Below are 453,956 nucleotides of genomic sequence, written 5' to 3' on the forward strand. Positions count from 1 at the left end.
GAGCCCGGCTCCTGCACGGCGAGCACGGCCCGGTCGTAGATCGCCGCGGCGAGCAGCCGGATCTCGCTGCCCGCGGTGTGCGCGCCGCCGATCGCGACGATCCGGGTGTGCGGTGCCGCAAGGATGCGCAGGCAGGCGCTCAAGTCGGGGTCGGCGCCGAGTGGCAGCCGTTCGTCGAGGGTGGCGCGCAGCCGATCGGCCTCGTCCTCGGTGCGCGGGGTTTCCAGAATGCGGAGCGGATACGGGTGCCGATCGAGGTCGGTTTCGCGCCAGACGTGGGCGAACTCGTCCGGACTGAAGGTCCAACTCACCGCCCGAATCACATCCTCACCGAACCCACCGGAACTGCTTCGTAGCTTAACGGCAGCCGCGGGCGACGGCGGTCGCCGCACCGAGCACCTAGGATTGTGGGCTAACACTGCGGTGAATTCTCGGATATATCCAAACAACCCCTTTAGTTTGCTCGGCCCACCCGTGCCGGAGCACTGTGCTCCGGACGACGACCAGGGGTGAATGGGAGCATGCCGTGCAGGTGCTTGGACCGTGGACCGATATCGCGACGATCGCCGCCGTTGGCGGCGGTAAAGCGCGCGGCTTGCACCGTTTGGGGCAGTGCGGGTTTCGGGTTCCGGACTGGACCGTTCTCGGCACCGATGTCTTCGCGCGTTTCACCGCCGAAGGCGATCTCGAGCGGGCAGTGACAGAGGTCACAGCGCCGGACGAGCTCGACGCGGCGCTCGTAGCGGGCGCTGAAGTGCGCGCCCGGATCGGTGCGACACCGTTGCCGCAGGAGATTCGCGAGCTGATCGCCGACGCCTACGAGCGGCTCGGCGGCGGGCCTATCGCGGTGCGTTCGTCCGTCGTCGCGGAGGACGGGCCGGAGCACTCGTATGCGGGCCAGTTCGATTCCTTCCTGAACGTCAACGGCGTCGACGCGGTGCTGGACCGGGTGCGCGACTGCTGGGCGTCGGCATTCTCCGAGCGATCGCTCCGCTACGCCTTCGCGAACAAGCGGCCGAGGGCGACCGCGGTCGCCGTTGTGCTGCAACGCCTGATCGTGGCGCGGGCCAGCGGTGTCATGTTCACCGCGAATCCGATCAGCGGCGCGCGCGACGAACTGGTCATCAGCGCGGTCTACGGGCTCGGTGAGGGCCTGGTGTCCGGCGCGGTGGACGCGGATTCGGTGGTGGTGGACAAATCCTCCGGTGCGGTGCTGGAAACCGTGGTGGGCGACAAGGACCGCTCGTATGTGCTCGCGGGCGATCAGGGCTGTGCCATCAGCGTGATCGACCCGGCGCGGCGGGAACTGCCCGTGCTGACCGACGCCGAGATCGCCGAGGTGGCCGAACTCGGGCGCAAGGTGGAGGCGGAATTCGATGCGCCGCAGGACGTGGAGTGGGCGATCGACGACGACGGGCTCTGGTTCCTGCAATCGCGGCCGATCACCACGGCGCTCGGTGTCCGGCCCGGCGCGCTGATCCGTGGTGCGGGCGAGGTCGTTCCGGATGGCGAACAACGAATCTGGGACAACTCCAACATCATCGAGAGCTTCAACGGTCTCACCTCGCCGCTGACCTACACGACCGCCGCCGACATCTACGGCCGTGTGTACCACGGCTACGCGAAATCACTGCGGGTACCCGACGAGCAGTTGCGGCAGACCGAGCAGTGGACTCCGGTGCTGCTCGGCTACTTTCACGGCCGCGTCTACTACAACCTGCTGCACTGGTACCGGATGGTGGGCATCGCGCCGGGCTATCCGCTGAATCGCAAGGTGCTGGAGGCCGCGCTCGGCGTGGACGAGCCGCTGCCCGACGACATCGCGAAGACATTGCGCCCGTTCACCTTCGACAACCCGGTGCGCCGGTTGCGGTCGCGGTCGGTGACCACCCTGACCTATCTGCGGCGCCTGTTCGGCATAGATGACATCGTCGAACAGTTCATGACCGACTTCTATCGCGTCTACGACGAATACGAGGCCATCGACTACACCACCCTGACCGGCGCGCAAGCGTACGCGGCATACCGAAAGGTGGACCGCGACCTGGTCGAGCGCTGGGGCCCGCTGATGGTGCTCGACGCTATCCTGCTGACCTGCACCGGATTGATGTTCCTGCTAACCAAACTGCTGTTGCCGAAGGCGCCGGAGTGGTTCCTGTACGCGGTGGTCGGCCCCGGCGCCGATGTCGAATCCGCCGAACCCGCCCGTGCGATGAAGGCACTCGCCGACAAGGTGCGTGCCGACCCGGAACTGACCGCACTGGTGAATTCGACCGCGCCGGAACAGATCTACCCGGCGCTGGCGGACCGCCCGGACTTCCGTGCCGAGGTCGACGCCTACGTCGATCGCTACGGCTACCGCAGCCTGGACGAGCTCAAGCTGGAAACACCGGACCTGCGCGAAGATCCGGCGAGCCTGTTCGTCATGTTGCGCAGCGCCCTGCCGGACGCGCCGCTCGGGCACCGCGACGAAGCCGAGGAATATCTCGACGCGCACCTGCACGGCTTCCGGCGGCGGATCTATGAACGGCTGCGCGGCAAGGTTTCCCGGTGCGCCGCACACCGCGAACGGCTGCGGTTCTGCCGGACCAGGGCCTTCGGCATGGTCAAACGGATGATCCGGGTGATGGGTCGCGACCTGGCCGAGCGCGGCGTCATCGACGAGTTCGCCGATGTCTTCTACCTGACCGTGCAGGAGCTGCGCGGCTGCTACGAAGATGCCGACACCGCCGTGCTGCGCGAGCTCGTCGCCGCACGAAAGGCTCAGCGCGCCAAGGACGCCGAGTTGGTGGCTCCGGCCCGGTTCGTCACCATCGGGTCGACGTTCGGCCGCGCCGAACTGGCGAGCCAGGGCTGGGTGCCGATCACCGACACCCCGGCCGCCGAGGCGGGGACCGTGCTCGCGGGTACGCCGTCGGCGTCCGGGCTCGTCGAGGGGACAGCCGTCGTCGTGGACGAGCCACGCGACGTCGCAGGTGGCATCCTGGTGGCTTACCGGACCGATCCCGGCTGGGTGGCCGCACTGCCCTCCGCGTCGGCCCTGGTCATCGAGCGCGGCAGTCCGCTCACCCACGTCGCCATCGTGGCGCGGGAACTCGGGGTGCCGACGGTGGTGCAGGTGAAAGACGTGACCAAACGGGTCCGGACCGGTATGCGGATTCGGGTCGATGGCACCCATGGGACCGTTACCGTGCTGGCCGAAGGAGATGTCCGCGATGGATCATGACAAAGACGTTGCGGCCGTCCGTGATTGGCTAGCCAACCCGGCCGGACAGGCCGGGATCCATCTGGCCGACGAGGCCGACGGCTGGGAGTACCGGAGCTACGCCGAACTGGCCGAGCAGACCTGGTCCATCGCCGCACTGATGCGGCAGCACGGGATGGGCAGCGGCGACGGCGCCTGCGTCATCATGCCGACCGGCTTTCCCTGTGTTGCCGCGTTCTACGCGGTGTGGGCGTGCGGCGGGGTGTTCACGCCGGTCGCACCGCCGATGTTCGGTGACCTGGATCAGATCATCGCGCACATCGCCGCGATCCTGACCCAGGCGAATCCCCGGCTGGTGGTCACCTCGACCGAATTCGAGCAATTGGTGCGGCAGGCGGCGACGGCGGCCGGACGCACCGACGAACCGCTGGTGATCGACGCGGCGACGCTGAATCCGTGCCCGCCCGCCGAGCGGGTATTCGGCGCGCCCGACGAGTGCGCGCTACTGCAATTCACCTCCGGGTCCACCGCCGCCCCGCGCGGCGTGCGGGTGAGCTGGCACAACCTGGCGAACAACATCGCGATGATCTCCGCGCTGGTCGAGTGGCGCCGCGGCGAGGCGATGGTGTCCTGGCTGCCGCTCTATCACGACATGGGTTTGGTCGGTGCGTTCCTCACCACCGTCACCAACCAGGGAGACCTGTACCTGATGCGCCCGGACCAGTTCGTCCGCGAACCCGTGCGCTGGCTGCGGGCGATGGCGCAGGCCCAGCACGCACCGTCGCCGTCGTTCGCGCTCGGCTATGTGGCGCATCGGGTTTCGCCCGAGGAGATCGCCGACCTCGACCTGTCCGGCTGGCGCACGCTCGCCGTCGGATCCGAGCCGGTGGAGGTGGCCGATCTCCAGTCGTTCGCGAAACTCACCGGCCCGCGCGGATTTTCGATGGACGCCTACACGCTGGCCTACGGGTTGGCGGAGGCGACGCTGATGGTGACCTCCTCGGCGCGGCATCGCCCCATCACCGCGTTGCGCCTCGACACCGCGACGCTGCGGTTCGGCGAACCCGTCACGGTCCTGGAAGAGCAGTTGCTCGATGACTCGCACCGCGTCGACGGCGCGGGGTGGATCACCGGGCTCGGCTACTCGACTCCGGAATCGACCGTCACGGTGGTCGACGAGGAAGGTCGGGTGCTGGCGGACGGCACACTCGGCGAGATGGTGGTGGTCGGGGACTCGGTGGCGCTGGGCTATTCCGACGAGTCCGATACCGCGTCCACCCGGATCGTGGACGGCGCGCTGTACTCCGGTGATGCCGGATTCCTGCATCGCGGCGAGGTTTTCGTGCTCGGCCGGATGGGCTCGAGCCTGAAGGTGCGCGGCCGGTCGGTGTTCATGGAGGACATCGAATCGCGGGTTGCCCAGGAAACCGGGCTCACCAAGGGCAAACTCGCCGCCGTGGCGATCACCGAACCGGGCGAGCAGGGGATCGCGCTGTTCGCCGAATCCAAGCCGGGCGATTGGATTTCCGAGGCGCGCAAGATCATTCGCAGCGAACTGGGCCCCGCGCAGACAGTCACTATCGTCACCGGCCCGCGCGGCATCATCCGACGTACCTCCAGCGGTAAGCCGCGCAGGCGGCATATGTGGGAGCAGTTCCGCGGCGGCGCGCTGGCGGATGCGGTCGTCCACGAACCTCCCGGCCGTTCCGGCGAGAGCCCGAATCGAGTGGTTGCCGACGGGCCCGAGCCGACACTGGCGGCCGAACGGGTTCGCCAGCTGCTCGACCATGCACTGGAAAGCGTGGCGGTGCCCGCGGATTCGACGGTGTTGTTCGAGGGATCGCTGGCCGAGGGATTCGGCAACGAGGGGTCCGACGTGGACTTCCTCGTGCTCGCACCCGGCGACGAGGAACTGCCGACGTTGCCCACGGTGCTGTTCATCGACGGCCGCCGGGTGGAGGTGCGCACCCGCTCCGAGGCGCAGCTGCGTCGGCAGCTCGAACAGGTGGCGAAAGCCGCGAAGGTGTCGGAGCTGGCGGAAGACCTGCTCAACCGGTGTCAGCGTTTCCTGCGGGCGACGGTGGTCCGTCGCGGCGGACCCGACGTCGATGCCTTGCGTGCGCTGCTGCCGCACGCCACTTTTACGACACTGATCGCCGACTGGTGGTTCGCCAGGGCTGTGCATGCGCTGCGGTACGCGGGCGCGCTGCGCGCGCTGCGGGCGCGCGACGAAGCGATCGGCTGGGTGCGCGACGGCTTGCTCCAAGCCATGAAGGGCTGGGCCGCGCGCCGTGGCGAAAGCTATCTGGAGACCAAATGGCTGCCGCAGCAGCTGGATCGGATCGGCGGCGACGAACTCATCGACCGCTACCGCGATCTCAGCGATCCCGGTGCGTGGGCGGGCGACGATACGACGCGGACCCACGGTGACGCGCTGCCGGGTGTGCTCGGCGATGCGCGGGCGCGGGCGCTGTCCGAGCAGGCGACCTGGGCGCAGCTTCTCGAACTCGCCGAGGCGCTGGGGGTCGCGGACGTCGTCGATGATCCTGACCAGCTCCTGTTCGCCAGGGTGCCCGAGGTGACGACTTGGACGATCGGCAAGCGGGTGCATGTCATCCGTGGTGACAGTGAGGTGTTCGCGCTTTCGGACAGCGGTGCTCGCGCTTGGCGCTCGGTGGTATTCCGCCATTCGCTCGCCGCAGTGCTCGCCCGCGCAACGCACGACATCACCGCCGAACTGGCCGAGTTCCTTCGGCTCGGTTTCGTCGGATTGCAGTGGCGGCGTGGCGAAGTGCTCATGCCCGCGCTCGCCATGTGCAAACCGGTGCGGCCGTACACCCCGGTGGCGTCCGCGCTGGCGCCCGCTCTCGGCGTGTCCGGCGCGGCGCGCGAGGATGCGATCGCGACGTTGTCGCCACTGCCGGCCCGCCGTTTCACCGAGTGCGCGCTGAACCTGGTGTGGTCGAACATCGTGCTGGAGAACGCCCGTGAGGACCTGGCGGGCGCCGTCAAGGATGGGCAGGGGGCGGTCGCCGATATCGCGGCGCACCGGATGGTCGCCATGGGCGTGCGGGTGGTGTTGTCCGCCTTCGGTATTCACCCGCTACCGGCCGATGTCGCGCCGATAGCGACTTTGCGCCGCATCCTGCCACCGCACGCCAAAGGCCGTGACGATCTGCTCGCGCGGCTGGAAACCGCCGGACGGATGCGGTTCTCGGAGATTATCGCCAACGGCGGTGACACGCTGGCAGGCGTCGCGGTCCTGGACGATTTCGTGACGCTGGTGCGCTCCGTCGCCGCGGACCCGGACGCAACCGGATTCCCGGCCTCGTTCGACTCGCGCGAACAGTGGCGGCGCACCCTGGCCATCGGCTACGACTGGCTGCGCGTCGCAGGCTATCTCGACACCGAGCTGCCCCTGGACGAGGCCCGAGACCTGCTGGCCTCCGGCGGGCAGCAACCACATCTGCGCGACGAAGGGGTCCGGTCATGACCGCCGTAGCCGACGCCGCAGTCGCCGAGCGGGTGCGCACCCTGGTCACCGCCATGGCGCCGAACCCGCAGGCAGCAACCGACGATGGTCAACGGCTCATCGAGGACCTGGGCTTCGACTCGCTGCGGTTGATGGAGCTCACCGTCGTACTGGAGCGGGCGTTCGACCTGCCGCGCTACAAGCCGGAGCAACTCGTCGGTGTGCGGCGGGTCGGTGAGGTCATCGGTTTGATTTCGGGTTCCCTGGCCGAGGGCGGCCGGTCATGAGTGGGCGCGACACCGTGTTGGTCACCGGTGCGACAGGATTGGTCGGTGCGGAAGTCGTAGCCCGCCTGGCCGCCGCCAGCCGACCGGTCGCCGCTGTGCTGCACAGCAATTCGCGCATCGTTCGCAATGACGGCACCGTCCTCGGCGCGGGCAGCCAGGTCGCCGGTGACATTCGCAGCCCGGGATTCCGACTGTCCGAGCGTGATCGCGTGGACCTGTCCGAACGCGTCGGCATGATCGTGCACTGCGCTGCCACCACGGCGTTCGATGCCACGGCGACGGACTACGAAGAACTCAATGTGCGCGGCACCGCCAACGCCATCGCGCTCGCGCAGGCGTGGGATGTGCCGCTCGTGCATGTCAGCACCGCCTACGTGTGCGGACGGCGCGGTGGCACCATCACCGAGGATGACCTCGACGCGGGCCAGACCTTCGGAAACGGCTACGAGGAGAGCAAGTTCCGGGCCGAACAGCTGGTGCGTGCGGCCGGGGCACAGGGCTTGCGCTGGGCGATCGTGCGGCCGGGCATCGTGACCGGCGCGACCGGAACCGGCGTGATCCGCGAGTACAAGAACCTCTACACCGTCGTCAAACTGATGGTCGAGGGCAAGTTGCGGTCGCTGCCCGGACGGTACGACGCGACGCTCTCGCTGGCGCCGGTCGATCATGTCGCCGATGTGATCGCCGCGGCCGTACTGGATTTCGACTCGGCGCATCACCGCACCTTCCACGCGGTCGGCCAGGACACGCTGTCGCTGCGTGAGGTATCGGATGTCCTCGCCGAATATCCCTCCTTCGAAGTCGCCACCTTCGTGCCCGCGGCGACCTTCGACGTCAACGATCTCGACGCCATCGAGCGGGAGTACTACCTGCGCATCGGCTCGCTCTACACCAGTTACTTCGAGCGCCGTCTGGTCTTCGGCACGGCGAATGTCGAAGTGCTGCTCGGTAAACCGTCTCCCTCGACCGGCAAGGAGTATCTGCGGGTGCTGCTGGACTACTGTCTCGAATCCGGCTATCTCGGCGTGCCGCTGCCGTCGATCGAAGAAGTGCTGGCCGGCAACGACTTCGGCGGGGTGGACCGATGATTCCGCCGCTGCGCGAGCTGCTCGCCGCGCTGACGCCGCAGCCGGAGAAGGTGGCGGCCTATGTCGACGACACCTATGTGCAGGAGACTGTCGAGCATCTGGACCGCCTCGGCGTCGACGCCGCGAAATTCGCCAGGGAGCACTCACTGCTGCTGCTCAAGCCGGATGCCATTGTTGCCAGATCGGTCGAGCCGACGCTGAAATGGCTGGCGGACAATAACTTCCGGGTCGTGGCTGCCTTCCGGGTCGCGGTCGATCGGCATTTCGCCCGCGCGCTGTGGTACTTCGCCTGGAATATCGCCTCGCCCGAACGCAGGCGGTTGGCCGACCTGCTGGTGGGCATCTCGGACGTGCTGGTGCTGGTGGTCCGCGGCGTGGACGCGGAACTGCCGGTCCCGGTGCGCCTCACCGAGGCCAAGGGCGCGACCGATCCGCGCAAACGCAAGCCCGGCGAGCTGCGCTATCTGCTCGGCCGCCACAACTATCTGCTGAATCTGGTGCATTCGCCCGACGATCCCGCCGATGTGCTGCGGGAGCTCGCCATCTATCTGGACGAGCGGAGCCGGGCGACGGTGGTCGCACAGGCGGGGACGGGCGACGATCGCTCCGCCGACGCCCTGGTGATCGCGGACGACCTCTACGCGCAGGCACCCGCTCGCAGCTTCGACCGCGCCACCGCGGTCGAACGGATCCTGCGCGACCTCGAGCGGACCGGTTCGACGGCCCCACCCGGTTTCGACCCGCAGGACGACGCGGAGTGCGCCCGCCTGCTGTATTCCGCGTGGGCCGACGGCCGGGAACTCGATCCCTGGTCGGTCATCGTGCTCGGGTCCTATGTACTCCCGATGCGGGTCGGTACGCAGCCGCAAACGCTGCGACCGGTATCCGCGCAAGACTGGCTGGAGGAACGACCGTGACGGCGAACGTGGAAACGGTGAAGACAGCAACCCATCTCCGCACCATCTCGCGCGAGCTGGCGCACCGGTGCGCGGTGTCCGAGGTGTTCGTCACCTCGCTGGACACGGTGGCCGAGGACGAGTTCGTGGTCGGCGCCCAATTACCGAGAATGCACGCCTATTACGGCGACCACACCGGGTCGCTTGCCCTGCGCCACGATCCGCTGCTGGTGATGGAGGCCGCCCGGCAGGCCGCGATCGCGCTGAGCCACGAGTTCTACGGGGTGCCCGCCGATATGGCGTTCATCGTGCGCACCTTCAACGGCACCGGCGCGGATACGCCCGCGTGGGAAGTCGGCACCGCGCCCGCCGATCTCGTGATGCGGGTGCGGGTACCGCGGCGGCACGTGCGCGGCGAGACCGTGCACGGGCTGGACATGGTGCTGGAAATCGACTGCGGCGACGAGTCGATGATGACCGTGGACGGTTCGTTCTCGTGGATGACCCAGCGGCAGTGGTCCTCGCTGCGCGGCGCCTTCCGGAAAAGCCTTGGGCTCGGGCCGTATCGGGGTGCGTCCGCGCTCACCGACCGCGCCGCCTCGGCCGACGTCGGGCGGGAGAACTGGCGCAATGTCGTGATCGCCCCGCCGCAACTGTCCGGGACCACCGCTCGCGCGCTGCTCGTCCCCGATCTCGGCCACCCGTTCCTGTTCGATCACCAGCTCGACCACGTGCCGGGCAGCCTGCTGATCGAGGCGTGCCGGCAGACCGCGTTGGCCATGGTGCTGCACCGCGCGCCCCGATTGGAATGCGTCGGTAGCGCTTTCGAGCGCTTCGTGGAGTTGGACCGTCCAGCGGAATGCGTTGCCGAGATCACCGGCCAGCAGGCCGACCGGACGGTGATCCACTGCGAGATCCGACAGGCCGACGCGGTAGCGGCCGAGGTCGATCTCGAATTCGCCGACGACGAACTGGGTTTCGGCGCCGAGGGACCGGAGGCAGGCCGTTGACGGGCACCGAACTGCTCACCACCACCCGATCGATCCGCCGCCGCCTCGACCTGTCCCGCCCGGTCGAGCGGCGGGATCTGCTGGAGTGCCTGGATATCGCGGTCCAGGCGCCCAGCGGCAGCAATCGGCAGCCGTGGCGATTCCTCATCGTGCAGGACGGCGATACCAAGGAACGGATCGCGGGCTACTACCGGAAAGGGTTCGCCGCCAACCTTTCCGGCCGCACACCGCGACCCGACCAACTCGGCGACCTCGCCTCCGGGCAGTATCTCGCGGAGCATCTGGCCGAGGTGCCCGCTCTGGTGATCGTCTGCTCGCTGGGCCGACTGCCGGAGCCCGCGTCGGCGCTGCGGCTGGCGAGCTTCTACGGTTCGGTCTATCCGGCGGTATGGAACTTCATGCTCGCGCTGCGCGCGCGTGGTCTCGGATCGTGCCTGACAACGGCGCACCTGGCCTACGAACGGGAGATCGCGGAGCTGTTGGGCATCCCGTTCGACGAGGTGACCCAGGTGGCCATGGTCCCGGTCGCGCATCTGTTGCCCGGTAGCGACGCGCCCGGTCGGCGGACCCCGGCCGCCGAGGTGACCATGTGGGATCGATGGGTGTGACCCGGCCGCTGGTGTCCGTCACGCGGATCGCCCGGTTCACCGCGGTGATGTACAAGCCGCACTACCTGCTGTACGGCGTGCTGTGGGTGCTCGCCCTGGAGGGCACGGCTTCGCTTGTGACGCAGCCGGATTCGCCGTGGCGTCCGACCTCGGCGACCGTCGTCCGGATCGCGGTCGTCGCGTTCGTCCTGCTGTACCTTCGGATGGTCGACGAGCAGAAGGACCTCGAATACGACCGGGTGCACAATCCGGACCGTCCGCTGGTGACCGGTGCGGTGAGTGCCGTCGAGTTGCGTGCCGCCATGGCTCTCATCGCGATCGGCGCTGTCGCGGGCAGTCTCGCCCTGTCCGTGGGTTCGGCCGTAATGATCGCTGTCGCAATGGCTTACGGTCTGGCGCTGTGGGGCTTCGAACGGCTGTTCGCCACCGTGCGGACCAACATACTGGTGAATCTGGTCGTCACCTATCCGGTGCAGCTGCTCGTCACCGGTTACGTCGTGGTGTCGGCGATCGACACCGGCGAGGTGCGCGCGCACTGGCAGGCAGCGGCGGTGGCCGTCATCTTCGCCGGTGCGTTCCTTCAGTTCGAGTTCGCCAGGAAGACGTCCCGCGAACGTCGGCCCGACGAGCTGCTCTACTCGAATGCGCTGGGTGACAAGGGCAGCACCGCGGCGGCCGTGCTGTGCGCGGGTGCCGCCGTGCTGTGTGCTCTCGTGCTCGTCCGGCCGTGGGAGTATTCACTGCCGTCGTCGCTCCTCGGCTGGCTGCCTGTGCCGTTGCTGCTGATTCCGGCGTTCGGGGCGGTGAGATTCCTGCGCAGTGACCGCGTCGACTACCCGGTGCTACCCGCGGTGGTCTTCATCCTCGCCCTCTATCTCGCGCTGATCGGCCAGGCCCTGGCCCTGCCGTAGCCGGACGGGAAAACGTCCAGGTGCGCCACCGTCGTGTCCTCCTCGGGTCAGGCTCGGTTCTGGTGAAATACGGCAGAGGACGATAGGCGATAGGCATTGATGCCGATGCGGTGGTCCGGGCCGGTGCCGGACGAAGGGTTGTATATGCGCTGAGGAAGGGATTCATGTGAGTACCGCGCTACAGCGAATCGTCGGAGGTGGCGGCCTGGTCCTGCTCGCCTGCGGCCTCGTGATCGGGCGAGCCGATACCGTCGCGGCCGACCCGGGGGCCTGCTTCATCGATCGCGGCGTGACCGATGCCGTCGCGCGCTGTCACGAGGGCGACGGCACGTCCGTCCTGGAGGTCGAGTGCCTCGGCATCACCCTCCCGGCCACGCCGGACGCCCAGATAGTGGGGCCGTACTCGGGCACCGATTCGGCGCCCTCCTCGGTCGGTCAGCCGATGCGGGCCTCCTGCATATCGAGCACCGCGCTCGGCATAAATACCCGCGCTTTCGTGTCGCCGAGGTAGTCGTTGGTCCTGCTGGCTGCCAACCGGTAGTTTCGGCCAGAGCACTGCACGGACCAGGCGAAGGACGTCAGCTTCCTGTGTCACCGCTGGCCACGGTAGGGGAATCGCGCGACTGCTCGTCGGCGGTTCGTACCGCCGTAACGATCGCCGCGGTGTACTGCGTTGTAAAGGTGCCGCCTACCGCATCGATCGCGGCGCCGAGGCCGGTCAGTACTTCGTTCAGCACTGCATGCGGGAGCCGGGTGGTGATGCCGGTAGTGGCCGACAGTTCCAGCCATTCGTCGCGGGTGTAGGACTGGTGCCAATCGAATCGGCGCAGCTCCGGCTCGCCGAAAGCGCTTGTGCGGCGGATACCTTCGGATGCTGTGTCGCCCATCGTCGCATATACGTCGGGGACGGGAGTCGCGGCCAAGCGGGCGACGGGTGAGTCCGGCAGCACCCGTCGGTAGACCTCGGCGAATGCCTCCGCCAGCTCGGGTGGCGGCTGATTCACGTTCCAGAACACGGCCAACTGGCCGCCGGGCCGCAGGACCTCGGCCGCCTTCGTCGCGCCCGCGACGGGGTCCACCCAGTGCCAGGCCTGCCCGGAGACGACGGTGTCGAAGGTCCGGCCCCTGGGATCCCAGGCTTCGAAGGTGGCCACCTCGACCTCGGTGCCGCTGCGACGGGCGAATTCGGCCATGCGGTCGTCGGGTTCGACGCCGAGGACCGTGCAACCGGCGGCTTGGAACTGGCGAGCGACGATGCCGGTGCCGATGCCGACGTCGAGGAAATCGCGGCCTGGGCTGGCGGCGACGATCGCCGCCACCATGGCGTCGGGGTAGCGCGGTCTGGACCGGTCGTAGCGGTCGGGGTCCACACCGAACGACTCCGCCACTTCGCGCAGTCGATGAGACTCTTGCTGGGGGAGGGGCGATGCCCCCGGCGGTATAGTGGGCATGTGCCCACTATAAGTGGGCACATGCCCACTTTCAACCGTTCGGGCTGGCGAAGCGAGGAGAAGTACACGGTGCCAACAGGTGTGGCGATGCGCGATGTGCGCGAGCAGTTGTTCGATGCCGCCGAGCGAATTCTGGTGCAGGACGGGCCGAGTGCGCTGACCAGCCGGGCGGTCACCGCGACCGCGGGCTGTGCCAAGGGGGTGCTGCACCGGCACTTCGCCGACTTCGACGCCTTCCTGGCCGAGCTCGTGCTGGACCGTATCGCGCGGATCGACCAGCAGGCGGCTGCCCTGCGCGAGTCCGCCGGAACCGGCACTGTCGTAGGCAACCTCACCGCTGCGCTGACTACCGTGTTCGGATCGGTCGCCGTGGCCATCGTCAGCCTCGTCACGTTCCGGGATGAGTTGCGCGCCAGGCTCCGTCAGGCCAGGCCGACCGGTGTGCCGCTACTGGCGGAAGCGACAGCGATGATCGCCGCCTACCTCGCCGCCGAGCGAGCGCAGGGGCGTATCGCGGCGGACGCCGACGTAGCTGTGCTCGCTCCCACCCTGATCGGGGCGGGACATCTGCTGTTCGCCGATCGGAAAGGCACACCACCGGAGGCCGAGGCCGTCAGCAAGGTCGTCACCACGGTCGTTGCCGGGGTGTTGACGCGTTAAGCAGGCTCGGCCTCGAGAATGTTGTCCGGGGACGCGGTCGGTATCACGTTGGTGAGCGTGAAACCGCAGCGTGCCAGTAACCTTCGGTATTCGGCTGCAGTGCGTTCGCGGCCACCGGTGTTGATGAGCATTTCCAGGTCGACGAACTTTCCCGGATGCGGGCGGGTGTTCTCCGGCACGACCAGTTCGATGATCAGCAGGCGGGCAGCGGGTTTCATCGCGGCGCGGACGGCGGCCAGGATCCGGCCCGCGTCGTCTTCCGGCCAGTCGTGCAGGACGTGTTTGAGGAGGTAGGCGTCGCCGCCCTGCGGGACCGAGTCGAAGAAGGATCCGCGTTCGATCGTGCAGCGGTCGATCAGGCCGAGATCGGCCAGGCGAGTTGTCGCCGACTCGACCACCCCGGGTAGCTCCAGCAGGACGCCCTGGGATTGTGGTGCGCGGCGCAGGATTTCGGCGAGCAGCGTGCCGTCGCCGCCGCCCACATCGACCACGGTGCCGAAGCGAGTGAAGTCGTAGGCCGCGAGTACGGGTTCCAGCCCGAGGCTGCCGATGCTGGTCATCGCGTTGTCGAACAGCGTGCCGAATTTCCGGTCGGCCCGCACGTGGTCGAAGAACGACATGCCGTGCAGCGCTTCGCCCACCGGCTTACCGGTGCGCACCGCGTCGACGAGATGCGACCAGTTGTCCCGGTGGATCGGGGAGCCGAAGAACAGGGCGGCGTCGCGTAGCGAGACGTCGGCGTCGCGCCGCAGCGCTCGCGCCATCGGCGTGAGCGCGTACCTACCGTCCCGGCGCTCGGTGAAGATCCCGTGACTGATGAGCAGTCGGAGCAGCCGACGCAGCGCCTGCTCGTCGGCCCCGACCCGCGCCGCCAGTTCGGCGCCGGTCCGCGGCCGGTCGGCGAGGGCATCGGCGACACCGAGTTCGGCGGCGGCATGGATCGCCTGGGTCAGCCAACCGGCGGCGAGCAGCTCCATCGTCGCGACGTGACCCGGCACCAGTTTGCGATAAGCGAGCGCTAAACCGTTGCGTACCAGCTCTACCGCGCGGATCACCGCTTGCGGCGGCATTCTCGGTTCACGGGAAGCCATGCGACTCCTCCCTGGCCGACGAACGAGACTTGGCCAGCCTAGTCGGAGCGCTGTTGTCCATGCCGGTGCCGACGAGGTGGCGGTACCGAATTCATCGGGCATGCAGGACCACCGGAAGTCGGGACGGGGAAGCGACAAAATCGCGGTTCGACGGCTTTACCTGATAGTCCGGATCGGCGACCGGCTGCCAGCGGGCGAACAGGGCCGCGGTGGCGAGGGTGATGGTCATCAGCGCGAAGTTGTTGCCTGGACAGTGCCGGATGCCGACCCCGAACGGCAGGATGGCCTTCTTGTCGATCTCCTCGACACGGCCGGGGAACCAGCGATCGGGGTCGAAGGACTCCGGGTTCGGGTAGTAGTGCGGATTGTGGTGAATCATGTAGGGGCTGAAAACGACCATGGCGCCGTCGGGCAGCGTGGTGCCGCCCAAGGTCACCGGGCCGTCGGCGGTGTGCGTGCTGACCCACGGCCCCCAGAAACGCAGTGTTTCCAGCACGACCAGTCGCAGATAGGGCAGCCGCGCGACATGGTCGGGGGTCACCGGGGCAGCGCCGACGAAATCGGCCAGCTCGCGGTGTAATTCGTCGGCGATGTCCGGATTACGCATGACCTCGTGCCATACCCAGCCGAGGATGGACGCGGTCGAGCCGACTCCGGCGGCGAGCATCAGCAGCAGCTCATCGATGATCTCCTCGTCGGAGAGGCGGGTGCCGGTCTCCGGGTCGCTGTGCTGGACCAGCGCGGAGAGCACATCGTGGAAATCCCGGTCGGCACGGCGGTATTCGGCGACCACGGCGCCGATCTCGGCCCGCAGCCGACGGGACTTGGTGGTGAACCGGCGGTTGGCGATCAACCGCAGGCGGCGCACCGGTGGCGGCAGCGCGGCGCGCTGGATCACCTGCCCGAGCAGCCACGGGATGTTCTGCTGGACTTCACGTTTCGCATCCGCGCCGAAGTCGGCGGTGAACAGGGTCGAGGAGATGGTGTCGAGGACGAGCCGGTGGGCCTCGTCCACCAGATTCACCTGCTGGCCCGGGCGTAGCGAATTCGACCAGGCGTTCGCGAGACCGGCGGCCACCACGGCGTATTCGTTCAACCGGCGCTGGCGCAGCGCGGGCGCGATCATGCGGCGGCGCAGCTCGTGCGGTTTGCCGCTGAGCACGTTGGACGCGCCGCGAATGACCTCCTGGATCGCGTCGCGCAACTCCTCGCGATGGAATTCGCCTGCCTCACCGAAGCTCACCTCGCGGATGAGCTCCGGTGTGGTGAGGACGTAGGCCGGTCGCGGGCCGAGATAGATCCGGACGATCGGGCCGACCTCGGCCAGCGATGTCACGAACTTCAGTCCGTCCCGCAGCGCCAGCACGCTGTGGCCGAGCAGGGGCAGGCGTCCGGGAGCGGTGGGGACATTCGGAACAGGATGCGGCATGGCGGGTTCGGCACCTCCGACCAGGTCGGTGTAGATCGAGAGGATCGCTTCGGTGAGGCGTGACTGCCGTGCGGCATCGGCGCGCTCGGTGAGGATCTTGCGCATCGGCGCCAATTGTTCCGGCTCATCGGCGAGTTCGCGCAGCGTACCGGCGATCGCGGCCACCGAAGGATTCGGCGTACACACGCCACCGCCGTCCGGCACCGTCTCCGCCAGATCCGGATCGCAGTAGACGACCGGCAGCCGCATCGCCACTGCCTCCAGTAGCGCCATGCCCTGAGTATCGAAACCCGAAGAAGGGAACAGCAATACGTCGTGCGTCGCCATCGCGGCCAGGCAGTCCGCCTGACTCACCGCGCCGTGCAGCCGTACCCGCTCGCCCAGACCGGCCGTGTCGATCATCGCCCGTGCCCGGTCCCACAGATCGCCGGTGCCGTAGATGTCGAAGGTGCAGTTCTCGACCAGCCGCACCGCTTCGATGGCTTCGAGCAGCCGCTTCTCACCGGATAGCCTGGCGCACCAGAGGACTCGCAGCGGACCGTTGCGTACCGAACTGTCTTCGGGCAGCGCCGAAGCCTGCGCATTGTCGAGGAGTTCGTCGTCGATGCCATTGGAGATCACCTGCGTCGGCCGGTCCAGCCCGTGCGCCAGGATGCGCTCGGCGAAGTGCCGGGTCGGCACGATCACCCGGTCGGCGGCTCGGGCTTGGGCGACCATGGTGCGCCAGGCGTGCCGGGCCGCTCGGGACTCGTTGTTGCGCGGCATATGTCCGCGATGGGAGACGAAACGGCCGTGCAGGGCGCGCATGGTGAGCGCGGAGAGGTACGGCACGGGGGAGGTATTGGCGATGAAGACGTCGTCGCGGCTGTGCACGGTGTGCACCACGGGGATGCCGTGGCGGCGGGCGGCCCGGAGTCCGGCGATGGCGACGCCGTAGGTGGTCTGGGTGTGCACGACGTCGATCGGGCCGCGCTCGGCGAAGGCCGCATCGATCAACCGGGTGTTCGCCGGTGTCGGCAGCACCATGGCGAAACCGTTCACCACGACGCCCCCGAGCGCGGAAAGGACCACCACGTTCGGGTCCGGTTCGGTAGATTCCGGCGTGGGCGCGGTGAACACGGTGACGCGATGGCCGAGCCGTTCGAGCCCACGACGCTGGGCATGTACCGAGGTCTGGATCCCGCCGAGGGTCGCGGGATGGAAGTCCGTGAACAACGCGACGTGCATGGGACCACGGTACGGACATGTGCGACGCGTGCATGCTGGAAGAACGATGAGTCGCCGACGCGGCGCTCATTCGCGCAACGATCGCGGGGTTGCCCGCCGAGTACAGGAGCTGGCATGAAAGTGGCGATTCCGCTGACGGGCACCCGCGGCGACGTGCAACCCGCGGTGGCGCTCGGACTCGAACTGCGCAGGCGCGGCCACGACGTGCTCCTCGGCGCGCCGCCCAACCTGGTCGACTTCGCCACCCGAACCGGCCTCGCCGCCGTGACCTGCGGCCCGGACGTGCAGCAGCTCTACTCCTCCGACGAAGGCCAGAAGGCACTGGCCGCGGGCAGCAGCTTCCGGCTGATGCAGCTGGTGGGCAAGCAGATGGCCGACTACGCCGAACAGATGAACCGCGAGGTGATCGGCGTCTGCGAGGGCGCGGACGTCATCGTGTCGACAATGCTCACCGAGGACCGGGCCGCCTCGGTCGCCGAGGCGATGCGGGTGCCACTGGTGTCGCTGCACGGATTCCCCTGCCGGAAGAACTCCGCGTATCCGTTCCCCGGCGCGCTGCCCGCGAACTGGCGCCCGCCCGCCGCGGTGAACCGGGCCACCTGGCTGCTCGCCGAGAATCTGCGCCGCGTCGTCTTCATGCGGTACCTCAACCAACTCCGGCGCGAACTCGGCTTACCGCGCTCGGCCGCCAGCCCGGCCGCCGTCCTCGAACGCCGGGGTGTGCCCGAGGTACAGATCTACGACCCCGCCCTGGTGCCCGGCCTGGCCGAGGAGTGGGGCGCGCGCAGGCCGCTCGTCGGCTTCCTGCCGCTGGAACGGACCGCGCGAGAGGCGCTGGGCGAGCTGGCCGCCGACCATGGTGAGGTGATCGCCTGGATCGGCGAGGGCGAGCCGCCGGTGTATTTCGGCTTCGGCAGCATGCCCATCCGGGACACCCACGCGGTGCTCGCGATGGTCGAGGAGGTGTGCGGCCGCCTCGGCATCCGCGGCTTGGTGAGCGCGGGCTGGAGTGATCTGGCCGCCGCCGACGCGCAGACCAGCTCGCGGATCAAGGTCGTCGGCCCGGTGGCGCACGACATCGTCTTCCCGGTCTGCGCGGCCGCCGTCCACCACGGCGGCATCGGCACCACCTTCGAGAGCTTGCGCGCCGGACTGCCGACAATGGTGTGTTCGGTGTCGTTCGATCAGCCCATGTGGGGCGGGCAGGTCGAGCGCCTCGGCGTCGGGGCGCACCTGGACTTCCGCAAGCTCGACAGCGACCGGCTGGCGGCCGGGGTGCGGACGCTGCTCGACCCGGCGACCGCGCAACGGGCGAAAAACCTTGCGGGAGAGCTGCAATCGCACTCGGACGCGACGACCCGGACGGCCGACATCGTCGAGGCGGCGGCGGGATGAGCTACCGAGTCCGGAGCCGGACCGCGGCGGTGGCATGAGCCGGCCGGCGACGGCTTTCACTGATTCCGCTGTCATGTTCCGGCGTGCGGTGCGGCACACGGTGCGCAGCCGGGACACGCTGTTGATCTCGCTGTTGCTGCCGGTGCTGATCATGCTGCTGTTCGTGTATGTCTTCGGTGGTGCGATCCAGGTGCACGGCCCGTACATCGACTATGTGATTCCGGGGATCATCTTGTTGTGCACGGGCTTCGGGGCGTCGATCACCGCCACGGCGGTGGCCACGGATCTGCGGACCGGTGCGGTGGACCGGTTTCGGACGTTGCCGATTTTCCGGCAGGCGCTGTTGGCGGGGCATGTGGGGGAGGGTGTGGCGCGCAACATTATCGCCGTGGCCATTGTGCTGGTGGTCGGTGTGATCCTCGGATTCCGTTCGAGTGCTGGGCTTTTCGCGTGGGTCGCGGCCGTCGCGGTGATCGTGTTGTTCGTGCACGCGATTACCTGGGTGGCGGTCGCGTTGGGGCTACTGGCGCAAAACCCCGAGGCGGCAGGGGGATTCACCTACGCGATCATGTTCATCCCGTACATCAGCAGCGCGTTCGTGCCGACCGACACCATGCCGTCGTGGCTGCGCGGTTTCGCTGAGCATCAGCCCGCGACGCCGGTGATCGATACGCTCCGCAGTCTGCTCGTCGGTGCCGAATCGCGGAACAGCGTGGGGCTCGCGGTGGCGTGGTCGGTCGGCCTCGCCATCGTCGGATACGTCTGCGCCGCAGGGCTCTTCGCTCGTCGGACGCGCGTTTGATCCGCCTCTTACGCGGGCACCCGCCGCGAGGCGACGGGTGCTATCGCGTGTTCGGAATCAGTTGAACGCCACCTGCGCGGTGACGGCGAGGTTCGACAGGCCGTTGGTGGCGCAGCCCTGGTTGGGTTGCGCACTCCGTGGGACCACGGTGATCGTGTCACCGTTCAGCTGGCCGCCGGTTACGTTGGCGCTGAACGACATTCCGGTGATCGGGTCGGGGGTGATCCGCCAGGCGAAGGTGCTGTCGCTACCCGAGGACCAGTCGATCGTGCCGTTTCCGTTCGCGGTGACAAGCAACCTGCACGGATTGAAGCCCCCGGCGGTGGCGGTGGCCGAGCCCGTGCCGGTCAGTGTGCCCGAGCGGATGCTGGTGTATCGGCCGTTGGGTGATGTGCAGTTGTCGAGGTTGCCGCTGATCGAGACACTCGCGGTGCCACCGGCCCGCAGCGGCGGATCGAGGGTGAGATCGAAGGTTGCCGAGCAGGTCAGGTCTCCTTGGGCGGCTTGAGCGGGGGCAGCCGGAAGGGCTACCAGGGCCGCGGCCAGTGGTGTCGCCGCCGCGATCATGGTCATTGCTCGGATGCGTCGTCGTGCCATTTTCGCACCTCCTACTACTGTGCTGTGCGTACTGTGCTGTGCGCACGCTGATTCAGGGGACGAGCAAGCGACTCGGCGGCATGTTCGTCCGCCGAGGGGCGAGACAACGATACGATTTCTGCGGGCCGATGATGAGACCCGTTGTTCCCCACTGTGTGACGTGCGGCAATGCGCGACTGGGGAATTCGCTTTCGGGGTAGTCGTTGACGGGCCGTCGGCGCCGCTAGGAGTCGGTCTCCGGACGGGAATCCGCCCTGGCGCGTTCGCGTTCGGCGGCGGTGGCGAGGTAGTCGCCGAGCTCCCGGCGCAGCGTGACATCCAGCGAGCGGGCGAGGGTGGAGTGCACCGAGGCGACCGCCAGCTCCCGCATCTTGCTCAACATCGTTGTGGTGTCGGCGATTTCGCTGCTGGTATCGGGCAGCCAGCCGGGGCCGTGCTCGTCGACGATGTGCTGTTTGGCGGCCGTGATCATGATGTGGGTGATGTCATCGATCCGGTCGGCCACCTTGGCGTAGATCTCGATGAGCGTGCGCAGTTCGAGGCCGTACTCGTGCAACTCGGCGAACGAGGTGAGCAGCTGGGTCTCGGTGAACACCACGGTGTCACCTTCCAGCCGGACCAGGTTCATCTCGCGCAGCCGGTCCACCAGTTCGTCGGCCTCGGCGCCGAGGATGGTGCCGATCAGCTCGCGCGGCACCTCGAACGTTTCGTCCTTGGCCCAGGACGCCGTCACCGCGTGCTGCAGGCCGAGCACCTCGGTGAGGTCCTTGCCGGTTTCCCAGCTGGTGATGAAGTCGCCGATGTGCGAGGTGGTGAACCCGCGCTGCAACAGCGCGTCGATCAGCCGCAGCCGTTCCAGGTGCGAATTGTCGTAGATGCTGGCCCGGCCGTCCTTGCCGACGGGCGGGGGCAGCAGGCCGCGCTCCTGGTAGGCCCGCACATTGCGGGTGGTGGTGCCCGCGGCGCGCGCGAGGTCATCGATCCGGTATTCCATCGTTTCCACCTCCTCGCCCACGACGGAGCCGGGTTGCCGGCGGCCGAACAGCACGGTCATTGATCGACCGAGTCTATCGCCAAGGCCGCCGGCGCCGGTCATCTAGGAAACCGCCGCGATCCGGGGCTGCCGGGCGGTCGCGTCCGACGGCACGACCGTGTAGTCGGCCAGATCTACGGTGCGTAGCTGGTTGACGTACTGCGTGGCGAACCCCGGGTACATGGTCGCGTTGAAGCCGTCCTCGGTGAGGTACCAGCTGCGGCAGCCGGAGTTCCAGGTGGTGCTGGTCAGCCTGCGCTGCATGCCCGCGTTGTAGCGGTCCTGCCGGTCCTTCTTGACGTCGAGGACCCGCAGATCCTGCTCCAGAATGGTGCCGATCGCACTCACCAGGTAGTCGATCTGCGCCTCCATGTACACCAGTGCCGAGTTGTGGCCGGGCCCGGAATTCGGTCCGAAGGTGAGGAACATGTTCGGGTACCCCGACACCGCGACGCTCTTGAAGGCGTACGCGCCGCGCGACCATTCGTCGGCGAGCACCCGCCCGTCGCGGCCGACGACCGGGATCGGGGTACCGGTCTTGGAGACATCGAAGCCGGTGGCGAAAACGATGCAATCGGCTTGGTGCTCAATGCCTTCCGCGGTGCGGATGCCGTGCTCGGACAGCCGGGCGATGGGCCAGGTGATCAGCTTGCAGTTGTCGCGTTGCAGCGCCGGGTAGTAGTCGTCGGTCATCAGCAGCCGCTTGCAGCCTGCCCGGAAGTCCGGCGTCAGCTGCCGCCGCAGCCAGGGATCCTTGACCTGCCTGCGCAATTGGGCCCGCCCGACCAGCTCGACCACTCTGGTGAGCGGCGTGTTCCAGACGACGCCGAGGGCGACCGACTCGTGCCCGTAGAACCAAGCTTGCCGAGCCAGCTGTTCAGCGGCGGGCACCCGGCGGTAGAGCTCCTTCGTCACCGGGTTGGTGCGCCGGTTGACCCGGGGCAGCACCCAGCCGGGCGTGCGCTGAAAGACCTTGACCGAGGCGGCCTTATCGACCAGCTCGGGGATGATCTGCACCGCGCTCGCACCGGTGCCGACGACCGCGACCTTCTTGCCGGTGAAGTCGTAGTCGTGATCCCAACGGGCACTGTGGATCTTGTGCCCGGCGTAGTCCTCGATGCCGCGGATATTCGGGAAGCTGACATTGGCGAGGGGACCCGAGGCGAGCACCACGGTGCGTGCCCGCACGGTGCCGGGCCGGCCTTCGATGGTGATGTCCCACTGCCCGGCCGCCTCGTCGAAGACGATGCCGGTCACGTTGTGGCCGAACCGGAAGTGTGGTCCGAGTCCGAATTCGGCGGCCATCGTCTGGATATAGCCGAGGATTTCGTTGCTGCCGGAGTAGGTGTGCGACCAGTTCGGGTTCGGCGCGAAACTGTAGGAGTACAGCCGCGACGGAATATCGCACGCCGCACCGGGATAGGTGTTGTCGCGCCAGGTGCCGCCGATCGCGTCGCCGCGCTCGAAGATGGCGAAACCGTCGATTCCCTTTTGTTTCAGGCGAATCGCGGTGCCGATGCCCGCGAAGCCGCCGCCGATGACGGCGACGTCGAGTGTCTTGTCGCTCATGCTCACGCCGCCGGCTCGTAGGTGACTTCCTTGACCCAGGTCGGGTCCTTGCGCAGCAGTGCCTTCGGCACCCTGGCGGTGATCTTCACCAGTGCGTCGGCGACGAGGTGATAGGGGTTGCCGCGGTCGATCACCCAGCCGCCGTGCATCTTCACGAGCTGATACATCGGCAGCCTGCGGGCGAATTCGCTGCGCTCGCCGACATTGGCGTAGCGCTTGAGCGCCGAATACAGCTTCTCCTCGTCGACGCCCATCTCGACGATGTTGTCGCGCATCTTGTTCAGCAGCGGCACGTAGCTCAGTACGCCGATGATCAGCGACGGTTTGGTCCAGCCACCGACCAGGTCGATCAGCAGCTTTCGAGCTGTCGCGTGCCCCAGCAGATCCATCACCGCGAAATCGACGGCGAGATGCCGGGATTCGTCGCTGTTGATCTTCTTGAACGCTTCCTGGCAGATCGGGTCGTCGATCTCGTCCATGATGAACTTGATCAGCGCGCCGTCCAGCGCGACCTCGAGCATCGGGATCACGGTGCCAAGGAACGACAGCGACATCTGGTCGGAGTACTTGTCCAGGAAGTCGATCACCAGCTTGACGTTCACGTTCGGCTGCGGGATCTCGTCACCGTCGAGCATGCCCCAGCGCCGCATCAGTGCCAGTTCGGCATTGGCGTGCTTCTGCTCCTCGGCGTGGAAGTAGCGGTAGATCTCGCGCAGCGTCTCGGTGGGCGCCTTCTTCGCCATGGCGGCGAAGCCGCGCGCGCCGACGTTCTCGATCCACATCAGATCGGCCATGAACGGCTTGAGCTTGGCATGCAGTTCGGGCGTGATCCGCTCGGCACCCGGTGCGTCCCAATCGATGTCGGCCAATGCCCACTGGCGGTCCTTGATCTTGGCGAGCATGTCGTCGAAGTCCATCGCGATGGCCATGTCAGACTCCTGTCTTGTCGGTGACCGACGTGCGGTCGGTGGCGGGGGAGTTGTCCTGGGGCAGAACCCGATCCAGGAGGCCGAGGACATAGGTGTACTGGGCGGGGAAGTAGCGCTTGAGCCGCCAGACGACGTGGGCGTCCAGTTGCGGCAGCACATACAGCTGCCCGCGGTCGTGTGCGTCGAGGGTGTTGCGGGCCACGTGTTCCGGCGTGAAACCGGTCCAGCGCATGAGGGTGTCGGCCAGGCGCGCGGACTGCTGGGTGATCCGGCCGTCCCGTGCCACATTGGTTTTCACGAAGGTGGGGCACAGCACGGTGACGGCGACACCGGTGCCGCTCAGCTCGGCTGCCATCGTTTCCGACAGCGACATCACGGCCGCCTTGGAGACGTTGTACACGGCCATCGATGGGGCGGCGGCGAATCCGGCGGCGGAGGCGACATTGATGATCCCGCCGCGGCGTGCGGCGCGCAGTTGCGGAGTGAATACCTCGCACCCGTGCACCACGCCCCACAGGTTGATGCCGAGCGCCCACTCCCAGTCCTCGAAACCGACCTGGCCGACTCGTTTTCCGCCGATGCCGACGCCCGCGTTGTTGATCACCAGACTGATCGGGCGTTCGAACAGCGATTCGGCAAAGCTGGCAAGGACTTCCACGTCCTCGCGGCGGGCGACGTCGCACCGGAACGCGTGTGCCTTACCGGGATGCTTGCGTTCGATCAGCGCGACGGTCTCGTCGGCGCGCGTCTCGTCGATATCGGCGCAGATCACCTGACCGCCGCGATCGGCGAGCTCGACCGCGAAGGCCCGGCCGATGCCGCTGCCCGCGCCGGTGACCACGGCTCGCGCTCCGTAGCTGCGCCGTGGCCGATTGCCGAGCGGCAGCAGCTTTTCCAGTCCGAACATTGTCAGCTCACCTTCTCGGAGACGGTGCGGGCGGCCAGTGCCGCGCGCAAGAAGTCGGCCGCGCGGGTGAGAGCCTGGTCGGCTTCGGGCACCAGCGTCGGCAACGCCTGGAAGACGTGCACCTGGCCCGGCCACACCTCCAGTTCGCAGCTGCCGCCCGCGGCCCGCACCATCTCGCATAGCGCTCGCGCGTCCGCGCTGAGCATTTCGGTGCCGCCGACCTGGACCAGCATCGGTGGCAAGTCGAGCCCGTCCGGCACGGTCAGGCGCAGCCGCGGCGTGTCATCGGGCAGGCCGCGGGTGTAGGCGCGCGGCATTCGGCTGGCCGCCTTCGCGGAAATGAGCGGATCGCGTTGGCGCCGTTCCTGTTCGGCGGCCAGCCGCAGGGTCAGGTCGAACAGTGGCGAGAACATCACCACGCCCGCGGGTTGCGGCAGCCGACGGCGTTCGTTCTCGATGAGCAGGTCGAGCGCGAGATGTCCGCCCGCCGAGTCACCGGCGATCACCAGGTCGTTCGCCGCGTAGCCGCGGTCGAGCAGCCAGCGGTAGCCTGCCTCGACATCGTCGGCGGCCGCCGGGAAACGGTGCTCCGGGGCGAGCCGGTAGTCGGTCAGGAAGACCGGGAGTCCGGTCTTGCGCGACAGTTGAGCGGCCAGCCCGCGGTGGGTGCGGGCGGAGCAGATGACGTAACCGCTGCCATGGATGTAATAGATCGCGCGGGCGCCGAAGGAGACGCCGGGCGCTCGGACCCATTCGCCACGGACCGCCCCCGATCGAACCGGAGTGACGGCGGTGCCGCGTAGAACAGGACCGCCGACGGCCATGAAGGTGGCGACGAGCTTGCGGGCGAACCAGACTCCCGGGGCATTCATCGGCACCACATTGTTCAGCGGCCGCAACCCGAACTGGGTGGCCGCCGCGGCCAGCGTGGCCCGGGTGGAGGGTGCCGTGGGCACCCCGGGGATCGAGGTCCTCGTTGACCTTGTCATGTGCCCAGAATCATTCATCAATGTGCCAGTTGTCAATGGCTCATTTGTTGCAGGCTTATTGCGATGGGGTCTGACCTGCGGTGACGACCGCGGCATCAGCTGTGTGCTGGTGCCGCGGTCGTGGTGTGTTTGGTTGTGGGTGTGGTCATTGGGTTTTGCGCAGGCCCAGGTATTGCAGGGCGGCGAATCCACCGACGGTGCCTGCTTGGATGACTGCCCAGGTGGAGCCGATCAGGTTCAAATCCAGCGTGTCGGTGACGAAGACGGTGGCGAGGCTGAACAGGACCCAGGCGGTGTTGGCTGCGATCACTATGCGGGTGGCGGTGGGGTTGATCGCGGGTCGGGTGCCGATGATGGCCACGGCGAGTCCGTAGAGGGTCAAGAAGATCCCGATCGGGATGGCGAGGCTGGTGTCGAGGCCCAGTAGCGACTCGAGGGGTCCGGCCAGGGCGAGGTAGGCCAGGCCGTTGACGGTGGTGATGACGGCATCCAGGCGCAGCGACAGGCGAAGCAGTGCGGGGCCGGGGGCTGTGAGGGAGGACAGGTAGGACGGGGCGGTGGTGTGCATGACAGTGGGTTCCTTCGGTCGATCAGGTTGTGGGGTAACGGGTTCGGGTCAGATCGGTAGCGCAGTGCGGGTTCTGGTTGGGCGGTGGTGGAACGGAGTTCGGGTCAGGCGGTGGTGTGGGTTTTGGTCGGGCGGTGGTGTGGGGTGGGTTCTGGTTAGGCGGTGCTGGAACGGAGTTCTGGTCAGACGGTGGCGGAACGACGTTCTGGTTAGGCGGTGGCGGAACGATGTTCTGGTTAGGCGGTAGTGGGGCGGGTTTTGGTTAGGCGGTGGTGGGGGGCGGGTTTTGGTTAGGCGGTGGTGGGGGGCGGGTTTTGGTTAGGCGGTGGTGGGGGGCGGTGTTCTGGTTGGGCGGTGCTGGAACGGAGTTCGGGTCAGACGGTGGCGGAACGGCGTTCTGGTTAGGCGGTGGTGGGTTGGTTAGGCGGTGGTGGGGTGGGTTGGGTTACGCGGTGGTGGGGCGGTTTTGGTAGGTGGTAGTGGGGTTTGGGTTAGGTGGTGGTGGGGACTTTGTCGAGGAATCCGTAGACGTTGGCGATGCGGCCGTTTTCGATGACGGCGACGTCGAAGCCGATCACGACCGCGGGTGCGTCGGCGGGTCCGAGTTCCCAGGTGAAGCGGACTTGGTCGTGGTGGGCGTCGACGGGTCCGGCCAGGCGGAAGACCCAGCCGGGGAATTGTGCTTGAGCGGCGGCGATTCCGGCGTCGATGGCGTGGTGTCCGGTCACGGCCATCAGTGGGTCGGTGTAGGTGGCGGTGTCGGTGAAGACCCGGGCGATCGCGGCTTGGCGCGCGGTGGTGTCGGTGGTGTTCCAGGCTTCGAGGTACTGGGCGACAAGAGTGTTCATAATCTGCTCCTCGAGGGTGTGTGATCTGCGGTTTCGCTGTCGTCGTGCTGACAGCAACTACGTTATGGCCGCACCGGTATGCCCCGAATCAGTCACCTATAGGTAGTTTCGGCACCGGCATACGTATCCCGCCTACGCCACGGGAGCCACGCCCTCGGGATCCACCCTCGGAGCCCCCCGGAGCCCACCCCCCGGAGTCCGCGGCCTCCGGGAGACCGCGCCCGCGCCCGCGCGCGCCCGCGCCCGCGCCCGCGGGAGCTCTGGCCTGCGGGAGTCCGCGGCCACCGGGTCCCGCTGCCCCGTGGTGGACCGGGGACCCTCGCGCGCCTGGCGCGCGGTTTCGTGGTGATGCTGGCCGATGAGGCCGCAGGTTCATGATCAACGGGACGTGGTGGAGGGGCTACTCGCACATTGGCGCAGCCAGGTCCCGTTGATCATGGTCGGGTGTGGGGTGTGGCTGGTGGTCGTGCGAATGGGGCAGCTGCACACAGGGTTTGCGTAGGTCTGCGGCCGCAGCGCCTTGAGTCCGCGGTCTGCCGGTGGTGACCGGCGACCCCTCGCGCGCCTGGCGCACGGTTTCGTGGTGACGCTGGCCGATGAGGTCGCGGGTTCATGATCAACGGGACATGATGGAGGCGCTACTCGCACAATGGCGCAGCCAGGTCCCGTTGATCATGGGCGGGAGCGGGAGCGGGAGCGGATGGTCGCCGCACGAATAGGGCGGCCGCATAATGGGTTTGCGTAGGTCCGCGGCAGCGGCGCTTGGAGCCCGCGGCCACCGGATGGTCACCGGCGACCCTCGCGCGCATGTCACGTGCCCGCTGCGCGGCTGTTGTGTGGCGCTGGGCGATGAGGCCGTGCGCTCATGATCAACGGGACATGGTGGAGGCTCTACTCGCACAATGGCGCAGCCAGGTCCCGTTGATCATGGTCGGGTGTGGGGGTGTGGCTGGTAGTCGTGCGAATGGGGCAGCCGCACACAGGGTTTGCGTAGGTCTGCGGCCGCCGGGCCATGAGCCCGCGGCCCCTGGGTGGTCACCGCGCGCCTGTCGCGCCTGCTGCGTGCCCGCTGGGCGGCTGTTGTGTGGCGCTGGGCGATGAGGTCGTGCGCTCATGATCAACGGGACATGGTGGAGGCTTTACTCGCACAATGGCGCAGCCAGGTCCCGTTGATCATGAGCGGGTGTGCGTGGTAGTCGTGCGAAGGGGCAGCGGCACACTGGGTTTGCGCGAGGCAGCTTGCGGCCGCGTCCGACATGGCGCGGGCTCGTCCCGCTGAGGGTGGTCGGGCGTGCGCGATGCGGTCAGTAGCCTCGGGCCGGGTCGATCGGGGCCAAGAGGTCTTTGCCTTCGACGAAGCGCTGGACGTTCGCGCCTACATGGTCGGCGAAGGCGGCGAAACGTAGTTGGGGCGGGTTTGAATCATGCGGTGTGACAATGGCATTCGGTAGTACCCAGAGGGGGTGACCGTCGGGGAGGGGTTCGGGTTCGGTGACGTCGAGGCCGGCGCCGGCGATCGTGCCGGAGGCGAGTGCGGCCACCAGGGCATCGGTATCGATGAGGCTGCCGCGGGCCACGTTGATCACCCATGAGGACGGCTTCAGGCGGGCCAGTACGTCCGCGCCGATCAGGTGATTGGTGGCGGCGGTGGCGGGAGCGGCGACGACCACGTGATCGGTGCGCGGCCACACGCGGGAGAGATGGTCGGTGGAGATAGTCTCGATCGTGTCGGGGATGCCGGGACCGGTTACCGGGCGGCCGGAACGATTGACCGCGATCACGTGCGCGCCGAGCGGAATGAGCATCGGGATCAGCCTGCGGCCGATACCGCCCGCGCCGACAATGGTGACGGTCTTGCCACGCAGCGAACCGACGTGCGGGAAGAAGTCCTGTTGCCGCCAGCTGGCCGCGCGCAGGTGCTCGGGCAGATACCGCACCCCGGCCAGCAGCAGCGCCAGCGCGTGCTCGGCCACGCTGGCGGCGAAAGCGCCTGCCGCGGAAGTGAATTGCACCTTCGGGTGCCTGGCGAAGATGCCCGCGGTGAACCAGTCCTCCACGCCGGCCGCGGGCAACTGCACCCACTCGATCGTGTCCGGCAGCTCATCCGGAAACTCCCCGGGCCCACCCGCCCAGATCAACCCCCGCGCCTCACCCAGGTCGGCCAGCGCCGCCCCGCCCTCCGCGACCGCCTTCGCCAACAGCGCAGGCGCCGGCTCACCCGGCCCGATCGCTACCCCTACTGCCGGTCGGTTCATGAATGGACCTCCTTCGAAGCAGCACAGCGAACTCGCAAGGCACAACCAAAGCGCCCCAGCGACGTTATCACCGCCCCTGACCCCACCCCGCCGCACCATCCACCCGCCGCCCAGCGCACTGTTCAGCCCCGCGCCCGAATTCGCCAGCGATTCCACGCGCAGCGCGATATCTAGTGCGCGCCAGCCCTCCCACAGGCCCGCCGGACGGCAGCCGCTGCGCGCAGGAGCGTTGCCGCGCACTGTCTCGCCCGACGCGCACGGATTCGCTAGCGATTCCACGTGCGGCGCGATTTTTGGTGCGCGCGGGTGGCTCGCAGGTCGGTCGTGCGGCCGCCGTGGCGCGCAGGAGTGTTGCCGCCGCCGTTGCCGCGAATTGTCGTGTCTGGCGCGCCCGGATTCGGTAGCGATTCCACGTGCGGCGCGATGTTTGGTGCGCGCTGGTGGTCTCGCGGGCCGGTCGTGCGGCTGCCGTGGCGCGCAGGAGTGTTGCCGCAGCTATCGCCGCGCATTGTCTTGCCTGGCATGCACGGATTCGCTCGTGGTTCCGCGCGCAGCGGGGCATTCGGTGCGCGACAGCCCTCCCCCAGGCCCGCCAGGCGGCAGCCGCTGCGGGCAGGAGCGTTGCCGCGCACTGTCTCGCCCGACGCGCACGGATTCGCTAGCGATTCCACGTGCGGCGCGATGTTTGGTGCGCGGCGGCTGGTCGATCTGAGCGGCTAGTCCTCGTCGAGGTCGGGTTGGTCGTCGAGGTCGGTGTCTACCTTGTCGCGGTCGGCCCATTCCAGGAGTTGATCGAGGGCGAAGACGGCGTCGTCTATGCCTTCGTGCAGGTCGCCGAGTTCGGTGAAGCGGGCGGGGACGGTTTTGATGGTGAAGTCGCGGGGGTCGATGTCGGGGATCTCGTCCCAGCGGACGGGGGTGGAGACGGTGGCCGAGGGGACGCCACGGACCGAGTAGGCGGCGGCGATGGTGTGGTCGCGGGCGTTCTGGTTGTAGTCGACGAAGAGCAGCTCGGGATCGCGGTCGCGGCGCCACCAGGTGGTGGTGACGTCGTCGGGGGCGCGGCGTTCGACTTCGCGGGCGAACGCGAGGGCGGCGCGGCGCACCTCTTTGAATCCCCATTGCGGTGCGATGCGGACGTAGACGTGTAAACCGTTGCCGCCGGACGTCTTCGGCCAGCCGACCGCGCCGAGTTCATCGAGCACCTCGTGCACCACGCCCGCAACCCGCTGCACCCGCGACCACGGGCAGTCCGGCATCGGATCCAGGTCGATGCGCCACTCGTCGGGACTTTCGGTGTCGGCCGCGCGGGAGTTCCACGGATGGAACTCCACCGTCGACATTTGCACGGCCCAGATGACGTCGGCCAATTCGTGGACGCAGAGCTCGTCGGCGTGCCTGCCGTAGCGCGGGAAGAAGACGCGCACCGTCGGAATCCAGTCCGGCGCACCCGCGGGCAACCGCTTCTGATGCACCTTGTCCCCGGCCAGGCCCTTCGGAAAGCGATGCAGCATGCACGGCCGATCGTGCAGTGCGCGGACGATGCCGTCGCCGACGCTCAGGTAGTACTGCACCAGGTCGAGCTTGGTCGCCCCGGTCTCCGGGAAATACACCCGGTCCGGGTTGGAGATGCGGATCGTGCGGTCGCCGACATCCAGTTCGATGGCCGACGACGCAGACTTGCTGGCCACGCGTCCGACGATAGTCGATGTGACGCCGTGCTCGTCGTCGGAAAACGAGCTCCGTGATATGCATCGTTCTGGTATGCATGAAGGTATGAGCAAGGCGACGCGTGTGACCGTGACGCTGGATCCGCAGGTGGCCGAGTGGGCGAAACAGGCGGCCGACCAGCAGAACCGCAGCCTGTCCTCGGTGATCAACGCCTCGCTGCGCACCGCACTCGTGCACGAAAGTCTGGCCAAGCTGACCGTGGACGAGGACGCGGAACGTGCGGCGGCCTATGACGACCTGACTATCACCGAGGCGGCCGAAACCGACGCCCGCCGCAACCGCGGCGCGGCATGAGGCGCGGCGAGGTCTGGCGTTATTCTCCCGCCCTCAGTGATGGCACCCCGCTGCCCCGACGCATGTCGGTCGTGCTGGTTTCCGACTCGGCGGTGATCACCTCCCCGTACCGCTGGCTGCACGTCGTCCCGCTGCGCGACGCCGACCCCGGCCACGTGCTGGCCACGCACACCGAACACGGCTGGGCCGACACCCTCGAACTGCACCGTGCCTACCGCCCTTGGCTCACCGAGCAACTCGGCGAACTGACCTTCAGCGAATCCGAATCCCTGGACGCCCGCTTACGCGCCACCCTCAGCCTGTAGTCCGTACGCTGCCCGTGAACATCGGCTGCGCCGGTGCATTCGGCGCGCACACTTGATCGCATGATGCGAAAACTATTGCGAGCCATACGAAGACTCTTGGGCGGCAAGGTGGCCGGGGGCGGTCCACCCGGTAGTGCGGGCGGCGGCACAGCGGGCGTTCGTGAACCCCGGCGACCCTTACCTCCGGACAGTCAGCTGACCGCGGCCCGGCCGATCGAACCGGACCCGCGAACCATCAACCTGCCGGACGCCCGCCAGTGATCTCAGCCGCGGCTTTCGCCTAGGTGACGGACGCGAGCGCGAACGGCAGTACCGCGTCGGCGCCCGCGGTGCGCAGGGCGTGGGCGGCGAGGGTGAGGGTCCAGCCGGTGTCGGAAAGGGCGTCCACCAACAGGATCGGGCCCTCGACATCGGTGAGGTCGGGGACCTCCCACGAGTCGAAGAGGCCCGCGACGCGGTGTGCGGAGTTGGCGGCGGAAACCGGCGGGCGGTCCGGCCGCGTCTGTAGCGTGCCCAAGTCGGTGAGCCGACCGACCTCGGCGAGGCGGGCGGCCAAGGTGGCGGTCAGCACCGGGTAGCGCGGGGATTCGAGAGCCATGACCGACGTCGGACGGGTGGCCCAATCCCAGTCGCGCAGCACGGCGATGCACGCATCGAAGACCGCATCGGGGATCGGATCGTCGGGCCCGTCGAGCAGGGTGCGCAGGCGTTGGCCCCAGCCAAGATCGGTGAGCCTGCCGAGGACGCGCCCGGTCTCGGCGCCATTGGTGATCTTGCCGGACAGCGGAACGCCGAGCTTCGCCATGCCGGTGGGCCACTGCTTGCGCGGACTCAGGTCGAGGCCGGGACGGTCGAGACGGGCTCGGGTGGCGGCGATGGCCTCGGCATCGACCGTGACGTCCGGGCGAGTGCCGGTGCAGTTGTCGCAGCGGCCGCAGCCGGGCGAATCCGATTGTTCCGCAGTCAATCCCGGGTCGTCGAGCTGACGGCGCAGGAACTCCATCCGGCAGCTGGTGGTCGACTGGTAATCGACCATCGCCTGCTGTTCGACCTCGCGGGCGGCGGACAGCCGTTCGTAGCGTTCGGTGTCGTAGCTCCACGGCTGGCCGGTGGAGAGCCAGCCGCCGCGCACCCGGCGCACCGCTCCGTCCACGTCGAGCACCTTGAGCACCATCTCCAACCGGGAGCGGTTCAGTTCGACAAGCGGTTCCAGTGCGGCCGTGGACAGTGCCCGGTCGGTGTCCAGCGCGTCGAGGACCGAGCGCACGATATGTTCGCGCGGAAAGGCAACGGAGGCAAAGTAACTCCAGATCCGCGCGTCCTCCGGGCCGGGCAGCAGCACCACCTCGGCGCGTTCGGTGCCACGGCCCGCGCGACCGACCTGCTGGTAGTAGGCGATGGGCGAGGACGGCGCGCCGACGTGTACGACGAAGCCGAGATCGGGCTTGTCGAAACCCATGCCCAGCGCCGAGGTGGCGATGAGCGCCTTCACCTCGTTGTTCAACAGCGCCGACTCCAGCGCCTCGCGTTCGGCCGGGTCGGTTTGACCGGTGTAGGCGGCGACGGTGTGCCCATGCGAATTGAGCACGTCGGCCAAGTCGTGCGCGGCCGCGACGGTGAGCGTGTAGACGATGCCGGAGCCGGTCAGCGTGTTCAGGTGCTTGCTGAGCCAGGCGGTGCGTTCCACCGCGTCGTCGAAGCGCACCACCGACAGGTGCAGCGACTCGCGATCCAGCGTGCCGCGCAAGACGAGGGTGTCGGTGCCGATCTGGGTGGCGACGTCGGTGACCACCCGGTCGTTGGCGGTCGCCGTGGTCGCCAGCACCGGCACGTCCGAGCCGAGATCGGCGATCAGCGTACGGATGCGCCGGTAGTCGGGCCGGAAGTCATGGCCCCAGTCGGAGACGCAGTGCGCCTCATCGATCACCACGAGGCCCGCGTCGGCGGCCAGTTTCGGCAGCACCTGGTCGCGGAAGTCCGGATTGTTCAGCCGCTCCGGGCTGACCAGCAGCACGTCGACCTCACCCGACGCGACCTGGGTGTGGATCTCGTCCCATTCGGTCATATTGCCCGAATTGATGGTCGCGGCAACCACTCCCGCACGTTGCGCGGCGGCGACCTGGTTACGCATCAGCGCGAGCAGCGGCGACACGATCACCGTCGGCCCCCGCCCGGCCCCGCGCAGCAACTTGGCGGCGATGAAGTAGACCGCCGACTTACCCCAGCCGGTGCGCTGCACGACCAGCGCTCGGCGCCGTTGCACCACCAGCGCCTCGATCGCCGTCCACTGATCCTCCCGTAGCCGGGCATCGGGTCCGGCCAGGTCGCGCAGCAAATGTTCAGCGCGCTCGCGAAGGTCGGGTGCGGTGAGGTCGATCGCCGGGACATCGGTCGCCGTGGTCATGCGCTCCATCGTGCCCGACGGTACCGACACGAACCGCGCTCGTCGCGCCCGCCCGCCCCGGCCGTGCATGTCGCGGCCGCAACCGGACGATTTCCGCACGGCTATCGGGGTCAACCAGGCCAACCGGTCGGTGACGTGGCTTACACTGCCTGAATCGCAGCGGCATCGCCGAAAACCCCCGGCTGCCGCGGCGGCGTTCACCACAGTGAGTGCGGGTTCGAGACGATACGAGGCCTCCGTCGACGCCGAGGACGAGTCGAATGAGCGAGCGCAGCGAGCGAAGCATGAACGGTTACCTTCAGTTGCTTCGGGATTGGTGGCGCGACGGCGTCGACTATCGCTGGGTGGTGGACGCGCTCGCATCCCGTTCGGCGCTCGGCGTAGTGAAATTCGCCATCGGACTGTGCGGATTGGCGACGCCGTTCATCAGTGTGCTGACGGTGACGTCATCGGTGGGTCCGGAAAGCGTGCTCGGCCGAACGGTGTTGTGGTGCATTGTCGCGATGGCGGCGGTGTGGGTCGTGCGCTGGTGGTCGCTGCCGTGGCCGAGCCGAGTGGAATCGCTGACCTTGATCGCGATCGGCGATGTCTGCATCACGGTGGTCTGCGTGCTGAGCCCCGGTTATGTGGTCCGGTCGGTCGGAATGATGCTGTTGTTGATCGTCGGCATCTACGTCAGCGCCTTCCACAGCCCGCAGGTCCTCGCCGCCCATACCGCGTGGTCGCTGGTGTCGGCCGTCGTGCTGGCGGTTCCACTGTTCGGGGTCGGTGACACGGCATCGGCGGCGATCATGATTCTGGGCATGGTCGCGGCGACGGTGGTGCCGCCGGGGCTGCAGTTCTGCTATTGGGTGCTACGGAGCGACATGCTCTCCGATCCGTTGACGACGCTGTTGAGCAGGCGCGGCTTCGAATATCACGCCGCGATGCTGGTCGGTTGCTCCGCCGCGGATCCGGTCTGCGTCATGATGGTCGATCTGGATCGCTTCAAAGTCGTCAACGACACCTTCGGGCACCATGCGGGCGACAAGGTGCTGGTGCGTACCGCCCAGCGGTTGCAGCACTCCGCGCCCGCGGGCAGCATCGTCTCCCGCCTCGGCGGCGAGGAGTTCGCAATCGTCGCTCGACTGCCCGTGCGCACCGCGGTCGATGCCGCCGAGCGGTTGCGCAATGCGGTCGCCGAGCCAGCGGGGGCGATTTCGGTTACCGCCAGCATCGGCATCGCTGTCGCCGATGCGGGCGCCATCGGTTATCACCGCAGCCGTCAGCTGATGCAGGACTTGATCCGGTGTGCGGACAGCGCGATGTACCAGGCCAAACAACGCGGCGGCAACACCGTCGTTGTCGAGAACATCACCGTGCTGCAGGGCATCAACAACCACTGATCCGGATCAGGCGGCGGCGGTTTCGGCCGCGAGGGCGATCAGCCGGGCGCGGACCAGATCGGGGCGTTCCTCGGTGATGAAGTGGCCGCAGTTCGCCACCCGCTCCAGCGTGTAGTCGTCGGCCAGCGCGGTTTCGGCGGCGGCGAGCGAGTGGTGGATGGCGCCGTCGTCCACACCGAACAGGGCGCGGATCGGGATGGTCGCGCGCCTGGTCTCGCCGTGGCGGCCCGCGCGGGGCAGTTCGCGGAGCAGGAAGGTGCGATAGGTGTCGGTCGCGGCGCGGGCGCAGACCGGGTCGCGGAAGCGATCGGTGTACGCGCGCACCACTTCCGGACTGAATTCCGCTGGGTTCTCGACGGCCTTGGCGAAGACCAGGTCGAGCAGACGAGTGTGCTGATGCAGGTATTTCCCGAACGCGGCGACCGGCGGTTGATAGACCATGAACCGCCACAGATGCGGCAGGACGGTGCGCGGTGTCTGCCACGGGTGCGCGATGTTCAACGCCAGGTAGCCGTCGAACCGCTCGGGTTCCCGCAGTACCAGCAGGTGGCCGATATAGCCGCCCCAGTCGTGGCCGACCAGCAGCGCCCGGTCCAGTCCGAGTTCATCGAGCAGCGCGAGGACATCGGAGGCCACATCATCTTTGGCCCAGCGATGCGGCGGCGGACCGGACCAGCCGTAGCCCGGCAGATCGGGCGCGATGATCCGCAGCCCCGGCGGCGGATCGGCCAGCAGATGACGGAAGGCGTAGTGGTGTTGCGGCCACCCGTGCAGCGCGAGCACTGGTCGTCCGTCCGCGGGCCCGGCCTCGGTCACGTGGAAGCGGACGCCACGCGCGGTGACGAAGGATCGCCGAACGCCCGCAATCGCGGGCGGATCGGCCGTTTCCGTTGCTGTCGAGGTAGCTGAGCCGGAATCTTGGTGCCGCTGGCGCATACTCGATGGTAACCAGACAGGCCGAACCCGCGTCCGGAACGCCCTCGGCCCGATCGCGAGCAACGGCGCGGCATTGGCCGCGAAATGACCATGAACGACGGAGAATAGGCGGACAGGATTCCCGGTACCGGGAACCGTGCAGGAGGGCCAACCATGTCGAGCCAATATCAGCCGCCCGCGGGCTGGTCGCCGCCGGGCGCCCAGTTCCAGAGTCGCAGCGGCGTCGGCCGCACGCTGACCGGCACGCTGATCGCACTGGTGATCACGCCGATCGGGATCGGGCTCGCCGCGCATGGCGCGCTGGACACCAGGCAGTGGGTCATTCTCGGCACCTCGGCCGACCGGTGGGGTTCGAATTTCCAGATCATCGGCGGTGCGGTGCTGCTGTTCCTGGTCGCGGCGCTGGCCGCGTTCTCCCCGGTGGGCACGGCGATCGCGGGCCTAGTGTGGGGATTGATCCCTGGTGTGCTGCACATCCTGTTCCCGGAAGACACCTACCGGCAGATCGAGAATCTGCCCGAGCTGTCCGACGATTTCCATCTCGCACTACACAATTGGGTGCTGAACGGCTTCGCGCTGCTCACCGGCGTGTTCCTGATCGGCGCGGGTATCGCGGCCACCTTGCGGCGCAAATGAACCAGGACCGCGCCCACATCCCGTGGGCGCGGCCCGAATTCAGCCCTTGACGCAGAGCACCTGCCGCAGTGTCGCGACCACATCGACCAGATCGCGCTGTGCGGCGATGACCTCGTCGATGTCCTTGTAGGCCGCCGGGATCTCGTCCACCACGCCCGCGTCCTTGCGCGATTCGACGCCCTCGGTCTGGGCGACGAGGTCGGCCACGGTGAACTGCTTCTTCGCCGCATTGCGGCTCATCCGCCGTCCCGCTCCGTGCGAGGCCGACTGGAACGAGGCCGGATTTCCCTTGCCCCGCACCACATAGGAGCGGGTGCCCATCGAACCCGGAATCAGCGCGAGGTCACCCGCGCCCGCCCGGACCGCGCCCTTGCGGGTCACCAGCATCGGGATGCCGTCGATGAGCTCCTCGGCCACATAGTTGTGGTGGCAGGAGATCGGCTGCTCGAAACGTACCTCGCGCTCGGCGAATTCGTCGCGGACCGCGCGGCACACCAGGGCGAGCATTACCGCGCGGTTGCGTGCGGCGTACTCCTGCGCCCAGCTGAGGTCGCGCCGGTAGGCATCCATTTCCGGTGTGCCGGAAAGGAATACGGCGAGATCGCGATCGGGCAGGTCGACGTTGTGCGGCAGTTTCCTGGCCACGGCCATGTGCCGCTCGGCGAGTTCCTTGCCGATATTGCGGCTGCCGGAATGCAACAGGATCCACACCGCGTCGTCCTGATCGAGGCAGACCTCGATGAAGTGGTTGCCGCCGCCGAGCGTGCCCATCTGCTTGTGCGCCTTGGTCTCTCGAGCGCGCACGCCCTCGTCGAGTGAGGCGAACGAACCCCAGAAACGATCCCATCCCGCCCGCAGGGTTGCGGTGCTCGCGCCGAGCGAGGCCACCTCCGAGCCGAGCTCGGCGACGTCGACCGCGTCGTCGTGCGCGTGGAAGCCGACCGGCACCGCGGCCTCGATCCGGGACCGCAGCGAGCGCAGGTCGTCCGGCAGATCCGCGGCGGTGAGATCGGTCTTGACGCTCTCCATCCCGCAGCCGATGTCCACTCCGACCGCGGCCGGGGACACCGCGTCCTTCATCGCGATCACCGAGCCGACCGTGGCACCCTTGCCGAGGTGCACGTCCGGCATGACGCGGACGCCATGGACCCATTTCAGCGCGGCGATATTCCGCAGCTGCTGCAGCGCGGCCTGCTCGACCGCGTGCTCGTCGGCCCACATAAGCGTCTGCGCCCGGGTACCGCGCAGCTCGACGGGAAACATTGTTTCGATCCTTTCGTTGTCCTACTGATCAACGGTAGGGATCGCCGGGGTGCGGTGCACTCGAATAAATACGTGCGTGGACGAGTAGTTCTACCGGAGTTACCGGGCAGTGCTGCTCGGGTACGAGTCCTCGGCGTTGATGTGGGCGATGCCTGCGGCCAAGCGTTCGGCGTCCGCGCTGGTGATCAGGTCCTCGGCGATCCATTCGTCGAGCAGTCGGCCGAGACCGCGGCGCCACCAGAGGGCACCGAGAAAATGCAGTTCCGGCAGGCCATAGCCGTCCGACGAATAACACAGCGAGCGGAAAGGCGCGAGCTCGAGCGCTTCGGCCAGCACGGCTTGGGCCCGATGTCCCACATAGGGAATGGTGAGTCCGACATCCATCCGGACATGCCCGAAGGCGTGCGCCAGGTAGGCGGCATTGCGATGGAACGGCCAGCAGTGCAGCAGCATCACGAGAAGACCGGTGTCTGCTGTCTTGCGGAGAAAGTCGGTGAGCAGCAACGGATCCGCGCGATGCAGCCGCAGGTCGGTGTCACCGAAGCCGGTGTGGAATTGCAGGGGCAGGCCGAATTCGGCGCCGATGCGGGCGCCGAGACCGACCAGCCAGCCCAGCAGGTCCGGGTCGGTGAGGCGGCGCTCGGGCATCACCGCGCGCGGCGGTCGATCGCGCAGCGGGAAGTCCAGGCCGCACCGGTATCCGACGATGGTCTTGAGCCCGACGGCAGTTCGGGCCCGCTCGCGCAGCCTGGCCTCGATCTGATCGAACACCGTCTTGCCCGCGCCCACTTCGGCGATCACCTGCTCGGCGACGTGTTCGAGCCGCACCACCTCGCGCACCTCGCCATCGGTCAGCGAGCCGAAATCCGCTGTCCCACCGCCGAACCCGGTGTCGAGGAACCAGCTGGTGGTACCGGTGGCACGCAGCAGCCGCACGGCGACTTCGCGCCAGCCGAGTTCGGCGCGATGGGTCAGGTACGCATCGGGGCCGACATGCGGCGGCAGGTCGAGTGCCGGTGCGCACCATCGGCGAACGGCGAGCCCGATCGTGGAATCGAAGCTGCCGGTGGGTCCCTCGCTGAGCAGTCGCTCGAACCCGGGCCGGTCCAGATCGTGCGGGACGACACCGTGGCAATGGTGGTCGGTGAGCGTGAGGCCGTCGGTCAGCACGTCAGAACCGCCAACGGGTCAGTGCGACAAGCTTTTCCGGGCTGGTGTCCGAATAGCGTCCGGCCTCCGCGCGGCGCACGGTGAGCAGCGCGTCGTGCAGTTCGGGCCCCATCGCCTCGGCCAATATCGTGGAATCCGCCAGCCGGTCGGCCGCCTCGGCGGGGTCGGTCGGCAGCCTGCGCACGCCGGAGACCAGCAGCTGTTCGGCATCGAAGGTGACCGGGTCGCCGCTGATCTCGGCGGGCAGCCGCAGCTCCTCGGCGACACCGGCCAGCCCGGCGGCAATGACCGAACCCACGATGAGATAGGGATTGCCGGTCGCGTCGAAGCATTTGACCTCGGCATTGGCGGCCCACTCTTCGGTGCCGCGCACGCCGGTGACGAAACGCAGTGCCGCCTCCCGGGTTTCCCGGCCCCAGCATTGCCAGATGCCCGCCCAGCGGGACGGCACCAGCCGCAGGAAGCTCGCTGGATTACCGGCACCCACGGCGACCAGTGCGGGCAGTTCGCGCAGCACGCCGGCCAGGAATGCCTCGCCGGTCCGCCGCATGCCGTAGGGGCCGTCGCCGGTGGCGAACAGCGGACCTTCGTCGTCTTGGACGGAAAAGTGCAGGTGCGCACCGGATCCGGTGCCGCCGGGCTCGAGGCAGGGAGCCAGCAGCGCACGCCAGCCATACTGCAGGCTGACCTGGCGGATGGTGTGCCGCACCAGTATCGCGTCGTCGGCGGCGCCGACCGGATCGGACGGTTGGACGGACAGTTCCAGCTGGCCGGGCGCGTATTCCGGATGGAATTGGTCGACGAGGATGCCTTGCCGATCCAGCACCGCGACCAGTTCCCGGGCGTAGTCGGCAACCTGACCGAGTCGCACCATGCCATAGGCGGGTCCGTAGGCCGCCGGGGTGAAGTCCGGGGTGTCGTCCCGACCAACAGACCATTCGGTCTCGAATGCCATGGACAGTCGAAGCCCCGCCCGCCGCGCGGTCTCGGCCTGGCGGGCCGCGAATCCGCGCTGGCAGGCGGCGAAGCGGGTGCCGTCCTGGGTGTATTTGTCGGTGGGCGCCCAGGCCCAACCCGGCTGACAGGCGAGTTCGGTCAGCATCGACAGGTCAGGGACCAGCCGCAGGTCGCCATCGGGGCCGCCGAGGTACTTCCCGACCGCCATCACATCGTCGAAGCCGAACGTCTCGAAGCACGGCGACACCCCGATCCCGTGCCGCGCCGCCTGCGCGAGCCGCCGCATCGGCACCGTCTTCACCCGGGTGATCCCGGCGTTGTCGACGAACGTCAACGCGACCATGTCGGCATCCAGCCTGCCGATCAGTGCCGAGTTGTCGTCATCGGACGGTATGCGCTCCGGCGTGGTTGCCATGAAAATCAACGATAGCCCGCGAGGTCGTCCGCCGAAGTCGACTGCCCACCCGAACCCGCTGCGCGCCACCGAGTTCACGGTGACGTCAGGATCAACCTGGGTCTACTCGGCGCACCCCACGGTGTCAGCCGCGGCCACCCCGTGCCACGGAAAGCAGGGTCCGGCCATGCCGTTGATCATGATCGGCGACGCTACTGCGCAGCTAGTGCGGCGGTGATCTCTTCGCTGGTGGGAATCGAGGTGCTTGCGCCGAGCTTGGTGGTGGCCAGTGCGCCAGCGGTGCCTGCCCAGGTCAGCGCCCATTCCGGGCCGCGATGCCAGGCGGCGGCCAAGGCGCCGGTGAAGGTGTCGCCCGCGCCGGTGGTGTCGACGACGTCGACCCGGGGGCTCGGCTGGGACAGCTGCGCACCGCCTGGACCGCGGTAGGCGGCGCCGTCCGCGCCGCGCGTGACGACCACATGGGCGACCGGATCGAGGGCGGCCCCGAGCTGCTCGGCCTCGCCCGAATTCACCACCGCGACATCGATATTCGCCCACAGTTCGGCGGGCAGCTGTTGGGCCGGGGACGGATTGAGCAGCACCGTGGTGCCGTGCGCGCGGGCGTGTCGCGCGGCCGCCGTCACCGTGTCGATCGGAATCTCCAACTGGCACAACAGAAGGTCGGCGGCGGCGATCACGTCGAGGTCTTCCTCGGTGAGCTCGGTCAGCCGGGCGTTCGCACCACCGACCACGATGATGCTGTTCTCACCGCCGCTGTCCACCACGATCGCGGCCACGCCGCTCGGCCCGTCGACGGTCCGCAGTCGCTCGACACCGACCGCCGAATCCGTCAGCGCGCGCCGTAGTTCGGCGGCGAACACGTCGTCGCCGACCGCGCCGAGGAACTGCACGGCGCCACCGGCCCGCTGCGCGGCGATCGCCTGATTCGACCCCTTGCCGCCGGGCACCGTCGCGAAGCCCGTGCCGAGCACCGTCTCGCCGGGCACCGGACGTCGTTCGGTGGTGGTCACCAGATCCATGTTGATACTGCCGAGCACAGCGATCGAGGGAGTGTCCGTCTTTTCGGCCATGCCGTCAGAGGCTAGTAGAGGCGTCGCGGTCTCCCACAGCGGTGGTTTTTGCCCTGGACCGGATCAGTAGGCTGTACCCATGACGGTAGGAACGACGACCGGGCCCGATGTCCGCGAGGTGGTGCACGATGCCGCGCGCAAGGCTCGCGTCGCGTCGCGGGTGCTCGCCCAGCTGACCACCGCGCAGAAGAACGCCGCACTGCACGCTGCCGCCGACGCGCTGCTCGCCGAGGCGGCCACGGTGCTCGAGGCCAACGCCGAGGATCTCGCCGAGGCGCAGGCCGCGGGTACCGAGGAGTCGCTGTTGGATCGCCTGCGGCTGACCGAGGCGCGCATCGACGGCATCGCCTCCGGCCTGCGTCAGGTGGCCGCGCTGCCCGATCCGGTCGGTGACGTGGTGCGTGGCTCGACGCTGCCGAACGGCCTGGAAATCCGCCAGGTCCGGGTGCCGCTCGGCGTGGTCGGCATGGTCTACGAGGCCCGGCCGAACGTCACGGCGGACGCATTCGGACTGGCGCTCAAATCCGGCAACGCGGCGCTGCTGCGCGGTTCCTCCTCGGCCGCGCACTCGAATGCGGCGTTGGTCGCGGTGCTGCGGGAATCGCTTGCCGCACAGGACATCCCGGCCGACGCCGTGCAGCTGCTGCCGAGTGCGGACCGCTCCAGCGTCACCCACCTGATCCAGGCCCGCGGTCTGGTCGACGTGGTCATCCCGCGCGGTGGCGCCGGTTTGATCAGCGCCGTCGTCCGTGACGCCACCGTGCCGACCATCGAGACCGGCACCGGCAACTGCCACGTCTACGTGCACGCCGCCGCCGACCTGGACATGGCCGAGCAGATCCTGCTCAATGCCAAGACCCGCCGTCCCAGCGTCTGCAATGCCGCCGAGACGGTGCTCATCGACGACGCGATCGCCACCACCGCGGTGCCCCGGCTGATCGAGGCGCTGGAACGCCACGGCGTCACCGTGCACGGCGATCTGCCCGGCCTGGTGCCCGCGAACAGCAAGGACTGGGGCGAGGAGTACCTCACCCTCGATATCGCGCTCAAGGTGGTCGACGGCCTGGACGCGGCCATCGAGCACATCAACACCTGGGGCACCGGGCACACCGAGGCCATCGTCACCGCCGAACTGGCCGCCGCCCGCGAATTCACCAGCCGGGTCGACGCCGCGGCGGTCATGGTGAATGCTTCTACCGCGTTCACCGACGGCGAGCAGTTCGGGTTCGGTGCCGAGATCGGCATCTCCACCCAGAAGCTGCACGCCCGCGGCCCCATGGCGCTACCGGAACTGACCTCCACCAAGTGGATCGTGTGGGGCGACGGCCAGATTCGGCCCGTATAGGCATATAGGGAGCGAGCGGCGCGTATGCCATTCGTTTCCGAGGAAGGACTGCACGTGGCCCCCATTCCCGAGGCGCCCCAGGAGCCGATCTTCGCATCGGTCGACGATGTGATCGATCAGCTGGCCGACACGGGCTATCTCGCCGACAAGGCCACGGCCACCTCGGTGTTCCTCGCCGACCGGCTCGGCAAGCCGCTGCTCGTCGAGGGTCCGGCCGGCGTCGGCAAGACCGAGCTGGCGCGCGCGGTCGCGCAGACCTCCGGCGCCGAACTGGTCCGCCTGCAGTGCTACGAAGGTGTCGACGAGGCTCGCGCGCTGTACGAGTGGAACCACGCCAAGCAGATCCTGCGGATCCAGGCGTCCAGTCGGGCGAACGAAGCGACGGGGAACTCAGCGCAGCACGGCTGGGAAGAAACCAAGGCCGACGTCTTCACCGAGGAGTTTCTGCTGTCGCGGCCGCTGCTCACCGCGATCCGGCGCAGCGATCCGACGGTGCTGCTGATCGACGAGACCGACAAGGCCGACGTCGAAATCGAGGGCCTGCTGCTCGAGGTGCTCAGCGATTTCGCGGTGACCGTCCCGGAGCTGGGCACCATCACCGCGAGCCGCAAGCCGTTCGTCGTGCTGACCTCCAACGCCACCCGCGAACTGTCCGAGGCGCTCAAGCGCCGCTGCCTCTACCTGCACCTGGACTTTCCGGACGAGGAGTTGGAGCGGCGCATCCTGGCCAGCCGGGTGCCGGAGCTATCCGCCGCTGTCGCCGCCCAGCTGGTGCGGATCGTGCACGTGCTGCGCGGCATGCAGTTGAAGAAGCTGCCCTCGGTGGCCGAGTCGATCGACTGGGGTCGCACGCTGCTCGCGCTCGGCATGCACGACCTGGACGACAGCGCGGTGCGCGCCACGCTCGGCGTCGTGCTCAAGCATCAGAGCGATCACCAGCGCGCACTGGCCGAGCTGAAGCTGGCCTGAGCCGATGGCAGCGCGATCGCTGCCCGCGCCCGGCGTGGAACTGACCGCGCCGCACGGGCTGCCCGGGCATCTCGTCGGATTCGTCGAAGCGCTGCGTGAGCGCGGCATTCCGGTGGGTCCGTCGGAAACCGTGGACGCGGGCCGGGTGGTGACCGTGCTCGACCTGCTGGACCGCGAGGCGCTGCGCGAAGGACTGGCGTGTGCGCTGCTGCGCCGGACCACCCATCGCGCCACGTTCGACGGACTGTTCGATCTGTGGTTCCCGATCACGGTGGGGGAGCGCACCGCCGGACGTGACGAAGTAGAGATACCCCGGACACCCACGGGCGAAGTGGACATCGCGGCGCTGCGGGAATTGCTCGCGGAACTGTTGACCGAGGAAGCCTCCGACGCGCGGTTGGAAGCGTTGGCTGCCCAGCTGGTCGAGCAACTCGGCCAGTATCAGTCGGCGAGCGGGCCGTCGTTCTCGGCCTATCAGGCGTTGAAAGATGTTCAGCCGCAGACGTTGCTGGCCAAGATCCTGGCCGGGTTGGCCGCCGGGCCGGATGCCAGCGCGTTCGACACCGAGGTCGCCCGGCGGACCGCGCGCGGGCGGATCGACGGATTCCGGGCGGCCGTGGAAGCGGAAACGCGGCGACGGGTGGCCGAACGAATCGGACGCGAACGCGTCGCCAGCTATGGTGTCCCGCGGCAATCCGAGGACGTCGATTTCCTGCGGGCCTCGGAGTCCGAGCTGGCCGCGATGCGGCGCAGTACCCAGCAGCTGGCGCGCATCCTGGCCTCGCGGCTTGCCGTGCGGCGCAGGCATTCCCGTCGTGGCGAGATCGATCTGCGCAAGACCCTGCGCAAGTCGATGTCGACCGGTGGCGTGCCCATCGACCTGGTGAACCGCAAGCCTCGGCCCGGACGTCCGGAGCTGGTCCTGCTGTGCGACGTGTCCGGCTCGGTGGCCGGTTTCAGCAACTTCACCCTGCTGCTGGTCAACGCGCTGCGCGAACAGTTCTCGCGGGTGCGGATTTTCGCCTTCGTCGACCAGACCGACGAGGTGACCCAGTTCTTCGATCCGCGCACGCAGTTGGACAAGGCGATGGCCCGGATCTTCACCGAGGCACGCGTTGTCGGCATGGACGGGCATTCCGATTACGGCAACGCGCTGGCCGGATTCGCCAGAGACTTTCCAGATGCCGTCACCGCCCGCAGCTCACTGCTGATTCTCGGCGACGCGCGCACCAATTACCGTGACCCCGAACTGGAGACGCTGCGATCGCTGGTACGCACCGCCAAGCACGCGCACTGGCTCAATCCGGAGATGCGCACCAACTGGGGTTCGGGCGATTCCGCCGCCGACAAGTACCGGCAGGTGATCGAGATGCACGAATGCCGCTCGGCCAGTCAGCTGACGGCCGTGGTGTCGCGCCTGCTTCCGGTATGAGGATCGGCGTCATCAGCGTTCGTTAAGAGAACCATTGGGCCTTGCCGCGAGGATGCCCACCATGGTGGAGAGAGCGCCCAATGGTGTGGCGGCGGTGCGGGACAGCTATACGTTCCAGGTGGATCTGCGCGGGATCGTCGATTTGCTGTCTCACCACCTGTATTCCAGTCCTCGGGTGTATCTGCGTGAGTTGCTGCAGAACGCGGTGGATGCAGTCACGGCGCGGGCTGGGCGAGATCGTTTGGCGCCTACCGCGATTCGGATCGTCGTCGAGGCGACAGGGTTGCGGATCACCGACCCGGGGGTGGGTCTGACCGAGGCGGATGTGCATCGATTCCTGGCGACGATCGGGCGATCGTCGAAGCGCGACGACATCGAGGGCGCTCGGCGAGAATTTCTCGGGCAGTTCGGCATCGGGCTGCTGGCGTGCTTCACCGTGGCCGAGACGATCCGGGTGGTCACCCGCTCCGCCGACGATCCGGCTGCCGCACCGGTCGAATGGCTGGCCGCCGCGGACGGCACCTACTCGGTACGGTTGCTGGAGCCAGCGGAGTACCCCGAGCCCGGTACCACGGTGCAGCTGACGCCGCGGGCGGGCGCGGAGTCGTGGTTCGCGCCGCGCCGGGTCATCGAACTCGCCCGCGAATACGGCTCATTGCTGCCCTATGCGGTGACCGTCGAGTCCGATGGCGTTATCGTGCCGGTCACCGACGGCCCGGCTGTATGGCATCGCGACTATCCCTCCGCCGCGGAACGGCGGGCCGCGCTGCTCGAATTCGGCGAGCGCACACTCGGTTTCGCGCCCCTCGACGTCATCGATCTGGATGCGGAACTGGCCGGGGTGAGCGGCGTCGCGTATGTGCTCGCGCAGCCGGGCAATCCGGCCGAGAGCAGCGCGCACCGGGTGTATCTGAAGGGCATGCTGCTCGGCGACGCGGTACGCGGACTGCTGCCGGACTGGGCGTTCTTCGTGCGCTGCGTGATCGACACCGACTCGTTGCGCCCCACCGCATCCCGTGAGGGACTGTACGAGGACGAACGGCTGGCCATCATTCGGGAGGTACTCGGCGACCGGGTGCGCGACTGGCTCACCGAGATCGCGGCCGAGCAGCCGCAGCGGCTGGCCGCGTTCCTGTCGGTGCACGCACTCGGCGTCAAGGCGATGGCCCGGCATTCGGCCGAACTGTTCCGGATCATGCTGCCGCACTTGACCTTCGAGACCAGCGACGGACGGGTTCCGCTGACCGAGTTCGCCCGCAACCACCGGGTCATCCGGGTGACGGCGACGGTGGAGGAGTTCCGTCAAGTGGCGTCGACCGCGGCGGCGCAGGGCATCGGCATCGTCAACGGCGGCTACGCCTACGACCGGGAACTGCTGGTGGCGCTGCCGCGGTTGCTGCCCGGTGTCGAGGTGATCGACCTCGACACCGACGCCATCACGGCCGCGCTGGACCTGGTCGACCCGGCCGACGAACTGGCGCTGACGCCGGTGTTGACCATTGCCCGCGCGGTGCTCGACCCACTGTCCTGCGACGTGATCGTGCGTGCCTTTCACCCGGTTTCGGTGCCCGCGTTGTACCTGGACGGACGGAGTGCGCGCAACGAACGCACCAGAGCGGAGACCGCGCTCGGCGCGGACGAGCTGTGGAGCGAGATCCTCGGTGCGCTGGACGCCGCCGCGCCGCGAGCCCAGCTCGTGCTGAACCACCACAGTCCGGTGGTGCGCAGGCTCACCCGCATCGGCGATCCGGCCTTCCTGAAGACGGCGGTGGAATCGCTGTACGGGCAGGCCCTGCTGATGACGCACCGGCCGCTGCGGCCTGCCGATACGGCGCTGCTCAATCGTGCCTTCGGTGAATTCCTCAGCTGGGCAACGCAACGTGCCGCGGGCACCGCCGACGAGACGGAGTGAAGATGGACACCGTCGAGATCAACGAGGCACTGGCGCAGGTCTATGCGCTGCCGCAAGGACGAGTACGCGTCGAACGGCTGGAAATTCTTGCGGCGGCCGCGAAGTCGGGTCCAGACCGGCACCTCGAAGGTCGCGTGCTGCTGGAGCTGGCCGAATCCTATGCCTACGCGAGCGAACGTGACCTGGCGCCGGTCGCCTACGCCAGGCTGCTGCGGATCTATGACGAGTACCCGGCCGAGCTGGGGCCACTGACGTATTCGGTGCATTGGTACCTCAAGTGGATGACGTGGGGGCTCATCGACAATCCGGCGGTACCATTGCCGACCGTCTACCGCTGGTTCGATGAGCTCGAAAACCGTTATGGTCAGCGCGGTTACAGCCTGCGGCCGGTGTTCGCGCTGCGTGCCCAACTGGCCCGGCAGCTGGGCGACCAGGAGGATACCGCCCGGTGGCATGAGCAGGCGATGGCGGCACCGCGTGACAGCATGTCCGACTGCGAGGCCTGCGAGCGCAATGAATGGGGTAGCGGCAGTGTGGCTTCGGGGGATGACGCGGGCGCGCTCGCGCACTGGCAGCCGGTGATCGATGGGGAGCTCGGCTGCGCCGAAGAGCCGCATCGCGTGCTGGCACAGGCGCTGCTGCCGCTGTTGCGTACGGGTCGCGTCGCGGCGGCGCGCGGGGCGCACTTGACGGGATATCCGCTGGTTCGGCACAGCGAGAGCTTGCGGCCGTCGGTGGCGGCGCATATCGAGTTCTGTGCGCTGACCGGGAACGAAGGGCGGGGACTGGAGATTCTGGCCGAGCACAGTCGTTGGATCGGTGATCCCGGGGCGGATGTCGGTGCGCGTCTCGCGTTCATCACCGGGGTTTGTGTGCTGTTGCGCAGGCTGGTTACGCTCGGACTGGGGTATGTGCGGGTCGCGGACGGGACTGTGGATTCGGTACTGGCGGAACTCGATACGGAGATCGCGGGGTTGTGCGCCCGGTACGACCTTCGTAACCGGAATGGAGCGGTCAGTACCCGGGTGGCCGCGCGGCTGGCGGGACAACCACTGGTGGAACGGCTTCCGCTCGGCTTGCGCAGCAAGCTGCCGAGGGTCGTACGCACCTCGGCAGCCGTTGCGGTCGAGTCCGAAGGATTTCCGGACGCTGTCAGCTCCGACGACGACCGGCTGGCCGAGGTGCTGCGGCTGGCGGAATTCGGTGCCGCCCGGCTGGCCGACGCCCCGGAAGTCGCGGAAGCACGCCTGCGCGAAGCGTTGGCGATCGGTGGCTCGGTACTGCCCGCGGAACACCTGGCCCGGCTCAGCTCACAGCTGGTCATCGCGATCGCCGGACAACCGGACCGCGAGCTGGACCTGGCGGACGCGGCGGTCCGCGCCGCCGCTCGCTGGGAGGGGCTATCCGAGCCGGATCTGCTGCACCACACCGTGATTGCCGCCCGCGCCTGCCATCGCGGTCGGCGGCACGGTGAGGCCGTCGCCTTGTTCGAGGAGGCCATGGCGGCCGACGGACTGCCCTATCCGCCCGCCGAAATCGCCACGGTTCGTGCGCAATTCGGCGAATCGCTGAACGCACTGCACCGCTACCACGAGGCCGCCCGGCAATTCGCCGAAGCTGCCCGGCTCATCGAGCGTGACCCGGACCGCCGCGAGTTGCACGCCGGACTCGCCTGGTCGGCCGCCACCGCGCTGGAATACTGCGATCAGGACGAAGCGGCGCGGGCCGCCTATCAGCGGGCCGCCGCATTGTTCGGTGATCTCGGGCAGCTGGTGTCGCGGGCGCGCTGTCTGCGGTCGGCGGCGTGGTTGCAGGTATGGGGGTCCACCGGGCCGGGCCGACCGTGGTTGAGCGCGATGCAGGCATTGATCGCCGAGCTGGCAGGGGTCGATAGCGACTCGTCGACCGCGGCGGTGGCCGCCGAACTCGCACAGACCCGCCGGGAGCTCGGGGAAATGCTGGACGCGGCAGACGGGGACCGGGTGGCGGGCGAGTAGCGTGCTGGCGGTCGCCAGCAGTTGACCGCGCCGCGGCTTGCCGCCCAGGGTTGCCCGGAGCCGACCGATTAAGCTCGGCACTCATGCAAGAGACAGGTCGGCGCGGCCGCAAACTGGGCGTGATGGGCGGCACCTTCGACCCCATCCATCACGGTCACCTGGTCGCCGCCAGCGAGGTCGCCAATCGGTTCGAGCTCGACGAAGTGATCTTCGTGCCCACCGGGCAGCCCTGGCAGAAGGCGGACAAACAGGTCAGTCCCGCCGAGGACCGCTACCTGATGACCGTGATCGCGACCGCCTCGAACCCGAGTTTCTCGGTCAGTCGCGCGGACATCGACCGGGAAAAGGTCACCTACACCGTCGACACGCTGCGCGAGATGCGCAGCAAGCATCCGGACGCCGAGCTGTACTTCATCACCGGAGCGGATGCGCTGGCCAACATCCTGACATGGCAGGATTGGGCCGAACTGTTCGAACTGGCGAGGTTTGTCGGGGTGAGCCGTCCGGGGTACGAGCTGAATACCGATCATCTCGAGGAGCATCTGCGCGATCTTCCGGCCGATGCGGTGACCATGGTCGAAATCCCGGCACTGGCGATCTCGTCGAGCGAATGCCGTCGCCGCGCCGCCGAGAACCGGCCGGTGTGGTACCTCGTCCCCGATGGCGTGGTGCAGTACATATCGAAGCGGCACCTCTATGTGCCCGCAGGAGCGGAAGGTAGCTGAGTGAGCGAGCGTAGCGGGGGGCAGGCTGTGACCGAGCGTTGCGAGGGAACCGATAGGGCAGCTGCCGAGGCAGTCATGCCGGAGCCGAGCGTCAGCGAGGTGCAGGCATGACTGCCTCTGTGGAGTCGGTTGAGATGGCGCAGGTCGCCGCGCGGGCGGCGGATGAGAAGTTGGCCTCCGACGTGGTGGTGCTCGACGTGTCCGAGCAGCTGGTGATCACCGACTGCTTCGTCATCGCGTCCGCGCCGAACGAGCGTCAGGTGAACGCCATCGTCGACAACATCGAGGACAAGCTGCGCGAGGCCGGGCACAAGCCGGTCCGGCGGGAGGGCACCCGCGAGGGACGCTGGGCGCTGCTCGATTACGTCGACGTCGTGGTGCACGTGCAGCACAACGACGAGCGCAACTTCTATGCGCTGGAACGGTTGTGGAAGGACTGCCCGGTGGTGCCGGTGGACGGCATCGGTGCGCCGGAGGCGCGGGCCGCGGCGGTGAACGGTGATGCGGAGAGCGACGCCGAGTGAATGAACGAGTCATCGGTACGGCAGTCTTGTTAGCGGCAGAGTCGAGCGTCAGAAAGGCGCGACCGTGAGTAAGTACGCCGGCGTGCGCACACTGATCTTGTTGCGGCACGGGCAGACCGAATGGAATGCCGCCGATCGGATGCAGGGCCAGATCGATACCGATCTCACCGAGCTCGGTCGCCGTCAGGCGAAAGAGGCCGCGCGCGAGCTGGTTTCGCGCAATGCGATCGCCATCATCTCCTCCGACCTGCGCCGGGCCTTCGAGACCGCGACCGCGCTCGCCGATCACACTTCACTCGACGTGGTGCCCGATCCACGACTGCGGGAAACCGATCTCGGTGACTGGGAGGGGCTGACGCACCTGGAGGTGGACGCCGACTTCCCCGGCGCGCGCCAGGCTTGGCGGCTCGACGCCACCTATCGGCCGCCCAATGGGGAGAGCAAACTCGAGGTCGGCGCGCGATCGCTGCCGGTTGTCCAGGAATTGCTTGTCGAGCGGCAGGACTGGCCGGGCCGGACTATCATCCTGGTGGCGCACGGCGGGCTGATCGCCGGCCTCACGGCCGCGCTGCTCGATCTGCCGCCAGCGAATTGGCCCGTCCTCGGCGGACTGGCCAATACCAGCTGGGTGCAGCTGAGCAGTCACGGTCCGAGCATCGACCAGCCCGGTTGGCGCCTTGACGTGTGGAACGCATCGGCGAAGGTGGCCTCGGATGTCCTCTGAAGATCCGATTCGGCAGGTGCCGGACGAACTGTTCCGGAAGGCCTCGGCGAAACCGGAACGCTCGATCCCGGACGCGTTGTTCGGTCCGCCGCCGGTGCCGCCGGTGGAGCCCGAAGCTGCTGAGCCGGGAGGCGAGGAGGGGGAGTCGGTTGAACCCGAAGGTTCCGCTCCGGCCAGTTCGGTAGATCCACCTCCTGAGCGGTCGACCGTGGACGCCGCGTCGGTTGATGCGGCTGGTTCCGAGTCAGGGCGGACGGTCGAAGCGATCGGTGCTGCTGACGAGTCTGCCGCGCCCGCCGGAGTGCCCGCCGAGTCCGGCGCTAGTGAATTGGCTGCCGCTGTTGCCGTCGCTGGCGGCTCTCCGGTATCGGCGGACGCGTCGGCTGCTGCGGCCGCCAGTTCGAGCGTGTCGGCTGAAGCGGCGCAGGGTGCGTCGGCTGAGGTAGCGCAGGGTGAGTCGGCCGCTGTGGCCGCCGGGTCGAGTGTGTCGGCTGAGGTAGCCCAGGGCGTGTCGGCTGAAGTGGCGCAGGGTGCGTCGGCCAGCGGGCGACCGGTGTTGCTGGTCATCGCGGATTCGCTGTCGTACTTCGGGCCCAAAGGTGGACTCCCCGCCGATCACCCGCAGATTTGGCCGAACCTGGTCGGCGCTGAGCTGGATTGGGACGTCGAGGTGGTCGGGCGGATCGGCTGGACCTGCCGGGACGCGTACTGGGCGTTGATCGGTGATCCTCGAGTGTGGGCCGCGGTGCCGCGCGCCGGTGCCGTGGTGTTCGCCGTCGGCGGCATGGACACCTTGCCGTCGCCGCTGCCGACCGCGCTGCGTGAACTGATCCGGTACGTGCGCCCGCCCGCGCTGCGCCGTAGCGTCCGCGCCACTTATACCTGGCTGCAGCCGAAACTGTCGAAACTCGGTCGCCCTGTCGCGCTGCCACCGAAGGTGAGCGTGGACTACCTGGAGCAGTCGCGAGAAGCGTTGGCGCAGTTGCGGCCCGAGCTGCCGGTGGTCGCGGTGCTGCCGTCCGTGCACAACTGTGCCGCCTACGGGCGAGTGCATTCCGGGCGTGAGCGTGCCGTCAAGGCGTTGCGGGCGTGGTCGGCGCGCACCTCGGTGCCGCTGGTCGATCTCGGCGAAGCGGTGCGCGACAATATCTTCTCCGGTGAGGCGAACCCGGACGGTATCCACTGGGGTTGGGCGGGGCACACGGCCGTGGCCAACGCGATGGTGAAGACCCTGCAGGAGGTTCGGTAGTCCGTGGCCGTCGTGGTCGTGACAGATTCGTCCGCCAGCCTTCCTGCCGAACTCGCCGCCGAGCTCGATATCGCCGTCGTCCCACTGCATGTGCTGATCGGGGACCGCGCGATCCGCGAGGGTGTCGACCCCGTCGACATCGACTATGCCTCCGACACGGTGACCACCTCGGCGGCGTCGCCGGGTGAGCTGCGCGCCGTATACGAGCAGGCGTGGGAGCGCAGCGGCGGCGATGGTGTTGTCGCCGTGCATATTTCGCGCCAACTTTCCGGGACCTGGGAGGCGGGCCGGCAAGCCGTCCGCGATATGGACGCCGCCGACCGGGTGCGTCTCGTCGATTCGCTCGGCGCGGGCCTGGCCACCGGGCTGCCGGTGCTGGCCGCGGCGCGCCGGGCACACGCCGGAGCGTCGCTGGATGTCGTCTACGACACCGCGGTCGCCGCGTCGAGCCGCGCTCGCACGTTCATCCTGGTGAACCGCACCGAACAGCTGCGCCGCGGCGGCAGGCTGAGCTCCGCTGCCGCCTTCTTCGGCAGCGAACTGGTCACCAAGCCGCTGCTGCAGATCGTCGAAGGTCGTCTCGAACTCCGCGAGAAGGTTCGGACGCGCTCCAAGGCCTTCGCGAAACTTGTCGCGGCAGCGGTGGATGCGGCAGGCGAGGACGGCGCGGCCGTGGCCGTCCAGCACCTCGGTGCCGAAGACGCCGCCAATACCGTCGCCGCCCAACTGCGCGACCTGGTCCCCGGCATCCGCGAACTCATCGTCGCCGAATTCGGTCCCGCACTCGGCATCCACCTCGGCATCGGGGCCGTCGGCGTCCTGGTCCTCCCCGGCGGCTGCACCTAGCCCTCGCTGTTTCGCCGAGCGGGACATAGCTGTGTCGAAACGCGAGTAGAGGCTCCGTCAGGTCCCGTTCGCCGCTTGGGTGGGGTTTCGGTTGTGGGGCGGGTGGCTGGCACCTCGGCGTGCGCCGCGCGCTGACAGATGTGCGGCTTCGGCGAGTTGTCCACATCCCCGTAGTTGTCAACAGGGCGGCTGAATCGCCTGGTCGGGCAAAACCTTTCGGCTTCGGGCCGGAATACGGTCGCCTCATGTCACGACAGGACGAACGCGAGCGGATCCGGCGGCGGCTGGGTGCGCTGACTACCCGCGTCAGTGCCAGTAGGACTGGAATCGCAGAGGCGGCTGAAGCTGCGCGTCCCCTCGAGGGTCGCTCGCGGGATTTGTCGAGGGGGCCGATGGCTGGGGCGGGGGTTGCCAGTCAGGGATGGGGCGAGGTCGGTACGAAACCGATGCCTGCTGGCCGTGCGGGGCGTTGGGATCTTGCGGGACTGCCGTCCGAGGCGGGCAGTGCCGGTCGGCGACGGGGTGAGGTCGGTGCGAAACCGGTGGGCGCCGGTCGTAGCGGGCGCTGGGATCTTGCGGAGCTGCCGTCCGAGGCGGGTTCGGCGGGTGACGAAGGGGATGACGAGGTGGGGGAGGTGCGTGCGCCCAAGTGGCTGGCGGAACCCGCGGCTGGTTCCGGGTGGCGGGATCGGTTTGTGCCGGAGCGGTTTCGGGGGATTCGGTTCGATCCTGGGCGGCGCGGCGTCGGCACGCTGCTGGTGATCGGGGTGGTGGCGATGGTGGTTGCGGCGGTCGTCGTATTCCGTGAGCGGCCCGTTGCGCAACCGGTGCCCCCGCTGCCCGCGGTGCGGACCAGCACCACGACTCCGGCTGTGGCGCGGTCGAATTCGACCGCTTCAGCGAGCGCGGCCGCATCGCCCGGTGCGGCACCGCAGCCTGCCGAATCGGGCGCGGCACCGGGTGCCGACGAATTAGTGGTCAGCGTGGTCGGGTTGGTGCAGCACACCGGTCTGGTGCGGCTGCCCGCCGGATCCCGTGTTGCCGACGCCCTCGCGGCGGCGGGCGGTCCACGGGATGGCGCTGACCTCGCTGGCCTCAACCTGGCGCAGCGACTGCTCGACGGAGATCAGGTGCTGGTCGGTCCGGCGGGTCCGAACCCGGGTCCGCCGCAGCTCGGCAGCACCACGATCAACGCGGGTGGCCGTACCGCCACCGCGCCGTCCGGATCGGCCGGTCCGCCATCGCCGTCCGGTCGGGTCGACCTCAACACCGCGACCGAATCCGATCTCGACGCCCTTCCCGGCGTCGGCCCCGTGACAGCCAAAGCCATCATCGCCTGGCGCACCGCCAACGGGCGTTTCACCGCCATCGATCAACTCGGCCAAGTAGATGGCATCGGGCCCGCCCGCTTGGCCCGCCTGCGCGAGCTGGTGAAGGTATGAACGCTGATGGAGCGCGGCGGGGTGGTCCGAGGGAGAGTGGTCCATCGGACGGCAACGATGCGGAAAGTGCCGGCTCGGGGTCGGATGACGAGCCGCAGGTGCTCGATGCCCGGCTGTTGCCTGCGGCGCTGTGTTGTTGGGGTGCAACGATTGTGGCGTTGACGGCGGGGTGGGCGGCCGGGTTGTGGCTTGCGGTGGCGCTGGTTGTGTCGGCGATCGGGTTGTGGGTGTTGCTGCTGTGGGCGATGGCGCATCGGGGTGAGCGGTGGCGGGCGGTGGCAGTGGTGGCGCTGGCGGCGGTGTTGCTCGCTGCCGGGTTCGCGGTGGCGGCGGCTTGGCGGGAGTATCGGGCGGCGACGCATCCGATGCGGTCGGTGGCGGGGCTTTCGCTGCGGGTGGTGGTGACGCCGAGCGGGAATCCGAAGCCTGTGCGCGGCAACTCATTCGGTGGTCGGCAGTGGGTTGTTCGGGCGAGCCTGCACGAGTATCGGTTGGGTGAGTCGGCGGTGCGGGCGGGTGGCGCGGTGGTGATTCTGGCGTCCGGAGACGGATGGGCTGAACTGTCACCCGGCCAGGCGGTGGAATTCCGGGCAAGGGTGGCTCCACCGCGGCACCGTGATCTCACGGTGGCGACACTGCGGGCACAGGGATCACCCGAGTTGGTCGGAGCTTTGCCGTGGTGGCAGCGGGTAGCTCGGTCGGTGCGTACCGATTTCGCCGACGCGACATCGCGAGCGCTGCCGATGGAACCGGCTGGGGTGCTACCCGCGCTGGTCGTCGGGGACACCGGCGGGTTGCCCGATCATCTCCGCGAGGAATTCGAAATCGCAGGCCTGGCGCACCTTTGCGTGGTCAGCGGTGCCAATTTCACTATCCTGCTGACGGTCGTGCTGTTCGCGGTGCGGGTGCTGACCCTTGGTCCGCGCGCCGGGGCGCTGGTCGCGGGAGCGGCGTTGGTGATGTTCGTGGTTGTCGCACGGCCTGATCCCAGTGTGCTGCGGGCCGGGGCAATGGGCGCGATCACCTTGTTGGCTTTGCTGACCGGGCGGCGGAAGCAGGCGTTGCCCGCACTCTGTGCCGCGGTCATCGGTCTGCTCGCCGTGTGGCCCGCGCTCGCGGTGTCCGCGGGCTTCGCCCTGTCGGTGTTCGCGACCGCCGGACTGATCCTGCTGGCCCCGAGTTGGGCCGACTGGCTGCGGGCCCGGGGCTGGTGGCGCCTTCCAGCCGAGTTGTTCGCGGTGGCGGCGGGTGCCTTCGTTGTCACCACGCCGCTGATGGTCGCATTGACTGGGCAGCTCAGCTTGGTAGCTATTCTCGCGAATGTTCTTGTGGCGCCGGTTATTGCGCCGATCACCGTGATCGGCGCGACCGGTGCGATCCTCGCCGCTATCTGGTCGCCACTGGCCGAATTCGTTGTGCGTTGCGCCGCACCGCCGTTGTGGTGGTTGCTGTTCGTCGCCGAGCAGGCGGCCGGTGTGCCCGGCGCGTCCGTCCGTGTGCCCGATGGAATGCTCGGTGGGCTGATCGCTTTCGTGGTTGTCATCGTGGGTGTTGTCGCCTTGCGCTTCGCCGCGATCCGCCGGGTGATCTTGGCTGTGGCCTTCGGCGTGGCGGTGGTGCTGATCCCGGTGCGGATCTGGCAGCCCGGCTGGCCGCAGGCGGGCTGGGTGCTGGCCGCCTGCGATGTCGGGCAAGGGGACGGACTTGCCCTCTCGGTCGGTGACGGCACGGCGGTGGTGATCGATGTCGGTCCGGACCCACGTCTGATCCGAAACTGCCTGGACCGCTTGCATATCTCGCGCATCGAGTTGCTGGTCCTGACGCATCCTCATGCGGACCACATCGGTGGTATCAGCGGTGCGCTGGACGGCCGTTCGGTAGCCGCCGTAGCGGTCGGCTTGCATGAGCTCGCTGGGATAGCGCCGATCACCGGCGACGTTTCGGTGGCCGGGAAGGACCCGTCGAGTGAGCGGCAGCGGGACATAGCCCAGCACGGTGGGCGAGCGGACGGGTTGGCTCAGGTTGTAGCCGTTGCGGATCGAGCGGGAATCCCGCTGCTGGAGCTATCAGCGGGCCAGGTATTCCGTTTCGGGACAGTCGATTTGCAGGTGCTCGCCCCCGAGGAGAGTGGCGCGCGACCCACCCCCGGCGCCGAAGGCGACGAAGCCAACGATCGCTCGATCGTCCTGGCAGCAACCACAGCCGCCGGTCGCATCCTCCTCACCGGCGACATCGAGGCCCCCGCACAACGCGCACTGCTACAGGCCGGAATCCCCCTACAAGCAGACATCCTCAAGCTCCCACACCACGGATCACGAACCACAACAGAAGAATTCCTCGCCGCCGTACGCCCCCGCCTAACCATTATCAGCGTCGGCACCGAAAACACCTTCGGCCACCCGAACCCCGGAGTACTCACCGAGTTATCCACTCTCGGCACCACGGTGACCCGCACCGACCAACACGGCGATGTGCTGGTCCTGGCTGATGAGGGGTCGCCGCGTGTAGTGACCTCCCGGTGAGGTCGGTGAACACGCGGAACCTGCGGCGCGGGTCTGTCGGTGGGGGACCGTAGGATCGCTGCCGTGACCGAGCGGAGCGAGCGTCAGCGAGTGGACCATCGACACCGCGTGCCTTCGCGCGTGGCGCGGGCGAGCGTCGGCGAGGTGACGTTGTGACCGAGCGACCCGCGCTGCATCTGGTGCTGGGGGATGAAGAGCTGTTGGTCGAGCGGGCGGTGGCGGAGGTGACCGCGCAGGTGCGTGCGCTGGCGCCGGATGCCGATGCGGTGCCGGTGGATCGGATGCGGGCCGGGGACGCGAGCACCGCCGAACTGGCCGAGCTGCTGAGTCCGTCGCTGTTCGCAGAGGACCGGGTGATCATCCTGGAGTCCGCGGCCGAGGCGGGCAAGGACGCGGTCGCGGTGATCACCGCCGCCGCGGGCGACCCGCCGGAAGGTGTGGTCCTGGTGGTGCTGCATTCGGGCGGCGGGCGAGCCAAAGCATTGGTGCCTGCGCTGCAGAAGGCCGGTGCGGTCGTACACGACTGCGCCAAGTTGACCAAGGCAGCCGAGCGAGTGGAGTTCGTCCGCGGCGAGTTCCGTACCGCCGGGGTACGGGTCGCGGGCGATGTCGTGCAGGCGATGCTGGAGTCCGTCGGGTCCGACCTGCGTGAACTCGCCGCGGCCTGCTCGCAGCTGGCCTCCGACACGGGCGGAAAGATCGACGTCGCGGCCGTCCACCGCTACTACTCCGGTAAGGCCGAAGTCTCCGGGTTCGACGTGGCCGAACTCGCCGTCGCAGGCGACCGCCCCGGCGCGATGGAAGCGCTGCGCTGGGCGAACGACCGCGGCGTCCCGCACGTGCTGCTCGCCGACGCCCTCGCCGATTCCGTGCACACCATCGCCCGCGTCGGCTCCGCAGGCCGCGGCGACCCCTTCAAACTCGCCCAGCAACTCGGCATGCCGCCCTGGAAAGTCAAGAAAGCCCAAGCCCAAGCCCGCAACTGGACCCCCGCCACCATCGGCTCCGCCCTCCAGGTCGTCGCCGCACTGAACGCCGACGTCAAAGGCGGCGCCGCCGACCCCAACTACGCCCTGGAACACGCCCTGACCCAAATCCTGGACCTCCACTCCATGAGCTGAGCCCGCCGCCCGCCTCAGCTCCTGGGTTCCGGTGGAGATCCTCGTTTCGCGAAGCGCGCAGCTACGACGGAGGGCACGCCTGCCGTCCTGACCATGATCAACGGGACATGGGGGAGGGTTTACTCGGGCGATGCCGCGACCATGTCCCGTTGATCATGGTTCGGCCGTAGGTGTGGGCGGTGGGGTCGAGTGCTGACGGGTTCGTCTACTAGCTGCTCACCGGACAACAGTTGTGCGGGGGCGTACACCGAAATCGGCTGGCCATCCGCCGGTCAACGGTTGTGCCGGACGTGTGCTGGAGCACATAAGCGTGGACGCCATCACGACCGGATTGCTCGATTCAGTTGACGTCGTCCAGTTGGGTCGAGGCGAGAGATCGCGAGGTCAGGTGACGTTTGTCCGGTCTGCGTCAGCGGTGGAGGGCGGCTGCGGAGCCTACTCGCAGCGGCCTGGCCAGCATGTTCTCGACGATTATCGCAAATTGCCAGCTATCCATTTCGTGTCAAACTGGATTTGGTTATGGATAAGCGAACTGCACCGGTATTTCCGGTTGATGAATCCCGGCGGGCCCGTGCGCGGCACGCTCGACGGCGGCGGGGTGGCGCGCATCGGCGGCCGTCGCGGCGGGTGGGGCGGACCATGTTGAAAGTGGTGGCCGGGGGGTTGTCGACGGCGGTGTTGGCTGGGACCGCGGTCGGGTGGGCGACGGAGGGGCGGTTCGACAAGGGGTTCACCAGGTCGGCGGCGTTGGGGGTGGATGCGCCGCGGTCGCTGTCGGGGGACATGAATGTCCTGTTGATCGGTCTGGATACCCGCAAGGACCAGGACGGGAACGATCTGCCGCGGGAGGTCCTCGACCAGTTGCATGCGGGTGACGGAGAAGAGGGTGGGTACAACGCGAACACGCTGATCCTTGTGCACATCCCGGCGGACATGAAAAAGATTGTGGCGGTGTCGATTCCGCGCGACGACTACGTCAAGGTGTCGGGTATCCCGGGCTACGGCAACGTGAAGATCAAGGAAGCGTACGGGCTGAAGAAGGCGGCGGTTCAGGACCAGCTGATCAATCAGGGCGTCACCGACACCAAGGCGCTGGAACGCGCGGGACGTGAGGCAGGGCGGGCGTCGATCGTGCAGGCGGTGCGCGACCTGACCGGGGTGCCGATCGATCGGTTCGGTGAGGTCACCCTCGCCGGTTTCTATGATCTGGCGAAAGCGCTCGGCGGTGTCGAGGTGTGCCTCAACAAGCCGGTGAACGACAGCTACTACTCCGGCGCCGATTTCCCGGCGGGCAGGCAACGACTCGACCCGGCCCAGTCGCTGGCCTTCGTCCGCCAGCGCCACGGCTTGGAGAACGGCGACCTCGACCGCACCCACCGGCAGCAGGCGTTCCTCACCTCGGTGGCCCTGGACTTGCGCAAGTCCGGCACCTTCACCGATGTCGGCAAGCTGTCCGCCCTGATGGACGTCGCCCACCGCAATATCGTGCTGTCCGACGGCTGGAACGTCACCGACTTCCTGCGCACCCTCGGCACATCCGGCAACCCGGCCGTCGAATTCCGCACCCTCCCGGTGCTTCGCTACGACACCATCAACGGCCAGGACGTCAACATCATCGACCCGGCGGCCATCCGCCGCGAGGTCCGCGCCGCCTTCGGTGAGCCGGAGCCCACCGCGGCTTTGTTCAACCAGGCCCCGCCGACCATGGCCGCCGCCGACTCGCCCACTGGAACCCCAACGCCCACACCGGATGTGGGTAAACCGGTCGACACAACCATTACCGGCGACACCATCCCCTGCGTCAACTGACCTGCCGGGCAACAACTCTCGAAGCTCACAGGGCGGCGGTGATCCGCTGCACCCCCGGCCCGTGCAGGGTCGCGAGCCCCGCCATACGTCCTGTCGCGACCAGAAGCAGATCGCTCAGCGGTCCACACACCTCATCCGGCCCCGCACCCGAGGACCATGCCGCGTCCGTGGCCCTCAACCGCACCCCGGCCAACCGCTGGTGCGCCCCGTAGAACCGGCTGCGCAGTACATGGTCTAGCACAGCGATCGCCGGTTCGGTGGGCATCTCCAGCGTCCGGCCGAGTGGCCGAGCGATGTCTTGGCCGTGAATCATGATGTCTACCAACGGATCGATCACACCCGCCCCGGGTGCTCGCCGGGTCGCGCCCGCAGATTCGCGGAGTTGGGCGATCAGTTCGTCCGGTGTGAATCGGGTGGCGCGGTCGCGGGCCAGTCGGGCGGTCATGCGGTCCCAGTCGCCACGGGCGCGGAGGACGCCGAAGATCGTCTCCCACAACCTGACCCGGGAGGACAGCGTCACGTGCGCGAGCACTTCGTGGATGGTCCAGCCGGAGCACAGCGAATCGACTGCCCACTCGGGCTCGGTCAGGTCGTCGAGAAAGTCGGCGAGGGCGAGCCTTTGGGTGCGTATCCATGTGCGTGTCCGGTCGTGATCCATTGTGTCCTCCGCGGTCGGTGTCGATCACCCGTGCAGACGGGGCGGGACGCCGAAATTCATCGTCCCGCCCCGCGCAGCCCGGTTATGCCGTCCGGACCAGCACCGAGGTGGCCCGGCGAACCACCGGCAGCACCAGCAGCAGGGTCGGAAAAGCGATGGGCCAGGACACGGCCCACGACCGCAACCAGACGCCGACGGCGAGACCGTCGCTCATCAGTGTGCTGATGAAGGAAACGATGCACGTCATCAGAATCGACAGCAGCATCGGCGTGACCACGGCCGAATACCGGGCAGGCAGCTTGCCGAAAGTGTTGCGGGAGTTGGTGTTCGCGGAATTCATCGATTCGCTCCATAAGTGTCCGTCAGGCAGCGGCTCCGCCGGATGGCGTGAGCCGGTGCGTTGGTTGACGTGAACGCTTACGGCGACGCGATGTCGCGGGGCCGAGCATAGGACAGCCTGACGCGGCGGCGCAAGCTGCTCGCACCGCCGCGTCACTCAGGCGCGCGCTTCGATCTTCAGGTCCCCGGAGAAGACCTCGCGGGTCATCGGCCGCGTCAGCATGTCGTGCGGGAAGCCCAGTTCGATGGCGCTGACCTGCTCCAACCGGGCCAGTTGGGCGGCGTCGAATGCGACGTCGAGCGCGCCGAGATTGTCCGTCAACTGGGCGGCGGTGCGCGCGCCGATGATGGGCGCGGTCACCCCGGGATTCCGCAACGTCCAGGCCAGCGCGACCTGCGCGGGAGTCTTGCCGAGCTCTACCGCCACCTCCTTGACGACGTCGGCGATGGTCAGCGCGCGCTCGGTGAGCGCGCCATTGGCGGCGGCCACGTTTTTCCTCGTGCCCTCGGGCGAGCCCGCCGCCTCGTGGTCGAGGTCGGACCGGCTGTACTTGCCGGTGAGCACGCCGCTGGCGAGCGGCGACCACGGGATCACCCCGAGACCCATCTCCCGCGCCATCGGAATGAGGTCGCGTTCGACGGTCCGCTCGGCCAGGTTGTATTCGATCTGTAAAGCGACCAGCGGTGACCAGCCACGCAGGTCGGCGATCGCTTGCATGCGGGAGACCTGCCAGGCCGGTGCATCGGAGATGCCGACGTACAGCACCTTGCCCGAACGCACGAGATCGTCCATGTCACGCAGGATTTCGTCGACGGGGGTGAGGAAATCCCAGGCGTGCAGGTACAACAGGTCGAGGTAGTCGGTGTTGAGCTTGCGCAGGCTCGCCTCGACCGAGGCGAACATGCTCTTGCGATGGTTCCCACCGGAATTGGGGTCGCCGGGGCGGCGCAGCATGGTGTATTTCGTTGCCAGCACCAGGCTTTCGCGGTTGTTCACGGTGAATTCGCCGAGAAGTTGCTCGGAGGTGCCGTTGGTGTACTGGCTCGCGGTGTCGATGAAGTTTCCGCCGCGATCGAGGTAGGTGTCGAAGATCTTGCGCGACTCGTCTCGGTCGGCGCCCCAACCCCAATCGGCGCCGAAGGTCATCGTGCCGAGAGACAGCGGAGACACCCGAAGACCCGAGCGGCTGGCGTCGGGGGGCCTGCCACCGCGCAGGCAGGCGCGGCGCACGCCGGGGCTGCGGCGCGAAGAGGTCGCGAAGCTGGCGGGCGTGAGCACCGACTACGTCGTCCGGCTGGAACAGGGGCGTGGACTGCGGCCGTCCGCGGACGTGTTGGAGGCTTTGTCCCGGGCGCTGCGATTGACCGCCGACGAGCGCGCCTACCTGTTCGACCTGGCCCAGCAGCGGCAGCCGAACCCCGGGAAACCGAGCACGGTGCCCGCGCCCGCGCTGGCCATGCTGGTGCGTGATCTGTCGCCGCTACCGGCGATGCTGGTCAACCATCGCTACGACATCCTGGCCTGGAACCAGGAGATGGCGCGGTTGATCGTCGACTTCGACACGCTGCCGCCGCGGCAGCGCAACACCATGTGGCTGTGCCTGATGGAGCCGAGCATGCGCGACTTCTACGTCGAGCGGGAACGCATCATCCGGGAGGGTATCGCGGATCTGCGGGCAGCCTGGGCGGCGCATCCGGACGATCAGGCGCTCGGCGACCTGATCGCGGAGTTCACGGCCCACAGCGCGGAGTTCGCGCAGGGTTGGGCTCGACACGATGTCAGGGTGCAGGGCCGCGGCGCCAAACCGCGGCGGCACCCGGTAGTCGGTCGGCTGGTGGTCGATTACGAGGTGCTGATGCCGGTGCAGGATCCCGATCAGCGCGTCATCATCTATCGCGCGGCCGATGCGGAGTCCCAGACGGCGCTGGACCGGCTGGCCGCCGATCCGGCACCGTCGTCTTGGCTTATTCCACCGAGCTGAGTACCAGCTCCTCGTCCTCTTCGGCCTCGTCGTACCGGCCGTCCCACTCGTCGTAGACGGGTACTTCTTCGTCCCTCGTGACAACCCACTCCAACGAGTACGTGCCCTCATCGTCGATGGGAACCATCACGTTCTCGATCTTCACCCCGATGCCCAGGACCTCGGCGGCCCGGATCACGTCGGGCAGATCCTCGCCACGGACCACGGTCTGATTGGCGTAAACGGTAACCATGCGCCGAATGGTAGCTGGAACCACCGACAGGCTGTGGGCCGATCCAGAATCCCCGGAGATGAACACTCGGCGCGGGCCGGTCGGAGCGCGGGCACGACAAAAGCCGCCGTGGTCGTCGAGGCCACGGCGGCTGCGTCAAAGCATGCGGTACCGGATCGGTACCGGAAATCAGATCTTGTTCAGAGCCAGCGCGAGCGCGGACTTCTTGTTGGCGGCCTGGTTGGCGTGGATGACGCCCTTCGAGGCAGCCTTGTCGAGCTTGCGGCTCGCGAACTGGAGCTGCGCGGCGGCCTTCTCTTTGTCGCCGGCCGCGGCGGCTTCCCGGAAGCTGCGGATCGCGGTGCGCAGCGCGGACTTGACCGACTGGTTACGCTTACGCGCTTCCTCGTTGGTACGGATCCGCTTCAACTGGGACTTGATGTTGGCCACGCCTGTTTCCTCGTGTTCCTGTCGCTGAGTGGTATGTGCTGGAAAAGTTCCTACGCGTGCGTCGCACCCTGAGTGAACGGGTAACGCAACGCCGAAGGTCGAGGATACCAGCCGCCGCTCGGCGCACGAAATCAGCACCTGGCCGCCGCGCCTGGAGACACGCTGCGGAGATCGTTGTCGGCGGTAGTTCGGGCGCGTAGCGTTCGAACGGCAGCACCCTGTGACCAAGTCTTGCGGCAGTGACGGGTAAACACGCGGAGAGGCGGGCTGGCAGATGTCTCCAACGGCTCAAGAAGTTGTCGAAGAGGTCGCCGAGTACGGGCCGATCTCCGACGCCAAGAGATGGGGTGCGGAGGCGCTCGGCACGTTCGTCCTGGTGATCGGCGGCGTCGGTACGGCGGTACTGGCGGGGGAACGGGTCGGTGCGCTGGGGGTTGCGCTCGCCTTCGGGCTCACGCTGTTGTTCCTCGTCTATGCGATCGGGCCGATCTCGGGCTGTCATGTCAATCCGGCGGTGACGGTCGGGCATCTGCTGCTCGGCCGGATCGGGGCAGTTACCGCGGTCGGGTATTGGATCGCGCAGCTGATCGGTGGGTTCCTGGCCGGGCTGGTGTTGTTCGCGCTGGCGAAGAATCTGCCGTCCTACGATCGCGCGGTCGACGGGCTCGGCGCGAACGGCTGGGGACAGCACAGTCCGTCGGCGCAGCGTGGGCCGCTGGGGGAGGTCGTGCTGCAGAACGGGTACGGAATGGCGGCGATGATCATCATCGAGGTCATGCTGACCGCGCTGCTGGTGTTCGTGGTGCTCGCCTCGACCGATCAGCTCTCCGATGTCCCGCTGGCCGGTTTGTCGATCGGTGTGACGCTGGCGGTCATCCATCTCGTCTCGATTCCGGTGGACAACACCTCGGTCAACCCGGCGCGCAGCCTCGGTGTCGCGCCCTATCAGGACGGTGCGATGGCCCAGGTCTGGGCATTCGTAGTCTTCCCGCTGGTCGGCGGCGCGCTCGGTGCGCTGGTGTATGGGCTGCTGTTCGGCCGGTCCCGCAACATGCTCTCTTGAGTTGACCAGGACAGGCCCACCGGCGCCATGGCGATGTCGGTGGGCCTGTCGCTATTCGGCCGGGTTCGGAATCGCGTTGCAGGTCAACGCGATCAGCGCGGGGAGCGGGAACAGCAGCAGGAACAGATTGGGGATCCACCAAGTGAGACTGAAATCGCCGCGCAGCGCCCAGAAAGCGAGCGCCTGGAGTCCCGTTGGTGCGGCACAGGCTGGCCAGGCCGGTGGCGCTGGCCGCGAGGTCGAGCACGACGAACGAGAAGTTCCAGTCGCTCAGAATCGGATTCGCGTAGTCCTTGTAGGCCAGCTCCGGCGGGATGATCTGGGCGAAGGCAATCGCCCAATACACCAGGAAGCCGATATCGGTGACGAGCATGGCGAGCTTGGTCGGCCCCAGGACGCGATTCAACACAGGTAGAACCGTATTCGACTCAGTGCCAGGCGTATTCGGCACACAAGCGGTGGGCGACAAGGTCGAATGTCTTGCGCGCCAGGATGGCTCCTTCGCGCCGGATCCCGGCTTCCGGCACATCCAGGACACGGTCCAGCCGAACCCAGCTCGGCCTGCCCTCGGGATCCCAACTGCCGCTACCGATGCCGACCCAGTTCGGGTCGTACGCCCGCTCCGCCTTCGACGACAGCATCAACCCGAGCAGCGTCCGGCGATCCCGCCCGACCACCAGCACCGGCCGATCCTTGCCATTGCTCGGATCGTCCTCGTACGGCACCCAGGTCCATACGATCTCCCCCGGATCGGCTCGCCCGTCCAACTGCGGCGAGTACACGATCTGGCGGGCCCGCTCGGCCGTCGGCACCGGCGTCGACGCCGTCGGCCGCACCTTCACCGCCGGCGTCCGCCGCTGCGCCAACGACCCGACCAGCCGTTCCACCAACTTCGGTCCCTGCTGCTTGACAATCCTGGGACCCTGCTCCTTAGCGATAAGTCCGAGCTGCTTGCCGAGAGAGTTCCAACTTCGGGCCATGTTCGAAATATAACGGCGCCCCGCCCTCTTCTCACCCGCGCCGCGAGTGGCAACCGTCGCTTTGCGGTCAGGCCAGCGAGGTAGGTCGGGTGATCACGCCAAGCGGCTGTGCAACGTGTCGAGCCAAGAATTGAAGTGCGGGCACTGGTTGCGTAGTTCCTCGACACCGAGGTCGGCTATGGCCAGCGGGCCATCGTTTGTCTTCGAGTACTGCGGGCAGTAGTGGAGGATCCGCTTGGACGGCGAAGTATCCGGACCGTCATTGACAAGCTCGGGGCCGCCGGCCACCCGGACATCCTTGACCAATTGTTCGGTGAGCCCTGGCAACAAGCAGCCGACTTGCTCGGCGGCAGCGAACACCCAGCTCTCCAGTTCGTGCAGGATGAGGTGCGGCACAAACCGGCTATCAGCCGCTGCGGCAGCGAGGGAATGTTCAACGTGTATCACCCGGTCAAGGGGTGTCAGACCGGCTGGGATGTCGGCCATCCCGGGAGCGTCCGGCGGGAACGCGTAGAAGTCGAACAGCGTCGTCAGAACGTGGATGCTCGAATCTCGTAACAGCAGCTTGATCTCTCGATCGACCTTGGTCCAGCTGCTGACACCGCCTCGGTGATTGGGGCCACCGGCAGGGCGCTTCGTCGTCACGATCGATTGACTCACGGTCCAGCCACGGTCGGCGAGATAGGGCCCGAGCACATTGTTGACGACGATTTCCTCGCTCTGTCCTTCCACCAGGAAGTGCAGGCGGTGATAGCTGGCCGTCATGCCTGGCTGGAGTCCTCCCTGGCGGGCCGTCCGCCGAGCAGGTTCTTTTCCCACAACTCGCCGAGCGAGTACTCCGTCAACCATGCTTCCAATGCGGTGGCATCGGGGCGGGAGAAGGTGGATCCGCCGGCTCTGCGCTCCACGACGATCAGATCGTCGAGCTCGAACTGGTTCATCAAGGTGACCGATTGAGTGGCGATCAGGACTTGGCTACGGGTCGAGGCCTGGCGAAGCAGGTTCGCGAGTTGCACGATGGCAAAGGGGTGCAGGCCGAGTTCGGGTTCGTCGAGCACGACGAGCGCGGGCAATTCCGGTTGCAGCAAAAGCGTTGCCAGACAGACGAATCGAAGTGTGCCGTCCGACATCTGATTGGCTGAGAAGACGGCGTCCGAGCCTTGCTGCTGCCACCGGAGTCTGATCCGATCGCTGGCCTCGGGCTGGAGCACGAAATCTCGGAAGAACGGGGCCACCAACTGGATCGCGCCGACAATGCGGCGATAGGCCGCCTGGTCGGCGGCTTCGTCGCTGGTCTGCAATCGATACAAATACGCAGCGAGGTTGCCGGCATCCGGTCGCAGATTCAGGTTGTCTGCGGTGGGAATCATTCGCTTGACCGGAGCATCGGCGCTGGTGTCGTGGAAGTGGAAGACCTTGCAGCCTTCGAGCAGTGCGAAGACATACTTGGCGATACCACCCCTGGGGCCACCGGTTTCGGTGGCCAGACGTGTTTCGCGGTGCCCGCGCCCGAGCGACTTGCTGTACGGCCGATCATATTTCGGCTCTTGGTAGTAGACGACCTCGGTTTCGAAGATCAATTCGTCGTTCGCCGCGGGGACGAGGACCGCCTCGTACGAGTTCGGGTCGGCGTCGAGTTCGAGACGAATCCGGGAGGCGCCGTCCCCGTCGGTGAGCAACGCCGCCGCGCCGCCGTTGAGACCGACGAACAGACCGAGCTCTCCGTCGACGATTCGTCCGAGCAGCGCGAGCGCTTGGACGAAGTTGCTCTTACCAGCCCCATTCGCGCCGACCAGAACATTCAGTTGCTTGAGCTCGACCGTCGCCGATCTGATCGAGGTGAATCCCTCGATCTGGATGGTTTTCAGCGGTTGGCCTGGCATGGCCTCACTCTACGATGAGCCACCGACGTTCCCGGGATTGCTCGCGATCGGGCACGCGGGCGTCAGTGCCCGTCGCTGTACCCGACGGTGAAATTGGCAGCGTGCCGGGCTTGGGTGGCACCGCTGGGGAAAGCTTCGTACTGCTCATGGGACGATAGACGGCAGTTTGCCGATACCCATGAGGAGTGGAGTGCCCGCCAGCTTCGCCGACACCACGTTCACCGATCCGTCACGGATCCGGAACTTCTGCATCATCGCGCACATCGATCACGGCAAGTCGACGCTGGCCGATCGGATGCTGCAACTGACCGGCGTGGTCGAAGAGCGGCAGATGCGCGCCCAATATCTGGACCGGATGGATATCGAGCGCGAGCGCGGCATCACCATCAAGGCGCAGAACGTGCGGCTGCCGTGGCAGGTCGACGGCACGGACTACGTGCTGCACCTGATCGATACGCCGGGTCACGTCGACTTCACCTACGAGGTGTCGCGCGCACTGGAAGCCTGTGAGGGCGCGGTGCTGCTCGTCGACGCGGCGCAGGGCATCGAAGCGCAGACGCTGGCGAACCTGTACTTGGCGTTGGACAAGGATCTGACGATCATCCCGGTGCTCAACAAGATCGACCTGCCGGCCGCCGACCCGGACCGCTACGCGGGCGAGATCGCGCACATCATCGGTTGCGAACCCGACGACGTGCTGCGCGTCTCCGGCAAGACCGGTGTCGGCGTGAGCGAGCTGCTCGACGAGGTGATCAAGACGGTGCCCGCCCCCGTCGGTGACCCCGATGCGCCGGCCCGCGCGATGATCTTCGACTCGGTCTACGACACCTACCGTGGCGTGGTCACCTATGTCCGCGTGGTGGACGGCAAGCTCACCCCGCGCGAGAAGATCAAGATGATGTCCACCGGCGCCACCCACGAGATGCTGGAGATCGGCATCGTCTCGCCCGAACCCAAACCCACCCAGGGTCTCGGCGTCGGCGAGGTCGGTTACCTGATCACCGGCGTGAAAGACGTGCGCCAGTCGAAGGTCGGTGACACGGTGACCGCCGCGCGCAACGGCGCCACCGAACCGCTCACCGGTTACCGCGAGCCGCGCCCGATGGTGTACTCCGGCCTCTACCCGGTCGACGGCTCCGACTATCCAGACCTGCGCGACGCACTGGAAAAGCTTCAGCTCAACGATGCCGCGCTGACCTACGAGCCGGAAACCTCGGTGGCCCTGGGCTTCGGCTTCCGCTGCGGCTTCCTCGGTCTGCTGCACATGGAGATCACCCGTGAGCGGCTGCAACGCGAGTTCGACCTCGACCTGATCTCCACCGCACCCAACGTCGTCTACACCGTAGAGATGGAAGACGGCAGCAAGCACGTCGTCACCAATCCCTCGTACTGGCCGGAGGGCAAGGTCCGGCACGTGTACGAGCCGGTGGTGAAGTGCACCGTCATCTCGCCGAGCGAGTTCATCGGCTCGATCATGGAGCTGTGTCAGGGTCGTCGCGGTGAGCTCGGCGGCATGGACTACCTGTCCGAGACCCGCGTCGAACTGCGCTACACCATGCCGATGGCGGAGATCATCTTCGACTTCTTCGACTCGCTGAAGTCGCGCACCCGCGGCTACGCCAGCCTCGACTACGAAGAGTCCGGCGTGCAGGACTCGGCGCTGGTGAAGGTGGACATCCTGCTGCAGGGCGAGGCGGTGGACGCGTTCAGCGCGATCGTGCACAAGGACGCCGCCCAGGCCTACGGCAACAAAATGACCACCAAGCTGCGCGAGCTCATCCCGCGGCAGCAGTTCGAGGTGCCCATCCAGGCCGCCATCGGCTCGAAAATCATTGCCCGCGAGAACATTCGCGCCATCCGCAAGGACGTGCTCGCCAAGTGCTACGGCGGCGACATCAGCCGTAAGCGCAAACTGCTGGAGAAGCAGAAGGAAGGCAAGAAGCGGATGAAGACCATCGGTCGGGTGGATGTTCCGCAGGAAGCCTTCGTCGCGGCGCTGTCGTCGGACGCGGCGTCGGACAAGCCGAAGGGGAAGTAGCGGCGCTGATCCGACGCGGGGCGGCAAACGGCGCGATAATGCTTCATAGGTCACGGCGCATCCGGCAGGATGCGTTGTCATGAGGAGCGCAACCGAGGAGGCGGAAATGGCTATGTTGCCGCACCACGGCGGGTTGCCGCACCACGGCGGGTTGCCGCAGCACGGCGGCTACGCTCCTGACGGGCTGACCGTCGCCGATGTTCGCGCGGGATACGACCCAGGGTTCCGGTACGAGCTCGAGGACGGGGTGGCTGTGATGATGGCGTCGGCGTCGGTGTGGCACAACCGTGTGCTGCGGCGGCTTACCGTTGCGATGGAGGCGCTCTGTCCATCGGATCTCGCGGTCGAGATGGAGCAGGCGATCGAAATCGCGGACGACTTCGCCCCGATCCCGGACATTCTGGTTATCGAGTCAGCGGCTGCGAACCCCACCGAGAACGTCATCCCGAAGTCGGCTGTACGACTCGCCGTGGAAATCGTCTCACCGGGTACTCGACGTAAGGATCGTTGGATCCGTCCGGTGGACTACGCGCAGGCGGGAATTCCGTTCTTCTGGCGCATCGAGTCCGAGAACTTCGAGCCGGTCGTGTACTCCTTCCATCTCGATGAGGCGAGCAAGACGTACGAGCCGACCGAACCGACAGCCGTACACCATGAGGTGTTGCGCATGTCGGACCCGTTCGAGATGGAGATAAAGCTCACCGGGCTAGGTCGCTGAGTCCGCCAGCCCGATTACGGAGTTGCCGCGATGCGCACGCGCAGGCGGGTGCCGCCCAGGGGGCTGTGGTCGAGTTCGGCTGTGCCGGAATGTAGTTCGGCTTGTTGGCGGACCAGGGCCAGGCCGAGGCCGGAACCGGGGGAGCCGGGGCCTTTGCTGAAGCGGTCGAAAGCGTTGGGGCGCACGGTATCCGGGACGCCTCGGCCGTTGTCATCGATGAGGATTTCGATGGTGTCGTCGGCAGCGGGGTGGACGGTGACGGTGACCGTGTCGGCGTGACCGTGCTCGACGGCATTCGTGACGGCGTTGGTGACGATCAGCATGAGTCCGCCGGGCAGGCCGGTCACTGTGATCGGTTCGCATTCGGCGAGGTCGATGCGGACGTCGGGGTGTCGGCGCTGTGCGTCTTGTACTGCGCGGTCGAGGGTTTCGCAGAGGTCGAAGGGTTCGAAGGCGTCGGGTTCGGTGAGTTCGCCGACGGCGAGTCGCTCCAGATCGGTGAGGGTGTTCTCGATCTGCTGTTCGGCGAAGAGCACCTCGGTGAGAATGGCGCCGCGCTGTTCGGCGGAAATTTCCTTGGTGGCCAGCACTTGTAGGTCGGTACGCAGTGCGGTGAGCGGGGTGCGCAACTCGTGGGCGCAGACGGCGGCGAAATCGCGGGCACTGGTGAGGGCGTGGTTGGTGGCGCGGTGCGCGGCCTCCAGCCGGGCCAGCATGCGGGTGATGGCGTCGGAGAGTTCCTCCGCCTCCCTGGCGCCGCGGCCGGACAGCGGCGGCAGCTCTTCGAGGGTGTCGATGCCGTGGGTGGCGGTGGCCAGCCTGCGCAGCGGCCGCGCGGCGTAACCGGCCAGGAACCAGCCGAGCACGGCGGCGATCAGCGCACCGGCCACGCCGATGCCGAGACCGATCAACTGGCTGCGGTGGATGGCGGAGGCGACCACATCGCGGTTCGGGTCGAGCGCCACCAGCACGCCGGGCAGACCGTCGACCCGGGTCACGGCCACGTCGTTGGGCATGCCGGGCGCGAGTGCGCTCTCCTCGGGTATGTCGGTCATGTATCCGGGTGCATCGGGTGGTCGAGGCGGCGCGGGTGCTTCGGTCTCCCGGGTCGGCGCGGACGCCTGATCCGGCGCGGACGCCTGATCCGGCGCGGGTGCCTGACCCGGCGCGGGTGCCGCAGGGGGCGGCGGGGCGGGCGGCGGTGGAACCGTCTCGGCCGGAACACCTTTCAACGGCGGCGCGACCCGCACCGCCATCGAGGAAACGGTCTCGTCCAGCTGCCGCTCGCCGGTCGCGTTCAGCAACGCGGCGAAGGTGATGGTCAAGGTGAGCGCGACGAGCGCGGCGACCACGCCGGAGACCAGCGCCACCCGGGTCCGCAGCGACGGTGAACGTTTCACGGCTGCTCCCGCAGGACGAATCCGACACCGCGCACGGTGTGCACCACCCGCGGCGCACCGGTCGCCTCCAACTTGCGGCGCAGGTACGAGACGAAGACATCCACCACATTGGTGTCGGTGGCGAAGTCGTAACCCCATACCGCGGAAAGGATCTGCTCACGGCCGAGCACGATGCCCGGGTGGTCGGCGAGCAAGGCGAGTACCTCGAATTCTCGTTTGGTGAGGTCGACCGGTGTGCCCGCGGCCAGCACCCGGTGCCCGGCCAGGTCGATCTGTACCTGTCCGATCCGGACCTGCGCGGCCGCTCGTTCCGGAGTATTGACCCGGCGGCGCAGCAGCGCGCGCAGCCGGGCGACCAGCTCGCCGAGGTCGAAGGGCTTGGTGAGGTAGTCGTCGGCGCCGCGTTCGAGGCAGGCGATCCGGTCGGTCACCGCGCTGCGCGCGCTGAGCACGCAGATCGGTATGTCGTTGCCCATCGCACGCAACGCGGTGACCACGCCTTCACCGTCGAGGGTCGGCATGTTCACGTCCAACACCATGGCGTCGGGCGTCGCGGAGCGAACCATCGCCAGCGCTTCGGCGCCGTCGCCCGCGGTGACCACCTCGAAATCGGAAAGTTCCAGCCCGCGTCGTAGTGACGCGAGCACGCGAACCTCGTCGTCCACGACCAAGATCCGGTGTCCGGTCATGGATCAACATTAGTCCCGGCCGGTCAGCGGACGCTGGCGGCGACGCACGCGTGCTCGAGCGGGACCGCGGGCACGGCACCGGGCGGCAGCTCGCGCTCGATGGTCACCCACGCGCCACCGTTGTCGGCGGGCATGATCACCACGGGACCGGTCGGGTCGATCTCGGGGCACAGGACAGGTTCACCGGGGGCGACCGGCCGGGCAGGATCGCCGGGCGCGGTCGGCAGGGCAGGTTCGCCAGGGACGGCCTGCGGGGCAGGTTGGGCGGGAACGGCGGGCGGGGCAGGTTCGCCGGGGACCGGGTCGACCTGGATGATCCCGGGTTCGGGCGGCATCGGCGGCCCCGGCAGCGCCGAGGCGGAACCCGCCATTCCCGCGACCACGGCGGCGGTGAGTGCGGTGCCGCTGAGCACGGCCGCGACGCGAGCGCCGCGGCGTCCGATGAGTGCCGTCATGAGGGGTGTCTCCTTCAGATCGATGCTGGCGGGCCGGTGCGGCCCGACGAAATCGACGGTAGGGAAAGGATCTTCACCACTCGTTGAGCAATCGTTAGAGAACTCTTAGGGTCTCGTGACCGGGCGCGCGCCACGGCCTGGATGCGCCACGATCGGGCCTGGTCATCGGGCGTATTTGAGGCGGCGTCCAGTTGGCTGAGGCCACCAGAAATAGGGCTTCCGTTCTGATTTTCGGAGTGGCAAGGTTGTGTTGCTCGCCACCGACGGATTCTCTACAGTCCTGAAGAATGTGACAGTCGGGTATTCCCGAAATAGTGTTAGGTGATCTTCACTCGGTCCGATCGGCGGTGAGGATGGCCGCTGGAACCCCCGAGATGGAGCTTCGATGACGCGTGACCTGCCCTTCGATGACGACACCACCGAGGCAGCCGAGCACGCGGGTGACACCGCCTACCGGGTGGCCACGGGTGTCGCGCGGGTCGCGCGGGCGGGTGCGTACGTCACCGGCGGTGCCCTGGTCGCCGCCTACGACGGCGGCGGCACCCCTGAACACCCCGGCTCGTCCCGACTGGACAGCTGGAATGCGGGCTGGGCGCACAACAGCGATCCCGATTCCGACACTCCTTCCCCGGTGATCACGTTTCCGGACCCGGTCGTGGAACCCGCTCCGCTGAACTCGCCGCATTCGGGCAATTCGCCCGTCGCACACGGCAACTCCGGGTTCAACCTGCCCGGCACCGCCGGCGGCGCGGACCTGCCGCTGCCGTCCCTGGGTGGCGAATACAACGGCACCGACGCGGGCTTCCCGCTGCCCGGCAGCGACTCCGGTCAGCACGGCATGGAGCTGCCGAGCCTGCCCGGCGGCGGGTCCGGCCAGCAGGGCATGCAGTTGCCCGGGCTGTCCGGCGCACCCAGCGGGATCGGTGCTACTCCCGAATCCAGCGGACTGCCGCTGCCGGGAACGCCCAACCACGCGCCCTCGAACGGCCTCGACCTGCCCGGCGGCAATGGTTTCGGCCTGCCCGGCCACGGCCTCGGCCAAGCCGGGCACGGTTTCGGCCTGCCCGGTGCGAACGGTTTCGTCGCGCCGGGTCTGCCCGGTACGAACCCCGCTGCCGCCGCCGCTCCGTCGGCCGGCGGCCCGTTCGACGGTGTCGGCGACGGTGGTGATCCCCTCGGAATCTTCGTCGGAACGCAGTGGTCGGTGGACTTCGGCGTCGGACCGCAGGGCATCTACTTCAATTCCGAGATGAAGGTCGATCTCGGCGCCGGTCACGTGGGCGACCAGCTCGACCAGTTCACCGACTGGCTCGGCAGCGGCCTGCACGTGCCGGACGGCAGCGGTCGATCGGTGACCGACCCGACCGTGACCAGCCACGGCACCCCCGGCGTCGTCGGCGGTCTCAGCACCCCTGGCTCGTCCACGCACCAGTCGAATCAGTCCGGCCATTCCAGCCATTCGACGGTGCCCACCGCCACCACGCAGCCGGTCCCGCAGCCGCTCGCCGCGCCCGCGCCGATCATGTCGACGGCGCCCGCGCCGGTGGCGGCCGCCGCGGCGGCGCCCGTTGTCGCGGTGGCGCCGGTAACGAGCGCCCCGCAGCCGGTGGTGGCCACCCCGCTGCAGACCACAATCCAGCCGGACGCCGCGACCACGCCGATCGCGAACGTCATCGGGCAACCGGAGGGTCCGTCGGTGCTCACCGTGCCCGCCGCCGCCACGCCCGCGCTGTTCGATCAGGCGCGGCCGACACCGGTGGTGAAGCCGACTCCGGCGACCGACCCGCACTCCTCGGACGTCACGATCACGACGCCGAACACGCCGACCACCATCACCAAGACCGTCCCGGTCCCGGTGGTACCGAGCGATGTCACCGCGCCGAGCGTCCCGAAGACGCCGGACCTGGGCACGAAGATCCCGGGCGTCCCCACCGCACCGCACGGTGGCATCAGCACCGGCCCGGACGTGCCGACCACCAAGACACCCGGTGCCACCGGAACGCACCCGACGCAGGTGCCGACCACCGACCCGGACGGCGATGTGACCACCCCCGGCACGGGAACGGGCAACGGCGGCGCGACCGGCGGCGTCACCACTCAGCCGAGCGTGCCGACCCGCGAGGTGCCGACGGTGACCCAGCCGGAGCCGACCGTGTCCGTGCCGACCCATGACGTGCCGACCGCCGTCCCGACGCACAACGCGCCGGTGCCGACGCACGACCTGCCGCCGACTTTCCACGCCCCGTCGCCCACCCAGGCGCCGGTGCCGACGTACAAGCCGCCGGTAATGGACCCGAAGCCGCACGCGATCGCCGATCCGATCAACAGCACGCACATGGTCGCCGCGACCGCGCAGCCGGTCAGCGACTACACGGCGTACACCGATCATTCGACGCTCGCCGCCGCCTCGGGCAGCGGTCTGTCCGGCGGGTTGATGCCGGACTCGATGATGGCCGAGACCCACCACGCGACACCGGGCGGCTGGGACATACCGTTGGTGTAAGCGGATCTCTGTGGGAGGGGATGAGCGGGGGCATCCATGTCGATCGAAAGCAAACCAGCGTAAGGAGGAGGGTTGTCTGCCGCAGCCGGGCTGAAGGCCGCCACGGTGAAACACCCGGACGCGATGGCGCCGCTCATCCGGATTCTCGACGAATTGTGGGAGATGACCCGATCAGCGGGCCGGAACGATCTCGGCAGCCGACTGAGCATGGTCCGGGCCAGGGTGAGCGATCCCCGGGTTCGTCTCGTCGTCGTCGGTGAGCCGAAGAACGGGATGAGCACGCTGGTCAACAGCCTGGTCGGCGCCTCGGTCAGTGCGACCGCGAGCGACCTGAGCGTGCCCGTCATCGTCGAGTACGGCCCGGAACCGACCGCCACCCTGGTGCGTTCGGTCGATGGCCGCACCGAGCGGCAGTCGGTGGACCCGCTCGACCCCGGCCCCGCCATCTCCGGTTTCGGCGTGATCCGCGCCGAGTTCACCCAGCCGAGCCCACTGCTTGCCGACGGTGTCGTGGTGATGGACGCGCCGGGCGCGCACGGCGCCGACAACCCCACCACCTGGTCGATGGTCGCCGCCGCCGACGCCGTGCTCTACGTCGGTGACGCCGCGGCGGAACTCACCGCGGAGCAGATCGCCTATCTGCAGCGCATCCAGCAGATCTGCCCGACCGTCATCTGCGTGCTCAACAAGATCGATCAGTACCCGCATTGGTCGCACACCCAACAGCGCAACCGGGAGCTGCTCGACGCGGCCGGTCTCGGCTTCGCGGTGGCGCCGGTGTCCGCGGAACTGCACCGGCAGGCCGGGCTGTCCGGCAACTATCAGCGCGATATCGAATCCGGTGTCCCGCAACTGATCGACCATCTGCGCGACTACGTGGTCGCCCGTGCCGACACGGTCGCGGTGGAAGCCGCGGTGCAGGACATCCGGCTGGTCAGCGACCATCTCGCGTTGACGCTGCGCAACGAGGCCGAGTCGCTGCGTGACCCGCGGCGCCGGGCCGAGATCACCGACCAGCTGGTCCGGGCCCGCGACGGCGCCGAGCAACTGCGCCAGCGCACGGCGAACTGGCAGGTCACCCTGGTCGACGGCAGCACGGAGCTGATGGCCGACATCGAGCACGACCTTCGCCATCGGCTACGCAACCTGGTGCGCGACGCCGAGGCCGAGATCACCCAGACCGATCCGGCGCGCCGCTGGAAGGAATTCGGTACCGACCTCGACGCCAGGATCTGTGAGGCGGTCGAGGAGAACTTCGTGATGGCGCACTATCGCTCCGTCGAACTCTCCGAGCAGGTGGCCTCGAAGTTCCTGGCGGACAACCGCGCCGCGCCGCTGCCCGATCTGCGTTTGGACAAGCCCGGTGAGGTACTGGAGCCGGTACAGCCGCTCGAGCCGTTGGAAAGCGCGAAAGCCAGTGTGACGCAGCAGTTCCTGTCCGCGCTGCGCGGCTCCTACGGCGGCATCCTGATGGTCGGTCTGGCCACCAGCCTGCTCGGCATGTCGCTGGTGAACTGGTACTCGGCCGGTGCGGGTGTGCTGCTCGGCGTCAACGCGCTGTGGGACGACCGCAAGGCTCGCAAGGCCCGCCGCCGCGCCGAGGCGAAGGTCGCGGTGGCCCGGCTGATGGACGATGTCATCTTCCAGGTGAGCAAGGAATCGCGAAATCGGTTGCGCGCCATGCAGCGAGTGCTGCGCGACCACTTCACCGAGATCGCGACCGACGTCTCCCGGCAGGCGGACGAGGCACTGCGCCTGGCCGAGGCCGCCTTCGAGAAATACGGCGATCACAGCGGGGACCGGATCGCCGAACTCGACGGTCAGCTCGGCAAACTGCGCGGCCTGCGCGAGCAGGCCGACAGTCTGGCCGCCTGACGAAAACCCCCGTCAGCCAGGGTGGTTCGCGGGAGTGTGGGCGGGCTGGAAGCCGCCCGCGTTGCGGTTTTCCTCAGCCCTGATCACATGCGTGACCGCGTTGATCAGCGCCAGGTGGGTGAAGGCCTGCGGGAAATTGCCGAGGTGGCGGCCACTGCGCGGATCGATCTCCTCGGCATACAGGCGCAGCGGACTGGCGAAACCGAGGAGCCGCTCGCATAGGTGCCGGGCGCGCTGCACCTCGCCGATCTCCACCAGCGCGGACACCAGCCAGAACGAGCAGATGGTGAAAGTGCCTTCGGCGCCGGTCAATCCGTCGTCGGTGGTCTCGGTGCGGTAGCGCAGCACCAGGCCGTTCTCGGTGAGCAGGTCGGCGATGGACAGCACGGTGGCCCGGATCCGGTGGTCGTCCGGCGGCAGGAAGCGGGTCAGCACCGCCAAGAGCAGTGAGGCGTCCAGGGTGTCGCCGCCGTAGGTCTGGGTGAAGACGCCGTTGGCGTTCACCCCGTGCTCGAGGATGTCGGCCTTGATCTCCTCGGCGATGGTGTACCACTCGGTGGCGTGCTCGAACTGGCCGTGCAGTTCGGCCAGCTTGGCGCCGCGATCCAGCGCCACCCAGCACATCACCTTGGACGAGGTGAAATGCTGTGGCTCGCCACGCACTTCCCAGATGCCGCGGTCCGGCTCGCGCCAGTGCGCGATGGCCGCGCGGACCTGCCTTTCCAGTAACGGCCACAGTGTTTCCGGCACCTGCTGGCGCGACTTCACGTGCAGGTACACGGCATCGAGCATGGTGCCCCAGATGTCGTGCTGATCCTGGTTGTAGGCGGCGTTGCCGATGCGCACCGGCTTGGCGCCGTCATATCCGCCGAGGTGATCGAGCGTCTCCTCGGTGATTCGGCGTTCGCCGCCGATGCCGTACAACACTTGCAGCGGAACGGCATCGCCGTTCTCATCGGTGGTGGCGTCGCGCAGAAAGGAGAAGAAGTCGTCGGCCTCGCGGTCGAGCCCGAGCGTGTACAGCCCCCACAGGGCGAAGCTGGAATCGCGTACCCAGGTGTAGCGGTAGTCCCAATTACGTTGACCGCCAGGTGTTTCCGGCAGCGACGTGGTCGCGGCGGCCAACAGCGCACCGGTCGGGGCGTAGGTGAGGCCCTTGAGCGTCAGCGCGCTGCGCTGTAAATAGTTGCGCCACGGGTGATCCGGGAAATTGCCGAGGGTGATCCACTGCCGCCAGCACTCGGTGGTCTGCCACATCTTCTGCGCCGCGTCCTCGAACGTCTTGGGCGCGGGCAATTCCGACCAGGTCAACGCGACGTAGACCTCGTCGCCCTCCTCCATCCTGGTGCGGGCGCGCGCCTCTCGGCCCTCCAGGCCGAGCCGCAGATCGGTGGTCAGCACCAGCGTCGGGCCCGCGCTCGAGTCGTCGGCGCGGACGGCGGTCGCCTCCTCGTAGACCTTGCCGGTGTACTCCCAGCGGGCCGTGCCGCGGTGATAGTCGAACGAGGGCTCACAGCTCATCTCCAGCTCGACGGTGCCGTTCACGCACTTCACCGTGCGCAACAGCAGGTGCTCGGCATCCCAGTCCATCGGGGTGCGCCGGTGCGTCTTGGAGCGCTGGTCGTTGTTGTGCCACGGGCCGAGCACCAGCGCGTCGCGCACGATCAGCCAACCGGTCTCGGTCTGCCAGGTGGTCTCCAGGATCATCCCGCCCGGCAGGTAGCGGCGCGCGGCGGGCACGTTCACGCCATACGGGCCGATCCGGAAATGGCCCGCGCTGCGGTCCAGCATCGCCCCGAAGACGCTCGGCGAATCCGGGCGCGGGACGCACATCCACTCGACCGAGCCATTGCTCGCGACCAGGCAGCTGGTCTCGCAGTCGGACAGGAACGCGTAGTCGTCGATCGGCGGGTAGGCGCCGTGTTTCCGTGATTCGGTCAGCCTGCTCACCACCGGCAGGTCGTACGGTTCGTCGACGGTGAGATCATCGGAGGACGCCATAGCTCACTGTAGCCAGGGCCGTGCCCGCGGCACGAGGTCTCGAATTGGACTTGCCGAGCTCTCAGGTGGAGCTACTAGGCTGGGTTGGTGCATCGGATCGCAGGTTGGTGGGACAGCTTCGAGCTGTGGGTCGCGGGACTCCCGTTCATCCCGCAGTTCCTGGTGGTGCTGGTGGGTATGGTTCCGGTCAGCTTCGCCATCGCCTACCTGCTGGACCGGGCATTGCGCTTGGCGCTGCGCGTGCTCGACCGCAAGCACGGGGTCGAGCAGGCATTGCCCGCCGTGCCCGACACCCTGCCCGCCGAGCTCACCTCGGTCGACGCTCGTCCGACCGTGCAGAGCGGTGTCCGCTGATGCCACGTTCGCGCGTCCAGCTCGCCCTCATCGCCCTGCTCGTCCTCGTCGTCGTCGCCTGGCTCGTCACCCGCTGAGGCCTAGTTCTCCCCGCTGCGCCAGTCGTTGAAGCGCTTACCGATCTTGGAGACGGTTTCGCCGACCTCTTGCCCGACCGTGCTCACCGCGGAACCCACATCGCGGCCCAGATTGCGGACGGTGCGGATGAGCGGATCCTCGGACTGGTCGAAATTGGTGCGGTAGGTGCGGGCGGCTTCCTTGATCTCCTCGCCGAGGCTGGTGCTCTTGTCGTGTTCGCGCCGCGGGTAGTCGCCGGCGAGCAGCCGGTCATAGTCGCCGCTCTGGATCCAGCGGCGCAGCTCGGCGGCGCGCAGCACGGAGAAGGGATGGCTCTGCAATTCCAGGTTGAGCAGTTTCAGCACACCGTCGCGCAGATCGCCGGAACGTTCGTAGTCGTCGGCCTGGGCGAGGAACGCGCCGTGGTTCATCTCCTTGATCCAGGTGCCGCCCGCCGTCTTCATGTGCACCCGCACCGAGGCGTCGACATCCTGCCCGCACAGCAGCCCGGCCCGGTCGCCGGACAACTCGGATTTACGGCTCCACTCCATCAGCGCGGCCACGATCGCGCGTAATGCCCAGCCGCCCACCGGCATCCAGCCGATGCTCGCGGAGATCCGCAGCAAATGCATCAGCATGGTGCGATACACCGCGTGCCCGGAGAGTGCGTGCCCGAGCTCGTGGCCGACGATGAAACGCAACTCCTCGGTATCCATCAGATCGATCAAACCGGTGGTCAGCACGATGAACGGCTGGTCCATGCCGATGGTGAAGGCATTCACGTGCGGGCTCTGCAGCACGAAAATCTCCGGCGTGGTGCGGGCATCGAGGATCTCGACGCAGTCCTCTCGCAACTGATGCAGCGAACGGAACTGACGTTCGTCCACCCGAACGGCCGTGGCCAGATAGAGCAGCCGATGCTGGCGTTCTTGCAGCAAACCGGACAAGGTGCGCAGCACGGTGTCGAACCCGGACAGCGTTCGCAACGCCACCAGAGCGGTGCGATCGGCGGGGTGCTCCCACGCGCGGGTGCTAATGCCGGGGAACCGGGTGCGGACACGATCCGGGCTGGTAGTCATGGGATGAAACCCCCCTCTTACTGGAGCTCTGCAATTCGAGATAGCGCCATGCGCTCTGCTACAGTCTGCCCGTGTCTTCGAGTGCCGTCCCGCAGGTCCGCCATGAACTGGCGTTGATCGCGGTCGGCAATCTCGCGGTCGCCGACATTCTCTGTCGCTGATCGACGACGGGCACGGCTGCGCGTCCCTACCTCGTAGACTGGCGTGCAATTTTCCGCAGACGTTCCCGAACCTCGGCGGCCGATCCGGCCGACAGTCGCGCCACTGCCGCATCGATCCGGCGGCAGGTCTAGGAGATCCAACAGAATGCTTCTCCGTCGCTCGAGGTCCCGAGCCGGCGGTCCGTAGGAAAGGTCCACCCCGAAATGGCTCGTAAAACGTGGCTCTCCCAGCGCCGACGCTCCACCGTCGCCGCCCTCACCGCATTCGCGGCGGTCGCGCTCACCGCCTGCGGTGGCGGAGCCAGTGACACGGTCGGGGGCAGCGGTGCCGACGGCAGCGGCGGCACGCTGAACCTCTACGCCTACGCGGTCCCCAAGCCCGGTTTCGACAAGGTCGTCGTCGAGTTCAACAAGACCGAGCAGGGCAAGGGCGTCGTCGTCAACGGGGCCTACGGCGCCTCGGGCGATCAGTCCCGCAAGGTCAAGGACGGCGCCGCGGCCGATATCGTGAACTTCTCGGTCGAGCCCGACATCACCCGTCTCGTCGATGCGGGGCTGGTCGACGCGAGTTGGAATGCGGACGCCACCAAGGGAATTCCGTTCGGCTCGGTCGTCGCGATCGTGGTCCGCAAGGGTAACCCGAAGGGCATCAAGGACTGGGACGATCTGCTGAAGCCCGGTATCGAGGTGGTCACCCCGAACCCGTTCAGCTCCGGATCGGCCAAGTGGAACCTGCTCGCTCCCTACGCGGCCAAGTCCGAGGGTGGCAAGAACCCCCAGGCGGGTCTGGACTACCTGAGTCAGCTGGTGTCCAAGGAGCACGTGAAGGTGCAGCCGAAGTCGGGCCGCGAGGCCACCGAGACCTTCCTGCAAGGCACCGGCGACGTGCTGCTCAGCTATGAGAACGAGGCCATCTTCTCCGAACGCAACGGCGACCCCATCGAGCACATCGTGCCGCCGGTCACCTTCAAGATCGAGAATCCGGTCGCGGTGCTGAAGTCGAGCAAGAACCAGGAGAAGGCCGTCGCCTTCCGTGACTTCCTCTATACCGCCGAGGGCCAGAAGGCTTGGGCGAGTGCCGGTTTCCGTCCGGTCGACCCGCAGGTGGCCGCCGAATTCAGCAGCGACTTCCCGACGCCGCGGCAACTCTGGACCATCGCCGACCTGGGCGGATGGAAGACCGTGGACAAGGAACTGTTCGCCCCGAACACCGGATCGGTCGCGGTGATCTATGACAAGGCGACCAGGTAGCCGGTCCGGCACACGGGATACTGGACGATTGTGACTGAGAGCAGCACCGCCGGCATCGGGTCGACACCCGCTCCAGGCGACACCAAAGACACCGGTCCGCGCGCGAAGTGGTCCTGGCTGCGGGTGACCGGCTCGGTGGGCCCGCTCGGCATCGCCACCGCGGTGCTGTGGCTCAGCATCATCGTGCTGCTGCCGCTGGCCGCGCTCACCGTCGCCTCGTTCGACGAGGGCTGGTCCGGCTTCTGGAACGCGGTCACCGCGCCCGCCGCACTGGACTCGCTGCGGATCACCGTGCTCGTCTCGGTGGTGGTCGCGGTGATCAACGTGGTGATGGGCACGCTCATCGCCTGGGTGCTGGTCCGCGACGACTTTCCGGGCAAGGGCATCGTCAACGCGCTGATCGACCTGCCGTTCGCGCTGCCGACGATCGTGGCCAGCATCGTGTTGCTGTCGTTGTACGGGCCGCAGAGCCCGATCGACATCCACCTCAACGCGACTCAGCCCGGCCTGATCGTGGCGCTGGCGTTCGTCACGCTGCCGTTCGTGGTTCGCTCGGTGCAGCCGGTGCTCATCGAGGCCGATCGGGAGGTCGAGCAGGCCGCGCTCTCGCTCGGCGCGGACAACTGGACCACCTTCCGCCGCATCGTGCTGCCCACCCTCGGCCCGGCGATCATTTCCGGCGGCGGGCTCGCTTTCGCCCGTGCCATCGGTGAATACGGGTCGGTGGTACTGATCGGCGGCGCCATTCCGCGGGAGACCGAAATGGCCTCGCAGTACATCCAGAAGCAGATCGAGATCGACCGTCCGCTCAATGCCGCGGCGGTTTCGGTTGCGCTGCTGGCCATTTCGTTCGCATCGCTGCTGGTGCTCCGGTTGCTCGCCGAGCGCAGCGTGCGCAAGGAACAGGAATCGCGATGAATCTGTCTTGGCCTACCCGGATTTCGTTGCGGGTGGTGGCGCTGGGCTACCTGTTCGTGTTGCTGGTGCTGCCACTGATCATCATCCTGGTGCGCACCTTCGAAAAAGGCATCGGCGCGTTCGTCGACTCGATCACCACACCCGCGGCCATCTCCGCGTTCCAGCTGTCGATGATCATCGTGGCGATCGTGGTTCCGGTGAACGTCGTCTTCGGCATCGTCACCGCGATCGCGTTGGTGCGTGGCAAGTTTCCCGGCCGCACGCTGGTTCAGGGCATCGTGGATCTGCCCTTCGCGGTCTCGCCGGTGGTGGTCGGTGTCGCGCTGATCCTGCTGTGGGGCGCGGGCGGCTGGTTCGGCGGTCTCGAGGACATCGGCTTGAAGGTGATCTTCAATCTGCCCGGCATGGTGATCGCCACCATCTTCGTCACGCTGCCGTTTGTGGTGCGCGAGGTCGAACCGGTGCTGCACGAGATCGGCGACGACCAGGAACAGGCCGCCGCTACCCTGGGTGCCACCCGCTGGCAGACGTTCTGGCGGATCACCCTGCCCGCTATCCGCTGGGGCCTCACCTACGGCGTCGTGCTGACCGTCGCGCGTGCGCTCGGCGAGTTCGGCGCGGTGATCATGGTGTCGTCCGCGCTGCCCGGTACGTCGCAGACCCTGACGCTGCTCGTGCACGGCCGATACATCAACGACCACAACACCTTCGGCGCCTACGCCGCCGCGACCCTGCTGATGGGCCTGGCCCTCGTGACACTCCTGTTGATGACCCTCCTCGAACGCAAACGGGGCACCAAATGATCACCGTGACCAATGCGAAGAAGAACTACGGTTCGTTCGCCGCGCTCGACGACGTCACCATCGATATCCCGTCCGGCGAGCTGACCGCCCTGCTCGGGCCGTCCGGTTCGGGCAAGTCGACGCTGCTGCGCTCGATCGCCGGGCTCGAGTCGCTCGACTCCGGCGTGGTGATGATCGCGGGGAACAACGTCACCCGGGTCCCGCCGCAGAAGCGCGACATCGGGTTCGTGTTCCAGCATTACGCCGCGTTCAAGCACATGACCGTGCGCGACAATGTGGCCTTCGGCTTGAAGATCCGCAAGCGTCCCAAGAACGAGATCCGCAAGCGGGTCGACGAACTGCTCGGCATCGTCGGTCTCGACGGCTTCCAGCACCGTTACCCGGCGCAGCTGTCCGGCGGCCAGCGTCAGCGCATGGCCCTGGCCCGGGCGCTCGCCGTCGACCCGCAGGTGCTGCTGCTCGACGAGCCGTTCGGCGCGCTGGACGCCAAGGTCCGCGCCGATCTGCGCAGCTGGCTGCGCAGGCTGCACGAAGAGGTGCACGTGACCACCGTGCTGGTCACCCACGACCAGGAGGAGGCCTTGGACGTCGCCGATCGGATCGCGGTGATGAACAAGGGGCGCATCGAGCAGATCGGTACGCCGGAGGACGTGTACGACCGGCCCGCCAACGAGTTCGTGATGTCTTTCCTCGGCGCGGTGGCGCGGCTCAACGGACATCTGGTGCGGCCGCACGATATTCGCGTCGGTCGGGAGCCGAGCATGTCGCTGGCCGAGCACGAGGGGACCGCCGAGTCGGCGGGGGTCACCAGGGCCACCGTCGAGCGTGTCGTGCACTTGGGTTTCGAGGTGCGGGTCGAGCTGCGCAACGCGGCCACCGGTGATCTGTTCGCCGCGCAGGTGACGCGCGGTGACGCGGAGGCGCTGCGGTTGGCCGATGGCGAGACGGTGTATGCGCGGGCGACCAGAATTCCGGAGTTGCCCGCGCACTGAGTTGTCGTCCGGCTGCTGGATCGTTGCTGATCTTGTGCTGGCGCAAGGAGATCCATCGGTTTTCGGTGTGCTGGTGCTCCGGGCATGGGGATACGAAGTCGCTGCGGTGTCCGCGTTGTGTGCGGGCATGCGGGTCGGGCGGCGCGGCGGGTGGGCCGTGCTCCGGCTGGTCTGTGCAGTATCGCTCTCCGCTGGTCGCGTGTCAGGCGTTTCAGCGATTGTTAGGGGCTATCACAGCATGTGAGAACGCGTATCCGCGACGGTCCCCGATGGGTGTGCGGTTATTTCGCCGTGCGGCAAACCGGGACGGGACAGCGCCGAATATCGGCGTGTCGCACTGGGATCCGGCTCCCGCCGCACTCGCCGCCCTCCAGGGCAGGTGACCAGGATGGATGCTTGTGCTATGTAACGTGTTTCAAAACAGGCGGGCTGCGGACAACAGGGTGTCCGGTGGTTGGCAGGCGGGTCGCGGAGTGGTTGCGTGGACGGAGTTCGAAGCAAATCGGCTCGGCGATCAGGTGGATTGCGATGGCGGTTGGTCTCGGTTTGAGCATCGGCACGGTGAACACGGTTTCCGCCCTGGCGGACGAGCGTTCTGACGGCGCTTACCCGCCCCGCTGGCTGCGCCAGCTGCCATCCCCCGAGGCTCCACCGGGCCGCCGGTGGACCCAGCGATCCCAATCCATCACTCGCCGAACCACGCTCACCTTCGACAGCACGGGCTTGGCCCGCGTCGGCATGATTCCGCGACACGGGCGCGCGATCATCGAATTCGCCGATCTCACCCAACGCTCGATCATGTCCGCGCGGGTCGGCCACCGTGCCCTGTCACCCGCGGATCTGGTGGCGGTGGTCGCCGAAAGCCTGATCACCGAGACGCTGCTCGAGCACCCGCACTACACCGCGCGCAGCACCGAAGTCGGCATCGTGCTGACCCATCCGGCGCGCTACACCGAGGCGCACGTCGGCGATCTGCGTGCCTCGTTGGACGCCATCGGTCTCGACCATGTCGAGCTGGTGGCCGAACCCATCGCGGCGGCGGCCTGGCTGGAAGCCGATCGCGGTCCGCTCATGCCGGGGCTGGCCCTCGTCTATGACCTAGGCGGCGCTAGTCTGGACATCACGCTGGTCCGGGTCGGCGCGGGCTGTCCGCGTAATCCGATCGTCGGCGAGCCGCTGCGCTCCGCCGAATTCGGCGGGCGGGCCTTCGGTGCGCTGGTCGCCTCGCGCGCCGGGCACGGATTGCCGTCGGCCTCTATCTCGGGTTCGGTCATGGGCACGACCGCCGATGAGTTACGGACCAAGCACGTGCGGTCCTCCTTGGAACTCGTCTATCGCTGTCTGCGCATCGCGGACGTCACCATGGCCGATGTCGACTGTGTCCTCGTGGTCGGCGGCGCGGCGCGGCCGGTCGAAGTGGCCCAGGTGCTCGCGGGCGAGCTGGCCCGGCCGGTGATCACCGCGCCCGATCCGGAACGCACCATCGCGGACGGTGCGGCGATCATCGGCAGGCGAGCCGCCGTTGCCGCCGAGGAGGCGGCGGGCAAGCACCACGCCAAGCGGCGCGGGGGCGGCGCGCACCGGGCGGCCACCAGGGCATTGGTGTTATCGCAGCGCACCAAGCGCCGCTTGACCAGGGTGGCGCTCGCGGCCGGGCTGTCGGTGGCGGGTGTCGGCATGGCGCTTGCCCTGCCCGCCGACGCGGTGATCGTGGGGTTGGCGCAGCTCGGGCTGCACTAGGGGCAGTTATCCGCTGGCGGTAGCGATGAGGGCTACCGCCAGCGGATAACGCTTTATCAATGAGCTGCGCCGAGTAGGCCGCGGCCACCGTTCCCCTGCTGAGAGGGAATTGGTGGCGGCGGCCTTCCGTATTTCATCAGTGCCCTGTGATCATTCGTCCAGGTTCGCTCGGGTGTCTTCGCGGGTTGACGTGACCGGCCGTAGGTGTAACTATGGGATACAGGTAAACGTTCTACGAGGAGAGGCAGCTGCGACGATGTCTACAGCCGTGACGCCCCCGGTCGACCCCGATCTGGAGAAGGCGCAGGAGTACGCCGCGACGCTGCTGCTGCTCTCCGAGGGTTCGGTGAACAAGCATTTCGACCCGTACGAGGACATCGACTGGGATAACCCCGACTTCGCCGTCGACGCGGGGGAGGAGCGGTGGGTCCTCCCGGTCTCCGCCGACCCGCTCGGTCGCCACCCCTGGTACCAGGCGCTGCCGCTCGAGCGCAAGATCGCGATCGGCAAGTACCGCCAGGCCAATGTCGCCAAGGTCGGGCTGCAGTTCGAAACGATCCTGATCAGCGGCATGGTCACGCACAACTTCGGCCTACCCAACGGTTCCCCCGAATTCCGCTACTGCTCCCACGAGATGATCGAGGAGCACAACCACACCCTGATGTTCCAGGAGATGGTCAACCGGATCGGTGAGGACGTGCCCGGCATGGGCCCGCTGGTGCGCAAGTTCAAGTACCTGGGCGCCCCCGTCGCCGCGCTGTTCCCGAACCTGTTCTTCATGGCGGTGCTGGCCGGCGAGGAGCCGATCGACCACATCCAGAAGGCGATCCTGCGCTCCGGCGAAGACGTGCACCCGATCATGCGCGGGGTGATGGCGATTCACGTCGCCGAAGAGGCGCGGCACATCTCCTTCGCGCACGAGTTCCTGAAGATCCACGTGCCGGAATCGAAGGCGGGCAGCAAGTTCATCCTGTCCATCGCGATGCCGATCGTCATGTTCATCCTCGGCCGCGCGATCTTCACCCCGCCCCGGTCCTTCTGGCGCGAATTCGACATCCCGGACTACGTCCGCAAGGAGCTGTTCTACGGGTCGAAGGAATCCAAGCAGGAGTTCAGCGACTTCTTCGGTGACGTACGCACGCTGGCCAAGGACATCGGCCTGATGAACCCGGTCTCCAAGGCGATCTGGAAACTGCTCAAGATCGACGGCCACACCACCCGCTACCGTTCGGAGCCGTTGCGCGCGGCCAAGGCCGGCTGACGTGCCCTACATCGTCACCCAATCTTGTTGCAGCGACGCGTCTTGCGTGTACGCCTGCCCGGTCAACTGCATCCATCCCACGCCGGATGAACCGGATTTCCTCACCGCGGACATGCTGTACGTGGACCCGCAGGCGTGCGTCGACTGCGGCGCCTGCGCCACCGCGTGCCCGGTCGACGCGATCGTGTCGGCCAAGAAGCTGACCGATGAGCAGAAGCCGTTCATCGAGATCAACGCCGACTTCTACCGGCAGACCCGGCCACGCCCGCTGCTGGCGAAGCCGGTGCCCGCGGCTGAGATTCGCACCGAGCGTCAGTCGCTGCGGGTGGCGATCGTCGGCTCGGGGCCGTCGGCCATGTACGCGGCCGACGAGCTGCTGACCCAGCCCGACGTGTCGGTGACCGTGTTCGACCGGCTGCCGGTGCCCTATGGGCTGGCCCGCCACGGCGTCGCGCCGGACCATGCCAAGACCCGCAAGGTCAGCGAGCTGTTCGACATCATCTCGGCGCAGCCCGGATTCGGCTCGTATCTGAATGTCGAAGTGGGCGCGCATGTTTCGCATGAGGAACTGCTCGATCACTTCCACGCGGTGATCTATGCCGTCGGTGCGTCCGCCGACCGCAAGCTCGACATCCCCGGTGAGGGACTGCGCGGCAATATCTCGGCCACCGACTTCGTCGCCTGGTACAACGGGCATCCCGATCACGCGGACCGCATCTTCGACCTGTCGCAGCAGCGCGCCGTGATCGTCGGCAACGGCAATGTCGCGCTCGACGTCGCGCGCATTCTGACCAGCGACCCGGAATCGTTGTCGCGCACCGATATCGCGCCGTACGCGCTGCGGGCGTTGCGGGAGAGCAAGATCGAGGAAGTGGTGATTCTCGGACGTCGAGGTCCGCTCGAATCCGCTTTCACCGTGCCCGAATTCGTCGGACTGCTCGGTGCCGACGTGGACATCGCGATCGAGGGCGAACTGCCCGAGATCGTCGACGGTCTGCCGTATCAGGTCGAGCAGAAGCTGCGGTTACTGCACACCGTGCGCAGCAGGCCGTTCGGCGAACGCAAGCGGGTCGTCTTCCGATACCTCGCCTCGCCCACCGAGATTCTCGGCACCGACCGGGTCGCGGGCATCGAGGTCAGCCGCAACGAACTCGTCACCGACGCGGACGGCCGCACCCGTGCGGTCGCGACCGGCGCCACCGAACGCCTCGACGCCGGGCTCGTACTCACCTCGGTCGGCTACCGTGGCGTGCCGTTGCCCGGCCTGCCGTTCGACGACGCCGCCAGCGTGATCCCGAACCGGGACGGCCGCGTCCTGGAGCGCACCGACGGCGCTGTACTGCCCGGCACCTACGTCACCGGCTGGATCAAGCGCGGCCCCACCGGCTTCATCGGCACCAACAAATCCTGCGCGCAGGAAACGGTGCAGCAGCTCGCCGACGATTTCAACGCCGGTCGCCTACCCGAACCCGCAGGCACACCAACAGAATTCGACCGCCTGATCCACCAGCGCCAGCCCGCCGTCCGCACCGCGGGAGCCACCGAACGCCGTGGCCCGCTCCGCCGCCTGCTGATCCGCTCCTGACAAACCCCTCGCGGGCCCCTGTGGTCCCGCGAGGCCGCCACCATCGACGCCAGCGCCGCCGTCGATGGTGCCCGATCTGCGGCCACGCGATGAGGGCGTGACCGCGCTGAGAACGTTCCGCCGCGTGCCTTAGTGGGTTTTCGTCAGGCCGCGTTTCGGCTCGCTGCGTGGATAATCGCGGGCCATTATGCGTGCCGGGCCCCAATTCCTGCGCGGCAGGTTCGACTGCGGCGGGTGGGTCGTGGCGTGTGCGATCTTGTTTGCGGCGTAGGTGATTGGCAGCCAGGTTGTGTGCAGGGGGCTGATTCGTGCGCGGGTTTCGGCTGGCTGCGTGGATAATCGCGGGCCGCTATGCGTGCCGGGCCCCACTTCCTGCGCGGCAGGTTCGACTGCGGCGGGTGGGTCGTGGCGTGTGCGATCTTGTTTGCGGCGTAGGTGATTGGCAGCCGGGTCGTGTGCAGGGGGCGGATTCGTGCGCGGCTTGTGAGTGGGTGGGCTGGGGGTCGGGGGATCGGTGTCGATGTGCCCCCCTAGTTTCGGGGACTTGTGGGTGGGGGCGGGAGGTCAGACGATGGAAGGGCATCACGCGTACGGAACTGGGGGGATTGCGACCGCCATCGCGACCGTTCAGGGTCGGCACCGGGATCAACACGAGCAGGTCTCGGCTCGTGTGCTAGCGGGATCACGTCGGGTCGGTTCCGCTGGGGCTCGGACGGGTCGCGCGCGGCGACCCGTCCGAGCATTCTTCGATAAGCGCCGAGTTTCGATGCCCGCAGTGCCGTCGCCCAGGTACCCCAACTGCTTCAGTGCCTGTGCGCCTGTGCCTAAGCGCCCTCACTTGCCCCAAGTGCCTCGCTGTCTTGAAGGTCAGTGCCCCGGTACTCCGCCGCCGCCAAGAGGCCCGCTGCCCCGACGCGTCAGAACCCGGATGCTCCGCTGCCCCAGCCAGGCCCGTTGTCTCGAGGCGCGCCAGTGCCTAAGCACCCCGCTGCACCAAGTGCCCAGGTGTCTCGAACTCGAGGCCGCGGTACTCCGCCGCGGCCGATCGCCCCGCTGTCTCGAGGCCCAGCCCGGTGCTTCGCTGCGACCGAGAGGCCCGATGCCCTCGAGACGTCGGTACCCCGGTGCTCCGCTGCGGCGAAGTGCCCCGCTGACTCGAGGCCGAACCCCCGTGCTCCGCTGCGGCTAACAGGCCCGCTGTCTCGAGGCTTCAGTGCCTCGGTGCTCCGCTGTCTTGAAGCCCCAAGGCCCCAGCACTCCGCTGGCGCTGAGTGCCCGTTGTTTTGAGGCGCCAGAGCCCCAGCGCTGCGTTGCCGCCAAGAGGCCCGCTGCTTAAGGCAGCGGACCCTAGTGGCTGCGCTGGGCCAAGTGTCCCGACGCCCCGGCTCCGGTGCTGCGCTGCCCCGAGTGCCCCCACGGCACCGAGGCTGAGAGCCCGGCACTCCGTTGCCCCAGGTGCCCCACGTGCCCCAGGTGCCCCAGCTGCCGCACCTCCGCCGGGGCTCCAGCGTTCACCGAGCCGTGAACCCACCATCGATCGCGAGTGCGGCACCGGTAACGAAACTGGCTTCATCACTGAGCAGGTACGCGCAGAACGACGCGATCTCGGCAGGCTGACTGATCCGGCCCAGCGGGTGCAGCGCGGCGATGGCCGCCGCACCCTCGGGCGTCGCGCCCATCGAATTGCGGAACGCCGGGGTGTCGATCGCACCGGAGATCAGCGCATTCACCCGGACACCTTGCTCGGCGGCTTCCAGCGCCACCGCCCTGGTCAGACCGACGACGCCGTGCTTGGCCGCCACATACGGGGCAACCGAGCCCATGCCGACGACGCCGAGGTTCGACGCGTTGTTCAGGATCGCACCCCCACCGCCCGCAACCAGTGCGGGCACTTGGTGGCGCAGACCGTAGAACACACTGGTCAGGTTGAGTTCCAGATCGGCGCGCCAGCCCGCCTCACCGATCTCGGAGACGGGGCCGAAGGCATTGACCGCACCCGCATTGTTGAAGGCCGCGTCGAGTCGCCCGTACTCGGTGAGCGCAGCCTGAGTAAGCCGCGCCACATCCGCCTCCACGGTGACGTCGGTCGCGACGAACAGCGCCCTGCCACCCGCCGCGCGGATGTCGGACGCCACCTGCTCGCCCGCGTCCTTGCCGCGCGCGCCGAGCACCACGGCGGCCCCTTCGCTCGCCACCCGCAGGGCCACCGCCTTGCCGACGCCCGAGCTGGCGCCGGTGATCAGCACGACCTTTTCCGCGAACCGTGTAGCCATGTTCTTCATTTCCCTTCCCGTTCTTGCGATCTCGCCTCGGTGGTGCGGTCGCAGGACCAAGTCAAGTCGGCGCGGGGCGGCTGCGCTGGCGGAAATCAGACCTTGAGTTGATGCGTCATGGAACTAGCCGAGCAGATCGCTCTGCCCTGGAATGAGCAGCGCTGGCAATGATTTGGTTACCGACCGGTCAGTGTCTTAATGTGACTTGCGATTCGCAGCGAATATCGGTCCACGGTCCGGCATCGGCGCTTTGTCCGGATCGCTGCGAAGTAACGGGATTGCGTGGTCCGCTGTCGCATCTACGCGTGTCGAGAGGACTGAACATTTTCCGCTCCTGCGCATCGCCGCAGGTGACCCGGATCATTGCCGTCGGGAGCTAAACGTTTCACGCCATTCTCGCGCCGTTCATATCTATTCCACATCCTTCCAGCGAGCCGAACAGCTAATCTGTGCTGGCTGTTTGGAAGACGACCGCGGCCACATGGTTCTCTGTGTGATGGACGTGGTCTCGGTACGTTGACGGGATAGCATATGACCACAGGTCTGGGTTTCAGCATCGGCGCAGTGAACTCTATGACGGCGTCGGTGACCGGTACGCGAACGCGGCCCGTCGTGCGCAGTCGACGCACCGCGGTGACCTTCGACAGCGCGGGCGGCCTGCGGATCGGTGGCATACCTCAATTCAGCATGGCCGTAACGGATTTCGCCGACCTGAGTCGTGATCCGGAGTCGATGATCGTCGGCGGGCGCATCTGGTCGCCCGCCAACCTCGTCGCCGCGGTGGTGAACGGGCTGCGCGAAGCCGAGCCCGCGGCGGCCGAGGCCGGTGCCGTAGCCACCTATCCCGCAACGTATTCCGACAAAGAGGTGACCGTGCTGCGGCAGGCGCTCGACCTGTCGGGAGCGAGCGACGTCGCGTTGGTGCCCGAGCCGGTGGCCGCCGCGGAATGGCTGGAACGCGAACACGGTCCGCTGGAACCGGGCTTCGTGCTGGTCTACGACCTCGGCGGGACCAGCCTCGACGTCACCGTCGTGCGCGTCGGCCCGGACTGGGACAACCATCCGATGGTCGGAAAACCTGTGCGCTCCTACGACTTCGGCGGCAGGCCGCTGGGCGCGATGATCGCCCGGTACGCCCACGACGCCCGGCCCGGCACGACGACACCGATGTCGATGCTGTCGATGATCGACATCGATGGCCTGCGCGCCGCGCACGTGCACGACACACTCGAGGTGGTGCGGACCGCCGTCCGATCGGCCGATCTCACGCTGTCGGACATCAGCCGCATCCTGGTGGTCGGCGGTGCGTCCAGGCCCGCCGAGGTGGCCCGCACCCTCGCCGAACTCGGCCGCCCCCTGGTGGTTTCGGCAGATCCCGGCCAAACCGTCGCCGCGGGTGCCGCGCTCATGGCCGCGCGCACGATGGCGCTCGCTGCCTCCGACAGCAGGCGGAACTCGCCGCGAGTAGCCGTATTCTCCAGTGCCGCCGTAGTTTCCGCGGTCGCCATGTCGGCGGTGACCGTATTCGGTAGCCCGGCGGGTCCCGATGCGATACCGGTGCTCGAGCATTACCCCGGCCTGGACGCACCGACGAGCGACACCCTCCTGTACGACGCGAGCGGGGACCACATGGCGGGCCACCACGACGGCTGGGTGGCGACACCCGCCGGGTGGACGACATCGCGAAACCTGGCTTCCGGCACCGCCAGGCCCTCCGCGTACGGCTTGTTCATCACGCCCGCGGCGCACTCGACGCCGCTCGGGCCGAGCGTGGCGGAATCCCGCAACGATTCGAATGACGGGCCTCGAATCGCCGGAGCCACCACGTCAGGCCGCGGTGCCACGTATGCCGACCCGGCCTACTTCGTCAACCCGCTGCCGTTCGGCCAACCCGCGCCGTCGCCTAAGCAGCCTGCGGTTCCTGGCGTACCTGCCCATCCTGCGGCCCCGATCGCGGGCACACCTGCCGCGCCGCCTGCGTCAGTGCCCGGGTCGATACCCGCTGCGCCCCAGGGCAATCCGGCACCTTCGATACCGGAGGCCGGTGCCGCCCCGGTGGCCGGTGGCGTCGCGGAAGCACCAGTCACCGGAGCCACTTCCGGCACTGCTGCCAGCGGGACAACATCTTCCGGCACCGGCGGCGCGACCTCCGGCGGTACCGCATCGTCCGGCGAGTCCACCGGCGGTACGTCTTCCGGCGAATCTTCCACCGGTGGCACCACGGCCGGTGGCTCCACCGGTACTTCCAGCGGCGGAAGCACCTCGAGCGGAACCACCTCCGGCGGAACCTCTTCCAGCGACACGTCGAGCGGCACCGGGGGCAGCACCTCCGGAACAACAGCGAGCACGTCGACCTCCAGCGATACGACCTCCGGCGGTTCCACTTCCGGCGGCACGTCCTCGGGTGGTTCGACCGGTGGTTCCACAGATGGCGCAGGCGGGCATTAGGGCGATTCGCTGGGAGTCGGAGCAGTGCCGCGTCGGCCCATTGCCGCCACGGCGAACGCGGTGGTGTGGCTCGGTGCGCAGGTTGGTCGGCCTGCGGCTGCTCTGGTAAGGCTGCGGCATTACCGTACGGCCGGTGCCGAATCATCGGGCCGAGTGGAGGTCTCGACGTGAGTGATCGCCCGACGGGCACCGCGGCGTCAAGGCACAATGGGCTGGTGGCAAACGGGGGACCCCAGCTCATAGCGCTGGACGTGGACGGAACGCTGCTCGACACCGGTAGTCCGGTCAGCGAGCGCGTGGCCGCCGCTGTGCGCGCGGCCGTGCTGGCGGGCGCGCATGTTGTCGTGACGACCGGGCGAACCGTCCTGACCACCCGGCCGGTGCTGGCCGAACTGGGCCTGCTCGAAGGGCATGCGTTGTGCTCCAACGGCGCGGTCCACGTCGACGTGGCCAAGGGGCAACCGGTGACCGTGCACGATTTCGACCCCGCGCCTGCGGTTCTCGCGTTGCGCGCCCTGATCCCGGAGATGATCTTCGCCGTGGAGAAGGTCGGCATCGGCTATTGGGCCACCGGCACCAGCCCGGGGGAGTTCTCGCTCGGCGAATACCTGCTCGTCGACCACGGCGCGCTGAGCAGCGAGCCGACCCCCCGGCTCAACGGCTGGTGGCCACAGGGTTCACTGGCGGAAATGCTGCGCCTGCTGCACGAGCTGCAAGTCCCCGGCGCCAGCTGGGTGCACGGCGAATTCGGTCCCTGGCTCACCGTCTCCCGCGAAGGCGTCTCCAAGGGCTGGGCCCTCGAACGCCTCCGCCTAGCCCTCGACGTCCCGCACTCCGCCACCCTGGCCATCGGTGACGGCTACAACGACCGCGAAATGCTCCGCTGGGCAGCCCATTCCGTAGCCATGGCCAACGCCCCCGCCGAAGTAAGAAACCTAGCCCACGAGGTAACCGGCAACGTCCTCGAAGACGGCGTAGCCACCATCCTGGAGCGCTGGTTCCGCCCCTGACCCGGCCTTGGCACCCCGAACAGGCAGGCCGAAGTCGATGCCGACCCGAGACGGCCCGCAACCCATGCGCCAAGCGGTACATGGCTGAGCGGAATGCCGAGTAAGGACGCGGCTGTGTCCCGTTCAGTGGGGCTTACTGGGGCGTCGGCGGCTGGCGGACGGGGTGGGCTTACTTCGAGCGGCGCTTCCGGAACGGGGTCCACCGGCGCTTGTGTTGCGGTGGAAAGTCGTTGTCCGTCAAGCCTTCCAGGGGCGGCATAATCGCTGTCCGCTCCAGATCGCCTATGGCTGGGATGATCTGGGTCTGGCCGAGGGTGTCAGCGGGGAGTTGACGGCGCGTGCTGAGGTCGGTGAGTACCCGGTCCTTTAACGAAGCCGTCGATACTGGGGCCACCGCGGTTGCGAGGCGGGCGGCGACTGAGCGCAGTCGGGCGACTTCGGCGTGGCAGGTAGGGCAATTGTCGAGGTGTCGTGCGAAGGCGGCGCGTTCGGCGTCGTCGAGGGCGTCCAGTACGAAGGCGCCGGTCAGGGTGTGGATGTCGGGGTTCACGGCTGCCGGTCCAGGGCGTCGCGCACGCGGAGCAGCCCGTCGCGCATCCGGGATTCGATCGTCCCGACCGGTTTGTCGAGTGCCTCGGATATCTCGCGGTCGGTGTAGCCGCCGTAGTAGGCGAGGATGAGCGATCGGCATTGCAGATCGGTGAGTTCGCCCAACGACCTGCGCACCGCATCGTCCTCGATCCGATCCAACGTGGTCTGCACAACCTCGTCGAAGCACCAGCGCAACTCCGATTGCCCCGCGCGATTCTGCCGTTCCCCGGCATCAGCGAAGCGCACGTGTTCGACCGCGCGGCGATGCGCAATCATCGTCGCCCACTCCAGCACTCGATGATTTTGCGCATCGAACCGCGGCGCCTTCTGCCAGAGCTCAAGCAGCACGTTCCGCGCTACATCGTCGGCTTGGGCATGATCTCGTACCACCCGCGCAACAATCCCTAGCACGGGCCCCGCCACGATGTCGTACAGCTCGGCGAATGCCCGCTCGTCCCCGCGCCCGACGCGGCGGATGAGCATCTCCGGAGTACTCGCTGTACCGCGCGCACCGGGTACTGCTCGGACAGGGATGACCATAGGTGTCCTTCCAAGCCGGAAGCCGTTCACGACGCAAACGGTAGATGTGGCCCAGATCATATGCCGCCCCCGCCAGCCGCAACACTGCGCAGCCGCCGAGCTCGCTCCGAAACCGCCCAAGTCGGTGCTGCTCGCGCAGCGCCTCCGCCTGATACGGCGGCCGTCCGCGCAGATCCCAGTGACCGAGCGCGCCGCAGGTGTGCGCCGCGCTCGGTGGACGGCTCCTGGTTACGCCGGACCGGTCTTCGCCAGCACCTCGAGGTAGTGCGGGTTCGACATGATGCCGAGGACGTTGCCGAAGGGGTCGATGACGGACGCCGTCACGAATCCGGAGCCTTCGCCGCGCTCGGTGATCGGGTCGTACTCCTTGGCACCGAGTTCGAGCAGTCGGTCGAAGGTCGCCTTGATGTCGTCGACGTGCCAGTTGACGATGGCGCCGCCGGGTGCGTTGCGGGCGCCCCCCGGGGCGTAGGCGCGGTTGACGATGCCGAATTCGTGCAGGTAGTCGCCGATGCGGAACTCGTAGTAGCCATTGGGAACGTGGAAGTAGGGCTCGACGCCGAGGAACTCGGTATACCAGTCCTTCGCGGCTTCCAGGTCGTCGGCGTAGAACGTGCTCGTCGCCATTCCTCGCAGCATTTCGGTCTCCTTCATCGTGTTCGTTCTTGCTTGTAGAACCATCATCCGACCTAAAGTGCTCACCGAATGAGCACTTTTTCGGGCAGAATTGTGCGCGTGCGAGCGGACAGATTGGTGGCGATCCTGCTGATGATGCAGACGCGCGGACGGGTGACCGCCGCCGAAGTCGCCGAGGAACTGGAGACATCGGTGGCCACCGCGCGTCGCGACCTGGAGGCATTGTCGACGGCGGGCGTCCCGGTGTATCCACAGCCGGGTCGCGGCGGCGGTTGGTCGCTGGTGGGCGGCGCCCGCACCGACCTCACCGGTTTGACGGCAGGCGAGGCGCGGGCGTTGTTCCTACTGGCAGGCCCGTCGGCGAGCGCGGTACCGGAGGTGAAATCAGCACTGCGCAAACTGGTTCGCGCCTTGCCGCAGCCCTTCCGCACCGACGCCGCCGCAGCGGCCGACGCGGTGGTGATCGATCCGGCTCGCTGGGGTCAGGCCGACCGAGAGCTACCACCGGTGGTCGAGCTACTACAGCGAGCAGTGGTGCAGCGCAACAAGGTTCGCCTGCACTACGCCAGCAAGAAGGGCGAACGCACCGAGCGACTGGTCGACCCGTGGGGTCTGATCGACAAGGACGCCATCTGGTACCTCATCGCCGGAACCGACCACGGCCAGCGGACCTTCCGCATCGACCGCATCACCGAGGCCCTCCTCACGGACGAACCTGCCCACCGCCCAGCCGATTTCGACCTTTCCGCCACCTGGAACGAGGTAGTCGACGAAATGGAGCAACGCCGCGCCGCCACCGCGGCCACCGTCCTCATCTCCGACCGCCTGCTCCCGATCCTCCGCAACCAACAAGGCAGGCACTGCGTAGTCGACGGCCCAATCCCCGACGGCCGCATCCGAGTCCAAGTCACCGCCCCCACCGCCTGGATGCTCGCCCAGCAACTAGCCGGCTGGGGCGCCTCCATCGAAGTCGTAGAACCCCAAGAAGTCCGCACCGAACTAGCCCGAATCGGTACCGAACTCATCAACGCCTACCAACCCCCATCCCCGTAAACCTGCACGGAGATCAGCGCCGAGCGCTCCACCTCGCCCACGTTCCGTCGCCGTACCCGATGAGCGTCGAGTGGCACACCATGGTGAGCCGTTCTCGGCAAATGCCTCCACTGTGTGCCACTCGCTAAGGGCCGAAGTTGGCGGGTCCCGAGTGGGTTGCCGCCGGAACTATCCCGGCAAAGCGCCGACGGCCCGTGGTCATTACCGAACGGGACACCGTGGATGCCCTTCGCGCGCGATGACGCCCCTCGTGTCCCGTTCGAGCGCTGTCCTGCCGGGTGGTGGTGTCCGAACGGGACACTACGGAGGTTCCTGTCGTGCGATGCCGCGTTCATGTCCCGCTCGTGCGCTATCCAGCCGTGTGGTGGTGACCAAAAGGGACACTAGGGTGGCCATTCTCGTGCGGTGGCGCGTTCATGTCCCGCTCGTGCGCTATCCAGCCGTGTGGTGGTGTCCGTACGGGACGTTACGGGGGCTCCTGTCGCGCTTTGCCGCGTTCATGTCCCGTTCGAGCGTCGCCCAGCCGGGCGGTGGTGGTCGAGGGGATAGTACGGAGGGTCCTCTTGCGCGGTGGCGCGCTGGTCTCCCGCTCGGGCGCCGTCCCGCCCTGGGGGCGATTGCGTGATGCCCTGTCGTGCGACCCCGCATGTTGCCCTACTCGTGCTATGCCGCGCTCATGTCCCGCACGAGCGTCGCCCAGCCGGGTGGTGGTGTCCGAACGGGACACTACGGAGGCTCCTGTCGTGCGATGCCGCGTTCATGTTCCGCTTGAGCGTCGCCCAGCCGGGTGGTGGTGTCCGAACGGGACACTACGGAGGCTCCTGTCGTGCGATGCCGCGCTCGTGTCGCGCTCGAGCGTCGCCCAGCCCGGTGGTGGTGTCCGAAGGGGACACCTTGGAGGCCCTTCTCGTGCGGTGGCGCGCTCATGTCCCGCTCGTGCGCTGTCCTGCCGGGTGGTGGTGTCCGAACGGGGCACTACGGAGGCTCCTCTCGTGCGATGCCGCGTTCATGTCCCGCTTGAGCGTCGCCCAGCCGTGTGGTGGTGTCTGAGGGGACAGTACGGAGGGTCTTATTGCGCGGTGGCGCGTTCATGTCCCGCTCGGGCGCCGTCCCGCCCCTTGGTCGGTGTCGGAAGGGACATTGCGGGATGCCCCTTTCGTGCGACCCCGCATGTTGCCCTTCTCGTGCTATGCCGCGCTCATGTCCCGTTTGAGGTCCGTCCCGCCCTGTGGTGTTGTCCGAACGGGACACCACCGAGGCTCCTCTCGTGCGATGCCGCCATCATGTCCCGCTCGGGCGCTGCCCAGCCGTGGGGTTGTATCCGAACGGGACACCACCGAGGCTCCTCTCGTGCGATGGCGCGCTCATGTCCCGTTCGAGTGCTATCCAAGGGGCGTGGTGGTGGCTGGACGGGGCACCATCGAGGCTCCTGCCGTGCGATGGCGCACTTACGTTCCGTTCGGTGGAGACGTGACGGTGGTCTGCGGGCGCCGGTTCGTACTGCCCGCCTGGTTGTCTATTCGGGGGACGTTCTTCAAGCGGGTACCTCGGCCGGTGTCGCAGGGGCGTCCCGTTCGGCGAGTGAGTTCAGGTTTGAACGTCGAGCATGGGTCTAACTGGGTGCGTGACGATGTACGATCGGTCGTTCACTAAAGTACGACCGTCCGTTCGTATTTGCAGGGGTTCGTGGAAGAATGGGGACATGTCCGAGTCCACAGGCGATGCTGATCAGCAGCAAGGCGCAGATCAGCGCTTGGTCAAGGGTGCGCGGTCCCGGGCGTCGATTGCCAGGCATGCAGCTGATGTCGCGTCTGTCGAGGGCTTGACGGGGGTGAGCATCGGCAGGTTGGCCACCGATCTCGGCCTCAGCAAGAGTGGCATCGCGACTCTGTTCGGCAGCAAGGAAGCTTTGCAACTAGCTGCGGTCAAAGTGGCGCGGGAGGTCTTTGTCGACGCGGTCGTCAAACCGAGCCTGGACGAGCCGAGCGGCATGCCGCGCCTGCGCGCCCTGGTCGAGCACTGGTTCGGCCAGGTCACCGAGCCGGCGTTTCCCGGCGGCTGCTTCCGGGTCGCTACCCTCGCCGAGTTCGACAGCCGCCCCGGCCCCATCCGCGATGCCCTCGCCGAGCACCACCGCGACTTCCTCACCTTCGTGGCCAACGAAATCCGCCACGCTCAGGAACAAGGACACCTCGGTGAACGCAACGCCGACATCATCGCCTTCGAACTGGACGCCGTCATCGCCGCCGCCCACAGCGCCCGCCAGATGGGCAACGACTGGGGCGTGGCGACGGCTCGCGCGATCGTCGACGAGTTGCTGAGCTGAGTTCCGTGTAGGCGGGACGCTGCCCACGTGTCCTGACAAGACAACTGCCGATCTCCGCTGCGGATCCCAACGGTTGCAGTCGGAATTGTTTGCGCAGGCATGATGACCGACGCCTGCCGACCAAGGGAGCCGCGGGACAGCTGCGCGCCGTCAAGTGCGGTCTGTCAGGCCGACCTTACGAGGGTGTTGGCCACCGCGGCGTCGTAGCGGTCCCAGATAATCTCCGTGAGAGCTGAATGCGGGCCGATGACGTTGGCGTGCACCAAGTTCGGGGCGGCGGTCGCAAGACGGTCGGTGAGGAGACCGGGTGCCAGGAACCACGGTGCGACGAGTGCCTCATCGGCGCCACGGGCGTACAGGCGGGAAATCGCTTGCGACACCGTGGGTTCGGTGGTGGCGAAGCAAATCTCGGTGAGATGGCCAGTAAGGGCGGCGAGACGGCGGGCCACCGCGGCCGTGCGGGCGTTGGCGGCTGGGGAGGAGGAGCCCACCGCGGCCACCGCGATACCGAGGCGACGATTCGGCCAGGTCCGCGATAGGTCTCGCGAGATTTCGATTCGAGGGGTGGAGCTCGCGGGGTTTCGAGTTGCGCCGATCGACGAGTCTCGGGTGTGATCGGTCGAGGGGTTTTGAATTGCGGTGACCGACGGATTTCGCATGGCGTCGCTCGCGGCGGCCCGGGTTGTGCCGTCCGAGGGGTGGCGCATGGTGTCGCTCGCGGCGGCCCGGGTTGTGCCGTCCGAGGGGTGGCGCATGGTGTCGCTCGCGGCGGCCCGGGTTGTGCCGTCCGGGGGTTGGCGCATGGCGTCGATTCGGGTGGCCTCGCTGGCGGGGTCTCGTGTGGCATCACTCGCTGGGTACCGCGTGGCGGCGATCGAGTCGCAGGCTTCTGCGACTCGATCTCGCAGAGCGGCGATCAGCCGGATATCGGGGCCGAGTACGTCGGCCTGGGTGAGGTGTAGTTGAGGGTGGCGGGTGTGGGCTGCGGCCAACAGTCCGGGTAGATCCACCCGGGCGTGAAAGGCATTGCCCAGCAACATGGGCGCGACCACCGCATGGGTATGCCCCTGCGCCGCAACGGCGTCCACGACTTGCTCGACCGAGGGCGCACTGAGATCGAGAAACGCCAACCGCACGTCGAAACCCGGCCGCGCGGCGGCCAGTTCGGCGACCACCGCCGACATCCTCGCGGCGGACCGCGGATCCCGGCTGCCGTGCGCCACCGCGATCAGTGCGGGGGCACCGCGCCTCAGTACGGCCTCATCTTCGGGCGGCGCGGCCGCAATGCTCAGTGCGGCAGCGGTTTGCCGTATCGCCGCCATATGCAAGGCGGGCGTCGCTGCGATGGCGTGCGATTCCGTCACCCTCCTCGCGCCCGGCACCGCCACCCGCACCGCATTCGCACCCGGCATCGTGCTCGCGTCCGGCGCGGTGCTCGCACCTGGCGCCCTGTTCGCGTCCGGCACCGCCACCCGCACCGTGCTCGTGCCCGGCATCGCATCCGCGTCCGGGATCGTGTCGGTGCCCGGGATCGTGCTCGTGCCCGGCATCGCATCCGCGTCCGGGATCGTGTCGGTGCCCGGGATCGTGCTCGTGCTCGTGCCCGGGATCGTGCTCGCGTCCGGCGTCGTGTCCGTGTCGGGCATCGTGCTCGTGCCTGGCACCGTGTCCGTGTCGGGCATCGTGCCCGTGCCCGTGCCCGTGCCCGTGCCCGTGCCCGTGCCTGGCAGCGTGTCCGTGCCTGGCAGCGTGTCCGTGCCTGGCAGCGTGTCCGTGCCTGGCAGCGTGTCCGTGCCCGGCAGCGTGTCCGTGCCCGGCAGCGTGTTCGTGTCCGGCAGCGTGTCCGTGCCTGGCACCGTGTCCGTGTCCGGCATCGCGTTCGCCTCCGGCACCCAACTCGCCCCCGGCACCACCCTCGCGGCGCCCAGCGATGTCGCGCTGCCGACCGGATCCCTCATCTCAGACTCCGGTGCCGACCTCAACGGCCGACAGCACGTCGCCGACCAGGCCCGCGGCTAGGGTGTTGCCCCCGGACGGGTCGATGAGCAGGAAGCTGCCGGTGTGGCGGTTGACTCGGTAGTCGTCGACTGCGAGTGGTTCGGCGACGCGCACGGAAATGCGGCCGATGTCGTTGAGGGCCAACGAGTCCGGGTTCGGGTCGGCGATCAGGCGCTGTTCGTCGAAGCGTTCCAGCAGGCCGCCGACGATGGCCTGGGTGGTGCGGGTGCCGTGCTTGAGCAGCAGGCGTGCGCCGGGGCGCAGCGGTTTGTCGCCGAGCCAGCAGACGGTTGCGTCGAAGGTGTCGATCGGGTCGGGGGCGTCGGCGACCGAGGCGATGGTGTCGCCGCGAGAGATGTCGAGGTCGTCGGCCAGGATCAGGGTGACGCTGCGGCCGGTTTGCGCCACGGCGAGCTCACCGTCCGGCGTATCGATCCGTTCGACGGTGGTGCGAATCCCGGAGGGCAGCACCACGACCTCGTCGCCGGGCGCGACCGCACCGGCCGCGATCTGACCGGCGTAGCCGCGGTAATCGGGATACTCGGCGGTGCGCGGCCGGATCACATACTGCACCGGAAAGCGAAGTCCCAGTGTGTGATTGCCGGTGCTGTCGGCATCGACCGGCACCGATTCCAGATGCTCGATCAGCGAGGGACCGCTGTAGTACGGGGTGCCCTCGGAGCGAGTGGCGATGTTGTCGCCGTGCAGTGCGGAGACCGGAATCTCCAGCACGTCGTCGTCGGACCAGCCGAGAGTCCGGGTGAGCTGGTTGAATTCGGCCGAGATGTCGGCGAACACGGTCGCCGCGTCATCCACCAGGTCGATCTTGTTCACCGCGAGCACCAGCTTCGGCACCCCGAGCAATGCGAGCACCGCGGCATGCCTGCGGGTCTGCTCGATGACGCCCTTGCGCGCGTCGACAAGCAGGATCACCAGCTGCGCGGTCGACGCACCGGACACCGTATTACGGGTGTATTGCACATGCCCGGGAGTATCCGCCAGCACGAACGAGCGCCGCGGCGTGGCGAAATACCGGTAGGCGACATCGATGGTGATGCCCTGCTCACGCTCCGCCCGCAGCCCGTCCACGAGCAACGAAAGGTCCGGTGTGGCAAGCCCTTTGTCCACCGACGCGCGGGTTACGGCGTCGATCTGATCGGCCAGAACGGATTTCGTGTCGTAGAGCAGGCGGCCGACCAGAGTGGACTTGCCGTCGTCGACAGAACCGGCGGTCGCCAGCCTCAATAGCTCGGTTGATGGCTCGCTACGCAAGCTCCGCTCGGCAGACATATCAGAAATAACCCTCTCGCTTGCGGTCTTCCATCGCGGCTTCCGACACCCGGTCGTCACCACGGGTAGCGCCACGTTCGGTCAATCGGGACGCGGCCACCTCGGCCAGGATCGCCTGGTTGTCGGCAGCGTCGGAAAGCACTGCGCCGGTAGATGATCCGTCGCCGACGGTGCGGTAACGCACCGACAGCGTTTCCAGCACCTCGTCCTCGCGTGGACCACCCCATACGCCGGGCGTCATCCACATGCCGTCGCGCTGGTACACCGGACGCTGATGCGCGTAGTAGATGCTCGCCAGGTCGATGTCCTCGCGGGCGATGTAGCGCCAGATGTCCAGCTCGGTCCAGTTGCTCAACGGAAACACCCGAACATGCTCGCCCGGCGCGTGCCGCCCGTTGTACAGGTTCCACAGTTCCGGCCGCTGCCGCTTGGGGTCCCACTGCCCGAAGGCGTTGCGCAGCGAGAAGATTCGCTCCTTGGCGCGGGAGCGCTCCTCGTCGCGTCGGCCGCCGCCGAACACCGCGTCGAAGCGGTGCTCGCTGATCGCGTCCAGCAGCGGGACGGTCTGCAGCGGGTTGCGGATGCCGTCCGGGCGCTCGGTGAGCCTGCCGTCGGCGAGATAGTCCTCGACCTTGGCGACGTGCAGCCGCAGCCCGTACCGCTCGACGATCTTGTCCCGGAACTCCAGCACCTCCGGCAGATTGTGCCCCGTGTCGACGTGCAGCAGCGCGAATGGCAACGGCGCGGGCCAGAATGCCTTGAGCGCCAGGTGCAACAGCACGGTGGAGTCCTTGCCGCCGGAGAACAGGATCACCGGCCGCTCGAATTCCCCTGCCACCTCCCGGAAGATGTGGATCGACTCCGACTCCAGTGCGGCGAGCGTGTCGAAATCGCTGATGCCGAAGGCGCGTTCGGTGGTGCTGGAGGATTCGCTCACAAGTTCGTTCACAATGGTCTCCGTCATGCTGTATCCAATCTGCCTGTCCGAGGGCCCCTCCGTGGTTACGCAGGCTGCCTCCGTCGGGCCTGACTCGGTCAGGCGGTGTGCAACCCGCATTCGGTCTTGGCGAGGCCGGCCCAACGGCCGCTTCGCGGATCGGAACCCGGCTCCGGCTTCCGTGTGCACGGAGCGCAGCCGATGGACGGATATCCCTCTTCCACCAGAGGATTGACGAGGATGCCGTGCTGTTCGATGTAGGCCTGCATCTCGTCGTCGGACCAGGCGGCGATCGGATTGATCTTCACCAGCCCGAACGCCTCGTCGAACGAGATGAGCGGTGCGTTGGCCCGCGTCGGCGCCTCGACCCGGCGGATACCGGTGACCCAGGCGTTGTATCCGGCCAGCGACTTCTGCAGCGGGACCACCTTGCGCAACCGGCAGCACTCGCCGGGATCGCGCCCGAACAGGTCCTTGCCGAGCAACTGATCCTGTTCGGCCACAGTGTGTTCCGGACGAACGTTGACCACGTTCACCCCGTACACCGCCTCGACGGCGTCCCGGGTGCCGATGGTCTCGGCGAAGTGGTAGCCGGTATCCAGGAACAGCACGTCCACCCCAGCGCGGACCTGCGCGGCCAGGTGGACCAGCACGCCGTCCTGCATGTTCGAGGCGACGATGTAGCCCGAGCCGAAGTTTTCCTCGGTCCACCGCAGCAGGTCGAGCGCGGACGCCTCGGGACCGAGGTCGGCGGCGCCCTTCTCGGCAATGGCCCGCAGCTCTTCCTCGGCCAGCTTCGCTACCAATTCGGTTGTCACAGTTGATCTCCCATCACATGCCCAGCGCAAGCGAGACTCATTTCAGATCAGCCTCGTCGGCACGAACGGCCCACTGCGCGAACCGTTCGCCATCCTCGCGGTGCTTGATGAAGTTGCGCACCACCCGCTCGATGTAGTCACCGAGCTCGTCGCTGGTCACCTTGTGCTGACGCAGCTTGCGCCCGAAGGCGCTGTCGAAGCCGAGGCTGCCACCCAGGTGAACCTGGAAGCCCTCCACGTGATTCCCGTTGCCGTCGTCGACCAGCTGGCCCTTGAATCCGATGTCGGCGATCTGCGACCGGGCGCACGAGTTCGGGCAGCCGTTGATATTGATGGTGACCGGAACGTCCAGCAGCGCATTGAGATCCGCGAGCCGCTCCTCCAGTTCGGGCACCAGCACCTGCGACCGCTTACGCGTCTCGGCGAACGACAGCTTGCAGAATTCGATGCCGGAGCACGCCATCAGGTTTCGCCGCCACAACGACGGACGTGCTTGCAGCCCAAGGGGTTCCAGCTCGTCGATCAGCGCGTCGACCTTGTCGTCGGCGACGTCGAGCACGATCAGCTTCTGGTACGGCGTGAACCGGATACGGTCCGACCCGATCCGCTCGACGGCGTCGGCGACCTTGGTCAGGATCGTGCCGGAGACCCGGCCCGCGATGGGGGAGAAGCCGACCGCGTTGAGCCCATTCTTCAGCTTCTGCACGCCGACATGGTCGATCGGCTTGGTCGGCTGCTCCGGCGCCGGGCCATCGATCAGCTTGCGCTTCAGGTACTTCTCTTCGAGCACCTCACGGAACTTTTCGATGCCCCAGTCCTTGACCAGGAACTTCAACCGCGCCTTGGTGCGAAGGCGGCGGTAACCGTAGTCGCGGTACAGCGAAACCACGGCCTCCCACACATCCGGCACCTCGTCGAGCGGCACCCACGCGCCGACTCGTTGCGCCAGCATCGGATTCGTGGACAGGCCGCCACCGACCCAGAGATCGAGACCCGGCCCGTGCTCGGGATGGTTCACCCCGACGAACGCGACATCGTTGATCTCGTGCACCACGTCCTGCTGGCCCGAGATCGCCGTCTTGAACTTGCGCGGCAGGTTGGAGTACTCCTTCTTGCCGATGTAGCGGCGCACGATCTCGTCGATCGCGGGCGTCGGATCGATGATCTCGTTCAGCGATTCACCCGCGAGCGGGGAGCCGAGCACCACGCGCGGGCAGTCGCCACACGCCTCAGTGGTCTTGAGACCGACCGCCTCGATCCGTTGCCAGATCTCGGGGACGTTCTCCACCTCGATCCAGTGGTACTGCACGTTCTCGCGGTCGGACAGATCGGCGGTGTCGCGGCCGAACTCGGTGGAGATCTGGCCGAGGGTGCGCAGCTGCTCGACATTCAATGCGCCCGCGTCGCAGCGGATGCGCATCATGAAGTACTTGGCCTCGAGAATGTCGATGTTCTCGTCGCCGGTCCAGCTGCCGTCGTAGCCCTGTTCGCGCTGGGTGTAGAGACCCCACCAGCGGAACCGGCCGCGCAGATCGCCCTTGTCGATGCTGTCGAAGCCCTGCTTCGAGTAGATGTTCTCGATGCGAGCGCGGACGTTGAGTGGGTTGTCGTCCTTCTTGGACTGTTCGTTCGGGTTCAGCGGTTCGCGATAGCCGAGCGCCCACTGTCCTTCCGCCTTGCGGCGCACCGGCTTACCGGTGCGGGCGCGCTGCGCTCCGGCCTTGGGCGTGGCCGATGCTTCGGGGCGGGGGCGGTCGGGGCGGACGCGGCGTTCGGAGGCGGGGCGGTCGGGCCGCGAGTGGTGGCCGGGCCGGGAATCTGGGCCGGACTGATCGGTCGGACCGGCGTCGGTGCTCGACGTCATGGGGTCGCTCCTGCGGGGTGGGTTTACATCCGTGCTGGAGGCGCGAGGGGCTGACTCGCACCTGCGGTGTCAGCGGACCGATGAGGTCGAATATCGGGATCGCCGGGAAGACCCGGGGATGGGCGTCGCTGAGCTACCGAGAAGAAGCAGGCAGACAGCAAGCACTACAGACGCGCTTGTAGTCGACGTGGCGACGTGCCACAAGTCGTACTCCCGATGCGCGCATGAGCCCAATTGTGCCACGTCAGCGGCGGCCTTCCGACCGAGAGTCCATATTTTCCGCAATTTAGCGGGAAATCCCCTGGACCGTCCGGTGGATATGTGACGCCAGTCATAGATCATCCAGCGAACTCGGCTCCTGATACCTCATCGCCACCGAAGTGAACCGCGCCACTATCAGCGGAGGGGACCTGACCGCGGCGCCACCCGTAGTTCCTCGCAGCCATGTCCCGTCCGCCGAGGCCAAGCCGTAGGGCTGCTCGGCGAAGGGGACAGCACGGAGGGTCTACTCGGGTTTTGCCTCAGTCAGGTCCCGCTCGTGGACGGTTTTGAGGGTTTGACCTGAAGTCCACTCGAGGTGTCAGAGTGGGCGCCATGAGTAACGCAGCTGTCGAGGCCGAGCTCGACGCCATCCGCAAAGTCGTGGCCACCATCGAACACTCCCAGCAGAACGAACTGGTCGACGAGTTCGTCAGCCTGTTCCGCGAAGACGCCATCTGGACCACCGGTGGCGGCAAACGACTGTTCGGCCGCGACGCCATCGCCGAGTTCACCGCCAAGGTCTTGCCGGGCGCGATGCGCGACGGCACCGCCACCTACGAGGTCGAACACGTCCTGTTCATCCGCCCCGACGTCGCGGCCGTCAAGGTCCGTCAGCGCTACCTGACCAACGACGGCGAACTGACCGGCCAGGGTTCCCCGATGTACGTGATGTCCAAAGAAGATGGCCGCTGGCTGCTCACCGCGAACCAGAACACGGTGGTCGCCGACTAATCGAAGAGGCGCCTAGTCGTTGGCCGACTGCGTCCGGGCAGCCATCGCATCCTCTGGAGGGCTGGACTGGTGGGTCTGCCGGATTCCTGGGTACCGGACCCCTTGACCACCGGCTGCCGGGTCGCCGGACTGCCGGACTTACCCGACCGCCGGGCCGCCGAAGCGTCGGGGCTGCTGGGCCGCTGGGCCGCCGGGTTGCCGACTGAATTAAAAAGGGTGTGCAGTCGTCGGCCGAAGCATCCGGACGGCCTGGGCATTCGTTGGAGGGGCTGGGCCGCTCGACCGCCGGACCGCCGGACCGCCGGACCGCCGGACCGCCGGACCGCCGGACCGCCGGACCGCCGGACCGCCGGACTGGCGGACTGGCGCGAGCGCCGGGCTGCCAATTGCCGGGCTGCCGACTCTTGGCCGCCGGGTTTGCTGGACTGGCGGGTTGGTGGGCCGCCGGATTGGCGCGAGCGCCGGGCTGCCAATGCCGGGCTGCCGACTCTTGGCCGCCGGGTTTGCTGGACTGGCGGGTTGGTGGGCGGCCGGACTGGCGCGAGCGCCGGACCGCCGACTGCTGGGCCAGCGGACACCTGACCGCCGGAGTGCCGACTGCCGCGCCGCCGGACTGCCGCGCCGCCGGACTGCCGCGCCGCCGGACTGCCGCGCCGCCGGACTGCCGCGCCGCCGGACTGCCGCGCCGCCGGACTGCCGGGCCGTCGGACTGGTGGGCGGCCGGACTGGTGCGAGCGCCGGATAGCCGACTGCCGACTGCCGCTTGCTGGGGCCGCCGGGCCGCCGCAGCGCCGACTGCCGACTTCCGCGCCGCCGAAGGCAGGGCTGCCGCGCCGCCGGGCCGCCGGTGCTCGGCGGAAGCGGGGTATCTCCGACGGCGAATGCGGGACTGCGAGGGGTGTTACGGGGGACAGCGCAGCCGCGCGGGTTGCCCGGGCGCGGCTGGGTGGTGGGGGACCGGCAGACTGGAGGGGTGAGTTCACCTGCGGCTATTCCTGTTGGCACCGAGATGTCGGGGCCGGTGCTCAGTGATTTCGGCGGTGGGGCGTTCGGGATCTACGTGCATGTGCCGTTCTGTGCGACACGCTGTGGGTACTGCGATTTCAACACCTATACGGCGGGTGAACTCGGGACCTCCGCCTCGCCGCAGTCGTGGTTGGAGGCGCTGCGTGGTGAGTTGGCCACGGCGGCAGGTCAGTTCGCGGCGCTGCCGACGACGACGCCCGAGGTCGCGACGATCTTCGTCGGCGGGGGCACACCCTCACTGCTCGGCGGCGACGGTCTGGCGTCGGTCCTCGACGCGGTGCGCGCGAACTTCGCTCTCGCCGCGGATGCCGAGGTGACCACCGAGTCCAACCCGGAATCCACCTCGCCGGATTTCTTCGAGCGGATCCGCGCGGCCGGCTTCACTCGTGTCTCACTCGGCATGCAGTCCGCCGCCGCGCACGTACTGAAAGTGCTCGACCGCACTCACACCCCAGGTCGCGCGGTCGCCGCCGCACAAGAGGCACGTGCGGCCGGGTTCGACCACGTGAACCTCGACCTGATCTACGGCACGCCCGGCGAACGCGACAGCGACCTCGATGCCAGCCTCGACGCGGTACTCGCCGCAGGCGTCGACCACGTCTCCGCCTACTCGCTGATCGTCGAAGACGGCACCGCATTGGCCCGCCGCGTCCGCCGCGGCGAACTCCCCGCCCCGGACGACGACGTCCTCGCGGCCCGCTACGAACGCATCGACGCTCGCCTCACCGCCGCAGGCCTGACCTGGTACGAGGTATCCAATTGGGCCGCAAGCGAAGCCGCGGCCTGCCGGCACAACCTCGGCTACTGGGACGGTGGCGATTGGCTCGGCGCGGGCCCCGGCGCGCACAGCCACGTCGGCGGCGTCCGCTGGTGGAACATCAAACACCCCGCCCGCTACGCCGACCGCGTCGCCGACGGCGGCCTCCCCGCCGCAGGCTGGGAAACCCTGACCTCCGACGAGCGCTACACCGAACGCGTCATGCTCGCCGTCCGCCTCCGCACCGGTTTACCTCTGACCGACCTCGACTCGACCGGCATCGAGGCCGCCGACCGAGTTATCGCCGACGGCCTGGCAACACGATCGGGTGATCGTCTTGTGCTCACCGATCGAGGCAGGCTTCTGGCCGACGGAGTGGTCCGTCAGCTGCTCGTTCCCTGAGCAGGTCGCCCCGGCTCCTCGCCCAAAGGGCGCGCGACAACCACCGGAAGATCCCCGCTCCCGGCCTGTTGCCGTGCGTCGAGTGGTACATGGTGGAGGGTGTCTCTCGACGGACGCCTCCGCCATGTACCACTCGACCTCGAATGGCGTCAGTGGTGATTGTCCAGCCGGGTGATCGCCGGAATTAGTTCTGCTCGTGGCTGAGGATCGCGCCAGGCGGCAGGTGGCGTTCGAGGTGGGGGGAGCGCCGTGCGCCTCGTTCTCGCTCCCATGTGACACAAGACTCATCACGGGTCGGATCGTCTCGCTGCTGCGGGATGAGCCGCCCTCTTCGTTGGTCATAAAAAGGGACTCAGTAGATCTTCTGGCCTCCAGGAGGCTCTCAGGTCCCCTACCGGGGCAACCAGCCCGCTAGCGCACCCGCTCGACTCGCCGTAGCACCCGCAAACTTGCGAGCATCCCGCAGCCCGACCAACCGCGTTCGGCGAACTGCCGGGTCGGTTCGGCTGTCGCGGAGGCGACCGGCCTTGTAGGCTTCGATCAACCCCCAAGGAGATTCATGTCCCCGGCACGACACATCACTCTCATCCACGAACCGGGCGAATTCGCCGAGGCGCGGGCAAACGAAAAGGCCGAAACTGCGCGACAGAGCGCGGTGGCCGCCCGCACGGTCGCCAGCTATTCGCAGAACGCCGACGATTGCCAGTCCCTATTGGCGATGCTCGGCCTGGACGCACTCGCCGGCAAACAAGCCAGGGTCTGCGACTAAACACACCTCCCCGTTGGCGAGTGCCAGGCGCCGCCACTTGCGGGGAACAGCCCGTACACGGCGCGCAAGCGTCGGGCGAAACGCGACGGGTCACGAAAACTTCAGCGCCGCGCGATCATTGCGATCGTGCGGTGTCTGCGGTCCGGATGCGTCGGACCCCTTCCGGTCGCTGGCTGATGATCCACTGCTGGCGGCTGTCATCGGCCGTCGCGCGGATCTTGTACAGCTGACGCACCGCCATGTTGTGCTCGATTGAGGTCTGGTGTCGGTTGGGTTCCGCCGCACATTGGCGCGGATCCGCGTCGCCAGAGTGCCGCACGGCGCGACGATGCCGGTGCCGTCGTCTCCCCTCAACCGCGACGCGCCACACATCGAATAGCGCGAGTGTGCTGACCATCTGCAGGGCGAGGGTGCGGACCCATCGCGCAGGGCGAGGGTGCGGACCCAACGGCAGGGCGAGGGTGCGGACCCAACGGTAGCGCGATAGTGCTGACCAACGGGTAGCGCGAGGGTGCCGATCGTCGGCAGGCCAGCAGCGGCAGGGCGAGTGTGCTGACCAACGGCAGGGTCACACCGTACAAAAAGCTGAACAGGCACATCGGCAAGAACGTGACCACGAAGTAGATCCCGATCATTTCGTCCCGCAGGAACCGAGCTGACCGTTTCGGTGATCGTGGCCACTCCATGCCGGTCGACCTTGGCTGGCGCGAAATCGCTGACACGGCAATGGATTCCTGACGGAGCAGAATTTAGGTCCGCAACATCCGCCCTGAAGCGCAGCTGACCCGTTCGCCCAGCAACACCCCATCGCGCTGGGCTCCGGCCTGATCCTGATGCCACGACAGTGACGTCGGCGGTGGGCCGTGACGCGGTGGCCCGACCCAGAACCTCACTCCCCGTTAGTATCTCGTCCAGGCATGTCATTTCCCTAACGTCCAAACGCGTTACGGCAAACCGTCTTCTTTCGCCATTGCGGCTGAGTCGCATATGGCGCTGTTGATCGCGTTGACCAGGGCACCGAGGACCTCCCCCGCGTAGATGTCGAGCACCTTGTCGGCGTCCAGATCAATAGAGCGGAGCAGGCCGCGGCCATCGATCGTCACGCTGCCGAACTCGGTGCCCGCCCGCCGGTCCACGATCCTGACCTCGTGCAACTGATCGGCAAGTGCGGACCCTCCGTCGAGGATGTTTTGCGCACTACGATTCCAGTCTCGATTCATCTCGTTGACGAGTGCGGAGATGCTGTCGAAATCCGACATGCGAGCCCTCTCTTTACAGACTGGCGGGATGGTGATCGAAGGCCTCGGGAAATTCTTTGCGGAGCACGTCGATGGCTGCCTCCGCCGCACTTCGTCGGGCACTGTTGACTGCTGCCACGATCGACCGGCAGGTCTCAGCCAGGGCGTTGCTCGTTTCCCACCACGCGGCCTCGGTAGCGCCGCCGAATCCGAGGGAACAATCCGTGAGCCCGCGTGGCAGTTCGATCGCCAGAACTCGTCCGTCGGCCGAGACGGTCACATGCGCGCTACCGTCGCCTGCTTCGTATGTCCAGCCGTCGATCTCCGCCATGGCTGCGTGTACTCGGGCGCGCAGTGCCTCGACCTGGTCCTCTGCTTCGCCGATTAGGTCTCGAACGTCGCCTATCTCCAATTCGCTAACCCCCCGCGGGCTCTGGTTGTTATTGAATGATTACTTGATGGAACAGCATTCGCTCGAGGTGCAGGTGAGCGAAACTGCCGATCGGCGGGTGGGGCGCCGTTGCCCCGGAGTGCCGATGTTCACGGCGTTAGTTTGCTGCCGGAATGCGCGGAGCCGACCAATCACCCGTGATCCGCTGCGGCAGTGAGCGGTGTGGCGGATGGCCGGTTCGGTGAGCGGACCGCCTGCGGCAGAACGACTTTCGCCGAAGAGGTTGCATGACATGATTGTTTCGAGGATTCCCTCGGTATTCAACTCGACTTTGAGGCGACCGTGTCCACACCCCGTAAACAGCCCCGTCAGCAGCGCTCACAGTTCACCTTCGAGGCGATCCTGGATGCGGCTGCTCGACTTTTCGAGCGCGACGGGTACAAGAACACCACCACAAACAAGATCGCTGAACTGGCCGGGGTGTCCATCGGGACGCTGTATCACTACATCCCGAACAAGGACGCGCTGCTGTACGCGCTGGACGAACGTCACCTGCGGCACAACATGGACGCGCTGATGGCGCAGTTCGCCGTCCTGCGCAGCGACGACCCACCGCTGGCCGACACCGTTCGCCAGATAGTCACCGGCTTGGCCTACGGGCACCGCGACGAGAAACACCTGAACCGGATGCTGTTCCTACAGGCTCATCGCACCCCGGACATCATGCGACGCATGCGCGACCTCGAAGACGTCCTCGCCACCGAGGTCGAATACCACCTGCGCCGAATGAACGTCGGCGGCCCGGACCCCTACCTCACCGCGCTGCTGGTCGTCCAAGCCGTCGGCGCCCAAATCCACGGCGCCATCATCGAACCACCTCCCGGCCGCACCATGGAGGACTGCATCGACACCGTAGTCGACATGTGGGTCCGCGCCCTCGAAACCACCAGCGCCCCGCCCCGCCCCGAGCAACCCCAAGCCGTCCCGCACCCCACCCCAGCCGGGGCCAACCAATGCCCGCCGGAAACGGCCCCGAGTTCGACACCCGCCCCACCTAGATCAGCCGCCGGGGCCTTGAGCACGAAACCCGCCCAGACCCACAGTGATCAGCCGCAAGTGGCCCCGAGTTCGACACCCACCGGCCCGTAGTCACAGACCTTCGGCCCGGTTCGCAGGCCCTCTTCCCTCTGTAAGCCGTGCGAAAGGTCTGTGGGTTCGTGGGCTTTCTGGGCTTTGGCGTGGGGCGTGCACACGGCTCGAGTGGCGGGCCGTTCCGACTCGATCGAAGCCGCGTCCCTTGCGGTGTGGAGAGCTGGTAGGGCATACCGGTGCGGCTCGATGAAGTGTGCGCCGCACGCATGGATCGGATTGGGAGGCAACACTCCGATCGAGTTCTCGATGGCCGCCGATATGATCGGCGGCTGACGGCGTAGGGCGCATAATTCGGTGTGATCACTCATGGGGATAGTGCGGCTCGGATGGAGCTCGATGCCGGGAGCGGTTGGGGGCGAAGGGGTTTCGAGGCGCACTGCCCGCATCCGGACGATGGCGGAGTCGTCGACCTGCTGTACGCGGTCCGGCATGGGCAGAGCACGTCGAACGTTGCGTTCGCCGCGGATGAGACGGTGGAGTCCGACGACATGGCCATCGGACTGACCGAGCTCGGTCGGCGGCAGGCGACTGCGGTCGGTAAATGGTTCGCTTCCCTCGATTCAACTCGGTTCCCTGACCTGGTGCTTTGTTCCCCGTACCGGCGAGCCGTGCAGACTTGGCAGCTCGCCGAGCAGGAATTGCGCACGGCGAACCGAAAGCTGCCGTGCCACCGCATCGACCACCGGCTCTACGACCGACACCGGGGTCAGCTCAAACACTTGCCCCCGGCAGTCGTACGCGAGCGTTTCCCCGAGGAACTCGCGAAAGAAGCCCGCGACCCACTCGGCTATCGCCCACCCGAAGGCGAGTCATTCAAAGATGTCGCCGAACGATTGCGCGGCGTCGTGGACGATCTCGAAACTGACCACCGGCACCGCCGAGTGCTGATCGTGGCGCACGACGCGATAGTGCTGTTCCTGCGTCAACTCCTCGAACAGCGCACCGACACAGAGGTTTTGGCTCTCGCCGAAGCCGGGCTTGCGGGCAATGGATCGATCACCAGCTGGCAGCGCACCGACAGCGGTTACCAACTGCTCACTTACGACCAGTGCACCCACTTGCCGGAAAACTAGTGCGCCACTGTGTAATCAGGGTAGCGACGACTGCGAAGTCGGCGCAGCGGCGACCCCCGAAACCGGCTGACGTCGCCTTAGTCGACCTTGCAAGCCGACTCCTCAATCGAATCCCCTAACGCGGCCCACGAAGCGCAATCAATGCCTTCCGTGGACCGCTCATCTTTCAAAGATGTTGTCTCGCATAGCAGCTGGCAGTCGGACAACAAGCTGTGAAACGTGCCGACGGACCTGCCCAACCCGCAGTTCCGGCGACAACGAGTGCCAGACCTGCCGAATAGTCTCCCGGGCATGGTCCAATTCGCCTCTGCGGATGAACACCGCGGCCATATCGAGATCGAGCAGTGCGCGGCCGACCTGATCCTTCTCGGCCATCGGTAGTTCCAGCATCCGTTGCCGGATCGACTCGGCCGCACGCCAGTCGCCGACCGAGCTGAGAGCGTGCGACTGGTGCCAGCGCAGGATGTATTCGGAGGTACCGAGATTGTCGTCGGTCGTGGCGGTGGCGGGCAGCGCGGCGAACATCCGCTCGGCGGCGGTGACTGCGTCCAACGCATCCCGGCGCCGCCCGATCCTGGCCTGGATCCCCGCTTCGGCAAGTAACCCGAAGACCCCCGCCGGTGTCGGCGACGGGCCACTGGCCGCCTGGGCCGCGCGTGCCGTGGCCAACCCTTGGTCGAGCGCGTGCCGGTAACACTCGTGCGTGTGCGCCATATGTCCGTGCAACCAGGCTTCGAGCGCGGTGTCCCCGGCTTGGCGGGCGGCACGGCGCGCCTTCGAGAACCACATGAAGGTGTCTTGCAGATCGGCGACGTCGTTCAGCCGAAACGCGATGAGCCCGGCCAGGATCGCCTCGATGCGGTGCAGGCGCCGATGGAGGTCGGCGGAGTGGTCGGTCAACTTCAGCTGCTGGACCTGGGCCAGGTCACGCATCCGTGCCGGAATGTATTCCGATGGGGGAAGGACGTAGACGAGATAGCCGCAGAGTTCGAGGCTCTCCTCCAGTACGCGAACGGTTTCCAGCGCCGTGAAGTCGCTGCGCGGGGTGGTCGGGGCGAGCAGGCGGCTCCGTGGCGCGATCGGCGGGGATTCGTCCTCGGTGTAGTCGTGCCCGTAGCCGAGTCGGTCCGGCCGGGTGCGATACAACCGGCACAGCGCGTCGAGGAACTGATAGGTCGGCATGTCGAGGCCGGTCTCCCAACGGGACACGCTCTGATGCGATAACCCTCGGCACGACGACCCCTCGGCGCTGACGATCTGCTGCAACCGCTGGGCGACATCGACAAGGGTGAACCCATGCGCGATCCGATGAGCTCGGAGCAACGACACTCCACAATGCGACCGGACCGCGTGGACCGTCTCCCACGTCGTCCCGCCCGCGGCCGCATACTCCCGCACGACTCGTCTGCCGCACGCGATGCTGTGCTGGCTCCCCACGACATCTCCAGGTCACTGGTGATTTCCTTGGCGGACACGCGTATGGATCTGCGTGACCCGCGCTCTTGACGGTATCCGTACGGTGTGCTCACGTCCATAAACAGGCAGTTCTGCGCGCGAGGCGTGCAAGGGCGGGGCATTTCTGGCTACGGGCGGGCGGCGGGACCACGCTGGGGGCATGAGAAAAATAGTCATCGTCGGAAGGACTCCGGCGAACCCGGTGCATTACGCCGCCGAGGATGACCACGTGTCACTCGCTCACCAGGCGATACACGTGCTGACCCCGATCGCGACCGGAATCACCGCGCTGGCCACATTCGTCACTTGCGCATCGGCACTGAACATCGGCACCGTGTCGGTGTTGGCCGCCGCGTGGGTGTTGGCCGGCTGGCTGGCGCGCGGGCGACGCTGTCATTGCCGCGAGGATCGCAGGCACACTCGGATATGCGAGACCGCAGGGGGTTCCGCCTAGTCGCCGACCCGATAACCAGGGCAAACTCGGACCCGTGATGCCGCGGAAAGTTCCGTTCAGGCCCATATCGCTGTAACGCGCGGCGAGCCGCGAAAAAATACCCGGGAGTACGGATCCGGGTGTCGGTCATATCGGTAATGTGGGCGACATCAACGGGTCCGAGATCGTACAAAGCAGACATTTCACTGACCTGCGCGGTATCGGAGCGCTGGTTCTGCTCACCGCGTCATTTGCCATGCTCACGGTCTTGTCGCGCTATCTCGCCGGTGGTTTCACCGTCGCCCAGCAGGTCTATCTGCGGACCGGTGTGGCGTTCTTGCTAGCGGTCGCCCTATTCAGCCGGTGGATTCGCTGGCGCACCGTACTTCGGGTAGGCGTGCGGGAATGGTCCGTGATCGTGGCACGCACCGTGCTGCTCTACGTAATCGGCACCACATTGTTCGCAAAGGCCACGACAATGACGACGGTGAGCGATATTTCGTTCATCGCCGCCCTGCCCCTGGTCTCCGCGCTCGGGATGCTGATGCGCAGCGTGCGCGTCACCGCGGTCCGGATCGTGTTCGTCGGGGGATCGGCGGTGGGCGTGGCGATCCTGTCCGGATTCAGCGGGAGTGCATCGAGTGCGCTGAACTATGGCAACCTCGTCGCGCTGGTCGCCATGGTGGCAATTTCGTTGAGTTACCTTGGCCGCGAATGGCATAACGGTGTGCTTAACAATTATGAGCTCACCGCCTTGACCCTCGGCGTCGGAGCTTTGGGAGTGGTGTTCACGTCCGTTGTGCAAAGGGATGGACTACCGCGAATTCCGGAACAACTGCCGCCGCACACATCAGCGGGAATGCTGTGGGCCGCAATCGGTATCGCCGGTGTGCTCAGCGTGGTGAACGTCTTCCTCATCAATTACGCCTTCGAGCACGTGGATCCGGTACCCGGCGGCAACATGCTCACCCTCGAATGCGTTTGGGGTTTGTTGTTCGGGCTGTGCTTCTTCGGCCAGGTGCCGACGTGGAGCGGGATCGTCGGTGGGGCACTGATCGTGCTGTGCGCGTTGGCGCTCAATGTGATCGACGGGCACACAGCCGAGGAGGTGGCGCCCAGTGATCGAAGACCGCCGGAGTTCGCTGCCCCCAACACTGCCGAGCAGTCGCTGCCTGTTGTCCGGATGTACCTGCCAGAGGGCGCCGGTCTGCCGCGTTCGCAGCGAGAAGAGGAGCTGGCGGCGGCTCAGTCGTGGATCGAGTCGTGGGTGAACGACGCTACGAACAGTCCGAGTCAGCGGACTCCGACCAGCTGACGGCGGAGCCAGGTGTTGCAACTGTTCGACGTGTGAAACGCACTCTGGCGCCGGTTGCAACTTTGAGTGCACGCTTCATGTCGGTTACCAAGTTTCGGCGCTGGATTCTTGGAGGCGGTTCAGGGCGCGGGATATCCACGTGGTGAAGTGTGAGGTCAGGTCGGCGGGGGTGGTGGGGCGGACGGTGATGTGAGTGCCGCGGATTTCGGTGTAGCGGCCGTCGTCGGTGATGTCGTGCCATTGCAGGACGTTCCAAGGTTCGGCGAGGGTGTGCAATGGGGCGGCTACGAGGACAGCGGTGCCGCCGCCGTCGGCGGGGCGGCCGAGGAGTCGCTGGTATTGCTCGCGGGGGGTTTGGCGGGCCACGTCTTCGAAGTAGCCGTTGTTCCGTGGGGCGAGGTCGTCCGGGTGAAAGGTGGCTGGGGCGGCGCTGCCGGGGGCGCAGGAGGGGAGGGCCTGCACCAAGCGGTTAGGGAGGCTTTCTGGGCGGGACATGCGCACGCGGATCGGGCCATGTTCAGTAGCGGTGCCCGCCTGCATGAGCGTCACGGCGTGATAAGGATTTCTCGCGCCGACAATCCGATACTCGCGCAGATCGTCCCGCCCCGAACTGTTCTTGTGTTTGCAAGTGCCACCGAGGATTTCGATCCTCAACTCGGAGCTGCCGAGCGTGTGCAGCGCCAGCTGGATCTCCTCCAACTCGTCAGCGGAATAGCGCTCGCGCACCGCCCGCCGATGCGCCGCGAACTCATCACGCAAAGCGAACCGACTGGTGTACCGCAACGGACTCGGGAACCGATCATGGGCATCGGAATACCAGAGAGCCGCGAAATCATCCGGTTCCCAAGTCCATTCAGCCATACCCATCCAATCTTCTCCATGTCGTAACTTGCTGAGCGCCCGTGCGGCCCAACACTTACGCCGCACCACTTCCGGCCCCGCACACAGCTATCCCATACGAGGCCGGTCACCACCCCACATGTCACCCGGTCGCCACACGCATCGTCCCATCCGAATGCTGCCCAGCCCAACGCCCCCTCGTGCGCCGAGCGGGACACGGCCGCGGCGACACGGGGACCCCCACGCGGCGTAGTCCCGTTCTGTCTTGGGCCGAGGTGGTTTCGGCGGAGACGTGGACGCTGCGATACGTGGGCTCCCCGCGCCGCGCTACGTGGACTCGTGCGCCGTGTAGTGCCGTGCGGTATTGGGCCGGGTGGCTGGGCTGCGGAGCGCGGACGCAGCCGCGGCGGCACGTGGGCGCCCGCGCCGCGACACGTGGACTCTCGCGTCGTGTAGTCCCGTTCGGCGCCGGGCCGGGGTGGGTTGGGCTACCGAGGGGGACGTGGCTGTGGCGATACGTGGATTCGCGCGCCGTGTCGTCCCGTTCGGCGCCAGGCCGGGGTGAGCTCGGGCGGCAAGTGGGACTTGGCTGCGGCGGCATGCGAGTGCTGGCCTCCATAAGGTCCCGTTGGGGGTCGAGACCGCGGGTGCCGGGGTGGCACCTCCCCGGGGAGTCGGTCCTGTTCGTGTGCCGTCGCGTGGCAATTGCTCGACCCGACACCACGACCGGGAACGGGACACGGCTGCGGCGAGACGTGCGTGTTCGCGCCACGAATGCCCCTTGGCAGGGTCGGATGCCGCAATGCGTATCTCGTGCGCTGGACGCCCGGTGCCACACTTCTGCCGTCATCCCACGAACCGGCCAGCGCTCGCCGCCCAGGACATCACTGTGGCGCACGCGGGTGCCACCTCGGCGTAGTCCCGTTCGGCGTCGGCCAAGTCGGTCTCGGGTGGCGAAGGGGACATGACTGCGGCGACACGCGGGTGTCGCCACGGTGTAGTCCCGTTTCGCGCTGGGGCGAGTCGTGAGTGGGACGTGGCTGTGGCGGCTTGTGGGTGTTCGCGCCAAGGTCCCCTCGGCGGGATTGGCTGGCGCAGTGGGATTCCCGTGCGCCGGACGGCTGGTGCCGCTCCTCCGCCGTCGTCCCAGGCACCGGTACGGCGATCGCGAACGGGACGTGACTGTGGCGACACGCGAGTGTCGCCTCGGTGTAGTCCCGTTCGCCGCTGGGCCGAGTTGGGCTCGGGTGGTGAGTGGGACGTGGCTGTGGCGGCAGGTGGGTGCCTGCTCCGTAAGGTCCCGTTCGGAGCATCCGGTGCACGCGCCGTGTGGTCCAGGTCGGTGTCGGCCTGGCCTTGGGGGGCGAGAGCGGCGGGGGCCGTGGTTGGGGGGACACGCTGCTGCTTGCTGCGTGAGGTCCCGTTCGGCGGGGTAGTGGCCGTCGGCAACGGTTGGTAGTTGAGTTGGTGGGGGTGGGGCGAAGGGGTGCATGGGTTAGTTGGGGGTGTCGCCGCCGATTACGCCGCCGGGAATGGTTTTGGGGAGGTCGCCTAGTAGTTCGTCGGTGTTTTCCTGGGTGATCAGGTAGTCGGGGATTTTGTGCTCGGCGTCGTCTTCGGACTTGCCGCCGCGGGCGCCCATACCGGGGGCGCCCATGCCTGGCATACCGGCTGCGCCGCGGGCGGCTGCCGCTGCGGCTGCCGGGTTGGTTGGGGTGCCGGGGGTGGTGGGCGTGCCGGGGACGCTGCGGCCCGGCTGGGGAGTCGACGGACTGGGCGACGTCGGAGTGCCGGGACTGCCGGTGCGGCTTGGGGTGCCGGAAGTGTACGGGGTGCCCGTGCCGGTCGGCACGGTCTTCGTCGGGTCCGTGGAGGTGGGGGTGGTCCCGGGGGTCTGGGTTGTCGGGTTGGCGCCCGCCGGGGTGGTTTGGGTGTTGCTCGGAGTTGTGGAGGCGGGGGTGGTTTGGGTCTGCTCGGGTGTGGTCTGGTCGCCCGGCTGCTGCGAGGTGCCCGGGTCGTCGGGCTTGCCGTCGCCATCCTTGTCGCCCGGGACGAGGGAGTTGGTCGAACTCGGGTCCGAGCTGGTCGGTTTGGATTGGATCGGCTGGCCGCTATTGCTGTTGTCGTCGCTGTATCCGCCTGGCGGAGGTGCGATGTCGACGGCCTTGGTGGGACTCGTCGGCGTCGGCAAGATGGGGATCTTGCCGTCGATCTGGCTGAATGGCTGCACGTAGTGCTCGTTCATCGCGACGCGCGCCCGCTGGGTCTCCTCGGATTGGTCACGCTGGAGGTCCCAGCGGTGCGGGGGCCAAGCCCACGATGTCCATGTGACGACCACCGGATCGGGAATCGCCTTCTTGGTGTTGACGATTGCGCTCGCGGCGTCACGCACCCTGGTGTGCAGTTCGGCTAGGGCGGGCGTCAACGTATGGGCGTCGGTCGTGTAGTCCTGGATCGCCTTCTTCGACGCCTCGGCGGCCGGGCCGGACCACGCTTGGGAGACCGAGTTCTGGATAGAGCGGGCGAAGGTCGCTACGCCCTGCTCCCAGAGTTGATGCATCTGCCAGTACTTTTCGGCCTGGTTGATCGCGTCGGTGGTATCGAGCGGATCGAACGCGTCCTTGATCTCCGGATGCTCCCAGCTGTCCGTGTGCTCGCCGCCGCCCGGAATCCGGGGTGGTTCGTATCCGCTCATCGTCCGGTCCCGTCCGGGAGGAGGTATGGGCCAGCTGGGAGTTGAACGGGTGGACGCTCGGGGAGTGTCTCGTTCAGGCGCGTGAACTCACTGGCGAACTCGGTGTCCGCCTGCATCATTCGCTCTCGGGCCGATCGGTAGACCTGCTGTATGTCTTCGACGATCTTGTAATGCTGTTCCATGATCGCGTAGACATTGTTGCTGTCGGCGGCTTGCTTGGCCTTTTGCTTGAAACGGTCAACCACGGTCTTTCCGGACACCATTTTGTCCGTGGCCTCGCCCAGTCCCCAATATGGTTGTCCTGAGATCTCATCCGCAATTCGTTGAATCCGGAGGATCGTGCGCTTGAAGTACTCGCAGTCGCGGTCAACATAGACGAAGTCCTCGGGCTTCATCTCAACTGCTAGCTGGTTGTCCTTTGCGGCACTGATTATGTTCGCCATAGGCCGAGGCTGTGGCGTGTCGTCACCCATCTGAATCTTCCCTCCCGGAGACCGTGATCACTGCCACAGGATCACGAAGTTGCAGGCAAGGTAGGTACGACCTTTTCCGCCAGGTTTCGAGCGAGGTCGCACGTGTCGAGCTGCCCAGTCCTTTTGCTCGTTGTCGGGTTCGTTAGGCCGAATTCGAGGCTGCCGCCCTTCATTTCCACGTTGATCGTGCACACTGCTTGAGGATGGTCCTCGACTTGCCGTGTGGAGATCGCCCTCCGCCCACCGATTGAGAGCTCGCGGGCATCGGGAAGCTTCTTCTCCCGCACCATATCCACCGTGATGTTTGTGGTACGGATGCTCCCCGCGTACCCGTCTGTTTGGACCCACAGACACCCACGCCACTTGATGCCACCAGAGGCATTGGAGTCGTCAGGCGTCTTGTCCAACAGTTTTTCGGAGTCCAACACGCTCTGAGGGATGTCTTTGCAGGGGTCGTAGCCGGAAGGCACGTCCGGAGCGACGCTCGTCTTCGACGTGGCTGAATTGCCCGTCGGCGTGGGATCACCATCTGTCGACGACCCACACCCGGCGATCACGAACACGGCGCCGAGCGCGAGAGTGGCCAGCCGCCACGAATTCGACCTGCTCGTCATCGGATCCTTCGCCGCCGGTGCTGGTATTGATCGCACAGGGCCGGACCGGCTCCTCCGCCCCCTGTCAGATCATGATGACGCTACCGATGCGTCTACCTGGGTGCAAGCGAATCGCGTCGCAGGTGGGTGGCCGAAGGGGCAGGTGGCTGAGCTGGGTCCAGGACCTCTCACAGATGATGTCCTGGACGCGGCTGGCCTCATTGACAAAGTCTTACGGCAGGTTGGCAGCGCTACACCGGCAACACGGCAGTCGGAGGATGCCGCATCGCAGGTGTTCTGCCACCGCCGAGCGGGGTCACTACTTACGAGCTCCCGGAACCGCAGTCAAACCCGGTTCCGGGGCTCCGACATCGCACGGTCGCCTCAGCCTCGCGACCGGTCGAACTCACCATCGGTGAATGCGTCCCGCTCGCTCGGACTGAAAACAACCGCCGCGCCGTACGCGACCTTCGAATCACGAACGCCGACCAAATCGCCACCGAGGACCGCGACTTCTACGCAGTCCTGACCGGGCCTCCTGTAGCTGCTCTTGAACCATATGGCTGTCGATCGATCTGTCTTCACGTCCCGTACTCCTTCGTGATCTTGGAGAGGAGAGCGCGACTGTGGAACTCATCCAAGACAGAACGTTGCAGGTCGATATATGCCTGCTGATACTGCTTCACCTCGTCGGTCTTCTCGAGGTACAGCGCACCGTTGTGGCCCTCCGTGTAGACGATCGGTGGCTCTGTGAGATGTGCCGTTGGGTGCCTTGGGAATTCGAGTAGTACGAACGGCCCCACGGCCAGGCCTCCGTATGCCTCCGCGCTGAGGGGGACCACACGTACCGAGACGTTCGGCAGCTCGTCAACTCGGGCAAGGTGTTCGAGCTGTTCTGCCATGACTGCTGGACCGCCGATCGGCCGGCGCAGCATGCATTCGTCCACGATGGCGTCGACGGTGAGCAGGTTGTCGGTATCGGTCAGTCGAGCCGTCCGTCGAGCGAACAGCTCGATGCGCCGTTCGACTTCCGCGGTAGGCATTGTGGGTGCGTCTACCTGAATCATCGCCCGCCGATATTTCTCGGTCTGCAACAACCCCGGCAACAGCACCGTCTGATACGAGATGATCCGCTCAGCAGCATCTTCCAATCCGACAAACAAATCGAAATGCTTCGGAATGGCATCTCCGTATGCATGCCACCATCCGGTGCGATGCGCCTCTTCGACCAATCCGAGCAGCATTCTCGTCACGTCTTCGCACGCGCCGTAAACCTCGCACAGGCGCTCGATGAACAACGGATTCAGCCGGACGGGTTGCCCGGTCTCCATCCGCCACAGTGTTTGCTTGCCAACGCCTATCTCTTGGCGGGCGTGTTCCGCGCTGACGCCTGAATTTTCCCGGAGTTCGCGCAGCTGACGTGCGAGCATGCGTCGCGGGAGGGTGGATCCGGTGGGGGTCACGGCATTCCCTTTCGTAGCCTCACTATTGGCCATGTATGGCAACTGGAACCGCATGGACGGGAATCCTTGGAACCTTGCGTATTTTCCCCTGGTTCCACAACTGGGAACGTTCCCGCCGATCATTTCCGGTGCTCTACTGAACGCGTGCCCCGGTCCGTGTCATCGAAGTCCTGAAACCTTATCGGTGAGAGCGGGTTCAGGTCCACTCGGATCCGGTGCACCAAGCGACCGATCGAGGGGAGTCGAGGTTCAATATGAACGATCCAGTGTTCGCGGATACATCTATTTCGCGCTGCACCTATTACCGCCGCACCTGCGGTCTACCGGCCGGAATCCACCCGGAGGCGGGCCGTATCGTGGTCAAAGCGGGCGTCGTCGGTGCGATCACCATGCCGGCCGGACTCGGCGAGCGCGTCCGTGACGACATGCTGTTCCGAGGCTGTCCCCTCGGCCCGGTCGTGGCCCACATCCGTTCCCGCCGTTGGACTTTCCTCTGCCGCCCCGACGTCCCCGACGACCTGCGCCTGTTCGCCGAACTGTTCCGTCTGGACGTCTCCATCGTCCCGTTCGGCGGCGAAATCGCTCTCCCGTCTCCGGCTGACGCACGCGCCGCCTGCCGCGCCTGGGTCGTCCTACCGCGCGACACCTTCCGCCCTTCCGGCGCGGTCATCATCGACTACGTCCGCGCCTGTACCGGGCGGCAGAGAGTTCGGTGATGCTTTCGGTGTCGACGAGTTATCCAGTGCCGCAAGGCTTTATGGGCGCGAACGGACATCCAGGTGGCGGTCAGGCGGTGGACACCTGCCACGGTGGCCTCTCCGCGATCCCCCGAGGGGCGAGCAGTTGGTCAGCGGGACAATGCTTCCGAAGCGCTGGGCGCTCATGTCCATCCATCGCCCGTGGCAAGTCGAGCGCACCGTCCCTGCACCGCGCCCGCCCGTTGGCTTTGGTGACCATCCATTTTGTCGCATGTATGCAGCGGCGGGTGCCACATACGGTGGCCGCGCCTTCGACAGCTCGCTTGGCGAGAGATACGGCCCGTCTCGCCAGAACCGCCGTCCACCAACGGGCTTTCGACTCCAGACAACCCATCCCCAAGCACCCACCGCATACCCCTTTCGGCACCCGCACACCGAGTACAGCGCGTCAGAAAGGGTGTCCGGTCTACACGCATGCCGCGGCACGAGAAGGGGGCGCAGGCGGTGAAAGGTTCGCTGCCGACGAGAGGGCAAGTGCTGCAAGCTTGTCGGGGGACTGCGGGTGACCATCCGTTGTTGCGGGCGGCTCGTGAGCTGACCGTCCTACACGAGCGCAGTCTGGCGGCCCGCGAAAGTACTTCCAAGCTGGACGAATATCGAGCCCGGCAGGTCCGCGACATCGATTGCTGGGTCACCGCCCATCTACCCGTCCCGCATGGCGGCGCCTACCTGCACACCGAAACCGTCGGCGCGATCCTCGACCGCCTCGCCCGGCTCGCCGCGTGCGCCCACGCCGCCCTCTCCCGCGGATCCGACCGGGACCTCAGGTTCGCCTGGGAACGCCTCGCCGAACTGGCCATCGGCTACGAGGACCTCACCATCGAACTCAGCAGCGGTCGTCGCCGCCTGCCCCGGTGTTGATCATGAGTTTTGTTCGCGTGGCGTCGATTCGAGCATTGATTCGGACAGGATTCGCCGGGTATTCGAGAACCGATAGAGGAGCACCCGCGAGTGGGTTAACCTGCCGAGGATCGTTCGATAAGCCGAGGGAGTTGCCGTTGATCGTGGACGGCATACGACGCTGGGCGGCAGTAGCGGCGATAGGCATAGTCGTTGTCGCGCTGTGCGGGTGCGGCACCATCACCCGAGATGCCACCGTGCGCACCAGCACCGAAGCCCGTGCCCCGAAATCGGCGAAAGCGCAAGCAGAGCTGCCCGGATCCATGGAACTGGCCGCCATCGCACCGGGAACGAGCGAACTCATGGCGCGGGTCCGCGCAACCGATGCGTGCAGCCTGCTGAACCGCGAATTCGCCGAGCGTCTCGGACCATTCCAGCGCTTCGACCGCAGTCCCGGCTGGGAACGCGGCACCGGCTGGACCGGCTGCGGGTTACTGATCACCGCCCCCGAGAACCCGGACACCTACTACTCGTTCAACCTGGAACTCGACAAGCTCTACACCTCGGACAAGCGGTCGGCGGACAAACCCGAGCAGATCAACGGCCGCACGGTGTATCGCAGCGCGAACAGCGACGACAGCAGGCCGGACGCCTACAGCTGCGAGTACCGAATCCCCGCCGGAGACACCGGGTTCGGGCATTTCCTGACCGTTGCCAAGATGGCCGGGGCGAAGAAGGCACCGGTCCCGTGGTCGCAGCCATGCCGGTTCACCAAGGACTACCTCGCCGCAACCATCGACGGGCTGTCGGCATTGCCGCCGCACGTCATCGACGACCCGGTCGGCAGGTCATTGATGCAACGCAACCCCTGCGCGGCCGAACAGCAGATCAGCGCCCAATTCCGCGGCTGGCAGATGTCCTCGGTCGGCTGGACCAAGGCGTACAAATGCGCGATCACCCTGATCCAGCCCGGTGGCGGGCACCGCGTGACCATCGAAGTTTCCTTCGAGCAGAACATCGAGCAGATGGTCAAAGCGGGTGAGGTCCTGCGGCTGCCCTCCGGCCTCGACGGCGGACAGTCCATCCAATACGGCCGCCACACCACCGTCGAGGGACTCACCGGTATCGAAATCCGCTCGGTCCAGTCCACCGACCCCACCCGCCAGAACACCACCTGCAAGGTCACCCTCAACTACCGCCGTGCCGACCCACCCACCGCCAACAACGCCCACCTACTGCACATCTCCCTGAACCTCGCCCCCGCCACCCCACCCTTCCCCTTCGACGCCTGCACGCAAGTCACCCAAATCACCCCCACCGTCTTGCGCGCGATTCCCTGATCCGTGGGTGGCATGGCGCTCTCTTTGCCGCAACCATGTGCCACGCACGGCCGATGCCGATGGAAGGTGGCGACAGCGTGGGCCACCGCATATGGCTGCCAGACGCCCGGGGCCGCTGCCAGGAAGCCGACACCAACCACGGCAGCACGTGAGCGGGACATGACGGAGGGCGCTCCCGCGTGTCTCCGCAGCCATGTCCCGTTCGCCGCCGGGTGAGGTGGGGTCAATCCAGGTGGAGTGTGGGACCGAATACAGGAGGGGTCCTGGCTAGTCGGTTGGGACCAGATTCGCGGTTCCGTATGGGATGACGCAGCACCGGGAACCGCCCTGTCCGCGAAGGAGTTTCGTTTTGCGTATCCGTTCCGTTTGCCTGTTCGTCTTGGCCGCCGTATCCGTTCTTGCCAATGGCACCGCCGTCGCGGGTCCGACTAAACCGGCCTACATTTGCAAGGAGATGAGCTTCAAAGGGCCGCAGGGGCTCGGCATCTACTGCAACGCCACTGCTGGCGCGCCTACCACCGGCAAGATCGTCGCGGGGTTCACCATCGATATCGAAGACGACGGCCCCACCTTCTCCTGCACCAACGGCACAGCCACCCAGAAAACCGATGGCCTCGAAATCGCCGGGCGCTGCCACGGCCTCTCCCTCGGCAAGACCGATGGCGCAGTCGACAACGGCACCGACGCGAACTCCGACCCCTTCACACCATTCACCCTGCCCTGACCAGCCCCCTGCCACCGCCCTGCCGTGACCACCCCCTACCACCCAAACCGCTGACCCCATCCGGAACCGCGCCGTCGGCCCGAAACCCGTCGGCACGCTAGCCGAGCGAGGCATCGCCGAGGCATTACTGGCGTTCCGCCACAGCCAGGTTCCGTTGGCCGATGGGTGCCGGCGGCAGACTGGAAGAGGGGAACATGGCCGAGGCACTTCTCGTGTTCTGCCACCGCCAGGTCCCGTTGGTCGTCGCAATGTCGTCGGTGGCATCGCCGAGCGGGGCGTCACTGAGGCATTACTGGCGTTCCGCCGCCGTCAGGTCCCGTTGGTCGTCGCTGTGGCGTCGGTGCCATCGCCGAGCGGGGCGTCACTGAGGCATTACTCGCGTTCCGCCACCGCTGCGTCCCGTTGGGCGATGGGTGCCGTCGGCGTACTCGATGAGGAGGGGCGCTCCTCCCGGGTCCACCGGTGCGGCTGCCGATTCCGTTCGTCCCTCTGTTCGCCCGCTTGGCGGCCGAACTCAGTTCGTATGACGCCCTCGCGCAGGCGGGCGATTCGTGTATGGGCAATTAGACTGGTTAAGCAGACGGACCGGGATTCGTATGGTGTTGTGCGAAGGGAATGGGTTCGCCGGCGGCCTGTAGCGGCGTACCCGAGGACGAAGCGAGGAGGTGGGGCCGATGTCGAGCACCGAGGACAGGCGCTTCGAGGTCCTGCGCGCGATCGTTGCGGACTATGTCGCGACCAAGGAGCCAATCGGGTCGAAGAGCCTGGTGGAGCGGCATAATCTGGGTGTTTCCAGTGCGACGGTGCGCAACGATATGGCGGTGCTGGAGGCGGAGGGGTACATCACGCAGCCGCACACCAGTTCCGGGCGCATTCCTACAGATAAGGGATATCGGCAGTTCGTGGACCGGATCGCCGAGGTCAAGCCGCTGTCGGGGGCGGAGCGGCGGGCGATCATGGAGTTCCTGGAGTCGGGGGTCGACCTGGATGACGTGCTGCGTCGCGGTGTGCGACTGCTGGCCCAGCTGACCAGGCAGGTCGCGGTCGTGCAGTATCCGTCGGTGTCCGCGTCAACGGTTCGGCACATCGAGGTGGTCGCGCTGAATCCGGCACGACTGTTGCTCGTGGTGATCACCGACACCGGTCGCGTCGACCAGCGGCTGGTGGAGCTCGGCGCGCTGATCGACGACGAGGATCTGGCCGCGCTGCGCGGCATGCTCGGCGGCGCGATGGACGGAAAACGGTTGGCCGCGGCGTCGGCCGCGGTCGCGGAACTGCCCGAGCGGGCGCCGCTGCGCCTGCGCGATGTGCTGATCCGGGTATCGACGGTGCTGGTCGAGACGCTGGTGGAACATCCGGAGGAACGACTAGTGCTCGGCGGCACTGCCAATCTGACGCGTAATGCCGCCGATTTCGGTTTCCCTGGTTCGCTGCGTGACGTACTGGAGGCCCTCGAAGAGCAGGTGATCGTGCTCAAGCTGCTGGCCGCCGCGCAACAGCCGGGCACCGTGACGGTGCGCATCGGCGAGGAAACGCAGGTAGAGCAGATGCGCGGCACCTCCGTGGTGTCGACCGGTTATGGCACGTCCGGTGCGGTGCTCGGCGGGATGGGGGTGCTCGGCCCGACCCGGATGGACTATCCGGGAACCATCGCCTCGGTCGCGGCCGTTGCCCGGTACATCGGCGAGGTCCTCGCCGAACGCTGACGGCTCCGATGCCGCTGCTACCCTCGTACTTCCGGCCGGATAAAGTTGAGTGCATCCGACTAATGCTGTTCATCAGCATGCGGTGGGAACGGTGAAGGCACCGTCGGCATTGTCGAGAACGACCAAGGACTAGAGAACTCAAGTGGCACGGGACTACTACGGACTGCTCGGCGTCGCGAAGAACGCGACCGACCAGGAGATCAAGCGCGCCTATCGCAAGTTGGCGCGGGAACTCCACCCCGACGTCAACCCGGACGAGACGGCGCAGGCCAGGTTCAGGGAAGTGTCCGCCGCCTACGAGGTGCTGTCGGATCCGGAGAAGCGGCGCATCGTCGACATGGGCGGTGACCCGCTGGAGTCCGGCGGCGGCGGACCCGGCTTCTCGGGCGCCGGTTTCGGCGGACTCGGGGACGTGTTCGAGGCGTTCTTCGGCGGCATGAGTTCGTCGGGCGGCACCCGCAAGCCGCGTGGACGGGTGCAGCCCGGCGCGGATTCGCTGCTGCGGACCCGGCTCAGCCTGGCTGAATGCGCGGTCGGTGTGACCAAGCATCTGACCGTGGACACCGCGATCCTCTGCGACGTCTGCACCGGCGCTGGCACCAACGGCAAATCCAAGCCGGTGCGCTGCGAAACCTGCGGTGGCGCAGGCGAAGTGCAGTCGGTGCAGCGGTCGTTCCTCGGCCAGGTGCTGACTTCGCGCCCCTGCCCGACCTGCCGCGGCGCGGGCGAGACCATCCCCGACCCCTGCCACAAGTGTGGCGGCGACGGACGGGTGCGGGCGCGCCGCGAGATCGCCGCGCCGATCCCGGCCGGTGTGGCGAACGGCATGCGGGTGCGGCTGGCCGCACAGGGCGAGGTCGGTCCCGGTGGCGGGCATGCCGGTGACCTGTATGTGGAGATCGTCGAGCAGCCGCACGACGTGTTCGTCCGCGACGGCGACGATCTGCATTGCACCATCCGCGTCCCGATGGTCGACGCCGCGCTGGGCACCACCGTGGTGATCGACACCATCCTGGACGGCCCGACCGAACTGACCATCCCGCCGGGCACCCAGCCGGGCGAGGTGTCGGTATTGCGTGGCCATGGCATGCCGCGGCTGCGGTCCGGCGCGCGCGGCGACCTGCTCGCGCACCTCGACATCGTGATCCCCAGCAAGCTGGATGGCAAGCAGACCGACCTGCTGCGCAAGTACAAGGGCATGCGCCCGAGTGAGCGCGCCGAGGTCATGTCGACGCAGTCCGAGCACAACAGCGGCCTGTTCGCCAGGCTGCGGGCCTCGTTCAGCGGGCGCTAGTTGGCCGCGACGGTCTTCTACCTCGACGAGGTGCCCGAACCGGGTGCCATCGCCGTGCTCGACGGCCCGGAGGGCAGGCACGCCGCCACGGTGCGCCGGATCCGGGTCGGCGAGCCGATTACCTTGTCGGACGGGCGCGGTGTGCTCGCCGAATCGGAAGTCGTTGCGGCGCAACGTGACCGGCTGGATCTACGGGTGCTGAATCGCACTGTGGCGCAACCGGTTCCGCCACGAGTGACGGTTGTTCAGGCGCTTCCGAAATCGGACCGCTCCGAGCTGGCCGTCGAGCTGATGACCGAGGCGGGCGCCGACGCGATCATTCCGTGGCAAGCCGCCCGCTGCATCGCGAACTGGGAAGGCAAGGCGGGCAAGGCCGTTGACAAATGGCGTGCCGCCGCCCGCACCGCCGCCCGGCAATCCCGTCGGGCCTACATCCCCGAAGTCGCGGATCTGCACCGCACCCGCGACCTGGTCGAACTGATTCGAAAGGCGAAGGCGGACGGCGCGATCGTCGCGGCACTGCACGAATCCGGAACCGGACGCTTCACCGAGCTTCCGTTCAGTGGCGCACCCGAGGTCGTACTGATCGTCGGTCCCGAAGGCGGCCTCGACGACTCCGAACTCACTGGCCTCGCCGAAGCGGGCGCCGACATTGTCCTGCTGGGCCCGACCGTCCTGCGCACCTCGACAGCCGCCGCCGTCGCGTTGGGCGCCCTCGGCGCTTTGACCTTCCGCTGGTAGTAACCACGTAAGGCCGCATCCACGTACGGCTCGCATCCACGTACGGCTCGCATCCACGTACGGCTCGCATCCACGTACGGCCCGCATCCATGTACGGCCCGCATCCATGTACGGCCCGCATCCATGTACGGCCCGCATCCATGTACGGCCCGCAACCACGTACGGCCCGCATCCACCTACGCCCGCAACCATGTACGGCCCGCATCCACGTACGCCCGCAACCATGTACGGCCCGCATCCACCTACGCCCGCAACCATGTACGGCCGCAAGAACCCACGGCCCCGCCTGCCAGCCTTGGGTACCCTCCCGCACTCCCGCCCTCCCACGGCACCGGACTCGAACCCCGACCGTCAGAGCCGGACCTCGTCCTACAGACCCTCCATACCCTTAACAGAGCCTCTAACCCTTATGAGCAGACAAGAGCCTCTGTGCGACCGGCATCAGGCAGGCGAGCCGACGTCGGCAACCTGCGCGAGGCCGGTGTACCGCGAGTGAAGCATCAAGGCGCACACGAGGATTGCGGCGATGAGCAGGAGGACGGCCACACAGAGGGTCAGGCCGGTCCAGCCGTAATGCGTATAAGCGATACCTCCACCGCCGCCGATTACGGCGCTGCCGAGGTAGAAGGCGAACAAATACAGTGACGATGCGGCCCCGCGGTTTCCGTTCGCCATGGCGCCCACCCACGCGCTCGCCACGGTGTGGGAACCGAAAAACCCTGCGGTGCATAAAGCTATCCCGAGGACGAGAGTCACGAGATTGTCGGGGATCGTCAGGATCAACCCGAGACCCATGGTCGCTACGGCGGCGGCGAGGATACGGTGGCGGCCGAGGCGGTCGGCGAGTCGGCCCGTGGCTGCCGAAGCCGCTGTACCGGCGAGGTAAAGAACAAACACCGAACCGGCTACGGCGGCGGGCAATTCGAACGGCGCCTGGGTCAGCCGGTAGCCGAGGAAGTTGTAGAGGGAGACGAAGCCGCCGACCAGCACGAAGGCCAACGCGAACAGGCAGAGCAGCCCGCGGTGGCGAAGCTGGGCGGCGAGATCGCTGAGTACCGTGCGGATTCCGGCGGGCCTTGCGTCGAATCCACGCGAGGGTGGCAACCCGCGGACGAACCACACGGTGCACACGGCCGCCGCGACCGAGATGGTGGCCTCAGCCCAACGCCACGAGGCCAAGCCAAGCGTGAACGCCGGAATCACGCGCCCAGCCAGTCCACCGATCGTGGTGCCCGCGACGTAGACGCCCATCGCCGCACCCAGGCCATCGGCGCCGATCTCCTCGGCCAGATAGGCCATCGCCACCGCGGGCACCCCGGCCAAGGTGAGTCCTTGCAGCGCCCGACCGGTCAACAGCACCTCCAGCGACGGACTCAACGGCAGCAGCAACCCGATCATCGCCGAACTCATCGCCGAAGCCGTCATCACCCGAGTACGCCCGATCCGCGAGGACAGCGCACTCACCGGAATGATCGCCAGCGCCAGAAACCCGGTGGTCAGCGAAACCGCAAGCGCCGCATGAGCGGGCGCCGCGCCGAACGCGACCGACAGGCTCGGCAGCAAAGCTTGCACGCTGTACATGGTCGCGAAGGTGGCCAACCCCGCCGCGAACAGCGCGGTAGTGATCCGGCGTTCATGCGACGCACCGCTTCCCGCACGAGCCCGGGCCTTCATCGTGGACATGGCACCTCCCGAACTCAGAATCACCAGCCACCGTTCAGAAGGGAAATGAATAATAATGGCCAAGTTCATGCACTGAACGCATATAGAAAGGCCAACCGTGGGCCCCGCAGTCCGGAAGTGGTCCACGCCACTCGCCCCACAGAGCTTCCGCACGCTCCACAGCCCATGTAGTCGCTGTGGGGCGCATCGAAACTCTGTGAACCGAGCCAGGCGGTCAGCGAACGAGCGCACAGAGAGGCAACCCGTGCTGGGCGAAGACTTGGAATGGTTCACCACACTCGCCGAACTGGAACGGGTCGGCGCGGCTGCCGAGCGCCTGCACCTCGCCCAACCGACTCTGTCGCGGATGCTGGGCAGATTGGAGCGCAGGCTCGGCGCCGAATTGTTCGACCGGCGCGGAAAACGCATCACCCTCAACGAGTTCGGCCGCATCTACTACGAGCACGCCCGCCGCGCGCAGGCCGAACTCGACGCAGCGAGCCAGGCCATCGCCGACCTCACCAGCCCGACCAAAGGCGTTGTCCGCCTGTCTTTCCTGCATTCCTTCGGTGGCTGGCTGGTCCCGCAACTCGTCGGCGGCTTCCGGCGCGGTTCCGCCCGAATCACCTTCGCGTTGCGCCAGGGACCCGCCGAAATGGTGGCCACCGATGTGCTCGACGGAATATCTGATCTCGGTATCGTCTCGCCGCGCCCGGCGGTGCACGGCATCGGCTGGCGCGGCCTGCTGAATCAGCGGCTCGCGCTCGCCGTTCCGGCCGATCACCGGCTCGCGGGCCGCAGGCAGGCGCGCCTCGCCGAGGTCGCCGACGCGGACTTCATCGTCATGCATCCCGGCTTCGGCATGCGCCGCATCGTCGACGAATTATGCGCCGCCGCCGACATCCGACCGCGGATCGCCTTCGAGGCCAGCGACCTGATCACCGTAGCGGGCCTGGTCGCGGCCGGTCTCGGCGTGGCAGTGCTGCCAGAGGAGGATCTGGGCCCGACCCCTCTGCTCTCCGGGCCCGTGCTGATCCCGCTGACGGACGCGGGCGCGACCCGGGAAGTCGGCCTGGTCTGGTCGGCCACGGCACCCGCCTCGGCCGCGGCGCGACGCTTTCGTGATTTCACCGAGGATTGGGCGCAGCGGCGCCGGGGAATCCAATGATCAGCCCGGTCCCTCCGTTAGCGGCTTATTCACTGGGCGGTGTCGGTGGGGCGCGTTAAACTTTCATCAACACAGCAGCACGTCGAGACCGGAAAGCAGGCTGTAGCCACTTTTGAGAACTCAAGGCGAGATCGGCGACCCGACCACCTCTGCGACGGGCATCGGTGCCGACGACACTAACTCGGGTCCCGCAGCACGTACCGTGCGTTCCAGTATCGAACTCTCTCCCGAATCCGTGTTCCCGTTCCTCGGTTCAGCCGACCAGAACCTGCGTGAACTCGAACAGCTGCTCGACGCCGACATCCACGTCCGCGGCAATTCCGTCACTCTCACCGGCAAGGCGGCCGACGTCGCGCTGGCCGAGCGAGTGATCGAACAGCTCGTCGCGCTCACCAGCCGGAACCGCGTGGTGACCCCGGAGGCGGTGCGGCACACCGTTTCGATGCTCACCGAGGGCTCCTCCGAGTCCCCGGCCGAGGTGCTCAGCCTGGACATCCTGTCCCGGCGCGGCAAGACCGTCCGGCCCAAGACACTGAACCAGAAGCGCTACGTCGACGCGATCGACGCCAACACCATCGTGTTCGGCATCGGCCCGGCCGGTACCGGCAAGACGTATCTGGCGATGGCCAAGGCCGTGCAGGCATTGCAGACCAAGCAGGTCAACCGGATCATCCTCACCCGTCCCGCGGTGGAGGCGGGGGAGCGGCTCGGCTTCCTGCCCGGCACGCTCAACGAGAAGATCGACCCGTACCTGCGCCCGCTCTACGACGCACTGCACGACATGATGGATCCCGAAGCCATCCCGAAGTTGATGGCGGCCGGAGTCATCGAGGTCGCGCCGCTGGCCTACATGCGTGGTCGCACCCTCAACGACTCGTTCATCGTGCTCGACGAGGCGCAGAACACCACGGCCGAGCAGATGAAGATGTTCCTCACCCGGCTCGGGTTCGGTTCGAAGATCGTGGTGACCGGTGACGTCAGCCAGGTCGACCTGCCCACCGGCGCGCGGTCGGGGCTGCGCGCGGCGAGCGAGATCCTCACCGACATCGAGGACATCCACTTCTCGTACCTCACCAGCAGCGACGTGGTCCGGCACCGGCTGGTCGCCGACATCGTCGACGCCTACGACCGGGCCGAATCCGATACCCGACCGCAGGTCGGACCCCACTATCCGGGTAACCGGGCGCAGCGTCGGGCCGCGAGCCGCGGCGATCGGCGCTGAGCTCCGGCTCCGGACCGTTTGGTCGACCTCCGGCGACGCCGGGTGTCGACCTGTCGGGCACAGGCCGTGACATAGGCTGACCGGGTGAGTATCGAGATCGCCAACGAGTCGGGTATCGACGTGCCCGAAGAAGATCTGGTCAGTGTCGCGCGCTTCGTGATCACCCGGATGGATGTGCACCCCGCCGCGGAACTGTCGATGGTGCTCGTCGATCTCGACACCATGGCCGACCTGCACATGCGCTGGATGGACCTACCCGGCCCGACCGACGTCATGTCGTTCCCGATGGACGAACTCGAGCCGGGCGGGCGCCCCGACAGCCCCGAGCCCGGCCCGTCCATGCTCGGCGACATCGTGCTGTGCCCCGAGTTCGCCGCCGCCCAGGCCCGCAAGGCCGGTCACTCACTCGATCACGAACTCGCGCTGCTCACCGTGCATGGCGTCCTCCACTTGCTCGGCTACGACCACGCCGAGCCGGAGGAGGAGAAGGAAATGTTCGCGCTGCAGGCCCGACTGCTCGAAGAGTGGTACGAGAGCCTGCGCGAAGCCCAGCGGCGCGCTGAACTCGCCGCCCGAGACGCCAGGTTGCTGGGGAAGGCGGGCTTCACCACACCGGGTGACGCATTAGGACCCGCGTGAGTTCGTTGACCCTCATCCTGCTTGCCGTCCTGCTCATCCCGGTGGGCGGAATGTTCGCAGGCGTGGATTCGGCATTGAACACGATTTCCCCGGCCCGGGTGGACGACCTGGTTCGCGCCGACCGTCCCGGCGCGGTGCGACTGAGCCGGATCGTCGCCGACCGCGCCCGCTACGTGAATCTCATGGTGCTGCTGCGCATTCTGTGCGAAATCGGCGCCACCGTACTGCTCGCCGCGGCGCTGATCTCCGTCTGGCGGGACAACTGGGCGCTGCTGGTCACCGCCATCGTCATGGTGCTGGTCTCGTACGTCGTGATCGGGGTCGGTCCCCGCACCTTGGGGCGGCAGCACGCCTATTCGATCGCATTGGCCGCCGCGCTGCCGTTGCAGTTCATCGGCGCGCTGCTCGGCCCGCTCAGCAGGCTGCTCATCCTGCTCGGTAACGCGATCACCCCGGGTAAGGGTTTTCGCAACGGCCCGTTCGCGTCCGAGATCGAGCTGCGCGAGGTGGTCGAGATGGCCGGCGAGCGCGGTGTGGTGGCCGATGACGAACGCCGAATGATCCAGTCGGTCTTCGAATTAGGCGAAACGGCCGCACGCGCGGTAATGGTGCCGCGCACCGAGATGGTCTGGATCGAAGCGGATAAGACGGTGGCACAGGCGATGTCGCTCGCGGTGCGGTCCGGGCACTCGCGGATTCCGGTGGTCGGTGAGAACGTCGACGACATTCTCGGCGTGGTGTATCTGAAAGACCTTGTGCCCTATGCGGAACGGAGTCGCAAGGTGCTGGTGCGCGAGGTGATGCGTCCCGCCGTGTTCATGCCCGACTCCAAACCGCTGGACAGCCTGCTCGACGAGATGCAACGCAGGCGCAACCACATGGCGCTGCTGGTCGACGAATACGGCGGCATCGCCGGGCTGGTGACGATCGAAGACGTGCTCGAAGAGATCGTCGGCGAGATCGCCGACGAATACGACACCGACGAGACGCCGCCCATCGAAGACCTCGGCGACGGCCGCTACCGCGTGTCGGCGCGCTTGCCGATCGAGGACCTCGGCGATCTGTACGGCCTCGACATCGAGGAAGAGGATGTCGACACCGTCGGCGGGCTGATGGCGCACGAGCTCGGCCGAGTGCCGCTGCCGGGATCGAAGGTCGTGGTGCACGGGCTGGTGCTGCGTGGCGAAGGCGGTGCCGACGCTCGGGGGCGGGTACGGGTGCACACCGTGGTGGTGCGCAGGGCGACGGAAAAGGCGCAGGACACCGACGGCGAGAAGTCGAACGGCAAGCGCAAAGGCAATGGATCGGATCGGGAGACCCCGGCCGGTCGACACGAGGACGGAGAGACCGAATGACCGAATTGGATCCCGAGGACAACAAACTGCTGGTGCTGGCGCGCGGCGCGATGGGCCGCGCCGGTGGCGCGAGCGGCGCCGCGATCCGCGACACCGACGGGCGCACCTACGCGGCGGGCGAGGTGAGCTTGACCGCGCTGCGCTTGACCGCGCTGCAGGCGGCGGTCGCTGCCGCGATCTCCAGTGGCGCAGAGGGATTCGAGGCGGCTGTGGTGGTCGGCGGGCGGTTGTCCGACTACGGCGTGACGGCGGTGCGCGAGGTGTCGCCCGCAGCCAAGATCATCTTCACCGACCGGGACGGCGCGGTCTTCGAGATCGTCGACGACGCGGAGACCAATGTCGACGCGGATTCGGTCAGCGAGGTGCGCGGTGGCTGACGGCGAATTTCGTTCCGGCTTCGTCTGTTTCGTCGGCCGCCCGAACACCGGCAAATCGACGTTGACCAATGCCCTCGTCGGCCAGAAGATCGCCATCACCTCCTCCCGCCCGCAGACCACCAGGCACACCATCCGCGGCATCGTGCACCGCGAGCACGCCCAGCTCATCCTCGTCGACACCCCTGGCCTGCACCGCCCCCGCACCCTGCTCGGCCAGCGACTGAACGACCTTGTCCGCGATACGTATTCGGAAGTCGACGTGATCACCCTCTGTGTGCCCGCCGATGAGAAGATCGGACCGGGCGACAAGTGGATCGTGCAGCAGATCAAGCAGATGGCGCCGAAAACGACTCTGCTCGGCGTGGTTACCAAGATCGACAAGGTGAGCCGGGATCAGATCGCCGAACAGCTACTCGCGCTGTCCCGGCTGCTCGGGCCGGACGCCGACGTGGTGCCGGTGTCGGCGGTCAAAGGCGAGCAGATCGAGGTTCTCGTCGACGTCATCGCCTCGAAAATGCCGGAGGGACCTGCCTTCTACCCCGACGGTGAGCTCACCGACGAGCCGGAGGAAACCCTCATGGCCGAGCTCATCCGCGAAGCGGCGCTCGAGGGCGTCCGCGACGAACTCCCGCACTCGCTGGCCGTGGTGATCGAGGAGATCCTGCCCTACCAGGAACGCGAGGACATGCTCGACGTCCACGCCATCCTCTACGTCGAACGCCCCAGCCAGAAGTCGATCATCATCGGCAAAGGCGGTGCCCGCCTCAAAGAGGTAGGCACCAATGCCCGCCACCAGATCGAACACATCCTCGGGACCCGCATCTACCTCAACCTGCACGTCAAGGTGGCGAAGGACTGGCAGCGGGACCCGAAACAGCTGGGCAAGCTGGGGTTCTAGAACACGCACCCGAATGCCCTCGGCAGGTCGACCCATGATGAGCTAGCCGGATGACTGAAGCTGTTCTCCTCGACATCGAGGGAGCTGTGAGTCCTGTTGCCGCCATAAGGACCTCGCTGGTGCCCTATGCCCGTCCGCGGATCGCGGAGTGGGTGCGCACATCGGAGCCGGAGATCGGGCTCCTCATCGATGCGGTGCGGCTCGCGATGGGGGACGTGGGTGCTGACCTGGATGCGGTGACCGAGCGGCTGCATCAGTGGAGTGATCTCGGGATCAGGGCCGAGCCGTTGGGGGCGTTGCAAGGGTTGATCTGGTTGGACGGGTTCGCGTCCGGTGCGTTGTCGGCGCGGTTCTACCCGGACGTGCCTCCGGTGCTGGAGGCGTGGCATCGTTCGGGTGTACCTGTTTACGTGTACTGCGCCGAATCAGAACTGGTGCAACAGCTCTGGTTCGCGCACTCCGCGTTCGGCGATCTGGCCCATTCGATCAGCGGCTATTTCGACAGCGCGTCGGAGGGAGCGGTCGACGATCCGGTGTCGTACCGGATGATCGCGAAGGTGATCGGGGTGTCGCCGGAACGGATCACCTTCGTCTCCGCCGCCATCGAGAAGTTGGACGCCGCTGCCGCCGCCGGGCTGCGGACCGTGGGAATGTCTCGCCCGGACGACGGCTCACCGGATGTCGGCGCGCACCCGCGAATCACGCGATTCAGCGAGATAACCACCACGGGTTAGGGCGTTCGCGCTCCCAGTGCAGCTCCGATTCCAGTTGCGCCGCAACCGAAACGAGCATCGGTTCGGTGGCCTCGGTGCCCATCAGCTGCGCGCCGACCGGCAGGCCCGCCTCGGTGAAACCGGCCGGGACGTTCACGCTCGGCCAGCCGAGCACGTTCCACGGCCAGGTGTAGGGGCAGGCAGCGGTGATCAGGTTGTTGGTGGCGTGCACGCCGATGCCGTCGATATCCGCGGCGCGCGGCGGCGGTGTCGCGGTGGTCGGCGCGAGCACCACGTCGTAGTCGCGGAAGAAGTTCCCGATGCGCTTGTGCAGCAAGGGTTCCGCCCGCCGGGCGGCGAACAGTGCCGGGCCGTCGAGCAGGGTCCCGAACCGCGTGTTGGCGATGGTGCGCGGATCCACTTGGGCGTCAGGGAAATTCCGATACGCCGCGCGAATGCCCGCCAAGGACCGGGGCAGAAACGACGCGCCGATGAGCAGGCCGTAGTGCAAATCGGCGACGGTCACCGTGTGGCCCAGCTTGCGCAGGGTGTCGCCGACGTGCCGGACCGCGGCGGCGACCTCGGGGTCCAGCGCGGTCCTGGTCGCCGTGAACGGTGTGCGCAGCGACAGGGCGATCCGCAGCCTGCCGGGATCACGGCCGACCGCATCAGTGGCGGAAATCGGTGCGGGAGTGTGCAAATCACCGGGATGCGGCCCGGCGGCCAGATCGAGCAGCAGGGCGGCGTCGGCGACGGTGCGGGCCAGTGGCCCGTTGACGGTGAGCCCGTAGAACGCCTCGGCGTGTGGCCAAGTGGAGATCCGGCCGCGCTGCGGTTTGATGCCGACCAGATTGGTCCACGCGGCCGGGATCCGGACCGAGCCCGCGCCGTCGGAACCCAGTGCGGCGGGCACCAATCCGGCCGCGACCGCCGCCGCCGAGCCGCCGGAGGAGCCACCGGGTGTGCGATCGGCGGCCCACGGATTGCGGGTGTGCCCGAAGGACGCCGCGCTGGTGAACGGCAATTGGCCGAGCTCACACGTGTTGGTTTTGCCGACGATCACCGCGCCCGCCGCGCGCAACCGCCGAACCGATTCGGCATCTTCGGTTTTCGGCGCGAAATCACCGCCGCAGCCGAATGCCGTTGGCTCACCGGCGATATCGGTGTCGTCCTTCACCGCGATCGGCACGCCGAGCAGCGGCAGCCGGTCACCCGCCGCGAGGCGCCGATCGGCGTCGGCCGCCTCGGCGAGTGCCCGGTCGCGGCGTACCAGCCGGAACGCGTTGAGCGTCGGCTGGGTGGCCTCGATCCGGTCGAGAGCAGCGCCGACCGCGGCGACGGAACCGATGGTGCCGCGCGCGAGTGCGGCGGCGTAATCGCTCAGTCCCAGGTCGTTCGGCGGTGCTCCGGCGGGGAGCCGCCCCTGATCGGCGGTAGTCATGTGAGCTCCCTCTCTCGTCGTGCTTCGGAAAACCGTAACCCGCAACTGGACAACCGACTAGTACCGGCGGATCGATGATCTTTCCGCCGGTCGAAAAAATAGGTTGGCGGGAATTGCCGTCGCCCCTAGGGTGGTGGCGATCGCGGGGCGCGTACTGGCGCTTCGCTCCTGTCGAGTTCCGAGGTGATGACTTATCCCCCAGGCCGAGTAGCCGTTAGTTCCGGCACTGACTCCTGAGCCGCCGTGGCGCGCTCTGGTCATGCCCGTGGACGGCTTTCTCATGGTCTGGGCATCGTCATACCCATTTCCGCTCCTGTGCGCAGTTGGCGTACGCGCGGCCCTGGCCTGCCCGTATCCCCTCTCCAGCGAACAGGAGTCTGTCGTGTCAGCCGAACCCCTCGAGTCCCTTGGTCGCTCGAACATGAGAACTCGGGCTCGGCGTCCGGGTTGTTCAACAGCGTTGCCCCACTGGGAAGCCCAGGCGTGAACCCATGATCCGAGTGCTGATCGCCGACAACCTGCGACTGCCCCGCGAAGCGCTGGCCGCCGTTCTTTCCGGCGAGCCCGGAATGCAAGTAGTGGCGCTGGTGGCTCGGGGTAATGAGATCGTGCCGAGCGCCCTGCGGGCCCGCCCGAATGTGGCGCTGGTGGATATCAACCTTGCGGGGTTGGACGGCGTTTCCGCGGCGACACAGCTCAAATCGACCCTGCCTGGTTGTCGCATTATCATCGTGACCACGCCGAACCGGCCGGACGCGCTCAAATCCGCGCTAGCCGCGGGAGTGGATGGGCTACTGAGTAAAGGCGCGTCGATCGAAGCGTTGACCGACGCCGTGCGCAGGGTATCCCGCGGTGACCGGGTATTGGAGCCGCAGACCGTCGCGGAGGCCTTGCATGCACCCGGCAATCCGCTCAACGAACGCGATGTCGACATTCTCCAGCTGGCCGCGCAAGGGCAGACCCCCGGCGAAATCGCCGAGACGCTGCATCTGTCGCCGGGAACGATTCGCAACAATCTGGCCGCCATCAACCGGAAAGTCGGCGCCCGCAATCGCATCGAGGCGATACGCGTCGCGGCCACCCGTGGCTGGATCTGACGCAAGACTTGTTCACCAGAAATGCAATCTGCAACGAAACCGATGCATTTTGCCTTGATGTCGTGACCCTCGGATGCTCAGGCCGCCGATATTCGCTGGTAGGAAGCCCTCGAAGCGGAACCCAAGGGCGCGAACAGATTTCGCGGCTCGGCACAGTGCTGGAGAATTTCATCTCAGGTGCTGATCTCGATGGTCGGCCGACGAACAGTCTGCGGCATTAGCCCACACCGAAAAGGAGACACGAGATGTCCAGTCGATGCGATGTCTGCGGTAAGCAGCCCAGCTTCGGGAACCGTGTAGCGCGGGCCGGACTACGGGCTCAGCAACGGTATGTCAAAGGTCGGACGGGTCGCCGATTCAACCCGAACATTCAACCGGTTCGTGCCGTCAAGGATGGCACCCCCGTGCGCATGAAGGTATGCACTTCGTGTCTCAAGAAGGGCAAGGTGGAACGTCGCGCACACACGTAACCCGGTCGACAGTGCTTTTATATCTTCGGCGTCACGGTTACAAGCGAGACGAGTTCCCCTGTCACGAATGCGGATTCCCGACCGCACCCATCGACGGTCCAGACGAGTGGTACACGGTGCACGACCGCGTATGGGAACACGCCAATGCCGCAGAAAACAGCATCCTGTGCATCGGCTGCCTGGAGACTCGACTCGATCGCCGACTACTGCACACCGATTTCGTTGCCGCCCCTCTCAATGACCCGGAATACGGTCAACACAGTCAGCGTCTGGTGAGTCGTCTGCGGTCGCGTGTCGAGCACTGAAGCGAAAACGCGGGTTCGGCGCGAACGTCACTCTGGCCTCGATATAGACATACATACCGTATGTATGTAACAGTGGTTGGACCGTGACGCACTGGAGGAACCATGGGAATCAGCACGGCACTCGGCCGCACGCACGAAGTAGATCTGCCCGGCGGCCGCATCCGGTACCACGACACAGGGGAGGGGTCGCCAGTCGTCTTCGTGCACGGACTGCTCGTCAACGCGGACCTGTGGCGCAAAGTCGTCCCCGGCATCGCCGCCGCGGGCTACCGCTGTCTGACCCCGGACTGGCCGCTCGGCGCGCACGAGATCGCGGTCCCCGACGCGGATCTGACCCCGACCGGGGTGGCCGACCTCATCGCGGCCTTCCTCGACCGGCTCGACCTGACCGATGTCACCGTGGTCGCCAACGACACCGGCGGCGCGATCACCCAGGTGCTGATGACCCGCCATCCGGCCAGGATCGGGCGGGTGGTGCTCGCCGCGGTCGACAGCTACGAGGGATTCCTGCCGCGGCCGTTCGCCCTGCTCACCTGGCTGGCCAAGATCCCGGGTTCGATGCGTCCGGTCATCGAGTTGGCGCGCATCCGGGCGCTGCACTCGACACCGCTGGTGTTCGGCATGGTCGCCAAACGCCGGGTGCCGCCGGAGATCGCCGACTCCTATCTGGCGGGCCCCAAGAAGTCCGGTGCGGTTCGCAGAGATTTGCGGTTGTTCCTGAAGAACGCGCACCGCCGCTACACGCTGGAAGCCGCCTCTCGTTTCGCGTCGGTCGACGTACCGGTGCTGTTGGTGTGGGCCAGCGAGGACAAGGTCTTCCCGATGTCCTACGCCGAACGTCTGGTTCGCGACCTGCCGCACGCGACACTGAAGGTCATCGAGGACTCCTACACCTTCCTGCCGGAAGACCAGCCCGAGTTGCTCACCGAGTCGATCCTGGAGTTCACTCGGCTGCATGCCACGCCGTAGCCAGGAGGACCGCTCTCGCACCACCAGGGCCGCGCTCGAGCAGGCCGGACGGCGCCTGTTCACCGAGCGCGGCTTCGCGGCGACCTCGGCGGAGGAACTGGTCACCGAGGCCGGGGTCACCCGTGGCGCACTGCACCATCACTACGGCGACAAGCGCGGCCTGTTCCTCGCAGTCTTGGAACAGATCGAGATCGAAACCACCGACGAGGTCGAAAAGGCCATCGCCACAGTCGATCCCGACGATGTGATGGCCGGGATGGCGGTCGGCCTGGGCCTGTTCCTGGAGATCTGCCAGCGCCCGGCGATGCTGCGTATCGCCCTCACCGACGCGCCCGCCGTGCTGGGCTGGCAGGCCTGGCGCGAATTCGAGAGCCGACACGGCCTCGGCGTGATCACCGCTCAGCTGGAACGCGCTCGCGCCGCGGGTCTGATCGCCGACGCGCCCATCCAGGTACTGGCCCAGCTACTGCTCAGCGCACTGACCGAATCGGCCTTGATCGTCGCGCACGCGGACGATCCGGACAGCGCCCGCGCCGAAGCCCAGCGGTTGGTGCTGCTGCTGATCTCCGGCCTCCTCGAGAAGTAAGGATCACTCCACGAATTGCAGCTCCACCTGCGGTAACTCGACCATGACCCGAGCGCACACGGCACGATGCCAAGTGGCCGGGTAACGGGTGTCCGGCTCGTGGCGGCAGTAGTCGTCATTGGTCCGATAGGTGTGCAGGCGCGGCGAGATCTCTCCGGCGCCGATGGCGTCGACCATCGCCTCGATGACCTGCTCGGTCTCGTCGGCGATCTCGGCGAGCTCGCGTGCCACCGTGTCCGGAATCTGGAAGGCCCCCTTCTCCCAGCGTTCCACGGTGCGCTCGGCGACGGCGAAGAGCCGGGCGCACCAGGGCACCGGCAGGCCGAGCAGTTCACGAGTGGCCCGGAAACCTGCGGCGGTTCCGGTACCAAGTAGGTCGTCCAAATCCGAAAACCCCTCCCCAGCAGTGCGGTAGAGAAAAAGAATAGGTCAGTGCGCCGACCGGCATGGTGGATTCGTCCGGGAAGTCACCGGGGCAGTGCCGCGCCTGCCGAGGGCTGTCGGATGTTCGTGGGAGGATGAGGCGTGCGTTTGTATCGAGATGTGGCGGTGGTGGTACGCCAGCACAAGCTGGGCGAGGCGGACCGCATCGTCACGTTGCTGACGCGCCAGCACGGCTTGGTGCGTGCGGTGGCCAAGGGGGTACGTCGCACCAAATCGAGGTTCGGCGCCCGGCTGGAGCCGTTCGCCTATATCGATGTGCAGTTGCATCCGGGCCGCACGCTGGACGTGGTGACCCAGGTGCACACGGTGGAGGCGTTCGCCGCCGACATCATCGACGACTACGGGCGCTACACCACGGCCTGCGCGGTGCTGGAAACCGCCGAACGGCTGGCCGGTGAGGAGCGGGCGCCCGCGCCGCGGCTGCACGCGCTCACCGCGAGCGCGTTGCGCGCCATCGCCGCCAAGCAACGGCCGCACGAGCTGATCCTGGACGCATTCCTGTTGCGCGCCATGGGTTTCGCGGGCTGGGCGCCCGCGCTGGACGAATGTGCCAAGTGCGCGACACCGGGCCCGCACCGGGCTTTCCACGTCGCGGCCGGGGGCGCGGTGTGCGTGCACTGCCGCCCGCCCGGGTCGGCGACACCGGCGCCCGGCGTGCTCGACCTACTGGTCGCGTTGCTGCGCGGCGAATGGGAGTACATCGAGACGGTGCCCGACGGTGCGCGCAGGCAGGCCAGTGGTCTGGTCGCCGCGCATCTGCAATGGCATCTGGAACGGCAATTGCGCACGTTGCCGCTGATCGAGCGGTCACGTCCAGTGGGCTTCCCGGCCTGATAGCTGAGGTCTCCGGAGACCTGCACAAGGCCTCCACAACCATCAGGCAGGATAGGGGCCGTGATCCTCCGTCGAGACTCCTCCACCGCGACCAGGTCGAACGCACGGCCGGATGCGGCCCGCACCGTTCGTCCGCCTTCGCAGCACCCCTCGGGAGCTCGCCCGCCGGAGATTCCGGCCGAACTGGTGCCGAACCATGTCGCGCTGGTGATGGACGGCAACGGCCGGTGGGCGCAGGAGCGCGGACTGCCGCGCACCGCGGGACACGAGCGCGGCGAGGCGGTGCTGATGGACACCGTCGAGGGCTGCATCGAGATCGGCGTGAAGTGGCTGTCGGCCTACGCGTTCTCCACCGAGAACTGGCGGCGCAGCCCCGAGGAAGTGCGCTTCCTCATGGGCTTCAATCGCGACGTGATCCGCCGCCGCCGCGACGAGATGAACGAAATGGGCGTTCGGGTGCGCTGGGCCGGACGGCGACCTCGGTTGTGGCGCAGCGTGATCAACGAACTCGAGGTCGCCGAGGAGCTGACCAAGGACAACACGGTGATGACCCTCACCATGTGCGTCAACTATGGCGGCCGAGCCGAAATCGCCGATGCGGCAAGGGAAATCGCGCGGCGAGTCGCGGCGGGCGAGATCGACCCGGAGAGGGTCACCGAGGCGACGGTGGCGAAATACCTGGACGAGCCGGACATGCCGGATGTGGATCTGTTCCTGCGGCCGTCCGGGGAGTTCCGCAGCTCGAACTTCCTGCTCTGGCAGTCCGCCTACGCCGAATACGTCTACCAGGACACCCTGTTCCCCGATTTCGACCGGCGCAATCTGTGGGAAGCGTGCCTCCAGTACGCTTCGCGTGACCGACGCTTCGGCGGCACCAAATGAACGGCGGCACAGGCATGGAATCATCGGTGACTCCGGAACACGAACTTCAGGCGCGCGCCGGAGCCTGTCTTTCGCTGTACGACATCGATGTACGCGTCGACCCCGAGGGCTCGATCGGTTTCGAATACGAGGGCGCGCTGTGCTCGCTGCGTGCGGTGAGCCTGGCGCCCGGCCTGGACGTGCTGACCCTGACCTGTGTACTGGCCTGGGATCGGCCGATCAAACCGCAGCTGCACAAGCGGGTCGCCGAGCGGAACAACGCGCTGCAGTTCGGGTCGCTCACCGTGATCGCGCACGACAAGCTCGCCGACATCATCCTGCGCTACACCTTCCCGGCGGCCGGGCTCGACGACCAGGCACTGGCCACCATGCTGGTGCTCGTCCTCTCCGGCGCGGGCCGTGCCAGGCAGGGCCTGCTGCCCTGACATCGGCATGACATCTGTCATGGCAGACACATGACAGTCGTGTGGGTGTTTCCGGGCGCGGATGCGCGACGGTTGTCCCATGACGTCAGCCTCGAGGGGTTCGGTACCGTCGGTCCTCGTGATCGACGACGGCGCGCGTAGCTTTCCTCGCGGTCCGTCGCGCCTCGAGGGTGTCGGATGGGCGTGAGTTCTGGGCTGGCGTCGCTGCGCGCGGGCGGCGTTTCCGGCCTGATCGACCGCGCGCTCGAAGATCAGTCGATGTCGGTGAACCCCAGACGGCGCGGCTGGTTCGGCATGCTGATCGCGGTGGTGTGGCTGGCCTGGCTCGGCGCGCCGATCGTGCGGCGATGGTCACGGGGCGAGCTGGTGACCGCCGGTCTGGCAACGGCCTGCCTGGTCGCGTTCGCGGCGCTGCTCATCGGCTCCTTCCTGCTCTTCCGCCGCTCCGGCCCGCGCGCGCTCATGGTGGAGCGGCCGATCGATCGGCGGATTTGGCTCACGCTCGCGGCGCTCACCGCGCTGCATGTGGCGTTGGTGCTGCTGCTCGGAGCCGTCGCGCTGCCCACGGTGATCTATCTCGCGGTGATCGCGATCGTCAACCTTCCACTGCGGGAATCCGGGTACGTGGTCGCCGCGGTAATGGCCTCGATGCTGCTGCTTCCGGTGTTCGTGCCCGGTTGGCAGCTGGACGATATGCCGTTCTACCTGGCCTTCGTCCCGGTGGCGATCTGGGTGGCCCGGCAGCTCGGCCTGCGCGGCGAGCGGCTCGCGGAGTTGGCTCGGCGGCAACGCGCCGAACTCGACATCGTGGCGGAACGCAACCGGGTGGCCCGCGATGTGCACGACATCCTGGGCCACTCGCTGACCGTGATCACGGTGAAGACCGAGCTGGCGCAACGACTCGTCGACGTCGATCTCCAACGGGCGAAGACCGAGCTGGCCGATATCGAGCGGCTCGCACGGGAGGCACTGGCCGGGGTGCGCGATACCGTCGGCGGCCTGCGTGAGGTCTCGCTGCGTGGCGAACTGGCCAACGCGCGGACCGCGCTGAGCGCCGCGGATATCGCCGCCGACCTGCCGGCGGACGAACGGCTGCCCGATACCCCGCACAGCGAATTGTTCGGCTGGGTCCTGCGCGAGGCGATCACCAACGTGATCCGGCACAGCGCCGCCCGGCACTGCACGGTGACGGTCACCGCGTCGAGCATCGAGGTGGTCGATGACGGCCGTGGGCTCGGGGCGAGCGCCGCGTCCGGCTCGGGCCTCGCGGGTCTTCGTGCCCGGGTCACGGCCGCGGGCGGCACGTTGACGCTCGCCGTGCCCGAGGGTGGGGGAGTACGTGTTCGTGCCAATGTCCCCGAATAAGGAAGTGGGCGTGATGATCCGGCTGTTGCTCGCCGACGACCAGGCGCTGGTGCGCGGCGCGCTCGCGGCGTTGCTCGGACTGGAGTCCGACCTGGAGGTGGTCGGTGAGGTCGGTCGCGGTGACGAGGTGCTCGATGCCGTCGACCGCACGAATCCCGATGTGGTGCTACTGGATGTGGAAATGCCCGGTATGGACGGCATCGCCGTCGCCGCGCAACTGCGCGCCGCCCACCCCGAACTGCGCATCCTGATGGTGACCACCTTCGGCCGCCCCGGCTACCTGCGCCGCGCCATCGATGCGGGCGCCAGCGGTTTCGTCGTCAAGGACACCCCCGCAAGGGAATTGGCCGATGCGGTCCGCCGCGTCCAGCTGGGTCTGCGGGTGGTCGATCCCGCGCTGGCCGCCGAAACCCTCACCGCGGGCACCTCCCCGCTGACCGAACGCGAACGCGAGGTCCTGGCGGCCGCATCCGACGGCGCGACCGCGGGGGCCATCGCCAAACGGTTACACCTCTCGGAAGGCACTGTCCGCAACCATCTTTCGTCCGCCATCGGCAAGACCGGCAGCACCACCCGCGCCGAAGCCGTTCGCGCGGCCGAACGTCTCGGCTGGCTCTGAACGGCCGATTACCGACAGGCTCGCGACCATTCGGAGCCTACGAAGGAGATTTGACGATGAGCACGTCGATCCGCATCGACGTCCCCGACGCCTTGGCGGCGTCACACAGTGCGCACGATGGTGCGTCCGGTCGTGCCTGGATCGCGGCGTTGCCCGGCCTCGCCGCGGGCTTCCTCGACCGCTGGGCGTTGCGCCTGGACGGTCCGGCACGGCACGGCATGGTGTCGCTGGTGCTGCCGGTGACCAAGGCGGACGGTACGCCCGCCGCGCTGAAACTACAGCCGGTCAACGAGGAGAACGTGGGCGAGCCGCTCGGCCTGCGCGGCTGGAACGGCGACGGCGCGGTGCGCCTGCTCGACCACGATCCGGACACCGGCACGCTGCTACTGGAACGGCTGGACGCGGCCCGCCCACTGTCTTCGGTGACCGACGACCGCGCCGCACTGCGAATTCTCGCCGAGTTACTGGCCCGCCTGGTCGCGGTTCCCGCACCAGCCGGGCTGCGGCGGCTGGCCGATATCGCCGCCGCCATGCTCGAGCAAGTGCCCCGGACCATGGCCGCGTTGCCCGACCCGGCCGAGCGGCAACTGATTCGCACCTGCGCATCCGCCGTCGCCGAACTGGTCCATGAACCCGGTGATCGATTGCTGCACTGGGACCTGCATTTCGACAACATTCTCGCAGCCGAGCGGGAACCATGGCTGGCCATCGATCCGAAGCCGCTCGCGGGCGATCCCGGCTTCGAACTGCTGCCCGCGTTGGGTAACCGCTGGGCAGAGATGGTCGGCACCGGCGAGATGGTGCGGGCCGTGCGCTACCGCTTCGACCTGCTCACCGAGGTGCTCGGCCTCGACCGGCACCGGGCGGCGGGCTGGACGCTGGGTCGAGTGCTGCAGAACGCACACTGGGACGTCGAGGACGGCCGCACTCGCCTCGACCCGGCCCAGGTCACCATCGCGACCATCCTGCTCGACTCCCGGCTGCGCTGAAGTCGGTCAGCCCCGACTACGGCAGTACGACGCACGCGGGACCGGCACTGATGCCGGTCCCGACGGTGACCGAGGTGAGGAAGTAGGTCTCGCCCTGGACGTACTCGGCCGCCCAGATCTTGTGCTCGCCCTTCTTGGCGGGAGTCCAGGTGGTGGTCGCTTTGCCGGACGTGTCCGCGACCGGGCCGACCGGCTTGAACGTGGTGTCGGTCCGGTTCCCGTCGACCTCGTCGAGGAAGACCACCGCGACACCGGGCCGCGCGGTCGCCGTGACCGTGTAGGAGCAACCGGTTCCGTACGAACCGGAGCTACCGAAACTCAGGCCGGGCGCGACATCGATACGGGTGACCGCGGCTGTCGCGGTGGGCGCGGCGAGTGTGATCGCGGCGGTCAACGCGCCGAGCGTGGTCACCGCGGCAGCGGCCTTCTTCGGAACGAACACGGCAAATTCCCCTTCCGGCAACGGCTTTCCCCCTGAGCGGGGGTACGCCCGACACTTGCACAGGCGATGCCGGAGATCAATGCCTCGGCGCGGATCGGGCTGCCGGTAGTTTCTTGGGCCGGTTCCTCGACTGATAGTCGGCTGAGAACCCGGCAAACACGACACTTTTGCCTGGTCTCCGGCGTTGAAAGTGGTAAGAAGGCCAATCCGGCCACCACGAAGGAGTTCGGCATGAGCCTCATCGGCACTCTGCTCGGGTACGCGTTGACAGTGTTCGTCCTGTTGCTGCTTGCTCGGATGGTGTTCGACTGGATGGCGGTGCTCGGCAAAAACCCGTCCTGGGCGGACCGGCCCCGCGCCCTGTCATATGCCGCGACCGAGCCGGTGATCGCACCGGTACGGAAGGTACTACAGCCCGTTCGCGCGGGTGGCATGTCGATCGACCTGGCCTTCACCGCGGTCTTCGTGGTCGCGTTGATCCTGCGGGCGGTCGCCTTCAGCCTCTGACCTCGGCCGACCACGCTCGATAGTGCCGAGGGTCAGGTGGCAGCGGGCCCGTAGGGGAGCAGCGTGCGGATGCCGAGGGCCAGGGTTTCGGGGTCGATGTCGCCGATTATCAAGTGTTGCAACATGAATCCGGGGAGCACGCCCATGATGGCGGTCGCGACCGCGTGCACATCCGCGTCGGCGGGGAGCCAGCCTTCCTCACACATGCGTTCGGTGTATTCGTACCAGCACTCGCGGATGCCGAGGATCGCCTCCTTGACGTATTCCGCCGCTTCGGGGTGCACCAGGGCCAGCGCCCACGCTTGCGGGGCCAGTCGTAGCGTGCCGTCGGGTCCACTGTGCGCGACCATGTGCTCCGCGAGTGCGCGGACCAGCAGGTCCGGCGTCGGCAGCGGATCGGCGCGGATCAACTCGGTCATCCGTACCCGCAAGCCGACGGTCGTCTGCGTGGCCAGCGCCGCGATCAGGTCGTTCTTGCTCTTGAAGTAGCGGTAGACCGCCCCGGCCGACAGCCCGGATTCCGCGAAGACGTCCTGCATGGAGGTCTCGTGAAAGCCCTTGCGCGCGAAGCACAGGCGCGCGGCATCGAGGATCTGCTGCCGGCGGCGTTCCAGGTGTTCTTCGCTGACTCTGGGCATGCTTACAAAGTAAAACGAACATCCGTTCTTGACAAGTTCAAGCCTGCGTGCGACCTTTATTTCATCGAAAGAGAACGAACATTCGATTTACGGAGAACGTCATGAACACCACGCAGCGAGCGCTCGCAGTCGGCGTCGGGGCCGCCCTGATTCAGGCGCTGATGCTGATCGCCTTCGCCTGGCCGGCCGCCAATATCGCCCCGCGCGACGTGCCCATCGCCGTCGCCGGGCCGCAGGCCGAGCGGGTGGTCGGCCTGCTGGCCGAGCACAGTCCCGGAGCCTTCGAGATCTCTCGGCCGGCCGACGAGGCGGCGGCCCGCACCGCGATCGAGAACCGGGAGGTGTACGGCGCGATCGTCACCGGTACGGGCCAGCCGCGGGTGCTGATCGCTTCGGCCGCGAGTCCCGCTGTCGCGCAACAACTCACGCAGATCGGTCAGCAGTTGTCCGGCGTACCGGCCGCCCGGGTGGACGATGTGGTGGCCGCCGACTCCGATGACCCGCGCGGCACCGCGTTCGGCGCCATGGTGTTGCCGCTGGTGATGGCGGGACTCGCGGCGGGCGTGCTGCTCAGCCTGCTCATCCCGACCGTCGGCGGGAGAGTCTTGGGGCTGACCACGTTCGGTGTCGTAGCTGGTCTGCTGAGCATGGAGATCATCCACGGCTGGATGTCGGTGGTGCCGGGTTCCTACCTCGAACTGTCCGCTGTCGCCGCACTGGTCTCGTTCGCCGTCGCGGGTACGGTGGTCGGCCTCGCCGCCGTAATCGGCCGTGCGGGCATCGGCCTTGCCGCGTTGACCATGCTGCTCATCGGCAATCCGTTCTCCGCCGCCACCTCGGCACCGGAACTGCTGCCGCAGCCGTGGGGCGCCATCGGTCAGCTTCTCCCGCCCGGCGCGGCCGCCTCGCTGCTGCGCTCGGTCGCGTTCTTCGACGGCGCGGGAGCCGCGGGTCCGCTTGTGGTGCTGGTGATTTGGGCCGTCGCCGCGCTCGTGCTGCTCGGGATCGGCGCACTGCGCGACCGCCGTACCGACGAAACGCCCGCTGCGGCACGGGTTCCCGTCACCGCAAGCTGACTCGTCCGAGGGTGGCCGGAAGACCCCGTTCCGCACCGCCAAAGCCGCACGCTTCTTGATTTCCGCCACCTGCATTCGGGTGTCGGGAACCAGAGGTGTGCGGCTCTGGTTGCGCCAGCGAGGACGGCTCGAATCGGTTGTCGATGAATGTGAGGGCCGGTGCGTATTACCCGGCCACAGTCGAAAAGTGGTTGATTACAAGGTCGTCCGGCCGTCGCCGTTACCCGCCGACGCACACGCCTGGCAGGTGCCGAACACCTCCATGGTGTGACTCACCTCGGTGAACCCGTGCTCGTTCGCGATGGCGCCCGCCCATGCCTCGACCGTCGGGCCCTCTACCTCCACGGTGCGCCCGCAGCGCCTACAGACGAGATGGTGATGGTGTCCGGTGGAGCACTGCCGGTAGACGGATTCGCCGGTATCGGTGCGCAGCACATCGACCATGCCCGCGTCGGCCAGCGACTGCAGGGTGCGGTAGACCGTTGTCAGGCCGATGCCCTCGCCGCGCTTGCGCAACTCGTCGTGCAACTCCTGAGCGGAACGGAACTCCTCGATGTCACCGAGCAGCGCGGCGATCGCACTGCGCTGTCTGGTGCTGCGGATGCCGACCGGCTTCTGCGGAACGACCGTGTTCTCTGGCACGAATCACCCTTCCTCGGCGTGCGCGACGGCGTCGACAACAATATGGGCGAGATGGTCGTCGACGAGTTCGTAGAGCACCTCGCGACCCGACCGCTCGCCGTGTACGACGCCCGCGGACTTGAGGATGCGCAGATGCTGGCTCACCAGCGGTTGGGTGACACCGAGCGCGTCCACCAACTCGTGCACACAGCGCGGCGACTCGCGCAGTTGCAGCACAATGGCGATGCGGACCGGTGCGGCCAGGGCGCGCAGCAGCTCGCCCGCGTCCTCCAGGACGGTCCGCGCGGGCACCGGCGCCGGCGCGGGCGATCGGTACGGGTTGTGCGGATGGGCGGTGGCGGTTTCGGCGGTCATGGCACCAACTCCTTATTGGAAAGCGATCCCATTTTGATATGCACAGTTGCGCATGTCAAACGGGCGCGCCGTGCTGGGCGCGAAGTCGCGCCGTGCCGGGGGTTGCCCGTGCGGTGGAAACTAGGTTGGGCAGGGCCGATAGGCTGTGTCCGACCGATTGGATATACCCCACCCGATGGGATGCATCGAATCGAATCGAACCGACGAATCCGACTCGTAGTGGATGGAGAATTCTCGAGTGGCACCCAAGTCGAAGGTGGACACCGTTGCCAACCTCGCCAAGCGCCGGGGTCTGGTGTACCCGAGCGGTGAGATCTACGGAGGCACCAAATCGGCCTGGGACTACGGTCCGCTGGGTGTCGAGCTCAAGGAAAACATCAAGCGGCAGTGGTGGCGTTCCATGGTCACCAGCCGGGAAGACATTGTCGGCCTCGACTCGTCGGTGATTCTGCCGCGTCAGGTGTGGGTGGCCTCGGGCCACGTCGGCGTGTTCAACGATCCGCTGGTCGAGTGCCTGAACTGCCACCACCGCTTCCGGCAGGACCACCTGCAGGAGGCCTACGCGCTCAAGCACAAGATCGATGACCCGGACAGCGTCTCGATGGAGGTGCTCGCCTGCCCGAACTGCGGCACCGTCGGCAAGTGGACCGAACCGCGCGACTTCAACATGATGCTCAAGACCTACCTCGGCCCGATCGAGTCCGAGGAGGGCATGCACTACCTGCGGCCCGAAACCGCGCAGGGCATCTTCGTGAACTTCGCCAACGTGATGACCACCGCGCGCAAGAAGCCGCCGTTCGGCATCGCCCAGATCGGCAAGAGCTTCCGCAACGAGATCACCCCGGGCAACTTCATCTTCCGCACCCGCGAGTTCGAGCAGATGGAGATGGAATTCTTCGTCAAGCCGGGCGAGGACGCGGAATGGCACAAGTACTGGATCGAGACCCGCTTCTCCTGGTACACCGACCTCGGCATCGACCCGGACAACCTGCGGCTCTACGAACACCCGAAGGAAAAGCTGTCGCACTACTCGGCGGGCACCACCGACATCGAGTACCGCTTCGGCTTCCAGGGCAACGAGTGGGGTGAGCTGGAGGGCGTCGCGAACCGCACCGACTTCGACCTCAAGACGCACTCCGAGCATTCGGGCACCGAGCTCAGCTTCTTCGACCAGACCACCAACGAGCGCTACGTGCCCTACGTCATCGAGCCCGCGGCCGGCTTGACCCGCTCGCTGATGGCGTTCCTGGTCGACGCCTACGCCGAGGACGAGGCGCCGAATGCCAAGGGCGGCGTGGACACTCGCACGGTGCTGCGGCTGGACCGCAGGCTCGCCCCGGTCAAGGCGGCCGTGCTGCCGTTGTCGCGCAACGCGGATCTGACGCCGAAGGCGAAAGACCTTGCGGCGCAACTGCGCCGGAACTGGAACGTGGAATTCGACGACGCGGGCGCGATCGGCCGCCGCTACCGTCGCCAGGACGAGATCGGCACCCCGTTCTGCATCACCGTCGACTTCGACACTCTCGATGATCAGGCAGTGACCATCCGCGAGCGGGATTCGATGGCACAGGAGCGGATCGCGCTCGACAAGGTCGAGGGGTATCTGGCTCAGCATCTGCTGGGGGCCTGAGGGTTCGAGATCAACCGAACGTGAACGACCCGCACCGAATGATCGGTGCGGGTCGTTCGCCGTTCAGTGCCGCGGCGGCAGCGGGGGGAGCGGTGGACTCGGCGGAGTCGGTGGATTCTCCCGCCCGGAACCGTTGCCGCGCGTCGTGATTCCGATCGCCGTCGGGATGAGCAGCGCCATGCCCCATGGCACCGCCACCCAGAACGGCCAGAAGTAACCGGCCCCGGTGGCCAGCCAGATGAGCAGGCACAGCAGATTCACGAAGACCCATGGGATCCACATGATGACCACCCACTGCGGTATGCGCGGTGACTCCCCGGGGTGCTTGACCCGATGGGTGGGAAGGTCCGACAGTAGTGGGGTCAGTTCGCCATAGGTCTTCGCGGCGTAGACCTGCTGGAGTCGATCGTCGTACTCGTGCAGGGTCAACCTGCCCTCGTTCATCGCGCGCCGTAGTTGTTCGACGATCTTCTCGCGGTCCGCATCCGACGCCCGCACATGCTCCACACCCACGACTGCCAGCGTAGGACGGATGTCCTCGGCGTGCGCGCAATTAGTCAGCGGTAGTGCGAGTCGACGGGTTTCCGGATGCGACCGGCGGGAATTAACCGGTCCAGGCGGACCGTTGACGCTCGATGTGCGGTGCGTCACCGAAGCGAGGAGCGGGGTATGGCAAGAGCGGTGAAGTTCGATCGGTATGGCGGGATCGAAGAATTGAAGGTGGTCGAGGTGCCGACGCCGACCGCGGGACCGGGGCAGGTGGTGGTCGCGGTGGTCGCGGCGGGCATCAATCCCGGCGAGGCGTACATCCGCACCGGAGCGTTGCACGAGCGGTGGCCCGCGACGTTTCCGTCCGGGCAGGGGTCCGATTTCGCGGGCCGAATCGTCGAGGTCGGTGCGGGCGTCGGTGGTGTCGAAGTCGGGGACGAGGTGCTCGGGTTCACCGATAACCGGGCCAGCCATGCGACGCACGTCGTGGTGCCCGTCGACCAGGTGACGCCTAAACCTGCCGGACTGGACTGGGATGTGGCGGGGGCGCTATTCGTCTCGGGCACAACAGCTTTCGCGGCAATACGAGCGGTAGAGGCGAATGAGGGCGATACGGTCGCCGTTTCCGGCGCGGCCGGAGGTGTCGGCTCGATCACCGTGCAGCTGTTGCGGGCGCGAGGCGCCGAGGTGATCGGCATCGCCAGTGCCGCCAATCACGACTGGCTGCGGAAGGTCGGCGTGACACCCGTCGCGTACGGTGACGGCCTGATCGATCGGCTGCGGGCCGCGGCACCAAAGGGTGTGGACGCGTTCATCGATACTTACGGTGCCGATTACGTGGACATCGCCGTCGAACTCGGTGTTCCGGTCGAGCGGATCAATACGATCATCAACTGGGCGGCCGTCGAGAAGTACGGCGTCAAGGCGGACGGCAATGCCGCCGCGGCAACCATCGATATTCTCACCGAGTTGGCCGACCTCGCCGCGGCGGGCACCATCGAAGTGCCGATCGCGGCTACCTACCCGCTCGACAAAGTGCAAGAGGCGTACCGCGAGCTGGAGCAGCGGCATACTCGCGGCAAGATCGTCCTGCGGCCCTGAATTCCCGTGTCGTCGTGGATTTCTCGCCTGCCGAGCGGTTCAGCGGGGTACGTCCCAGAAAGCGAGTTCGTGCCGCATGCCTTCGAGGAACAGCTGTTCCGCGCGGTCGGGGTCGGCGCCCGCTTCGTCGATCATTTGCGCGCAGCGGCGGGTGAGGTCGGCGAAGCCCGGGTCGGCGTAGGTGTCGACCCAGCGGCGGTAGCGCGGTTCGGCGGGCGGGTTCTCGGCGAGACGAGCGCCCAGGGTGGAATAGCCCCACATGCACGGGTACAGGGCGGCCAGGCCCTCGGCGTAGGTGGCGGCCGAGTCGAGTAGGAACGACGTATACGCCTCGCAGGCAACACCTTTGGTGGCGCCGTCGAGGTCGGCGCCGAACTCCGCGGCGAGCGAGCGGTGCAGCGCCAGCTCGTCGTGGTAGGTGGCGTGCGCCAGATCTACCAGGTCGCCGAGGTGCGCCGAAGGGGCCTGCCAGGCCAGGCGGCTGAACACCCGGACGTAGTCGAGCAGGAAGAGGTAATCCTGCTCGAGCCAGGACCGGAAGATCGGCTCCGCCAAGTCACCCTTGGCGATGCCGGCCACGGTGGGGTGATCGAGTTGATGCTCGACCAGGGGACGGCCGAGTTCTTCCAGATGCGCGGCGAGACTCATACCGCCCAGTCTTGCGCATCCCATGGTTTGCGCCGTCGCCGGTGTTACCGCACGCTTGCGGTGTGTTGCGGGATGAGGACGAAGTGGTGCGTGTGCTGGCACCGTCGGAACAACGGTTTGTTCGGCACGGTACGTACACGGGCCGGTCGGTGTCGGTGGCGGGGGAGCTCGATGCGGCGGCATTGACAGCGGCTTTCGCCGCACTTCAGCGGGCGTATCCGGTGGTGACCTGCCGGATCGGGGAAGACGCGGAAGGCACGGGTTATCTACTGCGCCCAGGGGATTCGCGTGTCGGGGCGTCGGTGACCACAGGGGACGTGGCGACCGTCGGGTTGCCAGGCACGCCCGTGGATCCGGCGACGCAGCTCGCCTACCTGGACGCGGTGGCGTCCGGCTCGGACCGATGGCGTGTCACGCTGTTCGCGCATCACAGCATCGCCGACGCCGGGCATTGCGTCGAGCTGCTGTCGCGGTTCTGGGCCTTCTACACCGATATCGTCGAATCAGCGCCGATAAATGTTGTGCCGCACGGCTATCCGCAATCGCTGGAATGGCAGGTGGCGCAGCGCGGCATTACCGCTGGTCCGGTATCCGGGTTCGAGGGCGTGCAGCGGCCATTGCCGACAGGCGCGGGCGTCGACCCCGCTGGCGACCCCGGACCGAGCTCTCTCGCCCGGCCCGAACGGGCGAGGTTGGACCGGGCGGCCACGGCGCGAATCATCGGACTCGGCCACCACGAGGGCGTCAGTGTCAACGGATTGGTCACCGCCGCGCTGCTGCGCGCGTACGCGTCCGAAACCGCCGCTGCCACAGGCGATCCGGCGCGCCTGGGTTGTTTGTATCCGGTGGATCTGCGCCCGCGCCTCCACCCGCGCATCGCACCTGCAGAGGGCACGAACATGGCCGGACTGGCGTCGTTCGCCGCCGAGGTGGATCCCTCGGGGAACGTTCTCGAACTGGCCCAACGCATTTCCGAGCGACTACGCGAAGACCTGGCCGAAGGCGTCGTACAGCAGTCGGTGCTGCACTTCCCTGAGTTCTTCGGTCCCCGCCGAATTCACTCGCTGGCCGGTCACGTCGCGGTCACCAATACCGGTGCCGTCCCGTCGTTTCGCACTCCCGCCGGACTCGCGTTCACCGACTACGAAATCGTCTACCTCTCCGCCCACCCCAGACCCTCGGTCGGCGCCTCCGCCGCGGTCACCTTCCTCGTCTACACCTTCCACGGCGAACTGGCCGTCGGCGTACTCGGCGGTGGTGCCGACACCGACCGGCTGCTCGCCGCGGTCCGCGCAGAGCTGACCGCGTTAGCCGCCGAGACGATCGGGCAGTGACCCTTACCTGGGCCGTCGGACGGGGGAAACCAGGCTGGCAGGTTGACGGGGTCGGGCAGAATGCTGGGTAACAGCGGACTATCGGGTTGGAAGCGGGTGTGCCAGCGGTGCTGACAAACGGAGACCGGAGACGCGGTAGTGGGCTCGGGGCGGCCGCGGTCGGTGTGGCGGCGCTCGGGGTCGGCGAAGCCATCGCCGCGACCAGGGGCGGCTCGCTGATCGACACCGTGGGGCGGGCGGTGATCGACGTCACGCCGGTGTCGGTCGTGGAGGCCACCGTCGCGATCTCGGGTGAGCACGACAAGGCCGTCACTCGGCTCGGTATCGGCGCCGGTGCGCTCGCGGCCACCGTCGGGCTCGGCGCGTTGCCCGAACGGTTGCGCACGCCTGCCGCGGCCGCGCTCGGGGCGGGAGCGGCCGCGTTGGCGACGCGGCTGCCGACTCGCTCGACGTCTACCGTCGCCGGTGCGGTTGCCGCCGCGGGAGTGCTCGCCGCCGGGGTGCGCAGGCGGCCGCGCGGGGTGCTCGGTGTATTGGCCTGGGCGGCAACGGGTGCCGGGATGTTCGCCGCCGCGAACACGTTGCAGCATGATCTGGACCGTAAGCACGACAACGACATTCGCCGAGTCGGCCCGATGGGTGCGCTCGGCGTCGTACCCGAGGACGGCCTGGAGGACGAGCCCGGTTTGTCGCCACTGGTCACCGCCGCTCGCCGGATGTATGTCGCCGACGTCAATCTGCGCCCGCCCCGGATCGACCCGACCCACTGGCGGCTGTCGATCACCGGGCAGGTCGCCCATCCGCTGCGCTTGTCGCTGGCCGACTTGGCCGAGGACGCGGTGGAATTCGACGCCGTCATGGTGTGCGTGCACAACCGTCCCGGCGAGTGCCGGGCGGGCAACGGCCGCTGGTACGGGGTGCCGCTGGCCGGTCTGTTGAAGCATGTCATCCCGGAAGCCGGGGCCACCCGGCTGGTCACCAAAGCCGTGGACGGCTACACGATTTCACTGCCGGTCGAGCCGCTGCGGTCGGGCGAATGGCCGGGCTACGTGGTGATCGGCATGAACGGTGAGCCGTTGACTCCCGCGCACGGATTCCCGGCGCGCGTCTTCGTGCCCGGTCTCTACGGCCAGTACACCGGCGTGAAATGGCTCAGCGAGCTGGAGCTCACCGACGACAGTCACGTCGATTACTGGTGGCGGCGCGGTTGGCCCGCGGGTCCGCTGTGGGTTACGCCGCAGGCGCGGATCGATGTCACCGCGCCGGGGCGGACCGCCCCGGGCACCACGACGATCGCCGGGGTCGCGTGGGCTCCGCCGCACGGTGTCGACGCGGTCGAGGTGCGGGTCGGCGAAGGTGACTGGCGGCCAGCTGATCTCGGCGCCGAACTGGCCCCGGCGGCTTGGCGACGTTGGCGTACCACGGTGGAACTGCCGCCGGGGGAGCACACCGTGCAGGCCAGGGCGATCAGTCGGTCCGGTGAGGTTCAGGAGGGGCGGTACCGCACACCGTTCCCGACCGGACCGTCGGGCTTCCATACGGTCACCGTGCGGGTTTGAACAGCTGGCGCAGTCAACCGTCCACCCTGAACCGCTCGGCGAACGGCCCGTCGCCAGAGCTCGGCCGAACGTGGGGTTCATGATCAACGGGACTTGGTGGCGGTTGCTCTCGGGCGATGCCGCCACCAAGTCCCGTTGATCATGTTCGGGCTACTTCGGTTCGATCGGTTCCTGTAGTTCGGTGACCCAGCCACTCTCGTCCTCGGTGTACACCAGTGTCACCTCGCGGCTGGGACCCGTTATGCGGTAGCCGTTTTCGTCGATCCAGCGGGCGAGAGTCTGCCAGGGCTCATCGACGTCTTTCATGCTGCCTCGGTGCACCACCGTGGCGGCCTCAGGTATGGCGGGAAGATCGACGACGGTGAAATCGTAAGGGTCGCCGGGGTCGAGATCGACCGGCATGGCGGCGTGTACGAGGACCGTGCCGTCGCCGCGCTGGTCGTAGTAGGCAATGGATGGGCCGCAGAAGCGGGCTCCGAGCTTCTCCAGCCGCGCGCACAGGTCCTCGAACAGTGGCCCGATGACCGGGCCGATCGAATCCGGCTCGAAATCGCCTGCCGTAGCGGACAACTCGGCCACCCGGACCGCGGGAATGGACTTGATCATCACATCATGCTCGGGCATTGCGCCCTCCTTCTCGATGATGCGGAGTCTCGCTTCGACCTGGACGAGCCTGGCCCGGTCCTCCGCGATGCGCTGCTCCAGCTCGACGCGGCGCAACGTGAGCATGCCGCGCAGCTCCGCGCCACTGACCTGGTCGTCCAGGATCCGGCCCACCTGCTCCAGCGTGAAACCGAGATCCTTCAGTGCGACAAGGCGATTGAGCCGGGCCAGCTGGCCCGCGGAGTAGAAGCGGTAGCCGCTGGACGCGTCGACCTTGTCCGGGCGCAGCAGGCCGAGCGTGTCGTAGTGGCGCAACATGCGCACCGACACCCGTCCGTGTCTGGCGAAGTCTCCGATGGTGAACATAACGACTCCTGGTCTATGGCCTCACACGGTGTCAGGGTCAACCGTCAGAAGCGGCCGCCCCGGCTGATCCGCCGCGAGCCCGAGGATCCGCCGTAGGAGCCCGCGCTCCAGCCGCCGGACCCGGACCGGCGGCCGCCGCTCGCCGCCCCGCGCAGCAGTCCGTCGATGAGGATGCCGCCGAGCACGGCTCCCGCCTGGGACGTGCCCGACAGCGGTTGGCGGGCCTCCCAGGCCTGAACGCTGGCCTGCGCGGCCTGTAGCGCGCGTCCGCCGAGATCGGCGGCGGCTTGGGCGTGCGCGAGTGCCTGCGCGGAGTCGGTGGCACTGAGCTGTTGTGCCGCATCGAGATTGCGTTGCGCCTCGGACAGGCGGGTGCGGGCTTCGGCGTCGATGCCGCCGCGGCGGGTGCTGATGTAGTCCGCCGCCGCGCCGACTCGGGAGCGGGCGTTGAGCAGCGCCTGGTCGAGCCTGCGCCGCAGATCCTCGGCGGCGAGTTTGCGATCGGTGGCCGCGGCGATGGCACGGTCCAGCTCGCCGTCGGCGGTTACCGCGTCGTGGAAGGCGGTGAGTGGGTCGGTCGTAGCGGTGGCCTCGGCTTTGGCCAAGGTGGTTTGCGCGGCTGCGGTGGCGGCGGCCAGCTCGGGGCCGCCGTAGCCGGAAAGCTCGGTGGCGGAGGCGATATCGCGGCGTAGCTCGTCCAATACCGCGGGCAGGCCGTCGCGGGCCTGCTGGATATTGGCGGACGCGTTGTCGACGGCGTCGAGGAGGGTGCCCGCCTGGCCGACTGCCGCCTCGGCCGCGCGGATGGCGGCGACCGCGCCGCCCTGCTTGCCGACCGGTTGGGTGAGCGCCGCGCGTCCCGCATCGATGTTCTGTTCCGCGAAGGTAATTCGCTCGCGGGCCATGGTCACGTTGTCGCGGATCGGGGCGAGAACGCTGGCCGGATGGGCGGCGGTGAGCCGGGACAGTTCCGCCTCGGATGCGGGGATGCGGCCGGTCAGCTCGACCAGATCCCTTGTCAGCCCATCCAATCGGTCCGGGGCGTTGATCAGCAGGTTGCGCATCGCATCGAATTCGGCGACCTGGGCGTCGAGTTCGCGATCGGCCCGCCCGACGGTGCCGATCAGGTCGACCAGCAACGTGCGCTGTTCCTCCGGCGTCTCCGGAATTTCGTCGTCCAGTCGTTGCCGGATCGAGAAGGCCTTGGCGGCAGCGGCTTTCGCGTGATCGAGGGCAGTGTGGAAGGGGAGGGCGGCGGTGCTGCCGAACTCGCCGGTCGCCAGCTCCAATTCCTCGGCGCTGGTGCGGATCGCATTGTCGATCTCGACGAGCACCTCGCGCGAACGCGCGTGCAGCGCCGGCAGCGGGAGCGCCGCCAGCGCGGTCGTGTTGTCCGGGTCCACCTGCCGCGCCGCCGCGAGCTCGGCCTTGGTCCGGTCGCGGCGCCGCTTGCGGGAAAACAGCACCAGCCCGCCCACGCCGAGCACGAGCACAAGGCCGATGACGAGCAGGACGCGGACGCTGGTGCCACCGCCCCGCACTGCCGCCTTCAGCCCGTCGGCCGTCTCGACGCCCGCATCGGCCCAGCGTCCGTCCCGCAGTGCGGGCTCGACCTCGCGAGTCAACAGACTGTCCAGTTCGGAGTCGCTGACCCCGCTGGGCAAATCCCCGTAAAACCAGTACGACCGATCCCGCGTGGCCACCGCGAGCAACAGATCCCGACCGCCGAACCCGGACTCCGCCGCCGTCTGCTGCGCCCACACCTCCGGCCCGAGCCCACCGAAATCGCGCACATAAACGATCCACAGCCGCACCTGCTGCTCGGCATACAACTGATCCACCGCGGCCTGCACCCGATCGACCTGCCCGCCGTTCAACGCCTTCGCCGAATCGACCACATAGGTATCCATCCGCATCGGCGGCTCCGCTGCCACCCCCGGCGCTCCCACAACCCCGGCGATCAGCAGACCGACCGCCACCCAGGCAGTCCAGCGGGCAACACGATTCGGCAGCGACATAGCACGAATCTATCGCGCGCCCCGCCATCCAGGGTGCTGCTCAACGGGCGGGTGGCGAGGGTGGGAGGGTCTGGGGATGGCAGGGGGCGGCGGGGGTGGATAGCATCGAGGGGGTGATCACCATCGATCGCCCGTATACCGGCCACGTGTCGGCGGATTCGAATCCGCAGCAGCGTGATGTCGCCGGTGCTCGCATCGTCAAAATGTCCGTCGGCGGCATGGATAACAATTGTTATCTCGTGCAGTGCACGGCCACCGGTGCCGCGCTGCTCATTGATGCCGCGAATGAACCCGAGCGCATCGAGGCGCTGATCGACTATGTAGCGCCTGGTCAGGTCGGTCTGATCGTCACTACTCACCAGCATCCCGATCATTGGTGGGCGCTGAAGGAGACGTCGGCCGTCACCGGAGCGCCCACCGCTGCCCACCCACTCGATGCCGACCCACTACCGGTGCGTCCCGACCGCCTGCTCGCCGACGGCGATCACCTCGGCATCGGTGACCTGAGCTTCGAGGTCATCCATCTTCGCGGACACACCCCTGGCTCGGTCACCCTCGCCCTCACCGATGGCGACGGACTGGTCCACCTGTTCACCGGCGACTCTCTGTTCCCCGGCGGCCTCGGCCGCACCACCAGTCCGGAGGACTTCGACTCCCTCTACGGCGACGTGACCACCAAACTGTTCGCCCGTTATCCCGACGACACCGTCGTCTACCCAGGCCACGGCGACGACACCACGCTGGGCACCGAACGCCCGCACCTAGCCGAGTGGCGCGAACGCGGCTGGTAACCGACCGCACAGACGAACCCCGCAGTCACAGAGTTTGCCGACGCCGCACAGTGCTTGTAAGCGCTGTGCAGCGTCGGCAATCTCTGTGGGGACGTGCCGTGAACGGGTTCGCGCGCCGATCGGGGGCGGGTCACGAGCGCACGCGCGGTGCCCGAACAACCAGGGCGCGGCACGCCTACTGGCAGACTTGGGGAGTGGATTCGCCAACGATGCGCGCTCGAGCTGATTCGGTGCCCGATCCCGTCCCGTCGCGCGGCCACGGAGCGGGGCTGCTGCGGTGGGTTCGGCGACTTGTCGTCGGGTCGGTGTTGATGGGATTAGTGCTGGTCGGGGGGACGGCGTTCCGGGTGTGGCAGGTGGCGCGCATCGACGACTATTCGACCGCGGACGCCATCGTGGTGCTCGGCGCCGCGCAATACTCCGGCACACCCTCCACGGTGTTCGAGGCGCGACTCGACCAGGCTTACCGGCTGTTCCGGGCGGGAGTGGCGCCGCGGGTGATCACCGTAGGCGGCAAGCAGGAGGGCGATCTGTATACCGAGGCCGCCTCCGGCAAGAACTATCTGCAATCGCGCGGGATACCGAGCGACAAGATCCTCGCCGTCGAAACCGGCTCGGACACCTTGCGCAGCGTCGAGGCCGTCGCGACGGCCATGCGGGCGCGTGAGATGGGTTCCGCGGTACTGGTGAGCGACCCGTGGCATTCGCTGCGCACCCGTACGATGGCCCGCGACGAGGGCCTCGACGCGTGGACCGCGCCGACCAGGACCGGGCCCGCGGTATACACCCGTGAGTCGCAGGCGCACGGAATTGCCAGGGAGACAGGCGCTTTGCTCTGGTATCAACTCACCCACTTCGCGGCGGATTTCCGATACACGGCGGGACAGTAGTGCAGGGTTACACCGAACACGATGCTGAGCGGCTCGTCATCGAGGGCGCCAAGACCGCGGGACTCGGCCCGCCGCGCAGCGAATTCGAGTCCGGCCACCGCACCGAATTCGCCCGCGACCGGGCCCGGGTGCTGCACTCGGCCGCGCTGCGGCGGCTCGCCGACAAGACCCAGGTGATGGGCCCGCGCGACGGTGACACCCCGCGCACCCGGCTCACCCATTCGCTCGAGGTCGCCCAGATCGGCCGCAGCATCGCCGACGGTCTCGGCTGCGACGCGGACCTGGTCGACCTGGCGGGCCTGGCCCACGACATCGGCCACCCGCCATACGGGCACAACGGCGAGAAGGCCCTCGATGTGTTCGCCGACGCGCACGGCGGTTTCGAAGGCAACGCGCAGAACCTGCGCATACTCACCCGCCTCGAACCGAAGGTGCTCGACGCCGACGGCGTCAGCGCGGGCCTCAACCTGACCCGCGCCTCCCTCGATGCCGCCCTCAAATACCCTTGGGGCAGAACAGGTTCCGGCACCAAATTCGGCGCCTACGACATCGACACCGACCGCCTCGACTGGATCCGCAAGGGAGCGCCCGAGCGCCGCCGCAGCCTCGAATGCCAGATCATGGACTGGTCCGACGACGTCGCCTATTCCGTGCACGACGTCGAGGACGGCGTGATCGCCGGGCGAATCGACCTGCGCGCGCTGGCCGACCCCGCCGAACAGGACGCGCTGGCTACCCTCGGCAGGCACAAGCATTACTCGCTGTCGGTGGACGAACTGGTCGCCGCCGCTCAGCGACTGTCCGAGCTACCCGTCGTCGCCGCGGTCACCGCCTACGACGGCACCCTCGCCAGTTCCGTTGCGCTCAAACGCCTCACCAGCGAACTCGTCGGCCGCTTCGCCACCGCCGCCATCACCGCGACCCGCGAAACCGCGGGCAGCGCGAGTCTTTCCCGCTACGGCGCCGACCTGGAGGTCCCGCGCGTAGTCGTCGCCGAAGTGGCCGTGCTCAAAACCGTCGCCCTGCGCTACGTCATGTCCGACCCCGACCACAAACTTCGCCAAGCCGCCCAGCGCGACCGCATCCACGCTGTCGCCGAGGGACTGCTCGCCGCCGCGCCGCACCGCCTCGACCCGTTATTGCTGCCATGGTGGGAGGCCGCCGCCGATGACACCGCGCGGGTCCGGGTGATCGTGGACCAGATCGCGTCCTACACCGAGAGCAGGCTGGAGCGGGTCGCGGAATCGTTCGGTCACTGATCGGCGGCGCGGTCCGCTGCCGTCACAGCGTCGTAGACCCGCCGCCGCGTTGCGTCGAGTGCGTCCGCTCCGCGGGTGCGTGCCGCAGCCGGATCCTGGTCGGTCAGCGTGACGAGGGTGACACGGTCGCATACTCCGCTCGCCGGCGACGAGCGCGGCGGCCGTCGGAGTTGCTGTCGAGCCGGAGGCATAGGTGAAGAAGGCCCCCTTCGACAGGTACGCTCACTGCCGTGGCCGGACGACTCCCTGATCGCGATATCGCGGCGATACGTGACCGCGTCCGCATCGAAGACATCGTGGGCGAGTATGTCGCGCTGAAGCGGGCGGGTGCGGACTCCATGAAGGGGCTGTGCCCGTTCCATGACGAGAAGTCGCCGTCGTTCCATGTGCGGCCGAATCATGGCCTCTTCCACTGCTTCGGCTGCGGCGAGGGCGGCGACGTCTTCGCGTTCCTGCAGAAGATCGACCATGTCGGCTTCGTCGAAGCGGTCGAGCAGATGGCCGACCGGATCGGCTACCAGATCAACTACGAGGGCGGCGGCACCTCGGTACAGCGCGATCGTGGCACCCGCTCTCGGCTCGTCGCCGCCAACGCCGCCGCGCACGAGTTCTACATGGCTCAGCTGCGCGAGCCGGGCGCCGAGGCGGCCCGCAAGTTCCTCACCGACCGCAATTTCGATGCCGCCGCCGCCCAGCAGTTCGGCTGCGGTTACGCACCCGCGGGCTGGGACACGCTCACCAAACATCTGCTGCGCAAGGGTTTCGAGTTCAAGGAGCTGGAAGGCGCCGGACTCTCCAGGCAGGGCCAGCGCGGGCCGATCGACCGGTTCCACCGGCGGTTGCTCTGGCCGATCCGCAATCTCGGCGGCGACGTCATCGGCTTCGGCGCGCGCAAGCTCTTCGACGACGACACCATGCCGGGCAAATACATCAATACCCCGGAAACGATCCTGTACAAGAAGTCCCAGGTGCTGTTCGGCCTCGATCTGGCCAAGCGGGACATCGCCAAGGGGCATCAAGCCGTGGTGGTCGAGGGCTACACCGACGTGATGGCCATGCACCTGGCCGGGGTGAAGACCGCCGTCGCCTCCTGCGGCACCGCCTTCGGCGACGAGCATCTCGCGCTGCTGCGCCGACTGCTGCTGGACGACAACTTCTGGCGCGGCGAGATCATCTACACCTTCGACGGTGACGCGGCGGGCCAGGCGGCCGCATTGAAAGCCTTTGCGGGCGATCAGAAACTGGCCGGCCAGACCTACATCGCGGTGGCTCCGGACGGGCAGGACCCGTGCGAGTTACGCCAGCACTCCGGCGACGGCGCCGTCCGCGATCTGGTGGCGCGGCGAACCCCCTTGTACGAGTTCGTGATTCGCGGCCTGCTCGCCGACCACAACCTGGACACCGCCGAGGGGCAGGTGGAAGCCCTGCGCCGGGCGATCCCGGTGGTCGCGCAGATCAAGGACAACGCGTTGCGCAAGGCGTACGCGACCAAGCTGGCCGGATGGGTCGGCTGGGACGATATCCAGACCGTGGTCCGCCGGGTCGGCGACGAAGCCAAGCGCCACCGCAGTGGCCACGGCTCCGGCGGCCGCACGATCCCCGCGGCCAAGCAGCAGGGCGATGTGGTCGCCGAACACCCTGCGGCGCGGCCCAATCCGAACGATCCGACCCTGATGCCGCAGCGGCAGGTGCTCGCGGCGGCGCTGCAGTATCCGGCGATGGCGGGCTCGGTGTTCGACTCGCTGGAGGCCGACGCCTTCACCCATCCCGCCTACGCGGCCGTCCGGCTGCTCATCGCGGAGGTGGGCGGCACCGGGGCCGGGCTCGGCGGTGCCGAGTGGGTCAACGCGGTCGCGGACCGCACCGACGATCTGACCATGCGCGCGCTGCTGTCCGAGCTGGCGAATGAGCCGCTGCCGGTGAAGAACGCGGCCGGTATCCCGCGCTTCGTCGCGGGCGTGCTGGCGCGCGTCCAGGAGGCCTGGGTGGGGCGGCAGATCGCCGAGCTGAAGTCCAAGCTGCAACGGGTGTCGTCTACCGAGCAGCCCGATGCGTACATGGCGTTGTTCGGGGATCTGGTGGCGCTGGAGCAGTACCGCAAGAGCCTGCTGACACAGGCGATGGGGAATCACGACGACTTCGCCACCGGGGCTTAGTAATCGGCGTTCAGCGACCGAGCCTCGGCTCGCCTGTGCCGCTCGGCGGTGTTCGCGTCAGCGGCGCAGCTGGTCCTGCGGCACCAGGATGGTGGTCCGCTCGTCCAGCGGCTCCATCGGTTCCAGCCGCGGTTTCGTGCTGAGCTTGTCCGACAACTTCTGCCTGCCGACGAGCACGAGCTTGCGGGTCACCGGACTCTCCGACAGCGCGCGGGTCGCCGCGCTGATCTGCTCGTAGCGAGCCCGCCCGGCCTTGCTGCCGAGTACATACCCGGCCGCCACGCCGATGATCAACCGCAGCATCTCGATGTGCTCCTCCCAGTTGCCTGTTCGCGGGCTCTATCCTGCCCGACGCGCAGTAGCCCTGTCGATCCGGCTCAGCTGGGCGGGTGAATTCGCCGAGCGCTCGGGAAAGCGGCTCAGGCGGCGAGTTCCTCTCGCTTGGCCCGATGCTCTTCGCACAGCTGCCGATGGCCGCGATGGATGTGCGCCGGGTCCAGTCGTTGTTTGAATGTCAGATTCTCGCGACGCCAGCAATCGCCGCATGCGAATTCGCTCATGGCGGCCTCCTCGTTCCTTTGCTCAGCGGGGTTGCTGTGGAGTGCCCAATTCACCACGCGCTCAGCGGTATGTATTCATACTCTCGCCCGATGGAGGCCGTACCGTTACCGCCACGCCCAGGACGGTCGAACTCGGTCGATTCATGAAGCTCTCATTTTCCGCGTTCATCGTTGCCGTCATGCACGGGACATTGAGAGACATCACGCTCGCGTCGGCCGCGGCACTACTGGCCGCGCTGCTGGTCGCCCATCCACTGCTGCCCGAGCTCGGCGGCGTTCGCCAGTTGGTCGGCAGCTTTCTGCCGTGGCTGTTGGTGCCGACGCTGCTGCTTGCCGTTGTCGCGCTCAGCACGGCCTCCAGGGTCGGTATCGTCGCCGTCGTGGCACCGCTGCTCGCCTGGTCGGTGCTCTTCGGCCCGGAGCTCATCGAGCGTCCCCGAGGGCAGGCATCCGCCGCCGAACTCCGCGTCGCCACCCAGAACCTCGGCGCAGCCGGCACCGCCGCCGAATTAGCTGATGCCGCAGTGATTTCGGTACAGGAACTCACCGATCGCAACCGGGCATCCGTCGCGGCAGCCCTGGACCCACACCACCCGCACGCCGCCACCGTCGGCACCATCGGCCTGTGGAGCCGCTACCCCGTGGACGAGGTCGAACGCCTGGACCTTGGCCAAGGGTGGGCCCGCGCCCTACGAGCCCGAATCGCGTCCCCGGCGGGCGACGTGACCGTCTACGCCGTGCACCTCGGCTCGGTCCGCTTCGGTGAAACCGAATCACGCAACCGCACCTTGCGCACCCTCACCGACCTCGTGCACCGCGACCGATCAGACCGACTGCTCGTCCTCGGCGACCTGAACACCGCCTCCACCGACCCCCAGTTCGCCCCACTCACCGAAACTCTGTACGACGTCCGCACCGGCCTGGGCTTCACCTGGCCCGCCGAATTCCCCCTCACCCGCCCCGACCACATCCTCGCCCGCGGCTTCACCCCCGTGCACGCCGCCGTCCGCCGCACCCCCGGCAGCGACCACCGCGCCGCCACCGCCACCCTCACCCCACATGTCAGCAGGTAGTGACGCGATTTGGGCGGGCGCCCGCCCATACGCTAAAGTTTCTCCTCGGCCCGCCTAGCACAGACGAGCCGAGGATAGTCCCCTATAGCTCAATTGGCAGAGCAGCCGACTGTTAATCGGCAGGTTTCTGGTTCGAGTCCAGATGGGGGAGCGTAATACGGCCTCTGACCAGCGCATCAGCGTTCACGGTCAGGGGCCGAATTCGTCTCCAGACCCCGAAAGTCTCCAGTAAGTCTCCCAAAAGTGGGAACTCGTCCTTCCGCGTCCTGATCGTCCTCACCGTGGCCAAGCCCTGCCATGACCGCGTTGTGGATCACCGCCGCTGCGCCATGATGCACCCGACCGCGCTCCATGTACTTGCGTTGCGTCATCGCCGGGTCGGCGTGCTGAAGCACGTCAGCGGTCACCCGAGCCGACAGCCCCTCATCATCGAGGAGACTGGCCACCAATTTCCGGAGAGAGTAGGGGACCACATCATCGGGCAGCCCCAACGCCTCTCGAACACGTTGCCATTGGTGATTCACGTTCACCGGGTCCCGAAGCGTCCACTCGAACGATGGGAAGATCAGCTCGTCAGGTCCGCATCCGAGCTGGGTATCGAACTCTGTCGGCGGTGGCATTTCTCGCTTGCGGAGCTGCATCTGTTCCCACCGACGATCGAGGACCTCCACGGCGTACTCCGGAAGGGCAATCGTGCCCTGGGGATTCTTCGGGTCATTGTCCTTCACCACTCGCACCAAACCCTTGCCCGGCACACGGATCACTTTGCCGACTGAAACACAGATCTTCGATCTCGATGTAAGCGGCACCGCCCGTGGTGCCGATCTCGCCGTAGCCGCCGAGTTCGGTTGCTGGTCTTGGCATTACGGTTCTCCCTCCTGGCTGCTCAGGCTGCTTCCGGCTGTTCCTCGGTGTGCACCATGTGCGCCTCGAGGTAGGCGTCCAGGTCGGCGAGCCGATACATGCACGAGTTGCCGGATGGCTTCGAGTAGCAGGGGCCTTGCCCCTTGGCAGCCCAATTCGCGAGGGTGCGGGGGTGAACACCGAGATATTCGCCCGCTTCCTCGCGAGTGAGCCACCGTTTGCCTGGCAGTTCGTCTCCGGTGCCGCGCAAGCTGGCCCGGGGTTTCACAGCCGCGTTCCCGTTCGTTCGACCGACGCGGATCCGGACGCGGCACGATCAACCCTCGTTACGACCGGAATCGTCAAGTCCCTCCTGGCCAACCGCCTTCGCACAGCCCTAGACCGACCTGGCGCAGGTTGTTTGGGGAATCCAGTGGTGCTGCATCGAGGTTCACGATCGAACCTCGATGCAGCTCTTGCCTCAACCGCTGAGATTCTCTGGTCGCCGGGTCCGCCTGGCACCGTTGACGGTAAAGACAGTCATGCCTCGGGGCGGTCGGCGTCGATCTCCTCGACATCGAGCGGTGCGCTTGCGTCGAGTTCATCGATGAGTTGCCGGGGCCCGCTGACGTAGGTTTCGTAGTCGTCGATCTCGGTGCAGACGAACCATGCGCGGTCAGCTGGCCACAGCAGGTTCGGTGACCGCATGATCAGCGTCCGGGGCGTGACATATCCTCCGAGACGGCTGACATCGTGGACAGGTCCTCGCAGTAGCAGATACGTGCGGTCGAGAAGCTCGAAGCTGGCGGCTTTCCTGGCTTGTTGGGACAAGTTCTGGGGATTTAGGGCGTCGGTCGCTGCGGGGAGTAGCTTGCTCGGGTTGTACCAGTGCCAGCCGTCCCACACACCGACGTAGCAGAGATCAGGTGTGGTGGTGTTTCGGGCGAGGACATCGATCAGGGCATCGAGTTGGGGTTGTTCGAGGCTGCCTTGTTCGGGGGCGTCCCAGCCTTCGGAATCGGCAAGGTCGAGGATCCAGTCCAGCCGGTCGCGGTGGGCTAGGCCGAGTGTCTGCGCCACCGGCGCGCGGGACACCTGGGTGCCGGTGGCGATTTCGGTGGCGGGGTGCAGGATCCGCGCGTATGCCGGAAAACCGTCGGCCAGTCGCCCTCCGAAGCTGAGCGAGGTGCCGAGCCAGGCTGACGGTGCGGTGTCGGTTACCGGCGTCAGGCGAATATCGGGCATCGGTTCGGTGGTCCGTTCTCGGTAGCGGTTTTCGATGCCGCGGGCGACGTTGTCATCGGCTGAATGTCCAGACGGCGTCGACCGACTCATCATGGACCTGCCCCGACTCGTCTCGGACCTGCGGCCAGGAAACGACAAGGATGTTGTACCGGTCGATCCGTCCGGGCAGATACAGCCCGATCGTGTGCCCGGTCTTCCAGTAGAAACATTTGCCGTCTGGTGTGATTTGCTCTTCCTTCGTGGCGAAGGCACACGTTTCGAACGAATCGTGGTCGTCGTCGAGCTTCTCCGCGGTATCAGGGGCCGCATACTTGGACCATCGCACCAAGACCGGAATCGCGGGGTTCTCGATTCTGAACCTGGCCGGAGTCCCGGCCAGGCGAGGCCAAGCCACCGATGACGGCAGCAGCGACTCGACAACGTCGTTTCCTACGAGCCACGACGATGCGGCGGCTGGCACGGTCACCTGGTCGTCGGTCAGGTTCGGCGGTCTGCCTGAGACGACGAAGTCCTCCACGGTGTGTTTGCCAAAGCCGGTGCTTCGTAGAATGTCATCCGGTTCGCCAGGTTCGGCCGTGCTGATGTCTGGGTCGTCTGTCGTGCCCGGGTCGGGCTGGCCATGAGAGGCACAACCCGATCCGGCTAGCACTACGAGAAGCGACGCGACTATTAGCCGACGGGCTTGTCGAGACACGTCTCCTCTTTACCTTCAGGGTTCGTCGCGATGTTCGGACCGTACAGCCGAGCACGTTCGTTCGGGAACGCGAATTCACCTGTGGCGTAAGTTAGGTACCGGAATCGGGTTCCGGTCTGGCATTTGACAGCAGCGGTCATCTTCAGCTTTTTGCCGCCCGTACTCGACGTTTCGGCCTGGTAGCCGCTGTTGGTGATCTGCTTGCCTTTACCGGGAAGCTGCTTCGCCGGTATGGGGAGACCGAACCAACGGAGCCTGGACGTTTTCGCCTTGATCCGGTGCGTGGTAGTGGCCACCACCGGATCGCACTTGGAGACGACTTGGGTGTGGATTTCCTCGGGATACGCGAGCGCACCGTTCCTCATGGTTCTCGACGCGTGCGGATACCCGAGGGTGAACCCGCACGGGACGGTCGGATCGGGGCCTGGTTCTTCTTCGTCCTCGGGCGAGTTCGCGCGCACTAGCGTGCCAACGAGATTCAATGTATGAAGACCATCGGCCTCCGGCGCGGAGTCGGCGTCTGTCGGAGCCGGCTGCGCAGCCGTGGCGCTCGGGGATGGGGGCGTGGCTGGTCGTTGAGTAGTAGTCGGCACTGGCTGCTTCGGCGCCGTCGGCTCGGGGGCGGCAGAAGATGGGCGCGCCGATGTGCCGGGTGCAGTCGTCGAGGGCGCTGGCGACGGAGCGGGCAGCGGCGTTGAAGGCGGCCCGGTCTCTTCCGGTGCGTCCGGGTTCGATCGCTGGGTGGGGTCGTTGTGTTTGTATTCGATGGATTGCGGGCGTTCGTCGTGCTTTTCGTCGGCCGGGTTGTCCTGATCGCCGGGCTTCCAGTCCAGGGTCGAGCCTTGGAAGTTCTGCGCCTTGCCGCCGTCGAAGTCGAACTCATCGCTGACCGGGAATCCGAAACGGCCGTTCTCCCAGTTCCGGTTCGCCCACGCATTCTTGATGGCGCCCCACACTACGTGTGCACCGGTTTGGGATGACCAGTAGATGGATCCACCCTCGAAGTGCTGACCGACACCACCATCCTTGACCTTGAATTCATCAGAGGCGGGAAAGCCGAGTCCGCCGTTCTCCCAATCGTAGGAAGCCCATTTATCACGAACTGCTCCCCACACGTTGTGTGCCCCGTTGGTGCTCGACCAATAAATGGACCCGCCCTCGAAGTGGTTGAATCGTCCCGGCTTTCGCGTGGCTAGTTCTCGTGTCGTCGGATATTTCAGCGCGCCGTTCTCCCAGCCGAGATCACCCCACTTATCTCGGATCAAACCACCGATCTGATTAGCGTGCCCGTCGGACACGTTCGGGTGCCAATAGATCGAACTGTTCTTCTCGAATACCTGCCAACGGCCGCCGCGTGCCGCGTCCGACTCCGCGTTCACCGGGTTTCCGAAGAGGTTCCATCCGCCAGCCTGGTCGTATTCGACCTCGATCGCTCCGCCGACGTTGTATGAACCGATCTGTCGCGCGGACGCGTCGACAGGATTCACCAAACCTGTTGATAGCACACCGACGATCAACGCTATAGATACTCCCAGACGTTGACGACGTCGTTCTCTTCTCCTCCTTGCTGGTTCGGAGGCGGGAATCGCGACGTGGTTTACGCCGGGGGAGCAAATATGTCGTGGGGTCATGCCACTTTCCTGTGTCGGCGGCGGCCCTTGGTGGGTGGAGGACCGCCCTTGATCAACTACCGACAGGATTAATCAAAAAAGCCCAAGGTTTGTTACTATCTGTGACACAGTGCATCCCAGCGCCTTAAATCATATAAAGCCGACCTAACAGCTATGGATAATCTGATATCACCTTACCCGTTCTATAGTCACCATCCCGCGAATGTCTGCCGCCGAAATACGCACACGACACCACCGGTGCGGGCATCTACGCCGGCCGGGCGCGGCGACGGTGTAGTCGGGACGAAGTCATCGTGTCTGCGTCCGAGATCACCGAAGCGGCTCGCGGCGGGAATCACCGTGCGTGGCACCGGTGCGACGAAGGGGGCCGGGCCTCGGCGGTGGGATCGGGTGAAGCCGCGGCGGCAGCGGTCGCGGTGCGGCAATGACTTTCGGCGCGGGCGCTGGTCGAGGGACCTTCTTCAGGGCCGGGATCTGAAGGGCAGAGAGCTGGTCAGCGGAACCGGCCGCCCCGGCGGGCCTGATAAGGGATCGTGTTGGGCGGCAGAGCATTCGGGTCGGCCCACAGCAGCCGCCGACTTGGTCGGCTCCGCAACAAGACCGGCTTCACCAAGTGCGCAGACAAAACTTGGAAAGCGTCATGTCGCGGCCATGCATATTCACGTCGTACTCGCCCTCTGAACTGTTCTCGCGGCGATTGTTGCGTCGTCGGAGGGTCGTTGTGATAGCCGACCCTGCGACCGCGCCGAAGTCCACTTCCAAAACGCAAAGCTACAGCTGGAGGGGGAAGCCTGGCACTCAGTCTGGGTTCTATCGCCAACGGCACCTGCCCCTCGGGTGACCTGAGTCGTAGCGGTCCCACTACATCCGAACGTCCCCATCTGCCGCTGGTCGCGCGTTGGGCGGCTGTCCAAACCGGTTGGCCGACAGCGCTTCCCAACGCGCGCAAATCCCAATTTTCGGACGCGCAGGGCCCTGACAGCAGCGGAAAACGAGTTGAGCTCATCACCAAGCTTGGGCAAGATGACGGTCAGTCACCGACCAACGCAGAAGGAAGGGAGATCGGACGTGCGGATCCCGCGATATCGCTGTGCTCAACCGCTCGACCGGTCGCACTGAACTACTTCGCGCCGTCGAGCATTCGGGGCGGCGCCGACGCTGGAGAGTCGGCGTTCGAGTGCGCGCATGGCTTCCATCGAGGTTTTCCCGCCCGCTTTGCGGGCGTCGTAGTAGACGCGGCCGGCGGTGTTGGTTGGCGTAGTTGAACGATGGCCATGATGTGGAGCACTCGGTTGATTTCGCGGTTCCCGGCGCGGGAGAGTCGATGGCGTTGCCGATCTGGCGGAGGAAGCATCCAACGGTGCAGTGGGAGTTCCAGGACGCGAAGCGGTCTCGGCTGGCGAACCGGTGAATGTCGGCGGTGTCGGCTAAAAGCCTTGCCGCACTGGATGGTCCGATGCCGTGTAGCTCCATTAAGGTGGAGCCGTGGTCGGTGATGAGCTGCCGCAGTTCTTTGTCCGCGGCCTTGGTCTTGCGGTCGATGGTTTCCAGTTCTTCGATCATCTCGATGACCAGGCGCAGCCGCACTCGCCCGACCGGATCGCGTGCTCGCAGCTCTGCGATCAGGTCGCGGGCTTGTGTCGCGGACAGGAATTTCTTGGCGCCGCCGGGTATCAGTTCGAGCAGTAGCCGATGAATGCGGTTGAGGATTTCGGTGCGGGCGCGCCCGAGCCCGTCGCGGCGGTCGGCGAGCAAGCCCAGCGCCACGAGTTCTGGATCGGCGGTGACCCGGCGCAGACGTGGTGCGTGCAGCGCGGCCAACGCGACCGAGTGCGCGTCGACGGCGTCGGTTTTGCGGCCGTTGCCTGGTGCGGGAGCGGGTTCTGTCAGTGGTGCGTGCCAGGGTTAGTGGATGGGCGTTGACGGCGAGTATTCATACGATTGCTACTCGATCGGTCTCGACCCGTGGTCGGATACTGCCGGGGTGCGCGACGAGCTCGTCGCGGCGAAGGAGCTTGTTTACGACCTGTGTGGGTTTGTCTGTACGGAACCGGTTCCGGAAGCCGAGAGTGCCGCGTACGCTGCCCACTCGTTTACCGTCGACGGGCGCTCGGTCCGGTTTCGTGCGGCGAAGTCGACGCCCACCAAGGTTGGCCAATTCGTCACTGTCTGGAAGAGGGCCGCCGGTGGGCCGATCCAACCCTTCGACGACACCGACCACGTCGACCTGTTCGTCATCAGCACGTGTGAGCGGGACCAGTTGGGGCAGTTCGTCTTTCCCGTCGGTGTGCTCCGGGAGCGCGGAGTCGTCGCCGGAAACGGTTCGGCTGGGAAGCGGGCGTTCCGGGTCTATCCGCCGTGGGTGCACACCACCAACCGACAGGCTGGCAGGGCGCAGGCGTGGCAGCTGGACCACTTCCTGCACCTGGACCGTGACAGGACCATCGACGTCGATCGTGCCCGAGAGCTCTATCGCCGGTAGGGCGTCGGCCTACGTGACCATCCCTCCGATAGCGAGACCGAGCAGGAATCCGAAGAGGGCTAGCAGAAGTCCACCGAACGCGGCCAGCAAGCCGACGCCGACTCGGCGGGTGCGGTAGCGGAGGGGGAGATCCGCGGCGCTGATGGCGATCAGCAGGCCGCCGGCCAGCGGAGGTCCCGCGATGAGCCAGGTCGCATCGCGCGGGGCCAGACCTGTGTAGGGCAGCGCTATGCAGATCATGCCGATCACCACGGCGACGAATGCCTCGGGACCGAACCAGTTGCCCCGCGCATACTTTGGTGGCACCCCGCTCATGCCGTTGCCAGCCAGACGAATAGAACAAGGAAGCCCGCGGTCGCTGTACCGACGGCTGCGCCCAGCGTTCGCGGCGTTCTCCGCAGCGCGAGCAGGGCGGCCGCAGCGGCCATCAAGCCAGTGACGGCCGCGAATATCACGTGCCTCGACGCGTCGACCGATGGGTAAGCCGCGTCGGCCAGTCGCACCGCAAAAGCGAACAGCATCGCGGCCGTCGCGGACGCCACCGGCACCGCCAACGTCGTCATCTGCCAGAAGGCCGAGTCGGACATCAACCCCGGTGCGCTGGTGTCGTCACGTTGCTCCACTAGCGCACAACCACAACTGAAGGCGGATTGCTGGGGCTGCCCAGCGTTGTCGGCTTGTTCCGCTCCCAGTCCGGATCACTGAAGTCGGCTTTGAACGGCTCGAACATTGCTTTTCCTCCTCCGACATCGTGAAAGGACGGTAGGTTCGCGAGCGGCCCCCACTGGCTCCCGGAGTTCGCCGGATCGATCAAGACGGGTCGAGCGGTCCCTGCGGAATTATCTTGATAGATCTCGACGGAAGGGTAGTCGGTTATCTCCCCACCGGCCACAACTCTTGGCGTGCCAGGGTTTCCGCTCGTGGGCGATATCACCAGCTCACCGTTGACGGTATGGCCGGTCAAGCTCGATCCCGGCGGTGCAAATGGGTTGGCCGCATCGTATTGGATCAACACCGAACCGTTCGAAAGCTGCTGCGCCTGCACTGCCGGTTCGCCGACCTGGACATCGCCAGATGTAGTGACCGAAGGATTTTGGCGGGTGATGATGAGGCCGTTCTCGTAGTCGACGTATGTGACGACGCGTGCGTGTTCAGGATCGAACTTCGGATCCTCGGCGCGGTTGTCGCCCAGGTCGTATTCGGGCACATTGAACACCTGCGCGGCAGGGATGAAGGCGGCGGCGCGAACGATCCCCTGACCGGGCACCGGTTCGATCCGGGCAACCTTGATATTCGGTGGCACTCCCTGATACTTCGGGTCATAACTATTGGGGTTCAATGCTTCGGCGGTTTTCCAGTCCGTCGGACTGGTGGGTGCTCGACCGAAGATCTGCTGGAAAGCTGCCGCGGAGGTGCGCAGACGGTCGGGGTCCGACCTGGAGTTCTGGGTCTTGACGTCCTCGATCGTCTTCGTCGCCTCGGTCAGCGCCGACTCCGGTGCCATGGCTTCGAGTTCTTGATTCGCCTGTGCGATCTTCGCGCCCCACTGTGCGTCGGAACTCTCCAGGGCTGAAACCAAGCCGACCAGCCTCGAAAGCTGCACCCCGGCCTCGGAGTTCCAGTCCTGAACACCGCTCACCGTCCAATCGTCTGCGACGCTGACCGGTGGTAGGACGTAGTGCTGGAAGATAATGCGAATCTCCGCCAGCGAATGCGCCATATCGCGGACGGCTCCGGCACAAGCGGTGCCCAGATCATCGTATGCCGTGGCGATTGCCCGCATCTGGGTGCGTTCTCGGTCGGCCTTGTCTTCTGCGGCTTGCCTGGCCTCGCCCTGCCACGCCAAATCATCGTGGATCGTGACGTACATCGTGTCGGCGGCTTTGATGGTCGCGTCGGCAATCGCGGTGGCGCTGACAGCGATCGCCTGCAGCCCGGACACATCCCAACTCAATATTCCATTCGGTGTAGCCATCGCTCAATTCCCCGCGTGCGGGTCGCCGGAGTTGATATCGGCGACGGCGGCCAGTCGTTTGGCAGCATCGAGATCAGTGTCGCGAAACGTTTCCGCCGACAACGCCAGCAGACTGGAGAACTGGTTGAACCGTGCTTTCAGCACATCCTTGGCCCGCCTACTCGACGGGTCCGACTTGGCCAGCGCTGCTCCGACCACAGACCCTTTCAACTTGTCCACGTTCGGGCCCGCGCCCAGGTGCGGAGCTCGATCGATCTCACCGGGCAGCGCGGCCAGCACCCCCGCCGCTCCCCGAAGGCTGTCCGGGCTGACCTCGAAGGACATCAGTCTCTCCTCACCCCCACTGACCTGTGAGCGCCTCGTTCATGTTTCCTACCTATTGATACTGACGCAGGGGGCCGCCGATCGGTTCCACTGGCATCGGTCCGATCCACGGACCGAAGTAGTCGGCGGATGCGCTGCTCCGACCTCGAATCGGTGGTCCCGCAAGATGTGTTGAGGAGCAACGGGTTCCATATTTGGGTCACTGCGATTTCACCCGCAAGCCGTATCCTCGAACGCGCCGGGCGCTGATGAAGGGATCGACTGATGGCCGAAGCGGCTTATGTCGCGATTGCGGACGAGTATGTGCGGCAGATTCGGGTGGGGGAGCTTGCGGCGGGGGCTCGGTTGCCTAGTCAGGCGGAGTTGATCGAGCGGTATGGGGTGTCGCGGTCGGTTGTTCGGCGCGCGATCGAGGTGCTGGGTAGTCGGGGGCTGGTGCGGACTGTGCCGCGGCGGGGGACCTTTGTTGTCGGTGGCGTATCGGTGGACGAGACCGGCGGGCTGTCCATCGATGATGAGGTCGATGATGTTCGGGCCGAGGCGCATCCGATCCGACGGGCGCAGTTGGCCGCGAATCTTATTACTCATTACCAACTTCGGATCGCGGAGCTGTCGGGTATCCGGCAGACCGCGATCGAAGACGCGCACGATCACGGGATGAGTCTCAGCGATATCGGTGAACGGCTGGGTCTGGCGAACGGTCGAATCAGCCACGGCCGTCGAACGGGTCGCTGACTCGTTCGCGTGGCCGCTGCCAACTGTCCGCTGGGCCAGCAGGATCCGAGCTGAACCGCGGCGAGGTCCCGTTCATCGAAACCGGAGCGCGCCGCGTGCTCACGCGGTGATCGGGAGAAGCGGCAACCGACTACTTCTCGAACTGCGTCCGCTTCCAGTCGCCGTACGGCTCGTCCCGCTCGCGGACGGCTTCCCGAAAACCTGTAGTGGCCGAACGCAATTGGAAGGCATAACCCTCGCGGGTATGCCGGGAGATGCCGTCGAAGACGGTACTGATCATGCCCGAATTCGCCACACCCTGCGCGAGCAGCGCGCTGTTGAGCGCCAGTTTCGCCATGATCAGCTGGTTGATCGGCATCCGCGCGATGCGCTCGAGCAGGGCCTCGGTGCGCTCGTCCAATTCGTCGGGCGGCGTCGACTCGACCGCGAGCCCCCACTCCTCGGCCTGCTTGCCGGACAGACAGTCGCCGGTGAACAGCAGGCGCTTGGCGCGCTGGTCGCCGAGGCGGTGCGCCCACATGCCCGCGGCGGGAATGCCCCAGACGCGGGTGGGCGGGTAACCGATTTTGGTGTCCTCGGCGCAGACGATCTGGTCGGCGTACAGCGCGATGTCGGTGCCGCCGGCGACGGCGAAGCCGTGCAGTTTGGCGACCGTCGGCTTGTTGGCGTGCAGCAGGCTGGCGAAGCCGCGGTTGAACCGGCTCATCATCGCGTAGTCGACCATGGGATCCCAAGTGCCCCAAGGATTGTGATTGCGCGCCTGGACCACCGGATCGAGCACGGTGCCGGTCGTGGAGTCCGTGCCCTCGCCGGAATCGAAGCCGTTCTCGGCGAACAGGGACAGATCGTATCCGCCGCAGAAACCTTTGCCGCGCCCGGAAACCACCATTACGTGCACGCGCGGATCGAGGTCGGCCCGTTCGACCGCGTGCGCGAGCTCGATGGGGGTGTCGGAGGTGATCGCGTTGCCGTGTTCGGGGCGGTTGAAGGTGATCCGGGCGATCCGGCCGGTCACCTCGTAGGTGAGGGTGCGGTAGCTGATTTCGGTCGGTGGCAGCGTGCGGTCGGCCCACGGCGAATCGGGGGCTTCGGTAAGTCCCTCGTACCAAGCGGCCGGGCGGGTGCCGGAATGATTCTCGAAGTCTGACAAGAGGGTTTCCTGACTGTGCGTCGGGGACGGGGAACTACCCTTGATATTACATACTTGTGTCAATTGACGTAACGCTGTAATACTAATTTCATGCCCACCCACGTGGTAACGAATCAAGTTCCCCCGCTCGTCGACTATGACGCCGCCGAACAGCCTGTTCTCCTGGAGGCGCTGCACCGCGCGGGCGCCGAGCACGCGCTCGACGAGCTGCACAAGATCGGACGACTGGCGGGCAGTGCCGAAGCGGCGGAACTCGGTGATCTCGCCGAGGCGCATCCGCCGACCCTGAAGACGCACGATCGATACGGCAACCGCGTCGACGAGGTCGTCTACGATCCGAGCTATCACCGGCTGATGGCCCACGCGATCGGGTTCGGCCTGCACGGCGCGGTGTGGGCGGACCCCCGACCGAACCCGCATCTGACCCGGGCCGCGAAATTGAGCGTCTGGGGCCCGGTCGATGCCGGGCACGGCTGCCCGATCTCGATGACCTATGCCGTCATCCCCGCCTTGCGTGCCGCCCCGGACCTCGCCGCACAGTACGAACCTTTATTGTGCGCAAGGGAATACGATCCCGGCCTGCGTACGCCGCTGTCGAAGCGGGGTCTGATCGCCGGTATGTCGATGACGGAAAAGCAAGGCGGCTCGGACGTCCGGGCCAACACCACCGAAGCCACCCCGATGTCCGACGGCACCTACCGGATCACCGGACACAAGTGGTTCACCTCCGCGCCGATGTCGGACGTGTTCCTGGTGCTGGCGCAAGCACCCGGCGGCCTTTCCTGCTTCTTTGTCCCGCGGGTGCTGCCCGATGGCACCCGCAATGCCTTTGCGCTGCAACGACTCAAGGACAAACTGGGTAATCGCTCCAATGCCAGCGGCGAAGTCGAATACGACAACACCATCGGCTGGCTGGTCGGCGCCGAAGGCCGCGGCGTGCCGACGATCATCGAAATGGTCAATCTGACCCGGCTGGACTGCACCATCGGTACCGCCACCGGGATGCGCACCGGTGTCGCCGCGGCCGCGCACCATGCCGCCCATCGCACGGCTTTCGGTGCGGCACTGGCGGACCAGCCGCTGATGCGCAATGTGCTCGCCGATCTCGCGATCGAGGCCGAGGGGGCGACCACCGTCGCACTGTGGTTGGCCGACCTCACCGATCAGGCGACGGCCGGGGTGGACGGCGCCGATCAGTTGCGCCGAATCGCGTTGGCGGTGAGCAAATACTATGTGTGCAAACGTGGCCCGATCCACGCCGCCGAAGCGTTGGAATGCCTGGGCGGCAACGGATATGTCGAAGAATCTCGAATGCCACGGCTCTATCGAGAAGCGCCGTTGATGTCGATCTGGGAGGGTTCGGGCAATGTCGCCGCCCTCGACACCCTGCGCGCGATGGCCAAACAACCGGAAACCCTCGGCGCCTTCTTCGACGAGGTGAAACGCGCGGGCGGCGCCGACCGGCATCTCGATGCCGCGATCACCCGGCTGGAACAGCAATTCGGTGACTTCGACACCATCCAGCATCGGGCCCGCCGCATCGTCGGCGATATGGCGCAGGTTCTGCAAGCGTCGCTGCTCGTGCGCTACGGCCACCCGGCCGTGGCCGACGCTTTCACCGTCAGCAGGCTCGGCGGTGAGCACGGCGACGTTTTCGGCACGCTACCGACAGGCATCGATAGCACGGCGATCATTCAGCGAGTCACGCCCAAGACCGGCGACTGAAGCGGGCCGCGTGCCCGTTATGCGTCCGAGGTGACCAGCAGGTGTTCGGCGAATGTCATGAATTCGGTACGAAATGCCGCATATTCGGCGCGTAACCGCAACCCGGGCCAGTCGGCGGGCAGCAGCGGATCGGGCAGCAAGGGATCATCGAGAATATGCCGCACCGCCGCTGCCGCCACCTCGAACCGCTCACGCAACGATGACGAACTCGCGAACTCACCGAGCAACTGCTCGGCGTCGCGAGCCCAAAGCTGGGGCGCGAAAAGGGTTTCCGCCATCGCGGCCGGTGAATCCTGCGGCACCGCGGTGAACACCGAAACCCGTCGGCGGGCGTCCGGCCCGAGAACGATCTCGATGTTCGCGGGCCGGGTCCAGACGCCTTCCCGTAATTCACCGAGTTTGCGGGCGCGCATCGTATCCCGGAACGCGGTCCGCGCGGCCGCGTCGTCACCGACGGCGGTCACCACCGCCAAATACCATTCGCCGTCCCACGCTTTCACCACGGGACTCACCGCGGCGTCTTGCCTGCGTTGCCGCTCGATCAGCCGGTCCGAGAGCCGATACACGCCGTTCGCACGTTCCAGATCACCCATGGCAACCATCCGGGTCAGCGCGACCCGAACAGCCGACTGTTGCAGCCCCAGTTCCTCGGCCACCGAAACGATCCAGCTGACGGGGGCCTGCGCCGGATGCGTGCCGAGCAACGCACTCAGAATGGCCGACCGAGCGGTCAGCTTCCGCACGCGCATCGCCTCACACCTGTCCTATCCGAGTCCCGTCGGCCGATTCAGGCCATCGAACCCGGAATTCTACAGACGAGCCTGCCGGGCCCGGCCGTTCCCGCCGCGCGACATCGCCCGCCCGAAGTCCGCGGCAACTGCCGTGAACTGGCGATGTGCCGAGCCGAGGCGTGAATCCGGGTGCCGCTAGTTCGCGTTGTTATATGCCGCGACAATGTCGGCCGGGATGCGGCCGCGGGTCGATACGTTGTGCCCGTGCTTCCTGGCCCATTCGCGGATCGCCGCTGTTTGCTCGCGATCGGTCGCCGAAGTGGCTTTCCCGGAACCTTTGCGCTTCGCCCGACCGGTCTTGCGCGCTTTTTCCGCCCACGGCTCCAGCGCGACCCGCAGCTTGCCGGCGTTCTTGGTGGACAGATCGATCTCGTAGGCCACGCCATCGATCGAAAATTGAACTGTTTCATTCGCTTTCGACTTGCCGTCGTAGTCGTCGACCAGGGTGACGGTGACTTTCTTGGCCATGGAGTGCGTCCTTTGCGTAGTCACGAGTATTTGCTCGAAATACTAATACCGTATCGCATCTAACTCGCGGGGGAGAAAAGCAGTGTGCCGCAGAAGTGCACGTGCATCGGATGTGCGGTAGTCAGCGCAGCGATTCCGCCGCCCGCGCGGCTATCGACCCGGCGACGGCGCTCAATGCCGGTGAGTCGAGCCGCCATTGCTGCCAGTACAGCGGGACATCGATGAATGCCTCGCCATCGATGGGCACCAGCTCGCTGGTACCCGAATTTCGGGATTGCAGGTCCGGCAACATGCCCCAGCCCAATCCGAGCCGAACCGCCGCCAGGAAACCGGCCGAGGACGGGACATAATGGCGCGGCGGATCAAGGGGTTGGCGGCCGCGGCGACGCAGGTGCCGGTCTTGCAGATCGTCTTTGCGATCGAACAGCACCACCGGTGCTGCCGCATAAGCCTTGGCAGTGGGCCCGTCGCCGAACCAGGTTCGAGCGAACCGCGGTGCGGCCATCGGCCGGTACCGCATCGCGCCGAGCCGCTCGACCTTGCAGCCCTGCACCGCCGCGGCGGTGGCGGTGATCGCCGCCATGACCGTGCCGTCGCGCAGCAGCCGGGTGGTGTGTTCCTCGTCTTCGCGGTGGATTTCGAAACAGATGCTCGGTGGTACGTCGGCGAGAGCGGGCAGCACCCACGTCTCCAATGAATCGGCGTTGACCGCGATGGGCAGGCGAATCGGCCGATCGGCGGGTCGATGGGCGTCGCCGAGTTCGCGGGCGGTGTCACCGGCGAGCAACTCGATCTGCCTTGCCAGGCGCAGCACCGTGACTCCGGATTCGGTGGCGCGCACCGGCTTTGTGCGCTGCACCAAGACGCGGCCCGCCGCATCCTCCAGTGCCTTGATGCGTTGGCTGACCGCCGACGGGGTGATCCGCAGGCTTTTCGCGGCGGCGTCGAACGTGCCCTCGGTGACCGCCGCGTTCAAGGCGCGCAGCTGATCGAGCTGGAGGTCCATGTTAAGAAATCATAATGGTAGTGCAGAATATTTAGCTTGCTTGATGATAATGCTCGGCTTAGCGTCGGCGAATGTGGATGTTCCCTCGGCGGCCTTGGCGGCTTTCTCCGGTCTCGGTTTCGGACTCTCGTTGATCGTGGCGATCGGCGCACAGAACGCGTTCGTGCTGCGTCAAGGGGTGCGCGGACAACACATTTTCGCGGTCGTCGCGGTGTGCGCGCTGTCGGATATCGTGCTGATCGCCGCGGGCGTCGGGGGTTTCGGCGTGGTCGTCCAATCGGTGCCCGCCGCGGTCACGGTGGTTCGTTACGCGGGTGCGGCTTTCCTGCTCGGTTATGCCGTGCTCGCGGCGCGCCGGGCCTTCGCGTCGGCCGCGCTCACCGCCGAACCCGCGGGCGCGACCGTGGCGCTCGGCGCGACGGTCGCTACCTGCCTGGCCTTGACCTGGCTCAACCCACACGTCTACCTGGACACCGTGGTCCTGCTCGGTGCCGTCGCCAACACCTATACGAGTCCCGACCGCTGGTTCCTCGGCGCGGGCGCCATGCTGGGCAGTCTGATCTGGTTCACCGCGCTCGGGTACGGCGCCCGGCTGCTCGGTCCGCTGTTCGCCCGTCCGCTCGCCTGGCGCGTCCTGGACTCCGCTATCGCCGTGATGATGACGCTGCTGGCGGTGGCACTGCTGCTCACCGGTCCGTCGACTCGATGACGAAACCGCGGCGTGTGCTGAGCTGAGCCGGTAGTCGCGAGCGGGCGTCCCCGCCGAAACTCGAATGTTGCCACCCGCCGCGATACGAGTGTTGTTCGGCGAGAACGGGGTTGGCTGCGTCTTCGGCGTGATGCGAGACACAGTTGCCGAGGTGTCCCGTGCTGATTGAGGCCCAGGACGCCGGGTATGCGGCGAATGACCGCCCACACCCCGAGTTGGAGGAGTAGTCATGACCAAGCACGAGAGTGGACCGCGCGAGGCCGTCGAGGGCGTCGTCGAAGACGTCAAGGGCAAGGCCAAGGAAGCCGCGGGCGTCGTCACCGGGAACGAAGGCCTGAAGAGCGAGGGCCGCGCCCAGCAGGAGAAGGCCGAGTCCGAGCGTGAGGCCGCCAAGAAGGAAGCCGAGGCCGAGAAGGCGCGCGCCGAGGCCAATCTCGACGAGGCTCGCCAGAGCGCCCATCAGAGCGGCAAGGAATCCTGACCACTGAAATCGGCGGCGCGGGGACGATATTCGTCCCCGCGCCGCCGATTTGTGTTGCGGCACATGGTGCTCAGCAGTCGCTAGGCGCCGGTGTGCCGCGGAACCGCTCCTCGATCCATGCCATCGCGGCGGGCGCGCCGAGTACCGCGGTGGTCAGGTGGTCCGGGCTCGGGAACAGGGCCGATCGAACGCGGGCACCGGCCGCGCAATACCGGCGCACGGTGTTGTCGATCGAGGCCACCGGGATCAGCGCGTCCTCGTGCGAACGCCATTGGTAGATCGGCGTTTTCGGCACACCGTCGTAGAGTTCCAGGCTGTTCTCCTCGAGCACGGAGCGGGCGCTCGGGTCGTCGGCCAGCGAGGTGGAGCTGGCCACGTCGAGCACGCTGTGACCGGCACCGGCCGCCAGGATCTCGTTGGTGCAGCCGTTGGCGATCCGGTCGCGGGTCGCCAGGCCGAAGGCGTTCAGATGGTCGCTGATCGGCAGTCGCGTCGGGTATTCCCGCTCGAGTCCGATGGCCGCCGCCAGTGCGAGGCCGAACGCCGGATGCCTGGAGTAGCCGAGTCCCTCGGTCATCTTCACGAGATTCATCGGGACCCCGCCCTCGGCCGCGCCCGCGATGTCGAGTTCCGGTGCGTAGGTCGGCGCCAGCGCGGCCGCCCACCCCGTCGCCATGCCGCCGCCGGAGTAGCCGAACAGCGCGATCGGGCTGGTGGCAACGTTGAGCTCGGCGACCTGACGGGCCGCGCGAATGCCGTCGAGGGTGATCATCCCGCCCAGCTTGGCCGCGCCGTAGGCGCTGGTCGGCCCGAGATGGTCGGGCAGCGCCACCGACCAGCCGCGCAGCAGCACCGCATTGAGCGCGGGCGCCTCGCGTACGGCCAGATTCGGATCGTCGGTGTAGAGCACGCGGGAAACCGCGCACCGGGTGCCGAGGCCGTTGATGATGTGCTGGTAGGACAGCAGTGGTCCGCCCGGGACATGGTTGTGCGGGGTCAGCACGGTGGTGGTGGCCGCGATCGGATCGCCCGCCGAATTGGTCGACCGGAATTTGATCATCGTGACGGTGGTGCCGGGGAAGCCGAGCAACGCGGGCATCGAGCGAACGCCCAGCACGTCACCCGGTTTCGCCCGATCCAGGTCCGCCGGTGCCTCGTAGAACGGGTCCGGGTCCGGCAGCGGGTAGATCGGTTGTGCCGCAGCGATACCCGGTGCGACGGCCACCTGAGCGGCCGACAGCACGAGGGCCAGCGCGGCGAGTGCGGGGCTGATGTGTCGAAGCATGGCGATGAGCGACTCCCATTCCTCACGACATTTACGGTGATTTGTTTTGCCTGTGGAAAGTCGAATAATTCGAAAATCGGCCGTGAAAATTCGCCCGGCCGGTGTTCGGACGAGCGACACATTATGGGAAAAACGGAATGGCCCGGCGGAGCCGCGCCGTGCCATCGCCACCCGGTTGCCGGTGCGCCGGTTACGGTGGCTGGGTGATGTTGGCAGTCGTCGGTCTTGTGCTGTTGGGTGTGTTCGTGCTGAGGTTCCGCAAGGATCGCCGTCGGCTGAGCAATGGGGTGTTTCTGCTGCTCGGCACGGCATTCTGCGGTGTCTGGCTGCTCGGATCGGGCGCCGAGGGTGACACGCCGATCGTGCTGGCCGGTCTGCTGGTGCTGCTGTCACCGCTGCTCGTGCTGGTGCTCGCCGGATTGCTGATGGTCAACGGCGGACAGTTGCTCCGGCGCGAAGGAGTGCGGGTCGCGAATCTGCTCCCGCTCGGGCTCGGTTTCGCGCTACTCGTTCCCTATGTCTTGTTGGCGGTGGCCATTTTCACCGGCGAGATCTGGTTCGTGGTGATTTTGGCCTCGCTGACCATGGCGGTGAGCTACATCGGCTTTCTGTTCGCCAGTTTCCTGCTGTATTCGCTGTTCTATGGGGCGTTGCCCTATCGGCCCGGCATGGACGCGATCGTCGTCCACGGCTCCGGTCTCCTCGGCGACCGGGTACCGCCGCTGCTGGCCAGTCGGCTGGACCGGGCCGTCGAGCTCTACCGGGCCGAGATCGCGGCGGGCCGCAGGCCGGTGCTGATCACCAGCGGCGGTAAGGGTTCCGACGAAGCCGTATCGGAGGCGGCGGCGATGGCGGGCTATCTCGTGGACAAGGGCGTGCCCGCCGAAAACGTGATGCTGGAGGACCGTTCGACGACCACCAGGGAGAATCTGCTCTACACCAAACGGTTACTGGGCGAGCGCGGCACGTCCACTCGAATGGTCTTGGTGACCAGTAACTTTCACATTCTGCGGACGGCGATCCTGGCCCGGCGACTCGATCTCGACGCCGAGGTGACCGGCGCCAAGACCGCCTTCTACTATCTGCCCTCGGCGATTCTGCGTGAGTTCGCCGCGATTCTGGTGGCCTACAAGTGGGTCAACATGATCACCTGTCTCGCCCTGATGGCGCTGCCGGTGCTGGCGCTGCTGCTCACCCGCGACATGCCGCACCACTACGGCGACTGAGGCCAGTCCTCGAACGGCTTGTGCGGGATGCCGACGGTGAGCCCGCCGTCGATGACGAACTCGGCGCCGGTCGAGTACGAGGATTCGTCGCTGGCCAGAAAGGTGATCAGCGCGGAAACCTCGGCCGGGTCGGCGGCCCGGCCCAGCGGGATCTGCAGGAAATCCGCGGGAATGTTCTCGGTCATCGGGGTGGTGATCAGGCCTGGATGCACCGAATTGACCCGAATCTTGTACTGCGCCAACTCGAGTGCCGTGGATTTGGTGAGGCCGCGGACGGCGAATTTGGTCGCGACGTAGCCGTGCAGGCCGGGGCTGCCGCGCATGCCTTCGACGGAGGAGATGTTGATCATCGAGCCGCCGCCGGCCTCGATCATGGCCGGCGTGGCGGTCTGCATGCCGAGAAACGTTCCGGTGAGGTTGATGTCGATGATCCGCTGCCACTCGGCCAGCTCGAAATCGACGAGCAGGTTGCCATTGGCGATGCCCGCGTTGTTCACCAGCACGTTCAGCGATCCGAACCGCTGCACCGTCTCGGCGACGGCGCCCTGCCACTGCGCCGGTTCGCGCACGTCCAGGTGGACATAGGCGGCCGCGTCGCCCAATTCCTTGGCGACCGCGGCGCCTTCGTCGTCGAGCACGTCACCGAGGACAACGCGCGCGTCCTCGGCCACCATGGCCTTCGCGTGTGCCGCGCCCATGCCGCGGGCCCCGCCGCTGATCAACGCCACCTTGCCGGTCAACCGCCCCATCGCGGCACCTCCGTCTTTCGTTCGTCCACGCCAACGTACTGGAACACGTTACAGAAGTGGGTCCGATCGGGGGCCGGTCCCGTGTCCGATGCTGCCATACGAGGGCTGCGCGCGGGGAAAGTCGTTGTAGGCCAGCGGCTTAGGGGATGGCTGGTGGTTGGGTATGACCAACACGCCGTTGGCTTTCGGCATCGAACAGTCGAAGTTCCTGCAGGACTGGGCCTGGCGGCTGCCTGGCCTCGCGGCAACCGCTCGCCCGATTTAGGGTTACTCGAATGAGTGAGCCCACCCTCTTCACCATGGCGTCGCTGCGGCACGCGGCGGGCGCCGACCTCGGCGTGAGCGGCTGGATCGAGGTCGGCCAAGACCGCATCACCGCGTTCGCCGAGGCCACCGAGGACCGTCAGTGGATCCACGTCGACCCGCAACGGGCGGCCGATGGACCGTTCGGCACCACCGTCGCGCACGGTTATCTGACCCTGTCGCTGATTCCGGCGATCACCCGGCAGCTGTTCGAGATCAGCGACGCCGGTGCGCGGATCAACTACGGCCTGAACAGGGTTCGGTTTCCGTCTCCGGTACCGTCCGGCTCCCGCATTCGCGGTAGGGCCTCGATCGTCAGCGTGGACGAGGTGCCAGGAGGCCTCCAGGTGGTGCTCGCCACGACGATCGAGCGCGAAGGCTCGGACAAACCCGCCTGCATCGCCGAGGTGATCGTCCGAGCCATGGCGTAGCTGTGCGCCGGTCCTGCTGCCGGGAGCCGTCGCGCTATGGCATCATCGTGTAGAACACGTTCTAATTCTGTCCGCGATCCGCGGGAGGCGCACGATGACGAACCCACGATCCGCCGCGGCGCTGCGCCGGTTCGCCAGGCGGGTACCGGATATCGCCGAGGTGCCGGGCGGGCGGCTGGTCGACCTGCCGGGGCGGGGGCGCACGTACGTGGTCGACATCCCGGGACCGGCGGGCGCGCCCGCGCTGGTGCTGTTGCACGGCACCGCGTGTACCGCGTATCTGAACTGGTTTCCGTCGCTGGCGCCGCTGGCCGAGCGGTACCGGGTGATCCTGTTCGATCAGCGCTGGCACGGCCGCGGGATCCGCTCCGAGCGTTTTTCAGTGGACGACTGCGCCGACGATGTCGTCGCCGTGCTCGATGTGCTCGGCCTGGATAAGGCCGTGTGCGTGGGATTTTCGCTGGGCGGCGTGGTGAGTCTGGCCGCGGCACACCGGCATCCGGATCGGGTGAGCGGACTGGTGCTGTGCGCCACGCCGTACCGGTTCCAGGAGAAGTGGCGTGAGCGCGCCTTTCACCAGGCTTTCGGGGCGTTCGCCGCGGCGGTCGGGCCGTATTCCTTCCGGCGCATCGAGGAATTCGCCGGGCGGCTACCGGAACTGCCCGATATCGCCTGGGCGCCGGGCGGATTGGATCGATGGGCGCTCACCGAGCTGCGCAGTACCAGCGGCTGGGCGATCACCCAGGTGATCGGCGAGGTCGGCCGATTCGATGCGACCGACTGGTTGCCGACCCTGAATATGCCGACCGCCGTGGTCATTACGACTCGCGACCGGGCCATTCCGGTCTATCGACAGCTGGAGATGGCGACCGCGATCCCCGGGGCAAGCATTCACCTGGTCAAGGGCGGGCACGCGGCCTGTGTGCTGGAGGCCGATCGATTCGTTCCCGTGCTGGTCGAGGCCTGCGGGGCGGTCGCCGCGAGGTTGTGACCCGGTGTCGGCGGCCCTGTCCGGCGGCGGTGGCGAACAGGAGCCTGACGAGGCCTCAGCCCATTTTTCGTGCCGCGGCCAATAATTCGGCGACTACGTCGGGGACCGCGTCGGCCATCTCGGCGACATCGGGTACCAGCTCCTTGCAGGCGATGAAGCCGAAGTCCAGGTCGTCATTGTTGGACAGCACGGTCACGGTGAGCCCCGCGCCGTGAAAGACCGGGCCGAACGGATACATCCCGGTCACCCGCACCCCGAGGAAGTACAGCGGCATCGGCGGCCCCGGCACATTCGACACCACCAGGTTGTGCACCACCGGATGCCGCTCGGCCAGCTTCAGCGACGAGTACACCCGCGCCGCGAGCTGAAAGGTATTCGGCGGGGCGTACTTCGACCAGTCCTGTAGGAAGTCGGCGCCGATGAGGTCGTGTTCCTCCTTGGCGCCGCGGTTGTCCTCGGCCACCTGTAGCAGGCGTTGTACCGGATCCGCGATGTCGGTGCCGAGCCGGGCGAACAGCGTGGACACCTTGTTGATACCCGCGGTGTGCCGCGACGATTCGTGCACGGAGACCGGCACCGACGCGATCAGCGAGCGGTCGGGCAGTTCGTCGTGCTTCTCCAGGTAAGCGCGCAGCACGCCGGCGACGACGGTCAGGACGACATCATTGATCTTCACGCCGAACGCGGACTTGATCTCCTTGACCGCGCCCAGTTCCGCCTCGGTGAAGGCGACCGCGCGATGTGGGGTGATGGCCAGGTTGAACGGAGTCCGCGGCGCGGAGAACGGCAACGCCATGCCCGCCTTGTCCTTTCGGCGGCGCTGCGCGAAACCGGCTACCATGCCGAGAGTTTTCGGCACCATCCCGACAATGCCCGCCTTGGTCGGAAACTTGATCACCGCCTTGGCCAGCAGCTCCCAGTCATTGGGGCTCGGTTCCGGCCGCCATTCCGCCGCGGGCGGTGTCTTCTCCGCGTGCGGTTCCAGATCGCACAGGTGCATCATCATGTTCGTGCCGGTGATGCCGTCCACCGCGGCGTGATGGTACTTGCAGATCACCGCGACCTTGCCGTCGTCGAGGCCTTCTACCACGGACATCTCCCAGAGCGGCCGGTCGCGATCCATCGGGCGGCTCGCGATGTCGCCGACCAGTTCGGCGAGCTCGCGGCGGCCCGCGGGCGCGGCGATGCCGATGCGCCTGATGTGATAGTCCAGGTCGAAGTTCTGGTCCTCGACCCACACCGGGTGATCCAGATTGAACGGCACCTCATAGACGCGCCTGCGCATCTGCGGGATCAGTGGTAGTCGCCTGCCGAGTTCGGCCTTGAATTTCTCGAATGAATAGTCCCCCGAGCTGGGATCCAAGATCAGCAACGCGCAGACGTGCAGGTGCTGGGTCCCGGTTTCCAAGTAGAGAAAGCTGGCATCCAATCCGGTTAGTCGCTCCATAGCGGGAGACTACTAGAACGCGTTCTAATTTTGGGCCGAACGGGCGGATGTGGGGCTCGGTCGTGGTGTCTATTGTCAAGCGGGCTAACGGCATTGAGGGGCGACGGGCTTCGGGGGGTCGTTCTTCAGCGCAGGCCATGACCCGAGGTCCTTCGCGCTGCTACGGATATGTATGTAACCCGAAGTTCTATGTATGTGTATGATGATTGCTACAGCCATGCAGGAAGGCGCGCGACGACGCGGTCGTGAGAGGAGTACCGATGAAGCTGCTTCGTAGCGGAAGGCGGCCGGACACCGATCCGGGTGAGGTCGCGCTGCACGCCCGCAATGTGCAATTCCAGTGGGCGGATACGCCGCTGCACTGGATGCCGGCGGAGCCGATCGCGTCGCATCTGATCAACTCGCTGAACCTGCTGCTGCCCGAGGGCGAACGCATGTTCTGCGCGGCCTACGCCGAAGCGCTGCCGTTCGTGAAGGACGACAAGCTGCGCGAGGCCATGCTGGGGTTCATCGGTCAGGAGTCCATGCACGCCGAGACGCACGACAAGGTGCTGAACGAGGTGCTCGCCGCGCACGGCATCGACCCGGAACCCTATGTGCGACAAGCCGAATACCTGTTCCGCAAGACGCTGGGACCCAAGCAGGCCGACGGCGTGGCACAGCGCCAGGTGATGGTGGAGCGGCTGGCGTTCATCGCCTGTCTGGAGCACTTCTTCGCCTACCTCGGCGACTGGGTGCTCAACGCCGACCTGGAGAAGTTCGGCGCCGACCCGCGGATGGCGGATCTGTTCCGCTGGCACGGGGCGGAGGAAGTCGAGCACCGACACGTCGCGCACGATGTGGCGCTCTATTTCGGGGCGGGCTATGTGCGGCGCGCGGCGATCATGACCATCGTGTTCCCGATCTTCATCACGCTGGTGGTGCGCGGCACGAAATTCATGGTGCACCAAGACCCCTCGCTGCCCGATCTCGGCTACCCACGACTGATCAAGCGGGTCTTGGGCGCGATGTGGCGCGGGGCGCTGCCCGGCGTGCCGTCATTGCTGTGGAGCGCGCTGTCGACCTTCAAACCCGGCTACGACCCCGAAACGGTCGGGTCGACCGCGCAGGCGGTGGCATACCTCGCGAAATCGGCTGCCGCGCAAGCGGTCGCGTCGTGACCGTGCGGCCGATACCGGAGCAGTTGCCCGCGGATCTGTTCGGTAAGCGGGCGCAGGACCGGGCGGTGCGGGTGCTCGACGCGGTCGCGTCGGCGCGGCTGCGGTGGACAACACTGGTCAATCGGCGCGATCTGGCGACCAGGGTCGACGACCGCCGACTCGCCCTCGTGGTGACCGAGCGGCGAATAGAGGCACACGATCAGGATGTGGTCAGCCTGCGACTGGAAGCCGCGGACCGGCGGGAACTGCCGCCGTGGCGGCCGGGCGCCCATCTGGACCTCGAACTGCCCTCGGGGCGGTTACGGCAGTACTCGCTGTGTGGCGATCCGGCCGACACCCGCGCGTATCGCGTTGCCGTGCGGCGCATTCCGGACGGTGGCGGTGGGTCGGTGGAGGTGCACGACGGCCTGCCGATCGGTGCGCCGCTGACCGTGCGCGGGCCGCGCAACGCCTTCCCGTTCGCTGTGCCTGGTCACGGATCACCCGCCACCCGTTTACATTTCATCGCGGGCGGCATCGGGATCACGCCGATCCTGCCGATGGCCCGGCTGGCACAGCGGCTCGGCATCGACTGGTCGATGGTGTACACCGGCCGCAACCGCGAAACCATCCCGTTCCTCGATGAGATCGCCGGATTCGGTGACCGGGTCACCGTGCGCACCGACGACGAGCACGGCCTGCCCGACGCCGCCGCACTGCTGGTCGGGGTCGCCGCCGACACCGCGGTCTACTGCTGCGGCCCGGTGCCGATGACCAGCGCCGTCGCCGCCGCGGTGCGCGAAATGCCCGGTGTGGAATTGCATTCCGAGCGGTTCTCGCCGCCGCCGATCGTGAACGGCGTGCCCTTCGAGATCGAATTCGCCTCCACCGGCGAGGTGGTCGAGGTGGCCGCGGATCGCTCGGCACTCGACACCATCCTGCAGTCCCGGCCGGATCGTCCCTACTCGTGCCGACAGGGCTTCTGCCGCACCTGCAAGGTGCGGGTGCTGACCGGCGAACCGGAGCATCGCGAAACCGTGCTCACCGCCGCCGAACACGAGGCGGGCGACATGCTCGTCTGCGTATCCCGTTCGCCCGGTGGGCGACTGGTGCTCGATCTGTAATCACGACCCCTGGTCAGCAAGGAGAAACCCGATGAGGACCATCGAACCACCGGAGCTCGTGGCCGCCGAGCGGACGGTGCGCAACGGCGAATTCGAGCTCGCCGTCTATGAATACGGCGACCCGACCGCGGAAACCGTGCTGCTGGTGCACGGCTGGCCGGACACCAATCATCTCTGGGACGCGGTGGTGCCGTTGCTGGCGCGGCGCTTCCACGTCGTCACCTACGACACCCGCGGACACGGGCGATCCACCCGGACCCGGCGCACCGAGGACTTCCGGCTGGACCAGCTGGCCGGCGACTTCTTCGCCGTCGCCGACGCGGTCAGCCCCGACCGGCCGGTGCACGTGCTCGCGCACGACTGGGGTTCGGTGCAGGTGTGGGAGGCGGTCTGCGAGCCGCGGGCGGCCGCGCGGGTCGCGTCGTTCACCTCGGTGTCCGGACCGAACCTCGACCACATCGCGAACTGGATGCGGGACCGGCTTTCCCGGCCGACACCGCGCAATATCTGGCAGCCGTTCAGCCAGGCATTGTCCTCGGCCTACACCTTCTTCTTCATGACGCCGGGCCTGCCGCGGGCCGTTTTCGGCCTGCTCGGCACCGAGCGGCGCTGGCAGCGGGTCGTCTCGATCATGAACGAGACACCGCCCGCGAATGTGACACTCGGCCCGACGTTCCGCAGCGACCTGGTCGACGGCCTGCTGATCTACCGGGCAAACATCGTGCAGCGCTTGCTTTCGCCGCGAGAGCGGCACACCGAGGTGCCGGTGCAGTTGATCGTCGCGGGTCGTGACGTCGCGGTCCGGCCCGCCGGGTACGACGACGAACGCAAGTGGGTGCGGCGGCTGTGGCGCCGTGATGTTCCGGCCGGGCACTGGATGCCGTTTTCCCATCCCGAATTGCTGGCCACCGCGACCACCGAGCTGATCGACACGATCAACGGCGCCGCGGTTCCGCGCGGACTACGGCGTGCCGAAGTCGGCCGCAGCGCAAAGCCGTTCGAGGATCAGCTGGTGGTGATCACCGGCGGTGGCAGCGGGATCGGCCGCGAGACGGCGTTGTCGCTGGCCCGGCGCGGTGCCGAAATCGTGCTGTCGGACATCAATCTCGTCGCGGCCGAGGAGACCGCGGAGCTGATCGCCGCCGAAGGCGGTGTGGCGCATGCCTACCAGCTCGATGTCTCCGACGCGGCCGCGGTGAATGCGCACGCCGACGCCGTGCTGGAAGCCCATGGGGTGCCGGACATCCTGATCAACAACGCGGGCGTCGGCCAGGCCGGTGGGTTCTTCGACACCTCGGCGGCGGAGTTCGATCGGGTCATGCGGATCAACCTCGGCGGCGTGGTGAACGGGTGCCGGGCGTTCGGATCCGCTATGGCCGAGCGGGGTTTGGGCGGGCACATCGTGAACCTGTCCAGCATGGCGGCCTACAGTCCGCAGCAGGGCTTCAGCGCCTACTCCACCAGCAAGTCGGCGGTGTTCATGTTCTCCGACTGCCTGCGCGCGGAACTCGCTGGTCGCGGTATTTCGGTGCACACCATCTGCCCGGGCATCGTGCACACCAATATCGTTGCGAACACCACCTTCTCGGGTGTCAGCGCCGAAGAGGAGAAGCGCAAACAGGAGCGCTACGACAACCTCTACCGGATGCGGCGCTACGGGCCGGAGAAGGTGGCCGAACAGATCGTGCGTGCCGTCGAAAAGGACCGCAGCATCGTCCCGGTCACGCCGGAAGCCCGATTGCAGTACCACGTCAGCAGGCTCGCGCCCGCGATCGGCCGATTCGTCGCGGCCCGGGTGAAGCTCACTTAGTCGGAGAGGGCGCGCAGCTCGGCCTCGATAGCCGCGACGCGCTCGGCGTCGACGCCCCACGGGTATTCGACGCCGACCCTGCTGTCCAGGCCCCACAACACGCAGGCCTCGCCCGGCTCGGCCACCAGTGTCCACGCCACCACGGTGCGGCCGAGTTGCTCGCTCATCGAGCCGTGCGAACCCTTCGGCGGCCCAGCGCCTTCCGGGAAATGGTGGAGGAATCTGCCGTAGGCCGCGGCGCAGAAGTCGGCATAGCGCTCGGTGCAGAGAATGAACCCGTGCCAGGCCTCGTCCACCGCGTGCGACGGCATGCCGATGACCTGCCCGTCGCGCATTGCCGCGCCGCAACAGCGCAGCCATTGCCGCAGGCCGGTCTCAACGAGTTCCCGTGGCTGCCAAGGGCAGGTCTTGTAGACGGCCTCGGGCAGTCGCAGAGCGGCAACGGCGGCGTTGACCGCCGCCAGGTCGATTTCGCGCTGCCGGAATCTGCGGAAGCTGAAGGACGGCACAGTTCACTGTACGCAGCGGCGGTGGGCCGCTACGGTTCATGGATGGGTGAGGTTGTCCTGCTCCTGGTCATCGTGGGGGTGGTGCTGGTGGTCATCGCCACGCCGTTCTTGATCATCGGCGCGATAGTCGGGGCGCGCCGCAACAGGCGCGGTGGTGGTCCCCGCCGCCGGTATGGCGGCGGAACCCGGCGGGGCCCGTACTGGGCTGCCGGTGCCACCGGGTTCGCCGGTACCGACTCGAGCAGCTGTGGTGGTGGTCATCACGACAGCGGTGGAAGTAGCAGTGGCTGCGGGGGTGGAAGCAGCAGTAGTTGCGGCGGCGGAGGTAGCAGCGGCGGCTGCGGTGGAGGCGGTTCCTGACCGCTTGACCTCAACGCCTCTTCAGGTTCCATGCTGGTCCCAGTCGGCCGAGACATGGAAGCGATGGAGGTTCGTGATGCGGGTTGTGCAAGCGGTGGAATTCGGTGGGCCGGAAGTGCTTACGGTGCGTGAGGTGCCGGATCCGGCGGCCGGACCGGGCGAGGTGGTGGTGCGGGTGGCGGCCGCCGATGTCATGTTCTTGGACACCCGGTTGCGCAGCGGTTGGGGTGTCGACTTCTTCGAATTGCAGACGCCCTACGTCCCGGGCGGCGCGGTCGCCGGGGTAGTCGTAGAGGTGGGCGCTGAGGTCGATCAGTCCTGGGTGGGTAAGCGCGTCGCCACCGCGACCGCCGCCAGCAGGATCAGTGGCGGTCAACCGATCGGCGGATATGCCGAGAAAGCGCTTGCCAGGGCCGCGACGCTGACCGTCGTGCCCGAGGGACTGAGCCTGTTGCAGGCTGTCGCGCTCACCCATGATGGGAAAACCGCGCTGGCGGTGTTCGACCGCGCCGCGATAAAGGCGGGGGAGTGGGTGCTGATCACCGCCGCGGGCGGCGGATTGGGCACCTTGTTGATCCAACTCGCCCACACGGCGGGCGCGCACGTGATCGCCGCGGCGCGTGGCCGGACCAAACTGGCGCTGGCGGAGCGTCTCGGTGCTGAAGTCGTCGTCGACTACTCCGCGCCCGGCTGGTCGGACACGGCCCGGGCGGCGACCGGCGGCGCGGGCGTGGCCGTGGTGCTGGACGGCGCAGGCGGTGCGCTGGGCGAAGCGGCCTTCGACGCCGTCGCCGACAACGGCCGCTTCCTCGGATATGGGGCCGCCGCAGGCGAATTCGCCGCGCCGGACCGCGAGGTGGCCGCGTCCCGTGGCATCGCGGTGGACGGTCTGTTCGACGTCACCGACAGCAACACCGACTGGATAGGACTGGCCGAGCGCGCCTTCGCCGAGGCCGCGGCGGGGCGGCTGGAAGTCGTGATCGGCCAAACCTTTTCGCTCGACGAGGCCGAACGCGCCCACGCCGCCATCGAATCCAGGACCGCACTGGGGCGCACGTTGCTGACCGTGGACTCTGCTGTCTGAGACCGTTCGATCGAGGCTCTAGCGGGCACCCTGGCTCAGCGCTAGGGTGCCCTGGGTGGAGACTCTGATCGTTGTGGGTGTGGTTCTGCTAGTACTCGCCGTCGTCGTTGTTGTCGTGCAAATCGCCAGCAGACCCCCGGCCGACGAGAGTCGTTGGGACAGGGACGATCCCGATGACTACCGCGGCCGCTGGAATGAGCGCGACGACGATGACGAGCGCGACCGATAGGCTCAGCCGATGCCGATAGGGCTCAGCCGATCGGTGACAGCACCACCACTGCGATGGGTCGCTTGGTCCGCTTCTGATAGGCGCTGTAGCGACCCTTGTTCACCTTGTCGACAATCGCGAACCGACGCGCATACTCCGGATCGTCCGGATAGGTAGGCCGCGCAACCACCCGCACCTTGCGCCGCCCGATCTGAATCTCACACTCCGGCCGCGCTTTCAGATTCGCCAGCCATCCCGGCGGTCGCGGCGAACCCCCATTGGACGCCGTCACCAAGTAGTCCGCCCCGTCCTTGCCGTACGTCAGCGCCGACGTCCGCGGCTGCCCCGTCTTGCGCCCCACCGTCCGCAGCAGCAACGTCGGATTCCCGAACAGCAGTCGATGCCCCACCAACCCGCCACTCTTCTCATACACCCACTGATGCACCTCGAGCACTTTCGCGAACACATTCGCCATGGCCGACCCTCCAGAACGGTTGCGGGACGCTCCCACCCTAACCACCACGCCGGGTCCAAGTGGTGTAAGCACCGCCCCAGCCGGTAGCATCCCCCACGCCTGCGGTTCACCCCGCAGAAGAGGGGCGGTAGCTCAGTCGGTTAGAGCCGTGGACTCATAATCCATTGGTCGCGGGTTCGAGCCCCGCCCGCCCCACAAAACCGCTGCTGAGCAGCGTGGTCGGGTAGAGAACCTGGCCCCGATCGGGGCCCGGTCGCTATTTACTCGCTGATTTCACCGGGAAGTGCGAAAGCATCGAAGCGGTCGCGCGCGCGTCTGGGCCCTGGTGTGTGGGCTGGACGTAGTACCAGCGACTAACGCTGGCAACGTACGCATGCCTCTCTGTGGTGGTTTGTTCTGGGTCAGTTGCTGTGTTGTTGGCTAGACCAGAAGTCGCAGTGGTGGGTTGTCCAGGCGTCGACTGGGCCGTTGCCTTGGGGGGCGGGTGTGGGCCGCACCGGCCGGGCGTGCGCTGTAGTAGGGGACGAGGGTTGGTGCATCGGGGTCGACGAACTCGAAACCGTAGGTTGGAGTTCGGGTGGCCAGCGCGCGGCTGGTGGCGAGTTGCGGGCAGGCGAAGACCCGATCGGTGTCCATGGATGGCGACGGCCAGGCCTGCGTCACCGTTATCGGGCACTGATCACGTCGTTGGGGTTCTTGCCGCGCAAGCAGTTGATCGTGTCCGGGCCGGTGCACTGGAGCGCGGCGGCGAGTGTCACGCCGGTGGTCTCGTCGTCTGACACCGGGACCCAGAAGTCGTCCGTGCTCATGTGCACAGCGCCGTCGCGTCCGGCGAAGGTCGGCACTCGAGTGAGGCAGGAGCCGCTTTGCAGGATGGCACGGTCGAACAACCCCGCCGATCGGGGGGAGGTCAGCTGCGCGCAGATGTGCACGCCTCGTCCGCTGGCTCACCACTCGGGGGCTGCGGGGATTGCGGTGAACCATCTCGGCGTGCCGTGCCGTGGTCCCCGTCGCGGCGGCAGCGCCCGAAGCGGGCGGACACCTTCGAGGTGCCCGCCCGTTGGACTGTCTAGCCGGACACCAACGCGACGATGTCCTCGATCCGCACGATTTCCCCGCGTGCTCCCCAATTGCCTTCCGGGATTTCGTTGATGTGCACCCACGCGGTGGCGGCGTCGGCGAAACGCGCCGGGTCTTCGTCCGCGTCGGCCAGCACCCGGTTGACGCGGCGCACGATGTCGCGGCGCTTGTCGTCGTTCATCGAGCCGGCCGGAACCCCAACTCGCACCATGTATTTCGGACTATCTCCGGTGGGGAGCTGCCGACCGCCGACGAACCAGGCGTCGATCTCGTTCACCACCAGCCACGAGATGGCCCGGGCCGCCTCGGTGTCCGGCGCGCCCTCGGCGAGCATCACCTCCGACACCAGTTGCCCGCCGATCTTTTCCCGGCGCTCCTGGTCGAGTGAGCCCTTGGGAACGAACAATTCCACGAACGGCATGCATTAGTCCTTTCATTGAACTCTCTGGCTTGGCTACCGTATCCCGAGTAAGTTCAATGAATCAACCCTCTACACTGGCAAGCATGCACAGGACCAGCTTCGCGGAGATGCACTGCTCGATCGGGCAGTCCCTGGAGCGGGTCGGGGAATGGTGGTCGCCGCTGATCGTGCGCGACCTCTACCTCGGTCTGCACCGATTCGACGACATCGCCGAGAACCTCGGCATCTCCCGTAACCTGCTCACTCGACGATTCGAAGCGCTGGTCGCCGCCGGCATCGTGGAGCGCCGGGCGTATCAGGAACGACCGCTGCGCCACGAGTATCACCTCACCGCGGCCGGGCGGGAACTCGTCCCCGTGCTGATGGCGCTGATGGCTTGGGGTGACAAGTGGGCCACGCCGCCGGGTGGCCCGCCGGTGCGCTTGGTGCACCAGGACTGCGGACACCAGTTCACCCCGCAGGTCTGCTGCTCGGAGTGCGCCGAACCGGTGACCGCGACCAGTGTGACGGCCCTGTCCGGCCCGGGTGCGGCATCGGGGCCGGGGACCAAAGTGCTCGCCCGCCGCAGCGAACTGGCGGCGCATCAGCCTGATGCCGAGTCGTGAACCAGTGTGAGACAGCAACTCCAGCAACGAGTTCAGTCAGCCACCAGGGCCGATGCTCAGCGGTCGGTGGGTTGTACCCAGCGGCGCAGGGCGTCGATGGTCGTCTCCGGTGAAGTGTTGAAACAAAACCGGATTCCGGGTGCGATCTCGGTGACCACGTTCACGAGACGTTCGAACAGCAGGGTGTGCTCGGCGGCCATGCGTACGCCCGCACCGATCATCGCGACCCGCAACGACCCACCCGAAGCGCACTCGCGCAGCTTCGTCTCGGCTGCGTCGGGGTCCGCGGGCACCTGGCACGACACGATGTCGAATCCGGCGTCCCGGAGCGCGGCCTCGCCCGCCTGGATGCGTGCGGTGAGGGTCGCTTCGTCGATTTCCGGGTAGCGGCTGTAGTCGACTGCGCTGGGGTGCAGTCCGATCGACAGCACGGTCGTGTTGCTCGAATTCCGTTGTTCCACTGCATGTTCCTTCGGTCTTCCCACCTGTATGAACAGTGCCAGGCACCGGCTTGAAGTCGCAACTCGCAGCGCCGACGAGGCACCGATCGCTCTGTGGCCCAAGCGACCGAACGGAGAATCGACCCGACACACGCCAGGACCTGCCCGCCCTGTTGCGGATGCGGCCCTCCATCTGAAGGTGTACAGATTGCATATTTCGTACTGCAAGTAGACAAATTCCCCTAATTTGTCGAAAGGCTGTTCCGTAGAGGGCCATACGGTCAGTAGCGTTCGAACTACCGGTGGATCACTGGATTTCGGTCCGAGTGGGCACGGAGGCGTCCGTGGCTCATGGCTCACCGGTGGCGGGCGCCCTCCCGCCGTCTCGGATACCGATGCTGCCCGGAGAAGCCTGCGAGGTCTCCGGGCGGCCTCGGCTCCAGCCGCCGATTCGCCGCCGGGACGTGCCCCCTACTTCGCGTCCCAGTAGCACTCCACCACCGCTGTCGTGAACGGGAACCGCACCGGTGTCGGACCGAAGGCGATCCGGCCCGCGGTTTCCGCGGCGGTTGCGATCGCTTCCGCGACCGTCGCCGCCTCCTCGGCCGGGCAGTGCACGATGACCTCGTCGTGCTGGAAGAAAACCAGTTCGGCGCGAAGCCCGGCCCGAGTCATCGCATGACGCAGGCCCGCCAGTACCAGTAATGCCCAGTCGGCGGCGCTGCCTTGGATCACGAAGTTACGGGTGAAGCGGCCACGAGCGCGGGCCGCGGCGGTGCTGCCATACCGACCGACCTCCTCCTGGGCTGGGTCCGCCTGGTCCGGCGATACCACGGACAGCGGCGGGCAGGTGCGACCCAGCCAGGTGCGTACCAGGCGACCTTCCTCACCGGCGCGAGCCGCGTCGTCGACATAGGCCACCGCGGCCGGATAACGGCGGCGCAGTTCGGCCATGTGCGTGCGGGCGTCGCCTGAGGTCTGACCGTAAATGGCACCCAGTAGGGCGATTTTGGCTTGGGCGCGGTCGCCGTCGAAGGCGCGCGCCGCCAGATCGGCGTACAGATCGTCGCCGCGGCCCGCCACCTCCATCAGTCCTGGGTCGCGGGAGACCGCGGCGAGTACGCGCGGCTCCATCTGGTCGGCGTCGGCGACCACCAGCGACCAGCCGGGGTCGGCGCGTATCGCTTGCCGGATCACCTTGGGGATTTGCAGGGCGCCGCCACCGTTGGTGGTCCAGCGGCCGGAAACCGTTCCGCCGGGCAAATATTCGGGACGGAAGCGACCGTCGTGTACCCACTGCTCGAGCCAGGACCAGCCGTGGGCGGTGTAGAGGCGGTAGAGCGACTTGTAGGCCAGCAGTGGCGCCACCGCGGGGTGATCGATCTGCTGGAGCTCCCATTTCCGGGTGGAGGACAACGGGATTCCGGCGCGGGCGAAGGCTCTGATGATGTCGTTGGGCAGATCTGGCCGGACCCGCACGCCTGCCCCGAAGGCCCGCGACACCTCGTCGGCCAACTCGGTCATCCGGCGCGGTTCCAGCCCGCCCGGAAAGCGCTCACCCAGCAGCTTGTCCAGCAACTCGCGGTGCACGTCCGCGCGCCACGGGATACCGGCTCGCGACATCTCCGCGGCCACCAGCATGCCCGCCGACTCGGCGGCAAGGAGCAGCCGCATCCGCTCCGGATGTTCGGTCTGCGCCGTACGGGCGATCTGTCCCGCGTAAACCTCCAGTAGCGCGGTGAATTCGTCCGTGCCGGGCGGCAGCGGTACCGGACCCGACTCGAACAACGAGGGCTGGGTCTCGGCGGCCCGCGCGGGCGCGTCCGGCGGAACGGGCAGGTTGTGCAGTCGAGCCCAGGCCGCCGCCAGCGAGCGGGCCTGGCCCGATTGGCCCTCCTCGTGGCCGATCAGCAAGGCCTCCGCGGCCTGCACGTCGTAGCAGCGCTCGACCCGGACGCCCGCCGCCAGCAAGCGTCGGTAGATGTCGGCGGTGGATCGCCAGACCCACCGTTCGACCTCCGGGCGTGCACGCACCGCCTCGACGAGCGATCGTTCGCGCAGCACTGGTCCCGCGGGCCTACCGTCGGGATCGAGTGGACACAGACGCGCACCGCCATCGCCCGTCTCCGCCACCGCCCATCTCATGTCCCCGAGTCTTGCACCGGGTAGGTCGGCGCGAGTAATGGCAATGCTTCCGCGCGCTGTCAGCTCGAGTGTTTCGGGTGCGAAGCGAGCCGTTCTGGATCTATCATCCTGCGGTCGAGGGAGTTTTGGTGCCGTCAAAGGGCGACTGCGAGTGGAACATCCGGCTCGGAACCGCCGTTATACAAGTAACAGATCGGTGGGTCGCGAGTCGGTCACAAGGGGTGATAACGATGACAGAGGATACGTTCGCTGTCGACGAATTCGCCTCCGGGCTTTCGGAGCTGACAGCGGTGCTGTTGTCGACGGCGGATATCGAGGAATCACTGGGCGAAATCGCCGCCACCACGTCGCGGATATTGCCCGGCCGCCCGATGGCCGGAGTCACCTTGACCCGCGGCGGCGACGTGGCGACCGTCGCGTCGAGCGGTGCGCACGCCACGGTGGTCGATGAGATCCAATACGGCGGCGGTCGGGGGCCCTGCTTGGAGGCCATTCAGACCGGGCAGCCGGTGTCGGTGCCGGACGTGACCGAGGAACACCGGTGGGGCAATTATCCGGCCCAGGTGCTCGCGCATGGTGTCCGGTCCATCTACTCGTATCCTCTGGTCGCCGACGGAGAAACGATCGGCGCGTTGAATCTGTACTCGACGAGTCCGCGTGCCTTCGATGACAAAGCGCGCCAAGCGATCGCGCTGACCGCTTCGCATACCGGCATGCTGCTGTCCGCGGCGATCCACAATGCTCGCCAGGCCGAACTCACCGAGCAACTGCGCTCGGCGCTCGCGTCCCGCTCGCTGATCGACCAAGCGCTCGGCATCCTGATGGGTCAGCAGCGCTGCTCCCGCGAAAAGGCGTTCCAGATCTTGCGGCGGGCATCCCAGGACCGCAATATCAAACTCGCCACTCTCGCCGCGGAGTTGATCCGCTCCTACACCGGAAGCGAACCGGAGCAGACCCATTTCAATTACCCCGAGTCCCGCAACAGAACTGACGCCGGACGCGATACATCGGCTGAGTCGGTCAGGCTGACCGAAACCGAAGACGCGCGTTAGCTGCGTCCCGGTCGGCTAAACCATAAAATGTCTACTCGACTCGCGATTCACCATGCTCGGGCGTCCCTACCGCGCCCCTAGATGAGCTGATCCAGGAGGAACCAAGATGCCTGGTGCCAGAAGGAGGCCTGGTCAGACCACCGGCGCCGCGACCCGTTCGCGCGGGGCAGGGGAGTCGGCGGCTCAGTCCAACCGGCCCGACATACAGCAATTCGTTGCCTGTAACGATCGGCTACGGCGGCATTTGCTGGATTTCGGACTCCAATTGCACACGGTGCTAGATGATCTCGACCGTCCCGACACAACGCACGAACACATGCGGGGCATCGTGATGGGTCTCATCGATGAGCTGGAAATGCTCGTGCGCGAATCCGCCACGGCGATGCTCACCCTCGCCCGCGACGGCGACGTGACGGTATCGCAGGACGGACCTACGGCGCCTCAGGCCGAACACGGTGACGCCGAAGAGGTCTCAGGCCACTAACGCGCCCGCGCGAGGTCCGCGACGATCCGAGCCACCCGTGCGGCCCGGCTGTCCGGCGTGCGCGCCTTCATGAGCCGGAGGAACAGAGCGTACTGCCGGGTCCTGTCCAGTTGCTCGAAATGGTCGAGCGCCCGGCCGTCGGCGGCCAACGCTGCGGCCAGATCGGGTGGGACGGTGGCGTCGCGCTGCCGCTGATAGGCGCTTGCCCACCGCCCGTCGGCCTCGGCCGCCCGGATCGCCGCGAGACCGGGCTCGCGCATCCGCGCCGCGGCGATCAGTGCCTCGGCCTTCTCGACATTGACCTGAGACCAAGGGCTTTTCGGTCGCCGGGGCGAATAGCGTTGCAGGTAGTGCTGCTCGTCGTAGCCCTTGCGATGGCTATCGATCCAGCCGAAGCACAGGGCGACATCGAGCGCCGCACCGATCGTGATTCCCTGGTCGGCCGTGCCCTTCTTGCTGATCAGCAACCAGACCCCGGTCGACCGATCGTGCTCTTCGGCCAGCCAAGCCTCCCACTCCGCCGCGCCGGTGAAGGAAATGAACCCTGCGTCGCATGTCTTCATAAAGCCATCATCCCCAGTTAAGTGCTCACCAAATGAGCACTTTTCCGCGAGGTCGAGTGGCACACGGCGGCGGCGAAACGCGGGAGCGCTTACGCACGCTCAGGGTTCGTTGCGTCGAATGCGGCCTGGGCGCGCTGGGCCAGGTCGGCGCCGAGCTTGTAGCCCTGGGCGACGAGTTCCTCATGCAAGCCAGGGTCCGTGGTTTCGGAGCCGTAGAGGAATTCGATGGATGAGTGGGGGATGGCGGAGTATCCGGCGATGCCGTGTTGCAGCTGGAGGGTCATGGATTCCTTGTAGCCGCGGCGCTCGTAGGTGCCCTCCCCGACGCCGGCCACCGCGACGAAGTGCAGCTCTTTGATCGCACTCCCGCCGCCGTGCGCGCTGTTCTCGTAGGCCCAGCCACGGCTGAAGACCCGGTCGATCCAGCCCTTCGCCAGTGCGGGCATGGACCACCAGTACACCGGAAAGAGGACGACGACGACATCGGCCGACTCGAGCAACCGGTGCTCCCGCTCGACGTCGGCGGGTACATCCCCGAGCAGTCGATGGACCGCGAGATCCGCCGCGTTGTACACCGGATCGAATCCCACGGCGGTCAGGTCATGCGTTGTGGCAGTGGTACTTCCGTCTGCTCGGATACCTTGCTCGACCGCTCGGGCGATAGCCCAGGTGGCGGAGTCGTGATCGGGGTGCGAGACCACGAGCAGTACGTTCGGTCGGCGCTGTTCGTTCGTCATGCGGCCAAGGTAAAGTATGACACTAACGTCAATGTCAAGGAGAAGGTCAGTGCGGATCAGCGATCTGAGCCGGATCACCGGTGCGAGCCCGCGCATGCTGCGGCATTACGAGAACGCCGGGGTGCTGACCCCGCGGCGCGACCCCAACGGCTACCGGCATTACCGCGAAGAGGACGTCAAGACAGTCCACGATATTCGCTGCCTGCTCGCCTCCGGCCTCTCGCTGTCGGAAGCGGCAACGCTGATCCACATCGCCTGCACCGCCCCGCAAAGCGCCTCCGACCAGGATCGCGACGACGTGCTGGCGCAACTCGACGAGCGCACCCGCCAGCTGGATGCCGGAATCGAGCGCCTCCTCGCCGAAAAGGCGAACATCCTCAAACTCCGCTCGGACATCACCTCCGCCCGCTGACCGGCGGTCCACCGATCTGCGGACGTGCGAATCGGGGATGTCTCGTAATGTGGGTTACGGACTGCCCACTTGCCGCGGTCCCGAGCCGCGCCGCACGTCCGCGCGAGGAGGGGCAACGGCCGAGCCGAGCGCGAGGACCATGTCGGACAACGCCACAGCAGATCGTTCGGGTTTCGACGCGGTGATCGCCACCGCCGACTACCCGGTGTTCGTCGTGACCACGCGCGCGGGTGGCCGTCAGGCGGGCTGTCTGGTCGGCTTCACCTCGCAGGTGAGTATCGAACCGCCGCGGTTTCTGGTCGGCATCTCCAAGAACAACTACACCTTCGGCGTCGCGTCGGGCGCCGACTACCTCGTCGTGCATCTGCTCGGCAGCGAACAGTCCTCGCTTGCGGCGCTTTTCGGTGCCGAGACCGGGGACGACATCAACAAGTTCGCGCATTGCAAGTGGCACGCGGGCCCGGCCGAACAGCCGATCTTGGATGCCGCGGCTGGCTGGTTTGTCGCACGCATCCTCGAACGGCACGATTTCGGCGATCACGTCGGCATGCTCATCGAACCGGTCGCCGCCTCCGCACCCGCCCAGCAAACCGCCCCGCTGCGCTATCACGCCGTGGCCGACCTCAAGCCGGGGCACGTGTCCTAGTCCCGGAAATCAAGCCACCTGTACGGCTTCCTCACCCAGTGCCTGCTCGCGCAACGTGTTCAGCGTCTTCGAGAGAATGCGCGACACCTGCATCTGCGAGACGCCGAGCCGTTCGGCGATCTGCGCCTGGGTCAGCGATTCGAAGAACCGCATGATCAGCACCCGGCGTTCCCGCTCGGGCAGTGCGGCGATCAGTGGGCGCACCGTCATCGACTGCTCCAGCAGCCGGTAGCACGGCTCCTCCGCGCCGAGTCCGGCGGTGACGGGCAGAGCAGCGTTCTCGCCGTCGTCGCGGACCACGGCATCGATGGATTTGGTCTGATATCCATTGCTCGCGATCAACGCCTGGGTGACCTCGCCGAGCTCGAGCTCCAGTTCGGCGGCGATCTCCCGCGCGGTGGGCACGCGGCCGAGCCGGTTCGACAATGTTTCGGTGGCGGGTCCGATGAGCTGCTGAATCTCCTTGAGCCTGCGCGGTACGCGCACCGCCCAGGTGTTGTCCCGGAAGTGCCTGCGCACCTCACCCATGATCGTCGGAACGGCGAACGACAGGAACGAGCTGCCACGCGCTACGTCGAAGCGATCGACCGCGAGCACCAAACCGACCCGGGCGATCTGGTGCAGATCGTCGAAGGCCTCGCCGCGACCCGAGAACTTGCGGGCGATGTGCTCGGCCAACGGCAGGCACCGCCGCAGCACTTCCTCGCGCAGCTCGTTCCTGTGCGGATCGCCCGCGGCGAGCGCGGCCATCTTCTCGAACCACGGCTCGATATTGTCGTAGCTGTCGCCGCGCGACTGCGAGCGTCGAGCGGTGTCGGTTCGGTCCGTGAACTCACATGGCATCGGATGTTCCTCGCTCCCAACTGAATTCGATGGCCGTCGGGTACCCGCCCGCGACGGGATCAAAAGGATCTCGGGTCAGCTCGGCCGCATCGGTCAGCATGCGCACCAACTGCCAGCTCAGCGGATCGCGGCTGACCTCGACATCTCGTGTCGTCACCGCGCCGATCCGGACGCCGATCCGGCGCCGGTTGTAGGTGAACTCACAGCCCAGGGTCGAGCCGGGCACCGCGTCGAGCATCAGTGCCGTCGCCGCTTCGCTCAGCACCAGTCGGATGTCCGGGATCGCATCGAGCGCGACGTCGGCCATCATGCACACCGTGTCGGCGAGCGCTCGGAGCATTCCCAATTCGTGCAGCTCAGCGGCTAGCTCGACAACAACACGGTGCGCGACCACGGCCGTCTGGTGTGGTGCCGAGGTCTCGGAAACCACCTTCATCATGTCCACCGCCTCCCATCGCGTCACTGGGGCCATACCCCGACCGTGCCGACCCAACCGGGAGGTCGGCTCGAAATCGCCCCCGCCGCACTGTCAGTGCTGGCTTCCGTGCCTAGCTGGAGTAGCGTCGATGTCGGGGAGATAGGAGTGCGGGGTGGAGGAAGCGTCCGGTGGTTATCGAGGTGACCGGCCTGGTGATCCCGACCAGGACGTCGCCCGTGCGCGTGGTTCGCTGTTCACCGGAATAAGCACACTGTGTTCGGCTGCCGTGCGCCTGACGGGTGCCGACGGTGCCGCCGTCGCGGTGCTGAGCAGTTCGACGCAAGTGCGCGAACTGGTTTACGCGACCAATGCGACCGCCCAGCAAATCGATGAATTGCAGTTCGTCGTCGGTGAGGGCCCGTGTGTCGATGCCTACCGCGACGATCGCGGCGAGTTGTGGCCGGATCTGACCCTGGCCGCTGCCGCCGCGCGGTGGCCCGCGTTCACCCCCGACGTGCTTGCCCTCGGGGTACGCGCCGCGTTCGCGTTTCCGGTGCCCGGCGTGCAGCGGCCGATCGGTGTGCTCGAGCTCTATCGCGACACGGTGGGGATGCTGGCCGCCACCGAGCAGGAGTCGGCGGTGGCGGTCGCGGTGGCGGTCGGGCGCACCCTTCGCGCCAACTGGGCCGAGCGAATCGACGCGGCGGGGAGCGTCGAAACCGCGCTCGACAAAGCCGGATCGGACGACCGCTCGCTCGAGAACGCCAACGACTTCTCGCGCGCGGAAGTATTCAACGCCGCCGGTATGGTGGCGGTGCAACTCGCGGTCCCGGTCGCCGTGGGTCTGGACCGGTTGCGGGCCTACTCTTACGCGCAGCGGCGCTCCATCGCCGAGGTCGCGGCCGACATCGTCGCCCGGCGACTGTCGTTGCGGGACCAGCGCGACACGACGGAGGGGCAGGAATCATGACCACGGCCCGGACGCGGCTGGCGATCGCGGAGCTGACGTCCACACTGACCACCGATTTCGACGTGCCGACGCTGCTGCACGCGGTCGCCGGTCACGCCCGCGAGTGCTATGACGCGGTGTCCGCGGTGGTGATCTTGCTCGATTCCCGGCATTCGGCCGAGGCGCCGGGAATTCAGATTGTGGCCGAGGCCTCGCGCGACGGCGCCTCGGCGGATCCGCGCTTGAATGTGACCGGGCCGGGGCCCGCGAGCGCCCGCGACGGCGTGGTGGCGATGATCGCCGATCTCGACGAGGGTGCGGACGTCCGCTGGCCGCGGTATCGCGAGCAGGCTCTGGCCGCGGGTCTGCGATCCATCCGCGCCTTTCCGGTGACCGCGTTGACGGTGCCGCTGGGTTCGGTCGTGGTGCACCTCGACGAGCCATGGGGCAACGCCCGTCCCAACGACTTCGGTCAGATCCTGGCCGATCTCACCGCCATCGCGCTGTCCACCGGCCGAGTGGAGGGCCGGCGCGCGAGCACCACGGAAACCGTGGAAGCGGTGCTGCACGGCACCACGGTGATCGCCGCGGCGGTCGGCGTACTTGCCGAATATTTCGACTTGGATATCGCTACGGCGCGGCACCATTTGGTCCGACTTGCCCGAGCCCACGGCGTGACGCCCACCGACCACGCACGCGCCATCGTCGAAGCGCAGAACGCCTCGCCGCAGGACCCGGGGGCTGCCGGAATACTGCATGCGCCACCGGATCTGGCGCCCCCGCGGCACATAGATACCTGACAGTGGTTTCCGGGTGCTGAAAAACGGCCCGCAACTCTGTAAAGGTGCGCATTTCATTGTGCTTACGACACCGGCGACCGGTTGCGGATACTAGCAGAAAACCGCAGGTAGCGAGCATACTTACGCTGTGATGGAAACAGGCGCGGTGACCACCCGAGCGGCGACCGATGCGGTCGTCCAGGTGGTCGGTGTCGGCACCCCGCAGGCAACCGGAAGCTTCCGCTTCTGGTTCGCCGATCAGCGCTGGGAGTGGTCGGACGAGGTCGCTGCCATGCACGGGTACGAACCGGGCACGGTGACGCCCACCACGGAGCTACTGCTGTTGCACAAGCATCCGGACGACCGTGCGCAAGTCGCGAAAACGATCGCCAAGTCATTGCGCAATGCCGAGCCGTTCTGCAGCCGCCACCGGATCATCGACCTAACCGGCCAGACGCGCCATGTGATCGTCTTCGGCGAGATCATGACCGACGACGACGGCGATGTTGTCGGCACCACCGGCCACTACATCGACCTGACCGAAACCATCGATGAGCAGCGCCAGGAGTTGCTCGACGGTGCGCTACCGGAACTGTTCGAGTCGCGCGCCGTGATCGAACAGGCCAAGGGCGTGCTGATGCGGGTGTACCGGATCAACGCCGAACAGGCCTTCCGGGTGCTGCAGTGGCGGTCGCAGGAAACCAACGTCAAGTTGCGCACGCTGGCCACCCGGCTGATCGCCGAACTCGACTCGCTGCCCCCGGCCCCGCCGCGCGTGCAGACCGCGTTCGACCATCTGCTGCTGACCCTGCACGAGCACGACGGATCCGAGTAGCGGGCGGAAGCCCTCAAATATCCGAGCGCCGTGCGGTGTCGGTGGTCCGGCTGACCTCATAGCCCAACAGCCGTTCGGCCTCTTCGATACCGCCCTGCAGGTCGCCGACCGCGTTCATCTTCGACAGATCCAAGCCGATGGTGACCAGGGTCAGCGCGATCTCCGAGGACAGGCCGGTGATGATCACGTTCGCGCCCATCAGGCCGGAGGCGTCGACGGTCTGCACCAGGTGGTTGGCGACGGTGGAGTCGATTGTCGGCACACCGGTGATATCGATGACGACCACCTTGGCACGATTGGCCCGGATCGCCCGCAGCAGCTGCTCGGTGAGCTGTCGGGCGCGCTGCCCGTCGAGTACGCCGATGATCGGCAGGATGAGCAGCTGTTCACGCACCTGGAGAACCGGGGTGGACAGCTCGCGGATCGCCTCCTGCTGCTGGCGGATGATGCGCTCGCGTTCCTCGACGAAGGAGACGCCCACCGTGTTGGCGATGCGGTTGGCGGCTGGCTCGTAGGCGTCGAGTACCGCGTTGAGCAGCTGGAAATCGGCCTGGTATTTCTCGAACAGCGAGCGCGCCAGCACGTCGCGCAGCAGCAGCACGATGCCGAGGACCTCGTCGGTCTCGACGCCTCGCGGGATGATGCGCTCGGACAGATCGCGGGCGTAATCCTGCAGGGCCTCCACCGAGCCGGTTTCCAGCACGGCGACGTAGTTGTCGTAGACGGAGGTGGCCTCGGAGAACATCTCGTCGGGCGTCATCGCGGTCAGCAACTGCGCTTCGGTAATGCGCCGTGCCCACTCTTCGCGCAGGATGGTGCGGTTCTGTCGCAGGTGCTCGACCAGCTCGGAAAGCAGGCCCGCACCGACACCGTTGGCGCTGGTATCCGCCGCGAAAGCAGTAATCGACATTTCGGACAATGCCGCCTCCGGTCCATCGCACGCAATCGGCCTCGCGTGCTCGAAAACGCAGTGGCCAGCCGCCTTGTTGGACCGTTCCACCGCCCGCAGAATCGTATACCCATGTCGATCGGCGCAGCCATCGAAAGGGCGTCAACGGAGGGTTTCCGGGCGCGGCGACGGGGCACCCGGTCTGAGTCCAGACCAGCGCACAGAAGGGTTCGCCGTTATGGGTTTTCCCGAGCAGCAGCAAGAAGTCCCCGGTATCCAGGCCCGGATGAACCCGGTGCCGGATTGCGGTGAGGACCGTTACCGCGGTTCCGGCAAACTGACCGGCAAGGCGGCTGTGATCACCGGTGCGGACAGCGGGATCGGCCGCGCGGTCGCGATCGCCTTCGCCAGGGAAGGCGCCGACGTGCTGATCTCCTATCTCGACGAGGACGAGGACGCGAAGCAGGTGGCGCAGTTGGTGGAGCAGGCGGGCCGCCGGGCGGTGCTGATGCCGGGCGATCTGTCCGACCCGCAGCACTGCCGGGCCGTGATCGACCGTGCCGCAGCGGAATTCGGCAAGATCGACGTGCTGGTCAGTAACGCCGCCTACCAGATGACGCACACCAACCTCGACGAGATCAGCGACGAAGAATTCGACTACACCTTCAAACTGAATGTCGGCGCCTACTTCTACCTGGTCAAGGCCGCGTTGCCGCACATGCCCGCCGGTTCGTCGATCATCGGGAGTTCCTCGGTGAATTCCGATATGCCCTCGCCGACGCTGGCGCCGTACGCGGCGACCAAGGCGGCCATCGCGAACTTCTCGGCCAGCCTGGCTCAGCTACTGGGAGAGAAGGGAATTCGAGTCAACAGCGTGGCCCCCGGCCCGATCTGGACGCCGCTGATTCCCGCGACCATGCCGCCGGAGAAGGTCAGCAAATTCGGCGACGACACTCCGCTCGGCCGGGCCGGGCAACCCGCCGAGCTCGCCGCCGCGTACGTACTGCTTGCTTCGGACGACGGCAGCTACATCTCCGGCGCGCGGGTGGCCGTCACGGGCGGTAGGCCCATTCTCTGATCGCCGGACATCACCGGCGGCGCGGGCGGGACGGCTGTTCGGGGTCGACGAAGTGCGGCGAGGGCGGTTTGCCGCCGCTGATCGCCTCGATGATCTCGACGGCCAAGTCCGCGACGCGGACATTGCGCCGCTGCGACGTGCCACGCAGCACCTCGAACGCGACTTCGCGGGTGCACCGCCGTTGGGCCATGAGGATGCCGAGCGCCTGGTCGATGGTGGAGCGGGAGGCCAGCGCGGCGCGCAATTGCTCGGTCAGCTCGGCGCGCCTTGTGGTGTCGACGGCCACGGCGAGCAGTACACCGATCTGTTCGGCGGTGAGCGCGATGGCTCGGCGAGGCTTGCCGGTGAAGCTGTGCGGGTGCCTCGAGTAGAGCGAGAGCGCGCCGACTATTTCACCCTTCACCGAAAGAGGTTGGGCGTGAATAGATTTCACCCCGCGGGCCAGCATCCGTTCGGCGTAGCCGCCCCAGCGGTGCTCGGTGGCCATATCAGGCACCGAAACCTGGCGTGCTGTAATGATCGCCTGCTGACAGGGGTCATCGCGCTGGCTGCACCGGGATTCCTCGAGGACCATCGCGGGCGCACCGCTCGAACCGACGACGATGGTGTCGTGCTCCCGGATCAGCGTCACCCCCACCATGGGGTGGTCAGGGAGCATCCGGGCGACGATATCGGCGACAGCGCAGAGTGATTCGGCAACGTCGTCGCCGGCCAGCAGCGTCGCCGTCAACTCCGACATGCCCAATGCCAGGTCGTCAGTCATGAATTATCTTGACGGGCAACATAATTGATATCCGTCCTCCAGTACCCAGTGGGCGATCTCGGAAACGGCGATGTCTTCGGCGAACGCGCGTGCGCGCAGCAGCGCCAACGCGGCGTCGAGATCGCAAGTGCACTGCACGGCAACCATACCGACCGCCTGATGCACGGTGGCGAGGTCGTCGGCATCATCGAACAAGGTCCCCATCGGACCGCCTTCGTCGGCGGTCCCGTGTGCGGCGAGCAGCACCGTGTTGGCCAGGGCGTCGGCCACCTTCGTCGCGGCCGGGGTGACTTCGCTGCGTAGACCGGTTCGGCTGGTGAACACGCACAAGGCACCGAGCAGCCGGGAAGAGCGCAACGGGACCGCGAGCACGGAGTGCATGCCGATCCCGGTGAGCGCCGAACCGTACTGCGGCCAGCGAGCGGCCAGATCCGTACTGTCCGCGGCGACGAAGTCTTGGCCGTCCAATACCTCGCGGGCGGGGCCCTCGCCGAGTTGCAGTTCGAGATCGTGCGCGGTCCGAGCCGTCCCATCCGAGGCGGCGACCAGCAGTTCCTCGCCCGGGCGCCCGAACAGCGTGACCCCGGCGCTGTCCATCCGCAGGTGCTGGGCGACCGCGGCCATGAAGACCGGTCGCAGCGTCGCCCGGTCGCCGATGTACCACCGCTGCAGGCGGAGCGCGTGCAAACGGTGCAATCGCGCGCACGCGAGATGGCGGGCCTCGATCCGCCGGTGCAATTCCGCCATGTGCCGGCGAAATGGCTGCATGGATTCCGGTCGCTGGGTGGCCTGTGCCGCATATTTCGCAGCCACCGTCGCCGCGCGAGCCGCACGTCCTCGCTCGGCGCTGAATTCCTGCCACTCACGAGCTATTTCCTGGTGAGCGTTCGAATACGACCGCACAAAGTAAAGCCTACGCCCCCACGCAAGGGCGAGAACTAATTGTCCTGTCAGCCAACATTTGTCGACAAGATCTCTTCCATGAGCAACACCACGCCGTCGGGGGTGCCGTCCAGGGGTGAGCAGGTCACCGCGCAGGTGATCGAGCGCCCGATGCGGTTCACCGAGGGGATCCCCACCGGGCCCTCGCGATGCCTCGTCTCGAGGCACCGGCGGATGCTTTCGCGCAGCCGCTGGGTCGGCAGTCCGAAATCCAGCGCGAAGAACGCCTGTTGCTGGACTTCCTCGGAGCGCAGCCCCCACATCTCCTCGGCGCCCCGATTCCAGCTCCTGACCCGCAGTTGAGCATCGAGCACGACCACGCCCGCCGCGACGCTGGACAGCACGCCCTCGAGGAAGGTGCGGGTCTCGTTCAGCTCGTCGCTGCGGGTCCGCATTTCCTCGTTCATGGTCTCGAGTTCTTCGTTGCCCGACTGGAGTTCTTCGTTCGTGGTTTCGAGCTCCTCATTCGTCGATTGCGGTTCTTCGTTGGTGGTCTCTAATTCTTCGATGCTGGATTGGAGTTCTTCATTGGTGGTTTCGAGTTCTTCGTTGGTCGACTGGAGTTCCTCGTAGGCAGTTTCGAGTTCCGCCCTTTTCAGTTTCACTTCGAGCGAGAGCCGCGTCGGCATCGTCGTGTCGATGAAGTTGACCACCACACCGACATTCGCTCCGTCGCCCGCCCACAGCGGTTGGATGAGCACATCGAAATACTGGGCGTCACCAGGGCTGAGCTTGCGTTCGGCCGAGCTGACCCGGATGCTGCGGCGCTCGGAAACGGCCTGCTCGATCAGCGAACGCAGCTCGACCGGCCGGTAAGAGATTTCCAGATCGCTCAGCGGCCTGCCGATGTCGTGCGCCGTCAAGCCGAACTGGCTGCGCATCTGGTTGTTGAGGATGGCGACCTTGCCCTCGGCGTCGAGCCCGATTACCCCGAACGGCGCAGTCTCCAAGGCGAGCTCACCGAGCTGGCGCTTCTTGACCAGGCCCTGCGCCTCCATGCCGTGGTCGATGTCGAGCCGCGCCGGATGCGGCTGGCGCAGCGGCCTGACCTCGCCGGCCCGCCGCCGGAAGACGCGCTGGCGCATGCTCGCCACGCCGAACCGCTCACCCTCGGCGAGCAGCAGTTCCGCCTTGCCGAGGAACAGGAACCCGCCCTCGCGCAGTGCGAAACGGAACCGCTCGAGGATCCGCGCTTGCGCCTCGGCATTGAAGTACATCAACGTATTCCGGCACACCAATAGGTCGAGCCGGGAGATCGGTGCGTCCCTGGTGATGTCGTGGCGGCCGAAGATCACCCGGCGGCGCAGGTCCGACCGGAAGACGAATTTGTCACCGAACGGCTCGAAGTACCGATCCTGGACCTCACTGGACAGCTGCCCGAGGGCCTTGGCCGGGTAGACGCCGGACCGCGCTTCCCGCAGCGCCTCCTCGTCGACATCGGTGCCATAGAGCTTGACCCGGCTCGCACACTCTTCGATGCCCAGCACCTCGGCCAGTGTGATGGCCAGCGAGTAGGTCTCCTCGCCGCTGGAGCAGCCCGCGCTCCAGATCCGAATCTCGCTGTCGGGCTTGGTATTCGCGATCAGTTCGGGAAGCACTTCGCGCTGTAGGTAGTGCCAGGCGTCCAGGTCGCGGAAGAAGCTGGTGACATTGATCAGGATGGTGTTGAACAGGTGGCGGAACTCTTCCGCGTTACTTTCCAGCAGATCCCGGTAGTCGAGGTAGTCGGTGACCCCTACCTCCTGCATGCGCTTGCGGATGCGTCTGGTCAGTGACGAGCGCTTGTAGCCGGTGAAATCGAAACCGCGCGAATCGCGAATGAACAGCAGCAGGTCCTCCAGCGCCGGGTCGACGGTGTCGATGTCGTCACCCGGTGCCGTCGTGATCTGCTCGCTCGACTCGGTCACGATGGGCTCGCCACCACCAAACCGCGAATGACGTCGGCGATATCGTCAAGTGGCACAACGATGTCCGCGTCACCGGTCGCGACGGCCGCGCGGGGCATGCCCTTGAATTCGGCTTCGTCCGGATCCTGCACGAGCACCGTGCCGCCGCGGGATTTCACCGCGCGCACCCCCGTCGCACCATCACTGCCGGACCCGGTCAGCACGCAGGCGATCGCGCGCGATCCGTACGCACCCGCCACCGATTCGAACAGCAGGTCGGCCGAGGGCCGAACGAAGTGGACGAGCTCGCTACCGGAGAGGGCGAGGGTGCCGGACGGTTCCACCAGCAGGTGCTGGTTCGGCGGCGCGATGTACACCGTGCCCGCCTCGACCGGTTCCGCCGCGGTCGCCAGCTTGACGCGCAATTCGGTTCGGCGCGAAAGTAATTCGGCCAAGACGGTCTTGTGGCGGGGGTCCAGGTGTTGGACGACCAGAACCGGAACCGGTAAGTCGGCGGGTAGGGCGCCGAGAACGCGGAAGAGCGCGGTGATACCGCCCGCCGACGAGGCGACAGCGATGACGGCGTACGCGTCATCCGTGCCGACCACGACCTCATCGCCGCCTTTTGCGGCGCGGCGCGCCCATCGGTGCCGCCGAGGTCAAGGTGAGCATCGCCGAGCTGGTGGTACGAATCATGGAATCCAGGTTGGCGAGAATGCCGACGATGGCGTCCCGGTGTGCGCCGACCTGCGCGGGGGTCAGCTCGTCGCGGTCGAACGCCATCCGGATGGTGTCCAAGCGCAGGCCGGTGTCGAACAGATTGCGGACCAGTCGGTCGCCGAGCTCGGTGAACGCGGCGGAGTCGTGCTCGGTCGCCGGCGGCGGGCGTGGGGGCGCGTGCTCGATGAGTTCGTTGTGCGAGAAAAGGGTCATAAATTCCTCCGGGTTCGGTCGCAGGCACGCAGAGCCACGCTTCGGGACTCGGGGAATTGCACCTGGAACTCTACGCCTGAGCCGCAGCTCGGGGGCCTGTCTATGGGTAAACGGCGGTGTTGACCACAGCCCGCGGGTGTTTGCATCGGCGGATGCCGGTTATCCGCCAGAAGACCGGCCCGAAAAGGCAGGTCGGTCGGACCCGACGAAAGGGGTTAGACAATGAGCGCAACGGACAAGGCCAAGAACAAGGCTGACGATCTCGCCGGTCAGGCCAAGGAGAAGTTCGGTGAAGCCACCGACGATCAGGACCTGAAGAACGAGGGCAAGGGCGATCAGATCAAGTCCAACCTCAAGGACGCGGGCGAGAAGGTCAAGGACGCCTTCCGCAACTGACCGACTTTCCGGTCTTGTCGAGCGGGTGCGTGCCCACCGGGCACCGCCCGCTCGGCCGCGTCCGGGTAGGGCGCGAAACCTCCCGATCGTTTCGAGTGCCGCGTTAAGGTGCAGTGGTCTATCGCGCGGATCAACGGCTCGGGAGGATCGGGATGATCGCGGTACGGATGGTGGCTGTTCTCGCGACGGTATTCGTCGGCGCGGGATTGCTCGGGGGAGCGGGACCCGCTGGTGCGGGGCCGGCGGCGTGTGCGGCGGGAAATCCGTTGCGGCCCACCGCGGAACTGTTCGCGACCGACAACACCGCGACGATCACCGACCCGGCGGATCAGCGGCTGCGCGACCGGCTGGCCGGGTTCGAGCTGGCGGTCGGCGCGATCACGGTGCGGCACATCGGATTACCGGTCGGGTCGACCTTGGTCAACGGGGTGTTCTGGTCGGCTGAGCGGCAACAGGCGACCTATGAACGATCCCGGAAGTTCCATCTGGCCTGTGTCGACAGTGCCGAGCTGCGGCGGATCGCCGACCAGGTGCGTACCCAGTTCCAGCAGGAATCGGTGCTGACCTTCGAGCTGCTTGCACCGAATTCGCCTGGGGTGGACGCGGTCACGGTCGCCGTGGCCGGGGTCGATGTACTGCGGTTTCGCGACGGGCTGGCCGCCGACCCGGTCGCGCGCGAACGACTCGTCGGCGGCTCGGTCACCGAAGCGAACACGCTGATTCTGGTGGTCGATATCGCCGATATGGAGTTGGCGCAACGGTTCGTGACCAGCCTTGGCGGCGTGTGGGATTCGGCCAGCGTGCAATACGGTGACCGCGAGTTCGTCAGTGCCTGACCACTTCTGGCGGATCGACCGAGGCTAGTTCTCGATCTTGCTCAAGATGTCGCGCAAGGTGCGCAGGTCATCGGCGGGCAAGGTGGTGACCGAGCTCGGCGCGGGATCCGGCGTCGCCAATGCCTGGGCGAGCACCGCCCGCCCGGCCAGGGTGATGGAGACCTGTTTCTTGCGCCGGTTGCTGGGATCCACTTCCCGGACGACGAAACCCAGTTCCTCGAGCTTGTTGACCGCGACCGTGGCGGCGGGCGCGTCCATCGCCGCGGCGTCCGCCACCTCCTTGACCGTCATCGGGCCGTTCCGCAGGCGGCGCAGCACCCGAATCTGGCTGAACGGCAATCCTGTTCGCTCGGTCACCGCACGCCGCCACGGGTCGCGGCTGTACATCACGAGGCGGGTGAGCATGGCCCACACCTCGTCGGCGGTGGGGGTGTCATCCGGCATGGGTCGGCACCTTCTGTTCGAGCAGGGGGGCGACGCGGTCACTCGACCGTTTGGCCCACGGGGTGTTCGCGGCTATGCCGAGTATGGCGACACCGGCGGTCAGCACCGCGATCACCCACCACAGTCCCGCCCCGGTCAGCGCGCCACACAGGGCGACACCGATGCTGGTGCCCACCTGACGGCTGGTCGAGGCCACCGAGGCGGCGGCACCCGCGCGGTCCAGCGGCATCCCGCTGACCGCCGTGGTGGTGATCGGCGCGTTCACCATGCCGAAACCGATGCCGAAGATCGCGAACATGATCACCAGCGCCCACACCGGGGTATCCGGATCGAGGGTGCTGAGCAGGACGGCCGCCACGGTCATCGCCAGACCCGCCGCGACCAGTGACGGGCGGGTCCCGTGCTTGCCGACCAGCCGCCCGGACAGTGGCGAGAAGATCACCATCGCGACGGCCATCGCCAGGTACAGCAGCCCGGTGTGCACCGCCGAATAGTGGCGCACCGTCTGCAGATACAGCGAGCAGCTGAACAGGAACGCGCCCAGGGCGGTGAACGAGAAGATGGCGATCACCGTCGCCGAGGCGAACGGCACGCTGCGGAAGAACCGCAGGTCGATGAAGGGGTCTTCGCGCCGCGATTCGTACCAGATGAATGCCGCCAGTGCGACCGCCGCGACCACGAAGATCACCGGCTTGCGCTCGATCAGCCCGAACACCGTGGCGAACAGGAACACGACCGCCAGAACTTGCCCGACCGGGTCGACGCCGCGCACCGTCAGCGACTTCGATTCCGGCACAAAGACTGTCGTGAGCAGCAGGGCGAGCAGACAGATCGGCAGATTGATCCAGAACACCGCGGGCCAGCCGAGCGTGTCGATGAGCACGCCGCCGACGGTCGGGCCGAGCGCCATCGAAATGCCGACCACCGCCCCCCAAACCCCCACCGCGCGAGCACGTTCCACCCGTCCGGTGAAGACGGTGGTGATGATCGACATCGCCACCGGGTTGAGCATCGAGCCGCCGATCGCCTGGAGGAACCGGGCGCCGATCAAGACCTCGATGGTCGGCGCGAGGCTGCACAGCAGCGAACCGATCGCGAAGGTGGCCAGGCCGATCCGGAATACCCGGCGGCGGCCGAATCGGTCCGCCGCGGCCCCCGCCAGCATCAGCAGGCTGGCCAGCGTGAGCGTGTAGACGTCGACGATCCATTGCATCCGGGACAGCGGCGCGTGCAGGTCCGCCTGGATGGTCGGGATCGCGACATTCACGATGGTCGCGTCCATCGACACGATCAGCAGGCTCAGGCAACAGGTGGCCAGGACAAGCGTTTTGCGCCGCTCGGTCAGCGGCTGGACAGTTGTGGTCACACAACTATTGTGTAGTCACAACTGTTCCGAATGCAAGGGCTGTGACGCCGGTCGCAGCCGCCTGGTTGGCATGCTGGGCAGGTGATCTCGCAAACGGAAGCGCTGTTTCTCGGCGGTCGTTCGGGTGTCGGCAAGAGTCGCGTCGGACTCGCGATGCACGCCCTGCTGGCGGACTCCGGGGTGCGGCACGCACTGATCGAAGGTGATTACCTCGACATGGCCTACCCGCCGACCTGGGAGCACGGCCTCGCCGAGCAGAACCTGGCGGCGATGTGGAACAACTACCGGGCGCTCGGTTATCGGAGGTTGATCTACACCAATACGGCCAGCGTGTTCCCGGAGGTGATCGGTGAGCTATCCGCGGCGATGGGTGATACCCCCTCGGTCACCGCGGTGCTGCTGACCTGTGACGATCGGACCGCCGACGCGCGGCTTGCGCAGCGGGAGAACGGCATCGAGCTACAACGGCATATCGAGCGAAGCTTGGCGATGTCGCGCGAGCTGGCCGACGCGGTGCCCGAGTGGGTGCACGTGGTCGACACTACCGATCGCGGACCGGCGGAGATAGCCGCGGAGCTCATCGCGCTGACCGGCTGGCGGGCGGATCCGTCGGCGGTCGCGTAGGCGCTGCCCTAACCCTGACGACCGGGACTGATCCGGTCCGCTGATGCGGGGGCGTTGTGCACGGGTTCGGGCAGTTGCTCGCGGGCCCATTCCGCCCACTCTTTGTTCATTGCGAAGAAGCGCTGGCCCCATTCCAGCGCGATACGGCCGTTTCTGGAGAAGTCGTTGCTCTCCCACTCGATCGACTCCTCGATCGCGCGCAGGTCGGCGTGGCGTTCGGCGGCCCAGGTCGCGATCCCGCTCAGGTACTCCTCGGCCTGCGACTGCGGTACGACGCCGAGGAAGAAGACGCGTAGCAGCATCTCGTTGCGGTTGACTTCCTTCGGCTCGGTCTCGGTGAGCCAGCGTCGTAGGTCGGCCAAGCCCGCCGGGGTGATCGTGTATTCCTTACGGCCGCGCGGGCCTTCGTCCGATACGGCGATCAGCTCGTCGTCGGCGAGTTTGGCGAGCTCGGTGTAGATCTGGCTCTGTGTCGCGGACCAGATGTTCGCCAGTGAGTGCTTGAAGCGGTGCAGCAGGTCGTATCCGCTGGCCGGGCGGTCGGCCAGCAGTCCGAGCATGGCATACCGGAGGCTCATGCCCGTCACTCTACATTCCACTCTTGACAGGTCGAATCCGCAGCCTCTAGTTTTGACATGTCGCTACTGGAATGTCGCGATAACGCGAGTCGAGGCGGTTGCGCCGCCAGCCTGACCTATCGATCAGATCGGTTGTCTTTTATGACTACTTCCGCTCCGCACCTGACCGGCAATTACGCACCGGTTTCCGACGAACTGACCGCCTACGACCTCCCGGTATCCGGGCGGATCCCGGCCGAGCTCACCGGCTGGTACCTGCGCAACGGGCCGAATCCGCACGAAGCCGCCTCGCATCACTGGTTCGCCGGGGACGGCATGGTGCACGGCGTGCGGATCGAGAACGGCCGCGCGGTCTCCTATCGCAACCGCTGGGTACGCACCACCAAGTTCACCGACGGCGCCCGCGTCTACGACGAGATGGGCAATCACGACCTGACCGCCGGAGCCGCCAACACGCACGTCATCCGGCACGCCGGGCGGACGCTGGCGTTGGTCGAATCGTCCTTGCCGTATGAATTGACCTGCGAACTGGACACCGTCGGTCCCTACGATTTCGACGGCGGCCTGCGCACGGCGATGACCGCGCATCCCAAGACCTGCCCGATCACCGGTGAACTGCACTTCTTCGGCTACGAGGTGATCAGGGAGCCGTTCCTGACCTATCACCGGGCCGACGCCGACGGCAATCTATTGCTCAGCCGCCCGATCGACGTGCCAGCCGCGACCATGCAGCACGACTTCAATCTCACCGCCGAGCACGTCGTATTCATGGATCTGCCGGTTGTTTTCGACGCCGCGGCGGCGGCTTCCGGTGGGGGGATGCCGTTTCGCTGGCGGGATGACTATCCGGCGCGGCTCGGGGTGCTCCGGCGCGACGATCCGCACGGAGAGGTCCGCTGGTTCGGCATCGACCCCTGCTACGTTTTTCATCCGCTCAACGCCCACGACGAGCCGGGGAAGATCGTTGTGTATGTGATGCGCTACCCGCAGTTGTGGCGCACCGAATCCCACACCTTCGACAAGGCGAGTCTGTGGCGCTGGACCATCGATCTGACCGCGGGCACCGTCGCCGAGGAACAGCTCGACGATCGGGCGGCCGAATTCCCGCGCGTGGACGATCGTCTGGTCGGTTTGGATGCCCGCTTCGGTCATGTCGCGGCGTCCGGGGATTCGGGCGCGTTGATCCGCTACGACCTGCACAGCGGCAGCAGCACCGCGCACGAGTTCGGTTCGGGCCGAGTGCCGGGCGAAGCCGCCTTCGCGCCCGCAGACCAGAATCCCGGTGGCCACGGCTATCTCATGACCTACGTCTACAACGCCGAGACCGACCGTAGCGACCTGGTCATCCTGGATGCGAGTGACCTGGCCGCGGCACCCGTCGCCGCCATCCACCTGCCGCGTCGCGTTCCGTTCGGGTTCCACGGAAGTTGGCTCGCGGACCGGTAACTCGGGTCGGCCGAGCGACGTGCGGGAGAGGTAGTCGGGGAGCGTGTTCTCGAGGGGTGGGGGTCAGCCGATGACGGCGTTCATGATGGTGCCGGCGCTGGTGGCGACGACCCCGCCGATCATGGCGCCCGCCACCATTTTCGGGGAGTCGAGCCCGCCCCCGGTCCACTTCTCCCACGCGAACTTGCCGCCCGCGTAGATGATGGCGACGATGCCCGCGAGGAGCACGAACCAGGTGAAGTAGCGGACCAGTTGAAGGAACTTGTCGGATACCGGCGGAGCCTCGGGGCTGGGGTTGCCGATCTGAGCAAGCAGAGTGTCGTACGCGGCGGCCAGGATCATCGTGGTCAGCTCATTCTGGATTCGGGACAGGGCATGATTCGCTGACAGTGATGGTATCGGTTTGTTCGCTGCCATGCAGTCGGGTCGGTGCGGCGCAGCCAAGTTCGGTGTTGCGCGACCTTGCAGGGGTTACTGAAGGTCGGGATGATGGGTGGAGCGGAGGCCACTGGACCATCGGCGGGCCCGTATCCTCATTCAAGATCGAATCCATCGGTGGTCTAACAACTTTCGCATGGCAGCTCGGCGGCGGCAAAGTTGTAGTGAAGCGTAGGGAGTAGACGGTGAGCATCATTCTGGCGTCGGTCGGGGATACCTTCACGACACTGGCGCAGGTCAGCAACCCGACCCCGGAAGCGCCGCCCTTGTCGGACAAGCTGTTACAGATGGTGCGGTACCTCACCTGGTTCGCGCTGCTGTCCGGCATCCTCGCCATCATCTTCGCTGGTGGCAAGTTCGCCTGGGAGAAATGGCAGGGTGGCGCGCTGCAATCGCCGAAGATGATCGCGGGAGCCATGATCGGCGGTGTCGTCGCCACCAGTGCGGGCACCATCATGAACGCCGTCCTGGGCACCTGAGCATCTGCGGGTTAGTTATCGGCAACTGAACTGGGTTACTGCAACGTGGTAACTGGCCGAGCCGCGGGCGTCTGCCCGCGGGTCCGGCTGCGGTACTGATCGCCCGGTGGCGCGCGCTGTCGGAATCTGCGCTTGGCGGCAAACATTTGGCTATACTCCTGTGCGGATCTCTCGCACTGTCCGATCGGATCGGAAGCAGGAGCAGAACCTATGGGCGACCAGACCGACGGTGGTGTGTCGCGTCGAACCGTGTTCGGGTTGGCGGCGGGTGCGGCCGTGTCCGCGGTCGGATTGTCGGCCTGCGGCAGGTCCGACGACGCGTCGTCGGGGCCGGCGACCACCGCGCCCGGCGCGGCCGAGTCGATCGCCAAGGACGCCTATATTTTCGGCTTTCCTTTGGTGCTGATGGACGTCACCCGGCGAGCGGCCGAGGCGAGCACTCCGGCCAATCGGTTCCAGCACGCCGCCGAGCTGCCGACGCCCGGGCGGCGGGATGTGGTGCGGCTCAACCTGGACACGCTGTCCTCGATCGCGTGGCTCGACCTGCGGGCCGAGCCGATCGTGCTGCAGGTGCCCGCCATGGCGGGTGGCCGGTACTGGTTGATGCACCTGCTCGACGCCTGGACGAACACCGCGCACAATCCGAGCAGCGTTCGGCCGCAAGCGAAGTCGGGGCCGCCGTACACCTATGCCGTCGTCGGCCCGCAGTGGTCCGGCACCCTTCCGGATGATGTCACCGTGCTGCGCGCGCCGACGCCGACGGTGTGGCTGTTCGGCCGGATACAGGTCAACGGCGTCGAGGACTTGCCTGCCGTGCGCGCGATCCAGAAACAGTTGAAGCTGGCGCCGCTGAGTGATCGTACTGCGGGACGCGTGCCAGCGGAGACCACTCCCATTGCGCCGCAATCCGATTCGGTTCCCCCGGCCGAGCAGGTCGCGCAAATGGACGCGCGGACCTTCTTCGATCGGATGTGTGCGGTACTGGCACTCAATCCACCCGCACCCGACGACGCGCCCGCCATGCGACGCTTCGCGACGATCGGCATCGCCCCGGGTGGCGCGGTCGTCGGCCTGTCCGACGACGATTTGGCCGCGGCGGCCGACACGGCGAGACAACAAATCCCGGTCTACCTCGATCCGAAGTCGGTGAACGAGAACGGCTGGACCTTCGACCCGTCCATCGGCGCCTACGGCACCAATTACCTGCAGCGCGCCGCCGTCGCGTGGCGAGGCATCGGCGCCAGCCTCGCTGAGGACACCATCTACCCGACGCTGTTCGCGTCGGCCGACGGCAATGGCGGCCCCGGCCGCTTCCGCCTGCACTTCCCGCCCGGCCAGCTGCCACCGGTCGACGCCTTCTGGTCGCTCACCGCCTACGACGCGGACAACTATCTGACGGCCAATCCGGCGGGGATCTACGCGGTCGGGCATCAGCGTCCCGTGGTGCCCAACCCGGACGGCTCGGTCGACCTCGCGATCCAACATGCCGACCCGGGACCGAGTGTTCCGGCAGGCAACTGGCTACCCATCCCGGAGTCGGGGCAGTTTTCGCTCACCATGCGGCTGTACGCGCCGAAAGAGGAAGCGATTCAAGGCCGGTGGCGGCCGCCGCCGTTGACGTCGGTGTCCTGAGATCGGTCGATCGCTCGAAACAAATTAGGAAGCGTACTGTCCTAACCGATCCGTAGCTTGGATGTATGACCAATCTGATGAATATCGTTACACCTCAGACGCTTTCGTCCGACACGGTGGACCGGTACCGCAGCGAGGGTTTCGTGCACATCCCGCGGGTGCTCAGTGCCGAAGAGGTCGCGGCATATCTCGCCGACGCGCAGGAGCAGCTCGAGCGACAGCAGAAGCTCTCCTGGGACACCGAAGGTGACGGCAACGTGATGGACTGGGTCGCCGAACCGGAGGTCAAGAGCACGCTCATGCGCAGGCTCGCCCTGCATCCGGGCATCACCGGCATCGCGGAGAAGCTGGCCGGTCGGCCGCTGCGCATGTTCAAGACCGAATTGCTGCGTAAACGAACCACCGGCGGGACGATAACGCCCCTGCACACCGACGATCCGGCGTTTCCGGTCGCCGGGTCCGACGTGACATTGACGGCCTGGGTCGCCCTGGTCGACGTACCGGTGGAGCGGGGATGCATGACCTTCATCCCGGGCTCCCAGGTCTGGCCGAAGGGCACCGACGTGCCGTTCGGCGAACCGTTCGATGCTCGTCCCGAGTTGCGGTGGTGGCCGCGGGTCACCGTGCCACTGCGCGCGGGCGACTGCACCTTCCATCATTCGCGGGTCGTGCACATGGCCGGGGCCAATGAAACCGACACGGCCCGAATCAGTTTGGCGACGGTGTACATGGATGCCGCGGCCACGTACCACCCGGCTCCCGCGGGGCCGGAGCCGACTTATCAGGACGAGGTGGTCGGCATCGAGCCGGGACAACCGCTCGACACGGATCGCTATCCGCGAGTCGGCCTGTCCAGCTGATCGATTCGAACGCCGCCCCCCGTGCCGCTGGTGCGGGGGCGGCGTTCTGCTCGGACATTGCTTAGGAACAATCCTGTCCTAAGGACCTCATACCGTTGGATTCATGACGAACACAGCGCAGAGCATCCGTCCCTTCCGCATCGAGATTCCGCAGGTCCAGCTCGATGATCTACATGCGCGGTTGGCCAATTCGCGCTGGCCGGAGGAACTGCCGGGCGTGGGGTGGAGTCGGGGTGTTCCGGTCGGCTACCTGAAAGAACTGGCCGAGTACTGGCGCACCGGTTTCGATTGGCGCGCACAGGAATTGCTGCTCAACGCCCATCCACAGTTCGTCACTACCGTCGATGGGCAGAACATCCACTTCCTGCATGTGCGCTCGCCGGAGCCGGGCGCGACGCCGTTGCTGCTGTTGCACGGCTGGCCCGGCGGGGTCGGCGACTTCCTCGACGTGATCGGTCCGCTCACCGATCCCCGTGCGCACGGCGGTGACCCGGCCGAAGCCTTCCACCTGGTGATTCCCTCGCTGCCCGGTTTCGGGTTCGCCACGCCGCTGGCCGGGCCCGGCATGAACGCGGCCAAGATGGCGGCGGCGCTCGTGGAGCTGATGGCCGGGCTCGGGTACGACCGGTACGGCGTGCACGGCTACGACACCGGCTCGTGGGTCGCCCCGCACCTGGGCAAGCTGGCGCCGGAGCGGGTGGTCGGCGTTCATGTCAACGCCATGATCACCTTCCCGATGGGCGTCGAGGGGGAGATGGACGGGCTCAGCGAGGTCGAGCAGCAGCGCTGGCAGCGGATGCAGACCTGCAATGACGCCTATCTGCAATGCAATGCGAAGCGGCCGCAGACGGTTGCCTATGGCCTGCACGATTCACCGGTCGGCCAACTCGCGTGGATCGTGGAGAAGTTCAAGGAGCTGACCATGCCCGAGGAGGGTCTGCCCGAGGACAGCATTGACCGGGACCGCATGCTCCTCGACGTGTCGCTGTACTGGTTCACCGGCACGGCGGGCTCGGCGGCGCAGATCTACTACGAGGAGATCACCGCGAACGATTGGAACGCCGCCGAGTGGTCCGCCGATGCGACAGCAGCGGCCGGGGACTGGAGTGCCGAGGAGTCGGACGGCAACTGGAGCGCCGAGCAGTCCGACAGCAACCGGAGTACCTGGCAATCGGACCGTGATACTGCCGCCGAGCAATCGAGCACCGATCGGGGTGCCGGAGACGCGGACTGGACGGCGGCCGCGCGCGGGACGGTGCCGACCGGTGTGCTGGTCTCGGCCCACGATGTGACCATCCGCCGCTGGGCCGAGCGCGATCACCACATCGTGCAGTGGACCGAGTTGGGCCGCGGTGGCCACTTCCTCGCCATGGAGCAGCCACAGGCAGTAGTGGACGACCTGCGCGTCTTCTTCCGGAAGCTCGAACGGCAACTCCTGTCTGGCTGGGATGGAGTCGAGTAAACGGGTTTTACTAAACACTGTTCACTGGGCCGCGTCCTGTGGTTGTATCTCTTTTTGGAACGTGTTCCACACAATGTTGTGAGGTCTGCAGCCCAGACCGGTAGGAGATAGCCGTGACCGTGACCACGCCCTCGATCCCCGCAGGATTCGACTTCACCGACCCCGACGTGCTCGCCACCCGACTGCCCGTCCAGGAATTCGCCGAGCTGCGCCGCACCGCCCCCGTGTGGTGGTGCGCGCAGTCCGGCCGGGCCAGCGGATTCGACGACGGCGGCTACTGGGTCGTCTCCAAACTCGCCCACATCAAAGAGATCTCGAAGAACCCGGAGCTGTTCTCCTCGCACGAGAACGGCTCCATCATCCGGTTCAACGAGGACGTCACCCCCGAGCAGATCGGCATGCTCGGCGACATGCTGCTGATCAACCTCGATCCGCCCAAGCACACCAAGCTGCGCCGCATCATTTCCAAGGGCTTCACGCCGCGCGCGATCGAGAGCCTGCGGGCGGCGCTGACCGAGCGTGCGGCCAAAATCGTGCACGAGGCGAAGAAGGCCGGTAGCGGTGACTTCGTCGAGCAGGTCGCCTGTGAGCTGCCGCTGCAGGCGATCGCCGAGCTCATCGGCATTCCGCAGGAGGACCGGAAGAAGATCTTCGACTGGTCCAATCAGATGATCTCCTACGATGATCCGGAATTCGAGGGCGATCACCAGGCCGCCACCGCCGAAGTGATGGGCTACGCGTGGAATATGGCGGAGGACCGCCGCAAGTGTCCCGCCGAGGACATCGTCACCCAGTTGGTCAATGCGGACATCGACGGGGACGGCCTGGCCTCCGACGAATTCGCCTTTTTCGTCATCCTGCTCTCGGTGGCGGGCAACGAAACCACCCGCAACTCGATCACCCACGGCATGAAGGCGTTCGTGGACAACCCCGAACAGTGGGAGCTGTACAAGGCGCAACGGCCGCGCACCGCGCCGGACGAGATCGTCCGGTGGGCCACGCCGGTGACCGCGTTCCAGCGCACCGCGACCCAGGATCTCGAACTCGGCGGCCAGCAGATCAAGAAAGGTCAGCGGCTCGGGTTGTTCTACAGCTCGGCCAATTTCGACGAAGACGCGTTCCAGGATCCGTTCAGCTTCGACGTGCTGCGCAACCCCAACCCGCATGTCGGTTTCGGCGGCACCGGCACCCACTACTGCGTCGGCGCCAATCTCGCCAGGTTGCAGATCGATCTGATGTTCAACGCCATCGCCGACGCGATGCCGAACCTGCGTCAGGTCGCCGAGCCGGTGCGGTTGCGCTCGGGCTGGTTGAACGGGATCAAGCGGTGGGATGTTGAATACGCTTGAATCCCGGCATGAGAGGTCAGGCCCGGAGGAGGCAGCTTGCGTAACCATGCAGGGCCCCGATCATGCCGTACCGTCGCAGCATGAGTAACCCCAGACCCCGGGGGCGCTCGCCGGTCGTGACCGACGCCGAGATCCGGCGGGTGGCCAGGACACTGCTGGTCGACCATGGGCCCGATGCAGTGAGCCTGCGTGCGATCGCGCGTGCACTCGGCATCACCGCGCCCGCGCTGTACCGGTACTACGGATCGCTGGACGATCTGCTGGAACGGCTGCGCCTGGACTTCTGTGCCGATCTCGCCGACGAGTTGTCCGCCGAGATAGCGACGCTGCCGGACGACGGCGTCGTGCAGTTCTTCGCCATCTGCAAGGGATTCCGCCGCTGGGCGTTGGCGCACTCCAGGGAGTTCACCCTGGTGTTCGCCTCGCCCGGCGGCGGAGAGGCCCGCGCGCTGCGGCGGTTCGACGAACCGTTCGGGCGGATCTTCCTCGCGGCGGCGGGACGGCTGCTGGCCAACTACGACATCGTGACGCCACCCACCGACGTCATCCCGCCGGAACTGCGCGAAGACCTGGTGCACTTCCAAACCGAGCTGCTGGCGGCGCTGTCGGAAACCGGCCAGAAGTTCCCGGCCGAAAAGCTCGATCTGGGCGTGATGTACCTGATGATCCAGATGTGGGCCCGCCTCTACGGGCACGTCACGCTCGAGGTTTTCGGCAACTATCCGATCCCGCTGTCGAATCCGGAAGTCTTGTTCGACGCGATGCTCGCCGAGCTCGGGCGCACGGCGGGGCTGATCCACGGCTGACTCAGATGCGGGCGCCCTTCGCGCGATTGCAAGAGCGGCACAGGATTTGCAGGTTCATCGCGCTGGTGGCGCCGCCGCGGCTGAGCGGGATGATGTGATCGAACTCGAGGTAGTGGCTGTCGCCGCATTCGACGCATTTGCCGCCGTCGCGTTGCCACACTTCGGCTTTCACCTCCTGCGGGATGCTACGGGTATCGCGCTGGCCGGGGGTGAGGATGAGGCGTTTGGCGACCCGTAGCGCACCCTCCAACGCGGCGGCGACGTAGTCCGGGTCGGCGACGGTGAAGGTAGCGCCGCCGCGGGACGAGGTCGCCGCGAGCACTACCGCGTTCTGCTCGGTGTGCACGGAAACCACACGGGTCCAGAGCAATTCGGTACCGGTGCCGTCGCCGACGAAGCGCAGCTTCTTGTTGCTCACGATCAGTCTGCCCTCGGTCGGTCGCGGGCCGCGGGCCAATTGGCGTACGTGTACCGCGGGCAGGTCCAGGTGCACCTTTTCTTCCGGGTCGAGGTGCAGGCCCGGTGTCCGCATCACCGGCAGATCGCCGCCCCGCAGTCGGGACAGCGTGCGGCCGCGATGCATGCGCCGCCGCAGGTCCTCGATCAGCGGACCGGCCAAGCCCAGTTCGGTGACCGCGTGCTCGAACGCCGCCAACTCGCCTTGCTCGACCTCTCCGTCGGCGAAGGTGAAGGTGACCAGCCGCTCCACGTAGCTGAGTGCCGCATCGCGCAACGCGTCGCGGCCCGCGTTCTCCTCGATTCGCTGATAACGCAGCGACGCCCACAGTGCCGCCCACTCGGGTCCGCGCGGCCCATGGGCGGTGAGCACCCGCCAGGCCTGGGTGTGCCAATGCGTCAGGAACTCCTCGATCTCGGTGTCGCAGAACTGGCACGCGGCGAGACCGCCGAACAGCTTGCGGCGCCGGAGGTTTCCGCAGCGTGCGCAATGCCGGTTGCTCGGCTGGCTGCGCTGATAGGTGGCGCTGGTCCACTCGGTGCCATCCCACCAGCGCAGGCGCGCCGGATGTTCGGGGTCCGGATGCCAGTCGGCCAGTTCGGGGTTCGGCGGTGGGGCAGGGGCGGGGAGTGGGTCGGGCAGGCGTCGGGCGAGATCGACGGGGCGGGTGCTGTGTGGTCGGGTTGTGGAGTGTGGTGCGGCTGAGGCTGTTTCGGCGGTGGTGGAGAGGTCGGCTGTGTCTGCCGCGCCTCCTCGGCTCTGGTCGAGCAAGTCCGTCTGCGCCGTGTGCGGTAGGTGGTCACGCCGCGAAGCGCGGAGCGTCGAGTCGCCTGCTGCGCGAACCGTCTGCGCGGTGTGCGGATGGTCGCCTGCTGTAGGCACCGTCGGCGTGCGGGAGGCACTGGACCGGTCGAGCGGGTTCTCGCCATTTGTCATCGGTGCCGCCGAATCGCGGTCCAGAGTCGTGCGAGCGGTCAGGTTTCGGGAAGGCGTACGCGCACCGAAAGGGTCGACCACGCGTGGCGTCCGGGATCGGTCGGCCGGGTCGTCCACGCTGACCCCGAATTCGGTGACCAGTCCGGGCAGGCCGGTGGACCAGCCCTGAGCGATGGCGCGGAACCGCCACTGTCCGTCCCGGCGGTAGAACTCACCGAACATCAGCGCGGTGACCGGGTCGGCATCCACGATCTCGAATTCGGTCATCGGCCCGTTGGCGTCGTGGATGGTCAGGGTCAAACCGGTGATGGCGGCGAAAGTCCCCTCGTCTACCGACCCGGTGATCACGATTCGCTCCACATCCGCCTCGGTGCGCGGCAGCGAGACACTCAGCCGGGCGGTTCGCGGGGCGGGCTCTTGATCGAGCGTCACCGCCTGGGAAACATGCCGCGGGGCGTTGTAGAACACCAGATCCCGATCCGTGCGGACCGTGCCCGCTGCGCCGAGCAAAAGGGCATGCGCGTCCACCGCATGCTCCGACTGCCACGAAACAACCATGGCAAGAAGGGATGTCGGTACCGCTGCATTGGCGCCTTTGCTGAGTTTCATCGTGCTCGAACTATGCCACGACCCTCCGACACGCCGACTCCGCCGACCCCTCTGTTCGGCAAGCCGCACCGGGTGTCCACAGAGTTTCCCTACGTCTCACCGGGGTTCAAGCGCTGCGATGCGTGTACAGGACCTGTGGGTACCTCGGCGGTCGGCGAGATGCGGATCGATCAGTGCGCCGCGTGGTCGGTTGCCGCGCGCAGGGTGGCCGCGGCCTTGAGCACCATCTCGTGGTACTCGTCGTCGGCGTCGGAATCGAGCACGATGGCGCCGCCGGCGCCGATTCGCCAGCGTCCGGCATAACGCACGGCGGTGCGGATGACGATGTTGAGGTCGGCGGTGCCGCCCAGGCCGAGAAAGCCGATGGTGCCCGAATAGACACCGCGTGCTTCGGTTTCCAGCTCGTCGATGATCTCCATGGTGCGCAGCTTGGGTGCGCCGGTCATCGAGCCACCGGGGAAACACGCCCGCAGGCAGTCGATCACGCCGACGCCGGGGCGCAGCGTGCCGCGCACTGTGGACACCAACTGGTGCATGGTCATATACGACTCGATGGCCATCAACTTCGGCACGTGCACGCTGCCGATCTCGCACACCCGGCCGAGGTCGTTGCGTAGCAGGTCGACGATCATCAGGTTCTCGGCCCTGGTCTTCGGACTGTCGGCCAGTGCGCGGGCCAGCCGTTCGTCGTCGGCGGGGGTGGCGCCGCGCCGGGCGGTGCCCTTGATCGGCTTGCTCTCCACCGTGCGCCGCCGGTCGATCTTCAGGAAGCGTTCCGGCGAGGAGCAGGCGATTTCCAGGTCGTCGAACCGCAGGTACGCCGCGTAAGGGGCCGGATTGCAGCGCCGCAGCGTGCGATAGAAGTCCAGGCCGTCCGCCTCGGCGGCGGGCACGGTCGCGCTGTCGGTGAGGCAGATTTCGTAGGACTCGCCCGCCAGCAACCGCTCCCGGCAGACGGCGATGTCGGCGAGATAGCGTTCCCGGCCGCGGGTCAGCAGCGGCTCGACGGCGTCGCCGTCCGACGGCACCTCGAGCGTCGGTGGATTCGCCCATGTCGGAAGGGATTCGAGGGTTTCCCCGGTGTCACGCAGCCAGTCGGCGCCCGCGCGCATCGTCTCGGCTGTCGAATCCGTCAGGGAGAGTAGATGAGTGCGGCCGCCGACATGATCGACCACCACGGTCCGGTCCGCGAAGACCCATTGTGCGTCCGGTGTCGGCGCCCGATGCACCGCCTGCCCGCCGCAATCGGCCTTCACCTCATAACCCAGATACCCGACGTACCCACCCACGAAATCGAAAGGCAGATCAGGAAGTTCGAGCTGCCGCAGCCGCAACTCGGCGGCCAGGTAATCGAGCACTCCACCGGCGACCACGCGCCGATGCCCATCGGACGATTCGACGGTCACCTCGCCCGTGCCGACCCGGTAGCGCACCACCTCCGCCAGCGGCCCGCTCGCGTCACCGAGGAACGAGAACCGATCCAGCCCGGGCTCGACATGCTCGCTGTCGAGCCAGAACGCGGTGGGGGAGTTGCCGTACAACCGGACGAACGCACTCTCGGTATCGATCGCTCGCTCGATCACGGCATGCTGCAACTGCCACTTTTTGGGCGGCCCGCCGTAGCGATCCAAGATGTCGGCTCTCGGCACGACGGGACCGCCGCCACCCGCCTCGCCGAATTGCTCCACCAGCGCGGGGAATTGCTCTGGCGCCAACGCGGCGGTGGTGGGCGGCGGTGTCGCTGAACGAGATTGCGCGGCTTCCGGTCGCGGAGTAGGGGAGACCGGACGCAACCGCATGGTCACCGGCTCCGATCGCCTCGCGAGGGAACCCGGGGTCGGAGCCGACCCGACCGGCCGCTCCCAATGTGCCGCAGTCAGATTCGCGAAGTTGCGCAGCAGCGCTATGCCGAACTCGCTGGCGATCGACTCGGGATGGAACTGCACGCCCCACTGTGGCCGACTGCGATGCCGCACCCCCATGATCACCCCGTCGGCAGCCGTCGCGGTGATCTCCAGACTGTCCGGCAGCGGCCGCTGAGCGCACAGCGAGTGATAGCGGACGGCGGTGAAGCCTTGCGGCAGGCCGGCGAACAGGTCGCGGTCGTCGTGCTCGATCCGGTCGAGGTAGCCGTGTCGCGCGTCGGGCCCGGCGGCGACGATCCCGCCCGCGGCGACCACGATGCCCTGATGTCCGAGGCACACGCCGAGCAACGGCAGATCCGCCTCGCGGATCACGTCCGCCGAAATCCCGACATCACGGGTGACGTCCGGGCGACCCGGCCCGGGGGAGATGACGATGTTGTCGAATCGGGCCAGTTCCAGCTCGCCGGCCTCGTCATTGCGCACGACAATCGGCTCGCTGCCGTTCACCTCGCTGATCAGCTGATACAGGTTGTAGGTGAACGAGTCGTAATTGTCGATCAACAACGTGCGCATGGTGCCCGAAACCCTACGCCGCGCCGATTGGGCCCAACTGTTGTCATGTGCCGTCAGTTCCGTTCGGCGGGTGGTGCACAATGTTGGGCATGTCTGTTGCGCAACCGGTCGGTGTGGATCGCGAACTCGTCGACTTCGCCCTCGTCGGCCAGTGGATGGATGAGCAGGGCCTGCCCGCAGGGGAATTCGAGGATGTGACCTCGCTGGGCGGCGGCACGCAGAACGTGATGCTGCGGTTCGTTCGTGGCGGCCGGGACTACGTGCTGCGCCGCGGCCCGAAGCATCTGCGCGCCAAGAGCAACGAGGTGATCCGGCGCGAGGCTCGCCTGCTCGCCGCGATCAACGGCACCGACGTGCGCGCGCCGCGGGTGATCGCGGCCTGCCCGGACGAGACGGTGATCGGCGCGGTCTTCTATCTGATGGAACCGATCGACGGCTTCAATCCGGCCAACGAGCTGCCGGAATTGCACGCGGGCGATCCGGCGATCCGCAAGCAGATGGGCCTGTCCGCGGTCGAGGCCATCGCCCGGCTCGGCGCCCTCGACTACCGAGCGCTCGGCCTCGCCGACTACGGCAAGCCCGACGGTTTCCTGGAGCGTCAGGTGCCGCGCTGGCTCGGCGAACTCGAGTCGTACTCGGCAAACGAGGGCTACCCCGGCCCGGAAATCCCCGGCGTCGAGCAGACCGGCGAGTGGCTCGACCGCAACCGGCCCGCGCAGTGGACCCCGGGCATCCTGCACGGTGACTGCCACCTCGCGAACATGATGTTCGCCTTCGACGGCCCGCAGGTCGCCGCCATGGTCGACTGGGAGATGTCGACCATCGGTGATCCGCTGCTCGATCTGGGCTGGCAGATCGCGACCCGGCCGGAACCGGGCACCACCGGCGCCGCGCTGGTCGGCAAGCTGGGCGCCGCCGGTGGCTTGCCGACTCCGGACGAAATGGTTGCTCACTACGGCCGGTTTTCCGACCGTGACCTCAGCGCCGTCCCCTGGTACACCGTGCTCGCCTGCTTCAAACTCGGCATCGTGCTGGAGGGCACGCACGCGCGTGCGTTCGCGGGCAAGGCGCCCAAGCAGGTCGGCGACTTCCTGCATGCCATCACGCTGGAGTTGTTCGAGCGCGCGCATCGCCTGATGGAGTGATTGTCGGAATGTTGCGGATAGTTGGCTGAATATCTATCGCTGACGATATTCAGCCACGTTAGATTCAGCGCATGCCGATTGTTCCTGATCTGAAGAACTGGACTTGGGTCGTCGAACGCGCTTGTCCCGATTGCGGTTTCGACCCCAACGCGACCGCCTACGAGGCCGTGCCGCGGCTGGTCCTCGACAGTGCGGCTCGCTTCGTCACGGTGCTCGAGCGCCCCGATGTGCGGGTCCGCCCGGACGACTCGACCTGGTCGCCGCTGGAGTACGCCGCGCATGTCCGCGACGTGTGCCGCCTCTTCGACAGGCGGCTCGAGCTGGTGCTGACCGGCTCGGCGGATGGCTCGGTGCCGCGCTTCTCGAATTGGGACCAGGACGAGACGGCCGTGGCGGACCGCTACAACGAGCAGGATCCGGCACGAGTAGCCGCCGAACTCGTCGAGGCTGCCGAGGTTGTCGCGCGTTCTTTCGAGTCGGTGCCGCTGGATCGGCGCGACCGGCGCGGCGAGCGTAGCGACGGTGCGACGTTCACGGTGGACTCGTTCGCGCGGTACTTCGTCCACGACCTCGTCCATCACGTGCATGACGTGCGCGGCTGAGATCCGGTGCCAGGACTAGAACGTGTTCAGAACCTCGACTGACTGCTGCAGCTGAATTTTCGCCTCGGCACTAGAACGCGTTCCACTTTTCTCGTAGTGTGGGTGCAGTCACATATAAGCACGTGCATGCGAGAGGGTCGACAGGAATGAAGACGAAGGGCGCGATCCTGTGGGGGATCGACCAACCGTGGTCGGTAGAAGAGATCGAGGTCGGCGATCCGGTCTCCGGCGAGGTGCAGATCCGGCTGGAAACGGCGGGCATGTGCCACTCGGACCATCACATCGTGACCGGCGCGACGCCGATGCCCGCCTTCCCCGTCATGGGCGGCCACGAGGGCGCGGGCGTGATCACCAAGCTCGGGCCCAACTGCCCCGCCGATCTGCAGGTGGGTGACCACGTCATCCTGTCGTTCATTCCTGCGTGCGGGCGTTGTCCGTCCTGCGTGAGCGGCAATATGGCGCTGTGCGATCTGGGCGCGGGCCTGCTGATGGGCCAGGCGATCAGCGATGGCACCTACCGGATCCAGGCACGCGGCGAGAACGTCATCCCGATGTGCCTGCTCGGCACGTTCTCGCCGTACATGACGGTGCACCACACGTCGGTGGTGAAGATCGACCCGAGCGTTCCGTTCGAGGTGGCCTGCCTGGTCGGCTGCGGGGTGCCCACCGGCTTCGGTTCCGCCACCCACGTCGCGCAGGTCGCGCCGGGGGAGACGGTGGTGATCGCGGGCATCGGCGGTGTCGGCATGAGCGCACTGCAGGGCGCGGTGCTCTCCGGTGCCTCGAAAGTCGTTGCCATCGACCCGAATCCATGGAAGCGGGAGCAGGCGCAGAAGTTCGGCGCCACGCACACCTACGAGAGCATGGCCGCCGCGATCATGCCGCTGATGGACGCCACCGAGGGACGGATGGCCGAGAAGGTCATTCTCACCATGGGCGAGATGCACGGCGATTACGTCGAAGAAGGTCTGATCCTCACCGCCAAGGCGGGCACCCTGGTGGTCACCTCGATGGGCCGGATGGACGCGGGCGACGTCAAGATGAACAGCTTCCTACTGTCCATGCTGCAAAAGACGGTGAAGGGCTGCATCTTCGGCGGCGGCAACGCCCGCCAAGACGCCCCCAACCTCCTCCGCCTGTACAAGGCAGGGCAACTCAACCTGGACGACATGGTCACCCGCACCTACTCCCTGGAAGAAATCAACCAGGGCTACCAAGACATGCTCGACGGCAAGAACATCCGCGGCATCATCAAATACACCGAAGCCGACTGGTAACCCACCCGTCCGTGAGTGGCACAGGGCTGCGGCGACACGCTGTTCCAGGGTGTGCCACTCACGCCAGCGAGGTGCGTCGGGCGGCGAGCTTCGTGGCGATTTGCGCGATGAGGTCGTAGGGGATGGGCTTGTTCAAAGGGAATCTCAGCGTTCCCTTGCTGGCTTGGTAGGGCTCGATGGCGCGTTCGAAAGCCTTGTCGCCGTGTGGGATCGGGTAGAGGCTGACGTGCTTCTTCCAGCCTGCGAAGTGGACGGTGTTGTGGCCGTTCACCTTGAAGGTGGGGATGTCGTAGCTGATGGCTTCCGTCGCATCCGGTAGGGCGCGCTGGATGGTCCGGCGGATTTCCTCGAGGATGCCGCGCACGTCCTCGGGGAAGGCGGCGATGTACGCGTCGACGGTTGCGGGCTGCTCTGTCACGACGTCCCTCGATTCCGTGAGCTGCTGTCGATCGAATCGCTGAAGCTGGTCGAGCATCGTCAGTGTAGGCACGCCCGGTCCCTGATCACAGCTGCTTGCGGTACCAGCATTCCGCGTACATCTCGTCGTTGTGTGGTGGTGACTCCACGTACCCGAGCCGGGCATACAGCGCCCTGGCCTCCACCAGGTCGAGGCGGGTGTCCAGGACCACCCGTACGGCGCCGAGCGCACGGGCCGCGTCCTCGGCGGCCTCGGCAAGAAGTACCGCACCCCCCTTCCCCCGCATGTCCTTCCGCACGAACACCCGCTTCAACTCCGCCGTCCCGTCATCGAGCAGACGCACCCCCGCCGTCCCCACCGGTTCGCCCCCGAACCGAGCAACCAGCAGCACCCCACGCGGCGGCGCGAATTCCGCCCCCGACACTGCCGCGACCTCCCGCTCGAGCTCCACGGGATCGGTCGCGCGCCCTTCATGCAACTGGTACCAGCGATCGCTGACTTCGGTGTAGTAGGCGCGCCACAGCATGGCGGCGGCGGGGGAGTCGAACTGTTCCGGGGCGATGGTCCAAGTGCCCGAGATGCTCATGCCGACCATTGTCACTACAAGTTCTGATCCCTGCGCACCCACCAGGTTTCAGCCGTAGGCCGCGAACTTTCGACGTCGATATGCCGCGTCGCTTGCTCGAATCGTGCGTACGCTGAATGCGGACGGCTGGACGCGCGCCGGCGAGGTGGGGGAGTAGGAGCCTTTCATGGAGACGGGACGCGGCTGGCCGTTGCTGCCCGACGAGCCGAAGCTACCCGGTGATCCGCTCCACGTTCTCGAACGCCACCCCGCCGAGCGCGAACAGAAGTCGGCACTGCGGCAACTCGCCGACGCGGCAAGCAGCGGAGATCCCGAGGCGCGCAATCGATTCGCGATCGGACTATGGACGTCTGGACGGCGGGAGGATGCCGAACGCGTATGGCACCAGCTGACCGTCGACCGGCCGGATATGGCGGCTGCCCAGTTGAACCTGGCCACATGTCATCTGGCGCGTGGTCACCTCGAGAAGTGTTCGCGGGTCCTGCGGGCGTATCGCGAGGTAACAGATCCTGGAAGTTCAGGGCGAAGCCTGGCGGAGCAGCGGATCGCGGAGCTCGAACAGATCGACTGGAACGCGGCGCGGCAAACTCGACTGCTGCAGTTACGGGTTGCCGCACTGCGCGAGCGAGCCGACCGTGGGATCGCGCAGCCAGACGATCTCCGGCAAATGACGCGGGCGCTGTTTGCCTTGACGAATGTCCCGCGCAGTGGCATCGACGGTCGGGACGTGCTGGACGCGGCAAGGCGAGCACGCGCGGCGGCTCCCGACGACACAGGTGCGCTGGAGGAATTGGCACTCGGTCTGATGCTCGCCGGGACGGACGATGAACTGCGCGAAGCGCTGCGGGAGTTGGAGCGTGTGGCGCCGCATTCGGTGGCGCTGGCGGCGGTCCGGGAGCAGCGCACAGACCTCGGGTTCGACGAAGAGACCCGCGACCGCCAGGCGCATATGCGGCAGGTTGCCGCCAGAGCGTTCACTGGCGATCGGGCCGCTGAGGAAGAACTGCGCATCGAATCCCAGAAGTTTCCGCGCAACCCGCAGTACCGCGTCGATCTGCTGATCGCCGCGTACAACCGGGGCGATTACACCGAGACCCGGCGACTAGCCGACGAATTGGCCGCTGACCCGGCAGCCGGTCACTTCGTGCACTTCCACATTGCCCAGTTCTACTGGCTCCTAGGTGAATACGAACGCGGCAGACGGCATTTTGTGCTCGCGTATGAGACTGCGGCCACGGAAAGGGACCGGGCGGATGTCCGAGAAGCGATACAAGTGGTGGGCGCGGGCACAGCCGAGGAATTGGGCCTCGGGTAAGGCGCGGCGCGTGGATGGGAGTTCTGATAACACCGCTGAGCGGGCTGTCGCTACGGCGCTGATGAATACGGAATGGGTCGAGCAGGCGGACGGTCTACTCTTCGACGCAGTAGGCGGGTGTGATCCTGACACGTTGTTGCGCGAGCTCGCTCGCTTGCGCGACGAGCTGAGGGCCGAGGGGAGACCTGCGGAGGCCGATGTGGCGGAATTCCACCGGCAGACGGTCGAAAACAGCCTTGCCTCGTTGCGGCGGTTCCGCGATCTGCGCCACCGCTGGGCGGAGGGGGGTGGCCCGGACCAGCCGCTCGGCTTTCCGGAACCCGTCGATACTCCTCGCCAGCTGTTGGAGCGCGAAGCCTCGGAACTATTCGGTCGAGGTGAGCTGGATGCCGCGCTAGCGGTGCTGCGGCGAGCTGAGCGGATTCCGCCGTCGGCGCCGGTGGAAACCGTCGGCTTCGCGGGTCTGCGCATGCATGTGGCGGGTGCGCTGCGGACCGCGGGCCGGGCCAAAGAGGCACTGGCACTGCTCGACACGGTCGAGTTCGGCCCACACACCGGCGGTGTCCTGGCCCATGAACCGGGCACCAGGAAGCTGCGCAGCCGGTTCCAGCACTTGCGCGGGTTGCTGTGCGACGACAACGGCGCGTACGAGGACGCACAGCGTTCGTTCCGTCAGGCAGTCGAAGCGGCCGGTTCCTGCGGCGACCTCGAAGCCGAGTATCGAGCCCGCACCGACCTCGCTGCCTCCTATCTCAAGGCGGGGCGATCTCGTGCGGGCGTTCGCGCGTTTCGACGGGTACTGGAATTCGTCGAGACCAATGGGGGTCGTCGTGTCGGTGCCCTGATCAACCTGGGCACCGCCTACTCGCAGATCGGCGACACCGATGCTGCACGCAGCTGTTTCGAGCAAGCGCTCGCGCTGTTGGAGGCAGCAGGGGGCGAGGGCAACAGCATGGTCAACGTGCTCCTCGGGCTCGGTGACCTCGCAGCGGACGAAGGAAACGAAGCCGACGCCTGGGACAGATATTTTCAGGCGTTGCTCAAAAGCATCAGTCCTCTCGAAGGTGTTCTGCAACAGAGCCTGCCGCTGGTGTTGAGTCGCGCAGGCAAGATCGGTGCCGCCGGGGATCGACTGATCGGGGCGGCCGAGGTGTTCCTCGACCAGCTCGATGTCACGCTCGACTCGTCGCGCGGACAAGTTCTACTGCGCCTGGCCCGCGCAAAGCGAGACTCGCGGGCCGGACGGCATGCTGCGGCGGCTGCCGAGCTGCGCGTCGCACACAAGCTGGTCGAACAGCAACCACCGAGTGCGTATACGCGTCTGATGGTGCTCGAGCAGTTGGCGGACACGCTGGTGGGGTGGGCACACGAGCGGCCGCAAGCTCATCAAGAAGCGTTCGACCTTTTGTGGGAGGCTCGGCGCCGATTACTAGAGGCAGCATCGGACGAGAACGTGCGGGACCGTCCGGCCCGGGTCGCGAACTATCGCGGTATCTACGGACGACTGATCGAGCTGTTGGTGGATCATGGTTCGGCGCTGCGCCTGCCCGCCGGTCAGCCACCGCTGGAACTGGCCTTCGACCTGCACGAGGAGTACAAGACCTGGACCAGCGGTGTCGGCCGTGAGACCGTCACACCGGCGCGCTTCGCCGCCCTGCGGGACTGGCTCAGGACCCACCCGGATGCCGACGACTGTGCCTTCGTGTCGTACTTCTGCGGCTCCGACACCCTTACCGTGTTCATTCATGTCCCGGCGACCGGACGGCTCGTGGCAGTTCGAAAACCGCTGGCACGTACCGCATTGAGCCGTGCCGCGGAGCGCTTGCGACGCACCTTCGATGGCGACCCGCTGGATCCCTTCAGGGGAGCGCCACTCCCGGCGAAGCGCCCGTGGCGACGCAGCCTCGCATTCTTGGACGAGTTGGCACCGGGACTGCTTGCCGCACTGCCGTATGTGGCAGGCCGCGAGTTGCTGTGCGTCGCCGCTGACGGACCCATTCACGAACTACCGCTGCCCGCGCTGCCGATGCCCGGTACGGGCCGTCCCCTTGTCGAGCGGCACGCGGTCGTCCAGGTCGGTAGCGCCACCACCCTGCTCGGACTCGCGGGTCTCCCGCCCGCGGACGGCGGTGGCGCGGTGTATGTCGGTGCCGTCGCCGCCCACGACGACCCGGACCACGAACGCCTGGAGCGGGACGCGGATCTCGTGGCCGACAGCGGTCGACAGGTCATCGGTTCGTCGGGCATCGAGGCGACCCCCGATGCGGTAGCCGCTGGATTGCGCGCTACTTCCGTCGCGCATCTCGCGGCGCACGGCTGGTTCGACGCGGTCGAGCCGATGGATTCCGGTGTGCTTCTCGCTCACGACGGACAACGGCCACCGAGGGACGTGTACTCCGTTGATGTCGGTACCAGACTCGACCATCTCCTGACGGCCCGGCGCCTCGCCCGCGACGGATTGCGGATCGACCTGCTGACCTTGCGCGCGTGTTCCACCGCCCGTCGCGACGTGCACGACACGGGGTATCCGGAAGGACTCGTCCAGGCGCTGTTACACGCCGGAGCGCGCACTGTCGTGGCCACGCTCTGGGATGTGGACGACTCCAGCTCGCGCCGACTCTTCGCCGAGTTCTATCGAAATCTGTCGAGCGACAGTGCGAACTCGGCTCAGCAACCCTGGCGGGCGCTGTGGGCGGCGCAGCGTGCCATGCTGCGGGACCCGGACTCGCCCTGGGAATCGCATCCCTTCCACTGGGCCGCGGTGGCCCTGTTCGGCCTTTGGAGGCACACATGATCGCAGAGCGGATCGCCGAATTCGACCGACGCTCACTCGTTCTGGCCCTGCAGGAGATAACCGAGGAACTCACGGCAGACGTACCCGCCGTGGCGCTGCCCTTGGATCAGGATGAGGCTTTCGAACTGCTGGCCGCCCTGCTTCGCGCGGGCGGGTACACCGGCACCGAACTGACTCCGCTCGACGAAACCAGCCAGTACGCCGCCGCGACGCGTGTCCTCACGGCAGTTGCTCGTGACGCGGCGACGCGGAAAATTGCGGAGCCCATCCTCGCGGATCCGCCGACCGACACCCGGCTCGGCGCCGAACTCGCGGTGCCCGCACTCGCGGTCGCGGCAGGCGTGGTCGGCTGGCTGCAGACGAAAGTGGACCTGCGCATCAAACGCAAAGACGGCAAGACCGAGTTCGAATTCCGGGTGACGAAGGATGCCGCCTCGGCCAGCGTTTTGAATCAGCTGGCAACCGCGGTGTTGCGCATGTGGAATGGACCGCCGCAACAGTGATCGGCGCGGGGGAATCAGGCGGATTCGTGGGTGAGAGTCGCTAACCCACGTCCCGCCGCAACCAGGTGACCTCCGCACCGGACTCGGTGCCGTAGCGGTAGATCTCTAAATCTTCGTCCCACGGCGTACCGAGCGCTCGGTCGATTTCGGCGGCCAAGTCGTAGGTGTTGTATTTGCCGAGTTCGCCCGCGGTTTGGAGCATTGCCCGTAAGCGCATCTCACCGAGCGTCACATCACCGTTGGCGCTAGTGGACCCGTGCCATAACCCGAGCCCGGGAACGAAACAGTAGCGTTCCCCGTCTACGCCCTCGCTGGGATCCTCGGTGACTTCGAACCGCAGTACCGGCCAGGATCGCAAGGATTGAGCAATGCGGGCGGCGGTTCCGACTGGTCCCATCCACTCGCTGGTCGCACGCAATTGACCGTCCGCGGGCTGCGCGGTCCAGCGCAACTTTGCCGGGGCGGCGAGAGCCGAGGTGAGTGCCCACTCGACGTGCGGGCACAGCGCGGCGGGCGACGAGTGGATATACACCACACCCGCCGTCACGTCCGCGAACTGACTCGATGCGCGCACCACTAACACCTCCAGCGTCGACGGGGGACGTCTTCCCCAACGACCCGTCTGCTGGTGTTGCCTGAGTGTACTGGAGTGTCCGAAGTTACATGTGTTACTTCACCGCCGTGTTGCGTGCGAGTGTCGCCTCCGCAATAACGGCATCACTGAGAGGTGGCCAGGCCGTTCTCGCCCAATCGCCGAAATTCTGGTCGGTCAATGCCAGACACGCCAACGACGACGCGGGGTCGACCCACAGAAACGTGCCGGATTGTCCGAAATGGCCATAAGTCCCCCGTGAATTCGATCTTCCCGTCCAGTGCGGAGTCTTCCCGTCGCGAATCTCGAAACCCAGCCCCCAGTCGTTGGGGCGCTGCGAGCCGTAACCGGGCAGGACACCGTTCAGGCCGGGGAATTGGACGGAGGTGGCTTCGGCGTGTGTCTGCGCGGAGATCAATCGCGGGTTCAGCAATTCCGCCGCGAAACGGGCCAGATCGGCGGCGGTCGAGCGTCCCGCGTGCCCAGCCGACCCGACCAGCTCCGACCGGGTCATGCCGAGTGGCTCGAACACCGCGTCGTGCAGGTACTCCTCGAACGCGATGCCGGTCTGCTCGGTGACGAATCGAGCAAGCACCTCGAATCCGGCACTCGAATAGATTCGGCGTTTGCCCGGTTCGGCCTGAATGTCGGTGGTGTCGAAGGCGAGCCCCGAGGTGTGGGCGAGCAGGTGTCGCACTGTCGCCCCCGGCGGACCCGCGGGCTGATCGAGTTCGACCGCGCCCTCCTCCACCGCGACCAACACCGCATAGGCCACCAGCGGCTTGGTCACCGACGCGAGCGGGAAGACCCGCTGCACATCGCCTTCGCTCGCCGTCGCGCCGTCGCGGGTGACGACCGCGGCCGCCGCGTGCCGGACCGGCCAATCCCTGATCTGCTCGAGTGAACGCACTCAGCGAGCGTACGAGAAGAACGCCGTTACGATCGAATGACCATGAGTGAACACCTGATGATCCACGGCGAAGTCGAGCCCGGCTTCGGGCCGGTCGCCGATGCTTTCCGGCGCAATTTCGCGCAGCACGGCGAAATCGGCGCCGCGGTTGCGGTCTACGCGGGCGACCGGCCGGTGGTGGACCTGTGGGCGGGCTATCGCGATCGGCATCGGACATTGCCGTGGGAGTGCGACACGATCGTTCCGGTGTTCTCCTCCACGAAGGGCATGGCCGCGTTCACGCTTGCCTCGGCGGTGTCGAAGGGTCTGCTCGAATATGAGGAGCCGGTGGCGAAGTACTGGCCCGAGTTCGCCGCGCACGGCAAGGGCGCGGTGACCGTCCGGCAGCTGATCGATCATCAGGCGGGGCTTTCGGGTTTGGACCCGGTGGTGAAGCTGAAACAGATCGCGGATCTCGACGGGCTCGCGCCGATTTTGGCCGCGCAGAAACCGGCCTGGAAACCGGGCACCCGGCATGGCTATCACGCGATCACCCTCGGCCTGTACCAAGGTGAGCTGCTGCGCCGGGTCGACCCGCGGCACCGCACCCTCGGCCGAATCTTCGCCGAGGACATCGCGAAACCGCTCGGCGCGGATTTCTTCATCGGCCTACCCGCCGACCAAGGACTGGAGCGCATCGCCACCATGGCCGCCACCCGCGGCCTCGACGCGCTGCGCTACGAACGCGACTTCCCGCTGCGGATCGGCGCGGAGGTCGCCGCCAAGCGCGGTCTGTCCTACGCGGCGCTGACCAATCCGCGCACCGGCAGCCCCGCCCGAGCGACCCGACGCGAATTCCTCGAAGTCGAGCTACCCGGCTCCAACGGCGTCGGCAACGCCCGCGCGCTGGCCCGCGTCTACGGTGCCGCCGCAGGCCGCACCGGCGCACTCCCCATCGACGAAACCGTGCTCGACCAGCTGGCTACTGGGGACATCGCCACCGACGTCCCCGCCGGAGATCTGGTGCTGCACATCAAAACTCGCTACCACCTGGGCTTCCGAAAGTCCGGCGGCGAATTCCGCTTCGGCTCCGACAAACGCGCCTACGGCACCACCGGCCTCGGCGGCTCCTTCGGATTCGCCGACCCCACAACAGGTCTCGGCTTCGGCTACACCATGAACCGCCTAGGACTCGCCGTCCTGGACGACATCCGCAGCCGCAACCTCCGCAAGGCCCTACTCCGCTGCGCGGCCTGACCGCCGCCGCCCAGAACTTCGCCCGCCGCGCACACTTCTGCAAGCTGCGCACAAAATCATCAGCAATCTCGTGCGTTACGCGAAACCGTGCACGGCAAGCCCTATCGGGTTGCCCGCGTGGGCGAGGGAAGCGCGATACGACCAGATGATGGAGTCAATTCTGGCGGTCGCGCGGTTCGCTACTGGTGTTGACGGACATGACGAGTGCTTGGAATGCGCTGGTGATGTTGGCTGCGGTCAGCGTGGTCAATCTTTTCAAGCGAGGGCCGTTCAGGTTCGCGATAACTGTTGGCGACCCACAGATTGTGTGACGAGCTGACCCACCGAGCGGGTGTGCAATGCATTACGACGAATCTCGTTACTCGATGCCGTCGAACAAAGCCCGAAATCCCTTGCCCACCTGCGGATATAGCCAATGATGGACTACTGTGAACTATCGAACACGCTTTCGGAAGACCTGGCGTATCGGCGTTTTGTTGGGAAATCGCCGCTCCCCGGAGCACTTGCCGCTCGTTTCGGGAGGCGTGACAAGTCCACTACTTCGCGTCGTAATGAGGGAAGTACTGTCGAGAACAACCCGAGAGTGAGGTGTCATGGCAGACAAGTCCAGCATCGAGTGGACCGAAGCTACCTGGAACCCTGTGACCGGTTGCGACCGAGTATCGGTCGGGTGTGATCACTGCTACGCGATGACACTGGCGAAACGCCTGAAGGCAATGGGCGCGGAGAAGTACCAAAACGATGGTGACCCTCGCACGTCAGGACCAGGTTTTGGTGTGGCGATTCATCCGTCGGCTCTTGATGTTCCGTTGCGATGGCGGCAGCCGCGAGTGGTGTTCGTCAACAGCATGTCCGACCTCTTCCACGCCAAAGTGCCGATCGGGTTCATCCGCGACGTGTTCGATGTGATGTCACAGACGCCGCAGCACACCTATCAGGTGCTGACCAAGAGGTCGCTGAGGCTGAAACGCATTGCAGATCAACTGGAATGGCCCGCCAACGCGTGGGTCGGCGTCTCGGTCGAGAAAGCCAGCTATCTCGACCGTGTGGATCATCTGCGAGAAGTGCCTGCCGCAGTGCGGTTCTTGTCGTGCGAGCCGCTACTCGGCCCGCTCGACGAGTTGCGGCTCGATGGGATCGGGTGGGTGATCGCGGGGGGCGAGTCGGGCGCTGGCCACCGACCGATGAATCCTGAATGGGTGCGCGGAATCCGAGACGTATGTCAGCGGTCAGGGATTCCATTCTTCTTCAAGCAATGGGGCGGGCGAACACCGAAAACGATGGGTCGCGAGCTTGACGGACGAGTTTGGGACGACATGCCGCTTCCAACCCTATGATTGCCGCTACTGGTCGAGATCGGGCGATGACACGATATCGCGATTGGTCCACCACTTTCTGCTCCCAGGTGGCCAGCACGCCGTCTGCTGCCAAAGCACCGCGGGCCTTCCGTCACGATCCACGACGGGCAGCGGCTCGGTCTCAGGTAGATCGAACAGGGAGAATTTCCCCAGCTGCTCTTCCCGTTGCATGGTGGCCAGCCGACGAGCCTCCTCGATCATCCTGGGCTCGCGTTCGGCGGCCTTGCGGTACAAGCTCCGCATGATCTTTGCACCGACGTCGTGATCAGATGCGAAGACCATGTCGTAGATAGTGGTGCCGTTGGTCATCCGCATCGGAATCCGCTCGGTATGTCGGTATCCGAGATGGTTCATCAGCCGGTACCTGATGAGGTTGACCATCTCCTCCCGATACTCGGCTCCCGTGATCTCGCGCGCTTCGCGGGCGTCCTGGATGTTCAACCAGTTGCGAGTGCCGTAGAACCGAGTGACCTTATCTCGGAACGCAGCGGACTTCGACCTTCTGCCACCGACGCCGCGAGCTACGAACGCCGGCGAAACCAGCAACCACAGCTCGGGTTTCGTTTTCACCTTCGGGTGATCTTTGAACTGTGCGATCTTCTCTATCGTCTGCCACTCGACCTCTGCGGCCTGTTGGTCGATGAACACAAACGTCGGAGCCCAATTGAAGGGCTCTAGATCGGCCAATGCTCCGTCGATGGCGCGATTACAGTCGCCCGCCACCACACGGAAGTTCTTGTGAGGAAATTCCTTCTGCAGCGCCGCTTCGAGTCTCGCTGCGTTGGACGGCAACTCGAAGAAGACATGCCGCGTGAATCCCGGAGTAGCAGCCAGCACGCGCCGCGGCGAGCCATCAATCACCGCACCGGTGAGTCGTTCGACATTTTCTGGACGCCCCGCCATAAGATCGAGGTAGAGACGTTCCGAGCTACGTTGCGACGCCGTGTTGAATGCCGGCGTGTAGTCGCCGAGTATGTGTAGCTTGTTGCCTGTCCAATAGGACCATTCGCGCATGACGCGGCCCCCTTTTGTCACCCTGACGAACCCATCTGGCCACCCCAGCCCGTCCTTCTGAGGATACCTAGCTCATCCCAGAGTTATTGCCTAATGGAATGATTCGGGTCATCGTTCGGCGCCTACGTGTAGACCTACAGCTCTGAGATGCGCGTCATCGAGAGCTTGCAGTAACACATGTGTCCCAGCTGGAGTCTCCGCGACGCTGCATGCCCACATCTACGCCTGCCGCATACCCGACTCAGGATCGTTCGGCGGTGCGCTGAACGTGTGGTCCCGAAGACAATGACCAAGTCGCCGGGTAATACCGGACAGAAAGGTTCGGTAGGCCGCCGAGATCGCCTACAGGTTTGAATGTGCTGCTCGGCGGGGATAGCTGTGTCGAGCGTCAGTAGCTGCGTGTGGCCACCGGTTTCGGCGACGTCGCAACTCTTCGACGTCCAGGACCGGGGGCGCGGCTTAGGGGACCGGTGCACCGCGGGAGGGGTCCCGGGGGCGAAGCCAGCCGGGCGGGGCGTGGGGGTTGCACCCCCCCATAAGAAATGACGAAGCGAACCAGGCTCGCGCCTTCCGCGAGCAGGGTTCGTCCATGAGCGAAGTGGACCTAGCGGGACGTTATTCAAACCGTGCTGACCTGCGAGAATTCGAGACGGGTCGTGCCAAGACCGGGGCGGATGGCACGCAGGCAATGCAGAAGCGTCCGAAACGGTCACCGCGAGCAGAGCCGAAACATTGAAGGCATCAGCGGTCGAACGTCGTCATCGCAGTCTGCGGTCGAGAAGTAGATCAAAGCGTATCGTGGCGGGCGTTCCGCAGCGGAACTCGCCAAACGTCATCGCGTGTCCAGAGCGCGGTCCTCGCCCTACTGACCAAACGCGGCGTCGCGCGGCGCTATCAGTCCTTGCCCGAAGCCGACATCGACTGCGTCGAACAGCTACCTCGAAGCCACTCTCTGGTCGCGTGCAGCAATCTCACCGGCTTCCCTGCTAACACCATCAACCGTGCCCTCAACAAACGTCGCACGCCGATGCGGCCAGCAGGTCGACCTCGATCCGACCACAGTCGGGAGAATCAGGCTGTAGCGGCGTGTCGGCACGCCGAAAACCCGGACGAATTCAAGCGTTCAGCAACTGGATAGCAATCGTGATCGAGAATCAATGCCAAGCAAGATGCTGGCAGCGCATCCGCACCGTCTTCTCGATAGACACGCGTCTAGTCCGCTGGCGCCAACTCGCAGATAACTGTGGCGACAGTTTGAAGTTGTCACATGGAGTACCCATGTGTCACAACCGGTTCCGGCACGCTGGACTTAGATTTTCGCGTAGGCGTCCGTGCTGTGGTCTGTTCTGTTGTCCTCTGGGGCGAGGTTCGGCGGATATGCTGTACGCAAGCGTGGCCATGATCGTCTCCTATACCTGCTGCTCTGGAAACATACGCCGCCCACCCGACAGCCGACATCAGCATTCCTTGCGGCGGGACCGGGATGCGGCTTATCCGAGGCCCGCATGCAGGTCGAGGCGGTCGCCCTGGAGTCAGTAGTCGTTCCCGACTGCCTCGAAACTAGGGCTTGGCATCTGGATTGGGATGCGCGCTAGAACCGTCGACCATGGGGCACCGCCATCCTGCCTGGTGACGATCGACGGCTGGCTCACCCCGCACGAGGTAGTGAGCAAACTCATTCACCGCAGTGCCGTCCATCGAGCATTCGCCAGCCAGGCGTACCTGCGCGTCGGCGGCGTTGATGTTCTGAATGGCTGACGAAGTGCGCGACACCGGTAATGATGTTGGTATGCAGCATGATCCGCGTCTCGAGTTCTTTCCGGATGCCGAGCTGCCGGGGGCGGTTGACGACCCGGATACGGCGCCGTCCCTCATTGCGTCGGGCATAGTTCACCGGCCCTTGATAGCTGACGCGGTCGTCGTGATTCCGGGGATCATGGGCACCGAGCTCGTGGACACGTCAGGAGAAAGACCTCGACTGTTGTGGGGGTTGCGACCGGGGCTGCTCGGCACCCTGTGGTGGGGATCGGCGGCGGCGTTCGAGCGGTTGAAATACGATCCTGACGATTCTGCGATCAAGCCTGGACGTCTGCTCCGCAAACCTGCCTATGCGCCACTGTTCAACGGTTTCGAGCCGTATTCGGAGCTTGTCGAGGATCTGCGGAAGATCGTTCGGCACCCTGGTGCCGTTTCGGAGTTCGGCTACGACTGGCGACTCCCAGTGCGGCACAACGCCGAATTGCTCGCGCAAGCGATCGACCAGCATCTGACCTGGTGGCGGCGCTTCTCGGAGCGGCCAGATGCGAAGGTGCATCTGGTGGCGCACTCGATGGGCGGCCTGCTGTGCCGTGCGCTCTCTTCGATCTCTGGGGCAATGGACGACGTCGGCGTAACCACCACGTTGGGCACGCCGTTCGAGGGAGCTGCCAAAGCGGCCGTGATGCTCGGATCCGGCGAAGGGAGCCCCCTTCCGGCGCTGCGAATGCGGGAACTGGCCAGGACCCTCCCCGGGATCTACGACCTGCTTCCTAGTTATCCTTGTCTGGAAGAGGGCAACGAGGTCCGGCAGCTGACGGTAGACGACGTCGTACGCATAGGGGGAGATCGGGCTATCGCGGAAGCGGCGTTCGCTGATCAAGCTCGGCTCGGGCAAGTGCAGATTCCCAACCATCGAGGGGTGATCGGTATCGCCCAGCCCACGATATGCACGATAACGGTCGACCACCGAGACCGGGTCGAGGGTCACGGGTACACGTTCCGATTCGATGACGACGGCGCTCCGGTCCGCCGACCCGAGGGCGTGCTTCGGCGAGAGCTCGGGCTCGGTGACGGCACGGTGCCGAGGATGTCCGCGTACGTGGAGAACTACCAAACTTTGCCGCAGCAGCACGGTGCGCTGGCGCAGGTAGCGGAGGCGTTCGAAGACGTTCGGGACTGCTTGTTCAACCATCGACGCAGTACTCGGCTGGCAGGCGGCGATCTTGGGCTGGAGCTTCCAGACGACATTTGCGCTGGCGTCGGGTTCGAGATCGGCATCAGCGGAGTCGAGGGGGTTACTGGCTTCAAGATCCGCGTCGAGGAGGAAGTCGATGATCCGAGAATGGGACGCGACTCGATCATGCTGAGCGCCGAACGTCGGGATGGCCGGGTCGTGGCGCCGGCACTGATTCATAGACCTGGGCTGTATCGCGTCGCCCTCGCGGGGTCTGGGACGTCAGCGGTGAAGCAGCTGATTCTGGTTGCTGATGGCGGTGGTCGGTGACCAACAGTGTGGAGCTGTTCCCTATTGCGATCGGTGAGTTCGACGCTGATCGGTACCCCAGGATCGACGGTATCGAGGCGAATCTGGCCGCGATCACCGAGACGTTCAGCGATTTCGAATGTCACCTCGTCGAATGGCCCCGTACCGCACCGTCGTGTTGTCGGCACGCTCCAGCTGAGCAAATCCAGGAGTGTTCGGCATGCCCGGATCGCAAGGGTGACCATTATCGAAACCACGACGATGTTGATTCCAGACTTCGGCAATGGGCGGACAGGGATTCAGCCACCCGTTCGATCCTGTACTGGGTCGGGCACGGGTCATCCGACGATGAGCACCCGACACTCATCCACAGCCGGACGAGCCCGCAATATGCGGATACCGAAGGGATCAGGCCGGAGCGGATCGCGGACGCGATCGCAGGCCGCTTCGTATCCAGTCCACGCCCGTGGGTAATCGTAATGATCGAGGCATGCCGGTCCATGCAATTCGTCAGCCTGTTGCAGAACGCGTTGAATCTCCGGCGATATCAGGGGAGCTATCTGCTGATCAGCCCGACTTCCAGTCACGGTGCGGTGAAGCTGGGACATCTGCAAGCCCTGCTGCACAACATTCTACATAAGACCTTTGCCACCGAGGACGTGCTCCTGGACCGCTTCGCGAAAGCACTACACAGCCGGGATGTCACGGTCAAACAGGGCGGCCCGATCCCCGACGATGTGGTCGCGTTCGTGCGACGAATCAGGTTGCCCGCGAACATATCCGTCGATGCGCGCGAGGAACTCGCGCGGGCGATCGAAACATTGCCGATGGATATCCAACGGCACTTCATCACCAAAGCTCACGGCGGTTTGGGTTCGTTTGAACAGGTGCTACTCAATGAGCAATCATGGTATTTCGAGGGTCGCGAAGACGACACGCGGCGGGTGGTGTCCTGGCTGCAGGACCGTTCGAGCGGCATGCTGGTGGTCACCGGGGCACCTGGTTCAGGCAAATCGGCGTTTCTGGGAAACCTGATCGTGCATGCCAATCCGGCATTACGCGAGGCGCTACATCACGCCGGATTGCTGGCTGAGGTCCCGAAGGGATTGCCGGACAACGTGTTCGATGTCTGCCTTACTCTTACTGGCGCCCCGTCTGACGATGTGATCGCGAAACTGGCTGCAGCCGTCGAGGCCGAGATTCCCGATGACGTCGCCGGCCGGGACATTGCTGACACGAGCCGATGGTTGACGCAGACGATCCGCGGCCGCGGGACACCGATCACCATCGTGGTCGATGCGCTCGACGAGGCGGTATTCCCGGAGGAACTCGCCAACTATCTACTCCGACCACTTGGGCAGCTGCCGAATATTCGGCTGATCGTGGGGACCCGGAAAAGTACCGACGATCAGATCGACAGAACGACCGCCGACAGGAACCTCCTGAATGCTCTTGGCGTGTCCGATCGCGACATCGTGACGATCCAAGCCGACCATGGGGCAATTCAGAGGTTCGTTGCTCATCGGCTACGGAACCGAGTCTCACTGGATGTCGACCGATTCGCAGTCGCTGTGGCACAACGTGATCCGCACTTCCTGATGGCGCAGCTGGCGGTACACGAAGTCGTCAGCGATCCACGCTGGCATTCGGAGCACACGTGGGACTACCTACTCAGGCACAACCACAACGGGATGTTCGGTCTTGCTGTGGCGCGGCTGCACGAGAAGCACTCCTCGTATCGAGCATTGCTGATGGGCCTAGCGTTCTCGTCCGGGCACGGGCTCCCGATACACGACGGAGTGTGGCGAACCGTCGCCCAGGCGATCAAAGATCTGGAGAAACCACGGTCCGGTGTGGTGACCGACGATCTCATCGAGAGTTTTCTCGATGATGCCGCGCCATACGTGATAGTCGACAACGAACATCACCAGACGGTGTACCGGTTTTCCCACCGTACCTTTGCGGAGCACTTCATCGGCAGCGGCGAAGCCAAAGCCAGGCGAGAACTTGCGATCGCGCGTGGATTGATTTCTGCTACCAATGAAGCGTTGGATTTGAGCGAGGCCGCCAGCATCGACGCCACCGTGAACCCTTATGTCCGACAGTATCTCTCGACCCATGTGGCAAATGCCGGCGAGTCAGGCTGGAATCTGCTCGCCGACAACGAGCGACTCATCACGATGCTCAACCCGGAACAGATCGGCGCCGACGCCCAGCGTACTGCGTTCGGCAGGTTTCCGCTCCCCTCGATAGTGGAGGGGATAGCCAACGCAAGTGAGCGGCTGAGCAGGGTAGCGCGTGAAAGTTACCCGGTCGCGGTGGCGCTCGCGACTGCTCGGATGACCGGCCGCTACTCGGCGACGCATACGCGCGCCAACGGTGAAAAGCCTCCAGTTGATCTGCATTGGGCGGCGGTGCAGCGAAGAATGTACTTCCGAGCACTCACCGGCCATACCGATTCAGTGCTGGCGTTCGCAACGATTCCTGCGCCCAACGGCCACAGCTGGCTGGCAAGCGCAGGCAGGGAAGGGGTGATTCGCGTATGGAATCCTGTGACCGCTCAGCCGATCAAGGTGTTGAGAGGGCATGTCGGCGCGGTCACGGCGCTGACCGTCTTTCTCGATCCGAACGTCGGTACCGTGCTCGTCAGTAGTGGTGAAGACGCCACGATAGGTTTTTGGGACGTTGTCAGTGGCAAGTCGATCGGGACAATGACTGGTAGGTCCAGGGTAACCGTGCTGGCTGCGATCCCATACGCGGATGGACGAATTCTCCTTGCCTGCGCCAGTCTCAACACGATCGAAGTGCGGGACGCTGCCAATGGCTCTACCTTGGGCGTGTTCTCGGGGCATTCCGATGCCGTCACCGCTCTGACAGTCCTGCCCAACCCCTACTTCGGGAATGTAATCGCGAGCGCCGCGAAGGACGGCACGTTCCGGCTATGGAATCCGGAAACCGGCCGCACCTATTCCGCACCGAAAATCGGCCCCGTTGCCGCTTTGACGACGCTGTTGTTGTCCAATGCCGCGTGGCCCACCCTGGCCTGCGCGGAACGCGGAGGAGTAAGTCTCTGGGACCCTACTGATGCCGATGGAAACCCCTACCCGCGGCTGATCCGGAGGTTGTCGAGTTCGCACGGCGGCCTGATCACGGCATTGGCAAGCCTCCATCTGCCAGGTCGTGGACCACAGCTTGCCGGTGTGGGGCAGGGAACGATAGATGTGTGGGATCCCGCGCAGCCACAACCTATTTCAAGCTTCGCCAGTCGAAGCGGTGATACCCACGCCATCACTGCGCTGGCCGCAGTGCCGCTGGCAGACGGCGGTTCGCTACTCGCGAGCGCGAACTATCATTTGATCCGGTTGTGGAACCCCATTGCAGGGCAGCGACAACCCAGTGGAGCGACCGGCGCTGGCCGACTTGCCCGCAGTGATGGTGCCGGTCGCGTAGTCAACCGTTCCACCAAGAACGTCACCGCCCTCGCCGCTGTGCAGACCGCCGACGGAGAGTCGTTAGTCGCTACTGCTGGTTACGACGACTCGGTCGATCTCTGGGATGCGGAGAACGGGAAGTTCCTCGGCTCACTCGGACACCCCACCGATCGTGCAGGCAGAGTTACCGCCCTGGCTTGCCTCCCCACCGACGACGGCCGAGCCGTACTTGCCAGTGGCGGCAACGACGGGGTCATTTCCTTATGGAGTCCGGCAGCTGGACAACACCCAATCATAAAGTTGCCCAGCCATAGTCACGAGGTGACTGCGTTTGCCCTTGTCCGGACGTCCGATCGGATCACACTGCTCGCTAGTGCTGACCGCGGCGGGGTCGTTGTTTTGTGGGACCCTGTTGAGCAACGGCTTCCGATCGCGAAATTGCCGAGCAGCCACCCGATCACGGCGCTGAGCTCGATACCCGACTCTTCCCGGGGTGCGTTGCTGGCATGCGCGGACGACGAGGGAGCCATCCGGGTATTCGACCCAATGGATCTTGCTGCCGGGCAGCCGATCAAAGCATTCTCGGGCGGCGCTGTCGCGGTGCGGGCGCTGGCTGTCATTGTCGATGCCGGCCACGTTCCGATGCTTGCCAGCGCGCACCAGGACGGGACAATTCACCTTTTCGATCTGGCGAACTCTGATGCGAGGCAACCCATAGCGCGGCTGTCGGGCCATTCCGGCGCGGTGACCGCCGTTGCGGCATTCCCGGTCACCAAGCACCGCACCATACTGTTGAGCGCGGGCCGTGACGGCACGGTCCGGCTGTGGGATCCACAGAGCGGCGCTCAGCTACACATGCTGCCGCTCGATGTGGCGGTCAGCGCGATTTTGGTGCTGCCGAACGGGCATATTGCGGTCGGCTTGGACGACGGACTGCTCGTGCTCGATATCGACGTATCGAAGGTCGCGCGCCGCGACCCGTAGCAGCGTGCTGGCTACTGCGGCTCGTCTTGCGCCTGTGGACTCTTCTTGCTGCGGTTGATGATCCGGGCGGGGATGTCGTACTGCTGACACAGCGAAAGCAAGCCACTGGCGTCGATCAGGTTCAGCGGCTTGCCATTGGCGAACTTGTAGCTCTCCGGCCCGTAGCCCGAAGTGGTGATCATGATGCCCTTGGTCGCGCCTTCGTGCTGCACAGTGCCCCACAGGTCACGCACGTGTGTTGGCTTCACAGTGCCGGTGTAAAGCTTGGCTTGGACAATGAACTTTCCACCCGTGATCGGGTGTGGATCGTACGCGACACAATCGACGCCGCGGTCGCCGGTCGCTTGAAACAGCTTGGTATCGAACCCCATTCGAGCGAACAGGTTGTGCACGAACGCTTCGAACTCGCTCGGTTTGAGCTCAAGGAGGTTGGGGCGCTTGTCGAGGTCGGAGATGACATCGACCGCGTCGATGATCCGAGGGTCGGCCATCTCGAACCGCATAACCGGCTCGACCGGGATGAGCTCATCTGGATGCGGTGACACATCGGCGAAGAAGTGTTTCCGCACGCATGCCACGGGATCGAACTTGGGTTCATCGAGCACGAGGCGGGCGAACTGCTCGCGCGTAGCACGCATCGTGATCAGGGTAGGTTCAATCTGCTGCCCGGTCTCGGGGGCAACGGCACGGACCATGCCGTTGAACACTACGGTGCTGATCAGTTCCTCCGATGACGCTGTGAACACCTCCCGGACGGTACGGAGCGCGATCTGCGCGATGACGCGCTGGTAGATCTTCCGAATCTCCTTCACCGGCCGGGCCGTCGGCTCAATGGCACTGCGGGTCTTGATATGCCGGAATGTCTTGTGCTCGGGAACCACTTCGATCGGCGGGAGGAACCACTCCACAATGAGTAGGGACGACTCAGGTGAGTACCCAGCCCGCCGCGCAACCGGAAATTCGTGCGGATATCGCGACTCCCTCAGCACAAGCGTCATGTAATCGCTAACGGCGTGCCGGTCTCCGGTCTGCAGCCCGGCGGCCATCCTGTCGACCCACGCGTTCTTCTCGGTGGCTTCTCGCTCAGCCTGCTCGACGGCGAAGTGATACTCGCGGTATCTCTGCTCAACGCGCTGTTGCCGCAAGGCCTCCTGGTGTCGGTGATCTTCGAGGGCCTGTACGTATTCCTTTTCCCGGGCACGAAGGTCCTCCTCATAGCGCTTCTTGCCACCGAACAGGCGGGCCATGCCCACGGGCTCGGCAGGCGTCGACCATTCAGGAGGCGGAATCGGTACCGCATCATTACCAAGCTGAGGTGGCGGTACCGCCACACGGTCCCGGAGCGTCTCGACTTCGATCCGAGGATCCTTGCCCAGTGACGACCTCAGTAGGTTCTCCAGCTCCGCTACTTGCCATTCGACCTCGGAGGTGAGCTCGATCGCCTGGCGATCTCGCGCGGCTGCCGCAGCTTGTGCCTGCTGGCGCTCCCATGCTTTCCGCTCACGGTCAGATCCGTAACCGCCGTAGGGATCGTAGTAAGAATTATGTGCCATCGGACCCACCACCCCATCTACCACTTACCTGCTCGATCTTGACGTTAACGGGGGAACGGATTTCGACAACCGTGTCCCCTCTGTCTAACCACGGCCCATCTCACCTACCGCCGCCACCCGTTCGATTGGGCCCGTACAGGTGTTTTTCCAATGCCTGGATCCGAGCGGCACACGACGGGTGGCTGGCAAACAGATTCGCTCGCAATCCTTCTCGCTGTCGGGCATCATCGTGCCCAGCATGCAGCCACCCGTAGAGGATCTCGAGGAGAGGCAGGCCGTACCCGAGGTCGGCGGCCGTCCTGTCGGCCGATTTCTCCTGATGCCGATTGATTCCGGCGACCACGAACGGTGTCGCCCATAGCAGCACCAGAGCCGGGTGGATGGAATAGAAGAACCAGGTGGTCAGAGCCAGCAAGAGGAAGGGGAACAAGCGAACGAGCGGGGCGATGACACAACCCGCCGCCGCACCGCCTGCTCTCCCGGCCACCGCTCCGCCCGCCGCACCCACAGTGAAGCCGGCGAAGATCGCGAACACGAAGTGAGTCACCCGGTACAGCACCCGCGCGACCAATCGGCCAGGCAGGGAATACCAATACGTCAAGAGCGCGGCCCAGGAGTGACCGGCGAGATGGTGCCCCAGCTCGTGCGCCAGCACGGCGGCGAGCCGAGGTGGCGGAAGGCTGAGTGCCGCCCGTGTGACGGCGACGATGTGCCCGGCTGCGGCGAAGGCATTCAACTCGTCGGTATCCTGAACCCAGAGTCTATAGTCGTTTGATCGCACTCCGGCACGTTGGGTGACAGCACCCCACACTTGGTCGAGACGGTGCTGCTCCGCCATCGTCGGCTGCCGGTAGCGGAACATCACGCGCGCGATGAAGTACTCCGTGCGGCCGAAGAACACCGCAGCCCCAGACATCACAAATAACCCCGTCGTCGCCAAGGCGATCGTGTTGTTCGAGGACACGAGTGCCGCGAGCGTACTCACCACTATGATGCTGAGGGCGAACCACGGAATGCCGAGAATGAGTGTCAATGCGGTGGGCAGACGCACCGTGCGGCGACGTATTGGTGAAGCTGCCGGGTAGCGAGCTAGACCACCTAAATAATGTTGGAAACCATCAGGTTTCGACTGATCGAATTGTCCGTTTCCCGCCGTCATCACCCCCCAAGTTGATGTTGCGTTGTAGTGCGGATCTTAGCCCGACCTGTCGTGGTCGCGCAGGTGGTTGTAAATTATGCTGCAAGCAGTCGTGCTGACGCTTGGCTACGGCTGGAACGATGTGCGGAGGGGCGCTGTGAACATCGTTGGGCATGCCGCGTTCGAGCAGACCGGCAACACTGTGCTCGAAGTACGGGAGGCGCTTCGTGCGATCGATCGCTGGTACGACATCGAACAAAAAGACTTTCTGCGGGCGTTGGCGCCGACGCTGGCGGTGGCCGCCGAGTTGACCGCGCGGGATTCCTTGTGCGGATTGCTCGGCGTATCGGCGTATCGCGACGCGATCGAGGCCACGGGCGGGGTGGCTGTCGTGCCCGAGCTCGAGCACGACGTCCGCGTGTCCGTCGAATGTGGCCCAGCGGCATAGGCGGAGCGGGTGCAACGGAAGCCGCGCTGAGAGCTGAGTATGGACCCGACCGAGGTGTATGTCGTGGCTCCGTACCGGACGTGGGAATATCGGTAGCGATCCGATCAGGCGTCGGGGTGGCGCGGTTACGGACGACGTATGCGCCGGTCCCGGGGCGATGTGCCCGTACTGGTCGCCGTGCTACCGGAATTGCAGCCCGACGCCACCCAGCGCCAACGGGATAGCTGTGGCGAGCGTCAGTGGCGACGTTAAGACCACTTGTTCGTCAACGGCCCGGCTACATCGCCCGTCGACTCTTGCCAGGCGCTCAGCGCCGGAGTTGCCCAACGTGACGAGAGTGGACAAAGACCGCCGTGGATACCTGACGGCATCTCCAGAGATCTAATGGCATCTGCGGACCTAGCGGGACGCTACTCAAACCGTGCTGAACTGCGAGAACTCAAGGCTGTGCGTGCCAGATCGAGGTTGAGGGCGCGCTAGCGGTGCGTCGCCCCGGAGAAAGCTACCGAGCCCGGCAAGCTATTCCAGCATCAGCAACGACCAGACCGCTGAATCGATCCGCCGCGGATTAACTCGGCGCGGGCTGCTCCGGGGCGATCCGCAACCCGATAGGACACATACCCAATGATGAGGAGGAGGACGAGCAGTCCGCGCTGGAGCGGCTGTGCTCGCTGAGCTTGCTGGCACACTGGATCGAGGAAGCCGACCTGAAACTGTCTAGCCAAACCAATTGGGGGTGTGGCGCAGGAGTAGCATTCGAACGTGCTGGGTCCCGAGACGACCAAATGATGGAGTCAATTCTGGCGGTCTCGCGGTTCGTTACTGGTGCTGACGGACGCGACAAGTGCTTGGAATGCGCTGGTGATGTCGGCCGCGGTCAGCGTTGTGATCTCTTCAAGCGACGGCCGTTCAGACTCGCGGTAGCTGTTGGCGACCCACAGATCGCGCTGTGCAGCAGCTTTGCGGCATAGTTCACGGACGAAACGGCCGTTGCCGAGCCGGTTGACCAGCCCGGCATCGACTACCTCTTTGCAGCAAGAGGCCAAGGCGTCGGCGGACAGCTCGGTGAGGGCGTCGCCTTGGCTGTCAAAGGTGGACCGTGCTATCTGGATTAGTTCAGGCTGGGTGAAGGCGGGGAAATCTACGCGGGTAGTAAACCGCGATGCTAAGCCGGGATTCACGGCCAGCAGTTCGGTCATTTCTTCCGGGTATCCGGCGAGGACGATTACGAGTCGATGGCGATCATCCTCGGCTCGCTTCAGTAGGACCTGCACTGCCTCGGTACCGAACGCATCGCCGTTGCTGTAGCCGCTGTTGACCAACGCGTACGCTTCGTCAACAAACAACACCCCGTCGAGCGCGGAGTCGATGACTTTCGTTGTTTTGATGGCTGTTTCGCCTAGGTGCCGCCCGACGAGATCGACACGTTGGGTCTCGACGACATGTCCGCTATTGAGCAGGCCGAGGCCAGCGAAGATTTTGCCGATGATCCTGGCAACCGTTGTCTTGCCGGTGCCTGGTGGACCGGCGAACACGAAATGATGCAACGACGGCGCGGCTGAGAGTCCTTCCGCCTTGCGGAGGGCACTCATCCGCAGCTGTGCCTCTAGTGTTCGGATCTGACGCTTCACCGGTGTGAGACCCACCATGTCGTCGAGTTGCGTCATGGCTTCGGACAGCAAAGCCTCTCGATCCGTACTGATGACGGTATCCGCGAGGTCTTTGCCGTCGGCGTCCGGGGGTGGATGCGACAGCTCTTGCTCCTGTTTCATCGAGCTGGTCGTGGAGGTTCCGGTGTTGGCCTTCGCACGTTCCGCGACTCCCGGATACTCCGGGTTGTACCGGTAAGCACTCTGGAATTGTCGTAAAGCTTTCTCTGGTTTGTTCAGGCCTTCGTAGACCAGTCCTCGTGCAAAGGCGATCTCGGCCTGGAACCGCGGATGGTTGTTTAGCGCGTGGGGGAGTGGTGTGAGAACATCGAGCGCCTCGTGAAGGACTCCCTCCAGGATGAGCGCGAGCGCGACATACAGCTGGGACTCGTCCCGCAGGAACGCATCGTCGATCCCGTGTGCTGACTTCAGTACGAGGGCCCAGTCCCGCTTCAGGAATGCGTAGCGGGCGAAGAGGAAGCGAGTTTGGTCGCTGTCGAGTTTGGCGTTCGACATCACTTGCCATGCGAGATCGAGCCGCTCTTCGTTCAGTAGCTCGGCTACAGAGGCGTACCACAGATCGCGATCCGATTCCAGACGCACGCTCACATAGAGGCCGATGTCGAACCGCGATTCGAGGGGCGTGGAGAATTTTGTGCGCAGCGTGCCAAACGAGTGCTTGAACTGAAGAATCGCCTTGATTGCCTCGCCCTTGCGAAGCCCAGCGGCGTGCAGACCGAGCCATGCATCTGCAGCCGACGGATCGAGGTTGATTGCGGTCTGAAATGCCTCACCAGCAGCGGTGTGGTTGTCGGCGGCCAAGAATGCGACACCATCCAACCATGCTCGCTCTGCCGGTCGAACCATGGAGTACGGCACCGAACCTCTCGGCACAGCCGACATCACCCCTTTCGCTATCGGCAAATAATAGCAACCAGACTCGCCAGTGAGCATTGTGAAACTGGCCGTCACCCAACACGTTTGGATTTAAGTGGAAGCTGGCCGCCAGCGTGCTCGGCGATCGTCGAGAGACTATCGGCCTGCTTCCCATCCGTCAGGGTTTTTGCCGAAGACGCTGACGTTGACCTCATCTCGTGGTCGTGGGATACAGTCGTCCGCTGTGGGCGGCTCGTCACGTCACCAGGCTAGGTGTCGCCTGGAGTCGCCGAATACCTCGATGAGGTGCCGATGGGTGTTCAGGAGAGGACTTCGATTGGCCCAGGTGCGGCCCTCGTCTTCGCTATCCGCAGTCAGAAGTCCCGTCCGATCCGCGCAGTTCGCGGGAACAAGCCTGCCCACCGATCAAGAGACCTCCGGGCGTCACCGAAACTGCTGATCGACTAGCTGGAGCACCACGCCCGCACGAGCGAGTCCAACAACGCGCTGAAACTGTAGGAGGCTTGTCAGCAAGCCGCACGTCTGCGTGCTGTCTGACGGCGGCGAGGGTTCGGCAGATCGGACTAAGGCCGTGCTGGATCGGTGAGGGCTGGCCGTCGCTGTCAGAATCGTCAGCAGCCAGACCGGTCCTACGTGCCGGGTAACCACTGTGACTGCTGCAGCGCAATCGGGCCGCGCATTTGCACGGTAAACCTCGATCGCCATGTCCGGTCGCATGCTGCTCTCGGCAGATCGGGTGACGCTGCGGCTACGTCATGCACAGCATGACGATTCGCCTCGGTGTCTCGTCCCCGTGCACCCGAACGATTTTGTCGTGAATCCGTCTGCAATAGTCAGACAACGTTCACTGTCGTGGTCGCACGCTTACGTCGGCGGCTCAACCATTCTTGAAGTGTCTCGCGCACTTCGTCTTCCAGTTTGAGCGCAGCGGAAGAACCCGGAACCAGGTTCTCGAAGAGCCCGCAGGCCCAGTGTGACAGGAGCGTGCGCAACGCATCCGAACCGCTTGTCGACGCGACGAGACGATACCGGCCGCGACGTAGTTCTGATCCGAGGCCGAGCAGGTTGCGACCGTCGCCGAGGGCCGGACCTCGAGTCAGGAATTTGGCTTCGACGGCGACGATCAACGCCCGTGCCGATGGGTACTTCCGCTGCCCTGCCCGTACGCGCTTCGCTTCCGCATGAGTGAGAATCGCGATGTCGCACTCATGGCAGACTCCTGAACGACCCGGGAACGCAATCCCCAGATGGACTTCGAGTTTCTGTTCGCATCGGGTAGCTGTCGCTGGGAATGTCACGACTGCGAATGTGTACTCATCGCCTGACGAAAGCACGCCCGGCGCAGTTCGAAACCTGACATGTGCGGTCGGTGTTCGACCGTCGTTGGTCACGAGCACCGTGCCCCCAGCCTGTTCGGCGGCCCGCAATATGATCGCGAACAACGCCGCCTCGTACAAGTCGGTTGGCTGGGCCATCGATGAGTACCGACCTGACAGTGACAGCGATAGCGCTGTCTCGACCGCGTCCTTCAATTCTTGGGCTGAGATCACCGTTGTTCCCTCAGCTCAGCGAGAAGCTCGGACAGATCCTCCTGCACCTGAGCCCTAAGCATAGGGACGTCGTTCGTCTCGGCCATGACGATGCGGTCTTGACGTATGGTCGGCGCCCCGAACGCTACGGACCGAATCTCCCGATGGTGCAGAAAGTTGGTCAATTCCTTTTCAGACCCATCGACCACCTTGAGTAGCGTGATTAGAGCCTCGAGGAGAGTCTCCAAGGACAGGTCGCCGGAAAGCGGGCGGACCATATCAGGGCGTGGACCGCGATCGTTGTCGGACTGTGGCAGCTCTTCTGGGAGCTTCGCCACTATCAAGTCGTCCGGGTACTCCTCACCGGCAGTGTCTGGAAACTGTTCCTCTGGCGTGGACAGAGCGCTATCCATGACCCAGGCCTCCGAGGGGTCGTACAGCTCGACTTCTCGTCCGCCCCTGGCGACTTCACGGCGGATCTCGGCGGCGACATCCGGCAGCAATGCTGCGACTCGCCTCAACAACTCGACATACAACTCCGCACTGCCATCCATTGGCAACCCCTCCACCCGTCGATGTCCGAACACGCATCGAGAAACTCGAAACCAATCCAAACATACTGCCAGTAAACGGAGTCCACGATTCGTCGGCATCGAGAGTGTTTCTACACAAACGTGACTGAATCTTAGGTAGCTGGCCGATCCGTCTCGGCGATTGGACTCGAACAAGTCACATGAGTCGAAAGTGGTCAAAAGAACAGAAGCAAGCCGCTGCGAGCGCGCGTGCCGCACACGAGGTTGAGGCCAGAGCCGAGCGTGAACGCCGTTGTGCCGAAAAGCGAGCACGGTGGATACCAGAGGATTTGTGTCTCAGCTGGGAAGAGTTGAGCGCAGGCACGTCCTGTAATGGCTGCGGCCTCCCCTGGATTGACAACCTAGGGGAGTGGCCCACACTGGCAGAGACAGGCGCCGCGTGGGTGGAGTTCAAACTGCGGCACCCGGACTGCTACACGGCACGAATCTCGATGCAAGGTTCACGCCAGTACCACTGCGGGGAATGCTGTCCGCCGCCACGGATGTCGCCGCAGCAAGTTGAGCGAATCGCGGCATTGCTCAGGGAGGCGGCCAGCGGCCGCGCCGCCGAGATGAACGAGTCTTCGGAAGCTGCGAGCCAACGACGAGCTGCCGATCTGGCAGCTGTGCAGGAGAACTTGAGCGCCAGCGTCGAGCTGCTGCGAACGCTGAACGGCGTCTGGCGGAGTTGCGCAAGCAAGAGGGCACCGACGCCACCTAGCGCCTGCGGGATGGCTATGCCGAACGGCGGTGGCGACGTTGGACTACGTGTTTTGTCAACGGCTCGGCTACATCGCAACTCTTCGATGTCCGGGACCGGGGGCGCGGTTTGGGGGACCGGCGCACCGGGGAGGGGGTCCGGGGGCGAAGCCCGCCGGGCGGGGTGTGGGGGTTGCACCCCCACAAGAATGACGAAGCGAACCAGGCTCGCGCCTTCCGCGAGCAGGGTTCGCCCATGAGCGAAGTGGGCGCACGCGGGATCGAACCGCGGACCGCTGGTGTGTAAAACCAGTGCTCTACCGCTGAGCTATACGCCCTTGACCGTTACCGGCCGGTCATGAATCTAGCGCGGCGAGCGCTTTCTCCCAAGCCGCCTGGTCACGGGGCTCGCCGGGGCCGTTCATCTCGGAGAAACGGATGAGACCTTCGCGGTCTACGACGAAGGTGCCGCGGTTGGGGTAGCCGGATTTTTGGTTGAAGACGTCGTAGGCCTGGGCTACCGCGCCGTGCGGCCAGAAGTCGGAGAGCAGGGGGAAGGTGTAGCCCTGTTCGGCGGCCCAGATCTTGTGGGTGGGCGGCGGGCCGACGGAGATGGCGAGGATCTCGGCATTGTCGTTCTGGAACTTGGGGAGTTCGTCGCGCACCTTGCACAGCTCACCTTGGCAGATGCCGGTGAAGGCGAGCGGGTAGAAGACGATCAGCACGTTCTTCTTGCCGCGGTAATCCGACAGGCTGACGTCCTGGTTGTTCTGGTCCTTCAGCGTGAAATCCGGCGCGACAGTGCCAACTTCGAGCGGCATCGCAAATCCTCCATCGTGTCGGGTTTCCGCCGGGCGGCGCGATCACCGCCCGGCGACACCATAGCGAAAGGTAGGGTCAGCGCTGCTTCGAGGGCGCCTTCGGTTGGACCAGGCGGCTGCCCGCCCAGGTACCCAGGCTGATCGCCGAGGTCTGAGTCAGACCGGCGGTGGGTGCGGATTCAGCGATTTCGCTTGGATCGACGTGACCCGGCTGTCCGGTCTTGGGCGTGAGTACCCAGACGAAGCCTTCTTCGGAGAGCGGACCGATCGCATCCATCAGTGCGTCGACCAGATCTCCGTCCCCGTCGCGCCACCACAGCAGCACGACGTCGATTACTTCATCGGATTCCTCGTCGACAAGTTCACTGCCGATGGACTCTTCGACGTCGGCTCTCAAGTCGTCGTCGACGTCCTCGTCCCAGCCCAATTCCTGGACAACCAAGCCGTGTGTAATGCCAAGCTTCTGAGCGTAGTTCTGCGCGTCCGCCGCGGCGACCACGGTGGTGTCCTCCTCAACTCCCGACAATAGGTAGTTGCAAGCGAACATGGTTATGGCCTCCAGCGCAAGCCGATCCGGAGAAATAGGCCCGGAATGTCGCGTGACATTGTCGCGTCATGGACCGTTTCAGCGCTTGGGGCAGGCGTCGCGGACGGCGTTGCGCGCGTCGTTGACCCGCCTACTTGCCTCGTTGAGCGGCCCGACGGGTGCGGTGTAGGTCATCTTGCGGGTCTCGGCGGCCAGTGCGCGTGCCGCTGTGACGTAGTCGGTAAATTTTCCGGCGAGATCTTCGGGCAGCGAGTCCTTGGCGGTGCTCACGCCGGCCTCCACCTTGTTCGCGGCGTCATCCAGGGTTGACGCGGCCAGCTCCCGCTTGTCGGCGTAGTCGGGAGCGTTGGCGTCGTGCGCGTCGACGAATTCGTTGTACTTGGCGACTCCGACCCCGGTGGTGGTCGGGAACTGAGCACAGTTGTCGGTGATCGCCTTCGACTGCGCCGCAGCGCGCTTGGATGAGGTAGCCGCCGCCGAGGAGGCCGCCGCCTCCGTCTTGTAGGCCGCTAGATCAGCGGTATTGGGATTCGCCGTGCCCTCGACCCGGTTCGCGCATCCCGCGACGACCAAGCCGACGACGACCGCTCCGGTCGCGCACATCAATCCGAACCCGCGTGGGTCCAGCGTCTTCATCGTCCTCCCGTATGCCTGCGCCTCTCGGGCGTCGAAAACTACAGCGGCCTCGGCTCATGTTGCCCAGCGCACGGTACTGGATTTACTGCTGACATGATGACCTGGGGCACACCATCGGCAAGGATGGAGGGTGCGCCCGAACCTTTCGTAAAACGGGTGGTACGCAAACCCACGCGCTACTACTCGGGGATACCGACGCCATCCGCATGTCCACCCCTGTACGAGGAGCAGATTTGACCGACCTGATCCACTCTTCCGCTCCAGCGCAACCCGCTGGATCCGATCCCGCCGCAGGCCGCGATCCGAACGGATCGCCGGCCCAGCCGACCGAGCGCGTGCGGGTTATCCGCGAAGGGGTGGCGTCCTACCTACCGGACATCGACCCGGAGGAAACCAGCGAATGGCTCGAGTCGTTCGATGAAATGCTCGACCGTGAAGGCCCCGGCCGAGCGCGTTACCTCATGCTCCGTCTGTTGGAGCGGGCCGGTGAACGCCGTGTCGCCATCCCCGCCTTGACGTCCACCGATTACGTCAACACCATCCCCACCGAAAACGAGCCGTGGTTCCCCGGCGACGAGGAGGTGGAGCGGCGCTTCCGCGCCTGGATCCGGTGGAACGCCGCGATCATGGTGCATCGCGCGCAGCGCCCGGGAATCGGTGTCGGCGGCCATATTTCGACCTACGCGTCCTCGGCGGCGCTGTACGAGGTCGGCTTCAACCACTTCTTCCGCGGCAAGGACCACTCCGGCGGCGGCGATTCGATCTTCATCCAGGGGCACGCCTCGCCGGGCATCTACGCGCGCGCGTTCCTGGAGGGCAGGCTCAGCACCGACCGGCTCGACGGCTTCCGGCAGGAATACAGCCACGGCGGCCCCGGCCACGGTGTGCCGTCGTACCCGCACCCGCGGCTGATGTCGGACTTCTGGGAATACCCCACCGTCTCCATGGGCCTGGGCCCGATGAACGCCATCTACCAGGCGCGGTTCAACCACTACCTGCACGATCGCGGCATCAAGGACACCTCCGATCAGCATGTGTGGGCGTTCCTCGGCGACGGTGAGATGGACGAGCCGGAGTCGCGCGGTCTCGCGCACGTCGCGGCGCTCGAGGGCCTGGACAACCTGACGTTCGTGGTCAACTGCAACTTGCAGCGGCTGGACGGCCCGGTGCGCGGCAACGGCAAGATCATCCAGGAGTTGGAGTCGTTCTTCCGCGGCGCGGGTTGGAACGTCATCAAGGTGATCTGGGGTCGCGAGTGGGACGCGCTGCTCGGCGCCGATCGCGATGGCGCGCTGGTGAACCTGATGAACACCACGGCCGACGGCGACTACCAGACCTACAAGGCCAACGACGGCGCTTACGTCCGTGACCACTTCTTCGGGCGCGACCCGCGCACCAAGGCGCTCGTGCAGGACCTGTCCGACCAGGACATCTGGAACCTCAAGCGCGGCGGTCACGACTACCGCAAGGTGTACGCCGCCTACGCGGCCGCGATGGCGCACAAGGGTCAGCCGACGGTGATCCTGGCCAAGACCATCAAGGGCTACACCCTCGGCAAGCACTTCGAGGGCCGCAACGCCACGCACCAGATGAAGAAGCTGACCCTGCAGGACCTCAAGGACTTCCGTGACCTGCAGCGGATTCCGATCAGCGACGCGGAGTTGGAGAAGGATCCGTACCTGCCCCCGTACTACCACCCGGGCATGGAGTCGCGCGAGATCCAGTACATGCTGGATCGCCGCCGGGCGCTCGGCGGGTTCCTCCCCGAACGGCGCACCACGGCAAAGCCGCTGCAACTTCCCGGCGACGAGGCGTACAAGTCGGTGCGCAAGGGTTCGGGCAAGCAGAACGTGGCCACCACCATGGCGCTGGTCCGGTTGATGAAGGAGCTGCTGCGGGACAAGGAGATCGGCAAGCGGATCGTGCCGATCATCCCCGACGAGGCCCGTACCTTCGGTATGGACTCGTGGTTCCCTTCGTTGAAGATCTACAACCGGAACGGCCAGTTGTACACATCGGTCGACGCCGAGTTGATGCTTGCCTACAAAGAGAGCACCGTCGGGCAGATCCTGCACGAGGGCATCAACGAGGCCGGATCGACCGCCTCGTTCACCGCGGCGGGCACCTCGTACGCCACCCACGGCGAGCCGATGATCCCGCTGTACATCTTTTACTCGATGTTCGGCTTCCAGCGCACCGGCGACGGACTATGGGCGGCGGCGGACCAACTCGCCCGCGGCTTCGTGCTCGGAGCAACCGCCGGGCGAACCACGCTGACCGGTGAGGGTCTGCAGCACAACGACGGCCACTCGCTGCTGCTCGCCGCCACCAACCCGGCCGTGGTCACCTACGACCCGGCGTTCGCCTTCGAGATCGCGCACATCGTGCGGGACGGCCTGCGTCGGATGTACGGCGGCGGCACCCCGGAACCGGGACCGTACGCGCTGCCCGGGACCGACACCCGCAAGGCGGACGGCGGCTTCGGCGGCGAGGACGTTTTCTACTACATCACCCTCTACAACGAGCCGTACCAGCAGCCCGCCGAGCCGGAAGATGTCGACATCGCCGGTCTGCTCAAGGGCATCTACCTGTACAAGCCCGGTGGCGAAGGCGATGTGCGGGCGCAGATCCTGGTCTCCGGCGTCACCGTGCCGGACGGCCTGCGCGCGCAGGCGCTGCTGGCCGAGGACTGGGGCGTGCAGGCCGACGTCTGGTCGGTGACCTCGTGGGGTGAGCTCCGCAAGGAGGCGCTGAACAAGGAAATCGCCGCGCTGCGTTTCCCGGACGAGGATCACGGCACCCCGTACGTCACCGAGGCGCTGTCGCGGGTCGATGGCCCGTACGTCGCCGCGACGGACTGGATGCGCGCGGTGCCGGATCAGGTGCGCAAGTGGGTACCCGGCGACTTCATCACCCTCGGCACGGACGGCTTCGGCTTCTCCGACACCAGGGCCGCCGCCCGGCGCGTTTTCAATGTCGACGCGCAATCGATCGTGGTGGCAGCGCTGTCCGGGCTCGCCAAGGCCGGAAAGATCGACACTGCCAAGGTGATCGAGGCCGCGAACAAGTACCGCATCGATGACGTCGACGCCGCGCCGAAGAACGCGTCGAGTTCCGATGGGGACGGCGAGTAGCGGACGATTGGATGGTGGACCGTAAACCGCCGCGGCCGCGACGGATCTCCGAGGGCTCTTCCGAGCACGAGGTGTATCTGCCGACGGGCGCGCTCTCCCCGAACCGGCAAACCCGCGACCCACTCCCGGACACGCTGCTCAAACGCGTGAAGCAGTTCTCTGGACGCCTCTCGACGGAGGCGGTCGGGTCGATGCAGGATCGGTTGCCGTTCTTCGCCGATCTGGACGCCGCGCAACGCGCCGGTGTCCAGATGCTGGTGCAGACCGCGGTGGTGAACTTCCTGGAATGGCTACAGGACCCGGACAGCGACATCCGGTTCAGCCTCGATGCGTTCCAGGTGATTCCGCAGGATCTGGCGCGGCGGCTGACGCTGCGCCAGACCGTGGACATGGTCCGGGTGGCCATGGAGTTCTTCGAACAGTGGCTGCCCGCGCTCGCGCGCAACGACCGGCAGCTGGTCGCGCTCACCGAGGCGGTGTTGCGGTACGGGCGTGAGCTCGGGTTCGCCGCCGCCTCGGTGTACGCCAGCGCCGCCGAATCGCGCGGCGCGTGGGACACCCGCCTGGAAGCGCTCGTCGTCGACGCCGTGGTGCGCGGCGACACCGGCCCGGACATGCTGTCCCGGGCCGCCACACTGAACTGGGATGCCACCGCGCCGGCGACCGTGCTGGTCGGCACCCCGCCCGGCGAGCAGGGGGTGTCGTCGGTGGGGTCGGTGCACGCCATCGCCGCCAGGCACGGCCGGGCCGCGCTGGCCGTGGTGCAGGGCACCCGGCTGGTGATGGTGGTCAGCGGCCATCTCGGCGACTCCTCCTATATATCTCCGTTCCTGGCGGATCTGCTGGCCGAGGTCTTCTCCGACGGGCCCGTGGTGATCGGCCCGACCACCCGCACGCTCGGCGCCGCGCACGCCAGCGCGGTCGAGGCGCTGGCGGGAATGGAGGCCGTGGTGGGCTGGCGCGGCGCGCCACGCCCGGTGCATGCGACCGAATTGCTGCCGGAACGCGCATTGCTCGGCGATCGAGCTGCGATCGACGCGTTGAACGAGTATCTTGTCCTTCCGTTGGCCTCGGCGGGATCGTCACTGGCGGACACACTCGAGGCCTATCTGGATTGCGGTGGCGCTGTCGAGACGTGTGCGCGCCAGTTGTACGTCCATCCAAATACCGTTCGCTACCGCCTCAAACGGATTGCCGAAATCACGGGTCGTGATCCGATGAATCCGAGGGACGCGTATGTGCTCCGGATCGCCGCCACAGTAGGTCGTTTGACACGAACCCGTAACGAACCGTCAACACCTACCCCAGAGGCCACTCACTTCGCATTGGGCAACGAGGGTCTGTAACGGAATCCGTGGGTCGTTCGATCCGGACGGCCCACGTGGCCTTTTGTGGGACTCCCACAAAACGCGGAGGCAAGCTTCATTCGCGTCGACATCTCCCGCGAGCCACTTCACAGTGTTCTCTTAGGGGTGTGATCGCTTTGTTCGCCCCTGGACAGGGGTCCCAGACTCCCGGCATGCTCGCGCCTTGGCTCGATCTCCCCGGCGCGACCGATCGGCTCACTCTCTGGTCCATGGCCTCCGGCCTGGATCTGGTTCGTCTCGGTACCACCGCGACGGCTGAGGAAATCACCGACACTGCGGTGACCCAGCCACTCGTGGTGGCCGCCGCGTTGCTCGCCCATGCGGAAATCCCCACGGATTCACTTCCGACCGCTACCATCGTCGCCGGGCACTCGGTCGGTGAACTCGCCGCTGCCGCGGTCGCCGGAGTGATCTCTCCGGACGAGGCAGTGTTGTTGGCCGCCATCCGCGGAGCGGAGATGGCCAAGGCGTGCGCGTTGGAACCGACCGGCATGTCCGCGGTGCTCGGTGGCGATGAGGCCACCGTGCTCGCACGGCTCGCGGAACTCGACCTCGTTCCGGCCAACCGCAACGCGGCGGGCCAGATCGTGGCCGCGGGTCGGTTGGACGCGCTGGCGGAACTCGCCGCGAACCCGCCGGAGAAGGCAAGGGTTCGCGCGCTGCCCGTCGCGGGTGCCTTCCACACCGAGTTCATGGCCCCGGCACAGGACGCTGTGACCGAAGCCATAGCGCAGATCGTGCCGAAAGACCCGACCCGGACGCTGCTGTCGAACTTCGACGGCAAGCCGGTCACCTCGGGACGCGACGCGGTCAACAAGCTCGCCGCGCAGGTCACCCGGCCCGTCCGCTGGGACCTGTGCACCGAAACTGTCAGGCAGGCAGAGGTTTCCATGGTGGCGGAGTTGCCGCCCGCCGGCACCCTCGTCAACATGGCGAAACGGGAGATGAAGGGCACTCGAACGCTGGCCCTGAAGACCCCGGAAGACATCCCCGCGTTGGCCGGGCTCAGCATCTCCGGCTAGCTTTCCCCCGCGGCCATGCATCGATATGCACGGCTGTGATCAAGACGGACGTAACCCTCGGCCGTCTCGATCCGAAAACAGTACGAGCCCTACAAAGAATAAGAAGGGAGCCACGAAGTGGCCGCTCTGACCCAGGAACAAATCGTCGAGGAACTCGGCAAGATCATCGAAGAGGTGACGGGTATCGAACCCTCCGAGGTGACGATCGAGAAGTCCTTCGTCGATGACCTGGACATCGACTCGCTGTCCATGGTCGAGATCGCGGTGCAGACCGAGGACAAGTACGGCGTGAAGATCCCGGACGAGGATCTGGCCAGTCTGAAGACGGTCGGCGACGCGGTCGCCTACATCCAGAAGCTCGAGGCGGAGAACAGCGAAGCCGCCGCGGAGCTCAAGGCCAAGTTCGACAACGCCGAGTAGGGCCGACACTGTGACCACTCCTTCCACCTTGAACGGGAATTTCCCCAACGTCGTCGTCACTAGCCTGGCGGCGACCACGTCGATCGCTGGTGACGTCGATGCGACGTGGAAGGGACTCCTCAACGGCGAGAGCGGTATCGACGTTCTCGAGGATTCCTTCGTCGAGGAATACGACCTTCCGGTCCGCATCGGCGGTCACCTGAAGGTTCGGCCCGAGACCCTGCTCACCCGAGTCGAGTGCCGGCGCATGGCGTACGTCGAGCAGCTCGCGACCGTGCTCGGTCGCGAAGTCTGGCGTAACGCGGGCAGCCCGGAGGTCGACCCGGAGCGGCTGGGTGTGGCCATCGGCACCGGGTTGGGTGGCGGCGACGCCCTCATCGACTCGGTCGACAAGCTGAAGAACGGTGGCTATCGCAAGATTTCGCCGTTGGCAGTGCAGATGGTCATGCCGAACGGTCCGTCGGCCGTTGTCGGCCTCGAACTGAAGGCCAGGGCAGGAGTGGTCACTCCGGTCTCGGCATGCTCGTCCGGCTCCGAGGCCATCGCCAACGCGTGGCGGATGATCGTCATGGGCGATGCGGACATCGTCGTCACCGGTGGCGTCGAGGGTTACATCGACTCGGTGCCGATCGCGGCGTTCAGCATGATGCGTGCCATGAGTACCCGCAACGACGATCCGAAGGGTGCCTCGCGTCCGTTCGACAAGGATCGCGACGGTTTCGTCTTCGGTGAGGCGGGCGCTCTGATGGTCGTGGAGACCGAGGAGCACGCCAAGGCTCGTGGGGCCACCATCCACGCTCGCCTGATGGGTGCCGGTATCACCTCGGACGGCTTCCACCTCGTTGCTCCCGCCCCGGATGGGGTGGGTGCCGCACGCGCGATGAAGCGGGCGATGCAGACCGCGGGTCTGACCGCGAAGGACATCACCCACGTCAACGCGCACGCGACCGCGACGCCGATCGGTGACACCGCCGAGGCGAACGCGATCACCTTGGCCGTGGGCAACCACGCCTCGGTCTATGCCCCGAAGTCCGCGCTCGGACACTCGATCGGCGCCGTCGGCGCGCTCGAGTCGGTACTCACGGTGCTCAGCATCCGGGACGGCATCGTCCCGCCCACGCTGAACCTGGAGAACCAGGACCCGGCGATCGACCTCGACGTGGTGCACGGCGAGGCGCGTCGTCAGGAGATCGAGTACGCGATCAACAACTCCTTCGGTTTCGGTGGGCACAATGTCGCGCTCGCCTTCGGTCGGGCATAGCCGCTGTAACTATTTCAGTCTGTGCGGAGCCCTCCGTGGTTACGCAAGCTGCCGCCTCCGGGCTTGACCGCACAGACTGGTGATCGACTGCACAACGATCCCCGGCGGGCATCGGGCTCTTGGCTCGATGTCCGCCGGTTCGACATTCGCAGCCGCGTTGCGGCGTACTCATCGAGGTGAGGAGAAAGCGCGATGACAACTATGGCTCCCGCGTTGCCACCAGAGACGGCGATCGATCCGCGTGATCCACTCGGTCGACTACAGCGTTTCTTCGATCCCGGCACCGTTCTTCCACTTCACCCGCGCAACAAGTCCGGTGTGCTCGCCGCCATCGGCGAGGTCGACGGTGTCCGCACCGTGGCCTACTGCTCCGACGCCACCGTCATGGGCGGCGCGATGGGTGTCGAGGGTTGCAAGCACATCGTCGACGCGATCGACACCGCCATCGACTCCGGCATTCCGGTCGTCGGCATCTGGCATTCCGGCGGCGCTCGGCTGGCCGAGGGCGTCGAGGCGCTGCACGCGGTCGGCCTGGTCTTCGAGGCCATGGTCCGCGCGTCCGGCCTGGTACCGCAGATTTCCGTGGTCGTCGGCTTCGCCGCCGGTGGCGCCGCCTACGGTCCGGCACTGACCGACATCGTGATCATGGCGCCCGAGGGACGGATCTTCGTCACCGGCCCCGATGTGGTGCGCAGCGTGACCGGCGAGCAGGTCGACATGGCCACCCTGGGCGGACCGGTGACGCACGGCAAGAAGTCCGGCGTCACCCACATCGTCGCCGAGGACGAGTCGGACGCCATGCATCGCGCACGTCGGCTGGTGTCGATGTTCGCCGAGCAAGGCGAGTTCGATCTGGTGGCGGCCGAGCACGGCGACGTCGACCTGAAGGCGATGCTGCCGGAGTCGGCCAAGCGCGCCTACGACGTGAAGCCGATCATTCACGAGCTGCTCGACAACGTCGATGGGGAAAGCTCCTTCGAGGAGTTGCAGGGCGGTTACGCGCGCAGCATCGTCACCGGTCTCGGCCGGCTCGGTGGCCGCACCGTCGGTGTGCTCGCCAACAATCCGATCCGGCTCGGCGGCTGCTTGAACTCCGAAAGTGCCGAGAAGGCAGCGCGTTTCGTGCGGCTGTGCAACTCGTTCGGTATCCCGCTGATCGTGCTCACCGACGTGCCGGGTTACCTGCCCGGCGTCAGCATGGAGTGGGAAGGCGTGGTGCGTCGTGGCGCCAAGCTGCTGCACGCGTTCGCCGAGGCACGGGTACCGCGCGTCACCCTGGTCACCCGCAAGATCTACGGTGGCGCCTACATCGCGATGAACGCCCGCTCGCTGGGCGCGACCGCGGTCTACGCGTGGCCCGGGTCGGAGGTCGCGGTGATGGGTGCCAAGGCCGCCGTCGGCATCCTGCACAAGAAGGCATTGGCAGCCGCCCCCGACGATGAACGGGAAGCCCTGCACGAGCGCCTGACCGCCGAGCACGAGCGCATCGCGGGCGGAGTCGAGCGGGCCATCGCGATCGGCGTGGTGGATCAGGTGATCGACCCGGCGAAGACGCGCAGCACCATTGCCGCCGCGCTGGCCGCCGCACCGTCACGGGCCAGCCACCTGAAGAACATTCCGCTCTGATCCGAAGACCGAAACAATGGGCAAGACTTCCCGTATCCGAGCACGGGGTGAGCCGCCGTGCTCGGCCGGAATCGAGGACCGGCTCGGTAGCATCGACAGGTGCGCTACGAAGAACTTGCCGACGTGCCGTGTTCGATCACGCGCCCGCTCGTGATCTTCGGCGACCGCTGGACCCTGCTGATCCTGAAGTTCGCGTTCTCCGGTATCCGCCGCTTCAACGGCTTCCAGAGTGCGCTCGGCATCTCTCGCAGCCGTCTACAGGACCGGCTCGACCGGCTGATCGAACACGGCATTCTGGTGAAGAAGAAGGCCGCGGTCGGCGCGCACGAGGAGTACCGGCTCACGCAGAAGGGCCACGACATCTATCCGATCCTCATGGCCATCCGGGACTGGGGCGATACCTATATGGCACCCGCCGGGCCGCCCGTGCGTTACGCCCATCAAGGGTGTTCGGGTGAAGCGCACGCGAAGCTCGAATGTGACGGCTGCGGAAGCGAATTGACCGCACGCGACGTGCTCCCTGAAGCCGGGCCCGGCCTGCTCGAGCCGGTTGAATCGGCTCAGTCGGTGAACCAGGTCGCGACCTGATCCAGGTTCGCGCGCGAGGTGCGGAACCCGTTGACCGGATGCTCGGTGTCCGGGTAACCGAAGGAGATTCCGGCGACCACCCGGCGGTGCTCGGGGATGCCGAAGTAGGCGCGCACGAACGGCGCATACGAGGCGAGCGCGGCCTGCGGCGACGCGCCGAGCCCGAGGCTCTGCGCGCCGAGCAGGAAGTTGCCGATATAGAGGCCGCAGTCGACGCCACCGTAGAAGCCCAGGTCGGCCTCCGTCGTCACGATCGCCACGTGGGGTGCGTCGAACAGCTCGAAATTGCGCACGGCCTGCCGCATAGTCTTTTCGTGATCGCCTTTGCTGATCCCGACGCTCTCGTACAGACGCGTGCCGCACTCGCGACGACGATCCCGGAACACCCCGGTGTACTGCGCGGGGAACGCGAAATCCGGCTCCGGGGTTGCGGTTTGGATGTGGGCCAACAATTCTTCGCGGAACCGGTCGGTGCCCGCACCCTCGGTCACCACGAGCTGCCACGGCTGGGTGTTGCACCAGGAGGCGCTGCGCTGGGCCAGTCGCAGCAGCGCTTCGATGGTCCCCCGCGGGACCGGGTCGGCCAGGAACTGCCGACAGGTCCAGCGCTCGTCGAGCAGCCGAGCCAACAGTGTGTGCTGCGCTGTATCCACGTCGGCCACCGGCATGCCCGCTCCTCAATTCAGTTCCATTACGAGACTGAACGCTAGCATCGGAAGACGCGGCGCGAAACGGCCCGAGACCCGGGGTCTGCGTAGTCGCAGGGCGGGTGGCCGAGTCGAGTGCTCGCATTGCCGGGAATACGGCGCTGTGACAAGGCAGAATCCCACGCATGGCTTCCGAAGCCCCCGCCGCGCGGGATCGCAAGCGGCACGGCAGGCACTACACGCCGCCGGTGCTCGCGCGCTTCCTGGCCGGGCGGCTGCTCGCGCATGTGCCGCGACCGGAAGCGGGGGTGCTGCGGGTGCTCGATCCGGCCTGCGGTGACGGGGAGCTGCTGTTCGCGTTGCGGGACGAGGTTGCGCGTCGGCTGCCGGGGATCCGGGTAGAGCTGACGGGGTACGACCTGGACGCGACGGCCCTCGCGGTGGCGCGGGCGCGCCCTGAAGGGATCGGCGTCGACTGGCACGTCGGCGACTTTCTCACGGTGTCGGCGGAGCTCGGGGCGGGCTCGTTCGACGCGGTGATCACGAATCCGCCGTATGTGCGGACCCAGCAATTGGGTGGGGTCACCGCGCAACTGCTCAGCAAGCAGTTCGGGTTGCGCGGGCGGATCGATCTGACGCATCCGTTCGTTGCGACGCTGCCCCGGCTGCTGTGCGCGGATGGTGTGCTGGGGTTGTTGTGCGCCAATCGATTTCTGACTACCAAGGCGGGCGCGAACATTCGGCGATTGCTGCTCGCCGAGCTGACGCCGGTCGAGCTGTACGACCTGGGGGATACGAAGCTGTTCGAGGCGGCGGTATTGCCCGCGATCACCATCGCGACCCGTGGCGCGGGTGGTGGCGGATGCCGTTACGTCTCGGCGTATGAGACCGAGGGTGACGAAAGAGCGCAGGAGACAGGTCTTTTCGAGGCGCTGACCGGAGAGGACGGTTGCCTCGTCGCGCATAACGGGCGGACTTTCGCGGTGGCGGTGGGCACGTTGGTGACCGGTCACGCAGAAGTCGCAGGTGCGCAGATGTTTTCGGACGCCGGGGCAGCGTCGCTCGGGGAATGGATAGGGAGTGGCTGGCAGGGCTCGGGCGACCTGACCGAGAGTGTGCTGCAACAGGGCGGAAACGGGTCTTCCGCCGTGCCGCGACACCCGAGCGAACCGCAGTCCATGCCTACCCGAACAGTATTGCGGCGAACATCGGAGTCGGAGGCGGCATGGCGCATGTCGAATGCGGGTGTCGACGCCTGGCTCGCCGGGGTCGCCGCGGCGACCTGGCGGACCTTCGGGGAGGTTGCCCGAATCCGGGTGGGTATCAAGACAACTGCCGATCGGGTGTTCATCTCCGACCGGTGGTCCGAGGTCGACCCCGTTCCCGAGCCGGAACTGCTGCTCGATCTCATCACCCACCACGACCTCGAACCGTGGCGCATCGCCCGATCACACGACACCCGCGTCCTGTACCCGTACGACCGCACCCGGCCGAACCGCACGCCGATCGATCTGGCCGAATTCCCATGCGCCGCTGAATACTTGCGTTCCCACAAGGACACGCTGGCCGCCCGCCACTACCTCGGCGCGAGCGGTCGCGAGTGGTTCGAGATCTGGGTGCCGCAGCGTCCGCACCTGTGGTGCGAGCCGAAGCTGGTGTTTCCGGATATCAGTGAACGCCCCAGGTTCGCGCTCGATCGGTCCGGTGCGGTGGTGAACGGCGACTGCTACTGGATCTCGCTGCCCGACCTGGCCGAGGCGCCCGCCGATGCGGAACGACTCGCGTATCTGCTGATGGGCGTGGCGAATTCGGCGCTCGGCCTGCAATTCTACGACGCCGTGTGCGGTAACCGGCTGTACTCGGGCCGGCGGCGGTGGATCACTCAGTACGTATCGCGGTTGCCGCTGCCGGATCCGGGATCGGCCCGCTCGGCGGCCGTCGTCGAGCTGGCGCGCGAGTTCGTCGACGGCCGGACCTTGGACAAGACGGCGCGAGCCGACCTGGACGAGCGGGTGGCCGCGGCGTTCGGGGTGCCGTCAGGCGCGCACGTGCACGCCGACCATGGGCAGCAGGGTCCGGCGGGCGAACTCACGGGCGGCGTCCCGGTCGGCCACCGGGATGAGCCCGTCGGGGGTGAGCGCCAGCGAGAGCGCGAGCCGGGCCATGATCTCGGCGACCAGGTCGGCGTCGAAGTCGTGCGTGTTCTCGGTGTCCCGTAGTTCGCGCAGCTTCTCCGCCAGGTAGCCGCGGCCGACGGCGAGGATGGGGCCCGCCTCGGTGGTCAGCCGGGGCAGGATCAGGTCCGGTTCGGTGCGCAGCAGGCGGCGCAGCAGCTCGTTGTTCGCGATCGCGGTGATGAACGCGACGAAGATCTCCACCAGCTGATCCTCGGAGCCGGAGACGGCCTGCACCTGCTTGTCGATCATCGCGACGAAGCGCTGCGCCTCCCGCACGCTCACCGCCTCGACCAGGTCGTTCTTCGATTCGAAGCGGCGGTACAGGGTGGCGGGGCTGATGCCGGCCCGGCGGGCGATCTCGCCCATGCTGGTCCGTTTGATGCCGAAGTCCAGGAAGGCCGAGAGCGCGCTTTCCAGTAGCTTCTCGCCATCGGCGACGGGCTTGTCCAGGATGCGCTGCAACATGGGCGGGACAGTTGGCATCTGGTCTCCAGTCGATTCGCGCGAACGCCGGGCGTGCGGGATGGGGTCGCGACGGTGCGGGTGATGGACCTTCATTATTTCACCGGCGTGCGGCGGCGCGGTCGAGGATGGCCGGAATGGCGTATAGGTCACGTGTCCAGCTTGGCCTGGCTAGCCTTCTTGGATGTCCGATATGGATGTCGGTGGAGGTGGAAAGGGGTTGGGCCATGGCCTATTTCGCGAACCGGGTGGTGGCGATCACGGGTGCGGGCGCCGGGATCGGCCGCGAGCTGGCGCTGGCGCTGGCCCGTGACGGCGCCGCGCTGGCGCTGTCGGACAAGTCGGCGGACACCCTCGCCGAAACCGGGGAACTCTGCGCGGCGGTGGGCGCCGTACCCACGCTGACCAGGCTCGACGTCACCGACCGGGCGGCGGTGCTCGCCCATGCCGCGGCGACCGTCGCGCGGTACGGGCGGGTCGAGGCGCTGTTCAACAATGCCGGGATTCTGCACGTCGGCGGGGTGGCGGAGTCGCCGTTCAGCGATTTCGAGCACGTGATGGACGTGGATTTCTGGGGAGTCGTCAACGGCACCAAGGCTTTTCTGCCGTATCTGCTGGCCGCCGAGCGGGCGCATGTGGTGAACATGTCCTCGGCGTTCGGCTTGGTCGGCGTGGCGCAGCACGCGCCGTACAACGCGGCGAAGTTCGCCGTGCGCGGATTCACCGACTCGCTGCGTCAGGATATGCGTGCGGCGGGCGGCAAGGTCCGGGTGACCGGGGTGTATCCGGGCGGGGTGCTCACCTCCATCGCGCGTTCGGCGAGTGTCGCGCCGGGCATCGACGCGGCGGCGGTCGCGCGACGCTTCGAAGGGCAGGTCGCGCGGACCAGCCCGGCCGCGGCGGCCAGGACGATCCTGCGTGGGGCGGCGCGGGGTGAGGCGAAGGTGCTCGTCGGACTGGACGCCCTGCTTGTGGATCTGGTCACAAGGCTCGCCGGCTCTTATCACGAACGGGTGCTGGACATGGTATTTCGTTCCTGACCGCGCGGCTCCGCGCGGGCTGCTCGGTCCGGAACGGGTGACGAAATGGCAACTGGTCGAACGCTTCTCATGGCAGCGCCCGGTCGGGTGCGATCGGCGGGGTGCGGCTGATGGCGAAATGGATTCTGGTCGAGTGCTTCTCGGGTGTGCCGGGCCGGGTGATCGCATTCGGCGCCGCGCCGAAATCCTTCGTGCCGCTGCGCAACATTCTGCGTAACCCGCTCTCGCTGGCGGATGCGGAGGCGGCCCTCGCTCAGGCATGCCGGACCCGTGCTCTGGTCGCGCACGTGTCCGCGGACGGGCGGCGCACCGTGCGCGCCGAACCGCTGCTGATCTCGCCGGAGCGGGCGCACGCCGTGCGATTGTGGGTCGGGCCGGTACAGGAGCCGTTGCCACCGCGAGATCCGGTGGGCGCGTGGTACTTCAACCTCTCGACCAATCGGTCGGTGCGCAGTGTCGACCTGCTCGACCTGTACGGCGTAGCGCCCGAGGACCGGGAGGCGGAGTTGGCCATCGCGGGGGCGTTCACTCGGCTGGTCACCAATCGGGACGAGAGCGAGGCGTTGGCGAAGATCGTGAACTCGGCCCCGGGCACCGAACATCAGGCGGTGTGGACCATCCGGCGCGACGACAATGCCTTGCGCGCGGGGCATTTCGCCTGCCGGATCAGTATCGAGTTCGATGTCACCGGGCGCAGGGAGGTGTTGTTCCGCGGGGTGACTCAGGACATCGGTGCCGCGACGGCGGTACCGGCCGCGCCGCCGCCGATGATTCTGGAGTACCAGCTGCTGGAGGCGGCCACCGCGCCGGGGGAGTATCGCGCGATCGTGAATCTGCGTTCGTTGCAACTGATTCGCTGGATCGGTCCGCCCATGCCGGGCATTGCCTGGGCGGATCTGCCCGGCCAGCCCGCGCCGCAGATTCATCCGGACGATCTGGCGGCCGCGCAGGCCATGTCACGGGAGCTGGCGCGCCATCGGACCGAGGGGAAGGTGCGGCTGCGCCGACTGGATGGTGGATGGCAGCTCGTGCATGTGCGGGCCGCGCTGATGGCGTTGGATCAGCACACCACGGCGGGGCTGGCCACGGTCACCGCGGTCTCGTGACGCGGTGACCGTGGCTCGCGCTCACTGCCTGGGTAAGTCCAGCGCGGCCATTTCCCGCTCGATCGCGTTCGCGGCGAAGTCGACACCGCTGGAACGCAATTCGTGGACTCGCCGCTGTAATGCCTCGATGCCGCCCGGCTGGGCCGCGATATCGGCCACGCTGATCCGCCCCATCGGCCGGTGCATACTCGACTGCACGTACGCCACCATCGTGATACCTCCTGCCTGCACGCTCACGTTCCCACCGACCCGGGTGGGTTCACCACTGCGCTACAAGCCGCACGACTACCGTTTCGGCAGGAGACCCCGGGTCACCGGGCACGCTGGGAAAATGTTATCAGCGATTCCTACTGGACGCTTGATCAGTGTGCGCTGTCTCACACCTCTTTGGCGGACCGATGATTGGCCGTGTTGTGCAGGTACACAGCCCCATTCAGTCTGATGCCGTCCTGTTCGGCCTCGCTGAGCTCGCGGCGAACTTTACCCGGCACCCCGGCGACGAGCGATCCCGGCGGAATCTGCGCGCCCTCCGGAATCAGCGCATTGGCCGCGATCAGCGAACCGGCGCCGATCACCGCACCGTTGAGCACGGTGGCGCCCATGCCGACCAGCACATCGTCGCCGACCGTGCAGCCGTGCAGGATCGCGTTGTGCCCCACCGAAACTCCGCTGCCGACAGTCAGCGGGAACCCGGGATCGGCATGCAGCACACAGCCGTCTTGGATGTTGGTCCGTTCGCCGACGCTGATCTCCTCGAGATCCCCGCGGATCACCGCGCCGTACCAAACACTGACGTCGGCCGCGAGCCGCACCCGCCCGATCACCGTCGCGTTGGGCGCGACCCACGCGCCCTCATCGATCTCCGGAACGAACTCCCCGATCTGAATCCTCATAACTGGAAACGTAGCCGCCCCCACCCCGAACCGGACCGCCGGTCCACCACCTTCATGATCAACGGGACGTGGTGGCGGCGCTACTCGGCCGTTGCCGCCGTCATGTCCCGTTGATCATGGCGGGTGGGAGTGAAGAGGGCGCGGTGGGCGGCGGGGGTGGTGCCGAGGATGCGGTGGAAGTGGTGGCGGAGGCTGACGGCGGTGCCGAAGCCGGTTTCGGCGGCGATGCGGTCCATGGTGTCGTCGGTGGTTTCCAGGAGCAGTCGGGCGCGGTCGGTGCGCTGGTGTAGCAGCCACTGCTGGGGGCTGTTTCCGGTGCGGTCGCGGAAGCGGCGGGTGAAGGTGCGCCGGGACATCAGGGCCACTCGGGCCCAGCTGTCCAGATCGATCGGATCGCCGAGATGTGTTCGAGCCCAGACCATCGCGCGTTCGATGGGGTCGTCGTCGGCGGCCTCGGGGACGGCGATCGGAATGTACTGGGCTTGCGAGCCGCTGCGGTGCGGAGCTGTCACCAGTTCCCTGGCCAGTTCGGTGGCGGCGCGGCTGCCGAGGTCGTTGCGCACCAGGTGCAGGCAGCAGTCGAGGGCGGCGGCGACGCCCGCGGAGGTGACCACGTCGCCTAGGTCCGACCAGAGGGTGTCGGCGCGCACCCGGACCGCGGGAAAGGCGCGGGCCAGGCGGGCGGCACCCGCCCAGTGGGTGATCACCTCGCGACCGTCGGCCAACCCACTGGCCGCCACCGCCCATGAGCCGAGGCAGAGGCCGACGATTCGGGCGCCCGCGGCGTGTGCCTGATGCAGGGCGGCGCGCAAGTCGTCGGACAGTGGCATGTCGTGTTCCCAGCTCGGGACCACGACGGTGTCCGCGCGCACCAGCCGGTCGAGTCCGTGCCGCACGTCGATATCGAAACCCGCTGGGGTGCGCAGGCTTCCGGGCCGCTCGGCGCACACGTCCACCTGGTACGGCCCGGAGCCGCCGATGCCGACCCGGCCGAAGACGAGGCTGGGCACGGACAGGTGGAACGGGCTGATGCCGTCATAGGCGAGAACGGCCACGGTACGCATGGCCCGATCTTAGCGGTAGGCGGCTCGCGGGCCACTGTTGAGCCTGCTGAGACGTTGACAAGATCAACCGCATGACCGAAACGATCGAACGCACCACCCAGCTCGAAGCCCTGCACATCGGCGGGCCCACGCTGCGCCTCCGGTACGCGGGCCGCACCTTCCTGACCGACCCCACCTTCGACGAGCCCGGCGACTACCCGGGTCGGGCGACGCTGCACAAGCTCAGCGGTCCCGCGGTGTCCGTGGAACAGGTCGGTCCGGTGGACGTCGTGTTGCTCTCGCACGACGAGCACGCGGACAACCTCGACAACTCCGGGCGCGAATTCCTGAAGACGGTGCCGACCGTGCTGTCCACGCCGGGCGCCGCGGAGCGGATCAAGGGTGTTCGGGGACTGGACAATTGGGAGACCGTGACGTTGGACGGGATCCGGATCACCGCCGTACCCGCGCTGCACGGGCCGGAAGGCTGCGAACCGATCACCGGGATCGTCACCGGATTCGTACTGCAGGCCGATGGGCAGCCGACGGTGTACGTCTCCGGTGACAACGCGTCCGTCGATCTGGTCGCGCGGATTGTCGAGCGGATGGGTCGAATCGACATCGCCGTGCTGTTCGTCGGGGCCGCGAACATCGGCCTGTTCGGCGACGCGGACGTCACGCTCAACGCCCGCACCGCGGTGCAGGCGGCCGAGATACTCGGCGACGCGGTGATCGTGCCGGTGCACGGCGAAGGATGGGCGCACTTCAGCGAGACTCTGGATCATCTTGGGCGGGTATTCGAGTATGCGGGGCGTGCGCACCAGTTGCGGATTCCGCCGCTGGGCAAAGAGATCACTGTGTGACGGCCGGTGTCGATGCCGTAGGCGTGCCAGTGACCGTCTGCGGCATTCGGCCCAGCCGCTCCGCCCCGTCGGAATGAGCTTCGAACAGCGCCGATTGTCTCGACCGCCGACGGCGTGCTGATCAACTTGCGTAGAAACGGCCCGTCCGGCGGCGGTCTCGTGATCAGCGTGTGACACCCGCGCGTCGTTCGTGGCGGGAGCCCCACGCGGGGTCCACGATGGCGTTATGAGGATCGGAGTTCCACGCGAGGTCAAGGAGCAAGAGTTCCGGGTGGCGCTCACTCCGGCGGGTGCCCGGGAGTTGGTCGCGCAGGGACACGAGGTGCTGATCGAGGCAGGCGCGGGCGTCGGGTCGGCGTTCGCGGACGCCGACTACGCCGCCGCGGGGGCGCGCCTGGTGCCCGGCGTCGACCAGGTCTGGCGGGAGGCCGAGCTGGTTTTGAAGGTGAAGGAACCGATTGCCGAGGAGTATCCGCGGCTGCGGCGCGGGCAGGTGCTCTTCACCTACCTGCATCTGGCCGCGTCCCGCGAATGCACCGACGCCATCCTGGGTTCCGGGATCACCGCCATCGCTTACGAGACCGTCCGCGCCGCCGATGGCTCGCTGCCGTTGCTCGCCCCGATGAGTGAGGTCGCGGGCAAGCTCGGCGCGCAGGTCGGCGCCTACCATCTGATGGCGCCGCTGGGCGGTGCGGGCATGCTGCTCGGTGGCGTGCCGGGAGTGCCACCGGCCGACGTGGTGGTGCTCGGCGGCGGTGTCGCCGGGTCCAATGCGGCCGCGGTCGCTTCGGGCATGGGTGCGCGGGTCACCGTCCTGGACACCAACTTGCACCGCCTGCGCGAGTTGGACGCCCGGTTCGCCGGCCGGATCGCCACCGTCGCCTCGAACGCCGCCGAGGTCCAGCGCGCCGTCTCGAACGCCGATCTCGTCATCGGTTCGGTCCTGGTGCCCGGCGCCCGCGCCCCGAAGCTCGTCTCCGACGACCTCGTCGCCAAGATGCGCCCCGGCTCGGTGCTCGTCGACATCGCCATCGACCAAGGCGGCTGCTTCGCCGGTTCCCACCCGACCACCCACGCGAACCCCACGTTCCGCGTACATAATTCGCTGTTCTACTGCGTCGCGAACATGCCGGGCGCGGTCCCGCACACCTCGACCATCGCCCTCACGAACGCCACGCTGCCGTACGTTCGCGCCATCGCCGCCCACGGCTGGAAAGAAGCCTGCGCCACCGACCCCGACCTCGCCCACGGCCTCACCGCAGACGCAGGCAGACTGCTGTCGCCGGAAGTCGCTGCGGCACACGGATACACGAATCCCAAGCCGGTCGGACTCGCAGGCTGACATCCGCGCTGCGAGTCCGCCAAGGCTTCCGGCTGCGACGACAGGCGGGGTCAGTTGTCGGTGCGGCCCTCGCCGAGGTACCAGTCGGGTTCGCCGGTGGTGGGGAGGTCGTGCAACTTGTCGGGGTTGCGGACCACGTTGATGGCGACGATGCGGCCGTCATCGATGGTGAAGGAGAAGACGCCGGTGTGGTTGCCGTCGAAGACGACGAGGCCGGGGGCGCCGTTGACCAGCACCGCGCGGCCCCACGCGCCCGCGGCGGACGGTGCGTGGTACCAGCCGAGCAGCATCTTCGCGATGAGCTCCGCGCCGTGCACCGGCTGCCGGATCGCGGGGACCTTGCCGCCACCGTCGGCGGTCAGGCTGACATTGGCGTCGAGCACGCCGAGCAGTGCGCTGAGATCGCCGGAGCGCCAAGCGACCGCGAAGGCGGAGACGACCTTCTCCTGCTCGTCCGGCGAGGCGGGGAAGCGGGGCGTGCCGTCTTCGACGCGCTTGCGGGCGCGCGAGGCGAGCTGCCGCACGGCCGCCGGGGTGCGACCGACCACCTCGGCGACCTCCGGGCCGGTCATGCCGAACACGTCCTGGAGGACGAACGCGGTGCGCTCGGCCGGTGACAAGGATTCGAGGACCACCAGCAGCGCGGTGGTGACCCGCTCGTCCTGGGTGATCCGGTCTGCGGGGTCGTCCCAGCTGGTGACCTCGGGCTCCGGCAGCCATTCGCCGACATACTGCTCACGGCGGGCGCGCGCCGAACCCAGCTGGTCCAGCGCCAAGCGTCCGGTGACCGTGCTGAGCCAGGCGCGCAGGTTCTCGATCTGGCCCGCGGTCCCCGCCTCGTGCTGGCGCTGCAGCCGCAGCCATGCCTCCTGCACCACGTCGTCCGCGTCGGTGAGGCTGCCCAGCGTGCTGTAGGCGAGCCTGCGCAGATACGGCCGGTGCTCCTCGAACCGCCGAGCCAGTTCGGCCTGGTCGAGGGGTTCAGAAGTAGAAGGCTGTTCCGATGTCACTGCTGTTCGCCGTTCGGTCGTTCCGCCCCACCGGGGGCGCGAGTCATGGGTGCGTCACCAGGTCGACGACGCAGGACCTCAGAGTGTGACACGCCGTAACCAGTCAGCCTTCCACACCCGCCACCAGCGAGGTTCTCGTCACTGGACCGCCGGATCGCACATAACCGAGCCACCCCGAGCCCAACTCCGACCACAGATCTCCCCCCCACCCGCCCGGGCTCCGCACTACGCCGAGAGGGACATGGCTGAGCCAAACCTCAGGTGGACGCACCGTGATGTCCCGTTCGCCGAGCGGCGATGGGTGGGTGAGTGGACTGGAAGTCGACGACGGTCGATAGTCTCGGCGGGTGCAGAAGGGGACCTCGACCGCGGCTGGGCTGGTGCTGGGGTTTGTGCTCGATCGGGTGGTGGGGGATCCGCGGCGGTGGCATCCGGTGGCTGGATTCGGTTCGGCGGCAGGGGCGCTCGAAACGGTGACGTATGCCGATCGGCGGAGCGCCGGGGTGGTGCACGAGGTGGTGTTGGTGGGGGCGGCGATCGGTCTCGGTGTCGGGGTTCGTCGGGGTGGGATCCCGGTGACCGCGTTGGCGACCTGGACGGTGCTCGGCGGACGTAGCCTCGCGCGCGCGGGTCGGGAGATGGCCGATCGGCTCGAGGTCGGGGACCTGACCGGTGCGCGGGCTCTGTTGCCTTCGCTGTGCGGGCGCGATCCCGAGGCGCTCGACGCGGACGGATTGGCCCGCGCCGCACTGGAATCCATTGCCGAGAACACCTCCGACGCGGCGGTCGCGCCGCTGGTATGGGGTGCGATCGCGGGAGTGCCCGGCCTGCTCGGCTACCGCGCGATCAACACCCTCGACGCCATGATCGGCTACCGCAACGACCGCTACCGCCAGTTCGGCTGGGCCGCTGCCCGCATCGACGACCTGGCCAACCTGCTGCCTGCCCGGCTGACCGGCCTGCTCACGGTCGCGCTCGCCCCGCTAGTCGGCGGCCGCCCCGCCACCGCCCTGCGCGCGTGGCGCCGCGACGCCGCAAAACACCCGAGCCCCAACGCCGGGGTGGTCGAAGCATCCATGGCAGGCGCCCTCGGTGTCCGCCTCGGCGGTCGCACCCGGTACCGCCACGGCACCGAACTGCGCCCAACCCTCGGCGACGGCCCCGCACCGACAGTCGCGGATCTCCATCGCGCCGTTCGGATGTCGAAGTCGGTGCAGTGGGCATCGCTCGCGGTCGCGGCCCTCTGGTCGGTTATCCGGCGCTAGGCATCGGGTGACAGGGTTCGTCGGAGCCATCCCGCGCACCTACGGCCGACGGCGTGTCGTAACCGTTGTGCCCGAAGGAGCTTCGACTTCTAGCGACTGAGCTGGTGCCACCGGCTGTGGTGCCTGCGCGCGGTTTGCGGGTCAGTCGCGGCCGCGGCCGTAGCGGTCGGCCAGGCGCGCTTCGGTTGTTTTGGTGGCGGCCGGAGTAGGTGCGGCAGAAGCGGGTTGGGCCGCCTGGTCGTCAACGGGTTCGATCGTGGTCACCGGGTCGGCGGGTTGGGCTGTGGCACCGGACTTTTCTTTCCGGCGCTCCCGGATTTCGGCGTAGACGAAATAGCCGAGGCCGAGGGGGGCCATGATGCCGAAGGCCAGCCATTGAAGCCCGTAGGAGAGATAGGGGCCTGCGTCGAGTTGGGGGAGGGGAGTGGGGGTGAAGGCGCCGGGCTGGTCCTTGTCCAGTTGGAGGTAGCCGCCGCGTTCGCCGGTGGGGATGGGGGTGAGCGGCTGTTGCAGGACCGCCGCTGCCTGGGTGGTGTCGATCGAGTACACCTGCCGGTAGCCGTCTTGGACGGACGGATCCTTGCCGGGCGTCACGCCTTCCGACATCCGGACGCGGGCCTCGAGACGCTGGGGTCCGGCGGGCGGGTCGGGGATCTGCGGCGGGCGGGAGCCGTCTACCGCCGACACCAGCCCTCGATCGATGAGCAGGAGGCGCCCGTCGTCCAGCCGGAACGCGCCGAGCACGGAGTAGCCAGGGGCGCCGTCGAGGTGGCGCAACCGGACCAGCATGGTCGAGTCCGGCAAGTAGGTGCCGGAGGCGGTGACCTTGCGCCATTCGGTGTGCGCGTCGTCCGTGCTGGGCCCGGCGAGGACGGTGGTGATGTCGACCGGATCCGCGCGTACCGAGTCCGCGATCAACTGGTTGCGATGCGAGGTGCTCGTGTTCTTGCCGAGCTGCCACGGCGCGAGCACCGTGAAACACAGGTAGGCGAACGCGGCGACCAGCACCGCGAGGATCACCCAACTGGGACGCAGCAGGAAAGTGAGTCGGCGCATCATCGGAGTCCGTCGCAGGCAGGTTCGGCCGCGGTGCAGAAGCCGGGCCGGTCGGTGGACCGCACCGTCAGGAGTATCCAGCTGGGATGAATCGAGAAGGGCCGCATCAGGCGCGCCTGTCGCGGGTGGGATCGGGCGGCTCGGCGGACTGGTTGGCGCGTGGTGCGGGCGGTTCGCCGAGCGCGTCGCGCACCCAGTCGAGGAGCCCGGGCATCGCCGCCTCGATCTGATCGCGGACCAATTCGAAGTCGGCGGTGTCGCCGTAGTACGGGTCGGGCACGTCGGGACCGTCGGCGGCCGGGTCGAAACTGCGCAACAGCCTGCGCCGATCCGACGGCACACCGAGTCGGGCGAGTTCGCGCTCGTGCGAGGTGTCCAGGGCGATCAGCAGGTCGGCGTCGTGATGGTCGGCGCCGAGGGCGGCGGCGATGTGCCCGGTCGCGTAGCCGTATTTGCGCAACGTGGCGTTGGTGCGCGCGTCGGCGTTGTCGCCGACGTGCCACGCACCGGTGCCCGCGCTGCTCACCCGCACCCGATCGGCCAGTCCGGCCCGGGACAGGTGCATCGCGAAAATCTTCTCCGCCATCGGAGAACGGCAGATATTGCCGGTACAGACGAACGACACGTGCAGCTCACCCACGACAGCCATTCTGGCCGGTCGCCCTACGGGACCGCCACGTAGGGTGTGATCTCGTGCCCGAGGACCGCGTCGATCGCGCCGAACTGCGCCACCACGGCGACGTGGACGCGCGCCCGGGCATGCTCGACTTCGCGGTGAACGTGCAGGGCAGCGCGCCGCCGGACTGGTTGCGGCAGCGGCTGGCGGCCCGGCTGGACGGGCTCGGCCGGTATCCGAGCGCCGAGGAAGCGGACGCGGCCCGCCGTGCCGTCGCGGCCCGGCACGGCCGCCGCCCGGACGAGGTGCTGCTGCTGGCCGGGGCGGCCGAGGGTTTCGCCATGCTGCCCAGACTCACACCACGCCTGGCTGCCGTGCTCCACCCGTCGTTCACCGAGCCGGAACTGGCTTTGCGGGAGGCCGATGCCGCGGTGACGCGAGTGCTGCTCGAACCGCCCTACACACTCGACCCGGCCGCCGTTCCCGCCGACGCCGACCTCGTTGTGCTCGGCAACCCGACCAACCCCACCTCCGTCCTGCACCCGGCCGAAGCGATCCACGCGCTGCGCCGACCGGGCCGGATCATCGTGGTGGACGAGGCCTTCGCCGACGCGGTGCCGGGCGAACCCGAGTCGCTCGCCGGATCCACCGCACCCGACCTGCTGGTCCTGCGCAGCCTCACCAAGACCTGGGCCCTCGCCGGGCTCCGCTGCGGCTACTTCCTCGGCGACCCCGAACTCCTGTCCCGCTTGAACCGCGGCCGGGCGCACTGGCCACTCGGCACCCTGCAGTTGGAGGCGATCACCGCCACCGCCGAGCCCGCCGCGGTCGCGGCGGAACAGCGGCGCGCCCACGACATCGCCACCGAACGCGCCGCGATGATCGCCCGGCTCACCGAACTCGGCGTGCACGTGCACACTCCGGCCGAGGCGCCGTTCCTCCTGCTCCGTGTCCCCGACGGTGAGCTACTTCGGAAACATTTGGCGGACAAGGGCATTGCCGTCCGCCGCGCCGATACCTTCCCTGGCCTCGGGCCGAACCATCTGCGCGTCGCGGTGCGCGGCGCCGCCGAGGTGGATCAACTGATCGATGGAATCCGGACGGTGGGCCTGTAGTGATGGAGCACAGAATCAGAGGAGGGTGAACGATGACCACGCTGGCAGATCTCATCGAAGTGCTCGACGCGGCCTACCCGCCCCAGCTGGCCGAGTCGTGGGACTCGGTCGGGCTGGTCGCCGGTGATCCGGCCGACGAGGTGACCAGGGTGCTGTTCGCGGTTGACGCGACGGCGGGCGTCGTCGACGAGGCGATCGACTGGCGGGCACAGGCTTTGGTCGTGCACCACCCGCTGCTGTTGCGCGGCGTCGACACCGTCGCGGCCGACACTCCCAAAGGTGCACTGCTGCATCGCCTCATCCGTTCCGGCTGTGCCTTGTTCACCGCGCACACCAACGCGGACTCCGCCGACCCCGGCGTCTCCGACGCGCTGGCGGCGGCGCTCGGCCTCACCGTCACCGGCCCGCTCGATGCGAAACCCGAAGCTCCGGTGGACAACTGGGTGGTTCAGGTGCCGCGTTCGCACACCGAGGCGGTGCTGGCGGCCTTGTTCGCCGCCGGCGCGGGCGGCAGCGGCGACTATCGCGACTGCGCGCTCCGCGTGCCCGCGGTGGGGCAGTTCCGGCCGATGTCGCAAGCTGATCCATCGGTCGGCGTGCTCGGCGAACTCCAGCATGTCGATGAGGAACGGGTCGAGGTGATCGCCCCACCTGGCGCGCGCGCCGCCATCCTGTCCGCCCTGCGTGCCGCTCACCCCTACGAGGACCCGGCCTACCACATCACCGAACGGGCCCTGCTGCCCTCGGCCGTCGGCATCGGCCGCGTCGGCACCTTGGCGGCGCCGGAGTCGTTGCGCGCGTTCACCGATCGCGTGGCCGCCGCCTTACCGCCGACCGCATGGGGTGTCCGCGCGGCAGGCGACCCGGACCGCACCATCTACACGGTCGCCGTCTGCGGCGGTGCGGGCGATTCCTACCTGAACGCGGTGGCCCGCCGCGGCGTCGACGCCTACGTCACCGCGGATCTGCGTCATCATCCGGTCGACGAGCATCTCCGCAAGGGAGGTCCAGCCCTGGTCGACGCCGCTCACTGGGCGACCGAATTCCCTTGGTGCGCGCAGGCGGAACGGGTTGTCCGGGCCGGGCTGCCCGAGTTGGCGACACGAGTTTCGACGTTGCGTACCGACCCGTGGACCGTCAGCGCGCCGAGTTGATTCGGCCGGTCAGCGCGCCGGGCTGATTCGGCCGGTCACCGCGCTCAGCTGATTCGCTCAGCGTGTTCAGTCTGTCAGCGCGCCCGGCCGACGTAGTAGTCACGGCGGCTACGCCGGCCACTGCTTATCGCCGCCCGCGGCCGCGGGCTGCTGCCAGCCCGGCATGTTCTCGGCCTGTGCCCGCCCCAGCAGCTCGGCGACCTGCTGCGCAGGGATGCCCGACTCGGTACCGCACCACGTGCACTGCAGGGAATGCTTGGTGCTCAACGGAATCAGCGGTACGAAGAACAGCGTGAATTTGGTGACCATTTTGTGCAGAACATGGGCCGCCGGATTGCCGCAATTCCGGCACACCAACGTGAGCACGGCGAGCCGCTGCACATCTCGACGCCAACCAAAGATCAACACGGAATACCCCCGGAAAATCGAACTCTAATGCCCTAAACCTTACCGCCGCTGCGGCGTGTCTCGGCGTGTCTGCCGGATTGGTTTGTGCGCTGGGCGGTTTCCCACGAGTCGACCGGCGTTCCGGGGGTACAACTACCGCATGAATTTCCCGGTGAACTTCGGCTTCGTCCAGATCGGGTTGATCCTGCTCATCGTGGTCGGGCTCGCGCTGCTCATCTCCGGACTGGTGCTGGCGCGCCGGGTCGGGATACGGGCGCTGATCCTGCGCGGCGGCAGCGGGCTGGTGCTGGTGCTGGCCGCGGTGCTGCTGCTGTGGGTGGCGACGCTGATGCAGACCTACCTCGGGTTGACCGGCGAAATCAAGGCGGCGCACGTGGTGGCCAAGCAGGTGGAGGGCCAGGAGCATCTGCTCGATATCGACCTCACCCTCTACGGCGACGACCAGCAGGATGAGCAGCGGCTGAAGTACCAGGTCGAGGGTGACACGTGGGTGCTGCAGGCCGGGATCGTCGAGCTGGAACCGTGGGTGAACGCGCTCGGCTTCCACTCCGGGTACAAGATCAGCCGGTTGTACGGCCAGCGCCTGGACGGCGTCGCCACCACCCAGAACCAGATTTTCCTCAACGGCGGCGACCGGGACTTCTTCGAAGATATGCGGACGGGCCGCTGGTGGACGGAGCCGTTCGTGCGCTCCGCCTATGGCAATGCGGTGATCGCCGTCCCCGGTGAATACGACGTCTTCGTCTCCCGGGACGCCATCAAGACCCGCGCGCCGGCCTAGCGGTCCCGGTCCGGCCGCACCGATTGGTGCGGCATCGGTCAGCGCGGGCAGGCAGGCGGGGTACGGTTGAACACCGACCCGTCCATAGCGTCCAGGAGTTTGTCCGCGTTGAATGTCGAACCACCGATCCAGGCCAAGCTGCTCCAGCTGGCCGCTGTCGACGCCGAGCTGAATCGGATCGCGCACCGCCGCACCGTGCTGCCCGAACAGCAGGAGGTGGCCCGGCTGGAGGCCGAGCGCAACGCGCACAAGGATGCCGCCGTCGCCGTACAGATCATGCTCGACGACCTCGACCGCGACATCCGCAAGCTGGAAGGCGAAGTCGACGCCGTCCGCAAGCGCGAGGAACGCGACAAGAGCATGCTGACCGCCGGAACGGTGAACGCCAAACAGCTTTCGGAGATCCAGCACGAACTGGGCAGCCTGGAACGCAGGCGCTCGGTGCTGGAGGACGAACTGCTCGAGGTGATGGAGCGCCGCGAAGCCTCCGCCGACGACTACCAGCACGCGGGCGCCCGGCTGGACAAGACCGAGCAGGAACTGGCCGACGCGCAAACCCAGCGGGACGAGGCCCTTGCCGATCTCGAGGTGGCACAGGGTCGTTGCGACGCCGACCGGGCCAAGCTGATCTCGCTCTTCCCCGCCGACCTGATGGCGATCTACGACCGGCAGACCGCCCAGCACGGTGTCGGTGCGGCGCTGTTGCAGGCCCGTCGCTGTGGCGCGTGCCGGATCGAACTGGACCGCGGCGAGATCGCCCGGATCGCGAAGACCGCGCCGGACGTGGTCGTGCGGTGCCCGGAGTGTGGCGCGATCCTCGTGCGCACCAAGGAATCGGGGCTGTGAGCTCGGCGGTGTGGGTGACCACGCGCGCGCGGCGGAGGCCGCGGTGAGCGACAGCGAGGTGATCGTCGAGGCCGACGGTGGTTCGCGGGGCAATCCCGGCCCGGCGGGTTACGGCGCCGTCGTCTACTCCGCCGATCATGTGCGGGTCCTCGCCGAACGCCGTGAATTCATCGGCATCGCCACCAACAATGTCGCCGAATACCGTGGCCTCATCGCCGGTTTGGAGGCGGCCGCCGAACTCGGCGCCCGCATCGTCGCGGTGCGGATGGATTCCAAGCTGGTCGTCGAGCAGATGTCCGGTCGCTGGAAGATCAAGCACGCGGCCATGGTTCCGCTCGCCGACCGGGCCCGCAGGTTGGTCGCCGGTTTCGAACAGGTGAGCTTCACCTGGATTCCGCGGGCCGAGAATTCGCATGCCGACCAACTGGCCAACGCGGCCATGGACGACGCCACCCTCGTCGACGACGTACGTTCCGCCCGCGAGCCCGAAACACCGTCGGCCACAACGATTCCGGAGGACCCGGTCGTCTCCGCGGTCGCCGCTCAGCCCGCTCCCGGCTGGACCGGTGCCACCGGCCGCCCGACCCGGCTGCTGCTCTTGCGCCACGGTCAGACCGAACTGTCTGTGCAACGCCGCTATTCGGGCCGCGGCAATCCGCCACTGACCGAGCTCGGCCGGGAACAGGCCGCGCGCGCCGCGAAAATGCTTGCCGCCAAAGGCGACATCACCGCTGTGCTGTCCTCGCCGCTGAGCCGAGCCCGCGACACCGCCGAGGCCGCCGCCACCGCGCTGGACGCACCGCTCACCGTGCTGGACGGCCTCATCGAGACCGACTTCGGTGACTGGGAGGGCTTGACCTTCGTCGAGGCGGCGCAGCGCGATCCGGAATTGCACGCCCGCTGGCTCGGCGATCCCTCGTTGCCCGCCCCGGGTGGGGAGAGCTTCGACGCGGTGCGCGAGCGGGTGGACGCGGTCCGTCGTGACCTGGTCGGGCTGTATCCCGGTGCGAACCTGGTGCTGGTCAGCCATGTGACGCCGATTAAGACGTTGTTGCAGCTCGCGCTCGGTGTGGGGCCGTCCCTGCTGTACCGGTTGCATCTGGATCTGGCGTCGCTGTCGATCGCGGAGTTCTATCCCGACGGCGGGTCGTCCGTTCGTCTGGTGAACGACACGTCGTACTTGTCGTAGCGGCGAATCGCTTCTGCTCCAACCTATTTCGTTAGACGTGTACCGAACGTTGCACCCTGGCAACGCTATTCGTCATGTCATCCGTTGGTGGCCGTGCGGTCCGTGGCGGCGATTCGACCTCACATGTTCATCTACCCGTCGCCGGATGCTCGACAACGGTCATCTGGGTTCTGCGAACATCTGCCGAGGATGAGGAAGTTGTGGTGTGGTCGGCCGCCTGGCAGTTTCCGCGCGAATTCGCGGTACGACCGCCGGGCGGCGTATAACAGTTGAGTCTCGTCGGCCGGACACCTCGGCCGTGACTGGGTTGGGTGAGGGTGAAAGTCAGTTCGGGTGAACCGTTTTCAGAGCCGCTCTCGCGTGATGTGGCATGGGTCTCACTCGTGGCCCCATTGTGGCGCGGCGCACAGGCGTGTTGCGTAACCGAACCCTCCCCGTCAATGCTGAGTTAGCTAGAAGGTAACCAGGGTAGTCGCAGATTCTGTCGGTGGCGGTTCCCTCCCCGGTCCGGGCGAGCACGGTAGCAGTCGGGTGGCTCGCTTTTTCGAATAAGGAGAGAAGTGGCAACGAAATTCAGCACGGTGGCGGTCGCTACGGCCGCCATCGCGACGGCCGTCATCGGCGGCGCGGGCACCGCGTCGGCGGCGCCGAGTGCGGTACTCGGCGGCAGCTCGGGCATCGTCTTCGACAACAATGCTGCGTGCTCGCTGACCGCGATCGGCCACGACAGCGCGGGCAGGCTCGTCGGCATCACCGCGGGCCACTGCGCGCCCACCGGCGCCAGGATGATCGCCGAACGTACGCCGGAGGCCGGGGTGGTCGGCGTTGTCGCGTTCTCCGACGACGGTAAGGGTTTGGACTACGCAGTACTGGAGCTCGATCCGGAGCGGGTCACGCCGGTGCGCAGCGTCGGCCCGACCACCATCGCCGGATTCGGCGCCGCGCCCGGCCCTGGCGCTACCGTGTGCGCGAGCGGGCGCACCAGCGGTAGCGACTGCGGCGTTGTATGGGGCGAGCTGGACGGCACCAGCATCAACCAATACTGCTCGAAGCCAGGCGATTCCGGCGGTCCGGTCGTGGTCGGCGATCAGCTGGTCGGGATGAATCAGGGCAGGCTCACCGGCATCGGCCCGATCGGGTTCGACGTGCCGTGCACCACGGCCGCCAATCCGCTGCACTCGCCCGCCTTCTTCCAGCCGATCGCGGTGATCCTCGCCGCCATCAACGCCCAAGGTGGCGTCGGCGCGGGCTTCCAGCCCATCTGAGACGAAATCGCCTCGCGGCGTCAGGAATTCGCCGCGGCCGCCAGCTCGCGCAGCGCGGCCGCGGTGAATTCGTCCAGCGGATAGAACAATTCGATGGCCAGCTCGGACAGGGTGACATCGGCGGGTGCGCCGAAGGTGGCCATCGTGCTGAACATCGACATCTCGCCCATCGGCGTGCGGATCCGGATCGGCACCTCGAACGGGCTCGGCGGGCCCGCACCGACTTTCGGCTCGTCCGGCGGATCCGGCAGCCGGGGATAACGGCTCACCTCGTCGTACAGCGCCGTCAGCCGCGGGTCACCACTCGCGCCGACCTGCCGGGCGAGGCGCTCCTGGAACAACTCGCGGACCTGGCTCAGGTTGGCCAGCCGGGGGGCCAACCCGTCCGGATGCAGTACCAGGCGATACACATTCGGCTGCGGTAGCAGCACATGCTCCGGAATGCCGTGCATCAGCACGCCCATCGCGGCATTGCCGGTGACCACATTCCACAGCCGGTCGACGACGACCGCCGGATACGGTTCGTGCGCGGTCAGCATGGTGCGCAGCGCGGTTCGCACCGAGGTCAGGCCGGCGTCGTCCAAACTGCTCTCCCGGTAGGCAGGTGCGTAGTCGGCGGCGAGCAGCAGGGTGTTGCGCTCGCGCAATGGTACGTCCAGCGCCTCGCACAGCCGCAGCACCATCGTCCGGCTCGGTTTGGCGCGGCCGGTCTCCACATAGGACAGATGCCGGGCCGAGGTATCGGCCGACAAGGCCAGGTCGAGCTGGCTGAGCCTGCGCCGCTGCCGCCACTCGCGCAGCAGCAGGCCGACTCGCGACCGAGTTTCCAGCTGAGGTTGTGCCACCTGACCAGGCTAATCATCGGCCGTGCGGTGCCGCCATGACCTCGGAGGTTATTGAGAGGCCCACCTCACGCCGAGCAAGGTGGGGTCTCGGGAGCCGATCGGCTCCGCCGAATCGACCCACCGGAGTTGGACATGAACACCTTCCTGGCCACCGAACCGACCTACCGCCCAGACTTGCTTTGCACCGCCCTGCGCGTGGACGGGTGGAGCACCGGCGCCTTCGGGATCGTCATGCTGGCCGGGGCGGTACCTCTGCGTGATCCGCTCGGCCTGCCGACGGCCTGGTCGATCCGGTTCGGGGTCGCGATGCTCGGTGGTGCACTCGCGCTCCTGCTCATCGCGGGAATGCCCGAGATCCCGTTCCGTCATGCGTGCGCCGTCGTCGCGGTGAACGCGCTGTCGGCGGTGGGGATGGCGGCGCTCGCGTTGTCCGGCCTGATCGAGCTGACCGGTCTCGGCGTCGCGTTCCTGTTCATCGGCGCGACGGTGGTCGCGGTCTTCGCCGCAATCGAGTTCACCGGCTTGCGCCGAGCGGGCTACTGATCGAGGCGGCTGCGGATAGCTCACGCTGGCAACGGCTTTCGTCGTAACTGGTGGGACGGCAAACGATACTCGGGCGAAGCGGGCCGCGGTGAGCATCCGATTGAGGCCGAGTCGCCGAGCGACAAAAGAGTTTGCGCAGGTTGCGGCGCGGATGAGTAGATATCTCGGGTGAGCATATCGACGATCGACGTCCGGCTGTTGCGTCCCGACGAGTGGGACGTCTTCCGGCGGGTGCGGATGCGAGCGCTGGCCGATACGCCGCAGTTCTTCGGGTCGACGCTGGCGGAAGCGCGGGCCCGCACCGAGCAGGACTGGCGGACGACGCTACAGAACCGCGCGCAGTTCCTGGCCACCACCGACGGTGCCGAGCTGGGCACCGTCGGCGGGTTGCTCGATCTCGAACGTGGTGGTGTGCACCTGATTTCGATGTGGGTGGCGCCGGAGGCACGCGGTACCGGGGTGTCCGATCTGCTCGTACGAGCGGTCATCGACTGGGCCGCGGCGGGTGGACACACGGTGATTCGACTGGAGGTCGCGGACGGCAACACGGTGGCCGAACGGCTGTATCTCCGCAATGGATTCGTGCGGACCGGGGTGAGTGGGCCGGTGCGGCCGGGCGATCCGCGACTGGAATGCGAGATGGTGCACAACCTTTAGCGCGCCGCGTTTGCCTGCTCGTCCGCCGGGTATTCGCCCGTCGATCGGGAGGTGACGGGGATGCCGGAGCAGGCGATGGCGCGGCACGGACACCGTTTGGTGGACTGGTCTCGTGGGCCGTCGGTGCTCCGCTGGCGGTCGTGGTGGGGAGTGTTACGGCGGACCGTATCGGAATTCCTGGACGACAACGTCACGGATTGGGCTGCGGCGCTGACGTATTACAGCGTGCTGTCGATCTTTCCCGGCCTCATCGTGCTCACCGCCATTCTGGGTGCGCTCGGCCCGTCCGCGACACAGTCGCTGATCGACACCATTCAGGAGATCGGACCGGGCAGTGGTACCGCGTTGCTCGTCGACGCACTCGAGCAGCTACAGGGATCGCGGCAAATAGCGGGGCCATTGGCCCTGATCGGTCTCGGTACCGCGCTGTGGACTGCTTCCGGATATATCGGGGCCTTTATGCGGGCATCCAACGCGATCTATGACATCGAAGAGGGGCGGCCGATCTGGAAGACCGTTCCGGTGCGCATCGCATTGACCGCGACGATGGTGGTGTTGATCGCGTTGTGCGCCATCGGTGTCGTGGCCACGGGCACGATCGCCGAACGCCTCGGCCGGTGGCTCGGCGTCGGGTCGGCCGGGGTGCTGGTGTGGGATATCGCGAAATGGCCGGTGCTCGCGGTGCTGGTCAGTTTGGCGTTCGCGCTGCTGTACTGGGCCGCGCCGAACGCGCAGCAGCCGGGCTTCCGGTGGTTGAGCCCGGGCAGCGTGCTCGCTGTGGTTCTGTGGATCGCCGCATCGGCCGGGTTCGCGGTGTATGTCGCCAATTTCGGCTCCTACAACAAGGTTTACGGCTCGCTGGGCGGTGTCGCCGTCTTCCTGGTGTGGCTGTGGCTGTCCAATGTCGCGGTGCTGCTCGGCGCGGAATTCGACGCCGAACTCGCCCGCGGCCGCCGCATCGAACAAGGACTGCCGCCGGGCGAGGAACCATTCCTGCCGCCGCGCGATACGCGCGCCATGTCGGATGAGGAAGCCGAAAAACACGCCGCCGCCGAAAAGCGCGGTGCCACTGAGAAAAAGGGCGAAGCAACATAGTCAGCTGCCGATTCCGCAGCAGACAGGAGGCAATCATGAGCCCAGCAAAACCCCCGGAACACGAGACGGACAAGTTCCACGAAGTAACCGAGGCCGCCCGCGAAAAAGCGACCGAAGCCGAACAAGGCGCCGCGGCGAAGGCCGCGGAACTGCGTCGAACGGCGGAACGGAAGGCCGCCGAAGTCGCGCGGAAGGCAGCAGAGAAAGCCGCTGAGGAAACCCGCCGAAACGAGGCCGCTGCTGCCGAAGCACGGCGGAAGGCCGAGGAAAAGAAGGCGGCGGCAAAGGAAAAGGCCGCCGAGGCGATCCGGCGCGCCGCCGAACGGAGCGACGCGGCGACGGCGCAGGCACCCGTTGTCGGTGCGGGCGTCGAATCAGCTGTACCGGGAAAGGGCGCTGAGTCAGCTGCGCCGGGAAAGGGCGCTGAATCAGCTGCGCCGGGAAAGGGTGCTGAGTCAGCTGCGCCGGGTGCTGAGTCAGCTGCGCCGGACAAGGGTGGTGAGCCAGTGGTACCGGAGACGGGTGTCGAGTCGGCGGTGCCCGACAAGGGTGTCGAGTCTGCTGTGCCGGGCACGGGTGTCGAGTCAGCTGCGCCGACCAAGGGTGCTGAGCCAGTGGTACCGGACTCGGGCGCTGAGTCGGCGGTGCCTGACAACAGTGCCAAGTCAGCGACGCCGGACAAGGGTGCTGAGTCGGCGGTACCCGTCGAGTCGGCGGTGCCTGACGAGAGTGTCGAGTCAGCGGTACCCGAGACGGGCGCTGAGTCGGCGATACCCGTCGAGTCGGCGGTGCCCGACAAGAGTGCCGAGTCTGCTGTGCGGGGCACGGGTGTCGAGTCAGCTGCGCCGACCAAGGGTGCTGAGCCAGTGGTACCGGAGACGGGTGTCGAGTCGGCGGTGCCCGACAACAGTGTCGAGTCAGCGATGCCGGACAAGGGTGCCGAGTCGGCGGTACCCGATGCGGGCGCTGAGTCGGCGGTACCCGTCGAGTCGGCGGTGCCCGACAAGGGTGTCGAGTCGGCGGTGCCCGAAAAGAGTGCCGAGTCGGCTGTCTCGGACCTTGTGGCCGACGAGAGCCGTCCACTGGACGCCGCGCGCCGACAACCGGGCGCCCTTGCCGCGCTCGCCGCGCTGGTCGTGTTCGTCCTGTGGCGGGTATTGCGCCGCCGCTGAGCGGGCCCGGTCAGCCGAGGGCGGATTCCAGTTTGCCGAGGAAACGGCCGAAGTGGGGATCGGACTCGGGGATCGCGAATCTATCGATGTCCCACCAGCGTTCGGTGCTGAACTCGCGGGGGTCGAGGGTGTAGCGGCGCGAACGGGTGCCTCGGATGAGGTACCAGAGGCTGACGTCCTCGTGGCTGTCCGTGCCGACCGTGGTGGTGATCGTGAGGAACAGCGGATCGGTGCCGGTCACCGTGAAATCGGCGCGGATGCCGATCTCCTCGGTGGCCTCGCGCCGCGCCGCCTCGAGCGGATGCTCGCCGGGGTCGACATGCCCGCCGGTCGGCAGCCACAGTCCGGCGAGGCGATGGCGGCCGAGCAGCACCGCCCGCGCCTCCGGATCGACGAGCACGGCGTAACAAACCAGATGCCGGGGTGGTGTCGCGGGTTCGACGCGGCGGAACACATCGTCGGTCGACGCCAGCCACGCCAAGGTCTCCTCGATGTGCTCCCGCTCGAGCCCATCGAAAGGTGCGATCCCACCCACGATCTCGGCGACAACAGCACTCGCAGCTTCCATAGCCGCGCACTGTATCGCCGCCCACCGACAAGATCCGCCCGTCGATCTCTCCCGCTCGCACCGGCCCGCGACCACCGGTCGAGCCCACACCCACTGTGGCAGCCGCACACCCGGTGAACTGGGTGTGCGGCTGCCACAAAGGGTGTTCAGAACATCCCGCGGGGCGCGGGTCAGGCGGGGATGGGTGCGTGTCGGAGGCGGAGGAGGGTGAGGCCGTAGGTGACGAGCCAGACCACCCACAGCAGCCAGCTGACGAGGCTGAGCAGAGCGAGCGGTCCCGCATGGTCGATGATCGGCGGGGTGAGGAGCGCGGAGATGAACAGGCCGGTGGCCGAGGTCAAGCCGAGGATGGCGTGCCAGCGGCGGACCAGGCCGGTGTGCAGGCCGCCGAGGGACAGGCCGAGCAGCGCGGTGGCCAGGAAGGTGCCGTTGAGGGCGAACAGGGCGTTGTGAAAGGCCCACAGTCCGGCGGTGGCCGTTGCGGTGTGATCGGTGGTGGCGCTGAGGGCGAGGCGGATCGCGACGATGCCCGCGAAGGTGGCGTTCTGCAGAAGCAGCCCGGCGAAGCCGAGCAGTGACCAGGCCGAGCCCGCGGCGCGTTCGCGCGGCCAGAGGACGGCGACAGCGGCGGCGCCGAAAACGGTCGCGCACACCCAGGCGATGGGCGTGAGAGCCATAGCGAATTCGGCGAGTCCGGCTTTCGTGGTGAAGAACGTATTGACCTCGTCGATGTCGGCACCCACCGCGGGCATGCCCGCCGGTTCGATGATGAGGTTGGCGCCGACGATGACGAGGGCGAAGCCTAGGGCGGCGAACCCGCCGATGCGCGAGAAGGGCCAGGCGCCTGCGCGCTCTGTTGTAGCTGTCATATATTGAATATAAGCAGTGAAAAGTGAAAGGGGAACCCCGTTGACCGAGGAGCCGACCCGGCGCCGTTACGACTCGTTGCGTCGCATCGCCCAGGCGCAGCAGACGAGCGCGGAAATCGCCCGCGCCGCCCGCACTTTGTTCGTGTCCAAGGGCTGGGCCGCCACGACAGTGCGCGACGTGGCCCGCGAAGCCGGTGTCTCGGTACCGACGGTCTACGCGGCCTATGGCAACAAGACCGGGCTGATCACGGCGTTGGCCGACGCCGCGGATCTGTCCGCGGACTTGCCGCGCTTGCTCGCCGACCTGGAGACAACGGTCGATCCGGGGCGGCAGTTGGCGGCGATGGCGGGATACGACCGCAGGTTGTTCGAGCGCGCAGGCGACGTGATCATGCTGCTGCGCGAGGCGGGGCGCACGGAATCCGAACTGGCGCAGGCCTATCGCGCCGCCCGCGCCCGCGCCGACGACGCGCACCGGCAGGTGCTGGCCGGGTGGCCGCCCGCCACATTGCGGCGCGACCTGGATGTGGCGACCGCCCTCGACATCTACGCGGCGATCTGCAACATCGACGTCTATACCGAACTCACCGTCGAGCGCGGCTGGTCGCCGGAGCGGGTCGAAACTTGGTGGGGGAGTGTGCTCGTTCGCGAGCTGCTCGGCGAATCACGGTGAACGGCTTCGCTGACACAGCCCTGCTCAGGGTCGTAGCACCGAGACCAGGAACTCGGTCTGGTCGTAGACGGCCTTCTCGAACACGTCGTCGAAGTAGATGTCGAAATGCCCAGCGGGGTAACGCTTCACGACCGCGTGCTTGGTGCGTTCGGCCGCCCGCAGCGCGGATTTGATCGGCGTGATCGAGTCGTTGTCACACAACGCGTACAGCACCGGCATCTTCAACGCCTTGGCCCGCTTGCCCGGCGAATCGAACAGCGCCGAAAAGGCAATGCGGGCAGCGACTTTCGGCTTGTAGTGTTCGCTCTCCTCGGCCAGCCTGCCGTTGCCCTCGGGCACGTCGGCCGCGCTCATCAGCGCCGCCGACCGTTTGCGCCCCGCCAGTCGGATGCCGACGTGCTTACGCCGGATCGGGCCGATCAGCAGATCGGTGGCGGCGATGGCGGTGACCTTGGTCATGCTGATCGGGCCCTTCGCCAACGCGCACGCCAGCCCGCTGGTGAACGGAACCTGCGCGACCACCGCGGCCAGATACGCGTCGTCGGGTGCCACCGAAAGCACGTGGCCGCCGCTGAACGAGGTGCCCCACAAGGCGATCCGGGTCGCGTCGATACCGCGGATGGTGCGCGCGAAGGCAATGGCGGAATGCCAGTCCTCGCGCTGGCGGCCGATGCGGATCACCTGTCGTGGCTCGCCTTGGCTGGCGCCGAAATGCCGGTAGTCGAATACCAGGACCGCCATGCCCGCGGCGGCGAAGCGCCGCGCGTACCGGTCGAGTCCCATCTCTCGATTCGCCCCCAGGCCGTGTCCCATGACCACGAGCGGGCGGGGCTTCGGCGCGCCGTCCGGGCGGTAGAGCCAGGCGGCGCACTGCTCGCTTCCGGAGGGGAAGCCGACCTCCACACGTTCCATGGCACCCAACCGTACTGCGTTGGCGGGGCCCGCACCCTGGCGGCGTGCGCGGTGACCAGTACTCTGGTACGGCGGACGAGTTGGCCGGGCGACCGCGGCATCGGGAACGGGCACGGTTGTGTCACTGCCCGGCGCCGAGGAAAGTCCGGACTCCACAGAGCAGGGCGGTTGCTAACGGCAACCCGGGGTGACCCGCGGGACAGTGCCACAGAAAACAGACCGCCCATGGCCTTCGGGTCGTGTGGTGAGGGTGAAACGGTGCGGTAAGAGCGCACCAGCGCCCCGGGTGACCGGGGCGGCTAGGTAAACCCCGCCCGGAGCAAGGTCGAAGGTCGCACCGTTCGCGGTGCGGCTGCGCAGGCGTTCGAGGGTTGCTCGCCCGAGCCTGCGGGTGGACCGCTCGAGGCACCCGGTGACGGTGTGTCCAGATGGATGGTCGCCCCCCGGTGCGAACCGGGGACAGGATCCGGCTTACAGGCCAACTCGTCCGCCCTTGGGTCGGCTCCTGCCGTCGGCGCGGTGGGTTGCGCCGGGTTGTCGCCGTGGCGAACTCGGCGTTAACGGTTGAGATCCACTCTGCGGTCAGCTGTTCGGGCCGACCGGGACGCGCGGCATGCCAGTACATTGTCGGTCGAGGTTTTGTGCGGTGTGTCCGATTGGGAGTGGCCGCAGGATCGACTGCTAGGAGATCGTCATCAACGTTCACCCCATGCTGCGCCGCGCGGGTGTATTCGCTTCCGCGACAGCACTGGTCGCCTTGACCGGTACCGGCCTCGCCGGGGCCGCGCCCACGTTCAGCACCGCCCCGAAGACCACCGTCGACATCAACGGCGCCAAACTGAACGGCGCCACCGATGTGGATGTTTCGGTGACCTACAACTGCGAACCGGTCGACAAAGCCGTGACGCTCGAGGTATTCGTGCGCGGCACCGGCGAAGCGGAGCAGATGCTCGGCGCCAAGACCGCGGCTACCTGCGATTCGAAACGCCATGAGGTCGTCCTCACCGCCACGAAGATCCCCGAGTCCGCGCCCTTCACGCCCAGCACCGGGCAGAACGTGCGGGTCTTCGCGTCCCTGGTAGGCGAAGGCCACGAAAGCATCGAGGGCGGAACGGCCGTCCGAAGGCTGACCATCGAATAGCGACGGGCTCAGTCCTGAAGGTGCTCGGGCGGAGTGATCGGGTCACCGTCCGGATCGATGGGAACCCATTGCCGAAGATCGTTGTCCCATCCCAGAATCCGGCCCCGCAGGGCCGGATCGGCGGGATTCAGATCGAGTAGGGCCAACCGCGCCTCGTCAGGCAGGTCGGCGGTCACCAGGATGGCCGCGCCGCGCCCGTCCTCGGTCTCGAGCACCGCGGCGATGTCGGGGGTTCGGCTACCCGGTCGACGGCGCCGCAGCCAGCGTCGGCGCAGCTTTCCCGGCGCGTCCATTACGCCGTCGGCGGTGCGTTCGGCCAGTCTTTCCAGGAACGCCTTCCCGTAGACCGCGGCCAGCGGAGCCAGTGCGGTGAACGCCGACCAATCCAGAATGTAGTCGGGTATGCCGCCCGGGCTGGGGATCCCAGTCGGCGTGGGCCCGGCCGACGGCCTTGGAGGTACGGGTCCAGGCGGAACCGAAGCTGCTCCCGGCGCAGGCACGAAGGGCGCGCCAGCTGATTTCGCGTCCGATTCCGACTGATCCACGGTGAGTCCTTCCCCCGATTACATTGGTACAGAACACGATCGTACGGCTCCGGCCCGGTGGGCATCCGCGTTTGTCTGCCTGTCGGGAGCGCTCGCGCGGTGCCATGATGGAGGTAGCCGCGGGGCCTGAGCGCCCGGGCGCCCGCCCGGTGTCGCATACGGGCGCGATTCGGGTAGCGGGGCCTGGCATGGACATTCTCGTTGTTCTCGGCGGCATCATCGGTGCGGGCTCGGTGGCCGTCGGGGTGCTGACGGCCAAGAGTGCGCGGGTGGTCGCGCAATTCGAGAAGGGGCTGGTATTCCGGTTCGGCAGGGTGGTCGGGACGCGAGAACCCGGGCTGCGCTTCCTGATTCCGTTCGTCGACAAGATGCGCAAGGTGTCGATGCAGATCGTCACCATGCCGGTCCCGGCGCAGGATGGCATCACCCGCGACAACGTGACGGTGCGGGTGGACGCCGTCGTCTACTTCCGGGTGTTCGACCCGGTGCCCGCGGTGGTGGAGGTGCAGAACTATCTGTTCGCCGTCGGGCAGGTCGCGCAGACATCGTTGCGTTCGATCATCGGCAAGAGCGATCTGGACAGCTTGCTCGGCAACCGGGAAGAGCTGAACAAGGGGCTGGAGATCATGATCGACAGCCCGGCCCTCGGCTGGGGCATCCACATCGATCGGGTGGAGATCAAGGATGTGTCGATACCGGATTCGCTGAAGCGCTCGATGTCGCGGCAGGCCGAGGCGGAACGGGAACGCCGGGCCCGCGTCATCTCGGCCGAGGGCGAGTTGCAGGCCTCCGAAATGCTGGCACAGGCGGGCGCGCAGATGTCGGAGTCGCCTGCCGCGCTGCAATTGCGGTTGTTGGAGACTGTCGTTCAGGTTGCCGCGGAGAAGAATTCGACCTTGGTACTGCCGTTCCCGGTGGAGTTGCTGCGCTTCCTCGAACGCAGCACGCAGCCGGCACCGGGCAGTACCCAGACGCAGAGCGGCACCCAGCCAGCACAGGGCACGAAGCCAGCGGAACAGGCGGCGGTACCGGAACCGGCGACCGAAGAACCGGCGGCGATACCCGCAACGCCAGAGCGGCGCCAACTCGATCCGCCGGACGACTCGCCGAGCGCGAAGGGAAACAGCACCCGCGAGTGACCCGACCGGCGTATACCGATACGGGTACGGCCGACGCGTTTTTCAACGGCGCCGTACGACCCGCATCGGCACAACGTAAGGACCGAGCGATGTCCGTGCTCATCCCCGTCATCGCCATCATCAGCATGATCGCGATCGGCTATCTGCTGAAATACCTGCCCGGCTACCTGCCGTGGTTGAAGGAGCGTTAGCTCAGCACATCATCTTGGCCATCTGGTAGACGGCCTTCGCCTCCTCGGGCGACGCCTCGACCTTGCCGGACGCCCGCTTGACGATGCTGGTGACGATCTCGTCCTCGGACTTGCCCCCCTTGAGCTCCTTGCAGCTGTCGCTGAGGATGGTGGCGATCTTCGTGTCGTCCTTGCCGTCGGCCAGTTTCGGGAACGCGCCGCGGAAGCTGACGACGAACGCACCGGCCTTCACATTGTCGACGACTTGCGCGTCGCCGCTCGACTGCGCCGCGGGAGCCGAGGAAGCGGGGGCGGCACTGGAGGCTTTGTCGTCCCCGCAGCCGGTGAGGAGCAGGGCACAGAGGGTGGCGCTGGCCGCGAGAGCGGCGGTAGTTCTGATCACGGAGCGGGATGCTAGCTGCCCAGGACCAAAGTCGCCTCCCGTCAGGTTAACGGGAGGCGACAGGTTGTGGCCGAAGACTTGTGGGTCAGACCGGCGCGATGACGAAGATCTGGGCCCAGTGGGCTGCCTGGTCCGCACCGATCAGCGGCATCAGGTAGTCGAACAGAATCGTTGACATAGCTGTGGAACTCCCAATTGTCGACGTACGGGACATTTCGGAATGTGCGGGCGAAATGTGAGACCCGCTACGGCGGGCAACGTTAGCAGCCACGTCGCGGGCATGCCGGTTCGGTGAACTCGCCGGGCCGATCCGCAGGTAACTAGCCGGACCGTGATCGACGTCATAAAGTAGTGCGCGTTGGCAAGGCCCGTTGCTGGGCGCGACGAGCCCTTCACACTTCGAATGCGGGAAAGCAGGTCTCAACTCATATGCGGATTGTTCGCTCACTGGTCGCCGGCGCGTTGATCGCCGGGGCTGCTTCGGTTTTCGCCATGATGGGTGCCGGTTCCGCCGGTGCCGTAGCGGTGACGCCGCTGCCGGGTGGGGTTCAGGTCGACCTCAGCCCCGCTGATACGGCCTGGGTCGCCCAGAACCATTTCGGACAGACCATCGGCCGCCTGCCCCATCCGTCGGCTCCGTCGTTCGGTCAGGCGCTGGACGCGGCGGCGACCGTGTCGTCGTCGGTCGGCGGACGTGTCACCTTCACCGTGTACGGTCCGCTGGACTCGTTGAACGGCACCATGCTGGCGCTGCAGTAGGTCTGGCACCGACAGCGTGGAATTGCATCAACGGATCGTCTCGGCGCCGGTAGATTTCGGCGCCATCCGTTCCGAGTTCGGCCTGGCCTCGGCGTATCCCGCCGAGGCCACCGCGGAAGCCCGCGACGCGTCCGACGCGTTCGCGGGCGACCGGGCCGATCGCACCGACATCCCGTTCGTGACGATCGACCCGCCGGGGGCCATGGATCTGGACCAGGCCCTGCATCTCGAACGCACCGGCACCGGCTTTCTCCTGCACTACGCCATCGCCGATGTCGGTGCCGTGATCGATCCCGACGGCGCGCTGGCCAAGGAGTCGAGCGCTCGCGGGCAAACCTTCTACCTGCCCGACGGCACCGTGCCGCTGCATCCGCCGGTGCTCTCGGAAGGCACCGCGAGCCTGCTGCCCGAGCAGCAGCGGCCCGCCGCGCTGTGGACCATCGAACTCGACGAAAACGCTGAACCCCAACACTTTTCGGTGCAGCGGGCACTGGTCCGGTCGCGGGCCAGGCTCGACTACGCCGGCGTGCAGGCCGATGCCGACGCCGACCGGCTACACCCCTCGATCGCGGCCCTGCCGGAATTCGGCACGCGGCGCATCGAAGCCGGGTTGGTGCGTGGCGCGATCGGGCTGCGGTTGCCTGCGCAAGCCATCGTCCGGTCCGGTAATTCGGATGGTCATTGGCGCCTGATCGTCGAACCACGCACTGCGGCGGACGACTGGAACGAGCAGGTTTCACTACTGACCGGGATGTGCGCGGCGCGCATCATGATCGACGCGGGCGCGCCCGCGCTGCTGCGCACCATGCCGCCGCCCGCCGAATCGGCGATCGCGTCCATGCGCCGCACCGCGGCGGCGTTGGGTGTGCGGTGGCCGGAGGAGCAGTCGGTCGGGCAGATGCTGGCCGGGCTGGATCCGAACACACCCGCCGCGCTCGTCCTGATGTCGGAGGCAACGAGCCTGTTGCGTGGCGCGTCCTACACCGTGCTGGACGGGGACACCGCGGCGGTCACCCCGGAAAGCTTGCAGCACAGCGCGATCCGCGCACCGTACGCCCACGTCACCGCGCCGCTGCGCAGGCTGACCGACCGGTTCACCACCGAGATCTGTCTGGCCCGCTGCGCCGGAACCGAAGTGCCGCAATGGGTTACCGACGGATTGGCCGCCACCGCCGACACCATGCGGCGCAGTGACGCGATCGCGGGCAAGGTGGAACGGGCCTGTATCGACCTCACCGAGTCGACCCTGCTCGCGGAACGGGCGGGCAGCGAGTTCGACGCGGTGGTGGTGCGCGAAGCCAACAGCAACCGCCCCGCGGAGATCTTCGTCGCCGACCCACCGGTCCTCGGCCCCTGCGCGGGCGAACCACCGGAAGGCGCGACCGTCCGGGTCCGCCTGGTCTCCGCCGACCCGGCCACCCGCAAGATCGCCTTCGCCTATCCGGTGTAAGCCGCCACCCCCGGCGCACACCCAGTACACGGGGGTGTGTGGCCCCGGAAAGGGTGTGCACCGGGGGTGGATCAGTCGGCGGTTACGGCCGCGGCGGCCTCGGCGTAGCGGGTGAGTGCCTTGCGGGCGGCCGCGTCTTCGGCACCGGCCAGTACTCGGTAGAGCGCGGTTTCCTCGCCCGCGGCGCCCGCGTCCGCGGCGGTGCCGTAGATAGCGTGTTGGGACTCGACGGCGTCGCGATGATCGCCCAGGACGGTTTGTAAGCGTTTCGCCCGGCTGCCGCGTTCGCTGGCGTCTTCGCCGAGGACCGGTTCGGCGGCTTCACATGAGTACCGTAATCGTTTGGCGCTCTTGCGGATATCGTGCAGCAGCTCCACCCGGTCGGCCGGGGTCACGGTGGTTTCCCGCTGGATGAGCTCTTCGACGCGTTCGCGGTCGCGTTCCAGTACTACGCCGAAGAAGTCCGCCGCGGGGACCTTGGCACGCGAGGAGCGCAGGGGTGGATCGGTGCGCCACTGGGTGAGTTCGTCACGCAGCTCGTGGTAGCGCCTGCTGTCCACCGCCAGCAGTACGTCGGCGTGGGCGGCGGAGTACCGGTCGTGTTCGGCGGTGACCAGCCGGGCGGTCACCGCTTTGATTTCCTCGGCCGAATGATCCGACTGCTCGCCGTGTTCGGCGAGCAGCGCCTCGAAACGTTCGGCGCGCACCTCGGCATCGCGGGCGACGCCGAGGACACCGGCCAGCCACTTGAGCTCATCGCCCATCGCCTTGGCCCGCGCGCGGTCGAACAGCCCGCGATAGGACCGCAGCACGCTGCGCAGCCTGCGCGTCGCCACCCGCATCTGATGCACCGAATCGGGTTCGTCGGCGCGCACCTCGGGTTCGGCGGCCAGCAGCCGGTCCACATTGTCGCGCAGTGCCTCGACAATCGCCTCGCCCGCTGTGGCCGTCATGGTTAACCCGCCTTCGCGAATCGGTCGGTGGCTTCGACCAGATGATGGGTGATGCCCGGTTCGTTGGCCGCATGCCCGGCGTCGTCCACGATGTGCAATTCCGAGCCCGGCAGCGCTTTGTGCAGATCCCAGGCGCTCACCGCGGGGCAGACGATGTCGTGGCGGCCCTGCACGATCACCGTCGGGATGTGCGAGATGGCGCCGATGTCGCGCAGCAGCTGGCCTTCATCGAGGAAGCCGCCGTTGCGGAAGTAATGGTTCTCGATCCGCGCGAACGCGAGCGCGAACCGTGGCTCGGCGGTCTCGGCGACCCGATCCGGTTGCGGCAGCAGCGTACTGGTCGCCCCCTCCCAGGTGGACCAGGCGACGGCGGCCGCGAGCGCGACCTCCTCGTCGGGGGAGTGCAACAGCCGGTGATAGACCTCTACCAGATCCTCACCACGCTCGGCTTCCGGCACCGGCGCGAGGAATTTCTCCCACTCGTCGGGGTACACGCAGCCCGCGGGGCCGTTGTAGAACCAGTCGATTTCCTTGCGGCGCAACAGAAAAATGCCGCGTAGCACCAGCTCGGTCACCCGGTCCGGATGCGTCTCGGCGTAGGCGAGCGCGAGGGTGGAACCCCACGAGCCGCCGAACACCTGCCAGCGGTCGACGCCGAGATGCGTACGCAGCGCCTCGATGTCGGCGATCAGGTGCTGGGTGGTGTTGGTCGCCAGGCTCGCGCCCTCGGCCAAATGCGGGGTGGAACGTCCGCAGCCGCGCTGATCGAGCAACACGATCCGGTAGGCCGCCGGGTCGAAGAACTGCCGGTGGTACGGCGAGGTGCCGCCGCCGGGGCCGCCGTGCAGGAACACCACCGGCTTGCCGTCGGGGTTGCCGCTGACCTCCCAGTACACCGACTGGCCGGCACCGACGTCGAGCTGGCCGGTGTCGTAGGGCTCGATCTCGGGGTACAGCGTCCGCCGTGCCGCGTCGCCCATCAGAACGCGAGTCCGGCGGCGAGGTCCGGCAGTTCCAGCGCTTCGATCGCCTGCTTGTGCACGTCGGCACAGCTCTTGGTGGTGAGGCGGTCGACGACCGGCTTGTCGGCCAGCACCGCGCCGTTGATGCCGCCGTTGCGCAGCGCCCACTCGTGCACCAGCGCGTTGAGCCCGATCTTGCCGAGCGTCGGACCCTGCACCCGCCAGTTCGACAGCTCCGGCCTGATCATGTCGCAGAGCTGCGCGGCCGCTGCGTCGGAGATCTCGGGGGTGCCCGGCTTGTTGGTGCCCGCGGTGCCGCCCGGCTTGCTGGTCGCCGGGGCCGACGTCGTCGAGCTCGTGCTCCCGGTCGGAGCCGGGTTCGACTCGCTTCCACATGCGGTCAGTGCTGCGGCGGCGAAAACGCCCGCCAGCAGCAGGGTGCTGCGTGAAATCCAACGGCTGTGCGGCATCGGTACCTCTGCTCGTAACGTCAATGTCCGCATCGAGTCTGCCATTGTTTTGCCGACCCGGCCCGTTTCGACCGGCTGGGCCGAGTAGTGCGGCAGGCGCGCACCACTCGGCCGATCCACTTGCCGCCGAGGTTCTAGAAGCTGTGCTCGGGACCCGGGTAGGTGCCCCGGCGGACCTCTTCGGCGTAAGCGGCCGCGGCGGTGCGCAGTTCGTCACCGACATTGCCGAACCGCTTGACGAACTTGGCGGTCTTGCCGCTGGTGTAACCCGCCATGTCCTGCCAAACCAGCACCTGCGCATCGGTTTCCGCGCCCGCGCCGATGCCGACGGTCGGAATGGTCAGCTTGCGGGTGACCTGGGCGGCCAGCTCGGCGGGCACCATCTCCATGACTACCGAGAACGCACCCGCCTCCTGCACCGCGATGGCGTCGGCGATGAGCTGCTCGGCGCCGTCGCCGCGACCCTGCACCCGGAACCCGCCCAAGGTATTGACGCTCTGCGGGGTGAAACCGATGTGCGCCATCACCGGAATGCCCGCCGAGGTGATCATGGCGATCTGCTCGGCGACCCGCTCGCCGCCCTCCAGCTTCACCGCGTGCGCCTGGCCCTCCTTCATGAACCTGGTCGCGGTGGCCAGCGCCTGCTGCGGCGAGGACTCGTAGGTGCCGAACGGCAGGTCGGCCACCACCAGCGCGTGCGGTGCGCCGCGTACCACGCCGCGCACCAGCGGGACGAGTTCTTCAACGGTGATCGGCACGGTGGTGTCGTAGCCGTAGACCACATTGGCCGCGGAATCGCCGACCAGCAGCACCGGAATGCCTGCTTCTTCGAACAGCCGGGCCGAGGAGTAGTCGTAGGCGGTGAGCATGGCCCAGCGCTCGCCGTCGGCCTTCATCTGCTGCAGATGGTGCACCCTGGTCTTGCGCGCCTTTTTGGGCTGGCTGGGTGCCGCACCGTAGGCAGGGGTTTCCGAATCGGATACGGACATCATCGTCCCTTTCGTCTGGTGTCTCCTCGGGGCCCATCCGGGTCCCCGGGTTCGTCTGACGAATTCCAGTGTGCCAGCTCTCACCGGGCCGCATTAACCCCCGCGACCGATGCAATTGGTCACACGACCGGGCGGCTTGCGGGTGTCCCCGGGGGCCGCTTCGGTGCGTCTGACCGGTGCGTTGACCCTGCCGAGCGGGCGAGCTGCCACTATCAGAGCATGGCTTTGGTGCGGAGTGGGCGCGGTGCGCTGATGGTGGCGGTGCTGGCGGTGCTGGCGGCTGGGTGCACGATCGCCAGGGACGAGCCGCAGGGGCCGCTGCCGACACCGCCCGCCGAGCTGACGAAGTTCTACACGCAGACGATCCAGTGGGGCAGTTGCCAAGGCTTCGGCGCCCAGGACGACCGCTTCGCGCCCAACGCGGAATGCGCGCGGATCAACGTTCCGATCGACTACGCCGCGCCGGACGGGGCGACCGCGCAGATCGCGGTATCCCGGATGAAAGCGACCGGGAAACGGATCGGTTCGCTGCTGATGAACCCCGGCGGGCCGGGGGAGTCGGGTCTGACCATGTCGGCGCTCGGCAACAAGACCCGGCTGGCCGAACGCTTCGATCGGGTCGGCTTCGACCCGCGCGGCGTCGGCTCGTCGACCCCGGCCATCGTCTGCGAGACCGCACAGGAGCAGGACGCCGAGCGGGCCGAACGGCCGAAGGACAACACGCCCCAGGGCATTGCCGAGGCGGAGGACGAGAACCGGGAGTACGCGCAGCGCTGCACCGAACGCACGGGCAAGGAATTCCTCGCCCACGTCGGCACCCGCGAGGTGGTGCGGGATCTGGACGTGATGCGGGCGGCGCTCGGCGACGCGAAACTCAGCTACCTGGGTTACTCGTACGGCACCAAGATCGGCTCGGCGTACGCCGAGAAGTTCCCCGACCACGTGCGCGCCCTGGTGCTGGACGGCGCCATCGACTCCTCGCAGGACCCGGTGCAGGAGTCACTGCGCCAGGCGGAGGGCTTCCAGAAGGTGTTCGACGCCTACGCGGCGGACTGCGTGAGCAAGGGTGAGTGCCCGCTCGGCACCGACCCGGCACAGGCGGTGCGGCGATTCCGTGAGCTGGTGAATCCGTTGTGGGACAAGCCCGTAGCGACCACCGATCCGCGCGGACTCAACTACGGTGACGCGCTCACCGGCGTGCGGCAGGCGCTCTACAGCAACGATATGTGGCCGGTACTCACCCTCGGCCTGTCCGAACTGCGCGACGGTCGCGGCGACACCCTGCTGCAACTGGCCGACCTCTACGACGGCCGCCGCGACGACGGCACCTACAGCAACACCACCGACGCGTTCAATGCCATTCGCTGCGTGGACGATCCGCGCATCAGCGACCGGGAGATCACCGCCAAGCAGGACGCCGAATACCGCAAGGCGGCGCCGTTCCTGGACGACGGCCGCGGCACCGGCGCGGCCCCGCTGGACCAGTGCACGGTCTGGCCGGTACCGAACACCAGTGACCCGCACCGTATTTCGGTGACCGGACTACCGAAGACGGTGGTCGTGTCGACCACCGACGACCCGGCGACGCCCTACCAGGCCGGTGTCGAGCTGGCCGCGCAGCTCGGCGCGTCTCTGGTGACCTTCCAGGGCAACCGGCATACCATCGCGTTGTCCGGCGGCTCATCGTGCGTCGACCGTGCGGTGATCGACTATCTGGTCGACCTGACGGAGCCGGCGCCGGGCCTCACCTGCGCACCGAACGGGCGGTGACATCTTTTTCCCGCAACAAGCACAGCACACTCAGCGTGTATGTAACACGGATTTAACGCCAGGTGCTTACGCTCGCGGACATGGATCGCCAGAAGGAATTCGTGCTGCGGACGCTCGAAGAGCGGGATATCCGCTTCGTACGTCTCTGGTTCACCGACGTCTTGGGTTACCTGAAGTCCGTCGCGATCGCTCCCGCCGAGCTCGAGGGTGCTTTCGAGGAGGGCATCGGCTTCGACGGCTCGGCCATCGAAGGCTTCGCCAGAGTGTCGGAGGCCGACATGGTCGCTCGGCCGGATCCGTCCACCTTCCAGGTGCTGCCGTGGGCCACCAGCAAGGGCCACCAGCACTCCGCGCGGATGTTCTGCGACATCACCATGCCCGACGGCTCGCCGTCCTGGGCCGACCCGCGCCACGTGCTGCGCCGCCAGCTGAACAAGGCCGGTGACGTCGGCTTCAGCTGCTACGTGCACCCGGAGATCGAGTTCTTCCTGCTGGAGAACGGCCCACAGGACGGCTCGCAGCCGACCCCGGCCGATTCGGGCGGCTTCTTCGACCAGGCCGTGCACGATTCGGCCCCCAATTTCCGCCGCCACGCCATCGACGCGCTCGAGTCGATGGGCATCTCGGTGGAGTTCAGCCACCACGAGGGCGCGCCCGGCCAGCAGGAGATCGACCTGCGCTACGCCGACGCGCTGTCCATGGCCGACAACGTGATGACCTTCCGCTACCTGATCAAGGAAGTGGCCATCGACGAGGGCGTGCGCGCGACGTTCATGCCCAAGCCGTTCGCCCAGTACCCCGGCTCGGCGATGCACACCCACATGAGCCTGTTCGAGGGCGAGGCGAACGCCTTCCACGATCCGGACGACCCGATCAACCTGTCCGACACCGCGCGGGCGTTCATCGCGGGCATCCTCGAGCACGCGCCGGAGATCAGCGCGATCAGCAACCAGTGGGTGAATTCCTACAAGCGGCTCATCCACGGCGGCGAAGCGCCGACCGCGGCCTCGTGGGGCCGGTCGAACCGCTCCGCGCTGGTCCGGGTGCCGATGTACACGCCGAACAAGTCCTCCTCGCGCCGCGTCGAGATCCGCAGCCCAGATTCCGCATGCAACCCCTACCTCACCTTCGCCGTGCTGCTGGCGGCCGGTCTGCGGGGCATCGAGAAGGGCTACACGCTGCCGCCGGAGGCCGAGGACGACGTGTGGTCGCTGACCGTGGCCGAGCGGCGCGCGATGGGCTTCCGTGAGCTGCCGGGCACGCTGGACGAGGCGCTGCAGGCGATGGAGCGCTCCGAACTGGTCGCCGAGACGCTCGGCGAGCACGTGTTCGACTTCTTCCTGCGCAACAAGCGCCGGGAGTGGGCGGACTACCGCAGCCAGGTGACACCGTACGAGCTCAAGGAGTACCTCGGCCTCTGAGCACGGGGCCATTCTGGTACCGAAGGTATGTTTCTGCGGCGGCGAGTCCTTAGCGTCGAGCATGTAATTTGAGACCTATGGTCCGGCCACCGTCTGCTCGCTCGGCTGTCCCCAGCGTCGGACGGCTCGGCTTGCTCGAGCCCTCCGCCGCTGCCTCATTGCGCGAATTGGGCTGGGACAACGTCGAAGGTATCCCCGTGCTCTGGGCGTTGTCGCGCGCACCCGACGCCGACCTCGCGCTGAACACCCTGATCAAACTGCACGAGCAACTCGGGACCGATTGGGCGGCACTGGATTCGGCGATCCGCGCGGAAACCTCGTTGCGGGGCAGGCTGTTCGCCTTGCTCGGCTCGTCCAGCGCGTTCGCCGATCATCTGGTCGCCGACCCGGCGGCCTGGCAGATCCTGCGCCGCAAGGGCCTGCCGACCCGCGACGAGTTGATCGCCGACCTGCTCGACACGGTCGACGCGGTGCCGGAGCAGGGACCCAATGCGGGGCCGTTGCTGTTCCGGGCCGGTCAGTCGGGTCCGGAGGTGGTCGCGCTGTTGCGCAAGCGGTATCGCGATCAGCTGATGCTGCTCGCGGCGCTCGACCTCGCCGCCACCGTCGAGAACGAACCGGTGCTTCCGTACCAGGTGGTCGGGCGGCATCTCACCGCACTGGCGGACGCGGCGCTGACCGCGGCGCTCGCGGTGGCGGTGGCCCGGGTCTGCAAGGACGGGCCGGTGCCGGTGCGGCTCGCGGTGATCGCCATGGGCAAGAGCGGCGCCTGCGAGTTGAACTACGTCAGCGATGTCGACGTGGTGTTCGTCGCCGAACCCGCCGACGCCACCGCGACCCGGCTGGCCGCCGAGATGATGAGCGTTGCCAGCGCGGCCTTTTTCGAGGTCGACGCGGCGCTGCGGCCGGAGGGCAAGGCGGGCGCGCTGGTGCGCACGCTGGAATCGCATGTCGCCTACTACAAGCGGTGGGCGCGGACCTGGGAGTTCCAGGCGCTGTTGAAGAACCGGCCGATGACCGGCGACCTGGAACTGGGGGAGAAGTACCGGGACGCGCTGATGCCGATGGTGTGGACGGCCTCCGAACGCCCGGACTTCGTGGCCGACGTGCAGGCGATGCGGCGGCGGGTGGAAGACCTGGTCCCCGCCGATCTGCGCGAGCGCGAGCTGAAGCTGGGGCACGGCAGCCTGCGTGACGTCGAATTCGCCGTCCAGCTCCTGCAATTGGTGCACGGACGGGTCGACGAGTCGCTGCACGTGCAGGGCACCGTCGAGGCGTTGACCGCATTGGCCGCCGGCGGCTACATCGGCCGCGACGATGCCGCGAATCTCACCGCGTCCTATGAGTTCCTGCGTCTGCTCGAGCATCGGCTACAGCTGCAGCGGTTGCGGCGCACGCACACCCTGCCCGCGGCGGATGACGAGGAGGGCATGCGCTGGCTGGCCCGCGCCGCGCACATCCGGCCGGACGGCAGGCAGGACGCGGTCGGCGTGCTCGCCGCCGAGATCCGCCGAAATGCGGTGCGGGTGCGGCGGTTACACGCCAAGCTGTTCTACCGGCCGCTGCTCGAATCGGTGGTCAAGATGGAGCCGGACGCATTGCGGCTGAGTCCCGACGCGGCGATCCGGCAGTTGGCCGCGCTGGGCTACCAGGCGCCGCAGCACGCGCTCGGGCACCTGAAAGCACTCACCGGCGGGGTGTCACGCAAGGGCCGAATCCAGGCGCTGCTGCTGCCCACCCTGCTCGAATGGCTCGGCGAGACACCGAATCCCGACGCGGGGCTGCTCGCCTACCGGCGGGTGTCCGAGGGGCTCGACGACCAGATCTGGTTCCTGCGCGAACTGCGCGACGAGGGCGCCATCGCGCAGCGGCTGATGATCGTGCTCGGCTCCTCGGAGTACCTGCCCGACTTGCTGATCAACGCGCCGGACACCATCCGGATGTACGCCGACGGGCCCGGTGGTCCGCTGCTGCTCAGCCCGCAGCCCGAAGACGTCGCGCGCGGCATCATGACGGCCGCGGCCCGCTACGACGACCCGAAACGCGCTGTCGCCGCGGCACGTTCGCTGCGCAGGCACGAGCTGGCCCGGGTCGCCTCGGCCGATCTGCTCGGGATGCTGGACGTGCAGCAGGTCTGCCGGGCGCTGTCCTCGGTGTGGGTCGCGGTGCTGGAAGCCTCACTCGCGGCGGTGATCCGGGCGAGCGAGGCCGAAATGGGCGCCCCCGCACCCGCCGACCTCGCGGTGATCGGCATGGGCAGGCTCGGCGGCATGGAACTCGGCTACGGATCCGATGCCGACGTGCTGTTCGTCTGCGATCCGCGCCCGGGCGAGGACGAGACCAAGGCCGTGAAGTGGGCGATCAATATCGCCGACAAGGTCCAGCAATTGCTCGGCGCACCGAGCACCGACCCGCCGCTGCACGTGGACGCCGGGCTGCGCCCCGAGGGACGCAACGGCGCGCTGGTCCGCACCCTGGCCGCCTATGCCGCCTACTACCAGCAGTGGGCACAGCCGTGGGAGGTGCAGGCGTTGCTGCGGGCCCACCAGGTCGCGGGCGACCAGCAACTCGGCCTGCGCTTCCTGCACACCATCGACAAGGTGCGCTACCCGGCGGGTGGCGTGTCGGCCGAAGCGGTGCGCGAGATCCGCCGGATCAAGGCTCGCGTCGACGCCGAACGACTACCGCGCGGGGCCAACCCCGCCACCCACACCAAGCTCGGGCGCGGCGGTCTCGCCGACATCGAATGGACCGTTCAGCTGATGCAGCTGCGCTACGCGCACGACGTCATCGGCTTGCACAACACCTCGACGCTGGAGTCGCTGAACGTCATCGAGCAGCACGAACTCCTCGACGCCGCCGACGTCGCCCTGCTCAGGGACGCTTGGCTCACCGCGACCAAGGCCCGCAACGCACTGGTCCTGGTGCGCGGCAAACCGGCCGACCAGCTGCCCGGCCCCGGACGCCTGCTCTCCGCCGTCGCCCGCGTCGCGGGTTGGCCCAACGACGACGGCAGCGAATTCCTCGACCACTACATGCGCGTCACCCGCAGAGCGAAAGCGGTGGTGGAGCGCGTCTTCGGCCAGTAGGGCCGATCTCACAGACGCTTCGCAGGGGGCACAGACGGTGTATCGCCTGTGGGGCGCGGAGCGTCTGTGCGTTGTGCGGTTACCTGCCGACGAGTTCCTGGAAGCGGTCGACGAAAGCGCGGATCGCCCGGCGGTCTTCGCCGAGGTCGGGGCGGTGGCCTTGCTCGGCGGTCACCGTCACCGTGCTGCCCGCGCGGAGCCGCAGCTCCTCCAAGCACCACGGCAGTACGAGGGCGTGCACGCTGTGATCGTTGCTGCTGACGGTGATTCGCGAGGTGTACCGGCCCGCCGTCGCCGCCAGCTCTTCGGCGCTCTCGGTGGTGAGCGCACCGGCCGCGCGGAATTCCTCGATGTACACCAGCCCACCTCCCGCTGCTTCGCGTCGCGTGCGACCCAGTCTAGGTCGATGCCCCGCCCGTCGACAGCGACGCAGCCCGGTCGGTCACCCGTCGACTTCATGATCAACGGGACATGGTGTCGAGCCCTTTCGGCGAATGCTTCCACGCTGTGGATCGTGAGTGGGGCTGCGCGCGGGAACTTCACGGTGGGCACACATTGTCTCCACACACGGCACATAGGCTCGGGGACATGCCTAAATGGTTGGAGCGAGTAGCGCTCGGGGTGGGATGGTGCGCTCTGGCGATGGGAGCGGTCGGGGTCGTGCTGCATTTCGGGGCGTGGCAGTGGCGGCCGCTGGCCCTGCTGGCGTCGGGGGCGTCGTACTTGATGATCGGGGCGATCATCGGGCTGGTGTTCTTCCTGATCGCGCGGGGCTGGCGCAGTGCGGGTGTCGCCGGGGTGTTGGTCGGTGTGGTGTTGTGGACGCTGGCTCCGGCGTTCGTGCCGGAAGGGCGGGCCGCGAGCGGGCCCGAAGTCGCGGTGATGCAGTCGAATCTGCTGTTCGGACAGGCGGATGTGGGTGCCGTACTGCAGGCGGTGCGGGACAACCGGATCGATGTGCTGACCGTGAACGAACTGACCAATGCCGCGGTCGATCGACTCGCGGCGGCGGATATCGGTGCGCTGCTGCCGTATTCGTACCTACAGCCCACGGCCGACGGTGGTGGCGGCACCGGGATCTACAGCCGATACCCGTTGCGTGACACCAAGAAATACGACGGCTTCATCCTGAATCAGGTGTCCGCGACGATGGACCATCCGGAGCGCGGCCCGATCGCGGTATTCGCCTTCCACCCGATTCCGCCGCCGCTCAATTTCGCGGACTGGCTGGTGGAGATGCGCAGGATTCGCGAAATCCTGGACGCACACCAGGGTCCCGCGATCGTCGGCGCGGATTTCAACGCGACGCGCGATCACGCGGCGTATCGCGACCTGCTGCGCGGCCGCTTCGCCGCCGCGGCCGACCAGGCGGGTGCGGGTCTATTGCCGACGTTCCCGGACGACCGGCGGTGGGGACCGATCATCGGCATCGACCACGTGTTGCTCGCCGACGCCACGGCCGAAGAGGTACGCACCCTGAGTGTCCCCGGATCGGACCATCGCGCCTTGATCGCCCGGGTACGGTTGAACTGATCTCGCAGGCACGGTCGAAACCGGTATCGCGCGTGGGTTTCCCGGTCTTCTCGATCCGCACGCGTGGCGCGGCGACGACGGTGTGAACGCTCGGCGTACGGGTATGTCCCGCTCCGGGCCCTCGTGCGCGACGAGCGCGCACCGGTAGTCGGGGAGACGCGATGATGAGGACACAACGGCCGCGGTTCGGCGCGGTCGCCGTGCTAGCGGTATTCGGTCTGGTACTCGCCGGATGTGGCGTGGGAACGGAGAACCCGAGCGCACCGAACGCAACGGCGCCGACCACCGAGACCGATTGGGAAGTCGCCGGATCGATGACGGCCGACGGACCGAACGGACCGCGCCAGGGCGTGCCGGACGCGCCATTGGAAGCTGTGAACGGCGACGGCGGAAGGTACGACACACTCGCGCTCAACTCCCTCGCCGACCTACAGGAATTCTGGACGGCGGCGTATCCCGAGCACTTCCCCGGCCGCTTCACCCCGGTGACCACGTTCTACTCCTGGGACGCGAGAGCGCCCAGGCAGCAGGCGATCCAGTTCTGTGGCGAGCACACCTACCACGTGGTGAACGCCGCCTACTGCAGCCTCGACCACACCATCGGCTGGGACCGCGGGGTGCTGCTGCCGAAGGTGGTGGAGAAGTTCGGCGAGATGGCGGTGGTGATGGTGCTCGCGCACGAGTACGGCCACGCCATCCAGGGGCAAGCCAAGCTTGCCGGAATGCGCACGCCGACAATCGTTCTGGAGCAGCAGGCGGACTGTCTCGCCGGTGTGTTCCTGCGCCATGTGGCCGAAGGGGATTCGGCGCACTTCACGCTGAATACCACCGACGGACTCAACTCCGTGTTGGCCGCCACGGTGGCCATTCGCGACCAGGATCCGAGCGATATACAGAACGCGCACGGTTCGGCGTTCGAACGGGTGACGGCGGTGCAGATCGGTTACGCCGACGGCGCGCAAGGCTGCAAGAAAATCACCCCGCAGGACATCGCGGAGCGGCGCGGCACCCTGCCCGTCTCGTTCCTGCCCGGTGAGGAGTTCGCCCAGCTTCCGGTCGATGCCGAATCGCTGACCATGGTGGGTCAGGCGCTGCTCGAGATCTTCCCGACCAGTCGGCCGCCGCGATTCGACTATTCCGGGGTGGTGCGCAACTGCCCGAATGCGGCTGCGACTCAACCGGTGTCGTACTGCCCGAGCTCGAACACGATCAGCGCCGACGTGCCGGGCCTCGCGCGGCGGGCCGGGCAGATGTGGGGCGAAGTAGAACCGCTCTCGGCGGCGGTGGACGGCGACTACAACGCCTTCATCGTCTTCGTGTCGCGGTATGTCCTTGCTGTGCAACAGGACCGCAAGCTGAGCGTGACCGGCGCCGAGACGGCCGGGTTACGCACCGCGTGCCTGTCCGGCGTGGTGACGACTGAACTCAGTGAGCCGGACAGTAATCCGCGCCTGTCCGCCGGTGACCTCGACGAGGCCGTCTCCGGACTGCTCACCGACGGCCTCGCCGCCAGCGACGTGAACGGCAAGACCGTGCCGAGCGGCTACCAGCGCCTGGAGGCCTTCCGCACCGGCGTCCTCAACGGCGAGCAAGCCTGCTCGGCCCGGTACAGGTGATCCCCGAATCTCACTTCCCGGTAACGTGCGCCGCCAGCCAGTCGACGACGTCGCCGAGCACCTTGTCCTGCTCGGGTTCGTTGAAGACCTCGTGGTAGAGGCCGTCGTAGCGGAGCACGGTCAGATCCTTCGAACCCGCGCCCCGCTCGATGAGATCGGAGCTGGACGGTGCGGCGATGGCGTCGGCGGTGCCGTGCAGCACCAGTAGCGGCACGGTGAGCCTGGCCAGCCGCTCTTTGACGAGGAAGGTCGTGTTCAGGATCTCGGTGGCGGTGCGGGCGGGCAACTTGCCGCGGTACACCAGCGGGTCGTTGTCGTAGGCCCGGACCACCGCCGGGTCGCGGCTGATCTGCGACGAATCCAATTTGAGCACACCCAGATTCGGTGTGAGCCTGCTGAGTAGCGGGGCGAGTGCGCGTTGCACCGGATTGCCCGCCGAGATGTCCAACGGCGGCGCGGACAGCACGATGCCGGTGACTTCGATCGGTGCGCGGGTGGCCAGGTGCAGCACGATGAGGCTGCCCATCGAGTGGCCGATCAGGAACCGGGGTGCGTCGGGGTGTTCGCGGGTCGCGATGTCGAGCATGGCGGCCACATTGTCGGCGGCGCCGTCGATCGAGCCGATATTGGCCTTGCCGCCCGCGGACTTGCCGTGACCGATGTGGTCGAGCGCGTAGACCGCGAACTCGGCGGCGGCGAGGCGCTGGCCGACATGGGCGTAGCGGCCGGAGTGCTCGGCTACACCGTGCACGAGAACGATGACGCCGCGCGCGGGCGCGTCGGGAAGCCATGCGCGCCAGGCGATCCCGCTGCCCGTACCGTCGAACTGGCCGGTCCGCGTGCGGATCCGCGGTCCGGTCGGCTCGGGGTCCCCACTGGCCTTCGGCTCGGTCATGCATCGGCTCCTGACGTCTGCGGCGCGGTGTTCGACGACTGAGCGAACTGCGCGATCAGCCGCCGGTTGAACTCGATGAGTCGAGCGTAGTTGACCCGGGAGAGCCGCTCGTCGGTTCCGTGGATCGAGGCCAGATCGCGTTCGCCCAGCACGATCGGGGCGAAGTTGCAGCGGGTGTCGGCGAGATCGTGGTAGTGCCTGGAGTCGGTGGCGCCGGGGACGATGCCGGTGGTGACCACGATGCCGGGCACGATGTCCCTGGCGATATCCGCGATCAGCTCGAACGCCGGGCCCGGATCGGTGTTCACCGACGGCTCGGACGATACGCCTGTCGGCTCGATTCGAACACCGTTGTCGCGCACCACCTTCCGGCAGTGTGCCAGCACGGAGCGCACCGAATCGCCGGGCAGGATGCGGAAATTGACGAACGCCTCGGCGTGCTGGGGCAACACGTTGGCCTTCACTCCGCCCCTGATCACCGTGGGGGCCGTGGTGGTGCGCACCATGGACTCGGTCTGCGGCCGCATCGCCATCACCCGGGTGATCAGTGGTCCGGCGATTCCGGCCAGGCCGAGCAGCCGGCGGCGCGAAGCGGGCATCGCCTGGCGCAACCTGGCCAGCATGTCGGCGGTCACCGGGGTCATCCGCAACGGCATCGGATGGTCCTGCACCCGGCTCACCGCGCGGGCGATCCGGCCGACCGCGGTCTGCTTGCCGGGCATCGATGAATGCCCGCCCCGCTCGTCGACCGAAAGGCGAACTGTCACATAACCTTTCTCGCCAACCATGATGTTTGCCACCGGCTGCGTGACCTCGGCGGCGACGCCCTCGGTGATCATGCCACCCTCGTCGAGCAGTAGGTCGGCGTGCACGCCGAGCCGGCGAAGCCGCTGCGCCATGTGCACCGCACCGGTGTCGCCGAACACCTCCTCGTCGTGCCCGAAGGCCAGAAATATGGTGTGCCGCGGGCGGATTCCGGCGGCCAGCGCCGACTCGACCGCCTCCAGGATGGCCAGCACCCGGCTCTTGTCGTCGATCGCGCCACGACCCCAGATGAATTCGTCGTCGACCACGCCCGCGAACGGCGGATGCGTCCAGCGCTGCGGGTCGTCGACGGGCACCACGTCCTGGTGCGCGAGCAGGATCGCGGCGACGCGCTCGGGCTCGGCGCCGGGCCAGCGGTAGAGCCTGCTGTGGCCGAATCGTTCGAGTTCGAGTTCGGCGTGCACCAGCGGGAAGGATTGCTCGAGATGTGCGGAGAGCTGAGCGAAGGCCTGGTCGTCGACCTGGTCCGGATCGTCGGTGGACACGGTGACGCAGCGCAATGCGGCGGCAAGGCGCTCGGCGGTGCGGTCGTCAACCGGTTCGGTCATCGGTCACCGGTGCGGTTCGGCACATTCATGGACACCGTCGCATTGTTCAGCACGCCCGGGGGCAGGTTGATGGTCTTCTCGTTTCGCCACTTCACGATGCCCTCGGTGACGCCGCCCGGCAGGTCGGGGCTGCGCGGCGAAGTGAGCATCGGGAGTTCGACGCGGGCCTGGGTAACGGTGACCGAGGCGAAGACCGGGGTGTGCGACCACACATCGTCGACCACGTCGGTGACGCGCACGCCGATCCGGTGACCCGCCGGGATCGGCCAATCCTGGCCCAGCAGGCGGACTTCGGCGGTGCCGTCGCCGACCGGGGCGATGCCACGGGTGATGACGGTGGCCCGCTGATCCGGGGCGATGTCGTAGAGCTCGACGGTGACCGTGGCGGTCGGGGGCCCGCTCAGGGTCAAGGACGCGGTCGGTATGCCGGACAGGTGCTGATCCTGCGCCAACGGTTCGGAGACGGACCAGAATTCGCGGTCGGGTCCGGGCAGCAGGCCGCGGTCGGTGTAGCCACCGGGACGCAGCTCGACCGGCACCCGGGCGGCATCGGCGGGCGGCCAGGCTGTTTCGGCGCGCCAACGGCCGTCGAACTGGCCCACCGTGATCCGTGGTCCGGGAACCTCGACGTCGCGGCCCGCGACGTGCTTGTCGAAGAAGGCGAGCAGCTCGGTGTCGAAATGTGGTGTGCCGCATTTGTCGTGGCAGGTGCGGTGACCCCACTGGCCGAACCACGCCCGGTGGTCGCCGGGGCCGAGGCCGTTCCACAGATCGAACACCCGGTAGGCGCGGGTGTTGTAGTCGACGAAGCCCTGACCGAGGAACAGTGGAATGGTGTTGCCGCGCAACGGGGCAACCAGATCACGGTCGCGCCAGAAGGTGGAATTACCGTCGTGATCGGTCGTGTCGGCCAGGTACTGCTGATAACACTGCATCGGCAATTGCGCTGCGGCGGCCTGGTATTCGGGCGAATCGTCCGGGCGGGCCGGAGTGGACGCGATCAGCAGGTGCTCGAATCCCGCGAAATCCGCTGGGCGCACACCGTTCTCGGTGATCGGCTTGCCGGAGAACTTCCATGAGACGCCCTGCATATACAGGTAGGAGTACGGGTCGACCACCGGCTCGAACGACGCGACCGCCGCCAGCCCCGCCGGCTCGGCCGCCAGGCCCATCAAACCGGTCCACCCCTCATAGGAGACGCCGAACATGCCGACCTTGCCGGTGGACCACGACTGGTTCGCGGCCCACTCCACCGCGGTCGCGACATCGGAGCGCTCGCCCGGGCCGCCGAAATCCGGGCAGCCGGACGAGCCGCCGAAACCACGCAGATCCACGATGACGTAGGTGTAGCCCGCGCGCAGGAACATGTCCGCTTGCAGATTGTCCGTGGACGGGCCGCCGTTGAGCCGCGGCTCGCTGAGGTAAGCCAGGTGGGCGCGGTACGGGCTGACGGTGAGGATCACCGGAGTGCGAACGTCGTCGGCGATACCTTCCGGTCGCAAGATGTCCGCGTGCAACCGCGTGCCGTCCGGGGCGTCGATGAACGCCTGCTTCCACTGGAACGGCACCGACAGCGGCTCGGCTCCCGCGGTCACCGGGGTGCTCACAGCAAGCAGTAGCAGCAGTCCGCACAGGACCCGCAACAGGACGGTTCGTTCGCTCACCATAGGACTATCGAGTGTGCATGGACGACCGTCCAGCCCATGGAACCGGGGTGGTGTTCGCCGACCGCATGGCGCCGCGTGATCAGGGAGATCGACCGCAGAGCTGTCGCCGAGCCGCCGGGCGGATGCCATCCGGTGTTCACTCGGGACCGCGAGCATGGGCGGCATGCCGGATGTCGTGCTTGGCGGCGCGCCTGTCGACGCGCTCGCGGTGGGGACGATATCGCTCGCCTTGCTGGCGGCACTGCTGTTCGCGGTGTCGGCGGCGCTGCAACAGGGGGCCGCGCGGGAGGCCGCGACGGAAGCGGGCCACGGGCGGTTCCTGGTGATCGTGGGCATTGCTCGTCGGCTGGTCACCGATCGTCGGTGGCTGGCCGGGCAGGGTGCCAATGTGGCGGGGTTCGTCGTGCACGCGGTCGCGTTGCGGCTCGGCGCGATCGCGGTGGTGCAGGCGCTGTTGGTGGTGCAGCTGCTGTTCGCGTTGCCGTTCGCGGCGGCGCGGCGCAGGCGTACGTTGCTCGGGCGGGATTGGGTGGGGACCGTTCTCGTGTGTGGCGGGCTGATCCTGCTCGTCGGGCAGAGCGCGCCTGGTCACGCGGATGTGCGCCCGCACCTGCTGCCCGGTGTCGGCGTCGGTGTCTTCGTCACGATCGTCGCGTTGACCGCCGTGTCCCGGCTGACCCGGTCCACCCAGCTGCGCTCGGCGTTGGTCGCGGTCGCGGCGGGCTGTTGTTTCTCCACCACCGCGGTGCTGGTGGTCATCGCGACCACCGCGCTGCCCGACCTGAGCTGGGCGCTGCTCGGCATCCCGATCTCCACCGTTCTCGGCGGACTGCTGACCCAGGAGGCCTACGCCCGCGGTTCGCTACCCACCGCACTCACCGCGATGACGATCACCGACCCGGTCCTCAGCTACGCGGCCGGTCTCACCCTCTTCGCGGTCACCGTCCACCCCCGCCCGCTACTGCTCACCCTCGCGGCCGCGCTGGTGATCGCCGGAATCGCGCTGCTCGCGAACTCACCGACCCTGCACGACGAACGGGACCAGCTCTCGAAACCACCGAACCGACCGGTGTGCGAGAGCGTTTCGTAGCCAGCCACTGATCGGTCCGGCAACGTAGCCAGTCCATGTCTCGGACCCGTGCCCGCGCAGCTGCGTCGAGGCCGAATGCCGCAAGGGTCGCTTCCGCAGGGGTGATGTCGGGTCAAGCTGTGCGGGCGGGGGATTCGTAGTCGGCGTAGAGCGCGAGCATGCCGGTGACGGTGGCCGACCAGGGGAAGCGTTCGGCCGCGGACCGGGCGGCGTGGCGGCGTTGGCGGGCGGGGACGGCGAGGAGTGCGCGGACGCCGTCGGCCAGGCCGTGGGGGGTGCCGTCGGAGACGATGCCGGAGCCGGGGGCGTCCACCAGTTCGCCCGCGGCACCGGCGGCGGGGACGACGACCGGGGTGCCGCAGGCCAGGGCCTCCAGGACGGCGAGGCCGAAAGTTTCGGCGGGGGAGGGGAATACCGCGATGTCGGCGGCCGCGACCAGGGCGGCCATGGCGGCGCGGTCGGTGAGGTGGCCGTGGAAGGTCACCGGTAGTCCGGCGGCCAGGCGTTGCAGACGCGGTCGCAGGGGGCCGTCGCCGATGATGGCCAGTTCGCAGTCCGTGCCGGACTCGACCAGCACGCGCACTGCTTCGATGGCGCGTTCGACGCGCTTCTCCTTCGAGAGTCTGCTCACCAGCACCAGCCGGATCGGAGCGCTTGTGGACCGAGGTGCTTCGCCCAGCTCCGCGGGCCGGAAAGTGGACAGGTCGACGCCGAGCGGGACCCGTCGCACGTTCGTCGCTCCGATGCGGGCGAACTCCGCCGTCGCGAAACTCGACGTGACCACCACCTTGTCGGCGCGCACGCAGAGGCGGCGGTTGGCCAGATCGGCGGCCGCGCTCAACGGGAAGCCGGGTGGGACACGGGTGCGCAGGATGGCGTCGATGCGTTCGTGGGAGAACAGCACGAGCGGCACGCCGGTGCCGCGCGCCCACGGTGCGAGCCAGCGGACGCTCAGCTTGTCGCTGCACTCCAGGACATCGGGGCGCAGCCGATCGAGGACGCCGCGGGTACGGCGAGCGGTCAGCACGTGGTAGCCACCCGCACCGAACTTAGGACTCTGCACCGTGATTCGGCGTCCCGACGCGGTCTGCTCGTCGCCGTCGGTAGGGCCCGGGACCACCAGCACCCGGTCGTGTCCGCTCGCGAGGTAGCCGCGGCCGATCTCATCGAGACAGGTCCGCAGCCCACCCGAGGCCGGGGTGTAGAAGTTGGCGATCTGCACGATGCGCACTAGCGAACCGCCGATCCGACCAGGTCGGCATAGGTGGTGGCCTGTGCGCCCGCGTGCAGGGCCGCGTCGATGGCGCGGAGGGTGGCGTCGCGTAGGCCGGGACGGTGCAGGTCGTCGGGGTGGAGTGCGAGGCGCACCAGGGCGCCGCGGGCCGCGTTGCGGCGGGCCATGGTGACCAACATGGTGGCGGCGAAGTGTTCGGACCAGCCGCCGCCGGGGCGGTGGGAGAGTGCGAAACCGCGGTGCCGTCGACCGGTCCGCAGGTCCTTCGCGCCGAAGTGATCGGTGGTGTGGGAGAAGCCTGCCGCGCGGAGGGCGTTTTCGGCTGCCGGGGAGGCCAGCCAGCCGGGCGGGGTGAAACCCGTTGTGGACAGCCCGGATTCGGTCATCACCGCGGTGGCGGCACGCAGCTTGGCGGTCGCCTCGTCCGTACCGAGCGCGGCGAACTCGGCGGCACCGCGCGCCACGACCCGGCCGAGCGCTCGCCGCGGCCACCGCCCCTCGGGCCCCGCCCGATGCGACCATCCGTGCACCATGATCTCGTCACCCCCGGCGCGGCGTTCCCGCAGAAAACTCGCGTAGTCCGGCCGCTGAGCCAGCGCCGCACCGCGCCACGGGCCGGGAATGACCAACAGCGACACCGGAATCCCGAACCCATCGGCATCGGCACACCACCGCGCCGTCGCCGCCGCACTAGCGGGTGCGACGTCATGGACGCTCACCACCAACCGCGCACACACGCACCGCAAGCTAACAGCGCCCGGTAGCCGCCAGCTGAACAGCACGGTGCCGGTGCTCGACGAATCAGGGACCCCACGCCCTCAACCGCACACCGTGATTCCCGCCCGGACGAACCCTGAGCACGCACCGATCCGCCTACCCACACTGCCCAGCTCGCCGAGCGGGACATCCTTGTGTGCTTACTCGCTATTTGCCCCCGCCATGTCCCGTTCAACGGGAGTATGCGAAGTGTGTGGGCGGGCAAGGTAATTCGGCTGGTGTGTGAGGTGGGGCGGCGTATGATCGGGCCAGTGCGAGTGCCCGGGGGAAGAATGAGCGAGCCGGTGACCGCGGACTGGGAGCAGTTCGTTCAAGCGCTGGCGCGATGTCTGTCCGAGTTACCTTCGCGGGCGACGTTGATCATCGCGGCGCCGGGCAATCGGTTTGTCCAGTTCATGCAGTACGACATCAAATTGTCCGCTGAGCTGGCGGGGGATCATTATCTGGCGCAGCCGATTCCGGATGCTGCCGCACAAGAATTACGTGAACTCGGCTGGAACGAGCCGGTATTGCGGCGCGAGATCGACAACTGGACCAGGACCATGTTCTGGCCCATTTCCCCGCGCGGCCTGGTCGAGTTCGCCCGCTCGGTCGCCATCGGCTTCCGCGACGCGCTCGGGGTGGCGACGCCGGTGGAATTACGCGCCATGGGCTGGACCGAGGCGTCCGGTGATCTGGATCTCACCGTGCTCGGCTCGATGGCTCGCCGCGGCTGGAATTGACGCCGCCGCGGCCGCAATAGTCGCCGCCGGGGCAGGCGTGGCGGAACCGGCCCCACGTGGGCACTATCCTGAGTGACATGGCAGCAGGTAAGCCCACCAAGGAAGCGAAGGCCGCGGCGAAAGCGGCCCGCAAGCAGCAGTCGAAAGAGCGCAGGCAGCAGCTCTGGCAGGCGTTCCAGATGCAGCGCAAGGATGACAAGCTGCTGCTGCCGTTGATGATCGGCGCGCTGCTCGGCATCACCGCCGTCTTCCTGGTGATCGGCCTGATTTTCGGGCTGACCTGGTTCCTCGTCCCGTTGGGTGTGGTGCTCGGCGCGCTGGCCGCGTTCATCATCTTCGGCCGCCGGGTGCAGAAGAGCGTCTACGGCAAGGCCGAGGGTCAGGCGGGCGCCGCGGCCTGGGTGCTGGACAACCTGCAGGGCAAGTGGCGGGTGACCAACGGCATCGCCGCGACCACCCAGCTCGACGCGGTGCACCGGGTGATCGGCCTGCCCGGCGTGGTGCTGGTCGCCGAGGGCTCCCCGCAACGGGTGAAATCGCTGCTCGCGCAGGAAAAGAAGCGCACCGCCCGGCTGATCGGCGACACCCCGATCTACGACATCGTCATCGGTAACGACGAAGGGCAGGTGCCGCTGAAAGAGCTGCAGCGCTACCTGACCAAGCTGCCCCGCAATATCGACACCAAGCGGATGGACCTCATCGAGGGCAGATTGACCGCCCTCAGCTCCCGCACCGGCCCGGCCCTGCCCAAGGGTCCGATGCCCGCGGGCGCCAAGATGCGCGGCGTCCAGCGGACCATCCGCAGGCGCTGAACCTGCCCAGGAGGCCCGCATCCCAGTTGATGGGATGCGGGCCTTCCGCTGTGTGGACTGGTCTGGGGGTAGTCAGGCTTTGAGGAGCCAGGCGACGCGGTCGTAGGCGAGGGCTTGGTAGACGACTATGACGGCGAGGGAGGCCAGGGCCCATTTGGGGAGACCGGCCGCCCAGAGGGCCGCGGCACCGCCGCCGAAGATGGCCAATTCGAGTGCCAGACGCAGCGCGCCGGGGACTGCGACCGTGGCGTTGCCGTTGCGGCTCGGGTCGTCGGGGACTGCGAAGGTGCCCCACAGAGTCGCGGCGGCCAGCGGCAACACCACTACGAGCAGGAATTTCCATGGCGAATCGAAGGCTCGCCAGCCATAGACGCCGAAGGAACAGATGGCGACGAGCTCGAGCAGAAACCGGATCGCGAGCATCGCCGGATTGAGTGACACCGCCGGAGCGTAACGGCCGAACCGGACAGCGTCGATCCGCGGAGAGTCTGGCGCCCGACGTCAGCGGGAGTGGACGAGTGCGGTGCCGGTCGCCCGGTCGTGCATGCCGCGACCATCGGCGTCGGTGAACAGCGCGGGCACCACGAACACCAGCAGCGCCTGCCTGGCCAGCGCGCGCACGAAACCGACGGTCACCGGCGCATCGATCCGGACGGTCCGCAGGCGCAGGAAGTACTGCCCCGGCGTGAACCCGAACAGCGTCACCGCACCGACCCCGATCACGAACCAGATCAGCAAGGTCAGGCTGGAGGCCTGGCCGCTGCGCACGATCATCGCCGCGATGCCGAGCGCGATCAACCAGTCCACGAAGAGCGCGGCGATCCGGCGGCCCATCCCGGCCAGCGAACCGGCGCCGGACTTCGGCAGGCCGAGATGTTGCCCGGGGAACTCGGGGTTTGCCTGCTCGTCCGCGATGCGTGCCATGCCCCCACAATAAGCGGGCGCGACCGGCCGACGGGCACCGCATGAGGGGAGTTCACGTCGGTGCGCACCTGGTCGAATGGCAGGATTACGATGCTGGTGGAGCCTGGGTGGGCCTAGTCACCCGGCCAGCGGTACGTGTAACACTGGCGAAACACAGCCTTGACTGTGGGGAAACACCGCGTCCATAGCGTCTGGACGCGACGAACCCGACCGTAGCGACTGCTTTGCAGGTCGCTCGAAAAGGCCAGCAATCAACACTGGCTGGGAACCGATCCGTAAGGAGAACAAGTGACGTTCAGCACGGCCGACGAGGTCATCAAATACCTCGCTGATGAAGAGGTCGAATATGTCGACATCCGCTTCAGCGATCTTCCCGGTGTGCAGCAGCACTTCTCGATCCCGGCGAAGGCTTTCACCACTGACCTCGCAGAGGAAGGGCTAGCGTTCGACGGCTCCTCCGTCCGTGGCTTCCAGTCGATCGACGAGTCGGACATGCTGCTGCTGCCCGACTTCAGCACCGCGCGACTGGACCCGTTCCGTGCCGCCAAGACGCTGAACCTCAACTTCTTCGTGCACGACCCGTTCACCAGGGAGGCCTACAGCCGCGACCCGCGCAACATCGCGCGTAAGGCCGAGGAGTACCTGAAGAGCACCGGCATCGCCGACACCGCGTACTTCGGTGCCGAGGCCGAGTTCTACATCTTCGACTCGATCCGCTACGACTCGAAGATGAACGGCGCCTTCTACGAGATCGAGTCGATCTCGGGTTCCTGGAACACCGGCGCGCAGTTCAACCCGGACGGCACCCTGAACCGTGGCTACAAGGTTCGCAACAAGGGCGGCTACTTCCCGGTCGCGCCGTACGACCACTACGTCGACCTGCGCGACAAGATCTCGACCAACCTGCAGAACGCGGGCTTCGAGCTCGAGCGCGGCCACCACGAGGTCGGCACCGCCGGTCAGGCCGAGATCAACTACAAGTTCAACACCCTGCTCGGTGCGGCCGACGACCTGCAGCTGTTCAAGTACATCGTGAAGAACACCGCGTGGCAGGAAGGCAAGACCGTCACGTTCATGCCGAAGCCACTCTTCGGTGACAACGGCTCGGGCATGCACGTGCACCAGTCGCTGTGGAAGGACGGCAAGCCGCTGTTCCACGACGAGGCCGGCTACGGCGGGCTTTCGGATCTGGCGCGGCACTACATCGGCGGCATCCTGCACCACGCGCCGTCGCTGCTGGCGTTCACCAACCCGACCGTGAACTCCTACCACCGCCTGGTTCCGGGCTACGAGGCGCCGATCAACCTGGTGTACTCGCAGCGCAACCGGTCCGCGGCCGTGCGTATCCCGGTCACCGGCAACAACCCGAAGGCCAAGCGCATCGAGTTCCGCGCGCCGGACTCCTCGGGCAACCCGTACCTGGCCTTCGCCGCCATGATGATGGCGGGCCTGGACGGCATCAAGAACAAGATCGAGCCGCTGGCCCCCGTCGACAAGGACCTCTACGAGCTCCCGCCGGAGGAGGCCAAGAACATCCCGCAGGCCCCCACCAGCCTGGCCACGGTCATCGACCGCCTCGAGCAGGATCACGACTACCTGACCGAAGGCAACGTCTTCACCGACGACCTGATCGAGACCTGGATCAACATCAAGCGCGAGCAGGAAATCGCCCCGGTGAACCTGCGCCCGCACCCCTACGAGTTCGAGCTCTACTTCGACGTGTAAGTCGCAGTACCGCGAGACGTTTTCGAGCCCTTCCGCACTCCGGTGCGGGAGGGCTCGTCCCGTTTCGGCCGCTCATTGAGGTTTCCTACTTCAATTGATAAACTAGCGAGATGAGCGACGCGCCGGAGCATCGGATCGGGGAAGGCCCGGCGACCCGGGTCAGTCTGTCGCTGCCGGAAGGCACCGCCGAGGCGATCCGGCGCCGAGTGGGCAAGCGCGAATTCTCGTCCTTCGTCACCTCTGCCGTTGAGCGCGAACTTCGCGGAATGCTGCTCGACGAGTACATCGCCGACCATGAACGGCGTAAGGGGCCGTTGCCCGAGGCGGAACGTCAACGCGCTAGAGACATGTTTGATCACGCACTCGGTGAGTCGGGGCAGTGGCACACAGCAAGTTGACTCGACCCGCCCGCCATAGTTCGACAACGCTGCACCAGGGAACGTTGGTCCTGGACTCCGATGGACTATCCCGGCTGATCGACGACTCGGTGTCGGTCGTCGCGATCGTCGCGGAAGCGCGATCCCGCGGCATGGAGGTGGTGATCAGCGCGCTGACCATTATCGAGGCGACCCACCGCAAGACCGACCGGGCACGACTTGCTTGGCTGCTGTCTGCTCTCCGCATCGAGCCCGTCGACGACGCGGCCGCGAAGGGGGCGTCGGCACTGCTCATGGAGGTCGGATTGCACGGCCACAAGTACGCGATCGACGCTGTTGTCGCGGAAATGGCGCTGCGCCAGCAGGTTCCGGTGGTCATGCTCACCAGCGATGTCGATGACATGCGTAAGTTGTGTGGCGCATCGGTGCGCCTGATCTCGAGTTAGGTCGACGAACTGAACTGTGGTGGTTGGCCTTCGCGTTCTCCGCCGTGGCAGACCTGCTCGGCTCGTCGCGAGCGCTTCGAGTTGGTCTATGCCGCGCGGGTGTAGGCGGGGCGGCCCATGAGGTAGGTGGCTTGGACCGAGCGGTCGTCGCCGAGGATCATTTGGGCGAAGAGGCGCTCTTGGAAGGTGCGGGCGCGTTCGGTGCGGCGGGCGAGGACGGGGGTGGCGGTCCAGTCGAGGACGATGAAGTCCGCTTCCTTTCCCGGGCGGAAATTGCCGATGTGATTGTCCAGGTAGAGGGCTTCGGCGCCGCCGAGGGTGGCCAGGTAGCAGCCGCGGAGGGCGGAGAGGCTGGTGCGCTGGTCTTCGGGCTTGGTCGACTCCTTCAGCATGACCACCTTGTACGCCTCGTTGAGGGTGCGCAGCAGCGAATAGCTGGTTCCGCCACCGCAATCGGTGCCGAGACCGACCCGGATACCGGCATCGCGGGCGGCGGCGAGGTCGAAGAGACCGCTGCCGAGGAACAGGTTCGAGGTCGGGCAGAAGGCGATGGCCGCGCCGGTGGCGGCCATCCGCGACCGGTCCTGATCGTCGATGTGCACGCAGTGATCGAAGAGCGAACGGGCGTCGAGCATGCCCGCCCGGTCGTATACGTCCAGATACGAGCGAGCATCGGTGAAGCGATCCAACACGCTCGCGGTCTCCGGCAAGCTCTCCGCCGCATGGGTCTGCAACGCCACATCGGGAAACTCGTGGAACAGCCGGGCGGCCATGGCCAGCTGCTCGTCGGTGGAGGAGAGCGCGAATCGCGGGGTGATCGCGTAGGTCAGCCGGTCGGTTCCGTGCCAGCGGGCAATCAGTTGACGGGTCTGCTCCTCGGCCCGCGCGAGACCGGCATCGGACAGGAAGTCCGGCGCTTCCGGCTGCTTGTCCATGAGCACTTTGCCGCACGTCATCCGCATGCCGAGGCGCCGCGCCTGCTCGCAGAACGCGTCCACCGAGGTCGCGTGCACGGTGGGGAACACGCTGGCGGTGGTGGTCCCGCAGGCCAGCAACGTGTCGAGGAAGAGCCCGGATATCCGCTCGGCGTAGTCCTGGTCGGCGAACCGCCGCTCGGCCGGGAACACGTATTGCTGCAGCCAATCCTCCAGTTGCGCACCGAAGCTCGCGATCACGTCGTACTGGCTGTAGTGGATGTGCGCGTCCACGAAACCCGGGACGATCAGCTTGCCTCGATGGTCGATGACGGTGCCGCGATGCTGCTCCGGCAGCGCCGACCACTCGCCCGCCCACCGCACCGTGCCGTCCGCCCCGACCGCGAGCGCGCCGTCCTCGAACAGCTCCCAGGCGTCGGGGTCGTCGTCGGCACCGGGGTCGCGTAAGAAGTGCAAGATGGTGCCGCGGAAGACGGCGGGGAGCTCACCGCCCGCGTCCTTCCGCTCAGCCGCTCCGACGTCTGGCCTGCCGTCGGTCAGGTCATCCAGTCGTGGCGTTTCTGCACTGCCCGTCGGTTCTGTGCGTTCGGCCATGTTCCGACGCTATCGACTGGCAACCTTGCGAACCAACCCACCCGCCGGATCAAGGTGCGGTCACGCCGAAACGGCCGCCGTCAGCAGGCTACGTGCGACCACTGGTCCTGGATTTGGCAAAAAGCGCGAACACCGACATGATCGGAAAGAGGATCGAATACTCGGCCGCTGTTCCACTCCCGCGCTGGCCGAAACCACCGACAAAAGGTAGCAATCGCCCCGACAGCCGCGCAGGCTAGGCAATTCACCCCAATAGTCCAGCGCTGATCCCATTGACTGCCGAAACAATCCCGCTGAGCGGGGCAGATGCGGCGAGTTGGGTGGAACCGCGACACTCGACCTGGAACGAGTTCTACTGTCCCGCGCCATGAAGACTACAGTTCTTTCACTGATTACCGCCGCTCTGGCGACCTTTGCCCTGACGATGACCGCCGCTCCACCGCTCGCGACCGCGCAACCGGAAGCGGAGGCCGCCGTCGCCGCCCGAATAGATTTGCAGGGGGCGGTGAATGCCCGCGATATCGGCGGATATCGCACCTATGACGGAGCCAGGACAAAGTCGGGCAAGGCCATTCGGTCCGACTCGCTGGAAAAGCTGACCGAAGCCGATGTGCAGAAGTTGGCAGGCCTGAATGTCAAGACCGTGATCGACATGCGCACACCGGGCGAGGTGCAGTTCGCCGGTGCGGACAAGCCGATTCCCGGTGCTCAGGCGGTGGCCCGGCCGGTCGACGACACCGGCCTGTTCCAGCGGATGCTGGCCGTGATCCAGACCCGCGATCCGCAGCAGCAGGAGGCAGCGCTCGGCAACGGCAAGGCCGAGCAGATCATGCTGAACATGTACACCACCTTCATCAGCAGCCAGCAGTCCCGTGCCGCGTTCGGACAGACGATCAAGGATCTCGCCAATACCGACAAGGTCACGCTGTATCACTGCACCGCGGGTAAGGACCGCACCGGTTGGTTGACCTATGTGCTGCTGCGTGCGGTCGGCGTACCGGAAGGCACTGCGCGGCAGGACTATCTGCTGTCGAATCAGTATCGCGCCGCCGCGGACGCCGCGCTGCGCCAGCAGGTGAAGCAGGCCGGTTATATGCAGAACCCGGACCTGTTGATCCCGCTCCAGGAAGTTCGTAACGAATACTTGGATGCCGCAATCCAGAAGATGGAGCAGGACTATGGCGATTTCGGCAAGTACCTGACCCAGGGCCTCGGCCTGGACGGCGGATCCATCTTGAAGCTGCGCAGGAACCTGGTCACCTAGTCGAGGAAAGATGTTCGGGCCCATCCGCTTCCGGTGGATGGGCCCGAATGTCGGTGTCAGGCCTGCTTTTTGGCCTGCTCGCGGATCGCGGCGGCCAGCTGGCCCGGCATCGGTTCGTGGCGGGTGTAGGAGCGGGTGAAGTCACCGGTGCCGTGCGAGAGGGAGCGCAGATCGATGGCGTAGCGGCTGAGTTCGAGTTCCGGTACCTCGGCATGGATTCGGGTGCGGCCGCTGCCGTGCGGTTCGGTGCCGAGCACCCGCCCGCGCCGGCCGGACAGATCGCTCAGGACCGGACCTACGTAGTCGTCGGAGACCAGGACCCACACGTCGGCGATCGGCTCGAGCAGGGCGACACCCGCGCCCGCGGCGGCTTCGCGCAGCGCGAGGGCGCCCGCGGTCTGGAAGGCGGCGTCGGAGGAGTCGACTGAATGCGCCTTGCCGTCGAAGAGCGTCACCCGCACATCGACGAGCGGGTATCCGGCGGCCACGCCGCGGGCCGCCTGTGCCCGCACACCCTTCTCCACCGACGGAATGAACTGGCGCGGAACGACTCCGCCCACCACCTTGTCCACGAACTCGATGCCGGAACCGCCGGGCAGCGGCTCGACCTCGATCTCGCAGACGGCGTACTGCCCGTGCCCACCGGACTGCTTGACATGCCTGCCGCGCCCGGTTGCCTTGCCCGCGAACGTTTCCCGCAGCGCGACGCGATGCTCGACGACATCGACCTGCACGCCGAACCTGGTCCGCAACCGCTCCAGCGCGACGTCGCGGTGCGCCTCGCCGAGACACCACAGGACCAGCTGATGGGTTTGCGCGTTGTGCTCGAGCCGCACGGCCGGATCCTCGGCCGCCAGCCGGGCCAGGCTCTGCGAGAGTTTGTCCTCGTCGGCCTTGCTGTGCGCGGTAATCGCGATGGGCAGCAACGGATCCGGCATCTGCCACGGTTCGATGAGCAGCGGTTTGTCGGTGCCCGACAGGGTGTCGCCGGTTTCCGCGCGGCTGAGCTTGGTCACGTAGACGATGTCGCCCGCGATGGCCTGGCCGAGCGGGCGCTGGCCTTTGCCGAACGGTGCGGAGACCGCGCCGACCCGTTCGTCGACGTCGTGGCTCTCGTGGCCGCGGTCTTCCAGACCGTGGCCGCAGACGTGCACCGTGTCGTCGGCGCGCAGCGTGCCGGAGAAGACGCGGACCAGGGATACCCGGCCGACATACGGATCCGAGGAGGTGCGGATCACCTCCGCCGCGAGCACGCCGTCCGGGTCGCAGTCGAGTTGGCGTCGGGTGTTGCCGCCGATGGCGGTGACGGCGGAGACGATGTGCTCCGCGGGGGTCGGGAACCCGCCGGTGATCAGGTCGAGCAGTTCGACGGTGCCCAGGCCCTGCTTGGCGCCCTCCGGCGCGGGCGCGCCGAACAGGACCGGATGAAAACTACCCCGGGCCACAGCCCGCTCGAGATCGGTGAGGAGGGTGGCGTGGTCGATTTCCTCGCCGCCGAGATAGCGATCCATCAGGGTTTCGTCTTCGCTTTCGGCGATGATGCCCTCGATCAGCCGGTTGCGCGCCTCCGCCAGCATGGGCAGCTGCTCGGGCGACGGTTCGGTCTCCACCCGCTCGCCGGAGGAGTAGTCGACCACGCAGTTCGGTAGCAGCTCGATCAATCCGGTGACCGGGCGATGGCCGTCCGGGCTCTTCGGGCCGTACACCGGAAGATGGAGCGGGAGAATGTTTTCCGACGCGCCGCCGCCGAGGACGGTGCGGCAGGTCTCGGTCATCTCGTCGAAGTCCGCCCGTGCGGTGTCCAGATGGGTGAGCACGATCGCGCGCGGCATCCCGACCGCCGCGCATTCCTCCCACAGCGCACGGGTTGCCCCGCTGACGCTCTCCGCGCCCTCGGCCGCCGAGATGACGAACAGCGCCGCGTCGGCGGCGCGCAGGCCCGCCCGCAGCTCACCGACGAAGTCCGCGTATCCGGGGGTATCCACCAGGTTGATCTTCATCCCGGCCCAGGCCAGCGGCACCACCGATAGCTGCACCGAACGGTGCTGCCGATGTTCGATCTCGTCGTAGTCCGACAGGGAGGTTCCGTCCTCGACCCGCCCGGCCCGATTCACCGTCCCCGTGGTCAGCGCCATCGCCTCGACCAGTGTCGTCTTCCCCGACCCGCTGTGCCCGACCAGCACCACATTGCGTATTTGATCCGGCCGCTCGGCCGTAACTACTCTGCCGTTGCCCCCAGCAGTTCCACTCGACTTGTCCACTGTGCGTCTCGCTTCCCTCGCGCCCCGACACGTGCGGTACTCCGAGCTTCCCACCGGCGGTCGCCGCGCGTCCACGGATCGCCAGATCCGATGCCGCGGACTGCGCGGTTCGTCCTCGGGCGCGTTCCCGAACCGGCGGGGAGCGACCTGCGCGGAAACCACTTGCCGCGTCCTCGCCGGACTGCGCAAGATGGCTGGGTGTTGATCTCCGATGGCGTTGTCGCACTGCGTCCGATCACCGTCGCCGATGCCGAGGCGCATCTGGCCGGGGAAGACGACGAGCTGGCCCGGTGGTTGAACGGCGGCCGGGGCACGCTGGAAACGGTTGTGCGGCACTTCGATCGGTGCGTGCGGCGGTGGCAGGAGAACGGGGACAGCCGGACGTTCGCGGTGCTGGACGTGGCGAGCGGCGCGCTGGCGGGGACGGTGGATGTGCACACGCGGCAGCCGTATCTGACCGAAGGGCAAGCCAACCTCGCCTATGGGATCTATCCGCGCTGGCGCAAGCGGGGGTATGCGACACGGGCGGTCGCGCTTGTTTGCCGGTACCTCGCGGAGTCCGGCTTCGCAGACCAAGCGGTCATTCGGGTTGCACCGGAGACTCACGCGTCGGCGGCGGTGGCTCGCCGAGCCGGATTCGTCTACCGCGATACCGGGGAGGACGACGACGGACGCGTCACCGACCGGTACCTCCGCTCAGTGAGCGTCGCCGATGGCGACTGCGGATTCCGGTTCGACGAGGAACTCCGGTCGGAACCGTCCGGGCGCGCGGAGCAGTGAGTCGGTGGGCCCAGCGCTGAGGACGCCGGGAAGCGTTCGTTGATCTGCGTGGGGCGCGACGACAGGACGCTTCCGTCGAGGAGATGTCGAAACGTGTAGTCCCGCTACGACTTGCGTGGGACAGCTCGAACTGGTGGCCCGGACGGGCGCGGGACTTGACCGGTGGGCGCCTGCCGGACGAGAGTGCGCGGATGGTTGTCACACCCGATGTGTCTCGCGCGACGCTGCGCAAGGTCACCCTTCGACTGGTGCCGTATCTCGGACTGCTGTATTTCGTGAACTATCTGGACCGGGTGAATATCAGCTTCGCCGGGCCCAGCGGGATGAAGACCGATCTCGGGCTCACCGAGACGGCGTTCGGGCTGGCATCGGGGATCTTTTTCATCGGGTATCTGGTGCTCGAGGTGCCCAGCAACCTGGCGTTGCACAAGTTCGGGGCGCGGCGCTGGATTGCCCGGATTCTAGCCAGCTGGGGTGTGGTCGCGACCGCGATGGCGTTCGTGCCCAACGAAACCGTGCTGTACATCCTGCGATTCGCGCTCGGCGTGGCGGAGGCGGGCTTCTTTCCCGGGATCCTGCTGTACCTCACGTATTGGTTCCCGCAGAACCAGCGGGCGAAGGTGGTCGCGCTGTTCATGGTCGCCATCCCGTTGTCCACCGCGCTCGGCTCGACCGTGTCGAGTCTGATCATCGAATACGGCGACGGGGTGTTCGGCCTCAGTGGCTGGCGGTTCATGTTCCTCGTCGAGGGCTTGCCCGCGGTCGTGCTCGCGGTGGTGACCTGGTTCTACCTCACCGACACCCCCGCGCAGGCACGCTGGCTGACCCGCGCCGAACGGCAGTGGCTCAGTACCGAACTCGCCGCCGAGCAGGCCGCCATGGAAAAGGCGGAACAGTGGACCTTGCGTAAAGCCCTCACCGACTCGCGGGTGCTCGGCCTCGCCTTCGTCTATGGCGGGATCGTCTACGGGTTGTATGCGCTGGGGTTCTTCCTGCCGACGATCATCAAGGGTTTCGAGCAGCAGTACGACACGCACTATTCGGTGGTGCAGCGCGGCCTGATCAACGCGGTGCCCTACCTCATCGGCGCGGTGGTGATGGTGTGGTGGAGCAGGCACGGCGACCGCAGCGGAGAACGCCCCTGGCACGTCGCCGTTCCCGCCCTGCTCGGCGGCCTCGCCATCCCCGTGGCGCTCTACCTCGGCAACCCGCTCGCGGCCATGGTCGCGGTCACCGTCTGCGCGGTCGGCGTACTCGCCGCCCTGCCCACCTTCTGGGCCCTGCCGAGCGCCTTCCTCACCGGCGCCGCCGCGGCGGGCGGCATCGCCCTGATCAACTCGATCGGCAACCTCAGCGGCTTCGCGGCACCGTACATCACCGGCGGCCTGAAGGATTGGACCGGCACCCAGCGCGCGGGCCTATGGGTCGTCGGCGTGTGCATGATCGCCTCAGCCATCGGCGTTCTGGTGCTATGGAAGCGCACCCGTGTCCGGGTCCTCGAGGATTCGGCCTGACCTCGAGGATTCGGCCGTGCCTCGATTCTCGCTGCGCGGCCGAACAATTCGTACGCGGCGAAAGAACTCAGCTGCCGAAGCGGGCCAGGACGGCGGAGGCCTCTTGGGAGGCGGTGCCTTCCTTGGCGAGATGTGCCATGGCGGGGGCGATTTCGCGGCCGTGGAAGGCCATTGCCTGCGTGTACAGGCGGCCCGCGCGGTACGAGGAGCGGACCAGCGGTCCGGCCATCACGCCAGCGAAGCCGATCTCCTCGGCCATCTTCGAGTGCTCGACGAACTCCTCCGGCTTCACCCAGCGATCGACGGGGTGGTGCCGGGGGGAGGGGCGCAGGTACTGGGTGATGGTGAGGATGTCGCAGCCTGCTTCGTGCAGGTCGCGCATGGCCTGGGTGACCTCTTCCGGGGTCTCACCCATGCCGAGGATCAGGTTGGACTTGGTGACCAAGCCGGCCTCGCGCGCCGCGGTGAGCACGGAAAGGGAGCGCTCGTAGCGGAAGGCGGGGCGGATGCGCTTGAAGATGCGCGGCACCGTTTCCAGGTTGTGCGCCAGCACTTCCGGGCGCGACGAGAACACCTCGGCCAGCTGGTCGGGGACGGCGTTGAAGTCCGGGATGAGCAGCTCGACGCCGGTGTTCGGGTTGAGTTGCTTGATGGCGCGCACAGTTTCGGCGTAGAGCCAGGCGCCGCCGTCATCCAGGTCGTCGCGGGCGACGCCGGTGATGGTCGAGTAGCGCAGACCCATCGCCTGCACGCTCTCGGCGACCCGGCGCGGCTCGTCCCGATCGAGCGCGGCCGGTTTGCCGGTGTCGATCTGGCAGAAGTCGCAGCGGCGGGTGCACTGCTCGCCGCCGATCAGGAAGGTGGCCTCACGGTCTTCCCAGCATTCGAAGATGTTGGGACAGCCCGCCTCCTCACACACCGTATGCAAGCCTTCGCGTTTGACGAGGCCCTTGAGCTCGGAATACTCCGGGCCCATCTTGGCCTTCGTACGAATCCATTGAGGCTTGCGCTCGATCGGGGTCTCCGCGTTGCGCGCCTCGATGCGTAGCAGTTTGCGTCCTGCCGGTGCTTGAGCTGAGGTCACTAGATCGACATTACGCCTACCGGGTTGCGCGCTCGCCGCCCCTCCTGCCGGTGTGACGCGCGCTATACCGGCACGCCGTCACTCCACCGTCTCGGGCCGCGGCGTCGACGGCAGTCGCACATCGTGGTCGGTCACCGGGAGCTCACCGTTCAGTGCCCTGGCGATCGCGTCGGCGACGAGCGGCTTCACTTCCGCCACCGTCACCTCGCGACCGAGCTCGCGGGTCAGCGTGGTGACGCCGGCGTCGCGGATGCCGCAGGGAACGATCGCCTGGAAGCCGTCCATCGCGGAATTGCAGTTGAGCGAGATGCCGTGCAGCGCAACGCCACGCTGCACCCGCACACCGATCGCGGCGATCTTGCGCTCGGCGAACAGGTCGGTCGCGGGCAGCCAGACGCCGGAACGGCCCTCGACCCGGCCGCAGGTCAGGCCGAGATCGGTACAGACGGTGATCAGGGCTTCCTCGAGGCGGCGCACGTAGTGGACGACGTCCACCGGCTCGGCGAGTCGCACGATCGGGTAGCCGACGAGCTGGCCCGGCCCGTGCCAGGTGATCTTGCCGCCGCGGTCCACCTCCACCACCGGGCTGCCATCGATCGGCAGATCCTCGGCCTCGGTCCGGCGGCCCGCCGTATAGACCGAGGGGTGCTCGAGCAGCAGCAGGCGATCGGATCCGATGCCTTGGGCCCGCTCGGCGGCGATGGTCCGCTGCCGATCCCAGGCGCTGTGATAGTCGATGAGTCCGAGATCCTCGACCACGATCGGGGTCGTATCGAATCGGGCGGACCACGTGGTGCGCGTGTCGTTCACGTCCTTGACGGTACGCCGGACGGGTTCTGCTGATCCAGCAGTCTCCTGTGGTGAGTGCCACAGGTTAGCGGGGGTATCGGGCTAGCGCGCGTGCACGGGCAGCGTCAGCTGCATGAGGGTCAGATCCATCCAACGCCCGAACTTGTGGCCGACCTCGGGGAACTCGCCGACGGTACGGAAGCCGAAGCGCTCGTGCAGCTGGATCGAGCCGGAGTTGCCCGATTCGATGCCCGCGATGATCGCGTGCACGTCGCCGGACCGCCGTGCCCGCTCGATCAGCTCGGTGAGCAGGGCGGTAGCGATGCCGCGGCGCTGGAAGCGTTCGTCGACGTACACCGAATTCTCCACGGTGAAGCGGTAACCCGCCTTGGGCCGCCACGGCCCGTAGCTCGCGTAGCCCGCGACCACACCGTCGATCTCGGCCACCAGGATCGGCAGGCCCGCGGCAGTGCGCTCCTCGAACCAGGCGAGGCGATCGTCGAGGCCGACCTGCTCCAGGTCCCAAATCGCGGTGGAGGTGGCGATATTCGCGTTGTGGATCGCGAGGATGGCGGGCAGGTCGTCGCGGTGCGCGTCCCGGATGAGGGTGTCGGTGCGGGTGTCGAGCTGTTCGGTCATCGATCGTCTCCGGGTCGTCCCACCGTCGCGGCCAGTGCGGCGCCGATGGTGGGGTGTTGGAACTCGTAGCCCGCCTCCTCGAGGGCCGTGGGTATTGCGCGCGGTCCGCGCAGAATCGCCTCGTGCGCGAATTCACCGATCAGCGCCCGCAGCGCGAACGCGGGGACCACCAGCGGCGTCGGCCGGTGCAGGGACCGGCCGAGCGCGCGGCTGAACTCGGCGTTGGTGACCGGTGCCGGGCCGACCACATTGACCGGACCGGTGAGGGTGTCGTTGCTGAGCGCGAAGACGATCGCGCCGATCTCGTCGGCCAGGGAGATCCACGGCGTGTACTGGCGTCCACTGCCGAGGCGGCCACCCAGGCCGAGCGAGTACAGCGGATGCAGCATGCTGAGCAGGCCACCGTGTCGGGACAGCACGACGGCGCTGCGCAACAGCACCGTGCGCACGCCCGCGTCGGCGGCCGGGCGAGCCGCGGCCTCCCAGTCGCCGCACAGCGTGGCGAGGAAACCCGAACCGGCGGGCGAGGTTTCGTCGACCACCCGGTCGCCGGTGTCGCCGCCGTAGTAGTGCACGCCGCTGGCATTCAGCAACGTCGGCACACCCGCTTTGACGACCGCATCGGCCAGCACGTCGGTCGGGGTGATCCGGCTGTCACGCAGCTCCTGTTTGAAGCTGCCGTTCCAGCGGCGCCGCCCGATGCTCGCGCCGCACAGGTTTACCACCGCGTCCGCGCCGCGCAGTGCCCGTTCGTCCAGCTCGGCACGGACGGGGTCCCAGGCGAATTCGTCCGGACCCGCCACCCGCCTGCGTACCAGGCGGGCGACGTCGTGCCCGTCGCGGCGCAGAGCCGCGACGAGCGCTGTCCCGATCAGTCCGGACGAACCGGCGATCACGACCTTCATGCGAGCATGACGACCTTCCTGCGGTGTCCGGCCCGCGGTCAGAGACCGAGGTCGGCCTCGAACGCCGCTTCCTCGAGCCGGTGCCGGATCGTGGTGAGGAAACGACCCGCGTCGGCGCCGTCGATCAGGCGGTGGTCGTAGGTGAGCGGCAGGTAGCACATCGAACGGACGCCGATGGACTCACCGCCGGTCTCGTCGGTGACCACCACCGGACGCTTGACGATCGCACCCGTGCCGAGCATGCCCGCCTGCGGCGGAAGCAGGATCGGGGTGTCGAACAGGGCGCCCTGACTGCCGATGTTGGTGATGGTGAAGGTGCCACCGGCCAGCTCGTCCGGCTTCAGGCCACCGTTGCGGGCGCGGTTGGCGATGTCGGCGATGGCGCGTGCCAGGCCGGCCAGCGACAGGTCGCTCGCGTTGTGGATCACTGGGGAGAGCAGGCCCTGCTCGGTGTCCACGGCGATGCCGAGGTGCACCGCGGCGTGGTAGGTGACCTCCTTGGAGGAGTCGTCGTAGCTGGCATTGACGTTCGGGTGCACGCCGAGCGCCTCGACGACGGCCTTGGCGAAGAACGGCAGGAACGTCAGGTTGACGCCCTCGCGCTCCTTGAACGCCGCCTTGGCCTGGGCGCGCAGCGTCGCGATCTTGGTGACGTCGGCCTCGTGCACCTGGGTGAGCTGCGCGGTGGTGCGCAGCGATTCCAGGGTCTTGGTCGCGGTGATCTGACGGATGCGGTTCGCCTTCTGCACGGTGCCGCGCAGGTGTGCCAGCTGCGGGCGCGCGGCCGCGGGGGCGGCCGGTGCCTTCTTGGCGGCGGGAGCGGCCGGAGCGGCGGCTGCCGGGGCCGGTGCCTTCTTGGCCTCGGCGGCGGCGAGCACGTCCTGCTTGCGGATGCGGCCGCCGACACCGGAACCGGTGAGCGAGGACAGGTCGACGCCGTTCTCCTCGGCCAGCTTGCGGACCAGCGGGGTGACGTACGGGGTGGCGCCGTTGCCGCCGGAATCCGCCTCGGTGGCGGTGGCAGCGGGAGCCTTGGCCGCGGCGGGCGCCGGAGCCTTGGGGGCCGCGGGCTTGGCGGGCTGTTCCGGCGCGGGACCCTGCTTGGGCTCGGGGGCCGCTTCCTGCTTGGGCTCGGGCTTGGGTTCCTGCTTCGGCTCGGGCTTGGGCGCGGGCGCCTGCTCGGCCTTCGCGGGGGAGCCGCTGCCGATCACGCCGAGCTGTCCACCCACAGCGACGACATCGTCTTCCTGCGCGGTGATCTCGAGCAGCTTGCCCGCGACCGGCGAGGGGATTTCGGTGTCGACCTTGTCGGTGGAGACCTCGAGCAGCGGCTCGTCGACGGCGACGTCGTCACCGACGGCCTTGAGCCACCGGGTCACGGTGCCCTCGGTGACCGACTCGCCCAGTTCGGGCATCTTCACCGGGGTGCCGTCGCCGGACGACGCGGGCGCGGCTTCGGCGGCGGGGGCCTGGGCCGGTTCTTCCTGAGCGGCGGGTTCCGGCTCGGGTTCGGCGGCAGGCGCTTCCTCGGCGGGCGCTTCCTCGGCGGGCGCTTCCTGCGCGGGCGCCTCGGCGGCTTCGGGGGCGGGAGCCGAGCTCGACTCGGATGCCTCACCGGCCTCGCTGATCACGCCGAGCTCACCACCGACCTCGACCACATCATCTTCTTGGGCGACGATCTTCGACAGCACGCCCGCCTGGGGGGACGGGATCTCCGTGTCGACCTTGTCGGTGGAGACCTCGAGCAGCGGCTCGTCGACCTCGACCGTGTCTCCTTCCTGCTTCAGCCACCGGGTGACCGTTCCCTCGGTGACGCTCTCACCAAGAGCTGGCATCTGGACGGAGAAGGCCATGTCCTCTGACTCCTCTGACTGCTCGACGGGTTTCTACAACAGTTGATCTCTCGGCGGACACCCGTCGCGGGTTGCGGCGCGAGTCCGAAAGCCACCGATCATTGTGCGTGGCACCGGAGATCTGTGTGGTTCTTGTACCGCGATCCATCCTTGCACTCGTCCGTGCGGCGCGTAGCACAAGGGCAGTGAACTTAATTGACCTGGCAAGATGGGGAGACCGGCGCGAGCGATGCGCCGGGGTTGGAAAGGAGGTGCGCGTCGTTGGGTTTGCTGGATCGTTTCCGAGGCGGCGCGGCCCGGGGTGGTGGCGCGGTACGTGCGGTTTCCGGGGGGCGCGAGGACGCCCGCTATCTCGCCGAGTGGGTCCGCACGCACACCGGCGTCGAAGGCTATCTGGAGCCGAAAACAACCGTGACCGATGTCACTGTGGTGCTGATCGCCGCCGACGGCGAATGGACCCGCCGGATCGTCGGTGAGCGCGGAGCACAGCGGCTTGCCAAGGATTTGCGGATTCCCGTCTACGACGTCGGCAAGACCGGATATCCACAACGGATGCGCGATTACGACGCGCGCAAGCGCATCGAACGGCAGCGCGCGTTCGAAGCCGAACTCCGCGACCTGTAGGCGTCGCGAGGCTCGCCGTACCCGGCCGGTACCGCCGATCGACGGAGTCCCGCGCACCGATCGGCGTCGCGTGTCGCGGCTTGCCGAAGGGCGCGCCGGAGCCTTGGCTGAAACGTGCGCGGGGGCTGTCGGTCGGTGCGCCGTCCGGGGCGCAGAGCTCCGGACGGCGCGTGCGACTCATTCCGCGGCGATGTCCTCGATGACGGCGATCAGGGTGCGGACCGGGACGCCGGTGCCGCCCTTGCCGATGTAGCCGAACGGGCCGCCGGTGTTGTAGGCCGGGCCCGCGACGTCGAGGTGGGCCCACTGGATGCCCTCCGGGACGAATTCCTTCAGGAACAGTCCGGCCGTGAGCATGCCGCCCCAGCGGTGCGAGGCGACGTTGGCCAAGTCGGCGATCTTCGAGTTCAGATCGGCGCGCAGTTCGGTGGGCAGTGGCATGGCCCAGCCGTTTTCGCCGATCTCGCGGGAGATCCGGGCGACCCGGTCGCGGAACTCGTCGGTGCCCATCACGCCCGGGGTGCGGGTGCCGAGTGCCACCAACTGGGCGCCGGTCAGGGTGGCCACGTCGATCAGGTAGTCGGGTTCGTCCTCGCTCGCCCGCACGATCGCGTCGGCCAGGATGAGGCGGCCCTCGGCGTCGGTGTTGAGCACCTCGACGGTGGTCCCGCCGTACTGGGTGAGCACGTCACCCGGGCGCTGCGCGGTGGCCGACGGCATGTTCTCCGCCATTGGAACGGTCGCGGTGACGGTGACCGGCAGGCTCAGCCGCGCGGCGAGCAAGGTGGCGGCGATGACGGCGGCGGCGCCCGCCATGTCCGAGGTCATGTTCTCCATGTTCTGTGCGGGCTTGATGGAGATGCCGCCGGTGTCGAAGGTGATGCCCTTGCCGACCAGCGCGACCTTCTTCGGTCCGCCCGGGTAGGTGATCCGGACCAGCCGCGGCGGCCGCGAGGAACCCTTGCCCACGCCGAGCACGCCGCCGTAACCGCCTGCCTCCAGGGCGTTTTCGTCGAGCACCTCGACTTCCAGCCCGGCCGCCTCGGCCAGTTCCCGCGCGCGGGAAGCGAATTCATCGGGGTAGAGGTGGCTGGGCGGGGTGTTGACGAAATCCCGTGCGGTAGCTACGGCTTCGGCGATCAGCTGCGCGCGGAACAGTTCCTCTTCACCGAAATCCGGCTCGGGTACGAGCAATTCGACCTTGGCCACCGGGCGCTCGTCCGGCTTCGGCGCGGACTTGTCCGACTTGAACGGCGTGAACGTGTAGGCGCCGAGGTAGAAACCCTCCGCTGCGGCGCCGAGGTCGAGGCCCGACAGCGTGGTCACCACGAGTTCGGTGCCGGACAGCGAGCGGGCAGCGACTCCGGCGGAGCGGCGGATCTGCTCGGCGTCGATCTTGTCGGCGGCGCCGAGGCCGACCGCGAGCACGCTCGTCACGCCGTCGAGTGCGGCGGGGGCCGGCACCCTGGTCAGTTCCTCGGCCTTGCCCTTCGCGCCGACCGCGCCGAGCTGGTCCAGCAGTTCCGCCCGGATCTCGGCGGTGAGTACATCGCCGAACAGGTCCTCGGGCACGATGGCGGGACCGTTCTCGGACGAGGTCAATCCGAGAACGAGCACATCGGTGTCCGCGCCGATGGTCTGCGTGCGGGCGAGTTCCGGTCCGAGTGAACGATCTGCAACAGCGGTCATGGCCACAGGTTACTGGGCTGGCGGATCGCGATTCCGTCGAGGAGCAGCGCGAGTCCGGCCTGCATCAATCGATCGAAATCCAGCTCGGGTCCGGGCGGGCCGTCGGCGAACAAGCGGTGCAGGACGGGTCGGATGGCCGGGTCGAGCTGCTCGGTGAAGTCGGCGGGCAGGTCCCGCGGTCCGGGGCTGCGGATCCGGTCGGCGCGTTCCGAGCTCCACAGCAAGGCCAGGCCCTGAACCAATCCGGAGAACGACAAGTAGACCGCGAGCATGGCCTCCCGACTCAGACCGCGCTCGTCCAATGCGGCGAAGGAGCGTTCCAGGATGTCCAAGAGCGCGGGACCCACCGGTGGGCGGGTGCGCGCCAGGATCGGCAGCATCCATGGGTGGCGCTGGTACAGATCCCATTCCTCGCGTGCCTCGTGTTCGAGTCTGGTCCGCCAGTCGGCCAGTTCGGTAGCGGGCGGGCGGATTTCGGCGAGCACGAGTTCGGCCATTTCGCCGAGGAGTGCTTCGCGATCGGGGAAATGGCGGTACAGGGCGGCGGTGGCCGCGCCGAGCTCGCTGGCCAGGCGACGCATGGACAGTCCGTCGATGCCGTCTCGGTCGGCCAGGTCGACGGCGGCCCGCAGGATGCCGACCGTGGTGAGCCGGGTCGGGCGGACGGTGCGCGGCGGCGGGGTTACTTCGTCGCGCCGAGCCCGATAGGCGCGGGCCTGACAGGAGCGGGAGCAGTACCGGCGCTTGCGGCCGCGGGACGGTTGGGTGAGGGCGTTCCCGCAGAGCTCGCACGTCATGCCGGACCTCCATTTCGACACACGAACACGTGTGACGAAATTCTAGCTATGCCTGTGTGAGATACCTACATTGGCGAGAGCACACAGTGTTCACATCGGGAAAGGTCAACGGATGGAGCTCATAGTTCGGCAGGCGAGCGCACAGGATCGCGACGCTGTCATCGAGGCGTTCGGGGTGGCCAGCGTGGACGAGGCGGTCACCGCGTGGGTGTTGGCGGGATATCCCGTCGACGAGTTCCGTCCCCGGTATGTGCCCGCCCTCATCGACCGGGCGTTGCGCGACGACGAGATATGGCTCGCGGGTGCGGGTTCGGAGATCTGGGCGGTGTCGCTCTGGCAGCACGTGACTTCGGTGGAACGCTTCGAGGCCGAAGCTGCGGAGGCGCGGGCGACGGCCGACGGTGCTCCGGACGTTCGGCCGCTGCAACGCGTGGCCACGGTTACCGAGCTGCTGGCGCGGGAGCATCCTCGGGAATTCCCGCACCGCTACCTCCAGGTGATCGTCACCGTGCCGGAGCATCGGGGGAAAGGTGCGGGCGGCGCGATTGTCACCGATCGGGTGAAGGCCGCGTCGGAGGCCGGGGTACCGGCATTTCTCGAGGCGAGTACGGAACGTTCGGCGCGGCTGTACACCCGGTGCGGATTCGCTCGCACCGGCGTCACGCACACGTTGCCCGAGGGTGGGCCCACGCTGATCCCGATGTGGTTCCGCGGCTGATTCTCAGCGGTGCCGTCTGAGCACCCAGACGGCACCGACGAGGGAGCGGGCCCGGAGTGCGGGCTCGGCGGATAAGCTCGCCGGGTGACCGATTCGAACCTGCTGCAAGGCCCTATCCATGGTGTACACGTCGAGCTGGGGGCGACTTTCGCGCCGTTCGGCGGGTGGGAAATGCCCGTCTCGTATGCGGGGACGGTGGCCGAACATCAGTCGGTCCGCAGCACGGTCGGACTGTTCGACGTCAGCCATCTCGGCAAAGCGACGGTGCGGGGTGCGGGCGCCGCGGCATTCGTGAACTCGGCGCTCACCAACGACCTCGGCCGGATCCGGCCGGGCAAGGCGCAGTACACGCTGTGCTGCACGCCCGACGGCGGCGTGATCGACGACCTGATCGCCTACTACGTGAGCGACGACGAGATCTTCCTGGTGCCCAATGCCGCCAACACCGCGGCGGTGGTCGCGGAGCTGCGGAAGGTGGCGCCCGAGGGCATCACGGTGACCGATGAGCACCGCGAGTACGGAGTGTTCGCGGTGCAGGGTCCGCGCTCGACCGAGGTGCTGGCGGCACTCGGGCTGCCGACCGAGATGGAATACATGGCCTACACCGACGCCGAATGGGACGGGCGTCCGGTGCGCGTCTGCCGCACCGGCTACACCGGCGAACACGGTTACGAGCTGCTGCCCCGCTGGGCCGACGCCGAGCCGCTGTTCCGTGCCCTCATCGAACAGGTGCGCGCCGCCGACGGCCAGGCCGCGGGCCTCGGCGCCCGCGACACATTGCGCACCGAAATGGGCTACCCGTTGCACGGCCACGAGCTGTCCCTGGAGATTTCCCCGGTCCAGGCCCGCACCGGCTGGGCCGTCGGCTGGAAGAAGCCGGAATTCTGGGGTAAAGCCGCCCTGGAAAAGGAGAAATCGGCAGGCCCGCGCCGAACCCTGCTCGGCCTCAAAGCCCTCGACCGCGGCGTCCTCCGCCAAGGCCAAACCGTCCTGCGCGACGGTGAGCCCGTCGGCGAAACCACCTCCGGCACCTTCTCGCCCACCCTCAAAATCGGCATCGCCCTCGCCCTGCTCGACACCGAAGCAGGCATCGAGCCCGGCACCGAGGTCGAGGTAGACGTGCGAGGTCGCCGCCTCCGCTGCGAGGTCATCCGCCCACCGTTCGTGGAGACCAACACGAAGTAGGCACACCACGCCGCGGAGCGTGTGCGCCTTGCCGGAACCTCTGCGACCCATACCGTGTGGGTTCGCAGGGGCCCTGCACCTTTCTGGCGGCATCGCGCAGCCTCGCGCCTCCTTTGGCGGCTTCGTCTGGCATCGCAGAACCTGCGCACCTTCTCGAGCGAGGCACGGCGTGTTGCGCGGCAGGTCGGTGCGGGGGACCGCGGAAGGGTGCGCCCGCTGAAGGTGCATGGGACTGCTGAAGGTGCGTGGCACTGCTTGAAGGTGCACAGGGACGCGGAGGGTGCGCGGGACCGCGGAAGGTGCGCGGGAACGTGGAGGGTACGCGGGAACGTGGAACGGTGCGCCCGCTGAAGGTGCGCGGGACCGCGGAAGGTGGGCACGGCCGGGGGAGGCTGTTCGACCAGGCTCGCGGTCTGGTGTCGTGGAACACGGCGTGTCGCGCGGGAGGTTGCGGCGTGGCGGGTGATCGGGTGGGCAGGGTGCGAACTGTGCGGTGTGGTTTCCTGGGACGAATTGGGGCGCACGATGCACTTTGATGCCCGAGGGGCGGTGGGGGCGGGAAGTTCTGCGGTGGGGTGGCCGATCGGGCGCAAAGCTGGAAACCGGCCCGGATAGGATCAGGCACATGACCGTTGCTGCACAGTTTGCCCGTGTCCCGCATCCCGCGCCCGCCCCGGCGCAGCGGCGACAAGAGGTACTGGCGGCGCCCGGGTTCGGGCGGTTCTTCACCGACCACATGGTTTCGATCGACTACACCGACTGCGAGTGGACCAACGCACGCGTCGAGCCGTACGGCCCGCTTCCCCTCGACCCCGCGACGATGGTCTTCCACTACGGCCAGGCCATCTTCGAGGGACTGAAGGCGTATCGGCACAACGACGGCAGCGTCGCCTGCTTCCGCATCGACGCGAACGCCGCGCGGTTCCGCAGGTCCGCCCGCCGGATGGCGATGGCCGAGCTGCCCGAAGAACTGTTCATCGAGTCCGTGCGTCAGCTGCTCGAGGTGGACCGCGACTGGGTGCCCGCGGCGGGCGGGGAGGAGTCGCTGTACCTGCGGCCCTTCATGTTCGCCACCGAAGCCGGGCTCGGCGTGAAGCCCGCCTCCGGATACAAGTACCTGCTCATGGCCTCCCCGGCCGGCGCCTACTTCCCGCGCGGCGTCAAGCCGGTGCGGGTGTGGCTGTCGACCGAGTACGTGCGCGCCGCGCCCGGCGGCACCGGCGAGGCCAAGGTCGCGGGCAACTACGCCGCCTCGCTGCTCGCTCAGGCGGAGGCGACGGAGAAGGGCTGCGACCAGGTGGTCTGGCTGGACGCCTGCGAGCGCCGCTACGTCGAGGAGATGGGCACCAACAACCTGTTCTTCGTCTTCGGCTCCGGCTCCGAGGCGCGCTTGGTCACGCCCGAGCTGTCCGGTGCGCTGCTGCCCGGCATCACCCGTGACTCGCTGCTCACCCTGGCCGCCGACTCCGGTTTCGTCGTCGAAGAGCGCAAGGTCTCGGTCGAGGAATGGCGCAAGGGCGCCGAATCCGGGGAAATTACCGAGGTTTTCGCGTGCGGCACCGCCGCCGTGATCACCCCCGTCGGCTGGGTCCGCTCCGCCGACGGCGAATTCACCATCGGCGGTGGCGAACCCGGCGAGGTCACCATGGCGCTGCGCGACACCCTCACCGGGATCCAGCGTGGCACCTTCGCCGACATCCACGGGTGGATGCGCACGATGTAGTCGGCGAGTGGCACACCATGGTGGAGGCCTCTCGCACCATGGTGTGCCACTCGACTCAGCTGGGCATGAACATGTGCCATTCGTCGAGGGTTTTGGGGCGCAGGACGTAGTTGTTGTCCCGGACAGTGGAGAGTGGGGCGTGCGGCTCCTGGGAATACCAGTGGCCGGGGTAGACGACCGGGTCGCCGGGTAAGTCGGCTAAGTAGCGCAGGCTGCGGAACATCTCGTCGGAGTCGCCGCCCGGGAAATCGGTGCGGCCGCAGCCGTCTACGAACAGGGTGTCGCCTGCGATGAGCCGGTTGTCGAAGAGGAAGCATTGGCTGCCCGGCGTGTGCCCGGGGGTGTGCAGCAGTTCGATGTCGAAGGCGCCGACGCTGACCTTGTCGCCGTGTTCGTGGCCGGTGAGCTCGCTCGGCGCGATGCCGGTGACGTTGGCGACCCAGGAAAGCTCCTGCGCGTTGATATGTACTGGGACACTTGTCTTTTCGAGCAGTTCGCGCACGCCGCGCAGGGTGAAACCGAGCATTGTTCCGCCCACGTGGTCCGGATGGTGATGGGTGGCCAGCACCCCCGTCAGCCGCAGCCCGTCCCCCTCGGCGATATCCACCAGATCACCCGCCGCGTACGCGGGATCCACCACCAAACACTCACCGGTTTCCTGATCGCCGATCAGATACGCGAAATTTCGCATCTGCGTCGCAATCGGATCGCCGACGGCGTAGTCCCTCCCCGACAACAGCTGGCGAAAATACAGGCGCTCAGAAGACATACCGCACACCTTATTGCCCGACCCAGACGATCCGCGCGCCGCAACCGCAAATCCCTCGCCACCCCCCACCCAAAACCCGACCCCCGCCACCACCACACACCCAACCAAGATCAACGGGACGTGGCTGAGCCAAAGTGCGAGTGGCGGCTCCATGGTGTCCCGTTGATCGTGAACCTTGGGCTGGCGTCGAGCCTGGACCGAAGGCCGATCACGTCGCGCACTGCCGCCGACAATGGTCCCGCTGGAGTTTCAGGCCGTGATCAACGGGACATGGCTGAGGCAAAGTGCGAGTGGGGGCTCCATGGTGTCCCGTTGATCGTGAACCTTGGGCTGGCGTCGAGCCTGGACCGAAGGCCGATCACGTCGCGCACTGCCGCCGACAATGGTCCCGCTGGAGTTTCAGGCCGTGATCAACGGGACATGGCTGAGGCAAAGTGCGAGTGGGGGCTCCGTGGTGTCCCGTCGATCATGAACTTAGGGTTTGGCGTCGAGCCTGGACCGAAGGCGGATCACGTCGCGCACTGCCGCCGACAAATGGCCCCGCTGGAGTTTCAGGCCGTGATCAACGGGACATGGCTGAGGCAAAGTGCGAGTGGGGGCCCCGTGGTGTCCCGTTCATCGTGAACCTTGGGTCTGGCGTCGCGCCTGGGGGTGAGCGCTGGTCAATTCGCGCGCTGACGACGATGGCCCGGTCGGGTATGGCCCGGTCGGGTCCGGGCCGAGCCGTGATCGAACGGGACATGGTTGAGGCATTGTGCGAGTGGAGACTCCGTGACGTCCCGTTGATCATGAGCCTCGGCGTCTGGCGTCTGGCGACGGGCGTCGGGCGTTGGGCGTTGGGCGTTGGGCGTCGGGCGTCTGGCGGTGCTGGCGGCGGTCGCTCCGGCCGGGGCTGTCGACCGATGGTCGAGGGCCGGGTCGGAGCGTGATCAACGGGACGTGGCTGAGGCAAAGTGCGAGTGGGGGCTCTGTGGTGTCCCGTTTGATCAGCGGTGATGGGTTAGGGGGAAAGGGAGAGGGTGGCTGCGGTTAGGGCGGTGGTTAGTTCGATGGTGGCGCCTAGGGTGTCGCCGGTGAGGCCGCCGAATCGGTGGGTGGTGTGGTGGGTGAGGGCGGTGGATGCGGCTAGGGCGAGGAGGATGGTGAGGGGGCCGAGCCAGGGGTGGTTGGGGGTGGCGAGGACGGCGGCGGCTAGGGCTGCGGTGGACCATGCTGCGGCGATGAGGGGGTTCTGGGTGCCTGCGACGAGGGCGCCGAAGTTGGTTTCGGGGGCGGCGGCGATGCCCTTGCGGCAGGCGAGGACTACTGCGATGCGGCCTACCGTGACCGCGAGGGCGACGGCGAACCAACGGTCCGCCTCGGCCAGTGCGGCGAACGAAAATGCTTGGACGCCAATGGAGAACACGATGGCGGCGACGCCGAAGGGGCCCGCGCCGCCAGTCTTCATGATCCGCCTGGCCCGCTCGGGCGGGCCGTAACTGCCGAGGCCGTCCATCGTGTCGGCGAGGCCGTCGAGATGCATGCCACGCGTCACCAACGCCAGCGCCCCGACCACCAGCAGACTGGCAAGCAACGAACTCGCCCCGACCCAGATCAGCACCCACAGCAGTCCGGCCGCCCCGGCCCCCAGCAGCGCCCCGACCAACGGCGCCAACGCAATTGCCCGTCCGGCTACCGCACGATCCACACTCACCGGCCCACGCACCGGCAAGACGGTGAGCCAGGACATCGCGAGCCGCAAGCTGTTCATCGCTGCGGACCTGGCTTGCACCACTCCGGAGCTGACGGCCGGTCGCTCATTTCCGCAGATCCGGCGCTGCCGGGGGAGTGTCCGCGGGGACGGTGAGTTCGATGTTGTCGGCGGTGTCGGTGTCGGCGGTGCTGACGCCCGCGTCGGCGAAGGTGGACATTTCGGCGAGGGCGGCTACCGCGGCGCGGAGGATGGGCAGGGCGGTGAGGGCGCCGGACGCTTCGCCGAGGCGCATATCGAGGTCCAGCAGCGGGTCCAAGCGGAGACGTTGCAGAGCCAGGTTGTGGGCGGGCTCGGTAGAGCGGTGACCGGCCAGCCACCACGCGGAGGCGCCAGCGGCAAGGTCTTCGGCGACCAGCGCGGCGGCCGTGACTACCACGCCGTCCAAGATCACCGGGGTGCGTCGAGTGGCGGCCTGGGCGAGGAACGCGGTGATGGCGGCGAAGTCCGCGCCCGCTGCGACACGCAACAGTTCGACCGGGTCCTTGACGACCGGGCGGGCCCGGCGCATGGCATCGCGGATCGCGGCGACCTTGCGTGCCCAGCCCGCGTCGTCCACGCCGGTGCCGCGGCCGACGGCGGCAACGGGTTCGGTGTCGGTGAGCGTTGCGATGAGCGCCGTGGCGGGGGTGGTGTTGCCGATGCCCATGTCGCCCGCGATGAGTAGGTCGGCGCCCGCGTCGATCTCCTCGTCGGCGATCGCCTTGCCCGCCGCGAGCGCGGCCTGGACCTCTTCGACGGTGAGCGCGTCCGCACGGTCGATGGATCCGCTGGAGCGGCGCACCTTGTGCTTGGCGACCAGCGGATCGGTGTCGGCATCGACGGAAATATCCGCGACCCGGACGGTGGCCCCCGCGACGGCGGCGAGCGCGTTCACCGCCGCACCGCCGCCGAGGAAGTTCGCGACCATCTGCGCGGTGACCTCGCTCGGATAAGCCGAAACTCCGTGTCGCGCAATGCCGTGATCCCCGGCGAACACCACCACCCTGGCCCGCTCGAACTGCTTCGGCGGGCACACACCCTGACACGCCGCCACCCAGTTGCCGAGCTCCTCCAACCGCCCGAGCGCCCCACCCGGTTTGGTCAACTGCGCCTGCCGCCGCTCGGCCGCCACCCGAACCTGCGCGTCAGGAGGCGCAACCGGTCCAAATCCGTGTGTCACTATCGAGCCTTTCCGGTCAGGACGGTCCATACACTCATACGCCGCCCAATCTTGCCCGCCGGGGACATCGCTCCGCACATCAGCCGCCCCGACCCGCCGCTGGGCGCGTAGTTCGTCGCACGTCGCACAGGTGTCCGCTGCGTATGCGGAGTGTGCCCCGGCCGGGCGGGTGGGCTCGCAGGTGGTGTGCGGCGGCCGGTGCAAACGTGTGATGTCGTCCCTCGCCTGCGCGTGTGGCCTGTCGAACTGTGCGGCAGGCTGCTGGCTCTGAAGTGCCGCGCATCTGAGGACCAAGCCGCAGCGCTCGCTACATCTGAAGCTCGTTCATGGAGCGTGCGTCCGTGCGTCCGTGCGTCCGTGCGTCCGTGCGTCCGTGCGTCCGTGCGTCCGTGTGGCCGTGTGGCCGTGTGGCCGTGTGGCCGTGTGGCCGTGTGGCCGTGTGGCCGTGTGGCCGTGTGGCCGTGTGGCCGTGTGGCCGTGTGGCCGTGTGGCCGTGTGGCCGTGTGGCCGTGTGGCCGTGTGGCCGTGTGGCCGTGCGTCCGTGTGGCCGTGTGGCCGTGTGGCCGTGTGGCCGTGCGTCCGTGTGGCCGTGTGGCCGTGTGGCCGTGTGGCCGTGTGGCCGTGTGGCCGTGTGGCCGTGTGGCCGTGTGGCCGTGTGGCCGTGTGGCCGTGTGGCTGTGTGGCCGTGTGTGCGGTCGCTACGTGCAGGTGCGTGGCTTGTGGCGAACTGTGCAGCGCGCCGCCGTGCGCAAGATGCGTGACTGGTCGCGCTGTTCGGCATGCCGCCTATCGACGTGTCACGCAGAGCGCAAGCGCTGGCTGTGGGCGGCGACGCTATGCGGAGGCGTCTCCGTGCCGAATCACTTGAGGCGCAATGGGAGTCCGGCCACGACGAGGAACGCCTCATCGCAAACGTGTGCGAGGCGTTGGTTGAGGGTGCCGATTTCGTCGCGGAAGAGGCGGCCGGAGCGGGTGGCGGGAATGACGCCCATGCCGACTTCGGGGCTCACGATGATCAACCGGTGCGGGTAGGCGGCTACGGCGGCAACCAGGGTGTCGGCGTCGGGGGAGACGGTGCCGCGCGGGGATTCCCAGGCGTCGCGGGCGTCGATGCGAGCGGTGAGCCAGGTGCCGATGTCATCGATCAGCGTCGTGCCCTCCGGCGCGGGGGCACTGAGAACAGCTGCCGGGTCGGCACTTTCGACCAAGGCCCAGTCGGCGGGCCTGCGGTCGCGGTGCGTCGCGATGCGTGCGGCGAAGTCGAGGTCGGCGGGATCAGGAATCGAGGTCGCGACATAGCGAACCGGACCGGCCGACTCACCGGCCAGCTCCTCGGCATAGGCCGATTTCCCCGACCGGGCACCACCGAGCACAAGAGTCCGGCGCGACGAGACACTGTGCGACACGTCAGCACGGTATCAATACCCGGTCCAGTCAGGTGTACGCCTGTGCGGAGGGTTGGCTGCCGAGCTCTGCGTCACGCAGCAGCCCACGTGGGTCGCGAGGCATAACCTCGGCTCGCTCCCGCGGGCCAGGGCCCACTGCCTGTGACTTGCCGATCGGGCAAGGCAAGTCCCCAGTGCTCCGACGGGCCGGACCGGTGACGCGGCCGCGCTAGGCGGGCGCCTCCACCACTTCCGGGGAAGCCCCGAACCGCCGCCGGTACTCCGTGGGCGCGATCCCGACGAGCCGCTGGAAGTGGTGGCGCAGCAGGGCTCCGGAGCCGAATCCGGCGCGGGCGGCGATTTGTTCAAGGCCGAGGTCGGTTTCCTCGAGCAGCTGTTTGGTGAGCAGGACGCGCTGGTTGGTCAACCACTTCACCGGGGTGGTGCCGGTTTCGGCGGCAAACCGGCGGGCGAAGGTCCGCGTGGACATGTTGGACCGCGCGGCGAGGTCTTCGATGGTGTGCGGAAGGTCGAGGTTCTCGTTCATCCACTGCAGGGTGGGGATGAGGCTGTCGGAGGTGCAGGTGGCGACGGGGCGCTCGATGAATTGACGCTGTCCACCGTCGCGCTGCGGCGGCACGACCATCCGCCGCGCGATCGCGTTGGCCACGGCGCTGCCGAGTTCGCGGCGGACCAGGTGCAGGCAGGCGTCGATGCCCGCGGCGGTGCCCGCGCTGGTGATCAGGTCGCCTTCGTCGACGAACAGCACGTCGGGGTCGACGGTCGCTTCGGGGTACAGCTCGGCGAGCTCCTCCACATAACTCCAGTGTGTGGTGCATTTCCGACCGTTCAACAGCCCGGCCGCGCCCGCCAGGAAGGCGCCTGAGCACACGGTGAGCACGGTCGCCCCGGCCGCCGCGGCGTCCCGGACGGCGTCGACGATGCGCGGATCGAATCCGGTTTTAGCCGACGCGGCCGGGATGGCGACCAGGTCCGCCGTCGCGAGCTCTTCGAGGCCGTATTGCGGTGTCAGGCTGATGCCCGGCGTGCTGGAGTGCAGCGGCTTGCCCGGTTCGGCACTACAGACCCGGAAATCGAAGGTAGGCAGCCCGTCGGCACTGCGGTCGAGTCCGAAAACCTCGCAGACGACCCCGAATTCGAACATGGCCATGCGCTCGGACAGTACGACGGCGACCTTCGACAGCATGCGCCCAGTATATGGCTGGATCTTTGCGAACTATGACAGTACTGCCACTTTCGGCTGTAACTCAACGAGCGCAAAATTACTGCCATGATTACTTTTCTGATCACCATGGCAGTCATCATCGGTTTCGCCGTCCTGGTGAGCCGCTACTCCGCCCCAGCCGCGGGTTCGTCCAACGTCATCGACCGTGACGCGCAGCGCACACAGGCCGACCTGTCGGCGCTGCTCGGCCGAACCTCCAACATCTGATCCCATGCCCCCGCCACCGAAAGCGGCCCGGCTCGTACCCACGAGCCGGGCCGCAATCAGGTGCGTGGGACTAGACCGCTTCGCCCGGCTTGACCCGCGGCTTGGGCGCCCGCATCTTGCGGATCTGCGAGGCCCGCACGAACGCGTACCAACCGAGCTTGTAACCGGTGTCGGTGGTGTCCGGGAAACGCTCCCTGACCCGGTTGTTCACGATCCGTCCGAGCAGGAAGCCCTCGGCGATCATGAACGCCATCATCACCAGCATCGCCAGCGTGACGATCGTCTGCAGCGCGGGTGCGACGAACATCGACATGATCAACACGAGCGCCATCGGCATGAACAAGCCGACCAGGTTGCGCCTGCCGTCGACGATGTCCCGGACGAACGCCCGCACCGGACCCTGATCGCGCGGCAGCAGGTACTTCTCCTCGCCGGCGAGCATGCGGTTGCGGCGATCCGCGACCGCGGCCTTTCGCTCGGCGGAGGCTAGTTTGCGCTCCTGCCGACTGCCGCGGGCGGCCTTGCGCCGGGCGCGGGCCTCCTTCGCGGTGAGCGGTGCCGGAGCTACCGGGCCACGGCGCTTGCCTTGTGCGTCACGGCGTTTCGGGGTGGGACGGCCCTTGCCCGCGGTGGCGGTGACCGCCGTGCGAGTGGAGCCCGCGGCCGAGTCACCGTCCGCGACCGCCGTCTGATCGGCGGTCGCGTCGGTGGTGCTGGACTCGCCGCGACGGAACAATTTCACATGGACCAGGCTATTCGATGTGATTACGTCGCGGGAAACGCGGTCCGATTCGCGCAGGTCTGCAGGCTGCCCGGTAGGTGTGAGGCGAGTCACCCCGCTCGGAAATGACGGGTCACGTGCGCGGAGTCCGGATAGTTCCGGATCGGACGGAGGGCGCGTGTTCCTCGGGCCGCGGTGGTGGCAAGATGGGGAATAGCAGCCCGCCGAGTGGTGTTGACCGACACGACCCGTGCGCTGTTCACGGGTCGACGACAGGTTCCTCGAGGAGAGTTCATGACTGTGCAGAACGAGACCGCCACCGACACCCATGGTGTGGTGCTGACCGACGCTGCCGCCAGCAAGGCGAAGGCGCTGCTGGACCAGGAGGGTCGCGACGACCTGGCGCTGCGGATCGCCGTGCAGCCGGGTGGTTGTGCCGGCCTGCGGTACCAGCTCTTCTTCGACGACCGCTCGCTCGACGGCGACCTCACTGTCGACTTCGGCGGCGTCAAGCTGGCCGTCGACCGGATGAGCGCCCCGTACGTGCAGGGCGCCTCCATCGACTTCGTCGACACCATCGAGAAGCAGGGCTTCACCATCGACAACCCGAACGCCACCGGCTCCTGCGCCTGCGGCGATTCCTTCAACTGATCGAACCGTCCGCCGCTCCAGAAGCGGGACGAACCGCGTAAACAGCCCGCCCCACGTGAGAATGCGATCACGTGGGGTCGCGCGTTTCCGGCTTGCCCGGCACCCTCGCTTCGCCGTAGAGCTGGGCCCCAGCGGGCCTTGTGCCTTCCAGGGACAACTGATTTCGTTAGAACATGGGTAACTCGTCGGGTACGCCCAGAACCTACCTACGCCCAACCGCCGGCCCGCAACGGAAGTCTCGCGGCACCCGCTGCTCGCTGAAGACGCGGGGCGGCGGGGGAGCTACGGTAATGCTGGGACTTGTCCCGGTCTTCACCGCCTGCCACCTACCGTTGAAGGGCTCAGCCTCGTGTCCATCGCCGTTTCCGCGTCCATTGCCACCGACCACCTCATGCGTTTCTCCGGACGGTTCGCCGACGCACTGCTGGCCGATCAGCTCGACCACGTGTCGCTGAGCTTCCTCGTCGACGATCTGCAGATCCGCCGCGGCGGCGTCGCGGGCAACATCGCCTACGCCATGGGGCTTTTGAACCGCACGCCCCTGCTCGTCGGTGCCGTCGGCGCCGACTTCGCCGAGTACCGCCAGTGGCTGGAAGCGCACGGCGTCGACTGCTCCGGCGTGCTGGTGTCCAGCCGCGCGCACACCGCGCGCTTCGTCTGCACCACCGACGACGACATGGCCCAGATCGCGTCGTTCTACCCGGGCGCGATGAGCGAGGCCCGCGACATCTCCATTGCCGAACTGGCACAGGCACATTCGCTGGAGCTCGTGCTGGTCGGCGCCAACGACCCCGACGCGATGCTGCGGCACACCGCGCAATGCCGCGAGCTCGGCATCCCGTTCGCCGCCGACCCGTCCCAGCAGCTGGCCCGCCTCGACGGCGAACAAGCCACCCAGCTGATCGACGGCGCCGCATACCTTTTCACCAACAAGTACGAGTGGGCGTTGCTGCTGCAGAAGACCGGCCTCACCGAGGACGAGATCGCGCAGCGCGTCGGCATCCGAGTGACCACGCTCAGCGAGAACGGCGTGCACATCGTCGATCGCGACGGCACCGAGATCACCGTCGGCGTGGTCCCGGAGACCAAGAAGGTCGAGCCGACCGGCGTCGGTGACGCGTTCCGCGCGGGTTTCCTCACCGGCCACACCGCGGGCCTCAGCCTGGAGCGCTCGGCCCAACTCGGCTCCCTCATCGCGGTACTGGTCCTGGAAACCATGGGCACCCAGGAATGGACCCTCAACAAGGAAACCGCCCTCGAACGCCTGGCCGGCGCCTACGGCCCCGAAGCCGCCGCCGACATCAAGCCCCTGCTCTGACCACCCCGCCGCGCTCGACCTGTCCGCCCCGCGCACGAAATCGCTGACTCTTCCGCGCGCGGCGGCACGTCGACGAGGCCCGGCGTGGCCGCGCGACGTCGATGGTCACGACGGCGTCCTACCTCGGGTTCCTGCTCGGACCGGGCTACGTCGGACTGTCGGCCGAGGTCATCGGGCTGCGTGGCGCGATGGATTGCGCACGAAACCGCCCGCTGTTCCGTGCGCAGCCAGCGAAAGCGGTGACTACAGCGAGACCGGGTAGACGGGCTCCTGGATTTCGGGCTTGATGCGGTCTTCCACGAAGATGCCGTGCCAGACCATGAAGACCAGCAGCGTCCACAGGCGACGGCTGTGATCGGCGGTGCCCGCGCGGTGGGCGAGGAGCATGTCGGTGATCGCGGCCTTGTTCAGCAGGTGGTCGGTCTGCGATTCGAGGATCTGCTGGTGCGCCCAGTCGTAGAGTTCGGTGCCGCGCAGCCAGTGTCGCAGCGGGACCGGGAAGCCGAGCTTGGCGCGGTGCAGCACGTGCGGCGGGACGATGCCCTCGAGTGCCTGGCGCAGTGCGTATTTCGTGGTTTCCTTGGTGATCTTCTGCTCGAACGGCAGCCCCTCGGCCACCTTCAGCACCTCGGAATCCAGGAACGGCACCCGCAATTCGAGCGAGTTGGCCATGGTCATCTTGTCGGCCTTGACCAGGATGTCCCCGCGCAACCAGGTGAACAGGTCGAGATGTTGCATGCGGGCCACCGGATCCCAGCCGCGCGACTGCGCGTAGATCGGCGCGGTCACGTCCTGGTGGGTCCACTCGGGGCGGAATTCGCGTAGCACGGAACGCAATTGGGCATCGCTGAAGCTGCGCGCGTTGCCGTAGTAGCGCTCCTCCAGGCTGAGCGAGCCGCGATGCAGCAGGCTCTTGCCGCGGGTGCCGTCCGGAATACGCTCGGAGAGCTTGCCCGCCAGCTTGCGCAGCCCGCCGGGCAGATACTCGAAGGGCTTGAGCGACAACGGCTCCCGGTAGATGGTGTACCCGCCGAACAGCTCGTCGGCACCCTCGCCGGACAGCACGACCTTGACGTGCTTGCGCGCTTCCTTCGCCACGAAGTACAGCGGCACCAGCGCCGGATCGGCGACGGGATCGTCGAGATACCAGACGATTTCGGGAATCGCGGCGGCGAACTCGGCAGGCGAGACCACCTTCACGATGTGCCGCGCGCCGATCGCCGCCGCGCTCTCGGCGGCCACGTCGACCTCGGAGTAGCCCTCGCGCTCGAACCCGGTGGTGAAGGTGATCAACTTCGGGTTGTGCCGCATGGCCAACGCCGCGACCGCGGTGGAGTCGATACCACCGGACAGGAACGAGCCGACGGTCACGTCGGCGCGCATGTGCTTGGCAACGGAATCTTCCAGCGCCTCCCCGATTTCGCGGTACCGCGCGGCAGCCGAACCCGGCGCGAAGGGTCGCACCTTGAACTGCGGATGGAAATACCGGGTGATCTCGGGAGTTTCGCCGAGGCCGACCGTCGCGTAGCTACCGGATTCGAGCCGCCGAATGTCCTTGTGCAGGGTCTCGGCCTCCGGCACGTACTGCAGCACCGTGTAGTGCTCCAGCGCGCGCGGATCCAGCGCGTCGGTGAGCCCGAGCGGGGACAGCAGGTCCAGCAGACTCTTCTTCTCGCTGCCGAACGCGGTACCGCCCGGGCCGGTGGCCAGGAACAGCGGCTTGATGCCGAACGGGTCCCGCGCCAGGAAAAGCTTCTTGGTCTCGGTGTCCCAGATCGCGAACCCGAACATGCCACGCAGCCGCCGCACCGCGTCCGGTCCCCAGTAGTGGAACGCCGCGACGACGGCCTCGCCGTCACCCTCGGTCCGGAAGATCGGGTCGTCGCCGAACTCCGCACCGTGCGCCGCCGCCAGTTCCTCGCGGAGTTCGATGTAGTTGTAAACCTCGCCGTTGAAAGTCAGCGCGTAGCGCTCTCGGTTTTCCGGGGGGCCCCAGCGCAGCGGCTGGTGCGAGTGTTCGATGTCGATGATCGACAGGCGGTTGAAGCCGAAGATCATGTGATCGTCGTGCCAGGTGCCGCGCTCGTCGGGGCCGCGGTGCCGGACGCAGTGCAGCGCGTCGTACACCTGCTCCACGACGCCAGGTGCTGCCTCGTCAGATGTCAGAAACCCGAGCAGTCCACACACGGCGTCGGCAACCTCGTTTCTCCGGTCGGGACGCCGCCGAATATCGGGGCGTCCGAATGTCTTGCGGGGGCGGTGCGCGGTGTCTGTCGCGAGCGGTCGATCCGGGACGTGCCGGGGCCTGCCCTCGCGGAGAGCACAGCGGCCGAAATGTTCTGTCCGAGTATGCCGCACCCGCCCCCTTCGCGCGTCGCGCGCACCCTGTCCAGGGCTTTTGCGCGTGGCGGCGCAGGTGACCGCTATCGCGCACGCTATCGGCGGAGTGTCGAATGCGACCCGACGACGAACAGGGCGCCCGTTTGGTCTACGCTGCGTAGTACTCAGGCCATTCTCAGGCGGCGTACGCGCTCGACCGGGGACGGGTCTGACATGTGCTTAGAACGTATCGCCGGGGCGGTCGCAGCCCAGGCGGTGCAAATGTCGGAATGTGTGGCGACCAGGAAGGCGTGAGCGTGGCGCACAAGGCGAGCGAAGAGATCGGGGCACGACCGGCCCGGGGTCGGCAGAGTGGCCGCATCCTTCGGCGGGCCGGGCTGGCGGTGTCCCTCGGGATCACCGCGGTGCTCGTCTCGGGCTGCTCGATCGACAATGTTTGGCTGCGGTTCGGCTGGCCCTCGGGTGTCACGCCGCAGGCGACCCGGATGCGGGAGCTGTGGACCTGGTCGATCGTCGCCGCCCTGCTGATGGGTGTGCTGGTCTGGGGTCTGACCTTCTGGACCGTCGCCTTCCACCGCAAGAAGCCGGACTCCCCGGAGTTCCCCCGGCAGACCGGGTACAACGTGCCGCTGGAGCTGACCTACACGGCGGTGCCGTTCGTCATCATCGCGGTGCTGTTCTACTTCACCGTCGTCGTGCAGAACTACGTGCACGAGAAGGTCGACAACCCCGACGTCACCGTCGACGTGACCGCCTTCCAGTGGAACTGGAAGTTCGGCTACCGCAACGTGGACTTCAAGGACGGCTACCGGTTCGACGGCATCGACACCACGCGTGAGGCGTCGAACCAGGAGCAGCTGGAGGAGTACAAGGAGGCGACCAAGGACGGTCACCCCCAGCCGGGTCCGCTGCACGGCAAGCCCGCCAACGACATCCTCTCCTACCTGCACTACGACACGGTCGAGACCATCGGGTCCAGCTCGGAGGTGCCGATCCTGGTGCTGCCGACCAATAAGGTGATCGAGTTCCAGCTCGCCGCCGCCGACGTGGTGCACGCCTTCTGGGTGCCGGAGTTCCTGTTCAAGCGCGACGTGATGCCGAATCCGAAGGAAAACCACTCGGACAACGTCTTCCAGATCACCAAGATCGAGAAGGAAGGCGCGTTCGTCGGCCGCTGCGCGGAAATGTGCGGCACCTTCCACTCGATGATGAACTTCGAGGTACGCGCGGTGTCGCCGGACAAGTTCACCAGGTACCTGGACGCGCGCAAGGCTGGCAGGACCAATGCCGAAGCGCTCGAATCCATCGGTGAGTCGCCGGTCGCCACGTCGACCCGGCCGTTCAACACCGAGCGCACGACCAAGACCGCGGCCGAGGCAAAGTAAGGGACTGATCTGATATGAAGATCGAAGCGCGGATTTTCGAACTGCTGACGGTGTTCTTCATCATCGTCGCGGTTGTCTACGGCTTCTTCACCGGCCAGTCCCGCACCGGCGTGGAATGGGCGGGTACCACCGCGACTGTGCTGACCGCCGGTCTGTCGTTGATCATCGGCACTTACTTCCGCTTCGTCGCGCGTCGCCTCGACCTGCGTCCGGAAGACTACGAGGACGCCGAGATCGTCGACGGCGCAGGCGATCTGGGCTTCTTCTCGCCCGGCAGCTTCTGGCCCATCACGCTGGCCGCGGCGGGTTCCATCACCGCGCTCGGCCTGGCCTTCTTCCAGTTCTGGTTGATCGGCCTCGGCGTCGTGTGTGTGCTGATCGCCGCCGCGGGTCTCGTCTTCGAGTACTACCTGGGTCCCGAACGGCACTGAGCTATTGCACGAAAGCCCCCTCCGCAGCCGCTGAGGGGGCTTTCGCCGTTCTTGTGTACCGGAGCCGGTTTTACCTGCTGCATTGCATGTACTCGAAGATGCCTGGGGGTCAGGCGTCAGATGCCGAAGGCGTGCATGAGGCGAGCGGTGGAGCGCGGGGCGACCCCGGCGAGGGCGTAAAGAGTGCGGGTGAAGCGGGGCTCGGCGCGGGGGTTGTTGCTGTGGATGGCGGCTTCGATCCGGTGGGCCGCTTGGAGCGGTCGCTCGGTGTAATGAGCTTCTGCGTCTGACTGGGCGGCCGGGTAGTGCACGGCGGTGACCTTGATGCCGTGCGGGGACAGCTCGGCGTCGGCGCACTGGCCGAAGGTGGTCCAGGCCGCCTGAGCGCTGGCGTAAGAGGCGAAATTCGGTGCGGCGCCGATGTTCACGTTCCAGGGGCCGACGTTGATCACGTGACCCGAGCCGGAACTCAGCATGGCGGGTAGTAGGCCGAGGGTGAGGCGCAGTGGGCCGAAGTAGTTGGCCGCCATCGTCTGCTGATAGTCCCGGAATCGGTGCAGCGACTGGGCCACCGGTCTGCGCACCGGCCGCCCGGCCTGGTTGATCAGCACGTCGACCGCGCCGAACTCGCCGAGCACCCAGGTCACCAACTGGTCGACATCGCCGAGCGCCGAGGTGTCACAGCGATACCAGTGCGCGTCGCCATTGCTCGCGCGAATCTCCTCGCAGGCCGCGATGAGCTGATCGCCGCGCCGGGCGACCAGGAGTAATTGGGCGCCTTGGGCGGCAAGCACATTCGCGGTGGCTCGGCCGATATCGGAGCACGCGTCGGTGACCAGGACGCGTTGACCGGCGAGGGATACGGGCGGACGGTGACGCTTGCGATCGGTGAATTTGACCGGAGCAGAACGAAATTCGGGCATCGGTACAGCAACCTTCACATGCGAACGGGCTGAACACACGCACGGCACCCCGCCGACAGTGCCGAAGCCGCTTGCCGCCGCTATCTTCTGGCGACTATATGCGGCCCGTCACAGTATAGAGTTTGCCAGCCGATTGATGGGGGCGTTCGGCGCGGTCGATCCGGCTGAGGTCAACTGCTCAGATGCCGGTAGCGGTGGATCGACAGCGGCAGGAATATCGCTATCAGCAGGATCGGCCACACTATCGCCATGAGCACCGCGTGCTCGGCGATCCAGGAGTGATCGTTGCCGGTGGGATTGCCGAAGAGTTCGCGCGCCGCGGTGGCGGTGGACGAGAGCGGGTTCCAGGAGGCGATGGTGCCGAGCCAGGCGGGCATGGTGGCGGTGGCAACGAACGGGTTCGCGAGGAAGCCGATGGGGAATTCCAGCGTGCGCACCGCGGTGACGGCCTCCGGATCGGCATAGAACAGCAGTCCGAGATAGGCGCCGATCCACAGAAAAGCGAAGCGCAGCAACAATAAGAGCCCCGCGGCGGTGAGTGCGTTCCCGAGACCGTTGTGCGGATGCCAGCCGATCGCGAGTCCGCAGCCGATGAGCACTGCCAGTGCGATTGTCGAGTTGAGCATGTCGGCGAGGGCGCGGCCGACCAGGACAGCCGAGGATGACATGGGCATCGAACGGAAGCGGTCGGTGATGCCGCGCGCGGCGTCGGAGCTGACCGCGACCATGGTGGTGCCGATGCCGAACACCATGGTCATCGCGAACATGCCGGGGAGTAGGAACTCTCGGTAGTCGCCGCCGCCGGGAACCGTCATCGCGCCACCGAGCAGATAGCCGAACATCAGCACGATCATGATCGGGAACAGCAGCGTGTTGGCAATGACGACGCCGGGTTGCCGCTGCCAGTGAGCGAGGTCGCGGCGGGCGAGGGTGAGCGCGTCGGACACGGCCCATGCCATCCGGTGCCGGTTCGGCGGTGTGAGGGTGCTGGGGGCAATGCTGGTCATGCGTAATCCTTTTCGGTGAGGTGCTCGGCCGGGCCGCTGGTCAGTCGCAAGAACACCTCGTCGAGGGTGGGGCGGCGCAGGCCGATGTCCTCGATCGGGAGCTGGGATCGGCGTAGCGCGCCCGCGATGTCGGCGAGTGCGGCGACCGGGTCGTGAACCGGGGCGCTGACCCGGCGGGTGTCGATGTCGATGACCGGTTCTGTTCGCAAGTGGGTGCGTACGACGGCCGCGGTGGCGGGCAGGTCCGCACTGTCGTGCGTGACGATGTCGATACGGTCCCCGCCCAATTGGGACTTCAACTGTTCGGGGCTGCCGGTGGCGATCACTCGGCCGTGGTTCATCACCGAGATTCGGGCCGCGAGTTGGTCGGCTTCTTCGAGATACTGGGTGGTCAGCAGCACGGTCGTGCCCGCGGCGACCAGATTGCGGACCGCTTGCCAGACTTGGTTGCGGTTGTGCGGATCCAGGCCGGTGGTCGGCTCGTCCAGAAACAGCACCGGCGGGGCGACCAGAAAACTGGCGGCCAGATCCAGCCGCCGCCGCATCCCGCCGGAGTAATTCTTGACCGGCTTGTCGCCAGTGTCCGATAACCCGAACCATTCCAGCAGCTCATCGGCCCGCCGCCGGGCCCCTACCGCACCGAGATGGTAGAGCCGCCCGAACATTTCGAGGTTTTGCCGACCCGACAGCACCTCGTCCACCGCGACATGCTGCCCAACCAACCCGATCCGATGCCGCACTTGCGCCGCGTGCGTCACCACGTCGATACCCGCCACTTCGACCCGACCGGCATCCGGCCGCGCCAGCGTGGTCAAGATCCGGACCGCAGTCGTCTTACCAGCGCCGTTCGGGCCGAGCAGGCCGTACACCAGGCCCGTGGGGACGACCAGGTCGAACTCGTTCAGGGCCGCAGTGGTGCCGTAGTGTTTCGCGACCTGATCGCAGACGATCACGTTGTCCATCCCGGCTCCTCAATACTGTACAAAGTAGACTTTTAGAGAATAGGATACTTTGTACAGAGTTTCACGGGTGGGTAGTCGCGGCAGGGAGACGGCGTGGGCTGCCGTCGGGAGGTTCGGCGGCAGCTGCACGTAGTTGGCGCCGGTCCGGTAGCGGTGTGCGTACACCCTGGATCGCACAGCTACCTTGCGCGACGGTTCGCGGGGTAGCTGCCGCGCGTCGCCCAGGCACTGCCGATTCGCCTAGCCCCGGCTGGTGAAGGCTGTGGACTCGGTCCCACCGGTGCCGAAACAACTTGTCGGAGTATGCATCCGGTTAGCCAGCCGGTCGACGGACATGTTCGGCAAATGCCGGCCCCCACCCGCTACCTACCCGTCGGCGGGACATCACTGAGCCTCGTCTCGCGATTTGGCGCAGTGATGTCCCGTTCGGCTACTGGTCGCTGGCTTGCGGCGGTTGATTCGAGATGCGGCCCCTGTCCGAGCGGACTCGCTGGTGCGCGGCAAAGCCGAGGCTCTGGTGTCATGCGCGCTGGCCTGCGAGTGATGCAGGCGCACGGTGCCGCTTGCGATCGGTGATTCGACTGGAGCTGAACGAAATTCGGGCATCAGCGCAGTAACCGTCACAGGCGAACGAACTGAACACTCGCACGGCGCGCGTCGACAGTGCCGAATCCGCTTGCGACCGCCATCTTCTGGCGACTATATGCGGCCCGTCACGGTATAAGGGCTAGCCAGCCGGTCGATGGACACGTTCGGCAAATGCCCGCCCCCTCCCGCTACCTATCCGTCGAACGGGACATCACTGAGCCTCGTCTCGCGATTTTGCGCAGTGATGTCCCGTTCGGCTACTGGTCGCTGGCTTTCGGTTCGGGAGACCGCGTGCTCGGGGATATATCTGCGGCCAGGACAAGCCTGCGAAGGAGTAGGTACGGCAGGGGGTCGGGCAGGACTCAATCCTTGTCGTCCGGGTCGGCGTCCGCGACGTTCCCACACTTCTGACCCTCGACCGGATTCAGTGCCACCCCGGCCTCACACAGAACTTCGTACATCTTCTTGCCGTTTTTGTAGTAGAGCTCGTTGAGCTTGGCTTCTTCCTCGAAGCCGGGCTTCATCTCTCCTGCATTTTCATTGTATGTTTTTCGTGCCGCGGTGAAGTTTTCTCGTGCCTCCGCGTTGTCGCAGATCAACCGGCGGAACGGGTTGCTCCAGCCGGATGACTGATCCTTCTCGAAGGCTTTCTTGACTTCGGGGCCGTACAGCGGAGGAAGCGTAGACCCGGCGGTACGCCCCTTCGTGCCTACCGCCTGGGTGCGGATGACGCTGCGCGCCCGCAATTCGGCCTCTTTACCGCCGACCAACGGGTTGTTGTTGTCGTAGGCATCCGTGTAGGCCTCCACTTGGGCGGGGGTCAGCTCGAAGTCGTCGCAGAAGTGTTCGCCGACGGCCTTCTGGTACTCCTTGCTGAGAGCTTTCATCTCGTCGGGCGACTTTTCCTCTTGGGCATGCGCTGCCGCACCTGACGCGGCGGTCGCCGTCAGGAGCACGGCAGCCGCTACCGTGCGTATGCGATGCTTAAGTTTCACGATTCCTCCACGGATGATCAGGGTTGGTTCGAACAAACGAGATCATGCCCACGGAAATAGGTCGTCCGAGGGAAATGCGGGCCCTGCGCTTCAAATTCCGAGATATTCCAGCGCGCCCGATGGTTCCGATAAATATCGAGCGGTTGTTCGCACTAGTTGTTCGACTGGCCATCGACCGATCTATGCAATCAGTCGAGCGTGTGCGTGGTTGGTCATAGAGAGGTTAGCGTACCGGTGGTTTGGAGACAAAGCTCCCTCGGTTCTCCCGTCAGCGTCGGCGCGTCGGATCGATGAGCTTTCAGCAGGTAGAGCGCCTGTTGACCAAAAGGAAGTTGTTTCCATCCACAAGGCCGACGGCAACGAATATGTTGTTCCGATAATGCGCGTGCCGCGCGCGAAATACCTTTCTTTCACTACCGGGTGGAAGTGTGGTTGTCGCACCGGGCGCACCTGAATTGCCGGAATTGTGCCGGTACCCTTTGGTCTGACTACACCGGTGTCGTGTGCAGCGGTCGCACACTCTTGTATCCGTCCGGCGTCGGGTCGGCTCACTGCAGCTGTACTGGCCGGACCCCAAATTCCGCGCCGCGACCGATGCTCGACGCGCGCTCATGGCACGGGGCAGCTGGAACCGCAACCAGATTCGTCGTCGACGACCACGCTACGAAGTCGCGGCGGTTGAAGGTGTTGAGCCGGGGGCTCGCAGCGCCGGTTGCAGGCGAGTACCTGCACCGGCGCGAAGACTTCTACTCCTCCGATTCGTACCGCAGCGCGTTTTCCGAGCGGCAGATCTCATCGATGCCGGAGACGATGTCGCGCAACAACTCTGAGGGTAGGGCGGCGGGGCGGAGGCGGCTGGTGAAGGTGATCAGGCCGTGGTCTTCGGGGGAGAGGCCGCGGGCGGCGGACTCGGAGCGCAGGTAGCGGGAGCGCACGCCGTAGGTCATGGCGGAGATGACGGTGAAGCAGCCGGAGCGTTCGCGGTGTCCGGCGAACAGGTCGTGCAGGCGGTAGAAGACCGAGGTGTAGCTCGACAGCGGCGCGAAAATGCCGACGCGGTAGGCGGGGCCGCGCTCGGATGAGCTGAGGGCGGTGTCGGCGAGGTATTCCGCGTCGCGCAGGGTTTGCACCTTCGGCGCGAAGAGCACCGCGCCCGCCGCGGCGTTGCGCAGCGGCATACCGGCGGGACCGCCCGCGGCGGAAGCGATGACGCCCAGCGACTTTCTCGCCCGCGAACCCACCTCGCGCCGCGCCCGCAGCGAGCGGGTCGGCGCGGTGGGGGTCAGGGTCGACCACTGGCCGAACCGCACCGTGCCGAGCTGCACATGCCCCACACCGCCCGGCCGCGCGACCTTCAGCGGCGCGGTGTCGACCCAGCGACCGACCTGCAGCGCCGCGTTGCCGGGCCGAGTGATCTCCGCGTAGGCGTGTTCGACGAAGGAGTCGAAGTCGAGGAACCGGTCGGCGTTGGTGGTCAGCCAGGTGCGGTCCTTGTCGATGTCGATCACGTCGAGGGTGAGCGCGGTGATGATGCCCGCGCGCCCGCCCGCGCCGAGGATGCGGTGGAAGCGCTCGGTGTGGTGGGTGCGCCCGCAGGTGCCGATGCGGCCGTCGTTGTCGACGTACTCCAGATCCACGACCTGGTCGATGAACATGCCGTACTTGTGCGAGGCCGCACTCACGCCGCCCACGGACGCGAATCCGCCCGCGGTGATGTCGCGATGGTCGCCGACGATCGGCAGGCCGAGTCCGTGCGCGCCGAGTCGCCGGTCGATGTCGGACAGTTTGGCACCGGCCTGCACCCGCACCGTCCGCCGCCCCAGGTTGATGTCGAGCACCTGATTCATCCGCCGCAGCGACACCACGGTCGGCTGCGCGGGCAATGTCAGACCATCGTTCAGTTGCTCGCCGCCACGCACCGTCAGCCGTTCCGCGCGGCCACGTGAATCCCGAACCGTGCGAACGACATCCGCCGTGTCACGGGGTAGGTATTCCTCGGCGGAGACAAACTGCGGCGTGCTCATGGCACGAAAGCTACTACAGCGCGGCCCGCGCCGCTCGCCCGATCTCGGGTGCTAGCCGACTGCCGGTGCGAGCTGCTTGCTGAACAGCACGGATCCGCTCGCGTCGCACAAGTTGACCGTCAGTTCCCTTGACTTGCCGTCGATCAGCACCTCGCCGAAATGCTGGAAGGCGTCCAGCGGCGAACTGTTCTGCACGGGTGGCGCGTGCACGAACACTGCCTCCGGACCGAACGTCGCGTCCAGCGGGTTGGGTCCGAACGCGCCCGCGTTGAGCGGTCCGGAGACGAACTCCCAGAACTCGTCGAAGTCGGTGAACGCCGCCCGCTCGGGCGAGTAGTGGTGCGCCGCCGTGTAGTGCACGTCGGCGGTGAGCCACACCACGTCGGTCACCTTGTTCGCCTTGATCGCCGAGAGTACCTGGGCGATCTCGGTTTCCCGGCCGGATGGGGCGCCGGGATCGCCGTTGGCGGGGCCCTCGAACGCGACGGTGTTCGCCTGTTCACCATCCTTGACGACCAAACCGAGCGGCAGGTCGTTGGCGACGATCTTCCAGGTGGCTTTCGAGTCGCGCAGGCCGTCGATCAGCCAGTTCGTCTGTGCCGGACCGAAGATGCTGCCGGTGGGACCGTTGTTGCGATCGTTGGTGTCCTTGTAGGTCCGCATGTCCAGCACGAAGATGTCCAGCAGTGGGCCGTAGGAGATCTTGCGGTAGAGGCGGCCGTCCACGGCTTCCTTGGGCTCCACCGGCATCCACTCGTGGAACGCCTGCCAGGCGCGGGTGGCCAGGGTGTCCATGCTGCGCTCGGTGTAGCCCTTGGACTCCGGGACCAGGCCGCCGGGGTACCAGTTGTTGACCGTCTCGTGGTCGTCCCACTGCACCAGCTGTGCGACCGAAGAGTTGAAGCGAAGATAGTTTTGATCGGTGAGGTTGTAGGCGTAGTTGCCGCGGAACTGCTGGAGAGTCTGCGCGGGCGCGCTTTTCGCCTCGGTCACCGTGTTGCGCCAGATTCGCCCGTCGGGCAGCGTCACCGATTCCTTGACCGGGTTGTCGGCGTAGATGGAGTCACCCGAGTGGATGAACAGGTGCGGGTCGCGGGCGGCCATGGTGGTGAAGATCCGCATGCCGCCCAGGTCGGGATTGATGCCGTAACCTTGGCCGACGACATCGCCGGACCAGTGCAGTTTGATGTCGGACGCGCCGGCGGGCACGGTGCGGAACACACCGTTGATCGGTTCGGAGATGGCGCCGTCCTCACCCTCCAGCGTTACCCGGTAGTGCACTTGCTCGCCCGCGGGCAGGCCGTTGACGCGCACCCGGCCGGTGCCGTCGGTGGCCGGGGTCAGCAACGGTCCGGTGAATCGCTTGGCGTTGGCGAAGGATTCGGTGGGCGCGGTCTCCACGATCAGCTTCGCGGGCCGGTCGGCGCGCGCCCAGATCAGCGCGCCGTCACTGCGCGGATCGCCCACCGCGACGCCGTGCGTCAGCCGCGGGCGCTGCCGGATGAGACCGGGCCCATCGTTCGACGAGCACGCAGCCAGCGCGGGCGCGGCCACCAGCCCGAGCACGGAGGTGCGCAGCAAGGTGCGCCGGGAGAGGCCGAAGGTCGAACCAGTCATGGGGTCACCCTGAACCAGGTATCCCAACGCAATATGAACGGGTTCGGTCCGATTGGGTAACGGGAGGGGCAGGGGCTCGCACCGTTCGAAGTGAATCCCCTCCGTGGGTCGGCAGCGTGCCAGTAACCCAGCCCCACGCCGCGGCCGTAGTGATGCACCTACGCCACCCACCTCACCACCCCATAATCCCAACCGGACCCTCCCGCCCATTAGCCCCGAGCGCCCCAAGGCTGCGTCCCCGAGCGCCCCATGGCGCGTCAAAGTGCCGATGACGTCCCGTTCGTCGGAGGAACCTGGCCGGTGTGACCGCTGGCTGCCGGTGGTCGGCGATCAAAGTAGACCGGGCGCTCGCCGACCGACGAAGGCTCGCCGCTTGCGCCGACCGGAACATGAGTGCGCTGAGTCCGGGACGATGCCCGGTGACGTTCCCGGTCGGCGGAAGACATGGCCGGGTACGACTGCCGCCTCGCGTGTGATCGGAGCGAGCCCGGTGCTCGCCGAGCGAGGAACGCTCGCCCGAGCGCCGAGTGGGACATAGCCGCGGCAAAGTGCGAGAGCACGCTCGGTGAAGTCCCGTTCGGCGGTGGAACCTGGCCGGGACGCCAGTCCCCGTCGGCGGGAACCCGGCCGGGGCGCCACTGGTTCCGCTCGTCTGATGACGGGGTGCCCACCAGGCGTGGCTAATCCGAGGGCACCCGTCGCCGACGTCGGCCGAATGGCGACACGAACGCCGAATGTGTATGCCGCTCAAGAAGACTCACACGGCGAGGTCTGGATACTCCCGCAGCGACGGCGAGAATGAAGTGAGCATATCGCTGCGCCGCAGCCCTCCCGACGACAAGATGCCCGACCGTGCACCGAGTGGGACATGGGTGCGGTGAAGTGCGAGACGGGGCGCGGTGGTGTCCCGTAGGCGGAGGGACGGGGCGGTATGACTGCTAGCTCGCGGTGGTCGGCGATCGGAGTGAGCCCGGTGCTCGCGGACCAAGGAAGGCTCGCCGTGAACGCCGAGCGGGACATGGGTGCGGCGAAGTGCGAGACGGGTCTCGGTGGTGTCCCGTAGGCGGAGGGACGGGGCGGTATGACTGCTAGCTCGCGGTGGTCGGCGGTCGGAGTGAGCCGGGTGCTCGCCGAGCGAAGGACGGTCGCCCGAGCGCCGAGCGGGACATGGGTGAGGCGAAGTGCGAGAGCACGCTCGGTGAAGTCCCGTTCGGTGGTGGAACCTGACCGGTTGACTACTGGCTCGCATTAATTGGTGATCGGAGCGAACCTGGTGCTCGGCTGGCTAGGAAGGCTCGCCGTGCGCGCCGAGCGGGACATAGGTGCGGCGAAGTGCGAGACGGGGCTCGGTGGTGTCCCGTTCGGCACGGGGGCCGGTGGTGTTTCGGCACGGGGCTCGGTGGTGTCCCGTTCGGCACGGGGGCCGGTGGTGTTCCGGTCGGCACGCGGCTCGGTGGTGTTCCGGTCGGCGGGGCGGCTATAGGCCGACTGAATTGCCAACTGAGGCTTCCGGATTCCGGCTCGTGAAGACGCGGCTTGCTGATCCCGGGTCGGGAAGACGGGGCGGGCCGTGGAAGGTCCCGCCGGTCCCGGTCAGCTGGCGGCGGTGTGGGGGATGCGGGTGGCTTCGGGTTCGCGGGGGGTGCCGGTGGGGGTGTTCTTTTTGAGGGTGGCGGCGTAGACGTCTACGTATTCTTGGCCGCTGAGTTGCATGAGTTCGTACATGACCTCGTCGGTGACGGCGCGTTCGACGAAGCGGTTGCCGCCCATGCCTTCGTAGCGGGAGAAGTCGATGGGGGTGCCGAACTTGACGGTGACCTTGCGGCGGCGCCAGCGGAAGGGGCCGGGCGGGCTGACGGCGTCGGTGCCGATGACGGCGACCGGGATGACCGGGACACCGGTTTCCAGGGCGAGGCGGGCGAGGCCGGTCTTGCCCTTGTACAGGCGACCATCGGGGGAGCGGGTGCCCTCGGGATACAGGCCGACGAGGCGGCCCTGGTCGAGCAGTTTGCGGGCGGCGTTGAGAGCGTCCTCGGCGGCGTCGGCCCCGGTGCGGTCGATCGGGAACTGGCCGGTGGTGGTGAAGAACCACTTCTGGAACGCGCCCTTGATGCCGGGGGTGTTGAAGTATTCGGCCTTGGCCAGATAGTTGATCCGTCGCGGGCTCATCAACGGCGCGAACAGCCAGTCCGCGAAGGAGAGGTGGTTACCCGCCATGATCGCCGGACCGTCCGCCGGAATGTTCTCCACACCCTCGACCGTGGGCCTGTTGTAGAGATGCATGAACGGTCCCAGCAGCACGTACTTCAGCAGCCAGTAGAACATGACGTCCTTCCCCCGGGACCGGGATCGAAGCGGGCACCTGCGTCGGTTGCCGACTTTACCGCTGGTGCAGATCACATCCAACCGCAGCGGCGAATCTCACCACACTCTGCCATGGGTAGGCAAGAGCGCTGTAATCGGAGACCGGCAGCAGATTCCTCGGCGGCCGGAATCGCGGGTCATCGGCGACCGAAGCAAGCATTCGACAACCGAATACCACTGCCGCACGCGATGAAACGTTGCCGAGCGGGCGAGTTAGCGGGTGCGGGCTATTCGGGAAGACTTGCGTTCGGATTCGATGAGGGCGGCCCGGGCCAGGTCGGCGGCGCCGATCATGCCCGCGGCCTCGCCCAGCTGGGTGGTGCGGATGCGGGCCAGCGGGCGGTGGCCCGCGCCGGTGACCGAGCGGGCGTATTCTTCGCGGGCTTCGTCCAGGAACAGGGGAGCGGAGCTGCTGACGCCGCCCGCGATGACGACCAGGTCGGGGTCGAAGATGTCGCTGACGAAGGCGAGGCCGAGGCCGAGCCAGCGGGCGAAGTCGGTCATGACGCGGACAGCGAGTGGGTCGCCGTCCTGGGCCGCGCCCGCGACGCGGCGGCCGGTGAGCGAGCCGGGATCGCGGAAGACGTCTCTGGCGAGTACCGAGCGGACCGGGTCGGTGGCCAGCATTTCGATCGCGGTGTCGGCGAGTGCTGTTCCGCTGCAATATCTTTCCCAGCAACCCCGTTTGCCGCACGGGCAGGCGCGGCCGCCCGGGACGACCTGCAGGTGGCCGAGTTCCGGTGCGACACCGTGGGTTCCGCGGTACAGCTGACCGTCGATGAGCAGCGCGGCACCGATGCCGGTGCCGATCGCGACGAGCACCACATTGTGCCCACCCGCGGCCGCGCCGAACCGGTATTCGGCCCACATGGCGGCATTGGCGTCGTGCTCGAGGATGACCGGCAGCTCGAGTCGTTCAGTGAGCCGCTGCGCGACAGGGGTGTCCTGCCAGGGCAGATGCGGCGCGAAACGGACGGTGGAGCGGTCGCCGTTGATGAAACCGGCGACGGCCAAGCCCACCGCGCCGATCGGATGCCTGCGGCACAGTTCGCGAACGGAGCGGTCGAGGGCGTCCTCGAGGGCCTTGGCGGAATGCGGGGTCGGCGCCTGGACGGTATCGAGTACCTCGCCGCTGGTGTCGATCACGGATGCGCGAATGTTGGTGCCGCCGACGTCGATTCCGACAGTCAGCGGCCGCGCACCTGCTATGCGGTGCGTCATGCCTTGATCGTCACCGGGATGCTGACATAACGGGAACGTGAGTTGCCCGGTCCGGCACCGGATTCCGGATCGGCTGAATCATCCTGTGACACACCATGGTTGTGCTGGTGATTCGGCCCGGACTCCGGCATGACCGGTTCGACCGGCACCCCGGCCAACGCCTCGCGCAACACCGTCACGATCGCCGTACCGTGATCGGCCACCGTCTGGAGTACTTCGTGGTGCTCACCGCGCACCAGCGCGGCCGCCGCGCACACCGGGCACCAGCTGCAACTCGCCCACTCCACCTGTCCATCGGCGGCCCGCCGCAACACCGGCTCCACTCGCTCGAGCACGGATTCGGCGAGCAACTTCAGTTCCGCGGCGAATTCGGCGAGGCCGTCCACCGGGTTGTCGTCGCCGGTCGAGCCTTTCGGCTGCTCGTCCGATTCGGGCGCGTCGTCGTCCGGGCCGTGGTGGTCGCGCGGACCGGCGCCGGTGGTCCGGTCACCGCTCATCGGGCCATACCTCCGGGTCGGGGCGGAACCGCACCACGAGGTGTCCTCCGTCGAGTTCGGCGCCGTCGACCGTGCATCGCCGCAACACCGGCGCGAGACGTACTCGCCGCCGGACACCGTCCGCTCCCACGATCAAATCGTCCTCCACTCGGCCAAGTCGCAGCGTCGCCGCATCGACAACGGGCAGATGCATCCGCAGTGTGTAGATCGCGCGCAGACCGGTGCCCGATTCACATCGAACCACCGGTTCGCCGGAACTCGCGTCAACCTCCGCCGGACTGTCGCTCAGCATAAGGGCTGGGTCGTCGGTGTTCCTGTCCGAGTCCACCGCGTACGACAGCGCCGCGAGCGAGGTCAGTCCGATCGGTTCCGGTCCGGTGTGCTGCGCGATCAGCACGGGAATACCCGGCATCGAGCGTTCTAATTCGGCGATCGCGGCGAGCTGTTCGGCGCGGCGGTCGAGATACCAGTGCACCGCCGGATGCTCGGTGTCGATCGGGGCCGTGGGATCGGGTGGGGTAGTGGGCGGCAGCACCTTGTTGACCACCACCGCGTCCATCCGCAGCCCGAGCAGCGCGGCGGCCGAGCGGACCCGCTCGGATTCGGCGAGCGTCACCCGCTCGGCGACGGTGATCAGCCGGGCGCCGGTGCGCTGATGGTCGGCCAGCAGATCACGGACCTCGGTGACCGCCTTGACGATCCGCTCGACAGTCGCGGCGAGCACCGCGCGCCGCAGATCGGTGCCCACCGTGCTCATCGCTCGCGCGTGCGGCGGCCAGATCCGTTCGAGGTAACCGAGCAGGGTGTCCGGCGCGGTGATGATGCGCAACATGTCGGCCGACGGCGGGCAGTCGACGACGATCACATCCCAGTCGTCCTCGTTCGCGAACTGGGTGATCTCCACGAGCATCAGCAGTTCCTGCACACCGGGCAGCCCGGTCAGTTCGGCCGGGTCGAGCGCGGCGATATCGATGCCGTGGTCGTGGCCAGTCCCCGGCGACCACACGCGGACCACCTCGCGGAACCGATCCTCCAGCAGCGCAAGGGAATCCACCTCGATCACGTCGAGGCCGGGCAGCACGGTGGCGATCCCGGTGACGGTGCCGGGATCGTGCGGGAAACGGAAGCCGAGCGCGTCACCGAGCGAATGCGCCTGATCCAGCGAGGCCACCAGCACCCGGCGTCCTGCCCTGGCATAGGACATGGCGGTGGCGCACGCCAGCGTCGTCTTGCCTACCCCGCCTTTGCCGATGAACAGTTCGACACGGGTCGTATGCGTCGTCAGCCTTCGACCCGTTTCTTCAGTTCTTTCAGCGCGGTATCGGTGATCACCTTCTCGGCCTTGCGTTTGAACATGCCGATCATCGGGATGTTCAGGTCCACGGTCAGCGTGTAGACGACCTCGGTGCCACCGTCGGGCTGATCGATGAGTTCGTAGGTGCCGTTCTGCGCCTTCTGCAGTTCACCGCTGACCAGCGTCCAGCTGACCGCCTTGTTGTCCGGGCGCCAGGTATAGGAAAGGACGTAGCTGTCCTTCACCACGCCCGCGTCCAGCACGAATCGCGCGGTGCGCGCTCGCCCGTCCGGCCCCTTCTCCTGCACTTCTACCGATTTCGCCGCCGAGACCCACTCCGGGTAGGACTCCAGGTCGGCGATGACGGACATCACCTGCTGCGACGGGGCCTCGATGATGATCGACCTCTGGGTCCTGTCGGCCATGGCGGACGGCGGTTCCTTTCAGCGAAGGGTGCTCGGTGAGCGTCAGGAGGCGTGGGCGGGTGCGACACCGGCCGGACGTCCCGCCTCGAGCCGGGACTTCAATTCGAACGACATGTTCTTGCCGGCCACCCGGCGCGCCCGATTGGCGGCGGCCATCTTGCTCGGCGCCAGTGCCGGTCGCGGTTCGGCATGCAGGAAGTAGTGCACGATCACCCCATCCAACGCGGGCTGCAACCAGACTTCCATGGTTCCGTCCAGCGCGCCGGACACGGTCCAGCGGATCCCCTTGTCGCCCCGGTCTTCCCGGACGACCAAGGTCAGGTCCGGCCACCAGCGGCGCCAATTGTTCTGCGCGGACAGAATGTCCGCGACGGCGGTCCCCGGTGCGGCGACGAAGGTCTGGTCGGCGACCTGGATAGTGCTCATGACGTTGCCTCGCTAGCGCTCGGCTCGGTCAAGAGCTCGGACGCGGTGTCGATGGTTCGCTCGCTGCGCTCCCTCACGAGGTGAGCGTATCGGATCGAGGCCGTCGAGCTCACCGCAGCAGTTGGCGCAGCCGGGCGCCGTGCGTGTCCCAGCGCCAGCGCTCCTCGACGAAGGCGCGGCCCGCCGCGCCCATGCGGGCGGCTTCGTCGCGGTCGGACAGGATATCGACCAGGGCATCGGTGATCTGCTGGGCCGAGCGGCCGTCCACTACCCGTCCGGTTTCGCCCTCGATAACCGTTTCCGGGGCGCCGCCGGAACGGCCCGCTACCACCGGCACGCCCGATGCGGATGCTTCGAGGTAGACGATGCCGAGCCCCTCCACGTCGAGGCCCGCGCCGCGGGTGCGGCAGGGCATGGCGAAGACGTCGGCGAGGGTGTGATGGGCGGCCAGTTCGTCGGAGGGGACCCGGCCCAGGAAGATGACGTCGTCGGTGACGCCCAAGGCGATGGCGAGTTGGCGCAGTTTCTCCTCGTAGGGTCCGCCGCCCGCGATCACCAGAACCGCGCCGGGAACGCGATCGCGGATCTCCAGCATGGCGACGATCAGCGCGTCCTGGCCCTTGCGGGGGACCAGGCGAGACAGGCACAGAATGGTCGGGCGGTCGCCGAGCCCGTAGCGGGTGCGCAGTTCCGCGCGCGCGGCCGGGTCCGGGCGGAACGTCTCGGTGTCCACACCTGGCGGCAGGTACTCCAACGCGGCGTTGCGCCCGAACGCCGACGCGAAACGCTGCCGGGTGTATTTGCTGACATAGGTGATGACGTCGGTGTGCTCACCGATCTGGCGCAACGCCTGCCGGGCGCCGGGCAGCATGGACCAGCCGACTTCGTGCCCGTGCGTGCTGGCCAGGATGCGTTCGGCGCCCGCGCGACGCAACATCGGCGACATCAGCGCGAGCGGTGCGGCGGCGCCGAACCACACCGTGTCGCACTTCTCGCTGCGCAACAGGCGCGCCGCCCGGCGCATCACCAGCGGGGTCGGCAACATCAGCGTGGTGGGATGGCGGACCACCTGGAACTTCTGCTTGGCATCGAACTTCAAATGACTGTCGCCGCGCCAGCGTGGGGCATACACCACCAGATCGTCGGGCGGCAGCTCACCGGCAAGGGCCTGCAGATAAGACTGAATACCACCCGGCCGCGGCGGGAAATCATTGGTCACCAGCAGAGTTCGGGCCATGAATCACAACCTACTGTGTTGGTTTGGCAGTGCCTTCGGCACCGCGTGTTCGCGGCCCCTGAATGTCAGCATCGCGTAGCGATTGGATCCGCCACGGCGTGCGATCGAGTACCGCTCGCGCCGCGACTGAGCTCTGCGGTGCTGGGCTGCGGGTTGGCGTCTGTGCTCTCTTGGTGCGTCAGACCGTTTGGGTGGAGAGCCAATTGCGCCAGTCGGCGATGAAGTCTGCGCGGGTGGTGCCTAGAACGGTCTGCAGGATTTGGTCTTCGGCGGCGGGGGTTTGTTCGGCTGCGGCGATTCGGCGGTAGAGGTCGACCAGGCGGGGTTGGTCGTATTTGTCGGCGATGTAGGCGCAGATGGACCAGGCCTGTTCGTAGGTGGCTGCGGCGTTGGGGCCGGTGAAGTCGGTGTCGGCGGGGAGGTTGTCGGGGAGGTCGTGCAGGCGGGTTTGCGCGGTGAGGGTGGGGGCGATGTCGGTGAAGGAGTGGCCCTGGCCGCGGTGGGCGGTGTAGTCGGCGAAACCTTCGAGCATCCACAGGGGGGCGCCGTCGCGGGTTTCGGCGCGGGTGGCGATGTGGGTGAGTTCGTGGCGGAGCAGGGTGCGCAGGCCGTCGGGGTCGAGGCGGCGGCCTGCGTCGGGGCTGAACACGATGCGCTGGCCGGTCGGGCGGGTGCCGGGCGCGAACGGGTCGGCGACGGAGGCGGCGGCGACCTCGGCGGACATGGTGTCGCCCGCGTGCACGAGCCCGGCGAACTCCGAAGGGGACGAGGCGACAACGACCAAGGCGGACTGCGCCCAGTCCGGGCCCCACACCTCGGTGACGGCGGTGGTCGCGGCGGCGAGTTCGCGTTCCAGGATGTCGATTTCGACACGCTGCGCGGGATGGCCGACGACCAGGGATTGCTGCCCGTCGCCGGTCGCGACCTGGTGGGCGAGGATCGGGCCGAACGGTTCGATGCTGCGGCGCACCTCGGCCAGCCGTGGGTCGCCGGCGGCGGCCTGGCCGACGGCCTCGGTCGCCTGCGCCGCATGCGGTTTCGGTAGCGCGGAGTTCGGCAGCATGACCAGCGCACCGCAGAACCCGGTCAGCGCGACCATCATCGCGACGGTGAGACAGAACTCGAATCGCCGTCGCGCCGACCACCACGCTCGCAGGCGCCGCACCCCGCTCATCGCTTTGCCTCGAGACGTAACTCCGCCGCCGGGGCCGATCCGTCGACCCGAGTCAGGCAGGAGTTGGACAGGTTATGCCCACTCATAGTTGTTCAGTATCGCCGAGCGGAGTGGTATGGCGTGGAACCGAGGGGTGCCACGGCGACCGGGACACCAAAGGTAGAGGCGTGCAACATGAGTCCGTTGCCCGCGTAGATGCCGACATGGGAGATCTCGGGGTAGAAGAACACCACGTCGCCGGGCTGTAGGTCTTCCTTGGCGACGGGCGTACCGAAGGACGCCTGCGCGGAACTGGTCCGCGGCACGTTCTTGCCGACCTGTTTGAACGCCCACTGCACGAGCCCGGAGCAGTCGAATTGGTTCGGCCCGGTCGCGCCCCAGACGTACGGGTCGCCGACGCGGGTGAGGCCCGCCGCGAGGGCACTGGTGCCACTGCCGGGCACCAGTCCTTGCAGGAGGGTGTCGCGGTCGAAACCGGGCGGGAACGGCGAACCGGCGAGCGCGGACTTGTCCTTGGTGGACAGCGAGCTCCAAGCCTGCACCACCTGGGCGATAGCGCCGCCCAGGTCGCTGCGTTTGCGTTCCAGGTCGGCGCGCACCGAATCGGCCTTGTCGGCGGCGGCGCGGGCTTCGTCGGCGGCCCGGCGCGCGGCCGTCTCGGCGGACGCGGCGGCGTCGGTGGCGACCTTGAATTGGTCCAGCTGAGCGGACGTCTGCGCGGCCAGCACATCCAGCGTCGACATCTGGTCGAGCAGTTGCTGCGGGGAATCGCTGACCAGTACGGCGAACAGCCGGTTGGTTCGGGCGCCCTGATAGGCGGCGATCGCGGTGCGATCGATGATCGGCTGGTACTTGCGTACTTCGTCGCGAGCCTGGTTCACCAGGTCGGTGCTCGCGGCCAGCTTGGCGTCGGCGTCGCGTTGCACCACGAGCTTGGCGTCGAGATCGGACTGTGCGACGAGGGCCTGCTCGTTGAGTTGTTCGGACTGACGCGAGAGGTCGATCATCCGTTGCACGGCCTCGGTGGCGGTGGCCGGGAGTGCGAGCGGATCAGCTCCGGCCGTACTGCCACCGTAGAGGGCGGCGGTGGCCAGGATTCCGGCCGCTAGCGCCCCTCCCACCAGACGTTTCGTGCCATGTCTCCGGTGTGCTGCCACAGGCTGCCGTGCCCCGTTCTCTCGTGAAGCGATCTCTCTGGAACCGACGATCTGAACCGACGAGCGCCTTCCGCGGAACATGAGGTTTACGAATCGCAAGCCTCGGGTAATTCGAGAAGGTCTCGATTAGGTTACGGAACGGCCTACGTCTGTGTCCAGTAGAGAACGAAATGATCACAGTCGTGCGCTGGCGGTCGGGCCGCAACTGCGGCCCGACCAGCGGGTTCTCAGAAGCGACGGGCTCCGGCGATCGGCATCGAGGAGATCGGCGCGACCTGCACGGGCGTTCCGGAGGTGGCCGCGTGCACGACATTGCCGTCACCGGCGTACAGGCCGGAGTGGCCGCCGCCGTAGAACGACACCAGGTCGCCGGGCTGCAGGTCGTCGATCGACACCGGGCTGCCCGCGGCGAGCTGGGCGCCGCTGGTGCGCGGCAGCTCCAGGCCCGCCTGCTCGTAGGACCACTTGACCAGGCCGGAGCAGTCGAACGCGTTCGGGCCGGCGGCGCCGTAGACGTACGGGGCGCCGATCTTGCTCATGGCGGCGTCGAGGGCTTCCTCGCCGACGGTGCGCTTCGGGGCGACGAACGGCAGCGGCGCCTGGCCGGGCAGCTCGATGCCGGGGATGCCCTGCGGGATCTGGATCTCGTTCGGCACTTCGAACGTCCCCACGCCGGGGATGGTCACCGGCTGGGCCGATGCGGGGGCGGCCGGAAGCAGGAACGCGCCGATGGTGGCAGCGCCGACGGCCCCGGCGGCGACGGCACGCTGCGCCTGTCGCTTGACGGCTTTGGTCGTCATGATGCGGTACTCCCAATCTGCCCCACGACGCCGCACCCTGACTGGTGCCGCGGACTTCGTGTCGTTCGCACCGAGTTGGTGCGTCGGACTCCGTGAGGTCTCGAAAAGGTTACGAACACATCACGGGGGTTTGTAAAGTCGCTCCCCGGCGAAATGTGCACGCGCATGTGAATTCATGACTAATCGGTGTGAGATATATCGCAACAATCACGAAAAGATAACGAAGCGTTGTTATCGACGAGCGTCCAGTTCGCTATCCCGGTCAGTGATGCCATGGTCCGAGCGCGGTCAGGAGTGAACCGGTTGGACATTTCCCCAGGTCGCTACGTTCATCTCGGCGACATGTACGGGTCGTTGACTGGTCAGTTGGCCAATCCGCTGTAATCGGTCACAGCACGCCGGAAGCGAGGCATCGGCGTCACCCGACACGCCCGAGCCATTGATACGCTTTATGCACTAATGTGAGCTGCGTCACTTTTCGGCGTTCTAGATCGATTCATGGGTAATCGAGCACGAATCCGCAACGCGTAATTCAGACATTTCCCGGGCTTTTCTTGTGCGTCGAGGTCGACCACGCGCGCCCCGGCCATGTCGTACCCACCCCCTACGCTCCAGCGCGTGTCCGACCCCGCCCCGCGCAAGGCCGCCGCTCAGCAGTTGGTCTTCGACGACCTCGACACGCCCCTCTATGACACCACCTTCGTGGTCGTCGACCTGGAAACCACCGGGACCAGCCCGGGTGCCGACATGATCACCGAGATCGGTGCGGTCAAGGTGCGCGGCGGTGAGGTGCTCGGCGAGTTCGCCACGCTGGTCAACCCGGGCCGGGCGGTACCACCCGCGATCGTGCAGGTCACCGGGATCACCACCGCCATGGTGTACGCCGCGCCGCCGATCGAGTCGGTGCTGCCCGGCTTCCTCGAATTCGCTTCCGGTGCGGTGCTCGTCGCGCACAACGCGCGCTTCGACATGGCGTTCCTGCGCGCCGCCGCGGCCCGCAGCGACACCACCTGGCCCACCGCGACCGTGCTGTGCACCGTGAAGCTGGCCCGCCGCGTGCTCGGCCGGGACGAGGCGCCGTCGGTCCGGTTGAGCGCGCTGGCCCAGCTGCTCGGCGCGAGTACCCAGCCGACGCACCGCGCCTTGGACGACGCCCGCGCGACTGTCGACGTGCTGCACGCGCTGATCGCTCGCGTCGGCAACCAAGGGGTGCACAGCCTCACCGAACTGGTCGACTACCTGCCCGACGTCACACCGCGCCAGCGCGCCAAGCGCTTCCTCGCCGCGGATCTGCCCACTGCTCCTGGCGTGTATCTGTTCCGCGGCCCGGCCGACGAAGTCCTATATATAGGCACCGCGGTGAATCTGCGCCGTCGAGTACGCAATTACTTCACCGGTTCGGAGACCCGCGGCCGGATGAAGGAGATGGTTTCCCTGGCCACCAGGGTCGACCATGTCGTCTGCGCGCACGCGCTGGAGGCCGGGGTGCGCGAGCTGCGACTGCTCGTCGCGCATACTCCGCCGTATAACCGCCGCTCGAAGTTTCCCAAGCGCGCCTGGTGGATCACGCTCACCGACGAACCGTTCCCCCGATTCTCCGTCGTGCGCACCCCGAACCGGGATGCGCTGGGGCCGTTCAACTCCCGGGCCGACGCGACCGAGCTGGCGGTGATCATCGCCGAATACACCGGTTTGCGCACCTGTAGTACGCGTCTTCCTCGCCGTGGCCGTCACGAGTGTCCGCCTACCGTCGTCGGCGGGTGCCCGGCGGCCAGTGGAGTGCCTATTGATACAGAGGAGTACGCGCCCGCTCCCGCGCTCGTTCGCGCACTGTTCGCAGGCTATTCCGACGCTCCGGTGCGGGCCATGCTCGACCGCATCGAAACTCACTCTCGCGCCGAGCATTTCGAGGCCGCCGCGCGGCTGCGCGATCGCACCGTCGCGGTGATCCGCGCGCTGCGCCGCACGCAACGACTCGCCGCCGTCGCACGCATCGCGGAATTGATCGCCGCCCACCCGGACGGTGCGGGCGGATGGGAGTTCGCGGTGATCCGCTACGGGCGACTCGCGGGGGCGGGGAATGCGGTGCGGGGAGTGCCGCCGATGCCGGTGGTCGAACAGATCGTCGCGGCCGCTGAAACGGTGATCCCTGAGGGTGACAACGTGCGAACCGACGTTGCGGGCGCGGCTGGGCCGGAGACCGAGCCCACGCAGGATTGGGTACCGGTGAATGTGCCGCCGCTGCGTGGCGCGTCACCGGAGGAAGCGGCGCTCGTCGCCCGCTGGTTGGCGCGAGCGGGGGTGCGAATCGTGCGCACCACCGAGGGTTATCGCGAGCCCATGTACGGCGCCGGACGCTGGATGGGATGGGCGGAGGTAGCGGATACGGCAGCACGCGCCCAACCGGCCGCGGACGCGTACCTAGACCGCTGACGAGCGTTGCGGCCTTCGCTCCGGCCATGCGCCTCCGATCGACGGACGCGCACCTTCGCTTTCCCTCGGCCATGCCCGGTCAAAGGGCGGACTGGCCTCCGCCCGCGCCCATTAGGCTGAGCGCATGATTACCGCGATCGTGATGATTGACGCCGACAACGGCCGCATTCCGGAAACCGCGCAGGCCGTGGCGGACACCGAGGGCGTCGCCGAGGTGTACTCCTGCGCAGGCGATGTGGATCTGATCGCGATCGTGCGGGTGCGCGATCACGAACAGATCGCCGAGGTGGTGACCGGCCGGATCGACAAGGTCGAGGGTGTCGCCAGGACCACCACGCACATCGCGTTCAAGTCCTACTCCAGCGCCGATGTCGAGGCCGGGTTCTCGCTGGGGGAGTGAGCCACCCGGGTCAGGCCACCAACGCGGACTTGCCGCTGTAGGTGCCGTTGTTGCCCGGTCCGAGGACTGCGGTGGCGATGCCGTCGCAGTGGGCGTCTTTGTAGATGGTCACCACGCTGTCGGTGTTGTTCTGGATTTCGCGAACGGTGTCCTGACCGAGCATCACGCATCCAGACGGGTTGCTATAGACGGTATCGCCGACTTTCAGTTCACCTGTGCCGGCCACGGCCACCGGCGCGGCGGCACCCATCGCCACCACCGAAAGACCCCCGAGTACTGCACGAACGCTGCATCGCATGCTGTGCTCCTCGTCAGTCGAAGCCGCCCGGCGCATGCCCTGCGCCGCGTCGGCTTTGTCAGCGGGTTGCCAACAAAACTATCGTTCTGAACACATCTTATGCCTATTCGCTATTGATCGGATTGGGCTCAGCGGTCGCCCAGCGTCATGGTCAGTTTGGTCCAGCGGTCGAGCAGCGCGGCCGCGTTCCCTGTATCAATCGCCTCGGCGGCGCGGTCGATACCGCCTGCCAGGGCGTCGTGCACGTCGGCCTCGTAATCGACTGTGCCCTGGGACAAGTCGTAGGCGACGATGGCGGCGGCGGAGTTCAGCAGCACCGCGTCGCGCACCGCGCCGCTGGTTCCGGCGAAGACGCTGCGCGCAACGCCCGCGTTGATCTCCGCGTCGCCGCCGCGCAGTGCTTCCAGGCCGACGCGGGGGATACCGAGGCGGGTCGGGTCGATGGTGGTCTCGCGCATCCGGCCGCCGGACACCACCCAGGCATTGGTGGTGTCGGAGGTGGTGATCTCGTCGAGTCCGTCGTTGCCGCGCACCACCAGCGCACTGGAGCCGCGCCCGGCGAACACGCCCGCGATCACCGGCAGCAGATCGGCGAACGCACACCCGACCAGCCCCGCGCGCGGCTGCGCCGGATTGGTCAGCGGCCCGAGCACATTGAAGACGGTGGGAATGCCGATTTCCTTACGCGCCGCACCGGCGAAACGCAGTGCGGGGTGAAACACCGGCGCGAAACAGAAACCGATCCCGGCCTCCCGCACGCAGCGCGCCACCGCCTCCGGCCCGAGCGCGAGTCGCACGCCGAGCGCCTCGAGCACGTCGGCACCGCCGCTCTTGGACGAGGCCGCGCGATTGCCGTGCTTGACCACCGGCACCCCGGCCGCGGCCACCACGATCGAGGACATCGTGGAGATGTTCACCGAACCGGACCGGTCACCGCCGGTGCCGACGATGTCGACCGCGTCCCCGTCGATATGCACCAGCCGGGCGTGCTCGAGCATGCCCGCCGCGAGGCCGGTCAGCTCGGCAGGTGTCGGGCCCTTGATCTTCATGGCGACCCCGAAGGCCGCGATCTGGGCGGAGGTGGCGTTGTCCGACATGATCTCGTCCATCGCCCATGCCGTGTCGTCCGCGGCCAGGTCGCCACCGTCGGCGAGGGTTCCGAGCACCTGGGCCCAGCTGCGCACGTTCATGACTGTCCACTTCCTTCGTCACACTGGTATTCGAACCAGTTTGTCGCGAAGCAGCATACTTCGCGCCGCCGCGTCGAAGCCCGTCCTTAAACCGCGCACGGTAGGGGCTACGCCAGGTAACCGACGGCCTATCGCGGCCGCTCGGTGGCGGGCCCGGCTTGTTCGGTCCGAGGCTGCAGAGCGTCCCAACCATCCGCGGTCCCGTCGTGCCGCTGAGCCAGCCCCGCCATTCGCGACCGTTCCTGCGAACAGTGCAACGCGTCCAGCACCTGCACGCGCTGCAGGATCACCGTCTCCAGCGCATCGGTCCCCGGCCCGCCGACCCGCGGGGCGGGCGCGTACCCGTCCTGCGCCGCGATCGCGCACACGGTATCGACCTGCTCCTGCGGCACCCGCAGATGGTGCCGCAGCACCGCGGGCGCGTCCGGCACCAGCTCGCCGGCCCGGGCCAATGCGGCCGAACAGGCCTCGGCGTCATCGAAACTCGCCGCGACCACCACCAGATCGGCCCGGCTCGGATCCAGCGGCGCCGGGCCGCCCCGCCCGAACAATCGACGCCATATACGCGGTGCCACATCGCCTCCATCTCAGCTTTTACTTACGCGGACCTGTCATGCTGTGCCCCAGCGACCCGAGGGCGCGCGGACCCGGCACGTGAACACGTCCCGACCGACGCCGCCACGCCGCGGGCGCTGCGCCCTCAACACGCCGAGCCCAGGTCGAGAGGCTGTCTGTCCGTGGGTTTTCCGACACGGAGCCACAAGTTTCGCACCCGGGTACTTGTGTCGTACTACGACGAGTCATACTTACCCCCGTGACGACCGCAGTAGGGACCCCCGGATCGGCCATTACCCAGCGTGTGCACTCGCTGAATCGGCCCAACATGGTCAGCGTCGGTACCATCATCTGGCTGTCCAGCGAGTTGATGTTCTTCGCCGGCCTCTTCGCGATGTATTTCGTCGCGCGCGCGCAGGCTCACGGCAACTGGCCGCCGGAACCGACCGAGCTGAACCTGAAGCTCGCCGTGCCGGTCACGGCCGTGCTGGTCGCATCGTCGTTCACCTGCCAGATGGGCGTGTTCGCCGCGGAGCGTGGCGACGTGTTCGGCCTGCGTCGCTGGTACGTCATCACACTGGTCATGGGCACCTTCTTCGTGCTCGGCCAGGGCTACGAGTACATGAACCTGGTTCACGAGGGCACCTCGATCTCGAGCAGCGCCTACGGCTCGGTGTTCTACATCACCACCGGTTTCCATGGTTTGCACGTCATCGGCGGTCTGATCGCGTTCGTGTTCCTGCTGATCCGCACCAAGGTCAGTAAGTTCACCCCCGCGCAAGCCACTGCCGCGATCGTCGTCTCGTACTACTGGCACTTCGTCGACATCGTCTGGATCGGGTTGTTCGCCACGATCTACTTCGTCCGCTGAGCCGGGCGACGCCCCAGTCTTTTGCACAAGTCGGTTCCGTCTACTCCAAAGGGACACAGATGAGTTCATCTCCCCCGTCAGCGCCAGAGCCCGCAAGCAACGGGAACGGCGAGGCCAGCAAGACACGCAGGCAGCGCCGCGTTCGCCGTCGCATCGCGGGCGGGCTCGCGCTGTTGGTGGGCCTCGTCGGAGCAGGCTTCCTGGCAGCGGCCCTGACGCCGGACCCGCAGCGCGCGACCGCGCACGAGGACCAGTCCGCGCTGATCCGCGAGGGCCAGCAGCTCTACGACACCTCCTGCATCACCTGCCACGGCGCGAACCTGCAGGGTGTGCAGGACCGCGGCCCCAGCCTCATCGGCGTCGGTGAAGCCGCCGTCTACTTCCAGGTGTCCTCCGGTCGCATGCCGATGGCCCGCAACGAGGCCCAGGCGCAGCGCAAGCCACCGAAGTTCGACGCCCGCCAGACCGACGCCCTCGGCGCGTACGTCGCGGCCAACGGCGGCGGCCCGAGCGTGGTGCGCGACGCCAACGGCGAGATCGCGCAGGAGTCGCTGCGCGGCGAGGACATTGCCCGCGGCTCGGAGCTGTTCCGGATGAACTGCGCGTCCTGTCACAACTTCACCGGACGCGGCGGCGCGCTGTCCTCCGGCAAGTTCGCACCGCCGCTGGAGCCCGCCAACGAGCAGCAGATCTACAACGCGATGATCTCCGGCCCGCAGAACATGCCGAAGTTCTCCGACCGGCAGCTGACGCCGGAAGAGAAGCGCGACATCATCGCCTACGTCATGAACGCGAAAGAGGAGAGCGCCCCCGGCGGGTGGGACCTCGGTGGGTTCGGTCCCGCGACCGAGGGCCTGGTCATCTGGGTGGTCGGCATCACGACCGTTGTCGGTGCAGCTATTTGGATCGGATCGCGGTCATGAGAACGTCAGGCGCGGAGGCGGCAGCGCAGCGTAACCACGCAGCGGCCGGGCTCATGACCCGAAGGACACAGTCATGACTGAGAAGGAGCCACACGACATGGGTCGGCCGGATGAGGGCCACGACGGCGGCGCGCCGTCGAACGAATCCACAGGCCATGGCGCCCACGTGGTTTCGGATTCGGACAGCAACGCGGTACCGGCATCGGATACCCACGCGGTGGCCGGGTCCGGCAGCCACGCGCTGACCGAGCCGACCGAGGCGGAGCTCGACGCGATGACCCGCGACGAGCTGGTCAAGCTCGGCACCGAGCGGGACGGCGTCGACGTCGCCTACCGGCGCGAGCGGTTCCCGGTCCCGGGCACCCGCGCCGAGAAGCGGGCCGAGCGCGCGGTCGCGTTCTGGTTCGCGGTCTCCGGCATCGCCGCGGCGGTGCTGGTCGGGGTGTTCCTGTTCTGGCCGTGGGAGTTCAAGCCGAGCGACGACGAAGGCCACACCGCCTACTCGCTGTTCACCCCGCTGGTCGGCGTCACCTTCGGTATCTCGGTGCTGGTCATCGGCATCGCCGTGGTGCTGATCCGCAAGCTGTTCATCCCCGCCGAGCTGTCCATCCAGGACCGCCACGACGGTCCGTCGCCCGAGGTCGAGCGCCGCACCCTGGTCGCCGAGCTGCAGGACGCGCTGGACACCTCCACGCTGGGCCGCCGCAAGCTGATCACCCGCACCGCGGGCGCGGGCGTCGGCGTGCTGGGCATCGGCGCGCTGCTGGTGTTCGTCGGCGGCATGGTGAAGAACCCGTGGGCCAAGCGCGACAAGTCGCCGCTGTGGGTGTCCGGTTGGACCCCGGACTACGAGGGCGAGACCATCTACATCCGCCGCGACACCGGTCGCCCGGAGGACATCGTGCTCGTCCGCCCCGAGGATCTGGACGCGGGCGCCATGGAGACGGTGTTCCCGTGGAAGGAGAAGTGGCGCGGCGACGAACACGCCACCCTGCAGTCGCTGCGCGGTATCCGCAACTCGGTCATGCTGATCCGGCTGCGCACCGAGGACGCGCAGAAGGCGATCAAGCGTAAGGGCCAGGAGAGCTTCAACTACGGCGACTACTTCGCCTACTCGAAGATCTGCACCCACCTCGGCTGCCCGACGTCGCTGTTCGAACAGCAGACCAACAAGATCCTCTGCCCCTGCCACCAGTCGCAGTTCCTGGCGACCGAATGGGGTAAGCCGATCTTCGGTCCCGCCGCTCGCGCACTGCCGCAGCTGCCGATCACCGTCAACTCCGAGGGTTTCCTGGTCGCCGCTGGTGACTTCATCGAACCGCTCGGCCCGGCCTACTGGGAGCGTCGTTCATGAGCCCTTCGATCGCAGCCCAAGCTAATGAGATGGACGAGCGGTATATCGCCGCTGCGTTCGTCAAGCGGTCGATCAACAAGGTCTTCCCGACCCACTGGTCGTTCCTGCTCGGTGAGATCGCGCTGTACAGCTTCATCATCCTGTTGCTGTCGGGCGTCTACCTGACCCTGTTCTTCGACCCGTCGATGAGCGAGGTCGTCTACAACGGCGCGTACCAGCCGTTGCGCGGCGTCACCATGTCGCGGGCCTACGAGACGTCGCTGAACATCACCTTCGAGGTGCGCGGCGGCCTGTTCGTCCGCCAGGTCCATCACTGGGCGGCACTGCTGTTCGCGGCGTCGATCATCGTGCACCTGTTCCGCATCTTCTTCACCGGTGCGTTCCGCAAGCCGCGTGAGGCGAACTGGGTGATCGGCTGCCTGCTGCTCATCCTGGCGATGTTCGAGGGCTTCTTCGGTTACTCGCTGCCCGACGACCTGCTGTCCGGCACCGGCCTGCGGGCCGCGTTCGGCGGTATCACGATGAGCATCCCGATCGCCGGTACCTGGATGCACTGGCTGATCTTCGGCGGGGACTTCCCCGGCACGATCATCATCCCGCGCCTCTACATCGCGCACGTGCTGTTGTTCCCGGGCATCATCCTCGCGTTGATCGCCGCGCACGTCGCGCTGGTCTGGTACCAGAAGCACACCCAGTTCCCCGGACCGGGCCGGACCGAGAACAACGTGGTCGGCGCCCGCATCATTCCGGTGTTCGCCGCCGACCAGGGCGCGTTCTTCGCCTTCACCCTCGGCATCGTCGGCATCATGGGCGGCGTCTTCCAGATCAACCCGATCTGGAACCTGGGTCCGTACAACCCCTCCCAGGTGTCCGCGGGCTCGCAGCCGGACTTCTACATGATGTGGACCGACGGCCTGGCCCGGCTGATGCCGCCGTGGGAGCTGTACCTGGGTCGCTACACGGTGCCGGCCGTGTTCTGGGTGGCGCTGATCATGGGCCTGGTGTTCACGGTGCTGATCATGTACCCGTGGATCGAGAAGCGGCTCACCGGCGACACCGCGCCGCACAACCTGCTGCAGCGGCCGCGCGATGTGCCGGTCCGTACCGCGATCGGCGCCATGGCGATCGGCTTCTACGTGGTGCTGACCCTGTCGTGTGTCAACGATATCGTCGCGCTGAAGTTCGACATCTCGCTGAACGCGACCACCTGGATGGGCCGCATCGGCATCCTGGTCGTGCCGCCGCTCGCGTACTTCATCGCTTACCGGTTCTGCATCGGCCTGCAGCGCAGTGACCGGGCGGTGCTCGAGCACGGCATCGAGACCGGTGTGATCAAGCGCCTGCCGCATGGTGAGTACATCGAGATCCACCAGCCGCTCGGCCCGGTCGACGATCACGGCCACCCGATCCCGCTGGAGTACCAGGGCGCGCCGGTCCCGAAGAAGATGAACAAGCTGGGCTCGGCGGGCAAGCCGGGCACCGGTAGCTTCCTGCGACCCGATCCGTGGCAGGAGAGCGAGCAGCACTTCGAGATCGAGCACGCCGAAGAACACCGGCAGCTCGCGGTGCTGCAGGCGCGCCAGGAAAAGGAACACGGCGGCAAGCACAGCCACTGACCGCCGAAAGCCGAGGCCCCGAGTCGAATCCGACTCGGGGCCTTCGCTTTTCGACGACTACAGACTTTTCGGCGACTACAGCCGGGGGGTGCTGCGCCGGGACGCCTCGATGGCCTCGAACTTCGCCAGATTGTGCCGGGCATCGGCCAGCGCGTCGTGCGCGTCCGCGGGAACCGGCGGCAGCTCCGGGCGCCCGTGCGCCTCCCAATGCTGGCGCAGCTCATTGGTGTAGCGGGGGAAGGCGGTGGGCAAGTCCACCATGGAACCCCACAGCTGGCAGAGCGCCACATGGTCGTACGCGCCGACCCAGGCCCACAGCTCCGGCACCACCGACGAGCGCGGCACCAGGAACTTGTACAGGTCGTCGCGGATCTGCGCTCGGCTGCGCCACACCCGCGCGGACGGCGAGGGCAGCTGCGGAAGCACGTGCCGACGCACCCACGGGCCCGCCCGGTCGGGATCGAATTCGGTGGACACCGCGTAATATTCGCGTCCGTCCTCGCAGACGACACCGATGGAGACCAGGTCGATGGTCACCCCGTCCTCGATGAATTCGCAGTCGTAAAAATATCGAAGCGAGATCGGTCTTCTCCTCAACAGTTCGGTCCGGCGCCCGGGTTTCATCAGTACAGCGACGGATTACCCGAACAATCACCCTATGTCGGGTGCGGCTTTGTTCCGTATCCGGGCTCGGCTGCGCGGGGTGGCGGTGTGACCACCCCTACGGTGGGTACCACAGCCGTCCGAGTGGTCCGTATTCTGAACGGGTGAACTGGACCGTCGACGTACCGATCGATCGCCTGCCGGAATTGCCGCCGCTGCCTACCGAGCTGCGCAGGCGGTTGGACGACGCCCTCGCCCGCCCCGCGCTGCAGCAGCCGTCGTGGGACCCGGAGCAGGCGGCGGTGATGCGCACCGTGCTGGAGAGCGTGCCGCCGATCTGCGTGCCCGCCGAAGTGGAGGACCTGCGCGAGCAGCTGGCCGAGGTGGCCCGCGGCGAGGCCTTCCTCATGCAGGGCGGTGACTGCGCCGAGACGTTCGCAGACAACACCGAACCGCACATCCGCGGCAACATCCGCACCCTGCTGCAGATGGCCGTCGTGCTCACCTACGGTGCGAGCCTGCCGGTGGTCAAGGTGGCCCGGATCGCGGGGCAGTACGCGAAACCGCGTTCCTCCGACACCGACGCGCTCGGCCTCAAGTCCTACCGCGGCGACATGGTCAACGCCCTGGTCGCCGACCCCGATATGCGCGAGCACGACCCGTCCCGGCTGGTGCGCGCCTACGCCAACGCCAGCGCGGCGATGAACCTGGTGCGCGCGCTGACCGGCGCGGGCATGGCCGACCTGCACAAGGTGCACGACTGGAACCGCGACTTCGTCGCCAAGTCGCCCGCCGGCGCCCGCTACGAGGCGCTGGCCGAGGAGATCGACCGCGGCCTGGCGTTCATGAACGCGTGCCGGGTGAACGACCCGAGCCTGAAGTCCGCCCGCATCTACGCCAGCCACGAGGCGCTGGTCCTGGACTACGAGCGCGCCATGCTGCGCCTCAGCGAGAACGCCGCGGGCGAGCCGGTGCTCTACGATCTGTCCGCGCACTTCCTGTGGATCGGCGAACGGACCAGGCAGCTCGACGGCGCGCACATCGCGCTCGCCGAACTGCTCGCCAACCCGATCGGCCTGAAGATCGGCCCGTCGACCACGCCCGAGCTGGCCGTGGAGTACGTCGAGCGGCTGGACCCGAACAACGAGCCCGGCCGACTGACCATCGTCTCCCGGATGGGCAACGGCAAGGTCCGCGACGTGCTGCCGCCCATCATCGAGAAGGTCCAGGCGACCGGTCACCAGGTCATCTGGCAGTGCGACCCGATGCACGGCAACACCCACGAGGCCTCCACCGGTTTCAAGACCCGCCACTTCGACCGCATCGTCGACGAGGTGCAGGGCTTCTTCGAGGTGCACCACGCCCTCGGCACCCACCCCGGCGGCTTGCACATCGAGCTCACCGGCGAGGACGTCACCGAGTGCCTCGGTGGCGCCCAGGACATCTCCGATCTGGACCTGTCCGGCCGCTACGAAACCGCCTGCGACCCACGCCTCAATACCCAGCAATCGCTGGAACTCGCCTTCCTCGTCGCCGAAATGCTGCGCTGAGCAACGGCTGCAGCCGAGCGCTGCTCGAGCCCACAGAGGGTTCATACGGTTCACAGGGGATAGAAACCCTGTGAACCGCATGGTGGGTCTGTGGGCAGCGCTCTCGTGAGATCTGCGCTGGGTACTGAAGCGACGTGGCGTCGAGCGGGGCGCTGACGGGAGCGCTCAGGGCAGCGCGACGAGCGAGACGGTGTCACCCGACTCGATATTGGCTCCGACGGCCGGGGTCTGCGAGACGATGAGTGAGCTGTCGCTGGCCACAAGCTGTTTCACCTCGACGTCGAAGCCGAGGGATTGCAGCTTGGCGCGGGCGTTGGCGACGGTCCAGCCGCGCACGTCGGGCATCTTCAGCGCATTGGAGACGAGCAGGGTGACGCCGTCGTCGGATTGAATGGTCGTCCCCGCGACGGGATCGGTGCCGATCGCCTTGTCCGCCTCGACGCCGCGATCGAACTGAATCTTGGTCTCGCGCACCTCGATACCCGCGTCGGTGAGGATCTTCGTGGCCTCCTCGGTCGTCTTCCCGCGCACGTCGGGCACCTTCACCGGCTGAGATCCCTTGCTGCGGTAGACCTTTACCTGCGCCCCGGCCGGAAGCACGGTGCCGGGGCGAGGATCGATCTTGGCGAGCGTGCCCTTCGGTGCGGAACTGCCCACTTCGCCGGAATCCACCGGTTGCAGCCCCGCGTCCCGGACCAGCTGGTTGACCTTCGTGATCTGATCGCCCGGGTTGACGTCCGGCACCTTCGGCTTACCGCTGGACACCAGCACCGCGACCGTCGACCCCTTGGTGACCCGCGAACCGGCGGACGGATCGCTGCCGACCACCCCGCCGACCGGAATGATGTCCGACGCCTTCTGCCGTACCTCGGTCTCGAAGCCCGCGTCCCGCAACGCCGCGACCGCGCGGTCGGCGTCCATTCCGGCGACCGCGGGGACCGGCGAATAGCGGCCGAAACCGAGCCACCAACCGCCGAAACCGACGACCAAGGTGAGAATCGCCACGATGGCCACCCACACCAACGCGGTGCGACGCGACTTGGTGCGATCGGGCGCATAGGCCTGATACGGCGACGGCGCCTGCTGCTGACGCGCGGGCGGCTGGTCGTAGTCGTCCGGCGGACCGTAATCGACTCGCGGTCGCGCCGCCGTGACCACCTTGGTGTGCTGCACCGGCTGCGGCGTATACGGCTCCGGCGCGGGCGCCGCCGTCGACGGCCGCCCGTTCGCCGCGACAGCCTTGAAACTGGCGCTCAGATGCTCGGCCGACTCCTGCGGGGCGGGCACCCGGTACGGCGGCAGGTTCAACTTCGCACCGATGTGCCGCAGCGCGGCCGCCATCTCGTTCGCGTCCGCGAAACGGTGCGCGGGCTCCCGCGCCGTGGCCTTGGCGACCAACTCGTCGAACTCCGGCGGCACCCCCGCGATGAACCGGCTCGGGCTCGGCACGTCGTTCTCGATCCGCTGATACGCCACCGACAGCGAGGTGTCGCCGGTGAACGGCACCCGCCCGGTCAGCAACTCGAAAATCAGTACACCGAACGAATAGACATCACTGCGCGCGTCGGCCGTGCCGCTGGTCACCTGCTCGGGGGACAGGTAGGCGGCAGTGCCCAGAATCACGCTGGCCGAGGTGGTATTGGCCGCGGCAACCGCGCGAACCAGACCGAAATCGGCGATCTTGACCTCGCCCCCGTCGGAGATCAGCACGTTCTCCGGCTTCACGTCCCGATGCACCAGACCCGCCGAATGCGCGACGCCGATCGCCGCGAGCACCGGCTCGGCCACCGCCCGCACCGCGTGCGGCGGCATCGGCCCGCGTTCACGCAACAACTCGCGCAGCGTGCCGCCCTCGACCAACTCCATGATCAAGAAGGGGTACTCGCCGTCGACGCCCTGGTCGTACACCGCGACCAACGACGGATGCTTGAGCTTGGCGACCGCGCGCGCCTCGAACTCGAACCGGGACAAAAACTGCGGATCACCGGCGAACTTCGGGTCCATCACCTTGATGGCGACGGGACGATCCAAACGGGTGTCGACACCCCGGAAGACCATCGACATGCCGCCGCGGGCGATCGGCGCATCGATGCGATAGCGCCCTTCCAGCATCTGGCCGATCAATTGATGTCCTCCGGCTTTCACAAAGTTCTCACCCCTCGCGGTACGTGCCACAAGTGATCGACCGCCCCGTGCGGCCCTCACGATGGTATCGACCGAACGTGTCCGGGTGTCTCACGACGTGCGGCAGCGGACCGTCTACCGTTATCCGGGTGAGTGCATTTCCCTGCAGTGATGATGTCCTTCCGGAGTCCGTGGCGCTGCTGCCGCTGCCCGAGGTGGCCGAAAGACTCGGGCTCGTGGTGACCCGCGTCCATCAGATGCTGCGCGACCATCAGCTGCTCGCCGTCCGCCGCGACGGCGTAGTCGGCGTCCCCGAACGTTTCTTCGATGACGAGGGCGCGATAGTCAGATTCCTGCCCGGTCTCATCACCGTGATGAAGGACGCCAAATACACCGACGAAGAAATTCTGCAATGGATCTTCACCGACGACGACAGCCTCCCCGGTAAGCCGGTCGACGCCCTGCACGGGCCGCTCGCCCGCGAGGTCATCCGCCGGGCCGCCGCGGACCCGTTCTGAATTATTGGCCGCGCGGGCGCGGCGTGTTCGTGGCCCCTGGAAGTCTCGCGTCCGAGCGGTCGAGACTTGCGACTTCGTCGCGTGCGCTTCGACCGCTCGGACGCGAGACGGGCCACGAACGGCGCTCGTAGGGCTCGCGCGTGGGGGGCGCGTGGGGTAGCGAGCGGTCAGGCTAACTAAGAACTGCGAGAGTGGTCGGCCCTTCGCTAGCTTTTTCGGCGGTGTAGCGCGGCTCGGGTGAATTCGGCTGCGGCCACGCGGAGGCGGTGGTGGCGGGGGACTACGGCGCGATCGGTGAAGATGGCGTAGCCGGAGGCTTCGATGCGGTCGAGAATGTCGGCGTAGAGGACGGCCGCGGTGCGGATGGCGGGGCGTACGCGGGGGTCGAGTAGGTCTATGCCGGGCTGGGCGCGGCGGTAGATGTCTCGGTTGATCGCAATGAGGTGGGCGAGGGCTCGGCGCACGCGGGGGTCGGTGTGGGCCGTGTGGCGGCAGTGGGCGAGCAGGGCGTGGTCGACGCCGAAGGCGGCCAGCTCGTCGGCGGGGAGGTAGATCCGGCCGCGGTCGAGGTCTTCGGCCACGTCGCGCAGGAAGTTGGTGAGCTGGAAGGCCTCGCCGAGCGCGGCGGCGGCTGGTTCGGCCTCGGCGATCGGCACGACGGTGCCGAGGACCGGCAGTAGTTGGAGTCCGATGGCGGCGGCTGAGCCGCGCATGTAGTCGCGTAGCTCGGCCATGGTGGCGTAGCGGGCACGGAACCGCGGGGTGCCGGGGACATCCATTCGCATGGAGTCCAGGAACGTCCAGAAGTGGTGGGCGGCGATGCCGTGGCGGTGGATGGTGTCGGCGACCGCGAGCAGGACCATGGCGCGCGAGTGCTGACCGCCGGTGATCGCCGGATGCGGGCGACGCTCGAGGGCGATGCGCAGCTGCTTCTCGATCAGGTCGAGTTCGTCGGCGGGACCCCGCTCGGGACGACAACCTTGCGGGAAACATTGTGCGGCAGCGGTTTCCGCGTGGTCGACGATGTCGTCCACCATCCTGGCGAATGCGTACAGCGCGTGCACCGCGGGCCTGCGCTCGGCCGACAGCAACCGGGTCGCCAGAAAGTAGGTCCGGCCGTGCGCCGCCGCGATCTGCCGGCATTCGCGATACGCGACGGCGAGCTCGGTGCCGCGCTCCGCCGCGCCGCTCATGGCCGGGTGGGCGTGGCCGGGTCGATGCTCGGCGGGGTGCTCCGCAACCGCAGCGGGTCCACCTTGCGCAGCGACATCGCCGCCACCACGGCGGCGAAGGTCGCCGCCGCCACGTGCCAGAAGTTGTACAGGCCGATCGAGCCGTCCGGCTGGAACACCAGCATCAGCCAGGTACATAGACCGACGAGCACCATCAACGTCGTGGTGGAGAGCGCGAACCCGGCGGCGAGCGCGAGCGGCCACGAGTAGTACCAGGGCAGCGCGGCGGGAGAGAGGATGACGATCGCGACGAACGCGATCAGGATGCCGAAGACCGCCTCGCGCTCACTGTGCCGGAACCGCCACCAAGCCCATACCAGCACAGCCACCAGCGCTACCGCGCACAGCGCCCTGGTCACGTTGAGTACCTTGCCCGAATCGAACGGAGTCACCCAGCCGATCGCATGCATCATGATCGTCGGCAGTGAAAGCCAGTTGATAATTTTCTTCGACCCGGACAGCGCGGTCAGCCAGCCGATGCCGACGCCGGCGATGGCCGAGGCGGCCACGAAGACCAGGGCGAACACGCTGAGCCCGAGCCCGGCGATCTTGGCGAACATCAGCGCGGGGTGCGGCATGTCCTCGGTCGACTCGGCGGCATCGTGCGGCCGTTCGCTTTCCGGCAGGTTCGCCGGGTCGCGCCCGGCTCGTCGGGCGGCGCGCTTCTCGCGTTCGTGCAGCATCCAGATCCACACCAGGAACGGCAGCGCGATGCCTGCCGTCGCCTTGATCGCGACGCCGATGGCGACCACCACGATGCCCGCGACGTGGTGGCGTTCCAGTACCAGCGCGATGCCCGCGCACATCAGCCCGACCATCAGCATCTCGTTGTGCACGCCGCCGAACAGGTGGATCAGCACCAATGGATTGAGCACGGCCAGCCACAACGCGACCGTCGGCTTGCCGCCGAGGTGCTTGGTCAGATAGGGCACCGCCCACATCATCAGCGCAAGGCCGGGCAGCATCACCAACCGCATCGCGATGGTGCCCGCGACCACATTGTCGCCGGTGATGCTGGTGATGCCCTTACCGAGCAGCAGGAAGATCGGGCCATACGGCGCGGTGGTGGTCTTCCACACCGGGCTCACATTGTCGAGCAGTACACCCGGGTTCCTGATAGGTCCGTCGACGTAGGGATCGAAACCGTCCCGCAGCAGCGCGCCCTGCGCCAGATACGAGTAGACGTCCTGACTGAACATCGGCACGGCGAACAGTAGCGGGGTGATCCAGATGCCGACGATCACGCGCAGCTCGTTCAGCGTCACGCCGGCATCCAGCCGGTCGCCCGTGCCGATCGTGGTGCGGCCCAGTCGCACCCACGCCGTGATCATCAGGAGTACGCCGATCCAGATGACGATGGTCGACAGTGCGTACCCGTGGCCGAACCGTAGCCAGGACAGGTGCAACGCCTCGAGAATCGGATCCCGCTTCCGGGTGCTGCCCGCGCCGAAACCACCGAAAGTGATCAGGATCGCGCCGTAGAAACCGAGCAGTGCGGCATGCCCTTCCGGGCTGCGCAGGAACACGGCGGCGGTGCGCATCCACGACCGCGCACCCCGGGGCTCGGTGGTGGCCGATTCGCGCTTCGCCGCGGTGTTCGGTGCGTGGCCGGTGAGATCTGTCAATGTGGCCTCTGCGGCGCGCGTTTCGGGGGATGCCATCTGGTGTCGGTCCCCCCGAATGGTCAGCGGTCGCAACCGCGAGCGAATAGGTCGGCGCCTAGTTTACGGCGTCGCAGGGAACACTATCCCGCTGGTACGCGGGGTTTCATCTCGAGCGGGACGCATATCACCGGTAATGCGGGTTGCCGCCAGTTTTCCGGACAGCAGCGTCGTCGGCACTCCGACCCCCGGGGTGGTGCCACAACCAGCGATAACTACGTTGTCGCTGGTGCGCGGAAAATTGCGGGTGCGGAATGGTCCGGTTTGCCGGAAGAGGTGGGCCGCGGAGAACGGAGTACCGGCAAGCATGCCCTGATCCCGCCAGGTTTGCGGGGTATCGAGATGGTCGACGGTGAGATGCGCGGCGATGCCGTGATAGCCGCGAACTTCCAGCACACCGAGCAGTTCGCGCAGATAGGCGGGGCCGATGCGGGGCCAATCCAAGGGGGCGGCGTCGAGATTGGGGCAGGGGGCGAGCAAGGAAAACGGTTCGTGCTGTCCATCCGCGCGGGTGATGTAGAGGCCGGGGTCGGTGAGCGCGGGCCGGGTCAGCAACAACGACGGGTCGCTCATCAACCGGCCGCGTCGGCCCGCGATCTCGGCGAACGTCTTGTCCCACGCCTCGCCGAAATCGATGGTGTGGTGCGCCTGGACGGGCCAGGCCCGCGCGATCTCGGCAGGCACCGTGCCATGCGCGACCACTGCCGAGGGCGCGGCCCGCAAGCCACGGCGGCGACGCACGCCGAACCGATCGATGGACCCGAGGTCGACGGTCAGCACCAGTGCGTCACAGTCGAACCGGCGACCGTCCGCGGTGCGCACGCGTTCGGCGCGCCGCCCCGCGTAGTGCACCCCCGTCACCTCGGTGCGCAGCTCCAGCGTGCCGCCCGCCGCCGTGAATGCCTCGGCCATGGCCTCCGCGATGGCCCGCATCCCGCCCTCCGGGAAGTAGACGCCGAGCGAGGTGTCCATGTGTGGGATCGCGCCGTACACCGCGAGCGCCTCGGCGGGCGGCAGGCCCGCGTAGAGCGCCTGGAAGGTGAACAGCCGGGCCAGCCGCGGATCGTCGAGGAACCGTTCGACCCGGGGGCCGAGCCTGCCGAATCCGCCGAGCCGCAGCAAAGCCGCCAGCGCCCTGCGCTTTTCGGGCACCCGGACCATGTCCAGCGGCGAATCGAAGTTGGTGTCCATGAAATCGTCGAATTCCGCCGCGTAGATCCGCGCCAGCCAGTCCCGCAGCCGCCGGTAGCCGCGTGCCTGGTCCGGTCCGCAGGTCAGCGCGATCTCCTGGGCCATCGCTTCGGGGTCGGCGAACACGCGCATGGTGGCGCCGTCGGCGAATTTCGCGTGATAGCTGGGAGCCAGCTGATGGATGCGCAGGGCGGGCTTGCACGTCTCGGGTGTCCGCCCCACCGCGGCCAGCGCGTCGGTGATCAGTTCGGGCAGCGTCAACACGGTTGCGCCGGAATCGATCTCGTAATCCGGGCCCTGGTAGCGGCCGACCCGCCCGCCCGGATGATCGGCCCGCTCGAGCAGCGTGACCTTGCGACCCGCACCGGTGAGATACAGCGCGGCGGACAGTCCCGCCAGTCCGGCACCGACCACGACGACGCGATCCGTCGGTCCGGCAACGGTTTTCACCGGGCGGGCGGCGCCGCGCCTGGCCTGACCGGGCATCGCGACCGGTATCCCCCGGACGAGCAGATAGCGATCGTTCGGTCCGGCAGCGTCTTTCATACGGTTCTCCTCTTCGCGGCACGCATCGGACCGGCGCCGACGTCGACCAGGGGTACCCGACCGGCCGGTGCCGCAACCACTTTCACGCGGCGCGTTTGGTCGCCGCCAAAGCCATGGCGCGCAACCGCTCCTTCGCCGCCGGGGTCGCGGCGCTGGTTTCGATGGCGGCCAGTCCCGCGTCGGTGAGCTCGGTGATCCGGCGCTCCACCTCGTCCACCGCGCCCAGTTCGGTGAGCACCGCGCGCAGCCGCGCCACCTCGTCCGGACCGAGATCGGTGCCGATGCTGGTGCGCAGCAGCTTCGCCGCGGCCGGATCGGTCTGGTCGGCGCGCCGTAGTGCCTCGGCGAGCAGCACGGTGCGCTTGCCCTCGCGCAGGTCGTCGCCGGACGGTTTGCCGGTGACGGCGGGATCGCCGAACACGCCGAGCAGGTCGTCGCGCAGTTGGAAGGCGATGCCGATATCGGTGCCGAACGTGCGGTAGGCCTCGACCAAGTCCTGATCGGCGTCGGCAATGGCCGCGCCGAGGTGCAGCGGGCGTTCGACGGTGTAGGCGGCGGTCTTGTACCGGTTGATCCGCAGCGCGGCCTCGACCGATTCGTCCCCGCCCGCCTCGCCGTTGACGTCGAGCAGCTGGCCACCGAGCACCTCGGTGCGCATGCCCGCCCACACCGGCGCGAACCGGGCGATGGCCGCAGGGTCGAGCCCGGAGGCGTGCACCATGTCGTCGGCCCAGGCCAGCGCCAGGTCGCCGACCAGGATCGCGACGCTGGCGCCGAAGTGCGCGGAGTCGCCTGCCCAGCCGCGGTCGCGATGGCGCTGTTCGAAGTCGACGTGCACGGTGGGGAAGCGACGGCGGGTGCGCGAGGAATCGATGATGTCGTCGTGGATCAGCGCGCACGCTTGGACGAGTTCCAGCGCCGAGCATGCGGTGAGCACCGCGTCGGCCGCCGCGCTGTCGGCATCGCCGCCCGCACCGAGCCAGCCGGTCCAGGCGAACGCGGGCCTGGTGCGCTTGCCGCCGCGCAGCACGAACAGCTGCAATGCGTCGGCGGCCTCGACGAAGACCGGTCCCAGCTCGTCGACGGTCCGGCGGCGGGAAGCGAAGAAGCTGGTCAGCGCGCCTTCTACGGCGGCGACGAAGGCCGGGGTCCCCGGCTGCGGTGCGATCAGCTCGGCCGCCGAGGTGCGGTGAGGCGTCTGGGTACCGGGTCCGGCGGACAGGGGAGCCTCCAAAATTGTGGTGGACGCGTGGTGCCCGGGCGCGATCTGTCGGATGCGGGCCCGGTGTGGTCTGGTCCGAAGAATACGCGGGCGGTGGGAACGACCCGTCAGGGCTGCCGCCGGTCACCACTACACTGAATCGGTGACTTTCGACAATGCGCGGGGACGATCGACCCCAGGCCGTCCGCCCCGGACGCACCCGGACGTCTCTGGAACACCCTCGGTTGTGCAGAGTCTGCGGGCCCATTCGGGTGCCGCCGTGCCGTTCTCCGTGGAGTTCAATCCGCCGCGGGACGCCGCCGCCGAGGCGCGCCTCTGGCGTGCCGTTCGCCAGTTCGAGCGGATGCATCCCGCGTTCGTCTCGATGACCTACGGCGCGGGCGGCTCGACCCGCGACCGCACCGTGCGGGTCACCGGCGCGCTGGCGCAGGAGACCACCCTGCTGCCGGTGGCGCACCTGACCGCCGTCGACCACAGCCTGGCCGAATTGCGCTCGCTGGTCGGCGCCTACGCCGATTCGGGCATCCGCAACATCCTGGTGCTGCGCGGCGATCCGCCCGGCGATCCGCTCGGCGAGTGGCACCAGCACCCCGAGGGCGTCGCCTACGCCGAGGAACTGGTGCGCATCGTGCGCGACCTCGGCGACTTCCACGTCGGCGTCGCCTCGTTCCCGCAGGGTCACCATCGTTCACCCGACCTGGACTCCGACACCGCCTTCCTGGCCGCGAAACTGCGTGCGGGCGCGGAGTATTCGATCACTCAGATGTTCTTCGACGTCGAGCACTACCTGCGGTTGCGCGATCGGATCGCGAAGTTCGACCCGATCGAGGGCGCCAAGCCGATCATCCCCGAGCTGATGCCGATCACTTCGCTGCGCACCGTGGCCAGGGCCGAAGAGTTGTGCGGCCGTGCGCTGCCCGCGTCGGTACTCGACCGGCTGAACAAGGCCGCGGGCGACGCACCCGACGGGAACCAGGCCGCGGTGCGCGAGGTCGGCATCGAGATCGCCACCGAGATGGCGCAGCGGCTGATCGACGAGGGCGCCCCCTGCCTGCACTTCATCACCCTGAACTTCGCCAAGGCGACCACCGAGGTGCTCACCAACCTCGGTTACGGCGTCACCGCGGCGCCGATGAGCGCGTAGGTCACCTACCGCCGCGCACCTTTTGTTCGCCCGCGCGGTGCGCGGTTACCAGCCGGGAGTGCCCGCGAGTGGGACGTTGACGTAGCTGGTGGCGGACGGGTCCAGTTGCAGGTGTTGGGGTTTGAGCTCGGTGGCATCCAGCATGGGGCGGATGGGCAGGCCCTTCGGGTAGTTGCCCGCGAAGATGTCGACCCGAAGCCGGTGTCCGGGTTGCAATATCGCGTCGGTGGCAGCGAGGCCGAGGTCGAGCTGAGTGGGCTCGCCGGGGACGGCGGGCTTTCGCGCGGCCAGGGACAGTAGCGGATACGGATCGATGTAAGCCCCGTCGGGCGACCGCCGGCTTTTGCCGTCGTCGACGGCGCGCATCGAGGTCAGCAGCTGACCGGTGCTCAGCGTGACCGAACGGCCGTCGGGGGCAACATCGTTCAGCGTCGCGGTCCAGTAGCCGTCGGTGGCGTCGTGCACGGTGTTCAGATGCACCGAGATCGGTCCGGAGATTGTCGTCGGCTCGGCCACCGGCGGGCTGGTGAAGGTGAGCCCGCTGAGTTCCTGCACCCTCGCGTCCTTGCCGCAGCCGGTGAAGACCAGGATGCCCGCGGTGCCCTGGACCGAGTCGGCCGAGCACAGGCTGGCCAGGCCGGGGGCGACGGTGAGTCGCGCCGTCTCGGAAGTGGGTGCGGCGGTGAGGGTTCCGTCGTGCACGCTGGTACCGGTGGTGCCGCTCGGCGTCGCGGAGAGGTACAGCCGCCGGTAACTCGCGTCCGGCCGCGGGAACTGCTCGGCGCTGGTCCAGCCGCCGCCCTGCTGCCACATCGTCACCGGCCCGTAGTTGTCGATGCCGTTGTCGATACCCTTGAGCCACTTGTCGAACCACACGCGCTGCAGCACATCGATGCGGGGTGGCTCGCCGGACTTGCCGCGCATGTCGAAGCCCGCGTTCACGTGGTAGCTGTTGCCCATGATCAGCTGCTTCTGCCCGGGTGGCAGCGGAATGTCCTGGTAGATACGGGGTTCCCCGTTCACGAAGTTGTCGTGCCAGCCGCCGATCACCAAGGTGGGCACGGTGATGCGTTCGGGATGCCCGAGCCAGGCCTGGCGGATCGGACTCGCCGGATCGAGTACCTGCTGCAGTTGCGGGGGAATGGCGTCGAAGGAATTGGTGGCCATCGTCTGAATTCCGACGTCCATGAACGACATCGGGCTGGCCAGCCGATCGACGAGCCACTGGGTGTCGAATCTGCCGTGCAGCAGCGACATGAGGTCCGGCATCAGCTTGGCCGCGTTGACCGCCAGCAGGTAGGGGAGCAGGATGCCGATGGCCGCGCCGCCCGGGGCGATCATGTCGCGCACCAGGTCGTTGCCCGGAACCACCGGCACAATGGCTTTCAGTGCGGGCGGCTGCTTTTCGGCGGCCTGCACCTGGTTGATTCCCGAATAGGAGGCACCGGCCATGCCGATATTGCCGTCCGACCACGGTTGGCGTGCCGCCCAGGCGATGACTTCCGGGGTGTCCTGCTGGTCTTTCGGCCCCCACGGTTCCCAGATCCCTTGGGAGAAGCCGGTTCCCCGCACATCGACGACGACCTGGGTGTAACCGCTGCGAACCAGGTTGGGGTCCACTCCGAAAGCGCGCCCGAAGCCACCGCCCGCCACCCGCGTCGCGTCGGTCAGCGCCTCCAATGGTGTTCCGGGCAACTCGAAGTCGCGAAGGAACCCGACCACCGCGTCCGACAGCACCGGAATGGACAGCGCCGTCTGCGCGATCATCGACAACAGCTTCGTGTAAGGCGTCAGATTCACGATGGTCGGCAGCGGCGTCGCGATCGGACCGTTCGCATCCGCCGGGCGGTAGACATTCGCTTTCAGCACCGTGCCGTCGCTCATCGTGATCGGCACATCCCACTCGATGTGCATCGACGGATACCGCTGCGGCCCATCGTGCAGCGCCGTCCACTCCGCCGCGCCCTCGGGTGCGGCCGGTGCGCCGGGCGCCACCAGCAGCTGTGAAACCGCAAGTAGGGCGAGCGCTCCGACGAACCAGCGGGTCCCCCGGCGGGCAGCGGTATTCCTCATCCACATCCTCCGTCATCCGATCGAGCGGAAATATACATGCAGGGATGTATGTTTCGTGATGGATTCCGGAAGCCCACAGGTTTCGGAAAGCTTGCCGTATCGGTATAGCGGGATCAGCCGTTCCCCGATACCGATCCGGCGAGCTCCTCCGGTGCCTTCGACGCTATGACGGGTGCTCGCCTCCGTGACTCAGGCGGCGCGGGCCGCGCGTAGCCCCCATGCCTCGGCGAGCAGGCGATGCGATGCCAACCGGTCGGCGTGCCGGTAGGTGACGCTGGTGACCAGGAGTTCGTCGGCCCCGGTGACGTGCTGTAGTGCTGCCAGCCGCTCGACGACGGTGCCGGGCGCGCCGACGAATTGGGTTGCCAGGCGATCGGCGACGAGGCGGTGCTGCTCCGGGGTCAGCGGGGTGGCGGTGGCCGGGTCGAGGTAGTCGGCGGCGCCCGCTCCGCTGCGGATGCTGTGCACCCAGTGGCCGTAGCTGGCGGCGAGGCGTTGCGCGGTGGCGTCGTCACCGGCGACGACCACATCCGCCGAGACCACCACGTACGGCTCGGCCAGCCGATCCGATGGGCGGAAGGCCGCCCGGTAGGCCTCGACCGCGTCCAGGGCGGTGCCGGGGGACACGTGATACGCCGCCACGAACGGCAGCCCGAGCCGACCGGCGAGCTCCGCGCTCTCCCCACCCGAGCTGCCGAACAACCACAGCTCCACCTGTGCGCCCTCGCCCGGAACAGCGTGCAGGGCAACACCTTCCGGGCTCACGAAGTGCCCGCCGAGCAGCGCGCGCACCTCGTCGACCTGTTCGGCGAAGTCCAGTGGCTGCGCGCCGCGTTGTTGCAGCGCGCTGATCGAGGCGAGGAACTTGGACCGGTCGGCGATCCGGCCCGGATCGAACGGCGGCGGCACCACCACGCCGTCCCGGATGGTGGTCCGCCCGGTGGCCGTGTCGACCCTGGGGTGACTGCCCTTCGGATGAGATGGTTCCGATCCGTACTGGCTGCGGCGATGGCCGGACCGGCCGAGGCCGAGGTCGAGGCGGCCCGGATACAGGGCGTCGATGGTGCCGAACGCTTCCACGATCGACGCCGAGGTGTGGTGGCCGACCTGAACGGCCGCCGACCCCACCCGGATTCGCGAAGTGGCCGCCGCGACCAGCCCGATCAGCGTGATCGATGCGGAGCTGGCCACCGAGACGAAGTGGTGCTCGGCGAGCCAATAACGGTGGTAGCCCCACTGTTCCGCGTGCTGCGCGAGATCGACGGTGTTGCGCAGCGCCTGCTGCGCGGTGGATCCGGCACTGATCGGGGACAGATCGAGGATCGATAGTGGGACCGTCATGAATTCCTCCCCAGCCGTGGATGCTGTTCGCCCGCTTCGATGGCCACCCGCAGCCGGTTCTCCGCGGGCGCGAGCGGGCAGGTCGCGAAATCGGTGAAGGCGCAGGGCAGATTCGCCGCGCGATTGAAGTCGAGGCGTACTGTGCCGTGCGCGTCCGGCGCGCCGACGGCGAGCGAACGTGCCGCCGGATAGGTGGTGATACCGCTGGTGGCGTCGGTGAACAGCACCCGAAGGTCGGTGGGAGCGCCGAACGCGATGACTCGCTCGGTGGCCTCGCCGATGCTGAATTCGATGGTGCCCGAGGCGGTGTGGTGGTGCTCGAGACCGTCGATCACCGCGCCGGTGGTCACCGTCCGCGGCTCGTCGAACGGGGTGAACCGGCCCGGCACGACCCAGCGCGGGTCGGGCGCGTAGCTGGGGACGCCGTTGAAACTCAGCAGTGTCGGCGCGGCCGGGTCGTGCACCCGTACCCCGTAGCGGCCGGTGCGGCGGACCACCTCGAGCCCCCGATGCTCGTGCCGCACAATGAGTCCCGCCGCACCCTCCGCGGGCTTGATGATCTGCACGCCTGCGATGCCGACGCCGTCGAATGTCAGACGGTCGGCGGGCTGTGCGGTGATGAACACCTTGTGGTCGGTGACCCACCAGGTGCCGGGCAGGTCGGGCAGCCGCTCGGGTTGGTCGGTGAGCCAATGCAACCCGGTGAGGCTGAGGAAGCCGAGGGGGTCGCGCAGCTGCTCTTCCCTGGTGTGCCGCCACTGTGCCCATTCGGTTTCGAAAACGGTGCTGATGCTGGTTGTCATGACGCTCGTGCTCCTTCGTGGGCGGTGGTGTGCCGGTGCGGATGGCGTAAACCGAGGTGGTCGCGCAGGGTGGTGCCGCGGTATTCGGTGCGGAAGCTGCCGCGCTCCTGCAGTTCGGGGACGACCCGGTCGACGAATTCGTCCAGCCCGCCCGGGGTGAGGTGTGGGACGAGAATGAATCCGTCGCTGGCGTCGGCCTGGACATAGGTGTCGATCTGCTCGGCGACCGCGGCGGGCGTGCCGACGAACTGCTGGCGCGCGGTGACCTCGATGATCAGCTCACGGATGCTGAGGTTTTCCGCCTCGGCCTTGGCCCGCCACGCTTCGGCGACGGCGCGCGGGTCCTTGGCGTGGCGCACCCGGCCGCGGGTGATGGTGACATTGTCGGTCGGTTCGACGTCGGGCAGCGGGCCGTCCGGGTCGTAGCCGGAAAGGTCACGGCCCCAAACCTGTTCGAGGAAGGCGATGGCGGTCTGCGGGCCGACCTGCTGGCGCCGGATGTGACGGGCGCGGTCCTCGGCGTCCTGCGCGCTGTCGCCGAGCACGAAGGTGGCCGCTGGAAGGATTTTCAGCTCGTCCGGCGTCCGCCCGTATTTCGCCAGCCTGCCCTTGACATCGGCGTAGAAGCGTTGCCCCGCTGCCAGCGTGCCGTGGCCGGTGAAGATCGCGTCGGCCGCGGCGGCCCCGAACTCACGGCCGTCGTCGGAATCGCCCGCCTGCAACAACACCGGGTGCCCCTGCGGGCTCGGCGGCAGCACAAACCGTCCCGCGATGTCGAATTGGGCACCGCGGTGCCGGGTTTCGGGGATCTCGCGGGCGAACACCCCGGCGGTCCGGTCGATGACCAGTGTGTCGGCGGCCCAGCTGTCCCACAGCTTGCGGGTCACCTCGACGACCTCCGCGGCGCGCTGGTAGCGCTGCCCGTGTTCGAGATAGCCGCCGCGGCGGAAGTTTTCGCCGGTGAATGCGTCGGAGGAGGTGACGACGTTCCAAGCCGCGCGACCGCCGGATAGATGATCCAGCGAGGCGAACTGCTTGGCCAGTTCGAACGGCTCGTTGTAGGTGCTGTTGATGGTGCCCGCGAGGCCGAGTTTGTCGGTCACCCCGGCCAACGCGTTGAGCACGGTGAAGGTGTCCGGCCGGCCGACCACGTCCAGATCGTGGATGCGCCCGAGGTGTTCACGCAGCCGCAGACCCTCGGCCAGGAAGAAGAAGTCGAACAGGCCGCGTTCCGCGGTCTTCGCCAGATGCACGAAGGACTCGAAGTCGACCTGGCTCTTGGACGCCGGATCGGCCCAGACGGTGGTGTTGTTGACACCGGGGAAGTGGGCCGCGAGGTGGATGCGCTTGCGTGGTTTGCCGGTCACGCCGGTGTCCCTTCGTTGATCGTGGTGCGGTCGGTGTAGCGGCTGATCGGTCGAGGCAGGCCGAGACGATCGCGCAATGTGCCGGCGGAGTGCGGTTCGCGTGCCAATGCGCCGAGGTGGCGCACCGCGGTCGGTACCGCGAGCGGGCGGAGTACGACGCCGTCGGCGGCGCCGGAATTTTCGATGGTGGTGAGCAATTCGCGCAGCGCCGCTGGAGTGCCGATGTGCCGCAGGCTCGTTGGTGCGGTCAGCTCGGCGACGGCCCACCGGTCGAGCTGAACCACTTCATCGTTGGCCGTGTCCGCTGAATCTGCCAGGTGGAGGTCGATATCGAGCAAGACGTGCACCGAATCGGGGTCGCGATCAGCGGCCAGTACCGCCGTGCGCAGCGCGGTACGCAGGACGCGCGCCGAATCGAGATCGCCTGCGGCAATGCGGATCAGATCGCCGCGTTGCACCGCTACAGCCGTACTGGCGTCGTCCGCCGCACGTACCGCGATGATCGATTGCCCCTGCGGGGAACGCGGCGTGATCGACGGCCCACGCACCGAGAAGTTGTCCCCGGCGAAGTCGATGTAGTGCAGCTTGTCCCGGTCGATGAAGCGCCCGGTGGGCGCATCACGGATTTCCGCGTCGTCCTCCCAGCTGTCCCACAATCGGGTTACCACCTCGATCGCCTCGTCCGCCTCGTGCCACAGCGACGCGGCGTCCTGTGCGCTCTTGCGCCCGAATGCCCGTGCCTGCTCGGCACCCTCGGAGACGGTGACCTCCCAGCCCGCGCGCCCTAGCGTGGCGAAATCCAGACTCTGGATGGCCTTGGCCAGATGGAACGGCTCGGTGTGTGTCACGGGCGCCTGCGGCAGCAGGCCGATGCGCCGTGTTGCCGCCGCCACTCGGGCGGCGATCGCCACCGCGTCGAGCCTGCCGCGCCCGGCACCGGGCCCGCCGGGCTGCATACCGAACGAGTCGGGCACGAATACCGCGTCGACACCGGCGTTTTCGGCCGCCGTGATCGCATCGACCCAGTACGCACCGGTGAACAGGTCCTCGGCCCGCGAGTCCGCCCGCCGCCACGACGCCGGATGCACGCCCGTCCCGGCGAGTTCCACCGCCACAAAGAAGTCGGAATCGGCCATCAGTGGGTTCCCTTCCAGTCGAGGCACTGCCGTGCGGCCGGGTGGCTGCCGGTGCCCGCGGCGTCGGGCGCGAAGAACAGCGCGTGCTGCCACAGGGCGGCGGCGTGCCCGGGCGCGCGCAGGTGTGTGCGCCACCAGCGTTTCGCCATGGCGGGCAGCGATGCGGCCCGCTCCGGTCTGCTCCGGCAGCCCGCGCGCCGGTCGGTGCGGACGAGTATCCGGCTGTGGCGGTAGGTCGAATCCGACATCAGGCTGGTCCTTTCGCGACGGCGGGGGTAGGGATGGCGGACAACAGCTCACGGGTGTATTCGTGCTGTGGGTTTCCGAAAATCTGTGCGGTGGGCCCGGATTCGACGATGCGTCCGTGCCGCATGACCGCCACGTGATCGCTGATCCGGCGGACCACCGCGAGGTCGTGCGAGATGAACAGGTAACTCAGTGCCAGTTCGGCTTGCAGCCGGTCGAGCAGCTCCAAAATCTGGGCCTGGACCGAGGCGTCGAGGGCGGAGACCGGTTCGTCCAGCACCAATAGGTCCGGATGCAGGGCAAGGGCACGGGCGATGGCGACGCGCTGGCGTTGTCCGCCGGACAGTTCCGCGGGGCGGCGCTGCGCGAAATGCTCCGGCAGCGCCACCTGACCGAGCAGTTCGGCGATCCGCGCCTGCCTGGCCGCGCGATCGCCGACGCCATAGGCGCGCAACGGTTCCTCGATGATGGTGCCCACCCGCCACCGGGGATCCAACGACGAATACGGGTTCTGATACACCACCTGGAACCGCTTGCGCAGCGCCCGCAGCCGCGATCCGCGAACCCGGGTCAGCTCGTGCCCGTCGAAGGTGACGCGTCCGCTGTCGGGCTCGGTGAGCCGCAGCGCGATGCGCGCCGTGGTCGACTTGCCGGAACCGGATTCGCCTACCAGCGACAGTGTTTCGCCGCGACCGAGTTCGAAGCCGACCCCGGCGACCGCCGTCACCGACCCGCCCGCCTGCGCGCGGAAACGCTTGCGTACCTCGCGCAGCGCGAGCAGTGGGGTACCCGTACGCGGCTTCGGCGTCCGATAGGCACCCGCGGGCGCCAGGCTCGGCGACGCCGCGAGCAGCCGCTTCGTATACGGATGGCGCGGCTCGGCCAGCACCGTCGCGGTCGGACCGCTCTCCACGATCTCACCGCCGCTCAAGACGACAAGCCGATCCGCCCGCTCGGCGGCCACCGCGAGATCGTGCGTGATCAGCAGCACGGCGGTGCCGTTGGCCGCGATCTGTCTCGCCAGCTGATCGAGCACCCGTCGCGCCACCGTGGCGTCCAGCGCGCTGGTCGGCTCGTCCGCGATCACCAGCTCGGGCTGGCAGGCCAGCGCGGACGCGATGAGCACCCGCTGCCGTTGCCCGCCCGACAGCTCATGCGGGTACTGCACCTCCCGCAGTTCCGGCCGATCCAGTCCGGCATCGGCCAGCAGCTCGATCGCCCGCTCGCGCGCCGACCGCCGGTCGGCCAGCCGATGCACCACCAGTGCCTCGGCCACCTGGTCGCCGACGCGCCGTACCGGATTCAGCGACAACCCGGGATTTTGCGGCACGAAGCCGATCCGGGCACCACGCAGCTGCCGCAACGCCCGTTCGGAGCGGGTATCGATGACCTTCCCGTCGAATGCGATCGTCCCGCCGGTGATTTCGGCGTTCGCCCCGAGCAGGCCGATCACCGCCTGCGCGAGAGTCGACTTGCCCGAACCGGATTCGCCGACCAGTGCCACCACTTCGCCCCGCGAGACACTCAGCGACACCCCGGCCAATGCGGTGACCGGGCCGGAGTCGGAACGGTAACGGACGCGGAGGTTGTCGATCCGCAACAGCGGACCGGCCTCCCGGGACGGAGAAGTGGTCATGGCTATTCGTTCCTTCCTGCGGCGCGCCCGAGACGCTGGGCGGCCAAGACGACCGCGATGATGACCAGGCCGGGCAGCGTGGTCATCCACCAGGCGGTGGCGAGGTAGTTGCGGCCCTCTGAGATGAGCGAGCCCCATTCTGGGGTCGGTGGTTTCGCGCCGTAGCCGAGGAAGCTCAGCGCCGAGACCGAGAGCACGGCCATGCCGAACTCGACGGCGGCCAGCGCGAGCACCGGCTGGTAGGAGTTGGGCAGCACGTGCCGCAGCAGCACCGTGTACCAGCGGACACCGGATGCCCGCGCGGCCTCGACGTACACCGCGTGGCGCACCCGCAGCACTTCCGAGCGCAACACTCGCGCGAAGTTGGCGACCAGCGAGACACCCACCGCGATCGCCACATTGCGGGTGCCGAAGCCGAGCGCGGTGACCAGTGCCAGCGACAGCAGCAGCGCCGGAATCGACAGCAGCACATCGACGAAGCGCATGACCACGGTGTCCACCACGCCACCGGCCGCCCCCGACAGCAGGCCGAGAATTGATCCCGCGATCAGCGCGATGCCGACCGCCGCGAGCGTGGCGGTGAGCGAAAGCCCGGCACCGTGCACCATGCGCGTGTAGAGATCGCGCCCGAGATTGTCGGTGCCGAACCAATGCTGCGCACTGGGGCTTTGGAACTTCTGCGCAGGTACCCCGGTCAGCGAATCACCACCGGCGAATATCGAAGGAAAGAGTGCCCAGCCGACGGCGAGCGCCGCGACCAGCCCGGACAAGGTCAGTACCGCATTGTCGCGCAACCACTTCCAGCGCAGGACCGGGCCGCCCAGCCGCGGGAAGGTCGCGCGCCGCCCTTCATCGATGACGTCAACCATGAATGGCCACCTTTTCGGCAGTGCCGCCGAGCTCGGCGGGCGTCTTCTCAGCCGGGGCCGCGCGCCCGGAACGCGCGGCGATGCGCGGGTCGAGCAGCGGATACAGCAGATCCACCGCGAGATTCACCGTGACGAAGACCAGCGAGGTGAGCAGGACGACGCCCTGCACCACCGGAATGTCCTGGGCCAGCACAGCGGTCTGGGTGAGGCGCCCGACGCCCTGGCGGGCGAAGACGGTTTCCACCACGACCGATCCGGCGAGCATGTTGCCGACCAGCACCCCCGCGATGGTGAAGGTGGGCACGCTGGCCGGGCGCAGCACGTGCTTGCGCTGCACCCACCAGCGCGAACCACCCTTCGCCAGCGCTACGTCCACAAACGGCAGCCGCCAGGTCGATGCCAGTCCCGAGGCCAGCACCTGGGCGATCACCGCACCGATCGGCAGGGCCAGCGTGAGCGCGGGCAGTACGGTGCCCGCGAAGCCGTGACCGCCGAAGGCGGGGGCGAGCCGCCAGTGGAACGAGAACAGTTGCAGCAGTAGCAGGCCGGTCCAGAAGGTCGGCACCGACACCCCGAGCGAGGGGAGCGCGCCGAGGGCGGTGCGCAGCCATGGCCGCCGGGTGTAGGTCGCGGCCAGCGCCAGCGCCACGCCGCCGATAGTCGCGAAAAGCAAGGCCAGCCCGGCTAATCCGAGCGTCGACGGCAGCGCGTCGCCGATGGCGTCGGTGACCGGCTGCCCGGTGCCGATCGAATGTCCGAGGTCGCCGTGCACCGCGTGCCCGAGCGCCGCCCAATACTGGTCCCACAGTGGGCGATCCAGCCCGTAGCGGGCCTGTAGTTCGGCGATGGCCGCTTTGTCCACCGGTGTGCCCGCACCGGCGCCGTCGGCCGCGATCGAGATGGGATCGGCGGGCAACAGGTAGAGCACCACGAAGGAGATGGTGAACGCCGCCCACAGCACCCATGCCGCTTGCAGCACCCGCAGAGTCAGATAGCGCGCCATCGCTACCGCCCGCTCAGCCAGGCGTCGAAGAACTGTAGTCGCGCCGACGCCTCGAACTTCAAATCCTGGGCGGTCCCACCCGCCCCGATCGCCTGGGACAGCTCCACCGTCGGAATCCACAGCCCGGCGTCGAGCACCTGCTGCTGCGCGGTATGCACGAGCGTGGTTCGCGCATCGGTGTCGGCCGTGCTCAGCTGTCCGTCCAACGCGTCGTCCAGCGCCGGGATGCGGTCGCGCGCATTGAGATTGCGGCCGTCGAGGCCGAAGGTGGTGCGCAGGATGTCCCCGTCGGCGCGGGTGGTGTTGTAGTAGGTGCTGTCGAAGTCCTTCGCGTTCTGCCGAGCCGTTGTCTCGGCGAGTGACAGCAGGTCCAGCTTCAGTTCGACCCCGACCTGCCGCAGCTGCTGCTGCACCAGCTCGATGATCGCCTGATTGCCCGCGAACACCTGACTGAAGATCACCGAGAAAGACAGCCGCTCACCATTTTTCACCCGGATGCCGTCGCCACCCGGCACCCAACCGGCCTGATCGAGAATGCCGCGTGCCCGCTCGGGGTCGTGGGCTAATCGCGCCGAAAGATCCTGGTAGCCGGGCGTACTGCTGGCCAGCGTGCTGGTCGCGGCCTTGAACTGCGGTCCGAGCACGGTGTCCACCAGCTGCTTACGGTCGATCGCGGGTAGCAAGGCCTGGCGGACCGCGGGATCGCGCAACGGACCGCGGGTCACATTGGGTTGGAAGCCGAATGGCACACCGGGATTGGCGGTGCTCAGTACCCGTCCGCCGGTCGCCTCGATCTGCGGGGTGTCCTGCGGCAGCGCGTCGCTGATGGCATCGAGCTGTCCCGAGGCGAGGCTGCCGGTGCGCACACCGGATTCGGGCACCACCGTGAATTCGATCTTGTCCAGGTACGCCTCACCGCGGTGCCCGAACACCGCCGAACCCCAGTGATAACCGGCGCGTTTGGCCAGCGTCACCGACGCGTCCTGGCGGTAGCTCGCGTAAGTGAACGGACCGCTGGCGATATTGTCGCCGAGGCAGCGTTGCTCTGCGGACTCGGCCGTGGTGGCATCGGCCAGAATCCCGAGCTGGGTGGTCGAGGAGGCCTGCAGGAATTGCGCGTTGGGCTTGCTGAACTCCACCCGTGCGGTCAGCCGGTCCACGGCCGTGGTGCCGGCATAGTTGGTGAGGTAGCTGGCGGCCAGCGGTGCTTTGGCCGACCCGAGCCGGATGATCGAATCGAAAGTATTGCGCACCGACTCGGCGGTGAGCGGGGTGCCGTCGCTGAAGGTGACGCCATCGGCCAGGTGGAAGGTGAACACGCTCGCGTCCGGTGTGACCTCCCAGCTCTGCGCGAGCCACGGCTTCAGTTCGCCCGTCGTCGGGTCCTGGTCGGTCAGCGAATCGACGATCTGCCTTGTCACGTACAGGGTTTGGTTGCTGCCCGACTGCGCGGGGTCCGAGCAGGTCGGTGCTTGCGAGAGGCCGTAGCGCAGGGTGCCACCCGGCCGCGGCGGGCCCGCGGCGCTGCCGGGTGCGGCCGAATCACTGCCGCAGGCGGCCACGGTGGTGGCCGTGGCAACTGCGGCTGCCAGCACGAGTATTCGGTGGCTGGTTCGGATCACGGTGCTACTCCAGATGTTTCGGTACGGACGAGCTCGTCGCGTGGGTCCAGATCGGCGCCGGTCGCCAACGGGCGACTGGGAATTCGACGGCGCAGTTCTGGCGCCACCTCGGTCTGGAACAGCGCCAGGCTGTCCAGGTAGTCGATCTGCGGGCGGCCGTCGCGTTCGACGGACAGGTGGATCACCTCGTGGCCGAACCGCTCGTGCTGCCTGCCGACCTTGTCGATCACCTGCTCCGGGCTGCCGACCAACGCCGAACTCCGGGTGACGAAATCGTCCAGGGACTCGAACACGATCGGCAGGCCGAGCCTGCGTGCCAATGCCAGCCGCGCCTCGAAGATCGGCCGATAGGTGTCCAGAGCCTGCTGGGACGTGCGCGCGACATGGAATCCGGCCGTGCCCGCGCCGACCAGTGCGTCGGCGGGATTGTGCCCATAGAACTCCCAGCGCTCCCGGTAATAACGGACCAGTTCGGCGTACGGCTCGATCGGGTTGGTGACATTCGCCGAGAACAACGGATCACCGTGGCGCGCCGCGAGTTCCACAGAGTCGCGGCTGGTCGCGCTGCCGTGCCAGATCCGGATCTCCGGCTGCCACGGCCGTGGCAGGGCCTCGGCGTTCGTCAACTCCGGGCGGAACCGGCCCGACCAGGTGACATTGTCGCTGCGCCACAGTGCCCGGAACAGGTCGTAGCCTTCGCGATTACGGTCCCACTGGTCGTCGGTGGTGACCTGGAACAGCTCGGCCTGCGCGGTCCCGTTGCCCTTGCCGATGATCAGCTCCAACCGGCCGCCGGACAGGTTGTCCAACGTCGAATAGTCCTCGAAGGCGCGCACCGGGTCGAGCAAGCTCAGCGTGGTGACCGCGGTGAACAGGGTGATCCGTGCGGTGACCGCGGCGATATGGCTGAGGATCACCGGGGGAGCGGCGGATAGGAACGGATCCTCGTGCCGCTCACCGACGGCGAAACCGTCGTACCCGAGATCCTCGGCCAGCCTTGCCTGTTCGACGACGTCGCGCAGCCGTTCCCTGGTGCCGGGCATTCGCCCGGTCGTCGGGTCCGGCACCCGGGTGACCAGGGTGAACAGCAGGAACTTCATGCGGTTGCTCCTAGTTCATCGGCGCGCAGGTGCTTTTCGAACGGATGCGGGCCGAGCTCCTCGGCAGGCACCGCCGGGTCGTAGAGCGCGGTGTATCCCGCGGCCAGGTAGAGACCGACGGCCTCCGGCTGGCGCGGACCGGTGGTCAGGTAGATGCGCCGGTACCCGCGCCGGGCGATCTCGGCTTCGAGCTGCTTCAGCACGAACAACCCGAGCCCCTGCCTGCGATGTTCACGCGCGGTCCAGATCCGCTTGAGCTCAGCCGTTTCCGCGTCGTAACGCTGGAAGGCGCCGCCCGCCACCGCCTCGCCGTCCCGGGTGACGACGAGCAGCGCGCCGTGCGGCGGCGCGAACTCGGCGGCCGGGTAATCGCGCAGCGTCGCGTGCATCTCACCGGCGCTGCGGCCGTAGCGACTGCTGTACTCGACGGCGAGTTCGGCGAGCAGCGGCGCGGCCAGCGGATCGTCCTGGGAGACTTGGTGTACCCGGAGGTGCTGGGCCGAAAGTTGTTGTGGCACCGGTTCACCGCCCCTTCGGTAGGCCGGGCGGGTTGATCCGCGATTCGGTGACCTGCTCGGTCCGCAGGCCCCACCGATCGATCACCTGCTGGTAGGTGCCGTGTTCGATGGCGTAGGCGAGGGCGTGCTGGATGGCCGTGGCCAAACCGGTGTTCTTCTTGGTGAGCACCGCTATCTCGCCCTGCAACGCGTCGCCCGCGCCGGAGAAGGTGGCCAGGATCTTCGTTTGTTTCGCCGTGGCGGAGTGATAGATCGCGGTGGGGTTGGGGCCGATGAAGCCGTCGAGACGCTGCGAGGCGAGCGCGAGGTAGTAATCGCTGGTCTGCTGGAAGTAGGCGATATCGATGGGTGCCAGGCCCTCGGCTCGGTTCTGCTCGTTCCACTTCACCAGGAGCTGTTCCTGATTGGTGCCGCTGCCGACGCCGATCCGCTTGCCCGCCAGACTCTTACGGTCCTGGTACGCCAGGGTGCTCTGGTTGGGCACTTCCAGCGCCACAGTGTCCTTGCGGTAGGTAGCGAAGTCGTACTTTTCCTTACGCTCCTCGGTCACCGTCACGTTGGAGATGAAGGCGTCGACCTCGCCGGAATCGATACGGACGAAGTTCTGCGACCAATCCGCGACCTGCGCATCGAGTTTCAGGCCGAGAATGTCGGCGATCAGCGAGGCGAAATCGACCTCGGAGCCGACCACGGTCTTGTCGTCCTCGGCATAGAAGCGCAGCGGCGGCGCGGTGCCGGACGAGCCGGTCACCACCAGGGTGCCGCGGTCCCGAATGGCCTGCGGCACTTCGGCGGCGATGCTGTCCACCTTGGCGGCGCGAACGCGGCCGGACTGCGCGGCGGAGAGGTCGAAGGTGATCGCACCGGCGGGCTGGGCCGCAGAATCCGCGTCGGGGCCGGTGCAGCCGGTGGCCAGCAGCACGACCGCGGTCGCGGCGGCGGTGGCCAGGGCGGAAAGCTTCATCGGGTACCTGTTCATCAGCGGACTCGGGACAGAAAGGCGCGGGTGCGCGGGTGGCGCGGGTTATCGAGGACGGAATGCGGCGTGCCCTGTTCGACGATGGCGCCCGCGTCCAAGAACACGACGGTGTCGGCGACCTCACGGGCGAAACCGATCTCGTGGGTGACGATCACCAGTGCGGTGCCGCCGTGCGCGAGGTCGCGGATCACGTCGAGCACCTCGCCGACGAGCTCGGGATCGAGTGCGGAAGTCGGCTCGTCGAACAGGATCACCCGGGGCCGCAAGGCAAGTGCTCGCGCGATCGCCACCCGCTGCTGCTGTCCGCCGGACAGTCTGCGCGGATACGCGTCGGCCAACTCGCCGATGCCGACCCGTTCCAGCAGCACCCGCGCCTCGGCTTCGACCTCCTTGCGGTCGCGACGCTTGCCCGATCCGCGGCCGGGGCCGCGTGCGGAAAGCGGGGCGAGCGTGACATTGTCGAGCACAGTCAAATGCGGGAACAGGTTGAACTGCTGGAAGACGAACCCGATCCGGGAACGCTGCTTGCGCACCTCACGATCGGGCAGCGCGTGCAAGGTGTTGCGGCGCAGCCGATATCCGATCAACTCACCGTCGATGTGCACGGTGCCCGCATCCAGCGACTCCAGATGATTGATCACCCGCAGCAGGGTGGACTTGCCGGAACCGGACGGGCCGATCACCGCCACCACCTCGCCGGAGCGCACGGTCAGATCGATGCCCCGCAGTACCTCGTGCGCGCCATAGGATTTGCGGACGCCGCGGACCTCGACGGCGGGTGCGGCGGCGGTCATCGGGTCGCTCCTCGTGGCGCGGTGGTGCTGTTTTCGGCGATCTCGCGCAGCTTCTGCCAGGCCCGCGCGACCGGCGACGGCGGTGGGGTGCGCTGGGTGCCCTTGGCGTAGTGGCGCTCGATGTAGTACTGCGCCACCGAGGCAACGGTGGTGAGCACGATGTACCAGGCGGTCGCGACCATCAGCAGCGGCACCACCCGGCCGTTGCGTCCATAGATCACCTGGACCTGGTAGAACAGCTCCGCGATCGCCATCACCGAGACGATCGAGGTGCCCTTGAACAGGCTGATCACCTCGTTGGTCGCATTGGGCAGGATCGACCGCATGGCCTGCGGGACCACGATGGTGCGGAATTGCCGCAGGCGCGGAATGCCGAGCGCCGCAGCAGCTTCCAGCTGGCCCGCGTCCACCGAGATGAGGCCGGCGCGGATGATCTCCGCCGAATATGCCGCCTGATGCAGTGCCAGCCCGAGCACCGCCGCGGTGAACCCGCTGATCACCCCGTTCACCTCGAAGGTGAAAAACGCCGGGCCGAACGGGATTCCGAGCGACAGCGTGTTGTACAGGTAGGCGATGTTGAACCAGAACAGCAACTGCACGATGAGCGGAATCGAGCGGAACGCCCAGATGTAGCACCACGAGATCACCCGCAGCACCGGGTTGTTCGACAGTCGGGCGATCGCCAACGCGGTGCCGAGCAGGAAGCCGAGAGCCGTTCCCCACGCGGTCAGTTGCAGCGTCACTTTCAGCGCTGCCAGCACTGATTCCGCGGTGATGTACTTGGCGAACGTCGGCCAATCCCAACCGGGGTTGGTGGCCAGACCATGGATGAACTGCGCGAGCAGGATCAGCGCGACGGCGCTGATCACCCACCGCCACGGGTGCCACTGGGTGGCCACGGTCGGTGCGGGGGCGGACTGCGTCAGGTCTGTGTCGGCACCGGTTTCGGTGTCGAGAGCAACCGGCGTGCCGAGATCGGCGTCGGTTTCGCCGGGGACGGCGGCGGCATCGGGTGCGGCGGACGCACTCATGACGGGGTCCTTCGGAAGAACGAACGAGACCGCGCCACTCGGGCCGCGGTCACATCACCCGGCCAGCGACGGGTGCACAGACTGGCTGCGGGTCAGCCTCGACAGCTCGCGGACGTCACTTTGCACTGATCGATATGGCGACGGCCCCAACGGGTGCCGTGGGCAGCGGAAATGATCACTTCGGTTCCTCCATCGGTCCCGGCGGAAGCACCCGCACCCGGTGAACCGGGGGGTTGCTGCGACGTCGACGAGCCAGGTCTCTCGGTCGCTCTGGATGGTTGTCGCCGATCCGGACATCGGGTGATGCCAGGGTCGAGCCGAATTATCATGCCCAGCAGGCGAACCCTGGAGCAAGGGAAGTAATCACGGTGAGCATAGATCTTGCCGGGGTCCGACTCGCGGAGTAAATCCGATAGCCGGACATGAGCTGACCGAGCCTGGCACAGGACACGCCGATGCCTTTCCGGGCGTAATACGGCCGGTTCAGCGGGTTTGCCGGAGTACCGTCGACCTTCGATTGCGTCGACGATGAGAGAGGTCTCCGTGACCGTGATGCGCCGTCTGACCATATTGTCCGCTGTCGCGACCTGCTCGGTCGCGCTGGCCCTGGCCGCTCCCGTCGCGAGCGCGGACCCGGCTGCACCCGCTCCTGGCGCGGCCCGCACAGCGGGGGATGGTCCCGCCCAGACCGGCACCGCCGCGTCCGGCGATCCCCTCGACGTCTACCACACCGCGATCGAGGGCCTGCGTTCCTTCGGCATGCAGCCGTTCCTCTACCCGACCGCGGCGGCGTTCTGCCTCGGCGGCACCACCTACGGACTGGCCCCCGCGATGGCCGGTGCCGTGCCGGGCCCATGGCCCAAGACTACGGTCGCCATTCCCGGACTCGACCTGACCGCCGTCAAGGCCGGGCATACCATGTTCACCTTCATCCCGTACGGCCTGGGCCCCGACGGCCCGGACACCACCGGCATGCATGTCGCCTGGATGAACGTGACCAGCGGCCGAGGCGGCCTTGCCGCCATGGGCCCGCTGTCCACCGTCGTCGGTGGCATGATTCCCGCCGAAGTCCCGCCCGTCCTCCGCCCGATGGCCGAACGCGCCATCCAGGACTTCTTCTTCGCCGCCCTCCCGATGGGCGGCGTTCGCGCCGTGCCCGTCGAGACGGGCACCGGTACCGTGCTGGCCGCGGTTTTCGGCACGGTGGAGAACGGCGGAAAGTCCTGCTTCTTCTTGCCCACAGTTGGCATCACCGAGGTCCGGTAAGCCCCAGTTAGGCGCCGACGGAGTCGAGTACGCGACCCTTCCAACGCAGCGCCCCGCGTCGGCGGGCGCGGTGCGAGCGTGCCCACAGCCGGAGATAGGCGGCGATGGACAGCGGGTGGGCCAGTGCGGCAACGACATCGGTAGGGGCGACCGTACCGCCGGTTTCCAGGGAGCGGGACAGCAGCCTGCCGGTGACGGCGGCGGCGTAGCCGACGAGTCCGACGCGGCGGACGGTGCCGCGAGCACGGAGCGCCGCCAGGGGCGGCACCCAATAGGCCACGGCGGCAAGGAGACCCACGGCCGCGCCGCCCGCGATCGTGCCGCCGTAGGCCGACCACAGCCAGCGGGTGTAGCCGTCGTCGAGTTCGCGTGCGCCCGAGTACATCCGGGTGCTCGCCAGCCGTCCCGCGCACACGAGCGCGGTGGGTTGTCCGGCGCGGCGCAGTGTTCGGGCGATATCGAGGTCCTCGGTGACACTGGCGGCCACCGCGGCGTGCCCGCCGACGGCCCGGTAGGCGGCGGTGTCGAACACCAGAAATTGGCCGCAGGCAACCGAAGTCGACGGCCGCGGACTGCGATTCGCCACCGAGATCGGCAGCGTCGTCGCCCACGACCAGCACAGCAGCGGCTGCACCAGCGCCTCGGCCACGGACTCGGCCAGCTGCATCGGCCAAGGTGACAACAGCGCGACCCGCCGCCTGCGCAATTCGGTGACCGCCGCCGCGACCGCACCCGGTGCCAGTCGCACATCCGCGTCCACGAACACCAGCACCGGCGTCGCCACCGCCTCGGCCAATCGCGCACCTGCGGCAGCCTTCCCGGTCCACCCGGGCGCTGGTTCGGTGTCGTTGCGCAACACCGTGATTCGCGGATCGCCACCGGCCGCCTCGATCGCCGCCGCAAACGTGCCATCGCCCGACGCGTCGTCGAGAATCAACACACTCATCCGCGCCACGCCCTGCTGCACCCGCAGGTCCGCGATCAGCCCGGGCAATCGCTCCGCCTCGTCACGAGCCGGAACACACACCGTCACCGGCTCGGTCACATTGCCCGCCGCATCCGTCAGCTGCCGCACCGTCATCCGGTTGTACAGCCCGACCCCCGCCCCGCCCACCGCGATCCCGGCCCCGACCAGCGTCACCCATTCGACGAACGGGACCTGCCTGCGGCAAACCGTGAGTGGGGCCTCCGTCATGTCCCGTTCAACGGCCTTGCTTGACCGTTTTCCACCAGCGGCTCCAGGAGAGGCCGGTGGGGGCGCCGGGGGCTGGAGGGTTGCGGTCCATGTAGGCCATGGTGGCGATGATGGCGGCGACGGCGAGGGTGATGCCGCCGACGATGCCGGCCCAGCCCGCGAAGGAGCGGGTGTTGGGGTCGGCGTAGCTGACCTCGGCGCGCACGGTGGAGACGTCGCCGGCGGGGAGTTTCCAGGAGACGATGTTGTCGCCTTCACGGGTGCCGTTGGTCTTGGCGACGCGGGCCGGGAACGCGACGGTGAACTGCACGTCGGAGCCGTGCGGTGGCACGGACTTCAGGTCGACGCGGCCGCTGAGGCTGACCAGGTCGCCGGTGCGCTGGAAGCCCAGCTGGAACATGCCCTGGGTCTGCTCGGACAGCTGACCGAGCTGTCCGACCTCGCCGAACGACATGTCCTCGAAGAACACCTGGCTACCCACGTAGCCGTCCTGGGTGTAGGACTCCACCCGCACCTTCGCCGCGAGCGAGTCGGGCGCTTTCAGCTGCGGGCCCTTGTCATTGGGCTCGGTGGGGACGACCGCGGCGACGATCCGCCCGGACACCCGGTCATTGGACGAGACGCCCATCGATACCTGCACCCGCAGGCAGCCCGCGAGTACGGGAACCAGCAATGCCGCGAGCAGGACGGCCGCGGCGACACGCGCGCCGAGGCGGCGCGGCCGCGGCGTCGGTAGGACCGGGGCATCGGGCATCGTGGTGACGGGACTCGGCTGCACGGGGACATCGTGCCAGGCCACTCGTCCAGATGGCCACGCGACGGGCGGAACGAAGCCCGCGATGTGCTTCACCTAGCCCGCCGGATCGGGTCGGCGGCGGGAAAAGTAGAGGTGACGCAGCAGCGGGACGCCCACTATGGCCAGCCCGACGCCGCCGTAAGCGGCCGAAAACGGCAGGCCGAGAAACACGGCGTGCGCGAGGGTGGACCCGAGCCAGGTCCAGAGAAAAACCGCCACCGGCACCGCGACCGAACCGGTTCCCGGCCCGGTGCGCCGCGCTGTGTTGTCCAGCCCTACTGACGGGATCGCGCGATCCCAGACGGTCAACAGCACACCCATCAGCAGTGTCACCGCGAACCACCCGAGGTAGTTCGTGTACGGAATTTCGGCGAGGCCGGGCAGTCCTGAGTCGGTGTCGCACCACCGCCACTGCCCATCGGTGACCATCTGCGGGTCCAGGAACAGATCCCACCCGACCGCGCCCACCGCCGTCAGTCCGATCCGCGACAGCGCTCGGCGCGCTACCAGCCCGGCCACCACCCACACCGGATACAACCCACCGGTCCAGGCCAGCGGAACCACCAGCGGCACCCCGCCGAGCGCGGGACCCAGCCGATCCACTGCGTACTCGTAGCACCCGAATGGGAACCCCGTTGCGGTACCGACGATCTCGGCGGTCAGCCCGAGCCCGGACACGATCACCAAAAACCCGGCCGCATAACGGATCCCGCGCGTCACCGACGCGTGCGCCAATGCCGTACCCGCCGAGAGCAACACAACAACCACGGTGACCCGGTCTCGGGCAACGCCCGATGTCAGCGGGTACCCGATCTGCGCGACGATCAGCAGCGCCGCGAGGGCGATGGGCACAAGGTCGACGCGCGACGACCTCGCGGGGGTCATCATCGCCTGCGCAGCAAGGGGAATCGGCTGCGCCGCAGGTCGCGAAGGACCAGGTTGGCGGCACTGCGCCCGCTGGCGCCGGAGACGCCGCCACCCGGATGTGTCGACGCGCCGGTCAAATACAACCCCGGTGCGCCCGGCACGCGCTGCCCGGACAGCTCCGGCAGCGGCCGCCAGAGCATCATCTGATCGAGCGACATCTCCACGTGCATCACATTGCCGCCGAGCAGCCCCATCTCCCGCTCCAGATCCACCGGCGTCTGCACATGCCTGCGCAGCACCGACTCGGCGAAACCTGGTGCGTAGGAGTCCACTTCGGCAATGATGCGATCGGCCTCCCGGTCGGCGTGCTCGGTCCAGTCGCTGCCGTCGGCCAGCCGGTACGGATGCCACTGTGCCCACAGCGAGAGCTGATGCTCGCCGGGCGGGGCGATGCTCGGGTCCAGCGCGCTGAAACTCATCGCGAGCACCACCGGCCGCGGCGGCAGATCACCGGCCGACGCGGCACCGTGGGCCAGCCGGAGCTGCCGTCGGTCGGACACGAGAAATTGCAGACCACGGGCGGATTCATCGATCGAGCTGCCGGGGTAGTTCGGCAACGACCGAGTGGCGACCCGCACCACCATCCCGATCCCGGGACCGACTCGGATGCGCCGCCGCCAGTCGTCGAGCACCGCGCCGTCGAACCCGCCGTCACGCAACAGATCCAGCGTGGTCAGCACATGCGTGCCCGCGATCACGGTGTCGGCGTGCAGGATTCGCCCCGAGGCGGTACCGACTTGCCAGCTGTCACCATTGCGCCGCAGCGAGGTGACCGCGTCACCCGCCGTCACCACGCCGCCGTCGGAGCGCAGCCGCCGCACCAGCGCCTCGGTCAAGGCCCCGCTGCCGCCGACCGCCCGGCCGGGCGGCAACGTGTGCATGAGCGCGGCGAACCCCACCATCGGCGCGGTCCCCGGTTCCGACATCGGCGGACCGGACTGCGCGCCGAACCAGGCCAGCGACGCCTTGAGTCGTTCGTCCTGGAAGTACGTGTCCAGCAAGGCGTCCCCGGACTGCAGGAACTCCCGGGACAACGCGCTGCCGCCGTCTTTCGCGTCCAGTCCCCAGAACGAGCGCAGCAACCGGCCCGGCGTCGGCCCACCGCCGAACGCGCGCATCACTCGCGCGCTGCGCGGCCCCCACACCTCGACGAAAAGCCGGTACGCCGCCGCATCCCGGTCGCCGCAGGCGGCGGCGATCGAGGCGCAGGTGGCAGCCAGATCGCGGTGGAACACCAGCGGTGCGCGCCCGCCGTGCGCCGGGGTGAAACCCCAAGGGTCGCAATCGATGTACCGCAGGCCGAAACGGGCGAGCTCCAATTCCTCGATGATCCCGGTGTGCCGGACCATGATGTGCGCGGATGACCCGCGGTCGACCAGGTGACCGGGAAACCGCTCGACCGTCGACACCGCCCCGCCGAGCACCTCGTCGCGTTCGAGCACCTGCACCGCGTGCCCGGCGCGCGCGAGATAACAGGCGGCGACCAGCGCATTGTGGCCCGAACCGAGCACCGCGATCGTCACGTGAACCGCATGCCGGTGGTCCGTCGACGGCCCGAAGGCGTTGTGCGCCAGGACACCGCCCTCACAGCGGCAGCCGCCGTCCGAGAATGGCGAACGGCCGGGTGTCACCCGCGAACACGAAATTCCGCACCACGTCGGTGAATCCCTGCCGCCGATACAGCCGCCAGGCCCGATTGTCCTCCTGAGCCACCTCCGGAGTGGACAGCAGCACCGCCCGCTCGGACCGCTGCCGCAGCAGCCGTTCCAGCAGCGTGCCGCCGATGCCGAGCCCCTGCGCGGACGGGTGCACATGCAGCTCCGTCAGCTCGAAATAGTCCGAAAGCAATTCGCGCGCAGAATGTTCGGGCCAGCCGGAACGTCGCATCCCGCTGTGCACCTGCTGGTGCCACCACTGCTGAGCGGCGCCGCGGTAGCCATAGGCGATCGCCACGATCGGCGCGGCGCGCAGATCGACCTGCCCCGAATCGTCCGGGACCACCGCGGCGACGGCCTGCCAGCCGGACCGGGTGGTGTGCTCGGTCCACATGGGCGCGCGATGGTGTTCGGTGCCGCGCGGATAGTCCATCGCCGCGACATACACCGCCAGCGCATCGTGCAGCCGGGAGCGCAGTGCCGCGACGGAAAGGTCGACGACGACAGGTGCGGGGGTGTGATTTGGCTTGACGGCGGTCATGGCTCTCGTAGGTCCGCTGAGCGGGCGCGGAAGTTTGTCGGTGGGCGTCTCTATATTCAATCTCAATTCAAACGTTCGAATACCTGTTCGGTCACACCAAGGCAGTGTTGGCTTCAGGTGCGATGCGGAGGGACGGGGAGATGTCTGGTCGGATCGAACATCCGGGGCAGCCCGGTCGAGCGGGCAAGCTGCTGAAGCGGGCCGATGGCCTGCTGATGCAGGCGGCGGGGGAGCGGGACCCGCGGGAGCGGTTCCGCACCGCCTATCTCGCGGCGTTGCGCGGGGCGGGGGCGGTGATCGCACTCACCGGCGCCGACCACGCGCCGCGGGCTCGTTCGCGCAACGCGTGGGTGCTGATGCAGTCCGCCGCGCCCGAGTTCGTGATGTGGGCCGATTACTTCAGCGCGCGCTCGGAGATCAGGGCCGCGCTGGAGGCCGGACTCGATCGCGACATCGACGATCACGAGGCCGACGAGTTCTATTCGCGGGTAGGAGCATTCCTGCACGACGTCGAAGATCTCCTTACCGCATCGGCACGGTTGCGCCCCGCACCGGGGTGGACAGACGGCATGACCGGATAGTGACAGGCGGCACGCCCACATAGTTATGGGCGACTAGGTGGTACGGCCCTGATCGAACTCGTATCATTGGTGACAGATAGCCGCCAAGGTCGGCTATCAGTCGCCTACCCGGAGGCGACAGCCACGCCTAGTGCCGGGGGAGGTACCGTGCCACTCTCCGAGCACGAGCAGCGCATGCTCGAACAGATCGAGAGCGCGCTCTATGCTGAGGATCCGAAGTTCGCGTCGTCCGTCCGCGGCGGGCGCCTTCGCTCGACCTCGAGTCGTCGCAGACTCCAGGCCGCGGCCTTGTTCGTCCTTGGTCTGTTCCTACTCGTCGCCGGCATCGCCGCTCCAGTGAAGCCCGGCGGCTTTCCGATCATCAGCCTGGTCGGATTCATCGTCATGTTCGCCGCCGGCGTGCTGCTGCTGGTCGGCAGCTCCAAGGGCATCGCCAAGGGTGACCGGTCCGGCGGCGACGCCACGCCCGGTGGTCCGAGCGGTGGAACGACCGGACAACGTGGCCGCCAACGCAAGTCCGGCGGTTTCTCCGAGCGGATGGAAGACCGATTCCGGCGACGGTTCGAGCAGGATTAGCTCGCCCGTAGCCTGACAACTTCAGCACAGCCGGCGACGCCGCACCGATCCGGTGCGGCGTCGCCGGCTCGCGTATGCGGGCGTGCGTGCCCGCCGGTGATCTCGGCGCGGGTTCGCGGCGCTTCCCCCACATCTCCCCACAAGATCCCCCACATCGCCCCATCATCGGCCGAGTCGGACCGCACCTGGGCGTTTGCTGGGTGTTTCCGGGCCTTTGTCCATGCGGACTGTGCGTGTCGGCAGAACACGCAAAAAGTTCTCCACCACGGTGATAGCTGGGATGACCTGCGAAATCGTCTGGGCCGGGAGCCAGATCACCGGCAGTTTCGATTGAAAGTGGGGGAAAGTGGGGTAATGTGGAGCGCGCACTACAGGAAAGGCCGACCATCGAGGTGATCGACTAGGGAGGTATCGGGTTGTTTCTCGGTACCTACACACCTCGGCTGGACGACAAGGGGCGACTCACGTTGCCTGCGAAATTTCGAGACGATCTGGCGGGAGGGTTGATGGTCACGAAGGGTCAGGACCACAGCCTTGCCGTGTACCCGAAAGAAGAGTTCACCGCGCTCGCTCGCCGGGCCGCGGCGGCGTCTCGAAGTAACCCGCAGGCGCGCGCATTCGTCCGCGCACTAGCGGCTGGAACGGACGAACAACGTCCGGACGCACAGGGCCGGATCGTGTTGTCGGCCGAACATCGTCGTTACGCGAATCTGCAACGGGATTGCGTGGTGACCGGCTCGGTCGACTTCCTCGAGATATGGGACAAGCAGGCGTGGGACTCCTACCTCGCCGAGCACGAGGAGGACTTCTCGCAAGCGAGAGACGAGTCGCTGGGCGGAATCTTCTAGCCCCGAGCGAACGAGTGCCGCGCGGCCTCTGCCCGGACGCGGACCCTGACGTACTTCCCCGACGCCAGGTGCCGAGGTTCGGTCAGAGACCACGGGGCATTCGTCTCCGGCAGCGTTTCTTTATGCAAAAGCATTGTGGAACAAGGCGACCCGTGCGCGGTGCGCGACGAAGCGAGGCAGATCCCGGGAGGTCGAGGTGAACCGTGAACAGGACGGCCCCCGCCATGTTCCTGTTCTGCTCGGTCGAGCCGACGCGCTCCTCGGACCCGCACTCACCGAACCCGGCGCGGTGTATCTCGACGCGACGCTCGGCCTCGGCGGACACGCCGAACACTTTCTGCGCACCTATCCCGGCCTCCGGCTCGTCGGTCTCGACCGCGACACCGCCGCGCTGAAGCTGGCCGGTGACCGGCTCGCCCCGTACGCGGACCGAATCACCCTGGTGCACACCCGATACGACGGCATCGCCGACGCGTTGGCCGAGGCCGGGCTGGCCGCCACCGGATCGGTCTCCGGCATCCTGATGGACCTCGGCGTGTCCTCGATGCAACTCGACGAAACCGACCGCGGTTTCGCCTACTCCATCGACGCGCCGCTGGACATGCGGATGGACCCGACCACCGGACCCACCGCCGCCGATGTGCTCAATACCTACAGCCACGGTGACCTGGCCCGGGTGCTGAAAACCTATGGCGAAGAACGCTTCGCCGGCCGGATCGCCTCCGAGGTGCTGCGCCGCCGCCAGCAGAAGCCGTTCACCACCAGCGCCGAGCTGGTGGAGCTGCTGTACGCGGCGATACCCGCGGCGACCCGCCGGACCGGCGGACATCCGGCCAAGCGCACCTTCCAGGCGCTGCGGGTGGAGGTCAACCGCGAGCTCGATTCGCTGCGCGCCGCGCTGCCCGCGGCGCTGGACGCGCTGCGCGTCGGTGGCCGGATCGTGGTGATGTCGTATCAGTCACTGGAGGACAAGGTGGTCAAGCAGGAGTTCGCGCCACGCGCGGCCTCCCGCACACCCGTCGACCTACCGGTCGAATTACCCGGCATGGGCCCGGAATTCCGGATGCTGACCCGTGGCGCGGAGAAGGCGACCGAAGAGGAGATAGCGGAAAACCCGCGGGCGGCACCCGTCAGGATGCGCGCGGCGGAGCGAATTCAGGAGGTCGGATGAGACATGAGCTCGTCCGGCGGACCGGGTGCGGGACCTGGACAAGGGAGGCCGGATGTCCCGTACAGACTCACGAGGGGACACTATGAGTATTCGGACGCGCACTGTCGAGGCACCCGGGCGGATCGCCCGCCGGGTCCATGAATCCGAGCGAGTGAAATCGGGTGCCGCACAACGGGCTTACGCCCGGCGCCGACTGCGCGCCGAAACCCGATCGGACACACCTGATCTGCCGTTGCGGCCGGCTTCGGTCATGGCCGCGCGCATTCCGTTCGTCGCGGCGATCATCGCGTTGCTCGGCTGCGGTCTCGCGCTCACCCTCCTGCTGACCACCCGCGCCGCGGAGGACAGCTACCAGCTCGGTGACATCCGGGCGACCAACAAGCGGCTGGCCGACGAGCGGGCGGCACTGCAGCGCGAGGTCGAGGCGGCGGATTCCGCGCCGGAGCTCGCGGCCCGCGCCCGTGAGCTCGGCATGATCCCGGCCAAGGATCCGGCCCGGCTGGTGATCGGCCCGGACGGCACGGTGACGGTGATCGGCAAACCCACGCCGGCACAGGGCGCTCCGGTGCCGCCGCTGAACGTGTCGCCGGCCGCGCCGACCCCGCCGCCGACGGGCAATGTGCAGGCGCGCGGTGAACGCGTGATGCCGGTGACGACCACGCCGACTACCCCGCCCGCGCAGCCGACCCCCGCTCCGGCGGGCAACGCTCAGGTCAACGCCGCACCGGCGAGCCCGGTTCCGGCCAGCCCGCTTCCGCCGCCGCCACCGGCACCCGCACCGCAGGCCGACGCCGCACCGCAGCAGGTGGCACCGGCTGCGGCCGAAACTCCGCCCGCGCCCGCGGATGTCGCACCGGCACCGGCCGAAACGCCGCAGCCGCTGGCACTTCCAGGCGGAGGGGAGCGGTGACGCAGACCAGGCCCGCGCCGCGCCGTCGACGCGGGCCTGGTCCCGCCAAGGCGGCCCGACCACGCTCCGCGCCGCCCAAGAACGACCGGCCCCTGCGCAGACGGCTCGGCGCGGGCCGGATCATCATGCTGATCGCGCTGGGTGTCGTCGCGCTGCAATTGCTGTGGATCCAAACCATCAACGCCCCGAGCCTTTCCGCGCAGGCGGCCAGCCAGCGCACCACGCACGAGCCCGACTACGCGGTCCGCGGCCCGATCACCGACCGCAACGGTAAGTCGCTCGCCTTCACGGTGTCGGCGAAAGAGCTGACCTTCCAGCCGGTTCCGGTCCGCAAGCGACTGGCCGACGCGAAGGCCAAGGACGACAAGGCCCCCGACCCGGACGAGCGGCTGAAGGCCATCGCCAAGACCGTGCACGACAAGCTCGGCAAGTCGGGCCCCTCGGAAGCGGACCTGCTCGCCAAGCTGCGTAGCGACGAGACCTTCGTGTACCTGGCGCGCAGGGTCGACCCGCGGATCGCCGCCGATATCCGCGCGCAGTTTCCGGAGGTCGGCGCCGATACCCAGAACCTGCGCGAACATCCCGGCGGCTCGTTGGCGGCCAACGTGATCGGCGCCACCGGCTGGGACGGACACGGCCAGATCGGCCTGGAATCGTCGCTCGACTCGGTGCTCGCGGGCACCGACGGCTCGCACACCTACGACCGCGGTTCGGACGGAGCGGTCATTCCGGGCAGTTGGCGCGACAAGCAGGATGCCGTGAACGGCAATGGCGTCGAGCTGACCCTGGACTCGGATCTGCAGTACTACGTGCAGCAGCAGGTGCAGCAGGCCCGGGATATGTCCGGTGCGCAGAACGCCTCCGCGGTGGTGCTCGACGCCAAGACCGGTCAGGTGCTGGCCATGGCCAATGACGGCACCTTCAATCCGCAGCAGCCCGCGCAGACCTGGACCCCGGCGGCGATGGGCAACCCCTCGGTCACCGACCCGTTCGAGCCCGGCTCGGTGAACAAGATCGTCACCGCGTCCGCGGCCATCGAATACGGCCTGACCACCCCCGACGAGGTGCATCAGGTTCCGGGCAGCATCCGGATGGCCGGGGTCACCGTCGGCGACGCGTGGGAACACGGCGTCGCGCCGTACACCACCACCGGCATCTTCGGCAGGTCGTCCAACGTGGGGACGCTGATGCTGGCCCAGCGGGTCGGCGAGGACCGCTACGCCGACATGCTGCACCGATTCGGGCTCGGCCAGCGCACCGGCGTCGGCTTGCCCGGCGAGAGCAGTGGGCGGGTGCCCGCGCGCGACCAGTGGTCCGGCGGCACGTTCGCGAACCTGCCCATCGGACAGGGACTTTCGATGACCACGCTGCAGATGACCGCCATGTACCAGACCATTGCCAACGACGGGGTGCGAATCCCGCCGCGCATCGTCCGGGCCAAGATCGCGCCGGACGGCACCCGCACCGAAGAACCGCAGCCCGACGGCATCCGGGTGGTGAGCCCGCAGACCGCGGCGACGCTGCGCACCATGTTCCAAGCTGTGGTGCAGCGTGACCCGATGAACGCCAACCAGAACGGCACCGGCGGGCCCGCCGCCGTCGAGGGCTACCAGATCGCGGGCAAGACCGGCACCGCGCAGAAGACCGACCCGCGCTGCCAGTGCTACTCCAGCGACAGCTACTACATCACCTTCGCTGGCATGGCCCCCGCCGACAACCCGCGTTACGTCGTCGGCCTCATGCTCGACGATCCGGTCCGCAGCTCCGACGGCAGCGGCGGCCAGTCGGCCGCACCGCTGTTCCACAACATCGCCTCCTGGGCGTTGCAGCGCGACCGCATTCCGCCGTCGCCCGGCCCGGTCCGGCAATTCGTCCTGCAGGCCGGCTGAATCTCCGGCGGTGTGGGACCTACGTTGTTCGCCCGTGACCGCCCGTCGGTAACCTGACTCGTCGTCCCAGTCCCGCCCGTATCTGAGAGGAGCAATGTGCCTGCGCAGTCCAGCCAGCACGCGCTCCGGCCCGCCCGGCCCCCGTCGACCGCGCTGACCGCCGTGCTGGCCCTGACCGGCGCCACGGCGACCGGACCCGCACCCGCGGACATCCACGTCACCGGCATCGAACAGCGGTCGCAGGCGGTGCGGCCCGGTGACCTGTTCACCGCCTTGCCCGGCGCGCAGGCGCACGGAGCCCGGTTCGCCGCGGACGCGGTCGAACGCGGCGCGGTGGCGGTGTTCACCGACGCCGCGGGGGCGGAGCTGGCCGGTGAGCTGAATGTTCCGGTGCTGGTGCGGGAGAATCCACGGGCGGTGCTCGGCGAGCTCTCCGCGGCCATCTACGGCGATCCCTGCGAGCGGCTGCGCATCGTCGGCATCACCGGCACCTCGGGCAAGACGACCACCTCCTATCTGGTGGAGGCGGGTCTGGCCGCCGCGGGCCGGTCGACCGCGTTGATCGGCACGATCGAGACCCGGATCGGCGGCCGCCGCGTGCCGAGCGCCCTGACCACCCCCGAGGCCCCGCAGCTGCACGCGATGTTCGCGCTGATGGTCGAGCAGGGGGTGGACGCGGTGGTGATGGAGGTGTCCAGCCACGCGCTGGCGCTGGGCCGGGTGGACGGTGTCCGATTCGCGGTCGGCGCGTTCACCAATCTGTCGCAGGATCACCTGGACTTCCACGCGGACTTCGAGGACTACTTCGCCGCCAAGCGCAGGCTGTTCGAACCGGAGTCACCGGTCGCGGCGCGGACCGCGGTGATCTGTATCGACGACGAGTGGGGTCAGCGGCTTGCGGACGGCCTCGAAGCCCCGATCACGGTGTGTACCACCGGCGCCGGTGATTGGCAGCTGGCCGGGGCGATCGTGGCGCACGGTGGTGAGCAGGAATTCACCGCGGCCGGTCCGGACGGCAATGTTGCTGTGCGGCTGCGTCTTCCGGGCCGCTACAACGTCGCCAACGGACTGCTCGCGGTCGCCGTGTGCGCGGCCGCCGGTGTCGAGGCGTCGGTCGCCGCGCCCGCCCTGGCCACCGTCGACGTCCCCGGCCGGATGCAGCGGGTCGAGCGCGGGCAGGACTTCCTCGCGATCGTCGATTACGCGCACAAGCCCGCGGCGCTGGAATCGGTGATTGCTACGCTGCGTGGACATCTCGCGGCGGACGCACCGGAAGCACCCGGTCGCCTCGCCGTGGTGGTCGGCGCCGGTGGCGATCGCGACGCGGGTAAACGTCCGCTGATGGGCGAGGTGGCGGCGCGTGGCGCCGACTTACTGATCATTACCGACGACAACCCGCGCAGCGAGGACCCGGCGCAGATCCGGGCCGCGCTGCGGTCCGGCGCACTGGACGTGTCCGAGGCCGAGCGCGGCGTCGTACGCGAGATCGGCGATCGCGCCGAAGCCATTGCGGCGGCGGTGAATTGGGCTCGAACCGGAGACGTGATACTGGTTGCCGGCAAGGGACACGAGGCGGGGCAGGAGATCCAGGGTGTGAAGCACCCGTTCGACGACCGCGACGTGCTCGCGGCGGCACTGGACAAGCGAAGTCCGCACCACGCGGACGCGGAGGACTTGACGGTTTCATGATCGAGATGACACTGCGGGAGATCGCGGACGTCGTCGGCGGCACGCTGCACGACGTCCCCGACCCGGAGGTCCGGGTGACCGGTTCGGCCGAATTCGATTCGCGCCGAGTCGGTTCCGGCGATCTGTTCCTGGCATTGCCGGGCGCGCGATCGGACGGCCACGACTACGCCGCCGCGGCGGTGGCGGCCGGTGCGGTCGCGGTGCTCGCGGCCCGCCCGGTGGGCGTGCCCGCCATCGTCGTCACGCCGAGCCCCGGCTCGGTGCCGTCGAGTTCGGTTGCCCTGGCGGCGGATTCGGACGGCTCCGGAGCCGCGGTGCTCGCCGCGCTCGCCGCCTTGGCCCGCGTCAGCGTCGAACGCCTCACCGCGGCGGGAACTCTCACCGTCGTCGGGGTGACCGGCTCATCAGGTAAGACCTCGACCAAGGACCTGCTCGCGGCCGTGCTGGCCCCGCTCGGGCCGGTCGTCGCCCCGCCCGGCTCGTTCAACAACGAGCTCGGCCACCCCTGGACCGTGTTGCGCGCCAACGCCGACACCCGTTTCCTGGTGCTGGAGATGTCCGCGCGCGGCACCGGCCACATCGCCGCGCTCGCCGAGGTCGCGCCGCCGAGCATCGGCGTCGTGCTCAATGTCGGCACCGCCCATCTCGGTGAGTTCGGCAGCCGCGAGGCCATCGCCAAGGCCAAAGGCGAACTGGTGGAGGCGCTTCCGGCGTCCGGGCTGGCCGTGCTGAATGCCGACGACCCGCAGGTCGCCGCGATGGCGTCGCGGACATCGGCCCGCGTGGTGACCGTCGGACAATCCGACAACGCCGACGTGCGGGCCACCGATATTCGGCTCGACGACCAAGCGCGCGCGGGCTTCACCCTGCACACCCCGGCAGGCAGCAGCCCGATCCGACTGGCCGTGCACGGCGAACATCAGGTCGGCAATGCGCTTGCCGCGGTGGCGGTCGCCCTGGAATGCGGCGCGGACCTCGACACCATCGCGCGGTCACTGTCCGACGCCCGTGCCGCGTCCGCGCGCCGGATGGATGTACGCACCACCGCGCGCGGCGTGACCGTCGTCAACGACTCTTACAACGCCAACCCGGATTCGGTCCGCGCCGCCCTCAAGGCGCTGGTCACCCTGTCGCGCGCGGGCGAAACACCGCGCCGCAGCTGGGCGGTGCTCGGTGAAATGGGCGAACTCGGCGAAGAATCCGTGGTCGAACACGACCGGATCGGCCGGCTCGCGGTGCGCCTCGACGTGCACCGGCTGGTCGTGGTCGGCACCGGAAGGCCGTCCCGGGCGATGCATCAGGGAGCGGTGATGGAAGGCTCATGGGGCGAGGAGTCGACCCTCGTGCCCGACATCGGCGCGGCCATCGCGTTGCTCGACGACGAAGTCGAGGCGGGTGATGTGGTGCTGGTCAAGGCATCGAAGTCGGTGGGCCTCTGGGAGGTCGCCGAACACTTGATCGGTACAGAGCCACCCAGCGGACGCCAGGGAAGCACGGAGGCGATTGAGTGAGCGAGCGCAGCGAGCGAACCGATATTGCAGCGACCATCGGTCGAACGGCTGTGCCGAGCGTTAGCGAGGCGCAGTCGTGAGACAGATTCTTTTCGCGGCGGCGATTGCGCTGGCCGTATCGATTCTGCTGACCCCGCTGCTGATCAAGATGTTCGCCAAGCAGGGCTTCGGCCAGGAGATCCGGGTCGACGGCCCGGCCAGTCACCAGGCCAAGCGCGGCACCCCCACCATGGGTGGCGTCGCCATCATCATCGGCATGTGGGCCGGTTACCTCGGCTCGCACCTGATCGGCATCGGTTACAACGCCGACGGGCCGTCGGCCTCCGGACTGCTGGTGCTCGGCCTGGCCACCGCGCTGGGCGGGGTCGGCTTCGTGGACGACTTCATCAAGATCCGCAAGCAGCGCAATCTCGGTCTGACCGCCGCGGGCAAATACCTCGGTCAGCTCACCGCCGCTGTCGTCTTCGGCGTGCTCGCACTGCAGTTCCGCGGGGCGAGCGGGTTGACCCCGGCCAGCAGGCATCTGTCGTACGTGCGTGACATCAGCACGGTGACGATGGGTGTCGTCGTGTTCCTCGTCTTCGTCTGCCTGGTCGTGGTGGCCTGGTCCAACGCGGTGAATCTCACCGATGGCCTGGACGGTCTCGCGGCCGGATCGATGAGCCTGGTGCTCGGCGGCTATGTAGTCATCACGTTCTGGCAGTACTACCACGCCTGCGAGACCAAGCCCGAGGCCGGTTGCTACAACGTCCGCGACCCACTCGACCTGGCGCTGGTCTGCGCGGCGGGCGCCGCCGCGTGCGTCGGTTTCCTGTGGTGGAATGCCGCGCCCGCCAAGATCTTCATGGGCGACACCGGTTCGCTGGCGCTGGGCGGTCTGCTGGCCGGACTGTCCATCACCACCCGCACCGAGCTGCTGATGATTGTGATCGGCGCGCTGTTCGTGGCCGAGACTTTGTCGGTGGTGTTGCAGGTGGCGGTGTACCGCACCACGCGCAACCGGTTGTTCAAGATGGCGCCGTTCCATCATCACTTCGAACTCAGCAAGTGGGCCGAGACTACGGTGATCATCAGGTTCTGGCTATTGGCCGCGATGGCTTCGGCCGTCGGGCTCGGCTTGTTCTACAGCGAATATCTCTCTGCGGTCGGGTGAACTAGCGATGGTCGAACATTCTCCTCGGGCCCTGCGATCACCTGGGCCCATGCTCGAATTCCTGCGTGGCCGTGACGTTCTCGTCGCGGGTTGGGGGGTATCGGGGCGCTCGCTCGTCGAGCCGCTGCGCGATATCGGCGCGCGTCCGGTGGTCACCGACGGTGGCGCCGCCGCGCTCGCCGAGGCGGCCGAGCTCGGCCTGGACATTGCCACCTGCGTCGAACTGGAAACCGCCGACTGGAACCGGTTCGCGCTGGTGATCACCAGCCCGGGCTGGCGGCCGGACTCCCCGGTGCTCGCCGCGGCGGTCGCCGAGGGCACGCCGGTGTGGGGTGACGTCGAATTCGCCTGGTGGGTCGATCAAGCCAGGATCTACGGTCCGGTCCGCAAGTGGCTGGTGGTGACCGGAACCAACGGCAAGACCACCACCACGCAGATGACGCACGCCATCCTGCGCGCGGCGGGCATCGCCAGCGTCGCCTGCGGCAATATCGGCCTGCCGATCCTGGACGCCTTGCGGCGCAATCCCGGTCCGCAGGTACTCGCCGTCGAGCTGTCCTCGTTCCAGCTGCACTGGGCGCCGTCGGTGCGTCCCGAGGCGGGCGTGGTGCTCAATGTGGCCGAGGATCATTTGGATTGGCACGGCGGACTCGACGCGTACGCCGCCGCCAAGGCGCGGGCGCTGGTCGGTCGCGTCGGCGTGGTCGGGCTCGACGATCCGGTGGCGGCCTCGCTGGCCCGTCGCTCGAAAGCCCGCCGCACCGTTGGTTTCCGGATCGGCGTGCCCGCCGACGGTGAGCTCGGCGTGGTCGACGGCAAGCTGCTCGATCGCGCGTTCACCAAGGCCGCGATCCTCGCCGAGGTCGGCGACATCAGCCCGCCCGGACCGGCCGGTGTCGCGGACGCGCTCGCCGCCGCCGCGCTGACCAGGGCGATCGACGTTGCGCCGCAGTTCATCCGGGAAGGTCTGATCGAGCACAAGGTCGGCCCGCATCGGTCCGCGTTCGTGCGCGAGGTCGTCGGCGTCGACTTCATCGATGACTCCAAGGCCACCAACCCGCACGCCGCCCGCACCGCGATCCTGGCGCACCCGCAGGTGGTCTGGCTGGCCGGCGGTCAGCTCAAGGGCGCGCAGATCGAGGACCTGGTCGAGGAGGTCGCCGACCGGCTGGTCGCGGTGGTGCTGATCGGCGCCGACGCGCCGGTGTTCGCGGCCGCGTTGGCGCGACACGCGCCCGAGGTCCCGGTGGTCGAGCTGATCGCGGGAGACGATGCAGGGATGGGTGACGCGTCGAGAGATAAGGCCGACGCCGTGATGGCGCGCGCCGTGCGAGCAGCGGCCGGGTTCGCCAGTCGAGGCGACACCGTCTTGCTCGCGCCCGCCGCGGCTTCCTTGGACATGTTCGCCGACTACACGCACCGGGGTCGCAGTTTCGCGGCGGCGGTGCACGCACTGGAAGACGGTGACGTCGGGCGGCAACTATGAGGGAGACGACGCGGCGAACGGACCCCCGAGCCGGAGCCAGGTTCGTGGCCTGGTTGGCGCGGCCGCTCGCGTCGTTCCATCTCGTCGTCACCATCGCCACGTTGCTCACCGTGCTCGGCTTGGTGATGGTGCTGTCCGCGTCCAGCGTCGAGGCGTATGCCGATGGGGGATCGGCATATTCGCTGTTCATCCAGCAGGCGATGTTCGCCGCGATCGGTGCGGTGCTGTTCTACCTCGCCCTGCGGATCCCGCTGCGCCGGTTGCGGCAGTGGTCGTTTCCGCTGTTCGTGCTGTCGGTGATCGGTCTGGTCCTGGTGCTGATCCCGGGGATCGGCTCCAAGGTTCAGGGCGCGCGGCGCTGGATCGACCTCGGCTTCTTCTCGGTACAGCCGTCGGAAGTCGTCAAGGTCACGCTGGTGGTGTGGGGTGCGCACCTGCTGGCGTCGCGACGCTCCGAGCACGCCGGGCTGAAGGACATCCTGATGCCGCTGGTTCCGGCGGGTCTGCTGGTGTGCCTGCTGGTCGTGGTCGAGCCGAACCTGTCGACGACGATCGCGCTCGGCATCGTGCTGGCCGCGTTGCTGTGGTTCGGCGGGCTGCCGTTGCGGCTGTTCGTGACGATTTCGGTGTCCGGCCTGATCGCCGCGGGCGTGCTCGCCTTGTCGGCGGGCTATCGCTCGGATCGGATGCGCGCGTTCTTCAACCCCGGCGATGACCCGCAGGGCATCAATTACCAAGCGCGGCAGGCGCTGTACTCGCTGGCCGACGGCGGCATCTGGGGCCGGGGCCTCGGCCAGAGCCGGGCCAAGTGGAGTTACCTGCCCAACTCGCACAACGACTTCATCTTCGCCATCATCGGCGAGGAACTCGGCTTCCTCGGCTGTGCGCTGGTCCTCGGACTGTTCGCGCTGTTCGTCTACACCGGACTTCGCATTGCCAGCCGCTCGGTCGATCCGTTCCTCCGGTTGCTCACGGCGACCGCGACGACGTGGATCACCGGTCAGGCGCTGATCAACATCGGCTACGTGGTCGGCCTGCTTCCGGTCACCGGTCTGCAGTTGCCGTTGGTCTCCGCCGGTGGTTCGTCGCTGGCGATCACGCTGTTCATGTTCGGCATCATCGCCAACGCGGCCAGGCACGAACCGGAGGCCGTCTCGGCGCTGCATGCCGGGCAGGACGGTAGGTTCAGCAAGTTGCTGCGGCTGCCCAAGCCGGAGGTGTACTCCCCGGCGCGGGCCAGTGCCGCCAGAGCGAAGTCCGCGCAGCGGGCCAAAGCGCCACGGCAGGGTAGACAGTCGGCGCTGCCGCCGGTGCGGCGGCCGCGCCCCGAGCCGGGACGACGCCGCTCACCGGAGAGCCGGGGCACCAGCTCGCTGCGTGCCACCAGGGCGTGGGAGCCAAGTTATCCGGTCAACCACACAAGAGAACGAGGAAAATCTAGGTGATCTCGGTAATCGTCGCGGGTGGCGGCACGGCGGGCCACATCGAGCCGGCATTGGCGGTGGCGGACGCGCTGCGGCGGCTCGACGATTCGATCCGGGTGACGGCGCTCGGCACCGAACGCGGGTTGGAGACCCGCCTGATCCCCGAGCGTGGTTATCCGCTCGAGCTCATCCCGCCGGTTCCGTTGCCGCGCAAGCCGACCGCGGATCTGCTGCGGCTGCCCGGCCGGGTGCGTGCCTCGGTGGCGCGAGCCAGAGCGGTGATCGACGCGGTCGAGGCCGACGTGATCGTCGGCTTCGGCGGCTATGTGGCGCTGCCCGCGTACCTGGCCGCCGGGCCCGGCCTGCTGCGGCGCCGGCGCGAGGTGCCGGTGGTGGTGCACGAGGCGAACGCCAAGGCGGGTATCGCGAACAAGGTCGGTGCGCGCCGCGCCGCGCGAGTGCTTGCCGCGGTGCCGGATTCGGGGTTGGCCGGGGCGCAGGTGGTCGGCATTCCGGTGCGGGCCGCGATCACCACGCTGGATCGCGCCGCGCTGCGGGCCGAGGCCCGCGCCCACTTCGGGCTGCCCACCGAGGGGCCGGTGCTGCTGGTGTTCGGCGGATCGCAGGGCGCCCGCAGCCTGAACGAGGCGGTATCGGGGGCCGCGCCGCAACTCGCCGCGGCCGGTATCTCGGTGCTGCACGCGCACGGACCCAAGAACACCCTCGATCTCGCCGAGAGTGGCGCGAGCGCACGGTATGTGGCGGTGCCGTATCTTTCCCGGATGGATCTCGCCTATGCCGCCGCCGACGCGGTGGTCTGCCGGTCGGGCGCGATGACGGTCGCCGAGGTGTCGGCGGTCGGGCTACCCGCCTTCTACGTGCCACTGCCGCACGGCAACGGTGAGCAGGAGCTCAATGCCAGGCCCGTCGTCCGGCAGGGCGGTGGCAGAATTGTCCCCGATTCGGAGCTGACGCCGAAATACGTGATCGATGAGGTGATTCCGCTGCTCATGGACTCCGCACGGCTGATCGAGATGGGCCGCGCCGCGGCCGGCGCCGGGCACCGCGACGCCGCCGACGAGGTAGCGCGGATCGTGCTGGAGGTAATCGGTGGCTGACGACCTTTCCGCCTTGCCGCCCTCGCTGGCGCGGGTGCACATGGTCGGGATCGGCGGTGCCGGGATGTCCGGGATCGCGCGCATCCTGCTCTCCCGTGGCGGCGCCGTGTCCGGCTCGGACGCCAAGGAGAGCCGCGGCGTGCTCGCGCTGCGGGCGCGGGGCGCGCAGGTGCGCATCGGCCACGACGCCAGCGCCCTCGACCTGCTACCCGGCGGACCGACCGTCGTGGTCACCACCTACGCGGCCATCCCGAAGACCAATCCCGAACTGCTGGAAGCGAATCGGCGCGATATCCCGGTGCTGCTGCGGCCCGCTGTGCTGGCGTCGCTGATGCAGGGGCATCGCACGCTGCTGGTCTCCGGCACGCACGGGAAGACCTCTACCACCTCGATGCTCATCGTGTCGTTGCAGCACTGCGGATTCGATCCGTCCTTCGCGGTCGGCGGCGAGCTGAACGAAGCGGGCACCAACGCCCACCACGGCACCGGCGACATCTTCGTCGCCGAGGCCGACGAAAGCGACGGGTCGCTGCTGCAATACGACCCGGACGTCGCGGTGGTCACCAATATCGAATCCGACCACCTGGACTACTTCGGCACGGACGAGGCCTACGTCCAGGTCTTCGACGACTTCACCGACCGGCTCGCCGAGGGCGGCCTGCTGGTGGTCTGCCTGGACGATCCCGGTTCCCGGGCGCTGGCCGAACGGGTCGGCCCCCGGCTGGCGGAGAATAACATTCGCGTCCTCGGTTACGGCTCCGGCGAACTCGCCGACGCGCCGATCCCGGTCGGCGTGCGCCTGCACAGCTGGGAGCCGCGCGATGTCGGCGGCATCGCCCAGTTCCAGCTGGCCGACGAAGCGGCGCCGCGCACCCTGCGGTTGTCGGTGCCGGGCCGGCATATGGCGTTGAACGCGCTGGCCGCACTGCTCGCCGCCCGGGCCGCGGGCGCCGACGTGGACGAAATCATCCAGGGCCTGGAGGGTTTCGGTGGCGTGCACCGGCGGTTCCAGTTCGCCGGGCGGGAGAACGGGGTGCGCGTCTTCGACGATTACGCCCACCATCCGACCGAGGTGCGGGCCGTGCTCGGCGCCGCGGCCGAGCTGGTGCAGCAGGAAGCCCGCGACGGCGCACGATCCCGGCAGGGGCGGGTGATCGTCGTCTTCCAACCGCATCTGTACAGCCGCACCGCGACCTTCGCGCAGGACTTCGGCGCCGCGCTCAGCCTGGCCGACGAGGTCGTCGTGCTGGACGTGTACGGCGCGCGCGAGAAGCCGCTGCCCGGCGTGAACGGTGCGCTGGTGGCCCAGTCGGTCACCAAACCCGTGCACTACCAGCCGGATATGTCGCGGGTCGGCCGTCAGGTCGCCCGGCTGGCGTTGCCCGGTGACGTCGTGATCACCATGGGTGCGGGTGATGTGACGATGCTCGGCAGCCAGATCCTCGACGGCCTACGGGCGCGGCCCCAGTACGGGCGGTGACCGGCGTGACCCGTGGTGGCGGTTCGCGGCGCGACGTCGGGTCGGTGCGCCGGACGGGCTTCGGCGCGGCGCGATCGATCGGCGCGCGGCTCGGCCCGGACGGGTGGCGGCGGATCCGGGTGTGGGGATTGCTGGGTGTGTGCGTCCTTACAATCGTCGGTGTCGTCGCATGGTTCACCCCGGTGCTCTCGGTGCGTACCGTCGAAGTCGACGGCGTAGTCGCGGTGCCCGAACAGCAGGTCCGCGATCTGCTCGAAATACCGTCCGGACGCTCGATGCTGCGCATCGACACGACCGAGATCGCCCGGCGGGTCGCGAGTATTCCGAAGGTCCGCACGGCGCGGGTGCAGCGGGTATTCCCGTCGACGGTGAAGGTGACCGTTGTCGAGCGCGTTCCGGTGCTGTTTTTCGAAAGTCCGCAGGGTGCGCACCTGCTGGACGCCGAGAGCGTCGAATTCGCGATCGAGGCGGCGCCGATCGGGGTACCCAGGTTGGTGACCGAGCACCCGGCCAGTGACGCCCCCGTCACCAGGGCCGCCGTCGCGGTGCTCGCGGTGCTGCCGCCTGCGCTGGCGATTCAGGTGGACGAGGTTGTGGCACGGTCCATTTCGGATATTTCGCTGAATCTGAAGGATGGCCGCACGGTACTCTGGGGTGGGATGAACGACGGCGAACGCAAGTCGGCGGTCGTTCTTCCGCTGCTGACCCGCCCTGGAACGGTGTTCGATGTTTCGAGTCCTAATCTGGTCACGGTAAAGTGATCGATACCCATTGCGCCCGCGTCGAATTGCCGCGCGGAGCGCCGGGGGGCAACCGTTCACCATACGTCGTGTGGGGCTGCGAGACGAGAGGGATCACACAAGATTCTGTCGCTCGTTTCGGCGCGCCTGCGCGCGTATTGCGGCGGCGACGAATAGCGTTCCGCAGCAGTCGGATACTTGACATAACGCTAACCCTATGGTTGAGGTTTAGGGTTTGCCCGGGCGGCGGATCGCTGAGTGAAGCCGCTCAGGCGAACCGGCGGAGTGTCTCGAATCCGAAAACGACAGGCTTTAGATCGAAGGAAGGCGAGAGCCCATGACGCCCCCGCACAACTACCTTGCCGTGATCAAGGTCGTCGGTATCGGCGGCGGCGGTGTGAATGCCGTCAACCGGATGATCGAACAGGGCCTCAAAGGTGTCGAGTTCATCGCGGTCAACACCGACGCGCAGGCCCTGCTGATGAGTGATGCCGACGTCAAGCTCGACGTCGGCCGGGAACTGACCCGTGGTCTCGGCGCCGGCGCCGACCCCGAAGTCGGCCGCCGGGCCGCCGAGGACCACAAGGACGAGATCGAAGAGGTGCTCAAGGGCGCCGACATGGTCTTCGTCACCGCGGGCGAGGGCGGTGGCACCGGTACCGGTGGCGCGCCGGTCGTCGCCCAGATCGCGCGCAAGCTCGGCGCGCTCACCATCGGTGTGGTCACCCGCCCGTTCTCGTTCGAGGGCAAGCGGCGCGGTGGTCAGGCCGAAACCGGCATCACCCAGCTGCGCGAGTCCTGCGACACGCTCATCGTGATCCCGAACGATCGGCTGCTCCAGCTCGGCGACGCGGCGGTGAGCCTGATGGACGCGTTCCGCTCGGCGGACGAGGTGCTGCTCAACGGTGTGCAGGGCATCACCGACCTGATTACCACCCCTGGCCTGATCAACGTCGACTTCGCCGACGTCAAGAGCGTGATGTCCGGCGCGGGCAGCGCGCTGATGGGCATCGGCTCCGCGCGCGGCGAGGGCCGCTCGGTGAAGGCCGCTGAATCGGCGATCAACTCGCCGCTGCTGGAGGCGTCCATGGACGGTGCGCACGGCGTGCTGCTGTCCATCGCGGGCGGTTCCGACCTCGGCCTATTCGAGATCAACGAGGCCGCGTCGCTGGTCCAGGAGGCCGCGCACATCGAGGCCAACATCATCTTCGGCACGGTGATCGACGACTCGCTCGGCGACGAAGTGCGAGTCACCGTGATCGCAGCGGGTTTTGACGGTGGAGGACCCGCCCGGCGTACCTTCGACACCGCGAGCCGGGGCGCCATCGGATCGGCCCGCGCAGGCGAGGTCGGTCAGAGCCGTACCGCTGAGGTCGCGGCACGCGGCAGCGACGTAGCCTCCGCCACCGCGAGCACCTCCACCCGCGGCGCGGTGCCGAGCTACCGGGACACCGAACGGGCCCGATTGGCCGAACCGACGGTGGCGAACAATGCCCGCACCCACATCGAGCCCCCCGACGACGATGACGACGACGTCGACGTGCCCTCCTTCATGCGGCGCTGACGCGAACAGCTGAACACGAAGGCCCTGGTCCCGCGGGACCAGGGCCTTCGTCGTCTGTACCGTCGCGCTCGAAAGTCGTTGATCTCACAGACGGTCCATGCGCTCCACAGAGCCGCTAGCGGCCGTGAACCGTATGGAGGGTCTGTGAGCTCGGGGACGGGGGTGATGGTGGGGCGGTTGACTAGGGTTGGGGGATGACTTCTGCTCCGACTTTGACCGTTCGGCGAGTGACGACGACCAGGGCGGGCGGGTTTTCGGCGCCGCCGTACGAGTCGTTCAATCTCGGCGATCATGTCGGTGACGATCCGGCGGCGGTGCGGCGCAATCGCGAGCGGCTGGCCGAGGGGATCGGGCTGACCCCGGACCGACTGGTGTGGATGGAACAGATTCACGGGCGCAATGTCGAGATCATCGACGGCCCACGAGAGGAGCCGGTGCCTGCCACCGATGCCATCGTGACCACTGTGCCCGGCCTCGCCCTGGTGGTGCTGACTGCCGATTGTGTGCCAATCCTGTTGTCCGATGACGAGGCGGGTGTGCTCGCCGCGGTGCACGCGGGGCGGATCGGGGCCAGGATCGGGATCGTTCCGCGCGTGCTCGAGGCGATGGTGTCGGTGGGTGCTCGGGTGGATCGGATCGGCGCGTTCCTGGGTCCGGCCGCCTCGGGGCGCCAGTACGAAGTGCCCGCCGCCATGCGGGCCGACGTCGAGGCGCATCTGCCGGGCAGTGCCGCCACCACGGTGCGCAATACCCCCTCGCTGGACCTGCGCGCCGGAATCCGCAGGCAGCTCATCGAAGCCGGAGTCAGCGGGGTGGCCGTCGACCCGCGCTGCACCATTGAAGATCGCACCTTGTTCAGCCACCGTCGCGGCGCGCCCACCGGGCGGCTGGGCAGCGTGATCTGGGCCGAGGCGGGCGCATGAGCCGGGCGGCGGAACCGGAGACCGCGGCGGCCATCGGTGAGCGGACTGCCGAATTGGCCACGAACCTGGCCGGGCTACTGCAGCGAGTAGACGCGGCTTGCCTTGCGGCGGGGCGGGATCCGGGCTCGGTGCGTCTACTCCCCGTGACGAAGTTTTTCCCGGCCGAGGACGTGGCGATCCTGTACCGCCTCGGTCGGCGCGAGTTCGGTGAGTCGCGCGAGCAGGAGGCAACGGCCAAGGTGGCGGCGGTGCCCGAGCTGGTAGGTGACGAAGACCTCTCGGATGTCCAGTGGCACATGATCGGACGGCTCCAGCGCAACAAGGCGAAGATCGTCGCGCGGTGGGCGCACACCGTGCATTCGGTCGACAGCGAACGCCTGGCAACAGCCCTTGACGCGGGTGCGCGGGCCGCCCTCGACGCGGGGGAGCGCACCGAACCGGTGCGCGTCCTGTTGCAGGTGAGCCTGGATGAGGACCCGTCGCGCGGCGGTGTCGCGCCCGGCGAATTGACCCGACTCGCGGATCACGTTGCGGCATCTTCGGGATTACGACTGTCCGGTCTGATGGCTATTCCGCCATTGGGGGCTGAGTCTGATGCGGCATTTGCGCGACTTGCGACTTTGCACACGCTGCTACTCGCCGAGCATCCCGGCGCGACAGAACTTTCCGCAGGAATGTCGGGCGATCTGGAATCCGCGATCGAACACGGCTCGACGTGTGTGCGTGTCGGTACCGCCTTGATGGGCGCTCGACCGATAACCTCGGCGTAGCAAAGAAACCTCATCAGTCACATTCGACACATATGCTTGGGACAGACGAGGGCTGAGCAAGACTTCAACACCCGGCCGCCACCGGGGCCGAAGGAAGGTCGACCAAAATGAGCGAGCGCAGCGAGCGAGTAATCGACGCAGCCACCATCGTGGTCATGACGGAGCCGAGCGAGAGCGAGGCGCGGTCATGAGCGAGCGGAGCGAGCGAACAGTCGACGTCGTCACGTCCGTGGTCAAGCCGGAGCCTGGCGAGAGCGAGGCGCGGTCATGAGCGAGCGAAGCGAGCGAACGGTCGACGCAGCCACCATCGTGGTCATGACGGAGCCGAGCGACAGCGAGGCGCGGTCATGAGCACGCTGCACAAGTTCAAGGCCTACTTCGGCATGGTTCCGCTGGAGGATTACGAAGACGACTACGTCGACGATCGTGCTCCCCGGGCCGGTGACGAGCGCGGTGCGCGCAGGCCACGGCCCCGTGACTACGCCGACCGCGGCGCCTACGGTGCCGACCGGTATCCCGAAGACCGTTACGGCGCAGACCATTACGGCGCCGACGGGTTCGACCGCGAAGAGGTCGACTACCCGGAGCCCGCCTACAAGTCGCCGTACAAGGCCGGGTACCCCGTTTCCCGCCGCGACGACTACGCCGACGAGCCCTACGGCGAAGACCGCTACGAGGCGCCGCGGCGTCCCACCCGGATCGAGGCCGCGCCGTCGTCGGGCCGGTTCCGGGCGGGCGGCAGCGCGCCGTCGCTGCGTGGCGCTACCCGCGGTGCGCTCGCCGTCGATCCCGAAGCCGAAGAGCGGCGGCTGGAGGAGCGCGTGCGCCCCGAGCCGGCACCCGCGCGCAGGCCGGGGATCTTCGAGGACGGAGGCCCCTTGTCCAAGATCACCACACTGCGCCCGCGTGACTACAGCGAGGCCCGCATCATCGGCGAGCGATTCCGCGAGGGCAACCCGGTGATCATGGACCTGGTCGAGCTGAGCAACGCCGACGCCAAGCGGCTGGTCGACTTCGCCGCCGGACTCGCGTTCGCGTTACGTGGCTCGTTCGACAAGGTGGCCACGAAGGTGTTCCTCCTCTCACCGGCCGATGTCGACGTATCAGCCGAAGAACGCCGACGCATCGCCGAAACCGGCTTCTACAACCAGAAATAAGGTCGTGATCTGGGGGGAGTTGCAGACCGGTCGCATGCGCGGCGGCGCGGTCATTTTGCGCAAAGCGGATTTTGCGGCAGAGTGAAGTCGTGGCCTTGTTCGCGGTGCTGTACTTCGTACTGTTCATCTTCTGGCTGTTGCTGATCAGCCGGGTGATCGTCGAGTTCATCCGTAGCTTTGCTCGCGACTGGCGCCCCACCGGTGTCGTTGTCGTCATCCTCGAGGTGATCTTCACGATCACCGATCCTCCGGTGAAACTCCTGAGGCGCTTGATACCACCGGTGTCACTGGGGGGAATTCGCCTGGATCTGTCGATTATGGTCCTGCTTTTCATCGTCTTCATCTTGATGTCGATCGTGGGCAGGCTCGGGCAACCGGTAGCCCCGGTGTGACAGAATGGGCCGTGAAGTAGCTTGCTAGATCTGCTAGATCTCCAAAAGACGCGTGAAGGGATCCTTCCATGCCGCTGACTCCAGCCGATGTGCACAACGTCGCGTTCAGCAAACCGCCGATCGGGAAGCGCGGCTACAACGAGGATGAAGTCGACGCCTTCCTGGATCTCGTCGAGCAGGAGCTCTCGCGTCTGATCGAGGAAAACGCTGATCTGCGTCAGCGGGTCGCCGAACTCGACGCAGAACTGGCTGATGCCAAGAAGAATCGCGGCCCGGTCGGCCCGAACAACGTGAAAGCGCCTGTCCAGCAGGCACCACCGCCGCAGCCCGAGCCGATCAAGCCGCCGGTTCCGGTGGCCCCGCCTGCGCCGATGCCCGCACCCGTCCAGAAGGACGCGCCCAGTGCGGACGCGAACCTGCAGGCCGCCAAGGTGCTCAGCCTCGCCCAGGAGATGGCGGACCGGCTGACCAGCGACGCCAAGGTGGAGGCGGAGAACCTGCTGTCCAACGCCAGGGCAAACTCTGAGCGTCTGGTCGGCGATGCCCGGACCCGGTCCGAGGCGATGATCGCCGACGCCCGCCAGAAGGCCGACGCGATGCTGTCGGACGCGCAGTCCCGCTCGGACAACCAGCTCCGTCAGGCCAAGGAAAAGGCCGATGCACTGCAGGCCGATGCCGAGCGCAAGCACACCGAGATCATGGCGACCATCACCCAGCAGCGCAGCGTGCTGGAGAGCCGGATCGAGCAGCTCAAGACCTTCGAGCGGGAATACCGGGTGCGGCTGAAGTCCTACCTGGAGTCGCAGCTCGAGGAGCTGGAAAACCGCGGCTCGGCGGTACCCGTCGACGGTGGCGAGGCGTTCGCCGACGCCAATACGGCCAACAACCTGCAGCCCGCCACGTTTGCCAAGGGTGGCAAGTAGCCGCTCACCCCGAGCACCGCAGTTCGTACAACTAGAGGAACTGTCGAGCCCGCCTGCCATCCCTTCGGGGGGTCCCCATGCTCGTCTTGACACTTGTTCTTGCCGCCGTCGGATTCGCCCTACTCGTGGCGGCGCTGACCACCGGATCGGTGATCTGGGCGTGGGGCTGCATCGTGGTTTGCGTACTCGGCGCGGTGCTGTTGCTGGTGAGTGCCCTGTCTATGCGTCGGCCGGACGGAGACTCCACTCCGCCGCCACCTGGGCGTCACGCCAAACGTTGAGGGCGTACCGTCGCCCGGCAGGTGCGCCGAAAACAGGGTTGACCGTACTGGCTAGAATCAAACATGAACAC

425 protein-coding genes, 3 tRNA genes, 1 other RNA gene, 5 pseudogenes and 1 riboswitch (1 of these 435 cut by a window edge) are annotated in these 453,956 nt (G+C 67.2%); of the genes and pseudogenes, 223 read left to right on the forward strand and 211 right to left on the reverse strand.

What is annotated here, in order from left to right; all coding sequences use genetic code 11:
- On the reverse strand, nt 1-311 hold the beginning of the coding sequence (locus ACFK0J_RS09790) for an ESX secretion-associated protein EspG (RefSeq protein ID WP_378738606.1). The gene continues 394 nt to the left of window position 1, outside the view; the window shows 311 of its 705 coding nt (coding positions 1-311); its start codon is at nt 309-311; the stop codon falls past the left edge of the window.
- 215 nt (nt 312-526) lie between these two features.
- On the opposite strand from ACFK0J_RS09790, the gene ACFK0J_RS09795 reads away from it, so the two are divergent.
- The 9 genes from ACFK0J_RS09795 to ACFK0J_RS09835 all read left to right on the forward strand — a co-directional run bounded on the left by ACFK0J_RS09795 (nt 527) and on the right by ACFK0J_RS09835 (nt 11,988).
- Complete coding sequence (locus ACFK0J_RS09795) at nt 527-3,226, forward strand: phosphoenolpyruvate synthase (protein WP_378738608.1); 2,700 nt, start codon at nt 527-529, stop codon at nt 3,224-3,226.
- Entirely contained in the window at nt 3,216-6,698 is a 3,483-nt protein-coding gene (locus tag ACFK0J_RS09800) for an AMP-binding protein (protein WP_378738610.1), read from the forward strand. Before ACFK0J_RS09795 ends, ACFK0J_RS09800 begins: the two co-directional genes overlap by 11 nt.
- On the forward strand, nt 6,695-6,964 hold the full coding sequence (locus tag ACFK0J_RS09805) for an acyl carrier protein (protein ID WP_378738612.1): 270 nt from the start codon (nt 6,695-6,697) through the stop codon (nt 6,962-6,964). The genes ACFK0J_RS09800 and ACFK0J_RS09805 overlap by 4 nt, the downstream gene beginning before the upstream one ends.
- Nucleotides 6,961-8,052: an SDR family oxidoreductase gene (locus ACFK0J_RS09810; protein ID WP_378738614.1), complete on the forward strand. Its 1,092-nt coding sequence runs from the start codon at nt 6,961-6,963 to the stop codon at nt 8,050-8,052. The genes ACFK0J_RS09805 and ACFK0J_RS09810 overlap by 4 nt, the downstream gene beginning before the upstream one ends.
- The gene (locus ACFK0J_RS09815) at nt 8,049-8,969 is read left to right on the forward strand and encodes a nucleoside-diphosphate kinase (RefSeq protein WP_378738616.1); all 921 of its coding nucleotides are present in this window, start codon (nt 8,049-8,051) and stop codon (nt 8,967-8,969) included. Before ACFK0J_RS09810 ends, ACFK0J_RS09815 begins: the two co-directional genes overlap by 4 nt.
- Nucleotides 8,966-9,958: a ScbA/BarX family gamma-butyrolactone biosynthesis protein gene (locus tag ACFK0J_RS09820; RefSeq protein ID WP_378738618.1), complete on the forward strand. Its 993-nt coding sequence runs from the start codon at nt 8,966-8,968 to the stop codon at nt 9,956-9,958. The genes ACFK0J_RS09815 and ACFK0J_RS09820 overlap by 4 nt, the downstream gene beginning before the upstream one ends.
- The gene (locus tag ACFK0J_RS09825; RefSeq protein WP_378738620.1) at nt 9,955-10,566 is read left to right on the forward strand and encodes a nitroreductase family protein; all 612 of its coding nucleotides are present in this window, start codon (nt 9,955-9,957) and stop codon (nt 10,564-10,566) included. The genes ACFK0J_RS09820 and ACFK0J_RS09825 overlap by 4 nt, the downstream gene beginning before the upstream one ends.
- Entirely contained in the window at nt 10,557-11,477 is a 921-nt protein-coding gene (locus tag ACFK0J_RS09830) for a hypothetical protein (protein WP_378742731.1), read from the forward strand. Before ACFK0J_RS09825 ends, ACFK0J_RS09830 begins: the two co-directional genes overlap by 10 nt.
- 166 nt (nt 11,478-11,643) lie before the next feature.
- Nucleotides 11,644-11,988 (forward strand): hypothetical protein, encoded by a 345-nt coding sequence (locus ACFK0J_RS09835; RefSeq protein WP_378738622.1) that lies wholly within the window; start codon nt 11,644-11,646, stop codon nt 11,986-11,988.
- A gap of 67 nt (nt 11,989-12,055) precedes the next feature.
- On the opposite strand, the gene ACFK0J_RS09840 is transcribed toward ACFK0J_RS09835, so the two are convergent.
- On the reverse strand, nt 12,056-12,928 hold the full coding sequence (locus ACFK0J_RS09840; RefSeq protein ID WP_378738624.1) for a class I SAM-dependent methyltransferase: 873 nt from the start codon (nt 12,926-12,928) through the stop codon (nt 12,056-12,058).
- Nucleotides 12,929-12,949: 21 nt separating this feature from the next.
- Between ACFK0J_RS09840 and ACFK0J_RS09845 the strand changes: the two genes are divergently transcribed.
- Nucleotides 12,950-13,588: a TetR/AcrR family transcriptional regulator gene (locus tag ACFK0J_RS09845; protein WP_378738627.1), complete on the forward strand. Its 639-nt coding sequence runs from the start codon at nt 12,950-12,952 to the stop codon at nt 13,586-13,588.
- Here ACFK0J_RS09845 and ACFK0J_RS09850 read toward each other — a convergent pair.
- Nucleotides 13,585-14,679 carry a methyltransferase gene (locus tag ACFK0J_RS09850; RefSeq protein ID WP_378738629.1) on the reverse strand — a complete coding sequence of 365 codons (1,095 nt, stop codon included), beginning with the start codon at nt 14,677-14,679 and terminating at the stop codon, nt 13,585-13,587. The genes ACFK0J_RS09845 and ACFK0J_RS09850 overlap by 4 nt on opposite strands.
- A 91-nt stretch (nt 14,680-14,770) precedes the next feature.
- The gene (locus ACFK0J_RS09855) at nt 14,771-17,335 is read right to left on the reverse strand and encodes a cytochrome P450 (RefSeq protein WP_378738631.1); all 2,565 of its coding nucleotides are present in this window, start codon (nt 17,333-17,335) and stop codon (nt 14,771-14,773) included.
- 114 nt (nt 17,336-17,449) lie between these two features.
- Between ACFK0J_RS09855 and ACFK0J_RS09860 the strand changes: the two genes are divergently transcribed.
- Together ACFK0J_RS09860 and ACFK0J_RS09865 are read left to right on the forward strand one after the other, a co-directional pair.
- On the forward strand, nt 17,450-18,730 hold the full coding sequence (locus ACFK0J_RS09860; protein WP_378738633.1) for a glycosyltransferase: 1,281 nt from the start codon (nt 17,450-17,452) through the stop codon (nt 18,728-18,730).
- A gap of 34 nt (nt 18,731-18,764) precedes the next feature.
- On the forward strand, nt 18,765-19,532 hold the full coding sequence (locus ACFK0J_RS09865; protein WP_378738635.1) for an ABC transporter permease: 768 nt from the start codon (nt 18,765-18,767) through the stop codon (nt 19,530-19,532).
- Nucleotides 19,533-19,589: 57 nt separating this feature from the next.
- Here the strand turns inward: ACFK0J_RS09865 and ACFK0J_RS09870 are convergent, their stop codons facing one another.
- The 10 genes from ACFK0J_RS09870 to ligD form a co-directional block, all read right to left on the reverse strand.
- Nucleotides 19,590-20,129, reverse strand: a complete 540-nt coding sequence (locus ACFK0J_RS09870; protein WP_378738637.1) for a hypothetical protein — start codon at nt 20,127-20,129, stop codon at nt 19,590-19,592.
- A 223-nt stretch (nt 20,130-20,352) separates the two neighbouring features.
- A complete protein-coding gene (locus tag ACFK0J_RS09875) occupies nt 20,353-21,183 on the reverse strand; it encodes a MerR family transcriptional regulator (RefSeq protein WP_378738639.1) in 831 nt (276 codons plus the stop codon).
- Nucleotides 21,184-21,225: 42 nt separating this feature from the next.
- Nucleotides 21,226-22,731: a flavin-containing monooxygenase gene (locus ACFK0J_RS09880; RefSeq protein WP_378738642.1), complete on the reverse strand. Its 1,506-nt coding sequence runs from the start codon at nt 22,729-22,731 to the stop codon at nt 21,226-21,228.
- 2 nt (nt 22,732-22,733) lie between these two features.
- Entirely contained in the window at nt 22,734-23,654 is a 921-nt protein-coding gene (locus ACFK0J_RS09885; protein ID WP_218478312.1) for a ferritin-like domain-containing protein, read from the reverse strand.
- A 7-nt stretch (nt 23,655-23,661) separates the two neighbouring features.
- Nucleotides 23,662-24,567, reverse strand: a complete 906-nt coding sequence (locus tag ACFK0J_RS09890; protein ID WP_378738645.1) for an SDR family NAD(P)-dependent oxidoreductase — start codon at nt 24,565-24,567, stop codon at nt 23,662-23,664.
- Between the two features lie 2 nt (nt 24,568-24,569).
- Entirely contained in the window at nt 24,570-25,556 is a 987-nt protein-coding gene (locus tag ACFK0J_RS09895; RefSeq protein ID WP_378738647.1) for an alpha/beta hydrolase, read from the reverse strand.
- 145 nt (nt 25,557-25,701) lie between these two features.
- A complete protein-coding gene (locus tag ACFK0J_RS09900; protein WP_378738650.1) occupies nt 25,702-26,124 on the reverse strand; it encodes a hypothetical protein in 423 nt (140 codons plus the stop codon).
- Between the two features lie 491 nt (nt 26,125-26,615).
- The gene (locus ACFK0J_RS09905) at nt 26,616-26,972 is read right to left on the reverse strand and encodes a nuclear transport factor 2 family protein (protein WP_378738653.1); all 357 of its coding nucleotides are present in this window, start codon (nt 26,970-26,972) and stop codon (nt 26,616-26,618) included.
- A 1,304-nt stretch (nt 26,973-28,276) separates the two neighbouring features.
- A complete protein-coding gene (locus ACFK0J_RS09910) occupies nt 28,277-29,227 on the reverse strand; it encodes a D-isomer specific 2-hydroxyacid dehydrogenase family protein (RefSeq protein ID WP_378738655.1) in 951 nt (316 codons plus the stop codon).
- Between the two features lie 716 nt (nt 29,228-29,943).
- The gene (gene ligD / locus ACFK0J_RS09915; RefSeq protein WP_378738657.1) at nt 29,944-30,918 is read right to left on the reverse strand and encodes a non-homologous end-joining DNA ligase; all 975 of its coding nucleotides are present in this window, start codon (nt 30,916-30,918) and stop codon (nt 29,944-29,946) included.
- An 85-nt stretch (nt 30,919-31,003) separates the two neighbouring features.
- Between ligD and ACFK0J_RS09920 the strand changes: the two genes are divergently transcribed.
- A complete protein-coding gene (locus ACFK0J_RS09920) occupies nt 31,004-31,252 on the forward strand; it encodes a DUF6364 family protein (RefSeq protein WP_378738659.1) in 249 nt (82 codons plus the stop codon).
- 62 nt (nt 31,253-31,314) lie between these two features.
- The gene (locus ACFK0J_RS09925; RefSeq protein ID WP_378742733.1) at nt 31,315-31,557 is read left to right on the forward strand and encodes a hypothetical protein; all 243 of its coding nucleotides are present in this window, start codon (nt 31,315-31,317) and stop codon (nt 31,555-31,557) included.
- 280 nt (nt 31,558-31,837) lie between these two features.
- On the opposite strand, the gene ACFK0J_RS09930 is transcribed toward ACFK0J_RS09925, so the two are convergent.
- On the reverse strand, nt 31,838-33,961 hold the full coding sequence (locus ACFK0J_RS09930; protein WP_378738661.1) for a RecQ family ATP-dependent DNA helicase: 2,124 nt from the start codon (nt 33,959-33,961) through the stop codon (nt 31,838-31,840).
- 260 nt (nt 33,962-34,221) lie between these two features.
- Here ACFK0J_RS09930 and ACFK0J_RS09935 point away from each other — a divergent pair, with 260 nt between their 5' ends.
- Nucleotides 34,222-35,346, forward strand: a complete 1,125-nt coding sequence (locus ACFK0J_RS09935; protein WP_378738663.1) for a GGDEF domain-containing protein — start codon at nt 34,222-34,224, stop codon at nt 35,344-35,346.
- 6 nt (nt 35,347-35,352) lie between these two features.
- Here the strand turns inward: ACFK0J_RS09935 and ACFK0J_RS09940 are convergent, their stop codons facing one another.
- A complete protein-coding gene (locus ACFK0J_RS09940) occupies nt 35,353-36,282 on the reverse strand; it encodes an alpha/beta fold hydrolase (protein ID WP_378738665.1) in 930 nt (309 codons plus the stop codon).
- 153 nt (nt 36,283-36,435) lie between these two features.
- Between ACFK0J_RS09940 and ACFK0J_RS09945 the strand changes: the two genes are divergently transcribed.
- Nucleotides 36,436-36,918, forward strand: coding sequence for a hypothetical protein (locus tag ACFK0J_RS09945; protein ID WP_378738667.1), 483 nt, complete (start codon nt 36,436-36,438; stop codon nt 36,916-36,918).
- Between the two features lie 39 nt (nt 36,919-36,957).
- Here ACFK0J_RS09945 and ACFK0J_RS09950 read toward each other — a convergent pair whose 3' ends face one another.
- From ACFK0J_RS09950 to ACFK0J_RS09965, 4 genes are all read right to left on the reverse strand, one after another.
- Nucleotides 36,958-38,181, reverse strand: a complete 1,224-nt coding sequence (locus ACFK0J_RS09950; RefSeq protein WP_378738668.1) for an RtcB family protein — start codon at nt 38,179-38,181, stop codon at nt 36,958-36,960.
- A 99-nt stretch (nt 38,182-38,280) separates the two neighbouring features.
- Nucleotides 38,281-39,351, reverse strand: coding sequence for an amidohydrolase family protein (locus ACFK0J_RS09955; protein WP_378738671.1), 1,071 nt, complete (start codon nt 39,349-39,351; stop codon nt 38,281-38,283).
- A 1-nt stretch (nt 39,352) separates the two neighbouring features.
- Complete coding sequence (locus ACFK0J_RS09960) at nt 39,353-40,723, reverse strand: glutamine synthetase (protein ID WP_378738673.1); 1,371 nt, start codon at nt 40,721-40,723, stop codon at nt 39,353-39,355.
- A 191-nt stretch (nt 40,724-40,914) separates the two neighbouring features.
- The gene (locus ACFK0J_RS09965) at nt 40,915-41,793 is read right to left on the reverse strand and encodes a ribokinase (protein WP_378738675.1); all 879 of its coding nucleotides are present in this window, start codon (nt 41,791-41,793) and stop codon (nt 40,915-40,917) included.
- Between the two features lie 79 nt (nt 41,794-41,872).
- Here ACFK0J_RS09965 and ACFK0J_RS09970 point away from each other — a divergent pair, with 79 nt between their 5' ends.
- The 14 genes from ACFK0J_RS09970 (at nt 41,873) to ACFK0J_RS10035 (ending at nt 60,410) form a co-directional block, all read left to right on the forward strand.
- Nucleotides 41,873-43,138, forward strand: a complete 1,266-nt coding sequence (locus tag ACFK0J_RS09970) for a glutamate-5-semialdehyde dehydrogenase (RefSeq protein WP_378738678.1) — start codon at nt 41,873-41,875, stop codon at nt 43,136-43,138.
- Nucleotides 43,139-43,162: 24 nt separating this feature from the next.
- Nucleotides 43,163-44,107: an AAA family ATPase gene (locus tag ACFK0J_RS09975; RefSeq protein WP_378738681.1), complete on the forward strand. Its 945-nt coding sequence runs from the start codon at nt 43,163-43,165 to the stop codon at nt 44,105-44,107.
- Nucleotides 44,108-44,111: 4 nt separating this feature from the next.
- Entirely contained in the window at nt 44,112-45,539 is a 1,428-nt protein-coding gene (locus ACFK0J_RS09980; RefSeq protein WP_378738683.1) for a VWA domain-containing protein, read from the forward strand.
- A 61-nt stretch (nt 45,540-45,600) separates the two neighbouring features.
- Nucleotides 45,601-47,451 (forward strand): HSP90 family protein, encoded by a 1,851-nt coding sequence (locus tag ACFK0J_RS09985; RefSeq protein ID WP_378738685.1) that lies wholly within the window; start codon nt 45,601-45,603, stop codon nt 47,449-47,451.
- Between the two features lie 2 nt (nt 47,452-47,453).
- Nucleotides 47,454-49,448, forward strand: a complete 1,995-nt coding sequence (locus tag ACFK0J_RS09990) for a hypothetical protein (protein WP_378738687.1) — start codon at nt 47,454-47,456, stop codon at nt 49,446-49,448.
- An 83-nt stretch (nt 49,449-49,531) separates the two neighbouring features.
- Nucleotides 49,532-50,173 carry a nicotinate-nucleotide adenylyltransferase gene (nadD, locus tag ACFK0J_RS09995; protein WP_378738689.1) on the forward strand — a complete coding sequence of 214 codons (642 nt, stop codon included), beginning with the start codon at nt 49,532-49,534 and terminating at the stop codon, nt 50,171-50,173.
- A 107-nt stretch (nt 50,174-50,280) separates the two neighbouring features.
- Nucleotides 50,281-50,697: a ribosome silencing factor gene (gene rsfS / locus ACFK0J_RS10000; RefSeq protein WP_378738692.1), complete on the forward strand. Its 417-nt coding sequence runs from the start codon at nt 50,281-50,283 to the stop codon at nt 50,695-50,697.
- 64 nt (nt 50,698-50,761) lie between these two features.
- Nucleotides 50,762-51,421 carry a histidine phosphatase family protein gene (locus ACFK0J_RS10005; protein WP_378738694.1) on the forward strand — a complete coding sequence of 220 codons (660 nt, stop codon included), beginning with the start codon at nt 50,762-50,764 and terminating at the stop codon, nt 51,419-51,421.
- A gap of 520 nt (nt 51,422-51,941) precedes the next feature.
- Nucleotides 51,942-52,670 carry a diglucosylglycerate octanoyltransferase gene (octT, locus tag ACFK0J_RS10010; RefSeq protein WP_378742735.1) on the forward strand — a complete coding sequence of 243 codons (729 nt, stop codon included), beginning with the start codon at nt 51,942-51,944 and terminating at the stop codon, nt 52,668-52,670.
- 3 nt (nt 52,671-52,673) lie between these two features.
- Nucleotides 52,674-53,516, forward strand: coding sequence for a DegV family protein (locus ACFK0J_RS10015; protein WP_378738696.1), 843 nt, complete (start codon nt 52,674-52,676; stop codon nt 53,514-53,516).
- 446 nt (nt 53,517-53,962) lie between these two features.
- On the forward strand, nt 53,963-54,958 hold the full coding sequence (locus ACFK0J_RS10020) for a helix-hairpin-helix domain-containing protein (protein ID WP_378738698.1): 996 nt from the start codon (nt 53,963-53,965) through the stop codon (nt 54,956-54,958).
- Nucleotides 54,959-55,110: 152 nt separating this feature from the next.
- Nucleotides 55,111-57,480: a ComEC/Rec2 family competence protein gene (locus tag ACFK0J_RS10025; protein WP_378738700.1), complete on the forward strand. Its 2,370-nt coding sequence runs from the start codon at nt 55,111-55,113 to the stop codon at nt 57,478-57,480.
- A 152-nt stretch (nt 57,481-57,632) separates the two neighbouring features.
- On the forward strand, nt 57,633-58,601 hold the full coding sequence (gene holA / locus ACFK0J_RS10030; protein ID WP_378738702.1) for a DNA polymerase III subunit delta: 969 nt from the start codon (nt 57,633-57,635) through the stop codon (nt 58,599-58,601).
- Between the two features lie 639 nt (nt 58,602-59,240).
- Entirely contained in the window at nt 59,241-60,410 is a 1,170-nt protein-coding gene (locus ACFK0J_RS10035; RefSeq protein ID WP_378738704.1) for an LCP family protein, read from the forward strand.
- Nucleotides 60,411-60,435: 25 nt separating this feature from the next.
- Here ACFK0J_RS10035 and ACFK0J_RS10040 read toward each other — a convergent pair whose 3' ends face one another.
- From ACFK0J_RS10040 to ACFK0J_RS10050, 3 genes are all read right to left on the reverse strand, one after another.
- A complete protein-coding gene (locus tag ACFK0J_RS10040; protein WP_378738707.1) occupies nt 60,436-61,068 on the reverse strand; it encodes a maleylpyruvate isomerase family mycothiol-dependent enzyme in 633 nt (210 codons plus the stop codon).
- An 82-nt stretch (nt 61,069-61,150) separates the two neighbouring features.
- On the reverse strand, nt 61,151-61,408 hold the full coding sequence (locus ACFK0J_RS10045; RefSeq protein WP_378738709.1) for a DUF2798 domain-containing protein: 258 nt from the start codon (nt 61,406-61,408) through the stop codon (nt 61,151-61,153).
- Nucleotides 61,409-61,564: 156 nt separating this feature from the next.
- A complete protein-coding gene (locus ACFK0J_RS10050) occupies nt 61,565-62,554 on the reverse strand; it encodes an aldo/keto reductase (RefSeq protein WP_378742737.1) in 990 nt (329 codons plus the stop codon).
- Nucleotide 62,555: 1 nt separating this feature from the next.
- On the opposite strand from ACFK0J_RS10050, the gene ACFK0J_RS10055 reads away from it, so the two are divergent.
- Nucleotides 62,556-63,389, forward strand: a complete 834-nt coding sequence (locus ACFK0J_RS10055; protein WP_378738711.1) for a helix-turn-helix domain-containing protein — start codon at nt 62,556-62,558, stop codon at nt 63,387-63,389.
- Here ACFK0J_RS10055 and ACFK0J_RS10060 read toward each other — a convergent pair.
- Together ACFK0J_RS10060 and rpsT are read right to left on the reverse strand one after the other, a co-directional pair.
- A complete protein-coding gene (locus ACFK0J_RS10060) occupies nt 63,373-63,621 on the reverse strand; it encodes a hypothetical protein (RefSeq protein WP_218475320.1) in 249 nt (82 codons plus the stop codon). The genes ACFK0J_RS10055 and ACFK0J_RS10060 overlap by 17 nt on opposite strands.
- Nucleotides 63,622-63,789: 168 nt before the next feature.
- Nucleotides 63,790-64,050: a 30S ribosomal protein S20 gene (gene rpsT, locus ACFK0J_RS10065; RefSeq protein ID WP_069167823.1), complete on the reverse strand. Its 261-nt coding sequence runs from the start codon at nt 64,048-64,050 to the stop codon at nt 63,790-63,792.
- Between the two features lie 274 nt (nt 64,051-64,324).
- On the opposite strand from rpsT, the gene ACFK0J_RS10070 reads away from it, so the two are divergent.
- Complete coding sequence (locus tag ACFK0J_RS10070; protein WP_378738714.1) at nt 64,325-65,113, forward strand: aquaporin; 789 nt, start codon at nt 64,325-64,327, stop codon at nt 65,111-65,113.
- A 51-nt stretch (nt 65,114-65,164) separates the two neighbouring features.
- Here the strand turns inward: ACFK0J_RS10070 and ACFK0J_RS10075 are convergent.
- The 5 genes and pseudogenes from ACFK0J_RS10075 to ACFK0J_RS10095 all read right to left on the reverse strand — a co-directional run.
- Nucleotides 65,165-65,296: pseudogene (locus ACFK0J_RS10075) on the reverse strand (DUF5360 family protein); the annotation flags it as partial.
- Nucleotides 65,297-65,324: 28 nt separating this feature from the next.
- A pseudogene (locus ACFK0J_RS10080) lies at nt 65,325-65,642 on the reverse strand (DUF5360 family protein); the annotation flags it as partial.
- Nucleotides 65,542-66,093 carry a type II toxin-antitoxin system PemK/MazF family toxin gene (locus ACFK0J_RS10085; protein WP_378738716.1) on the reverse strand — a complete coding sequence of 184 codons (552 nt, stop codon included), beginning with the start codon at nt 66,091-66,093 and terminating at the stop codon, nt 65,542-65,544. The pseudogene ACFK0J_RS10080 and the gene ACFK0J_RS10085, both read right to left, overlap by 101 nt.
- Before the next feature lie 93 nt (nt 66,094-66,186).
- Entirely contained in the window at nt 66,187-66,858 is a 672-nt protein-coding gene (locus tag ACFK0J_RS10090) for a DUF4276 family protein (protein ID WP_378738718.1), read from the reverse strand.
- Complete coding sequence (locus tag ACFK0J_RS10095) at nt 66,855-67,976, reverse strand: AAA family ATPase (protein WP_378738721.1); 1,122 nt, start codon at nt 67,974-67,976, stop codon at nt 66,855-66,857. The genes ACFK0J_RS10090 and ACFK0J_RS10095 overlap by 4 nt, the downstream gene beginning before the upstream one ends.
- A gap of 178 nt (nt 67,977-68,154) precedes the next feature.
- On the opposite strand from ACFK0J_RS10095, the gene lepA reads away from it, so the two are divergent.
- Both lepA and ACFK0J_RS10105 read left to right on the forward strand, forming a co-directional pair.
- On the forward strand, nt 68,155-70,014 hold the full coding sequence (lepA, locus tag ACFK0J_RS10100; RefSeq protein WP_378738723.1) for a translation elongation factor 4: 1,860 nt from the start codon (nt 68,155-68,157) through the stop codon (nt 70,012-70,014).
- Nucleotides 70,015-70,120: 106 nt separating this feature from the next.
- Nucleotides 70,121-70,732, forward strand: coding sequence for a Uma2 family endonuclease (locus tag ACFK0J_RS10105; RefSeq protein ID WP_378738725.1), 612 nt, complete (start codon nt 70,121-70,123; stop codon nt 70,730-70,732).
- A 14-nt stretch (nt 70,733-70,746) separates the two neighbouring features.
- Here ACFK0J_RS10105 and ACFK0J_RS10110 read toward each other — a convergent pair whose 3' ends face one another.
- The 3 genes from ACFK0J_RS10110 to ACFK0J_RS10120 are packed head-to-tail and all read right to left on the reverse strand — an operon-like array spanning nt 70,747 to nt 73,276.
- Nucleotides 70,747-72,132, reverse strand: a complete 1,386-nt coding sequence (locus ACFK0J_RS10110; protein ID WP_378738727.1) for a sensor histidine kinase — start codon at nt 72,130-72,132, stop codon at nt 70,747-70,749.
- Nucleotides 72,129-72,821, reverse strand: coding sequence for a response regulator transcription factor (locus tag ACFK0J_RS10115; RefSeq protein ID WP_378738730.1), 693 nt, complete (start codon nt 72,819-72,821; stop codon nt 72,129-72,131). The genes ACFK0J_RS10110 and ACFK0J_RS10115 overlap by 4 nt, the downstream gene beginning before the upstream one ends.
- Nucleotides 72,822-72,844: 23 nt before the next feature.
- Entirely contained in the window at nt 72,845-73,276 is a 432-nt protein-coding gene (locus ACFK0J_RS10120; RefSeq protein WP_378738732.1) for a hypothetical protein, read from the reverse strand.
- Between the two features lie 385 nt (nt 73,277-73,661).
- Between ACFK0J_RS10120 and ACFK0J_RS10125 the strand changes: the two genes are divergently transcribed.
- The gene (locus ACFK0J_RS10125) at nt 73,662-75,779 is read left to right on the forward strand and encodes a hypothetical protein (RefSeq protein ID WP_378738733.1); all 2,118 of its coding nucleotides are present in this window, start codon (nt 73,662-73,664) and stop codon (nt 75,777-75,779) included.
- A gap of 72 nt (nt 75,780-75,851) precedes the next feature.
- Entirely contained in the window at nt 75,852-77,654 is a 1,803-nt protein-coding gene (locus ACFK0J_RS10130; RefSeq protein WP_378738735.1) for a dynamin family protein, read from the forward strand.
- Nucleotides 77,655-77,666: 12 nt separating this feature from the next.
- Here the strand turns inward: ACFK0J_RS10130 and ACFK0J_RS10135 are convergent, their stop codons facing one another.
- Nucleotides 77,667-79,655: a glycoside hydrolase family 15 protein gene (locus tag ACFK0J_RS10135; RefSeq protein WP_378738737.1), complete on the reverse strand. Its 1,989-nt coding sequence runs from the start codon at nt 79,653-79,655 to the stop codon at nt 77,667-77,669.
- 87 nt (nt 79,656-79,742) lie between these two features.
- Here ACFK0J_RS10135 and ACFK0J_RS10140 point away from each other — a divergent pair, with 87 nt between their 5' ends.
- The gene (locus tag ACFK0J_RS10140; RefSeq protein ID WP_378738739.1) at nt 79,743-80,009 is read left to right on the forward strand and encodes a hypothetical protein; all 267 of its coding nucleotides are present in this window, start codon (nt 79,743-79,745) and stop codon (nt 80,007-80,009) included.
- Nucleotides 80,010-80,089: 80 nt separating this feature from the next.
- Here ACFK0J_RS10140 and ACFK0J_RS10145 read toward each other — a convergent pair whose 3' ends face one another.
- Nucleotides 80,090-81,145: a M48 family metallopeptidase gene (locus ACFK0J_RS10145; protein ID WP_378738741.1), complete on the reverse strand. Its 1,056-nt coding sequence runs from the start codon at nt 81,143-81,145 to the stop codon at nt 80,090-80,092.
- A gap of 71 nt (nt 81,146-81,216) precedes the next feature.
- Here ACFK0J_RS10145 and ACFK0J_RS10150 point away from each other — a divergent pair, with 71 nt between their 5' ends.
- From ACFK0J_RS10150 to ACFK0J_RS10185, 8 genes are all read left to right on the forward strand, one after another.
- Nucleotides 81,217-81,306, forward strand: a complete 90-nt coding sequence (locus ACFK0J_RS10150; RefSeq protein ID WP_309546086.1) for an Ms4533A family Cys-rich leader peptide — start codon at nt 81,217-81,219, stop codon at nt 81,304-81,306.
- A 204-nt stretch (nt 81,307-81,510) separates the two neighbouring features.
- The gene (locus ACFK0J_RS10155; RefSeq protein WP_378738743.1) at nt 81,511-82,557 is read left to right on the forward strand and encodes a sulfate ABC transporter substrate-binding protein; all 1,047 of its coding nucleotides are present in this window, start codon (nt 81,511-81,513) and stop codon (nt 82,555-82,557) included.
- Nucleotides 82,558-82,611: 54 nt separating this feature from the next.
- Nucleotides 82,612-83,475 carry a sulfate ABC transporter permease subunit CysT gene (gene cysT / locus ACFK0J_RS10160; protein ID WP_378742739.1) on the forward strand — a complete coding sequence of 288 codons (864 nt, stop codon included), beginning with the start codon at nt 82,612-82,614 and terminating at the stop codon, nt 83,473-83,475.
- Entirely contained in the window at nt 83,472-84,278 is an 807-nt protein-coding gene (gene cysW, locus ACFK0J_RS10165; RefSeq protein ID WP_378738744.1) for a sulfate ABC transporter permease subunit CysW, read from the forward strand. Before cysT ends, cysW begins: the two co-directional genes overlap by 4 nt.
- Nucleotides 84,275-85,270 carry a sulfate/molybdate ABC transporter ATP-binding protein gene (locus ACFK0J_RS10170; protein WP_378738747.1) on the forward strand — a complete coding sequence of 332 codons (996 nt, stop codon included), beginning with the start codon at nt 84,275-84,277 and terminating at the stop codon, nt 85,268-85,270. Before cysW ends, ACFK0J_RS10170 begins: the two co-directional genes overlap by 4 nt.
- Nucleotides 85,271-85,798: 528 nt before the next feature.
- Complete coding sequence (locus ACFK0J_RS10175) at nt 85,799-87,010, forward strand: Hsp70 family protein (protein WP_378738749.1); 1,212 nt, start codon at nt 85,799-85,801, stop codon at nt 87,008-87,010.
- Nucleotides 87,011-87,266: 256 nt separating this feature from the next.
- On the forward strand, nt 87,267-88,271 hold the full coding sequence (locus tag ACFK0J_RS10180) for a diiron oxygenase (RefSeq protein ID WP_378738751.1): 1,005 nt from the start codon (nt 87,267-87,269) through the stop codon (nt 88,269-88,271).
- A 1-nt stretch (nt 88,272) separates the two neighbouring features.
- Nucleotides 88,273-89,856 carry an FAD-dependent oxidoreductase gene (locus ACFK0J_RS10185; RefSeq protein ID WP_378738753.1) on the forward strand — a complete coding sequence of 528 codons (1,584 nt, stop codon included), beginning with the start codon at nt 88,273-88,275 and terminating at the stop codon, nt 89,854-89,856.
- Nucleotides 89,857-91,367: 1,511 nt separating this feature from the next.
- Here the strand turns inward: ACFK0J_RS10185 and ACFK0J_RS10190 are convergent.
- A complete protein-coding gene (locus ACFK0J_RS10190) occupies nt 91,368-92,129 on the reverse strand; it encodes an SDR family NAD(P)-dependent oxidoreductase (protein WP_378738755.1) in 762 nt (253 codons plus the stop codon).
- Between the two features lie 585 nt (nt 92,130-92,714).
- Here ACFK0J_RS10190 and ACFK0J_RS10195 point away from each other — a divergent pair.
- Both ACFK0J_RS10195 and ACFK0J_RS10200 read left to right on the forward strand, forming a co-directional pair.
- Nucleotides 92,715-94,577, forward strand: coding sequence for an Hsp70 family protein (locus ACFK0J_RS10195; protein WP_378738757.1), 1,863 nt, complete (start codon nt 92,715-92,717; stop codon nt 94,575-94,577).
- A 215-nt stretch (nt 94,578-94,792) separates the two neighbouring features.
- Entirely contained in the window at nt 94,793-95,587 is a 795-nt protein-coding gene (locus ACFK0J_RS10200) for an HAD family hydrolase (protein ID WP_246634441.1), read from the forward strand.
- A 169-nt stretch (nt 95,588-95,756) separates the two neighbouring features.
- Here ACFK0J_RS10200 and ACFK0J_RS10205 read toward each other — a convergent pair whose 3' ends face one another.
- The 3 genes from ACFK0J_RS10205 to ACFK0J_RS10215 all read right to left on the reverse strand — a co-directional run bounded on the left by ACFK0J_RS10205 (nt 95,757) and on the right by ACFK0J_RS10215 (nt 97,357).
- A complete protein-coding gene (locus ACFK0J_RS10205) occupies nt 95,757-96,137 on the reverse strand; it encodes a zf-HC2 domain-containing protein (RefSeq protein WP_378738759.1) in 381 nt (126 codons plus the stop codon).
- Complete coding sequence (locus ACFK0J_RS10210; RefSeq protein ID WP_378738761.1) at nt 96,134-96,718, reverse strand: sigma-70 family RNA polymerase sigma factor; 585 nt, start codon at nt 96,716-96,718, stop codon at nt 96,134-96,136. Before ACFK0J_RS10210 ends, ACFK0J_RS10205 begins: the two co-directional genes overlap by 4 nt.
- Before the next feature lie 228 nt (nt 96,719-96,946).
- Nucleotides 96,947-97,357, reverse strand: coding sequence for a VOC family protein (locus ACFK0J_RS10215; RefSeq protein WP_378738763.1), 411 nt, complete (start codon nt 97,355-97,357; stop codon nt 96,947-96,949).
- Between the two features lie 96 nt (nt 97,358-97,453).
- On the opposite strand from ACFK0J_RS10215, the gene ACFK0J_RS10220 reads away from it, so the two are divergent.
- Both ACFK0J_RS10220 and ACFK0J_RS10225 read left to right on the forward strand, forming a co-directional pair.
- On the forward strand, nt 97,454-98,407 hold the full coding sequence (locus ACFK0J_RS10220) for a helix-turn-helix transcriptional regulator (protein WP_378738765.1): 954 nt from the start codon (nt 97,454-97,456) through the stop codon (nt 98,405-98,407).
- Nucleotides 98,408-100,109: 1,702 nt separating this feature from the next.
- Nucleotides 100,110-100,733 (forward strand): TetR/AcrR family transcriptional regulator, encoded by a 624-nt coding sequence (locus ACFK0J_RS10225; RefSeq protein ID WP_378738767.1) that lies wholly within the window; start codon nt 100,110-100,112, stop codon nt 100,731-100,733.
- 164 nt (nt 100,734-100,897) lie between these two features.
- Here the strand turns inward: ACFK0J_RS10225 and ACFK0J_RS10230 are convergent.
- Nucleotides 100,898-101,248, reverse strand: a pseudogene (locus ACFK0J_RS10230) (CbiX/SirB N-terminal domain-containing protein); the annotation flags it as partial.
- A gap of 369 nt (nt 101,249-101,617) precedes the next feature.
- Nucleotides 101,618-102,025: pseudogene (locus tag ACFK0J_RS10235) on the reverse strand (sirohydrochlorin chelatase); the annotation flags it as partial.
- 52 nt (nt 102,026-102,077) lie between these two features.
- On the opposite strand from ACFK0J_RS10235, the gene ACFK0J_RS10240 reads away from it, so the two are divergent.
- Nucleotides 102,078-102,752, forward strand: a complete 675-nt coding sequence (locus tag ACFK0J_RS10240; RefSeq protein WP_378738770.1) for a hypothetical protein — start codon at nt 102,078-102,080, stop codon at nt 102,750-102,752.
- On the opposite strand, the gene ACFK0J_RS10245 is transcribed toward ACFK0J_RS10240, so the two are convergent.
- The 5 genes from ACFK0J_RS10245 to ACFK0J_RS10265 all read right to left on the reverse strand — a co-directional run bounded on the left by ACFK0J_RS10245 (nt 102,693) and on the right by ACFK0J_RS10265 (nt 107,866).
- Entirely contained in the window at nt 102,693-104,021 is a 1,329-nt protein-coding gene (locus tag ACFK0J_RS10245; protein ID WP_378738772.1) for a sulfate adenylyltransferase subunit 1, read from the reverse strand. The genes ACFK0J_RS10240 and ACFK0J_RS10245 overlap by 60 nt on opposite strands.
- A gap of 1 nt (nt 104,022) precedes the next feature.
- Complete coding sequence (gene cysD / locus ACFK0J_RS10250; protein ID WP_378738774.1) at nt 104,023-104,985, reverse strand: sulfate adenylyltransferase subunit CysD; 963 nt, start codon at nt 104,983-104,985, stop codon at nt 104,023-104,025.
- Between the two features lie 71 nt (nt 104,986-105,056).
- Nucleotides 105,057-105,776 (reverse strand): phosphoadenylyl-sulfate reductase, encoded by a 720-nt coding sequence (locus ACFK0J_RS10255; RefSeq protein WP_378738776.1) that lies wholly within the window; start codon nt 105,774-105,776, stop codon nt 105,057-105,059.
- Between the two features lie 37 nt (nt 105,777-105,813).
- Nucleotides 105,814-107,640, reverse strand: a complete 1,827-nt coding sequence (locus ACFK0J_RS10260; protein ID WP_378738779.1) for a nitrite/sulfite reductase — start codon at nt 107,638-107,640, stop codon at nt 105,814-105,816.
- A gap of 133 nt (nt 107,641-107,773) precedes the next feature.
- Complete coding sequence (locus tag ACFK0J_RS10265; RefSeq protein ID WP_357940236.1) at nt 107,774-107,866, reverse strand: Ms4527A family Cys-rich leader peptide; 93 nt, start codon at nt 107,864-107,866, stop codon at nt 107,774-107,776.
- Between the two features lie 368 nt (nt 107,867-108,234).
- Between ACFK0J_RS10265 and ACFK0J_RS10270 the strand changes: the two genes are divergently transcribed.
- The 3 genes from ACFK0J_RS10270 (at nt 108,235) to ACFK0J_RS10280 (ending at nt 111,587) form a co-directional block, all read left to right on the forward strand.
- On the forward strand, nt 108,235-108,633 hold the full coding sequence (locus ACFK0J_RS10270) for an SgcJ/EcaC family oxidoreductase (protein ID WP_378738782.1): 399 nt from the start codon (nt 108,235-108,237) through the stop codon (nt 108,631-108,633).
- A gap of 1,009 nt (nt 108,634-109,642) precedes the next feature.
- The gene (gene hemW, locus ACFK0J_RS10275) at nt 109,643-110,818 is read left to right on the forward strand and encodes a radical SAM family heme chaperone HemW (protein ID WP_378742741.1); all 1,176 of its coding nucleotides are present in this window, start codon (nt 109,643-109,645) and stop codon (nt 110,816-110,818) included.
- Nucleotides 110,819-111,377: 559 nt separating this feature from the next.
- On the forward strand, nt 111,378-111,587 hold the full coding sequence (locus tag ACFK0J_RS10280) for a hypothetical protein (protein WP_107654883.1): 210 nt from the start codon (nt 111,378-111,380) through the stop codon (nt 111,585-111,587).
- A gap of 944 nt (nt 111,588-112,531) precedes the next feature.
- Here ACFK0J_RS10280 and ACFK0J_RS10285 read toward each other — a convergent pair.
- Both ACFK0J_RS10285 and ACFK0J_RS10290 read right to left on the reverse strand, forming a co-directional pair.
- Nucleotides 112,532-112,846 carry a hypothetical protein gene (locus tag ACFK0J_RS10285; protein ID WP_378738784.1) on the reverse strand — a complete coding sequence of 105 codons (315 nt, stop codon included), beginning with the start codon at nt 112,844-112,846 and terminating at the stop codon, nt 112,532-112,534.
- Nucleotides 112,847-112,859: 13 nt separating this feature from the next.
- The gene (locus ACFK0J_RS10290) at nt 112,860-113,237 is read right to left on the reverse strand and encodes a hypothetical protein (protein WP_378738787.1); all 378 of its coding nucleotides are present in this window, start codon (nt 113,235-113,237) and stop codon (nt 112,860-112,862) included.
- A 321-nt stretch (nt 113,238-113,558) separates the two neighbouring features.
- Between ACFK0J_RS10290 and ACFK0J_RS10295 the strand changes: the two genes are divergently transcribed.
- Nucleotides 113,559-114,365 carry a TetR family transcriptional regulator gene (locus ACFK0J_RS10295; RefSeq protein WP_378738789.1) on the forward strand — a complete coding sequence of 269 codons (807 nt, stop codon included), beginning with the start codon at nt 113,559-113,561 and terminating at the stop codon, nt 114,363-114,365.
- Between the two features lie 329 nt (nt 114,366-114,694).
- Nucleotides 114,695-115,441: a histidine phosphatase family protein gene (locus ACFK0J_RS10300; RefSeq protein WP_378738792.1), complete on the forward strand. Its 747-nt coding sequence runs from the start codon at nt 114,695-114,697 to the stop codon at nt 115,439-115,441.
- Between the two features lie 159 nt (nt 115,442-115,600).
- Here ACFK0J_RS10300 and ACFK0J_RS10305 read toward each other — a convergent pair whose 3' ends face one another.
- A complete protein-coding gene (locus tag ACFK0J_RS10305) occupies nt 115,601-116,770 on the reverse strand; it encodes a helix-turn-helix domain-containing protein (protein ID WP_378738795.1) in 1,170 nt (389 codons plus the stop codon).
- Nucleotides 116,771-117,056: 286 nt separating this feature from the next.
- Between ACFK0J_RS10305 and ACFK0J_RS10310 the strand changes: the two genes are divergently transcribed.
- Nucleotides 117,057-117,350, forward strand: coding sequence for a hypothetical protein (locus ACFK0J_RS10310; protein WP_378738798.1), 294 nt, complete (start codon nt 117,057-117,059; stop codon nt 117,348-117,350).
- A gap of 139 nt (nt 117,351-117,489) precedes the next feature.
- The gene (locus ACFK0J_RS10315; protein WP_378738800.1) at nt 117,490-118,644 is read left to right on the forward strand and encodes a DMT family transporter; all 1,155 of its coding nucleotides are present in this window, start codon (nt 117,490-117,492) and stop codon (nt 118,642-118,644) included.
- Between the two features lie 84 nt (nt 118,645-118,728).
- On the opposite strand, the gene ACFK0J_RS10320 is transcribed toward ACFK0J_RS10315, so the two are convergent.
- The 6 genes from ACFK0J_RS10320 to ACFK0J_RS10345 all read right to left on the reverse strand — a co-directional run bounded on the left by ACFK0J_RS10320 (nt 118,729) and on the right by ACFK0J_RS10345 (nt 124,762).
- Nucleotides 118,729-119,505, reverse strand: a complete 777-nt coding sequence (locus ACFK0J_RS10320) for an ESX secretion-associated protein EspG (RefSeq protein ID WP_378738802.1) — start codon at nt 119,503-119,505, stop codon at nt 118,729-118,731.
- Between the two features lie 1,474 nt (nt 119,506-120,979).
- The gene (locus ACFK0J_RS10325) at nt 120,980-122,179 is read right to left on the reverse strand and encodes a hypothetical protein (protein ID WP_378738804.1); all 1,200 of its coding nucleotides are present in this window, start codon (nt 122,177-122,179) and stop codon (nt 120,980-120,982) included.
- Nucleotides 122,176-122,622, reverse strand: coding sequence for a hypothetical protein (locus tag ACFK0J_RS10330; RefSeq protein WP_378738806.1), 447 nt, complete (start codon nt 122,620-122,622; stop codon nt 122,176-122,178). Before ACFK0J_RS10330 ends, ACFK0J_RS10325 begins: the two co-directional genes overlap by 4 nt.
- 71 nt (nt 122,623-122,693) lie before the next feature.
- Complete coding sequence (locus ACFK0J_RS10335) at nt 122,694-123,266, reverse strand: DUF3558 domain-containing protein (protein WP_378738808.1); 573 nt, start codon at nt 123,264-123,266, stop codon at nt 122,694-122,696.
- A gap of 363 nt (nt 123,267-123,629) precedes the next feature.
- Nucleotides 123,630-123,830 (reverse strand): DUF397 domain-containing protein, encoded by a 201-nt coding sequence (locus ACFK0J_RS10340; RefSeq protein ID WP_378738811.1) that lies wholly within the window; start codon nt 123,828-123,830, stop codon nt 123,630-123,632.
- Nucleotides 123,827-124,762, reverse strand: a complete 936-nt coding sequence (locus ACFK0J_RS10345; protein ID WP_378738813.1) for a helix-turn-helix domain-containing protein — start codon at nt 124,760-124,762, stop codon at nt 123,827-123,829. The genes ACFK0J_RS10340 and ACFK0J_RS10345 overlap by 4 nt, the downstream gene beginning before the upstream one ends.
- A 200-nt stretch (nt 124,763-124,962) precedes the next feature.
- Between ACFK0J_RS10345 and ACFK0J_RS10350 the strand changes: the two genes are divergently transcribed.
- The 7 genes from ACFK0J_RS10350 (at nt 124,963) to ACFK0J_RS10380 (ending at nt 132,111) form a co-directional block, all read left to right on the forward strand.
- Nucleotides 124,963-125,424, forward strand: coding sequence for a DNA-directed RNA polymerase subunit beta (locus ACFK0J_RS10350; protein WP_378738815.1), 462 nt, complete (start codon nt 124,963-124,965; stop codon nt 125,422-125,424).
- Between the two features lie 456 nt (nt 125,425-125,880).
- Nucleotides 125,881-126,327 (forward strand): DUF4254 domain-containing protein, encoded by a 447-nt coding sequence (locus ACFK0J_RS10355; protein WP_378738817.1) that lies wholly within the window; start codon nt 125,881-125,883, stop codon nt 126,325-126,327.
- A 143-nt stretch (nt 126,328-126,470) separates the two neighbouring features.
- Nucleotides 126,471-127,646 carry a hypothetical protein gene (locus ACFK0J_RS10360; protein WP_378738820.1) on the forward strand — a complete coding sequence of 392 codons (1,176 nt, stop codon included), beginning with the start codon at nt 126,471-126,473 and terminating at the stop codon, nt 127,644-127,646.
- A gap of 379 nt (nt 127,647-128,025) precedes the next feature.
- Nucleotides 128,026-128,370 (forward strand): hypothetical protein, encoded by a 345-nt coding sequence (locus tag ACFK0J_RS10365; protein ID WP_378738822.1) that lies wholly within the window; start codon nt 128,026-128,028, stop codon nt 128,368-128,370.
- 674 nt (nt 128,371-129,044) lie between these two features.
- Complete coding sequence (hrcA, locus tag ACFK0J_RS10370) at nt 129,045-130,076, forward strand: heat-inducible transcriptional repressor HrcA (protein ID WP_218475417.1); 1,032 nt, start codon at nt 129,045-129,047, stop codon at nt 130,074-130,076.
- A 142-nt stretch (nt 130,077-130,218) separates the two neighbouring features.
- Entirely contained in the window at nt 130,219-131,370 is a 1,152-nt protein-coding gene (dnaJ, locus tag ACFK0J_RS10375) for a molecular chaperone DnaJ (protein ID WP_378738825.1), read from the forward strand.
- Nucleotides 131,371-132,111, forward strand: coding sequence for a 16S rRNA (uracil(1498)-N(3))-methyltransferase (locus ACFK0J_RS10380; protein ID WP_378738827.1), 741 nt, complete (start codon nt 131,371-131,373; stop codon nt 132,109-132,111).
- A 441-nt stretch (nt 132,112-132,552) separates the two neighbouring features.
- Here ACFK0J_RS10380 and ACFK0J_RS10385 read toward each other — a convergent pair whose 3' ends face one another.
- Nucleotides 132,553-133,794, reverse strand: coding sequence for an MFS transporter (locus ACFK0J_RS10385; RefSeq protein ID WP_378738829.1), 1,242 nt, complete (start codon nt 133,792-133,794; stop codon nt 132,553-132,555).
- 244 nt (nt 133,795-134,038) lie between these two features.
- On the opposite strand from ACFK0J_RS10385, the gene ACFK0J_RS10390 reads away from it, so the two are divergent.
- The 7 genes from ACFK0J_RS10390 (at nt 134,039) to mtnC (ending at nt 140,166) form a co-directional block, all read left to right on the forward strand.
- The gene (locus tag ACFK0J_RS10390) at nt 134,039-134,941 is read left to right on the forward strand and encodes a LysR family transcriptional regulator (protein WP_378738831.1); all 903 of its coding nucleotides are present in this window, start codon (nt 134,039-134,041) and stop codon (nt 134,939-134,941) included.
- Between the two features lie 160 nt (nt 134,942-135,101).
- The gene (locus ACFK0J_RS10395; RefSeq protein WP_378742743.1) at nt 135,102-136,163 is read left to right on the forward strand and encodes a PhoH family protein; all 1,062 of its coding nucleotides are present in this window, start codon (nt 135,102-135,104) and stop codon (nt 136,161-136,163) included.
- Nucleotides 136,164-136,247: 84 nt separating this feature from the next.
- The gene (gene ybeY / locus ACFK0J_RS10400) at nt 136,248-136,802 is read left to right on the forward strand and encodes an rRNA maturation RNase YbeY (protein ID WP_218475424.1); all 555 of its coding nucleotides are present in this window, start codon (nt 136,248-136,250) and stop codon (nt 136,800-136,802) included.
- Nucleotides 136,799-138,157, forward strand: coding sequence for a hemolysin family protein (locus ACFK0J_RS10405; protein ID WP_378738833.1), 1,359 nt, complete (start codon nt 136,799-136,801; stop codon nt 138,155-138,157). The genes ybeY and ACFK0J_RS10405 overlap by 4 nt, the downstream gene beginning before the upstream one ends.
- Complete coding sequence (locus ACFK0J_RS10410; protein ID WP_378738835.1) at nt 138,154-138,534, forward strand: cytidine deaminase; 381 nt, start codon at nt 138,154-138,156, stop codon at nt 138,532-138,534. The genes ACFK0J_RS10405 and ACFK0J_RS10410 overlap by 4 nt, the downstream gene beginning before the upstream one ends.
- Entirely contained in the window at nt 138,527-139,432 is a 906-nt protein-coding gene (era, locus tag ACFK0J_RS10415) for a GTPase Era (RefSeq protein ID WP_218475429.1), read from the forward strand. The genes ACFK0J_RS10410 and era overlap by 8 nt, the downstream gene beginning before the upstream one ends.
- A gap of 50 nt (nt 139,433-139,482) precedes the next feature.
- On the forward strand, nt 139,483-140,166 hold the full coding sequence (gene mtnC, locus ACFK0J_RS10420) for an acireductone synthase (protein WP_378738837.1): 684 nt from the start codon (nt 139,483-139,485) through the stop codon (nt 140,164-140,166).
- On the opposite strand, the gene ACFK0J_RS10425 is transcribed toward mtnC, so the two are convergent.
- On the reverse strand, nt 140,141-141,586 hold the full coding sequence (locus ACFK0J_RS10425) for an amidase (protein WP_378738839.1): 1,446 nt from the start codon (nt 141,584-141,586) through the stop codon (nt 140,141-140,143). The two genes, mtnC and ACFK0J_RS10425, sit on opposite strands and share 26 nt — an antisense overlap.
- Nucleotides 141,587-142,077: 491 nt before the next feature.
- Between ACFK0J_RS10425 and ACFK0J_RS10430 the strand changes: the two genes are divergently transcribed.
- The 4 genes from ACFK0J_RS10430 (at nt 142,078) to ACFK0J_RS10445 (ending at nt 145,013) form a co-directional block, all read left to right on the forward strand.
- On the forward strand, nt 142,078-142,683 hold the full coding sequence (locus ACFK0J_RS10430) for a DNA-binding response regulator (protein WP_378738841.1): 606 nt from the start codon (nt 142,078-142,080) through the stop codon (nt 142,681-142,683).
- A gap of 245 nt (nt 142,684-142,928) precedes the next feature.
- A complete protein-coding gene (gene rpmB / locus ACFK0J_RS10435) occupies nt 142,929-143,153 on the forward strand; it encodes a 50S ribosomal protein L28 (RefSeq protein ID WP_378738843.1) in 225 nt (74 codons plus the stop codon).
- 407 nt (nt 143,154-143,560) lie between these two features.
- Nucleotides 143,561-144,427, forward strand: a complete 867-nt coding sequence (locus ACFK0J_RS10440; protein WP_378738845.1) for an alpha/beta fold hydrolase — start codon at nt 143,561-143,563, stop codon at nt 144,425-144,427.
- Nucleotides 144,414-145,013, forward strand: coding sequence for a TetR/AcrR family transcriptional regulator (locus ACFK0J_RS10445; RefSeq protein ID WP_378738847.1), 600 nt, complete (start codon nt 144,414-144,416; stop codon nt 145,011-145,013). The genes ACFK0J_RS10440 and ACFK0J_RS10445 overlap by 14 nt, the downstream gene beginning before the upstream one ends.
- Nucleotides 145,014-145,016: 3 nt before the next feature.
- Here ACFK0J_RS10445 and ACFK0J_RS10450 read toward each other — a convergent pair whose 3' ends face one another.
- Nucleotides 145,017-145,397 (reverse strand): DUF1870 family protein, encoded by a 381-nt coding sequence (locus ACFK0J_RS10450; protein WP_218475442.1) that lies wholly within the window; start codon nt 145,395-145,397, stop codon nt 145,017-145,019.
- 141 nt (nt 145,398-145,538) lie between these two features.
- Between ACFK0J_RS10450 and recO the strand changes: the two genes are divergently transcribed.
- From recO to ACFK0J_RS10480, 6 genes are all read left to right on the forward strand, one after another.
- Entirely contained in the window at nt 145,539-146,291 is a 753-nt protein-coding gene (recO, locus tag ACFK0J_RS10455; RefSeq protein WP_378738849.1) for a DNA repair protein RecO, read from the forward strand.
- Between the two features lie 60 nt (nt 146,292-146,351).
- A complete protein-coding gene (locus tag ACFK0J_RS10460) occupies nt 146,352-147,173 on the forward strand; it encodes an isoprenyl transferase (RefSeq protein ID WP_378738851.1) in 822 nt (273 codons plus the stop codon).
- Nucleotides 147,170-147,598 carry a YbjN domain-containing protein gene (locus tag ACFK0J_RS10465; protein ID WP_218475447.1) on the forward strand — a complete coding sequence of 143 codons (429 nt, stop codon included), beginning with the start codon at nt 147,170-147,172 and terminating at the stop codon, nt 147,596-147,598. Before ACFK0J_RS10460 ends, ACFK0J_RS10465 begins: the two co-directional genes overlap by 4 nt.
- Before the next feature lie 183 nt (nt 147,599-147,781).
- On the forward strand, nt 147,782-148,963 hold the full coding sequence (locus tag ACFK0J_RS10470) for a sensor histidine kinase (RefSeq protein ID WP_378738853.1): 1,182 nt from the start codon (nt 147,782-147,784) through the stop codon (nt 148,961-148,963).
- 13 nt (nt 148,964-148,976) lie between these two features.
- On the forward strand, nt 148,977-149,582 hold the full coding sequence (locus ACFK0J_RS10475) for a response regulator (RefSeq protein ID WP_378742745.1): 606 nt from the start codon (nt 148,977-148,979) through the stop codon (nt 149,580-149,582).
- A 56-nt stretch (nt 149,583-149,638) separates the two neighbouring features.
- Nucleotides 149,639-150,571 carry an aminoglycoside phosphotransferase family protein gene (locus tag ACFK0J_RS10480; protein ID WP_378738855.1) on the forward strand — a complete coding sequence of 311 codons (933 nt, stop codon included), beginning with the start codon at nt 149,639-149,641 and terminating at the stop codon, nt 150,569-150,571.
- 16 nt (nt 150,572-150,587) lie between these two features.
- Here ACFK0J_RS10480 and ACFK0J_RS10485 read toward each other — a convergent pair whose 3' ends face one another.
- A complete protein-coding gene (locus ACFK0J_RS10485) occupies nt 150,588-151,013 on the reverse strand; it encodes a hypothetical protein (protein WP_378738857.1) in 426 nt (141 codons plus the stop codon).
- Between the two features lie 231 nt (nt 151,014-151,244).
- Between ACFK0J_RS10485 and ACFK0J_RS10490 the strand changes: the two genes are divergently transcribed.
- A complete protein-coding gene (locus ACFK0J_RS10490; protein WP_218475457.1) occupies nt 151,245-151,520 on the forward strand; it encodes a YggT family protein in 276 nt (91 codons plus the stop codon).
- Between the two features lie 32 nt (nt 151,521-151,552).
- Here ACFK0J_RS10490 and ACFK0J_RS10495 read toward each other — a convergent pair whose 3' ends face one another.
- Nucleotides 151,553-152,158 (reverse strand): TetR/AcrR family transcriptional regulator, encoded by a 606-nt coding sequence (locus ACFK0J_RS10495; RefSeq protein WP_378738858.1) that lies wholly within the window; start codon nt 152,156-152,158, stop codon nt 151,553-151,555.
- 101 nt (nt 152,159-152,259) lie between these two features.
- On the opposite strand from ACFK0J_RS10495, the gene ACFK0J_RS10500 reads away from it, so the two are divergent.
- Nucleotides 152,260-153,234: a hypothetical protein gene (locus tag ACFK0J_RS10500; protein ID WP_378738861.1), complete on the forward strand. Its 975-nt coding sequence runs from the start codon at nt 152,260-152,262 to the stop codon at nt 153,232-153,234.
- A gap of 195 nt (nt 153,235-153,429) precedes the next feature.
- Here the strand turns inward: ACFK0J_RS10500 and ACFK0J_RS10505 are convergent, their stop codons facing one another.
- Nucleotides 153,430-153,876 carry a Fur family transcriptional regulator gene (locus tag ACFK0J_RS10505; protein WP_378738864.1) on the reverse strand — a complete coding sequence of 149 codons (447 nt, stop codon included), beginning with the start codon at nt 153,874-153,876 and terminating at the stop codon, nt 153,430-153,432.
- A 3-nt stretch (nt 153,877-153,879) separates the two neighbouring features.
- Nucleotides 153,880-154,230, reverse strand: coding sequence for an ArsR/SmtB family transcription factor (locus ACFK0J_RS10510; protein WP_378680133.1), 351 nt, complete (start codon nt 154,228-154,230; stop codon nt 153,880-153,882).
- A gap of 238 nt (nt 154,231-154,468) precedes the next feature.
- Here ACFK0J_RS10510 and ACFK0J_RS10515 point away from each other — a divergent pair, with 238 nt between their 5' ends.
- Nucleotides 154,469-155,860 carry a glycine--tRNA ligase gene (locus ACFK0J_RS10515; protein WP_281427759.1) on the forward strand — a complete coding sequence of 464 codons (1,392 nt, stop codon included), beginning with the start codon at nt 154,469-154,471 and terminating at the stop codon, nt 155,858-155,860.
- Nucleotides 155,861-155,923: 63 nt separating this feature from the next.
- On the opposite strand, the gene ACFK0J_RS10520 is transcribed toward ACFK0J_RS10515, so the two are convergent.
- Nucleotides 155,924-156,373, reverse strand: a complete 450-nt coding sequence (locus tag ACFK0J_RS10520; RefSeq protein WP_378738866.1) for a DUF1707 domain-containing protein — start codon at nt 156,371-156,373, stop codon at nt 155,924-155,926.
- A gap of 156 nt (nt 156,374-156,529) precedes the next feature.
- On the opposite strand from ACFK0J_RS10520, the gene ACFK0J_RS10525 reads away from it, so the two are divergent.
- Complete coding sequence (locus ACFK0J_RS10525) at nt 156,530-157,450, forward strand: NADP-dependent oxidoreductase (protein WP_378738868.1); 921 nt, start codon at nt 156,530-156,532, stop codon at nt 157,448-157,450.
- Nucleotides 157,451-157,489: 39 nt separating this feature from the next.
- Here the strand turns inward: ACFK0J_RS10525 and ACFK0J_RS10530 are convergent, their stop codons facing one another.
- Nucleotides 157,490-158,098, reverse strand: a complete 609-nt coding sequence (locus ACFK0J_RS10530) for a TenA family protein (RefSeq protein ID WP_378738870.1) — start codon at nt 158,096-158,098, stop codon at nt 157,490-157,492.
- A 62-nt stretch (nt 158,099-158,160) separates the two neighbouring features.
- Here ACFK0J_RS10530 and ACFK0J_RS10535 point away from each other — a divergent pair, with 62 nt between their 5' ends.
- Nucleotides 158,161-159,432: an acyltransferase gene (locus ACFK0J_RS10535; protein WP_378738873.1), complete on the forward strand. Its 1,272-nt coding sequence runs from the start codon at nt 158,161-158,163 to the stop codon at nt 159,430-159,432.
- A gap of 107 nt (nt 159,433-159,539) precedes the next feature.
- Nucleotides 159,540-160,991: a molybdopterin-dependent oxidoreductase gene (locus tag ACFK0J_RS10540; RefSeq protein ID WP_378738876.1), complete on the forward strand. Its 1,452-nt coding sequence runs from the start codon at nt 159,540-159,542 to the stop codon at nt 160,989-160,991.
- A 150-nt stretch (nt 160,992-161,141) separates the two neighbouring features.
- Here ACFK0J_RS10540 and ACFK0J_RS10545 read toward each other — a convergent pair whose 3' ends face one another.
- Together ACFK0J_RS10545 and ACFK0J_RS10550 are read right to left on the reverse strand one after the other, a co-directional pair.
- Nucleotides 161,142-161,960, reverse strand: a complete 819-nt coding sequence (locus tag ACFK0J_RS10545; RefSeq protein ID WP_378738878.1) for a MerR family transcriptional regulator — start codon at nt 161,958-161,960, stop codon at nt 161,142-161,144.
- A gap of 44 nt (nt 161,961-162,004) precedes the next feature.
- Nucleotides 162,005-163,978 (reverse strand): TPM domain-containing protein, encoded by a 1,974-nt coding sequence (locus ACFK0J_RS10550; RefSeq protein WP_378738880.1) that lies wholly within the window; start codon nt 163,976-163,978, stop codon nt 162,005-162,007.
- Nucleotides 163,979-164,091: 113 nt separating this feature from the next.
- Here ACFK0J_RS10550 and ACFK0J_RS10555 point away from each other — a divergent pair, with 113 nt between their 5' ends.
- From ACFK0J_RS10555 to dnaG, 4 genes are all read left to right on the forward strand, one after another.
- On the forward strand, nt 164,092-164,769 hold the full coding sequence (locus tag ACFK0J_RS10555; protein ID WP_378738882.1) for an MBL fold metallo-hydrolase: 678 nt from the start codon (nt 164,092-164,094) through the stop codon (nt 164,767-164,769).
- A gap of 209 nt (nt 164,770-164,978) precedes the next feature.
- The gene (locus ACFK0J_RS10560) at nt 164,979-165,659 is read left to right on the forward strand and encodes a YdcF family protein (RefSeq protein ID WP_378738884.1); all 681 of its coding nucleotides are present in this window, start codon (nt 164,979-164,981) and stop codon (nt 165,657-165,659) included.
- The gene (locus ACFK0J_RS10565) at nt 165,659-166,918 is read left to right on the forward strand and encodes a deoxyguanosinetriphosphate triphosphohydrolase (protein ID WP_378738886.1); all 1,260 of its coding nucleotides are present in this window, start codon (nt 165,659-165,661) and stop codon (nt 166,916-166,918) included. The genes ACFK0J_RS10560 and ACFK0J_RS10565 overlap by 1 nt, the downstream gene beginning before the upstream one ends.
- 230 nt (nt 166,919-167,148) lie before the next feature.
- The gene (gene dnaG, locus ACFK0J_RS10570; protein ID WP_378738888.1) at nt 167,149-169,074 is read left to right on the forward strand and encodes a DNA primase; all 1,926 of its coding nucleotides are present in this window, start codon (nt 167,149-167,151) and stop codon (nt 169,072-169,074) included.
- A gap of 57 nt (nt 169,075-169,131) precedes the next feature.
- Here the strand turns inward: dnaG and ACFK0J_RS10575 are convergent, their stop codons facing one another.
- Nucleotides 169,132-169,377 (reverse strand): hypothetical protein, encoded by a 246-nt coding sequence (locus tag ACFK0J_RS10575; protein ID WP_107654933.1) that lies wholly within the window; start codon nt 169,375-169,377, stop codon nt 169,132-169,134.
- Between the two features lie 116 nt (nt 169,378-169,493).
- The gene (locus tag ACFK0J_RS10580) at nt 169,494-169,634 is read right to left on the reverse strand and encodes a hypothetical protein (protein ID WP_218475479.1); all 141 of its coding nucleotides are present in this window, start codon (nt 169,632-169,634) and stop codon (nt 169,494-169,496) included.
- Nucleotides 169,635-169,777: 143 nt separating this feature from the next.
- Here ACFK0J_RS10580 and ACFK0J_RS10585 point away from each other — a divergent pair, with 143 nt between their 5' ends.
- Both ACFK0J_RS10585 and ACFK0J_RS10590 read left to right on the forward strand, forming a co-directional pair.
- The gene (locus ACFK0J_RS10585; RefSeq protein WP_378738890.1) at nt 169,778-170,707 is read left to right on the forward strand and encodes an endonuclease/exonuclease/phosphatase family protein; all 930 of its coding nucleotides are present in this window, start codon (nt 169,778-169,780) and stop codon (nt 170,705-170,707) included.
- 78 nt (nt 170,708-170,785) lie between these two features.
- Nucleotides 170,786-170,858: transfer RNA gene (locus tag ACFK0J_RS10590), tRNA-Asn, on the forward strand.
- Nucleotides 170,859-170,883: 25 nt separating this feature from the next.
- On the opposite strand, the gene ACFK0J_RS10595 is transcribed toward ACFK0J_RS10590, so the two are convergent.
- The 6 genes from ACFK0J_RS10595 to ACFK0J_RS10620 all read right to left on the reverse strand — a co-directional run bounded on the left by ACFK0J_RS10595 (nt 170,884) and on the right by ACFK0J_RS10620 (nt 177,010).
- Nucleotides 170,884-171,471, reverse strand: a complete 588-nt coding sequence (locus ACFK0J_RS10595; RefSeq protein ID WP_378738892.1) for a tyrosine-type recombinase/integrase — start codon at nt 171,469-171,471, stop codon at nt 170,884-170,886.
- Between the two features lie 122 nt (nt 171,472-171,593).
- A complete protein-coding gene (locus ACFK0J_RS10600; RefSeq protein WP_378738894.1) occupies nt 171,594-171,839 on the reverse strand; it encodes a helix-turn-helix transcriptional regulator in 246 nt (81 codons plus the stop codon).
- Between the two features lie 251 nt (nt 171,840-172,090).
- Nucleotides 172,091-172,795: a hypothetical protein gene (locus tag ACFK0J_RS10605; RefSeq protein WP_378738896.1), complete on the reverse strand. Its 705-nt coding sequence runs from the start codon at nt 172,793-172,795 to the stop codon at nt 172,091-172,093.
- Between the two features lie 52 nt (nt 172,796-172,847).
- Nucleotides 172,848-173,489 (reverse strand): hypothetical protein, encoded by a 642-nt coding sequence (locus tag ACFK0J_RS10610; protein WP_378738898.1) that lies wholly within the window; start codon nt 173,487-173,489, stop codon nt 172,848-172,850.
- On the reverse strand, nt 173,465-174,976 hold the full coding sequence (locus ACFK0J_RS10615) for a hypothetical protein (protein ID WP_378738901.1): 1,512 nt from the start codon (nt 174,974-174,976) through the stop codon (nt 173,465-173,467). Before ACFK0J_RS10615 ends, ACFK0J_RS10610 begins: the two co-directional genes overlap by 25 nt.
- 1,149 nt (nt 174,977-176,125) lie before the next feature.
- Nucleotides 176,126-177,010, reverse strand: a complete 885-nt coding sequence (locus ACFK0J_RS10620; RefSeq protein ID WP_378742747.1) for a transposase — start codon at nt 177,008-177,010, stop codon at nt 176,126-176,128.
- Nucleotides 177,011-177,032: 22 nt separating this feature from the next.
- On the opposite strand from ACFK0J_RS10620, the gene ACFK0J_RS10625 reads away from it, so the two are divergent.
- Nucleotides 177,033-177,602: a MepB family protein gene (locus tag ACFK0J_RS10625; RefSeq protein ID WP_378738903.1), complete on the forward strand. Its 570-nt coding sequence runs from the start codon at nt 177,033-177,035 to the stop codon at nt 177,600-177,602.
- Between the two features lie 9 nt (nt 177,603-177,611).
- On the opposite strand, the gene ACFK0J_RS10630 is transcribed toward ACFK0J_RS10625, so the two are convergent.
- From ACFK0J_RS10630 to ACFK0J_RS10645, 4 genes are read right to left on the reverse strand one after another with little or no spacing between them, the layout of a single operon-like run.
- Entirely contained in the window at nt 177,612-177,917 is a 306-nt protein-coding gene (locus tag ACFK0J_RS10630) for a hypothetical protein (RefSeq protein WP_378738905.1), read from the reverse strand.
- Nucleotides 177,914-178,225 carry a hypothetical protein gene (locus tag ACFK0J_RS10635; RefSeq protein ID WP_378738907.1) on the reverse strand — a complete coding sequence of 104 codons (312 nt, stop codon included), beginning with the start codon at nt 178,223-178,225 and terminating at the stop codon, nt 177,914-177,916. Before ACFK0J_RS10635 ends, ACFK0J_RS10630 begins: the two co-directional genes overlap by 4 nt.
- Entirely contained in the window at nt 178,225-179,577 is a 1,353-nt protein-coding gene (locus ACFK0J_RS10640; RefSeq protein WP_378738909.1) for a hypothetical protein, read from the reverse strand. Before ACFK0J_RS10640 ends, ACFK0J_RS10635 begins: the two co-directional genes overlap by 1 nt.
- A gap of 3 nt (nt 179,578-179,580) precedes the next feature.
- Entirely contained in the window at nt 179,581-179,901 is a 321-nt protein-coding gene (locus ACFK0J_RS10645; RefSeq protein WP_378738911.1) for a hypothetical protein, read from the reverse strand.
- Between the two features lie 264 nt (nt 179,902-180,165).
- Between ACFK0J_RS10645 and ACFK0J_RS10650 the strand changes: the two genes are divergently transcribed.
- A complete protein-coding gene (locus tag ACFK0J_RS10650) occupies nt 180,166-180,636 on the forward strand; it encodes a GntR family transcriptional regulator (protein ID WP_378738914.1) in 471 nt (156 codons plus the stop codon).
- Nucleotides 180,637-180,766: 130 nt separating this feature from the next.
- Here the strand turns inward: ACFK0J_RS10650 and ACFK0J_RS10655 are convergent, their stop codons facing one another.
- Nucleotides 180,767-181,786: a crotonase/enoyl-CoA hydratase family protein gene (locus ACFK0J_RS10655; RefSeq protein ID WP_378738916.1), complete on the reverse strand. Its 1,020-nt coding sequence runs from the start codon at nt 181,784-181,786 to the stop codon at nt 180,767-180,769.
- 90 nt (nt 181,787-181,876) lie between these two features.
- Between ACFK0J_RS10655 and ACFK0J_RS10660 the strand changes: the two genes are divergently transcribed.
- A complete protein-coding gene (locus ACFK0J_RS10660; protein ID WP_378738919.1) occupies nt 181,877-183,511 on the forward strand; it encodes an acyl-CoA dehydrogenase family protein in 1,635 nt (544 codons plus the stop codon).
- Nucleotides 183,512-183,528: 17 nt separating this feature from the next.
- On the opposite strand, the gene ACFK0J_RS10665 is transcribed toward ACFK0J_RS10660, so the two are convergent.
- The 3 genes from ACFK0J_RS10665 to ACFK0J_RS10675 form a co-directional block, all read right to left on the reverse strand.
- The gene (locus ACFK0J_RS10665) at nt 183,529-184,260 is read right to left on the reverse strand and encodes a PaaX family transcriptional regulator C-terminal domain-containing protein (RefSeq protein ID WP_378738921.1); all 732 of its coding nucleotides are present in this window, start codon (nt 184,258-184,260) and stop codon (nt 183,529-183,531) included.
- A 177-nt stretch (nt 184,261-184,437) separates the two neighbouring features.
- Nucleotides 184,438-184,770 carry an Lsr2 family protein gene (locus ACFK0J_RS10670; protein WP_218475506.1) on the reverse strand — a complete coding sequence of 111 codons (333 nt, stop codon included), beginning with the start codon at nt 184,768-184,770 and terminating at the stop codon, nt 184,438-184,440.
- A 121-nt stretch (nt 184,771-184,891) separates the two neighbouring features.
- On the reverse strand, nt 184,892-185,776 hold the full coding sequence (locus ACFK0J_RS10675) for a LysR family transcriptional regulator ArgP (protein WP_378738923.1): 885 nt from the start codon (nt 185,774-185,776) through the stop codon (nt 184,892-184,894).
- A gap of 49 nt (nt 185,777-185,825) precedes the next feature.
- On the opposite strand from ACFK0J_RS10675, the gene ACFK0J_RS10680 reads away from it, so the two are divergent.
- Nucleotides 185,826-186,485, forward strand: a complete 660-nt coding sequence (locus ACFK0J_RS10680) for a LysE/ArgO family amino acid transporter (protein ID WP_378738926.1) — start codon at nt 185,826-185,828, stop codon at nt 186,483-186,485.
- A 229-nt stretch (nt 186,486-186,714) separates the two neighbouring features.
- Nucleotides 186,715-186,966: a CsbD family protein gene (locus tag ACFK0J_RS10685; RefSeq protein ID WP_218475510.1), complete on the forward strand. Its 252-nt coding sequence runs from the start codon at nt 186,715-186,717 to the stop codon at nt 186,964-186,966.
- A gap of 70 nt (nt 186,967-187,036) precedes the next feature.
- Here ACFK0J_RS10685 and ACFK0J_RS10690 read toward each other — a convergent pair whose 3' ends face one another.
- Nucleotides 187,037-188,251 carry a lipase family protein gene (locus tag ACFK0J_RS10690; protein WP_378738928.1) on the reverse strand — a complete coding sequence of 405 codons (1,215 nt, stop codon included), beginning with the start codon at nt 188,249-188,251 and terminating at the stop codon, nt 187,037-187,039.
- Nucleotides 188,252-188,457: 206 nt separating this feature from the next.
- On the opposite strand from ACFK0J_RS10690, the gene ACFK0J_RS10695 reads away from it, so the two are divergent.
- On the forward strand, nt 188,458-189,477 hold the full coding sequence (locus tag ACFK0J_RS10695) for a YdcF family protein (protein WP_378742749.1): 1,020 nt from the start codon (nt 188,458-188,460) through the stop codon (nt 189,475-189,477).
- Here the strand turns inward: ACFK0J_RS10695 and ACFK0J_RS10700 are convergent.
- Complete coding sequence (locus ACFK0J_RS10700; protein ID WP_378738930.1) at nt 189,465-190,226, reverse strand: glucose 1-dehydrogenase; 762 nt, start codon at nt 190,224-190,226, stop codon at nt 189,465-189,467. The genes ACFK0J_RS10695 and ACFK0J_RS10700 overlap by 13 nt on opposite strands.
- Before the next feature lie 275 nt (nt 190,227-190,501).
- Between ACFK0J_RS10700 and ACFK0J_RS10705 the strand changes: the two genes are divergently transcribed.
- The gene (locus tag ACFK0J_RS10705) at nt 190,502-190,960 is read left to right on the forward strand and encodes a MaoC family dehydratase (protein ID WP_378738932.1); all 459 of its coding nucleotides are present in this window, start codon (nt 190,502-190,504) and stop codon (nt 190,958-190,960) included.
- A gap of 94 nt (nt 190,961-191,054) precedes the next feature.
- Entirely contained in the window at nt 191,055-191,951 is an 897-nt protein-coding gene (locus tag ACFK0J_RS10710; RefSeq protein WP_378738934.1) for an alpha/beta fold hydrolase, read from the forward strand.
- A gap of 55 nt (nt 191,952-192,006) precedes the next feature.
- Here the strand turns inward: ACFK0J_RS10710 and ACFK0J_RS10715 are convergent, their stop codons facing one another.
- Entirely contained in the window at nt 192,007-193,398 is a 1,392-nt protein-coding gene (locus ACFK0J_RS10715) for a wax ester/triacylglycerol synthase family O-acyltransferase (RefSeq protein WP_378738936.1), read from the reverse strand.
- Nucleotides 193,399-193,658: 260 nt separating this feature from the next.
- Here ACFK0J_RS10715 and ACFK0J_RS10720 point away from each other — a divergent pair, with 260 nt between their 5' ends.
- Genes ACFK0J_RS10720 through ACFK0J_RS10730 form a run of 3 tightly spaced genes read left to right on the forward strand, consistent with a single transcriptional unit; the run spans nt 193,659 to nt 197,471 of the window.
- Nucleotides 193,659-194,558, forward strand: a complete 900-nt coding sequence (locus tag ACFK0J_RS10720; protein ID WP_378738938.1) for a metal-dependent hydrolase — start codon at nt 193,659-193,661, stop codon at nt 194,556-194,558.
- Nucleotides 194,555-195,661 carry a PDR/VanB family oxidoreductase gene (locus tag ACFK0J_RS10725; protein ID WP_378738940.1) on the forward strand — a complete coding sequence of 369 codons (1,107 nt, stop codon included), beginning with the start codon at nt 194,555-194,557 and terminating at the stop codon, nt 195,659-195,661. The genes ACFK0J_RS10720 and ACFK0J_RS10725 overlap by 4 nt, the downstream gene beginning before the upstream one ends.
- Before the next feature lie 31 nt (nt 195,662-195,692).
- On the forward strand, nt 195,693-197,471 hold the full coding sequence (locus ACFK0J_RS10730) for an SDR family oxidoreductase (protein WP_378738942.1): 1,779 nt from the start codon (nt 195,693-195,695) through the stop codon (nt 197,469-197,471).
- Here ACFK0J_RS10730 and ACFK0J_RS10735 read toward each other — a convergent pair.
- Together ACFK0J_RS10735 and ACFK0J_RS10740 are read right to left on the reverse strand one after the other, a co-directional pair.
- Nucleotides 197,468-197,980, reverse strand: a complete 513-nt coding sequence (locus ACFK0J_RS10735; RefSeq protein ID WP_378738944.1) for a hypothetical protein — start codon at nt 197,978-197,980, stop codon at nt 197,468-197,470. The two genes, ACFK0J_RS10730 and ACFK0J_RS10735, sit on opposite strands and share 4 nt — an antisense overlap.
- A gap of 36 nt (nt 197,981-198,016) precedes the next feature.
- Nucleotides 198,017-198,241, reverse strand: a complete 225-nt coding sequence (locus ACFK0J_RS10740) for a hypothetical protein (RefSeq protein ID WP_378738947.1) — start codon at nt 198,239-198,241, stop codon at nt 198,017-198,019.
- Nucleotides 198,242-198,416: 175 nt separating this feature from the next.
- On the opposite strand from ACFK0J_RS10740, the gene ACFK0J_RS10745 reads away from it, so the two are divergent.
- On the forward strand, nt 198,417-199,424 hold the full coding sequence (locus tag ACFK0J_RS10745) for a zinc-binding dehydrogenase (protein WP_378738950.1): 1,008 nt from the start codon (nt 198,417-198,419) through the stop codon (nt 199,422-199,424).
- 55 nt (nt 199,425-199,479) lie between these two features.
- Complete coding sequence (locus ACFK0J_RS10750; RefSeq protein WP_378738952.1) at nt 199,480-199,653, forward strand: hypothetical protein; 174 nt, start codon at nt 199,480-199,482, stop codon at nt 199,651-199,653.
- A 22-nt stretch (nt 199,654-199,675) separates the two neighbouring features.
- Here ACFK0J_RS10750 and ACFK0J_RS10755 read toward each other — a convergent pair whose 3' ends face one another.
- Nucleotides 199,676-200,107, reverse strand: coding sequence for a nitroreductase family deazaflavin-dependent oxidoreductase (locus ACFK0J_RS10755; RefSeq protein WP_378738954.1), 432 nt, complete (start codon nt 200,105-200,107; stop codon nt 199,676-199,678).
- 121 nt (nt 200,108-200,228) lie between these two features.
- On the opposite strand from ACFK0J_RS10755, the gene ACFK0J_RS10760 reads away from it, so the two are divergent.
- Nucleotides 200,229-200,302 (forward strand) — tRNA-Ile (locus ACFK0J_RS10760).
- A 225-nt stretch (nt 200,303-200,527) separates the two neighbouring features.
- On the opposite strand, the gene ACFK0J_RS10765 is transcribed toward ACFK0J_RS10760, so the two are convergent.
- The 3 genes from ACFK0J_RS10765 to ACFK0J_RS10775 all read right to left on the reverse strand — a co-directional run bounded on the left by ACFK0J_RS10765 (nt 200,528) and on the right by ACFK0J_RS10775 (nt 201,608).
- Nucleotides 200,528-200,743, reverse strand: coding sequence for a hypothetical protein (locus ACFK0J_RS10765; RefSeq protein ID WP_378738956.1), 216 nt, complete (start codon nt 200,741-200,743; stop codon nt 200,528-200,530).
- Nucleotides 200,744-200,772: 29 nt separating this feature from the next.
- The gene (locus ACFK0J_RS10770) at nt 200,773-200,916 is read right to left on the reverse strand and encodes a hypothetical protein (protein WP_378738958.1); all 144 of its coding nucleotides are present in this window, start codon (nt 200,914-200,916) and stop codon (nt 200,773-200,775) included.
- Between the two features lie 260 nt (nt 200,917-201,176).
- On the reverse strand, nt 201,177-201,608 hold the full coding sequence (locus ACFK0J_RS10775) for a 4-oxalocrotonate tautomerase family protein (protein WP_378738960.1): 432 nt from the start codon (nt 201,606-201,608) through the stop codon (nt 201,177-201,179).
- Nucleotides 201,609-201,691: 83 nt separating this feature from the next.
- Here ACFK0J_RS10775 and ACFK0J_RS10780 point away from each other — a divergent pair, with 83 nt between their 5' ends.
- Nucleotides 201,692-202,213: a winged helix-turn-helix transcriptional regulator gene (locus tag ACFK0J_RS10780; RefSeq protein ID WP_378738962.1), complete on the forward strand. Its 522-nt coding sequence runs from the start codon at nt 201,692-201,694 to the stop codon at nt 202,211-202,213.
- 56 nt (nt 202,214-202,269) lie between these two features.
- Here the strand turns inward: ACFK0J_RS10780 and ACFK0J_RS10785 are convergent, their stop codons facing one another.
- Together ACFK0J_RS10785 and ACFK0J_RS10790 are read right to left on the reverse strand one after the other, a co-directional pair.
- Nucleotides 202,270-202,674: a hypothetical protein gene (locus ACFK0J_RS10785; protein ID WP_378738964.1), complete on the reverse strand. Its 405-nt coding sequence runs from the start codon at nt 202,672-202,674 to the stop codon at nt 202,270-202,272.
- 450 nt (nt 202,675-203,124) lie between these two features.
- The gene (locus ACFK0J_RS10790) at nt 203,125-204,798 is read right to left on the reverse strand and encodes a bifunctional 3'-5' exonuclease/DNA polymerase (RefSeq protein ID WP_378738966.1); all 1,674 of its coding nucleotides are present in this window, start codon (nt 204,796-204,798) and stop codon (nt 203,125-203,127) included.
- Between the two features lie 230 nt (nt 204,799-205,028).
- Between ACFK0J_RS10790 and ACFK0J_RS10795 the strand changes: the two genes are divergently transcribed.
- Complete coding sequence (locus ACFK0J_RS10795; protein ID WP_378738968.1) at nt 205,029-205,850, forward strand: GAF and ANTAR domain-containing protein; 822 nt, start codon at nt 205,029-205,031, stop codon at nt 205,848-205,850.
- Between the two features lie 274 nt (nt 205,851-206,124).
- Nucleotides 206,125-206,334 carry a hypothetical protein gene (locus ACFK0J_RS10800; protein ID WP_378738970.1) on the forward strand — a complete coding sequence of 70 codons (210 nt, stop codon included), beginning with the start codon at nt 206,125-206,127 and terminating at the stop codon, nt 206,332-206,334.
- Here the strand turns inward: ACFK0J_RS10800 and ACFK0J_RS10805 are convergent.
- Together ACFK0J_RS10805 and ACFK0J_RS10810 are read right to left on the reverse strand one after the other, a co-directional pair.
- On the reverse strand, nt 206,331-206,897 hold the full coding sequence (locus ACFK0J_RS10805) for a YdeI family protein (protein WP_378738972.1): 567 nt from the start codon (nt 206,895-206,897) through the stop codon (nt 206,331-206,333). The two genes, ACFK0J_RS10800 and ACFK0J_RS10805, sit on opposite strands and share 4 nt — an antisense overlap.
- A gap of 89 nt (nt 206,898-206,986) precedes the next feature.
- Nucleotides 206,987-207,634, reverse strand: a complete 648-nt coding sequence (locus ACFK0J_RS10810) for an NAD(P)H-dependent oxidoreductase (RefSeq protein WP_378738975.1) — start codon at nt 207,632-207,634, stop codon at nt 206,987-206,989.
- 49 nt (nt 207,635-207,683) lie between these two features.
- Here ACFK0J_RS10810 and ACFK0J_RS10815 point away from each other — a divergent pair, with 49 nt between their 5' ends.
- Together ACFK0J_RS10815 and ACFK0J_RS10820 are read left to right on the forward strand one after the other, a co-directional pair.
- Entirely contained in the window at nt 207,684-208,046 is a 363-nt protein-coding gene (locus tag ACFK0J_RS10815; protein WP_378738977.1) for a MerR family transcriptional regulator, read from the forward strand.
- A 139-nt stretch (nt 208,047-208,185) separates the two neighbouring features.
- A complete protein-coding gene (locus tag ACFK0J_RS10820; protein ID WP_378738979.1) occupies nt 208,186-208,692 on the forward strand; it encodes a flavin reductase family protein in 507 nt (168 codons plus the stop codon).
- Between the two features lie 9 nt (nt 208,693-208,701).
- On the opposite strand, the gene ACFK0J_RS10825 is transcribed toward ACFK0J_RS10820, so the two are convergent.
- Together ACFK0J_RS10825 and ACFK0J_RS10830 are read right to left on the reverse strand one after the other, a co-directional pair.
- Nucleotides 208,702-209,535 (reverse strand): RNA polymerase sigma factor SigF, encoded by an 834-nt coding sequence (locus ACFK0J_RS10825; RefSeq protein ID WP_378738981.1) that lies wholly within the window; start codon nt 209,533-209,535, stop codon nt 208,702-208,704.
- Nucleotides 209,525-210,007 (reverse strand): anti-sigma factor, encoded by a 483-nt coding sequence (locus ACFK0J_RS10830; protein ID WP_378738983.1) that lies wholly within the window; start codon nt 210,005-210,007, stop codon nt 209,525-209,527. Before ACFK0J_RS10830 ends, ACFK0J_RS10825 begins: the two co-directional genes overlap by 11 nt.
- A gap of 118 nt (nt 210,008-210,125) precedes the next feature.
- Between ACFK0J_RS10830 and ACFK0J_RS10835 the strand changes: the two genes are divergently transcribed.
- From ACFK0J_RS10835 to ACFK0J_RS10845, 3 genes are all read left to right on the forward strand, one after another.
- Complete coding sequence (locus ACFK0J_RS10835) at nt 210,126-210,923, forward strand: GAF and ANTAR domain-containing protein (RefSeq protein ID WP_378738985.1); 798 nt, start codon at nt 210,126-210,128, stop codon at nt 210,921-210,923.
- Entirely contained in the window at nt 210,920-211,702 is a 783-nt protein-coding gene (locus tag ACFK0J_RS10840) for an ANTAR domain-containing protein (protein ID WP_378738988.1), read from the forward strand. Before ACFK0J_RS10835 ends, ACFK0J_RS10840 begins: the two co-directional genes overlap by 4 nt.
- Nucleotides 211,703-211,832: 130 nt before the next feature.
- Nucleotides 211,833-212,516 (forward strand): PAS and ANTAR domain-containing protein, encoded by a 684-nt coding sequence (locus ACFK0J_RS10845; protein ID WP_378742751.1) that lies wholly within the window; start codon nt 211,833-211,835, stop codon nt 212,514-212,516.
- A gap of 13 nt (nt 212,517-212,529) precedes the next feature.
- On the opposite strand, the gene ACFK0J_RS10850 is transcribed toward ACFK0J_RS10845, so the two are convergent.
- Nucleotides 212,530-213,426, reverse strand: a complete 897-nt coding sequence (locus ACFK0J_RS10850; protein ID WP_378738991.1) for an STAS domain-containing protein — start codon at nt 213,424-213,426, stop codon at nt 212,530-212,532.
- Between the two features lie 217 nt (nt 213,427-213,643).
- Between ACFK0J_RS10850 and ACFK0J_RS10855 the strand changes: the two genes are divergently transcribed.
- Entirely contained in the window at nt 213,644-214,483 is an 840-nt protein-coding gene (locus ACFK0J_RS10855; RefSeq protein ID WP_378738993.1) for an SDR family oxidoreductase, read from the forward strand.
- A gap of 10 nt (nt 214,484-214,493) precedes the next feature.
- Here the strand turns inward: ACFK0J_RS10855 and ACFK0J_RS10860 are convergent, their stop codons facing one another.
- From ACFK0J_RS10860 to ACFK0J_RS10880, 5 genes are read right to left on the reverse strand one after another with little or no spacing between them, the layout of a single operon-like run.
- A complete protein-coding gene (locus ACFK0J_RS10860; protein WP_378738995.1) occupies nt 214,494-215,246 on the reverse strand; it encodes a GAF and ANTAR domain-containing protein in 753 nt (250 codons plus the stop codon).
- Between the two features lie 3 nt (nt 215,247-215,249).
- Nucleotides 215,250-216,149, reverse strand: a complete 900-nt coding sequence (locus tag ACFK0J_RS10865; RefSeq protein ID WP_378738997.1) for a GAF domain-containing protein — start codon at nt 216,147-216,149, stop codon at nt 215,250-215,252.
- Nucleotides 216,150-216,196: 47 nt separating this feature from the next.
- On the reverse strand, nt 216,197-218,095 hold the full coding sequence (locus ACFK0J_RS10870) for a CheR family methyltransferase (RefSeq protein ID WP_378738999.1): 1,899 nt from the start codon (nt 218,093-218,095) through the stop codon (nt 216,197-216,199).
- Nucleotides 218,092-218,682 carry a chemotaxis protein CheB gene (locus tag ACFK0J_RS10875; protein ID WP_378739002.1) on the reverse strand — a complete coding sequence of 197 codons (591 nt, stop codon included), beginning with the start codon at nt 218,680-218,682 and terminating at the stop codon, nt 218,092-218,094. The genes ACFK0J_RS10870 and ACFK0J_RS10875 overlap by 4 nt, the downstream gene beginning before the upstream one ends.
- A 4-nt stretch (nt 218,683-218,686) precedes the next feature.
- Nucleotides 218,687-219,007 carry a hypothetical protein gene (locus tag ACFK0J_RS10880; RefSeq protein WP_378739005.1) on the reverse strand — a complete coding sequence of 107 codons (321 nt, stop codon included), beginning with the start codon at nt 219,005-219,007 and terminating at the stop codon, nt 218,687-218,689.
- Between the two features lie 222 nt (nt 219,008-219,229).
- Between ACFK0J_RS10880 and ACFK0J_RS10885 the strand changes: the two genes are divergently transcribed.
- Nucleotides 219,230-219,403, forward strand: coding sequence for a CsbD family protein (locus tag ACFK0J_RS10885; RefSeq protein ID WP_218475573.1), 174 nt, complete (start codon nt 219,230-219,232; stop codon nt 219,401-219,403).
- A gap of 152 nt (nt 219,404-219,555) precedes the next feature.
- Nucleotides 219,556-220,239, forward strand: coding sequence for a hypothetical protein (locus ACFK0J_RS10890; protein ID WP_378739008.1), 684 nt, complete (start codon nt 219,556-219,558; stop codon nt 220,237-220,239).
- A gap of 24 nt (nt 220,240-220,263) precedes the next feature.
- Here the strand turns inward: ACFK0J_RS10890 and ACFK0J_RS10895 are convergent, their stop codons facing one another.
- Together ACFK0J_RS10895 and ACFK0J_RS10900 are read right to left on the reverse strand one after the other, a co-directional pair.
- Entirely contained in the window at nt 220,264-220,683 is a 420-nt protein-coding gene (locus ACFK0J_RS10895; RefSeq protein WP_378739010.1) for a MarR family winged helix-turn-helix transcriptional regulator, read from the reverse strand.
- A complete protein-coding gene (locus ACFK0J_RS10900; protein ID WP_378739012.1) occupies nt 220,673-222,049 on the reverse strand; it encodes an MFS transporter in 1,377 nt (458 codons plus the stop codon). The genes ACFK0J_RS10895 and ACFK0J_RS10900 overlap by 11 nt, the downstream gene beginning before the upstream one ends.
- 81 nt (nt 222,050-222,130) lie before the next feature.
- Between ACFK0J_RS10900 and ACFK0J_RS10905 the strand changes: the two genes are divergently transcribed.
- Nucleotides 222,131-222,673: an ATPase gene (locus ACFK0J_RS10905; protein ID WP_378739014.1), complete on the forward strand. Its 543-nt coding sequence runs from the start codon at nt 222,131-222,133 to the stop codon at nt 222,671-222,673.
- 8 nt (nt 222,674-222,681) lie between these two features.
- Here ACFK0J_RS10905 and ACFK0J_RS10910 read toward each other — a convergent pair whose 3' ends face one another.
- Nucleotides 222,682-223,251, reverse strand: coding sequence for a PadR family transcriptional regulator (locus ACFK0J_RS10910; protein ID WP_378739017.1), 570 nt, complete (start codon nt 223,249-223,251; stop codon nt 222,682-222,684).
- Between the two features lie 141 nt (nt 223,252-223,392).
- Between ACFK0J_RS10910 and ACFK0J_RS10915 the strand changes: the two genes are divergently transcribed.
- Entirely contained in the window at nt 223,393-224,697 is a 1,305-nt protein-coding gene (locus ACFK0J_RS10915) for a carotenoid oxygenase family protein (RefSeq protein WP_378739018.1), read from the forward strand.
- Nucleotides 224,698-224,760: 63 nt separating this feature from the next.
- Here the strand turns inward: ACFK0J_RS10915 and ACFK0J_RS10920 are convergent, their stop codons facing one another.
- On the reverse strand, nt 224,761-225,039 hold the full coding sequence (locus ACFK0J_RS10920; RefSeq protein WP_014982884.1) for a hypothetical protein: 279 nt from the start codon (nt 225,037-225,039) through the stop codon (nt 224,761-224,763).
- A gap of 281 nt (nt 225,040-225,320) precedes the next feature.
- On the opposite strand from ACFK0J_RS10920, the gene ACFK0J_RS10925 reads away from it, so the two are divergent.
- The 6 genes from ACFK0J_RS10925 to ACFK0J_RS10950 all read left to right on the forward strand — a co-directional run bounded on the left by ACFK0J_RS10925 (nt 225,321) and on the right by ACFK0J_RS10950 (nt 231,723).
- Nucleotides 225,321-225,614: a hypothetical protein gene (locus ACFK0J_RS10925; RefSeq protein WP_218475583.1), complete on the forward strand. Its 294-nt coding sequence runs from the start codon at nt 225,321-225,323 to the stop codon at nt 225,612-225,614.
- 210 nt (nt 225,615-225,824) lie between these two features.
- The gene (locus ACFK0J_RS10930) at nt 225,825-227,246 is read left to right on the forward strand and encodes a DUF1254 domain-containing protein (protein WP_378739021.1); all 1,422 of its coding nucleotides are present in this window, start codon (nt 225,825-225,827) and stop codon (nt 227,244-227,246) included.
- 65 nt (nt 227,247-227,311) lie between these two features.
- Nucleotides 227,312-228,106, forward strand: coding sequence for a phytanoyl-CoA dioxygenase family protein (locus ACFK0J_RS10935; RefSeq protein WP_378739023.1), 795 nt, complete (start codon nt 227,312-227,314; stop codon nt 228,104-228,106).
- 103 nt (nt 228,107-228,209) lie between these two features.
- Nucleotides 228,210-229,568, forward strand: a complete 1,359-nt coding sequence (locus tag ACFK0J_RS10940; protein ID WP_378739025.1) for an epoxide hydrolase family protein — start codon at nt 228,210-228,212, stop codon at nt 229,566-229,568.
- A gap of 119 nt (nt 229,569-229,687) precedes the next feature.
- Entirely contained in the window at nt 229,688-230,917 is a 1,230-nt protein-coding gene (locus ACFK0J_RS10945; RefSeq protein WP_378742753.1) for a cytochrome P450, read from the forward strand.
- A gap of 80 nt (nt 230,918-230,997) precedes the next feature.
- Nucleotides 230,998-231,723, forward strand: coding sequence for a TetR/AcrR family transcriptional regulator (locus ACFK0J_RS10950; protein ID WP_218475590.1), 726 nt, complete (start codon nt 230,998-231,000; stop codon nt 231,721-231,723).
- Between the two features lies 1 nt (nt 231,724).
- Here ACFK0J_RS10950 and ACFK0J_RS10955 read toward each other — a convergent pair whose 3' ends face one another.
- Complete coding sequence (locus ACFK0J_RS10955) at nt 231,725-233,725, reverse strand: TerD family protein (RefSeq protein WP_378739027.1); 2,001 nt, start codon at nt 233,723-233,725, stop codon at nt 231,725-231,727.
- Nucleotides 233,726-233,895: 170 nt separating this feature from the next.
- Entirely contained in the window at nt 233,896-236,163 is a 2,268-nt protein-coding gene (gene pabB, locus ACFK0J_RS10960; protein ID WP_378739029.1) for an aminodeoxychorismate synthase component I, read from the reverse strand.
- Between the two features lie 80 nt (nt 236,164-236,243).
- Here pabB and ACFK0J_RS10965 point away from each other — a divergent pair, with 80 nt between their 5' ends.
- The 3 genes from ACFK0J_RS10965 (at nt 236,244) to ACFK0J_RS10975 (ending at nt 239,187) form a co-directional block, all read left to right on the forward strand.
- Entirely contained in the window at nt 236,244-237,308 is a 1,065-nt protein-coding gene (locus ACFK0J_RS10965; RefSeq protein WP_378739031.1) for a phosphotransferase family protein, read from the forward strand.
- A gap of 71 nt (nt 237,309-237,379) precedes the next feature.
- The gene (locus tag ACFK0J_RS10970) at nt 237,380-237,910 is read left to right on the forward strand and encodes a DinB family protein (RefSeq protein ID WP_378739033.1); all 531 of its coding nucleotides are present in this window, start codon (nt 237,380-237,382) and stop codon (nt 237,908-237,910) included.
- Between the two features lie 146 nt (nt 237,911-238,056).
- On the forward strand, nt 238,057-239,187 hold the full coding sequence (locus ACFK0J_RS10975; protein ID WP_378739035.1) for an NDMA-dependent alcohol dehydrogenase: 1,131 nt from the start codon (nt 238,057-238,059) through the stop codon (nt 239,185-239,187).
- A 58-nt stretch (nt 239,188-239,245) separates the two neighbouring features.
- Here the strand turns inward: ACFK0J_RS10975 and ACFK0J_RS10980 are convergent, their stop codons facing one another.
- Nucleotides 239,246-239,605 carry an iron chaperone gene (locus ACFK0J_RS10980; protein ID WP_378739037.1) on the reverse strand — a complete coding sequence of 120 codons (360 nt, stop codon included), beginning with the start codon at nt 239,603-239,605 and terminating at the stop codon, nt 239,246-239,248.
- Nucleotides 239,606-239,690: 85 nt separating this feature from the next.
- Nucleotides 239,691-240,191: a GNAT family N-acetyltransferase gene (locus tag ACFK0J_RS10985; protein WP_378739039.1), complete on the reverse strand. Its 501-nt coding sequence runs from the start codon at nt 240,189-240,191 to the stop codon at nt 239,691-239,693.
- A 166-nt stretch (nt 240,192-240,357) separates the two neighbouring features.
- Between ACFK0J_RS10985 and ACFK0J_RS10990 the strand changes: the two genes are divergently transcribed.
- Genes ACFK0J_RS10990 through ACFK0J_RS11000 form a run of 3 tightly spaced genes read left to right on the forward strand, consistent with a single transcriptional unit; the run spans nt 240,358 to nt 244,803 of the window.
- Nucleotides 240,358-241,506 carry a hypothetical protein gene (locus tag ACFK0J_RS10990; RefSeq protein WP_378739042.1) on the forward strand — a complete coding sequence of 383 codons (1,149 nt, stop codon included), beginning with the start codon at nt 240,358-240,360 and terminating at the stop codon, nt 241,504-241,506.
- A complete protein-coding gene (locus ACFK0J_RS10995) occupies nt 241,445-244,300 on the forward strand; it encodes a CHAT domain-containing protein (RefSeq protein WP_378739044.1) in 2,856 nt (951 codons plus the stop codon). Before ACFK0J_RS10990 ends, ACFK0J_RS10995 begins: the two co-directional genes overlap by 62 nt.
- Nucleotides 244,297-244,803, forward strand: a complete 507-nt coding sequence (locus ACFK0J_RS11000; protein ID WP_378739046.1) for a hypothetical protein — start codon at nt 244,297-244,299, stop codon at nt 244,801-244,803. Before ACFK0J_RS10995 ends, ACFK0J_RS11000 begins: the two co-directional genes overlap by 4 nt.
- Nucleotides 244,804-244,843: 40 nt before the next feature.
- On the opposite strand, the gene ACFK0J_RS11005 is transcribed toward ACFK0J_RS11000, so the two are convergent.
- Together ACFK0J_RS11005 and ACFK0J_RS11010 are read right to left on the reverse strand one after the other, a co-directional pair.
- Nucleotides 244,844-245,377: a DUF3145 domain-containing protein gene (locus tag ACFK0J_RS11005; RefSeq protein ID WP_378739048.1), complete on the reverse strand. Its 534-nt coding sequence runs from the start codon at nt 245,375-245,377 to the stop codon at nt 244,844-244,846.
- Between the two features lie 94 nt (nt 245,378-245,471).
- Nucleotides 245,472-246,305: a serine hydrolase domain-containing protein gene (locus ACFK0J_RS11010; protein ID WP_378739050.1), complete on the reverse strand. Its 834-nt coding sequence runs from the start codon at nt 246,303-246,305 to the stop codon at nt 245,472-245,474.
- A 42-nt stretch (nt 246,306-246,347) separates the two neighbouring features.
- On the opposite strand from ACFK0J_RS11010, the gene ACFK0J_RS11015 reads away from it, so the two are divergent.
- Together ACFK0J_RS11015 and ACFK0J_RS11020 are read left to right on the forward strand one after the other, a co-directional pair.
- A complete protein-coding gene (locus ACFK0J_RS11015; RefSeq protein ID WP_378739052.1) occupies nt 246,348-247,541 on the forward strand; it encodes a serine hydrolase domain-containing protein in 1,194 nt (397 codons plus the stop codon).
- A 593-nt stretch (nt 247,542-248,134) separates the two neighbouring features.
- The gene (locus ACFK0J_RS11020) at nt 248,135-248,878 is read left to right on the forward strand and encodes a DUF5131 family protein (protein ID WP_378739054.1); all 744 of its coding nucleotides are present in this window, start codon (nt 248,135-248,137) and stop codon (nt 248,876-248,878) included.
- 6 nt (nt 248,879-248,884) lie between these two features.
- Here ACFK0J_RS11020 and tcmP read toward each other — a convergent pair whose 3' ends face one another.
- Nucleotides 248,885-249,913 (reverse strand): three-Cys-motif partner protein TcmP, encoded by a 1,029-nt coding sequence (gene tcmP, locus ACFK0J_RS11025; RefSeq protein ID WP_378739056.1) that lies wholly within the window; start codon nt 249,911-249,913, stop codon nt 248,885-248,887.
- A 1,629-nt stretch (nt 249,914-251,542) separates the two neighbouring features.
- On the opposite strand from tcmP, the gene ACFK0J_RS11030 reads away from it, so the two are divergent.
- Genes ACFK0J_RS11030 through ACFK0J_RS11040 form a run of 3 tightly spaced genes read left to right on the forward strand, consistent with a single transcriptional unit; the run spans nt 251,543 to nt 257,569 of the window.
- A complete protein-coding gene (locus tag ACFK0J_RS11030) occupies nt 251,543-251,671 on the forward strand; it encodes a hypothetical protein (protein WP_378739057.1) in 129 nt (42 codons plus the stop codon).
- Nucleotides 251,664-253,175, forward strand: a complete 1,512-nt coding sequence (locus tag ACFK0J_RS11035) for a hypothetical protein (protein ID WP_378739059.1) — start codon at nt 251,664-251,666, stop codon at nt 253,173-253,175. Before ACFK0J_RS11030 ends, ACFK0J_RS11035 begins: the two co-directional genes overlap by 8 nt.
- Nucleotides 253,172-257,569 carry a WD40 repeat domain-containing protein gene (locus ACFK0J_RS11040; RefSeq protein WP_378739061.1) on the forward strand — a complete coding sequence of 1,466 codons (4,398 nt, stop codon included), beginning with the start codon at nt 253,172-253,174 and terminating at the stop codon, nt 257,567-257,569. Before ACFK0J_RS11035 ends, ACFK0J_RS11040 begins: the two co-directional genes overlap by 4 nt.
- A gap of 11 nt (nt 257,570-257,580) precedes the next feature.
- Here ACFK0J_RS11040 and ACFK0J_RS11045 read toward each other — a convergent pair whose 3' ends face one another.
- Together ACFK0J_RS11045 and ACFK0J_RS11050 are read right to left on the reverse strand one after the other, a co-directional pair.
- Nucleotides 257,581-259,122 carry a restriction endonuclease gene (locus ACFK0J_RS11045; RefSeq protein ID WP_378739063.1) on the reverse strand — a complete coding sequence of 514 codons (1,542 nt, stop codon included), beginning with the start codon at nt 259,120-259,122 and terminating at the stop codon, nt 257,581-257,583.
- Between the two features lie 100 nt (nt 259,123-259,222).
- A complete protein-coding gene (locus ACFK0J_RS11050) occupies nt 259,223-260,281 on the reverse strand; it encodes a M48 family metalloprotease (RefSeq protein WP_378742755.1) in 1,059 nt (352 codons plus the stop codon).
- A 136-nt stretch (nt 260,282-260,417) separates the two neighbouring features.
- Here ACFK0J_RS11050 and ACFK0J_RS11055 point away from each other — a divergent pair, with 136 nt between their 5' ends.
- Nucleotides 260,418-260,708 carry a hypothetical protein gene (locus tag ACFK0J_RS11055; RefSeq protein ID WP_378739065.1) on the forward strand — a complete coding sequence of 97 codons (291 nt, stop codon included), beginning with the start codon at nt 260,418-260,420 and terminating at the stop codon, nt 260,706-260,708.
- Nucleotides 260,709-261,502: 794 nt separating this feature from the next.
- Here ACFK0J_RS11055 and ACFK0J_RS11060 read toward each other — a convergent pair.
- The 7 genes from ACFK0J_RS11060 to ACFK0J_RS11090 all read right to left on the reverse strand — a co-directional run bounded on the left by ACFK0J_RS11060 (nt 261,503) and on the right by ACFK0J_RS11090 (nt 268,058).
- A complete protein-coding gene (locus tag ACFK0J_RS11060; protein ID WP_378739067.1) occupies nt 261,503-263,179 on the reverse strand; it encodes an AAA family ATPase in 1,677 nt (558 codons plus the stop codon).
- 908 nt (nt 263,180-264,087) lie between these two features.
- On the reverse strand, nt 264,088-264,729 hold the full coding sequence (locus tag ACFK0J_RS11065; protein WP_378739069.1) for a hypothetical protein: 642 nt from the start codon (nt 264,727-264,729) through the stop codon (nt 264,088-264,090).
- A 71-nt stretch (nt 264,730-264,800) separates the two neighbouring features.
- Nucleotides 264,801-265,337 carry a hypothetical protein gene (locus ACFK0J_RS11070; RefSeq protein ID WP_378739070.1) on the reverse strand — a complete coding sequence of 179 codons (537 nt, stop codon included), beginning with the start codon at nt 265,335-265,337 and terminating at the stop codon, nt 264,801-264,803.
- A gap of 983 nt (nt 265,338-266,320) precedes the next feature.
- Nucleotides 266,321-266,392 (reverse strand) — tRNA-Val (locus ACFK0J_RS11075).
- Nucleotides 266,393-266,410: 18 nt separating this feature from the next.
- A complete protein-coding gene (locus ACFK0J_RS11080; RefSeq protein WP_218475613.1) occupies nt 266,411-266,875 on the reverse strand; it encodes a peroxiredoxin in 465 nt (154 codons plus the stop codon).
- A gap of 76 nt (nt 266,876-266,951) precedes the next feature.
- Nucleotides 266,952-267,374: a DUF3052 domain-containing protein gene (locus ACFK0J_RS11085; protein ID WP_378739071.1), complete on the reverse strand. Its 423-nt coding sequence runs from the start codon at nt 267,372-267,374 to the stop codon at nt 266,952-266,954.
- Nucleotides 267,375-267,500: 126 nt separating this feature from the next.
- A complete protein-coding gene (locus ACFK0J_RS11090; RefSeq protein ID WP_378739072.1) occupies nt 267,501-268,058 on the reverse strand; it encodes a hypothetical protein in 558 nt (185 codons plus the stop codon).
- 233 nt (nt 268,059-268,291) lie between these two features.
- Between ACFK0J_RS11090 and aceE the strand changes: the two genes are divergently transcribed.
- The 7 genes from aceE to ACFK0J_RS11125 all read left to right on the forward strand — a co-directional run bounded on the left by aceE (nt 268,292) and on the right by ACFK0J_RS11125 (nt 277,476).
- A complete protein-coding gene (aceE, locus tag ACFK0J_RS11095; RefSeq protein WP_378739073.1) occupies nt 268,292-271,192 on the forward strand; it encodes a pyruvate dehydrogenase (acetyl-transferring), homodimeric type in 2,901 nt (966 codons plus the stop codon).
- 11 nt (nt 271,193-271,203) lie between these two features.
- A complete protein-coding gene (locus ACFK0J_RS11100; RefSeq protein ID WP_378739074.1) occupies nt 271,204-272,538 on the forward strand; it encodes a PucR family transcriptional regulator in 1,335 nt (444 codons plus the stop codon).
- Between the two features lie 128 nt (nt 272,539-272,666).
- Nucleotides 272,667-273,581, forward strand: a complete 915-nt coding sequence (locus tag ACFK0J_RS11105; protein WP_218475616.1) for an ACP S-malonyltransferase — start codon at nt 272,667-272,669, stop codon at nt 273,579-273,581.
- Between the two features lie 117 nt (nt 273,582-273,698).
- Nucleotides 273,699-274,001 carry a meromycolate extension acyl carrier protein AcpM gene (acpM, locus tag ACFK0J_RS11110; protein WP_218475618.1) on the forward strand — a complete coding sequence of 101 codons (303 nt, stop codon included), beginning with the start codon at nt 273,699-273,701 and terminating at the stop codon, nt 273,999-274,001.
- Between the two features lie 10 nt (nt 274,002-274,011).
- Entirely contained in the window at nt 274,012-275,262 is a 1,251-nt protein-coding gene (locus ACFK0J_RS11115; protein ID WP_218475619.1) for a KasA/KasB family beta-ketoacyl-ACP synthase, read from the forward strand.
- 192 nt (nt 275,263-275,454) lie between these two features.
- Complete coding sequence (locus ACFK0J_RS11120; protein WP_378739076.1) at nt 275,455-276,888, forward strand: acyl-CoA carboxylase subunit beta; 1,434 nt, start codon at nt 275,455-275,457, stop codon at nt 276,886-276,888.
- 99 nt (nt 276,889-276,987) lie between these two features.
- Nucleotides 276,988-277,476, forward strand: coding sequence for a winged helix-turn-helix transcriptional regulator (locus tag ACFK0J_RS11125; protein WP_378739078.1), 489 nt, complete (start codon nt 276,988-276,990; stop codon nt 277,474-277,476).
- On the opposite strand, the gene ACFK0J_RS11130 is transcribed toward ACFK0J_RS11125, so the two are convergent.
- Nucleotides 277,449-278,144 (reverse strand): nitroreductase, encoded by a 696-nt coding sequence (locus tag ACFK0J_RS11130; RefSeq protein WP_378739080.1) that lies wholly within the window; start codon nt 278,142-278,144, stop codon nt 277,449-277,451. The two genes, ACFK0J_RS11125 and ACFK0J_RS11130, sit on opposite strands and share 28 nt — an antisense overlap.
- 164 nt (nt 278,145-278,308) lie before the next feature.
- Between ACFK0J_RS11130 and ACFK0J_RS11135 the strand changes: the two genes are divergently transcribed.
- Complete coding sequence (locus ACFK0J_RS11135; protein ID WP_378739083.1) at nt 278,309-280,342, forward strand: Eco57I restriction-modification methylase domain-containing protein; 2,034 nt, start codon at nt 278,309-278,311, stop codon at nt 280,340-280,342.
- Here ACFK0J_RS11135 and ACFK0J_RS11140 read toward each other — a convergent pair.
- Nucleotides 280,268-280,858 (reverse strand): annotated as a pseudogene (locus ACFK0J_RS11140) (TetR/AcrR family transcriptional regulator); the annotation flags it as partial. The gene ACFK0J_RS11135 and the pseudogene ACFK0J_RS11140 sit on opposite strands and share 75 nt — an antisense overlap.
- A 131-nt stretch (nt 280,859-280,989) precedes the next feature.
- Between ACFK0J_RS11140 and ACFK0J_RS11145 the strand changes: the two are divergent.
- Nucleotides 280,990-281,802 (forward strand): SDR family NAD(P)-dependent oxidoreductase, encoded by an 813-nt coding sequence (locus tag ACFK0J_RS11145; RefSeq protein WP_378739086.1) that lies wholly within the window; start codon nt 280,990-280,992, stop codon nt 281,800-281,802.
- 110 nt (nt 281,803-281,912) lie between these two features.
- Nucleotides 281,913-282,908, forward strand: coding sequence for a GAF domain-containing protein (locus ACFK0J_RS11150; protein WP_378739089.1), 996 nt, complete (start codon nt 281,913-281,915; stop codon nt 282,906-282,908).
- A gap of 21 nt (nt 282,909-282,929) precedes the next feature.
- Here the strand turns inward: ACFK0J_RS11150 and ACFK0J_RS11155 are convergent, their stop codons facing one another.
- The 3 genes from ACFK0J_RS11155 to ACFK0J_RS11165 all read right to left on the reverse strand — a co-directional run bounded on the left by ACFK0J_RS11155 (nt 282,930) and on the right by ACFK0J_RS11165 (nt 284,865).
- Nucleotides 282,930-283,145, reverse strand: coding sequence for a hypothetical protein (locus ACFK0J_RS11155; protein ID WP_378739091.1), 216 nt, complete (start codon nt 283,143-283,145; stop codon nt 282,930-282,932).
- A 140-nt stretch (nt 283,146-283,285) separates the two neighbouring features.
- Nucleotides 283,286-283,801: a gamma carbonic anhydrase family protein gene (locus tag ACFK0J_RS11160; RefSeq protein WP_378739094.1), complete on the reverse strand. Its 516-nt coding sequence runs from the start codon at nt 283,799-283,801 to the stop codon at nt 283,286-283,288.
- 80 nt (nt 283,802-283,881) lie between these two features.
- Complete coding sequence (locus ACFK0J_RS11165) at nt 283,882-284,865, reverse strand: GlxA family transcriptional regulator (RefSeq protein WP_378739096.1); 984 nt, start codon at nt 284,863-284,865, stop codon at nt 283,882-283,884.
- Between the two features lie 71 nt (nt 284,866-284,936).
- Between ACFK0J_RS11165 and ACFK0J_RS11170 the strand changes: the two genes are divergently transcribed.
- Nucleotides 284,937-285,707, forward strand: coding sequence for an MBL fold metallo-hydrolase (locus tag ACFK0J_RS11170; protein ID WP_378739099.1), 771 nt, complete (start codon nt 284,937-284,939; stop codon nt 285,705-285,707).
- A gap of 226 nt (nt 285,708-285,933) precedes the next feature.
- On the forward strand, nt 285,934-287,049 hold the full coding sequence (gene ald, locus ACFK0J_RS11175) for an alanine dehydrogenase (protein ID WP_378739102.1): 1,116 nt from the start codon (nt 285,934-285,936) through the stop codon (nt 287,047-287,049).
- A 50-nt stretch (nt 287,050-287,099) separates the two neighbouring features.
- Here ald and sigJ read toward each other — a convergent pair whose 3' ends face one another.
- The gene (gene sigJ, locus ACFK0J_RS11180) at nt 287,100-288,059 is read right to left on the reverse strand and encodes an RNA polymerase sigma factor SigJ (RefSeq protein ID WP_378739105.1); all 960 of its coding nucleotides are present in this window, start codon (nt 288,057-288,059) and stop codon (nt 287,100-287,102) included.
- Nucleotides 288,060-288,406: 347 nt separating this feature from the next.
- Here sigJ and ACFK0J_RS11185 point away from each other — a divergent pair, with 347 nt between their 5' ends.
- Nucleotides 288,407-289,324, forward strand: coding sequence for a cobalamin biosynthesis protein (locus ACFK0J_RS11185; RefSeq protein WP_378739107.1), 918 nt, complete (start codon nt 288,407-288,409; stop codon nt 289,322-289,324).
- Nucleotides 289,325-289,465: 141 nt separating this feature from the next.
- On the opposite strand, the gene ACFK0J_RS11190 is transcribed toward ACFK0J_RS11185, so the two are convergent.
- Together ACFK0J_RS11190 and ACFK0J_RS11195 are read right to left on the reverse strand one after the other, a co-directional pair.
- Complete coding sequence (locus ACFK0J_RS11190) at nt 289,466-290,380, reverse strand: SURF1 family protein (protein WP_378742757.1); 915 nt, start codon at nt 290,378-290,380, stop codon at nt 289,466-289,468.
- A 106-nt stretch (nt 290,381-290,486) separates the two neighbouring features.
- Nucleotides 290,487-291,029 (reverse strand): low molecular weight protein-tyrosine-phosphatase, encoded by a 543-nt coding sequence (locus tag ACFK0J_RS11195; protein WP_378739110.1) that lies wholly within the window; start codon nt 291,027-291,029, stop codon nt 290,487-290,489.
- Between the two features lie 44 nt (nt 291,030-291,073).
- On the opposite strand from ACFK0J_RS11195, the gene cobC reads away from it, so the two are divergent.
- Nucleotides 291,074-292,111 (forward strand): Rv2231c family pyridoxal phosphate-dependent protein CobC, encoded by a 1,038-nt coding sequence (gene cobC, locus ACFK0J_RS11200; RefSeq protein ID WP_378739113.1) that lies wholly within the window; start codon nt 291,074-291,076, stop codon nt 292,109-292,111.
- 32 nt (nt 292,112-292,143) lie between these two features.
- The gene (locus ACFK0J_RS11205; RefSeq protein WP_378739115.1) at nt 292,144-293,265 is read left to right on the forward strand and encodes a Nif3-like dinuclear metal center hexameric protein; all 1,122 of its coding nucleotides are present in this window, start codon (nt 292,144-292,146) and stop codon (nt 293,263-293,265) included.
- 108 nt (nt 293,266-293,373) lie between these two features.
- Here the strand turns inward: ACFK0J_RS11205 and ACFK0J_RS11210 are convergent, their stop codons facing one another.
- Nucleotides 293,374-293,646: a hypothetical protein gene (locus tag ACFK0J_RS11210; RefSeq protein ID WP_378739118.1), complete on the reverse strand. Its 273-nt coding sequence runs from the start codon at nt 293,644-293,646 to the stop codon at nt 293,374-293,376.
- A gap of 166 nt (nt 293,647-293,812) precedes the next feature.
- Between ACFK0J_RS11210 and ACFK0J_RS11215 the strand changes: the two genes are divergently transcribed.
- The 4 genes from ACFK0J_RS11215 (at nt 293,813) to ACFK0J_RS11230 (ending at nt 297,754) form a co-directional block, all read left to right on the forward strand.
- Complete coding sequence (locus ACFK0J_RS11215) at nt 293,813-294,454, forward strand: hypothetical protein (RefSeq protein ID WP_378739121.1); 642 nt, start codon at nt 293,813-293,815, stop codon at nt 294,452-294,454.
- A 108-nt stretch (nt 294,455-294,562) separates the two neighbouring features.
- The gene (locus ACFK0J_RS11220; RefSeq protein WP_378742759.1) at nt 294,563-295,300 is read left to right on the forward strand and encodes a zinc ribbon domain-containing protein; all 738 of its coding nucleotides are present in this window, start codon (nt 294,563-294,565) and stop codon (nt 295,298-295,300) included.
- Nucleotides 295,301-295,343: 43 nt separating this feature from the next.
- Nucleotides 295,344-296,489, forward strand: coding sequence for a bifunctional RNase H/acid phosphatase (locus ACFK0J_RS11225; protein ID WP_378739124.1), 1,146 nt, complete (start codon nt 295,344-295,346; stop codon nt 296,487-296,489).
- Nucleotides 296,490-297,049: 560 nt separating this feature from the next.
- Nucleotides 297,050-297,754 carry a S1 family peptidase gene (locus ACFK0J_RS11230; protein WP_378739126.1) on the forward strand — a complete coding sequence of 235 codons (705 nt, stop codon included), beginning with the start codon at nt 297,050-297,052 and terminating at the stop codon, nt 297,752-297,754.
- A gap of 20 nt (nt 297,755-297,774) precedes the next feature.
- Here the strand turns inward: ACFK0J_RS11230 and ACFK0J_RS11235 are convergent, their stop codons facing one another.
- Complete coding sequence (locus ACFK0J_RS11235; protein WP_378739128.1) at nt 297,775-298,599, reverse strand: helix-turn-helix domain-containing protein; 825 nt, start codon at nt 298,597-298,599, stop codon at nt 297,775-297,777.
- A gap of 132 nt (nt 298,600-298,731) precedes the next feature.
- On the opposite strand from ACFK0J_RS11235, the gene ACFK0J_RS11240 reads away from it, so the two are divergent.
- The 4 genes from ACFK0J_RS11240 (at nt 298,732) to ACFK0J_RS11255 (ending at nt 302,066) form a co-directional block, all read left to right on the forward strand.
- The gene (locus ACFK0J_RS11240) at nt 298,732-299,142 is read left to right on the forward strand and encodes a hypothetical protein (RefSeq protein ID WP_378739130.1); all 411 of its coding nucleotides are present in this window, start codon (nt 298,732-298,734) and stop codon (nt 299,140-299,142) included.
- A 168-nt stretch (nt 299,143-299,310) separates the two neighbouring features.
- Entirely contained in the window at nt 299,311-299,799 is a 489-nt protein-coding gene (locus ACFK0J_RS11245; protein WP_378739132.1) for a GNAT family N-acetyltransferase, read from the forward strand.
- Between the two features lie 60 nt (nt 299,800-299,859).
- Nucleotides 299,860-300,894: a YihY/virulence factor BrkB family protein gene (locus tag ACFK0J_RS11250; protein ID WP_378739134.1), complete on the forward strand. Its 1,035-nt coding sequence runs from the start codon at nt 299,860-299,862 to the stop codon at nt 300,892-300,894.
- Nucleotides 300,895-300,929: 35 nt separating this feature from the next.
- Nucleotides 300,930-302,066 (forward strand): hypothetical protein, encoded by a 1,137-nt coding sequence (locus ACFK0J_RS11255; RefSeq protein ID WP_378739136.1) that lies wholly within the window; start codon nt 300,930-300,932, stop codon nt 302,064-302,066.
- 10 nt (nt 302,067-302,076) lie between these two features.
- On the opposite strand, the gene ACFK0J_RS11260 is transcribed toward ACFK0J_RS11255, so the two are convergent.
- Both ACFK0J_RS11260 and ACFK0J_RS11265 read right to left on the reverse strand, forming a co-directional pair.
- A complete protein-coding gene (locus ACFK0J_RS11260) occupies nt 302,077-302,634 on the reverse strand; it encodes an NUDIX hydrolase (RefSeq protein WP_378739138.1) in 558 nt (185 codons plus the stop codon).
- Between the two features lie 170 nt (nt 302,635-302,804).
- Nucleotides 302,805-303,503 (reverse strand): hypothetical protein, encoded by a 699-nt coding sequence (locus ACFK0J_RS11265; protein WP_378739140.1) that lies wholly within the window; start codon nt 303,501-303,503, stop codon nt 302,805-302,807.
- 16 nt (nt 303,504-303,519) lie between these two features.
- Here ACFK0J_RS11265 and ACFK0J_RS11270 point away from each other — a divergent pair, with 16 nt between their 5' ends.
- Nucleotides 303,520-304,176 carry a TetR/AcrR family transcriptional regulator gene (locus ACFK0J_RS11270; protein WP_378739142.1) on the forward strand — a complete coding sequence of 219 codons (657 nt, stop codon included), beginning with the start codon at nt 303,520-303,522 and terminating at the stop codon, nt 304,174-304,176.
- Nucleotides 304,177-304,200: 24 nt separating this feature from the next.
- Here ACFK0J_RS11270 and ACFK0J_RS11275 read toward each other — a convergent pair whose 3' ends face one another.
- Nucleotides 304,201-305,088: an alpha/beta hydrolase gene (locus ACFK0J_RS11275; protein ID WP_378739144.1), complete on the reverse strand. Its 888-nt coding sequence runs from the start codon at nt 305,086-305,088 to the stop codon at nt 304,201-304,203.
- 76 nt (nt 305,089-305,164) lie between these two features.
- Here ACFK0J_RS11275 and rnpB point away from each other — a divergent pair.
- Both rnpB and ACFK0J_RS11285 read left to right on the forward strand, forming a co-directional pair.
- Nucleotides 305,165-305,578, forward strand: an RNA gene (gene rnpB / locus ACFK0J_RS11280) — RNase P RNA component class A.
- Nucleotides 305,579-305,797: 219 nt separating this feature from the next.
- A complete protein-coding gene (locus ACFK0J_RS11285; protein ID WP_378739145.1) occupies nt 305,798-306,229 on the forward strand; it encodes a hypothetical protein in 432 nt (143 codons plus the stop codon).
- A gap of 8 nt (nt 306,230-306,237) precedes the next feature.
- Here ACFK0J_RS11285 and ACFK0J_RS11290 read toward each other — a convergent pair whose 3' ends face one another.
- A complete protein-coding gene (locus ACFK0J_RS11290; protein WP_378739147.1) occupies nt 306,238-306,774 on the reverse strand; it encodes a hypothetical protein in 537 nt (178 codons plus the stop codon).
- Between the two features lie 188 nt (nt 306,775-306,962).
- Here ACFK0J_RS11290 and ACFK0J_RS11295 point away from each other — a divergent pair, with 188 nt between their 5' ends.
- Nucleotides 306,963-307,913, forward strand: a complete 951-nt coding sequence (locus ACFK0J_RS11295) for a slipin family protein (RefSeq protein WP_378739149.1) — start codon at nt 306,963-306,965, stop codon at nt 307,911-307,913.
- Nucleotides 307,914-308,105: 192 nt separating this feature from the next.
- Here ACFK0J_RS11295 and ACFK0J_RS11300 read toward each other — a convergent pair whose 3' ends face one another.
- Complete coding sequence (locus tag ACFK0J_RS11300; RefSeq protein WP_378739151.1) at nt 308,106-308,486, reverse strand: hypothetical protein; 381 nt, start codon at nt 308,484-308,486, stop codon at nt 308,106-308,108.
- A 429-nt stretch (nt 308,487-308,915) separates the two neighbouring features.
- Here ACFK0J_RS11300 and ACFK0J_RS11305 point away from each other — a divergent pair, with 429 nt between their 5' ends.
- Both ACFK0J_RS11305 and ACFK0J_RS11310 read left to right on the forward strand, forming a co-directional pair.
- On the forward strand, nt 308,916-309,245 hold the full coding sequence (locus ACFK0J_RS11305) for a hypothetical protein (protein ID WP_218475672.1): 330 nt from the start codon (nt 308,916-308,918) through the stop codon (nt 309,243-309,245).
- Between the two features lie 16 nt (nt 309,246-309,261).
- Nucleotides 309,262-310,695 carry an RNB domain-containing ribonuclease gene (locus ACFK0J_RS11310; RefSeq protein WP_378739153.1) on the forward strand — a complete coding sequence of 478 codons (1,434 nt, stop codon included), beginning with the start codon at nt 309,262-309,264 and terminating at the stop codon, nt 310,693-310,695.
- A 71-nt stretch (nt 310,696-310,766) separates the two neighbouring features.
- Here ACFK0J_RS11310 and ACFK0J_RS11315 read toward each other — a convergent pair whose 3' ends face one another.
- The 4 genes from ACFK0J_RS11315 to panB form a co-directional block, all read right to left on the reverse strand.
- Entirely contained in the window at nt 310,767-311,648 is an 882-nt protein-coding gene (locus ACFK0J_RS11315) for a CHAD domain-containing protein (RefSeq protein WP_378739154.1), read from the reverse strand.
- A gap of 2 nt (nt 311,649-311,650) precedes the next feature.
- Entirely contained in the window at nt 311,651-312,628 is a 978-nt protein-coding gene (gene pip, locus ACFK0J_RS11320) for a prolyl aminopeptidase (protein WP_378739156.1), read from the reverse strand.
- Entirely contained in the window at nt 312,628-313,080 is a 453-nt protein-coding gene (locus tag ACFK0J_RS11325) for a hypothetical protein (protein WP_378739158.1), read from the reverse strand. The genes pip and ACFK0J_RS11325 overlap by 1 nt, the downstream gene beginning before the upstream one ends.
- A 134-nt stretch (nt 313,081-313,214) precedes the next feature.
- Nucleotides 313,215-314,069, reverse strand: a complete 855-nt coding sequence (gene panB, locus ACFK0J_RS11330) for a 3-methyl-2-oxobutanoate hydroxymethyltransferase (RefSeq protein ID WP_378742761.1) — start codon at nt 314,067-314,069, stop codon at nt 313,215-313,217.
- Nucleotides 314,070-314,288: 219 nt separating this feature from the next.
- Here panB and ACFK0J_RS11335 point away from each other — a divergent pair, with 219 nt between their 5' ends.
- The 3 genes from ACFK0J_RS11335 (at nt 314,289) to ACFK0J_RS11345 (ending at nt 320,349) form a co-directional block, all read left to right on the forward strand.
- On the forward strand, nt 314,289-315,839 hold the full coding sequence (locus tag ACFK0J_RS11335) for an alpha/beta hydrolase (protein ID WP_378739160.1): 1,551 nt from the start codon (nt 314,289-314,291) through the stop codon (nt 315,837-315,839).
- A gap of 80 nt (nt 315,840-315,919) precedes the next feature.
- Nucleotides 315,920-317,260, forward strand: a complete 1,341-nt coding sequence (locus ACFK0J_RS11340; protein ID WP_218475684.1) for a glutamine synthetase family protein — start codon at nt 315,920-315,922, stop codon at nt 317,258-317,260.
- A gap of 77 nt (nt 317,261-317,337) precedes the next feature.
- On the forward strand, nt 317,338-320,349 hold the full coding sequence (locus ACFK0J_RS11345; RefSeq protein ID WP_378739163.1) for a bifunctional [glutamine synthetase] adenylyltransferase/[glutamine synthetase]-adenylyl-L-tyrosine phosphorylase: 3,012 nt from the start codon (nt 317,338-317,340) through the stop codon (nt 320,347-320,349).
- Between the two features lie 79 nt (nt 320,350-320,428).
- Here ACFK0J_RS11345 and ACFK0J_RS11350 read toward each other — a convergent pair whose 3' ends face one another.
- Nucleotides 320,429-320,707 (reverse strand): hypothetical protein, encoded by a 279-nt coding sequence (locus tag ACFK0J_RS11350; protein WP_378739165.1) that lies wholly within the window; start codon nt 320,705-320,707, stop codon nt 320,429-320,431.
- 230 nt (nt 320,708-320,937) lie between these two features.
- Here ACFK0J_RS11350 and ACFK0J_RS11355 point away from each other — a divergent pair, with 230 nt between their 5' ends.
- Together ACFK0J_RS11355 and ACFK0J_RS11360 are read left to right on the forward strand one after the other, a co-directional pair.
- A complete protein-coding gene (locus tag ACFK0J_RS11355) occupies nt 320,938-321,882 on the forward strand; it encodes an endonuclease/exonuclease/phosphatase family protein (RefSeq protein ID WP_378739167.1) in 945 nt (314 codons plus the stop codon).
- Between the two features lie 161 nt (nt 321,883-322,043).
- Nucleotides 322,044-323,498, forward strand: a complete 1,455-nt coding sequence (locus ACFK0J_RS11360; RefSeq protein WP_378739169.1) for a metallopeptidase — start codon at nt 322,044-322,046, stop codon at nt 323,496-323,498.
- A 10-nt stretch (nt 323,499-323,508) separates the two neighbouring features.
- On the opposite strand, the gene ACFK0J_RS11365 is transcribed toward ACFK0J_RS11360, so the two are convergent.
- From ACFK0J_RS11365 to ACFK0J_RS11375, 3 genes are read right to left on the reverse strand one after another with little or no spacing between them, the layout of a single operon-like run.
- Nucleotides 323,509-324,393, reverse strand: a complete 885-nt coding sequence (locus tag ACFK0J_RS11365) for an alpha/beta hydrolase (protein WP_378739171.1) — start codon at nt 324,391-324,393, stop codon at nt 323,509-323,511.
- On the reverse strand, nt 324,390-325,766 hold the full coding sequence (locus ACFK0J_RS11370) for a M20 family peptidase (RefSeq protein ID WP_378739173.1): 1,377 nt from the start codon (nt 325,764-325,766) through the stop codon (nt 324,390-324,392). Before ACFK0J_RS11370 ends, ACFK0J_RS11365 begins: the two co-directional genes overlap by 4 nt.
- Complete coding sequence (locus tag ACFK0J_RS11375; RefSeq protein WP_378739175.1) at nt 325,763-327,433, reverse strand: CocE/NonD family hydrolase; 1,671 nt, start codon at nt 327,431-327,433, stop codon at nt 325,763-325,765. The genes ACFK0J_RS11370 and ACFK0J_RS11375 overlap by 4 nt, the downstream gene beginning before the upstream one ends.
- A 163-nt stretch (nt 327,434-327,596) precedes the next feature.
- On the opposite strand from ACFK0J_RS11375, the gene ACFK0J_RS11380 reads away from it, so the two are divergent.
- Nucleotides 327,597-328,523: a DMT family transporter gene (locus ACFK0J_RS11380; protein WP_378739177.1), complete on the forward strand. Its 927-nt coding sequence runs from the start codon at nt 327,597-327,599 to the stop codon at nt 328,521-328,523.
- A 112-nt stretch (nt 328,524-328,635) separates the two neighbouring features.
- Here the strand turns inward: ACFK0J_RS11380 and ACFK0J_RS11385 are convergent, their stop codons facing one another.
- A complete protein-coding gene (locus tag ACFK0J_RS11385; RefSeq protein WP_378739179.1) occupies nt 328,636-329,754 on the reverse strand; it encodes a glycosyltransferase in 1,119 nt (372 codons plus the stop codon).
- The gene (locus tag ACFK0J_RS11390) at nt 329,754-330,494 is read right to left on the reverse strand and encodes a DUF2334 domain-containing protein (RefSeq protein ID WP_378739181.1); all 741 of its coding nucleotides are present in this window, start codon (nt 330,492-330,494) and stop codon (nt 329,754-329,756) included. The genes ACFK0J_RS11385 and ACFK0J_RS11390 overlap by 1 nt, the downstream gene beginning before the upstream one ends.
- 324 nt (nt 330,495-330,818) lie before the next feature.
- Between ACFK0J_RS11390 and ACFK0J_RS11395 the strand changes: the two genes are divergently transcribed.
- Nucleotides 330,819-331,256 carry a hypothetical protein gene (locus tag ACFK0J_RS11395; RefSeq protein WP_378739183.1) on the forward strand — a complete coding sequence of 146 codons (438 nt, stop codon included), beginning with the start codon at nt 330,819-330,821 and terminating at the stop codon, nt 331,254-331,256.
- Between the two features lie 77 nt (nt 331,257-331,333).
- Nucleotides 331,334-332,068, forward strand: a complete 735-nt coding sequence (locus tag ACFK0J_RS11400; protein ID WP_218475703.1) for a DUF4191 domain-containing protein — start codon at nt 331,334-331,336, stop codon at nt 332,066-332,068.
- Between the two features lie 72 nt (nt 332,069-332,140).
- Here ACFK0J_RS11400 and ACFK0J_RS11405 read toward each other — a convergent pair whose 3' ends face one another.
- Complete coding sequence (locus ACFK0J_RS11405; protein ID WP_378739185.1) at nt 332,141-332,509, reverse strand: YrdB family protein; 369 nt, start codon at nt 332,507-332,509, stop codon at nt 332,141-332,143.
- A gap of 60 nt (nt 332,510-332,569) precedes the next feature.
- Nucleotides 332,570-332,992, reverse strand: coding sequence for an RDD family protein (locus ACFK0J_RS11410; RefSeq protein WP_378739187.1), 423 nt, complete (start codon nt 332,990-332,992; stop codon nt 332,570-332,572).
- Between the two features lie 288 nt (nt 332,993-333,280).
- Here ACFK0J_RS11410 and glnA point away from each other — a divergent pair, with 288 nt between their 5' ends.
- From glnA to ACFK0J_RS11425, 3 genes are all read left to right on the forward strand, one after another.
- Nucleotides 333,281-334,717 carry a type I glutamate--ammonia ligase gene (glnA, locus tag ACFK0J_RS11415; RefSeq protein ID WP_218475706.1) on the forward strand — a complete coding sequence of 479 codons (1,437 nt, stop codon included), beginning with the start codon at nt 333,281-333,283 and terminating at the stop codon, nt 334,715-334,717.
- Nucleotides 334,718-334,827: 110 nt separating this feature from the next.
- Nucleotides 334,828-335,115 carry a hypothetical protein gene (locus tag ACFK0J_RS11420; protein ID WP_378739189.1) on the forward strand — a complete coding sequence of 96 codons (288 nt, stop codon included), beginning with the start codon at nt 334,828-334,830 and terminating at the stop codon, nt 335,113-335,115.
- A complete protein-coding gene (locus ACFK0J_RS11425; protein WP_378739192.1) occupies nt 335,097-335,540 on the forward strand; it encodes a DNA-binding protein in 444 nt (147 codons plus the stop codon). Before ACFK0J_RS11420 ends, ACFK0J_RS11425 begins: the two co-directional genes overlap by 19 nt.
- 86 nt (nt 335,541-335,626) lie before the next feature.
- Here the strand turns inward: ACFK0J_RS11425 and guaD are convergent, their stop codons facing one another.
- Nucleotides 335,627-337,069 (reverse strand): guanine deaminase, encoded by a 1,443-nt coding sequence (guaD, locus tag ACFK0J_RS11430; RefSeq protein ID WP_378739194.1) that lies wholly within the window; start codon nt 337,067-337,069, stop codon nt 335,627-335,629.
- Between the two features lie 367 nt (nt 337,070-337,436).
- Here guaD and ACFK0J_RS11435 point away from each other — a divergent pair, with 367 nt between their 5' ends.
- Nucleotides 337,437-338,333 carry a tyrosine-protein phosphatase gene (locus tag ACFK0J_RS11435; RefSeq protein WP_378739196.1) on the forward strand — a complete coding sequence of 299 codons (897 nt, stop codon included), beginning with the start codon at nt 337,437-337,439 and terminating at the stop codon, nt 338,331-338,333.
- Nucleotides 338,334-338,389: 56 nt separating this feature from the next.
- Here ACFK0J_RS11435 and ACFK0J_RS11440 read toward each other — a convergent pair whose 3' ends face one another.
- Nucleotides 338,390-340,594 carry an elongation factor G-like protein EF-G2 gene (locus tag ACFK0J_RS11440; protein WP_378739198.1) on the reverse strand — a complete coding sequence of 735 codons (2,205 nt, stop codon included), beginning with the start codon at nt 340,592-340,594 and terminating at the stop codon, nt 338,390-338,392.
- A gap of 198 nt (nt 340,595-340,792) precedes the next feature.
- Here ACFK0J_RS11440 and ACFK0J_RS11445 point away from each other — a divergent pair, with 198 nt between their 5' ends.
- Both ACFK0J_RS11445 and ACFK0J_RS11450 read left to right on the forward strand, forming a co-directional pair.
- Nucleotides 340,793-341,374 carry a GNAT family N-acetyltransferase gene (locus ACFK0J_RS11445; protein ID WP_378739200.1) on the forward strand — a complete coding sequence of 194 codons (582 nt, stop codon included), beginning with the start codon at nt 340,793-340,795 and terminating at the stop codon, nt 341,372-341,374.
- Between the two features lie 191 nt (nt 341,375-341,565).
- Complete coding sequence (locus ACFK0J_RS11450; RefSeq protein ID WP_378739202.1) at nt 341,566-342,888, forward strand: MFS transporter; 1,323 nt, start codon at nt 341,566-341,568, stop codon at nt 342,886-342,888.
- Between the two features lie 67 nt (nt 342,889-342,955).
- Here the strand turns inward: ACFK0J_RS11450 and lipA are convergent, their stop codons facing one another.
- The 5 genes from lipA to sucB form a co-directional block, all read right to left on the reverse strand.
- Nucleotides 342,956-343,972 (reverse strand): lipoyl synthase, encoded by a 1,017-nt coding sequence (lipA, locus tag ACFK0J_RS11455; RefSeq protein ID WP_378739204.1) that lies wholly within the window; start codon nt 343,970-343,972, stop codon nt 342,956-342,958.
- A 78-nt stretch (nt 343,973-344,050) separates the two neighbouring features.
- A complete protein-coding gene (lipB, locus tag ACFK0J_RS11460; protein ID WP_378739206.1) occupies nt 344,051-344,782 on the reverse strand; it encodes a lipoyl(octanoyl) transferase LipB in 732 nt (243 codons plus the stop codon).
- An 81-nt stretch (nt 344,783-344,863) separates the two neighbouring features.
- Nucleotides 344,864-345,400 carry a GNAT family N-acetyltransferase gene (locus ACFK0J_RS11465; protein ID WP_378739208.1) on the reverse strand — a complete coding sequence of 179 codons (537 nt, stop codon included), beginning with the start codon at nt 345,398-345,400 and terminating at the stop codon, nt 344,864-344,866.
- The gene (locus tag ACFK0J_RS11470; RefSeq protein WP_378739210.1) at nt 345,397-346,305 is read right to left on the reverse strand and encodes a TIGR01777 family oxidoreductase; all 909 of its coding nucleotides are present in this window, start codon (nt 346,303-346,305) and stop codon (nt 345,397-345,399) included. Before ACFK0J_RS11470 ends, ACFK0J_RS11465 begins: the two co-directional genes overlap by 4 nt.
- A gap of 38 nt (nt 346,306-346,343) precedes the next feature.
- On the reverse strand, nt 346,344-348,158 hold the full coding sequence (gene sucB / locus ACFK0J_RS11475; RefSeq protein ID WP_378739212.1) for a 2-oxoglutarate dehydrogenase, E2 component, dihydrolipoamide succinyltransferase: 1,815 nt from the start codon (nt 348,156-348,158) through the stop codon (nt 346,344-346,346).
- 261 nt (nt 348,159-348,419) lie between these two features.
- On the opposite strand from sucB, the gene ACFK0J_RS11480 reads away from it, so the two are divergent.
- Entirely contained in the window at nt 348,420-348,782 is a 363-nt protein-coding gene (locus tag ACFK0J_RS11480; RefSeq protein ID WP_378739215.1) for an oxidoreductase, read from the forward strand.
- A gap of 177 nt (nt 348,783-348,959) precedes the next feature.
- Here the strand turns inward: ACFK0J_RS11480 and ACFK0J_RS11485 are convergent, their stop codons facing one another.
- Together ACFK0J_RS11485 and ACFK0J_RS11490 are read right to left on the reverse strand one after the other, a co-directional pair.
- Nucleotides 348,960-350,471, reverse strand: coding sequence for a leucyl aminopeptidase (locus ACFK0J_RS11485; protein WP_378739218.1), 1,512 nt, complete (start codon nt 350,469-350,471; stop codon nt 348,960-348,962).
- Nucleotides 350,468-351,268 carry a TetR/AcrR family transcriptional regulator C-terminal domain-containing protein gene (locus ACFK0J_RS11490; RefSeq protein ID WP_378739220.1) on the reverse strand — a complete coding sequence of 267 codons (801 nt, stop codon included), beginning with the start codon at nt 351,266-351,268 and terminating at the stop codon, nt 350,468-350,470. Before ACFK0J_RS11490 ends, ACFK0J_RS11485 begins: the two co-directional genes overlap by 4 nt.
- 112 nt (nt 351,269-351,380) lie before the next feature.
- Between ACFK0J_RS11490 and ACFK0J_RS11495 the strand changes: the two genes are divergently transcribed.
- The 3 genes from ACFK0J_RS11495 to ACFK0J_RS11505 all read left to right on the forward strand — a co-directional run bounded on the left by ACFK0J_RS11495 (nt 351,381) and on the right by ACFK0J_RS11505 (nt 354,894).
- A complete protein-coding gene (locus ACFK0J_RS11495; protein WP_378739222.1) occupies nt 351,381-351,986 on the forward strand; it encodes a GNAT family N-acetyltransferase in 606 nt (201 codons plus the stop codon).
- 84 nt (nt 351,987-352,070) lie between these two features.
- Nucleotides 352,071-353,171, forward strand: a complete 1,101-nt coding sequence (gcvT, locus tag ACFK0J_RS11500; protein ID WP_378739224.1) for a glycine cleavage system aminomethyltransferase GcvT — start codon at nt 352,071-352,073, stop codon at nt 353,169-353,171.
- A 625-nt stretch (nt 353,172-353,796) separates the two neighbouring features.
- Entirely contained in the window at nt 353,797-354,894 is a 1,098-nt protein-coding gene (locus tag ACFK0J_RS11505; protein WP_378739226.1) for a branched-chain amino acid aminotransferase, read from the forward strand.
- Between the two features lie 55 nt (nt 354,895-354,949).
- Here the strand turns inward: ACFK0J_RS11505 and ACFK0J_RS11510 are convergent, their stop codons facing one another.
- The 5 genes from ACFK0J_RS11510 to ACFK0J_RS11530 form a co-directional block, all read right to left on the reverse strand.
- Entirely contained in the window at nt 354,950-355,663 is a 714-nt protein-coding gene (locus tag ACFK0J_RS11510; protein WP_378739228.1) for an MBL fold metallo-hydrolase, read from the reverse strand.
- A 1,000-nt stretch (nt 355,664-356,663) separates the two neighbouring features.
- On the reverse strand, nt 356,664-357,413 hold the full coding sequence (locus tag ACFK0J_RS11515) for an adenosylcobinamide-GDP ribazoletransferase (protein ID WP_378739230.1): 750 nt from the start codon (nt 357,411-357,413) through the stop codon (nt 356,664-356,666).
- 46 nt (nt 357,414-357,459) lie between these two features.
- Nucleotides 357,460-358,575: a nicotinate-nucleotide--dimethylbenzimidazole phosphoribosyltransferase gene (cobT, locus tag ACFK0J_RS11520; RefSeq protein WP_378739232.1), complete on the reverse strand. Its 1,116-nt coding sequence runs from the start codon at nt 358,573-358,575 to the stop codon at nt 357,460-357,462.
- 860 nt (nt 358,576-359,435) lie between these two features.
- Nucleotides 359,436-359,981, reverse strand: coding sequence for a bifunctional adenosylcobinamide kinase/adenosylcobinamide-phosphate guanylyltransferase (gene cobU, locus ACFK0J_RS11525; protein WP_378739234.1), 546 nt, complete (start codon nt 359,979-359,981; stop codon nt 359,436-359,438).
- Between the two features lie 208 nt (nt 359,982-360,189).
- A complete protein-coding gene (locus ACFK0J_RS11530) occupies nt 360,190-361,167 on the reverse strand; it encodes a helix-turn-helix domain-containing protein (RefSeq protein WP_378739236.1) in 978 nt (325 codons plus the stop codon).
- An 84-nt stretch (nt 361,168-361,251) separates the two neighbouring features.
- On the opposite strand from ACFK0J_RS11530, the gene ACFK0J_RS11535 reads away from it, so the two are divergent.
- The gene (locus ACFK0J_RS11535) at nt 361,252-361,413 is read left to right on the forward strand and encodes a hypothetical protein (protein ID WP_378739238.1); all 162 of its coding nucleotides are present in this window, start codon (nt 361,252-361,254) and stop codon (nt 361,411-361,413) included.
- A gap of 70 nt (nt 361,414-361,483) precedes the next feature.
- On the opposite strand, the gene ACFK0J_RS11540 is transcribed toward ACFK0J_RS11535, so the two are convergent.
- Nucleotides 361,484-362,155 (reverse strand): DUF3043 domain-containing protein, encoded by a 672-nt coding sequence (locus tag ACFK0J_RS11540; RefSeq protein WP_378739240.1) that lies wholly within the window; start codon nt 362,153-362,155, stop codon nt 361,484-361,486.
- 273 nt (nt 362,156-362,428) lie between these two features.
- On the opposite strand from ACFK0J_RS11540, the gene ACFK0J_RS11545 reads away from it, so the two are divergent.
- Both ACFK0J_RS11545 and ACFK0J_RS11550 read left to right on the forward strand, forming a co-directional pair.
- On the forward strand, nt 362,429-362,785 hold the full coding sequence (locus tag ACFK0J_RS11545) for an iron-sulfur cluster assembly accessory protein (protein ID WP_218475751.1): 357 nt from the start codon (nt 362,429-362,431) through the stop codon (nt 362,783-362,785).
- Nucleotides 362,786-363,134: 349 nt separating this feature from the next.
- Nucleotides 363,135-364,103, forward strand: a complete 969-nt coding sequence (locus tag ACFK0J_RS11550) for a carbohydrate kinase family protein (RefSeq protein WP_378739242.1) — start codon at nt 363,135-363,137, stop codon at nt 364,101-364,103.
- A gap of 243 nt (nt 364,104-364,346) precedes the next feature.
- Here the strand turns inward: ACFK0J_RS11550 and asnB are convergent, their stop codons facing one another.
- Nucleotides 364,347-366,290, reverse strand: coding sequence for an asparagine synthase (glutamine-hydrolyzing) (gene asnB / locus ACFK0J_RS11555; RefSeq protein WP_378739244.1), 1,944 nt, complete (start codon nt 366,288-366,290; stop codon nt 364,347-364,349).
- Nucleotides 366,291-366,739: 449 nt separating this feature from the next.
- On the opposite strand from asnB, the gene ACFK0J_RS11560 reads away from it, so the two are divergent.
- Together ACFK0J_RS11560 and ACFK0J_RS11565 are read left to right on the forward strand one after the other, a co-directional pair.
- The gene (locus tag ACFK0J_RS11560; protein ID WP_378739246.1) at nt 366,740-367,828 is read left to right on the forward strand and encodes a cytochrome c oxidase subunit II; all 1,089 of its coding nucleotides are present in this window, start codon (nt 366,740-366,742) and stop codon (nt 367,826-367,828) included.
- 14 nt (nt 367,829-367,842) lie between these two features.
- Entirely contained in the window at nt 367,843-368,259 is a 417-nt protein-coding gene (locus ACFK0J_RS11565) for a cytochrome c oxidase subunit 4 (protein WP_218475759.1), read from the forward strand.
- 116 nt (nt 368,260-368,375) lie between these two features.
- Here ACFK0J_RS11565 and ACFK0J_RS11570 read toward each other — a convergent pair whose 3' ends face one another.
- From ACFK0J_RS11570 to ACFK0J_RS11595, 6 genes are all read right to left on the reverse strand, one after another.
- Nucleotides 368,376-369,182: an SDR family NAD(P)-dependent oxidoreductase gene (locus tag ACFK0J_RS11570; protein ID WP_378739248.1), complete on the reverse strand. Its 807-nt coding sequence runs from the start codon at nt 369,180-369,182 to the stop codon at nt 368,376-368,378.
- A 170-nt stretch (nt 369,183-369,352) separates the two neighbouring features.
- Entirely contained in the window at nt 369,353-370,189 is an 837-nt protein-coding gene (locus ACFK0J_RS11575) for an ABC transporter permease (protein WP_378739250.1), read from the reverse strand.
- Entirely contained in the window at nt 370,186-371,151 is a 966-nt protein-coding gene (locus ACFK0J_RS11580; protein WP_378739252.1) for an ATP-binding cassette domain-containing protein, read from the reverse strand. Before ACFK0J_RS11580 ends, ACFK0J_RS11575 begins: the two co-directional genes overlap by 4 nt.
- Nucleotides 371,152-372,101: 950 nt before the next feature.
- On the reverse strand, nt 372,102-372,734 hold the full coding sequence (locus ACFK0J_RS11585; RefSeq protein WP_378739254.1) for a hypothetical protein: 633 nt from the start codon (nt 372,732-372,734) through the stop codon (nt 372,102-372,104).
- A gap of 746 nt (nt 372,735-373,480) precedes the next feature.
- Entirely contained in the window at nt 373,481-374,758 is a 1,278-nt protein-coding gene (locus ACFK0J_RS11590) for an FAD-binding oxidoreductase (RefSeq protein ID WP_378739256.1), read from the reverse strand.
- Between the two features lie 51 nt (nt 374,759-374,809).
- Nucleotides 374,810-376,375, reverse strand: a complete 1,566-nt coding sequence (locus ACFK0J_RS11595) for an alkaline phosphatase D family protein (RefSeq protein WP_378739258.1) — start codon at nt 376,373-376,375, stop codon at nt 374,810-374,812.
- 931 nt (nt 376,376-377,306) lie between these two features.
- Between ACFK0J_RS11595 and ACFK0J_RS11600 the strand changes: the two genes are divergently transcribed.
- A complete protein-coding gene (locus ACFK0J_RS11600; RefSeq protein ID WP_378739260.1) occupies nt 377,307-377,438 on the forward strand; it encodes a hypothetical protein in 132 nt (43 codons plus the stop codon).
- Nucleotides 377,439-377,630: 192 nt separating this feature from the next.
- A complete protein-coding gene (locus tag ACFK0J_RS11605) occupies nt 377,631-377,858 on the forward strand; it encodes a hypothetical protein (RefSeq protein ID WP_378739262.1) in 228 nt (75 codons plus the stop codon).
- Nucleotides 377,859-377,968: 110 nt separating this feature from the next.
- On the opposite strand, the gene ACFK0J_RS11610 is transcribed toward ACFK0J_RS11605, so the two are convergent.
- The 10 genes from ACFK0J_RS11610 to ACFK0J_RS11655 all read right to left on the reverse strand — a co-directional run bounded on the left by ACFK0J_RS11610 (nt 377,969) and on the right by ACFK0J_RS11655 (nt 386,970).
- Nucleotides 377,969-378,700, reverse strand: coding sequence for a lysophospholipid acyltransferase family protein (locus ACFK0J_RS11610; protein WP_378739264.1), 732 nt, complete (start codon nt 378,698-378,700; stop codon nt 377,969-377,971).
- A 252-nt stretch (nt 378,701-378,952) separates the two neighbouring features.
- Complete coding sequence (locus ACFK0J_RS11615; RefSeq protein WP_378739267.1) at nt 378,953-379,960, reverse strand: ROK family glucokinase; 1,008 nt, start codon at nt 379,958-379,960, stop codon at nt 378,953-378,955.
- Nucleotides 379,957-380,457 (reverse strand): hypothetical protein, encoded by a 501-nt coding sequence (locus ACFK0J_RS11620; protein WP_378739269.1) that lies wholly within the window; start codon nt 380,455-380,457, stop codon nt 379,957-379,959. Before ACFK0J_RS11620 ends, ACFK0J_RS11615 begins: the two co-directional genes overlap by 4 nt.
- The gene (locus ACFK0J_RS11625; RefSeq protein WP_378742763.1) at nt 380,447-381,742 is read right to left on the reverse strand and encodes an ArsA family ATPase; all 1,296 of its coding nucleotides are present in this window, start codon (nt 381,740-381,742) and stop codon (nt 380,447-380,449) included. The genes ACFK0J_RS11620 and ACFK0J_RS11625 overlap by 11 nt, the downstream gene beginning before the upstream one ends.
- Nucleotides 381,739-382,176 (reverse strand): SRPBCC family protein, encoded by a 438-nt coding sequence (locus tag ACFK0J_RS11630; RefSeq protein WP_218475783.1) that lies wholly within the window; start codon nt 382,174-382,176, stop codon nt 381,739-381,741. The genes ACFK0J_RS11625 and ACFK0J_RS11630 overlap by 4 nt, the downstream gene beginning before the upstream one ends.
- Nucleotides 382,177-382,218: 42 nt before the next feature.
- Nucleotides 382,219-382,602: a polyketide cyclase / dehydrase and lipid transport gene (locus tag ACFK0J_RS11635; protein ID WP_378739271.1), complete on the reverse strand. Its 384-nt coding sequence runs from the start codon at nt 382,600-382,602 to the stop codon at nt 382,219-382,221.
- A gap of 109 nt (nt 382,603-382,711) precedes the next feature.
- Nucleotides 382,712-383,839, reverse strand: a complete 1,128-nt coding sequence (locus ACFK0J_RS11640) for a glycosyltransferase family 4 protein (protein WP_378739273.1) — start codon at nt 383,837-383,839, stop codon at nt 382,712-382,714.
- A 178-nt stretch (nt 383,840-384,017) separates the two neighbouring features.
- Complete coding sequence (locus tag ACFK0J_RS11645; protein WP_378739275.1) at nt 384,018-385,013, reverse strand: hypothetical protein; 996 nt, start codon at nt 385,011-385,013, stop codon at nt 384,018-384,020.
- 92 nt (nt 385,014-385,105) lie between these two features.
- Entirely contained in the window at nt 385,106-386,134 is a 1,029-nt protein-coding gene (locus ACFK0J_RS11650; RefSeq protein ID WP_378739277.1) for an NlpC/P60 family protein, read from the reverse strand.
- Between the two features lie 263 nt (nt 386,135-386,397).
- Complete coding sequence (locus ACFK0J_RS11655) at nt 386,398-386,970, reverse strand: C40 family peptidase (protein WP_378739279.1); 573 nt, start codon at nt 386,968-386,970, stop codon at nt 386,398-386,400.
- Nucleotides 386,971-387,588: 618 nt separating this feature from the next.
- Here ACFK0J_RS11655 and ACFK0J_RS11660 point away from each other — a divergent pair.
- Together ACFK0J_RS11660 and ACFK0J_RS11665 are read left to right on the forward strand one after the other, a co-directional pair.
- Complete coding sequence (locus tag ACFK0J_RS11660; RefSeq protein ID WP_378739281.1) at nt 387,589-389,403, forward strand: DEDD exonuclease domain-containing protein; 1,815 nt, start codon at nt 387,589-387,591, stop codon at nt 389,401-389,403.
- Nucleotides 389,404-389,527: 124 nt separating this feature from the next.
- Nucleotides 389,528-389,803 (forward strand): Lrp/AsnC family transcriptional regulator, encoded by a 276-nt coding sequence (locus ACFK0J_RS11665; protein ID WP_218475795.1) that lies wholly within the window; start codon nt 389,528-389,530, stop codon nt 389,801-389,803.
- A 10-nt stretch (nt 389,804-389,813) separates the two neighbouring features.
- Here ACFK0J_RS11665 and ACFK0J_RS11670 read toward each other — a convergent pair whose 3' ends face one another.
- The 3 genes from ACFK0J_RS11670 to ACFK0J_RS11680 form a co-directional block, all read right to left on the reverse strand.
- Entirely contained in the window at nt 389,814-390,101 is a 288-nt protein-coding gene (locus ACFK0J_RS11670) for a hypothetical protein (protein ID WP_378739283.1), read from the reverse strand.
- A 128-nt stretch (nt 390,102-390,229) separates the two neighbouring features.
- Nucleotides 390,230-391,291, reverse strand: a complete 1,062-nt coding sequence (gene trpD / locus ACFK0J_RS11675; RefSeq protein WP_378739285.1) for an anthranilate phosphoribosyltransferase — start codon at nt 391,289-391,291, stop codon at nt 390,230-390,232.
- A 128-nt stretch (nt 391,292-391,419) separates the two neighbouring features.
- Nucleotides 391,420-391,866 (reverse strand): hypothetical protein, encoded by a 447-nt coding sequence (locus ACFK0J_RS11680; protein WP_378739287.1) that lies wholly within the window; start codon nt 391,864-391,866, stop codon nt 391,420-391,422.
- Between the two features lie 239 nt (nt 391,867-392,105).
- Between ACFK0J_RS11680 and ACFK0J_RS11685 the strand changes: the two genes are divergently transcribed.
- From ACFK0J_RS11685 to ACFK0J_RS11700, 4 genes are all read left to right on the forward strand, one after another.
- Nucleotides 392,106-392,717, forward strand: coding sequence for a heme-copper oxidase subunit III (locus tag ACFK0J_RS11685; RefSeq protein ID WP_218475801.1), 612 nt, complete (start codon nt 392,106-392,108; stop codon nt 392,715-392,717).
- Between the two features lie 59 nt (nt 392,718-392,776).
- Nucleotides 392,777-393,640 carry a c-type cytochrome gene (locus ACFK0J_RS11690; RefSeq protein WP_218475803.1) on the forward strand — a complete coding sequence of 288 codons (864 nt, stop codon included), beginning with the start codon at nt 392,777-392,779 and terminating at the stop codon, nt 393,638-393,640.
- Between the two features lie 97 nt (nt 393,641-393,737).
- Complete coding sequence (locus ACFK0J_RS11695; protein ID WP_378742765.1) at nt 393,738-394,994, forward strand: ubiquinol-cytochrome c reductase iron-sulfur subunit; 1,257 nt, start codon at nt 393,738-393,740, stop codon at nt 394,992-394,994.
- Nucleotides 394,991-396,610 (forward strand): cytochrome bc complex cytochrome b subunit, encoded by a 1,620-nt coding sequence (locus tag ACFK0J_RS11700; protein WP_378739290.1) that lies wholly within the window; start codon nt 394,991-394,993, stop codon nt 396,608-396,610. Before ACFK0J_RS11695 ends, ACFK0J_RS11700 begins: the two co-directional genes overlap by 4 nt.
- Before the next feature lie 75 nt (nt 396,611-396,685).
- Here the strand turns inward: ACFK0J_RS11700 and ACFK0J_RS11705 are convergent, their stop codons facing one another.
- Complete coding sequence (locus tag ACFK0J_RS11705; protein ID WP_378739292.1) at nt 396,686-397,234, reverse strand: polyadenylate-specific 3'-exoribonuclease AS; 549 nt, start codon at nt 397,232-397,234, stop codon at nt 396,686-396,688.
- Nucleotides 397,235-397,377: 143 nt separating this feature from the next.
- Between ACFK0J_RS11705 and ACFK0J_RS11710 the strand changes: the two genes are divergently transcribed.
- On the forward strand, nt 397,378-398,763 hold the full coding sequence (locus ACFK0J_RS11710; protein WP_218475808.1) for a class II 3-deoxy-7-phosphoheptulonate synthase: 1,386 nt from the start codon (nt 397,378-397,380) through the stop codon (nt 398,761-398,763).
- Between the two features lie 165 nt (nt 398,764-398,928).
- Here ACFK0J_RS11710 and pknB read toward each other — a convergent pair whose 3' ends face one another.
- Nucleotides 398,929-400,875 carry a Stk1 family PASTA domain-containing Ser/Thr kinase gene (gene pknB / locus ACFK0J_RS11715; protein WP_378742767.1) on the reverse strand — a complete coding sequence of 649 codons (1,947 nt, stop codon included), beginning with the start codon at nt 400,873-400,875 and terminating at the stop codon, nt 398,929-398,931.
- 161 nt (nt 400,876-401,036) lie between these two features.
- Between pknB and ACFK0J_RS11720 the strand changes: the two genes are divergently transcribed.
- Nucleotides 401,037-401,405 (forward strand): Rv2175c family DNA-binding protein, encoded by a 369-nt coding sequence (locus tag ACFK0J_RS11720; RefSeq protein WP_378739294.1) that lies wholly within the window; start codon nt 401,037-401,039, stop codon nt 401,403-401,405.
- Between the two features lie 206 nt (nt 401,406-401,611).
- Here ACFK0J_RS11720 and ACFK0J_RS11725 read toward each other — a convergent pair whose 3' ends face one another.
- The 4 genes from ACFK0J_RS11725 to ACFK0J_RS11740 all read right to left on the reverse strand — a co-directional run bounded on the left by ACFK0J_RS11725 (nt 401,612) and on the right by ACFK0J_RS11740 (nt 407,269).
- Nucleotides 401,612-402,598 (reverse strand): phytoene/squalene synthase family protein, encoded by a 987-nt coding sequence (locus ACFK0J_RS11725; RefSeq protein ID WP_378739296.1) that lies wholly within the window; start codon nt 402,596-402,598, stop codon nt 401,612-401,614.
- On the reverse strand, nt 402,595-404,298 hold the full coding sequence (locus tag ACFK0J_RS11730) for an alpha-(1->6)-mannopyranosyltransferase A (RefSeq protein WP_378739298.1): 1,704 nt from the start codon (nt 404,296-404,298) through the stop codon (nt 402,595-402,597). The genes ACFK0J_RS11725 and ACFK0J_RS11730 overlap by 4 nt, the downstream gene beginning before the upstream one ends.
- 63 nt (nt 404,299-404,361) lie before the next feature.
- The gene (gene crtI / locus ACFK0J_RS11735) at nt 404,362-405,975 is read right to left on the reverse strand and encodes a phytoene desaturase family protein (RefSeq protein ID WP_378742769.1); all 1,614 of its coding nucleotides are present in this window, start codon (nt 405,973-405,975) and stop codon (nt 404,362-404,364) included.
- Nucleotides 405,976-406,117: 142 nt separating this feature from the next.
- Complete coding sequence (locus tag ACFK0J_RS11740; protein ID WP_378739300.1) at nt 406,118-407,269, reverse strand: polyprenyl synthetase family protein; 1,152 nt, start codon at nt 407,267-407,269, stop codon at nt 406,118-406,120.
- A 130-nt stretch (nt 407,270-407,399) separates the two neighbouring features.
- Here ACFK0J_RS11740 and ACFK0J_RS11745 point away from each other — a divergent pair, with 130 nt between their 5' ends.
- Nucleotides 407,400-408,401 carry a methylenetetrahydrofolate reductase gene (locus tag ACFK0J_RS11745; RefSeq protein ID WP_378739301.1) on the forward strand — a complete coding sequence of 334 codons (1,002 nt, stop codon included), beginning with the start codon at nt 407,400-407,402 and terminating at the stop codon, nt 408,399-408,401.
- A 45-nt stretch (nt 408,402-408,446) separates the two neighbouring features.
- Here the strand turns inward: ACFK0J_RS11745 and ACFK0J_RS11750 are convergent, their stop codons facing one another.
- The 15 genes from ACFK0J_RS11750 to ACFK0J_RS11820 form a co-directional block, all read right to left on the reverse strand.
- Nucleotides 408,447-410,474, reverse strand: a complete 2,028-nt coding sequence (locus ACFK0J_RS11750; RefSeq protein WP_378739303.1) for a CocE/NonD family hydrolase — start codon at nt 410,472-410,474, stop codon at nt 408,447-408,449.
- A gap of 189 nt (nt 410,475-410,663) precedes the next feature.
- Nucleotides 410,664-411,815 carry an LLM class flavin-dependent oxidoreductase gene (locus ACFK0J_RS11755; RefSeq protein WP_378739304.1) on the reverse strand — a complete coding sequence of 384 codons (1,152 nt, stop codon included), beginning with the start codon at nt 411,813-411,815 and terminating at the stop codon, nt 410,664-410,666.
- Nucleotides 411,812-412,618 carry a DUF1684 domain-containing protein gene (locus tag ACFK0J_RS11760; RefSeq protein WP_378739306.1) on the reverse strand — a complete coding sequence of 269 codons (807 nt, stop codon included), beginning with the start codon at nt 412,616-412,618 and terminating at the stop codon, nt 411,812-411,814. The genes ACFK0J_RS11755 and ACFK0J_RS11760 overlap by 4 nt, the downstream gene beginning before the upstream one ends.
- The gene (locus ACFK0J_RS11765) at nt 412,615-413,985 is read right to left on the reverse strand and encodes an NtaA/DmoA family FMN-dependent monooxygenase (RefSeq protein ID WP_378739308.1); all 1,371 of its coding nucleotides are present in this window, start codon (nt 413,983-413,985) and stop codon (nt 412,615-412,617) included. The genes ACFK0J_RS11760 and ACFK0J_RS11765 overlap by 4 nt, the downstream gene beginning before the upstream one ends.
- Nucleotides 413,982-415,121 (reverse strand): LLM class flavin-dependent oxidoreductase, encoded by a 1,140-nt coding sequence (locus ACFK0J_RS11770; RefSeq protein ID WP_378739311.1) that lies wholly within the window; start codon nt 415,119-415,121, stop codon nt 413,982-413,984. Before ACFK0J_RS11770 ends, ACFK0J_RS11765 begins: the two co-directional genes overlap by 4 nt.
- Nucleotides 415,121-415,369 (reverse strand): hypothetical protein, encoded by a 249-nt coding sequence (locus tag ACFK0J_RS11775; protein ID WP_378739314.1) that lies wholly within the window; start codon nt 415,367-415,369, stop codon nt 415,121-415,123. Before ACFK0J_RS11775 ends, ACFK0J_RS11770 begins: the two co-directional genes overlap by 1 nt.
- Entirely contained in the window at nt 415,369-417,003 is a 1,635-nt protein-coding gene (locus ACFK0J_RS11780) for a dipeptide ABC transporter ATP-binding protein (RefSeq protein ID WP_378739316.1), read from the reverse strand. The genes ACFK0J_RS11775 and ACFK0J_RS11780 overlap by 1 nt, the downstream gene beginning before the upstream one ends.
- Nucleotides 417,004-417,005: 2 nt before the next feature.
- Nucleotides 417,006-417,872: an ABC transporter permease gene (locus ACFK0J_RS11785; protein WP_378739318.1), complete on the reverse strand. Its 867-nt coding sequence runs from the start codon at nt 417,870-417,872 to the stop codon at nt 417,006-417,008.
- Nucleotides 417,865-418,875, reverse strand: coding sequence for an ABC transporter permease (locus ACFK0J_RS11790; protein ID WP_378739320.1), 1,011 nt, complete (start codon nt 418,873-418,875; stop codon nt 417,865-417,867). Before ACFK0J_RS11790 ends, ACFK0J_RS11785 begins: the two co-directional genes overlap by 8 nt.
- 2 nt (nt 418,876-418,877) lie before the next feature.
- The gene (locus ACFK0J_RS11795) at nt 418,878-420,497 is read right to left on the reverse strand and encodes an ABC transporter substrate-binding protein (RefSeq protein WP_378739322.1); all 1,620 of its coding nucleotides are present in this window, start codon (nt 420,495-420,497) and stop codon (nt 418,878-418,880) included.
- Nucleotides 420,494-421,597, reverse strand: coding sequence for an LLM class flavin-dependent oxidoreductase (locus ACFK0J_RS11800; protein WP_378739324.1), 1,104 nt, complete (start codon nt 421,595-421,597; stop codon nt 420,494-420,496). The genes ACFK0J_RS11795 and ACFK0J_RS11800 overlap by 4 nt, the downstream gene beginning before the upstream one ends.
- Nucleotides 421,594-422,115, reverse strand: a complete 522-nt coding sequence (locus ACFK0J_RS11805; protein WP_378739326.1) for a GNAT family N-acetyltransferase — start codon at nt 422,113-422,115, stop codon at nt 421,594-421,596. The genes ACFK0J_RS11800 and ACFK0J_RS11805 overlap by 4 nt, the downstream gene beginning before the upstream one ends.
- Nucleotides 422,116-422,119: 4 nt before the next feature.
- A complete protein-coding gene (locus ACFK0J_RS11810) occupies nt 422,120-423,079 on the reverse strand; it encodes an ABC transporter substrate-binding protein (protein WP_378739328.1) in 960 nt (319 codons plus the stop codon).
- Between the two features lie 14 nt (nt 423,080-423,093).
- The gene (locus ACFK0J_RS11815) at nt 423,094-423,888 is read right to left on the reverse strand and encodes an amino acid ABC transporter ATP-binding protein (RefSeq protein WP_378739330.1); all 795 of its coding nucleotides are present in this window, start codon (nt 423,886-423,888) and stop codon (nt 423,094-423,096) included.
- On the reverse strand, nt 423,885-424,919 hold the full coding sequence (locus tag ACFK0J_RS11820; RefSeq protein ID WP_378739332.1) for an amino acid ABC transporter permease: 1,035 nt from the start codon (nt 424,917-424,919) through the stop codon (nt 423,885-423,887). The genes ACFK0J_RS11815 and ACFK0J_RS11820 overlap by 4 nt, the downstream gene beginning before the upstream one ends.
- Before the next feature lie 186 nt (nt 424,920-425,105).
- Nucleotides 425,106-425,200: riboswitch (SAM riboswitch) on the reverse strand.
- 247 nt (nt 425,201-425,447) lie between these two features.
- On the opposite strand from ACFK0J_RS11820, the gene ACFK0J_RS11825 reads away from it, so the two are divergent.
- The gene (locus ACFK0J_RS11825) at nt 425,448-426,185 is read left to right on the forward strand and encodes a hypothetical protein (protein ID WP_378739334.1); all 738 of its coding nucleotides are present in this window, start codon (nt 425,448-425,450) and stop codon (nt 426,183-426,185) included.
- A gap of 7 nt (nt 426,186-426,192) precedes the next feature.
- Here the strand turns inward: ACFK0J_RS11825 and ACFK0J_RS11830 are convergent, their stop codons facing one another.
- The 5 genes from ACFK0J_RS11830 to ACFK0J_RS11850 form a co-directional block, all read right to left on the reverse strand.
- Nucleotides 426,193-427,380 carry a glycosyltransferase gene (locus tag ACFK0J_RS11830; RefSeq protein WP_378739336.1) on the reverse strand — a complete coding sequence of 396 codons (1,188 nt, stop codon included), beginning with the start codon at nt 427,378-427,380 and terminating at the stop codon, nt 426,193-426,195.
- 7 nt (nt 427,381-427,387) lie between these two features.
- Entirely contained in the window at nt 427,388-428,134 is a 747-nt protein-coding gene (locus ACFK0J_RS11835; RefSeq protein WP_378742771.1) for an LppM family (lipo)protein, read from the reverse strand.
- Between the two features lie 96 nt (nt 428,135-428,230).
- Nucleotides 428,231-429,064: a carotenoid biosynthesis protein gene (locus ACFK0J_RS11840; RefSeq protein WP_378739338.1), complete on the reverse strand. Its 834-nt coding sequence runs from the start codon at nt 429,062-429,064 to the stop codon at nt 428,231-428,233.
- Nucleotides 429,061-430,626, reverse strand: a complete 1,566-nt coding sequence (locus ACFK0J_RS11845) for a phytoene desaturase family protein (protein ID WP_378739340.1) — start codon at nt 430,624-430,626, stop codon at nt 429,061-429,063. Before ACFK0J_RS11845 ends, ACFK0J_RS11840 begins: the two co-directional genes overlap by 4 nt.
- A gap of 61 nt (nt 430,627-430,687) precedes the next feature.
- The gene (locus ACFK0J_RS11850; RefSeq protein WP_378739342.1) at nt 430,688-431,299 is read right to left on the reverse strand and encodes a GNAT family N-acetyltransferase; all 612 of its coding nucleotides are present in this window, start codon (nt 431,297-431,299) and stop codon (nt 430,688-430,690) included.
- 140 nt (nt 431,300-431,439) lie between these two features.
- On the opposite strand from ACFK0J_RS11850, the gene ACFK0J_RS11855 reads away from it, so the two are divergent.
- The 21 genes from ACFK0J_RS11855 (at nt 431,440) to ACFK0J_RS11955 (ending at nt 453,885) form a co-directional block, all read left to right on the forward strand.
- Nucleotides 431,440-431,880: an SAV_6107 family HEPN domain-containing protein gene (locus ACFK0J_RS11855; protein ID WP_378739344.1), complete on the forward strand. Its 441-nt coding sequence runs from the start codon at nt 431,440-431,442 to the stop codon at nt 431,878-431,880.
- Between the two features lie 147 nt (nt 431,881-432,027).
- On the forward strand, nt 432,028-432,456 hold the full coding sequence (locus tag ACFK0J_RS11860) for a DUF3040 domain-containing protein (RefSeq protein WP_378739346.1): 429 nt from the start codon (nt 432,028-432,030) through the stop codon (nt 432,454-432,456).
- Between the two features lie 416 nt (nt 432,457-432,872).
- On the forward strand, nt 432,873-433,304 hold the full coding sequence (mraZ, locus tag ACFK0J_RS11865) for a division/cell wall cluster transcriptional repressor MraZ (protein ID WP_040733463.1): 432 nt from the start codon (nt 432,873-432,875) through the stop codon (nt 433,302-433,304).
- Nucleotides 433,305-433,500: 196 nt separating this feature from the next.
- Complete coding sequence (gene rsmH, locus ACFK0J_RS11870; RefSeq protein ID WP_378739348.1) at nt 433,501-434,475, forward strand: 16S rRNA (cytosine(1402)-N(4))-methyltransferase RsmH; 975 nt, start codon at nt 433,501-433,503, stop codon at nt 434,473-434,475.
- 82 nt (nt 434,476-434,557) lie between these two features.
- Nucleotides 434,558-435,385, forward strand: coding sequence for a hypothetical protein (locus ACFK0J_RS11875; protein WP_378739350.1), 828 nt, complete (start codon nt 434,558-434,560; stop codon nt 435,383-435,385).
- On the forward strand, nt 435,382-437,274 hold the full coding sequence (locus ACFK0J_RS11880; RefSeq protein WP_378739352.1) for a peptidoglycan D,D-transpeptidase FtsI family protein: 1,893 nt from the start codon (nt 435,382-435,384) through the stop codon (nt 437,272-437,274). The genes ACFK0J_RS11875 and ACFK0J_RS11880 overlap by 4 nt, the downstream gene beginning before the upstream one ends.
- A gap of 96 nt (nt 437,275-437,370) precedes the next feature.
- On the forward strand, nt 437,371-438,963 hold the full coding sequence (locus tag ACFK0J_RS11885) for a UDP-N-acetylmuramoyl-L-alanyl-D-glutamate--2,6-diaminopimelate ligase (protein ID WP_378739354.1): 1,593 nt from the start codon (nt 437,371-437,373) through the stop codon (nt 438,961-438,963).
- Nucleotides 438,960-440,474, forward strand: a complete 1,515-nt coding sequence (gene murF / locus ACFK0J_RS11890; protein ID WP_378739356.1) for a UDP-N-acetylmuramoyl-tripeptide--D-alanyl-D-alanine ligase — start codon at nt 438,960-438,962, stop codon at nt 440,472-440,474. Before ACFK0J_RS11885 ends, murF begins: the two co-directional genes overlap by 4 nt.
- Before the next feature lie 76 nt (nt 440,475-440,550).
- Nucleotides 440,551-441,627, forward strand: a complete 1,077-nt coding sequence (gene mraY, locus ACFK0J_RS11895; RefSeq protein ID WP_218475864.1) for a phospho-N-acetylmuramoyl-pentapeptide-transferase — start codon at nt 440,551-440,553, stop codon at nt 441,625-441,627.
- Between the two features lie 49 nt (nt 441,628-441,676).
- On the forward strand, nt 441,677-443,113 hold the full coding sequence (murD, locus tag ACFK0J_RS11900; protein ID WP_378739358.1) for a UDP-N-acetylmuramoyl-L-alanine--D-glutamate ligase: 1,437 nt from the start codon (nt 441,677-441,679) through the stop codon (nt 443,111-443,113).
- A complete protein-coding gene (ftsW, locus tag ACFK0J_RS11905) occupies nt 443,110-444,558 on the forward strand; it encodes a putative lipid II flippase FtsW (RefSeq protein WP_378739360.1) in 1,449 nt (482 codons plus the stop codon). The genes murD and ftsW overlap by 4 nt, the downstream gene beginning before the upstream one ends.
- Nucleotides 444,555-445,655: an undecaprenyldiphospho-muramoylpentapeptide beta-N-acetylglucosaminyltransferase gene (murG, locus tag ACFK0J_RS11910; RefSeq protein ID WP_378739362.1), complete on the forward strand. Its 1,101-nt coding sequence runs from the start codon at nt 444,555-444,557 to the stop codon at nt 445,653-445,655. The genes ftsW and murG overlap by 4 nt, the downstream gene beginning before the upstream one ends.
- Before the next feature lie 40 nt (nt 445,656-445,695).
- Complete coding sequence (murC, locus tag ACFK0J_RS11915) at nt 445,696-447,135, forward strand: UDP-N-acetylmuramate--L-alanine ligase (RefSeq protein ID WP_378742773.1); 1,440 nt, start codon at nt 445,696-445,698, stop codon at nt 447,133-447,135.
- A 77-nt stretch (nt 447,136-447,212) separates the two neighbouring features.
- Nucleotides 447,213-447,896, forward strand: a complete 684-nt coding sequence (locus tag ACFK0J_RS11920; RefSeq protein ID WP_378742775.1) for a cell division protein FtsQ/DivIB — start codon at nt 447,213-447,215, stop codon at nt 447,894-447,896.
- A gap of 316 nt (nt 447,897-448,212) precedes the next feature.
- Nucleotides 448,213-449,439 carry a cell division protein FtsZ gene (ftsZ, locus tag ACFK0J_RS11925; RefSeq protein WP_378739364.1) on the forward strand — a complete coding sequence of 409 codons (1,227 nt, stop codon included), beginning with the start codon at nt 448,213-448,215 and terminating at the stop codon, nt 449,437-449,439.
- Between the two features lie 194 nt (nt 449,440-449,633).
- Nucleotides 449,634-450,362 (forward strand): peptidoglycan editing factor PgeF, encoded by a 729-nt coding sequence (gene pgeF, locus ACFK0J_RS11930; protein WP_378739366.1) that lies wholly within the window; start codon nt 449,634-449,636, stop codon nt 450,360-450,362.
- Nucleotides 450,359-451,132 carry a YggS family pyridoxal phosphate-dependent enzyme gene (locus ACFK0J_RS11935; RefSeq protein WP_378739368.1) on the forward strand — a complete coding sequence of 258 codons (774 nt, stop codon included), beginning with the start codon at nt 450,359-450,361 and terminating at the stop codon, nt 451,130-451,132. Before pgeF ends, ACFK0J_RS11935 begins: the two co-directional genes overlap by 4 nt.
- A 347-nt stretch (nt 451,133-451,479) precedes the next feature.
- Complete coding sequence (locus ACFK0J_RS11940) at nt 451,480-452,289, forward strand: cell division protein SepF (RefSeq protein ID WP_378739370.1); 810 nt, start codon at nt 451,480-451,482, stop codon at nt 452,287-452,289.
- A gap of 89 nt (nt 452,290-452,378) precedes the next feature.
- Nucleotides 452,379-452,681, forward strand: coding sequence for a YggT family protein (locus tag ACFK0J_RS11945; protein ID WP_040733487.1), 303 nt, complete (start codon nt 452,379-452,381; stop codon nt 452,679-452,681).
- A 68-nt stretch (nt 452,682-452,749) separates the two neighbouring features.
- Nucleotides 452,750-453,604 carry a DivIVA domain-containing protein gene (locus tag ACFK0J_RS11950; protein WP_378739372.1) on the forward strand — a complete coding sequence of 285 codons (855 nt, stop codon included), beginning with the start codon at nt 452,750-452,752 and terminating at the stop codon, nt 453,602-453,604.
- A gap of 77 nt (nt 453,605-453,681) precedes the next feature.
- Nucleotides 453,682-453,885: a hypothetical protein gene (locus ACFK0J_RS11955; RefSeq protein WP_378739374.1), complete on the forward strand. Its 204-nt coding sequence runs from the start codon at nt 453,682-453,684 to the stop codon at nt 453,883-453,885.
- Nucleotides 453,886-453,956 lie beyond the last annotated feature (71 nt).

Origin of the sequence: Nocardia brasiliensis (genome assembly GCF_042691675.1) — a bacterium.
In the GTDB taxonomy this organism is placed as follows: Bacteria; Actinomycetota; Actinomycetes; order Mycobacteriales; family Mycobacteriaceae; genus Nocardia; species Nocardia brasiliensis_D.

Excerpts from the sequence above, each read along its gene's own strand:
- ACFK0J_RS09800 (WP_378738610.1), top strand. The coding sequence starts at position 3,216 with ATGGATCATGACAAAGACGTTGCGGCCGTCCGTGATTGGCTAGCCAAC.
- ACFK0J_RS09805 (WP_378738612.1), top strand. The coding sequence starts at position 6,695 with ATGACCGCCGTAGCCGACGCCGCAGTCGCCGAGCGGGTGCGCACCCTG.
- ACFK0J_RS09810 (WP_378738614.1), top strand. The coding sequence starts at position 6,961 with ATGAGTGGGCGCGACACCGTGTTGGTCACCGGTGCGACAGGATTGGTC.
- ACFK0J_RS09815 (WP_378738616.1), top strand. The coding sequence starts at position 8,049 with ATGATTCCGCCGCTGCGCGAGCTGCTCGCCGCGCTGACGCCGCAGCCG.
- ACFK0J_RS09830 (WP_378742731.1), top strand. The coding sequence starts at position 10,557 with ATGGGTGTGACCCGGCCGCTGGTGTCCGTCACGCGGATCGCCCGGTTC.
- ACFK0J_RS09840 (WP_378738624.1), bottom strand. The coding sequence starts at position 12,928 with ATGCCCACTATACCGCCGGGGGCATCGCCCCTCCCCCAGCAAGAGTCT.
- ACFK0J_RS09845 (WP_378738627.1), top strand. The coding sequence starts at position 12,950 with ATGCCCACTTTCAACCGTTCGGGCTGGCGAAGCGAGGAGAAGTACACG.
- ACFK0J_RS09850 (WP_378738629.1), bottom strand. The coding sequence starts at position 14,679 with ATGGCTTCCCGTGAACCGAGAATGCCGCCGCAAGCGGTGATCCGCGCG.
- ACFK0J_RS09855 (WP_378738631.1), bottom strand. The coding sequence starts at position 17,335 with ATGCACGTCGCGTTGTTCACGGACTTCCATCCCGCGACCCTCGGCGGG.
- ACFK0J_RS09860 (WP_378738633.1), top strand. The coding sequence starts at position 17,450 with ATGAAAGTGGCGATTCCGCTGACGGGCACCCGCGGCGACGTGCAACCC.
- ACFK0J_RS09865 (WP_378738635.1), top strand. The coding sequence starts at position 18,765 with ATGAGCCGGCCGGCGACGGCTTTCACTGATTCCGCTGTCATGTTCCGG.
- ACFK0J_RS09870 (WP_378738637.1), bottom strand. The coding sequence starts at position 20,129 with ATGGCACGACGACGCATCCGAGCAATGACCATGATCGCGGCGGCGACA.
- ACFK0J_RS09875 (WP_378738639.1), bottom strand. The coding sequence starts at position 21,183 with ATGACCGTGCTGTTCGGCCGCCGGCAACCCGGCTCCGTCGTGGGCGAG.
- ACFK0J_RS09880 (WP_378738642.1), bottom strand. The coding sequence starts at position 22,731 with ATGAGCGACAAGACACTCGACGTCGCCGTCATCGGCGGCGGCTTCGCG.
- ACFK0J_RS09890 (WP_378738645.1), bottom strand. The coding sequence starts at position 24,567 with ATGTTCGGACTGGAAAAGCTGCTGCCGCTCGGCAATCGGCCACGGCGC.
- ACFK0J_RS09895 (WP_378738647.1), bottom strand. The coding sequence starts at position 25,556 with ATGACAAGGTCAACGAGGACCTCGATCCCCGGGGTGCCCACGGCACCC.
- ACFK0J_RS09900 (WP_378738650.1), bottom strand. The coding sequence starts at position 26,124 with ATGCACACCACCGCCCCGTCCTACCTGTCCTCCCTCACAGCCCCCGGC.
- ACFK0J_RS09905 (WP_378738653.1), bottom strand. The coding sequence starts at position 26,972 with ATGAACACTCTTGTCGCCCAGTACCTCGAAGCCTGGAACACCACCGAC.
- ACFK0J_RS09910 (WP_378738655.1), bottom strand. The coding sequence starts at position 29,227 with ATGAACCGACCGGCAGTAGGGGTAGCGATCGGGCCGGGTGAGCCGGCG.
- ACFK0J_RS09920 (WP_378738659.1), top strand. The coding sequence starts at position 31,004 with ATGAGCAAGGCGACGCGTGTGACCGTGACGCTGGATCCGCAGGTGGCC.
- ACFK0J_RS09925 (WP_378742733.1), top strand. The coding sequence starts at position 31,315 with ATGTCGGTCGTGCTGGTTTCCGACTCGGCGGTGATCACCTCCCCGTAC.
- ACFK0J_RS09930 (WP_378738661.1), bottom strand. The coding sequence starts at position 33,961 with ATGACCACGGCGACCGATGTCCCGGCGATCGACCTCACCGCACCCGAC.
- ACFK0J_RS09935 (WP_378738663.1), top strand. The coding sequence starts at position 34,222 with ATGAGCGAGCGCAGCGAGCGAAGCATGAACGGTTACCTTCAGTTGCTT.
- ACFK0J_RS09940 (WP_378738665.1), bottom strand. The coding sequence starts at position 36,282 with ATGCGCCAGCGGCACCAAGATTCCGGCTCAGCTACCTCGACAGCAACG.
- ACFK0J_RS09945 (WP_378738667.1), top strand. The coding sequence starts at position 36,436 with ATGTCGAGCCAATATCAGCCGCCCGCGGGCTGGTCGCCGCCGGGCGCC.
- ACFK0J_RS09950 (WP_378738668.1), bottom strand. The coding sequence starts at position 38,181 with ATGTTTCCCGTCGAGCTGCGCGGTACCCGGGCGCAGACGCTTATGTGG.
- ACFK0J_RS09960 (WP_378738673.1), bottom strand. The coding sequence starts at position 40,723 with ATGGCAACCACGCCGGAGCGCATACCGTCCGATGACGACAACTCGGCA.
- ACFK0J_RS09965 (WP_378738675.1), bottom strand. The coding sequence starts at position 41,793 with ATGGCCGAAAAGACGGACACTCCCTCGATCGCTGTGCTCGGCAGTATC.
- ACFK0J_RS09970 (WP_378738678.1), top strand. The coding sequence starts at position 41,873 with ATGACGGTAGGAACGACGACCGGGCCCGATGTCCGCGAGGTGGTGCAC.
- ACFK0J_RS09975 (WP_378738681.1), top strand. The coding sequence starts at position 43,163 with ATGCCATTCGTTTCCGAGGAAGGACTGCACGTGGCCCCCATTCCCGAG.
- ACFK0J_RS09980 (WP_378738683.1), top strand. The coding sequence starts at position 44,112 with ATGGCAGCGCGATCGCTGCCCGCGCCCGGCGTGGAACTGACCGCGCCG.
- ACFK0J_RS09985 (WP_378738685.1), top strand. The coding sequence starts at position 45,601 with ATGGTGGAGAGAGCGCCCAATGGTGTGGCGGCGGTGCGGGACAGCTAT.
- ACFK0J_RS09990 (WP_378738687.1), top strand. The coding sequence starts at position 47,454 with ATGGACACCGTCGAGATCAACGAGGCACTGGCGCAGGTCTATGCGCTG.
- nadD (WP_378738689.1), top strand. The coding sequence starts at position 49,532 with ATGCAAGAGACAGGTCGGCGCGGCCGCAAACTGGGCGTGATGGGCGGC.
- rsfS (WP_378738692.1), top strand. The coding sequence starts at position 50,281 with ATGACTGCCTCTGTGGAGTCGGTTGAGATGGCGCAGGTCGCCGCGCGG.
- ACFK0J_RS10020 (WP_378738698.1), top strand. The coding sequence starts at position 53,963 with ATGCCTGCTGGCCGTGCGGGGCGTTGGGATCTTGCGGGACTGCCGTCC.
- ACFK0J_RS10035 (WP_378738704.1), top strand. The coding sequence starts at position 59,241 with ATGTTGAAAGTGGTGGCCGGGGGGTTGTCGACGGCGGTGTTGGCTGGG.
- ACFK0J_RS10040 (WP_378738707.1), bottom strand. The coding sequence starts at position 61,068 with ATGGATCACGACCGGACACGCACATGGATACGCACCCAAAGGCTCGCC.
- ACFK0J_RS10045 (WP_378738709.1), bottom strand. The coding sequence starts at position 61,408 with ATGAATTCCGCGAACACCAACTCCCGCAACACTTTCGGCAAGCTGCCT.
- ACFK0J_RS10050 (WP_378742737.1), bottom strand. The coding sequence starts at position 62,554 with ATGACCTTCGGCGCCGATTGGGGTTGGGGCGCCGACCGAGACGAGTCG.
- ACFK0J_RS10060 (WP_218475320.1), bottom strand. The coding sequence starts at position 63,621 with ATGGTTACCGTTTACGCCAATCAGACCGTGGTCCGTGGCGAGGATCTG.
- ACFK0J_RS10070 (WP_378738714.1), top strand. The coding sequence starts at position 64,325 with ATGTCTCCAACGGCTCAAGAAGTTGTCGAAGAGGTCGCCGAGTACGGG.
- ACFK0J_RS10085 (WP_378738716.1), bottom strand. The coding sequence starts at position 66,093 with ATGGCCCGAAGTTGGAACTCTCTCGGCAAGCAGCTCGGACTTATCGCT.
- ACFK0J_RS10090 (WP_378738718.1), bottom strand. The coding sequence starts at position 66,858 with ATGACGGCCAGCTATCACCGCCTGCACTTCCTGGTGGAAGGACAGAGC.
- ACFK0J_RS10095 (WP_378738721.1), bottom strand. The coding sequence starts at position 67,976 with ATGCCAGGCCAACCGCTGAAAACCATCCAGATCGAGGGATTCACCTCG.
- lepA (WP_378738723.1), top strand. The coding sequence starts at position 68,155 with ATGAGGAGTGGAGTGCCCGCCAGCTTCGCCGACACCACGTTCACCGAT.
- ACFK0J_RS10105 (WP_378738725.1), top strand. The coding sequence starts at position 70,121 with ATGGCTATGTTGCCGCACCACGGCGGGTTGCCGCACCACGGCGGGTTG.
- ACFK0J_RS10115 (WP_378738730.1), bottom strand. The coding sequence starts at position 72,821 with ATGACCGGACACCGGATCTTGGTCGTGGACGACGAGGTTCGCGTGCTC.
- ACFK0J_RS10120 (WP_378738732.1), bottom strand. The coding sequence starts at position 73,276 with ATGACGGCACTCATCGGACGCCGCGGCGCTCGCGTCGCGGCCGTGCTC.
- ACFK0J_RS10125 (WP_378738733.1), top strand. The coding sequence starts at position 73,662 with ATGACGCGTGACCTGCCCTTCGATGACGACACCACCGAGGCAGCCGAG.
- ACFK0J_RS10135 (WP_378738737.1), bottom strand. The coding sequence starts at position 79,655 with ATGGCGTCCTCCGATGATCTCACCGTCGACGAACCGTACGACCTGCCG.
- ACFK0J_RS10145 (WP_378738741.1), bottom strand. The coding sequence starts at position 81,145 with ATGACTACCAGCCCGGATCGTGTCCGCACCCGGTTCCCCGGCATTAGC.
- ACFK0J_RS10155 (WP_378738743.1), top strand. The coding sequence starts at position 81,511 with ATGGCTCGTAAAACGTGGCTCTCCCAGCGCCGACGCTCCACCGTCGCC.
- cysW (WP_378738744.1), top strand. The coding sequence starts at position 83,472 with ATGAATCTGTCTTGGCCTACCCGGATTTCGTTGCGGGTGGTGGCGCTG.
- ACFK0J_RS10170 (WP_378738747.1), top strand. The coding sequence starts at position 84,275 with ATGATCACCGTGACCAATGCGAAGAAGAACTACGGTTCGTTCGCCGCG.
- ACFK0J_RS10175 (WP_378738749.1), top strand. The coding sequence starts at position 85,799 with ATGGCGGTTGGTCTCGGTTTGAGCATCGGCACGGTGAACACGGTTTCC.
- ACFK0J_RS10180 (WP_378738751.1), top strand. The coding sequence starts at position 87,267 with ATGTCTACAGCCGTGACGCCCCCGGTCGACCCCGATCTGGAGAAGGCG.
- ACFK0J_RS10190 (WP_378738755.1), bottom strand. The coding sequence starts at position 92,129 with ATGGCTACACGGTTCGCGGAAAAGGTCGTGCTGATCACCGGCGCCAGC.
- ACFK0J_RS10210 (WP_378738761.1), bottom strand. The coding sequence starts at position 96,718 with ATGGTCATCCCTGTCCGAGCAGTACCCGGTGCGCGCGGTACAGCGAGT.
- ACFK0J_RS10215 (WP_378738763.1), bottom strand. The coding sequence starts at position 97,357 with ATGCTGCGAGGAATGGCGACGAGCACGTTCTACGCCGACGACCTGGAA.
- ACFK0J_RS10225 (WP_378738767.1), top strand. The coding sequence starts at position 100,110 with ATGTCCGAGTCCACAGGCGATGCTGATCAGCAGCAAGGCGCAGATCAG.
- ACFK0J_RS10240 (WP_378738770.1), top strand. The coding sequence starts at position 102,078 with ATGGCGTGCGATTCCGTCACCCTCCTCGCGCCCGGCACCGCCACCCGC.
- ACFK0J_RS10245 (WP_378738772.1), bottom strand. The coding sequence starts at position 104,021 with ATGTCTGCCGAGCGGAGCTTGCGTAGCGAGCCATCAACCGAGCTATTG.
- cysD (WP_378738774.1), bottom strand. The coding sequence starts at position 104,985 with ATGACGGAGACCATTGTGAACGAACTTGTGAGCGAATCCTCCAGCACC.
- ACFK0J_RS10260 (WP_378738779.1), bottom strand. The coding sequence starts at position 107,640 with ATGACGTCGAGCACCGACGCCGGTCCGACCGATCAGTCCGGCCCAGAT.
- ACFK0J_RS10265 (WP_357940236.1), bottom strand. The coding sequence starts at position 107,866 with ATGCGCGCATCGGGAGTACGACTTGTGGCACGTCGCCACGTCGACTAC.
- ACFK0J_RS10270 (WP_378738782.1), top strand. The coding sequence starts at position 108,235 with ATGAGTAACGCAGCTGTCGAGGCCGAGCTCGACGCCATCCGCAAAGTC.
- hemW (WP_378742741.1), top strand. The coding sequence starts at position 109,643 with ATGTCGGGGCCGGTGCTCAGTGATTTCGGCGGTGGGGCGTTCGGGATC.
- ACFK0J_RS10280 (WP_107654883.1), top strand. The coding sequence starts at position 111,378 with ATGTCCCCGGCACGACACATCACTCTCATCCACGAACCGGGCGAATTC.
- ACFK0J_RS10285 (WP_378738784.1), bottom strand. The coding sequence starts at position 112,846 with ATGTCGGATTTCGACAGCATCTCCGCACTCGTCAACGAGATGAATCGA.
- ACFK0J_RS10300 (WP_378738792.1), top strand. The coding sequence starts at position 114,695 with ATGGAGCTCGATGCCGGGAGCGGTTGGGGGCGAAGGGGTTTCGAGGCG.
- ACFK0J_RS10310 (WP_378738798.1), top strand. The coding sequence starts at position 117,057 with ATGAGAAAAATAGTCATCGTCGGAAGGACTCCGGCGAACCCGGTGCAT.
- ACFK0J_RS10320 (WP_378738802.1), bottom strand. The coding sequence starts at position 119,505 with ATGGCTGAATGGACTTGGGAACCGGATGATTTCGCGGCTCTCTGGTAT.
- ACFK0J_RS10325 (WP_378738804.1), bottom strand. The coding sequence starts at position 122,179 with ATGAGCGGATACGAACCACCCCGGATTCCGGGCGGCGGCGAGCACACG.
- ACFK0J_RS10330 (WP_378738806.1), bottom strand. The coding sequence starts at position 122,622 with ATGGCGAACATAATCAGTGCCGCAAAGGACAACCAGCTAGCAGTTGAG.
- ACFK0J_RS10335 (WP_378738808.1), bottom strand. The coding sequence starts at position 123,266 with ATGACGAGCAGGTCGAATTCGTGGCGGCTGGCCACTCTCGCGCTCGGC.
- ACFK0J_RS10345 (WP_378738813.1), bottom strand. The coding sequence starts at position 124,762 with ATGCGGTTCCAGTTGCCATACATGGCCAATAGTGAGGCTACGAAAGGG.
- ACFK0J_RS10350 (WP_378738815.1), top strand. The coding sequence starts at position 124,963 with ATGAACGATCCAGTGTTCGCGGATACATCTATTTCGCGCTGCACCTAT.
- ACFK0J_RS10355 (WP_378738817.1), top strand. The coding sequence starts at position 125,881 with ATGCCGCGGCACGAGAAGGGGGCGCAGGCGGTGAAAGGTTCGCTGCCG.
- hrcA (WP_218475417.1), top strand. The coding sequence starts at position 129,045 with ATGTCGAGCACCGAGGACAGGCGCTTCGAGGTCCTGCGCGCGATCGTT.
- ACFK0J_RS10385 (WP_378738829.1), bottom strand. The coding sequence starts at position 133,794 with ATGTCCACGATGAAGGCCCGGGCTCGTGCGGGAAGCGGTGCGTCGCAT.
- ACFK0J_RS10410 (WP_378738835.1), top strand. The coding sequence starts at position 138,154 with ATGACCGAATTGGATCCCGAGGACAACAAACTGCTGGTGCTGGCGCGC.
- mtnC (WP_378738837.1), top strand. The coding sequence starts at position 139,483 with ATGACTGAAGCTGTTCTCCTCGACATCGAGGGAGCTGTGAGTCCTGTT.
- ACFK0J_RS10425 (WP_378738839.1), bottom strand. The coding sequence starts at position 141,586 with ATGACTACCGCCGATCAGGGGCGGCTCCCCGCCGGAGCACCGCCGAAC.
- ACFK0J_RS10430 (WP_378738841.1), top strand. The coding sequence starts at position 142,078 with ATGATCCGAGTGCTGATCGCCGACAACCTGCGACTGCCCCGCGAAGCG.
- rpmB (WP_378738843.1), top strand. The coding sequence starts at position 142,929 with ATGTCCAGTCGATGCGATGTCTGCGGTAAGCAGCCCAGCTTCGGGAAC.
- ACFK0J_RS10440 (WP_378738845.1), top strand. The coding sequence starts at position 143,561 with ATGGGAATCAGCACGGCACTCGGCCGCACGCACGAAGTAGATCTGCCC.
- ACFK0J_RS10445 (WP_378738847.1), top strand. The coding sequence starts at position 144,414 with ATGCCACGCCGTAGCCAGGAGGACCGCTCTCGCACCACCAGGGCCGCG.
- ACFK0J_RS10465 (WP_218475447.1), top strand. The coding sequence starts at position 147,170 with ATGAACGGCGGCACAGGCATGGAATCATCGGTGACTCCGGAACACGAA.
- ACFK0J_RS10475 (WP_378742745.1), top strand. The coding sequence starts at position 148,977 with ATGATCCGGCTGTTGCTCGCCGACGACCAGGCGCTGGTGCGCGGCGCG.
- ACFK0J_RS10480 (WP_378738855.1), top strand. The coding sequence starts at position 149,639 with ATGAGCACGTCGATCCGCATCGACGTCCCCGACGCCTTGGCGGCGTCA.
- ACFK0J_RS10490 (WP_218475457.1), top strand. The coding sequence starts at position 151,245 with ATGAGCCTCATCGGCACTCTGCTCGGGTACGCGTTGACAGTGTTCGTC.
- ACFK0J_RS10495 (WP_378738858.1), bottom strand. The coding sequence starts at position 152,158 with ATGCCCAGAGTCAGCGAAGAACACCTGGAACGCCGCCGGCAGCAGATC.
- ACFK0J_RS10500 (WP_378738861.1), top strand. The coding sequence starts at position 152,260 with ATGAACACCACGCAGCGAGCGCTCGCAGTCGGCGTCGGGGCCGCCCTG.
- ACFK0J_RS10510 (WP_378680133.1), bottom strand. The coding sequence starts at position 154,230 with ATGACCGCCGAAACCGCCACCGCCCATCCGCACAACCCGTACCGATCG.
- ACFK0J_RS10525 (WP_378738868.1), top strand. The coding sequence starts at position 156,530 with ATGGCAAGAGCGGTGAAGTTCGATCGGTATGGCGGGATCGAAGAATTG.
- ACFK0J_RS10530 (WP_378738870.1), bottom strand. The coding sequence starts at position 158,098 with ATGAGTCTCGCCGCGCATCTGGAAGAACTCGGCCGTCCCCTGGTCGAG.
- ACFK0J_RS10545 (WP_378738878.1), bottom strand. The coding sequence starts at position 161,960 with ATGTTCACCATCGGAGACTTCGCCAGACACGGACGGGTGTCGGTGCGC.
- ACFK0J_RS10550 (WP_378738880.1), bottom strand. The coding sequence starts at position 163,978 with ATGTCGCTGCCGAATCGTGTTGCCCGCTGGACTGCCTGGGTGGCGGTC.
- ACFK0J_RS10560 (WP_378738884.1), top strand. The coding sequence starts at position 164,979 with ATGCGCGCTCGAGCTGATTCGGTGCCCGATCCCGTCCCGTCGCGCGGC.
- ACFK0J_RS10575 (WP_107654933.1), bottom strand. The coding sequence starts at position 169,377 with ATGCTGCGGTTGATCATCGGCGTGGCGGCCGGGTATGTACTCGGCAGC.
- ACFK0J_RS10580 (WP_218475479.1), bottom strand. The coding sequence starts at position 169,634 with ATGAGCGAATTCGCATGCGGCGATTGCTGGCGTCGCGAGAATCTGACA.
- ACFK0J_RS10585 (WP_378738890.1), top strand. The coding sequence starts at position 169,778 with ATGAAGCTCTCATTTTCCGCGTTCATCGTTGCCGTCATGCACGGGACA.
- ACFK0J_RS10605 (WP_378738896.1), bottom strand. The coding sequence starts at position 172,795 with ATGCCCGATATTCGCCTGACGCCGGTAACCGACACCGCACCGTCAGCC.
- ACFK0J_RS10625 (WP_378738903.1), top strand. The coding sequence starts at position 177,033 with ATGGGCGTTGACGGCGAGTATTCATACGATTGCTACTCGATCGGTCTC.
- ACFK0J_RS10630 (WP_378738905.1), bottom strand. The coding sequence starts at position 177,917 with ATGAGCGGGGTGCCACCAAAGTATGCGCGGGGCAACTGGTTCGGTCCC.
- ACFK0J_RS10640 (WP_378738909.1), bottom strand. The coding sequence starts at position 179,577 with ATGGCTACACCGAATGGAATATTGAGTTGGGATGTGTCCGGGCTGCAG.
- ACFK0J_RS10645 (WP_378738911.1), bottom strand. The coding sequence starts at position 179,901 with ATGTCCTTCGAGGTCAGCCCGGACAGCCTTCGGGGAGCGGCGGGGGTG.
- ACFK0J_RS10650 (WP_378738914.1), top strand. The coding sequence starts at position 180,166 with ATGGCCGAAGCGGCTTATGTCGCGATTGCGGACGAGTATGTGCGGCAG.
- ACFK0J_RS10660 (WP_378738919.1), top strand. The coding sequence starts at position 181,877 with ATGCCCACCCACGTGGTAACGAATCAAGTTCCCCCGCTCGTCGACTAT.
- ACFK0J_RS10665 (WP_378738921.1), bottom strand. The coding sequence starts at position 184,260 with ATGCGCGTGCGGAAGCTGACCGCTCGGTCGGCCATTCTGAGTGCGTTG.
- ACFK0J_RS10670 (WP_218475506.1), bottom strand. The coding sequence starts at position 184,770 with ATGGCCAAGAAAGTCACCGTCACCCTGGTCGACGACTACGACGGCAAG.
- ACFK0J_RS10675 (WP_378738923.1), bottom strand. The coding sequence starts at position 185,776 with ATGGACCTCCAGCTCGATCAGCTGCGCGCCTTGAACGCGGCGGTCACC.
- ACFK0J_RS10680 (WP_378738926.1), top strand. The coding sequence starts at position 185,826 with ATGCTCGGCTTAGCGTCGGCGAATGTGGATGTTCCCTCGGCGGCCTTG.
- ACFK0J_RS10685 (WP_218475510.1), top strand. The coding sequence starts at position 186,715 with ATGACCAAGCACGAGAGTGGACCGCGCGAGGCCGTCGAGGGCGTCGTC.
- ACFK0J_RS10690 (WP_378738928.1), bottom strand. The coding sequence starts at position 188,251 with ATGCTTCGACACATCAGCCCCGCACTCGCCGCGCTGGCCCTCGTGCTG.
- ACFK0J_RS10695 (WP_378742749.1), top strand. The coding sequence starts at position 188,458 with ATGTTGGCAGTCGTCGGTCTTGTGCTGTTGGGTGTGTTCGTGCTGAGG.
- ACFK0J_RS10700 (WP_378738930.1), bottom strand. The coding sequence starts at position 190,226 with ATGGGGCGGTTGACCGGCAAGGTGGCGTTGATCAGCGGCGGGGCCCGC.
- ACFK0J_RS10705 (WP_378738932.1), top strand. The coding sequence starts at position 190,502 with ATGAGTGAGCCCACCCTCTTCACCATGGCGTCGCTGCGGCACGCGGCG.
- ACFK0J_RS10710 (WP_378738934.1), top strand. The coding sequence starts at position 191,055 with ATGACGAACCCACGATCCGCCGCGGCGCTGCGCCGGTTCGCCAGGCGG.
- ACFK0J_RS10715 (WP_378738936.1), bottom strand. The coding sequence starts at position 193,398 with ATGGAGCGACTAACCGGATTGGATGCCAGCTTTCTCTACTTGGAAACC.
- ACFK0J_RS10720 (WP_378738938.1), top strand. The coding sequence starts at position 193,659 with ATGAAGCTGCTTCGTAGCGGAAGGCGGCCGGACACCGATCCGGGTGAG.
- ACFK0J_RS10730 (WP_378738942.1), top strand. The coding sequence starts at position 195,693 with ATGAGGACCATCGAACCACCGGAGCTCGTGGCCGCCGAGCGGACGGTG.
- ACFK0J_RS10740 (WP_378738947.1), bottom strand. The coding sequence starts at position 198,241 with ATGACCACCACCACAGCTGCTCGAGTCGGTACCGGCGAACCCGGTGGC.
- ACFK0J_RS10745 (WP_378738950.1), top strand. The coding sequence starts at position 198,417 with ATGCGGGTTGTGCAAGCGGTGGAATTCGGTGGGCCGGAAGTGCTTACG.
- ACFK0J_RS10755 (WP_378738954.1), bottom strand. The coding sequence starts at position 200,107 with ATGGCGAATGTGTTCGCGAAAGTGCTCGAGGTGCATCAGTGGGTGTAT.
- ACFK0J_RS10765 (WP_378738956.1), bottom strand. The coding sequence starts at position 200,743 with ATGGACACCGATCGGGTCTTCGCCTGCCCGCAACTCGCCACCAGCCGC.
- ACFK0J_RS10770 (WP_378738958.1), bottom strand. The coding sequence starts at position 200,916 with ATGAGCACGGACGACTTCTGGGTCCCGGTGTCAGACGACGAGACCACC.
- ACFK0J_RS10775 (WP_378738960.1), bottom strand. The coding sequence starts at position 201,608 with ATGCCGTTCGTGGAATTGTTCGTTCCCAAGGGCTCACTCGACCAGGAG.
- ACFK0J_RS10780 (WP_378738962.1), top strand. The coding sequence starts at position 201,692 with ATGCACAGGACCAGCTTCGCGGAGATGCACTGCTCGATCGGGCAGTCC.
- ACFK0J_RS10790 (WP_378738966.1), bottom strand. The coding sequence starts at position 204,798 with ATGAGATGGGCGGTGGCGGAGACGGGCGATGGCGGTGCGCGTCTGTGT.
- ACFK0J_RS10795 (WP_378738968.1), top strand. The coding sequence starts at position 205,029 with ATGACAGAGGATACGTTCGCTGTCGACGAATTCGCCTCCGGGCTTTCG.
- ACFK0J_RS10805 (WP_378738972.1), bottom strand. The coding sequence starts at position 206,897 with ATGAAGACATGCGACGCAGGGTTCATTTCCTTCACCGGCGCGGCGGAG.
- ACFK0J_RS10810 (WP_378738975.1), bottom strand. The coding sequence starts at position 207,634 with ATGACGAACGAACAGCGCCGACCGAACGTACTGCTCGTGGTCTCGCAC.
- ACFK0J_RS10820 (WP_378738979.1), top strand. The coding sequence starts at position 208,186 with ATGTCGGACAACGCCACAGCAGATCGTTCGGGTTTCGACGCGGTGATC.
- ACFK0J_RS10825 (WP_378738981.1), bottom strand. The coding sequence starts at position 209,535 with ATGCCATGTGAGTTCACGGACCGAACCGACACCGCTCGACGCTCGCAG.
- ACFK0J_RS10830 (WP_378738983.1), bottom strand. The coding sequence starts at position 210,007 with ATGGCCCCAGTGACGCGATGGGAGGCGGTGGACATGATGAAGGTGGTT.
- ACFK0J_RS10840 (WP_378738988.1), top strand. The coding sequence starts at position 210,920 with ATGACCACGGCCCGGACGCGGCTGGCGATCGCGGAGCTGACGTCCACA.
- ACFK0J_RS10845 (WP_378742751.1), top strand. The coding sequence starts at position 211,833 with ATGGAAACAGGCGCGGTGACCACCCGAGCGGCGACCGATGCGGTCGTC.
- ACFK0J_RS10850 (WP_378738991.1), bottom strand. The coding sequence starts at position 213,426 with ATGTCGATTACTGCTTTCGCGGCGGATACCAGCGCCAACGGTGTCGGT.
- ACFK0J_RS10855 (WP_378738993.1), top strand. The coding sequence starts at position 213,644 with ATGGGTTTTCCCGAGCAGCAGCAAGAAGTCCCCGGTATCCAGGCCCGG.
- ACFK0J_RS10860 (WP_378738995.1), bottom strand. The coding sequence starts at position 215,246 with ATGACTGACGACCTGGCATTGGGCATGTCGGAGTTGACGGCGACGCTG.
- ACFK0J_RS10880 (WP_378739005.1), bottom strand. The coding sequence starts at position 219,007 with ATGACCCTTTTCTCGCACAACGAACTCATCGAGCACGCGCCCCCACGC.
- ACFK0J_RS10885 (WP_218475573.1), top strand. The coding sequence starts at position 219,230 with ATGAGCGCAACGGACAAGGCCAAGAACAAGGCTGACGATCTCGCCGGT.
- ACFK0J_RS10890 (WP_378739008.1), top strand. The coding sequence starts at position 219,556 with ATGATCGCGGTACGGATGGTGGCTGTTCTCGCGACGGTATTCGTCGGC.
- ACFK0J_RS10895 (WP_378739010.1), bottom strand. The coding sequence starts at position 220,683 with ATGCCGGATGACACCCCCACCGCCGACGAGGTGTGGGCCATGCTCACC.
- ACFK0J_RS10910 (WP_378739017.1), bottom strand. The coding sequence starts at position 223,251 with ATGAGCCTCCGGTATGCCATGCTCGGACTGCTGGCCGACCGCCCGGCC.
- ACFK0J_RS10915 (WP_378739018.1), top strand. The coding sequence starts at position 223,393 with ATGACTACTTCCGCTCCGCACCTGACCGGCAATTACGCACCGGTTTCC.
- ACFK0J_RS10920 (WP_014982884.1), bottom strand. The coding sequence starts at position 225,039 with ATGATCCTGGCCGCCGCGTACGACACTCTGCTTGCTCAGATCGGCAAC.
- ACFK0J_RS10930 (WP_378739021.1), top strand. The coding sequence starts at position 225,825 with ATGGGCGACCAGACCGACGGTGGTGTGTCGCGTCGAACCGTGTTCGGG.
- ACFK0J_RS10935 (WP_378739023.1), top strand. The coding sequence starts at position 227,312 with ATGACCAATCTGATGAATATCGTTACACCTCAGACGCTTTCGTCCGAC.
- ACFK0J_RS10940 (WP_378739025.1), top strand. The coding sequence starts at position 228,210 with ATGACGAACACAGCGCAGAGCATCCGTCCCTTCCGCATCGAGATTCCG.
- ACFK0J_RS10950 (WP_218475590.1), top strand. The coding sequence starts at position 230,998 with ATGAGTAACCCCAGACCCCGGGGGCGCTCGCCGGTCGTGACCGACGCC.
- ACFK0J_RS10955 (WP_378739027.1), bottom strand. The coding sequence starts at position 233,725 with ATGAAACTCAGCAAAGGCGCCAATGCAGCGGTACCGACATCCCTTCTT.
- pabB (WP_378739029.1), bottom strand. The coding sequence starts at position 236,163 with ATGCGCACGTTGTTGATCGACAATTACGACTCGTTCACCTACAACCTG.
- ACFK0J_RS10965 (WP_378739031.1), top strand. The coding sequence starts at position 236,244 with ATGTTGGGCATGTCTGTTGCGCAACCGGTCGGTGTGGATCGCGAACTC.
- ACFK0J_RS10970 (WP_378739033.1), top strand. The coding sequence starts at position 237,380 with ATGCCGATTGTTCCTGATCTGAAGAACTGGACTTGGGTCGTCGAACGC.
- ACFK0J_RS10975 (WP_378739035.1), top strand. The coding sequence starts at position 238,057 with ATGAAGACGAAGGGCGCGATCCTGTGGGGGATCGACCAACCGTGGTCG.
- ACFK0J_RS10985 (WP_378739039.1), bottom strand. The coding sequence starts at position 240,191 with ATGAGCATCTCGGGCACTTGGACCATCGCCCCGGAACAGTTCGACTCC.
- ACFK0J_RS10990 (WP_378739042.1), top strand. The coding sequence starts at position 240,358 with ATGGAGACGGGACGCGGCTGGCCGTTGCTGCCCGACGAGCCGAAGCTA.
- ACFK0J_RS10995 (WP_378739044.1), top strand. The coding sequence starts at position 241,445 with ATGTCCGAGAAGCGATACAAGTGGTGGGCGCGGGCACAGCCGAGGAAT.
- ACFK0J_RS11000 (WP_378739046.1), top strand. The coding sequence starts at position 244,297 with ATGATCGCAGAGCGGATCGCCGAATTCGACCGACGCTCACTCGTTCTG.
- ACFK0J_RS11015 (WP_378739052.1), top strand. The coding sequence starts at position 246,348 with ATGAGTGAACACCTGATGATCCACGGCGAAGTCGAGCCCGGCTTCGGG.
- ACFK0J_RS11020 (WP_378739054.1), top strand. The coding sequence starts at position 248,135 with ATGGCAGACAAGTCCAGCATCGAGTGGACCGAAGCTACCTGGAACCCT.
- tcmP (WP_378739056.1), bottom strand. The coding sequence starts at position 249,913 with ATGCGCGAATGGTCCTATTGGACAGGCAACAAGCTACACATACTCGGC.
- ACFK0J_RS11035 (WP_378739059.1), top strand. The coding sequence starts at position 251,664 with ATGGCTGACGAAGTGCGCGACACCGGTAATGATGTTGGTATGCAGCAT.
- ACFK0J_RS11045 (WP_378739063.1), bottom strand. The coding sequence starts at position 259,122 with ATGGCACATAATTCTTACTACGATCCCTACGGCGGTTACGGATCTGAC.
- ACFK0J_RS11050 (WP_378742755.1), bottom strand. The coding sequence starts at position 260,281 with ATGACGGCGGGAAACGGACAATTCGATCAGTCGAAACCTGATGGTTTC.
- ACFK0J_RS11065 (WP_378739069.1), bottom strand. The coding sequence starts at position 264,729 with ATGGCCCAGCCAACCGACTTGTACGAGGCGGCGTTGTTCGCGATCATA.
- ACFK0J_RS11070 (WP_378739070.1), bottom strand. The coding sequence starts at position 265,337 with ATGGATGGCAGTGCGGAGTTGTATGTCGAGTTGTTGAGGCGAGTCGCA.
- ACFK0J_RS11080 (WP_218475613.1), bottom strand. The coding sequence starts at position 266,875 with ATGCCGCTCGAAGTTGGCACTGTCGCGCCGGATTTCACGCTGAAGGAC.
- ACFK0J_RS11090 (WP_378739072.1), bottom strand. The coding sequence starts at position 268,058 with ATGAAGACGCTGGACCCACGCGGGTTCGGATTGATGTGCGCGACCGGA.
- ACFK0J_RS11100 (WP_378739074.1), top strand. The coding sequence starts at position 271,204 with ATGGTGGACCGTAAACCGCCGCGGCCGCGACGGATCTCCGAGGGCTCT.
- ACFK0J_RS11120 (WP_378739076.1), top strand. The coding sequence starts at position 275,455 with ATGACAACTATGGCTCCCGCGTTGCCACCAGAGACGGCGATCGATCCG.
- ACFK0J_RS11130 (WP_378739080.1), bottom strand. The coding sequence starts at position 278,144 with ATGCCGGTGGCCGACGTGGATACAGCGCAGCACACACTGTTGGCTCGG.
- ACFK0J_RS11135 (WP_378739083.1), top strand. The coding sequence starts at position 278,309 with ATGGCTTCCGAAGCCCCCGCCGCGCGGGATCGCAAGCGGCACGGCAGG.
- ACFK0J_RS11145 (WP_378739086.1), top strand. The coding sequence starts at position 280,990 with ATGGCCTATTTCGCGAACCGGGTGGTGGCGATCACGGGTGCGGGCGCC.
- ACFK0J_RS11150 (WP_378739089.1), top strand. The coding sequence starts at position 281,913 with ATGGCGAAATGGATTCTGGTCGAGTGCTTCTCGGGTGTGCCGGGCCGG.
- ACFK0J_RS11160 (WP_378739094.1), bottom strand. The coding sequence starts at position 283,801 with ATGAGGATTCAGATCGGGGAGTTCGTTCCGGAGATCGATGAGGGCGCG.
- ACFK0J_RS11165 (WP_378739096.1), bottom strand. The coding sequence starts at position 284,865 with ATGCGTACCGTGGCCGTTCTCGCCTATGACGGCATCAGCCCGTTCCAC.
- ACFK0J_RS11170 (WP_378739099.1), top strand. The coding sequence starts at position 284,937 with ATGACCGAAACGATCGAACGCACCACCCAGCTCGAAGCCCTGCACATC.
- ald (WP_378739102.1), top strand. The coding sequence starts at position 285,934 with ATGAGGATCGGAGTTCCACGCGAGGTCAAGGAGCAAGAGTTCCGGGTG.
- ACFK0J_RS11190 (WP_378742757.1), bottom strand. The coding sequence starts at position 290,380 with ATGCGCCGACTCACTTTCCTGCTGCGTCCCAGTTGGGTGATCCTCGCG.
- ACFK0J_RS11195 (WP_378739110.1), bottom strand. The coding sequence starts at position 291,029 with ATGGCTGTCGTGGGTGAGCTGCACGTGTCGTTCGTCTGTACCGGCAAT.
- ACFK0J_RS11205 (WP_378739115.1), top strand. The coding sequence starts at position 292,144 with ATGACCACGCTGGCAGATCTCATCGAAGTGCTCGACGCGGCCTACCCG.
- ACFK0J_RS11215 (WP_378739121.1), top strand. The coding sequence starts at position 293,813 with ATGAATTTCCCGGTGAACTTCGGCTTCGTCCAGATCGGGTTGATCCTG.
- ACFK0J_RS11240 (WP_378739130.1), top strand. The coding sequence starts at position 298,732 with ATGAACACCTTCCTGGCCACCGAACCGACCTACCGCCCAGACTTGCTT.
- ACFK0J_RS11250 (WP_378739134.1), top strand. The coding sequence starts at position 299,860 with ATGCCGGAGCAGGCGATGGCGCGGCACGGACACCGTTTGGTGGACTGG.
- ACFK0J_RS11255 (WP_378739136.1), top strand. The coding sequence starts at position 300,930 with ATGAGCCCAGCAAAACCCCCGGAACACGAGACGGACAAGTTCCACGAA.
- ACFK0J_RS11260 (WP_378739138.1), bottom strand. The coding sequence starts at position 302,634 with ATGGAAGCTGCGAGTGCTGTTGTCGCCGAGATCGTGGGTGGGATCGCA.
- ACFK0J_RS11265 (WP_378739140.1), bottom strand. The coding sequence starts at position 303,503 with ATGACAGCTACAACAGAGCGCGCAGGCGCCTGGCCCTTCTCGCGCATC.
- ACFK0J_RS11275 (WP_378739144.1), bottom strand. The coding sequence starts at position 305,088 with ATGGAACGTGTGGAGGTCGGCTTCCCCTCCGGAAGCGAGCAGTGCGCC.
- ACFK0J_RS11285 (WP_378739145.1), top strand. The coding sequence starts at position 305,798 with ATGCTGCGCCGCGCGGGTGTATTCGCTTCCGCGACAGCACTGGTCGCC.
- ACFK0J_RS11295 (WP_378739149.1), top strand. The coding sequence starts at position 306,963 with ATGGACATTCTCGTTGTTCTCGGCGGCATCATCGGTGCGGGCTCGGTG.
- ACFK0J_RS11305 (WP_218475672.1), top strand. The coding sequence starts at position 308,916 with ATGCGGATTGTTCGCTCACTGGTCGCCGGCGCGTTGATCGCCGGGGCT.
- ACFK0J_RS11315 (WP_378739154.1), bottom strand. The coding sequence starts at position 311,648 with ATGACGGCCACAGCGGGCGAGGCGATTGTCGAGGCACTGCGCGACAAT.
- pip (WP_378739156.1), bottom strand. The coding sequence starts at position 312,628 with ATGGGCGACGCGGCACGGCGGACGCTGTACCCCGAGATCGAGCCCTAC.
- ACFK0J_RS11325 (WP_378739158.1), bottom strand. The coding sequence starts at position 313,080 with ATGCCGCACAGCCGTTGGATTTCACGCAGCACCCTGCTGCTGGCGGGC.
- panB (WP_378742761.1), bottom strand. The coding sequence starts at position 314,069 with ATGTCCGTATCCGATTCGGAAACCCCTGCCTACGGTGCGGCACCCAGC.
- ACFK0J_RS11335 (WP_378739160.1), top strand. The coding sequence starts at position 314,289 with ATGGCTTTGGTGCGGAGTGGGCGCGGTGCGCTGATGGTGGCGGTGCTG.
- ACFK0J_RS11340 (WP_218475684.1), top strand. The coding sequence starts at position 315,920 with ATGGATCGCCAGAAGGAATTCGTGCTGCGGACGCTCGAAGAGCGGGAT.
- ACFK0J_RS11345 (WP_378739163.1), top strand. The coding sequence starts at position 317,338 with ATGGTCCGGCCACCGTCTGCTCGCTCGGCTGTCCCCAGCGTCGGACGG.
- ACFK0J_RS11355 (WP_378739167.1), top strand. The coding sequence starts at position 320,938 with ATGCCTAAATGGTTGGAGCGAGTAGCGCTCGGGGTGGGATGGTGCGCT.
- ACFK0J_RS11360 (WP_378739169.1), top strand. The coding sequence starts at position 322,044 with ATGATGAGGACACAACGGCCGCGGTTCGGCGCGGTCGCCGTGCTAGCG.
- ACFK0J_RS11365 (WP_378739171.1), bottom strand. The coding sequence starts at position 324,393 with ATGACCGAGCCGAAGGCCAGTGGGGACCCCGAGCCGACCGGACCGCGG.
- ACFK0J_RS11370 (WP_378739173.1), bottom strand. The coding sequence starts at position 325,766 with ATGACCGAACCGGTTGACGACCGCACCGCCGAGCGCCTTGCCGCCGCA.
- ACFK0J_RS11375 (WP_378739175.1), bottom strand. The coding sequence starts at position 327,433 with ATGGTGAGCGAACGAACCGTCCTGTTGCGGGTCCTGTGCGGACTGCTG.
- ACFK0J_RS11380 (WP_378739177.1), top strand. The coding sequence starts at position 327,597 with ATGCCGGATGTCGTGCTTGGCGGCGCGCCTGTCGACGCGCTCGCGGTG.
- ACFK0J_RS11400 (WP_218475703.1), top strand. The coding sequence starts at position 331,334 with ATGGCAGCAGGTAAGCCCACCAAGGAAGCGAAGGCCGCGGCGAAAGCG.
- ACFK0J_RS11410 (WP_378739187.1), bottom strand. The coding sequence starts at position 332,992 with ATGGCACGCATCGCGGACGAGCAGGCAAACCCCGAGTTCCCCGGGCAA.
- ACFK0J_RS11420 (WP_378739189.1), top strand. The coding sequence starts at position 334,828 with ATGAGCGACGCGCCGGAGCATCGGATCGGGGAAGGCCCGGCGACCCGG.
- guaD (WP_378739194.1), bottom strand. The coding sequence starts at position 337,069 with ATGGCCGAACGCACAGAACCGACGGGCAGTGCAGAAACGCCACGACTG.
- ACFK0J_RS11435 (WP_378739196.1), top strand. The coding sequence starts at position 337,437 with ATGAAGACTACAGTTCTTTCACTGATTACCGCCGCTCTGGCGACCTTT.
- ACFK0J_RS11450 (WP_378739202.1), top strand. The coding sequence starts at position 341,566 with ATGGTTGTCACACCCGATGTGTCTCGCGCGACGCTGCGCAAGGTCACC.
- ACFK0J_RS11465 (WP_378739208.1), bottom strand. The coding sequence starts at position 345,400 with ATGACCGAACAGCTCGACACCCGCACCGACACCCTCATCCGGGACGCG.
- ACFK0J_RS11470 (WP_378739210.1), bottom strand. The coding sequence starts at position 346,305 with ATGAAGGTCGTGATCGCCGGTTCGTCCGGACTGATCGGGACAGCGCTC.
- sucB (WP_378739212.1), bottom strand. The coding sequence starts at position 348,158 with ATGGCCTTCTCCGTCCAGATGCCAGCTCTTGGTGAGAGCGTCACCGAG.
- ACFK0J_RS11485 (WP_378739218.1), bottom strand. The coding sequence starts at position 350,471 with ATGACCGCTGTTGCAGATCGTTCACTCGGACCGGAACTCGCCCGCACG.
- ACFK0J_RS11490 (WP_378739220.1), bottom strand. The coding sequence starts at position 351,268 with ATGACGTGCGAGCTCTGCGGGAACGCCCTCACCCAACCGTCCCGCGGC.
- ACFK0J_RS11495 (WP_378739222.1), top strand. The coding sequence starts at position 351,381 with ATGGAGCTCATAGTTCGGCAGGCGAGCGCACAGGATCGCGACGCTGTC.
- ACFK0J_RS11505 (WP_378739226.1), top strand. The coding sequence starts at position 353,797 with ATGACCGTTGCTGCACAGTTTGCCCGTGTCCCGCATCCCGCGCCCGCC.
- ACFK0J_RS11510 (WP_378739228.1), bottom strand. The coding sequence starts at position 355,663 with ATGTCTTCTGAGCGCCTGTATTTTCGCCAGCTGTTGTCGGGGAGGGAC.
- ACFK0J_RS11515 (WP_378739230.1), bottom strand. The coding sequence starts at position 357,413 with ATGAACAGCTTGCGGCTCGCGATGTCCTGGCTCACCGTCTTGCCGGTG.
- ACFK0J_RS11530 (WP_378739236.1), bottom strand. The coding sequence starts at position 361,167 with ATGCTGTCGAAGGTCGCCGTCGTACTGTCCGAGCGCATGGCCATGTTC.
- ACFK0J_RS11535 (WP_378739238.1), top strand. The coding sequence starts at position 361,252 with ATGATTACTTTTCTGATCACCATGGCAGTCATCATCGGTTTCGCCGTC.
- ACFK0J_RS11545 (WP_218475751.1), top strand. The coding sequence starts at position 362,429 with ATGACTGTGCAGAACGAGACCGCCACCGACACCCATGGTGTGGTGCTG.
- ACFK0J_RS11565 (WP_218475759.1), top strand. The coding sequence starts at position 367,843 with ATGAAGATCGAAGCGCGGATTTTCGAACTGCTGACGGTGTTCTTCATC.
- ACFK0J_RS11570 (WP_378739248.1), bottom strand. The coding sequence starts at position 369,182 with ATGCCCGAATTTCGTTCTGCTCCGGTCAAATTCACCGATCGCAAGCGT.
- ACFK0J_RS11575 (WP_378739250.1), bottom strand. The coding sequence starts at position 370,189 with ATGACCAGCATTGCCCCCAGCACCCTCACACCGCCGAACCGGCACCGG.
- ACFK0J_RS11580 (WP_378739252.1), bottom strand. The coding sequence starts at position 371,151 with ATGGACAACGTGATCGTCTGCGATCAGGTCGCGAAACACTACGGCACC.
- ACFK0J_RS11590 (WP_378739256.1), bottom strand. The coding sequence starts at position 374,758 with ATGAGCACGCCGCAGTTTGTCTCCGCCGAGGAATACCTACCCCGTGAC.
- ACFK0J_RS11595 (WP_378739258.1), bottom strand. The coding sequence starts at position 376,375 with ATGACTGGTTCGACCTTCGGCCTCTCCCGGCGCACCTTGCTGCGCACC.
- ACFK0J_RS11600 (WP_378739260.1), top strand. The coding sequence starts at position 377,307 with ATGACTGCTAGCTCGCGGTGGTCGGCGATCGGAGTGAGCCCGGTGCTC.
- ACFK0J_RS11610 (WP_378739264.1), bottom strand. The coding sequence starts at position 378,700 with ATGTTCTACTGGCTGCTGAAGTACGTGCTGCTGGGACCGTTCATGCAT.
- ACFK0J_RS11615 (WP_378739267.1), bottom strand. The coding sequence starts at position 379,960 with ATGACGCACCGCATAGCAGGTGCGCGGCCGCTGACTGTCGGAATCGAC.
- ACFK0J_RS11620 (WP_378739269.1), bottom strand. The coding sequence starts at position 380,457 with ATGAGCGGTGACCGGACCACCGGCGCCGGTCCGCGCGACCACCACGGC.
- ACFK0J_RS11630 (WP_218475783.1), bottom strand. The coding sequence starts at position 382,176 with ATGGCCGACAGGACCCAGAGGTCGATCATCATCGAGGCCCCGTCGCAG.
- ACFK0J_RS11635 (WP_378739271.1), bottom strand. The coding sequence starts at position 382,602 with ATGAGCACTATCCAGGTCGCCGACCAGACCTTCGTCGCCGCACCGGGG.
- ACFK0J_RS11640 (WP_378739273.1), bottom strand. The coding sequence starts at position 383,839 with ATGGCCCGAACTCTGCTGGTGACCAATGATTTCCCGCCGCGGCCGGGT.
- ACFK0J_RS11645 (WP_378739275.1), bottom strand. The coding sequence starts at position 385,013 with ATGAGCGGGGTGCGGCGCCTGCGAGCGTGGTGGTCGGCGCGACGGCGA.
- ACFK0J_RS11655 (WP_378739279.1), bottom strand. The coding sequence starts at position 386,970 with ATGACGACCAAAGCCGTCAAGCGACAGGCGCAGCGTGCCGTCGCCGCC.
- ACFK0J_RS11665 (WP_218475795.1), top strand. The coding sequence starts at position 389,528 with ATGATTACCGCGATCGTGATGATTGACGCCGACAACGGCCGCATTCCG.
- ACFK0J_RS11670 (WP_378739283.1), bottom strand. The coding sequence starts at position 390,101 with ATGCGATGCAGCGTTCGTGCAGTACTCGGGGGTCTTTCGGTGGTGGCG.
- trpD (WP_378739285.1), bottom strand. The coding sequence starts at position 391,291 with ATGAACGTGCGCAGCTGGGCCCAGGTGCTCGGAACCCTCGCCGACGGT.
- ACFK0J_RS11690 (WP_218475803.1), top strand. The coding sequence starts at position 392,777 with ATGAGTTCATCTCCCCCGTCAGCGCCAGAGCCCGCAAGCAACGGGAAC.
- ACFK0J_RS11695 (WP_378742765.1), top strand. The coding sequence starts at position 393,738 with ATGGGTCGGCCGGATGAGGGCCACGACGGCGGCGCGCCGTCGAACGAA.
- ACFK0J_RS11700 (WP_378739290.1), top strand. The coding sequence starts at position 394,991 with ATGAGCCCTTCGATCGCAGCCCAAGCTAATGAGATGGACGAGCGGTAT.
- ACFK0J_RS11705 (WP_378739292.1), bottom strand. The coding sequence starts at position 397,234 with ATGAAACCCGGGCGCCGGACCGAACTGTTGAGGAGAAGACCGATCTCG.
- pknB (WP_378742767.1), bottom strand. The coding sequence starts at position 400,875 with ATGCTGGAAGGGCGCTATCGCATCGATGCGCCGATCGCCCGCGGCGGC.
- ACFK0J_RS11725 (WP_378739296.1), bottom strand. The coding sequence starts at position 402,598 with ATGAGCGGCGCGGCGGAGCGCGGCACCGAGCTCGCCGTCGCGTATCGC.
- ACFK0J_RS11730 (WP_378739298.1), bottom strand. The coding sequence starts at position 404,298 with ATGGCATCCCCCGAAACGCGCGCCGCAGAGGCCACATTGACAGATCTC.
- crtI (WP_378742769.1), bottom strand. The coding sequence starts at position 405,975 with ATGCCCGGTCAGGCCAGGCGCGGCGCCGCCCGCCCGGTGAAAACCGTT.
- ACFK0J_RS11750 (WP_378739303.1), bottom strand. The coding sequence starts at position 410,474 with ATGAGGAATACCGCTGCCCGCCGGGGGACCCGCTGGTTCGTCGGAGCG.
- ACFK0J_RS11755 (WP_378739304.1), bottom strand. The coding sequence starts at position 411,815 with ATGACGGTCCCACTATCGATCCTCGATCTGTCCCCGATCAGTGCCGGA.
- ACFK0J_RS11760 (WP_378739306.1), bottom strand. The coding sequence starts at position 412,618 with ATGACAACCAGCATCAGCACCGTTTTCGAAACCGAATGGGCACAGTGG.
- ACFK0J_RS11770 (WP_378739311.1), bottom strand. The coding sequence starts at position 415,121 with ATGGCCGATTCCGACTTCTTTGTGGCGGTGGAACTCGCCGGGACGGGC.
- ACFK0J_RS11775 (WP_378739314.1), bottom strand. The coding sequence starts at position 415,369 with ATGTCGGATTCGACCTACCGCCACAGCCGGATACTCGTCCGCACCGAC.
- ACFK0J_RS11780 (WP_378739316.1), bottom strand. The coding sequence starts at position 417,003 with ATGACCACTTCTCCGTCCCGGGAGGCCGGTCCGCTGTTGCGGATCGAC.
- ACFK0J_RS11785 (WP_378739318.1), bottom strand. The coding sequence starts at position 417,872 with ATGGTTGACGTCATCGATGAAGGGCGGCGCGCGACCTTCCCGCGGCTG.
- ACFK0J_RS11790 (WP_378739320.1), bottom strand. The coding sequence starts at position 418,875 with ATGGCGCGCTATCTGACTCTGCGGGTGCTGCAAGCGGCATGGGTGCTG.
- ACFK0J_RS11800 (WP_378739324.1), bottom strand. The coding sequence starts at position 421,597 with ATGAAGTTCCTGCTGTTCACCCTGGTCACCCGGGTGCCGGACCCGACG.
- ACFK0J_RS11810 (WP_378739328.1), bottom strand. The coding sequence starts at position 423,079 with ATGAAGCTTTCCGCCCTGGCCACCGCCGCCGCGACCGCGGTCGTGCTG.
- ACFK0J_RS11815 (WP_378739330.1), bottom strand. The coding sequence starts at position 423,888 with ATGACCGCCGCCGCACCCGCCGTCGAGGTCCGCGGCGTCCGCAAATCC.
- ACFK0J_RS11820 (WP_378739332.1), bottom strand. The coding sequence starts at position 424,919 with ATGAGTGCGTCCGCCGCACCCGATGCCGCCGCCGTCCCCGGCGAAACC.
- ACFK0J_RS11825 (WP_378739334.1), top strand. The coding sequence starts at position 425,448 with ATGAGAGAGGTCTCCGTGACCGTGATGCGCCGTCTGACCATATTGTCC.
- ACFK0J_RS11830 (WP_378739336.1), bottom strand. The coding sequence starts at position 427,380 with ATGACGGAGGCCCCACTCACGGTTTGCCGCAGGCAGGTCCCGTTCGTC.
- ACFK0J_RS11835 (WP_378742771.1), bottom strand. The coding sequence starts at position 428,134 with ATGCCCGATGCCCCGGTCCTACCGACGCCGCGGCCGCGCCGCCTCGGC.
- ACFK0J_RS11840 (WP_378739338.1), bottom strand. The coding sequence starts at position 429,064 with ATGATGACCCCCGCGAGGTCGTCGCGCGTCGACCTTGTGCCCATCGCC.
- ACFK0J_RS11850 (WP_378739342.1), bottom strand. The coding sequence starts at position 431,299 with ATGACCGCCGTCAAGCCAAATCACACCCCCGCACCTGTCGTCGTCGAC.
- ACFK0J_RS11855 (WP_378739344.1), top strand. The coding sequence starts at position 431,440 with ATGTCTGGTCGGATCGAACATCCGGGGCAGCCCGGTCGAGCGGGCAAG.
- ACFK0J_RS11875 (WP_378739350.1), top strand. The coding sequence starts at position 434,558 with ATGAGTATTCGGACGCGCACTGTCGAGGCACCCGGGCGGATCGCCCGC.
- murF (WP_378739356.1), top strand. The coding sequence starts at position 438,960 with ATGATCGAGATGACACTGCGGGAGATCGCGGACGTCGTCGGCGGCACG.
- murD (WP_378739358.1), top strand. The coding sequence starts at position 441,677 with ATGCTCGAATTCCTGCGTGGCCGTGACGTTCTCGTCGCGGGTTGGGGG.
- ftsW (WP_378739360.1), top strand. The coding sequence starts at position 443,110 with ATGAGGGAGACGACGCGGCGAACGGACCCCCGAGCCGGAGCCAGGTTC.
- murC (WP_378742773.1), top strand. The coding sequence starts at position 445,696 with ATGGTCGGGATCGGCGGTGCCGGGATGTCCGGGATCGCGCGCATCCTG.
- ftsZ (WP_378739364.1), top strand. The coding sequence starts at position 448,213 with ATGACGCCCCCGCACAACTACCTTGCCGTGATCAAGGTCGTCGGTATC.
- pgeF (WP_378739366.1), top strand. The coding sequence starts at position 449,634 with ATGACTTCTGCTCCGACTTTGACCGTTCGGCGAGTGACGACGACCAGG.
- ACFK0J_RS11935 (WP_378739368.1), top strand. The coding sequence starts at position 450,359 with ATGAGCCGGGCGGCGGAACCGGAGACCGCGGCGGCCATCGGTGAGCGG.
- ACFK0J_RS11940 (WP_378739370.1), top strand. The coding sequence starts at position 451,480 with ATGAGCACGCTGCACAAGTTCAAGGCCTACTTCGGCATGGTTCCGCTG.
- ACFK0J_RS11950 (WP_378739372.1), top strand. The coding sequence starts at position 452,750 with ATGCCGCTGACTCCAGCCGATGTGCACAACGTCGCGTTCAGCAAACCG.
- ACFK0J_RS11955 (WP_378739374.1), top strand. The coding sequence starts at position 453,682 with ATGCTCGTCTTGACACTTGTTCTTGCCGCCGTCGGATTCGCCCTACTC.